Genomic DNA, 456,234 nt, shown 5'->3' on the forward strand with positions numbered 1-456,234 from the left:
TCGATCGCAGCCAAGACTAGCCGCTGGCCGCGATCGACCGATCAGGCCCCAGCGCGTCGTGGTGCGGACGCCCCAGCGCGTCGCGGTGATCGACGCCCTAGCGTGTCGCGGTGATGGACTTCGGCCCACGACCGACGGCCACCACGCCGGACTGCACGATCTCGCGAATGCCATACGGTTCGAGCATCCGCAGCAGTGCGTCGAGTTTGGACCGGGTTCCGGTCGCCTCGACGGTGAGCGCGTCGGGGGACACGTCGATGACCTTGGCGCGGAACAGCGTCACGGCCTCGATCACCTGGGTCCGCACACTGGCGTCGGCACGCACCTTCACCAGGATCAGTTCGCGGGCCACCGAGGCGTCGGCGTCCTGCTCCACGATCTTGATGACGTTCACCAGCTTGTTGAGCTGTTTGGTGACCTGCTCGAGCGGCAGGTCGTCGACGGTCACGACAATCGTCATGCGGGAGATCTCGGGGAGTTCGGTCCCGCCGACCGCCAGTGACTCGATATTGAACCCGCGTCGCGAGAACAGGCTCGCGACCCTCGCCAGCACGCCCGGCTTGTCCTCGACGAGAACGCTCAGGGTGTGGGTCGTACTCATTCGCTCACCTGGTTCTTCTCTTGCGCGGCCTGCCCCTGGGCCAGGGCCTCGTGGATGACCGCGGGCTCGGCGGCCTGCTCGTCCTCGTCGAAGAGCGGACGGATGCCACGCGCGGCCATGATCTCGTCGTTGCCGGTGCCCGCGGCGACCATCGGCCACACCTGGGCGTCCTTGCCGACGATGAAATCGATCACCACCGGGCGGTCGTTGATGGACTGCGCCTCGCGGATCGCGGCCTCCACGTCCTCTTCCTTCTCCACCCGGATGCCGACGCAGCCGAGCGCTTCGGCGAGTTTCACGAAATCGGGGATGCGCAGGGTGTGCGTTCCGAGATCGGTGTTGGAGTAACGCTCCTGATAGAACAGGGTCTGCCACTGCCGGACCATGCCCAGGTTGCCGTTGTTGATCAGCGCGACCTTGATCGGCACGCCCTCCACGGCGCAGGTGGCCAACTCCTGGTTGGTCATCTGGAAGCAGCCGTCACCGTCGACCGCCCACACTTCTTTGTCCGGCGCGCCCATCTTGGCGCCCATGGCGGCCGGGACGGCGTAGCCCATGGTGCCGAGACCACCGGAATTGAGCCAGGTGCGCGGCTTCTCGTACTTGATGAACTGCGCGGCCCACATCTGGTGCTGGCCGACGCCCGCGCAGTAGATGGCGTCGGGTCCGGCGAGCCTGCCCAGCGCGTCGATGACGTACTCCGGTGACAGCGAACCGTCGCTCGGGGTGCTCCAGCCCAGCGGGTAGCTCTTGCGGACGCCGTCCAGGTACGTCCACCAGGCGGCCAGATCCAGCTTCGGCGGACCGGCGGGATCGGATTTGAGCGTTTCGATCAATTCGGCGATCACCTCGCGGCAGTCACCGACGATCGGCACGTCGGCGTGCCGGTTCTTGCCGATCTCGGCGGGGTCGATATCGGCGTGGATGACCTTGGCGCCCGGCGCGAAGGAGTCGAGCTGACCGGTGACGCGATCGTCGAAACGCGCGCCGAGGGTGATCAGCAGATCCGACTTCTGCAACGCGGCGACCGCGCCGACGGTGCCGTGCATACCCGGCATGCCCATGTTCAGGTCGTGGCTGTCCGGGAACGCGCCGCGGGCCATCAGCGTGGTGACCACCGGGATTCCGGTCAGTTCGGCCAGTTCGAGCAGCTGGGGCGAGGCGTCGGCCTTGATGACGCCGCCGCCGACGTAGAGCACCGGCTGCTTGGCCTCGAGGATCATCCTCGCGGCCTCGCGCACCTGCTTGCCGTGCGGTTTGGTGACCGGACGGTAGCCGGGCAGCCTCATCTCCGGCGGCCAGCTGAAGGTGGTCTGGGCCTGCAACACATCCTTGGGAATGTCGACGAGCACCGCGCCGGGGCGGCCGGTCGACGACAGGTAGAACGCCTCCGCCATGATGCGCGGGATGTCGATGCCCTCGGTGATGAGGAAGTTGTGCTTGGTCACCGGCATGGTGATGCCGGAGATATCGGCTTCCTGGAACGCGTCGGTGCCGATCAGGCTGCGCCCGACCTGGCCGGTGATGGCCACGATCGGGACCGAGTCCATCTGGGCGTCCGCGATCGGGGTCACCAGGTTGGTCGCGCCGGGGCCGGAAGTGGCCATACACACACCGACCTTGCCGGTGGCCTGGGCGTAACCGGTGGCCGCGTGGCCCGCGCCCTGCTCGTGGCGCACCAGCACGTGGCGCACCTTGGTCGAGTCGAAGAGCGGGTCGTACACCGGAAGGATCGCGCCGCCGGGTATGCCGAATACGGTGTCGACGCCGAGCTCCTCGAGCGCACGGACGACGGACTGCGCGCCGGTGACCCGCTCGGGCGGGACCTGGCGGCGGTTCGCCGCGGTGGTGGCCGCTGCCGCGGCTTGCTGACTCGAGGGCGCAGGCCTGCGGGCCGATGGCCCGGGCCGTGCGGTTGGTGCACTCACCGTCTTCGTTCCTAACTGTTCTCGTACTCGACCCCGGACAAATGCTGATCAATTCGACATGACCGACAAACACGGTCGGACTTTCGCCCGAACACAAAAAAGCCCCCGTCAGCACAGGGCTGAACGAGGGTGGCGCGTCGTAACGCGAGCTGACGTATTCGACTCAGGCAGTCAGGCTCAACGCTGGACGCGCCGGCCGAGTACGAGCAACTGGTTTCGATTCACGCGCACGACGTTAAGCGGGCGTGAACCGATGAGTCAAACAGATGACCCAGTGCGTCCCATTATGTGGGACAGTGCGGTTGCTTGTGTCCGTTCACCAGGATGCGAGGATGGTGGTGTGTCATCACCGCATCAGTCCGTGCCACCTTCTGAATCGTCCCACACCGTGCCCGAGGGATCGGATACGGGTAGTTCGACCGAGCACGACCGACCCGCACCCGCCGCGAAGGTCATCAGGACCCCGCGCCTGGCGTTTCTCGGCGTGGTCGTGCTGCTGCTCGGCACTTTCTTCTTCTTCGTCGGCGCGCCCGCCTTCCTCTGGTGGCTGATGTTGCTGCCGGTAGCCGTGGGTGTCTGGGTGCTGCGCACACAGACCACCGTGTCGGAGTCCGGGCTCGATCCGCGCACCGTGTTCGGGTCGCGGCATCTGGACTGGGCACAGGTCGAAGGGCTGCGGATTCCCAAGCGCGGCTTCGTCCGGGCGCGCCTGACCGACGGTTCGGAGGTGACGTTGCCCGCGGTGAGCTACGACCGACTCCGGGACCTGATCGTCGCCTCCGACGGACGGATTCCCGACCTGTTCACCGCGGCGGAGGAAGCCGAGGAACGGGCCTGGGCCGAGCGCGCGGCCGCCGAGAAAGCGGAGGAGGAAGCCGCCGGGAAAGCGGCTCGGGAGACCGAGTCCGAGGCGCCCGAAAAAGTCGCGGACGAGCGAGACTGACGGCGACACGCACGCTTTCGTGTGACGGATGACACGAGTGGCGAGAGCCACATCCTCGCCGCGATAGACTGGTGACGCTGCGCACATCGGCGCGCATTCCGGTGACACACTCCGAATCGCGCGCCGCCGAGACGGTTTCGGGACCGACACCTCCCCGATGACACCGCCCGCGCCGACGACAACCCTCGCGGCGACACCGAAAGCCCGACGACAGCACGGTAGGCCGGGCATACCGAACGGCGGTGACCACCGCGAAACCACTCCCACGCGACACTCGTGACCGCCCGTCTCCCCCGGCTCCCGCCGACGGTGAGCGGGCCCGCCGGGAGTACCGTGGGGTGGCCGGCGAGCCGGCGCCGCGCTGTCGCACATCAGCCCCCCGCGACCCATCGAGGACCTTCCATGCCACCGCTTCGTTCACGCACAACCACCATCGGCCGCAACGCCGCCGGAGCCCGCGCCCTGTGGCGGGCCACCGGTATGACCGACTCCGATTTCGGTAAGCCGATCGTCGCCATCGCGAACTCCTACACCCAGTTCGTCCCCGGCCACGTGCACCTGAAGGATGTCGGTGAGATCGTCGCCGCCGCGGTGCGTGCCGCCGGCGGCGTTCCGCGCGAATTCCACACCATCGCGGTCGACGACGGCATCGCCATGGGTCACGGCGGCATGCTGTACTCGCTGCCCTCACGCGAGATCATCGCCGACTCGGTCGAATACATGGCCAACGCCCATACCGCCGACGCGCTGGTGTGCATCTCCAACTGCGACAAGATCACCCCCGGCATGCTCAACGCCGCGATGCGGCTCAACATCCCGGCCGTGTTCGTCTCCGGCGGTCCGATGGAAGCCGGTAAGGCGGTCGTCGTCGGCGGTGTCGCGCAGGCGCCGACCGACCTCATCACCGCGATCTCGGCCAGCGCCAATCCGGACGTCTCCGAGGACGGGCTGTCCGAGGTCGAGCGCAGCGCGTGCCCGACCTGTGGTTCCTGCTCGGGCATGTTCACCGCCAACTCCATGAACTGCCTCACCGAGGCGCTCGGACTCGCGTTGCCCGGCAACGGTTCCACGCTGGCCACCCACGCCGCGCGCCGCGCGCTGTTCGAGCGGGCGGGCACGGTCGTCGTCGATATCGCCACCCGCTGGTACCGCGACGACGACGCGTCGGTGCTGCCGCGCAATGTCGCCAACGCCAAGGCCTTCCGCAACGCGATGGCGCTGGACGTGGCGATGGGCGGATCGACCAACACTGTGCTGCACACCCTGGCCGCCGCTCAGGAGGGCGAGGTCGACTTCGATCTCGAGACCATCGACGAGATCAGCCGTCGCGTGCCGTGCCTGTCCAAGGTGTCGCCGAATTCGGACTACCACATGGAGGACGTGCACCGCGCCGGTGGCATCCCCGCGATCCTGGGCGAACTGCGCCGGGCCGGGCTGCTGGAGACCGACGTGAGCACGGTGCACACACCGAGCTTCGACGAATGGCTCGATACCTGGGATATCCGCTCCGGCAAGGCCTCCGAGGAAGCGATCGAACTGTTCCACGCCGCACCGGGCGGGGTGCGGACCGTGGAACCGTTCTCGACCGAGAACCGCTGGTCCTCACTGGACACCGACGCCGCGGGCGGCTGCATCCGCGACAAGGAGCACGCCTACACCGTGGAGGGCGGCCTGGTCGTGTTGCGCGGCAACATCGCTCCCGACGGCGCGATCCTCAAGACCGCGGGCATCGACGAGGATCTGTTCTCCTTCCAGGGCCCGGCCGTGGTGGTCGAGTCGCAGGAGGAGGCGGTCTCGGCGATCCTGGGCAAGAAGATCAAGCCGGGCGATGTGATCGTCGTGCGCTACGAGGGCCCTTCCGGCGGTCCCGGTATGCAGGAGATGTTGCACCCCACCGCGTTCCTGAAGGGCGCGGGTCTCGGCAAGGTGTGCGCGCTGATCACCGACGGACGTTTCTCCGGCGGCACCTCCGGGTTGTCGATCGGGCACATCTCGCCGGAGGCGGCGAGCGGCGGTGTGATCGGTCTGGTCAACAGCGGCGATCAGATCCGCATCGATGTCGCCAGCCGCACCCTCGAGGTGCTCGTGGACGACGCCGTACTGGCCGAGCGTCGCGCGAAAATGGAAGCGTCCGAACGGCCCTGGCAGCCGTTGGACCGCGAGCGCACCGTGACCACGGCGCTACGCGCCTACGCCGCGCTCGCCACCTCGGCGGACAAGGGCGCGGTGCGGCGCGTTCCGTAAAGCCCGCGATACCCGAAAACGACGGCGCCCCTCGATCCTTCGCGGATTCGAGGGGCGCCGCTGTCCGCGCGGACTCTTCCGAGGTCACCGGCGATCCGGAGTTGTTCCCGCGCGATGTCGGCCTGTGGAACCAGTGGGCCCGAATCATCCCGAGGACCGGCCGCCGCGGCCCACGATCAGTCGAAGGGGCCGATACCCGTGAACGGGTTGCCGCCGTGCAGGTACCAGTAGGTGCCGACAGCGGCGACCACCGCGAGGACGAGGACCACGAACGACCCGTACCGGGGGCGGATGGCCCAGCCGCGGTTGCGATCCAGCGACCAGCGTCCCGGCCCGGTCAGGAGGATGACCACGGCGGTGCCCGCGAGCACGCTCTCCAGTTCGACCCCGGACGGCACGCTGCCGCGGTACTGGAAGCCGGGGATCATGCCCTGTTTCCACGCCCACGCGTCGAGGATCACCGCGAGCACCGCGCCCGCGGCGAGCGGTGTCACCAGACCGAGGACCAGCAGTGCGCCACCACCGAGTTCGCCGACCGTCACCAGGACCGCGCACAGCGTCGCGTGATCCCAGCCGCCGGCGGCCATCATGTCGCGGGTGCCGTCGAGGCCGGGACCGTTGAACCAGCCCGTGAGCTTCTGGAGGCCGTGATAGATGAAGGTGCCACCGACCACGAGACGCAGGACGCACAGTCCGAAATCGAGCGTGCCACGGCGATTGTCGACCGGTCGACGGCGCAACGACCGACTCGGCTCGCCCGGGGTGTTCGCGGCCGGGGGGATACTCGCGTACGAATAGGCGGCCGTCGCGCCCGCCGAGCCCGCACCGGCACCGGCCGCCGTCGCGCCCGCGGTGGTCGGCGGCGCCGCCGTCGCCCCGGTGCCGGAGGTGTCGGTGGGTTGCGACACCGTCGTGTCGGTGGGTCGCGACAGCGTCGGCACGTCCGGCCCCGGATCGAGACCGAGTTCGTCGTCGGTGCGCGCCACGCTGTCCGCGGTGACCGTGGTGCTCGGCGCGGGTTCCTTGGTCATCCCGACCCTGGGCAACTGCCCGGTCGGGGAATCGTAGGGGCTGCCGACACCCTTCCCCGTGGACACCGCTTTCTGCGCACCGGCCTGCGGCTCGGTCTGCTCGAATGTGTCCTTCGGCTTATCGGCCACGGCCGTGCCTTTCTGTCGCTCGGTTCCACCGGGCCGGATGGGCGTCAATGGTTCGCTCGCTCCGCTCACAGGAGTCGATGGTTCGCTCGCTCCGCTCACTCACGGGGCATACCCTATGCCGCGCGGTGCGGTCCGACCGCCCGAACGCGACGGCGTGTCAACCACCCCGCGACACCGCGGGACCCACGACACCCACCCGGGAGGGGCGCGCCCGGCACTATTTCCGTAACGTCTGAGCTATGAGTGTGGTTGTCGTGGGTCGCGTCGCGATGTGTCTGGCGCTCGGTGCCGTCCTGGTGGCCGGATGCGCCCGGTTCGACGATTCGGCGTCGAGCCCGTTCACCCCGGAACCGACGTTCAATCCGGCCGATCCGAAACCCCCGTCGAACACACCGCCGTCGACGACACGGCCGAGCGGCCCGTGCATCGATCCCGACCCCGCCGTCGTCGCCACCTGCCTCGACACCACCGGCGGCATCATCGGGATCAGTGAGGGCGCGCTGGTGGCCGAACGCCGCACCGGGCGCATCCTCAAGGTGGTCGACCCGGATACGCCGCCGGTCGAGGTCGCCAAGGTCGATGTCGACGGCTCGACCGACGGCGGGCTCAGCGATATCGCGCTCTCGCCCACCTATCGCGAAGACGGACTGATGTACGCCTACATCACCACCGGCAGCGACAACCGGGTGGTCCGCATCGGCGAGGGCGGCTCGCAGAAGGACATCCTGACCGGAATTCCCAAGGGGCAGACCGGTAATCACGGCGCGCTGGAGTGGGCGACGCCGGATCAGCTGCTCGTCCTGACCGGTGACGCGGGCAATCCGGGGCTGGCGTCGACCCCCTCTTCGCTGGCGGGCAAGGTGCTGCGCGTCGACTCGCCCGCACCCGGCGCGTCGTCCTCGATCGTGCTGTCGGGTATCGGCGTCGCCGGTGACCTGTGCCGCGACGGCAAGGACAGCGTCTGGATCACCGACCGCACGCCCGGAGAGGACCGGCTGCAACGCCTCGGCCCGGACGGCCAGGTCACCGTCGGGTGGACCTGGCCGGACCGACCGGGCGTCGCGGGCTGCGCGGCGGCGGTCGACGGCGTCGCCGTCGCGATGACCTCGGCGAAGGCGCTCGCGCTCGCCACGGTCGACGAGAACACCCACGCGATCACCACCGCGCCGAGCCTGCTGTCCCAGGACAAATACGGTCAGCTCGGCGGCGCGACCATCGGACCCGACGGCAGTTTCTGGGTCGGCACCGTGAACAAGACCGATGGACAGCCCGGTCCCAACGACGACCGCGTCGTGCGCATACCGCTGCCGCAGTCCGGCGGAGGCGGTGGACCCGACTAGGTACCCGGCCACGAAGAAAGGCGCTCGCACCACGTGAGCGCCTTTCTTCGTGCGCGGGCCGTACGGCGAGGACCGAACTCGGTCCTCCGGGAAACGCCGCCCCTCACTCGCAGGCGGCGATGACCAGTTCGCGGACGCGGGCCGCGTCGGCCTGACCGCGCGTCGCCTTCATGACGTCGCCGACGATCTTGCCCGCGGCGGCGACCTTGCCGGAGCGGATCTTGTCGGCGATATCCGGGTTGGCGGCCAGTGCCTTCTCGACCTCGGCGCGCAGCGCGCTGTCGTCACTGACCATGCCGAGGCCCTTGGCCTCCACGATCTTCGCCGGATCGCCCTCGCCCGCCAGCACGAAATCGACGACCTGCTTGGCGACCTTGTTGTTCACCGTCTTGGCCTCGACCAGCCCGATGACCTCGGCCACCTGCGCGGGCGTGATCGGCAGATCCTCCAGCGCGACCTCGCGCTCCTTGGCCTTCTCGGTGAGGTAGGCGACCCACCAGGAACGCGCCTCGTTGGCGGGCGCACCCGCGTCGACGGTGGCGATGATCAGATCGAGCGCGCCCGCGTTCACCAGGTCGCGCATGACCTCGTCGGACAGATCCCAATCGGACTGGATGCGGGCGCGCCGCAGCCACGGGTACTCCGGAATGGTCGCGCGTAATTCCTCGACCCGATCCGCCGCGGGCGCAACGGGTTCCAGATCCGGCTCGGGGAAGTAGCGGTAGTCCTCGGCGGTCTCCTTGATGCGACCGGGTGAGGTCGTGCCGTCGGACTCGTGGAAGTGGCGGGTCTCCTGCACGATGGTGCCGCCGCCCGCGAGCACCGCGCCCTGGCGGCGCATCTCGAAACGCACCGCGACCTCGACGCTCTTGAGCGAGTTCACGTTCTTGGTCTCGGTCCGGGTGCCGAATTCCTTCGCGCCCACCGGCATCAGCGAGACGTTGGCGTCGCAGCGCAGCGAACCCTGCTCCATCTTCACGTCGGAGACGTCGAGCGATTTCAGTACCTCGCGCAGGGCGGTCACGTAGGCGCGGGCCACCTCGGGCGCGCGCTCACCCGCCCCGGTGATCGGCTTGGTGACGATCTCGATCAGCGGCACACCCGCGCGGTTGTAGTCGAGCAGGGAGTGGCTCGCGCCGTGGATACGACCGGTCGCGCCGCCGACGTGCAGCGATTTACCGGTGTCCTCTTCCATGTGGGCGCGCTCGATGTCGACGCGGAAGATGCTGCCGTCGTCGAGCACCACGTCCAGGTAGCCGTTGGTCGCGATCGGCTCGTCGTACTGGCTGATCTGGTAGTTCTTCGGCTGATCCGGGTAGAAGTAGTTCTTGCGGGCGAAACGGCCCCACGGGGTGATCGAGCAGTTCAGCGCGAGACCGATCCGGATCGCCGATTCCACGGCTTTCTCGTTCACCACCGGCAGCGAACCGGGCAGACCGAGGCAGACCGGGCACACCTGGGTATTCGGCTCGGCGCCGAATTCGGTCGGGCAACCGCAGAACATCTTCGTCGCGGTGGACAGTTCGACGTGGACTTCCATGCCGAGCACCGGCTCGTACCGGGAGATGACCTCGGCGTAATCCATCAACTCGGCGGTAAGTGCGCTCATAACCGACAGTCTATGTAAGCCCCGCCATCGCACCGCGCCGACCTCCGGCCGTCGGCGCGCGGCACTACTTCGGCGGGAAACGCTGGGTCAGCCAGCCGGTGATGTAGGTGAGCACTTCCGGGGAGACGGTGGTTTCGATGGTGCCGTAGTCGCCGGGAGCGCCGGTCGCACTGGGCTGCATCAGATGATTGAGGCCGGGGAAGGTGTGGACGGTCGCTGCCGGGTCACCGGCGAGCAGGTCGCGCATGGGCTGCTCGTTCTGCGCGGGGATCACCTGGAGATCCGTGCCGCCGAAGAACGCCAGGACCGGGATGCGCAGCGCGGAGAGCGCGGGGGCCGGATCGTATTGGATGAGCGCGGCGAAATACGGGGTGACCTGTGCGCCGACCTGGTCGTCGGGGAGGCGCTTGTCCTGCGGCAACGCGTCGTTGGACCGCTTCAGGAATGCCTTGGCGCCTTCGAGGTCGCCTGCCTTCAACAAGGCGGCCAACTCGGCGCTCTCGCTCACCTGTTTGTCGACATCGGCTGCGGGAGCGCCGTTGGCCGCCATGATGACCCGGGTCTGTTCGACCAGCACCTGATCGCCCGGCACCGAGGGGCCCGCCATCAGAATCGCGAAGGCCACGCCGCTGTCGGGTCGCGTGGCGACCAGGGGTGCGAGATAGCCGCCCTCGCTGTGGCCGAACAAACCGACGCGCGCCGGATCGATATCCTTTCGGCCGCGTAGGAAGTCGACCCCGGCCGCCGCGTCGCCGGACAGGTCGGTGTAATTCGCGTCCTCGAGTTTCCCTCCGGTGCCGCCGATGCCCCTGTCGTCGGTGCGCAGCACCGCGTAGCCCGCGCGGGTCATGGCGTCGGCGATCAGCAGGAAGGGTTTGTGGCCCAGCATCTCCTCGTCACGATTGTGCGCACCGCTCCCGGTGATCATCACGACCGCGGGAAACGGCCCGCTGCCGCGCGGGGTGGTGAGTGTGCCCGCGATGGTGATATCGCCGTTGCGGTAGGTGACGTCCTCGGATTCGTACGGGAACGGCGGTTTCGGCTCCTGCGGTCGCGCCACACCCGCGACCTTCCCCCGTTCCAGCGTCAGCGGCAGACTCTGGCCGCTCTGCGTGAAATCGCCGGTGATGCGGTCGGATTCGTAACGTCCGCGGAAGACCGGATCACCGGGAATGTCCGGGATCGCGAATTCCACACCGCCACGGTCGGATCGCACGTCCTTCAGTGCCACGGCGCGCAGGCCCTGCGAGGGGATATCGATGGTCGCGGCGCCGTCGCCGGTGAAACTCACCCCGATCTCGATCGGCTGTCCCGGCACCTGGATCGCGCCGTGCCAGTCGCCGGTCGTCGGCTCGGGCGGGTTGGAATCCGACGAGCACGCCGCCACCACCACGGCGGCGACGATGGTCAGTGTCAACGCGATCAGTCGCCGGGTACGCATACCAGCCACGGTACCTACGCCGGGCGGAGGAACAGGCGGATCCACGCGTCGACCAACCAGTCGCGGAAGCGCTCGACGGTCCAATCGCGTTCGCCGACGAGCAGCACCCAGTACTCGGTGGCGTTCATGCTCCAGATGACGTCGGCCACCTCGTCATCGGACAGGTCCTCGCGCAATTGCCCGGTGCCGCGCAGGTCGGCCGCGAACTCACGCATGTTGGCGGCACGCCGCTCACCGATCTCGGACCAGATCCGGGCGCACGACGAATCCGTGCTCGCGGCCTCGCGCAGGGCGAGGAAGATCGGCGCGAGCCGTTGCTGGATGGCGACCAGCGCGTCGACGTAGATCGCGATCTTGTCCTCGGCGCCGGCCGCCTCGCGGATCGCGCGGACATACTCGCGTTCCCGAGCCGGAACGGCCTGATCCGTGCCGGAGAGGGCGGTTTCGACGAGTTCTCGGAGCAGGATCGGTTTACGACCGATGGACGCGTACACCGTGTCGACGGAAACACCCGCGTCCGCGGCGATCTCGGCCACCGTCGTCGCGGCGTATCCACGGACCACGAACAGATGTCGTGCGGCGCCGAGGATCGCGTGACGTCGCTCGGCCGCCTGTGCCGCGCGTAGCGGTGCGTTGTATCGCCGCTTGCCTGCCTTGACGTTGTCGTTCATCGACGCCTATTCTACCGATATTCGTCCGATACTGATTCGGATGAATTCAGAAGGGATTCCGGCCATGGTGTACGCCTACATTCAAGATGTCCCGATCGGCGAGGAGCTCTACACGCGGATCATCGAAGAGCTCGGTCCTGAGCCACTGGCCGGTTCGCTGTTGCACCTGTGCGTGCGCCGCGACGTCGGCGGGCTGCGCTACATCGATGTGTGGGAGTCCGAGGCACACTGCGCCCGCGCGTTCCAGGAACGGATCCACCCGGCCGTCGACGCCGCCTTCGCCGGAGCACGGCCGGGCGAACCGACGGTCGAGCATCTGGATGTCGTGCACGCGACAGGCTCGCTCCTCACCGCGCAGAGCACATGAGCAGCGCCGCCGCCGCATGGCGATATGCGCTCGCGTGCGCGGCCATCGGCGTGACGGCTTCGTGCGCGAACGCATCGGAGGCCTCCGATGCGGCGAGCACATCACAGGTGTCCGGCTCGACGGACCGCCCCAGCTCCGAGGTGTGCGGCGACATCGACCGAATCGAGAAGGCCGTCTCGGAATTCGGCGTCGCCGATATCTCGATCATCGGCCAATGCACGACCGTCGCCATCGGGACCACACTGGCCGACGACGCGTCCGGCGCCGAGACAGCGCGCCGAATCTGCACCGCGGCAGCGACCGTCGCCTATGTCGGTGACATCACCGGTATCTCCGTCGCGGCGGCCGACGGGTCGGAGCTCGCGGTCGGCATCGACGGAGCGCCCTGTATCGGCGACTGAGCCGCTACAGGCCGCGCGCGTAGCGGATCGAGGCGGCGATCTCGTTCATATCCATATCCAGGCTCGGATCCGCGCGCATCGCTTCCTCGAATTCCCCCATCGCGTCGTCGACGGTCGATCGACGCGCCATCGCGATCAGCTGCCCGCGCACGTACTCGCCGACCGGCATGCCGGTGGCGGACGCGCGGCGCGCGAACCGGTCCAGCACATCGAACGGCATGTCGTAGGAGTGGATCACGGCGACGGCGTCGGTATCGATGACCGGACCGGGCAGGCAGCCCTGCTGTTCGACGAAATCGACGACCGCGTCATCGGGCACCCGCGTGCGCGCGCGAGAGATCAGTTCCCGCCGAACGTATTCGGCGGGGCCGAGTCCCGCGCCCCGCGCGCGACGGCGCAGCACGTCGGCCGTCGCGGTGGGCAGGTCGTCGAAATCGATGAGTGCCATGGGGACGAGCGTAAACCCGGCCGGATCCCCCGACCAGAGCGGTCCGCGTGTCAGCCGAAGAAAGCTTCCGCTTCGGCGTAGCGGCTCTCGGGAACGCGTTTGAGCTGCTTGGTCGCCTCCGAGAGCGGGACCAGCTCGATGCTGGTGCCGCGCAACGCGACCATCTGACCGAACCTGTTCGCGTGCACGGCCTCCGCGGCGTGCAGGCCGAACCGGGTGGCGAGGACCCGGTCGTAGGGTGTCGGGCTGCCGCCGCGCTGCACGTGGCCGAGCACGGTGGTGCGCACTTCCTTGCCGATGCGGCGTTCGATCTCCGACCCCAATTGCTGGGCGACGCCGGTGAATCGCTCGTGGCCGAATTCGTCGATACCGCCCTCGCGCAACGCGAAATCGGATTCCGGCGCGGGATGGGAACCTTCGGCGACCACGCAGATGAAATGTTTGTCGCCGCGCTGGAAGCGGCGTTTGATCAGGGTGCAGACCTCGTCCACGTCGAAGGGCACCTCGGGCACCAGCGTGAGGTGCGCGCCCGCGGCCATACCGGCGTTGATGGCGATCCAGCCCGCGTGCCGTCCCATCACTTCGACCAGCATGACGCGCTGATGGGATTCCGCGGTGGTGTGCAGGCGGTCGATCGCCTCGCTGGCGATGCTCAACGCGGTGTCGTGTCCGAAAGTGACGTCGGTGCAGTCGATGTCGTTATCGATGGTCTTGGGCACGCCGACCACCGGCACGCCCTCGTCGGACAGCCAGCTGGCCGCGGTGAGCGTGCCCTCGCCGCCGATCGGGATGAGTGCGTCGATGCCGTTGTCGTCGAGTGTCTGCTTGATGCGGGGCAGGCCCTCGCGCAGCACGTCGGGATTGGTGCGCGCGGTGCCGAGTATGGTCCCGCCCTTGGTGAGCAACCGGTCGGTGCGGTCGTCGTTGAGGATCTGGATCTTGCGATCCTCCAATAGGCCGCGCCAACCGTCCTCGAAGCCGACTATCGCGTCTCCGTATCGCCCGTTCGCGGTACGAACGACGGCGCGGATGACCGCGTTCAGTCCTGGACAGTCTCCGCCTCCGGTCAAGACTCCGATGCGCATGGCGGATATCTTGCCCCGCCCCGCGTATCCGGGGGCCTGCGGCCCCGTGAACCTTGGGTAACCAGCTGCACTCACCGTGGATCTCCGGATTCGTTCGGTAGAAATGTCGACAGGTTCTGGTCGTGCGCTCCTTCCAGTCTCGATGTCCCGGCGCGTTTCGCAAACCGGACAGACCGGGTCGGCGGAATTCGGCGTGGACGAATGCGGGAACCCGCGGTGGTCGTCCGGTCGACATTTTCTCGTTCCGCGCGCGAATCCGCCGCCGTCGCGTCGGCGGCGACCGCGCTTCCATGGGGCGCGCGCGGGCCGGGCAGTATCATCGTATACGGCCGTCGCGGTAGTTACCGCCGGGTGATCGAACAGCATAGTCGCACGTCAGCGCGTTATCGGAGCTCGATCGGCCGCGATGTCGCGCCGGAACGCACGGCGGTCCGTACGGCGTTCCGTGCTGAACCACCGGGGGCGAATCGCGCCGGGCCGGGCGAGGCGCCCTCTTCGAGAATTCGATCAGGAGGTATCGCGATGAAGGCCCTTCAGTATCGAGAAATCGGCGCGCCGCCGGAATTGGTCACCGTGCCCGATCCGGAGCCGGGACCGGGACAGGTGCTGCTGAAAGTTTCGGCGGCGGGCGTCTGCCACTCCGATATCGCCGTCATGTCCTGGCCGGAAAGCGAATTTCCGTACCGGCTGCCCCTCACATTGGGCCACGAGGGCGCGGGCACGATCGTCGCGCTCGGCGACGGCGTCACCGGCGTCGCGATCGGCGATTCCGTCGCCGTCTACGGCCCGTGGGGCTGCGGACGGTGCGCGCCGTGCGCGGCGGGCAAGGAGAACTACTGCGTGCGCGCGACCGAACTGGGCATCTTCCCGCCCGGACTCGGCGCGTCGGGCGCCATCGCCGAATACCTGATCGTGGACGACTCCCGCCACCTCGAGCCGCTCGACGGACTCGACCCGGTGCGTGCCGTACCGCTCACCGACGCCGGGCTCACGCCCTACCACGCCATCAAGCGCTCGCTGCCGAAACTCGGGCCGGGCTCGACGGCCGTCGTCATCGGGGCGGGCGGGCTCGGGCATGTCGCGATCCAGCTGTTGCGCGCGGTGAGTCCGGCGCGCGTCGTCGCGATGGATATCAGCGACGACAAACTCCAGCTGGCGCGCGCAGTGGGCGCGCACGAGACGGTGACCTCCGACGCGAAGGCCGCCGACCGGGTGCGCGAACTGACCGGCGGACGCGGGGCGACGGCCGTCTTCGATTTCGTCGGGGCCGAACCGACCGTCGCCACGGCGGGCGCCTGCGTCGCCATGGAAGGCGATGTGACGATCGTCGGCATCGGGGGCGGCACGCTGCCCGTCGGCTTCGGCGTCATGCCCTTCGAGGTCACCGTGACGGCGCCGTACTGGGGCAGTCGCGGCGAATTGCGAGAGGTACTCGACCTCGCGCGGGCGGGGGCGGTCGATGTCCACGTCGAGACATTCGGGATGGACGAGGCTCCGCTCGCGTACGAGCGACTGCACGCCGGGAAGATCGACGGTCGCGCGGTGATCCTGCCCAACGGGTGATCGCCACGGGGCGCGCGATGGCCCCGCGGCGGAGTCAGTAGAGGTAGACGATCGCGTTGTCGCCGCCCGTACAGGTCACGAAGTCGATACCCGCGGTGCAGTCCATCGTGTACTCGCGCTGGCTGACCGGGCTCGTGGCCGTCACGCTGCGTTCGTCGCCCGCTTCGGCGTCACCCGCCGCCCACCCGTACGCCTCGCGCACCGCTTCCGCGAACGGGCAGCTGGTCACCCGGCTACCCGTCGCCGAGGCCGAGTAGCGACCGACCTTCGGCTTGGACTGCGCGCAGGCCTGCGCGTCCTCCGGCAGTCGGACCGTACTCGTCGACAGATCCCGCGCCGGTGCGTCGCCGTCGCCGCCACGCGCGTGCCAGCCGATCACGCCCGCGACGGCGGCGGCGATCGCGAGCACCGCGGCGAACAGCAACAGCAGCCGAGGGGTGCGGCTGCGCGCGGGTGGTGCGGGCTGGGCCGACCGCGTGAGGTTGGCGTCGCCGACCCGGCCGAAATGCGTTGTCGGCGGGGCCGATTGCGCGGAAGGCTGCTGCGGGCGCCCGGCCGCTATCGGGCCGGAGTTCCGTGTCTGCGCGGATCGGACGGGCGGGCGAGGTGGACCGACCGCGCCGGGCCGGGATTCGCGACCGGGGACGGACGAGGCCGATCGCCCGGGAAGCCGGTTCGCCGTCGCGCTCAGATCGACGGTCGACGGGTCGCCGCCGGGCGCCTGCGGTCCCGTCGGGCCCCTGCTACCCGGTGGGCGGTTCCGCGCCAGCGCGGTGAAGTCGACGGTAGCCGCCGCGTGCGGCCCGCCTCCCTGCCCGGTGTTCGGCGTCTGCGCCCCCTCTCTCGGACCCGTTCCGGGTGAGCGCTTCTCCGACGCGACGTTCGGGGCCTGCGCTCCCTCCCGTGAACCGGCACCGGGAGAACGAGTCTCCGAGACCCTCGGGGTTCTGACGGTCGCCGCGGCCGGAGCGGCGGTGGTCGATTTCGCGGTCACCGCGTCGAGATCGACCGTCGGCGCGGACGTACCCCCGCCCTCGCCTTCGCCCGCCGCGATCGGTTCGCCCGCGTTCGGCGCGCCGGACCCCGCGGCCGCTCCCTCCCGGGACGCCGGTCCTCGCGCACCCGGATCGCCGCCACCGCTCCGTTCACGCGTCTGCCGCGCGCCGGGGCGACCCGGCGGGATCGACGGGTTCGGCCCGGACGGGGGCCGAGCGTCGCGGATCCGCCGGGTGGTCACGTCGGAGGCGCGGGGATCGCCGTGTCCGCCGCCGGGTTCCACGGCGGGGAAGACGACCGTGGTCGGGGCGGGCAGGCCCGGTTCGCGGCGCAGGCGCTGCGACTCCGGTCCGGGTGCGGTCAGCGCGGCGCGCGCCGCCGAGGCCAGCGCGCTCGCGCTGGGATAGCGGTCGGCGGGATCCTTGGCCATACCGCGGACGACGACCTCGTCCAGGACCGGGGGCAGGCCCGACTGTTTGGCGCTCGGGCGCGGCGGCGGCGCGGTCAGGTGCGAGCGGATCAGGACGTTCATGCCCTCGGCCGGGAACGGCTGTGTACCGGTGAGGCATTCGTAGAGCACGCAGGCCAGCGAATAGACGTCGGCGGCGCCGGAGACCGGGGCGGTGTCGAACCGTTCCGGCGCGATGTAGTTGTAGGAGCCGACGGCGGTGCCGGTGTCGGTGACACTCGGGTCGCCCGCCGATCGTGCGATGCCGAAATCGGCGAGGTAGGCGAAATCCGACGGCGTCACCAGGATGTTCGCGGGCTTGACGTCGCGATGCACCAATCCCTCGGTGTGCGCGGCGTCGAGCGCGGCGGCGATCTGCTCGATGATCCCGACCGTGCGGACCGGGCTCAGCGGACCTTTCTCCTCCAGTACCGACCGCAGGTCGCTGCCGCGAACCAGCCGCATATCGATATAGAGGACGCCGTCGATCTCACCCCAGTCGTGGATCGGGATGACGTGCGGTTCGGCCAGCCTGGCCGCCGCCTTCGACTCGCGGCGGAACCGTTGCTGGAACACCGGATCTCTCGCCAGTTCGGTCGGGAGCAGTTTCACCGCGACGACCCGGCCCTTCACGGTGTCGTAGGCCTCGTAGACCTCTCCCATTCCGCCTCGGCCGAGCAGTGAGCGAAACTCGTACGGACCGAATCGGGAACCGATCCGCGAATCCGCGTCATCCACCCCGTTACCTCCACCTCGCGGGCGCGGCCGTCCGGAGCGCACGCACGCGTCCACGACCTCACCTACATTGTTCGCTCCCCTGGCGTTTCACGTTTCTCAAGACGAGCATTTGCCCGAGGCCAGTTCACCGAGGTGCTCGGAGATCAGCGCCGCCATCTTGTCCATCGCCGCCATACCGTCGGAGAACGTACCGGAATCCGGTTGGGCCGCAAGCGCGACGGCGATCTGTCCGCGCGCCGTGGAGATCAGACCGAACTGGCGGACGAGATATTTGCCCGACGTGTCCGGACCCCAGCCGCCCTTGAATTCGGCGCCGTTGAACGCGCCGAGACCCCAGCGATGACTCGGGACGATCTGTTCCATGAGTTTGACCACGGTGGAGACCCGGTTCAGGCAGGGCAGTCGCGAAGCGAACCGGACCTGGTCGTTCAGCGTCCATTCCGCCTGTCCGAACGACGAGTAGTCGGTGCGGGTACGGGTGGCCGGGATGACGGTCTTGGCGTCGCCGCCTTCGCGCAGCACCGCCTCGACCGCGGAGGCCGCCTCCTGGCCGGAGCCGAGGGCCGCCCACAGCACATCGGCCGCGGCGTTGTCGGATTCGGTGATCGCGGCGGTCGCGGCGAATCCGCCGTTCGCGGAACTGTCACGGATCGCGGCGATCGTCAACGGCACCTTCATCGTCGACCACGCCGGACCGGTCGTCCAGTCTCCGAACGTGACGACGTCGTCGCCGCCGACCGCGACCACGGCCATGCCGTAGTGCCCCTTCATCGAAGCCTGGAACTGCTGGAAACCCGCCGCGAGGGTGCCCGGCAGGGTCATCTCGATCTTCGGTTCGGAAACCGCCGCGGCCTGGGTGATCGTCGAGGACTCGATCTCCTCGACACTTCCGTTCTGGGCCGCGCACGAGGTGGTGAGCATCAACGCGAGCGCGCAGGCACCGAGGGCTTTTCGAATACGACTATCGGACATAACTTGACGCATTACTTTCGAGAGCTCCCCACGATACCTGCGTACGTACGGTAACGGGTAACCGTACTCGGGCCGCCGACGGCGCGCGTACCACGCGCCCGCCCGACACCCGACGTCCATCTGTGAGCGGGTACCGCCCGGGGCGTCCCGTCTCGCCCACGCTCCTGGGAGCCCCGCTTCGACACGCACCGAGCCTAACCCGCATTCCGGCGTGTCGGGGTGGGCATTCCGTTCGGAAATATCTCCGCCCCGACACCCGCGGCCCGGACACCGGACCGCGCGACGCGCTCAGTAGATGTAGACCACCGCGTTCTCGCCACCCGTGCAGGTGACGAGCTGTCCCGACGCGACGCAGTTCATCGTGTAACTGCGCCCGGTCACCGGGCTCACCGCGACGATCGATCGGGGCGCGCGCGAGGACGTGGCCGCGGCGGATTCGGCGTAGGCCTGCCGAACCGCCTCGGCGAACGGGCAACTCGTCACCTCGCTGCCCGTCGCCGTCTGGGCGAAGGAGCCGGGAACCGCTCGACCCGTCGAACAGGATTTCGCGCCCGCGGGCAGGGCGGTCGACGTGGCGGCGGCCGAGGTGGTCGACGACGCGCTCGGCGCCGCGGCCGCACCGGGGGTGGTGCCGCGGGAGACGGCCGAGGTGGTGATCGACCCCGCCTGGTCGACGATGTCCGCGCTCTTGTCCTTCGACGCGAACATCGTCCAGCCGATGACACCGCCGACGGCCAGCACCACGATGACGACTCCCGCGACCAGCATGGGCAGCACGATCGAACGTCGCCGCTCGGGCTCGTGGTCACCGTTCCCGTAGTAGTCGTCGTATTCGCCGGGCGCGCCGTAGCCGTCGTTGCCGTGGGCATATCCCTGTGCCGCGCCGCCCTGTGCGCCGTAGGCGGATTCGTCCTGACCGGCGTAGCCGTACGCCGCCTGCGGATCGGCCACGTCCCGCGCGTAGAAGCCGCCGGTTCCGTGCGGGTACCCGGGTGAGTCGGGCTGGTAGTCCGAATACGCCTGCGCCGCCGGGTAGGCGTCGGGTTCGGGATACCGGGGATCGTTCGGCGCCTGCTGCCGCGCGCCGTCGTAGTGCTGGGTGGCGGCGACGTGCGGATCGGGATCGTATGCCGCGCCGTACGCCTCGGCCGGGTCGGCGAAGGCATCGTGCGCGGCCGACTGCGCGTAGGCCTGCGGCGCGTCGATTCCGTATTGCCTGGTCTCCTCGGCGGCCTGCGAGAGCACGCCCGGATCGCGGAACTGCTGCGTCGGCGGCGAGTACGGGTCTTCGCCGAAACCGTCGTAGTGCTGGGTCTCCGGTGCGAAAGACCCCTGCCGTGCGGCACTCTCGCCGTACGGCGGGGCACCATGACGGTACTGCTCCGGGTTCCCGCCGTCGTAGCGCCGGGTCTCGGCGGCGAAGCCGCCCGACGACGGAGCCTGATCGCCGTAGGACCGCGCGTCCGAGCCGTATGCCTGGGCCGCGCCGTCGTAACGCTGGGTCTCGGGCGCGGCGAACGAACCGGAACCCGGCGCGGAATCGCCATACGACCGAACCTCGGGACCGTACCCGTCGGATCCCGCGCCGTCGTAACGCTGAGTTTCGGGAGCCGCGAACGAATTCGAACCGGGCGCGGGAACGTCGGGATCGTAGGCGTCGGGAACCGCCCCGTCGTAACGGCGCGTCTCGGGAGCCGCGAACGATCCCGAACTCGGTGCGGATTCGCCGAATGCCGGAGCGGCGGGACCGTACGCGTCGGGAACCGCGCGGTCGTAGCGCTGCGTCTCGGGAGCCGCGAACGAACCCGAAGCCGGCGCGGAACCCCCGTACGCCCGAGTCGCGGGACTGTATTCCTCGGCAGATCCGGGCCCGGCGGGGAACGCTCCGGAAGCGGGGGCGTACGCAGCCGGGGTGGGCACGGCACGCTCGTACTGTTCGGTGGGCGGCGCGAAACCGTCGTCCGGGCTCGGGAATTCCGGCAGACGCTGCTGCGGCATCGCGACGGCGGGTTCGGAGACCGACGGCACCGGCCCGTATCGCTGGGTCTGCGGCGCCGGGTACTGCGCGGGCTCGGGGGTGTACCCCTGCTGACCCTGCTCGTACAGATGCGCGTCCGGGAACGGACGGATCGGCACCGGGGGTTCGTTGGCCTGTGCGGCGACCGGCGGTGCCGTGTTCTTCGGTTGACGCGACGGCAGCGGTTCGAATTGGAGTTCGGTGGGCACCGCGGTCGCGGCGGTCGGGATGATCGAGAATTCGCCGGTGGGCTCCGGCGGCACCAGCGAACTCAGCGGGGCGGGTTCGGACTGCTGCCCGAAACGGGCCGGGTCGGGGGTGCGGACCACGAAGGTCGGCGCGACCGGAATGGGTCCCGTCAGCGCCGCGCGCGCGGCCTGCGCCAGCGCGACCGCCGTCGGATACCGCTCGCCCGGATCCTTGGCCATACCGCGCGCGATCACCGCGTCCAGCGCGGGTGGCAGTCCGGCGCGCACGGTGCTCGGACGCGGCGGCGGTTCGGTCATATGCGCCCTGATCAGCACATTCATACTCGCCGACGCGAACGGGGATGCCCCGGTGAGGCATTCGTGCAGCACGCAGGTGAGCGAATAGATATCGGCGCTGCCGCTCACGTTGCCGACGTCGAAACGTTCCGGCGCCATGTAGATGTAGGAGCCGACGGCCATGCCGACCTGGGTGACCGAGCTGTCGCCCTCGCTGTGCGCGAGGCCGAAATCGGCGAGATAGGCGAAATCCGATTCGCCGACGAGGATATTGGCGGGTTTGACATCGCGGTGCACGAGCCCGGCGGCATGCGCGGCGTCCAGCGCCGACGCGATCTGATCGATGATGCCGAGTGCGCGTTCGGGACTCATCGGGCCCTGGCCGCGCAGGATTTCGCGCAGGTCGACGCCGGAGACCAGTCGCATATCGATGAACAGGACTCCGTCGATCACGCCCCAGTCGTGGATCGGGATGATGTGCGGTTCGTCCAGCCGTGCCGCCGCCTGTGATTCACGGCGGAAACGCACCTGATAGACGGGGTCCTTGGCGTATTCTTCGGGCAGTAGTTTGACCGCTACCACTCGATCCTTCACGGTGTCGTAGGCCTCGTAGACCTCGCCCATTCCGCCTCGGCCGAGCAGCGAGCGCAACTCGTACGGCCCGAACCTGCTGCCGTCCCTCCACCCAGGTCCGTCCACCCCGTGAAACCTCCGCTTCCCGGGCGACGCCGGGTACCCGGTCGTCCTGCCCGTCAAAGACTGGATTCTCCTGGTGCGACCACCCCGTGGTCAAACGCAAAGACGATCGCCGCGGCCCTGTCCCGCAGGTCGAGTTTGCCGAATATGTGTCCTACGTGGCTTTTCACGGTGACTTCGGAGATGCCGAGACCTTTGGCGATCTCCGAATTGCTGCGCCCGCGCCCGATCAGTTCGAGCACTTCGTATTCGCGGGCGGTCAGTTCACCGAGCCGGTCGCCGTCGCGCGCGGAGACCGGGCGCACCGTCCGATAGGCCGAGAGCACTCGCCCGGTGACCGACGGGTCGAGCCAGGCGCCGCCCGCCGCGACCGTGCGGACCGCGCGGATCAGATCCTCGGCGGGTGAATCCTTGAGGATGAATCCGGCGGCGCCCGCGCGCAGCGCACCCGAGAGCAACTGGTCGTCGTCGAAGGTGGTGAGCACGAGTACCGGCGGCGCGTCCTGACCGGTGCGCAGCGTCCTGGTGGCGTCGATGCCGCCGACCCGCTTCATCCGCAGATCCATCAGCACCACGTCGGGGCGCGCGCTCGCTACCGCGCCTGGTACCTGATCGCCGTCACTGCATTCGGTGACCAGGAATCCGTCTCTGCGGCGCAGGATGCGGCGCAGACCACCGCGAACCAATTCCTGATCGTCGACGACGAGCACGGCGACGGTGTCCACACCGTTGGTCGAGGACACAGTCGTCACTTGTTCGCCCTCTCCAGGATCACAGTCATCTGTTCTCCTCCGTCATGGTCCCCGATCACATGTTCTCCCCCGGCGCGGCCACGGCCGCGTTGTTCGTCGTATCCCGATCCGACAGCGGGCACGAGAGCCAGCCACGCGACGCGGTGAGCGGGAATTCGGCGCGCACCGACCAGCCGCCGCCCTCCGGTCCCGCGACGATCCGCCCGCCGAGCAGTTCCGCGCGCTGACGCATACCGGACAAACCCATCCCGCCGCCGGCGTCGCGCGGTGCACCGGACGGCACGGAATTGTCGACGACGAGTCGCACCGAGGTGGAATCCACCGTCAGCCGGACTCGTGCGCTGCCGCCGGGCGCGTGTTTCACCACGTTGGCCAGCGATTCCTGTCCGATGCGATAGAGCGCGAGGCCGACGGCGGCGGAAACCGCTTCGAGGTCGCCTTCCTCGGTCCTGCGCACATCGAGCCCGGCGCGCACGAAATCACCGACGAGATCCTCGATATCGCCTATGCCCGGTTCGGGCGCCGATCGGGACGGGCCCGCGTCGAGCAGCCCGATGGTGCGGCGGATATCGGCCATCGCCTGCCTGCCGAGACGTTCGGCGTCGATCAGCGCATCGACGGCGTCGTCGACATCGCGGTCGGTCTGCAACGCGTGCCTGGCCGCGGTCAGATGCAGCAGGGTGATGCTCAGCGAATGCGCGATCACGTCGTGCACCTCGCGCGCGATCCGCCTGCGTTCCTCGCCCGCCGCCTGCGCCGCGCGGATCGCCTGCCCCTCACGCTCCTGGTACAGGAATTTGCGCTGGTACTGCAACATCACGCCGACCAGCCAGCCCAGCGCGATGCCGACGGTGTACATGGGCAGGCCGTGCAATCGCTCGCCGTCGACACTCCACAGCAGATCCCCCGCCGCGTCGAAGGCGGCCAGTTCCAGCGCCCCGACGACGGCGAACAGGGCGCTCCACCGTTTGGGTGCGATCGCCGCGACCTCACCGACCACGACGACGAGGACGAAGGGCGCGAAATCGACCGACACCGGCTGCGCCAGGAATACCGCGGTCGAGCCGAGCCCGGTCACGGCGAGCATGACCGGGGTCGGGGCGATGCCGAAGAAGCAGAACAGCGGCACCGTGGCGAACGCGAGCATCATCGCGACCAGTGGCAATACCGTGGGGAAATACTCGTGGCGCTGGATCGTCGCCGCCACGCCGACCACGGCGAGCGCGGCGTCGGCGCTGATCATCAGCGACGGCGGGTAGTCGAACGGCAGTTGTTCCAGATTGGCGCGCAGGGTCGCGACCGGATTACGCGAGAAGGCCACGAATCGGTCGCGCACACTCCCACGCTGCCCGGCGGGTACCGCCGCACGGGCGCCCGCGGTGGCGGGAATGGCGTGGGTCACATCCATACGCCCAGGTTAGTCGTAGCGTCCGGGCGCACGCATCGTCCCGCGAGTGGGCCCCGCCTCCTACCCGGGTAGGAGGCGGATTCGGGTCCCTGGCACGACGACCCGGCCCCGGTCCGGCCGTAGCGTTGAGACATCCCCACCAGGCCCCGAGAAACGACCGGGGCACCGCGGACGTCACACGGAAGGTCCGACGCCATGTCCTGGGAAGATCACCACCGCCGTTCCGACATCGTGCACACCGTCCTCGAGCGCGCCACGCTCGACCCGCACGACCCCGACCTGTTCTCCGGCATCCCGGATCTGGATCGCCTGTTCGGCGGACCCAGCGGTTTGCTGCTCACCCTGCGGCACCGCTGGAACAATCACCTGGCGGCGAAACTGGATCAGGCGCTCGCGCAGGGACAGTCAGATGCCGAGGCCTATCTCGAACTCCGCGGTGAACAACCGGCACTGCACGCGCTGCTCGACGCCCAGTATGGTCACCGCGACTCGACCGCCGCGGCGATGGCCCGCTGACCAACGAAAGAGAAACGGGGGACCGACGATGCCGGAACCGGCCATGCTGGAACTGTCCGATATCACCAAGCGTTACCGGGTCGGCGGGCAGACGGTCGTCGCGCTCGACGGAATCGGCCTACGGATCGAATCCGGTGAATTCACCTCGATCATCGGACCTTCGGGTTCCGGGAAGAGCACGCTGCTGCACCTGCTCGGCGCGCTCGACAGTCCGGACGCGGGGTCGATCCGCTTCCGGGGCGAGGAGATCGGCGCGCTCGATGAGGAGCGCCAGTCCGAATTCCGCAGGCATCGCGTCGGTTTCGTCTTCCAGTTCTTCAATCTGCTGCCGACGCTGTCGGCCTGGGAGAACGTCGCGGTGCCGAAACTGCTGGACGGCACCGGATTACGCAAGGCCAAACCGCGCGCACTGGAACTGCTGGACCGGGTCGGGCTCGGCGACCGGGCCGAACACCGACCGGCCGAACTGTCCGGCGGACAGATGCAGCGGGTCGCGGTGGCGCGCGCGCTGATCATGGATCCGCCGCTGATCCTCGCCGACGAACCCACCGGCAACCTCGACTCCACCACCGGCGCTTCGATTCTCCGACTGCTCGGCGAGATCGCCGCCAACGGCAATTCGGTGGTCATGGTGACCCACGACATGGGCGCGGTGGAGTACTGCGATCGCGTGATCACCCTGCGCGACGGCAAGATCGGGTCCAACGACAAGGTCGACCGGACAGCCGGATCGGGTGCCGACGCGGTGCGCGCATGATCGGGGCCGCATGGGACCGACTGCGGCTGTTCAATATTCGTGAACTGTTCGCGCACCGCGGACGTTCGGCCATGTCGCTGGCCGTCATGGGTATCTCGGCCGCGCTGCTCGTCGCGGTGCTCAGCATCTCCGGTTCGGTCACCGGATCGGTGGACCGGCTCACCAAGGCGCTGGGCGGTAAGGCCGAACTGGAGATCACCGGCATCACCGACGCGGGTTTCGACCAGTCGCTACTGCCTGCCGTCGCGGCCACCCCCGGCGTCGACAAGGCGGTGCCCATGTTGCGCGCGCAACTCGGCAGCGGCGCCGACCGGGCGCTGCTGATCGGCGCGGACGCGAATATGGGCGCGCTCGGCACCGAACTCGCCGGTCCGATGTCCGCGCAGATCGGCAAGTTGTTCGCGGTGCCGAACGGGGTGCTGGTGGGCGCGGCGATGGGAAGGGCCGAAGGCGAGAGTTTCCCGCTCGGTTCCGGAACCGTCACGGCGGCGGGCGTTCTCGACGAGGACACCTCGGCCGAACTCAACGGCGGTCATATCGTCGCCGCCCCGCTCGGGCTGGCGCAGAAGCTCACCGACCGGGTCGGCCGCCTCGATTCGGTACAGATCGTCGCCGTCGACGGCACCGATATCGGTGCGCTGCGCGCCCGACTGACCGAGGTGGTCGGTGGCCGCGCGGTGGTGGCGGATCCGAGTCTGCGCACCGTCCAAGCGGGCGGCGCGATCCAGATCGTGCGGTATTCGACGCTGATGTCGTCGGCCGCGGCGTTGATCGTCTCGGCGTTCCTGATCTACAACGCCATGAGTATGGCGATCGCCCAGCGCAGACCGATGCTGTCGCTGCTGCGCGCCATCGGAGGTAAACGCGCGCCGATGGTGCGCGATCTGCTCGTCGAGGCGGCGCTGCTCGGGCTCCTCGGCGGTGCGATCGGCGCGCTGATCGGCGTTTTCATGGGCCGAGTCGCGATCGGACGACTGCCCGCCGCCATCATGCAATCGGTCGAGGCGCGCACCGAGTACCTGGTGCCCGGCTACGCGATTCCGGTCGCGGTGGCCGCCTGCGTGGTAGCAAGTGTGTCCGCCGCCGGCATCGCCGCCAGGCAGGTCTACAAGGTCGAGCCGATCGAGGCGCTGGTGCCGGTCGGTGTCGGCACTTCCGACGTGACGCGGCCGGTGCTTCGTCGGATCGCGATCGTCGTCGGCATCGCGGCGACCGTCGCGGCTGTCGCCATCGCCGAAACCGATCTGGGCCGGGTGTCGCTGGCCTCGATCTCCCTGTCGTTCAGCGCGGCGGTGGTGCTCTGCTTCGCGGCCACCGGGCCGATCGTGCGGGCCGCCGCCGCCATATCCCGCCTGTTCGGCGCACCGGGCGCGCTCGGCGCGACCACCTTGGAGCGGGCCCCGCGGCGCGTGTGGGCGACGGCCATGACCGTCATGATCGGGGTCGCCGCCACCGTCGCCATGGGCGGGGCGTCACGCAATATGGTCGATTCGGCCACCGTCACGTTCGAGGAACTGGCGAAAACCGATATCTTCGTCAGTCCGAGTGCCATGGAACAGTTCCCGACCGGGCCTCTGCTGCCGACCGGGCTCGATGCGAAGATCGCGGCGCTGCCCGGGATCGCCGAGGTGAGTCCGGCGCAGATGGCCTTCGCCACCCTGGGCAGCGGACGGGTCATGTTGCAGGGCCTGCCCGCCGAAAGCGGTGATATCCGGGTCGCCGCGGTCGACCGTTCGCTACTTCCGCGCATGGCGGCGGGCGAGGGGGTGGTCGTGTCGCGGGATGTGGCGCGGTCGCTGGATCTGGAACCGGGGTCGGCGGTGACGCTGCCGACGCCGACCGGAGCGCACACCGTCGAAGTGCTCCAGGTGATTCCGTACTTCAGCGCGGTCGCGGGTGTGGTCATCATGGATCTGGACCAGCTGCGGCAGTGGTACCAGCGGCCCGGGGAGACGATCCTGTCCATCGACCTCGAACCGGGGGCGGATCCCGACGCCGTGATCGCCGATATCCGGTCGATCGCCCCGCCGCAGATGCACGTCGACACCGGTCGGGACGCCGTCACCGCCATCTCCTCCAGCGTGCGCCAGGGCTCGGCGATGAGCACGGCCATCCTGTGGATCGTGGTGCTCGTCGCGACCGTCGCCCTGCTGAACACGCTCATGCTCTCGGTGCTGGAGCGCCGCCGCGAACTGGGGGTGCTGCGCGCCATGGGCACCGGGCGTAAATTCCTGCTGCGGTCGGTGCTGGCGGAGGCCGCCGGTATCGGAATCGTCGGCGCGGCACTGGGTCTGGCCGTCGGGGCGGCGGTTCAATACCTGGCGACCGTCGCGATCGGGCACGCCATGACCATCGATATCGTCTACGCCCCTGGACCGCTGATCCTGATCTACGGGCTGGCTGCGCTCGGCCTCGCCCTGCTCGGATCCATCCCGCCCGCGTTGCGCGCCGCCCGCATGCCGATCGTGGAGGCGTTGGCGGCGGACTGAACGGCGTTCGCCTCCGCACATCCACCAGCACTCGGTGCGTCGCACCGGACGTGGTGGCCGCCGAGGCGGAGGTGAGTACGTGGCGGCGTGAGGAAGAAGGGGGCCGCCGTTCGCTGTGGGCCGCTCCGCGGAATACACCGGCGATCTGCTGGACATCGCTGCGTTCACAAAGGGGCGGCGGACCACCATTCGGCGATATCCACGTCGGCGGAGGGTTGCAGGGATTGCGGACTCTTCGAGGTGCCCCTGTGGCTGATGTAGAGCAGGTACTCGGCGCGGGCCGGATCGTCCTCGAAGCTGATCACCATCTTCGCGGTGTAGAAGTACGGCTGCAACGGGCCGGGTGGGTCGGACACGATCCACCCGTGACGGGTGTGGCGCGAGCCGTTCTTCAGACCGGGGGTTTCGGTGTGCGACGGCAGGGCCGCGACCGTCGCGCGCGCCGCCGCCGGGGACCGATAGCCGAGAATCGTGTAGCTCATATAGCTCTGGTCGTCGATCACGCGGTCGCACTGCCACGCGATGGTCCACGAACTCGACCGCATCGGCTCGTCTCTCGGCACGAACCCGTCGTCGGGCTCGTAGGCCGTGCATTCGGCGTCCTGGTACCCCTCCCCCGCATCGACGCCACCCGGGGGCAGCAGCCGGGGGAATGCCCGCGTACTTGCCGTCAGCGGATCCGCCGCCCCCGAAGGCGTCACCGCACGCGGACCCGATGTCGCGGGCGACGCCGCGGTATCGGACGACTCCTCACCACCCATCACCACCGCGATCAACGCCACCGCCGCGATCACGACAGCCACGACGGCCACCGCGAGCACCCCGATCAGCGCACCCGTCACCCGCGATCTCCCCTGAACCCCACCATCGTGCGCGGGCGGATACCCGACGGGCGGGCCCCCCTGATATCCCGGCCCGCGCGCACCACCCCGCGTCCCCGCGAACACCCCGCCCGCCCTGAACCTCGAACCCCCCTGTCCCCCTCTGGGATCCGAGCCGGGGCCGGTCGATTCGGGATTCGACGGACCGACACCGGGCCCCGTCGATTCCGGGTTCGGGGAACCACCAGGAGCCGCCGCCCAGGAACGCGGCGAACCCACGCCGCGACCCGTCGATTCGGGATTCGACGGCCCCACACCGGGACCCGACACCTCCGGATCCGAAGAACCACCGAAGGGAGCAACCGCCCCGGAAACCGAGGGACTCGCGCCCGAACCGGTCGACTCGGGTTTCGATGGAGCGGCAGCGGAACTCGTCTGCTCGGGGTTCGAACGACCGGCATCGGAGCCGGGACCATCCTCGACGCCCGGATGCCCCGCCCGCGTGCCCCGATTCGATTCTCCGGCCGACGCCGCACCATCCTCGGCGAGATCGACATCGGTTCGATCGGGTTCGGGAGACCGGGCATCATCGACTCGCCGCGTCGACCGATCATCGCCGGAGCCGGTCTCTCCGGATTCGAGCGCGGAAGACGGTGCATCGACAGACTCTCCCGACACCGGATCGAGTGCCCCACCCGAATTGCCTGGTCCCGGAACCCCCACGGGCTGTCCCGATATCGGATCCGAAGGGCCACCGGGACGGGCAGAACCTGCCGCCCTCACGGGGGGTCCGGCTCCTGGATCCAGTGGTTCACCGGGATGGCCGGGATCCCCGGCCCGCACCGGATGTCCTGACGGATCCACAGATCCACCCGGATAGCCGGACCCCGGAACCCCCACGGGCTGTCCCGATGCCGGATCGACGGACCCACCCGAATGGCCCGAACCCGGCACACCGGCGGGTTGCCCCTGCGGCGCGGCGGGTGCCGGATTATTTTGTGCGACAGGGTAATCGGGTGCCACGTTCTGCGGCGGGACCGGATACGCCGAGGCGGGGACTTGCGGTGGCGCCTGATATGGGGGAGCCGGATTCTGCGGGGCCACGGGTTGCGGCGCCACGGGCGGCGACGCGGGATGCGGAGCACCCGCGTACGGCCCCCCGGGCTGCGAGGAAACCGGGTACCCAGGGCCAACAGCTGGCGGAAACTGTTGCGCGGGTGCGGGATACGCACCGGGATGCGATGGCGGCACCACCGGATTCCCGCGCACGACAGCGCCGGGTGGCGGGGTCGGCAGCCGGGGCCCGGACGTGGTGGTGAGGGCGTGTTTGGCGGCGGCGGCGAATTCGGCGCAGGTGTTGTACCGATATTCGGGGCGCTTGGCCATGCCCGCGGCGAGGACCGCGTCCAGTGCGGGGTTCAGGCCGCGGCGGCGCACGGCCAGTGGGGGGAGGGCGAGTTGGAGGTGTCCGTGGATGATGTCGGCGGGGTTGTCGGCGTCGAAGGGGCCGACGCCGGCGAGCAGCCAGTACAGCGCGCAGGCCAGCGCGTACTGGTCGGTGCGCGGGTCGAGGTGGCCACCGGTCATCTGTTCGGGCGAGGCGTAGGCGAGCGTGGCGGTGAACATGCCGGTCTGGGTGAGGTGGGTCGAATCCTCACGCAGCCGGGCGATACCGAAATCGGTCAGGAAGACCCGTTCCCCCTGTCCCGCGCTGGAGCGGGCCAGCATGATGTTGGCCGGTTTCACGTCGCGGTGCAGCACCCCCATGCCGTGCGCGTAGTCCAGCGCGTCGGCGACGCCCTCGATGATCTGCACGGCGCGTTCCGGCGGCAGGGTCATCGGATTCACCGTCGCCGCGTCGACGCCGTCGATGTACTGCATGGCGATCCACAGTTGACCGTTCTCCGAACCACGGTCGTACACGGTGACGATGCTGGGATGCTCCAGTTGCGCCGCCAGGTCGGCTTCGCGTTCGAACCTGGCGCGCACCTCGTTATCGGTGTAGAGGTTCGGATTCAGCAGTTTCAGCGCGGTCTGGCGGGAGAACCGCGGATGGCGTGCCAGGTACACCGATCCCATGCCGCCCTGCCCGAGCAGTCGCTCGACGGTGTATCCGGCGAACACTTCACCGCTGTCGATCAACGCCGCCCCCTTCCGTGAACCAGCACAGAGAAGCGTAGCGAGTGCGCGACCGCTCTTCGCCGCGTACGAGATCCGGAGCCGAGCCCACCTTCCGAGCCTACCCGTCGGCCGCGTGGCCTCGGGATTTCGAAATCTTCGCGATTATCGGGAAAACTAGGAGAGGGACGTCGTCGACGCGTTCGCGATTCGCGATTCGCACGAGGATGTTCCCGCCGTCCGGCATTCTTGCGGGTCGGCGAGATGAGGAGTGTTTCACCGCCGATGGCTCCGCGATGCGCTGGTGGTGGGGAGGACGCGGTGGTGAAGACGGCTCGAAACTTTCATGTCCCTCGATCGGTACTGCGCGGTACCGCTGTATTGGTGATGCTCACGCTGGCGTCCTGCGCGCTGTTCCCACAGCACAACGACGCCTCCGGCGCACCGGCGGTGACCCTGAGTTCCGGTGGGACATGGCGTTCGGGTTGGTCGGTCGCCAGGCCGGGATCGCTCGCCGCCGATTTCACCCAGTTGCAGCCGATGCTGGCCGGGCAGGTCGGCGTGGCGATCATGCCGGTCGGCGGTGGCCGGATGACGGTCTTCGGCGACTGGACGACCGGAATCGCCTGGTCGACGATCAAGGTCCCGCTCGCCATCGCCGCGTTACGCCACGATCCCGAGGGCGCGCGCGGCGACGCGGAGGCGGCGATCACCTATTCCGACAACGGCGCGGCCGAGGCGCTGTGGCAGTCACTCGGCGACGGCTTGGAAGCGGCGCAGGCGGTGCAGGACGTGCTCGACGAAGCGGGCGATCGCACCACCGGACTGGCCGGTCCGCGCACCACCCTGGACTACACCTCGTTCGGTTCGACCGAATGGACGCTGACCGAGCAGGCGCGTTTCGCCTCCAAACTGCCGTGCCTGTCGCAGACCGGCGAGGTGACCAGACTGATGGGCGAGATCACACCCGAACAGGGCTGGGGGCTCGGCACCATCGACGGCGCCGAATTCAAGGGCGGCTGGGGTCCCGACGACGAGACCGGGGTGTACACCGTCCGCCAGTTCGGCCTGATTCCCACTCCTTCCGGGCAGGTCGCCGTCGCCGTCGCCGCGCAGGCCGAATCGGGCACCTACGACGACGCCACCCAACTGCTGGACCGGCTGGCCCATCTGCTCGACCGGCATCGCGAGGAATTGCGCGGCGGCGACTGTTCGCGCTGAGCGCCGATCAGCCGGGGGTCACCAGCCCCGATTCATAGGCCAACACGACGGCCTGGGCTCGGTCGCGCAGACCGAGTTTCGAGAAGACCTTGGACACATGGGTTTTCACGGTCTGTTCGGCGACGAAGAGACTTTCCGCGATCTCGATGTTGGACATGCCACGCGCGATCAGTTCCAGTACTTCGCGTTCGCGCGGGGTCAGCGAGGCGAGCGCGGGCGTCGGTTTGGCCCGGGTCGCGGTGCGGCGACGGGTGACGTCGGCGATCAGCCTGCGGGTGACGGTCGGCGCGAGCAGCGCCTGCCCGTCGGCGACGACCCGGACCGCGCGCACCAATTCCTCGGCGGGCGCGTCCTTCAGCAGGAATCCGCTGGCGCCGATGCTCAGCGCCTCGTACACGTAGTCGTCGATGTCGAAAGTCGTGAGCATGAGGACGCGCACCGGCGGATCGAAGCCGGCGGCCAGGATGGCTCGGGCGGCGTCGAGGCCGTTCATCTCCGGCATCCTGACATCCATCAGCACCACGTCGGGGCGTAGCCGCTTGGCCTCGGCCACCGCGATCTTCCCGTCCGCCGCGTCGCCCACCACGCTGATATCCGATTGGGCGGCGAGCAGGGCGCCGAATCCCTGGCGCACCATCGCCTGGTCGTCGGCGATCAAAACCGTAATAGCCACGCGCCCAGCGTAAGGCCCGCTGTACGACACCGCGTTCCGCCGTCGCCGTGACCGTCCCCGACCTCCTAGGCGGACCGGACGGCGGGCATTTCGTCCGCGGCGCGCACCGGGCCGAGGGTGCCGGGACCGAGCGGCAGCCGGGCCTCGACCACGAAACCGCCGTCCGTGTTCGGGCCCGCGATCACCTCGCCGCCGACGGCGAGGGCGCGGGCCCGCATGCCCGCGATCCCGTGACCTCCGTTGCCGACCGGACGCGCCGAGTCGGTGCCCGCGGCATTGGTGACCCGCAACGTCAGGTCGAGATCGCGGACGATCAGCACCCGGACCGGCGCGCCGAGCGCGTGGCGCGAGGCGTTCGACAGCGATTCCTGCACGATCCGATACAGCGCGAGACCGGTCGTCTCGCCGATCGTCTCCAGGTCGCCGTTCACGGTCCACTCGATCGAGACGCCCGCGCGCCGCGCGCCCTCGAACAGGCCGACCACATCGGCGGCCTTGGGCTGCGGCGCGGTTTCCGGCAGCTGACCATCGCTGCGCAGCACGCCGAGCATGCCCCTGATCTCGTTCAACGCCTCGCGGGCCGTCGCGCCGATGGAGTCGAATTCCGCGCGCGCGGCCGGGGTGACGCCTTCGACACGGTAGGGCGCCGTCTGCGCTTGCACCACGACCAGCGACATGTGGTGGGCGATCACATCGTGCAGGTCACGGGCGATCCGGGCCTTCTCCTCCAGAATCGCGCGACGGGCGCGTTCGAGTTCGGTCTCCTCCTCCTGGCGCAGCAACTGCACGCGAGAGGAGACCAGCCAGCGGACCAGCAGCGCGAACAGCACCACCGCCGACAGGGCGATCGGCCAACCCCACGCCGCGCTCACCCCCTCGCCGGAGGTGGTGGTCGCGAACAGCAGCGAGGTGGCGAACCAGGCGATCGCGACGATCTGCATGGACGCGCGCAGACCCACCGCGAACAGCAACGCGATCAGCGACAGGATCTGCACCACCTGGAACGGCAGGTCGCTGCCTGGCTGATGCGGTATCGCCAACGCGATCACCAGCGCGGATCCGGCCGAGATGGCCCAGCCCAGTGCCGGGTTGACCCGCACGAGCAGGATCGGGAACACCGCCAACGCGGCGATGAACGGCTGCACCGCCACCGGAACCACGTGGGTGACGTGCAGTGTCGGCCACGCGACCGAATACAGCACGAGTGCCGTGACCACGGTGCACACATCGATCCACATCCGTGCGCTCATCACCCTGAACCAGGCACGGCTTCGCTGTTCCATGACTACGACAGTAGAAACCCGGCCCGATCGCGCGCCTCATACCCGTGGGTGAATTCACTCCCCGTACCCCGGGGTGAGACGACAGGGCCGCTCCCCCGGTGGCGGGCGCGACGAACCGGACCGCGGCGGGACGCCCGCGGGTGCGCGCGATTCCTAGCGTCGACGACCATGAGCACCTCGAGCACCGCACGACGGGTGAACCCCGGATCCGACCGGGTCCACACCCGCGCTGCCGCCACCCCCAGCGCCGTCGTGCGGCGCTGCGCGGCGGTGACGGCCGTCGCGCTGACGGCGATCACCGCGACGGTCACCCTGGCCCCGGTGACCGGAGCCGTCACCGTCGACCGGCCGCCCGCCGTCGAGAACACCTCGGCCACACGGGCCGTGGCCGCGATCACCGGCTCCGGAACCGGCGCGTTCGCCCTGCCCGACGATTTCACCTCGGTATTCGGGTACCGGCCGAGCACGATCGACGGTCTGTTGGTGAATCCCGGCGGCGACTGCTCCTCACCGGTCCCGCTGCCCGCCGAATTCGATATCGCCTGCAAGGCGCACGATCTCGGCTACGACCTGCTGCGCTACGCGGACCTGCGCGGCGAACCGCTCGGCCCGTGGGCTCGCCAGGCGATCGACGCCACGCTCGACCTGCGGATGCGGCAGGCGTGCGCCGACCGCACCGGCACGGTCGGACGGGCGCGGTGCCGCACCATGGCCGATATCGCCGACGTCGCGGTGGACCTGAACTCACGCCGTCAGCACTACGGCGCACCGGTGGTCGAATCGCTGTTCGCGGGTTCGGGGGTGAGCGGGTGGCTGGTCGGGATCGTCGGGCTGGGAGTCACGGGTACGGCGGTTCTGCTGCGGTTCCTGCTCGACGCGATGCGTCACCGGATCGCCACCGGCGCGCCGACGCGGTTCGGTGCGGTGGGAGCGTCGGCATGAATCGAGCGACGAAATCCGCTGCCGACGAGGGGATCGCACGCCGGTCGGATCGAGCGGGAGCACCCGCTACCGTTTCGACGTCGAACGGTGGCTCCCGCGTCGACGCGCACCGCGCGCACGCCGACGTGCGGCACAGGCGGTCGCGGGCGCGGATCGGACGCGGCGGTCGGCTCCCGCGACCACGAGTCGGCACCACGCTCGCGGCCGGTGCGGGCGTACTCGCGTCGCTGTCCCCCGGGCTGCTCCCCCGCACGTCCGGCGCGCAGGCGATTCTCACCGGACTACTCGTCGCCATGGCGCTCGGCGTGACGGGAGTCGTCCGCTTCGTGTTGCGCCGCAAGGGTTTCGACACCGATGTCCAGTTCGCCGCCTACCGGGGACCGCTGCTCGTGCTCACCGTCGTGCTGATCGTCGCCGCGGTCGCACAGGCGGGCCACTGGCAGAACGGTCTGCGGGCCGCGATGGGTACCCCGCCCATCGGCCCCGGGTACTGGGTGCGCTGCGGCGTGGGCGCCGCGCTGATCGCCGGGCTCGGCCTCGGACTCGCACGAAGTGTCGGTCGAGTACTGCGTCGACTCGGTGCGGCGCGCGGCGTCGCGGTCACGGTCGCGGCGGCGGTCCTCGGCGGTGCGATCGTCGCGCCGACGGTGGCCGAATGGCGCTACGGCGTCTACGCGGCGGCCAATGCCACGGTCGATCCCACGGTGACGCCGCCGGTGGCGTCCGGCAGATCGGGCACCGCCGCGTCCGCCGTGAGTTGGACCTCGCTGGGCAGCCAGGGGCGCAGATTCGTCGCGGACGGACCCGACGGACCGATCCGCGTCTACGTGGGACTCGAGTCGGCGCCGGATCTCGACGCCAGGGTGGCGCTCGCGCTCGCGGAACTGGAACGATCCGGCGGTTTCCGCCGCGGCAATATCGTGGTCACCGTCCCCACGGGCTCGGGATGGATCGACGCCGACGCGGCAGCCGGATTCACCGAACGTTTCGGTGACGACGTCGCACTGGTCGGCTTGCAGTACTCGTTCGCGCCGAGCTGGGCGACGTTCGTCTTCGGCCGAGAGGAGGCCATCGCCTCGGCCCGCGCGCTGTTCACCGCGATCGAGCGGCGTCTCGCGGGCAGCGCCCGCCCGCCGCGACTGTTCGTCTACGGGCAGAGTCTCGGGGCGCTGGGCGGCAGTGCGCTGTTCACCGACGACGCCGATCAGGACCGTCGGACCTGCGCCGCGTTGTGGGCCGGTCCGCCCGCGGGCGATGTGCACCACGGCCGGGCGACGATCCTGGCCAACAGTTCGGACCCGGTGGTGCACTGGTCGCCCTCGCTGCTCTGGCGCGCCCCCGACCTCGACGACGTCCGGGTCGACGCACCGATTCCGGCCTGGCTGCCGGTGCTGAGTTTCGTCCAGACCACCGCCGACCTGCTGTCGGCTCTCGACGCGCCCACCGGCCACGGCCACCGCTACGGCACCGACCAGGGCACGAGTATGGGCGACTGCTGAGGAGCGACTGCTGAGGAGCAACAACTGTGGAGATATAACTGCTATCGAACCTTGCCCCCGAGTAGAACTTGTTCTAATTTTCTCCCATGGGCTTTGTCATCGACGCCGCGGTCTACATCGACGCTCCCGCCGACCTGGTGTGGCAGGTGATCACCGATCTCCCGCGCTACGGCGAGTGGAATCCGTTCGTGAAACGGTGCGAGAGCACTCTCGAACCGGGAGCGCCGATCGATATGCTCGTCACCGTCATCGGCTCGTCGCCGCGTAAGCAGCGCGAATGGATCCGCACCAATATCCCCGGTCGCGAACTGAGCTACTCGATGAAACCGGTACCGCCGGGCGCCCTGCGCAGCCTGCGCTCGCACACCGTCACCCCGGCCGGAGAGCACCGCACCCGCTACGAATCGCATTTCGAACTCGACGGCTGGCTGCATCCCGTCGTCGCCGCGGTCCTCGGCCGGAATCTGCGCAACGGTTTCGAGGGGATGACGGCCGGGATCCAACTCAGGGCCGAATCCCTGCGCACCGGCTGAGACCCCCACGGAGCCGACCCATCGGACCCGGTGCCGTTTGACACCGACCCGACCGGGCACACGCACGAATGTGGGAGCGACGCATTCGAGGAAAACGACCCTGCCCGCCGTCTTCGCGTTCGCCGTCGCGGCAGCGGCACTCGGCGCAGGCCCGGCGGCGGCGCGGGACGAACCCCCGGCCGTCGGCGGCGGCTCCGGCATAGTCATCGACCAGCGGGCCACCTGCACGCTGACGACCGTGGGCTACGACGCCGCGGGCCGGTTGGTCGGGCTGACCGCCGGGCATTGCGGTGAACCGGGGGCCTCGGTGTCGGCGGAGGCGGCTCCGGATCAGGGCGTGGTCGGCAGATTCGTCCGGACGAATCACGAATTGGACTATGCCGTCATCGCGTTCGATCCGGATCGGATCAGTCCGGTGAACCGGGTCGGCACGCTGTCCATCGCCGATATCGGCGCACCGGCGCAATTCCCGAACGTGGTGTGCAAAAAAGGCAGGACCACCGGCAGCACCTGCGGGGTCACCTGGGGTGATCTCGCCGGACCGGAGAGCAGGACCTGGACTCAGCTCTGCGTCCTCGAAGGGGATTCGGGTGCGCCGATCGTCGTCGGCCGCACCCTCGTCGGAATGGTCAACGCCTATTACGGCGTGGGCTGTTTCGGGCCGGAAATGGGCACCGACATTCATGCCGTCGTCGCCGATCTGAATGCCGGATCCGAGGTCGGAGCCGGATTTCGACCGATCTGACCGCAGGTCGGCGACCGGTGCGAAAGGGACGTGGAGCACACGATTCGATGACATGTGACGGGGTAATCAACCGACAAGATATCGACCGATTCTTCCAGAGGTTCCAGGCCGGGCAGTCGCCCGATATTCGGGGCCGTCGGGTAATAGGTGGTGAAGTACACATGCAATCGGCTTCGGAAACTCTGTCCGACACGACCACCGTCCGAATCCAGGTACCGGCACGGCGTGAACAACTCGCTTTGATGCGGGCGCTCGCGGACGCGGTGACCGTCGACGCCGAATTCCGCCCCGAGGACATCGCCGATATCCGGCTCGTCCTCAACGAGGTGGCGACGGCACTCGTCGTCGACGCGGTGCCCGGATCGATGATCGACTGCCGCTTCACCTACGACAAGAACCGCATGTCGGTCGAGGTCGACTCCGCGGCCTGGGCGAACAGCGGAGTGACACAGCGCGATTTCGCGTGGCGCATCGTCCGCACACTCACCCATGACGCCACCGCCAGCCAGGAGCCGTTCGACATCACCGTCTCCGGATATCCGACCCACGTGGAATTCGATTGGCGGCGAGGCGCACCGACGACGAACGAGAGCAACGACAGTGGTGATCAGGACTGAGGCCGAGCGCGGGTTCGCGCACCGTCGCGGCGGTGCGACGCCCACATCGGCGAGATGGGAGGATACGGTGACAGAGGCAACACTGGCACGATACCCACGTAACGGACACCCCATGACCGTCACCGAAACCGACGCGACCCGCGAATTCTCGCACCCGGCTCTGTTCTACGACGGCGACGACGAATACCTGGCGGTCCTGGTTCCCTTCATTCGCGAAGGCCTCGCCCTCGGTGAGCCGGTCGCCGTCGCGGTACCCGACGCCAACCTCCGGCTGTTGCGCGCGGCGCTGGGAGATTCGGCGGCAGAGGTGACGTGGATCGATATGGAACAGGCGGGTCGCAACCCCGGCCGGATCATCGCCACGGTGCTGCGTGTGTTCGCCGACGAACACCCCGACACACACGTCCGCATCATCGGCGAGCCCATCTGGGCGGGACGGACCGAACTCGAGTATCCCGCCTGCGCCCAGCACGAGGCCCTGATCAATCCCGCGTTCGCCGGACGTGACGTGACGATCGTCTGTCCCTACGATCTCGCCGCGCTCGGCGCCGAGGTCATCGCCGACGCCCATGCCACCCACCCCACGCTGTGGCAGGGCGATCGCCGCACCGCGAGCCCGGATTACGACCCGGACACCGTGATCGAGCGCCACAACCGGCCGATCCCGACACCCGAGGGCGCGGCGGAACTCACCGTCGCGGAATTCTCCGATATGGGCACCGCGCGCCGGTGGGCCGCCGAACACGGCAAACGCCTCGGATTCGACGACGCGCGACTGGGCGATCTGGAATTGATCGTCACCGAGTTGGCCACCAACAGCCTGTGCCACGGTAAAGGGCCGTCGACGGTCCGGCTCTGGACCGACGGCGACCACCTCGTCTGTGAAGTGCACGACTTCGGACGTTTCGACGACGCGCTCGCCGGGCGCAGACCCCCGCGCGCCGGGGTGATCGGCGGCCGGGGTCTGCTGCTCGTGCACCGGCTCTGCGAGCTGGTGCGCACCCACGCGGCCCCGGACGGCACCACCCAGTACGCGATGATGGCGCTCACCCCGGCCCAGCGGTCAGTCGCGCATCGCCTGCTCGCGCAGTGAACTCAGGGTCTTGGTGAGAATCCGCGAGACCTGCATCTGCGAACAACCCAGTCGCTCGGCGATCTCGATCTGCGTCAGCGAATCGAAGAAGCGCCAGACCAGCACCTGCCGCTGCCGTTCGGGAAGCGCTGCGATGAGCGGGCGGACGGCCAGATAGTCTTCGACCGAATCGTAGTTCGTGTCGTCGGCCCCCAGCGTGTCGAGCACCGAGGCGGGGGTGTTGTCGGAATCGCCGCCCTCGGGGGTGGGGTCGATCGGTGTGCTCTGGTAGGCGTTCCTGGCGATCAGCGCCTGGGTGACCTCGGTCAGCTCCGCGCCGATCTCCTCGGCGATCTCCCGCGCCCGTGGCATCCGACCCAGTTCGTGGGTCAGTTTCTCGGTCGCCGGTCCGATGGTCTGCTGGATCTCCTTGAGTCTGCGCGGTACCCGCACGGCCCAGGTGTGATCGCGGAAATGCCGCCTGACCTCGCCCATGATGGTCGGCACGGCGAAGGAGAGGAACGAGGCACCGTAGGAAGGATCGAATCGGTCGACCGCCTGGACCATACCGACGCGGGCGATCTGCAAGAGGTCGTCGTAATTCTCGCCGCGGCCGGAGAACCGGCGGGCGATATTGGCCGCCAGCGGAAGACAGCGCTCGATGATGTCCTGACGCGACGCGGCACGGGCCGGATCGTCGGGATCGAACTCCGCGAGCCGGGCGAACATCGGTTCCAGGTTGTCGTAACTCTCGGTACCCGAATGACTCCGACGCTGCTCCGGTCTCGAACGCGGTTCGGCGCTATCGGCCATCGGTGCCGCCGCGCGCCCACTCGAAATCCACGGTCACGGGGTAGCCGCTGCGGGCCGCGTCGAACTCGGTCTGCGTCGCGTTCACCGAACGGGTCAGCGTGCGCACGATATGCCAGCCGAAACTGTCCTGACTGGGCGGAGTCTGCGATGCCGAGACCGAATGCACCCGTACCCGCATGGCCGCGGCGTCGTGGTAGGTGAACCGACAGTCGATGGTCGAATCGGGTACCGCGTCGAGAATGAGTCCGGTGGCGATCTCGTCCAGCGCCAACCGGATGTCGGTGACCTCGTCCACGGCGAAATCCGCCATGAAGGCCACGGTTTCGACGAGTGCCCGCAGCATGGCCAGTTGTTCGAGCTGCGCGGGCACTCGGACCTCGATCGTGGTCGAGCTGTCCGTGGTCCACTCTGCCATTGCTACCGCCTCATCGAGATGTAGAGCCTCCGGGGCGGCCAGAATAACTCTGTCTCGCCGGGGAACAGAACCAGGGGCATACGGTGGCCCGGAGTCGGGTAAGTTGACCACGAAGGCTCATCCTCTGCGCCGCATTCGGATTCGGCAGAGGTTCGATCGGCAGCGGAGGTAGTGCAGTGAACGCGACCGTGGGCGCACCGGACGTGCGCATTGGTTCCGGCACGCGCGACGCGCGGGTGACGGCCCGATGAGCGCCGAGGGTAAACACCTGCTCCTGGAGGTGGAACGCACCTCCGTCGGCTCGACGGCGGTGCTCACGGTGAGCGGTGAAGTCGACGTGGCCTCCGCGCCGCAGTTGCAGTCGGCCATCGACGAAGCGCTGCGCGAGCAGCCTCCGGTGCTGGTCGTCGACCTGTCCGGGGTCGGATTCTTCGGATCCGCCGGACTGAGCGTGCTGCTGGTCGCCACCGAGGCCGCGCCCTCGGGCGGGCTCAGGGTGGTGGCATCGGATCAGGTGCGCAGGCCGATCGAAGTGACCGGTCTGGACAAACTGCTCGCCGTCTTCGACACCCTGGATCGCGCCGTCGAGGCGAACTGAGCGCGGCTCCGGCCGCCGCGCGCCGATCACTTTCGCTGCGGCAGCCGGACCACTTGGACGAAGAAGTCATCGATCTGCTTGATGGCCGCGATGAACTGATCCAGATCGACCGGTTTGGTCACGTAGGCGTTGGCGTGCAGTTTGTAGCTGCGCAGGATGTCCTCCTCGGCCGAGGACGTCGTCAGCACCACGACCGGGATATGCGCGAGATCCGGGTCTGATTTGACCTTCTCCAGTACCTGCCTGCCATCGTATTTCGGCAGGTTGAGATCGAGCAGGATCAGATCGGGACGCGGCGCTTCCGCGTGCGGGCCCTGGCGGTAGAGGAATTCGAGCGCCTCCTCGCCGTCGTGCGCGACATGCAGGGTGTTGCCGATCCGGTTGTCCTCGAACGCCTCCCTCGTCATCAATTCGTCGCCCGGATCGTCTTCGACGAGCAGGATGTCGATGGGTCTGGCTTCGATGGTCACGTAGTGAACTCCTTCTCGGGTGACGGTGTCGGCTCGGCGAGGGTGAAAACGAATCGGGTGCCGCCGGAATAGTCGGTGTCGAGCCTGATACGTCCGCCGTGATACTCGACGATCTTCTTGCTCAGTGCCAATCCGATTCCCGTCCCACTGTATTCGTCGCGACTGTGCAGGCGCTGAAAGATGACGAACACCTTGTCGGCGAACTCCGGTGAGATACCTATCCCGTTGTCGGCCACCGTGAACTGACGCACACCGTCGGGGTCGGTCTCGTGCTCGATACGTACGACCGGCGCGCGGTCGGGACTGCGGAATTTGATCGCGTTGCCGACCAGGTTCTGCCAGAGCATGACCAGCAGCGTCGGATCGCCGGTGATCTCGGGCAGGGTCTCGGGCCGGACGATGGTGGCCTCGGTGTCCTCGATCGCCGCGGCGAGATTGTCGACGGCCTTGCCGAGCGCGTGGTCGAGCGCGACGGGTTCGGTGCGGTCGTTGATCCGGCCGACGCGGGAGAACGTGAGCAGGTCGTTGATCAGCACCTGCATCCGTTTGGCGCCGTCGACCGCGTAGTCGATGTACTGTCTGGCCCGGTCGTCGAGTTGATCGCCGTAGCGTTTCTCCAGCAACTGGCAGAACGAGGCCACCTTGCGCAGCGGCTCCTGGAGGTCGTGGGAGGCCACGTACGCGAACTGTTCGAGTTCGGCGTTGGACCGGCGCAGTTCGACCGTCTGCGAGTCCAGATCGGCCGCCTGCCGCTCCAACTGCGCCTCTTGGACCCGCGACGAGGCCAGTTCCGCGACGATCCGACGACGCATACTCTCGACCGCCTCGGCGACCGTCGCGAGATCCGACGGCCCGCGCGCGGTGATGCGGTGGTCGAAATCACCACCGGCGACAAGCAGCGAGGCCTTCTCCAGTTCGGAGAGGGGCCGGGCCACCAATCGTCGGATCAGCACGGTCAGCACGACGCTGGTCAGCAGGAAGGCCACGATCATGCCGGTGAGCACGACGTCGCGGACCGCGCGCGCGTGCCGGAGTTCGTCGCGATCACGGTCCGCGACGGCGGCCAGGCCCTCGTTCTGCGCGGTGAACCGCAGCCGTAGTTCGTCGAACAAGGTCTTACCGCGCGCCACGACCGCCGTCTGGACCGTCGGGCGCGAGCCGGACGGTGTGACACCGGCGGCGAGCGGTTCGGCATAGGTGTCGCGCCACAGTGCGGCGGCGCTTTCCACCGCGTCGAGATCGGCGAGCAGCGCGGGACGGCCCGCCAGCAGTTCGCGCAGACGCGCCGTCGACCGCGCCTGCTGCGCTCGGCCTTCCAGATACGGCGTGAAGAACTGGGGGTCGGCGGTGATGGCGTAACCGCGAATTCCGGTTTCCTGGTTGACCAGGGCCGTCTGGAGACGGTAGGCCTCGGTCGCGGCGGGCTGGACGTAGTCGAGCAGGCGGTCGGCGACCCGATTGGTCTGCGCGATGAGCGCGGCGCCCGCGACGGTGGACACGAGTACCAGCAGTGCCATCAGTCCGAGAACCAGCTGGAACCAGGTCTGTACCGTCAGCCTGCCCGCGAGCCCGCGTCTCGGCGAACTCGCGATCATCGACCGCCGCTCCCGGTTCCCTGCTCGGCACTCCACCGTAGGTACAGAACGGCCACGTCGTCGGCGAGTCCACCGTGTCCGGCGGCGAGCGCTTCGGCCTGTTCGATCAGCGCGTCGACGAAATCCTCCGGCGCCGGGCCGCTCAGGCCGCGCGCCAGGTTCAGCAGTCCCTCCTCGCCGAGACGTGCGGAACCGGGGCCGATATGCCCTTCGAACAGACCGTCGGTGAACAGCATCAGCCCGGCCTCGACCGGAACCAGCAATTCCTGTTCCGGCCAGTTCGCCTGTCCGGGAAGGAATCCGAGTGCGGGCCCGCCCGGCACCTCGATCATGTCGACCTCGGCGCCCCGGCACAGGAACATGCCGTGATGGCCCGCGCGCAACACCCGCGCGGTGCGCGCGCCCGGATCGAGTACGAGTGTCGTCACGGTGGCGAAGGTGCGCCGCCCGGTGCGTTCGGCGAGCAGCACCTCTTCGAGCAGACCCAGCTGCCTCGGACCGGTGATCCCGCTCAGAACCAGTGTGCGCCATGCCAATCGGAGCGCGACACCGATCGCCGCCTCGTCGGGTCCGTGCCCGGCGATATCGCCGATCAACGCGTGCACGGTGCCGTCGGCGAGCTGGACCACGTCGTAGAAATCACCGCCGAGCAGGGCCTTGACCCGGCCCGGGCGGTAGCGGGCCACCACGTCGATCACCCGCTCACCGCGTAACAGCGGTTTCGGGAGCAGCCCGCGCTCGAGTCGCGCGTTCTCCTCGGCCCGCAGCTGACTCAGGCGCAGTGCGGCGGCGGCGAGTTCGGTCTGCTTACGCTGGATCGCGTAACGGATTGCGCGTCCGAACAATTCGGGTTCGACCCTGCCCTTGACCAGATAGTCCTGCGCACCGGCGGCGACGGCGGCCAGACCGGTCTGCTCCTGATCCAGACCGGTCAGCACGACCACGGGAACCTGGTCGGTGTAGTCGTGGATGCTCGCGAGCGCGTCGAGACCGTGGGCGTCGGGCAGGTTCAGATCGAGCAGGACGCAGTCGGGCAGGCCTTCGGCGAGCCGTTCGCCGGCTTGGGCGATCGAATTCGCCCACACCAGCCGGACCCCGGGAGCGCCGTCGGCGATCAGTTCCTCGACCAGGAGCGCGTCGGCGGCGTCGTCCTCGACCAGGAGCACCAGCGGCTCGGGCTTGTGCCACACTCCGGCACCGATGGGGTCCAGTGTGGTCTCCGATCCGGAGAGGTCGACCGTGACACGGCCCATTCCCTCTTTACGCCCGGAAAGCATCGCACGATCTCCTTCTCGTCCAGCGATGGATACTCACCGTCGTGGCACGCGGCAGAGCTCGCGATGCCGTATGGCCGCCGTCAGCGGGCGGACTCGGGCACCAGGGCAACCCTAGACGACGGCCGACGGGAGGTGTTCGTTCACGCACGCAGACGTGGCTCGGTAGCGGTCTGGGAGCGGAACAGATCCGAGGTCCTGCTGACCTCGTAGCCGAGGTGGCGTTCGGCCTCCTCGATTCCGCCCTGCAGGTCACCGACCGCGTTCATCTTCGATAGGTCCAGCCCGATGGTCACCAGGGTGAGCGCGATCTCCGAGGACAGCCCCGTGATGATCACACTCGCGCCCATCAGACCGGAGGCCTCGACCGTCTGCACGAGATGGTTGGCGACGGTGGAATCGATCGTCGGCACGCCGGTGATGTCGATCACCACCACCTTGGCGCGGTTGGCGCGGATCGCGCCGAGCAGCTGTTCGGTCAACTGGCGGGCGCGCTGGCCGTCGAGCACGCCGATGATCGGCAGGATCAGCAACTGCTCGCGCACCTGGAGCACCGGGGTGGACAGTTCCCGGATGGCTTCCTGCTGCTGGCGGATGATGCGTTCGCGTTCTTCGACGAAACTCACGCCGACGGTGTTGGCGATCCGGTTGGCGGCGGGCTCGTAGGCGTCGAGCACGTTGTTGAGCAGTTCGAAATCGGACTGGTACTTCTCGAACAGCGAGCGGGCGAGCACATCGCGGAGCAGCAGGACGATGCCGACGACCTCGTCGGTCTCCACGCCGCGCGGAACGATGCGCTCGGACAGGTCGCGCGCGTAGTCACGGAGGGCCTCCACGCTGCCGGTCTCCAGGACCGCGACGTAGTTGTCGTAGACCGAGGTGGCCTCGGAGAACATCTCCTCCGGCGACATGGCCGTCAGCAATTCGGCCTCGGTGATTCGACGCGCCCACTCCTCGCGCAACACCGTACGGTTCTGTCGCAGGTGTTCCACCAGCTCGGACAACAAGCCCGCGCCGGCCACCTCCGAAACCGTCTCCATGGTTCCGCCTACCAACACCTGGATTACCCGGCCTTTCCGGATCAGCGATACCCCTCGGAGCGCAGCTCCCATGAAGGGCTGACGTAGCGTAGCCGTCGCCACGAGCGCGTGCACGACGAACCCCGTGTGTTTCGAACTCGCGTTCGTACGCGGACCGATGAGCAGCCATTTCCACGTTCGGGGCATACTCGATTGGTGACCGATATGACGGAATCCGCCGAAGGCATCACCGAGGACGTCGACCGCGTGCTCGGGGGCGGCCTGCGGCTGACCGCGGGCCGGTTCGGATTCCGCTTCGCCGACCAGCGGTGGGACTGGTCCCACGAAGTGGCCGCCATGCACGGCTACGCCCTCGACGAGGCCTTGCCGACGACCGAGCTGCTGCTCTCGCACAAACATCCCGAGGACCGCGATCTGGTGGCCGCGGTGATCGCCGACGCGGTCGCGAAGGGGCAGGCGTTCTGTAGCCGCCATCGCATCGTCGATACCGCGGGCACGGCGCACGAGGTGATCGTGCTCGCCGATCAATTGGTGGAGGACGGCACGGTGGTCGGGACCGCCGGGTACTACATCGACCTCACCGACACCCGCGACGAGGAACAGCGGCGGGCCGTCGAGCAGCCGGACGCCGGGCCGCCGGAAGCCCGCGCGGCCATCGAGCAGGCCAAAGGCATCCTGCGCTACGTCTACCGGATCACCGACGACCAGGCATTCGACGTTCTGCGCTGGCGTTCCCAGGAGACCAACACCAAACTCCGCGACCTGGCCTCCCAATTGCTGATCGACCTGGACACGTTGCCGGGTCCGGCCGCGCACGTCCAGACCCGATTCGATCACGTGCTGCTCACGGTGCACGAAAGAATCGGCGCGAGAGGGGAATAGAAGTTCGGTCCCCTCCGCGCCGCGACCGGAGCGAAGGGGACCGCGCTCGGTCAGACGATGGGTCCGCGCGCCGCTTCGTAGGCGGCGCCGACCCGGTAGAGGCGATCGTCGGCCAGTGCGGGCGCCATGATCTGGAATCCCACCGGCATGCCGTCGTCGGCACTGAGTCCCGAAGGCACCGACATGGCGGGATGACCGGCCAGGTTGGTGGGCAGGGTGCACAGGTCCGAGAGGTACATGGCCAGCGGATCGTCGACCTTCTCGCCCAGTTTCCACGGGGTGAACGGACTCGTCGGCGAGACGAGCACGTCGACCTGTTCGTAGGCCCTGTCGAAATCGCGGGTGATCAGCGTGCGCACCTTGAGCGCCTGGCCGTAGTACTCGTCGTAGTAGCCCGCCGACAGCGCGTAGGTGCCGATCATGATGCGGCGCTTGACTTCCGGGCCGAATCCGGCGGCGCGGGTGGCCGCCATGACCTGTTCGGCGCTGTGCTTGCCGTCGTCGTCGACGCGCAGGCCGTAGCGCATGGCGTCGAAACGCGCCAGGTTCGACGACACCTCGCTCGGCATGACCAGGTAGTACGCCGAGAGGGCGTATTCGAAATTCGGGCAGGAGACCTCGATGACCTCCGCGCCCAGTTCCTTCAGCACCGCGACCGCCGCGTCGAAGGAGCCGATCACACCCGATTGGTAACTGTCGGAATGCAATTCCTTGACGACGCCGACCTTCACACCGCGCAGGTCACCGGCCGCGCCCGCGCGCGCGGCGGCGACCACCGGCGGCACCGGCACATCGCGGGAGGTGGAATCGCGCGGGTCGTACCCCGCGATCACCTCGTGCAGCAGCGCGGTGTCGAGCACGGTGCGTCCGCAGGGGCCGCCCTGGTCCAGCGAGGACGCGCAGGCCACCAGGCCGTAGCGCGAGACCGTGCCGTAGGTCGGTTTGGTGCCCACCGTCGCGGTCACCGCGGCGGGTTGACGGATGGAACCGCCGGTGTCGGTGCCGATGGCCAGCGGCGCCTGGTTCGACGCCAGGGCGGCCGCCGAACCGCCGCCGGAACCGCCGGGGATGCGCGTGGTGTCCCACGGATTCTTGGTCGGGCCGTAGGCCGAGTTCTCGGTGGAGGAGCCCATGGCGAACTCGTCCATATTGGTCTTGCCGAGAATCGGGATGCCCGCGGCGCGCAGCCGGGTGGTCAGGGTCGCGTCGTAGGGCGAGACCCAGCCCTCCAGAATCTTGGAGGCGCAGGTGGTCGGCGCGTCGGTGGTGGTGAAAACGTCCTTGAGCGCCAACGGAACTCCGGCCAGCGGCGAGGCCGGGGCCTTGCCATCGGCCAGCGCGGCGTCGACTTCGGCCGCCGCGGTGAGCGCCTGCTCGCCCGAGACGTGCAGGAAGGCGTGGATGGCGCCGTCGGCCTCGGCGATGCGGTCCAGATACGCCTGGGTGACCTCGACCGAGGTGATCTCGCGCGCGTGGATCCGCGCGGCGAGTTCGGCCGCCGTCGAGGTGATCACGCCGCTGCCGCCCGGTGCCGCGCTCATTCGCCCTCCGCTCATTCGCCCTCTCCCAAGATCTGCGGAACCATGAACCGCTGCTCCTCCTGCGCCGGAGCGCCCGAGAGCGCCTGTTCCGGGGTCAGGCAGGGAACCACCTCGTCGCGGCGGGTGATGTTGGTGGCCGGATTCGGCGAGGAAGTGGGCGGGACATCCGCGGCGGCGACCTCGGAGATGGTCCGCACGTGACTCAGAATCGAATCCAGCTGACCGGCGAACTGATCCAGTTCGGTATCGGACAGCGCGAGCCGGGACAGCCGGGCGAGGTGTGCGACCTCGTCGCGGGAGATGGCGGGCACCGCGGGACCCCTTTCGGCATCGTCGAGCATGGAGAATCGGCCTGGAGAATTCGGCCATCGAACAGCCTAGCGGGCGCTGCGCGACCCCCTGCGTTCGCGCCTGCCGTGCGGCGACACACCCTTTCAACTAGAGTGACACGCCGACGACCCACGATTTTTCTGCGTGGCGTACCTCACTGGCCGTACTTCGGGTCGATAACCGAAGCCCGGGGGTGTAAAGATTGCCAGACCGGGTATCCAGCGACCACGCTCGGCCGGCAAGAGGAAAGGAACGCGCGTGTCATATCTGCTCCGCGTGCAACTTCCGGATCGCCCGGGAAGCCTCGGCGCACTCGCACTCGCACTCGGTTCCGTCGGCGCGGATATCCTCTCGCTGGACGTCGTCGAGCGCGGTGCGGGTTTCGCCGTCGACGATCTCGTCGTCGAGGTGCCACCCAACGCCCTCCCGGACACCCTGATCACCGCCGCCGAATCCATCGGCGACGTCCACGTGGATTCCATCCGCCCGTATTCCGGTGTGCTCGACACCCATCGTGAACTCGAATTGATCGACCAGGTCGCCAGCGCCCGCGACGATCGGATGCAGGTACTGGTCGACGGCGTTCCCCGGGTGCTCCGGGTCGGCTGGAGCACGATCATCGATATGGGCCCACAGGGCGCGTACCGCGTGGTCGGTAGTCAGAGCGCGCCGGAGACCCAGGCGGGTTCGGCGCCGTGGATGCCACTGGACAAGCCCACGGTGCTCGATCCCGAATCCGAATGGGTTCCGCAGATCTGGCGCGATATGGACACCAAACTCGCCGCGGCGCCGCTCGGCAACACCGGGAAGGTGCTGATGCTCGGCAGGCCCGGCGGACCGGATTTCCGACCCTCGGAGGTCGCGCGGCTCGGCTATCTCGCCGGAATAGTGGCCACGGTACTGGGCTGAGCGCCTCGAACCCCCTTACGCGGCAGGTAGTTCCAGCCGCAGCACGGTGAGGTCCTCGCCGGTGTCGGTCGTCCAGTCCCGCTCGGGAACGGGGACGAAACCGTAGCGGTCGTAGATGCGCCTGGCTTCGGCCATGGCGGGCATCGTGGTGAGGACGACCGCGTGGAAGCCCTCGGCCGCCGCCGTCTCGATCACGGTGCGTACCAACGCGGTTCCCGCCCCGAGCCCGCGCGCCGCCTTCGAGACGGCGAGCATGCGGAACTCGAGTTCACCCGCACGCGCGATCTCCGCGTAGTCGGTGCCGGGACGAGCCACCGTCAGCGATCCGACGATGCGCCCCGCGTGCACCGCGACGAGGATCTGCGCCGCCGCGCCCCGATGGCGGGCATCGGCCAGTTGCGCCGCGTACGGGGTGTCCGCGCGGACATAACCCTCGCCCACGTAGACCTCGACCGTCAGCTCTCCGACCGCGTCGTATTCGGCGACGCTCGCCGTCCGGACAGCGACGTCGGCGTCGTTCTCACCCATATCCGCATCCTGCCACCACGCGCCGAACCGAGCCCTACCCGCATCCCGCGCGGATCCCGGACCCGCGAGGACAGCCGGGGTGGCGCGCCCTACCGCGCGATCTGCCAGCGGTCCGGCTTGCCCGCCGGGTAGACCACCGGAATCTCCTCGCCGATATGGGGCCAGCTGTTCACGTCCCAGACGAACCGCCCGTAGACGACCCGGTCCGGCACCGACGGACCGGCGAGATTGCCGGTGATCGTCACGAACTGCTCGCCCTCGGCGTCCGGGCGCGGACTCACCCCGGTGACGTGCAGCGACCCACGCTCCGGCGTCGCCGGGTACTTCGGCTCACCCCTGCCGCGCCGATACAGCACGATGATCGCCACCAGCAGCGTGGCCATGATCACCAACATCGCGATCTCCACCATGCCGACCACTCTATGGGGCGGGCGCGCCCCCGCTACCGCGCGACGAGTTCGCTGACGCCCCGCTCGGTGCGCCGCACCTGCCAGACAGCGCTGCGGGTGCGCTGCGATCGACCGTTACCGCGATCGATCAGCGCGCGATCGTCGGTGGTGAAAATCAATTGGGCGCCGGAGGAATTGGTTTCCGGACTCTGGAACAGCCGGATCAGGCGGTCGGTCTGCTCGGCGGGCAGGCGCGCGCCGATATCGTCCACGGCGAGGACGAGACCTTCGTCGAGCGCGTCCAACATCGGCGGCAGCAGCCGCAGCAGCGAGACGGTGGCGGCGGATTCGTCGGTGATCTCGAAAGGCGCGTCGACGCCCGCGTGCACCAGGTGCAGGCCGACACCTCGCCGCGCCACCATGCGCGCGTAGAGGGCCTCGCGGGCGGCACGCAGATTGCCGAGTTCGCGTTGGAGCATGACCGCCGTGACACCGTTGGTCTGCAACAGCGCGTCGGCGTGACCGGGCGAGCTCGCGCACAGTTCGACCTGTTTGGCGGTCTCCGCGATATCGCCGTCCAATTCGCGCAGGTAATCGGCGTAGAGCGGGTCGTTGTCGGCGATCAGCACGTCGCTGATACCGAGTCCGGCGGCGTGCAGCAGCGGCAACAGCCGTGCGGCGTTCTCCGGTGCGCGCGACAGGTGTGAGCCGAGCCGATGGGCCACCTCGGCGGTATCGCGCGCGCCGTGCTCGACCTGGAGCACCGCGGCGAACCACCGGTAGGCGGGTACCAGCGCCTCGGCGTACATCTGCCCGGCCAGACTCAGCAGCAGCGCGTTCGGGCGCACCAGCGGGACCAGCGCGGCGATACCGTAGCGCGCGGCCTCGAACATGGGCCCGATCTTGATCTGCTCACCCGCGCGCTCGAACACGATCCGTTTACGCGAACGCGGTTGGGTGTGCAGCCATTCCGCGATCACCCCGGCGTTGTCCAACTGGAAGCCGTAGGTGTACGGCACGCCCTCGGCCACGAATCCGGCGACGAATTCCGTCGGCCGGTCCGGGAATCCGAGGTGCGGCGCGCGCACCGGTCCGGCGTAGGGATCCCATCCGGTCACCGAATGCAGTACCGCGTCACGCATCTGGGCGAGCGCGTCGATCACACTCGTCTTCCCCGCGGCGGCCCCGCCGTGGATCGCGGTCACCGGCACCGCGACGGGTCCGCTCCCCCGGTACAACCGCAGTTCCTGCCGTTGCGCCAGCGATCGGTGGTTGGTCACCTGAAAACTCCGCAGCATGACGCCATACTTCCGGTCGGGTGATCCGGTTCCGACATCACCCCGGTCACCCGGGAGCGTCGTCGTCTCGTGACTCCGACGTCGGACCTCGATCGCGCCGCTCGGCGCGACTCTCCGAGCACGGCGTCCGGTCCGCGGGCGCGGCGCGCACACGCACGGACAAGTGCCGGTGGGAGCGCTAGCATGCAGGACGCGGCGTATGCGCCGCGTGATCTGACGGTTCGAGCGGATGAGGGTTAGCGATGGAAATTTCGGTTCGTCGTCTGGTGGTCCGAGGCTCCATCGCGACCGCGCTGGGTATCGGGTCGATGGTCGTACTCGGCCCGAACGCCGTCGCCGACGCCCCGTGCCCCGACGGCACCGTGCGCGTCTTCCTCAGCAACTCCACCAACACCTGCCAGGGCGCGGGCGCCGCGACCTACTCCGCGCCGTGGGCCACCAAGATCTGCACGACCAGCGGCACCGTCGCGGTCATCGACACGACGGGTAAGCGCCGCGTCAACCGCCAGCACATCGAACTGGATCCGGGCGGCCACTGCGCCCGCCTCGAACTCGACGGTCAGCAGAGCGCGACGGTCGTCGTCGGCCCGGCCTGATTCGGACCGCGCTCGGCGACCGAAGTCCGGGTCGATCTCGACCCGGTCGATGGACGCGGCCCGGGAAGTTGCCGCGGGCGGGCGAGTACTCAGTGCCCGCAGGGTGCCGCTGAACCGTGTGCGACGACATGGCCGCGCCCGATCAGACCGGGCGCATCAGCAGTGCGCTGTCGCCGAACTCGTGCCACAGGTAGCCATTTTCCAGGGCGGCCGCGTAGGACTCACCGACGATCTCCGGACCGGCGACAGCGACCAGGAGATCCAGGTGCGACGCGCCGGGGGCGTGCCAGCCGGTGATGAGGCCGTCGACCACGCGGGCCGGGCGGTCGGCGCCGAGCACCAGATCGGTCCAGCCGGACCGGGCGTGCGTGGATCCCTGCCGGTCGGTCGCCGATTCGAGAGCCCGGGTGACGGTGGTGCCGACCGCGATCACGCGACCACCCGCCGCCTTCGTCGCGTCGACCTGGCGTGCGGTGGCGGCCGGGACGACGAATCGTTCCGGGCTCGGCGGCTCGCCGGTCTCCGGGGAGGAGACACCCGTGTGCAGCGTCACCGGCGCGACCGCGATTCCCGAGGTGAGCAGATCGAGCACCAATCGGTCGGTGAACGGCCTTGCGGCACTCGGCATTTCCGCACTGCCGGGCAGGCGTCCGAAAACCGTCGTGTAATAGTCGGCCGACCAGCGTTGCGGCACATACGCGTAGGTGATCGGGCGGCCGTGCGACGCCATCGAGACCCGCGGGTCGTCGGCGGTGCGTGCCACCCACAGCCTGCGCGCGGGCGGCAGCCACGGCCGCACCAGGACGACAGGTGATCCGTCGGCCAGCAGTAGTTCGGTCCCGGCGTCGAGACCGTCGTCGGGAAAGGGGGTGCGTTCGGCGGAACGGATTTCGACGACCCACCCGCCGTCGTCGAGCCAGGTCGAGAAATGCACCGTCACCGGCTGCTCACCGAGCCTGGCGTCGACCGCCGCCGTCATGACGGCGGAGTTGTTGACCACCAAGAGATCACCCGCGCGCAGGTGCCCGGGCAATTCCCGGAACCGGGCGTGCACGATGTCGTCCTGTGCCACCAGCAGGCGCACCTCGTCGCGCGCCAGACCGCGCGCTTCGGGCGGCGCGGTCGCGTGACGTTGCGGCGGCAGCGGGAAGGACCGGTCGAGGACCGAAATCCCGGTGCTCATCGCACCGCGTCCAGGTCGGCGAAATCGCCCGCGGCGTAGCGAGCGTTCGGTGGACGCCGCGCGATGAGGCGCAGCAGTGCGGGGACGACCGTCTCGGGTTCGGGGCGATCGGAGATGTCCTCGCCGGGGAACGCGGCCTGGTGCATGGCGGTGCGCATATCGCCGGGATCGAAGGCGTAGACCGCGATCTCCGGATGTTCGGCGCCGAGCACGGCGGTGAGTTGATCGAGCGCGGCCTTCGACGACCCGTATCCGCCCCACGTCGGATACGGTTCGCGTCCCGCGTCCGAGCTGATGTTCACCACCACCCCGGCATCGCCCAACAACGGCAGAGCGAATTGCAGAACCGCCAGCGGGGCAACGATATTGGTGCGGTAGAGCCGTTCCAGCTCGTCGAGCGGAAAGTCCAACAGCGGGGGCAGCGGGCTGGGGCCGAGACTGCTCGCGTTGTTGACGAGCAGATCCAGCGGCCCGGCCGCGCGTACCGTCGCGGCGAGGTCGGCGCGGTGCCGCGGATCGGTGATGTCGCCGGGTACGGCCAGGAACGCCGGGCCCAGTTCCCTGCGCGCCGATTCCAGCCGGTCGGCGTGGCGCGCGGTGCCGATCACCCGTCCGCCGCGCGCGACCAGCGCGCGAGCCAGGGCGAGACCGAATCCGGCGGAAGCACCGGTGATCAACGCGGTGTGTTCGTACGTCATTGCGATCTCCTGAGGGTCGCCAGAGGTGCGGCCGACACCCTCGTCGATCGGACCGAGCGGCGGGTGCGACCACCTACCACTCCGATCGTGTTACCTGAAGTGAGGTTCAGGTCAAGCGACGTTCGCCACCGGCGATATTCGCGACCGTGAATTCACGGCGCGACCTCGCCGTTCCCAGCGGGATTCACGGTGTCGCCGGGCTTCCGGATCGTCGGGCAGTGGCTCCCGTTGTCATCGGGAACCGGCACACCGAGACCCGGTCCGCGTCGGATATCCGGGCGACGCCCCCTCGGCCTACTCCTCGGGTGACTCGGGCAGCACCGCGGCCGGCCCGGCTTCGAGGAGCAGCCGGAACCCGTCCTCGTCGAGAATCGGGACGCCGAGCTCTTCCGCTTTGACCGCTTTGGTGCCGGGCGACTCACCGATCACGACGAACGCGGTCTTCTTCGACACCGAGCCGGAGGCCTTTCCGCCGCGGACCAGGATCGCCTCCTTGGCCCCGTCGCGGGTGAAACCCGTCAGCGAACCGGTGACCACGATCGACAAACCTTCGAGGTTGCGTTCGATCGATTCGTCGCGCTCGTCGCGCATCCGCACCCCGGCGGCACGCCATTTGTCCACGATGGCGCGGTGCCAGTCCACGGTGAACCATTCCGCCGCGGCGGCGGCGATGGTCGGGCCGACACCGTCCGCGCCGCCCAACTCCTCGGCGGTGGCCGACCGGATCCGATCCATACTGCCGAATTCCGCGGCGAGCGCGCGGGCGGCGGTCGGGCCGACGTGGCGGATGGACAACGCGACGAGCACCCGCCACAGCGGACGTTCCTTCACGGTGTGCAGATTGTCCAGCAGGCGTTTGCCGTTCGCCGACAGCGTGCCGTCCTTGTTGGAATACAGCGAGGTGGTGAGCAACCGCGCCTCGTCGAGATCGAACAGATCGCCCTCGTCGGTGATCGCGCCCGATTCGAGCAGATCTTCGGCGCCCTCGTATCCGAGCGCCTCGATATCGAACGCGCCCCGCCCCGCCATGTGATAGACGCGTTCGCGCAATTGCGCCCGGCAGAACCGCTGATTGGGGCAGCGGATATCGGCGTCGCCCTCCTTCTCCGGGGCGAGTTCGGTACCGCAGACCGGGCAGCGCGTCGGCATCACGAACTCGTATTCGTCGCCGGTGCGCGCGTCCACCACCGGGCCGAGCACTTCGGGTATGACGTCACCCGCCTTGCGAATGGTGACGGTGTCGCCGATCAGCACGCCTTTGCGCTTGACCTCCGAGGCGTTGTGCAGGGTCGCCATCGAAACCGTCGACCCCGCGATCGATACCGGCTCCATCACCGCGAACGGGGTGACACGGCCGGTGCGGCCCACGTTCACCTCGATATTCAGCAGTGTGGTCGTCGCCTCTTCCGGCGGGTACTTGTAGGCGATGGCCCAGCGCGGCGCGCGGGAGGTCGAGCCGAGGCGGCGCTGCAACGAGATCTCGTCGATCTTGATGACCTGGCCGTCGATCTCGTGCTCGATGTCGTGGCGGTGTTCACCCCAGTAGGCCACCCGCTCGATCACCGCGTCGATCCCCCGCACCCGGCGGGTGTGCTCGGACACGGGAAGGCCCCACGCGGCCAGCGCCCGGTATGCGTCGTGCTGTGAGGTGGGCGCGTACCCCTCGATCCGGCCGAAACCGTGACAGATCATCCGCAGATGACGTCGCGCGGTGATCGCCGGATCCTTCTGCCGCAGCGATCCGGCGGCGGTATTGCGCGGATTCGCGTACGGCGGTTTACCTTCCGCGACGATCTGCGCGTTGAGCGTCTCGAAATCCTCGAGCCGGAAGTAGACCTCGCCGCGCACCTCGAGCAGGGTGGGCACCGGGAATTCGTCGGTCGGCGTCAGCTCGCCGGGGATGTCGTCGATGGTGCGCGCGTTCAGGGTGACGTCCTCGCCGGTGCGTCCGTCGCCTCGGGTCGCGCCGCGCACCAGTCTGCCGTTCTCGTAGACCAGGTTCAGCGCGACACCGTCGATCTTCACCTCGCACAGATAGTGCGGATGCGATCCGGTCTCGGCCTCCACCCGGCTCGCCCAGGTGCGTAGCTCGTCGACGTCGAACACATTGTCCAGCGACAGCATGCGCTCGAGGTGATCGACCGCGGTGAAATCGGTCGCGAATCCGCCGCCGACCAATTGCGTCGGCGAATCCGGGGTGAGCAGATCCGGGTGGCGCTCCTCCAGGTCCTGGAGCTGCCGCAGCAACCCGTCGAACTCCCCGTCGGTGATGATCGGCGAGTCACGCACGTAGTAGCGGAACTGATGTTCACGCACCTCGTCCGCGAGTTCCTGCCACCGCACCCGCTGCTCTGCCGTCGCCGGAACCGCCGCGTTCTCGCTGTCACTCACACCGTGGATTCTATCGGAGCCCACCGACACATCCGTGGACATACTCGCACGTCACCGCCGTATTCCCGCCCGGTCGACACCCGCGTGGCAGCGTCGGTCCGCCCGGAATCAGGCGTCGAAATCCAGCGATTCGGGTTCTTCGGCGAAGGCACGCGCCACCTCCGCCGCCAAGCCGATCGCGGTGCGCGCCCACGGCAGCGGCGCCGCGCCAAGGCCGCACGCGGGACTCACGATGACCGAGTTCGCGAGTGCCGAACGGTGGAAACCGAGACGGTCGATCAGCCGCACCCCCGGTTCGGCGATCTCGCGCCAGGTGACCGGGGCAGGCGGCGCGGTGGTCGGGACCAGACCGAGGGCGACGAACTTCCCCGCGTCGACGATCTCGCCGATCGCGTCGAGATTCTTCGTCCCGATGGTCGCGAGGTCGAAACCGACGGCGGCGGCCGCGCTTCGGCGCAGGAAATCCAGCGGCGGCGGTTCGGCGCAACTGTGCACCAGCACGGGCGCGGATTGGGCGGTGATGACCGCGTCGAGAACGGCGAGCGCTTCGGGATCGGGCAGCGCGCGCACCGTGTCCAGAACGCTCACCCCGCGCAGCGAACCGTTCAACACGTCATCGATCGACGGTTCGTCCAGCTGCACGACCACCTCGGCGCCCAGCCGTTTGCGGATTTCGGCCACGTGCCGGTCGAGACCTTCGGCCAGCGACTCCGAGACATCACGGACCGCGCCGCGATCGGTCAGAATCCGGTGCCCACCCGGCAGTTCCACCTGCGCCGCGAGCGTCAGCGGCCCGCAGACCTGCACCTTCACGACCCGCCCCGTACCGGTGGAACCGGAAACCTCCCAGGCTTCCTCCAGTGCGTCCAGATCGGCGCGCAGCAGATCCCGTGCCCGGCGTGACAGCGACCCCGGACGCGGCGAGAGCCGATAACCCCTGGTGGTGGTGTCGAAGCGCAGGTCGATCAGCAGCGCGGACATGCGCCCGACCATGTCGGCTCCTGGCCCGCGCGCGGGAAGTTCGACCAGATGGGTCAGATCGGGGAGTTCACCGAGGATCGTGGTCGCGGCCTCGCGCGGATCGACACCGGGCCACGAACCGATGCCCGTCGCCGTGCCGCCGCGCAGCAACGCCGTCGATTCGGCTGCCGCGTCGCCGGTCCGGATTTCGCTCACCACGTGATTCCCCTGTCGGTTCGTCGCCGATACCCGGCCGGGCGACCATATCCGGTCCGCCCCGCCGTGATCGCCCCGCCCGGGTCGTTCCCACGAAGGCGACGTGGCCGACCGAGTCGGCGGGACCGCCGCCCGGCACCGCGAGCCCCCTTCGTCACCGGGGCAGCGTGGACGCTATTCCCCCACACCCGCGCCGGCATCGGCACCGACCGCGGTGTCGGCGCCCGCGGTATCGCTGATGGTTCCACTGCCGATGACCTCGTCGCCCGCCTCGTCGGGCCGGTACAGCACCACGGCCTGACCGCGCGCGACACCGGTCAGCGGCTCGCTCAAGCGCACGACGAGTCCGTCACCGACGGCTTCGGCCACGGCGGGCGCGATACCGCCGTGCGCGCGCACCTGGGCGACGCATTCGATCGGGCCGCTCGGGGCGACACCGCTGGTCCAGATCGCCCGCTGCGCGCTGACGGTCCACACGTGCAGATCCTCCGCCGAACCGACCCGCACCGTGCCCGATTCCGGGTCGATCGCGGTCACGTAGCGCGGCTTGCCGTCGGCGGCGGGACCCGGCAGACCGAGCCCTTTGCGCTGGCCGACGGTGAACCCGTGCACACCCTCGTGCTCGCCGAGCACCCGGCCGTCGGCGTCGACGACCGCGCCCGGCCTGATGCCGATCTTCGCGCCGAGGAACGCGCGCGTGTCACCGGAGGGGATGAAGCAGATGTCGTGACTGTCGGGCTTGTTCGCCACCGCGAGCCCGCGTTCGGCGGCCTCCGCGCGGATCTGCGGCTTCGGGGTGTCGCCGACCGGGAACATCGCGCGCGAGAGTTGCCCGGCGTTCAGCACCGCCAGCACGTAGGACTGGTCCTTGTCGGCGTCGACGGCGCGGCGCAGCACACCGTCCTCGAGCCTGGCGTAGTGCCCGGTCACGACCGCGTCGAAGCCGAGCGCGACGGCCCGATCCGACAGCGCGGAGAATTTGATCTTCTCGTTGCACCGCAGGCAGGGGTTGGGCGTCTCACCGGCGGCGTAGGAGGCGACGAAATCATCGATCACGTCCTCCTTGAACCGGTCGGCGAAATCCCAGACGTAGAAGGGGATCCCGAGGACGTCGGCGGCGCGCCTGGCGTCGCCCGCGTCCTCCTTGGAGCAGCAGCCGCGCGAACCGGTGCGCAACGTGCCGGGAGCGGCCGACAGCGCGAGATGGACGCCGACCACGTCATGTCCGGCATCGACGGCGCGCGCCGCCGCCACGGCGGAATCCACACCACCGCTCATCGCCGCGAGTACTCGCATCACACACCACCTTTCGCTCCGGCAAGGCCCGCGGCCCTGGCCCGCTCCACCACGTTCGGGAGGACAGTCAGCAGGGCATCGACGTCGGCGCGAGTCGACGTGTGCCCGAGAGAGAAGCGCAGCGAACCCCGCGCCTGCCACGGCTCGACACCCATGGCGATGAGGACATGACTCGGCGAGGCCACCCCCGCGTTGCAGGCCGAGCCGGTCGAACATTCGATACCGGCCGCGTCGAGCAACATCAGCAGCGAATCGCCCTCGCAACCGGCGAAGGTGAAATGCGCGTTGCCCGGCAGCCGTCGCGCACCGACGGGTCCGTTGAGTTTCGCGTCGGGAATCGCCTCGATCACGCGCGCGATCAATTCGTCCCGCAGCGCACTCGATTCGCCACCGGATACCGGCAAGTCGACAACGGTCTGGTGCAGCGCGGCCGCGAGTCCGACCGCGCCCGCCGTATCGGAGGTACCCGAGCGCAGATCGCGCTCGTGCCCGCCACCGTGCAGCAGCGGCACACACGGCACCTGCCTGCCCAGCAACAGGACCCCGACCCCGTGCGGACCACCGAGTTTGTGCGCCGCGAAACTGGCCGCCGACAACCCGCTCGCGCCGAAATCGATCGGCAGCTGAGCCGCCGCCTGGATGGCGTCGCTGTGCATCGGCACATCGAATTCCCGTGCGACCGCGGCCAACTCGGCGATCGGCTGGATGGTGCCGACCTCGTTGTTGGCCCACATGACGCTGACCAGCGCCACCTCGTCGGGATGGTCGGCCAGCACCGCCCGCAGGGTCCGCGGCGACACCGTGCCGTCGGCGTCCACCGGCAGCCAGCTCACCTGCGCGCCCTCGTGCTTCTCCAGCCACTCGACCGCGTCGATCACCGCGTGGTGTTCCACCGAACTCGCGACGATCCGCACCCGGCGCGGATCGGCGTCGCGCCGCGCCCAGAAAATGCCCTTGATCGCCAGATTGTCGCTCTCGGTCCCGCCGGAGGTGAAAATGACCTCCGAGGGCCGCGCGCCCAGATCCGCCGCGATGGACTCACGCGCCTCTTCCAACGACCGCCGCGCCGCCCGCCCCGACCCGTGCAGCGACGACGCGTTACCCGGCCTGGCGAAGACAGCCGTCATCGCCTCGACGGCGGCAGGCAACATCGGTGTGGTGGCCGCGTGATCGAGGTAGACCGTCTTGGGCGCACCACTGGTGACCTGACCCGAAAAAGCCGACTTCATGACCAATAAAGTCTAGCCGCCGCCCGCCGCCGAATATTCCCGCCCGTCGCGCCCGCCCTGACGTGCGGATTCCTTCCACATGGCGGTGGTGGGCATCACTCACCCGTTGGTGATCACATCGCTGTGATCAGCGATGCGAACGCGTCGGATCCGCGGGGCCTGCGCCGGGCCGCCGGAGACGCCGACCCGGACTCCCGATCAAGGGCGTTCGCTGCTCACCCGAACCGGCGACACCGTCCGGTCGGCAACGGGCGTCGGATCCGTCGGCATCAGTTCCCGATCCTGAACGGTCCGGGGTGCTCGGGGTCGCGCCGACACCACGGGTGCATGCCGGAGGCACGGCATGCGGCCACACCGCACTCGGCGGAGACCCACCAGCGAGCCGCGTCACCAACCTCTCAGGTCAGTACAGCTAGGGCGTGGAATGATCCGCGTAACAGGTGATGTCGGTATCCGGCATGGTTCCCACGCTGAAGTGTGTATTGATCGCGTCACTCACGCAGCTGCTCAGTTCGGGCCGGAATGTCATGTGGATGCGGACATCCTGCAACGTCACCATCCGCGACCCGGTCATGTCCTGGTGCAATCGGACGCCGTGGGCGTAGGGGGTTCGGGGATCTCCGGTCGCCTGCACGATGAGCGCGGGCACCGCGTTCCGGACGACGGTCGGCGGCTCGACCGGACGAAGCCAGAAGGCGCACGGCTGGATGTTGTTCGCCAGTGCGCCGAACACCGGCTGCGTGACGCGGGTCTCTTCGATATTGCGCCAGTACCAGGTCGGATCGATCGGCACCCCGGCATCCCCGCAGGCTATTTCCGCGAGCACCGAATTCTCCTCGTCGCGCAGTGCCGCCACGATGGCACCGAGACGCGGTGTTCGCGATGTGGTGGGCGGACCGCCCGCGGCATCGGCGATCTCCCGCACGGTGGCGGCGAGCGCTTCGTCGAGCCGGAAGTTCATCAGCAGACTGTGCAGGATGTACGGAAGCCAGTGATCGTCGATGGCGAATCCGTCGATGACGATCGGTTGACGCGCGGCGAGACGAACGAGGTCCTCGATATTCGTCCGCACCTGCTGCGGCGTCGCACCGAGCCGGTACTCGTCATCCCGGCCGGAAACCCAGCCTGCCCAGTCGTCCAGCGCGATCTCGTCCGCCGGACCCCAGTCCTGGACCAAACCCTCCCAGTACCGGTCCGGGTCGATCGCGCTGTCGAGCACGACGCGGTCGGTCCGCTCGGGGAACATCTGCGTGAACACGGCACCGAGATAGGTGCCGTAGGACACACCGTAGAAGTTGACCTTCTCCTCGCCCAGGGCGGCTCGCACGATATCCATGTCACGCGCGGTGTTGCGAGTGGTGAACTGCCTCAGCCTGTTCGGATCGTGGATCAGGCAGCTCGCGGCCATTCCCGCGGACTGCACCGTGTCGTGCGCGAAACCCAGCGGATCCAGTCCCGCCGACCGGATCATCTCCCCTACCGGCCACCCGCACCGCGGACTCCGACCGGATTCGCCGACCCCGCGCGGATCCATGCCGATCAGGTCGTAACTCGCCAGGACCTGCGGCGAGAGCACATCACCGAGCAGGTCCAGACTGTCCAGCCCCACCGAACCGGGTCCGCCGGGATTGGACAGCAGAATTCCCCGCCGCTGCGCCGGATCTCCGGCCCGCACCCGCGAAATCGCCACGGTCATCGTGCGATCGGCGGGATTGCCGTAGTCGAGCGGCACCAGGACGTCCGCGCATTCGCCCCCGGCCTTGTCGACATTCTCGACGCCGCAGGGCTTCCACTCGAGCCGCTGGTGATAGAACCGATCCAAACCGACCGGGTGCGAGTCGTCCACCGGGTCCGCCCTGCCGTACGACGGCACAGCCATCAACAGGGACACCGCCACGACGGACATCGAACGCCAGAACAGGTTCACCGACAACGGACTTCGCCTCTCGACATGAGGAATCGCGCAGGTTGGTGCGTCGTAGACCGTAGCCGATGCGGGGGTTCTGTCGCGGTAACCCACACCGACGGCCCCGCATCGTGGGATGCGGGGCCGTCGGTGGGAACGGGCTACGTCGCGTCGTCGCCGGGAGCGAGTTGAGCCGACTACTTCCTCTGTTCGAATCGGCTGTCGACGAAATCGGCGAAGCTGATCTTGCCCGGGATCGCACCCGCCTTGGTGAACGCGTCGGCGATCTGCTGTTCGGAGGCGATCACGGTGTCGTCGAGGGCGATCGGCACCTTGATCGAGCGGGTCCAGGTGATGCGGGAGGCGTCGACCGGGATCGAGGTGAGTTCCGCGTACTTGGTCGACCACAGGTCGAGGTTGTCCGAGGACCACTTGGTGGCCGCGGCGTAGCGGGTGAAGAAATCGCTGATGGCGGCCGACTTTCCGGCGTCGCCGACGGCCTTGTTCGACGCGACCCAGAAGTTGTAGCCGTTGGCGGCCTGGTCGGCGGTGGCGATGGTCCTGGCGCCGACCTCGTTCTCCGCGATCGCGGTGTAGGGATCCCACACCGCCCAGGCCGCGACATCACCCCGGGTCAGGGCTGCGTAGCCGTCGGCGGGGGCGAGATAGACCGGTTCGACGTCGCTCAGACCGAGCCCGGCCTTCTGCAATTGCAGCAGCAGGTTCGCGTTGGCCGAACTTCCCTTGGTGACCGCGACCTTCTTGCCTTTCAGATCCGCGACCGCGCGGGCGGGGGAATCCTTACCGACCAGAATCGCGTCGCCCTTGCCGGTGGCCGCGAGCGCCCCGACGATCTTGATATCGGCGTTCGCCGCCGCGCCGAAGATCACCGGCGTGTTGCCGACCTGCGCCAGATCGATGCCGCCCGCGCCCGCCGCCTCGACCAACGGCGGACCGGCGGTGAAGGTGGAGAATTCGATCTTGTACGGCAGATTCTCCAGCTGACCCGATGCCCGCAGCAGCACCTCGATCGAAATCGCCTTCTGATCACCGACTTTCAGCGTGACCGTGCTGAGGTCCACCGGGCCGTCGGCGGCGGGCTCGGTGTCGCCGCCGCACGCCGCGGTGGCGAACACGGCCACGGCGAGCGCTGCGGCGCCTGCGAGTCGGGATATCGAGAGACGTTTCACGAGAACTGCTTTCCTGCGTTGTGGGACATGAAGAAGCCGAGCACCTCGGTATCGGGCACAGCGGTATCGGGCACGGTGAAGTCGGGGACGGTGAACTCAGGCACGGACGCCGAGCAGCGCGAGCAGGCGGGTGATGTATCCGGCCCCCTCGGGGGCCGAATGCGACCGCGGGCGCGGCAGGTCGATCGCGACCTCGTCGGCGATCCGGCCGTCGTCGAGAACGAGCACCCGATCGGCGAGGGTGACCGCCTCGGTCACGTCGTGGGTCACCAACAGCACACCGAATCCGTGCTCGGCGTGCAGGCCGAGCAGTAGTTCGTGCATCGACAGGCGGGTGAGCGCGTCGAGCGCGCCGAAGGGTTCGTCGAGCAGCAGGAGCCGAGGGTTGGCGACCAGGGCTCTGGCGAGAGCCACCCGCTGCGCCTCGCCGCCGGACAGGGTCAGCGGCCAGGCGTCGGCTCGCTCGCGCAGGCCGACCTGTTCGAGCACCGTTCTGGCGAATTCCTGGTCCCTGCGCCGATTGCGCGGGCGCGGACGTCCGAGGGCCACGTTGCGCACCACCGGCAACCACGGGATCAGCCGGGCCTCCTGGAAGGCGAAGGTGGGCTGGGCGTCGACGGTGACCGAGCCGCGATCGGCGGTCTCCAGTCCACCGATGACGCGCAACAGCGTCGACTTGCCGGAACCGCTGCGCCCGACCAGCGCGACGATCTCGCCCGCCGCTATATCGAGGTCGATGCCGTCGAGGACGACGTTGGGCCCGAAGCTCTTGCCCAGTCCGGTGATTCGGGCCGCCTGGGCGGCGGCCGCGACCGGCTCGGCGGCGACCTTCTCGGTGATCGTCATCGACTGTTCCTTCGATCGGCGGAGGTGCGCCAGCGCAGGGCGCGGACTTCGAGGGCGCGCACGATCGCGTCGGTGGCCAGACCGAGCAGGCTGTAGATCAGCAGACCGAAGATGACGATGTCGGTCCGCAGGAATTCGCGGGCGTTGTTGACCACGAATCCGAGACCGGCGCTGGCGTTGATCTGTTCGGCGACGACCAGCGACAACCAGGCGATGCCGAGGCTCTGGCGCACGCCGACGAGGATCTGGGGCAGCGCGCCGGGCACGATGAGCAGCCCGAGTCGCTCGATCAGGGTCAGTTGCAGAGTGCGGCCCAGTTCCAGCAGTTTGGGGTCGAGCTGGCGAATTCCGGAGTAGGTGTTCAGGTAGAGCGGGAAGAACACACCGAGCGCGATCAGATAGATCTTGGGTTCCTCGCCGATACCGAACCAGATGATGAACAGCGGGATCAGGCCGAACAGCGGGATGGTGCGGATCATCTGCAACGGCGGGTCGAGCGTGTACTCACCGACCTTGCCGAGCGCGGCGACGGTGGCGAGTACCAGTGCCAGCCCCGCGCCGAGCAGGAAGCCCAACAGCGCCCGTTGGCCCGAGACGAGCAGCGCGTCACCGAGTTGGCCGGAACGGTAGATCTCCAGTCCGGCATCGAGCACCACCGACGGCGCGGGAAGTTTCTTGCGCGAGACCCATCCGTTGCTGCTGACGATCTGCCAGAGCACCAGCAGGGCGATCGGGGCGAGAGCGCGCAGCAACCCCGGGCGACGATACAGCGGGGTTCGCCGCTCGTTGGTTGCCGTGTCCCTCACTTCGAGCATCCGTGCAGGATGCAGAAATTCCGGTCAGCGCACCAGGTTTGCACTCAGCGTGAATCGATATCGACGCCGGTAACAGTGATGTGCCGCCGCGCCGAGGCATCCCTGCCGCGGCCGCGGAACAGCGCCGCCGCTCGACGTCGCACGCCCGCGCGCGGACGAATCCCGGCGGCCGTGTTCCTCGACTCGGCGGCGTCGGTGATCGGCGCCGGGTCCTGCACGCGGGTCGTCGTGGCCTCGATCCATTCCGTGCCCGCGACACCGTGGCGCGATCGTTCGTCGCCGCGCACCGCGATCTCACACCGTCGCGCGAGATCGCGGCGGTCCAGGCCGGGATGTTCCAGCGGTTCGAGCACGATCTCGGCGACCATGCCGCGTGAGCGCAGCACCCGGGCGGCCGAGCCGACGAAGGTGTCCTCGCCGACGAACGCGGGCACCGCGCATTGCGCGCCGTGGGTGTCGAGGTAGCGCAACCGGACCGGCTGGACGTAGGTGCCGGTGTCCACGGCGGACTGGAACAGGGCGGGGCGCATACCGCCGTAGGCGCGGCCGCACCAGGTCGTGCCCTCCGGGAAGACCGCCATCCGATCCCCCGCCGCGAGCCGAGCCGACAGCGCGGCCACCACATCGGGCAGTGTCCGTAGTCGTTCACGCTCGATCGGGACGACCCGCATCAGTTTCGCCAGGTTCCCGAGCAGCGGCCACTCGACCATATCGGCGCGCGCCACGAATCCCAGCGGCTGCACCGCGGCCAACGCGACCACGTCGGTCCAGCCGATATGACCGGTGACCACGAGAACTCCGGTGGCGGGCGGGGCGTAACCGGTTCTGGCAGGGCGGATCTCGACACCGCGATCATCACGCCGCAGCGCGGTGCCGATCCGGGCGACCAGGTCGGTGCGCACGGATTCCTCGGTAACGCTGCGCGCGGCGACACGATTGTCGACGACCCGCAACCGCATTCCGAGGCAGCCGAGCAGGGCGTGGGCGTAGCGCCGTTGCAACTGCTCGCGCCTGCGCTGCGGCGTCGCGATATTCAGCAGCGGGAAGCTGACCAACAGCCCCGCCACTCCGAGCAGCCGGGCGGCGACCCGCGCGCCGCCGACCGTGTCGATCGACTCGAGGCAGCCCGGTCCGCAGGGGCTGGACGGCATCCACGAATGCGTGACTGTCGCGAGGGGGGCGTCCGAAACCATCGTGCTCACCGTCCACCGTCGAAGGTCGCCGCCGCGTCCTGTAATCGGTTCAGGTAGCGGGTGTTGATGGTGCTGAGTCCGAGCAGCGCGACGAAATCGGCGACCGCGAAGTCGGGGTCGTGGGCCGGTTCGCCGCAGATCTCCGCGCCCAGGCGCAGGTACCCGCGCATCAGCGGCGGCAGTTTCGGGCGCGACGGCGGGGTGAGCTCGTCGAGTGCGCGGCCGTCGACGACGACCGGGTTGTACGGGCGCACACGACGTTCCGGATCGGAGCCGTGCCGGGCCAGCAGCATGTCCCGCACGCCGCGCACGTTCACTCCCGGCTCGTCGGCCTCGGTGTCGCTCATCGGCACCGAGACGCAACCCATCACCCATTCGTAGCCGGTGAGCTGGATGTAGTGCAGGATGCCCGCCCACATCAGGGTCAGCACCGAACCGTTGCGGTGATCGGGCACCACGCACGCGCGGCCCATCTCGACGATCCGCCGCCCGGCCGGATCCAACCGGCTCAGATCGAATTCGGTGGCGGTGTAATAGCCGCCCGCGGCGGCGACCCGGTCCGGCGGCAGCATCCGGTAGCAGCCGACGAACTCGTCGGTGGCATCGTCACGAACCAGCAGGTGGTCGCAGTGTTCGTCGAATCTGTCGGCGTCCAGACCGGTTCCGTGGTCGGGGATGTGGAAGCCGGGCTCGTTGGCGAAGACGCCGTAGCGCAGGCGCTGCGCGGCCTCACGATGTGCGGCGTCGGACGAGACGACCAGCGAATACCGAGACCGTTCCACCCCCGAGTCCGTCTGCCGACTCGGGGCTGTCAACACGGACGAAATAGTCATATCCGTGATGAAGCCAGTCCGAGACAGCGATGGAGCGACCTCGAAGTGTCGCCGCGATGCAGGTTCGGTTAACGAGACGATCGTCACACCCGGCGTTCACCGAATCGTCGGTCCGCGTTAGCGACAGCCCCGCGGTCACGCGACCGCGCTGCCCCGATCGCCGAAGCAGCGCGATATCCGAACCGTCACTCAGGCCGCCATTCGCTGCGGCGGCGACACCTCGCCGACCGGCTCGCGCTCCACTTCCGCGAAACCGGGCCTGCCGCTGCCGATGAACGCCACCAGCCACGAGGCCACCGCCGCGAAGCGGTTGCGGAACCCGACCAGATAGAACAGGTGCACGGCGAGCCAGACGAACCAGGCGGTCACGCCGCGGAAGGTGATCCGGTCGTTGAGTTTGGTCACCGCGCTGAACCGGCTGATCACCGCCATGCTGCCCTTGTCCCAGTAGAGGAACGGGGTGCCGGGGCGCTTCTTGCGACGGACGATGTCGGCGGCGTGCCTGCCCTCCTGCATCGCCACCGGCGACTGGCCGGGGTAGCCGTTGAGCGAGGTCATATCGCCGATGGCGTAGATATCGGCGTATCCGCCGACGGTCAGGTCCGGGTTGATCAGCAGCCTTCCGGCCCGGTCGGTCTCGCATCCGGTGGCCTCGGCCAGGATTTCGGCGAAGCCGCCCGCCTTCACACCGGCCGACCAGACCACGGTCTCGGCCGCGATCCGGCGCTCGACGCCCGACTTGTCCTTGACCGTCACCTTGCCCGGTTCGATATCGGTGACGAAGGTGTCGACGAGTACCTCGACGCCGCCCTTCTCCAGCGACCTCTTCGCGTATTCCGACAGTCCACCGCCGAACGGCGGAAGCACCTCGGCCGCGCCTTCGACCAGGCTGACCGAAACCTCCTGGTGGAAGTACCGTTTCGACAGTTCCTTCAACTGGCCCGCGACCTCGACACCGGTGGCGCCCGCGCCGACCACGACGAAGCTGAGCAGCCTGTTCCTGCTCTCCTCGTCGGCGACCGCGGCCTCGGCGAAGACACGCTGGATCTGCGCGCGCAGGATCCTCGCGTCATCGATGGTCTTGAGCGCGAAAGTCTTCTCCGCGAAATCGTCGCGGCCGAAATACGATTGCGACGCGCCGGTGGCCGCGATCAGCGCGCCGTAGCCGATCTCGGTGCGCTCCCCCTCGTGTTCGTAGGTCAGCACCGTGGCGTCGGGATCGATGGCGACCACCTTGCCGAGCCGTACATCGGCCTCGGGGTGACGCCGCAGGATCGACCTGATCGGGGGCGCGATCTCCTCCGATGCCAGCACACCTGTCGCGACCTGGTAGAGCAACGGCTGGAAAAGGTGTTCCGGCGTGCTCGAGATCAGCACATACTTGATTCCCGACTTCGCCAGTTGCTTGGCCGCGGCCAACCCTCCGAACCCCGATCCGACGACGACCACATCTGCGTGTTCCATGACAGCCTCCTTCTCTCATTACCAACCGTTATTCGGAACGCAGATATTTCAGGTGTTCAGGCGCATAATGGAGATGACTCTTATCTGGATCATTCATGAATGAGGAGTTGTCGTGGAGCTTCGCCAGCTGGCATACTTCATCGCGGTCTGCGAGGAACTGAGCTTCAGCAAGGCCGCCACCCGCTGCTTCATCTCGCAGTCGGCGATCAGTCACCAGATCGCCCGACTCGAGCGCGACCTGGGCGTGCCGCTGTTCGAGCGCTCTACCAGGGCCGTCGTCCCCACCGACGCGACCATGCGGCTACTACCCTTGGCTAAACAGATGCTGAGCCTGGAATCCGCGATCCGCGCCACAGTTCGCACCACCGGGCATCGAATCCGCCTGGCCGCCAACATGTCCTTCGCGACCCGATCGCTCTCGGCCATCGCCGCGGCCCGCGCCGCCCACCCCGACGCGGAAATCGAATTCGTCATCAAGCCGTTCCGCCAACGCATCACGGCGGTCGCCGACGGCGACTGCGATCTGGCACTGATCCGCGGCAGCGTCGAACAGCCCGGACTCACGGTGGAGAAACTCTGGGTCGAGGACCTGGTGATCGCGACCACACGCGGCCATCCACTCGCCACCCGCGAGAGCGTCACCCTCGCCGAACTGAGCCCCTACCCCTTATTACTGCCCCCCGAACAGGAACAGGTATTGCTGCACACCGTCATCCGGACTGCCTTCGCCGACCTGCCCACCGGCCCGACCTTCGGTCCACCCATCCCGCCCGACCACACCGCGACGATGGAACTCATCAACCGCCCCGACTCCTGGACCCTCCTCTACGCCGACAGCCCGACCGAAGGCCTCGTCGTCCTCCCCCTCGCCGAACACCGCCTGCGCATCCCGGTCTCCGCCATCGTCCGCACCGACGCCCGCCCCTCCCCCATCCTCACCACCCTGCTCGACAACCTCCACCGCAGCCGCTGACCGAAATCGGCCCCACGCTCTCGCGCGGGGCCGACGGTCGACCAGGGAGCATTCATTCTCGGTCCGTGTCGGTCTCCCGATCGATGAAGCTCGGGTCGACAGCGATGGCGCCGGTCAACCACCACGCGCCGCGTTCGAAGATCAGATCACCGGAGACGACGATCGGCTGCCGGCTCCGGTGCGCGCGGATGGCCCATTCGTATTCCTGCCCTGCCAGTGGCACATGCACTTTTCGTGGGCGTCCATCGACATGAGTCGACAACACGATGCTCGTGGTTTCCGAATCCCCGTCCCCGAGGTCGTCACGGTTGAGAGTGCGTACCGTTCCCAGCAGCGCCTGATGCGCGGAAGGCTCCTCGCGGCGCACCAGCCTTTCGCGCACGCGCGGTAGGCCCGCCATCGCATTGCGGTCTACGACTATTCGCGAGATGCCCACCTCGGGTGGGGGCGCGGACGCCGCCCAGTCGAAAGACAGATCCAGCGTGCGCAATGCTTGCGGCTGGGTCAGATCCTGCAACGACTCCACCAGAGCCGCGCTGAGCCCTAGCTGCCCGGCATGATCGAGCGCGGCCTCGTCCCAGGTCAGCGCCAGTTGCCGAGTCGACCGCAACCCGGTGGCAAGTGTGGTCATCACTCGGCGCGGGAACGGTGTGGCGACGTTCGCTTCGTTTTCGAGCGGAGGGTCTCCGAGCCGTGTGACCACGGTGAACACGAAACTTCCGCGTTGGGTGTGTCCGAGTCGGATGTCCTCTTCGAGGAAGTTCGTCACGATCGCCGACCTGCGACCGCGATGCGAGTGCGTCGGGTCATCGGCTGTCGTGGCGGCGGCCCTCATCATCGTGAACAACGCTTGCAGCGTCTTCTCCGCTTGGCGGAAGGGGATCGTCGCATCGACCATTTCCTGGTCGAGACGAACGAAGAGCAGATCCGCCCGTGCGGCGGCGATTCGTTCGGCCAACACGGCCGGATCCCAATTGTAGATCGTGGCGAGCGCTTGGAGCGTCTCACCGAAACGTCGCGGGAAATCCACGAAGTCTGTTGCCAACGGCAACATGATCCGGCCTCGAACGCCGCCGTCTCCGGGAAGTTTCCAGATTTCCTTGACGTCCCGATCTCGAGTTTCCAACTCCCATTCGTGGGTCGCCAGGTACTGCGAGACCGCGGGCGGCGACAGCGTGGAAGCGATCTCACGGAGCGTGTCGAGCGGTGTGCCGTTCACCATTGCTCTCCTTCGCCGATCGTCCGCATAATGGCCTGTAGCCCCTCTACGTCGAACAGATTCCTTCTCGGTAGATGGACCGTCTTGCTGGCCTTATCATCATCTATCCCACCGAGATTTGCGGCGTACTCCCAGTACATCCGACTCGCGCTGGTCAATCCCGCCTCCGACAGATCGAGCAGTTCGTCGGCGTTCTCGGGGATCAACAGCACAGCCAGCAGTGCCGGTATGAATCGCTTCGGATTCACCAGCTTGATGAAGCGCTCGCGCTCGAGAGACCACGTCAGATGTTCTGCGCCGAGGCGCCGATGCTGTGTCGTGCACTTCAGTCCGCCGCTGCCACGAGGCGAATGAATGCGAGACTGAACTGTTCCTGTCTCGCGCTGATCGGTAACGCGTCTTCTGGAATCCGTACTTCCGCCGGCTCTTGCCTGCGACTCCCCACGTCGACCTCGGTCACATATCCCCCTGCTCGAGTCCCCGGCACAAGCGCTCGGCAACTCTAGACCAATATGGTTGGCTGTGAGGCCTTTTCGTTCCCGAATCAGTGGCGAAACGCCGAACGGCCCCGGACTGGTGTCCGGGGCCGTTCGACGAATCGGTGGAGCGAGGGCTCAGCCCTTGTGCGCCTTGACCGCTTCGGTCAGCTGCGGGGCGACGTTGAACAGGTCGCCGACGATGCCGTAGTCCGCGATCTCGAAGATCGGGGCCTCTTCGTCCTTGTTGACCGCGACGATGGTCTTCGAGGTCTGCATGCCCGCGCGGTGCTGGATGGCGCCGGAGATGCCGAGGGCGACGTACAGCTGCGGGGAGACCGTCTTACCGGTCTGACCCACCTGGAACTGGCCCGGGTAGTAGCCCGAGTCGACCGCGGCGCGGGACGCGCCGACAGCGGCACCCAGCGAATCGGCCAGCGCTTCGACGACCGAGAACTTGTCGGCGGAACCGACACCGCGGCCACCGGAGACGACGATGCCCGCCTCGGTGAGTTCGGGGCGATCGCCACCGGTGACGGTCTCGCGCGAGGTCACCTTGACGACGCCGTCTTCCTGCGCCGGAACCTCGACGGTGACCTTCTCGCCCGCGCCCGCCTGCGCCGAGGCCTCGACCGCGCCGGGACGCACCGAGATGACCGGCACGTCGCCGGTGGCCTTGGCCTCGACGGTGAAGGCGCCACCGAAGATGGAATGCACGGCGGTGCCGTCGGCCTTGACGTCGATGACGTCGACCAGCAGGCCGGAGCCGATGCGGGCGGCGAGGCGGCCCGACACCTCCTTGCCCTCGGCGGTGGCGGCGACGATCACGGCGGCGGGCGAGATCGACTCGACCAGACCGGCCAGCACGTCGACCTTCGGGGTCACCAGGTAGTTCTCGACATCGTCGGATTCGGCGATGTAGATCTTCTCCGCACCGGCGGCGGCCAGCGCGTCGGCCAGCTTCTCGCCGGTGCCCGCGGCACCGAGTACCACGGCGGCGGGCTCACCGAGGGCGCGGCCCGCGGTGAGGAGTTCGGTGCTGACCTTCTTGATCGCACCGTCGGCGTGCTCGACGAGCACAAGTACTTCTGCCATTGTGTTCTCTCCTAAGCAGTCTCAGTCCCGGAGAGCGCGACGTTCACGTGACGACTCGTCCGGGTGCGGTTGTCCCGCAACGACGTGGCGACGATCAGATGATCTTCTGGCCGACGAGGTACTGGGCGATCTTGGTGCCGCCGTCGCCTTCGTCCGCGATCTTCTCGCCCGCGGTGCGCGGCGGCTTCGGGGTCGAGGCGGTGACGGTGGTGCCCGCGTTGGCGACACCGACGGTCGACGGATCGACGCCCAGGTCGGCCAGCGTCAGGGTCTGCACTTCCTTCTTCTTCGCGGCCATGATGCCCTTGAAGGAGGGGAAGCGCGGCTCGTTGATCTTCTCGGTGACCGAGACGATCGCGGGAAGGCTGGCCTCGAGCTTGAAGACGCCTTCGTCGGTCTCGCGCTCACCGGTGATCTTCTCGCCGTCGACGACGAGTTTGCGCAGGTGCGTCAGCTGCGGCAGGCCGAGGTACTCGGCGATGATCGCCGGAACCGCGCCCGCGCGACCGTCGGTGGCCTCGTTACCGGCGATGACCAGTTCGACACCCTCGACCTGGCCGAGAGCGGAGGCGAGCACCCACGCGGTCTGCACGGCGTCGGAGCCGTGGATCGCGGGGTCGTTGATGTGGATGGCCTTGTCGGCGCCCATGGACAGCGCCTTGCGGATGGCCTCGGTGGCGCGGTCCGGACCGGCGGCCAGCACGGTGACCTCGCCGCCCTGGGCCTCCTTGATCAGCAGCGCCTCTTCGACGGCGCGTTCGTTGATCTCGTCGAGGACGGCGTCGGCGGCCTCGCGATCGAGGGTGTAGTCACCATCGGTCAGCTTGCGCTCGGACCAGGTGTCAGGAACCTGCTTGATGAGTACGACGATGTTCGGCATCGGTCTTCGTCGACCTCCTGTTCTGGGGGCGTGTATCCGGCGGTCGCACGAGGTTGGCCGTACGTCCGTGTGAGTAGCTCGGGCGTGACACTACCCTACGTTAAGTTACCCGTGGGTAACTTACGGGCGCAGCCCCCACAACAGCGGTCCGGGCTATATCGTGCGCGGGCCCTACCAGTAACGTCGGACCGATGAGCGAGGCTGTGATCCCTGCCGCACCGATCGACCCGACGGTCATGACTACCCCCGGAACGGTCGCCGACACCGACCACCGAGACGGCGAAACGCTTCCGCTGACCGGCGAGCGCACCGTCCCCGGCATCGCCGAAGAGAACTACTGGTTCCGCAGGCACGAGGTCGCCTATGCCCGGCTGCTCGATCGTTGCGCGGGAAAGACCGTGCTGGAGGCCGGCTCCGGCGAGGGCTACGGCGCCGACATGATCGCGGGCGTCGCGTCGAAGGTGACCGGACTCGACTACGACGCGGGCGCGGTCGCCCATGTGCGCGAACGCTATCCGCGCGTGGAGATGATCCAGGGCAATCTCGCCGATCTCCCCCTCGACGACGATTCGGTCGATGTCGTGGTGAATTTCCAAGTGATCGAACACCTGTGGGATCAGGGACAGTTCCTGCGGGAATGCCTGCGGGTGCTGCGCCCCGGCGGCGAACTGCTCATCAGCACGCCGAACAGGATCACCTTCTCCCCGGGTCGCGACACCCCGCTCAACCCGTTCCACACCCGCGAACTCGACGCGGCCGAACTCGCGGAACTGCTGGTGGAGGCCGGATTCGAGGTATCGCGAATGATCGGTGTGCACCACGGTCCGAACCTGCGCGCGCTCGACGCCAAACACGGCGGATCCTTCATCGACGCCCAGATCGAGCGCGCACTGGCCGGACAGCCGTGGCCCGCCGATCTCACCGCCGACGTCGCCGCGGTCACCATCGATGATTTCGCCCTGCTCGCCGAGGATATCGACGCGAGCCTGGACCTGGTCGCCATCGCGGTGAAGCCTTGAGCGAGGTACCGGGCCAGTTCACCCTCGTCCTGCACTCCCACCTCCCGTGGCTGGCCCATCACGGCCGCTGGCCGGTGGGCGAGGAATGGCTCTACCAGTCGTGGGCCGCGTCCTATCTGCCCCTCGTCGACGTACTGAGAACCCTCGCGGCAGAAGGACGTTCACACCTGCTGACGTTGGGGATCACGCCGGTTCTCGCGGCGCAGCTCGATGATCCGCACTGCCTCGCCGGCATGCACCACTGGCTGGGCAATTGGCAGTTGCGCGCCGACGAGGCGGCGCTGGCGGGCAATGTCGCGCTCGGACGTCACGAACACCGTTTGGCGGCAAAGGCTCTCGCGGATTTCGAGACCAACTGGCGTCACGGCGCCGCGCCGGTGTGGCGACAGCTGATCGACGCGGAGACCATCGAACTGCTCGGCGGCCCGCTGGCGCATCCGTTCCAGCCGCTGCTCGACCCACGACTTCGGGCATTCCAGCTGGCAGAGGGCCTGGCTGACGCGCATCAGCGCTGGGGTCACACGCCGCGCGGCATCTGGGCTCCCGAATGCGGTTACACCCCGGGCATGGAGGTCGGTTACGCCGACGCCGGTGTGACACATTTCATGGTCGACGGCCCCGCGCTGCGCGGCGACAGCTCACTCGGCCGCCCGGTGCGCGAGTCCGACGTGATCGCGTTCGGACGCGATCTGCACGTGAGTTACCGGGTCTGGTCACCCAAATCGGGCTATCCGGGACAGTCCGCCTACCGTGATTTTCATCACTACGATCACGCCACCGGACTCAAACCGTCGCGGGTCACCGGCAAGTCGGTCGAGGGTCCGGACAAGGCGCCCTACGATCCCGAACTCGCCGCGGCCGCCGTCGGGCGCGACGTCGACGATTTCGTGCGGACCGTGGTGGAGCGACTGCGCTCGGAATCCGCGCGCATCGGCCGTCCCGCGCTGGTCGTGGCCGCATTCGACACCGAACTCTTCGGTCACTGGTGGCACGAGGGGCCACAATGGCTGGCCCAGGTGCTGCGCGCGCTGCCGGAGGCGGGCGTCACCGTCGGCACCCTGGCCGACGCGCGCGATCGCGGCTTCGTCGGTGCTCCGGTGCCGCTGGCGGACTCCTCGTGGGGTTCGGGCAAGGACTGGCGCGTCTGGGCCGGGGATCAGGTCCGTGACCTGGTCGAACTCAACGACGAGATCGTCAGGCTGACCCTGGACACGGTCGACAAGATGCGCGAATCGCACGGCGACGCTCCGTCGCTGCGCGACCCGGTCGCCGACCAATTGCTGCGCGAGGCCGTGCTGACCGTCTCCAGCGACTGGGCCTTCATGGTCAGCAAGGACTCCGCCGCCGGATACGCCAGGGAACGCGCGCACCAGCACGCGCACGCGGTGCGGGAGATCGCCGCGGCCGTCGGCGCGGGCCAGGTCGCCAAAGCGGGGCAGTTGGCGGCAGGATGGGGGGCGGCAGACGGACTCTTCCCCGCACTGGACGCGCGACGACTGGGGGTTGGGCACCGGGCCACCGCGCCGGAGCAGGCTACCGCTGTCGGTTCGGACGACAGCACCGCCGAGTCGGGCGCCGCCGCGCCGGTCTCGGATGCGGAACGAGCATCCGCCTCAGTACCGGTTGGAGAAAAGCGCATATGAAGATTCTGATGGTGTCGTGGGAGTACCCGCCGGTCGTCGTCGGTGGGCTCGGCAGGCATGTGCACCACCTCGCCACCGAACTGGCCGTCGCGGGCCACGAGGTGGTCGTGCTGGCGCGACGCCCATCGGGAACCGATTCCTCGACCCATCCCACCCACTCCTTCATCGCCGAGGGGGTGCTCGTGGTCGCCGTCGCCGAGGATCCGCCGTGTTTCGATTTCGGCGAGGACATGCTGGCCTGGACACTGGCCATGGGCCACGCCATGGTGCGCGCCGGTATCGCGCTGGGTAAACCGGGTATCGGCGACGGATGGATCCCGGATGTGGTGCACGCGCACGACTGGCTCGTCGCCCATCCCTCCATCGCGCTGGCCGAATACTACGACGTGCCACTGGTTTCCACGATCCACGCCACCGAGGCCGGACGGCACAGTGGCTGGGTCGCGGGCCGGGTCAACAAACAGGTCCATTCGGTCGAATGGTGGCTCGCCAACGAATCCGACGCGCTCATCACCTGTTCGACGTCAATGCGCAACGAGGTGGAACGCCTCTACGGTCCCGAGCGCATCCCGATGACGGTGATCCGCAACGGAATCGACGTGGGCGCGTGGACATTCCGGCCGCGCGCGCCGCGATCGGGTCCGCCGCGACTGCTCTACGTCGGACGGCTGGAATACGAGAAGGGTGTCCAGGACGCGATCGCCGCGCTGCCCCGCATCCGCCGCGCCCACCCCGGAACGACACTGACCATCGCGGGTATCGGCACCCAGTTCGAATGGCTGCGCGAACGCGCCAGGGTGCATCGCGTCGCCCGCGCGGTCACCTTCGCCGGACAGCTCGACCACGAGGGACTGCTCGGCTGGCTGCACGGCGCGGACGCGATCCTGCTGCCGAGCCGGTACGAACCCTTCGGCATCGTCGCGCTCGAAGCCGCCGCGGCCGGCACCCCGCTGATCACCTCCACCGCGGGCGGCCTCGGCGAGGCGGTCATCGACGGGGTGACCGGCGCTTCCTTCGAACCCGCCGATGTGGACGGCCTCGTCGAGGCGGTACGTGCCACCCTCGACGACCCCGCCGCCACCCAGGACCGTGCCTACGCGGCGCGGGAGCGACTCACCGCCGACTTCGCCTGGGATGTGGTCGCCACCGAGACCGCGCTGGTCTACTCGTCGGCCAAACGCCGGGTGCGCAATCCCCTCGGACGCCCGAGAATCGTGGAACGCCCACTGCCGGAACGCGATCCGAACCAGCCGAGCTGACCATTCGTGCCCGCTACTTCTCGGGCACGAAGGTGAAAACCTCACCGAGGCGGGTGGCGAGGACGACCTCACCGTCCGCCGAGATCGACGTCCCCGTCGTCGTGCCCTCGGCCTCGGGCAGCACATCGGAGTCGATCGTGTCGCCGGACTGCGTGTCGAAGGTGATCAGATTCAGGCCGGCGCCGATCGCCGCGACGGTGTAACCGGTATCGCCCGCGGTCTGGACCGGGGTTCCACGCAGCGCGAGATCCTTACGCTCCCAAGCGATCTCGGACGCATCACCCTTGTCGCGCAGCGCGAGGAGATAGCCGTCGTCACCGGCGGGAATCACCAGGCCGTCCGAGGAGACCGAGATCCCGCCGCGCGGAGCGAACCCGAGCGAACGCACCCACCTGGTGCGACCGTCGGCGGCGTCCACCGCGATCAGCCGACCCGAATTGTCGCCGACATAGATGGTGGCGCCATCCGGCGAAACCGCCGGACTCGTCCCGCTTCCGCCGGACAACACATTCGCCCGCCACTCCTGGACCACCTTGCCGTCGCGGTAGCGCAGCGCCACCAACGCGGCCACGGGTTCACCAGGCTGCCACAGCGTCAGGAAGAAACGGCCGGAATCGGCGTCGACAGCGGAGATATTCGCCACCGAACACTGCGGTCCACCGGTCGGACAGTCATCGAGGCCCTGGCCGGAGACCGGACGGGCCAGATCCGGATGCGCGAGGAAATCCGGCTCGCCCAGCAGCTGCACGGTCGTCACCTCACGATGACCGGTCTGCCTGCTCAACACATCGACCTGACCGGACTGCGTCACCGTCAGCAGATTCCCGTCACCGGTGAACTGCACCGAAACCGGGACCCCGGCAACGGGAGTGCGCCAGCGCGGCTGCCCGAGATTGTTGAACGAATTCACCCCGCCGTCGTCGCCGACATAGACATTGCTGACCCCGTCGACCACCGAAGGCGAGAACACCGCGCTCGGACCCAACTGACTACAGAAACGTTTACGCCCCGTCGGCATCTGGAACGACAACATCGCGCAACCGTTGGCGGTGCGGGTGGTGAGGAACAACTGCCCCTCCGAGCCGATCGTCACGGGACGCGCGATCGGACCACCCGACGGACGCGACCAGCTCAGCGCCATCCTCTTGGCGCCCGTCACCGAGGTGGCGCCACCGTTACGGCCGTCGTGATACGCGGCGGGCCAGCCGAGACCCGCGCCGACGGTGATGTCATCGACATCGGTGCCGCAGCCGGTGACCACGAGCGCGCCGAGAGCGGATAGGACGAACGCGCGCACGGTGAGACGCGGCTTACCGGATCCAGCCCGCACGCTGCCGATTCGCACCTGCTGTTCTCCCCTCGGGTCGTTGGCCTCGACAGTGTATTCGGCGGCCCGGGGGCCGCGGGTTCGCGGCCCTTGTTGTCTCGCGTCCGAGCGGTCGAGACTCGCGACTGCGTCGCATTGTCTCGACCGCTCGGACGCGAGACGGCCGCGAACGGGCGCTCGTCGGGCTCGCGCCGACGGGGTGGGGTGGCGGGGGGGATGTCGCTTATGGGGGGTACGGGTGGAAGGGGCTTCTGGGGGGGCCGAGGGTGCCGAACATTTGTTCAGCATGCCCGCGACCTCGCACGGCGTGGGGCGAAAGTACTCTGTGAAGCCACAGACACACCCGGACGCCTGCCGGGGAGGATACGACGGGAGACGGATCGTGACGAGCATGTGGGGCGCGCCGTTGCGCTCGCGGTGGCGGGGGTCGCGTCGCCGGGATCCGCAGCAGGCGCGATTTCTGACGGCGGCATCGCTGCGGTGGGTGCTCGCGAATCGCGCCTACACGCCGTGGTATCTGGTCCGCTATTACCGGCTGTTCAAGTTCAAGGCGGCCAATCCGCATATCGTGCTGCGCGGGATGGTGTTCCTCGGTAAGAACGTCGAGGTCCACGCGACGCCGGAACTGAGCCGGCTGGAGATCGGGCGGTGGGTCCACATCGGGGACGGCAATGCCATCCGCTGTCACGAGGGGTCGCTGCGCATCGGCGACAAGGTGGTCTTCGGCAAGGACAACGTGGTCAACACCTACCTCGATATCGAGATCGGGGAATCGACCCTGGTCGCCGACTGGTGCTACATCTGCGATTTCGACCATCGGATGGACGATATCGGCACCCCCATCAAGGACCAGGGCATCGTGAAGGGGCCGGTGCGTATCGGACCCGACACCTGGATCGCCGCCAAGGTGACCGTGCTGCGCGATACCCGAGTCGGGCGCGGGTGCGTGCTCGGCGCGCACGCGGTGGTCAAGGGCGAGATCCCCGACTTCGGCATCGCGGTGGGCGCACCGGCCAAGGTGGTCAAGAACCGCAAGGCCGCCTGGGAGGCCGGGGCCGATGAACGCGCGAAATACGTTGCCGCGCTGGAGGATATCGAGCGCAAGAAGAACGGCGTCGCCCAGCAGGCCTGAGCGGCGCGCGCGGGGCTGACACGGCCGTGGCCGATCACGCCGGATTGTCGGCGGCATCGGCTACGGTCGGCGATATGAACAGGTACGCGGCCCTGCTGCGCGGGATCATGCCGAGTAACCCGAACATGCGCAACGACAAACTACGCGGGGTGTTCGAAGGGCTCGGATTCGACAAGGTGGCGACACTGCTGTCCAGCGGCAATGTGGTCTTCCACTGCGAGGAGACCGACGAGCCCGCCCTGGAGGACCGCATCCAGGAGGCGCTGAATCGGGAACTCGGCATCCCCGGCGGCACCATCGTGCGCAACTACGAGGATCTGCGCGAACTGGTCGACCGCGATCCATTCACGGGGCTGAAGCACGAACGCGGGTCGTACCTCACGGTGACGTTCTTCAAGGCTCAGCGTCCCGAGGTCACACCGCCCGCCTCGGTCGACGAACTCACCCGCGTCATCGGCTACGACGAATCCGCCCGCGCCTTCCTGACCGTGATCGACAACAGCACCCCCAAGACCACCGATTTCATGGCGTGGCTCGACCGGACCTACGGCAAGGACATCACCACCCGCACATTTCTCACCGTGCAGAAGATCGTCAAGAAGCTCGACGCCTGATCGCGCGCCCGCGACCCCACGGCCGACGCCGACAGACCGGCCGCCACCGGGTACACCAGATGTCGCGGATCAGTGCCCGTCGCGGTGGGCGGTGCACAGGAAGACACTGGCGGCGCGCCCTATTCGCGTGATCACCAAGGTATACGGCTGGGCCCCACGGAGTTTGAGACGCTGACGCAGCGCGTCCGGATCGACGTCCACGCCGCGCACCAGGATCTCCAGCGCGCCGCAGTCGCGCCGCACGAGTTCCTTGCGCAAGGTCTTCTCGCGCAACTCCATACGATCGATGACGCGGAAGCCGCGCATACCAGCCGGGACGCTGTCGCCGGTGAGATAGGCAATACGCGGATCCAATTGCCACAGACCGTATCTCGCGGCATAGTGGCGAACCAGTCCGGCACGGACGACGGCCCCGTCCGGGTCGATGATCCACTCCCCCGGTGGCCGCTCCGGGATCTCGTCGGCGTCGGCGTCGGTCAGCTCGAATACCGCGCCCGAGGAGGACAGCACGCTCGCGCGCCGGGTGACGCCGATGTCGGTCAGTCCGGGTGACCACAGGCAGGCCTCGCGCACGGCGCCGTCGAGGGAGACGACCTCGATCTCCCCCGCCCAGTCCAGACGGTCGAAATCCAATCCCGGCGCGCATTTCACCGCCAGATCGCGGCCCGCGTAGGCGGACAGCAGATCGGGCAGCGGCGGTTGCAGGGCGGCGGGATCGTTGGTGCGCCTGCCCTCGGTCCTGCGGGCGGGGTCGGCGACGACGACGGTGCCGACGGTGACCGGGCGCAGCGCGTCGGCCCGCAGGAGAAGGACCGCGCGACCGGCCGTGGTCGGCGTCGCGGAAAGATTGTTGGCGGCCATCGCCAAGCGGACGTCGTCCAGATCGCTCCCGATGACGCTCGGGCAGGTGCGGGCGAGTTCGACGAGTTCGGCTCCGATGGAGCAGGTGACATCGTGGACCGCGCGACCGGCCAGGCGGCGCGCGCGCTGCCTGGCCACGAGGGTCGGGGTCGCCTGCTGCATCGCGTCGTCGGTGAACAGCCACTGCCGGGCGTCGAGCAGTTTGCGGGCGGCCCGGCGACGCAGCCGCACGGTGTCGACGAGGGCGGCGGCGGACGCGTCGTATCGGCGACGCACCTGTTCGAGATCGCGAAGGTGCGTCGCCGGCGTCAGCTCCAGCCCGTCCACCTCGGCGAGCGCGGCGCGACCCGCCGCGCCGCCGAGGAAGTCGACGTCCTCCCGGCTGAAGCCGTAGCCCACTACTTGCCCGAAGCGCCCGGCTTCACGCCGGTGATCATGGCGTTGTAGAACAGCTGCCTCGGCACCACCCGCCTCATGATCTTCTCGTCCAGCCAGCTCAGACCCAACCACGCGCGGTACATCGCCAGTCGGTAGCCCATGCTGAGCTTCTCGGCGGGCACCGCGGCCTCGAAGGTGCGCACCGGCCAGCCCCACAGCGCGGCGGCGAATTCCTCGGTGGTGGCCTTGACCTCGATCGCACCGGCCGAACGCGCCATCGTCTCGAGGTGACTCGGATCGAAGGTGTGCAGGTCGACGACGGCTTCCAGCGCCGCGGCGCGCGAGGACTCGTCGAGTTCCTCCTGCGGCCGACGCCATCCGGCGAGCGCGGGCAGTTTGGTGACGGTCGTGGTGATCTTCCAGGTGATGCGGCCGAGCCAGCGGGCGTAGAAATTGCCGACGGTCGTCGGCTCGCCCGCGAAGACGAACCGCCCGCCCGGCTTGAGCACGCGCAGGCATTCCTTCATCGCCAGCTCCACATCGGGGATGTGGTGCAGCACGGCGTGGCCGACGACCAGGTCGAAGGTGTCGTCGTCGTACGGGATGGTCTCGGCGTCGGCCACCCGGCCGTCGACATCGAGACCGAGATGTTCGGCGTTGCGCAGCGCCACCTTGACCATGCCCGGCGACAGATCGGTGACCGACCCGGACTTGGAGATGCCGCCCTGCATCAGGTTCAGCAGGAAGAAGCCGGTGCCACATCCGAGTTCGAGAGCCCGCTCGTACGGCAGCGGAGCGGGGCCGACAGCGGCGTCGAAACGTCCGCGCGCGTAGGCGATACAACGCTCGTCATAGGAGATGGACCATTTGTCGTCATAGGTCTCCGCCTCCCAATCGTGGTAGAGAACCTGAGCGAGTTTCGTATCCTTGCGCGCTGCTTCGACCTCGGCCTCGGTGGCGTGCGGGTTCGGCGCGGGGTCGTCGGGGTGGACCGTCATGGATGCGTAGCCTATCCTCTCTGATGCCTTCGTGGTTCAGCGGACCGGTCGGCGGACGGGCATCGGAGCAGACCCGTCCGGCGGTACCGAACATGGTCCCGTTCGTTCACTCCTCAGCACTGGTCCGGATCGACGCAACCCTGCGGTTACGCGCCGTACGCAGGGGTTCCCGCACGGTGCCGAGCCGAATCCGAGCCGAATGCCCAGGTGAAACGCGTTTCAGTTACTCGTCGGTACTGTCGTGCCGAGTACTCCGCCGTACGCGCTCGACCGAGAGTACAGAGCGCGCGACGTGCTGTCACGGTGCTCAGCATCGGCGCCACCCGACCGCGTACGGTCAGCGGCCGACGAAGGACGCGGACCCCGGACCGTCGGCGAGATACGACTCGGTGCCGATGCGACGGTCCTCGGTGCCGAACAGATCCGCCCATTCCGTACGCGCCCGATCCAGACCGTGCGGACCCGCTTCGAACACCGCCTTCGCGGCGGCCAGCGCACGGGCCGGACCGCCGACGAAACGGCGTGCCCAGCGCAGCGCGGCGGCGTAGACGTCATCGGGCGGGACGACCTCGTCGACGAGTCCGAGCGCCGCGGCCTCCTCGTGTTCGACGAACCTGCCCGTGTACACGAGATCCTTGGCCGCGCCCGGGCCGACGAGCAGTGCCAGCCTGCGAATGCCCGCGAGCGGGATGAGACCGGAATTGATCTGCGGGAAACCGAGTTTGACGTTGTCGCCGATGATTCGACGATCCGCGCCGAGAGCCAGCTCCAGACCGCCGCCGAGCGCGTAACCGCTGATCGCGGCGACGGTGGGCTGCGGAATCCGGCCGAGACATCCGAGGGCGTCCTGCACATCGGCGGCCATCGCCTCGGCCTGGCCCTGGCTCATCGCCGCGAGTTCGGCGAGATCGTCACCGGCGGAGAAGACCCGTTCGTCGCCGTAGACGACGACGGCGGCGATCGCGCTGTCCGCCGCCACGGCCGCGGCGGCCGCGGCGACCTCGCGCACCACCTGCACGGTGAACAGGTTCATCGGCGGGCGGGCGATCCTGAGCACCGCCACGCCGCGCTCGGCATCGCCCTCGAGCAGATCCAGGGTCACGAATTCGGCCATGGCAGCACGCTACCGCCCGCCTACGCGCAACCCGTCATCCCGGACGCCACTCGGGTGGCCGTCACGAGGGACGCGAGGAGCCCCGCAACCGGGTGCGGTCGGGCAGATCGGCCAGATAGCGGTGGTTGTCGGGGAAATCGAGGGCGTCCAGACCGTCGATCTGGGTGAACACGGGCATGATCGGCGTGATCACCGGATCCGCGGCGAAGATCTCGGCGGTCGAGGCGAAACGGGTCAACAGGTCCAATTGCGTCCAGGTCGGCGGCAGCAGCACGTCCGCGCCCGCACGCCACCGATCCAACGCGGCGGCGGGAGTGTGCCAACGCACTTCGTCTGCCTCGGAGGTCGCACCGTCGGCGCGCTGCCCACTCGGCAGGACCGCGACGAAGAAGTAGGTGTCGTAGCGACGCGGCTCGATGATCGGGGTGACCCAGTTCGCCCACGGCCTGAGCAGATCCGCGCGCAGGACGAGATCCTCCTCGGCGAGGAAGGTCGCCAGCGACAATTCGCGGCGTTCCAGTTTGCCCCTGGCCTCCCGGTACCGCGCGCTGTCGGAGACGACGGTGTCGGCGGTCGGACCGGCGAGCAGCACCCCGCATTCCTCGAATGTCTCGCGCACGGCCGCGCAGACCAGCGCCTTCGCGCGGGATTCGGAGATCGCGAACTTCTCGGCCCACCACGCGGGTGCCGGACCGGCCCACGCGATCTCCGCGGTGCCGTCCGACGGGTCGACGCCGCCGCCGGGGAAAACCGTCATCCCCGCGGCGAATTCCATCGCCACGGCCCGGCGTTGCAGGAATATCTCGGGGCCCGCGTCGCCGTCACGCACCACCATCACCGTCGAGGCGTCCTTGAGCGGCGGGACCTGAGAGTCATCCTGCGTATCTGTCTCACTCACTCCAGCACCATAACGCCCGTCGACGCGTCGGGATCGGCTGCCGGGACCGAACGGCCCGCGCCGGGTGTGGTAGTCGTCGAAGCGCGAACCGTCGACGGGCGAACTCCGGGCAATCTAAGGCGATTTGATTGCCCGGCTCCCGTCATCGCGAGCGGTGTTTGCCCGCCCGGCGACTCCTGCGGGCGAAGTACCGTCCGTCGACCCGGTCGAGGGTGATCGACTGACGGAAGGCGTCGCTGAGGTTCTCGGAGGTCAGAACATCGGTCAGCAAACCCTGGGAGACGACCTCGCCCTCGTTGAGCAGCAGGCCGTGGGTGAAACCCGGCGGGATCTCCTCGACGTGATGGGTGACGAGCACCATGGCGGGGGCGTCGGCATCGGCGGCGAGATCGCCGAGCCGCTCCACCAATTCCTCACGGCCACCGAGATCCAGGCCAGCGGCGGGTTCGTCGAGCAGAAGCAGTTCCGGGTCGGTCATGAGGGCACGCGCGATCAGCACCCGTTTGCGCTCGCCTTCCGACAGCGTGCCGTAGGTGCGATCGGAAAGATGTTCGGCGCCGAGGCTTTCCAGCATGTCGATGGCGCGGTCGGTGTCGACGTCGTCGTAGCGCTCACGCCAGCGGCCGAGCACCGCGTATCCCGCCGACACCACGAGATCTCTGACTTTCTCGTCGCGCGGCACGCGGCTCGCCACCGCGGCGGAGGACAGTCCGATACGCGGGCGCAATTCGCCGACATCGGTTTTGCCGAGCACTTCGCCGAGCAGATGCGCTGTTCCCGAGGTCGGGTGCACCTCGGCGGCCGCCATGCGGAGCAGGGAGGTCTTACCCGCGCCGTTGGGTCCTAGGACGACCCAGCGTTCGTCGAGCTCGACCTGCCAGGTGACCGGACCGACGAGGGTGTGACCCGAACGTCGGATTGTCACTTCGGAGAAGTCAATGAGCAGATCGGGATCCGGTTGTGGCACGCGCTCCATCTTGGCTCACATGGGCCGTGGATGCCCGCCCGACCCACGCCGGACGTTCGGATCGTGGCATTCGCGCACGGGATCGGCGGCGGCGAGGCCCTTCGGCCGGGCGAGCGATCCGCTCGCGACCGACCGGAGGGCCACCGTGGGACCGGAACATCCTGGCGACGAGTAGCGCCAGTGGAAACGAGAGCACCAACCAAGCAACGAGAACGAGCATCAGAGTGGACATACGTCGACCTCCTCCGGAGCGGTCTCCATGGACGGGTACCCGAATTCCCCGGGACCGAACCCGGAGTCCGGGATCACGGACTGATCGCCTAGCACGCGCCTTTCGTTAATCGGGTGACGTCACCGTCACCAGGTCTCGGCAGGCAGCGTAATCACCGTCAGCGAACCCGGAGCGATTTCGGTGAAACCCGCGTCGCGCACCGCCACCGCCGACCCCTCCGACACCCGTTGCCCCAGCGACCGCCAATGGACCGGATCGGCCTCGCGCACCGAACAACGGTAGCCGCTGGAGGCCCAGCGCCAGGCGAGTTCGGGTGAAAGTGCGCCCGCCAGCAACATACTGGCATGGCCGACCTGGGCGGCGGCCTTGCCCACCGTCATCCCCAACTTCGAATTGATCCACAGCACCGGAAGATCCGGGTCCGGCGCTCCCGGTTCGTCGTGGTCCATATCGGTGCCGCCGATCTGCAACCGCCGGATCCGCGGGTCGACGGCGCTGACCGCACCGGGGACCAGGGCCCGCGCAGCGACGCCGTCGACCTCGACGGTGACACCGTCCACCCCGTCGGCCGCCGCCCACTGCGCGCCCCGGGCACGCCTGGCCACCTTGCGGATGCGCGAGTTCTTCCAGGCCAGATATCGGTCCTCCCACGGCCCTCCCGGGCCGACCCGCTCGTCCAGGCACAGCGCGACCACCGACGAGGCGGCGGCGGCCAGCAGCGCACTGCGCGGGGGCGGGTCGGCCTTGGGCAGATGCAGCACCATCTGCATGGCCTGCACCTGATCCGGGTCGTCGGGATCACCCGCACCCCCGTACCCCCGCGCCAATTCCGCGTGCCGCACGCGGAACGCCTCGAATCCGGCCGAAGGATCGTAGGGATCGCATTCCGTTCCGAAGGGTGCGTCGTATTCGGTCACCGATATCGTGCCGCCCCGGGTCCCGGTAGCGCTGTCCGGATCACTCATTCACTCCACCTTGCGTCGACGTGAACTTCCGCGCGGGCTCCACACCGTGGTCCCACGGCCGCGCGTACTCCAACACAAGCGGGCGATCCCCCGCCGCATTCCCGGCGATGGGCCGATTCGACGTCGAACTGCCCCGACTCGATCCGCCTCGCCGTCTCGACATCCGGCGGGCGGCGGCAGCGCGACAACACGAGGATTCCCGCAACCCACCCTCCGCATCACCGAATGGCCGACCACCCGAGCCTACCGATTCGGGTCTGGAAAAAATCATGAACCGAAACGGCTCGCGCCGTGGGGATTTCGAGCAAGGCCGGACGGCTGCTCGCGTTCAGCCGACGATCGGCACCCGGCGCACCCCGCCGTCCCTGGCATCCGCCGCTTCGACCTCGTCGCGGGTCACACCCAGGATGAACAGCACCGCGTCCAGGTAGGGGTGCGACAGCGCCGCGTCGGCCACTTCGCGCAGCGCGGGTTTGGCGTTGAACGCGACGCCGAGACCGGCCGCGTTGAGCATGTCGATATCGTTCGCACCGTCACCGACCGCGACGGTCTGTTCCATCGGGACACCGGCCTCGGCCGCGAACGCGCGCAGGGCCGTCGCCTTGAAGGCCCGGTCGACGATCTCGCCGACGACCCGGCCCGTCAGCTTGCCGTCGACGATCTCCAGGGTGTTCGCCTTCACGAAATCCAGTTCCAGCTCGTGCGCGAGCGGTTCGATCACCTGGCGGAAGCCGCCGGACACCACACCGCACCGGAAACCGATACGCCGCAGGGTGCGGATGGTCGTGCGGGCGCCCGGCGTGAGCTCGATGCGGTCGGCCACCTCTTCGATGACCGATTCGTCCAGGCCCGCCAGGGTGGCCACCCGCTGACGCAGCGATTCGGCGAAATCCATCTCGCCGCGCATCGCCGCTTCGGTGACCTCCCTGACCTGTTCCTCGACGCCCGCGTGCGCGGCGAGCATCTCGATGACCTCGCCCTGGATGAGGGTCGAGTCGACGTCGAAAACGATCAGCCGCTTGCTCCGGCGCGCCAGCCCGGCCCGTTCCACCGCGACGTCGATCTGCTCGGTCACCGCGACCTCGGCCAGCGCCGTGCGCAGCCGCGAATCCGTGTCGGCGCCGGTGTCGGTCGCGGTGACCATCAGTTCCATACCGGTCACCGGATAGTCGGCGATACCGCGAATGGTGTCGATATTCGCGCCGAGTACCGCGAGTTGTCGCGACACGGCGCTGAAGGCGTGCGCGGTGACCGGGCTGCCGAGGACGACCACCGCGTGTGTCGACATGGGCTGTCTGCCGATACGCGCGTCCACGTCGACGTCGACGTGCATGCCGACGGTGCTCATCGCTTCCTCGACCTGGTCCTGCAACGATTCGGGATCGCCGGGGCAGGTGACGAGAACGCCGAGGGTCAGATGTCCGCGGATGACGACTTGTTCCACGTCCAACAGGCTGACGTGATGTTTCGACATCGCCGTGAGCAGTACCGACGTCACGCCGGGTCGGTCCGGTCCGGTCACGGTGACGAGAACGATGGTGTCAGCCAAGTCGATGTGCTCCAAGTCCTGTACGCCCTCTCCCTGTGCCGCGTCACCGTTGTCGCTACCATTCGGGGCTTCTACCTCACCAAACGAGTGTGCACCCGCTGGATGACCAGCGGGTGCACACTCGTCGTACGAATCCTAGTGCGCGGCACGACCGCGTGGGTCCGTGACCCCGAGCCGCGACCGGATGAGCCCGGGCCCTACTTGGTGGCTACCGCGCCCTCGTGGACGTCGGTCGCGTGTTTGCCCGAACCCCAACCGACGTGGGCCTCGGCCCGCATGCGATCGACCATGTGCGGGTAGTGCAGTTCGAACGCGGGACGCTCGGACCGGATGCGCGGCAGCTCGTAGAAGTTGTGCCGCGGCGGCGGGCAGGTGGTCGCCCATTCCAGCGAGTTGCCGTAACCCCACGGATCGTCCACCGTGACGACCTCGCCGTAACGGAAGCTCTTGAAGACGTTCCAGACGAACGGGAGCATCGAGCCGCCGAGGATGAACGCGCCGATGGTGGAGATGGTGTTCAGCGTGGTGAAACCGTCCGAGGGCAGGTAGTCGGCGTAGCGGCGCGGCATACCCTCCGCGCCCAGCCAGTGCTGCACCAGGAAGGTGGTGTGGAAGCCGATGAAGGTCGTCCAGAAGTGCCACTTCGCCAAGCGCTCGTCCATCATGCGGCCGGTCATCTTCGGAAACCAGAAGTAGATACCCGCGAAGGTGGCGAACACGATGGTGCCGAAGAGCACGTAGTGGAAGTGCGCGACGACGAAGTACGAGTCGGTGACGTGGAAGTCCAGCGGCGGCGAGGCCAGGATGACACCCGACAGACCACCGAAGAGGAAGGTCACCAGGAAGCCGAGCGACCACAGCATCGGCGATTCGAACGTCAACTGACCGCGCCACATGGTGCCGATCCAGTTGAAGAACTTCACGCCGGTGGGCACCGCGATCAGGAAGGTCATGAACGAGAAGTACGGGAGCAGCACCGCGCCGGTCGCGTACATGTGGTGCGCCCACACCGCGATCGACAGCGCGGCGATACCGAGCGTGGCGTAGACCAGCGTGGTGTAACCGAAGATCGGCTTACGCGAGAAGACCGGGAAGATCTCCGAGACGATGCCGAAGAACGGCAGCGCGATGATGTACACCTCGGGATGGCCGAAGAACCAGAACAGGTGCTGGTACAGCAGAATGCCGCCGGTGGCCGGGTCGTAGATGTGCCCGCCGAGGTGACGGTCGTAGGCGAGGCCGAACAGCGCGGCGGTGAGCAGCGGGAATGCGAGCAGCACGAGCACGCTGGTGACGGCGATGTTCCAGGTGAAGATCGGCATGCGGAACATGGTCATGCCGGGAGCGCGCAGGCAGACCACGGTGGTGAGCATGTTGACGCCGCCGAGGATGGTGCCGAGACCGGAGACCGCCAAGCCGAGGATCCACAGGTCGGTGCCGACACCGGGCGAGTGCAGGATGTCGGTCAGCGGCACGTACGCCGTCCAGCCGAAGTCCGCCGCGCCGCCGGGGGTGATGAAACCCGCGGTCGCCATGCTCGCGCCGAACAGGTACAGCCAGTAGCTGAAGGCGTTCAGTCGCGGGAAGGCGACGTCGGGCGCGCCGATCTGCAGCGGTAGCACGATATTGGCGAAACCGAAGACGATCGCGGTCGCGTAGAACAGCAGCATGATCGTGCCGTGCATGGTGAACAGCTGGTTGAACTGCTCGGTCGAGAGGAACTGCAGGCCCGGGCGCGCCAACTCGGCACGCATGAGCAGCGCCATCAGACCACCGATGAGGAAGAAGCTCGTCGCGGTCACCAGGTACATGACGCCGAGGACCTTCGGGTCGGTCGTCGTGACCATCTTGTACAGGAAAGAACCCTTCGGCCCGGTCCGAGCCGGATACGGTCGAGTCGCTTCCAACTGAGGGACTGGTCTGGGCTCTACCGCAGTCACTGATCCTCCTGAAGATGCCTGTAGGTCGCTTTGCAGGCTCCGCTGCTTGGATCCATTCCGTGACCGGAACAGACGACAGTTCGCTTGCGCTCATGTGATCGTAAACCGTGCAGCCCCGTCGGTCCGCGCGGGTCCTACTCTCTGTCGTATTTCGTGAGAAGCAACGAAAGTACCTGCCGCCACGGAACCCGACCTGGCGTGCACCGATGAGTTCCGCCCCTCGATGACGTCTCCACCCCTACCAGTGTTCGACAACCTGCAAGGAGAGACCGACCATGACGCACCCCAAAGCAGGCGACCCGGTCTGGGTCGACATCTACACCGCCGATCCCGACCGCAGCATCGCCTTCTACGGCGAACTCTTCGGCTGGACCGCCGAACGTGGCGGACCGGAATTCGGCGGCTACATCACCTTCCGCAAGAACGGCAAGGCCGTCGCGGGCGGCATGGGCAAGATGCCCGACAGCCCGCAGGGCCCGGATCAGTGGACGGTCTATCTGGCCTCGCCCGACGCGCGCGCCACCGCGGACAAGGCCGCCGCGCACGGCGGCACGATCGTCGTCCCGCCGATGGAAGTGGGCGATCTCGGGGTGATGGCGGTGCTCGGCGATCCTGGTGAGGCGGGTGTCGGCATCTGGCAGGCGGGCACCTTCCCCGGGATCGAGACCGCCGCCATCGTCAACGACGGGAAATGGCGCGATCACGACGGCGCGCCGTCCTGGTTCGAACTGCATTCGCGCCGCTACGAGACCGCGCTCGATTTCTATCGCGATGTCTTCGGCTGGGACGACACCCTCGCCATGCCCGAACAGCCCGGATTCCGCTACACCACCATCCATTCGACGAGCCCGATGCTCGGCGGTGTCATGGACGCGTCGGTCCTGCCCGAAGACGCCCCCACGGGCTGGACCGTGTACTTCGGCGCCGACGATGTCGACAAGGCCGTGGCGAAAGTGGTCGAACTCGGCGGCACGATTCTCGCCCCGGCCGAGGACACACCGTACGGCCGCATGGCCTCGGTCGCCGATGCCACCGGAGCGCGTTTCCACCTGGGCGGCGACGTGGTGTGATCGGCTCGTCGGTACCGGCTCCCGGAACGCCTCGCACGCCGGGAGCCGGGCCCCGGTGCCCGCCCCGCCGACTCGGAGCGGCGCGATCGGGCAATGTACCCTCGCTCGCATGCCGGTGAGCGCACTCGTAACCATCCGAAATCGCACAACCGCCACCCGATACGGCGCGGCCGCCGTGGCAGCGGCCTGTGCCGCGCTATCGCTCGCAGGCTGTGCCGGGCAGACCGACGACCCGAGTTCGATCATCCGCACCACGACCAATATCGCGGGCGCGGGCGTGGTCGGACTCGACCGCGACACCTCCAAGGCCTGCCCGCTGCCGAGTGCGCCCGATCAGGCGGGCGGCACCGTCTCGGTGACCCATGCCTCCGGTGTCACCGAGGTACCCGCCGATCCGCAGCGCATCGTCGTACTGAGTACCTCGGCGCTGGACGCCGCGTGCGCGCTCGGCCTGTGGGAACGCGTCGTCGGCGCGGCGACCCTGGACGGACCGCGCCCCCAGCCCGCTTATCTCGGGTACGGCGTCACCGAGATTCCCGGGGTCGGCGCGACCGGACAGCCCGACCTCGCGAAGATCGCCGAACTGAAGCCCGATCTCATTCTCGGCGAAACCCCTTCCCCGACTGCGGGTTTCGATGGGTTGCAGCGTATCGCTCCCACCGTTCTCGTCGGCGATTCCACCAGCTGGCAGGCCGAGTTCACCGCGCTGGCCGCGGGCATGAACCGGCGCGGCGCCGCAGGCCGGGCCCTGGAGGACTACCGCATCGAAGCGCGCGAAATCGGTAATTCCATCGCCGCCAACCAGAGTCAGGCCTCGGTGCTGCGTTTCACCCCCGGCACCGTTCGGATCCAGGGCAACGACAGTTTCGCCGGACAGGTTCTCGCAGACGCCGGTGTGCAGCGGCCCACCGCGCAACGCGGCGCCTCCGCCGACATCACCTCCGACGAATTCGCGACCGGGGCCGAAGGCGACATCATCTACGTCGACTTCGCGGGCGAGGACGGACGCGAGTACGGCGCGAAGGTCCTGCGCACCGACGAGTGGAAGGATCTCGGCGCCGCCACCGACCACCGCGTCTTCGCCGTCGAGGATTCGGTGTGGAACGGCGACGGGCTCACCGCCGCGCGCGCCCTGCTGTTCGATCTGCGGGGCACGCTCAACGGCTACGTCACCGACTGAGACGTCACCCGACCGAACCCGAGGCTCAGTCGATCAGGCTGGCCTCGGGTTCGGCCTTCGCCTCCGCGCGCGGGCGTGACAGCGCGCTCGGCCACCAGATCCGGTCGCCGATATCCAGCGTCAGCGCGGTGACCAGGATCGACCGCACGATGATGGTGTCGAGCAGGACGCCGAGGGCGATGAGAATGCCCATCTGGGCGAAACTCACCACGGACAGCGTCGCGAACACCGCGAAGGTGCCCGCGAGCACGAGTCCGGCCGAGGTGATCACACCTCCGGTCGCCGCGAGTCCGATCAACGCGCCCGCCTTGGTGCGGTGTTTGGCCGCCTCCTCGTGCACCCGCGACATCAGGAAGATGTTGTAGTCGATGCCGAGTGCCACCAGGAAGACGAAGGCCAGCAGCGGGAGCCCCGGATCGGTGCCCTCGAATCCGAGCAGGTCGAAGATCCAGCGGCTCAATCCGAGCGCGGCGAAATAGGACAGCACCACCGTGCCCGTCAGCAGGACCGGGGCCAGTACCGAACGCAGCAACAGCATCAGGATCACCATGACGATGGCGAGCACCAGCGGCACGATGACCTTGTTGTCGTGCGACACCGCGCGTTTGATGTCGAGCATCACCGCCGTCTGCCCGCCGACCTTGGCATCGGGGTCGGCCACGTGCACGGCGGCGCGCACCCGATCGACGGTGGCGTCGGCGGCCGGGCTGTCCGGCGGATCCGCCATCGTGCCCTCGACGTAGACCAGTCCGTCCTTGACCACCGGTTGGGCGGTGGCGGTGATGCCCTCGGTCGACCGCAGCGCCGAGATGACGGCGTCGGCGCGCGCGGCCTGACCGATGACGATGACGGGGTTACCCGTGCCCGCGTCGAAATGTCGTTCCAGGACTTCGGTTCCGTCGACCGCCTCGGAACTCCCGACGAAGGCGTCCTTGTTCGCGATGCCGTTGGACTCCAGGCCGATGGTTCCCAGCGCCAGCGCGCCGAGCGCGAGCGCGGTGCCGATCCACACGGTGCGCGGCCTGCGGTTGACGGCGAATCCGACCCTGGCCCAGATTCCGGATTCGGTGTGATTGACGCTGCCGAAACTGGGGTGGCGCGGCCAGAAGATCCACCGGCCGACGATGACGAGCAGCGCGGGCAGCAGCGTGAGCATGGCCAGCAACGCGACGGCGACGCCGATCGCGCAGACCGGGCCGATGCCCTTGGTCGAGTTCAATTCCGCCACCAGCAGCGCCAGCATGCCGATGATGACGGTGACACCGCTGGCGAGCACGGCAGGTCCGGCCCGATGCAGCGCGACGGCCATGGCTTCGTGTCTGTCCTCGTGACGACACAATTCCTCGCGATATCGAGCCACGAGCAGCAGCGCGTAGTCGGTGCCCGCGCCGAAGACGAGAACGGCCAGGATCGCCTGGCTCTGCGCGTTCATCGTGAGACCGACTTCGGTAGCCCCGAAGACGGCGCCCTGGGCGATGATCAGCGCGAAACCCGCGGCCAGCAGCGGCAGGACCCACAGCATGGGGCCGTAGGTGAGCAGCAGGATCACGATGACCACGGCCGCGGCCGCGTACAGCAGCAGACCGTCGATCTGCGCGAAGGCCTCACCGAATTCGGCGCCGAATCCCGCCGGACCGGTGGCGTGCAGGGAGAGCCCGTCGGGCCGTTCACCCGCCGCGTCCTTGATCTCCTCGACGACGACAGCCAGCCGACTCCAGCCCTCGGCGCCCATCTCGATCGGGACGAGGACTTCCACCGCCTGACCGTCATCGGACTGGATCGGACCGAAGATCTTGTCCGCGACCACGTGCTCGACCTGGGCGGCCCGGCGCGCGTCGGCGGCGATCGCCGTCCGGTCGGCTTCGGTGATGCCGCCGGTGCGCTCGTAGACCAGTACCAGCGGGATCTGCTCGCTGTTGCCGAACGATTCCGCCAGTCGATACGCCTGGGTCGATTCGGCGCTGTCGGGCAGCCAGTTCACGCTGTCGTTCTGCTGCGCGTCGGTGAGTTTGCCCGCCAGCGGGAACAGGGCGAACAACGCGATGATCCACACGCCGAGCACGACCCATTTGCTCCGGCGCCCGCTCGGAATCCGTGCGAGTGTGCCGAGCAGGTCGTTCATATCCGGATCGGTTGGTGCGGACATCGCCGGGCCCCCTCGTGCAGCAGCAGTACGGCCGTATCGTACGTACGCATCCCGACAATACGTTTGTGTGATCTTCATTGCCGGACAGGGTTCGCCGGTCGTCTCCGCTCGGCGGGCGGAGGTGCGCAGAATCGCCGCGCGCCACGGGTCCGGGCGGCGGCTGACCACTCGTTATCGGCCGCGCTACCCGGGTCCTTATCGGTCCGAATTCCGCTATCGGACACTTCGTTCGGATTCGACGGACGCGCGTCGCGCATGTATAGATGCCTATACATGCCCGGGAGGATTTCCGACGCCCCGGCAAACAGACACCGTAGCCGTGACCACTTTTCACGGTGGTGCAGCAAGTTCTCAGCGATCGATTCGGCCGTCAGGGCATACCCCCGCGTGCGCCGACGCGGACGTGCCGCACAATGAGGTGCCGCAGGCGATGTCGCCCGACGTTCCTCCTCTCCGACGCACTCCACCAGGACACAAGGTGTTGTGCTGCATGGACATGTCACCCACTAGGAGTAGTGTTCGGAGCGACGAATCCGTGACGGTAGCGTGCTCAGCGGAAAGGTGTGGAGGCAGGATGAAACTGATCGATCGGGTGTCGGCCATCAACTGGAATCGGGTGCCCGACGAGAAGGATGCCGAAGTCTGGGACCGGTTGACCGGCAACTTCTGGCTGCCGGAGAAGGTTCCGGTGTCCAACGACATCCCCTCGTGGAACACCCTCACCGCCGACGAGAAGCAGCTGACGATGCGGGTGTTCACCGGCCTCACGCTGCTCGACACCATCCAGGGCACCGTGGGCGCGGTCAGCCTGATTCCCGACGCGTTGACCCCGCACGAGGAGGCGGTGCTCACCAATATCGCGTTCATGGAATCCGTGCACGCCAAGAGCTACAGCTCCATCTTCTCGACGCTGTGCTCGACGCGCGAGATCGATGACGCGTTCCGGTGGTCGGAGGAGAACCGGAATCTGCAGCGCAAGGCCGAGATCGTGCTGCACTACTACAACGGCGACGACCCGCTCAAACGCAAGGTCGCCTCCACGCTGCTCGAGAGTTTCCTGTTCTACTCCGGCTTCTACCTGCCGATGCACTGGTCCTCGCGCGCCAAGCTCACCAATACCGCCGACGTGATCCGCCTGATCATCCGCGACGAGGCCGTGCACGGCTACTACATCGGCTACAAGTACCAGAAGGGCTTGGAGCTGGTCTCCGAGGCCGAACGCGAATCGCTCAAGGACTACACCTTCGAGCTGCTGTTCGAGCTCTACGACAACGAGGTCGAGTACACCCAGGATCTCTACGACGAAGTCGGCCTCACCGAGGACGTCAAGAAATTCCTGCGCTACAACGCCAACAAGGCGCTGATGAATCTCGGCTACGAGGGACTGTTCCCCAAGGACGAGACGGACGTGAATCCGGCCATCCTCTCGGCCCTGTCCCCCAACGCCGACGAGAACCACGACTTCTTCTCCGGGTCGGGCTCCAGCTACGTCATCGGTAAAGCCGTCAACACCGAAGACGAGGACTGGGAGTTCTGAGTCCGTCTCCGCACACGAAGGCCCCGCTCCCGGCGGGGCCTTCGTCGTACGTCTACGCGCCCGAACAACTTTGGAGAATGACCAAGATCTGAGCCATACCGATTTTCAGGTCCGCGACGTCCGACTTCAACGTGCCTACGTCGGACTTCAGCGTGCCCACGTCGGATTGCAACATGCCCAGGTGGCGTTCCATCGCATCTTGGCGCACCGTAAGAGCACCGATGTCGACGCCGATCGACACGAGGCGCGAGGCGATCGTGCGACCATCCAGATCGCCGATACTCCTCCGGATATCTTCGAGTTGCTCCTGTACTCGCGTCACTGTCACGGTGTCGCGGCTGATCTGGTGATCCCGCCACAGCTCCAGCGCACGCACACGTTGTTCCAGAGACTTCACGCCACTCATCAGGTCGAGCCCTCCCCTCGTGGAAACAACTTCGAAAGCGCGTTCGACCATAGCCGCAGACTCTTACCGGCGCCAGGTTTTCAGAGAAAACCAGTAGTGAATTTCACCTCGGCGACGGGCGCTCGCCTGCTCCCGGGGTGCCACCGGGCATCCCCTCGGGGCGTGGTCCGCCCGCGCCGGGCGGACGTCCGGAACCGGCATCGGAGGGCGTGTTCTGCGATTTCGCCGCGACGCCCACGGTGAGCGAAACGGTGAGGCCGGTCGCCGGAGTTCCGGAGATCTTCGCCAGTTCCGCGTCCCAGCCGTCGCCGAAGACGTTGTCGGAGGCGAGTGTGACGCCCGACATATTCCGGGTGCTGGCGGAGTAGCCGGGATCGTAGGCGTAGACGGATTCGCAGACATCCTGCGGCAGGGCGATCTGGGAAGTCAGCCGGGCATTCGCACCGGCCACCGCGGATTCGAGGCTGTCGTAGACCTCGAAGTGGATGTGGGGCCAGCGGCCGTCGTAGCAGGCGGGGAAGATCGAGGTGAAGGTGACCGAGCCCGACGCGTCGGCCACCTGGACGCCACGCAGATAGTTCTGGTCGGTGACACCCTCGCTGTAGAGCGAGTACTCGCCCGCCCTGTCGCAGTGCCAGAGGTAGACGGCCATGCCCTCGCCCGCCGCGGCGCCGCGAGTCAGATCCTGCAATGTCAGTCGGATCTCGGTCGGAACTCCCTGCGCGACTCCGGAATACGACCCGAAACTGGTTCTGATATCCGAACGCGCCACACCGGATTCGATGAGGACGTTCGGCCCGTTCGAGCCGTCGCCCGGATAGGGTCCCGCGGTCTCCTGCGGAGTCGCCGCCACCGCGGCGGACGTCCCCGATGACGCGCTCGTCGACGTCGCTGTCGAACCCGCCGTGTCGGAGGAGGAACAACCCGCCGCCACCGTCGCCGCACCCGCCGCACCGAGGAAGTACAGGGCGCGCCTGCGGGACACCATCACCTTCAGATCGTGGGCCAGCCCCAGATCGTGCTCGTGCGCTCCCTCATCCCTGCCCCTGCGGCGTGCTGCGCCCATGTCCTGCCCTCTCCACTCGTCGTCTCGGTGCGACCGACGCTATGCGCCATCACTCGGCGCACCCTGGGACGTAGCCGCGAGTTCGCTGTGAACAGAGAGGACCGACCCATCCCCGCGGGCCGGGCGCGGACGGCCGATTCAGATGCCGAGGACGATTTTGGCGGTGGTGAAGTAGATGATCAGGCCGGTGGCGTCCACGAGCGTGGTCACCATCGGGGCGGAGACCACGGCGGGATCGATACGGAACTTCTTCGCCAGCAACGGCATCGTGCCGCCGATCGTGGCCGCCCAGCCGCAGATCAAGATCAGGGTGATGCCGACGACGATGGCGATCTTGGTCCCGACGAAGATCGCGCCGATCACCACGCCCGCGCCGGCGAGCATCGCGCCGAGTACCAGGCCGACGCGACATTCCCGCCAGATCACCTTGAACAGATCCGAGCCGCGCACCTCGCCGACCGCGACCGCGCGCACACACGACGTCGCGGCCTGCGCGCCCGCGTTGCCCCCGGCTCCGATGAGCAGCGGGATGAAAAGCGCCAGGTGAGCGGCCTGTTCCAGGGTGCCCTGGAAGAAATCGGTGACGCTCACCGTCAGCGTCGCCGCGAGCAGCAACAGCAGCAGCCACAGCGCCCGGTAGCGGGCGAGCTGGAACACACCGGCGGCCATGTAGTGCCCGGCCCACGGCGCGGACCCGGCCTGCTTGGCCACGTCTTCGCTGTCGGCGGCCTCGATGACCTCGACCGCGTCGTCGAAGGTGAGCAGCCCGACCAGGCGGTCCTCGCTGTCGACGACCGGCAGGTTGAGATCGTTGGTTTCGCGCATCAGTCGCGCGGCGCGTTCGGCCGAATCGGTCGCCCGCACGAAGGCGGGTTCGGTCACCACGAGTTCGGACACCATGGTGTCGGGTTCGCTCAGCACCAGTTCGCGCAGTTCCACGATCCCGATGAGCCTGCGGCCCGCGTCCACGACCGGGAGCGTGTAGACGGTCTCGGCGTTGGTGCCCTTGGCGCGAACGGTGCGCAGGGCGTCGGCGACGGTCAGATCACGCGGCAGCGCAACGACTTCCGGCGTCATGAACAGTCCGACGGACCCCTCCGGGTAACCGAGCAGCGCGGCCGTCATGCGACGCTCGCGCGGACTCAGACCTGCCAGCACCTTCTTGGCGACCTTCGCGGGCGCCTCGTGCAGCATCCGCGCGCGATCGTCGGGGGCCATGCCCTCGACCAGTTCGCGAAAACTCTGATCGCGCAGGCCCTGGAGGATCTGCTGCTGGTCGACCGGTTCGAGTTCCTCGAAGACGGCGAGGGCGAGATCCTTGCCGAGCAGGCGGAAGGCGACGCCCGCCTGTACGGCGTCCATGCGGGCCAACTGGTCCGCGATGACGTGCGGCGGATGGTTGCCGAGCCAGTCGAGCGCGGCGTCGACACGGTGACTTTCGACGATGTCGTTGAGAGATTCGGACAGCGTCGGGCGTACTTCGATGAGATCGGTCTGCGACATGGGTGGTCCTCAGCACAGCGACGAGTGACGGGTGAATCGATGACACGAAGTCACACCGCGAGGCGACCGCTCACGACCGGATCACAGCGAAGGCTGTTCGAGAAAAGCTCGGTCAGTACGAAAGAGCGGCGCCGCGCGGCTTTCGACTCGGAGGTTCGCTGCGCATGGCAACCCCACCTCCTCCATATCGCTGCGGGGAGATCACCACCGCAGACTCCGAATGCGCCGCCGAGAAAGGCCGGGCACAAAGCTTCCTCGCAAAGGATACATGCGTCAGGCCCCCGATCCACCCACTCGAACGCGTTCACCGCCCCGCCCGCCCGATATTCACCGCCGCGACGTCGTCCGTGCACCGGCGCGCCCGCGCGAATTCGCGTAACCCGACCGCTCAGGCGGCGAAGCTCGCCTCGACGGCGTTTTCGACATCCGACCAGGTCACGGTGTGGCTGACCCAGTCCGGCGCCAGTTCGGTCTGCACACCGAACAGGTACAGGTTCGGCACCAGACCGCGCAACGCGACGTGCACATCGATCCGGTCGTCGATCATGTGTGTGATCGACAACTCGGCGCAATGCCGCGCCTTCTCCGCGCGTGCGCGACAGAAACGGACGTTGTCGCGCGACAGCCCGGTCCGTTCGTAGAACTCGTGATGGTCGAGCCACTGCCGCGTCCGATCCTGCACGCGCGGACCACATTTGGAGATGATCCAGGTGCGCCCGCCGAATCGTCGGACGAGCCGGGGCAGCACCTCGAACGCGCCGGGACTGGGCGGGGTTCGCATGGCCTCCTCGAATCCCCCGGACAGGAATACCGTGTCCGCCACGCCCGGGGCCAGTGCGGCCCCTTGGATGACGCGGCCGAAATCGACGCCGAGTCTCGGTTGTTCTCTCGTGTTCGGTTGTTCTTTCGTATTCATAGCCCTCTCAGCGTGACCGGTCGCCCGCGCGGTCGCTACCGCTTTTCCACGCGGACACCCGGATTAGACGCATCCAGCGTCGAACGGTTGTCCGCGCGCCGACGACGCGGAACAGTTCTCGCCGAGTCCGGAGCAGCCCGGACCGGGATACGAGGACGACGTCATGGCCGACACCGACAAGCCGCGTTCGGGATCTCAGGCCGTCGAGCGGGCCATCCACCTGCTCAATTGCTTCGAGGGCGACGATCCCGAACTCTCCATCAGCCAGTTGGCGCATCTGGCCGGAGTTCCGGTCAGCACCGCGCACCGCCTGGCCCAGGCGCTGGTGCGGGGACGGTTGCTGGAACAGGATCCGCTGACCGACCGCTACCGGGTCGGCCACGGCCTGGCCACCCTGGCCCGGCCCGCCCTGACCCGGCTCGGCATCGATTCCGCGGCGCCGCACATGTACGCGCTCGCTGCCGGGATCAAGATCACCGCCAGTCTCAGCGTCGCCGATTCCAGCGACGCCGTCACCGTCTTCCAGGCCAGACCGCCGGTACTGTTCTGCCGCCATCAGCTGCCGCGCCTGCGTCAGCCGTTGCGTTCCAGCGCCACCGGACGGGCCCTGCTCGCCTACTCGCAGGCGGACTGCGGTCTGCGCACCGACCTGGATCCGGTGCGGCGCAAAGGTTTCGCACTCGAGGAGTTCGAAACCGACGAATTCGAGGACGCCGATCCGATCCGCTCGATCGCCGTCCCCGTCTTCAGCCCGGACCGACAGGTCTGGGGCGCGCTGAGTGTGCAAGCACGGGCGGTGCGCCTCAACGACGCCCTGATCCGCGAGATCCTGCCCGCGATGCAGCAGATCGCCGTCCGCATCGGAACGGTCGTCCAGAATTCCACCCACCCGCAGTAAGCGGTCCACACGGGATCGGTCACAACCACTTCATCATCGAATTCGGCACCCGACCGACGGCTCGAGGATCTCCCGCCCCTTCGCCATCAACGAATCCGTTGCGCCGGTATAGCGCGATAGCGTGTTCGTTGTCGGGCGAGACCGTCAGCCGCAGGACCCTCGCATGCCCCCGGACCGCCCACTGTTCGACTGCCTGAACCAGGCGATCGCCGACACCCTGCCCGCGCGCTGTCGGTGTGATCCACAACGTTCCCAGCTCGACGACGCCGTCCGCCGCGCCGGGGAAGCCACTCACCATTCCGATCGGCCGCCCGTTCGACTCGGCGAGCAGATTGCACGACCCCGGAATACTCAAGCGAGTACGCCAGCGCTGCTCGTGGTCACCGTCACCTTGCCAATCCTCGAGCCGCGACGCGAAGGCATACGGGGCATCCGAGAGGGCTTCGAGCCGTAGTTCTCGCCAAGCCCGCCAATCGTCCGAACTGGCTGGACGCGTATCGATCATGACGCGAGAGTGCCTATCGCAATGTCGGACTGCAAATGCCGTCGGCTGCGACAGCGCTCAGCCGTGTTGAACGACGAGACACCATGACAGCTCGGAACGCTGGACGGCTCGAAGGCGGTCCACGGGGTGAATCCCGCTGATTACAACCCTTCTGCCCGGCCATCCGCCCCTGTTAGCTGGGCACATGTCGCGGACAGACGATGACCAGGTAGGGGTAATTGAAATCACCCCGATTTTCACAATGTGGAATGCCTGTTGTCTCGCCGCCACCGCGACCCACACCATGGGACGACGCCTGTCACCCATCCAGCTCATGAAGGTTTCGACGTGTTGATACGCACCGCGCTGATCCGCCGCCGCGCGATCGACCTGATGCGCGTTCCGCACGGGATCTGTCGCCGCTGAGGCGGTAGCGCGCCCGGGCGAACCGCGCGGGCGCACCGCTTCCGAATTCTGAACACACAGTCCCACCGGGAATATCCCATTTCTCGGCGTCGCCGCCGCATGCCCTTTTCGGGTGGCACGGCTCGCCTTCTCGAAGGAATACCTATGGCCTCCACCGCATCACCGCGGCGCGTCTACCGAGTTTTCGCCGCCGCACTCACCGTTCTGGCGAGCGCATCCGTACTCAGCGCGTGCGGCTCCTCCGAAACCACCACGACCGCCGACGGCAAGACGGTCCTGCGCTACCAGGGACAGACCGGCCAGGTCACTCCGTTCGAATTGGCCGATGATCTCGGCTACTTCAGCAAGATCTCGCTGAAGTGGGAAGGCGACACCACCAGCGGACCGGCCAATATCCAGGCGGCCGCGACGAATCAGGTCGAATTCGGCAGCGCTTTCAACGGGGCGGTGGTGAAACTGATCTCGGGCGGCGCGAAGGTCACCTCGGTGCTGAGTTCCTACGGTGCCGACGAGAAGTCCTTCAGCGGCTATTACGTGCAGGAGAATTCCCCGATCACCTCGGCCCGCGATCTGATCGGGAAGAAGGTCGCGGTCAACACCCTGGGCGCGCACCACGAATTCATCACCAGGGAGTGGCTGCATCAGCAGGGGCTGTCGGAGGCCGAGATCAAGCAGGTGCAACTGCTGGTCGTGCCGCCCGCGAACACCGAGGACGCGTTGCGCAAGGGCCAGGTCGAGGTCGGCACCCTCGGCAGTGTCTTCCGTGAGACCGCCCTGGAACGCGGCGGCATCCGCCCGCTCTACACCGACAAAGCGATCTTCGGCGAATTCGACTACGGCACTTATGTTTTCCGCGATGACTTCATCGCCAAGAACAGCGACGCGGTACAGGATTTCGTCCAGGGCACCGCTCGGGCGACCCGCTGGTTGCAGGTCACTCCGCGTGACGAGGTCGTCGCGCGGTTCAAGACGATCATCGAGAAGCGCGGACGCAACGAGAACACCGAACTACTGAAGTACTGGCGCAGTTCCGGCCTTCCCGTGCCCGGCGCGGTGATCGCGGAGAAGGAACTCCAGATCTGGATCGACTGGTTGGTGCGCAACGGCGAGCTCAAAGAGGGCCAGCTGAAGGTGACCGATCTGTTCACCAACAAGTTCAACCCGTACGCCAACGGGACGTATCAGCCCACCAGCGGGCCGACCGGGGAAGCGATTGCCAAATGAGCACCACGACAGCAAAACTCGCACTCAACGGAGTAGGCAAACAATTCTCGATTCGCGGTTCCGACGAGAAGTTCACCGCGTTGGACGACATCACGCTGGAACTGCGCGAGGGTGAGTTCCTGGTGCTGGTCGGGCCGAGTGGCTCCGGTAAGTCGACCCTGCTGGATCTGCTCGGCGGGCTGAGCAAGCCGTCGTCGGGGCAGATCCTGCTCGACGGCGCGCCGATCACCGGTCCCGGACTCGACCGCGGCATCGTCTTCCAGCAGTACGCGCTGCTGCCCTGGCGCACCGCGCGCACGAATATCGAATTCGGGCTGGAGGCGAAGGGCTTGCGGCGCAAGGCGCGTCGTGAACTCGCGAACGAGTATCTCGAGTTGGTCGGTCTCACCGGATTCGGTGACCGGTACCCGCACGAACTGTCCGGCGGTATGAAGCAGCGCGTCGCCATCGCCCGCAGCCTGGCCTTCGATCCCGAGGTGCTGCTGATGGACGAGCCGTTCGCCGCGCTGGACGCGCAGACCCGAGAGTCGTTGCAGGACGAGCTGTTACGCATCTGGCGCGCCACCGGAAAGACCATTCTGTTCATCACCCACGGCATCGACGAGGCCGTGTACCTCGGTCAGCGAGTCGCGGTACTGACCTCGCGGCCCGGGCGGGTCAAGGCCGTGATCGATGTCGATATCGAGCGCGACACCGGCGAAGACATCCGTTCCACCGAGGCGTTCCGTTCCTACCGGCACGAGATCTGGTCGCTGTTGCAGAGCGAAGTGCAGCGCGCGCAGGGCCAGGAACGCGAATCGCTCACCGAAAGCACCGCAGCCGAATCCCGTACCGAAAGGCCGATCCATGTCTAGCGCAGTGGAACTCCTCGCGAAGCCGGTCCGCGCGATCGCACCGGTCACGCCTCGACCGGTGGCCGAGACCGTCGAACGCGGACCGTCGGTGGCGCGGCGGATCGGCGCGCTGATCGCCAGGACGGCGTGGCGGATCGCCAAACCGCTGGTCGCGATCGGGGCCTTCCTGCTGCTGTGGCAGTTCGCGCCCCAGGTCGGCTTGGTCGACCAGGTCTTCCTGCCTCCGTTCACCACGGTCGCGCAGGCCTTCATCGACCTGGTGCAGAGCGGTGAGATGTGGACCCATGTCTCGGCCAGCCTCAATCGTTCGCTGAGCGGTTTCGCCCTCGCGCTGGTGATCGCCGTTCCGCTCGGTATCGCCATCGCCTGGTACAAGCCGGTCGCGGACCTGCTCAACCCGATTCTCGAACTGTTCCGCAATACCGCCGCGCTCGCGCTGCTTCCGGTCTTCGTCCTGATCCTCGGCATCGGCGAGACCTCCAAGGTCGCGCTCGTGGTCTACGCGAGTGTGTTCCCGATCCTGCTCAACACCATCACCGGTGTGCGCACGGTGGACCCGCTGCTGATCAAATCGGCCGTATCACTGGGGCTGACGCCGATCCGGCTGTTCCAGAAGGTGATCCTGCCCGCCGCGATCCCTTCCATCTTCACCGGTCTGCGGATGGCCGCGGCGAGTTCCATCCTGGTGCTGCTGGCCGCCGAGATGGTCGGCGCCCGTGCCGGTCTCGGCTACCTGATCACTGCGGCGCAGCAGAATTTCCAGATCCCGAACATGTACGCGGGCATTCTCGCGATCTCGCTGCTCGGTCTGTCGTTCAATGGTCTGCTGGTCACTCTCGAACGCCGGTTCTCGCGCTGGCGTGTCGAATCCAACCACTGACAATCCGTTCCACCCGGTTAGGAAACAGATCCACCCATGTCCCCGAAGCAATTCCACATCAACGCCTTCCTCATGGGAGTCGGGCATCACGAGGCCGCGTGGCGTCATCCTCGGACCGAGGAGCAGCGCGTACTCGATGTCGCTCATTTCCAGGAACTCGGGCGGATCGCCGAACGCGGCAAACTCGATTCGGTGTTCTTCGCCGACGGACTCGCGGTGGGGCCGCGTATCGAACGCAACACCCTCGCCGTATTCGAGCCGGTGACCCTGCTGGCCGCTATCGCCTCGGTCACCTCGAAGGTGGGGCTCATCGCGACCGCGTCGACCACCTACAACGAGCCGTTCAACCTCGCCCGCAAATTCGCCTCGCTCGATCACATCAGTCACGGGCGGGCCGGGTGGAACATCGTCACCTCCGCCGGTGAGGACGAGGCGCTGAACTTCGGCTACGACGAGATTCCCGAGCACGCGCGGCGCTACGAGCGGGCCCAGGAATTCGTCGATGTCGCCGTTCGACTCTGGGACAGCTGGGAATCGTCGGCGATCGTGCTCGACCCGAGGGAAGGCGTTTTCGCCGATCCGTCGAAGGTGCACACCATCGACTACGACGGTCCGCGCTTCCGGGTGCGCGGACCGTTGAATTCCCCGCGCAGCCCGCAGGGCCGTCCGCTGCTGGTCCAGGCGGGGTCCTCGGAGAGCGGTAAGGATTTCGCGGCGCGGTACGCCGAGGCGGTGTTCACCGCGCAGCGCACCCTCGCCGAGGGGCAGGCCTTCTACCGCGACCTGAAGTCGCGGCTGGCCAAATACGGGCGTTCGGCCGACGACCTGAAAGTGCTGCCGGGTCTCGTGCCCTATATCGCCGATACCGAGGAGGAGGCGAAGGCGCTGGAACAGGAATTCACCGATCTGATCTCCCCCGACTACGCGCTCGGTCAGCTCTCACGACTGGTCGGCGTCGACCTCACCCAGCACGCCCTGGACGCACCGCTGCCGCCGCTGCCGGAGGTCACCGATTTCGAAGGCAACAAGAGCCGGTTCAGCCTGGTCAAGGAATTGGCCGAGAACGAGAACCTCACGGTGCGTCAACTCATCGGCAAACTCGGCGGTGGACGCGGGCACCGGTCCTTCGCGGGCACTCCCACCCAGATCGCCGACGAATTGCAGAGCTGGTTCGAGAACGGCGCGGCGGACGGATTCAACATCATGCCGCCGTATCTGCCGGGTGGACTGGAGGATTTCGTCGACAAGGTCGTCCCGATCCTGCAGGAGCGCGGACTGTTCCGGACCGACTACGAATCCGACACGCTGCGTGGGCATTACGGGCTCGACGCGGTGGAAAGCCAGTTCGCCGACGTTCGCACCGAAGCGAGCGCATGACCTCGTGTTCGGAGTCCGCACCGCTCACGCCGATGGATTCATTGCGCCCGTTGGTGTTCACGGTCTACGTGCCCACACTGGCGCGGGGTATCGGAATGGGCGCCGCCGCGCCGGTGATGACACTCACCGCGCTCGATCTCGGTGCGTCGGTGGCGGTCGCGGGCTTATCGGTGGCCCTTGTCGGCCTCGGCCAGGTACTCGGCGATATTCCGGCCGGGCAATTGGTGGCGCGGGTCGGCGAACGAGCCTCGACCATCGGTGGCACGACGGTCGGTTTGATCGGAGTGCTGCTGTGTCTACTCGCGCCGAATGTGTTGGTGCTGTGCGCGGCACTGCTGATCGTCGGGCTGTCCAATGCGGTGTGGGGGCTGGCGCAGATGACGTATATGGCCGAGGCCATCGTCTTCGAGCGGCGGGCCCGAGCGATGTCACTGTTCGGCGGGGCGATGCGACTCGGGTTCTTCGTCGGCCCCTTCCTGGGCGCGCTGGCGATTCTCGGGATGGGCACCAGGGGCGGTTTCGCGGTGCAGTTCGTCGCCTTCCTGCTCGCAGGCTGGATGATGGCGCGCACACCGTTGCCGGGCGTCGGTGGACCGACACCGGTAGCGGCGGCGCCGCTGTCGCTGATCGGCGTCGGGCGGTTGCATCACCGGGTGCTTCTCACCCTCGGCGCGGGATCGCTGCTGATGGGCGCGGCGCGGGCCTCACGCGAAGTGATCCTGCCGCTGTGGGCCAACCACATCGGCATCGGCGCGGCCACCGCCAGTCTGCTCTTCGGGATAGGGGCGGCACTGGAACTGGTTTTCGCCTATCCGGCCGGACATCTGATGGATCGGTTCGGGCGCGGTCCCGTCGCGGTGCCGTCACTGGCCATCCTGGCGGTCGCGTATCTGACGGTGCCGCTGACCTATTCGACGATCACACTCGGCGCGGTGGCGATCGCGATGGGAATCGGCAACGGCATCGGCAACGGGGTGATCATGGTGCTCGGCGCGGATGTGGCCCCGGCCGCGATCCGCTCGGAATTCCTGGCGGCGTGGCGTCTCACCCACGACGGCGGCGCGTTCGGCGGACCACTGCTGATCGGCACGCTCGCGACCGCCGCGCCACTGGCGGTGGCGGCCTTGACCATCGGCGGGGTCGCGGCACTCGGCGCGACGGTGATGGCGCGCTATATCCCGGTGTATGTCCCCTGGCCACCCGCCGGGCAACGATCGGAACCCTCCAACCAAAGGTGACACCATGACCGAAATCGATGTTCTCGTCCTCGGCGGCGGCCCGGCGGGCACCTGGGCCGCGTTGAAGGCGGCCGCGACCGGGGCCTCGGTCACACTGGCGGACAAGGGATTCTGCGGTAGCAGCGGCGCGACGGCCGCGGCGGGCACCGGCATCTGGTACGTGCGGCCCGAAGCCGAACTGCGCGAGAAGGCGATGGCGAGCCGCGAAGCGCTCGGCGGCTACCTCGCCGATCGGGAGTGGATGACGCGGGTTCTGGACGAAACCTTCGACCGCGTCAACGAACTCGCCGAGGCCGGTCGCTACCCGTTCCCGGTGAGCCCGGACGGCACCTCGCTGCGCACCGGCGTACAGGGACCGGAATACATGAAACGCCAACGGCTTCGGGTGCAGCGCGCGGGCGTGACGATTCTCGATCACAGTCCGGCGTTGGAACTGCTCAGGACCGCCGACGGCGCGGTCGCGGGCGCGCGCCTGCACCGGTTCGCGGACGGAACGCGGGTCGATATCGCCGCCCGCGCGGTGGTACTCGCCACCGGCGGCTGCGCGTTCCTGTCGAAAACGCTCGGCTGCAACGTCAATACCGGCGACGGCGCGTTGATGGCGGTGGAGGCGGGCGCCGAACTGTCCGGCATGGAATTCTCCAACGCCTACGCCATCGCCCCGGAGTTCACCTCGGTCACCAAGACCGCGTACTACGGGTTCGCCACCTTCTACCTCGGCAACGGCGAGGTCTTGCGGGGCGCGTCGAGCAAGGGCGGACGTTCCGTCATCGCGCGGACCCTGCTGTCCGAGCCGGTGTTCTGCACGCTCGATCAGGCCGACGAGGCCCAGCGTCGGGCCATGCGCGTGGGTCAGCCCAATTTCTTCCTCACCTTCGACCGGCTCGGCATCGACCCGTTCACCGACCGTTTCCCGATCACCCTGCTGCTGGAGGGCACGGTGCGCGGCACCGGCGGGGTGCGGGTGGCGGGGGCGGACTGCTCGACCGGCGTACCCGGCCTCTACGTCGCCGGTGATGTCGCCACCCGCGAACTGATCTGCGGCGGGTTCACCGGCGGCGGCAGCCACAATGCCGCGTGGGCCATGTCCTCGGGCAGCTGGGCCGGTGCGGGCGCGGCGCGATACGCACTGCGCCAAGGCAATTCGGCCGGTGACCGCAAGCGCTACGGCGCCGGTGAGATCGGTCTGCGACCCACCGGACGGATCGACGCGGGGCTCTCCCACGGTGAGATCGTGGCCGCGGTGCAACGCGAGGTGCTGCCCTACGAGAAGAACTACCTACGCCACGGCGACCGCCTGCGTCCCGCGCTGGCCGCACTGGACGACGTGTGGTTCGCCGCACGCGAGGGACTCGCTCACGCGGGCGCCGATCCGTCGAAGGTCCGCTCGGCCGCCGCGATGACGGCGCACGCCCGGTGGATGTACACCGCCGCGCTGGCCAGGACCGAATCGCGTGGAATGGCGCGACGCGAGGAATTCCCCGATCAGGATCCCGCGCAGCACCACCGGCTGCTGACCGGCGGACTCGACGAGATCTGGACCGCGCCGGAACCGGTATTCCTCGCGGGCACGGAGTTGGTGTCGGCATGATCGAAGTCGTCTCGGCCGAACGCTGCATCGAATGCGACAAATGCATCGAGGTCTGCCCCACCCACGTCTTCGATCGCGGCGCGGACGGCATCCCGGTGCTCACCAGGCAATCCGATTGCCAGACCTGCTTCATGTGCGAGGCGTACTGCCCGGTCGACGCCCTGTTCGTCGCGCCACGCACCGAACCGCTGCCCGCGGACGACCCGCAACTCGACGAGGCCTACCTGATCGAGCGCGAACTGCTCGGCAGTTACCGCAGGAAACTCGGTTGGGGCGGCGGACAACTCGGCGCGCGCGTCGCCATCGGCCCCGAACTGCCATGATCCCGCTGACCAAACGGCGCGAGGTCGACTTCATGCGCGTGTACCGCAGTGCCTGTTGCCCCGCGATCGGCCCCGAGACCAGCCCGCCCGACTCTTCCGAATGAGTTTGCCATGACCGCTGTACACGAGAACCCGACCATCCTCGCCACCGAAGCCGCCGAGACCGTGCGCGTCGAACCGGTCGCCGGTCATATCGGCGCCGACATCTCCGGCGTCGATCTGCGCGAGACGCTGACCGACGCGCAGGTCGAGGCCATCACCTCCGCGCTGCACACCTACAAGGTGCTGTTCTTCCGCGACCAGCACATCGGCCACGCCGAGCAGATCGCCTTCTCCCGGCGTTTCGGCGCGGTCACGCCGTCGCATCCCTACGACACCGACGCGCCGACCGAGTTCCCGGAGATCCTCGCCGTCGACAGCCGCCTGTACGAGAAGCGGTTCGGGGTGCGCAAGGTCAGCTACACCAACCACTGGCACACCGATGTCTCGCCGCTGATCAACCCGCCCGCCGCATCGATCCTGCGGGCCGAGATCGCCCCCGTGCGCGGAGGTGACACCCGGTGGACCAACCTGGCCGCCGCCTACGAGAACCTGCCGGAATCGCTGCGCGGTTTCCTCGACGGATTGCGGGCCGAACATCGATTCGGTGGCCGCAAACCCGCCTGGAGCGACGACAGCGACTACGCCAAGAAGGTCGCCACCGCCCCGTTGGTCACCGAACATCCGGTGGTCCGTGTGCATCCGGTGACCGGCGAACGCGCGCTGTTCGTGAATCCGGGTTTCACCACCCATATCGTCGGGCTCAGCCCCAGCCAGAGCGACGCGCTGCTGGCGCTGCTGTTCGACGAGATATCGAACCCGGCGTACACGGTGAGTTTCCGCTGGCGGGCGGGCAGCATCGCGTTCTGGGACAACCGGGCTACCGCGCACCTGGCGCCGAGCGATGTCGATCACCTCGACGTCACCCGCGTGCTGTACCGCACCACCCTCGAGGGTGATATCCCGGTCGGCGTCGACGGGCGGCCGTCGACCTCCATCTCCGGGAAACAGTTCACCGGCGCCTAGACCGGACAGATGGGTCCGGTCGAGCGTCGTTCGGCCGGACCCGTCCGCGCGGGTCGCCTAGGCTCGGGGTTGCGCGCAGGCAGCGCCGAACCCTTGACCCGCGTTCGACCACCCGCGACAGTGTTCGGCGGCCCACGCCGTCACCGCGGCGCGTCATCGCGCGGGGTCACCGCGACGAGGTTCGAGCAACGACAGAGGAGATTTCAGTGCGTTTCGGTATCTTCATCCCACAGGGTTGGCGACTCGACCTGGTCGGAATCGATCCCGCGTCACAGTGGACCGTCATGCGCGACCTCGCCCAGCGCGCCGACGCGAGCGACATCTGGGAATCGCTGTGGGTCTACGACCACTTCCACACCGTGCCCGTGCCGACCGAGGAAGCCACCCACGAGGCGTGGACGCTGATGTCGGCGTTCGCCGCGACCACCTCGCGGATCCGGCTCGGCCAGATGTGTACGGCGATGAGTTATCGCAATCCCGCCTACCTCGCGAAGGTCGCCGCCACCGTCGACCTGATCTCCGGCGGCCGCGTCGAAATGGGTATCGGCGGCGGCTGGTACGAACACGAATGGCGTGCCTACGGTTACGGATTCCCGTCCGCGGGCGATCGACTGCGCCGCCTCGACGAGGGCGTGCAGATCTTCCAGCAGGCCTGGACCAAGGGCGAGGCGACCCTGGACGGCAAGCACTACCAGGTCGACGGTGCCATCGTCCGCCCGCTTCCGTTGCAGGAAGGCGGAATTCCGCTCTGGATCGCCGGTGGCGGCGAGAAGGTGACCCTGAAGATCGCGGCCAAATACGCGCAGTACACCAACTTCAGCGGCATCCCCGAGGAATTCACGCACAAATCCGAACTGCTGCGCGCGCACTGCGCCGACGTCGGCACCGATTTCGACGCGATCGTGCGTTCGTCCAATTTCAACGCCGCCATCGGCGCGACCGAGGCCGAGGTCGAGGAGCGGTTGCGCACGCTACAGGATCGGCTCGCACCGTTCGTCGGGGCCGAAGCCGCGGCGGCGCAGATCGACAATGTGTACCGCACCAGCGCGGCGGTCGGCACGCCCGAGCAGGTGATCGAGAAGCTCACCGCCGTCAAGGCACTCGGACTCGAGTACGCGATCCTGAACTTCCCGGAGACGGCCTACGACACCTCGGGTGTGGAGTTGTTCGAACGCGAGGTCGCGCCGGCGTTGGCGTGATCGTCACGGAGTATCGAGGCGGGGCGGTTCGCGGTGGTGCTGTCCGCGAACCGCCCCGACGACTACCGCCAAGCGGGCGTCTTGCGCCATCGATCCACCGACTCGTCGGTGATCCGTTCGTGGGAACGCACCATCATCCGTTCCAGCACCGCCATGCGCTGCCGCTGCACCAGCACCTGTCGCAGCGCCGCGTGAACCGTGTCCTCCGGCGTGGTGGTGCCCAGCAGCGCGCCGACCACCGCCAGCACCGCGTCGTCCACATCGATCGTCACCTCGGACATACCCGCACCTCCCGCTCACCCGCCCCCACCGAATCGTAGGACGACAACGGGTTTCGCAGTACCCCCGACCCGCGTCGTCGCGCGAGCGGGTTCGGTTCGTTGCCGGGTCTTGCCCGCGGCGCGACGAATTCGTGGCGTGGTCAGTGTTCGCGCTCGTCGTATTCCGCACGGCGCGCCGCGATATCGGGATCGTGCTCGATCGCCCAATCCGCCGGCGCCGCCGCGTGCGGGATCAATGTGACGCCTCTGATCGCGCAGACGTCGGACATGATCACCTCGCTGACGGCCGGGCACACGGATGTAACTTTTGTAAGCCCTCCGATGCTGGTCGACAATGACGCTGTTGACAAGTGGTAGTCGAGAGGAGTGCGCGGACATGACCGTGGCCTATTGGATCGTCGCCGGTTTGCTGGCGCTGTTCTACCTGTACTCCGGCGGCATCAAGGTGGTGCAGTCGGCGGATCGGCTGCGGCCGATGATGGGCTGGATCGACGCGGTGCCGCTCGCCTTCGTGCGCGTCATCGGCGTGTTGGAGGTTCTCGGCGCGCTGGGACTGATCCTGCCGCCGCTGACGGGAATCGCACCGGTGCTCGCCCTGGTCGCGGCGATCGGGCTCGTGCTGGTCCAGATCGGCGGGATCGCGGTGCACCTGAGCCGAGGCGAGGTGAAGGTGATCGGGTTGAATATCGCCCTGCTCGTCCTCGCCTGCGTGGCCGCCTGGCTCGCGACCACGTGGCTGTGAACCCACCGCGGATCTATCCGCGCGAGGTGAGACGCCGGACCAGCGCCGGAATTCTCGACGCCGACATCAGCGCCCGGAATTGCCAGCTGTCATCACGGGGCAGAACGCCGCCGCGCTGGGTCGCGTCGAGGAAGTCGTAGAGGGTTTCGCCTTCTTCCATGAGGCCGTTGTCGTCGAAGTGATAGCGGTCGACCGCGGTGCACTGGATGAACCGCCCGCTGCCGTGAATGGCGGGGGCGGTGTCGTCGTACGGGTACAGGCGGAGCGGACCGTCCCAGTGGCCGCTGCCGACATAGCGAATCACGATGCGCACCCGGCCTTCCGGCGTGATATCCAGATAGACCTGTCCCGGCAGCGGGTCGTAACGCCAATCGGGAATCGCCTCGAAGAAGGCGAAGTTGTACCGCACGAATTCATCGATGCCGACGATGGTGCGCCCGAAAGTCGTGACATCGGTGTAGCGCACATCCCTGGCATAGAGTTCGTCGTTCACACTCATATCCCTGACCAGGAAACTCCACCAATACTTCTTGGCCCAGTCCATGACCCAGCTCAGATCGACCCCGAGCTTCTCGTAGAACGCGAGTTTCGCGCCGAACTGGACGAACCATTCCTCGGTATTCGCCTGGAGTTCCGGCTCGGTGATCACCCGTATCGGCACGGCCCGATTGGACTGTAGGAAATCCGGAGCGGGGCGCGACAATCGCGGACGCCGCAATGCCTGCTGGAACTGTTCCTCATCGAACACGGCGCATCCTCCTGATCGTCTTCAGGTCCGGATACGCGGTCGCCCTCCAGAACCGAGACAACTGGAATCAAATGATTCATGTCGAATCAGGTGATGTCAATCGTCCGGCGAACCCGAGCCCGCGCTATCGCTGCGAGAATGCCGACAACATCGAATCGCCGCATCGTTCTGACACCGCCGAATACGCGACGAAGGTGACGCCTGTCGAGACGTCGCCGCGAAGACGAATGCGCGGCACCGCCTTTGGGCGACACCGCGCATTCGACGACTCACAGCATGCAGCTGACGCAGCCCTCTACTTCGGTTCCTTCCAGGGCCATCTGGCGCAGGCGGATGTAGTAGAGGGTTTTGATGCCCTTGCGCCAGGCGTAGATCTGGGCCTTGTTCAGGTCACGGGTGGAGGCGGTGTCCTTGAAGAAGAGGGTCAGCGACAGGCCCTGGTCCACGTGTTGGGTGGCGGCGGCGTAGGTGTCGATGATCTTCTCGTAGCCGATTTCGTAGGCGTCGTCGTAGTACTCGAGGTTGTCGTTGTCGAGGTAGGGGGCCGGGTAGTAGACGCGGCCGATCTTGCCTTCCTTGCGGATCTCGATTTTCGACGCCACCGGGTGGATCGAGCTGGTGGAGTGGTTGATGTAGGAGATGGAGCCGGTCGGCGGGACCGCCTGCAGGTTCTGGTTGTAGATGCCGTGTTCCATGACCGAGGCTTTCAGCTCGCGCCAATCGTCCTGGGTCGGGATGCGCACGCCCGCGTCGGCGAAGAGCCGGGCGACGCGTTCGGTCGCGGGCGCCCACACCTGATCGGTGTACTTGTCGAAGTATTCGCCGGTGGCGTACTTCGATTCCGGGAAACCGCCGAAGTAGCTGCCGCGCTCGATCGCGATCCGATTCGAGGCCCGAATCGCGTGGTAGACAACGGTGTAGAAGTAGATGTTGGTGAAGTCGATACCTTCTTCGGACCCGTAGTACACCCGTTCACGGGCCAGGTATCCGTGCAGGTTCATCTGGCCGAGGCCGATCGCGTGCGACTGATTGTTGCCCTGTTCGATCGAGGGCACCGAGTAGATGTGGGTCTGATCCGACACGGCGGTCAGCGCGCGGATCGACACCTCGATGGTCTGCGCGAAATCGGGCGAATCCATCGTCTTGGCGATGTTCAGCGAACCCAGGTTGCAGGAGATGTCCTTGCCGACCTTGGAATAGGACAGGTCGTCGTTGAACTCCGACGGCGTGGAGACCTGGAGGATCTCCGAGCACAGGTTCGAGTGGGTGATCTTGCCCGCGATCGGGTTGGCCCGGTTCACCGTGTCCTCGAACATGATGTACGGGTAACCCGACTCGAACTGCAACTCGGCGATGGTCTGGAAGAATTCGCGCGCCTTGATCTTCGACTTGCGGATCCGCTTGTCGTCGACCATCTCGTAGTACTTCTCGGTGACGTCGATATCGGCGAACGGCTTGCCGTAGATGCGTTCCACATCGTAGGGCGAGAAGAGGTACATGTCCTCGTTCTTGCGCGCCAGTTCGAAGGTGATGTCGGGGATGACGACGCCGAGCGAGAGCGTCTTGATGCGGATCTTCTCGTCCGCGTTCTCGCGCTTGGTGTCGAGGAACCGGTAGATATCGGGGTGGTGGGCGTGCAGGTACACCGCGCCCGCGCCCTGACGCGCACCGAGCTGGTTGGCGTAGGAGAAGGAGTCCTCGAGCAGTTTCATGATCGGGATGACACCCGAGCTCTGGTTCTCGATCTTCTTGATCGGCGCGCCGTGCTCGCGAATATTGCTGAGCAGCAACGCGACTCCGCCACCGCGCTTGGACAGCTGCAACGCGGAGTTGATGGAGCGCCCGATGGACTCCATATTGTCCTCGATGCGGAGCAGGAAGCAGCTCACCGGCTCGCCGCGCTGCTTCTTGCCCGAGTTGAGGAAGGTCGGGGTCGCGGGCTGGAAACGGCCGTCGATGATCTCTTCGACCAGCTTGCTCGCGAGCACCTCGTCACCGGCGGCCAGCGTCAGCGCGACCATCACGACGCGGTCCTCGAATCGCTCGAGGTAGCGCTTGCCGTCGAAGGTCTTGAGCGTGTACGAGGTGTAGTACTTGAACGCGCCGAGGAAGGTCGGGAACCGGAACTTCTTCGCGTAGGCCTGCTTGAACAGCTTCTTGATGAACGGGCGGCCGTACTGCTCGAGAACCTCTGCCTCGTAGTAGTTCTCGTCGACCAGGTAGTCCAGTTTCTCCTCCAGATTGTGGAAGAAGACGGTGTTCTGGTTGACGTGCTGAAGGAAGTACTGGTGCGCGGCCTCCCGATCCTTGTCGAACTGGATCTCGCCGTTCGGGCCGTACAGGTTCAGCATCGCGTTGAGGGCGTGGTAGTCGAGTACCTCGCTGGCCTCCGCGTTGCGGACCGGAGCCTGCTCTAGACGAGCTGCTTTACCGGTCGGTGCGGTGGTTGCTGTTGCCAAAACAATCCCAATCCCTCTCGGACGCGTTCCACGTCCTCAGCGGTTCCCATGAGTTCGAAGCGATACAGGTACGGCACCCCGCATTTGCGCGAGATCACCTCTCCCGCATAACAGAAGGTATCGCCGAAGTTCGTGTTGCCCGCCGCGACGACCCCGCGCAGCAGGGCGCGATTGTGCGGATCGTTGAGGAACTTGGCGACCTGCCGCGGGACGAAATCCTTGTCGGATCGGTCACCCCCCAGCACGTGCCGACCGCCCCCGTAGGTGGGAACGATCAGCACGTACGGTTCGTCGACGCGCAGCGAATCGGCGGTGTGCAGTGGTATTCGAGTCGCCGGGATTCCCAGCTTCTCGACGAAGCGGTGCGTGTTCTCCGATGCGCTGGAGAAGTACACCAGCGCGGGGGGAGCGGAGCCTGCGGAGCGACCCGAATACTCCGAAGCGGAGCCTGCGGAGCGACCCGAATACTCCGGAGTGGAAACTTCGGTCATGCCGACTACCTCCCCTCCCCTGTCGGAACGAACGGGACGGGTCAGGCCGCCACGGTCGCGAGAGATTTGATGCGGTCGGGCCGGAACCCGGACCAGTGGTCCTCACCGGCGACGACGACCGGCGCCTGCAGGTACCCCAGTGCCATGACGTAGTCACGGGCCTCGTCGTTCACGGAGATGTCGACGACTTCGTATTCCACCCCGACCTTGTCGAGCGCCTTGTAGGTGGCATTGCACTGGACGCAAGCGGGCTTGGTATACACGGTGACGGTCATATATCCCTCTCTCCTATGCCTAGTCCACAGCCGGTGATCCGTATGCCGATCGATGGAGCGACCGATGAACGGCCGCTGGCGATGCATGCTCCGATGTACGCTGCGCAAACTCCTGGATCCGACTCGGAATCCCCTTCGACCCCTGCTCAGGCCCTTCGGGCCGAGATGGTTCACGCGGTGGATTCCTGCCGTCTTCCAGTGAGCAAGACACTACACCTAGTGGCCGACAGATTCATACAACACGACATGTTGCGAGTCGCACGGATGTAATTCCCACGCGGTAAGTCCCAGGACAGTCGATTCACCACCCGACACGAGGGTGGCATACATCACAATTTCATACCGGAGCTTATTCTCAGCAAACACACCTGGCACCCGTGTCACACCGGCCACGACCGTATCGCCCGCCCCTGCCGCAGCACCCGGGAACACCGGGCACACGAGATCGCCTCCGTCCCGGATCGGACACGGAGGCGATGGTCGCAAACGCGGGTCGAGCCCCGCTAACCGGGGCGGCCGACGGCGAGCAGTCGCAGCCAGGCGCGCGAATACGCGGGTTCCAGCGTGGCGGAATCGAGCGGACGCGGCGGATCCGCCGCCGGGCAGCCCGCTCGGACGGGGGCGCGGTGGAACACCTCCCGCAGACCGGCGGTCAGGTCGAGTGTTTCGGCGAGGGCGGTGACGAGCGCGCGGTCGTGTCGGGCCAGCGCTTCGACCACCTCATCTGTTGTCTGCTCGGTCATCTCGATCCCTCTCGTCGCCGGCCATGATCGCCAGTGCGCGGCGTGCCTTCTTCAGGCTGCCACGCACCGCTTCGGGGCTGATCTTCAGCTCCTCCGCGATCTCTTTGGGGGTGAATCCGAACATGATCCACGCCATGATCTGGCGTTGCCGCCCCGGCAGCCGCGCCAGTACGCGCTGCGCGGTGTCGTTGCCGAGGAACTCCACCTCCGGCGGGGTCAGAGCGGAGCGCTGCTCGACGAGGAGTTCGCGCGGATGTTCGTACCGCGACGTCCTCGCCCGCAGGAATTTGCGGTGCGCGACATGGAAGCACCACGCGGACGGGGAGGTGATCCTCGGCCAGGAGCGATAGGCCTCGATCATGGTCTCCTGCGCGATATCGGCCGCGTCGGCGGGCTGTGCGCCGTGGCGGATCACGAAGGCCACCAGCCGCGGCATGAAATCCCGATAGAAGGCGGCGAACTCCTCGCGGTCGACGCCCGCGCGGTGCGCCGCCGCGCGCACCCTGGCCCGCTCGGCGGCGTCCTCGGCGAGCACGAGTTGCTCGACCAGTCGCGGCGAGACGTCGGCCAGCCGGTCGAGCATGCGCCGCGCCAGCGCGAGTGCCGCCTGTTCGCCCGTGCAGCCGAGCCGTTCGGCGTGTTCGGTGACTATCCGGAAGATCTCCACGTCGTCGACCAGTTCCGGATCGCTGAGCAATTCGTCGATGGTCATGCCGAGCATCGCGTCGCGTCGGCTCAGCTCGACCTCCGGCAGCCAGCTCAGCCGCCACCCCCCACCGACCGACCACGCCGACTCCGGCGTGCGGTCGCTGGTCATCGACCGGTCAGTGACGTAGATCGTCATCACGGGCCCCCGTTCGAGCCTGCCTGCGCGCGGCTGTCCCACCAGCATGGGCGCGATATCCCGGATCGGCGAACTCTTCGGAGGGAGGCACGCACTGCCACGTCGGCACCAGCCCCCGATCCCGGCGCAGCGTACTGCGCAACTGCATACCCGCGATCCCGGCCTGCACCACCTGTATGGCGAGACCCGCGATCACCACGACCGCACCGACCACGTCCCCGTTCATCGAGTTGCCTTTCCAGACGTACCGCTTTGCCCATGTAGTGGCGTGCGGCGGCCCGAACGTGAACTCGTGCGAGGACGAAGGCGATACCGAAATGATCACGGGCGAACCGAGACCGTCCGCCACACGGACGAGACCGCCTCCGGCCCGGAGATCGGGACGGAGGCGGTCCGAGGAAACGGCGTTCGGCCGAGGCGTCGTCGGTGGGTCAGGCGGAGACCAGGGTGCCGCGCGCGGCCTCGACCAGCGCGGCGACCGCGCCCGCGAGTTCGGTCAGCGCCTGCGCGTCCTCACGCGGGTGCGCGTCGGCGAAACGCTCGCCGAAACCGGCGAAGTGCAGGTGCGCTTCCTCGACGACCCGTCCACCGGCGATGCCGACCGATTTGACGGTGTCGCCGTGCGCCCACTTGGCGGCGTTCGGGCTGATCGAACCGCTCAGCACGGCGACCGGGCGATCCTTGAGCGCGCCCGCGCCGTACGGGCGGGAGGCCCAGTCGATGGCGTTCTTGAGTACCGCGGAGGTGGTCCCGTTGTATTCGGGGGTCAACAGCAGCAGGCCGTCGGCGGCGGCGACAGCGTCGCGCAGCGCCTGGGCGGCGGCGGGCACCGAACCGGGGACGTCGATGTCCTCGTTGTAGAACGGGATATCCCCGAGCCCTTCGTAGATGGTGACCTCGACACCCTCCGGCGCGGTCTGGACGGCGGCCTCGGCGAGTTTGCGGTTGATCGACGCGGCGCGAAGGCTGCCGACAAGTGCGAGAATGCGGGGCTGGCTCATGACGACTCCTGGTCTACTGAATGCGGTGTCCGAACTTTCACTCTCACTAACCGGACTATGGTCCGATTCCATTCCCCAGAAAGCCCGACAGGCCCGTGACCTACAGCACACCCCTGCCCGACGAGGCCGAGCCCGGTGAACCCACACCGGCGCCCCGTCTGCTCGGCATCGGCGCTCCATTACTCGGCGCGCCGGAGCCCACTGAACGCGCCGACGCGGCGCGCAACCGGCGATTGCTGCTGGACACGGCCCAACAGCTGGTGCGCGAGCACGGCGTCGACGCGCTGACGATGGACGAACTCGCCAAACGCGCCGGCGTCGGCAAGGGCACGGTCTTTCGCCGCTTCGGCAGCCGATCGGGTCTGATGCGCGCCCTGCTCGACCATTCCGAACGCAAGTACCAGGACGCGTTCATGTTCGGACCGCCGCCGCTGGGGCCCGGCGCGCCACCGGTGCGGCGTCTGGTCGCGTTCGGCCGGGCGCGACTGCTCGATATCGAGGTCGAGGGCGAACTGCACCGCGCGGCCGAGATCAGCGAGGCGGGCGAACGCTACACGGGCGGCCCCTACAACCTGCTGAAGACCCACGTGTCGATATTGCTGCGCGAGGCGGGCGCGGCCGGGGAGATCCCGCTGCTGGCCGATACCGTGCTCGCGGTGCTGGACGCCCCGCTCGTGATGTACCAGATGCGGGTCCTCGGGTACGACCGCGTACAGATCGGCGACAACTGGGAAGCCTTCATAGAGCGGATCGTCGGGCCGCGTCCGCCAGTAGAGTGAGCTGCCATGGGCAGTGTGCGTGAACAGATAATCTCCGAGTTGGGCGTCCAGCCGACTATCGAGCCGAAGGTCGAAGTCCGACGTCGCGTCGATTTCCTCGCGGAGTTTCTGCGCAGCACGCCGGCTCGGGGTTTCGCGCTCGGCATCAGCGGCGGTCAGGACAGCGCGCTCACCGGGCGGCTGTGCCAGCTGGCAGTCGAGCAGTTGCGCGCGGACGGCATGGCCGACGCCACCTTCGTCGCGGTCCGGCTGCCCTACGGCGTCCAGTCCGACGAGGTCGACGCCAGGATCGCCATGCGGTTCATCCAGCCCGACCGCTCGGTGGTCGTCAATATCCGGCCGGGCGCCAACGCCGTCGCGGGCGAGGTGGCCTCGGCCCTGTCGGTGGACAAACTCCGGGATTTCGTGCGCGGCAACGTGAAGGCCCGCGAACGCATGGTCGTCCAGTACGCCATCGCGGGCCAGGAGAATCTGCTCGTCGTCGGCACCGATCACGCGGCCGAGGCGGTCACCGGCTTCTTCACCAAATACGGTGACGGCGGCGTCGACCTCACACCGCTCACCGGGCTCACCAAACGCCAAGGCGCGGCGCTGCTCCAGGAACTCGGGGCGCCGAGCAGTATCTGGTCGAAGGTTCCCACCGCCGATCTGGAGGACGACCGACCCGCGCTGCCGGACGAGGAAGCCCTCGGCCTGCGCTACAGCGAGATCGACGACTACCTCGAAGGTAAGGACGTCACCGCCGAGGTCGCCGAGAAGCTGGAGACCATCTACCGCAATACCAGGCACAAGCGCACCGTTCCGGTGACCCCGCTCGACACCTGGTGGCGCTGACCGCTATTCAGCTCGAGGCCCGGCGATGAGGTCCGCTCGGTCGACCTCCACTCGATCGATACCCTCGACTCGGTCGACGCCCTCCGTTCGGTCGACAGCCTCCGCTCACCCGCTGATCTCCGCGATCCGCCGGGTGAGGAATCGGCGGACCTGGTCGTTGGCGGCCAGATCCACCGCCTGTCGGTAGTACTCGACGGCCTCGGCCTCGCGGCCCGCGCGCGACAACATATCCGCGCGGGTGGCCGCGACCAGGTGGGTACCGGCCAGGCGCGGGTGATCGGCGACGGCGTCCAGCGCGGTCAAACCCGCCGGGAAGCCGTCGCGGAAGCCGACCGCGACGGCCCGGTTCACCTCGGCGACCGGCGAGCGGGTGTATCGGAGTAGTTCGTCGTACCCGCCGACCACGGCGCGCCAATCGGTCCGATCCCAGGTCGTGGCGACGGCGTGCGCGCCGGCGATCCGCGCCTGCGCCAGGTACGGTCCGCTGCCGCCGGTTTCGGCGGCCGAGATCAGGCAGCGCAGGCCCGCGTCGATCTCGGCGCGGTTCCACCGGCTCCGGTCCTGGTCCTCCAAGGCCACCAGTTCGCCGTCGGCGGAACGGCGTGCGGCGCGACGACTGTCGTTGAGCAGCATGAGCGCGAGCAGCGCGCGGACCTCGGGCTCCCCCGGCAACAGGGCGCACAGCAGCTTGCCGAGCCGAACGGCCTCGTCGCACAGTTCGTCCCGGATCGCCGAAAGTCCGGCGGTCGCGAAGTAGCCCTCGCTGAAAACCAGGTAGACGCAGGCCAATACGGCCGGGGTACGTTCGGGCAGCAGATGCGCGGCCGGCACCCGCAGCGGGATGCCGGCGGCGCGGATCTTCGCCTTGGCGCGGGTGAGTCGTTGCGCGACAGTGTGTTCGGGTTGCAGGAAGGCCCGCGCGATCTCGGCGGTCCGCAACCCGCACACCAGCCGCAGCGTCAGCGCCACCCGGGATTCGGCGGACAGAGCGGGGTGACAGCAGGTGAAGATCATCCGCAGCTGGTCGTCGACGACCGGCGACATCTCGATCTCCTCCGATTCGACGGCGAGCGCGCCGATCCGGCTGCCGTCGAGCCGGAAGGCATGGTGTTCCTTGGTGGTTCGGGCGGACTCGCGCCGGAGCCCGTCCAGCGCGCGGTGGCGTGCCGCGGTGGTGATCCAGGCTCCGGGATTCGCGGGCATCCCGGCGGTGGGCCAGGTGCGCAGCGCGTCGGCGAAAGCCTCCTGCACCGCGTCCTCTGCGGTCGCGATATCGCCGACCATACGGGCGACCGTGGCCAGCGCCCGGCCGAATTCGGCACGGTAGACACCGTCGATCGATTCGGCCGGGCCCGGCACCGTCAGCCCGCGAGGTCGACGATGCGGCGCACTTCGGTGTGACCGCGCTCGGCCAGCGGGATCGCGGCCGCGATCTCGGACGCCGCGGCCCGGTCCGGTGCCGCGAACAGGTAGATCCCGTCGACCACGTCGCTGAATTCGGGGCTCGGTCCGTCGCTGATGCGCAGTTCCCCGTCGCGCACCCGCACCGTGGTCGCCGTCGACGGCGGTGTCAGGGCGCCGCCGCCGCGGATCGCCGCGGCGAATTTCTCCCCGAAACGCTGGTGCTCGGTCATCGCCGTCTCCCATTCCGGGGTCTCCGGCACGACGACCGTGTCCGGCGCCGACCACAGCAGCGCCAGCCACCAGTCCGGTCCCGGCGTCTCGTGCGGGGAGTACATGATCATCGGCCGCAATTCCACGGTGCCGTCCTCGGCCGCCGGAATCCGGCGGGCACATTCGATGGCCTCGTCCAGGTCGGCGCAGTCCAGGACGTAGAAACCGCCGATCACCTCCGCCTGCTCGGGGTAGGGACCGTCGGTGACCAGCGCCGCGCCCGCACCGGGCCGCACCGTCACCGCCGTCGCCGACGGATAGAGGGCGGCGCCGCCCGCGATCGCGGCTCCCGCCCGTTCCTCGAAGGCGCCGTAGCGCGCCACCATCGCCTCGAATTCCGGTGTACCCGGCTGGGCGTCGGGTCCGTCCTCACGTCCGGTCAATGTCGCCAGGTAGTGCATGTCGCCGTCCTTCCCAGTGCCGAGGGGATCCGGTACCCCTCTCTACCAGGACGACGAACGCCGGATCGGGATCTCTACATCGATCGGCGAATATTTTTCGGCCGGGCCGGACGCGCGGGTCAGCCGCCCGCGAACGGGGGCAGCACATCGACGCGGCGGGTGAGCGCGGCCGACGGATCGCGGGTGAGTTCGTCACCGATCAGGTACGCGCAGACCCCGAGCATGGTGTCGAGTCCGGGACCGTAGGTGGCGGCGAGGGTCAGGCGCAGATCGGCGATGGTGGCGTCGGCGGGCAACTCCAGCACCTCGCTGTCCTTGCCGACGGCATCGGCGATCGCGGCGAAATAGCGGACCTCAACCACCGATGGCTCCCATCGTGCGTTCCGGCGGAACGAAATTCTCGGCGTCGATACCGTGACCCGCCCATTTGTTCCACATCGCACCGCGCCAGATGGCGGCGATATCGTCGTCGTCGGCCCCACCGCGCAGGGCCTGGCGCAGGTCGAACTCCTGATCGCTGAACAGGCACGAGCGCAGCATGCCGTCGGCGGTGAGCCGGGTCCGATCGCAGGTGTCACAGAATTTGCGGGTGACGGTGGCGATGATGCCGACGGTCGCGGGACCGCCGTCGACGTGCCATTTCTCCGCGGGCGCGGACGGATCGCCGCGCCCCGCCTCGGTGAGCGTGAATCGAGCGCCGAGTACGTCGAGCAGTTCGGCGGCGGTCACCATCTCCGCGCGCGCCCACTCGTGATCGGCGTCGAGTGGCATCTCCTCGATGAAGCGAAGTTCACAGCCCTCGTCCAGACACCAGCGCAGTAGATCCGGCGCGCCGGACAGGGTGTCACGCATCAGCACGGCGTTCACCTTCACCGGCGCCAGACCCGCGTCGCGGGCCGCCCTGATACCGGCGAAAACCGAATCGAGACGGTCACGCCTGGTCAGCCGGGCGAATCCGAGCCGATCGACGGTATCGAGCGAGACATTGACCCGGCCGAGTCCGGCCGCCGCGAGACCGCGCGCGCGGTGCCGGAGACCGACGCCGTTGGTCGTCATCGCCAGCGGTGTCTCCGGCACCCGCTCGTGACAGCCTTCGATGATCTTCTCCAGATCACGGCGCAGCAGCGGCTCGCCGCCGGTGAACCGGACCTCGCGCACGCCGAGTTCGGTCACGGCGAGCGCGACCAGCCGGACGATTTCGTCGACGGTCAGCAGTTCGTCCACCGGGATCGGCGGCAGCCCCTCTTCGGGCATGCAGTAGGTGCAGCGCAGTGAACACTTCTCGGTGATCGAGACGCGGAGATCTCGCGCGACCCGCCCGAATCGGTCTACCAGGTACGGCGTTTCCGGTCGTCCGTCGAGCGAGGGGCGGCCGGACCGAACCGCGGGAATGCCCATCTCGACCAACGTCACACTCCCATTATGACCACGCCGACCCCGGAGGACCGTGGGGAGGCGAAACATCACGGGGTCGCCACGACCTCACGAACGGGCATGTCACGCGGTGAGTCGCGATCAGGCGACGACCTCGCGGCCCGACCGGGGGCGAACGATAGGCTGATTCGCATGAGCTCTCGGCCCGTCCGCATCCCGGCCAGGTCCGTCGACGAGTACCGCGACACCATCGAACGGTTGCTGCGCCCGTTGGCGGCGCGCGCGATCGAATCCGTTCCGGTGCCGCAGGCTCTCGGCAGGCAATTGTCCGAGGATGTGCGCTCGCCGGTCGAGTTGCCGGTCTTCCGCAATTCAGCCATGGACGGGTACGCGGTCCGCGCCGACTCGATCGCGGTGACGCCGGTGACGCTGCCGATGGCCGGTGTGGTGGCCGCGGGCGACGCGGGCCGGGATCCACTGCCGCCCGGCGCGGCCGTCAAGGTGATGACCGGCGCGCCGATCCCGCCGGGCGCCGACTGTGTGGTTCCGGTGGAGGACACGCGGTCCGAAGGCGCGGAGGTCGTCATCGACCGCGGCCGGTCGGCGGGCGAGTTCATCCGCGAACCGGGCACCGATGTGCGGGTGGGCGATCTGCTCGTCCCCGCCGCGACGGCGTTGACCCCGCGACATATCGCCGCGCTTGCCGCGGTCGGACTCGCCGAGGTGCCGGCATTCGCTCCGCTGCGCGCCGCGGTGATCACGACCGGCGACGAACTCGTCCCCGCCGGACAACCGTTGCGTCCCGGCCAGATCTACAACTCCAACGGCATCGCGCTCGCCGCCGCGTTGCGCGCCAACGGCGTCACCGTCGTCTCGGTCGAGCACAGTACCGACGATCCCGACGTCTTCCGCCGATTGATCACCGCGGCAACGGGTTCGGCCGATCTGGTGTTCACCTCGGGCGGGGTGTCCAAGGGTGATTTCGAGGTGGTCAAGGATGTGCTGGCACCGATGGGCGGCGAATTCGGCTCGGTCGCGGTGCAGCCGGGCGGGCCGCAGGGCCTGACGGTCGTCGACGGCGTTCCTGTACTGAGTTTCCCCGGAAATCCGGTGAGCACCATGGTCTCGTTCGAGGTTTTCGCGCGACCGATATTGCGCCTGCTGGCCGGTCTGGAGCCGGTCCGCACGCGCGAATTGCCGTTGACCGAGCCGGTGCGCTCGCCCCAGGGACGTCGCCAGTTCCTGCGCGGGCGCGTCACCGACGCCGGGGTGGAGTCGGTGTCGGGTCAGGGTTCGCATCTGGTGGCGGCGATGGCGTGGGCCGATGTCCTCATCGATATCGCGGCCGAGACCACCGAACTCCCCGCGGGCGCCACCGTCCGCGTGCTCTCGCTGTGACCTCGTCCCCGAGAGGTGTACGCGGGCGTCTCGCGTCGCGACCCGCGATTGTGCCAGGGTGGGTTGTATGAGTGAGTTGTCGCATGTCGACCGCGAGGGCAGGGCCCGCATGGTGGATGTCAGCGCGAAATCCGACAGCACCAGGGTCGCCGTCGCGGCGGGTGAACTGCGGACCACCGCCGAGGTGATCGCGCTGGTGCGCGCCGACGACATGCCGAAAGCGGATGTGCTCTCGACCGCGCGTATCGCCGGTATCTCCGGCGCGAAGAAGACCTCCGAACTCATCCCGCTGTGCCATCAGCTCGCCCTGTCGTCGGTGACGGTGGAATTCGGATTCACCGAAACCTCCATCACCATCGAGGCGAGCGCGAAGACCAAGGGGCCGACCGGTGTGGAGATGGAAGCGCTCACCGCGGTCGCCGTCGCCGGACTCACGCTGCACGACATGGTGAAGGCCGTCGATCCGGCCGCCACCATCGACGGTGTCCGGCTGCTCACCAAAGACGGTGGTAAGCACGGACATTGGGAGCGGCCCGAGGCCGAGGACGGCCCGGTGGCACCCGCACCCGCGCACGTCCACCCGGCGGATCCGGACGCGGAGATCAGGACCGCCGCCGTCGTGGTCGCCTCGACCGGTGTCGCGGCGGGCACCCGCGCCGATACCACCGGTCCCGTGCTCGTCGAATGGCTTGCCGGACTGGGCTATTCGGTGCGCGGCCCGCTCGTCTACGCCGACGCCGACATCACCGTCGGATTGGCCGACGCCCTGCACCTGACCCCGTCGCTGGTCGTCACCACCGGCGGCACCGGAGCGTCGCCCACCGACGCGACCCCCGAGGCGACACTGTCGGTCATCGACCGGGAACTGCCCGGCGTCGCCGAGGCGATCCGGCAGCGCGGCACCGCGAAATTCCCGCTCGCGGCGCTGAGCCGCGGGGTGGCCGGACTGGCGGGATCGTCGGTCGTGGTCAATCTGCCGGGATCCCCCGGCGGGGTCAAGGACGGTATGGCCGTACTCGAACCCCTTCTCGATCACCTGCTAGCGCAAGTAGCCGGAGGCGGCAGTCATGACAACCCGTGAAGACGCACTCGTCCGCGTCGCCCGCATCAGCGACGAGGATCTCGATCCCGCCGAAGTGGAAGCCGCGGTCAGCGGGCCCGAACACGGCGCGGTCGTCGTCTTCACCGGAAAGGTCCGCGATCACGACGAGGGTCAGGCGGTGTCCGCGCTCGAGTATTCGTCCCATCCCGAAGCGGCCCGCTTCCTGCGCGCATGTTGCGCCGAACTGGCCGCTTCCTCCGGGCTACCGGTCGCGGCGGTCCATCGCGTCGGTCCGCTGACGATCGGGGATCTCGCCATCGTGGTCGCCGTCGCGGCCCCGCACCGTGCCGAGGCGTTCCGGACCTGCGCGGAACTGGTCGATCGCATCAAACACGACGTACCGATCTGGAAGCGCCAGTTGTTCGCCGACGGTCTGTCCGAATGGGTCAATGCCTGTGGTCATTAACCATTCCGTGACACGAATCCGGTGACGAATCAATAGCGCCACGATAGCGTCGGCCCCGAAGCGTGTTCGTCCGATCGTGCGGCAGGAGGGCGTGTGGGTACCGATCAAGTATTGCTGCATCGTTTCGTCATCTCCCAGCTCAGCGCGGCCGGGCTCGACCGGGACAAACTCATCCGGGAATCCGGCTTGCCGGAGTGGACGATGGCGGGCGACGACGTCCACCTGCCGTCGCAGACCTTCTCCCGGCTGTGGGAATTGGGCGAGCACGGGCTGAGCAATCCGAATGTCGCGCTCGAGGTCGCGCGGCGTTACGAACTACCCGCGCTCGGCCTCTACGACTACCTGTTCTCCACCGCCCCCACGCTGGGGGCCGGGCTGGCGACCTGTGGGCCCTACGTCTGCTCGGTGACGACCAATCACCGGTTCGACCTCGTCGCGGACAACGAACACGAGACCAGCCTCTATCTCGAGATGATCGAGGGCGAGGGTCGCGCCCGTGACCTCACCCAACTCTGGGGCCTGACCGCGGTGCTGAGCCGGGCACGCCGCATCCTCGCGGGTCCGCTCGTGCCGGTGCGGGTGTCCCTGCGCCAGCGCGCACCTTCGGACACCCGCACCTTCGTCGACGTGTTCGGCACGAACGCGATCGAGTTCGAGGCGGCGGTCGACGCGATGACCTTCCGCACCTCCGATATGGATCGCCCCCTCATCACCAGCGATCCGACTCTCGCCGCCATTCTGCGCCCGCTCGCCGACGCCCTGCCCCCGCCCCCGCCGCTGGCCTCCGCCTGGCCGCACCGTGTCTCCGACGCGCTGGCCGACGCCCTCGCCGAAGGCGACGCCTCGCTCGAACGGGTGGCGCGCAGGCTGGCGACCAGTCCGAGAACGCTGCAACGGCGGCTGATGGAGGCGGGCACCACCTGGCGCAAGGAACTGGATCGGGCCCGCGACGCCATCCTGCGCCAGGCCGGCGCGAGCGGTCCGCTCAGTCGTGCCAGGCAGGCGCAGTTGGTCGGCTATTCCGACGCCGCGTCGATGCGGCGGGCGGCACGCCGTTGGACCGCCGCCGACACCGGGAATCGCACCGGTCGTTTCGACTGAGCGACTCGCCGCCACCCCTACACCCGCAGGAAGGTGGCCGCTATCCGCCAGAAGGTCGATGTCTCGATCGAGCCGAAATCCCAGCTGTCCGCGATATCGCGGGTGGCGGCCACGATCGCAGGCACATCGAAGTCCTCGCGCGTGGCGGTTCCCTTGGCCTCCAGCGCGGCGATCACGTACGCCGTGGCGCTTTCGCAGGTCTCGGTCACGGAACTCTCCAATCGGTCGCGGAACTGAACGGCGATCACGGTTCTACGGGCATCGACCCCGCTCGACGGCAGTCCGGGCGCTCCGGGTGCTGGGTGCCGGGACGACGGCGTGGCGGGCCTCGCTCCAGTCTCGTAGCCGACACGCCCCGCGAAAAGCACGAAACGCGCCAGTTTCGCCCGGAACGCGCCAATCCTCGGCATCAGTGCGGCGTGTAGCGCCAGACCCCGAGCATGGCCTGCGAATCCAGCGGATCGTCGCCGTCGTGCACGGTGTCGCGAAGCCGCTTCGACACCGTCTCCGAATCGAGTCCGGTGCCGATCAGAACCATCGCGCTGGCGCGTGACTCACCGCGGCCCCAACCGCGCGGCTCGAAGACGAGATGACGTCCGACCATGTGGAACACGAACTTTCGCCGTTCCTCGGCGACCCCGAACGCGGCGACCCCCTTCGCGCGGAACAGTCCGGCCGGCGGATCCTCCAGGAACGCGACCAGCCTGCGCGGATCCAATTCCCTGTCGCTGTCGAACGACACGCTCGTGTACTCGTCGTGCATGTGACGATGGCCGTCATCGGCGTGGTGGTCGGCGTGGTGATCGTCGGCGAGCAGCGCGTCGAAACTCAACTGCTCGGCGGCCGAGGACTTCTCGCGCAGCGGTTCGTCGAAGAGCAGACCGGGATCGATACGGCCGAAGGTGGTGGCGTACACCGGAACCGGGCCCGCGATGCCCGCGATCTCGGCACGCAGCCGCTCGAGGTCGTCCTCGGGAACCCTGTCGGCTTTGTTGACCACGACCAGGTCGGCGAGTTTCAGGTGCGTCGCCAGTTCCGGATGACGTTCGCGGCTCGCCGGGAACTGCTCGGCGTCGACCACCTCCACCAGACCGCCGTACCGGATGCGCGGATTGTCGCTGCCGATCACCATTCTGATGAGATTGCGCGGTTCGGCCAGTCCGCTCGCTTCGACGACGATGACGTCGATGTCGGATTTCGGATGCGCCAACCGGGTGAACAATTCGTCGAGTTCGCTGACGTCGACCGCGCAGCAGACACACCCGTTGCTCAACGACACCGTCGCGTCCACCTGTCCGGCGACCAGCATGGCGTCGATGTTCACCGCACCGAAATCGTTGACGACGGCGCCGATCCTGGTGCCGCGATTGTCGCGCAGCAGGTGGTTGAGCAGGGTCGTCTTCCCCGATCCGAGAAAACCGGCCACGATCAGGACAGGTATCCGCTCAGCCACCCGGACCACCCTAGTCGGTGCGGCCGGGGTGATTTCCGCGCGGCGATCGGCGGCCGAGGCACCGCGCGCCCTGTCCGGATACGACGCGGAGCCGGACCTCGTGACGAGGTCCGACTCCGTGATCTTCGGGTCTCCGCCGCGTGCGGTCACGTCGGAGACGAGCGTTTCGTCCTCGACTAGTCGGTGGGACCGAACAGGGTGGCGGCGAGCGTGTACGCCAGGTTGATCAGTTCGCCGCTGATCGCGGATTCGTCCATGCCGAGTGCCTTCGCCAGCGGCTGGAGCAACTTCGTGATGGTGCCGATGATGTCGTCACTGCCCGGTGTCGCGCCGGTGCCGGGGGTCGCACCGGTCCCCGGCGTGGTGCCGGTACCGGGCGTGGACTGCGCGCCGGGAACGGTGGTACCGGGCGCCGTCTTGTACTGCGGAGCCGCCGCTCCCGGCGCGACCTGCCCGGGTACGGGGTTCGCCGGAGCGGTAGCCGGGCGATCGCCCGCAGAACCGCTGGCTCCCGGCGCGGCGGCCGGGGTGGCAGACAGCAGGTAGCTGACGACACCGGTGGTGATCGCGAGGGCGTGGCGCAATTGCCCGTCCGGGGATTCCAGGGCCGCCGCGTCCTCGGCGTTCGCGCCGTTGCCCATCTCGAGGAAGACATTGGGCACCGTGGTCAGCGCGGGCCCCGCGATATCGGCCCTGGTCTGCAAGCCTTCACGCACCCCGGCGTAATCGGCGGGCTGGAAACCGGCCTGGACGTAGGCGTCGCGCACCGCCTTGGACGCCGCGAGTCCCTGCGTGGATTGCACCTGGTCGGCCTTGGCATTAGGAATCGGCAGCTGCGGGACGATCAGGTGGAACCCCTTGGACTGCGCGGGGGCGCTGTCGGCGTGGATGCTGACGGCGACCGCGGCGCCGGATTCGTTCGCCGCACGGGCCCGGTCGTCGACGCAACCGCCCCAGCCCGCGTCGTCCTGGCGGCTCAGCACCACGCGCGCGCCGATGCTCTCCAGCGAGGTCTTCACCAGCTGGGCGACATTCCAGTTGATGGTGTGCTCGGGTATTCCGTTGAGCGAGGTCATGCCGGTGGTCTGGCAATCCTTGGTGCCACCGCGACCGTTGTCGACCTGTCGCGCCAGGTTCTCGTTGTGATCCGAGCCCGCGTGGCCCGGATCGAGGAATATCGTCCGGCCCACGAGCACGGTCGCGGCGTCCGGGGAGACCGGAGCGGCGGCGGCGGTCGGAACCATCCCGGAGACGGTCACCACTACCGCGGCCGTCACGGCGGTGCAGATACCGGTCTTGATGATGCTTGGCTTCATGTGCGGTCTCGGTGCCCCGGAACGGAGCACCCCTCCCTTCCCACTAGTAACACCAAACCCAGTAATTCACTCTTGCAACGTCTTCATCTCCAAGCAAGGACTGTTACGGAAACGTAACGTACCGCGATTATGCCTGTTCAGGGGGCACCCGACGGGTCGAATCGCCGAGGGGTCACCGGATCGGCGCCGATTTCCTCGGCGCGCTCACGATCGGGGATCAAGCCCCGAGCGGCAGTCTGCGCAGGGACCGCAGGGCGTAGTGCACCCGGGTCTTCACCGTGCCGACCGGCACGCCGAAATCGTCGGCGACCTCCTGATAGGCGCGGTCACGCAGAATCACCTCGACCACGGCCTCGCGCTGGGCGGCGGGCAGCCGCGCGAGCAGATCGGCGACCAGCAACCCGTCGGTGACGTTGTCGGTGAAATCCGGACTGGCGTAGCACCCGTCGCCGGTATCGCCGAGTTCGTCCCATCGGACGTCGCCGGGCCGGATCGCGCGCGAACGCGCGAGGTCGATCATGACGTTGCGCTGGATGGCCAGCAGCCAGGTCCGGACCGACCCCTTGTCCGGGTCGAAGCGCGCGCACGAGCGCCAGGCCCGCAGCAGCGTCTCCTGCAACACCTGTTCGGCCTGCCCGGTATCGCCGCCCAGTCCGCGCATCGCGCGCCAGTGCAGTAGCGCGCGGTCGGCGGCCAGAACCGCGGCGATCCCCGCATCCGTACACAATCCAGCGCAGCGGATGCCACACATCCGCCGCGGTCCCGCGGCGACCGACCGAATTCCACTCACACCATCGATATCGCGGGCAGGCCTGGGAATGACAACCGCGCCGCGACCGAATCTTTCGAAGATCCGATGCCCATCACCTCAGCGTATGTGAGGCAAATCCCGCTATCGACTACGAGCGGATAACCATCTCCGACGGATTCGGCACGCCGCTATCGTCTGCCGCATGACGAGAAGCAGGATTCTGATCACCGGGGCGAGCGCAGGCCTCGGCGCGGGCATGGCACGGGATTTCGCGCGCAAGGGCCGCGATCTGGCACTGTGCGCGCGACGGCTCGACGCCCTGGAGAGTCTGCGCGCCGAACTCAGCGCGGCGCATCCGGGAATCACGGTCGCGGTGCGAGCGCTCGACGTCGACGATCACGCGGCAGTCCCCCGGGTCTTCGGCGAATTACGCGACGATCTGGGCGGCCTCGACCGGGTGATCGTCAACGCGGGCCTCGGCAAGGGCGCGCGGATCGGCACCGGACGCGCCGACGCCAATATCGCCACCGCGACCACCAACTTCGTCAGCGCACTCGCCCAGATAGAGGCCGCGATGGCGATCTTCCGCGCCCAGAAGTCCGGTCACCTCGTTCTCGTCTCCTCGATGAGCGCGGTGCGCGGACTTCCCGGTACCAAGGCCGCGTATTCGGCGAGCAAGGCGGGACTGGCCGCGCTGGGCGAGGCACTGACGGTCGAACTGGCCCCGACCCCCATCGCGGTCACCACTCTGCTCCCCGGTTTCATCGCGACCGATATGGCCGCCAAGGCCGGTGACGCGAAGATGGTCGCGCCACTGGACAAAGGCGTGGCCGCGATGGTTCGCGCGATCGAGAAGGAACAGATCCGCGCCTGCGTGCCCGGATGGCCGTGGCGCTTCATCGACAAGGCCCTGCCGTTGCTCCCGCGCGCGGTCGTCGCGAAGTTCGGTTGAGCGAAACCGGAACACAGACACCTCTCGGCAACCTCGGATCACATTTCCATCTCCGATGTTGTGCGTTACGCCACATCTGACGTCGCTGAAAGTTTGCCATATGTCCGAATTAACAATTTCCTAACGCAGTTCACTCCGAATTGACGCTTCACTTGCGGGTTTCGTTACCTCCCCGTAATCAGCGAAGACAAACCTACTGGAAGGTTTGCTTCTGCGAGCCGCGCCGGCTCGAGCCCCGAGGGGCCGAAGGTGCTCCTGCTGAGGAAAGTGTTCCAAATTCATGAAGCTCAAGAAGTTCGCTGCGACATCTGCCCTGGTTATCGCCGCTGTTGGCGTCACAAGCGCGACCGCCTACGCCGCTCCGGCTCCGGCACCCGCGCCCGGTTCGACGATCCAGACCGATGTGCTTCCCGGAATCCACTACACCGCGAATATCGTGGACAACTCCGTCGTACTGAAGACCGACGCCGGATCGCTGACGACCCAGGGCTCGCAGTTCCAGGTGCTCGACGGCCAGGGCAACCTGGTTGCCGGAATGCCGCTGACCTATCTCAAAGACGGCATGGAATGGCCGATCGCCGCCCAGGTCGACGGAAATACCGCGACTTTCACACCGAGCACCGACGTGGCTGACGCCCGTCCGGCGACCATGCTGCAGCCGGTCGCCGCCCAGGACATCGGCGGCGCCGACTTCAACACCTCGTTGAGCGTCGCCGCCACCCAGTTCGGACTCGCGACCGGTATCGGCACCCTCGTCGGCTCCCTGGTCGGCGGCGTTCTCGGCTGTGTCGCGGGCGCGGTCATCGGCGCTCCGCTGGTCGTTCCCACCTTCTTCGCCGGTCCGCTCGGCCTCTGTGTCGCCGGTGCGGGCGTCGGCATCGCGCTCGGCGCGGCAGCGGGCATGATCGTGCTCGGCGTCCCCGTCGGTATCGCCAGCGCCATCCAGTTCTACAACGCGGTCTACGGGGCCTGATCCCACCACGCGTCACCGATCGCCCGGCCGCCACCTCGACGTGGCGCGCCGGGCTTCCGTGTTTCACCGGTCGCGCGCTACTTGGACAACGTGAACTGCATGACGTCCAGGTGCCCGCTGCGGAAATGCGCCGCGCAGCCGGTGAGGTATTTCAGATAGCGGGCGTACACCTGTTCGGACGTGAGGCGCACCGCCTCGTCACGGTGGGCGACCAGGGCGCGCGCCCAGTGATCGAGGGTGCGGGCGTAGTGCGCTTGCAGCGGCTGAATCCGCTCCGTACCGAACCCGGCCATGCCCGCCGATCTGGTCACCACCGCGGGCTGGGGCAACTGCCCGCCGGGGAAGATCTCCCGCTTGATGAAGATGTGGAACAGCGCCGTCTCGCGGGTCACCGGAATATTCATCCGGCGCAGGTCGTTGAGAGTGTGACCGACTATGGTGTGCAGCAGCATCCGCCCGTCCGCGGGCAGGATTCGATAGCAGCGCTGGAAGAAGTCCGGGTACCGTTCGCGCCGGAAATGCTCGAACGCGCCGATACTGACGATCCGATCGACGGATTCGCCGAATTCCTCCCAGCCCTGTAGCCGCACCCGCACGTCGGACAGGCCGCGCCGTTCGATCTCCGACGCCACATGATCGTGTTGGTTGCGGCTGAGCGTCAGGCCGACGACCCGCACGCCGTACTTCTCGGCCGCACGGAACATCGTTGCGCCCCAACCGCATCCGATGTCGAGCAGGAGCATGCCGGGTTCGAGTCCGAGTTTGCCGAGCGCGAGGTCGATCTTGGCGGTCTGGGCCTGTTCCAGCGTCATCGCGTCGTCTTCGAAGTAGGCGCAGCTGTAGGTCATCGACGGGTCGAGGAATATTCGATAGAACTCGTCGGACAGGTCGTAGTGCGCTTGGACATCCTCGTAGAACGGCTTCAACGCTCCCATGGCGTACCTCCCTCGTTGTGGACGACTACGGGGAATACGTCGGGACCGCCGTCGAGGTTCACCATTGCGCAGGAAGCGCGGTACCGGGTACTGTCGCGATGGACATCTCCTTGTGGATGTAGACAAATGTCCCGGCCGATTCATCCGGCCGCATCTCCCGCAGGCGAGTTCGAACTTCTTCCCCGTACGGCTGTATGCCGTCACGACGGGACCACTGCGGCACCGCTGAACAGCCACTCGCGGCTCCCCCTCTTCGTTTCCGGCTCGTCCGAACCTTCGACGATCTTCCGGATCACCCACTCTCACCCGAGGAAAAACCATGAAAGACAACACTTCTCCCAAGAACACACCCGAAAACGCAAGTTCCACAGACTATTCCGTCAGCGGTGTCCTCGATATCGTCGGCAACAACGCCTCACTACGGGTAGAGGGCTATCTGCCCGACCCGCGCGACGTCCATGTCGCACCCCGGCTGATTCACGACAACGGTTTGCGGCGAGGCGATTTCGTCACCGGCACCGCACGCGCGGCGTCGAGGAACGACCGGCACGACGCGCTCACCCGGGTCGAGACCGTCAATGGCCTCGACCCGGCCCGGGCGAAACTCCGGCCGAACTTCGCCGACCTCACGCCGATCTACCCGAATCAACGCCTGCGGCTGGAAACCGAGCAGCACGAGATGACCACGAGGGTCGCCGACCTGGTCATGCCGATCGGCAAGGGCCAGCGGGCCCTGATCGTCGCACCGCCGAAAGCGGGGAAAACCTCTGTCCTCCAGGCGATCGCGCACGGTATCGCCAAGAACAACCCCGAATGCGAACTCATGCTGGTCCTGGTCGGCGAACGTCCGGAAGAGGTCACCGATCTGGCCAGGTCGGTGCCCGCCGATATCGCCGCGGCCACCTTCGACCATTCGCCGAAAGAACATGTCGCACTGGCCGAACTGGCGATCGAGCGGGCCAAACGTCTGGTCGAGATGGGCCGCGACGTGGTGGTCCTCCTCGATTCGCTGACCCGACTTGCCCGCGCCTACAACCTCGCCGCGCCCGCGTCGGGGCGGATCCTCTCCGGCGGCGTCGACGCGGCGGCCCTCGCCCCGCCCAAGCGCTTCCTGGGCGCGGCTCGAAATATCGAGCACGGCGGCTCGCTCACCATCATCGCCAGCACCCTGGTCGAAACCGGTTCGCAGGCCGACACGGTGATCTTCGAGGAATACAAGAGCACCGGCAACGCCGAACTCAAACTGGACCGCGCCGCCGCGAGCAAGCGCGTCTTCCCCGCGGTCGATATCGCCCAGTCCAGCACCCGCAAGGACGAATTACTGCTGGCTCCGGCGGAATTGGCCGCGACCCACGCGCTGCGCCGCACCCTCGCCGCCGTCGACGGCGGCCAATCCCTCGAACTACTTCTCGAGGGACTGCGCCGCACCCAGACCAACGCCGAATTCCTCACTCAACTCTCCACCCCGGGGCGATGACGGCTTTAAGGGCTCTTTAAGCCGCTGTCAAGGCACCCCAGGCATATTTATTTCAGCCCCGGTGGGGGCCTGCTCCAGGAGGGGGGAGCAGGGCCCGCCGGGGCCCTTTCGTCGGTTCGACACGGCTATCCGAATATCACCAGGGCCGTCGCGCCGAGGAAGACGAGTTGGACCAGACCGCGTAGCGGCAGGGGCATGGTCTTTACGCCGACCTCGGCGCGAGCGGCGTACACGTTCGCCGGGAACATCGCGATCAACAGCAGGCCCAGCCCGGCCGCGGCGAGTGCCGAGGTGGGCGGGATCAGCAGGCCGAGCGCGCCCACCAACTCGAGAACTCCGGTGACGGTGACCAGGGTGGCCGGATTCGGCAGTCGGGGCGGCACCATCGCGATGAGGGCGTCGCGGCGCGGCTGTTGGAAGTGGGCGATGCCGGTGAGCAGGAACATCGCGGCCAATCCGAGCGCGGCGGCGCGAGCCCAGGAATCGAGCGGACCGATATCGCCGAGCCCTCCGATCAGGCGCACGAGCGCGGTGACGACGACGAGTACGAGCAGGGGTGCCATCGGGGGCCTCCGGGGATCTCACGGCCAATCTTGACAGTGGCAAGATTAACCACGCCGAGGGAAACTTGTCAATGACAAGATTGGGCGGCACCATGGGGGCATGACGAAGAGCGGCTACCACCACGGCGATCTGCGCGCGACCATCCTGGCCGCGGCCGCCGAACAGATCGCCACCGACGGCGTCGACGCGGTGTCGCTGCGCGGACTGGCCCGCAGGGCGGGCGTCTCGCACGCGGCGCCCGCCCACCATTTCGGCGACCGCGCGGGACTGCTCACCGCGCTCGCGATCGAGGGTTTCGACCTGCTCGCCGCCGAACTGGCGGGGGCCGGATCGGATTTCCGCGAGGTCGCGGTGGCCTATATCCGCTTCGCGCTGCGGCACCGGGGCCATTTCGACGTGATGTACCGCGGCGATCTGCTGCGCACCGACGATCCGGAACTCGCGCGGGCCCGCACCGACTCCGGGGTGGCCTTGCGCGCCGGAGTCGCCGAACTCCCCACACGCCGTTCACCCGAACGTGACCGGGCCACCCAACTCGCGGCCTGGTCGCTCGTGCACGGCTTCGCCACGCTGTGGCGCGAAGGGGCCTTGGCGAATTCGGCGCTGACGACCTCCGATGATCCGGAGACGCTGGCCAGGGCTATGATCGATACCGTTCAGTTCGACTGAACCGCAATTGTTCCCGGCCTCGATTTCCGGGAACACTGGGCCGTGCCCATTGCCTCGGTGATAGGCAGGGACCAGTGAAAGGGGCACCATGGAAGTCCACGCCTATCCCACCGAGTCGACCGTCCCGGTGGATCCGGCCGAAGCGCGACGCATCGCCGATCTGTACCTGCGCGACCCGGACGACGCCGCCGACGATATCGGTTCGGTGGTGACGGAATTCGACGCCGGGTTCACCGTGGTCGCCGTTCGCGGAACCGCGGAAGCGGGCAGACTACCCGCGCCCGCGATCGGCGGATCGGTCTGCGTCATTGACAAATCGATCGGCGCGATCTCCTTCTGGCCGACCTATCCGACCGCGCTGATCGCCGAACAGTACGCCGCGATGCGCGACACCGGACGCCTGGTGGTCGAGGACAGTTGGCCCGACCCCGAGGATTTCGACCTCGTCACCTCCGCCACCGGCGAGGATGTCGACGACGCTGTCCTGACCATCGACTACGAGTCGAGCTGACCGGCGACCCGCGCCCGATCCGCCTCGGTCACAGGAAGTTGCACCACGAGCAGCAGATCCGGATTCTCCACCAGCCGTAGCTGATACAGCGCCAACTCGATCGGACCGGCCTCGGGATGTTCGATGACGATGGTGGCCGGACGGAAGTCGCGCACCGGATACTCCGACCACCAGGTGCGGAATTCGGTGCTCGCCCCGGACACTCCGGCCACGATCGCGGCCAGGCGCGCGTCGTCGGGGCGACGCCCGACCACCGCGCGGAACTGACTCAGCACCGCACGCGCGGCCCGCTCCCACTCGCGCATGGCCGCGCGATTGCGCTCGTCGGTGAACATCCACCACAGCAGATTGCGGCGATCGGGCGCGAGTTCGGCGGGGTCGGTGCGGATCCGGCGGAACGCCTCGTTCCAGACCACGAAATCGAAGCACGAGTCGTGCACGACCACCAGGCTCGGCGACATCGAGTCCACCAATCGTTGCATCCGTGAAATCGCTTCTTTCACATCATGTTCCACCCTCGGAGCGGACAGACCCGCCAGAGTGCGCAGGTGCCGGTGCTCGACCGCATCGAGCCGTAGCGCCCGGGCCAGCGCGTCCACCACCTGCGAACTGGCCACGATCTTGCGACCCTGTTCGAGCCACGTGTACCAGGTATGACTGACCCCGGCGATCTCGGCGACCTCCTCCCTGCGCAATCCGGGGGTGCGACGCCTGCCCGGTTCCAGATCCGGCGGCAGACCGACATCGGCCGGTCCGAGCTTGGCGCGGTGCGCACGCAGGAAGGCGGCGAGTTCGGCCCGCTGGTTGTCACTCATCGAGTTCCCTTTATGGGTAGCAGTATTGGTGCCAGGACCACCGCGACGCTCGTCCCTAACGTCATATCCCACGGGTGATCGACACCGAATCGCCCACCACCCGGGAGCATGACATGACGAACGACAACGGACCGATTCTGGTCATCGGCGCGACCGGTCAGCAAGGCCGCGCCACCACATACCGACTGCTCGAGAGCGGCAGGCGGGTCAAAGCCTTCGTTCGCGATCCGCAGGCGCCGGCGGCCCTCGCGCTGCGGGACGCGGGGGCGGACCTGGTCGTCGGCGACCTCGACGACAGCGCGTCGGTGCGGGCGGCGATGGACGGCTCGTACGGCGTGTTCCTGATGCTGACCATGATGACCGGCCCGCACATCACCGCCGAGGGCATCGCGAACGAGGAGCGCCGGGGTAGGGCGGTCGCCGATATCGCGGCCGAATCCGACGTCGAACACCTGGTGTACAGCTCGCTGCGCGGCGCGGGCGAGAACTCCGGCGTCGAGTACTACGCCGCGAAGGAGAATATCGAGGCGCATATCGAGAAGCTCGGCCTGCCCGCGACGATTCTGCGGCCGGTCTTCTTCATGGACAATTTCGGCGCCTACAACCGGCCGGTGGTGGACGGCAACAGCGAGCTGATCGTGAATCTCGCTGTTCGAGAGGATATTCCGATGTCACTGATCTCGGTGCACGATATCGGCGCTTTCGCCGCCATCGCGTTCGAGCGACCGGAAGACTATCGCGGCCGGATCGTGCCACTGGCGGGCGACAGGCTGACCCCGCCCCAGATCGCCGAAACCTTCGGGCGAGCAGCCGATCTGCCCGCCCGCAGTCTTCGGATTCCGGTGGAGCAGGTCGCGGCCTTCGACGCGCAGGTCGGAAAGATGTTCGCCTACTTCAACGAGCGTCCCGACGAGGCGATCGACACGGCCGCGCTGCGCGCACACCACCCCGGCCTGATGGATCTGGCGACGTGGCTGCGGGCCACCGACTGGAAGCCGTGACCACCCGGTCGAGTCGACGACGGCCGGGCGGGCCGAGCACGGCTCGCCCGGTCGCCGGAGCTCATTCGACGGGCAGGTGGCGGATGGATTCGCCGCCCTTGGCCTGGTGCAGCCGTCCGAAACGGCTGTCGAGCAGTTTGGCCATATTGTCGGCGGCGCCGGTATAGGCGGCCTCGACCGTGTCAGCGCGATTGGTCACCGCGACCGGCTGCTGGCCGGTGGGGCGCGCTTCGAGCACGCACTGTTTGTCCTCCGGGCCGCCCTTGTCGCCGTTCTGGTCGCTCAGGTGGGCTTCGATCCGGGTCAGATGTGGTTCGAATCGCTCGAGTATCGAGGAGATCCTTTCCTCTGCCTGCCGAATCAGGTCTTCCCCGCCGTGAATATTGCTGTCGGTGTTGATCTGAATCTGCACGCGCATCTCCATTTCGTTCGGTGTTTCACTCGCGAAGGCAACGCCGCCTCCGCGAGAGTGGTTACCCGTCCGCGATCCCGACACTACCCGCCGGGATCGACTCAGGTCGCGGCCTGCACGGCCAACTCCGACGTCGGGTTCTCGGCGTCGGGTACCTCGGTACCGCGCAGGGATGTGCCCGCGGTCTCGCGCAGGAAGTTCCAGGCGACCAGGCCGATCAGGGAGGCGCCGACCATGTAGAGCGCGGGGAACAGCGCCCAGTCTGTCGCCTCGATGACGGCTTCGTTCACCAGCGGCGCGGTACCGCCGAAGATCGCGGTCGACACGTTGTACGCCAGCGCGAACCCGGCGTAGCGCACGTGGGTCGGGAAGATCGCGGGGAAGGTCGAACTGATGGTGGACAACTGCGGGACGTAGAGCAGGCCGAGCACGATGAACCCGGCGATCGCCCACCCGGTTCCCTGTCCCATCAGCCAGTACATCGGCACCGCGAGCACGGCCAGACCGATCAGGGAGACCAACCACATCGGACGCCTGCCGACCCGATCGGACAGACCGCCGAAGAAGGGCAGCACCAGCATCATCACCACCTGCCCGGTGAGCATCATCGCGGTGGTGGCGGACTCCCCCATCCCGATGGTCTTCTCCAGGTAGGTGGGCTGGTAGGTGAGCAGGGTGTAGTTGACCACGTTCAGCGCGACGACCAGCCCGGCCAGCGTCAGGGTCTCCCTGCGGTAGGTGGTCAGCACCTCGCGCAGACCACCGGGCGGCTTCGGCCGCTCGGCTACCTCCTCGAAGACCGGGGACTCGTCCAGGCGTGCACGCAGGTACCAGCCGATCAGGCCCAGCGGAACCGCGAGCAGGAACGGGATACGCCAACCCCAGTCGTGCATCGCGTCCGAGCCGAGCGCGAGCTGGCAGACCAGTACCACCGCCGAACCGCCGACGAATCCGCCCAGGGTCCCGAATTCGAGGAAACTCCCGAGGAAGCCGCGTTTGCGGTCGGTACTGCATTCGGCCAGATAGGTTGCCGCGCCGCCGTATTCGCCGCCCGTGGAGAAGCCCTGCACCACTCGGAGCAGGATCAGCAGGATCGGAGCGGCCACACCGATGGTCGCGTGGGTCGGGATCAGGCCGATCGCGCCGGTCGCGGCGGCCATGAGCAGGATCGTGGTGGCCAGCACCACTTTTCGGCCGACTCGATCACCGAGCGGGCCCCAGACCGCACCGCCGAGCGGACGCAGCACGAACGACACCGCGAAACCGAGCATGGTGCCGAGGGTGCCGAGGTCGCCGGGGAAGAAGGCGTCGGTGAGGTAGGTCGCGGTAGCCGCGTAGACGCCGTAGTCGAACCATTCCGTGGCATTGCCCATGGCCGACGCGGCGACAGAGCGGCGCAGCTGTCTCGGCTGCTTCTCGAGCTCCGTGGAGTTGTCGGGCATCGCGCGTCTCCTCTTCCGGCCCGTCCCCGCAGACCTCGATCGGTACGTCCGGTTTCCGGGAAATTTCCCCGGAAACCGGCACGACAAGGACCGATACCCGTGTTCGCCGCGCAGCAAACAACGGCGGCGTTCCGCGCGGTTTCGCACACCTCGGGCTACCTGCGCCGATATCGGCAATTGTGATCCGAGTCACATATCGCCGCGAAGGCCGCCTACAGCGGTGTGACGTAGGCCCCCGAGATACCCCCGTCGACCAGGAACTGGGAGGCGGTGATGAACGAGGAATCATCGCTCGCCAGGAAGGCCACGGCGGCCGCGATCTCCTCCGGTTCGGCGAAACGGCCGGTGGGGATGTGGACCAGGCGGCGGGCCGCGCGCTCGGGATCCTTCGCGAACAATTCCCGCAACAGCGGTGTGTTCACCGGCCCCGGGCACAGCGCGTTGACCCTGATTCCCTGACGGGCGAATTGGACGCCGAGTTCGCGGCTCATCGCGAGCACGCCGCCCTTGGACGCGGTGTAGGAGATCTGCGATGTCGCCGCGCCCATCACCGCAACGAACGAGGCGGTGTTGATGATCGATCCGCGACCGCGTTCGAGCATGTGCTCGATCGCGTATTTGCTGCACAGGTACACCGAGGTCAGATTGACCTGCTGCACCCGCTGCCACGCCTCCAGCCCGGTGGTGAGGATCGAATCGTCCTCGGGCGGTGAGATTCCCGCGTTGTTGAAGGCGATGTCGAGACCGCCGTAGGTATCGACGGCGGTGCGGAACATGGCGCGCACCTGTTCCTCGTCGGTGACGTCGACCCGGACGAAGGTGCCCTCCACCGCCGCCGCGGCGGCCGCGCCGGACTCGGCGTCGATATCGGCGACAACGACCCTTGCGCCCTCGGCCGCGAACCTGCGCACCGTGGCGAGCCCGATCCCGCTACCGCCCCCGGTGACGACGGCGACTCGATCCTGTAAGCGCTGCAACACATCTCCTTCTCGACGGGTCGATACCGCTAGGTCGCGATGAAGACATTCTTGGTCTCGGTGAACGACAGTGCCGCGTCGGGACCGAGTTCACGGCCCAGACCGGACTGCTTGTATCCGCCGAACGGCGTCCAGTACCGCACCGAGGAATGCGAGTTCACCGACAGATTCCCGGCCTCCACACCCCGCGCGACCCGCAGCGCCCGCCCGACGTCGCCGGTCCAGATGGACCCGGACAGACCGTATTCGGTGTCGTTGGCGATCCGCAGCGCGTCGGCCTCGTCCTCGAACGGCAGTACCGCGACCACCGGCCCGAAGACCTCCTCGGTCAGGATCCGATCGTCGGGGCCGTCGGGCAGCACCACCGTCGGCGGATACCAGAATCCGGGGCCGTCACGGTGGGTCCCGGTGTAGGCGATCTTCGTCGACGGCGAGACGAATCCGGCCACCCGCTCCCGGTGCGCCGCCGAGATCAACGGGCCCATCTCGGTCGCCTCCTCGCTCGGGTCACCGACCCGCACCCCGGCGACGGCCGGTTCCATCAGTTCGAGAAAACGATCGAAAACGCCGCGCTGCACGAGAATCCGGGACCGGGCGCAACAGTCCTGGCCCGCGTTGTCGAAGACGCCGTACGGCGCGGTCGCCGCCGCCTTCTCCAGATCCGCGTCGGCGAAGACGATATTGGCGCTCTTGCCGCCGAGTTCGAGCGTCACCCGCTTCACCCGGTCGGCGCATCCGGCCATGATCTGTTTGCCGACGTCGGTGGACCCGGTGAAGACGACCTTGCGCACGGCCGGATGGGTGACGAAACGCTGCCCGACCACGGTGCCCTTACCCGGCAACACCTGGAAAACGCCTTCGGGCAACCCGGCCCGCAACGCGAGTTCACCGAGCCGGATCGCCGTCAGCGGGGTCAATTCGGCGGGTTTGAGCACGACGGTATTGCCCGCGGCCAGCGCGGGACCGAATCCCCACGCCGCGATCGGCATCGGGAAGTTCCACGGCACGATCACCCCGACCACGCCGAGGGGTTCGTGGAAGGTGATGTTCACCCCGTCCGCGACCGGAATCTGTTGGCCGAGCAGTCGTTCCGGGATCCCGGCCGCGTAGTGCAGCACATCGCGCACATTGCCTGCCTCCCAGCGCGCGTTGCCGATGGTGTGACCGGCGTTGGCCACCTCGAGCCGGGCCAGATGTTCCAGATCGTCGTCCACGGCGTCGGCGAAGCGGCGCAGCAGCCGCGCGCGATCACCGGGTGCGACGGCGCGCCACGCCGGGGCGGCCGCGGCGGCCCGCTCGATGGCGGCGTCGGTGGCCGCCTCGTCGGCGAGTTCGATCGTGGCGACCACTTCCTCGGTCGCCGGGTTGATCACCTGTGCGGTCCTCACGCCGCGCGCTCCTCTCGCCGGGCCGCCGCCGTCACCACGGCCCGCATCAGGCGGTCGTCGGCCGAATCGGCCTCGGGATGCCACTGCACGCCGATCAGGAACGGCCCGCTCGTCGTCTCCACCGCCTCGATGGTGCCGTCCGCCGCGTGCGCGGTGGCCGTCAGCCCGGGCGCGAGCCGGTCGATGGCCTGGTGGTGGTGACAGTGCGCTGTCACCTTCGCCCCGGCCACCGCCGCGACCCGGCTGCCCGCGACGGTCGTCACCGCGACCGGGGTGAACGAGCCGGGACCACCGGAGTGTCCCTCGTGGCCGACCACGTCGGGCAGATGACCGACCAGCGTTCCGCCGAGGGCCACATTGACCAGCTGCAATCCTCGGCATACCGCGAGGACCGGCAGCCGCGCCGCGCGGGCCAGCCGGAACAGCTCGAATTCGGACTCGTCACGATCCGCCCTGGTGTAACCGTGGGGTACGGCGGGCCCGCCGTACCGGGCGGGATCGATATCCGCGCCGCCGGTCAGCACCAGGCCGTCGAGCCGCGCGACGAGTTCCGGGCGCGCGACGCCGGTCGGCGGCAGCAGCACCGGAATCCCACCGGCTCGGGCCACCATGTCGACATAGCTGTGGTGCAGGATCGCGCAGCGGGTGTCCCACGCGCCGAAAACGGCACGCTCGGCGTAGGTGGGCAGGCCGATGACCGGACGGGGACCGTCAGAGTCGTTCGAAACCACGGATTCGCTCCCAATCGGTGACCGCGGCGTCGAAGGCGTCGAGCTCGACCTGCGCCGCGTTGCGGTAGTGCTCCACCACATCATCACCGAAGGCCGCCCGCGCGACCGGGGACTCCCCGAACAGTCGGGCGGCCTCGCGCAGCGTCCCCGGCACCCGGGGCCGATCCGACCGGTAGGCGTTGCCGCGGAACTCCGGCTCCAGCGGTAGCGCGTGGTCGATGCCGTGCAGTCCGGCCGCGATCGTCGCCGCCACCGCGAGGTAGGGGTTCACGTCACCGCCGGGGACACGGTTCTCCATCCGCAGCGACTCACCGCCGCCGACGACACGCAGCGCGCACGTCCGATTGTCCACACCCCAGGTCAGGGCGGTCGGGGCGAAACTTCCCGGCGCGAAACGTTTGTAGGAGTTGATATTCGGGGCGAGCAGATAGGTCAGCTCACGCATGCAGTCGAGCTGGCCCGCCACGAAATGCCGCATCAGGGCCGAAGTGCCCGCCGGTCCGTCGCCCGCGAAGACCGGCGCGCCGTCCTCGGCGCGCAGGCTGATGTGGATATGGCACGAATTACCTTCGCGCTCATCATATTTCGCCATGAAGGTAAGACTTCGACCGGCCTGAGCGGCGATCTCCTTGGCACCGGTCTTGTAGATGCTGTGGTTGTCGCAGGTCACCAGTGCCTCGTCGTAGCGGAAGGCGATCTCGTGCTGGCCGGGGTTGCACTCTCCCTTGGCCGACTCGACGAACATACCCGCGCCCGACATGTCGTTGCGGATACGGCGCAGCAGCGGTTCGACGCGGGCGGTGCCGAGCACCGAGTAGTCGACGTTGTACTGGTTGGCGGCGGTCAGGCCCCGGTATCCGCCCGCCCAGGCCGATTCGTAGGTGTCGTCGAACACCAGGAACTCCAGTTCGGTGCCGACGTAGGCGCGCAGGCCGCGCTCGGCGAGCCGATCCAGTTGCGCCCGCAGGATCTGGCGCGGCGAGACCCGTACCGGTTCGCCTTCCGGACGCACCCGCTCGACGTCGCACAGCACGAGAGCGGTGCCCGGCTGCCACGGCACCAGCCGCAGCGTCGCCGGATCGGGTCGCAGCACGAAATCGCCGTAGCCGGTATCCCAGGAGGAGTCACGGAAGCCGTCGACGGTGTTCATCTCGACGTCGACCGCGAGCAGATAGTCACAGGCCTCGGTGGCATGGTCGACCACCTCGTCCAGGAAATACCGGGCCGAACAGCGTTTTCCCTGCAATCTGCCCTGCATATCGGTCATCACGACCAGAACGGTGTCGAGTTCGCCGGACTCGACTCGTTCCCGCAATTGCACAGGCCCCAGCATCCCCGATCGCATCCCAGCCCCTCTCGGCGTCACGACCGTGCCAACGCTAGAGGAGTGACCGGGCGGTACGGGCCGAGACACGGAAACCCGTCGCGACGACCACCGGCCGCCGCGGACCTACCGGGGCGACGCGGTCAGATCACATGCCACGCCTGGAGCAGGTAGGTGACGTTCCCGGCGATGGATGTCACCACATTCGCCAGATTCAGGGCGGCCGAGCCGAGATCGATGATCGAGTTCACCGGAGTCCTCCGTAGGTGGGATGTGTCTGTGGGATGTCGGTCCGTAAGGTCCCGAGCTGGCGACGGCCGAGGTCACGGGCCGAGCCACGGGCGAGGTCACGGGCCGGGCGACCGCCGATCCGGCCGCTCGGGAGGGCCGGGCTCGGGTGATACCCGGGGGTGCTCACAGGAGCGCGTACCGACTTGTGATATCGCGTCGTCGCGGGATCTTCGATATATGCACCACGACGCACGATTATTGATTCAATAGTCGAACTATCAATGTGGTGCGTATTACGGAGAAATAGCTCGACGCCCACCGAATATTCACGGTGGGCGTCGAGAATGCTATGACTACGTCAGTAGCGGGGTGCGGATCAGAGGTAGGCGCCACACACCGGCCACGCGCCCGGTCCCTGACCGGCGAGGACGTTCTCCGCGACGCGGATCTGCTCTTCGCGGCTGGCGTTCTCGGGCGAGCCGGAGCCACCGTAGGCGGCCCAGGTGCTCGGGGTGAACTGCAGACCGCCGCCGAAACCGTTGCCGGTGTTGGTGTTCCAGTTACCGCTGCTCTCGCACTGCGCGACAGCGTCCCAGTTGTGGCCGCTGTCGGCCGAAGCGGTGGCCGTGGAGAGGCCAAGCGGGATGGCAACGAGGGCGCCCACGATCGAGGCGAATCCGAGGACACGGGTGCTGATCTTGTTATGCGACATTCGAAGTTTCCTGCCTGCGCCCGTCCGACCCGGCGCTACTTCAGCCGGGACCCTGCCCCCAGGAAAATGTCGGGGATTCTCGAACCGTGGGACAGGATTACGGTGTTCGGCGATTCGAGTTACTAGCCCATCTCGGTGATCCGGGCTCGATTACGACAGTAGCCAAGAGTTCGCGATAGATCACGTGCCGATAACGCTGCCCCGTTTTTGACCGCATGGTCAGATTTCCGGCATCGACCCAGTTCGAGACCGGAAAGTCATAAATGACATACCTGTCGTTATACCGCCGTTATGTGGCGGGGATCACTCCGAAATAGTGACCCCGGTCGCGTACACACCCCCGAAACCCGCGCCGAAACGACGCCTCTTGCGCGCCGAGCCGTCCCCTGGTGCCATTGCGCAGACCCGCCACGCACCCCCGGAGGCACCCGTGTTGTCGCTACAAGAGATCTCCGACCGCCTGGAGATCCAGGACCTGCTCGTTCGCTATGCCCACGCCGTCGACACCGAACAGTGGGATCTGCTCGACGAGGTGTTCACCCCCGACGCCCACGTCGACTATTCGGCCATGGGCGGATCGGCGGGCGACCTCACCGAGACCAAGAAGTTCCTGGCGCAGGTCATGCCCAATTTCCCCGCCTTCCAGCACCTGGTCGCGAACTCGTCGGTCACCGTCGACGGCGACACCGCCACCGCGCGCACCATCTGTCACAACCCGATGCTGGTCCCCGGCCAGGACGGCGCGAAGACCCTGATGCTGTGCGGCCTGTGGTACCTGGACACCCTGGTCAGAGTGGACGGCGCCTGGCGGATCGCACAGCGCGTGGAGGAGAAGAGCTACATGTTCCTCGTCGAGGGCACCTCTGCCTGAACAAACCGCCCGAGGCGGCGCGATCACCCGCGCCTGCGCAGGGTGATCGGCACACCGTCCTTGGGGAAGGGCAGCGCGCTCATCTGCCACGGCATCTCGTAGTCCTCGGGGAAGTCCCACTCGTAGTCGCACACCATGGTGTGCAGCATGACCTTGACCTCGTGCATGGCGAAGTACATGCCGATGCATTTGTGCACACCCGCGCCGAAGGGCATCCAGGCGTAGCGGTGGGCCTTGTCCTCGCGGCGTTCCGGGCCGAAGCGGTCCGGGTCGAATTTCCACGGATCGGTCCAGTACTCGGGCAGGAAATGGTTGGCGATCGCGCCGAGCACCACATTCGAGCCCGCCGGGACGAAGTGTCCGTCGATCTCGGTGTCCTTCACGGCCTTGCGCATGATGAAGGGCACCGGCGCGATGATGCGCATGGATTCCTTGATGACCAGGTCGAGCGAGGTGAGGGAGTTCATGGCGTCGACGTCGAGCGGGCCGTCGCCGAGCGCGAGAGATTCCGCGCGCACGCGGCGCTGCCACTCCGGATGCTTGCCGAGGAAGTACGCCGCGACGGTCGTGGTGATGGTCGCGGTGTCGTGCGCGGCCAACAGCAGGAAGATCATGTGGTCGATGACCTTGCGGTCGCTGAAGCGCTCGCCGTCCTCTGTCTCTATATGACACAGCGCCGTGAAGAAATCCGACCCGGTGCCGGTCCGCTTGGCGGGCACCATCTCGGCGAAGTACCTTTCCAGCTCCCTGCGCCCGCGCAGCCCGGAACGCCAGCGACCGCCGGGTACCGGAAATCGGACGGGTGACTCACAGGCGAGCAGCATCGCCTCGAAGGCGGAGGCGAGGCGGTCGGCTTCCGGTCCGAGTCGCACCCCCATGAAGACATCGGCCGCGATATTCATCGACAGCTTCTTCACCGACGGGTACAGCTTCATCGGCGTCCCGACCTGCCACTGCCCGACGCGTTCACCGACCAGTTCGGAAACCTTGGTGAAGTAGGCGCGCAGCCGGTCGGGCATGAACGCCTGCTGCATGATGCGCCGATCGAGGCGGTGCTCCTCGAAATCGAGCAGCAGCAGACCGCCGTGGAAGAACGGGTCGATCAGGTCCTTCTGCCCGGTGACGAAGGCCCGGTCGCGATTGCTCAGCACCGAGTCGATCGCCTCGCCACCGGCGGCGAGCACCATGTTCCGGCCGAATCCTCTCGACCACACCAGTTTTCCGAAGCGCTCGACCATGGCGAGGGTGTAGGCGGACCCGTAGTGCAGCGATTGCAGCGAATCGCCGAGCCACGGTAGCCCGGCATGGCCCGGGATCGGCCGTAGACCACTGCCGGCCGGGGGTTCGGCGAGGATGCCGCGCCGTTCCGGTATCCGGCGGATCGCCCGGTCCAACAGTCCGTTCGGCATTTCGACGAACAGTCCGTTCTCCGGGACGCGGCTCTTGCGGGATCGGAGTGCCACCATGGCAGTCCTCCTCTATCGGTCGATCGCCACGCTCCCCGTCGAGTGCGGCGACATACTACGAAGGTCTAGCGCGCGGGGCCGCCGATCATCGTCGCGCCCCCGCCCGGTCCGCGCCGCTCGGATGGCCGAGCAGCAGGGGGTTGAGGTGGCGGCGCGCGAAGGCGCGGGCGTCGGCCGGGTCATCGATGGCGATCCCGCGCGAGGGCGTGAGCAGGAACGACAGCATGATGCGCACCGCGAGTTCGGCGACGACCCGCAGTTCCTCGCCCGACCGATCCTCCAGCGCGTCGCGCGCGAGCTGAACGGCCAGGAACGCGGCCCCGGTCTCGACCAGAGCGCCGCCGTCGACGGTGAGGTAGGGCAGCAGCGAATCAGGTTCGATTTCCAGCAGCCGGTTCAGCAGCACATTCGCGCGCAGGAAGGCCACCGAGAAGACGAACCCCTCGGTCAGTTTGTCCTCGGTCGAGGAGAAACCCGCCATCTCGGCCTCGAGCGCCTTGAGGAACCTGCCCATCTCGCGCAGGATGACGGCCTCGACGATGTCGTCCTTACCCGGGAAATGCCGGTAGAGCGTGACCCGCGCCAACCGTGCGCGCCGGGTGATGTCCTCGACCGTGGTGCGTTTGATGCCGACGGTCTCGAATTGCGTGAGCGCGGCGTCGAGGATGCGCTCGGCGGTGCCGGCCGGTGCGTCCGCGCCCGCCGATATGACCGCCCTCGCGAGGATTCCGCGCCGCATTTCGCCTCCAACACCCACTGACCACACACCCGTCGATCTACCAGGGGAATGAGACAAACATACTCTGTCTGTAACTTCATTCTCAAGGGTTTGCGCGACTTTTCTGTGACCCGGCCCACATCAATTTACATTGTGCACAATCTAATTGCTGGCTACCGTATGCGCTGTAACCGAAATCCGCAGACCCGAGGAGTCCGACATGAATGTTCTGTACACCGCGGAAGCCCTGGCGACCGGCGACGGACGCAACGGACACGCCCGCACCAGCGACGGCAAGGTCGACGTGAACCTGGCCATGCCGAAGGAACTCGGTGGTAGCGGTGAAGGCACCAATCCCGAGCAGCTGTTCGCGGCGGGCTACGCGGCCTGCTTCCATTCGGCACTGCGACTCGTCGCCAAATCCGCGAACGCCGATATCGCCGACTCCGCCGTCGGCGCGAAGGTCGGGCTCGGCGCGAACGACCAGGGCGGATTCGCGCTCACCGTCACCCTCGAGGTGTCGCTGCCGCACCTGTCGCGCGAGGAGGCACAGGCCCTCGCGGACAAGGCCCACGAGGTATGCCCCTACTCCAACGCGACGCGCGGCAATATCGACGTCACCGTCACCGTCACCGTCGCGGAGGACTGACCGCGCAGGACCGACCGCGCAAGCCGGCATCATCGCGGCCCGTCGTGCTTCGACGGGCCGCCGGATGTGCCGGCGGCGGTCACACGATGCGCCGTGATCGCACGGGTAGGCGCGGACCCGGACCGCTCAGCTCGGAGCCGGGTAGTCCGCGCGCAACAGCGGCCGACCGGACCGCGCGAACTCCAGTGCCGTGGCCGCGTCCACCCAGTTCTCGTCGTCGTAGAGGGATGCGTCCAGGGCGGCGGGAACCTCCGTCCGAGTGAGCGTGACCGTAGGCCACCCCCAGCCGGAGAAATCGAAGTCGGAATCCGAGGACGGGGCCTCGTACGGCGCGACCGGCCCCTCGGACCTGCGGGACAGGATATGACCCGCGGAAGTGACATTGAGGTCACCCTCGTCGTAGATCACCAGGGGGCAACGGGTTCGGCCCGCGATCGACAGTGTCCCGTCGGTGGTGGTGAATCTGACCAGCCGGGCGATATCGGCGCCGCCGAACACGAACAGCATGGTGGCGTTCACGTCGATGATCTGGGCGGTGAGGGTGCCGGTGACCAGTAGACCGAGGCATTCCAGCGTGCCCTCGTCCAGATCGAGCAGGCCGTCGACCGTCAGATCGCCGTCCACGACGAACATGACGAGTTCCCCCAGCTGTTCGTACTCCCCGACGCCGACGGCCGTCCGCAGATCACCGCCGGTCCAATCACGGTCGATACGCAGATCGCCCGAATGGACATAGGCCGCGTCGAAACCGGCGTCGAATTCCTCGAAGCGCGTCAGGCCGAGCGCTTCGTCGGCTTCGGAGAATGACATCTTCACCCACATGGGGAAGGATCATCGCGCATCGCGCCCGACAGCGCGCACCCGGACGGGAAGCTCAGTGCTGTTGTTCCACGGTCGATTTGAGGTTGTCGAGGGTTCGGCGGATGTTCTTGCGCTGGAAGTCGGCGAACGTGTGCCCTCGGGTGACCACTTTGTCGAAGACGTCGGCGACCGCATCCGGCCAGGAGCGACGATCATCGGTCCAGGTCTCGGTCACCCGGGTGCCGTCGGGGGTGGTCTCGAAGCGGTATTCCCAGCTGGCGATGGGCGCTTTCAGCACGGGCTTCCTGCGGCCGATCGCGTGGACACGGAAGGCGAAGCGCGCGCCCGGCTCGGCGGCGGTCACCGTGCAGCGGGTCGTCCATCGAATCGCGCCGCGTTTGTTGCGGCCGTCGAAGGTCATGCCGACATAGGCGGTGTCCGCGGGGGCGTGGACGGTCGCACCCAGGTTCTCGGGACTCCAGCCACCCATGAGGGTGGGATCGCTGATCTTGTCGTAGAGCGCCGAGGCATCGGCCGCGACGACGATGCTGTCCGAGACGGAGAGAGTACGGGCCACGCGCATATCCGATCTTCGAGCGAACACGATCTCGGACATTGTACGAATCCGTGGTGACCGAGCCGCGAGCCACCGACAGCGGTGCGGGTGACCGCACCGGCGCGCCCATTCGGCAAACAGCTGGCAACAGCCGATCATGGGTCCGGAGGGAAAGGAGTTCGGTGGTGGAGGTCATCGAGTCTTTACGCGGGCAGGTCGATCCGATCACCCATATCCACTCGCTTGTCGGGAAGCGGTATCGGATCGAGGACCGCTATCGGGTCGGGCGGGAGAAGATCAGGGAATTCGCGCGGGCGGTCCAGGACTTCCACCCGGCGCACTGGGACGAGGACACCGCCGCGACCTACGGCTATCGCGCCCTGCCCGCGTCGGCGACGTTCACCTGTCTGCTCATGGGCGCGGTGCAGAGGGCCATGAGCGAGGTGCTCGTCGGCATCGATATGACCAGCACCGTGCAGACCGACCAGGTCTTCCGGTTCCACGGGCCGGTGCTCGCCGGTGACGAGATCACCAGCAATGTGTCGTTGCATTCGTTCCGCCAGGCATTCGGCGGCGACATGATCGTCATCGAGAACGCGATCACCAGCCAACGCGAGGAATTGGTGATCACCGCCCACACCTCGGTGATCGCGCGGTCGGAGGCCACCGACGACGCGGAGCGCATCGCCGCCGGTCTGCTCGCCGTGGCTCGCCAGGATCTGACCCGCCCGCCCCGGCTCCTGCCCTGGCCGACCCCGCTGCGCGAGGCGTCGACGGCCGCGCCCGGACCGCACGGACGCGCCTTCGACACGGTGTCCGTGGGCGAGGAGCTGTCTCCGGACACGGTGCGACTATCCCTCGGCGACCTGGTCAACTACGCCGGTGTGTCCGGCGATCCGAATCCGATCCATTTCCATTCCGGCGCGGCCGAACTCGTCGGTCTCGACCGCGGCGTGGTCGCGCACGGCATGTTGACGATGGGGCTCGGCGCGGGGTTCGTCACGAAATGGGTCGATGATCCCGGCACGTTGCGCCGGTACTCCGTGCGTATGACGAGCCCGGTCTACGTGGGCGACGACGGCCGCAGCGATATCGAATTCCGGGGCAGGGTCAAATCCGTCGACCCCGAGACCCGCACGGCGACCATCGCTCTCACCGCCACGCACGACGGGAAGAAGATCTTCGGTCGCGCCACGGCGGAGGTCGGACTGCGCTGAGTATCACCGCACGGTGACGACCCGGTTGTGCCATCCGGTCGAACCGTCGGGGAACGGACGCGCGCGTGCGTCGGTCTGCACCGCACCGGCACGGTCGACGGCTCGCACCCGCAGCGTGTGGGTGCCGGGAGCGGCATCCCAGCACCAGGACCACTGCCGCCACGTGTCGACCGAGTATTCTGTGCCGAGTTCGGCCTGTTGCCAAGGGTTCTCGTCGATCTGTACCTCGACCCGGTCGATGCCGAGTCGCTGCGCCCAAGCGACGCCCGCGACGACCACCCGGCCGGCGGGCACCGTCGCGAAGGCCGCGGGCACGTCGATGCGGGACGCGGTCTTGATCGGTGCCAGCGCGGCCCACCCCCGGTCGGTCCAGTACGCACCGGCCCGATCGAAACGGGTGAGTTCCAGGTCGACGACCCATTTCGTGGCCGAGACGTAGCCGTAGAGACCCGGCACGACCAGCCTGGCCGGGTATCCGTGTTCGATCGGCAGCGGACTGCCGTTCATCCCCACGGCCAGTAGCGCGTCGCGTCCGTCGGTCACCGCGGAAACCGGTGTGCCCGCGGTGAATCCGTCGACGCTGCGGGACAGCAGCAGATCCGCGCCGGGACGGACACCCGCCTCGGCCAATAGATCGGCCAGCGGATACCCCGTCCAGATCGCGGTGCCCGCGAGATCACCGCCGACCTCGTTGGACACGCAGGTCAGCGTGATCATCCGCGCCACAGCCGTTCTCGCGCGCAGATCGTCGAAGTCCAGATCGAGTTCACGGTCGACCATGCCGTGGATCCGCAGCCGCCAGTCCGTGCTGCGCAAGGTCGGCACCCGCAGCGCGGTATCGACCCGGTAGAAGCGATCGTTGGGGGTGACGAATTCGGTGAGCCCGCGAACCGGCAGCTCGGACGCGGCGGCGACCGGCGCGGTCCGTGGCAGCGGGAATCGCGCCCGATCGGCGACGACATCGCGCAGTCGTCCGCCTATCCACTGGCCCGCGGCGGCCGTGCCGAGCGCGAACGCGCCGACACCGGCCGTGAGTGCGAGGAAACCACGCCGTGTCGGTCCGGAACCCGCCTGACCGGTCCCCGGGGCTGCACGACGGTGTGCCCCCGCACGCTCGGGCGGAGTGGATCGCACCACGCTCCGCGAAGGCGCCCGCCGTCGGAGCAGTCGCAGTGCCGCGACACCGGCGACGGCCCCGAGCGCGGTGGGTGCGGCGAACCAGAGGGTGGCGGTGGGGCGTTGGAGCGCGGCCACGACCACCAGCGCCGCGAAGACGACGAGCAGCGTGCTACCGAGGGGTCTACGTCGTTCGAGGATTCCGATCAGGGCCGCGCCGACCAGCATCACACCGGACATCGACAGGAAGAGGACGAGTTTGTCGTTACTGCCGAATCGGCGGATCGCCGAATCCTTCAACGTGTGCGGCGTGTGGTCGACCACCCAGCCGCCGAGCGCGAAGAAGGGGGCCGCCTCGGGGTCGATGACAGCCGCGATCGCCTGGCCCACGCCGAGTACGGTTGCGGCGGCGAGGATTCCGGCCACGACGGCGGCCGAGATCGACGGTGCGGATTCGGCGGGACGTTTCATCACAACTCGTTTCGTTCTTCGGATATCGGCGCACGACGGCTACATCGAGGGGCGGCCGCGACGGCAGAACCGGGCGGTCGTCGTGTCGCGGCCGGTTCGTACGGCACGACCAGCGCGTGGCCCTCGACCGGTGCCGACTTCGCCACCGGGTCCGCCGACCCGACCGCCTCGTCCGCGAGGCCACGGGCCGAAGCACCGCACGGACCGGCTCGGTCTGGACGACCCGCATGTACAGCGCCGGATCGGTACCGCACAGCCACGTCGTCAGGACCGAGCGGTCCGTGCGGTGCCGATCGGGATCAGGCGAGGGGGACGGCGGCGATCGGTTGGCTCGTGGGCTGTGGGGATCCGCCCGCGGGTTCGATCGTGAGGGCGAGGGTGTCCACGCTGTCGTAGCGCGTGACCACCGACGGGCCCCGATCCGGCACGTTCTCGACCACGCCCGCCGAGCGTGCCGTGCCGTCCCGCACGAGCCAGAGCTGATAGGCCCGGCCCGATTCGGGTTGCGCGACACCGTCGAACGACACGCTGGCGGCGGAGAGTCCGGCCGAGGTGTGCACGGTCAGCGAGCCGCCGGTCGCGACGGGCACCGTGCGGGTCAGCACATCCGGTTGTTCCAGGACCACCTGGGCGCTGAGCCCGGTCTCGGGTTCGGAGGACCGGTCTGCGACCACGGCGATACTCGCTCCGATCGCGACGATCACGGCCGCCGCGGCGGCCGCGATCCAGCGCTTGCGACCGAACCCCGATCGCCGTTGCGCCTGCGGCGGGACGGCGAGTTTGTCGTCCAGTGCGCGCAGCAGCGAATCCTCCAGCGCGGCGGGAGGTTCCAGTGCGTCGACCACCGTCATGGCGGCCAATGTCTCGCGTAGTTCGCGGACCGTGGTGGTGAATTGCCGTGCCGTGTCCTCATCCGTCTCGAGCAGACGCTTCTCGACCCGGCGGCGCTCCAGTTCGGCCATGGCGTCCAGGGCATAGGGATAGGCGAGTTCGGCGAGATCGCTGTCGTCGTCGCTCACGGGTTCACCTGCCCCGACAGGCAGTTCGCCAGGCGTTTGAGCCCGTCCCGGATCCGGCTCTTGACCGTCGGTAGCGGCACCGAGAGATGTTCGGCCACTTCGGGATAGGTGCGGCCGCTGTAGTAGGCGAGTGCTACCGACTCACGTTGCACGTCGGTGAGCACCTCCAGACAATCGAGCACCGACTGGGTGTCGAGCCGTTGATCGACGGCCTCGGCCACCACATCGTGATCGCGGCCGAGATGCCGGTGGCCGTAGGCGATATCGCGGGTCGCCGCGGACTCTTCCCTGCGAACCCGGTCGACCGCGCGCCGATGCGTCAACGTCATCAGCCACCCCATCGGACTCGACAGTCGCGGGTCGTAGCGTTCGGCCAGTGTCCACGCTTGGAGGTAGACCTCCTGCGTGATCTCCTCGGAGGCGGCGTGACTGCGCAGGATCCGCACCGAGAGTCCGAACACCCGATGACTGGTCGCCCGGTAGAACTCGGTGAAGGCATCGCGGTCGCCCTTCGCGACCGCGGCGAGCAGTTCGACGAGCCGCCGCGTGTGCTCCGGTCCGTCGCCAGGGGGGCGGACCGGACAGGACTCCCCCTCCGCCCCGTCCCGCGACAGTCGCACCGCGGCGTTGTCCGAGTCACGGGTCATGCGCACGCCCTCCCCCGGCCACGGGGTTCGTCGGGCACGAGGTGGATCGGCAACGGCAACACGTCGAACTCGACTCCTGACGAGGGAAGGGGTCTCGAGCATTGGATCAGTTGTGCGTCACGCGGCGGGCGGCACGAGCACGGTATCGATCAGATACACCGTGGCGTTCGCTGTCTTCACTCCACCACAGATCACCGAGGCATTGGCGACTTTGATGTCATCTCCCGAACGTGTCACCACGACATCGGCGCCTTCGACGGTCTTGTGGGTACCCGCGATCTTGTCGGGCGCGATCTGCCCCGGCACCACGTGGTAGGTGAGAATCTTGGTCAGCGTGGCCGAATCCGTCTTCAGCGTCTCGACGGTGGCCGGATCGACCTTCGCGAAGGCCGCGTCGGTCGGCGCGAAGACGGTGAACTGCCCGCCGTTGAGCGTGTCGACCAGGTTGACCTGCGGATTGAGCTGACCCGACACCGCCGCGGTGAGCGTGGTCAGCAGCGGATTGTTCGACGCCGCGACCGCGACGGGATCCTGGGCCATCCCGTTCACCGAGCCCGGGCCGGAGGGCACCTGCTCGGCGTAGGCGGCGCAGCCCGGGCCGACCAGGTTCGCCGCGGCGCCGCTCGCGGGCGCCATCGTGGTCGAGGCCGCCGAACTGCTCGAGCTCGCACTCGAATCGGACGAGCTGTCGTCCGAGCAGGCGGACGCGCCGAGCGCCGCCGTCACCATCATCGCCACGAGGACCGAACGCATCACTGTCATCGTCATCTACCGCTTCCGTCGAGGCGGCTGTCACCGCCGTGCTGTGTGGACAGAAGGAGTTCGCGTGGCTGTTGCCACCGGATGGGCGCGGATACCGAAGGATGTCGGCATGTGATGGAACTACTCAGGCGACCCGGCAGTCCTTGTCGCCGCCGAGCGCCTGCTCCCGCAGTTTCCTCAGCGTCCGGGTGAGGATGCGCGAGACCTGCATCTGCGACACGCCGAGGCGGTCGGCGATCTCGGCCTGGGTCTTGTTCTCGAAGAACCTCATCACCAGGATCCGCCGTTCCCGCTCGGGCAGCGCGGCGAGCAGCGGACGCACCGCGAGAGCGTCCTCCAGCAAGCGGTAGGAGGGTTCCTCCACTCCGAGCGTGTCGGCGATCGACGGACGTGACTGCTCCTCCGACGGACCGGCCACGGCGTCGAGCGAATTGGTCTGGTAGGCATTGGCGGCCATGATCGCCTGGGTCACCTCGACGATGTCGAGGTCGAGTTCGGCCGCGATCTCACGCGCGGTCGGCATCCGGCCGAGTCGTTGCGACAGCGACTCGATGGCGGGGCGGACGAGCGCCTGCACCTCCTTGGCGCGGCGCGGCACCCGCAGCGCCCAGGTGCCGTCGCGGAAATGCCTGCGGACCGAACCCATGACGGTCGGCACCGCGAAGGACAGGAAGGTCGCGCCGCGCGAGACGTCGAATCGGTCGACGGCCTGGACGAGGCCGAGTCGGGCGACCTGGAGCAGATCGTCGAACTCCTCGCCGCGCCCGGAGAACTTGCGGGCGATGTGCTCGGCGAGCGGTAGACAGCGCTCCACGATCTGTGTGCGCAGGGCCGAGCGGTGCGGGTCGTCGGCGTCGAGCGAGGCCAACTTCTCGAACCAGGGCTCGATATCGTCGTAGCTGTCACGCCCCGCCGCGCGGGACGATCCTTCGGCAGAATTCGACGTCCTACTCATCCGACATCCTCGTTCTCTCTCCAACTCGGCGACGCCCGGATACCCCGGCGGACGCGATCGACACCTCCCGATGCGAAAAATCTCGAAATCCTTCCGACCAGGTGTTTCGCTGGAAAATTGCCCCGTTGCCGATGCCGCGCACCCACCGTGATCCGAATGCACCGGATCTGTCACGCCCGCGCGGAAACGCTCCGCGCGCCGCTGCGCGCGGTGTGGAATGCAGGGATGAGCAGAGCGGCGATCACCTTCGGGGCCTGTGTTTTCGCGGCGATGTCGGTGGTGGCGGCACCGACGGCGCAGGCCGCGCCGACCTGCCAGGGCGCGGGACAGCCGACCCTGCCCGCCGCCTCGGTTCCCGGCGCGCTCGAGGGACTCACGGTCGACGAGCGCGGCCGCGCCTTCACCACCGACGTCCTGACCGGACGGGTGTTCCGGATCGACGCGCCCGGCGCACCCGCCGTACCCATCGGCACCGTCGGCAACGGCGGTGCGGGCGCACTGGCGTGGACGCCGGACGGCGGACTGCTCGTCGGCTACGGCGCCGACGCGCGTGTGCTGGTCGGCGACTCACTGCGTCACGCGGGGATCGTCCGGATGGATACCGACACCGGGGCGACGACGCCCGTGGCCTCCGGACTCGGCGCCGCGAACGGCATGGCGGTGGGCGCGGACGGAATCATCTACGCCACCAACGATTTCGGCAGCTCCATCGGTCGGGTGTATCCGAACGGTGTGGTGCAACCGGATTGGGCCCGGTTCCCCAGCGCCAACGGCGCGGTACTCGGCGACGGCGACCGCTTCCTCTATGTGGGGCGTACCTTCGTCGATCCCGGCGTCAGCCGTATTCCGGTGGACAACCCGGGCGCGCCGCAGTCCCTGCTCGATCTCGGCGGCGGCGACGCGCTCAGCGCGCCGGACGGGCTGACCCTGGATTCGGCCGATCGCCCGGTGGTTCCGTTCAACAGCACCGGGCAGGTCATCCGGATCGACGCGCCGCAGCGCTACTGCGTACTCGGCAGCGGCAATCCGTTCACCAGCGTCGTCACCTACGGGCGCGGTGACAGCGGTTTCTCGGCGGGCAGGTTGTTCGGGGCCACTTTCACCGGATCGATCTACGAGATCCCCGGCGGATTCGATCCGCGGGCGACGACCGCGACCCCCTGATTCCGGGGAGCCGCGGTCGACGTCTCACGACGGCGCCGCGATCCTGGTGATCGCCATACCGTTCGGCCCCGCCGCGACGGTGACGAACTGCCGATAGGTCCGGGCGACGGCGGCGGGGCGCAATTCGGTGATGACGACGTCGTAACGACCGTCGGCCAACGGTGTGATCAGCACGCAGTGCTGGGTTCCCGGCGGAATGGAGGCGATGCCCGCGCCGATGACCTCCGCCGTCGGCACCGCGGCGTCCTCGGTCGTCAGGGCGCGGGCCGCGGCGCCGGACCGGCTGACGTAGTACGCGTGCTGGAAAGCGAGGATGGTCTCGGGACCGTTGGCGAGCGAACCGACGCCATTTCCACGTACCAACTGTTCGGTCCGGGTCGGCTCGCACCCCGGCCCGCCGCCGAGGACCGGATCGGCGGCCGTCGCCGCCTGACGCGGAGTGGTCACCGTGCTGGAGTAGACCATCACCACCGCCACCGCCGAGAGCGACGCGCCCAGCGCCACCGACCCCACCAGCCACGATCGACCGCGACGGCGGCGCGGCGGCGGGCGGCGGACCTGTGCTCGGGAGGGCGCGAGCGTGCGCGGCGGCGGCAACGGCCGTGGGCGCGGTAGCTCGCCCGAATCCGGAATCATTCCCGGCCACAGCGGAACCGCGGCGGACCGCGCCCGGCCGGTGGCGGTCCGGGAACCGCCACCACGCGTGGGATCGGATGTGTTCGACGACCTCATGACTCCGCCGCACCCCCCTTTACCGGCGCCTTCACGGCGACCTCGGGTTACCGTCTCAATGCTGTTGAGCTCTAACAACATTGCATACCTCATCGGATTATGGCTGGCGAATGGCCGACGGGCCACCGCGCGGGCCCGAAAAACCGAACTGTCCGCGCGTCGCGTCGCGTGGCGGAGTCCGACGGCCGCGCGGTCGCGCGAATCACGCGGGATCTCGCGGACGCGGGGAACTGCCGTCGCGCGAAGTCATCTCGTCGCGGCGGACGCGGAGACGGCGCGCTCGTCCGGTCGCGGATCCGCGACCGGCCCGGAGATCGGGTCGTCGAAGACCATCACCTGTCCGCCGTCGACGTAGCGGGGCCAGCCCGGGTCGCCGGTGGTGGCGAACGCGATCCACGCCGCGTGGATCTCATCGGCGAGACGCTGGGGCGGATTCGGACCGGTCAGCCGGGGCCCGGCCGCGAGCGTATCGAAGACGAAAGGGACCTCCAGGGCGTGGATCGCGCCGAGTTCGGCTCGTCGCCAGGCGAATTCGTACAGGTAGGCCGGTGTGCCCGTCGTCGCCTGGGCCAGCACGATCTCCCTGGTCGGGCCACGGAACACCGCGTCGGTGACGATCGCGGCCAACAGATCGCCGCCGGTAGCGTCGGGTCGGTTCGCCGCGTAGGTTCCGATCACCGAGGCATCGATGCCGAATCGCGCGAGGGCGAACGGTAGTGAGTCCATGGTGATCGCGGCGGCCAGACCGGTCGGCACGGTGAACAGCCGGAATTCCTCGGCCGTGCACCCGGCGAGCAGCGTGACACCGCGCGCGGAACCGGCGGCGATGGCGACGGCGGGCTCCTCGGTGAGCAGTTCGCCGTCCAGTGTCGGGAAGAAGCTCATGATGCCCGAGCCGCGCGCGAGCACCGAAGCCCCCCAGCGCGCCGGATCGGGAACGCGACCGATCTCGGCGGCGATCGCCTCCTGCGCGGCCAGCAATGCCGAGGGTTCCACCGCCGCAAAGGCTTCCGCCGTCGCGGGCAGTCCCAGCTTGTCCGCCAGGGCTCTGCCGAGCAGTCGCGCGTCCTCGAGGGTGGCCACCACCCCGCCGTTCCCGCTCTGCATGATCGCCCGCGCGAAAAGTCCACGGGCAGCGGGGGAAGCGAGCAGCGACGCGACACTCATACCGCCCGCCGATTCGCCGAAGACCGTGACATTGTCCGGATCTCCCCCGAAAGCCCGGATGTTCTCCCGCACCCAGGCCAGGGCCGCCACCTGGTCCCACAGACCCCGATTCGGCGGCGCACCGTCGAGCACCGCGAACCCCGAAGCGCCGAGCCGGTAGTTCAGCGCGACCAGCACCACGCCGTCCCTGGCGAACGCCGCACCGTCGTATACGGGGACGGCATTGGATCCGTGGACGAACGCGCCACCGTGAATCCACACCATGACCGGCAGACCCGCGCCGCCCGGATCCGGAGTCCACACGTTCACGTTCAGATATTCCGCGCCGGGCACGGTGTAGGTGCCGAGGATCGCCTCGATCGCGGGCGGGTAGGGCGCCTGCACACATGTCGCTCCGAGTGCGCCGGCGTCGCGCGTGCCGTCCCACGGTTCGACGGGTTCGGGTCGCCTGAAACGCTTTTCGCCCACCGCGGCGGCCGCGTAGGGCACCCCGAGGAACGCGCTGATCCCGTCGACCTCCCTACCCCGAACCCTGCCCCCTGTCACCGTGACGATCGGTTCCACATTCCACTCCTGTTCCGCCGGTCGCTTCCCAGCGTCCACAGCTTCACCGGTTCGCGCGGCGAAATCGGCGGATCGCGACGATTCTCAGTCGGAACGTCGGGCTCGCGCGCGGCGCTTGCCCTCGTGCATGGCCTGGACCCGGGCGACCGGGATGGTGTGGCCTTCGGCGATCAGATCGGCGGGCAGCATCTGCGGCGCGGGCATCTCCTCGGCCCACGGATCGCGGTCACCGAGCTGTCCCGGCACGCCGCGCAGGGTGAAATCGGCCGGGGTCACGCTCTCGAGTTCGGCCCACGGCACCGGGAAGGAGACCGTCGCGTCCGGGCGGATCCGCGGACTGTACGCGGCGACCACGGTCGCGCCGCCTGCCCTGGTCGAATCGAGGAACACCTTGCCGCCGCGGTCTTCTCGGATGAACGCGGTGGTCGCCAGTTCCGGGTCGAGACGTTCGGCGCGGGCCGCGATCGCCCGGGTGGCGGCGCCGGCGTCCTCGATCGGGAGCCCCGCCGCCACCGGGACGAAGATGTGCACCCCTTTGGCCCCACTGGTTTTCACCGCACCGGCCAGTCCGTCGTCGGCCAGTGCCTGCCGGATCAACCCCGCGGCCAGTACCGCCTGCCGGAACGGGGCGTCCTCGGGCGGGTCGATATCGAGGACCAGGTGGGTCGGGCCCGCGGTGTGATCGGCGAGCAGGAGCGTGGTGTGGTACTCGACCGCCCGTTGGTTGCCGAACCACAGCAGTGTCCGCGTGTCGTCGCACAGCGCGTAGGACACCTCGCGTCGGGAACTGTCCGCCCAGATCGTCACCCGCCGCACCCAATCCGGGGTGTACTTGGGCAGGTTCTTCTGGACGAACGGTTCCTGGCCCGGCCGGATCCGCAGCACCGACAGCGGCCGGTCCCGCAGATTCCGCACCATGCGCTCACCGAGGAAGTCGAGATAGTCGACCAGATCCCGTTTGGTGGCCTGCGCGCCGTCGAACAGCGGCTGGTCCAGGTTGCTCAGTTCGACACCGGCGCGAACCTCGGCGTTACCCATGGACCCACCCTGCCCGGACCGAACGGGTGGGGTCAACCACCCGCGGATCGGCTAGTGGATTCCCGGCGTCTCCGGGTCGGTGCCGACACAGCCGAGGATGAAGCATCCGGGCGGCCAGTCGGCGATCGGCGGACCGAGCGGTTTGCCCAGACAGGTCACCGGGCCGCATCCCGGATAGGCGGAGGGACCGATGCCGAAGGCCGCGAGGGTGGCCGTCGGATTCGAGATCGACGGATCCATGACGCTGATGTCCTCACGCGGAACATACGGGCCGGGGTCGGCCAGGCGCGGCTCGAGGAAGGCCGCCGCCGTGGTGCGCAGGACGTCGTGCGGGAAGCTGACGGACCCGCCGGGCACGGTGACGCCCGTCCAGCTGATCACCAGGCCGAGACTCGGCACGATGAAGACGTCCTGGCGCAGCATGCCCGACATCTGCACCGCGTCGGCGGGCAGGCCGGGGAACAGCGGTTCACAGCCGGGTCCGTTGACCACGAAGAGGAATCCGTAGCACGGATTGGGCAGCGTCGGCGTCGTGGCCTGGGTGAGGTATTCGGCCGAGATGATCTGCCGATCGCCCCACGCGCCCTTGCCGAGCACCAGCAGTCCGAGTTTGACGAAATCGTCGGGTGGCAGGAGCAGGTGGGCGTAGCCGTAGGTGTTGCCGCTGCGGTCCCTTCCCCAGTGATAGTCGGCCTGCTCGATCCCCAGGGGCGAGAACAGGTTCCGCTGCGCGAAGGCCTGGAAATCCTCGCCGACCGCCTGCTGGACCACGTAGGCGAGCAGGTCGACGGCACGCTGGCTGTACTGCCAGACGGTGCCCTGCGGATGTTCGATCGGCATGGCCATGGCCTGGGCGACCACATTCGGATCGAGCTGCACCAGTCCGGTGACGCCCTCCGACGCGACCGCCACCTGCATTCCGGACGATTCGGTGAGCAGACTGCGCACCGTGATCTCCCGGTGCGCTCGGTCGCCGAGCCCGGCGGGCAGGTGGTTCCCGATCGGATCGTCGAGACCGAGCCTGCCCTGGTCGACCGCGATGCCGGCGACCATGGCGACCACGCTCTTGGTCACGCTCCACATGTTCCAGGGCTCACCACCGGTTTCGGCGTTGTGCGGTCCCGTCGCGATGAGACAGTTGTTGCGGAATACCTGCACATTCCTGCGCGTCGGATCCGAGGCGAAGGCCACGGCTGCCGTCAGTGCCGCCGAATCGATGCCGACCTCGTCGGGCGAGGCGGTCTCGGGAACCCGGCCCGAGCTGACCTCACAGTGCTTCAATCCGTCGGGGGCCCCCGTGGCGACACCCGCGACCCCGCCCAGTATCAGCAGGGCCGTGAAGAGCGGCACCGCCAGTCTCACCACATGATTCACAACGTCCTCCGCCGGTCGAACTGGTCAACTGCGACATCGAGCTGGAACAATCACCGGTTACGCGTTTCGAACCCCCCACTTACCTGGGCGAAGTTTCGGGGGTCTCCCCCGCTTCGACCGGGAAACGCGCCGCGTACGGGCAGAGTCGACCAATCGGGCCGACCTGCTCCCGCCGGGCATCGTGGACGGTGAGCGAAAGGTACACGATCCCGGAGCGGATCTCCGCATGCCGCATACACCGGTCCGCGACGACGGCGCGTACCGGGGAAATCTGCGGCGATTGCGGCAAAAGACAAGCGGGGGGCCGGTTTATCGCCCGAAGTCGCAATCGGGACGTATCCGGGGGCGTGGGAAGCGCTACGACGTCATCGACCGAATAATGAAACGTCTGTGATTCCACAGTCGTTCGGCCGTAGCGAAAAGAGAACAGATGCCGCCCCGTGTCCGCGCCCGCGAGGTCCGCGAAGCCGGGGAGTGGCGGGCACCCGAGCGACCGCACTGGCATCTACTGGCGATCGCCACGACCGCGCGGGCCCGGGGCAGAGGCCACGGCCGGGCGCTGCTCGATTACGGCATCGCCTGTAGCGATACCTGCCGACTGCCCACCCATGTGGAGACGACCAACCCAGCGAACCTCGGTTTCTACCGGGCCGCGGGCTACGAACTCGTGGCCGAGGTCGAACTGCCGGACACCGTGCCCCGCTCCCACGTGCTGTGCCGCGAAACCACCGCGCGACAACGCTGACGGCCGGATCGCGGCCGCGGACGGGCCCGGAGGAGTCGGGATCTCAGTCCCGATGAGCCATGTCGTACCACTGGTTCGGGATCGACCAATCCCACGCCTTGGCCTCGGCTTCTTCGCGTACCGACTCCTGGTAGCAGTACATCGAGCCGCCGACGCTCGCGCCGTACAGGAGCAGTCCGCGGCGGATGTGGCGCCACAGCGCGTGTACCGAGATGCGACGTTGCATCGGGAACCTCCTCGAACTCAGTGCGGCAACCATACCGGCATCACGCCCGTTTCGGGCGGGAATCGAGAATTCCACGTCGACAACTCGTTTCTTCGGAAAATCAACTGGGCGGACACTTTCAACCGATAAAATCCCACACACGATGCGCAACTAATTGTCCCGCCTTGGATACGCACCCGATCGTCGATTTTCCGAGACGATCCTCTGCACTCGGCGATGTAGTAGACGCATCGCCCTCGCAAAGCGACACAAGGTCAGCGGGAAAAGGGGTTGAAAATGAGCATCAAAAATCTACGTGCACGGGCCGCGAAATTCGTCGCGGTCGCCGGTATCGCGGCGGCCGGATTCACTCTCACCGCGACGGCGCAGGCCGAACCGCTGTGGCCGGGCGGCCCGGACATCCCGGGTGTGCCCGCGATCGTCCCACCGCCCCCACCGGCGCCGGTGTACGCGCCGTGTTCGGCCGACACACGGTTCTGCCTGCGGCTGTCCACCAACGAGGGCTGGCTGATGGAGGACGGGAAGGTGACCTACGGCCCGACCCCGATCTCCCACGGCAGGCCGGGTTTCGAGACACCTCCCGGCAGATTCGACGTGGATTTCAAGAAGGCCGACCACTGGAGCACGATGCACAATGCCCCGATGAAGTGGGCGGTCTTCTTCAACGGTGATATCGCGACCCACATCGGTCCGATCGAAGAACAGTCGCACGGGTGCATCAGAATGACGCCGGAAGGCGCCGAGAGAACCTACAACCACCTGTCCCCCGGCGATATCGTGGAAGTCGTCGAATGACGTCGATCCGGTAACGAAACGGCCGTGGCGTCTTGTGCCACGGCCTTTTCCGTGCGCCTCGATTTCGGTGACGGAGTTTATGAAATATCCCCCATAATTCGACCGAATATATTCCGTCGCGGATTTATCATGGGATTCCAGGATCGGAGCGCGCGCCAGGAGGCCGTCGTGCCACTACCTTTTCGCCGGGCCGGAGTTCGTTCGGTCTTCGGGTGCGCGCTGAGCGGAATCGCCGTGCTGGCCCTGATCACCGCGTGCGATTCCTCCGACGACACGCCGATCGCGCTTCCGCCCCCGGGGCCCGCGCCGAATCCCGCCGTCACCATCACCATCGACGATCTCACCTACAGCGATCTGCCCACGATCACTCCCGGCGCGGTCGTCACCGTGGTCAACCACGACCAGGTCAGGCATAGCGTCACCAGCAGACGCCCCGGACTCTTCGACAAACAGGTCGAAGCCGGACAGACCATCACATTCAAGGCGCCCGTCGAAATCGGCTCGCACCCGTTCTACTGCCGCTACCACGCCTTCATGGAGGGCTGGTTCAGCATCAGACAGCGGCAGTGAACCGCGCGGGCACGGGCCGCGACAAGGAGGTCGAATGCCATGAGCACACCTCGTTCCCGTCGGCGCACCGCCGGACGCGTACTCGCCGCGACCGTCGCGGCGGCCGGGCTGACGATGGCGATACCCGCGCAGGCCGACCCGCTGTGGCCGGGCGGTCCGAACGTCCCGGGTCTACCCGCGCTGATCCCCACCGTCGCGCCGTGCGGCACGAGCGCGCGCGCCTGCCTGCGACTGGCGACCAACGAAGCGTGGCTGATGGAGGAGGGCCGGGTCGTCTACGGACCGAGCCCGATCTCGCACGGAATGCCCGGATACGAGACGCCGCCCGGCGTCTTCCGCGTCGCGTTCAAACGGCTCTACCACTGGAGCACCATGCACCACGCGCCCATGCATTTCGCGGTGTTCTTCAACGGCGATATCGCCACCCATATCGGGCCTGTCGAACACAAGTCACACGGGTGCATACGGATGACGCCCGAAGGCGCCGAAGCGACCTACAACCATTTGTCCCCGGGCGACGTGGTCGAGGTGGTCCCGTGATTCCCGCCGTCCCCGTCTGATCGACCTGTTCCGGACACCTCGGTCCGGTCCTCGGATGTCCCCGGACCGGTGCGCCGCGCGCGCTATCGTGGCGTGGTGGGCGTTTTCGGAGAGATGTTGCCGGGCAAGAAGCTGACCGACGAGAGCAGCCAGTCCGGCGACGGTGAGCTGCACCGGCCCCGTGTCGAACTCGACCTCGACGCCGGGGTGATCCGGGTGTCGGGCACGGCGAACGCCGATCGCGACGACGACGCGACCGACTGATCCCTCGCGCGCCGCGGACACCCCGTCCCGCTCATCCGAGGTCGGCGAGTTTGCGCCGCAGGACCACCCGCTCACGCTCGTTCCCACACAACTCGATCCCGCGCTCGAATTCGAACGCGGCCTCGTCGACGCGGCCGAGCCGGGTGAGCAATTCCCCGCGGACACTGGGCAGCAGATGCGACTGCGACAGCGTCCCGCCCGCGACGAGTTCGTCCACGATCGACAGCGCCGCGCCCGGCCCACGCGCCATCGAGACCGCCACCGCGCGATTCAGATCGACCACCGGTGACGGCGCGAGCCGCCCCAGCGCCTCGTAGAGCAGCACGATCCGCTCCCAGTTCGTGTCGTCGACCGACTCTGCCACCGCGTGACATTCGGCGATCGCGGCTTGCAGACCGTACGCGCCCAATCCCCTGCCGACCTTCTCGGCGCGGACCAGCGCGGCCCTGCCCCTGGCGATGGCGGCCCGATCCCAGCGGCGGCGGTCCTGCTGTTCGAGCAGCACCGGGTCGCCGTCGGGGCCGGTGCGCGCGGGGAAGCGCGCCGCGGTCAGTTCCAGCAGCGCAGACAGCGCCTGCGCCTCGGGTTCGTTCGGCATCAACCGGGCCAGCACGCGGGCGAGGCGCTGCGCCTCGCCCGCCAGGTCGAACCTGATCAGCGCGCGGCCGGAACTGGCCGACGAGCCCTCGGTGAAGATCAGATAGACCACGCTGAGCACCGAACCGAGCCGGGTGGCGCGCTCCTCGGCATCGGGCACTTCGAACGGCACCCGCGCGGCCCCGAGCGTCTTCTTCGCCCTGGTGATCCTGGCCTGCACGGTCGCGGTGGGGACCAGGAACGCCTTGGCGATCTCGTCGCTGGTCAGGCCGCCGACCACGCGCAGGGTGAGCGCCACCCTCGCCTCGCGCGAGAGCACGGGATGGCAGGAGATGAACATCAGGGCGAGGACATCGTCATCGATCTGGTCCGGATCCCACAGCACCTCGTCGCCGGACCGGTCCGGCGGCACGGGGTCGCTGCCCGCGAGGACGCCGCCCTCGCCCAGGTCACGGGCGAGGGCGGCGTACCTGTCGTCGAGCGCGGAACGGCGACGGTAGGCGTCGATCGCCCGGCGACGGCCGACGGTGAGCAGCCAACCCGAGGGATTGCGCGGCGTCCCCTCGCGCGGCCAGGTGACCAGCGCCTCCGCCAGCGCCTCCTGCGCGAGATCCTCGGCCAACGCGAAATCGCCGGTGTAGCGGGCCAGCGCACCGACGATCCGGGCCGATTCGATCCGCCACACGGCGGCGACCGCCTCGCGGCCGGTCGGCTCACCCATCCCCGGCCCTCCGCTCAGAGTTGGCCGGTGGCCTCGCGCCAGGCCCGTTCTTTCTGGATCCAGATGTTGTCCTGCGGAAATTCATCGATCGACGGCACTCGTCGGATCTCGGTCTTGTAGCCGGCACCGGCGCCCGGAATACGCTTGGCCCATTCGACGGCCTCTTCCTTGGATGCCACCTCGAGGATGTAGAACCCGCCGAACAACTCCTTGGCCTCGCCGTACGGGCCGTCGGTCACCACCGGCGTCTCCGAGGAGTAGTCCACGACCACGCCCTCGGCGGCGTCGTCGAGCCCCTCGGCGGCGACCAGCACTCCGGCTCGGATCAGCTCGTCGTTGAACCGGCCCATCGTCTCGAGCATCTCGTTGAAGTCCGTATTCGCCATGCGAGCGTAGCCTTCGTCGGTCGCGCGCATCACCAGCATGAATTTCATCGTTTTCTCCCTGGTTGTCCGGGTCCCTTTCGGACCCTCTCATACCTGGGTCGAACGGGACACGCGCCGGATCGACACTCCTGGCGAAAATTTCTTGTGTTCGCCGTCACCCGGCCGGATCGCCCCACAGGGGGTTAGGTAGTGCTAACTTTGAAAGGTAGATTCTCAATAAGGAGAATGTCATTTCCACAGCATGCGGTCACACAGGTCGCCCCCGCGTGCGCGCCCGACCAAGAGGAGACACCGTGACGAGCGTGCCGAGCAGCCTGGACAGGCAACGCGGACAGATCATCCGCGAACTGGCTTTCGTGACCCGGCGGGTGGGCGACGAACTCCACGGCACCGCGGAGATCACCCCCGAGATGCATGCACCCGGCACCGACGTCCTGCGCACCTCGGTCCTGGCGACCTGGGCCGATACCGTCGCCGGTCTACTGGCCTCGCTGGTGATGGGCCCGCGCGTCCCGGTGACGCTCGAACTCGACGTCAACCTGTATCGCCCCGCCCCCAGCGCGGGCACGGTGCACGCCGTCGGCAAGGTCGTCAAGGTCGGACGCTCGGTTTTCGTCGCCGAATTCGAATTCACCGTCGACGGTGATCCGATCGCCGTCGGGGCCGCGTCCTTCATGGTCGCCCCGAACCCGGACATCCATCTGCCGCCGAAACTGAGCATCGAACTCCCCCCGACGCCGGACCGACTCCCCGTGCCGCTGGCCGAGCGGGCCCGCTGCGAACGCGTCAGCCCGGGAACGGTGCTGCTGCCGCATTCGATCGAGGCGTTGAACGCCTCCGACACGATCAACGGCGGACTCATCGCCCTGGCCGCCGAGGAAGCCGTGCTCTCCCTCGCCCCCGGCGACAGCCTCAGCTTCCTGGGGCTGCGCTATCTGCTCGGCGCCAGGGTCGGCCCGGTCATCGCCTCGGCCCGCCTGCACGAGGGCCTCGGCCGGGTGGAACTGCGCGACACCGGCAACGACAACCGCCTCACCACCCTGGCCACCGCCCGGACCTTCGGCCGCTGAGCCGTCGACGTCGATCACCTCCGCGGTAACCACCTCCGCTTGAAGTGGACCCTGAAGTCCACTTATTGTACGGTGCATAAGCGGACCCGAGGGTCCACTTCCATGTGTCTGCGAAATAGGTGGAGACCGATGAACAAGATCAAGCAGGCGTCGGGCGCCGCGAGCATGCCGGTCCTGGTGCTCGCGACCGCCGCGTTCTCGATCGCTCAGACCGCGGTCGTTCCCGGGATGGGCGCACTGGCCGAATCCCTGAACGCCTCGGTGACCGATGTGTCCTGGGTGATGAGCGGCTATCTGCTCGCGGCCGCGGTGCTGACGCCGGTCCTCGGCCGCCTCGGCGACATATACGGCAAACGCCGCATGCTGGTCATCGTGCTCGTGCTGTTCGCCCTCGGCAGCGTGGCCGCCGCGCTCGCACCCAACATCTGGATCCTGGTCGCCGCGCGAGCACTCCAAGGCGCCGGCGGCGGCATCATCCCGCTGTGCCTCGGACTCATCGGCGACTGGTTCGATCCCGACCGCCGACCGGTCGCCCTCGGCCTGGTCGCGGCCATCGCCGGTATCGGCGCGGGCGCGGGACTGCTGATGGGCGGCCTGCTGCTCGACCACGCCTCCTGGCATTGGATCTTCTGGATCGGGGCCGCGATGGCCCTCATCGCCGCGTTCGGCGCGCTCCGACTGCCCGCCGACACCGGCGGCGCGCCAGCACGACTGGACTTCGTCGGCGTCGGCCTGCTCGCCATCGGCCTCGTCGCCCCCCTGTTCGCACTGACCCGCACCTCGACCTGGGGTTGGGGTGACGAACGCACACTCGGCCTCATCGCCTTCGGACTGATCGTGCTGGCCGTCTTCGTATTCGTCGAGCGCCGCACCACCGATCCACTGGTGGACATGCGCGTCCTGGGCCGCCCCGCCGTCCTCGGCACCAACATCACCACCCTGCTGTTCGGCTTCGGCATGTTCGGCGCGTTCATGCTCATCCCACAACTCGCCCAGACCCCGGAGGCCGTCGGCTACGGCTTCGGCATGAACGCCACCGGCGCGGGCCTGCTCCTGCTGCCCGCCTGCCTGACGATGCTGGTCGCGGGCGGGCTGTCCGGACGTCTGACCACCTTCCTCGGCCCGAAGGTCCCGCTGACCGGTGGCGCGCTGATCGCGGCGGGCGGCCTCGCGGCGCTCGCCGTGGCACACGGCACCCAGACCTCGGTGCTGATCTGGTCGATGGTGGTGCTCGGCGGTATCGGCATGGGTATGGCCGCGGTGCCGAACCTCATCATGGAGGCCGTTCCGCAGGACATGCTCGGCCAGGGCAACGGTGTGAACAATCTGATCCGCTCGGTCGGCTCCTCACTGGGCTCGCAGATCGTCACCACGCTGCTCGCGGCCAGCATGACGGCGGGGCAGCGCGTCCCGACCGACCACGCCTACAGCCAGGCGTTCTGGATCGCGTCCGCGGGCGTCACCGTCGCCGCCGTGGCCGCGGTGCTGATCCCGCGCGCCCGGCGCGCCCCGGTCGCCGCCGACCCCGATGCCCCGTCCATCGACCGGAGTGTCGCGTCCTCGGCGGGCACGACACACTGAGCACATGCCTCCAGCGCACCCGCACGAACAGCAGGACTGGTCCGATCGAAGGGCCGATGCCCGCCGCAACCACGAGCAGGTCACCGCGGCCGCGCTCGCCGTGTTCGCCGAGCGGGGCCTGGAGGCCACGGTGCCCGAAGTCGCCGCCCGGGCCGGGGTCGGCAAGGCCACCGTCTACCGCAGCTACCCCACCAAGACCGATCTGATCGCCGCCGTCGCGAATCACCACCTCACCTGGATGAACGAACGCATCGAGCGGGCCGCCGCCACCGATGACGACGCGTTCACCGCGCTACGCGACCTCCTGCGCGACCTGTCCGACAAACTGGCCGCCGACCGTTCCTTCGCCGAAACGCTGCCCCACACCCAGCGACCGAGCGACCGCGACCAGGCCTCCCACCATTTCGCCAGGATGATCGCGGCCGCGCAGCGACAGGGCGCGCTACGTCCGGACGTCACCGTCCTGGACATCCACGTCCTGGTCGGCGGCTACGCCCGGGTACTGCTCGACCTCGACATCCGCGATCCGGCCCAGTGGCGACGCTATTCCGAACTGGTGCTCGACGCTCTGCGCGCCTGACGCCACTGGCGAATTGCTATAGAATTGCCGGGTATTTCGACGCTCCAGCCTGATCGAAGGCGAATCGCGGCACCTGTCGAAGGGCAGCCGCGCACCACGCGCCCGGCCGCATGTCAGCCCAGCGCGACACTTCGACATCGAGGGCGGCGCACCATGACAGACGTCGACTATTGCGTAGTCGGTGGGGGGTTCGCCGGATTGACGGCGGCCTTGCGGCTCGCGCAGGCGGGCCGATCCGTGACATTGCTCGAAGCCCGCGACCGGGTGGGCGGGCGCACGTTCACCGAAACGCGTCCCGACGGATCCTGGATCGACCGCGGCGGCGCATGGGTCGGGCCGGGACAGGACCGTATCCGGGCCCTGATGAGCGAATTCGGCGTACCGAGCTACAAGCAGTACACCGACGGCGAGGCCATGATGCTGGTCGACGGCAAACAGCACCGCTACCGGGGCACCGTTCCGTGGACGATGAGCACCTGGGCGGCGATGAACCTCGGCGCGGCATTGTTCGAGCTCGGCTACATGTGCAAATCGATTCCGCTCGAGACGCCGTGGACGGCGCACAGTGCCGAGGAATGGGATCGCGTCAGCCTCGCGCAGTGGCTCGACAGCAATATCGCCTCCGCACCCGCGCACGAACTACTCGACACGGCGATCGCGGGCTGCTACACCAGCGCCGCCTCCGAGGTCTCGCTGCTCTTCGTGCTGTATCAGATGGCGTCGGGCGGTGGCCCGAATTTCGTGCTCGGGGTCGAAGGAGGCGCCCAGGACTCCCGGCCCGTCGGCGGCATGGGCGCGATCTCCGGGCCGATGGCCGCCGAACTCGGCGCGTCGATCCGGCTCTCGCAACCCGTACGCCGGATCAGCCAGGACGACGACGGCGTGACGGTGCGCTCCGACGATTCGATCGTCCGCGCCCGACGGGTGATCGTGGCGGTCCCCTTGGCCATCGCGAGCCAGATCCACTACGACCCGATGCTCCCGGCCGACCGGTCCTTCCTACACCAGCGGATGCCGAGCGGCGCGATCATCAAGACCGCCGTGGTCTACGACGAACCGTTCTGGCGCGCCGCCGGGCTGTCGGGACAGTCGGCCGCGCCCGGCGCGCCCGCGACCATCACCATCGACGCCTGCACCGACACCGGGAACCCGGGGATCATGTGCGTCATCACCGAGGGGCCCGTCGCACGTCGACTCGGCCGTCTCGACGCGGACCAGCGCAGAACGGCGATACTCGACGGCCTCGTCGAACGGTTCGGCGAAAAGGCCCGGCTGCCAGTCGATTACGTCGAACAGGATTGGAGTGCCGAACGCTTCTCCGGCGGCGGGATGCTCAGTCACGCACCGACCGGGGTACTCACACAGTTCGGCCACGCGCTGCGTCCCCCGTGCGGGCGTATCCACTGGGCGGGCACCGAGAGTTCCGCCGTGATGTGCGGGTGGGTCGACGGTGCGGTCCGCTCGGGTGAACGCGCGGCGCGGGAGGTCGTGGAATACGAGTCGGTCGGCGCAGGACACCCATACCGGCATTGAGAATGCTTACGTGACAGCACTATTCGGATGCGTGCCAGTCGTAATACGAGGCGACGGCGGGCTGGCCCGTGTAGCCGGGGCCCGCGGTGTCGTCGGCACCGAGGTAGGCGGCGGGAAAGGACAAGGTTCGCGGCCCCCCGGCCGATACGCGATGGCGGCGACGGTCGTAATCCACTCCCGCACGACGGAATTCGGCCATCACCCGACGTGCCGCCGATGATCCGTCGCCGTGCCGGATCGACTGCGGGTCGAAATGCGCGGCGAACGACCCGGTCGGCGTCGTCCACCGCGCCATCGCCGACAGCAGGGCCAGTTTGTCGCCGATGTAGTGCAGCCCGTGCACGCAGGTGACCAGATCCGCGGGCCCGTCGGGTCGCCATTCGGCCACGGAGGCCGCGATCAGCCGCAGACGCGCGGTCCGCGCGGGCGCGTGGAAATGGTCGACGAGATCGATGCCGACCAGGGTGACATCGGCGTCGGGAAATTCTCGCTCGAAGCGGTCCTCGGCCTCGAGCATCGCCCGTCCCGAACCGCAACACAGATCGATCCAGGTGACAGCGGACCCGTCGTTCAGGCGATCGGCGAGATGCGCGTAGGGATCGAACCCGAGGTCGCGCTCGTAGCTGTTGACACCCGACAGTCCGCGGCGGCGGTTCATCGCGTTGTTCGCGACCACCGACGACAGTTCCAGCGTCGCGTCGTCGAGCAGTCGGGGAACAGAATTCGATGGCACCGAACCATTGTCACGGTTGCGCCCCGCTCTGCGAACCGTGTCGATTCCCGAGGTCCGCCACGGTTTCGCCGCCGCGCCCGCGACCGCGGACCGGAGTAGGTGTACGGATAGGATCGGTCACTCGGATGTGGCCCACGATATCGATGTCGACCACCCGGGCGCGAAGGCGAGGACCGATGAGGCGTGTGGGACTGCTGGTGATTCCGGCCGCGATGCTGACGTGTCTGCTGCCGACGGCACCCGCCTCGGCGCACACGACCGGGGGGAGCGCGCTTCCGTCGAACGACGGGCCGCACGCGTGGAAAGCGCACCCTTCCGACGAGCTGGCGTGCTCGATGCCGCTGAACATTCCCCAGGAGCCCGCCTTCAATCACGCGTGCAAACACCACGACGGCTGCTACGAGGGATTCCCTCGCGACGGCGTCCCGACCTACTGGGCGAGCAGGCTCCAGTGCGACGACTGGTTCCGAGCGGATATGACCGAGTCGTGCGTCGAGGCCTACCGGCTGCAACCCCTGTCCCAGTGCATGGCCGAGGTCACCGCGTACTACGCCGCGGTGCGGGTCGGTGGACGCAACGGCTTCCACGGGCCCGACAACAACTGAATTCCCGGCCCGGCCGACGATCTTGCCGCTGACAACCCCCACTGAGTATCATGTGATGCGCATCACATAGCTGATCGAGAGCGCGGTTCCCGACAGCACCGTCAGCGGCGAGCGGCCCGATCCCGCCGATCGACCGAGCTCGGAAGCCGACGGCACGAACAGCGACCGCATTCGGTCCACAACGACGCGGATCAGATCCGAAACGGGGGAAGGCACTCCCAGGAGAAGAATCATGTCTGCTTTGGTACGGAAGAATTTCGACGCACCCGAGGAAACCCGCACGTTCGAAGACGGCAAAGGCAAACTCGACCTCGTCAACCTCGAAGCGGGCGCGGTGGGCCGAGCGGTTTTCGAACCGGGCTGGCGGTGGTCGACGCACGTCAAGCCGATCGCACAGACCGACAGCTGCCAGTCCTCCCATATCGGCTACTGCGTCTCCGGACACATGGTCGTGGTAATGGACGACGGCGAGAAACAGGAATACGGCCCCGGCGATTTCATGATCGCCCCACCCGGCCACGACGCCTGGATCGTCGGCGACGAACCCTGCGTCATGATCGACTGGCAAGGTTTCGCCGACTACGCCAAGCGGTGAGATTCACACCTTCGTCCGAAACCTCCGAGGGGTTCCGTATCGACCCATAAGCCCGTGATCAGTTGTCCGGCAGCTGAATACCCTGCTGCTCGACCCGGGCGGCGACCTCGGCGGGGAAGACGTTGCGCAGCAGGTACAGGTCGTTGCCGAGCTGCCAGCCGGGGGCGAGCGCGATGGCGTATCGCTCGAAGTAGCCGAGCTGTTTGCCCATCAGGATGAGCTGTTCGGGGCCCGCGACTCCGCGCCGCTTACCGAAATCGAGCAGCGCGGAGGTGATCATCTTGAGGTCGAGGCGCGCGAGTTCACCGGACAGGATGGGGCCGAGCACGATGGCCAACTGTCTGCCGATCGCGGAATCGTCGGTGCTCTGCTCGGCGAACAGGTTCAGTTCGCGCAGTGCGGACGCGACGGGGGTGAAGTCGCCGTCGAAGGCACTGGCGTAGAACATCGCGCGCACCATTCCGCGCCACTGCGGGGTCATGGTCCCGACGATGCCGAAGTCGAGCATCGCCAGCCTGCCGTCGTCGAGCAGCCACAGATTTCCCGCGTGCACGTCGCCGTGGAACAGCCCGTGCACGGTGACGCCCTCCAACCAGACCTTCACCAGTCGCCGGATCAGCATCTCCGAATCGGCGTGCGCCGCGCCGACGACGTCGAAGCGATCCAGCGGCACACCGCGCAACCGCTGCATACAGATCGTCTTCGGACCGCAGAATTCCCAATAGACCTCGGGGACGACGACTTCGGTGTTGTCCCCGAACGCGCCGAGATTCTCCCGGATGCGACTCTGGTTCCGCGCTTCGACCAGGAAGTTCAACTCGGTGACCGTCACCTCGTAGAGGTCGCGCACCACGCCGACGGCATTGGCGATCCTGGCGGGTTCGAATCGCTTCTCCAGCAGTCGGGCCAGCACGAGCGCGGAACGCAGGTCGATCATCATCCGGCGAGCGATCCCGGGACGCTGCACCTTGACCACGGCGTCACGGCCGTCGGCGAGGACGCACGCGTGCACCTGCGCGACCGAGGCGGCCGACAGCGGGGTGTCGTCGAATTCGAGGAACACCTCGGTGATCGGGCGACCGAGATCCGCTTCGACGATGCGCCGCGCCCGGCTCGCGGGAAAGGGGCGCACGTCGTCGAGGCAGCGCAGACACGCGTCGGACAGTTCGCGCGGGAACGCCCCGGAGGACGACGCGATCAACTGTCCGAGTTTGACGAACATCGGGCCGAGCCGTTCGAACCCGTCGACGACCCCGTGGGCCAGTACTTCGCGCCGAGTCTGCCGCTCGACGCCGCGACGCAGACCCGATGCGAACCACCCGCACAGCCTGCGCGCGATCATCGCGCCGAGTACGAGACCGATGGTGACGACACGGATCGCCTCGCGGACGCCGAAGGTCTCCAACGGCGGCCGGTCGACCACGAAATCCGCGGCGGGCCGATCATGGTGGACCCGCTGCTCGCCCACGAGCCGGGTGGATTCGGCGTTCATCCCTGCCTCACCGTGACGTCGGCGAAGCGCGCCCGGATGCGGGTGCGCCAGAGTTCGTAGTCGGGCATATCCACCGGTTCCTCCGGTGGCTCGGCGGCGGCGTCGGCCAGCGCGGAGATCTCGGCGACCGTGCCCCCGCAGACGACACGCGCCGCGAGATCGGTGTTGTCCGGCACGTACCCGGCGTAGTCGCGGGCCTTGACCGCCATCACCGCGCCGACGGCGAGGTCGGGCGCGTACGCGCCTGCCGCCTGGATCAGCTTCTCCAGTTCGGCGTGCGACGGACCGCCCAGGTAGGCCGCCGCCGCCCCGACACCGCTCCACACATCGCCGCGCCGGTCGTCTTCGAAGGTGTTGGCGGTCGCGGCGATCGCCTCGAAATCGCCACCGTGATAGAACGACATCGCCCGGCCGACGCCCTGGTCGAAAGCACGGGGAAAGTATTCCGGCGCACCCTCCCACCGTCGACGTGGCGCGCGCCTGCGCTCGATGATCCAGGTCTGCGGATCGAAGAAGGCGCGGTCGAACGCGTACCCGTCGACCGCGAGCCAGCTCAGGTAGCCGACCAGCGGATTGGAGTCGAACCGCGGGAGGAACCGCTGCCAGGTGAATCGGGGCACCCTCGACATGACCAGGCCGAATCCGACGTAGGCCATCAGCGAATGCGGTTCGCCGTGTCCTCGAACGAAATTCTCGGCGTAGCGGGTCCGGCGCGGCGAGAGCAGATCCCGCAACGTCATGGCCGCGATCGCGCCTTCGTAGGCCAGGCTGCGGTAGAACGGGTCGACCCATTCCAGTCTGCGGGCGACCTCGTCCGGGTCGGCGATGTCGGCCCCGTATTCGAAACCTTCCAGCACGGCCCGCGACACACCTTCGTACCGCCTGCTCACCTCGTTCGCCGACACCGGGAAGCCACGGGTCACGAACTTCATGTCGTTCATCTTCGGCGCGGGGACCGAGCGCCGCGCGATGCTGAGTGCGGTGACCATCGAACTACCTCATCGGATCGTGGTGCGGGTCAATGGGATCGGCGACGCAGCGTGACCGCGCCGAGCGCGAGAAGCGTGAAACCGAACGCAAGCACGATGGCGAGATCGCGCCAGAGCAGATTCGTCGGCAGCGGGTAGGTGCCGACCTCACCGAGCGCCTCGGCCGCGTAGCGCAGTGGCACCACATTGCTCGCCGCCTGCAACACCCCGGCCATCTCCTCTCTCGGCCAGATCAGTCCGCACAGCAGCAGCTGCGGAATGATCACCGAGGGCGCGAATTGCAGCGCCTGGAATTCGGTGCGAGCGAACGCGCTGGTGAACAGTCCGGTCGAGGAACCGAGTACCGCCGTCGACACGACGATCAGCAGCACCACCGACATTCGCCCCTGGGTCTGCAATCCGAGCAACCGGTAGGCCACGGTGGCCGCGACGGTGGCCTGAACCATGGCGACCGCGGCGAACGCGATGCCGTAACCGAGCAGCAGGTCCAGCTTGTTCATCGGCATGCTCAGCAATCGCTCCAGCGTGCCGGTGGTTCGTTCGCGCAGCATCGCGACGCTGGTGATCAGGAACATCGACACGAACGGGAAGATCCCGAGCAGCAGCAGGCCGACCTGGTCGAAGATGTCGGGCCGGTCGTCGAAGACGAAACGCAGCAGTGTCAACAACACACTCGGCACCACCAGGATCAGCGCGATGGTGCGTCGATCGTGACGCAACTGATTGAGCACCCGCAACGCCGTCCAACCGGTGAGTCGCAGCGACATGGGTCAGGCCTCCTGTGCCGTGGGGTCCGTCGAGGTCGAGGCCAGCGCGGCGGCGTCGGGGTCCGTCGCGCGCTCGGTGGCGAGCACCAGTTCCAGGAACGCTTCTTCCAGGTTCGTGGTGCTGGTCGCCGCGCGCAGTTCGTCGGGGGTCTGATCGGCGAGCAATCTGCCCTCGCGCATCAGCAGCAGTCGATCGCACCGGTCGGCCTCGTCCATGACGTGGCTCGAGACCAGCAGTGTCGTGCCCGCCGCCGCCAGTGCGCGGAAATGCTCCCACAGATCGCGCCGAAGCACCGGGTCCAATCCGACGGTCGGCTCGTCGAGCACCAGCACCTCGGGCTCGGCGACCAGCGCGCACGCCAGCGACACCCTGGCCTGTTGCCCACCGGAGAGCTGATCAACCAATTGATGTGCGTGGGAGGACAATCCGACATTCGCGATGGTCTCGTCCACGGCCCGGCGCGGCACGCCGTACACGGCGCCGAAATAGCGCACGTTCTGCCTGACGGTGAGATCGCTGTACACCGAGGGCGATTGGGTCACGTAGCCGATCTCGGCGCGCAGCGCGGCGCTCCCGCTCGGCTGACCGAGCACCGTGACGGAACCGGCCTTGATGTGCTGCACACCTACCACGGACCTGATCAGCGTGGTCTTCCCGCAACCGCTCGGCCCGAGCAGCCCGGTCACCGTGCCCGCGGGCACGGTGAACGACAGGCCTTTCAGTACCGGTCTGCGACCGCGGTCGACGACGAGGTCCTCGACCACGACCGCGTCTGCCCTCACTGCTGTCACGATCGGTCAGCCCACCCGGTACATGTTGTACTGCAAACCGAATCCATCGATGAAGCGCCCCTCGCCGAGGAAGGCCGTGTGATTGACCCAGGACAGCGCCGAATCGCCGGTCTCCAATTGCGGGGTCACCCGGAAGTACTGATCGTCGAAATCCGTCCCGGTGCCCTCGGTGAACGCGCGCTGCACCTTGTCGTTCATCTCGATCAGACCGGGGAACGACGCGTAGATGGCGGCGCCGTCGGAAGTCTGGAACTGCACCCGGACGTCCAACCGCACATAGCCGTCGGCGCCGATCAGCGCCCAATCGCCGCCACCGGAGAGCACCTTGCCGGTGATGGCCTCGACGGCGGACACCCCGGGCGCGCCCTCGAGCACGCCGTCGAGGATCTCGACGAACATCCGCACACCGTAGGGGCCGGGCCCGATCATGATGGGCGGCTTGAGATTCGCGGTGACGGTGCCGATGAGAGTCAGGTCCATACTCAATCCTCGTCTCTAGCTGCCCGCCGGAAGGCAAGCGTGACGTTGTGACCACCGAAGGCAATGGAATTCGACAGTGCGACATCCACGCGCCCGGTGCGCGCGACATTGGGTACGTAGTCGAGATCGCAGGCAGGATCCGCCTCAGAATAGTTGATGGTCGGCGGGATCTGGCCCCGATCGATGGCCAACGCGCAGGTGGCCGCCTCCACCACACCGGTGGCACCGAGCATGTGCCCGGTCATCGATTTGGTGGAACTGATCGGCACGTTCGGCGCGTGCGCCCCGAACGCGAGGTGCACCGCCCTGGTCTCGGCGGGATCCGACAGCATCGTGCCGGTGCCGTGCGCGTTGATGTAGTCGACCTCGGTCGGGTCGATCCCGGCCTCGCGCATCGCCTTGTTCATCGCCTTGGCCGCGCACGCGCCGTCCTCGCGCGGCGCCGTCACATGATGGGTGTCGACGACCTGGCCGTAACCGCAGATCTCGGCGTACACGTGCGCCCCGCGGGCACGCGCTGATTCCAGTGGCTCCAGCAGCAGCATCCCCGCGCCCTCACCGAGCACGAAACCGTCGCGGTCCTTGGAGAACGGTCTCGCCGCGCCCTGCGGATCGTCGTTGCGCTTGGACAGCGCACGCATACTGGTGAACCCGGCGAGCACGACCGGATTCAACGCCGCCTCGGCGCCGCCGACCATGCACGCCGAGGCATACCCGTCGCGCACCATCCGATAGCCTTGGCCGATCGCGTCGGCCGAGGACGCGCACGCGCTCAGCGGCGCGTAACTGGGCCCGCCGAACTTGTGCCGGAACGCCACCGCGGACGCCGCGAAATTCGCCATCGCCATCGGAATGAACAGCGGCGAGACATTTCTGCCGGCGAGCCGGTCCTCGATCCCCGTTCTCGCGGTGTCGACACCGCCGAGCCCGCATCCGACGATGGTCGCCACTTCGTCACGGTCGACACCGTCGAGTCCCTGGTCGGCCAACGCCAGATCCGAGGCCGCCACCGCGAGGTGGCCGACCCGGTCGTAACGGCGGACGTCCTTGTACTCGAGCCACTGACCCGGATCGAAATCCGGGACCTCGGCGCCGATCCTGACCCGGTTGAACGACGCGTCGAAGGAAGTGATCGTCCTGGCCCCGCTGACCCCGGAAATCACTTGCTTCCAATAGATGTCGGTGCCGATGCCCAGTGGCGTCACCAGACCGATGCCGGTGATCGCGACGCGGCGGCGCTCGTCGCCGCTCATGACTTCGACTCCGGTTCGGCCAGACCGAAGAAGGTCTCCATCTTCATCGCCACCTGCACGTCCCCCTGGACCTTCAGTTCGCCGCGCATCAACAATTCCATCCCCTTGGCGAGCCCGGTCGCGATTCGAACGAAACCGACGCCGTCGAGGAAGACGCTCAGGTCCGGCGGTTCGGTCTGCTCGGCCGATTCGATCCGGCAGGACTCCGGCCCGAAGACCACGTCCTGCACCACGGGTTCGCCGGGCACCCTGGTCACCCGGTATCGCACGGTCACATCGCGTTCGAAACTGCCGGGCACGTAGTAACTCGGCATCAGCTCGAACGCGTTGAGCAACGCCTGCTCTCCGACATCGGTGCCCAGCGCCCACACGAGATCGGATTCGGGCAGTACTTCGACGACCGAACGCACGCGCGCCCGCTCGCCCGAGAGCAGGTCCTCGATCTGATCCCTGCTCGCCTTTCCGGTTTCGGCCGCGATCGTGATCGCCTCGGTCAGTGCTTCGGTTCTCATACCGACATCTCCGAATCCCTCGAACCTGCTGTCGTACTGTCGATCACGGCCGTGATGAGCTCGTTGTACGGATCGGCGCCCGCCAGTACCGCGGCGATATGTCCGTCCGGCCTGATCAGAACCGCCGCGCGGTCGGTGAGCCCGTAGGTCTCCGACATCCGGCCGGACCTGTCGACGAGCGTCCGCGTCCCGGAACCGGTGGTGGTGTCCGGGGTGACGGGGTGCACGGCCACCGCCGCCACCGGCACGGTGTTCATCAAGTGGACGTAGCCGACCGCGTCGGCCCATTTCTCGGCCGCGACGGGACCGGTGACAAGCGCGAAACCGTGACCGGGCAGATCCAGTGTCGATATCGGCGTGCCGTCCGCCTCACGGAGCCAGAAATGCGGTGCCCGACAACCCGGTTCGGCCAGCGGGTGGTAATCGACGACACTTTCGACCGGTTCGGTCACGCCGTAGCGGAAACCGAGTGATTGGCCGTAGAAGTCGAATTGTGGTCGTTGCTCTTCGATTCCGGCCGCGAGCGCCCTGTCGAAACCGGGGGCGTCCGCGGGGTCCGCCGCGGTGAGCACGTCGGCGAAGGCTTCCGCGAATTCGAACATCGCCAGCGCGTTGTGCTCGCTCTGCTCGCCGTTGAACCGCGCCACCGGCCTGCGTTCGACCTCGTAGCTGTCCAACAGATCCGGTGCGGCCCAGCCCTCCAGCGCGGCGGCCAACTTCCAGGCCAGATTGTGCGCGTCCTGGATGCCGGTGTTCATGCCGAACCCACCGGTGGGCGGGAAGGTGTGTGCGGCGTCGCCGATCACGAAGACCCGACCGCTCGCGTCCCGCCAGCGGTCCACCCCGGTCGAACGCATGGTCCAGGTGCGCGAGGAGATGATCCTGGCGTCGATATCGGCGCCGAGGGCCGCGCGCAGCAGCGAGGGCGCGCTGTCCTCCGAGATTTCCACCGCGCCGTCGAGTGGCACCTCGAGCATCCACTCGTCACCCGCGGGATCGATGGTGATCAGCACACCCCGGACCCGCTGGTTCATGATCCAGGACAACACGCTGCCCATATTGTGGAACTGTGGCCGCAGATCGGCCTCGAAATAGATGTCGAGCAGAACACCCAACGGCGAGTCCTCGACCTTGCCGATACCGACCGCCTTCCGCAGCGCTCCGTGCATACCCTCGGCCAGCACCAGATACTCGGCCTCGCGCCGGTCTTCGCCGCCATCGGATCCGATGTAGGTCACCTCGACCCCGCGCGGACCCGGTGTCGCGTCGGTCACCTGCGCACCCCGCACCAGTTCGACATTCGGAAGGGCGGCGAGTCCCTCGGTCAACACGGCCTGTAGGCGATTCTGCGGGCAGAGCACAGGCAGCGTCGGACTCTGCTCGGCCAGCCGCATGAGTTTGTCGGTGGATTCGACCAGTTCGAGCCGACCGAATTCCGGTTCGGCGACCGAACGCAGAAAGCGCACCCGGGGCGCCTTCTCCAACGTGGTGCTCACCGCGAGCACGTCGTCGAGGACGCCGAGTTCGCGCAGTATCTCGGTGGTCCTGGTGTTCACCAATGTCGCCTGCGGGTGCCGCGGCGGCTCGGTATGCCGTTCGAACAACACCACATCCACGCCCCGACGCCCCAGGCAGTACGCGGCGGCGAGTCCCGCCGGACCGCCGCCGACGATGGCGACCTGCGCCCTGCGGGCGGTCACGACGACGCTCCGACCGACATCGCCGACCGTCCGAGCACCCGGTCGAGCCGAGTTCCCACGACGCGGTCGAAACGCTCGCGGCCCAGCAACCGGGCGAGGGCCAGGGCCGGAAACCCTACCGCGATGGCGACACCGAGGGAACCGACGAATGCCGTGAGTGCCGCGACACGGGCGGCGACACCGTACTCCGACGCTCGCCTGATACCCGCGCCCCAACGACGGAATACGCTGCCCGCCAACAGATCCGCCGCCGCGAGCAGGGGCACCACCGGTGCGGCGTCCGCGTCGCGCAGGACCGTCGCGAGATCGTCGGAGGATTTCGTCGCGGAGATCTCCGCGCCCAGCGCGGCGAGACGGCTCAACTCGTCGGTTCCGACGCCCGCACGACCGAACAACGCACCCTCGCGCCTACCCAGCAACAACCAGCGCAACGTGGTCACCAGTGTGATCGCCTGTGGCCGAGTATCGATGGCCGCGACCGCGCCCACCGTGCGGGCGCCGACCGCGGTGAGGCGGCGGTGGACTTCTCCCGCCGCCGAGTACCACATATTGCGGCACGCGACCACGGTCACGACATCGCGTTCGGCGAAGATCTCGCGATGCCGCGTCAGCAATGTCCGCGCGGGCAACGAGGGAGCCAGATACCAGACCTGGTATGCGAAGAGAACCAATTCCCCCGGTTCCGAACGCAATTGCTCGGCCGGAGTGGACAGCGCCACCGTGCATTCCTCGTCGACACAGGCCGGGAACGCGCCGAAGAACCGGGTCACCGGCCAGGGAAAGGGAAAGGGCGAGGCGGGTTCGACACGAACCCGGCGCACCTGCCAGTTGGCGGCGACGAGCGGAGCGACGAGCGCGTCCACCGATTCGATCAGCTGCCCGGTCTGGCTGTACTCGAAAACCACTGCTGCACGGGTGGATTCAGCGTCGTTGCGGCGGTCGGATCGTCGGCTCGCCTCGGTCTCCGAGGCCCCCGTCACGACTCGACCTTCGCCTGCTGCGCGGTGCCCGCGACGGCCGTCAAATGCATGAAGGAAATAGCGAATCGGCCGGATTCCGGCACCATGCACAACAGGGTGTCGCCCGGCTGCACCAATTTTTCCTGAAGCATTTCATCGAGAATCACATAGATACTCGCGCTGCCGATGTTTCCGACCCGGGTGAGATTACTGAACCATGCCTCCGGTCGGCCCGCGGAAACGCCACGACGTTTGATTTCACCCGTGAGCATGGTTTTCATACGCTCACTGGAGTAATGCGCCGGAAACCACGTCACGGCATCCGGATCGAATTTACCGGCGTCGGCGAGCCGTTCGTATTCATCGATGCCGACCCGCACGAGATGGGGCAGCAGAGACAGTTTCTGGCGCGCCACGAGCGCACCGTCCATCGCGGCCGCCGAAGCGTTCGGATAATCGGCCCATGTCTTCTCGCAACCGTTCTTGTTGCTGCCGAAGTACATACAGGCCTTCTCGGTATTCGCGTACGACGTCAGCGAAATCCAGTCGATTCGAAGACTCACTCGATCGGGAGCCGGCGAATCGGAGACGATCGCCGCGCCCGCGCCGTCGGAGAGCATATATCGCAAAAAGGCGGTCTCCATCGGCAGCGACCCGTCTTCGGTGATCGCTTTCATTTCCTCGTAGCGGGTGTGTTTGAACCCGCGAGAGGCGAGTTCGCTCGCCACCGAGACCGCGGTCTTCTTCTCCCCCACCTTCACCTGTAGGTAGGCGTTCTTCAGGGCCATCATCCCCGAACTACAGATGCCGTGCGCGGTGACGATCTCCAACGGCGGATAGCCGAGTTCGCCGTGCACCATGCTGGCGTGACCGGGGCCCATCAGATCGGGCAGGGTGGTCGCCGCGGCGAGCAGTTCCACGTCGGCGGGCTCGAGACCAGCACGTTCGACCGCGTTGCGCACCGCGGACGCGGCCATCGCCGCGTTCGAGTACACCGTCTGCTGCTTCTTGTCGATGGCGTAGTACCGGGTCTTGATCCCACTGTTCTGGAGAATCTGATCCTTCAGATCGGACGAGGCCCGGCCCGCCTTGCCGATGTACTCCTCGATCTCGTCGTTCGGCACCGGCTCACCGGGTAGAAAACGTCCGGTCGCTGTGATGTATGCGTCCATGGACTCCACACTTTCGTCGGAAGAACTGTTCGATGGACCGTTCCGGGTCACCCAGCGGATTCGGCTATTTTCACGCGAATCAGGTCCATGAGATCCGAAAATGTCTTCACCGAAGCGATACGTTCGTCGTCGAGCGAGATATCGTATTTCGTCTCGATGAGGTCGGCGACGGAAAGAACACCGAGGGAATCCAGACCGAGATCTTCCAACGTCGCATCGGCGGGAACCGAATTCAGATCGACGTTGTAGTGATTCAGCAGGAAGTCGGCGATATCATCGCGAATAGACACATCAACTGACATAGCGGATCCTCTTCGAAATGGCGCATGACGCTCGGGGCACGCGACCAACCATTTGTGAACACAATGCTCGTCCCGCCCAGACGAGTCTGTTGGATTCTCTGTATCGACGACACTGCCGATTCGACTGCACTACACCTGTGCGATACCCAGGTTCCTTGGGCTACTGCGCCCCGTGGCCTCCTGCACCGAGACTAGATCGCGATCAACTCGGTCGTCAATTGTTCGACGCCACAAATCTTCTGACCAGCGGCTGGACGGAGCAGACTGGATGGACGGTTTATTTGCCGATCAGTCGCGGACAAACCACTTCTCCATATTTCGAGCGGTCATCATATTGCCTTTAATACGCAGATTTCCGGTCACCAAGAGTGCCATTCCGCCCATCTGACCTGCGATCATCCGCAGAAACGGGACCATCCCGAGCTCCAGCGTCACCGCGGGATCGAGCCCCGGATTCCCCTGGTGCACAGTGCACCTGGAGTTCGCGACGACGACCGTCCACATATCGGCCGGTTCACCGATACGCCAGCACACCACCGAGTCCACACCCTCGACACGGTCGCCGATCAGCCGTCGCGGCATCTCGTCGAAGACCGCGTGCAGGACGACGCTGCGACTCATCGGGTCCGCCATCGCGCTCGCCAGCGTCTCGTCATCGATACTCCTGACGATCTCGTTGAACTCCGATGATCTGGAAGTTGTTACGCCCGAAGGAATTCGGATGTTCTTGGACATGGTGGACACTCCGGCCTGGACATGGGAGGTGCGGGAACCGCGGAAGAGACGACGTCGCGGTGGGCACAGAATAGGTTCGGCTCCGAACCCGGTCAACGTCCCCGGCGGGCGGCGCCGCGCCGTGTTAGGCTCCGATGCGGCAGCCACTCCGGCCGTCCGCCCCGATCGGATCCAGCCCACTCCCCGATAGACGATCGCTCCACGCTCGAGTCGAGAACTGCACGTGGACAGTCATTTTCGCCATACGGAGGGTCATATGAACCCATCGGATACCGGCGCGCAGCTGCCGGCCGACGAACACGACGCACTCACCACGATCCTGCGGGCGCCACCTCCGCCCGGCATCGCCGCGCTGCCCTCCGAATCGCGCGACGACCTCGCCGCACTGGTCGAGGAAGTGACCCGCAAACGGATCGAGGAACTCACCGTCGCCGCCCTGGGCGCACTGGACAATGTGCCGGTGTTCCTTCGCGGCGCGGTGCGAAAGGCAGTCGGACTGTGAAGGATTCACCCGCCGCGCGCAGCTCGACCCTGGCCGGACTCGCACGCGTGCTCGATGTGCCGGTCGATCGGATCGCCTATCTGGCCGAAGTTCCCGCCGACGATATCGCGGGCTTGCGGCGGCAGATCGGCGATCTGCTCTTCGATTCCACCGCACCGGGTCTCGGCAAGATCGCCGCGGCGACCCGGGTCATCCCGCCCGCCATCGCCGCCAAGGTCATCACCCGTAACAAGAGCGCGTTGATGACCGCGCACATGGCCGCGGTGATGGACACCCCGCGCGCGATCGCCACCGCGAAGCGACTTCCCCCCGACTACCTGGCCGAGGTCGCCACCCACCTGGATCTGTCCCGCTCGTCGGCGTTGATCGGCGGGTTGCCGGACGATCTGGTCGTCACCGTGGCCAGGTCACTCGCCGATCGGCAGGACTGGATCACCTTGAGCGCGATGATCGAGATCGCCACCGACGCCCACCTGGCACGCTGCCTCGATGCCCTCGACGCGGGCGAGATCGTCGCCGCGGCGAGTCTGATCGCCGGATCGGACGCGTCCGCTCGGGTGATCGCGCTGGTGTCGGAGCCACTGGCGAGCCAGCTGCGCGATGTCGTGGACACACCCCCTCCCACCGTCGAGAGTTGACGCGATGCGTTTCCATCTCATCGACCGGATCGAGGCGTGGGAGCCGATGCGCCACATCGCCGCCAGGAAGGCGACCTCGGTCTACGAGGACTACTGGCAGGATTCTCCCGGGGGTCCCGTCGCACCGTTCGGCCTGGTACTCGAAGCCCTGTGCCAGGCGGGAGCGTGGCTGGTCCTGCTCAGCACCGAGCACCGCAAGCGCGCCGCGCTGCTCAATATCGGCGAGGTGACGGTGCTGCGAGACGCCGTGCCCGGCGATGTCCTGCGCATGTCGGCGCAGGTGAGATCGATCGGCACCAGGACAGCCGTCGTCGACGGGCGAGTGGATGTCGACGGAGTGCCGATCCTGACGGCGAACGGCATCATGTGCGGATTGATCGACGCCGACCGGCTCGACGATCCGGCCGATACGGCGCGCATGGCCGGGGTTCTGCTCGGCCGCGGACCGCTCGATTGACGACACTTTCTCCCGAAGGACACGCCATGACCACGTTCCACACCGCCCCGCCGACGGCGGCCACGATGGGTGCGCCCGCCTTCGATCGCGTCGTCGTCGTCGAGCCGGGAGTCCGCGCCGTCGCCCATCTCAACGTCACCGGCACGCTGCCACTGTTCGCCACCCACTTCCCCCGCTACCCGGTTCTGCCGGGGGTTCTGCTGATCGAGAGCGCTCTCGCGCTGGCCCGGCTGGCCGCGGGCGAACCAGGACTGCGATTACGGCACGCGACCCGACTTCGCTTCCGGCGCTTCGTCGTTCCCGGCGACCAAGTAGAGCTGACGGTCACCGCCCTGGCGGACGAGGACGGTCACGCGGCCCTGAATCGATGGCGGTTCGAGGCGCTGGTGGCCGGTGAACCCGCCGCGAGCATCGCGTCGCTCACCGTGGCCTGATCCACCTCGCGGGTCAGGCGACCGAGGGCACCCGCACCTTCTTGTTGAGATTCGACAGGGCGAAATCGATGGACGCCGGCTCCCCCGAGGAACCCGCCACCGTCAACCTGGTGCCGACGGGCAGATGCCGACCGGCGGTGGCGAACCAGATGGCCAATCGCGCGTCGCCCTGAATACTCGGCAGCCAGACCGCGGCGTCGGCGCGCGGCACGTCACCGGTGACGCGGAACGCCTGCACTCCGTCGAACTCCTCCCTGGCCTCGGTCCGCACATTGCTCAGATTCGCCAGCATCGCGGCCAGACCACGGTCCGGATCGAGCAGCGTCGACGGCTTCGGCAGCGCCCCGCCTCCCGAGAGTTGCTGCGCGGGAACGTATTTGCCGTCGGAAGATTTGGAGAACAGCCGCTCGTCCTGCTCGGCGAAATCGAATCGCATCCCGCCGACGTCCACCGTGCCGACCGAGGCGCCCGGTTCCGATCCCTTCCGTGCCCGCACATCCGCGCTCAACGCGCGCGCCGCGAGCCCGGGTATCGCGTCCGAAGTGGTCATCTCCACGTGCGCGCTGCTGACGCTGCCCGCCGCCGCGGTCGCGCCGCGCAACAGGAACTCCGGGTCGGGCAGCCCACCCGAGCCGTCGCCACACGCCGACACCCCGGCGAGTACCGCCACGATCGCAACGATTACCCGGACCGACCGCAAGGACGTCATGCAGCCATGCTATCCCGCCGATCGCCCCGCTCGGCGGATGAACGGACCGCGCCCGCGACAGCTACCTTCCGCGTTTCCCGTGGTGGCACGCATTCACCCAGGTGTGTGGTGTGCCGTCGAGAAGTGCTGCATCACAGAATATTTCGGCAATCTTTCGGTCGGTTCCCATCTGGAGACCTCGGTGGACGCATATGCCACCGGGCACACCCCGGTCGCGGCGGACACCCTCGCACCGGATCATCGAACCGGTCCGCGCCGGATGAACGAGCGAACAACAAGCCGCATCGGTCGCATCACACGCCCGCACGACGCGGGGAAATCAGCGATATATCAACTACCCTGCGAGATCATGTTGCGGATCATCTCGACAGCGAGTTTCACCGCCTCAGCGCTGGTCGTACTGCTTCTGCCGACCGCGCATGCCGATATCGTCAACCTGCCACCACACGAGAAGACCTTCGAGTCGGCGATGGGCAGTTTCACGGTCGGCACCCACGACGAAGCCATCAACCGCATCCCACCATTGAACGGCGTCCCCACCAGCCACGAAGCCCTGGTCTCCACCGTCGCCTACGGTCGGCTCGACGGGCAGGCCGAGGGCGTGCTCAGAACCGGATACTCCGTCGGCTGCGCGGCCAGGGTCGACGCCGTGATCCCCGGCGTCGACCCCACCACGGAATTCGGGCTGGAGGGACCGCAGCAGAACTACGCGACCGAACAGGTCCAGCGGAGTGCGACCGAGCAGGCGCAGTCGAGCACGGTCGAGCAATCGAGCACCGGCGAGTCGGCACAGTCACAGACGGAGGGGACCGTGCGATCGCAGGAGTTCGAATCCGGACAGATACAGGAATACAACGGCGTCATCCCCTCCATCGCGGTCGACCCGGGCCTGTTCCTGGAATTGGAACTCCAACCCGGTGACATCACCAACGTCGATATCGGCACCGGCAAGGCGCTCATCCCCGGCAGAACCGTGCAGATCATCACCCGCGACTTCCACATCAAAGTCGACAACTGCGCGGGCCCGGTCACCATCCGCCAGTACACCTACCTGGAAGCCAGAACGCCCGAAGTCGACGACAGCGGCGCGGTGTTCGGCGAGCCGACGAGGCTGTAGAAGGTCTCCGCCGCGGCTGCCCCGCCGCGTGGCGAGCGATATGCGCGCTGATCTGTCTCCGCGGGTGGATCTGCCGCCGCCGCGGGCTCGCAGGCAATGGCGGGTACCGAACCAGCACGGCAAGCGACCGACCGGATACCTGATTCACTCCAGGTGAGGGTTCATCTTTTTCTGAATACAGATTCTGATGTATCGTCACGTTATGGAGACCGCCCTGCACACCGATGCTCTCGCCCGGTTCGGGCACGCGCTGTCGGACCCGACCCGCACGCGGATCTTGCTGAGCCTGCGCCAGGCGCCGGGGTATCCCTCGGATCTGGCCGATCAGATCGGGGTGTCTCGCCAGATCCTGTCCAACCATCTGACGTGCCTGCGCGGTTGCGGTCTCGTGGTCGCGGTGCCGCAGGGGCGACGCAGTCGCTACGAGCTCGCGGATGCCCGTATCGGCGCCGCCCTCGGGGATCTGCTCGGGCTGGTGCTGGCGGTGGATCCGGCGTGCTGTCCGTCCGCCGATTCCGAGGGCTGCTGCTGATGGCGTCGCTCGGAATGCCTTGGACGCCCCCAGCGGTACCGATCGAGTCGAGTCCGGTACGGAAAGCATTGCTGGCGCGTCGAATTCGTTGGTTCGTAGCCGCGACCATCACCTACAACGTCATCGAGGCGGCCATTGCCCTGGGCGAGGGCGCTCGGGTGTCGTCGACGGCACTGGTCGGGTTCGGGTTGGACTCGGTGATCGAGGTGTCCTCGGCAGCGGCGGTGGCGTGGCAGTTCGCGGGGCGCGATCCGGAGGCACGGGAGAAAGTCGCACTGCGGATCATCGCGTACTCGTTCTTCGCGCTGGCCCTCTACGTCACGGTCGACTCGATTCGCGGTCTGCTCGGCGTCGGCGAGGCCGGGCACTCTCCGATCGGGATCATTCTCGCCGCGGTGAGTCTGGTCGTGATGCCGATGCTGTCGGCCGCGCAGCGTCGTGCCGGGCGTGAACTCGGATCGGCGTCGGCGGTCGCCGATTCCAAGCAAACCCTGCTGTGCACCTACCTGTCGGCGGTACTGCTCGTCGGGTTGCTGCTCAACAGCCTGTTCGGCTGGTCGTGGGCCGACCCGATCGCCGCCCTGGTCATCGCCGCGATCGCGGTCCGAGAAGGTGTCGATGCCTGGCGGGGCGACACCTGCTGCCCCACACCCTCGGCACTACTCGGCGCCGGCCGACGCGAGAACTGCGACTGCTGCGATCACCCCGCCGGAACGGCGCATTGATGCCTCGCCTGCCCGACCCAGCCCGCGCCCACTACCACCTGGAGATGACCGCCGCGAAGTCGGCGGCCGTCGACGCCGAGCGGTGGCCCCCTCTCGAACGCGCGCACATCCTGTCTCAGCCCGACCCGTGGCTGCACACCCGCAACCACATCGCCATGTTCGCCCTCGCCGTGCGCCGACGCGACTGCCGTGAAGCCCTGGGCCAGATCGTGCGGATCATCGTCGCCGCACCGGGATCGGTATCGGGCCGCTACCCCGAGGGCAATACCGGACGCGCCCGCGTCGGCCTCCTCGATCCGATGCCGACCCCACCGGATCTCGCCCCACTGCTGAGGCTGGTCGCTCCGTGAGCCAGCGGATCACGTTTCGATAGATCGGCCGTTCGAGGACGAGGAACCTGTTCGAACGCTTCGCCGGTTGCGACGCAAAGTTCACTCAGGGCGTCGCTGAACTGCATGTTCGCGCATGCCGCTGACCGAGCAGAGGGAATCAGCCAGGTGGCCCGAGCGGACGGGGCAGGTCCCGTCTTCGACCCGCTGGCGGCCACATAACCCCGCTACACAGGCGTGGGAATCTTCGTGGCTGTCGCCGGGATCGACCTCGAGGGTCATGCGTGGTCCTCAGGTTGCGGGGCGGCGTCGATCTCGGCCATGTGCTCCTCCGCCCACTCTCGTAGCGCGGCCAGCGGATTTTCCAGGGAGAGCCCGAGATCGGTAAGGCGATAGTGGACGCGCGGGGGAACGGTGGGTTCGACGCGGCGGGCGACCAACCCGTCGCGGGACAGGCTTCGCAGAGTCACCGACAGCATCTTCTGCGATACGCCGGGCATCCGACGCCGTAGTTCGGCGAAGCGCACCTCGCCGGGCGCGGCCTCGGCCAGCAGTTTCACCACCATGGACACCCATTTGGTGCCTAGTCGATCCAGAAGCCTACGGGTAGGGCAGTCCGGAGCGAACAGATCCCCGCGCTTGCCTGTGCTGGTTCGGGTAGTCACCTGGAGCTCACCACCTGTATCGAAAGTGCCGTCTTGGCAGGTTACCCCGGGTTACCTACGGTTACCTAGTAACCATTAGTAACCGGACTGCGGAGGATCGAATGTCTCACGAACTGCCAGATCTCACAGTGCGGATGGTGGCAACCAACGGGATCGAAGCGAACGTGGCAATCGCCGGCACCGGACCGGCAGTTCTGCTGCTGCACGGCTTTCCGCACACCTGGCAGCTGTGGCGCGAGGTGATGGGCCCACTCGCCCGACGACACCGGGTGATCGTGCCGGACCTGCGCGGCCTCGGCGCCAGCACGCGAGCGCAGGACGGCTACGACGCCGGCACGCTCGCCACCGACGCCGAGGGACTGCTCGACGCCCTGGGTGAAACCAGCTCCTCCGTCGTCGCGATCGATGCCGGCGCTCCCCCGGCGTTCCTACTGGCGATGCGGCGGCCCGAACGAGTCGACCGGCTGGTGCTCATGGAATCGCTGCTGGGCACGCTGCCCGGTACCGAAACCTTTCCGGGGCCGCCCTGGTGGTTCGGTTTTCACGCGGTGCCCGGTCTTGCCGAAAAAGTCCTTGCCGGAAACGAATCCGATTACCTCGACTGGTTTCTGACGAGCGGAACCCAAGGCCGCGGCATCCCCGCACAAACCCGCGATGCCTTCGTCGCCGCCTACACCGGCACCGATTCGCTACGGTGTGCCTTCTCCTACTATCGGGCGATGCCCACCAGCGCCGAGCAGATCCGACGGGCTGTCGACACCGCCCGGCTCACCGTGCCGACGATGGCCATCGGATCCCACCCCGTCGGAACCACACTCGAAAACCAACTCCGTCCGATCGCCGACACCCTGACCGGGCACGTGATCGAGGACTGTGGTCACATCATCCCCCTCGACCGTCCGGCGACGCTGGCACCGCTGCTCATCGACTTTCTCGATTCCTGATGGGCGGGAAACTTGATCTGGCCGTAAGCGAGAGCTGAGAGAGGTCGGACAATCGGGCCATGAGGAGGCAGAGGTTAGCAACCAATGCCCGGTTCGCTCGGCTCTCTCTGTTGGCGCGATCAGGGGAGGCTCTGAACGGGTCATCGGTCGAAACGGTTGAGGTTCACCTGCGAGGCGGCGACGGTGCAGCGCATCCTTCGTCACAGTGCGATCGGCGTCAGGACGGGCATCTACATGGAGGTGATCGAGTCGGTGCAGCGTGGCGCGTTGGATCCGCTGTTCGATTCCGACGATTCCGCGATGTGAATTGTCGTCAACGGTGTCGTCAGTGGCTCTGATCGAGACAGAGAAAGCCAGGTCCACAATGCTTAGACCTGGCTTTTTGTTGGGTGGAGCTAAGGGGACTCGAACCCCTGACCCCCACACTGCCAGTGTGGTGCGCTACCAGCTGCGCCATAGCCCCTGGTTATCGCGCTCGGTTTCCCTCGCGCTTGAAGAAAGTTACACCACTGCCGTGTCGGCTTCCAAATCGCCTGGGCATAGCGGTGGTGGGAGTGGGGCACAGGCGTTACGATCGAACGCATGTTCGAGTCTAATCGGAGCTTTTCCATGGACTTCGGGGCCATGAGCGATGAAGGGTTGATCGATGCCCTTCGGGCCGCGCACGGGGCGGCGGCACGGGCGCAGGCGGCGGAGGTCTTCGCCGTGCGTGAGTTGTATCGGCGGCATCGGGCCGAGAGCGTGGAGCCGGGGCCGGGTGGGGTGCGGGCCGGGGAGTTCGCGGCGAGTGAGGTGGCCGTGGCGGTGCACGCCGACGAGGCGACGGCGGGGGCGCTGATCGATATCGGGCTGGCACTCGAGGAGTCGTTGCCGCGCACGCGGCTGGCCTTCGAGGCGGGGCGGATCGATCTGGCGAAGGTGCGGGTGATCGTGGACAGCACGCGTGGGCTGTCGCGGGAGGTCGCGGGGGTGGTGGAGACGCGGTTGATCGAGGTCGCCGAGCGGACCGAGCCCGCGCGGCTGCGGCAGGCGGCGCGGCGGTGGGCGGCGCGGTTGGATCCCCTTGGGGCGCAACGTCGCCGGGAACGTCGGCAGGATCAGCGTGATGTGCGGATTCGGGCGGTGCAGGACAGCATGGCGGTATTCGACGGACTGCTGCCCGCGCCGGGAGCGCAGACAGTGGCCATGCGGCTGCGGGAGATGAGTTTGCAGGTGTGCGGGCAGGATCCGCGGACCATGCCGCAGCGACGCGCCGACGCGCTGGTGGCATTGGCGGACGGGTCGGGGCGGCTGCGGTGCACGTGCGGGCGGGGGCGGCGTTGTGCGAATTCGGTTGTGCCGCAGCAGACTCCGCGACGGCCGCTCGTCCAGATCGGTATTCCGGCCGAATCACTACTGGGAACGAGTGAGGCTCCGGCGTTCCTCGCGGGGTACGGGCCGATCGACGCGGCGCTGGCGCGAACGGTCGCCGAACACGCGCGGTTCGAAGTGATTTCGGAGCGGGAGGAATCCGAGGACGGGGGCGGGCGGGAGACGTCGGCGCGGTGGGTTCGGGCCGTCGACGGAATATGCCGGTTTCCCGGCTGTGTCGTGCCCGCCGCCGAATCCGAACCGGTCGACGGCCCCGCCGAGGAAGCGGGCCGAGCGGCCGGGGCAGGCTCCTACGTCCTGTGTGCCAGGCACCATCGTCTGAAAGTGTTGGCGGACAAGGGAAAAACGAGGTGGTGCGTCGCGCCGGCCGATCACGATCGTCTGCGGTGGACCGCACCGACCGGCGGCGTGCACATCACCGTGCGCGAGGGCGCGAGGTACCTGTTCCCGCATACCGATATCGACCGTCCGGTCGGCGTTCGAACCGGTGCGGAGCAATCCGAACCGGACTCACGGCCGCTCCCCTCGGACCGTCCGACCGCCGTGGATCTGGTGTTTCCGGTCGCGGGTCATCTGCCGGTCCATCTCCAACTGACCCGGATAGCGCCCGAGGACGAGATACCCGTCACCGAGCGATCCGCCGACGCGTACTGATCGGGCCTAGGGACTCACGGGCCTCGACGTTTCCGGAAGGGCACAAGGCCCGTGATCCCGCACCGGCGACTACCGGACCTGCCGAGTGAGAACGAACGTGCGCGGCGTACCCGGAGGGAACTCGGACGACCCGGCTCAACGGGTCACGTCGACGACCCAGTTCTCGTTGTTCACATCGATCCTGGTAGCGCCGTCGTACACCGACGGGGTCGCGGCCTTCCCGTCGAGCAGCCCGTTGAGCTGGTCGAGGGCGGCTTTGGCATTGGCGGTCGCGGCGTCGACCTTCGCGCCGGAGGCGACGCACTGCACGACGTCCTCGCCCGCACCCGCCTCGCGGGCGAGGTCGGCCAACTGCTGGTTGGTCAGGTCGGACTTGTTCTCCTCGGGCTGATCGGTGACGAACAGCATCTCGTGGAATTTCGCGTAGACGGGGCCGGAACCCGAGTCGGCCACGCATTCGGTCGCGGCCACGGCGCGGGTCGAATAGTTCTTGCTCTTGGAGCGCGAATCGAGGAAGTTCACGAAGCGGTAGCGGACAGCGAGTGCGCCCTCGTCGATTTTCTGGGCGATCTCCTGGCCGTAGACGCTCTCCAGCACGCCGCAGGCCGGGCACAGCGGGTCCTCGTAGATGTCGACGGTGTTCGCCGCGTCGACCCGGCCGAGCTGCACCGAACCGTCCGGCGACAGCACCGAGACGACGGCGGGGTTGCGGACCGTGCCGTATCCGTCGTTGCGGACATCCGCCTCGTCGTTGCTCCAGCGCATCACCAGCAGGACGACCAGTGCGATGACGACGACCGCGACACCACCCAGGGCGTAGGTGGTGGTGTTCGACATCGGCCGCGGCGTGTACTTCGGGGATGGCTCACTCACGCCGACCACTCTGCCCGAAACCTGTGCGCGACACATCGCCGGGAGGTCCCGGCGGTGTGTCAACGGATACGACGGCGACCCGCGTCAGACGGCGCGTAGAACCACCGCGTCCGCGATCCTGCGCAGGGCCGCGCAGACCTCGGGCGGGAACGGCGCGTCGAGCAGTGCGCGTTTCGCCTGTTCCCAGCGCACGGTGATCATGTCCTCCACCTGCGGCAATGCCGTGGCGGTGAGGATATCGCGACAGATCTCGGCCTGGTCTTCGTCCAGTTCGGGATCACCAAGGAGAACACGCAACCGGGAGGCGTCGGCGGGTCGGGCGTTCTCGAGCGCCAGCGCCACCAGGGCGGTGTGTTTACCCTCGCGCAGATCCTCCAGATTGGATTTTCCGCTGCTCGCGGGATCGCCGTAGACGCCGATCTGGTCGTCGCGGAGCTGGAACGCCTCGCCGAGCGGGCGCGCGTACGCGGTCAGTGCGGCGAGGACACGCGGATCGGCGTCGGCCAGCACGGCCCCCAGGTGCAGCGGACGTTCGCAGGTATAGGACACGGTCTTGTAGCGCACGATCTCCATGGCCCGCTCCAGGTCCTCGGTCGGACACGCGGTGGCGAGCAGGTCCAGGTACTGGCCGTACATCACGTCGGCGCGCATCGAATCCAGGACCGCGAGCGCGCCACCGAGCCGGGAGGCGCTCAGCTGTGCGGTGTGCAGCAGTTCGGCGGCCCAGACCATGGTCAGATCGCCGAGCACGATGGCGGCGTTGACGCCGAAACGGTCCGGATCGCGGCGGTCGCGGTGCCGATCGGCCAGGCTGCGGTGCACCGTGGGGTGGTCACGGCGGGTATCGCTGTCGTCGATGATGTCGTCGTGGATCAGCACCGAGGCGTGGAAGAGTTCGAGCGAGGCAGCGGCGCGCACCACCGGCGGCGGAACCTCGGGGCTGCCGCCCGCCGCGAGCCAGCCGAGTACGCACAGCACCGGCCTGATCCGTTTTCCACCCGCGAAGAGGAATCCCTCCAGGGTGTCGACCACCTCCGTCGGAAGGCGCCGCGCCGCACCGCCGCCCGCCTTCTCGCGGACGAACGCCGCGAGTGCCTCGTCGACGCGCGCGCGGATCGCCACCGGATCGGGGATCGCCGAAATCGAGGCCGTGCCGGGAGCCGTCATCGGGGCACCACACTTTCGCTGCGTTCGGACGAGGTGAGGATCCCCTCGATACGGGCGGCGCTGGTCCCGAGTCCCGACGGGCGCAGCAGGGCGAGCAGCAGGGAATCGGAGACCTGGGCGGGACCGATCGCCGGGCGGTAGCGGGCGTCGAGTTCGGCGTCCACGTAGCGTCCGGTCTTCTCGTGCCAGTAGGCGATCCCGGCCATCCAGTCCTTGAGTTCCACGACACGCCGGTCCAGCAGGGCGCGCGCGGCCGCGTCGAGATCGGATTCCGCGTAGAGCAGGGGTAATTCGGTGGTGGCGATGCGATCGAACAGCCTGATCCTCGCGGTCATCAGATCGTTGACCATGCCGAGCGCCTCGTCCCTGCCGCATTCGAAGAAGCTGCGCAGCACCCGGACGCCGTTGTGGAGATCGCCCTCGTATTCGGTCTCCTTCCGATACGAGAACAGATCGTTGAGCAGCGCGGCGTAATCGGTGGCGGTGTTCTCCAGATCGCGCAGTGTCCGCACGCGGTAGACCTCGGGCGGCACCGGGTCGCCGTGCGAGAGCCGCGACATCGTCTTGGTCAGATCCGACCCGAAGGTGCGCCGGCGCATCTCGATGTAGTCGACCGGATCGGGGATGCGGTCGGCCGCGTCGTTGGCGACCTCCCATTCGCAGCCCTCCACCAGACTCATGACCGAGGTGTGCAATTCGAGACGCTGGGTCGCGTTGAGTTCGTTGGTAGTCCGCCGCCAGAGATCGGCGAGGCCGCGTTCCATCGCGTTGACCGGCAGCGGGCAGGCCGAATCGTCCAGCGGCATGAATCGCGGGAATCGCGCGGCCTGTGCCGCCGCGCCTGCCGGATCCCTGCGCCTGCCGAAGACCTGCGGGTAGTAGTCGTCCAGGTAGGTGCCCCACGCCAGCCAGGCGGCCGAGATGTCGAGTTCCTCGGTGGTGGCGTCGGGATCCATCCCCGCCGAGCACAGCGCGAAATCGAACTGGCGCAGATCGTTCGGGGTCCACAGCGCCACACCGCCCAGTTCGGGGACCGGATCGTGGAAGCCGACCCGCCGTCCCCATACCAGCAGGGTCGACCTCGCCGAATCCAGCAGCGGGCTCAACCGCACCTGGTACGGCATGGAGATCTCCGGGATCGGTGTCGGACCCACCGGCTCGACGCGGGCGTGCACCAGGCCGCGCGCGCGTACTCGCTCGGCGCGCGAGGTGCTCGCTCCCGGTAGCCGCGCCGCGGCGAGGCCGAAGCCGGTGGGCACCCCGGTCGGATCGACGGCCGCCGCACCGTCGTTCATGTACCGGCTCGATCGCAGATGCCATTCGTGGCCGCCGGATTGCCAGTCCTGCAAACCCTTCGCGTAGGCGAGGACGGCGAGTTGGTCGGTCAGGCCGACCGCGCGCTGCGCGAACAACGCCGGCAATTCGGTGAGCGCGGTGTGTTCGAACTGTTGCAGCCGTGAGGTCAGCAGGTCGTTGACCAGATCGGCGGCGCGCTGGGTGTCGCAGCCGAAGAAGCGCTCGACCACGAGGACCGCGTTGGCGTTCTCCCCTTCCGAGCGCACCTCGCGCTCGTAGGAGAACAGGTCGTTACGCAGGTGGACGGCGTCGGAGAAGGTGTCGCGCAACACTTCCAGCGGCCGGGTCCGCGCGAGTTCGGCGGGCACCTCGGCGGCCACCGCGTGTTCCACCAGGTTGGCCGACCACGGCGCGCCGCCGACCTTGCGGCGCATCTCGATGTACTCGATCGGGTCGGCTATCCGGCCCTCGGCGATATTGGCCAGCTCCCAGCGCGATTCCTCCAGCAGCGCGGCGGTGGTCTCGGCGAATCTGGCGCGCCAATCCATCGACATCGACGGGACGGTGCGCGCCCACAGATCGGCGAGGCCGCGTTCCACCGGATTGGTCGGCTCGGGCATCGGACCGCCGGACAGCGGCATGAAATCGCGCAGCCGGTCCAGGTATCGCTTGGCGCCCGCGCCGTCCCTGCTGCGTTTGAACAGTTCGAGGAAATGGTCGTCGAAGTAGAAGACCCAGACGTACCAGTCGGTGATCAGCTCGAGTTCGCGGCCGTCGCAGTCGGGATGGGTATAGGCGCAGAGCAATCCGTAGTCGTGCCGTTCCAGATCGGATTCATCCCAGATATGGGTTCCGGCCTGGTCTTCGAACAAGCCCATCGCGGTCGCCCACTGCCCGGTGTGCGCGCGCGCCCGATCCACGTGCGGATTGAGGCGGGCCGGATACGGCATGTAGAACTCGGGAAGGGCGAAGGGCTGCACGACATCTCCTGTCCTCGGCATTCGGCTCACCGGTCCCGGTGCGAGACGAGGTGGGCCAACGCCACCAGGTCCTCGGCGGTCGACGGATCGATCAGGGCGGCGATGGCCGCGTCGACCCGCTGCTGAGCGTCGCGCAGGGCCCGGTGGCGACCGCCCGCCGACTCGACCAGCGCGGCGGCGCGTTCGATATCCATCGAGATGTCCGGGGGTGGACCGTAGTACATGGCAGCCAGTTCGGAGGCCTCGATCGTTCCCGAGCCCAGTGCCGCGACGACCGGAAGCGACATACTGCGCCTGGCCAGGTCGTCGGCCGGTTTGCCGGTGACGGCCGGATCGCCCCAGATCCCCATCAGATCGTCGACGAACTGGAAGGCCATACCGAGCTCGCGGCCGAAGGTGTTCATCCGCGACACCGTCGCGGCGTCGGCGCCCGCGCAGATCGCGCCGAGCGAACACGCGCACCCCATCAGCGAACCGGTCTTCCCCATCGCCATCCGCGCGTATTCGCCCACGTCGGCTAGTCGGGCGGCGCCGAGTCCGCAGTCCTCGTGTTGGCCGCGGCACATCTCGATCACCGTCATCTCCAGTTCGGCGACCGCCGCGGAAGCCGCCACCGCCGGTAGCGCCGCCACCAGCAGTCGCACCGCGAGCGCGTGCATGGCGTCACCGAGCAGGATCGCGTCGGCGATGCCCCAGACCTTCCAGACCGCGGGCCTGCCGCGACGACTCTGATCGCCGTCCATGACGTCGTCGTGCAGCAGCGTGAAATTGTGGACGAGTTCCACGGCAGCCGCGGCGTGCACGGCCGCGGCGGTCGTGCCGCCGCACGCCACGGCGGTCCCCAGGGTCAACGCCGGGCGCAGGGCCTTTCCCGACCGGGCCGACCGCGGCGAGCCGTCCACATCGGACCACCCGAAGTGGTAGCCGCCCATCAGCCGCAACGGATCGGGTAGCCAGGCGATCGCCTCCCGTAGGACGGGTTCGCAGAGATTCCGCGCGTCGGTCAGTATCTCGTCGGCGCGGCGGCCGGGCGCCGGAGTCGTCTCGATCATCGGCCTACACCTTCCTGTCGGGACGCAGCCGAACCCCGGTCCGTCGGCGGGGGAGTTCGATTGCGGGGCAGCCGGGTCCGTCACACCGGGCCGATGATCGGACCGGAGGGGAACGGCTGCCGGATGACGCGGTATCGGAACGCTCGCTCAGGGCGCCGCGCGGAGGTTTCGGACGGCTGCGCGGACGACGGTCGACAACGACTGCCGCGCAGCCGTTTCCGTCTGCACCGGATGGTCGGTGGTGATGCGTGGGGTCATGCGTGGTCCTCACCTCGAGGTTGACACCGCGGCACGGGCGAACGCGGTGGTGCGGATCTCGATGAACGACTACTGCTCGGTACCGCGCGAGTTACGGGCAGTACCGGGGGGATGCTGATCACACAAAACGAATTGACCTAGGGGACAGCAGATTCCGAACGGCACCAATCCTAGGTCGGTTTGCCGCGAGATCGCTACGAAAACAGGAAGATGCCGAACGGTCCGCTACTCGGATGGTAACGAAACGCACACGATCGAGACGCTCACCCGCAACGTCGCGGAACGACGCCACCCGCGTCGACACTCGACGGGTCGCCGGACCCGTTGCCGTGGTTCGCCTTCCGGGGGTCGTGATCCCGGACGTCGTCCTCGCCGAATTCGACCGCCGCGGCCCGGTAGGTCATCGGGACCTCGGCGTCGGACTCGGCGGCGATCGACCGATACGTCGCGGGTACCTCGTCCGCGCTCGCGTCCGCCTCCGGCTCGCGGACGACCTCGAATACCGTCGCGTTCCGTTGCAGCGTCTCCGGCACGAGCAGCCACCACACTCCGGCGACCAGCAACAACGCGCCGGTGACGACGAGCGCGAGACCGTAGGAGGTCTGCTGCGCGAGCGCGCCGATCGCGACCGGACCGACGACGGTGCCCAGATCCGCCGACATCTGGAAGGCCGCGAGGACCGGTCCGCCCCTGGTCTTGGGACCGATGATATCGGCGAGGGCGGCCTGCTGGGTCGGGGTCAGCATCCCCGATCCCACCCCCGCCACCACGGAAGTCCCGAGCAGCCACGCGAGATTCGGCGAGTAACCGAGCCCGGCGGTGCCGACCGCGCAGATCAACGCGCCGGTGACGAGGAAGGGTTTGCGGCCCCAGCGATCCGAGAGTCCGCCCGACCAGAACAGCACCGCCACATTGCCCGCCGCGAACGCCGTCAGCGCGATGCCCGCCATGCCGATCGACTGATCGAGCACCTCGACCACGAGCAGCGGCACCAGCGCCATCCTGACGCCGAACACGGCCGCGCCGTTGGCGAAATTGGACCAGAGCACCGCGCGGTACTGCGGCAGCGCCAGGGCCGCGCGGAAACTCATCAGCTTCATCTCACCGGCCGCCTCCGGCACCGCGAGACTCGAATTCCGCAGACTCAGGTGGACGACAGCGCACGCGATGAGCAGCGCGACCGCGTAGATCACGAAGGGCGCGCGCAGGCCGAGTCCGGCCATCGCGGTGCCGACCAGCGGCCCGCTGATCGAGCCGACGAGGAAACTCGTCGACCACAGCCCCGACACCCGTCCGCGCGCCTCCGGCGGTGAGATACGGATCACCAGGGCCAGCGAGGACACGGTGAACATCGTCGAGCCGATACCGCCGATCGAACGCAGCACCAGCAGTTGCCAATAGCTCTGGGCGAGGGCGCTGGCCCCGGTGGACAGGGCGACGATGAGCAATCCGCCGATATAGACCCGGCGCTCCCCCAGCCGCTGCACCAGCCTGCCGCTCACCGGGGCGAACAGCAGCCGCATCGCCGCGAACGCGCTGACGATCCCCGACGCCGCCGCGACACCGACCCCGAAACTCCTGGCGAACTGCGGCAACACCGGTGCGACGAGACCGAATCCGATCGCGATGACGAACGCGGCGCCGACCAGCACCCAGATCTCGGCGGGCAGCGCGCGTGCGCCGCTCGCCGGGGCCGAGCGTCTACTCACCCGCCAGCGCCCGCCCGACCACTTCCTCCGCGGCCGCCTGCACCTGGAGCAGGTGTTCGGGACCGTGGAACGATTCGGCGTAGATCTTGTACTTGTCCTCGGTGCCGGAGGGACGGGCCGCGAACCAGGCGTTCTCGGTGGTGACCTTCACACCTCCGAGCGGCGCGCCGTTCCCCCTGGCCCTGGTGAGGACCTCGGTGATGGGCTCGCCCGCGATCTCCTTCGACGTGATCATGTCAGGAGTCAACTTCGCGAGCAGCTCTTTCTGTTCCACGGTCGCGGTGGCGTCGATGCGCGCGTAGGCGGGCGCGCCGTAGCGGCGTTCCAGTTCGACGTAGCGGGCCGACGGACTCTGCCCGGTGACGGCGGCGACCTCGGCGGCCAGCAGGGCCAGCAGGATGCCGTCCTTGTCGGTGGTCCACACGGTGCCGTCGTGCCGCAGGAACGAGGCGCCCGCGCTCTCCTCGCCGCCGAAGGCGAGACTGCCGCTGAACAGGCCGGGCACGAAGTACTTGAAGCCGACCGGCACCTCGTGCACGTCACGGCCGAGCACGCTGACCACCCGGTCGATCATCGAGGAGGTGACGACCGTCTTGCCGATCTTGGTCAACGCATCCCAACCCATCCGGTTCGCGACCAGGTACTCGATCGCGACCGCCAGGAAATGGTTCGGATTCATCAATCCGCCGTCGGGGGTGACGATGCCGTGCCGGTCGGCGTCGGCGTCGTTACCGGTGGAGATGTCGTAGTCGTCCTTGATCGCGACCAGCGCGGCCATCGCGTAGCGCGAGGACGGATCCATCCGGATCTTGCCGTCGCTGTCGAGCGTCATGAAACGCCACGTCGGATCGACGAACGGGTTGACCACCTCGAGTTCGAGGTCGTAGCGCTGGCCGATCTCCTCCCAGTAGTCGACGCTGGCGCCGCCCATCGGGTCGGCGCCCAGCCGGATGCCCGCCCCCCGGATCGCGTCCAGGTTCAGCACATTGGGCAGATCGCCGATGTAGTGGTCGAGATAGTCGTAGCGCTCGACGCTGGTCTGCAAGGCGTTGCTCACGGTGGTGCGCTTCACCTCGGACAACCCGTTGCGCAGCAGCTCGTTGGCCCGCGCGGCGATCGCGTCGGTGGCCTTGGCGTCGGCCGGGCCGCCGTGGGGCGGGTTGTATTTGAACCCGCCGTCGCGCGGCGGATTGTGCGACGGGGTGACCACGATGCCGTCGGCCTGATGTTTCGTGCCGTTGCGATTGTGCCGCAGCACAGCGTGACTCAGGGCCGGGGTCGGGGTGTAGCGGCCCCTGGCGTCGATGATGGCGGTGATCTCGTTGGCCGCGAGTACTTCCAGCGCGGTCGTCCACGCCGGTTCGGACAGCGCGTGGGTGTCGCGGGCCAGGTACACCGGGCCGGTGATGTCGCGGCTGGCACGGTATTCGACGATCGCCTGGGTGATGGCGAGTATGTGGGACTCGTTGAAGGCGGTGTCCAGGCTCGATCCGCGATGCCCCGACGTCCCGAAGGACACCAGTTGCGCGGGATCCGAGGGATCCGGGAGACGGCAGTAGTACGCCGTCACCAAATGCGCGATGTCTTCCAGGTCGGTGGGCCGCGCGGGACGCCCGGCTCGATCGTGGGCCATGCTCGGGTCTCCCTTCCGTGTCGGCTGTGCCCGGCTCGTCATCAGAATCATGTCCACAACCACTGGGTCGCGGACACGGCGGCGTACACCGCGGCCAGGCTGGCCGCCACGCTGATCACGACGTTGCCCACCGCCAGGTGGTAGGCACCGCCGGTGACCAACCGGATCGTCTCGTAACCGAATGTGCTGAACGTCGTCAGCGCACCGCAGAAGCCGATTTCGGCGAAGGCGGGTACGAGACCCGCCGCGCCTGCGCCGATGAGAGCGCCGAGCATCGCCGAACCGACAATGTTAACGGTCAATGTCCCCCACGGCATCGGGGATCGCAAACGCGCGGAGACGGCGCGATCGATCAGGTATCGGGCGGGGGCGCCGAGCATTCCGCCGAACACCACCAGAAGCGCGGTCATCGATTCCACCCCCGAGAGCGCCGACGGAGTGCACCGTGTGTGCCCGTGACCCGCATGCCAGACCCCTTCCGTGGGCGTTCACCGTTGTTCACCGCGCCGTCCCCGCCGCGCCGTCCCGAACACCAACCGCGTAGCGCCCATCCCGAGAGCCACCGCGGCGAGCGCCGCTACCACCGTTCCCCCGAGGTAGCCGAGCGCCTCGGCCGTCGCACCCGATTCGAGCAGTCTACGAATCTCGAGGCAGTAGGTCGAAAATGTGGTGAACCCACCGAGGATACCGACGCCGAAGAACGGACGTAGCAGTTTGTTGGCTACCCATACCTCGGTGATCAGAACCATCAGGATTCCCATCGCGAAACATCCGGTGACATTGATGACGAAGGTCGACCACGGCACCTGTCCCGGCCGCACCGGCCAGTGTCGCCCGACGGCGTAGCGCAGCAACGCCCCGAGGCCGCCGCCGAGCGAGATCACCAGCAGGACCGCGGGCTCGACGGCCGCGGTCCGGGACTGCCCGCTCATACGCTGACCTCCTGCCGCCCCGGATATCGCCGTCGCAACTCTATCGGTCCGCCGCCGGGCCAGTCCGCGCCGGGACGCGGCACGAACTATGAGCGGCGATGTTCCCGTTCCGGGGACTCCCGCGCGCACAAGCGAAGTCACAGCACGTTCCACCCGGTCTTCCCCACACCCTCACACACTCAGGTCTGGAGCGATATGGCGGTACGACGATCAGGTTCGACCACGGACCGGGACACGGTGCCACGGCACCGATCCGGGTCACAGCGAATTCGTGGCAGACATCGGGCACGCGGGTCCGTGCTGCGCGGGTGCGCGGTCACCCTCGCGTCGGTGGCCGCGGTGAGTCTCGGATCCACCTCGCCGGTGGCGGCGTCGCCGCTCTACCCGACGCCCGACGCCGACGCCTTCTATTCCGCGCCCGCCGATCTCGCGGGATATCGCCCCGGTGACATCGTGCGCAGCAGGCAGATGCCCGATGCCGCCTATCCCGGCGCCACCGCGTGGCAATTGCTGTTCCGTAGCACCGATTCCGGGGATGCGCCGATCGCCGCTGTCACCACGGTGCTCGTTCCGGCCGGCGGCGGGAACGACAGGCCGCTGCTCTCCTATCAGCCGTTCGTGAACGCGCTCGGCACGCGATGCGCGCCCTCGCACAGTCTGTTCGACGGCAGCATGCGGGAAGCGCCCGCACTGAATCTGCTGCTGGCCAAGGGCTGGGCCCTGGCTGTTCCCGACCATCTCGGTCCGACCAGCGCGTACGGGGCGGCGAAACTCGGCGGGCGGATCACTCTCGACGGGATCCGCGCGGCGAAACGATTCGAGCCCGCGGGCCTCGCGGACAGTCCGGTCGGCATGGCCGGATACTCCGGCGGCGGCATGGCCACCGGATTCGCCGCCGCGCTGGCCCCCGACTACGCGCCGGAACTGCCCATCGTCGGTGTGGCCCAAGGTGGAGTCCCGATGAATATCGGCAAATTGGCCCAGGATGTCGGCAACGAACCGAGCCCCCTGTTCGGTCTCGGCTTCGCCGCCGCGATGGGGTTGGAACGCGAGTATCCCGGTGAGCTGTCGATGGACCGGGTGCTCAATCCGGCCGGTGCCGCGCTACGGAGCGAGATCGCCAACGCCTGCACCGACGAGATCATCCGGGCGGGAGCGGATCGCAGTTTCGGCGACGTCTTCACCGTCGCGATGGACGCCGATCCGATCACCATCCGCGTGTTGCACGAGAACAGCCTCGAGTCCTACGCCGGTGCGCCGTCGGCTCCGGTGTACCAGTGGCACGGCGGGGCCGACCAGGTCGATCCCGCTCTGGTGCGCGAGGTTTCCGCACGGTACTGCGCGGCGGGCACCCCGATGCTGCTCGATGTGATCCCCGGGGCCGATCACGCCTCGGCGATGGCGCAGGGCATTCCGCGGGCCTTCGACTATCTGGCCGATCGGTTCGCCGGCATCCCCGCGCCGACCAACTGCTGAGACGGCGCGGCACGGGGTCCGATCTCCCGGTCCCCCGTGCCGAGAACATCGGTGCCCGCGTCGATTCGACGCGGGCACCGATATCGGGCGATCCGGTATCAGTGGGCCAGTACCGGTTCACCCTCCGCGGGTGCGGGCACCGTGTTCGGGATCAGCACCGCGGCCAGCACCGCGCCGATCGCGAAGATCGCTGTCGCCCACCAGAAGCTGGTGGTGTAGCTCTCGACCTGCGCCTGGGCGACGGCCAGCGCACCGGGCTGCCTGCCCGCCAGGTAGTCGGTGGCGGCCGAGGCGGCGATCGTGCTCAGCAGTGCCGTGCCGATCGATCCGCCGACCTGCTGGCTGGTGTTGATCATCGCCGAGGCCACACCGGCGTCCTCGTGCTCGACACCGGCGGTCGCGCCCTGGAACGCGGTGGCCATCGCGCCACCGAGACCCAGGCCCATCAGAATCAGCGCGGGCAGCACGTGGGTGGCGTAGCCGGTATTGAGCCCGATCTGGGTCAGCCAGCCCATGCCGACCGCGGCGATCACGAATCCGGCGGTCACGATGACCTTGGGACCGACCCGTTGCAGCAGCAGCGGCGGCACCGTGGTCGACGACAGCACGATCGCGGCGACCATCGGCAGGAACGCCAGACCGGTGGTGATCGGCGAGTAGCCCAGGCTCAACTGCATGTAGTAGGTGAGGAACAGGAAGATGGCGAACATTCCGATGCCCATGACGAACACGGTCATGTAGGAGCCGCCGCGGGTGCGGTCGAGCACGATGCGCAGCGGGAGCAGCGGATGCGCGACCCTGGCCTCGATCCACACGAAGACCGCGAGCAATGCCGCGCCGCCGATCAGGAAGAACAGGGTGACCGGATTGGTCCAGCTGGTGGATTCGGCGTGCGAGAAGCCGTACACGATGCCGAACAGTGCGGCTGTCACCGCGACCGTGCCCGGAATATCCAGTTTCGGCCGCTCGGTGGCGACGTGCTTGGCGAGCAGCATGACCGCGCCGACCAGCGCGACGGCGGCGAAGGCCAGGTTGACGAACATCACCCAGCGCCACGAGGCCCACTCGGTGAGCATGCCGCCGAGCAGCAGGCCGAGCGCGCCGCCGGTACCGGCGACCGCGCCGAAGATGCCGAAGGCCTTGGCGCGTTCGGCGGGTTCGGTGAAGGTCACCGTCAGCAGCGAGAGCGCGGCGGGAGCGAGCAGCGCGCCGAAGACGCCCTGGCCGACGCGGGCCGCGACCAGCATCTCGAAACTGGTGGCCGCGCCGCCGACCGCGGAGGCGACCGCGAAGCCGATCAGGCCGATGATGAAGGTGTTGCGTCTGCCGAACAGGTCGCTGAGACGTCCGCCGAGCAGCAGCAGACTGCCGAAGGCGAGCGCGTAGCCGGTGACGACCCACTGCCGGTCGCCGTCGCTGAAGCCGAGATCCATCTGCGCGGCGGGCAGCGCGATATTCACCACGGTCGCGTCGAGCACGACCATCAACTGTGCGACGCCGAGTACGGCGAGCACCCACCAACGCAGGGCGTGTGAGCCCCGCTTTCCGGTATCCGGTGCCGTGTGATCGGTGGGGGCCGTGGCCCCACGGTCGAACGTGGTAGTCATTTGTCCCCTAAGTCGGAATCGCCCAAGCGGAGGAAGTTCCTCCGGTTATCGTCCTACGCTAACAGAAGAACGGAGACATGGCCTCCGCTTAATCCCGCTCGTTGGTAACATGTCGGTGTGAATCCCGCCACGGCCCCAGCCCCGACCAGGCGCCTGCGTGCCGACGCCGCGCGCAATCAGCAACGCATCGTCGCTGCCGCACGCGCACTCTTCGCCGATCACGGACTGGAGATCACCCTCGACGACGTCGCCGAGCGCGCCGGCGTCGGCGTCGGCACGGTCTACCGCCGCTTCTCCAACAAGAAGGAACTGATCGCCGAGGTCTTCGAACAGAACGTCACGGAATTCGCGGTGGCCGCGGAAGCGGCGGCCGCGCATCCGGACCCCTGGCTCGGCCTGGTCCAGTTCTTCGAGTACGCCTGCACCCACCTGGCGACCAATCGCGGCTTCAGCGAGGTCATGCTGGAACTGGAAGAGGATCTCGAACGCTTCACCTCGGTCCGCGACCGCATCAAGCCCACCATCGCGGCCGTCATCGATCGTGCCGCCGAATCGGGCGCGCTCGCGCCGGGCGTCGAACCCTCCGATTTCTTCGCGCTGATCAATATGGTCGACGCCGTCGCTGCCTTCTCCAAGCCGGTGAACCCTTCCACCTGGAAGCGATATATGGCGATCGCCCTCAACGGCGTCCGTTCCGACGCCGTCCCGCGCCAGACCCTCGACGTGCCACCGCTCACCGACGACGAGGTCGAACGGGCGAAAACCTTCGTCTGCACCGGTCGCCGCAAGTAGCCTCCGATTCACCACGGGTAGCGCCGGTCACAGGCGATCACCTACAGTTGGACATATGACCAACTCGTGGGTGAACTGGGCAGGCGATCAACGGTGCGCACCGTCGGTTCTCGCCACGCCGCGCAATGCCGACGAGGTGGCCGAAATCCTGGTCGGGGCGGTCGCCGACGGCAGGAACGTGCGGGTGGCGGGCGCGGGACATTCCTTCACCGACACCGTCCTCACCGACGGCGTGCTGATGAATCTGTCCGCGATGAATCGGATCATCGATATCGACGGCGCGAACGGTCTGGTGCGCGTCGAGGGCGGCATCACCCTGAACGCCGCCAGTGCCGCGCTGCACGCCGCGGGCCTCGCTTTCCCCAATCTCGGCGATATCGACGTGCAGACCATCGCGGGCGCGACCGCCACCGGAACCCACGGCACCGGAGCCGCACTCCAGAACATCTCGGCCGCGATCCATTCCGCGGAGCTGGTGCTGCCCGACGGCAGCCGGGTGGAACTGAACGCCGAATCCGATCCCGACGGTTGGCGCGCGGCCCGCGTCGGCATCGGGGCGCTCGGCGTCGTCACCGCGCTCACCCTGCGGTTGGTGCCGTCGTTCGTGCTGGAGGGAATCGAACGACCGATCCCGGTCGAGGAGATCCTCGACGACCTCGACACCCACGTCGACGGCAACGAGCATTTCGAGTTCTACATGTTCGCGCACAGCCCGCTCGCGATGACCAAACGCAACAACACGGTCGATCTCCCCGAGCAGCCGAGGGCCAGAGCCGTCGACTGGTTCGCCGATATCCTGATGTCCAACTACGCTTTCGACGGACTCTGCCGACTCGGCAAATGGCAGCCGGGCCTGATCCCGCTGATCCATCGCGGCGCCGCCTACGCGGGCAGCTACCGTCGCCAGGTCGATCGTTCCTACCGGGTTTTCGCCTCCCCCAGGCTGATTCGCTTTACCGAGATGGAATACGCCGTCCCGCGCGCGCATTCGGCCGAGGCGATCCGCGAGATCAAGGAACTGGCGAAGCGATTCGACACCGCCATGCCCATCGAGGTGCGCTGGGTCGCGCCCGACGACGCGTTCCTGTCCCCCGCGAGCGGCCGCGACACCTGCTACATCGCGGTGCATCAGTACCGGGGGATGGAGTGGGAGCCGTATTTCCGTGCCTGCGAGGCGGTTTTCGACAAATACGAGGGTCGACCGCACTGGGGTAAGCGTCACTTCCAGGAGGCGCGAACCCTGCGCGAGCGCTACCCGGACTGGGATCGCTTCGCCGCCGTGCGCCGCCGCCTCGACCCGAAGGGCCTGTTCGTCAACCCCTACCTCGACCGCGTCCTCGGACCGATCTGACGGCCCGTCGGGTCACTGTTTCGCCGCGAGCAGTTCCCGGACCAGCCGGGGCACCGCCGTGCCGATCGGTTCGCGCACGACCTCGGTCGCGATCGCGTCGTAGGGTGTCGGCTCGGCGTTGACGATCACCAGATCCGCGCCGGCGTCGACGGCGATCGCGCACATCGAGGCGGCCGGTTCCACCTGGAGCGAGGTGCCGACGGCGAGGAAGATATCGCTGGTCTCCGCCGTCACGGCGGCCTTGGCCATACTGCGCCGGTCCATCTGCTGGCCGAACATGACCACCCCGGCCTTCAGCACTCCACCGCAATCCGGACACGGCGGATCGGCCTCGCCCGCCGCCACCCGCTCCAGGGTCGCGGCCATACTCGTCTCGAAGGCGCATTCGACACAGACGACGTCGAACATATTGCCGTGGATCTCGATGACGTGTTGCGGTGACGAACCCGCGCGCTGGTGCAGCCGGTCGATGTTCTGGGTGATGATCGACACCGGCCGAACGCGCGCCAGTTCGGCCAGCGCGATATGGGCGGTATTGGGCACAGCCTGCCAGGCCGGGTTGTCGCGGCGGGCCAGCCAGGATCGCCTGCGCAGGTCGGGATCGGCCAGATAGTTGTCGTAGGTCGACAACAGTTCGGCGATCGGATCTTTCGTCCACACCCCGCGTGGGCCGCGAAAGTCCGGAATTCCGGAATCGGTGGAGATACCCGCACCGGTCAGGACCCCGACCCGGCCCGGCCGCTCACGCCACTCACTCGTCATATCGAAAGCCTAGGTGGACACCGGATGACCGACCACCGGCGTTCCGGACACCTCGCAGAGACGATGAGACGTTGCTATGCTAAATCTCTCATCGTCGTGCACCTGGTCGATCAAAGGAGATCACAATGACCGCGTCCACCACCCTCGAATCCGCCGACGCGCGTGATCTTCCCCAGCGCCACCCGTTCGCACCGGGCACGCGCATGTGGGACGAGACCGGCCTGGTCACCTTCTCACTCACCGCCGGTTCCGCGTTCCTGCTCCAGACCATGGAACCGACCATCTCGGCGGTGGTCGACAAGCATTCGACCTTCCGCACCGACCCGATGGGCCGCGCCCTGCGCAGCCTCGCCTCGGTGATGATGTGGGTGTACGGCGGCGAGGAGGGGCTGGCCGAGGCCGAACGGCTGCGCGGCATGCACGCCACCCTCAACACCACCACCCCCGACGGCGTCCGGCACACGGCGCTGAGCAGCGGACCGTGGGCCTGGGTGTTGCACACCGGAACCTTCGCCTTCACCGAGAACGCGAAATACTTCGCCCGCCGCCCGCTGACCGACGCGGAGAAGGAGACCTACTACCGCGAAGCGGTGCAGTTGCTCCGCAATTTCTCGGTGCCGCCCAAGGAGATTCCGGAGAACTACGCCGCGTTCGAGAAGTATTTCACCGAGATGGTCGACAACCATCTGGTCGCGACCGGCACCGCCCACGACTATCTACGGGTGATCCGCTCGGTCGCGCCGCCGAAGCAGTTGCCGCGCGCGCTCGCCCCGGTCTGGAAGACCGCTGTCGCGCCGATCGGCAGGATGCAGTACTTCGTCACCGTCGGGACCACCCCGGAATCGGCCCGCCGTAAACTCGGGCTGGAGTGGAGTGCCGCCGACGAACGCACACTGCGCGTCCTCGGTCGCCTGATCGCCTATCTGCTGCCGCTGCTGCCCGAACGCCTGCGCTACTTCCCGATCGCCTACGAGGCACGCAAGCTGGAACGCGACCGCGACCGCCTGCGCCGGATCATCGCGCGACGTCCGCTCTGAGCGCGTCCGCGCCGCACTCCCGTCACCACGTCCGCACGAGCGCGCGGACGTGGTGACGCCGTTCTACGCAAACAGGACACGCGCGAACGCGCCGACGACCGCACCGCGCCTTCTCCGACGGCGCGAGAACCGGGTTCGACCTCCCGAACCGCCCCCACCAGCACGGCAATCCCACGGCAATTTCCGTTCGGTGCCGAGCGGTAACGCCAGGGGTGCCCGAGGTGATCGACACCATGGCCGTATCCCTTACGCTACGACAGCGTTTCGGCCCGAGCAGCCATTCGGACGACGCGTACCGAACGGCTGACCCGGCCTCACGGCACACCCTTGGTTTCGCTCTCCACCGAAAGGCGCTCGATGGCCCACACACCCAGTGTGCTGTTCGTCTGCGTGCACAACGCCGGACGCTCCCAAATGGCCGCCGGATTCCTCGCCGCGCTCGCCGGTGATCGCATCGAGGTTCGTTCCGCGGGCAGCGAGCCCGCCGCCACCGTGAACCCGGTCGCCGTCACGGCCATGGCCGAAGTCGGCATCGACATCGCCGGTGGGACACCGAAATTGCTGACCGACGAGGCCGTCGGCGTCTCCGACGTGGTGATCACCATGGGCTGCGGCGACGCCTGCTCGTATTTCCCCGGCATCAGCTACCGGGATTGGGTGGTGCCCGATCCGTCCGGCGAGGGGATCGAAGTGGTGCGCACCGTCCGCGACCGCATCCGCATCCTGGTGGAGAACCTCATCGCCGAATTGGTTCCCGCGCCCAAACATTGATCCGAGCGCGTCCGATTCGTTCAAGACCGCGGCCCGAACGGCCGCTTACGCTGCCGGTATGACACCACAACTCGACTTCATCGGCATCGTGGTCTCGGATATGGCCGCCTCCCTCGCCTTCTACCGTGGGCTCGGGCTGGAATTCCCGGCGGACGCCGAGAACGCGCCGCACACCGAGGCGACGATCATCGGAGGCCTGCGCCTGGCGCTCGACACCGAGGACACCGTTCGCTCCTTCCACCCGGACTGGCAACGCCCGACGAGCGGCGGCCGTATCGGTCTCGCGTTCCGCTGCGCCGATCCGGCCGAGGTCGACGCCGTCTACGCGGCGATCGTCGACGCCGGATATCACGGCGAACTGAAGCCGTGGGACGCGCTGTGGGGACAGCGTTACGCCACCGTCGCCGACCCGGACGGCAACGGCGTCGACCTCTACGCCCCGCTGGGCTGAGTGTCGCCGGAACGGTCCGCGAGCAACTGCCCCAACGACATTCCCGCCAGCTCCCGCACCTCGCGGGACAGGTGGGCCTGATCGGCGAAACCGGCGTCGGCCGCGGTGTCGGCGGCTGACATCCCGGTCCGCGCCATCGCGACCGCGCGCCGCAACCGCAGGATGCGGGCCAGCGTCTTCGGCCCGTATCCGAAGGCCGCCAGCGAACGGCGGTACAGCAGGCGGGTATTCACCCCGGTCCGCTCGGCGGTCGCCGCCACCGAGATCCCGGAATCCATGGCGGCCACGATCCGCGGCAGCAGCGGATCGGGCGGACCCGCCTCCGCCGCGCGCTCCAGCGCGATCGACTCGAGCGCTCCCGCCCGGTCGGCGGCGTCGTCGACCCGGCCGGTGAGCGCGCGCACCGTGCGCGACGGCCACAGCTCGTCCAGGCCGACCCGGCGGTCGCGCAGTTCGTCGGCGGGCACGCCGAGCAGCGCGGGACCGGAGCCGGGAAAGAACCTGATCCCCGCGTAGGTGGTGCCGATCGGCACGTCGGGGCGGAACGCGGTGGTGTCGGGACCGGCGACGACGAGGACGCCCGCACGCCATATCAGGTCGATACAGCCGTCGGGCAGCACGGGCGCGGCCCGATCGCGCCCGGTCACGGTACGCGTCCACAGCACCGCGCCCGCCAGCCGCGACGGGCGCTCACGGTAGGCGGGGGCTCGGTCCGGGTGACGGGTCGTCCGATCCACCCCACCGAGGCTACGCACCGACACCGACAGATCCCCGACTAATCTGAAGACACCCGCCCTCGGTTCGAGGGCGGGTTCAGACATCGGACGACGCGGTCCGCGGTATCCCCGTGGGCCCGGCCGTCCGGTGACATATCGGAAGGGACCACTGCCGGCATGACCCAGAGCAACACCGGGGACGCACCTCCCCTCGCCGACATCATCAACGGCGCAATGGAATTCACGATTCCCCCGGCCGGGAAGATGGGGGTTCGGGCGATCGAGGCGCGCCGGGGATACGCCTCGGCCAGTGTTCCCATCGAAGGGAACGGCAACCACTTCGGGGTCATCTACGCCGGAGTGCAGTTCACCGTCGCGGAAGTACTCGGCGGGATGATCGCCATCGCGACCTTCGACAATTCGGCGTACTACCCGCTGGTCAAGGGTTTCGAGATCGCGTTCGTCGGCATGGCGAAATCGGACCTGCGCGCCGAGGCCACCCTCGCCGAGGAGGAGATCGCCCGCATCGAGGCCGAGGCGGCCGAGCGCGGGAAATCGGATTTCACCCTGGAGGCCGTGGTCACCGATGCCGACGGCAAGAAGGTGGCGGTGACCAAAGGCCTGTACCAGCTGCGGGCCCACGGCAGATAGCCATCGCGCCGGATCGGCGGCCGGTCGGACGCCGGGCGCCGATCGTGGACCGCGCGTCAGTTCGGATTGGCCCCGCGCGGCGTCACGCGAATGTAGTGCGCCTCGTCGGCCGGGATCCTGTTGCCGGTATCCCGGCATCCGACGGTGACCTCGGTGGCGGGCTGCGAGGAAAAGGTCCAGAGCGTGATCCACTCACCGCCGGCGATTGTTTCGCGTTTCTTGACGTCCGAGGAACGCAGATCTTCGTTGCGTCCGGTGCTGTCGGTTACCGTGCAGCGCAATCCGGATGCGGCGTCTCCCCACTCGGCGGGCGCCTTGATATCCATGATGGCCTCGGCGGGCACGACCACCGGCCGCGCGGCCCCGATCGCGATACGCACCCCGGGGCCCTGCTCCTCGGCGGCCTGTTCCGTCGTGCGCTGCGGCGCACCGGATGTGGAGACAACCGTCGAGGTAGCGGCCGTTGTCGAAGTGTCGTCGCCGGAACATCCGGCCACCGTGGCGGCCAAGGCGACGGGCACCGCCATCCAGATCAGTCTCACAGGTCAACCTCTCTTCGCGCCCCCGCTCGCGCGGCGGGCCGGATCAGCGATCGAACACAGCGAAAAACGTCTCGCGGGAAATCACACTACAGGGCCGGAGAATTCGCAATTTATCGGCAAATGGTCGATGACGTGACAACTTTCGTGAAATCCGACAATTCGAGCGCGCGCCGTCGACGTCACTCCCGAATTGCCGGTCGGCCACCCGCACGACCCGGCGGCTAGGATCGCGCTGGTGATCACGACAGCGTGGTCGTGATCGCCTCGCATTCCGGCAACCATTCGTCTTGGAGAATCCCGATGACGTTATCCGTCGCATTCCACACGCTCGACATCACGACTCTCGACGGCGCAGCGGACGCCTATCTGGCCCAACCCGACGACGGCCGCGCGTATCCGGGCGTGCTCTTTCTCCCCGACGCCTTCGGACTGCGCCCGTGGATCTGGGAGATGGTCGAAACCATTGCCGCGCAAGGCTATGTCGTGCTCGCGCCGAATTTCTTCTACCGCGCGGGCAAGGCACCGGTGCTACCGCTGCCGGACTTCTCCGAGCCCGACGCCCGCGCGAATTTCTTCAGCGCGCTCGCGCCACTACGAGAACAGTTGACGCCGGAACTCGCCCTGCGCGACCTGGGCGCCTATCTCAACCGGCTGGCCGATGACGAACATGTCGTCCCCGGCGGTCTCGGCATCGTCGGGTACTGCATGGGCGGGCGGCTCGCGCTGCGGGCCGCGGGCGAGTACGGCCCGAGGGTCGCGGCGGCGGCGAGTTTTCACGGCGGCGGGCTCGCGGTCGACGACGCACCCGACAGCCCGCACCACGCCGCCGGTCGCATCGAAGCGGAACTGTTCATCGCGCACGCCGACGCGGACCCCTCCATCCCCGCCGAGCAGATCGCGGTACTCGACAAGGCGTTGGACGCGGCCGGGCTGCGCTACACCTCGGTGGTCTACCCCGGTGTCTCCCACGGTTTCACCATGCGCGATGTGCCCGTCTACGACGAGGACTCCTACCAACGGCATCTGAGCGACCTGCTCGATCTGCTGCGTCGGAACCTGCCCGGCGAAGCGGCCTGACCGGATGACGGGAGGCGATCCCGGCACGCCCGATCTCCTCGGCGGCGACGCGGTGCGGCGATACCGAGGACGCCGACCCGAGAACTTGGAGGATCGTGGATCTCACCTCGCACCGCGAACTGACCCTCGACGACATCGAAGCCGCCGCCTCGCGAATCGCCGGCGGCGTGCGCCCGGTGGTGGTCGCACCCGCCGACCTGCCCGGCGCGGGCGAATCGTGGCTCGCCCTGGAATTCATGCAGCACACCGGAACGTTCAAGGCCCGGGGCGCACTCAATTTCCTGCGTGCGTACCGGGATCTGGCGACCTTGCCCGAGGCCGGGGTAACCATCGCCTCCGGCGGCAACGCCGGGCTGGCCTGCGCGTGGGCGGCGCGAGCCCAGGGTGTCACGGCGACGGTCTTCCTGCCCGCTACCGCGCCCGCCGTGAAGGTGGCGCGGTTACGTGATTACGGCGCGCGCGTGCGACTGGTCGGCGACCAGTACGCCGACGCGCTCGCCGCCTGTCACGAATTCGCGGCGCGGAGCGGGGCACTGATGTCGCACGCCTACGACAACCCGCTCATCGCGGCGGGCGCGGGCACCCTCATGACCGAGATCCACCAGCGACTGCCCGATCTCGACACCGTCGTGGTCGCGGTCGGCGGCGGCGGACTCTTCGCGGGCATCGCCACCGCCGCGCATCGGTACGGCGTGCGCACGGTGGCGGTGGAACCGCGGCACTGCCGCGCGCTCGATGCCGCGTTGGCCGCGGGCCATCCGGTCGACGTCCCCGTCGATTCGGTCGCCGCCGACTCCCTCGGCGCGCGCCGGGCCACCGATCTCGCCGTGGCCGCCGCCCTGCGGACCGGCGCGCGTTCGGTCCTGGTCTCCGACGACGAGATCGTCGCCGCCCGCCGGATGCTGTGGGCCGAGCGACGACTCGCCGTCGAACACGGCGCCGCCACCGCGCTCGCGGGGGTGATCGGCGGCGTGTCCGGGCACGGCTACCGCCCGACCACCGGTGAACGGGTCTGCGTCGTGCTGTGCGGCGCCAATACCGACCCGTCGGACCTGGCCGGATGACCCGTGGAAGTCACTACCCGGCAACGGAATCGGTTCGCTACCGGGCAACCGGGTGTTCATCGGCAAGACTGTTGGCATGACGAGGGACGCGGTTACGGTCGCACACCGATTGGTACTGGAGAAGTTCCCGCGGGCACGCGCGGCCTGGCTCGGCGGCAGCGTGGTCACCGGCGGCGTCACCAGCGCCTCGGATCTCGATATCACGGTCCTACTCGAGGGCGAGCCCGCGCCCTACCGCGAATCACTGCATCGCGGCCGCTGGCCGGTGGAGATGTTCGTCCAGACCGAGTCGTCGCTGATGCGGTTCTGCACCGACGAGATCGCGGCCCGCAATCCCACCACGGTCCGCCTGGTCGGACAATCCGAGGTGCTCGTCGACGTCGACGGCAGCGGCCATCGCCTGCGCGCGCTGTTCCTGCGTCTGCTCGACGCCGGACCGGTCCCGCCCACCGGTGACGAAATCCGTTCCGCCCGTTACGGAATCACCGACCTCTTGGACGACCTCATCGCCTCGGACTGCGAGGACGAGCGGCTGATGATCGCCACCGCGCTCGCGACCGGGGCGGGCGAACTGCTGTTGACCGGATACGGACGCTGGATCGGGCGCGGGAAATGGCTGCGCCGCGAAATCCGTTCCCTCGACGAGCGATTCGGCTCGGACTGGGCGGTCCGGCTGCCCGCAGCGGTGCGCGCCGTCGCGGCCGACGATATCGGACCGATGGTGGCGGCCACCGACGAGATCCTGAGTCTGTTCGGCGGCAGACTCTTCGAGGGATACCGCACGCGCCCCGCCGACGCGCACACCGAGCATCAGGGCGCCCAGTAGCTCCGCCGGACGAGCGGCTCGGTCACACGGCGTGAACCGCTCACCAGGTGCGCGATCCGCGCGGCCCCGGCGCTAGCCGACGACGGCGTTCATGATGGTGCCCGCACTGGTCGCGACGACGCCGCCGATCATGGCTCCCGCCACCATCTTCGGTGATTGCAATCCACCACCGGACCATTTCTCCCAGGCGAAGCGACCACCGGCGTAGACGATCGCGAGGATGCCGGAGAGCAGGACGAACCAGGTGAGGTAGCGGACCAGCTGCATGATCTTGTCCGCCAGCGGCGGCGCCTCGGGTGACGGGTTGCCGATCTGCGCAAGTACCGCGCCGTACGTGTCGTGCGCGGTAGCGAGAATGATGCTCACAGTCGTACCCCTCTTCGAATGTCGACGAACGATTCGAGAACGCCCCCAACGAGAGTACTCGTTTCCCCTCGGAAACATTGCGGGGCAGGACATTTCAAGAAAGATGCCGACCGGTCGGATGGACCCTCGACAAATACATACGATCGACCGTATTCTTACCTTATGACAGTCACCAGGGAACATTTCACCGAAGAGACCGATCCGTACTGCCTGCCCGCGCTGGAGGCCGCCGCGCTCCTGTTCGACGCACCCTGGCGACGTTTCGGCGTCATCGGTGACAGCCTGTCCGCGGGCACCGGCGATCCGACCCCGGGCTACGCGTCGATCGGCTGGCCCGACCGGGTCGCGGACGTGCTCCGCCGCGTGCACCCCGACCTGGCATATCTCAATACCGCGGTGAACGGCGCGACCACCGACGAGGCGATCGGGACCCAACTCGATCGCGTGCTCGCCTTCGAGCCGGATCTGCTGCACCTGCCCAGCGGCGCCAACGACATCGTGCGCCGCTCCCCCGACTACGACCGAATCGAGCAGACCCTGCGCGGACTCTACGAACGCGCCGCGTCGACCGGAGCCCGGCTGATCACCTTCACCCTCGGAAAGGCCTACGACATACCGGTTTTCCCGGATTGGCCACAGCGCGTGCGGACCCTCAACGGCATCACACGCGGACTCGCGGCCGAATACCGGGCGGTGCTGGTCGAGATGTGGGACCACCCGATCAACGACCGGGCCGATCTGCTCAGCGCCGACCGCATCCACTTCGCCGCGTCGGGTCAGGCCGCGTTGGCCGCCGAAGTGGTGAAACAGCTGGCCCACCACCTCGAACGCGGGCGTCGCGCATGAGCGCGCCGGCACCGCGGCCACTCACCGACAAACGGCTGCTGCGCGGTGCGCGCACCAGATCGACGGTCCTGCGTCGCGCGGTCGATCTGGCCTCGCTCGACGGACTGGAGGGTTTGAGTTTCGGCCGGATCGCCGCCGACACCGGTCTGAGCAAGGCGGGCGTGCAGACCCTGTTCCGCACCAAGGAAATACTGCAACTGGCGGCCGTCGACCACGCGCGGGATCTGTTCATCGAGGCAGTCGTCGACCCCGCCCGCGCCGAAGCACGCGGTGGCGCGCGATTGCGGGCACTCGTGGAGAACTGGATCGTGTACGCCGAGACCCCGCTTTTCCTCGGCGGCTGCTTCCGAGCGGCGAATATGACCGAATTCGACAGCAAGCCCGGTCCGGTCCGCGACGCGCTGCTCCGCGACCAGCGGGACTGGCGCGCACTGCTCGCGAATCAGTTCCGCCACGCCGCCACCGCGGGCGAGAGTGCCCAGACGGACCCGCAACTGGCCGCGTTCCAACTCGACGCGGTACTGCTCGCAGCGAATACGGCCCTGCGACTCGATGATTCGACGGTGATCAGCAAGGTGCGGCGTGTCCTCGATCAGATGCTGCGCCCACCCGGGTAGCGGCGTCTACCAGAACGAACCGCGGGCGCCGACCGGCTCGGGGGCGAACCGCCACGAGCCGACGGATTCCGGCTCGGGATCTCGCACCCGCTCGAACGCGATCCAGGTCCGGTTGTTCGTCAGCACCAGACCGTCCTCCGACACGGCGAAGGTGGGACCGCGGGTCAGGAATTCGATGAGCCAGAGATCCTGGCCCTCCGATTCCGGCGAGCAGGCCATCAGGGTGGAACAGGGAGCGCGCGCGTCGAGGATGTCGCCGACGAGATCGGCGTCGAACATCGTCGTGTTGCAGCCCGCGTGCGCGGAAAGCCTGCGGGTCTCCGCGACGAACCAGAGCGTGATCCGGGTATTTCGAACGAGTGCGCGGGGCGTGCCGTCGTCGGTCACGGACACCGAGGCGTACCGCTGGCCCCACAGGGTCGGTCGATTCATCGGCGGGAACAGTTCCTCACTGACGGTGGTCGAATGTTCAACCATCTTCGGGCGGTCGATTCGCGACCGAAACCTGCCGGTCCGCTCATCGAACCGATCAGCGCAAATTCTTCTCGATCTCCCGTGCGGCATGCGCGACGAGTCGGGGCAAACCGGGCGGAAAGCGGTTCGCCAGCGACATACAGCCGATGGCGGCCACATCGGTGCCACCGTTCCAGCGAATGGTCGCGGCCACGCAGCAGACGCCGTTCGCGACATCGAAATGGTCGACGGCGACCGACCCGTTGTCCTCGATGGCGGTACGGATCCGCCGCCATTCGGTCCCCGTGTATCCCGGCGGCGGTGGCGCCGGATCCGCCCTGGCCGCCATCAGTACCTGCGCCAACGCGGTGCGGAACGCGAGATCACTGCCGGGGCCCGCGCTCAGGAAGACATCGGCGCCGTTGAATCCGGTGACCATGTGGACCGCGCCCTGATCCAGCACGCAGACCGCGACCATGGATTCGGTCAGCGCGGCGAGCACCCGGCCCGGTCGCTGAGCGGCTCGGCGCAGCATCGGCGCGACCTGCCATTGCCGTCCGAGCGCGGCCAGGCGCGACCCGACGAAATACCGCTGCTCGACCCGCTGGACCGCGCCGAGGCCGACCAACTGCTCGGCGAGCCGGTACGCGGTCGCCTTGGGGATCCCGGTCGAGCGGGAGAGCACCGACAGCCCACATCCGTCCGGACATTCCGAAATGGCCTGTAGTACTTGGAATCCCGCGTCCAACACACCGCGACCCGCACTCGATGACGTGCCGAGCGATTCCCGCGTGGAATCCGTGACCATCGCGTATCCCCCTCTCCGGCAACAACTCGCGGCTCGACGCGGGCTCTCGCCCCGAGCCACGCCGCCGCCGATGCGGGCAGCCTAGCGACTCACCGCGACCGCGCGCACCCGATGGCGGCGAATTCACCGACCGAAGTCAGTTCGGTCCTCGGGTAGTACGGTCCCATCGTCGCGGCCGGATCGTCCTGCGGAGCGTGTTGGATGGCCCCGGCGAAATCCGGGGCGGGCAGCATATTGCGCATCAGCAGCAGCGTCGCGCCGTTGGTGGTCGGCAACCACGCCACACCGCAGTCCGCGGTGGCGTTGGCGGGCCGGTCGGCGGGGTCGGAGACGACCACCGTGAACTCGCCCGCCGCGTCGGTGGTGATCCCGTCGTCGGCGACACACGCCGAGACCCGCGTACTCGACACTTCGTTCGTGCACAACGACCAGTAGCGCAACGGTGCGGACGCCATGACCGGCTGCCCCTGATAGGTCGCCGGTGTTCGCGGCAACTTCGCCCTGATCACCGCGACCTGTCCGGCACGCGGCGCGACACGGGAGGTCAGATAGGTGTTGTCCGGATTGGCGAAGACACCGTTGCCGCTGGTTTTCGACCACACCCGGTAATCCGGGCCGGGCAGCGCTGGAGGCAGGCCGATCCCGCCCGCCAACTGGACCGCCGTCGGGTCGCTCACCTGCGGCGGAGTCGCGCATTCGGGCATCGTGCGTGGACCATCGGCGCCGTTGAGAGTGAACTCGGGCAGACCGGCGCCGCCGAGCGGGTCGAGACCGGCGTCGGGCCGGTACACCCGGTAGAGCACCACGGCCAGACCGGCGTCGGCGTAGAGCGTGTTCGGCGCGGGCCGCTCCGGGCGCGGACCGGGCATGACGCGCACGGTGTAGGACCGCCGCGTGGCCGTGCGGTCCGCGCCGGGCAGGAACGGGTCGACGCTGCCCGGATCCGGTGCGATATTCAGGTCGTTGAGCCCGTCGAGGGTCTGCGAACCGCGGTAGCTGGTGAACGAGATGTAGCGACCGTGCGGAAACGTACCGCGCAGGGTGACGCCCTCGGCGGGCAGGTTCGGCACCGCCGTCATCCAGTAGTTCGCGAAGGTGTCCGGCAACGCGACGTTGAGGGTGTCGGCGCCGATCCGCCTGCTCCACCCGCAGTCGAACACCGGTTCCGCCCGCGCGGGCGCCTCACGTGTCATCGGCACGGCGACCGCGCCGACCAGCGCGGCTACCGCGACCAGGCCCCGCAGCAGATCCTTGATGGCATGCACGCGGCCAAGTATCACCCATTCCGACTCGGCGATCCGGTCGGGGACCGTTCGTCGGTCACGGTCGGCACAGCATGGTCTCCACCAGCGCGTGGGTGCCGATGACGAGCGCGATATTGCCCGCGACATCGGGCAATTCGTTCAGCGCGACGGTGACCGCGCGATCCTCGGCCGCGACGGTGACCGTGCTGAACCCGTGGATGGATCCGGTATGCCCCCAGGCCGTGCGCCCGCACGGGGCGGAGAACCGGAACAGCCCGAGCCCCGAGGCCTCGGAGAAGCCGATCAGTCCGGTCGGCACCGTGCGCTGCATCTCCTCGAGCAACGCGGGCGCGAGCAACTGTCCCGAGAGCAGCGCCAGGTAGAAGCGATTGAGATCGCGGCCGGTCGAGACCATCGCACCGTCGGGCAGGCCCCAGGAGGAATCGATATCGGTGATGTCGAGACGGATGTCGCCGAAGCGGTGGTAGGCGCGCGGATGCGGCCCGTGCAGGACGTCGTCGAACGGGAACACCGGCCAGTAGGTGTCCCTGAGCCCGAGCGGCACCAGGATTCGCCGGGTGACGGCCTCTCCGACGGGCAGACCCGTCACCTGTTCGATGAGTTCACCCGCGAGCAGGTAATTGGTATTGGAATAGCCGAAGGAGGTTCCCGGGACGGATTCCGACGGATTGTCGAGACCGAGCCGGATCAATTCCGCCGGAGTGCGCGGGGTCGTCAGGTCCTCGACCGATTCCTGTTCGAGCAGCGGCAGATAGTTCGGGATTCCGCTGGTGTGCCGCAACAGATCTCGCACCGTGATGTGCGCGCCGTCGCCGCCCGGCCCGTTGACCACTCCGGGCAGATACCACTCCAGCGGCCCGTCGAGTTCCACCTGCCCTTCGGCGACCAGCTGCAACATCACCGTGGCCACGAAGGTCTTGGTAATACTCGCGACGCGTAACGCGGCGTCGTCGGGGAACGGCGCTCCGCTGGTCAGATCCCCCGTCCCGCTGTCGTACTGATCGGCGCCACCGGGTCCCGTGTGGATCAGCTGCGCACCGGGGACACCCGCCGCCGCGACGAGTTCGTCCAGTTCGGCCTGCCACAGCGAGGACTGATCGAGGGGCACGGCAACGGCGTGCGGCGCGGCGGAAGCCGACGAAGCCGCCGCCAGAACCACCATCGCCCGGACTAAGTACTGCCGCATCGGCATCTCCCGGCTGTGAACGCATGAACCCCCACGGGGGATATCGCCGTGGGGGTCGTGAGCGTTTACCGCCGCGCTCCGCGAGTACCTACCCGCGGACGGGACTCGGGCTCTCCGCCGGTGCGGCACTGGGCTCCTCCGGCGGTGCCGTCGCCGCGACGGGTTCGGTCACCGCGACCGGCACGGCCGACGTCCGGCGCGTACCGAGCAGGAACAGCACCACGAGCAGCACGCTCAACCACACGTAGGTGTTACCGATGACATGCTGCCACGGCGTCCACAGCGATTCGCGCTGTTCGCCGTTGGGTAGCCAGTTCTGCGGCCCGTAGACGAAGACCGCCGCCGTGGCCGCCGTGACCAGATACCAGCCCAGCGCCCGGCGCAGCGGCTGCCTGGTGGCGTAACCGAACATGGCGAACAGCGCGGGCGCGATCCAGACCCAGTGATGCGACCACGAGATCGGCGAGACGAGCAGCGTGAACACCGCGTTGATCGCGAGCGCGAGCGCGGGCAGATCGGCGGCGCGGCGCATGGCGGCGACGACGAGGACCAGCAGCGCGGCGCCCAGCACCAGCCACACCACCGTGAACGCGGGTTCGGGGACGCGCAGCCGGGCCAGTACCGCCTGGATGGACTGGTTGGTGTGGAAGGCCGAACCACTCAGCCCGTCGACATTGCCGAGTCCGCCGAACCAGTACTTCACCGACGCGTCGGGCAGCACCGCGAAACTGATCGCGGTCGCCACGGCTCCGGTGATCGCGGCGGTGATCGCGGATTTGTAGTCCTTGCGCACCAGGAAGTAGAGGACGAACGCGGCGGGCGTCAGCTTCACCGCGGCCGCGATCCCGACCAGCATCCCGCGCCGCCACCTGGGCTTCTCGGTGAGACAGTCGGCGGCGACCAGGGCCATCAGCAGCAGATTGACCTGGCCGAAATCCAGCGTGGCCCGGGTCGGTTCGAGCAGCATGGCCAGCGGCGCGGCACAGGCCGTGGCGAACAGCGCGAGCCGCCTGGCCTGGTCCCCCGGCCAGATCCGGCGAGCGACCACGTACAGCGTCGACGCCAGCGCGGCGGTGGAGGTCACGAAGAAGGCGAACGCGGCGGAATCCCAGGGCAGCAGCGCGAAGGGGCCGAGGACCAGCGCCGCGAACGGCGGGTAGATGAAAGGAAGCCCGATCCCGATGGTGGTCTGCGGCAACTGGCCGTACATATCGCCGCCGTCGCGCAGGGTTTCCACCCCGAGGCGGTACACCTGTAGGTCGATGAACCCGCCGGTGATCTCCTTGCACGGCCAGATCGGCATGGTCAGACACAGGTAGGCGAAGATTACGAGTAGCACCGGGAGAAGCCACATCACGCGCCCGAAACGGCGGTTCGATGACTTCGACATGTCGACGGCGGCGGAACTACTCATCCGCGGCGACTATACCGGTGGACCTGTCCGCGATCGACGGGTGTCGACCGCCACGGCCGCCATGCCCGATTGCTCCGTATTCGCCCCGCCGGGCGCGGGCGGTGACGGACGGACCGCCGTGACGTGCGAACCCGTCGCTGACCGGCCCGCGGCGCGGTTCACGACACCTCGGTCCGCGGTGCCGGGTCCCACGAATCCCTCCCGCGACCGGTATCTTTCGTCCGATGTGCGCACCGGGAATCGTTCGATCCGCCCACGACAACGCCACGCGAACCAGTCGCCGCGCGCTGCTCGGCGCCCTCGGTCTGGCCGCGGCGGCCACGGTGTCGGCGCCGCTCGCCCGCGCGGTGCGCCCGAGCCGGGTCGTCGACCTCACCCACACGTTGACGCCGAGGCTTCCGGTCTGGCCGGGTAATCCGGCGCCGACCATGGTTCCCGTCGCCCGGTACGAGGCGGGCGGATTCGCTCAGCACGCGCTCGCGATGTGGGAACACACCGGCACCCACCTGGACGCGCCGGTGCATCGGGTACCGGGCGGGGCCACCACCGATCGCCTCGCGGTGGAGGATCTCGTCGCGCCGCTGGTCGTCATCGATATCAGCGCGCGAGCCGGCGACCCCGACGCGATGGTGACCCGCGCCGATATCGACACCTGGCAGTCCCAGCACGGCGCGATTCCCGATCGCGCCTTCGTCGCCATGTACTCCGGGTGGGAACAGCGCCTCGCCGATCCGGGCGCCTTCGTCAACCTGGACGCGAAAGGCACCCCGCACGCCCCCGCCTTCTCCCCCGAAGCCGCCGAATATCTGGTGACCCGGTGCGGTGTGGTCGGCGTCGGCGTCGACACCCTGAGTCTGGATTCGGCGACCAGCCCCGACTACGGCGCGCACACCGCGATCCTGGGCGCGGGCCGGTACGGCGTCGAGATGCTGGCCGGTCTGGCGACGGTGCCGCCCTCCGGCGCGACCGTCGTCGTCGGCGCTCCCAAACACGAGGGCGGTACCGGCGGACCGTGCCGGGTGCTCGCCCTGGTCTGAGCGAAATCCGCGCCGGGCACGGGAGCGACACGCCCGGAGTCGATACGGCTCGCGCCGCACGGTGAAACTTCATCGAGCCGAAACACGTGAGCTGTGGTGCAGAAACAGGATGTCCCGATGCTTCACGCGAACCCGTTCGACAAGGGGTACGAGTGTGAATTCGGGAGACACCGCGTGGGTGCTCGCCAGTACGGCGTTGGTCATGCTGATGACGCCGGGTCTGGCGTTCTTCTACGGCGGCATGGTCGGCGCCAAGAGCGTGCTGAACATGCTGATGATGAATTTCTGCACCATCGGCGTGGTCAGCACGCTGTGGCTGCTCTACGGCTACAGCGAGGCATTCGGTGACGACGCCTACGGAGGATTGATCGGCGACGTCTCGCACGTCTTCCTCCGCGATACCCAGACGACGCTGTCCGGCCCCGCGGGCCACCAGATCCCGACCATGGCGTTCGTGATGTTCCAGCTCATGTTCGCGGTCATCACCACCGCGCTGATCTGCGGCTCCATCGCCGAACGCGCGAAATTCTGGGCCTGGATACTCTTCGTCGTCGGCTGGTGCACCGTGGTGTATTTCCCGGTGGCGCACTGGGTTTTCAGTTTCAGCGGTTTCACCGAAACCGACGCCGCGGGAATATCGAGCAATATCGGCGGGTGGATCGCCAACGACCTGGGCGCCTTGGATTTCGCAGGCGGTACCGCGGTGCACATCAACGCGGGCGCGGCCGGACTGGCGATCGCCGTGGTGATCGGCAGGCGACGCGGCTGGCCCGAGAGCACACCGCGACCGCACAATGTCCCGTTCACCCTGCTCGGGGCCTCCCTGCTGTGGTTCGGCTGGTACGGCTTCAACGCCGGATCCGCCCTGGGCGCCAACGAACTCGCCGCGCTCGCGTTCACCAACACCACCGTCGCCACCGGCGCGGGGTCGCTCGCGTGGATCGTCGTCGAACAATTGCGTGACGGCAAACCCACGACGCTCGGCGCGGCCTCCGGCGCCATCGCGGGCCTGGTCGCGATCACCCCCGCCTGCGGATACGTCGACTCGCTCGCGGCGCTGGCCATCGGGGTGGCGGCGGGCATCATCTGCGCGCTGGCCGTCGCGCTGAAATTCACGTTCCGATACGACGATTCGCTCGACGTGGTCGGTGTGCACCTGTTCGGCGGCCTGGTCGGCACACTGCTCGTCGGCCTGTTCGCCGACGAGGCGGTCAATCCCGCGGGTAACAACGGACTTCTGCACGGCGGCGGCCTGACCCAGCTGTCGCGCCAGGCCATCGCGGCGGGCGCGGTGCTGGCCTACTCCTTCGTCGGCGCGCTGATCATCGCCTGGATCATCGACAAGATCGTCGGGTTCCGGATCAACGAGCACGAGGAGTTCGAGGGCATCGACGAATCCGAACACGCCGAGACCGCGTACGATTTCGGCTCCGCCGTGAAACCCGTCCCGGTCCGGGCGACGCCGGTGCGGCGGCCCATGGAGCGGGTCGACAGCGAACCGATCCCGAACCAGGATCCTCCGCGGCGGTACGAAGGCGAACCGGCACCGAACCAGTCCCAGGGCTATCCGCGACGGTACGACAGCGAACCGATCCCGAACCAGCCGCCCGCTCCCCCCGGGCGGGCGCCGATGCCCCGCCAGCCCGGTCCTCAGTGGCGGCCACCGGAACAACGCGACGACAGCGCGCCGATTCCCGGTGTTCTGCCCGCGCCGGGGCCGAACACGGTGCGACGGCCTCCCCCTCCGGATCGTGGCTACGAGCCGATCCCGCGCCCGGGACCCTATCGGCCGTCCTAGTCGCGGGTCATCGCAGAGGCATCCGGTATTCGTCGTCACCGCCGCGAGAATCGAGACCGGCCGACCCGACATCCGGGACCGGTGTATCCGTGGTACCCGCGTCCACACCGTCCGCCTCCCCGACGCGACCCGACCGCGTGATCGCGACACCGGCCAGGCACAGGAGTCCGCCGACGACGGCGAGGGGCGCGGGCACCTCGCCGAGCGCGATCCACGCCATCAGGACGACGAGGGCGGGCACCACGTAGGTCGTCACGCCCATATTCCCCGCGGTGGTGCGCGCGAGCGCGTACGCCCACGTGGTGAAGGCCACAGCCGTCGGGAAGACGCCCAGATACACCATGCCGAGCGTCGAGGTCGGCGGCGCCGAGGCGACCTCGTGCACGAGTTGCCCCGCGAACGGCAGGCACGCGACGGTGCCGACGACACAACCACCGGTCGTCACCTGGAGCGCCGAGGCGTGCGCCAGCGCGGGTTTCTGCACGACCACCGAGATCGCCCAGGTGGCCGCCGCGGTCGCGCACAGCGCGACACCGAGTACCGCGCCGCCGCCACCGCCGGAATTGGACAACCCGACGATCACGGCGCCGGTGAACGACACCGTGATCCCGGCCAGCAAGCGCCGGGGAAACCCTTCCCCGAGTACGAGGCCGCCGAGCAACGCGATCAGCACCGGCCCGATATTGACGACCATCGCGGCGGTTCCCGCGTCGACGTGGCGTTCTCCCCAGTTCAGGGCGACCATGTACACCCCGAACCACAGCACACCGGAGATCAGGATGCCCCGCCACGCACCGCGCGCGGGCAGCCCTTCCCCGGTCACGGCCAGGATGATCACCAGCGCGATGGAGGCGGTGGCCAACCTGCCGAGGGCCAGCGCCCCCGGCGAGAAATCCGCGCCCGCCGATCGGATGAACACGAACGCCGAGGCCCACAGCACCACCGTGACACCGGCGGCGGCCAGGGCACCTCGATCGTTCGACCGCGCAGCTCGCACCATTCCCGGCACGCTAGAACACCGCCGAGGGGAAAGCACGCGGATTTCCGACACGGTAGTACGTTCAGGTATCCCGACGCGTTTCGCTGACGGCTGAATACCGCTCGGACGGAATCGGATGTGGTCCAACGCGTTCCGGTGACCGACGGTCGACCCGACCGATAACGCCTGCTCAGCCCGGTCGATATGCTGCGGGATCGCACCCGCCGCAGCCGCGTCGGCCGAGCCGGATTCCGACGACGGGCCGAGATAGGCCCGCGCGAGCACCGGTATCGTCGGTAGCGCCAGCGCGCCGGGTGGAGGGGCCGTGCGCACCCGCGCTCACCGAGGAACCCTCTTGAAGTATGTGCCCCGCCTGATCATGTTCCTGGCGATTCCCGCCCTGCTGTTCGCCCTGCCGTGGTGGACCCTGGTCGCCGCCCCTACCAGCGGTGCGAGCACCCTGTTCTGGCTCGGCACCGCCGCCTTCCTGCTCGGCTACCTGACCCTGCCGCTGGCGATGACGGCCGGGCACGGCGCGCGCCAATCCGATCTCGCGTCGATCGTCGGCGACACCCTGCTCGGCATCATGTGGGTGTTCTTCAGCTGGTCGGTGCTCGGCACCGTCGCCGGGTGGGCACTCGCGCTCGCCGGAGTCGACGACCGGGCCCGGATCGTCGCGACCGGGGTGTTCGCGATCTCGACGGTGCTGGTCGTCTACGGCATCGTCGAAGCCAGGCGGGTGCCTCGGGTCCGCACGGTGCACGTCGACATCCCCGGCCTCGGCCCGAGTCTGGACGGCCTCCGTCTGGTCGTGGTCACCGACACCCACTACGCCGCGCTCGACCGGCTGCGCTGGTCGGAACGGGTCGTCGAACTCGTCAACGCGCAACAGCCGGATATCGCCTGTCACGCGGGCGATCTCGCCGACGGCTCGGTGGCGAAACGCCACTCGCAGGTCGATACGCTCGGCAAGGTCGAGGCGCCGTTCGGCCGTTTCTACATCACCGGCAATCACGAATACTTCGGCGACGGCCCCGGCTGGATCGACCACATGACCTCGATCGGCTGGCAACCGCTGCACAACCAACACGAGATCATCACCCGCGGCGGCGACAGCCTCGTCATCGCGGGTATCGACGACCCGACCGGCAAGGCCATCCCCGGCCACGGCCCCGATCTGGACGCCGCGCTCGCGAACGCGGACCCGTCACTGCCCGTGGTACTCCTCGCCCACCAGCCCAGACAGATCGCCGACACCGTCGCCGCTGGAATCGCGCTCCAGATCTCCGGCCACACCCATGGCGGCCAGATCTGGCCCTTCCACTACCTGGTCCGACTGGAACAGCCGGTGGTCGCCGGCCTGAGCAGGCACTCCGACCGCACCCAGCTCTACACCAGCCGCGGCACAGGATTCTGGGGACCGCAACTGCGCGTCTTCGCGCCCAGCGAGATCACCGTCCTGATCCTGCACCCCGAAACTCCCCGCCCCTGACCGGGCGTCCTAGGGCTGCGGCAGCGACGCCGATTCGGGGAAGACGACCGGCAGCGACGTCAACGCCCGATGGAACGGCCCCGGCCGCCAGCGCAATTCGTCCGGCGACACCGCCAGGCGCATCTCCGGCAGCGCGTCGAGTAATTGGTCGACGGCCTCCTGCGCGATCAGATAGGCGATCGAACTGGCCGGGCAGGCGTGCGGACCCGCGCCCCACGCGAGGTGGGATCGATTGCCCCCGTAGCGATCCGCCGCGATCGCCGGATCGTCGTTGCACGCGGCGATGCTGATCACGACGGGTTGGTGCGCGGGCAACCAGACGTCGTCGATCAGAATCGGCTGACGCGGGTAGCTGAGGCAGAAATTCGCCATCGGCGGATCGTTGAACAACACCTCGTCGATGGCTTCGCGGGTGGACAGGCTGCCGCCGAGCACATTCTCGCCGAACCGCTCGTCGGTCAGGATGAACAGCAGCGCGTTCACGATCAGGTTCTGCTGCGGCTCGATCCCCGCCCCGTACAGGGTGCTGAGCTGGTTGACGATATCCATATCCCCGAGCCCGGCCGGATGCGCGATCATGCGGGAGGTGATATCCGCACCCGGTTCGGCCCGTTTGAGCTGCGCCAATTCCAGCAGTGCCGCGATGAGTTCCTCGTTACCCCGTCCCGCGTCGATGCCCTCGAAAATCGCGGCCATCCCGTTGGCCGCCCTTTCGGCGATGGCGGTCGGCGAGCCGAGCAGGGTGTTCAGCACCGCGAAGGCGAGCGGAAACGCGTACTGGCGCACCAGATCGGCCGAACCTTCGACGCAGAACGAATTGATCAGCGGTACCGCGATTTTCGCGACGATTCCCTGAAGCCCGTACTGGTCGACCATCTCCAGGCCCGCGATATTGATCTGCCGGAATCTGGCATGTTCCTCTCCGGCACTGCGCAGCGCGTTCGGGCGCCATTTCATCATCGGCAGCACCGGGCAATCGGCGGGAACATCCTTCTCCCACGCGCGCGGATCGGCCGGGAAATGGCTCGGATCGTTGAAGATCCGCAGCGCCGTGTAATACCCGACGACCAGCGTCGCCGGAATACCGGGAGACAATTCCACCGGCACCAAAGATCCATAGCGCGTACGCATTTCGAGATAGGCTCGATAGGGGTCGGCCGCGAACTCCGCCGTGTACAACGGCACGCGGGGACCGTCGGTGTCGACGGGCGAGCTCTGGGCCGGGCGGCCGCGCGCGGCGGTCGGAGGCGTTGTCATCCGCGGGAACTCCCAATGATCGAGCGGCAGGCACCGTGAGCGTAAGCAGGAGATCGGCTCCGCGCATCGGAATCGGTTGCGGCGATTCTTCCGGACGGAGGTTATCGCGGGATTACCGATGGCGATGCCGTTCACGAATCGACGGAGGTATCGACCCGACATTTCAGACATTCGACACCGAGCTGTTCCGCGATTTCCTCGACCGGATATCGACCACTCGTATTCGTAATCCGGCCGATGTCGTCATCCGATGACCGCGTGATCCGGCCGAAGGTGACCACCCGGCGGCAACCCCACGAAAACCACGATCCCCACGCCACAAGGGGCGTACATTCGACAATCACTGCTCGGGGCGCCCCCCACCGGAAGGGTTCGCCGTGATGAGCATGCGCAACACCCGTCTCCTACTGTGCGCGACACTCGCGATCGTCCTGACGACGTCGACCCTCGCGTGCGAATCGACCGGCGGGACCACCGCGGGCCGAACCACCACCTCCCCCATATCGCCAGCCTCGGCGCCGGACAGTCCGCAAGCCACGGGCATCACCGATATCGTCCGCGCCGAGATGACCCGACTCGACCTCAGCGCCGCCGTCTACGGCGTATGGCGCGGTGACGAGCAGATCGCCCTCGGCGCACTCGGCGGTTCACCCCTGGGCGTCCCCGCGACCACCGCCATGCAACTGCGAGTGGGTCAGCCAATGGAACCGATGGTGTCGACCGTCCTGTGGCAACTCGACCGAACCGGCGAAGTCCCCCTCGACCGCCCCATCTCCGCCTGGGTCCCCGACTTCCCGCGTGCCGACGAGATCACCCCGCGCATGCTCGCCAACGCCACCTCCGGCATCGCCGACTACGTCACCGACCCCGCCTTCACGGAACGCTTCTACGCCAACCCCATGCACGCCTGGACCGCACCGGAGATCCTCGCACTCGCCGTCGCCCGCCCGCCCCTCTTTCCGCCGGGCACCGACTGGGCCTACGCGCACAGCGACCTCGTCCTCCTCGGCGTCGTCATGGAGAAGGCGACGAATCGCCCTCTCGGCGATCTGATCGACCAACACGTCCTGACCCCGCTGGACATGCACGACAGCACAGTCGCGCTCACCCCCCGGATGGCCGAACCGATCCTGCACGGCTACACCAACGAGCGAAAAGTATTCGAGGACTCCACCTTCTGGAACCCCACCGCCTTCCTGCACAGCGGGAACATGAACTCCACCGTCACCGACATCGCGACATGGGTCCGCGCGCTCGGCACCGGGAAACTCCTCACCGAGGACCGATTCACCGCGATGATGGCGCCGTCCACGGCCGGCCTAGGCCCCATGACCACCGACCGATACTTCGCCTTCGGCGTCGTCCATCTCGACCGCTGGCTCTTCATGAACCCCGCCTTCGGCGGCTACCACGGCGTCGCCCTCTACGACCCCGTCACCGAGACGACCATCGTCGTCTACGCCACCCTCGGCCCCACCTCCGACGCGAACACCGATAACGCGGTGCCGATCGGGGTGAAGATCGGCCAGTTGGTCGTGCCGGACCACCCTCCCCGCGTTCCCTGACACAGACCGCGAGGTCGCGCGTACCGAGTCGGCCACGCTCGGCGGCCGCACCGCGCACTGTTCGACCGACCGCCGGCCCGTCACCCGCTTTCAGCAGCGCGCCAGGCGGAACACCGCCCGTGTGTTACCCCACCGGGTTCCGACCGAATTGCCACAGGAGCGGCGACCGAACTGACACGCCGATCCGCGTCACTCGGAGGCGGCGGTCGCCGATGCCGTCACGGACACCCGTGTCGTTGTCGTCCAAGGAGCGAGGCAGAGCGGCGAGAGCACCCTCGTGCGCCTCGTCGCGAGAGGACGCGAGACCAAGTGGCGCAAAGCCGCTTCCACGGTGGGCCCCGACAACTTCCGCCACCTCCGTCACCTTGCCGAACGACTCGGCGACAAGTTCATTGTCGGCATCGTCCCGCACACCGGAGCGCAAACTCTTCTTTGCGGCCCCAAAATGCCGGCTGTCCCTGTCAGTGCCCGGTGGGAGGTCTCGAACGCGTGAAGGTGTTCGCGGGCAGCGGCTGAAGAGAGTCGAGGATCCCGACGGGCGAAGCAGCGGGTCACCGATGACTTCCATCGGTGCGCGACGTCTATACCAACAGCACGCACTCTGCGAATACGGTCAGGGAGGACCCCATGAGCACCGAAGCACTGCCGCCCGTCGTCGACGCCGATACCTGGCAGCGTGAACTCGACGCGCTGCGCATCAGGGAGAAGGCCGCGACCAGGGAATTCGACGCGATCGCCGCCCAGCGACGTCGCCTGCCGATGGTCGAGATGCCCGATTACACGCTCGAGGGCGAGAAGGGACCGGTCCGGCTGGCGGATCTCTTCGACGGCAGATCGCAACTGATCGTCTACAACCACATGTGGTTCCCCGGCGAAACCTGGCAGTGCGGGGGCTGCACCGGTTTCACCTCGCAATTCACCCGTTTGGAATTCCTCGACAACTACGACGCCCGCTTCGTCATCGTCACCCAGGGCCCGATCGACGAAGCCCTCGCCTACAAACGACGCGTCGGCAACAAAATGGACTGGTACTCCACCGCGAACAGCCCCTTCGGCACCGACGTCGGCGCACCCCCCGGCGAAGGATTCGCGGTCAATGTCTTCCTGCGCGACGGCGACACCGTCTACCGCACCTGGCACACCAACGGCCGTGGCACCGAACAACTCAGCCACTCCTTCGCCCTGATCGACCTCCTGCCCTACGGCAGGCAGGAAGAATGGCAGGACTCCCCCGAGGGCTGGCCCCAATCCCCCACCTACAGCCGATGGAGCGATTCCAAGGACATCGCCGCCGCCTACGGTGACCCGAATATGTGAGTCGACCCGAGAATACGAAGAGCCCGGCCATTCGGCCGGGCTCTTCGTGAGTGGAGCTGCCGGGAATCGAACCCGGGTCCTCCGCCGCGTCTTCAGGGCTTCTCCGTGTGCAGTTCGCTAGGTCTCTGCTCGGATCTCCGGGTCTCGCGAACAAGCTCGGATGACGATCCCAGTCACTGTTTGATGTCCCGTCCGGCCCCGCGACCGAGTCGAACGGTAATTCCCTCTAGCTGATGCCAGTACCCGGACCGAGGGACGAGCCCGGACTGACAGAGACGACCTGCTACTTAGGCAGCGAGGGCGTACTCGCGCTGATTGGAATCGGCGCTTAATTGGTTGCAGCGACGCTTACGGTGGTCTCTTGCCTGCACCGACACGCTTCCCCTGAATCAACGTACGCAGTCGAAACCGTTCAGCCCCGTACGTGCCCGCACCCTGCGGGCTAGTCATGTTAACACCATCGACCGCCCCGCTCATTCCCATTATTCGCGGGTGCGGCCCGGCTCACTCACCGCATGCCTTTGATACGCCGTCCGACCTCGCGTGTGACCTCGCGCTCGGCGGTCCGCCGGGCGAGATCCTGACGCTTGTCGTAGTCCTGCTTACCCTTGGCCAGCGCGAGTTCGACCTTGACCTTGCCGTCGAGGAAGTACATCGATAGCGGCACCAGGGTCTGGTTGCCCTCGCGGGACTTGCCGACCAACCGCTCGATCTCACGCTTGTGCAGCAGGAGTTTGCGGACCCGGCGCGGCGAGTGGTTGGTCCAGGTGCCGTGGCTGAACTCCGGGATGTGCAGCCCACGCAGCCACACCTCGCCGTGGTCCACCGTCGCGAAGGCGTCGACCAGTGACGCCTTGCCCTCGCGCAGGCTCTTCACCTCGGTGCCGACCAGCGCGATCCCGGCCTCGTAGGTATCCAGGATCGTGTAGTTGTGCCGCGCCCGGCGGTTGGTCGCGATGACCTTGCGCCCCGTCTCCTTCATAACGGACAACTATACAGAGCAGTATTTCGTCACTTCCCGGCGATTCCCACCTTCCATGGGCGGCAACGAATCCTGCCGTAATCGCTCACCAATTTGTTCGTGGCGATTCCGATAATCATCGACATTGGACGTCCGATAAATGTCGAGCGCGAAGGATTCGAATAAGGCCGCAATTAATTCATTTGACAAACGAGGCTCATCGAGGCGGCGCACATGGCGGTCGTCCGTGCGGCCACCACGCCGGATCCACGCCCACGAACCGAGGCACCCCACCGACCCACACCGCGACGAGGAGAGCGATCGGTCGTTCTCCCACTCGTCAGCCACCGGAGCGTGGCGTTCGACATCGCGAGCACCGATGTGGCAACGGGAATCAAACGCCCGTTATTCGATCGAGGTCCGGGGAATCCCTGTTCAGGTGAAGGTCTACGCCGATCGGGCCCCCGTCGCTCTCCGTCAATTCGTCACGGATCTGCTCGTGGCGGCGTGGGTGTATGCCTCGGTCCGGGCTGCGCTGTGGGTGCACGATCTGGTGCGCGAACTGGCCGTTCCCGGACAGAAGTTGGAGGACGCCGGGACCGGTCTGGCGGACAACCTCGCGAAGGTGAGCGACAAGGTGGACCGGGTTCCGGTGGTCGGCGACGATCTGACCTCGCCCTTCGAACGCGCCGCGTCGGCCGCGCGGACGATGGCCGACGCGGGCGCCGATCAGCAGGCACTCGTCGATGACCTCGCCCTCGTGCTCGCGATCGGATTCCTGATCGTCCCGATCGCGCTGGTGCTGTTCGTCTGGCTGCCGCGGCGCGTGCGATGGATGCGACGAGCCGGGGCGGCGGCGCGGCTTCGCACCGATTCCGCGGGGCAGGACCTGCTCGCCCTGCGCGCGCTCACGAACCAGCCGCTGCGGAAGTTGAAACGGATCGACTCCGACGATGTGGTCGATGCCTGGCGACGCGGAGACGACGACACCGTCAGACAGCTGGCGGCGCTGGAATTGCGCACTCTCGGTCTGCGCGGGAGTTGACCTCGGGCCGACGCGGCCCGCGGTCCTCCCGGTCGCTCAGGCGACGACCGATCGCTGCGCCACCCCGATGTATTCGCTCAGCGGACGAATGAGCGCGTTGGATTCGCCCTGTTCGATGATGTGGGCGGTCCAGCCGGTGATACGGCTCATCACGAAAATCGGGGTGAAGATATCGATATCGAAGCCGAGCAGGTAGTAGGCGGGGCCGGTGGGGAAGTCCAGATTGGGTTTTATGCCGGTGGCCTCGGTCATGGTGCGTTCGAGGATCTCGTAGATCCGCACCCACTTCCGGCCGTCGGTCACCGCGGCGATGTCGAGCAACGCCTTCTTCATGGTCGGTACCCGGGAGTCGCCGTGCTTGTAGACGCGGTGACCGAAACCCATCACCTTGTCCTTCGCGGCGAGTTTGTCGCGCAGCCACCGCTCGGCCAGGGCGGGGTCGCCGATCTCGAGCATGTCGCGCATGACCGCCTCGTTCGCCCCACCGTGCAGGCGACCTTTCAGCGCGCCGATGGCGGCGGTGACCGCGCTGTAGATATCGGACTGGGTAGAGGTCACCACGCGGGCGGCGAAGGTGGAGGCGTTGAAACTGTGCTCGGCGTAGAGGATCAGCGACACCTCGAACGCCCGCACCAATTCCGGTGCGGGCACCGAACCGAAGCACATATTCAGAAAGTTCTGCGCGTAACCCAGATGCGAATGCGGCGCGATCGGATCCAGGTCGTGACGACGACGATGGTCCGCCGCGACGATCGTCGGCAGGACCGCCAGCATTCGAAGGGCTTTGGCCCGGTTGGCGTTCGGCGAGTTGTCGTCCTCGGCCGGATCCTCGGCGCCGAGGTAGCTGATCGCGGTGCGCACCACATCCATCGGATGACAGTTCTCGGGCATCTTCGCCACCAACGACAGCAGCGACCGGTCCGCCCGGCGCGAGGCCCTCTCCTGCTGTTGGAACCGCTCCAGCTCCGAGTTCGAAGGCAACTCGCCGTGCCAGAGCAGGTAGGCGACCTGTTCGAAACCGCAGTGCGCGGCCAGGTCCTGTACCGCGTAGCCGCGGTAGGTCAGCGAGTTGGTTTCGGGCACCACCTTGGAGATCGCGGTGGTGTCGACGACGACGCCCGCCAGACCTTTGTAGATGGTCGGGATCGCTGTCTCGGCCATCACCGGTCTCCTTCCAGAGTGAAATCGAAGATCTCGGAGTCGAATTCGTCGTAGCCCTCGTACCGGAGCAGTTCGTAGAGCCGGGACCGGTGCTGCATCTTGTCGAGCAGCCCGGATTGTGTTCCCTCGGCGAAGATTTCGCGCAGACCGACCTCGGCGGCGAACATCGCCAGCCGCAATGTGGTGACCGGGTAGATGACCGCGTTGTAGCCGATCCTCTCCAGCGTGAGGGCGGGGATCAGTTCGGATTTGCCGAACTCGGTCATATTGGCCAGCAGCGGAGCGGATATCGCCGCACGGAATTTCTCGAACTCGGCGACCGTGTGCAAGGCTTCGGTGAAGATCAGGTCCGCACCGGCCTCGGCATAGGCTTTCGCCCGTTCGATCGCGGCGTCGATACCCTCGATCCCGGCGGCGTCGGTGCGCGCGCAGATCACGAAATTCGGGTCACGCCGCGCGGTGACGGCCGCGCGCAGGCGGCGCACCATCTCCCCGGTCGGCACCACGGCCTTTCCGTCGAGATGCCCGCAGCGTTTCGGATCGACCTGGTCCTCCAGGTGCAGCCCCGCGATTCCGGCATCCTCGACAATGGTGACGGTGCGGGCCGCGTTCATCGGCTCACCGAATCCGGTGTCGGCATCGATGAGCACCGGGAGATCGGTCACCCGCGCGATCTGCTGCCCGCGCCCCGACACCTCGGTCAAGGTCGTCAGCCCGATATCCGGCAACGCCAGATCCGCCGAGACCACCGCGCCGGAGACGTAGACGCCTTCGAATCCGATCTCCTGGATCAGCTTCGCCACAAGGGGATTGAACGCGCCGGGGAGACGCTGGATCGTGCCCGACGCGAGTCCGGCTCGGAAGGCGATGCGCTTGTCGGCCGCGGAAGTAGCGGCTGCCAGTAGACCTGTCATCAGAAGATTCCCTTCGGGGACCGGGGCGCGCGGGCGAGCACCCGTGGCGAGACGGTGAACGTGAGCTCCGACAGTTCGTTCGCCGACAGCTCACCCGCGCGCTGAACCACTTCCAGGAAACGGTCCTGCTCGCCGGGGTCGATCACCCCCTCGGCGAGGGTGCGGAACTTGGCGATGTACTGCTCACGCGCGAACGGCCGCGCACCGAGTGGATGCGCGTCGGCGACCGCGAGTTCGTCGACGATCACTTCACCGGTCTTCAGGGTGACCTCGGCGCGGGCGCCGAACGCCTTCTCGCCGGGGTCGCTCGAGTGGTAGCGCCGGGTCCATTCCGGATCCTCGGCGGTGGAGATCTTGCGCCACAACTCCACGGTGTCCGGACGCCGCGCGCGTTCGGGGGCGTAGGAACGCTCGTGATGCCAAGTCCCGTCCTGCAACGCGACGGCGAAGATGTACATCACCGAGTGATCGAGAGTCTCGCGCGAGGCGGTCGGATCGAACTTCTGCGGATCACCCGAGCCGGTGCCGATCACCACGTGGGTGTGGTGGCTGGTGTGCAGCACGATCGACGCGATCTGGTCCAGATCGCCGATGCGGTCACGCAGCCTGCGCGCCAGATCGATCGGGGCCTGGCTCTGGTATTCGGCGGAATGTTCCTTGGTGTAGGTGTCCAGGATCGCGCGCTTGGGCTCACCCGGGCCGGGCAGCGGCACCGAGTATTCCCTGTCCGGGCCGCCGAGCAGCCAGGCGATCACCCCGTCCTCGCCCTCCCAGATCGGTGCGGGCGCACCCTCCCCGCGCATCGCGCGATCCACCGCCTCCACCGCCATCTTCCCGGCGAAGGCCGGTGCGTAGGCCTTCCAACTCGAGATCTCGCCCTTGCGGGACTGACGGGTCGCGGTGGTGGTGTGCAGCGCCTGACCGATGGCGTGGTAGATGGTCTCGGTATCGAGCCCGAGCAACGTGCCGATACCGGCGGCGGCCGAGGGGCCGAGGTGGGCGACATGGTCGATCTTGTGCTCGTGCAAGCAGATCGAGCGCACCAGATCGACCTGGATCTCGTACCCGGTGGCCAATCCACGGATCAGATCGCGACCGCAGCGACCGGCGTGCTGGGCGACCGCCAGGATCGAGGGGATGTTGTCACCGGGGTGGGAGTACTCCGCGGCCAGGAACGTGTCGTGGAAGTCGAGTTCACGCACCGCGACACCGTTGGCCCACGCCGCCCACTCGGGCGAGAACCGGCCCGCGACACCGAAAACCGTCGCTCCCGGCTGATACGGATGCGCCAGCGCCTGAGCCCGTGCGTTGGACACCGGACGGCGCGTCGACGACGCCGCCGCCACCGCCGCGTTGTCGATGATCCGGTTCACGATCATCTCCTCGGTCTCCGGAGCCACCGCGACCGGATCCGCGGCGACCTCCGCGACCCGCCACGCGAGGTGTTCTTCACGCGGGAAATGCTCGGCGGAACGGTGCGTGCGGACGAGATGATTCTTCACGGCGAGCGCCTCCAGATATCAATTTCCGGGTTTCCGAATCGCACGTTACACACGCCCCGAACAGGCAAATAGACCTCGCAACTGTCGATTTTTGGGGAGGATCATCTGCGAAGTCGCGTAGGTTGCGAAGATGCTCGGGGCCGCGTTCGGCCGTGCGGGATGACAGCCCGGGAACGATGGGTGGCGTCGGAGGCGGCCCGGCCGAATCCGCCGGATCAGCGCAGGGTCAGATACATCGCGAAGAGAGCCACGAACGCGACGATCAGCAGCAGCGTCGACAGACGCGGCCTGCCGAGCCGTTGCGGACGGGTGCGGCCGAGCCAGACGGACTCGACCGACGGGTCGAAGGCGTGCCTGCCCGGCGGTCCGCCGGGGGTGTCGGCGGGCGGGGGGCCGCCCGATACCCCGGAGTCGTCGGAGGAGTCATCACCGGATCCCATGGATGCACCGTAGCCTCAGTCGGTGTCGTCCCGCCCGGTTTGGCAGCCCGGATTCCGATGCTGTTGCGATTCGGTGATGTAGCCGAACGCGCTGGGAAGGATCATCCGAAACGACGGTGGAAAGCCTCGCTGTGCGCGCCGGACGCGAGATCGACGGTGACGACACGCAATTCGACCGCGCTCGCGCCGACGTCGAGCACCGTGAAACCCAGTTGGTGGTAATTCTCGAACAGCGCCGGGTGTGCGCCGGACGCGGTTCCCGGTTCGTTGCCAACGGTTTTGGCCGCCGCACCGCTGATGATCTGGCGGGTGCCCTTCGATTCCGGTGTCGGTTCGAGCACCTGGAGCGAATGGTCGTGGCCGGACAGGATGAAATGGCATCGGCCGGTGACGTATTCCTCGAAGAACCGTTTCGCGTGGATTCCGTTGAGCGGTTCGAAGGTGAACCCTTCGTAGCGCCCCGCGTCACCGTGCGGGCCGTTGCTCAGATACGGCTGGTGGGTGCAGGCGATCTTCCAGGTGGCGGGCGAATTCGTGATCGCGTCGTCGAGCCATGCGCGCTGGGCGTTCATGTATTCGCCGTCGACGGACCAGTACGGCGAAAACAGCGGCGGCACATAGGCGGCCAGCGGATTGACGTCGAGGACGAAGAATTCGACCACTGGATTCCGTTCCGGCAGCCGCACCGAGTAATAGCGGCTCGGCATCCACCACCTGGCCGAATTCGCGTGGTATTCCACCTCGTGGTTGCCGCGCAGCAGCCAACCGCCGTCGCCGGGCAGCACCGAACTCGTGTCGTGATTGCCGAGCGCCATCGCCCAGGGGAAATCCAGTCCGGCGTTGGGATCTTCGAATTTGCTCGCGAACTGCGGATCGTCCGCACTGTTCGGTCCGGTCTCGTAGATATTGTCGCCGAGACCCAGTGCCAGCGAAAACGGTGCGCGCCGGTGGTATTCGCGTGCCGCGTCGGCGACCGCCCACTGGGTGCGGGTTCCGGTGCCCGCGTCTCCGGTGACGAGGACGCGCACGCTGTCCGTGGTCGGGAAGGGGAATTTCCGCACCCCCTCCGCCACCGGGACGGCCTGTGCGGGCGACAGACCGACGAGCGTGACACCCGCTGCCGCGGCGGCCGCCCCGGCGAGCAGATCCCGCCGACCGATCCCGTGTGCCTCACCCATACCCGTCTCCTCCAGTCGACTCGTCCGAGGGCCGCGCGAACTCACCGGTCCATCGACCGGCACACACCGTATCCGGGATCTGTCGAGTGCGGAACCGGCCGGGCCGTCACGCCTGCGCCAGAATCTCGAGCACGCCCTCGCCGTACTTGGCGAGTTTGTTCTCGCCGACCCCGTTGACGGTGCCGAGTTCGGCGAGGCTGCCCGGTTTGCGGGCGGCGATTTCGCGCAGCGTCGCGTCGTTGAAGACGATGTAGGCGGGCATCGCCTGTTCCTTGGCGGTGGCCGAGCGCCATTCGCGCAACTTCTCGAACAGCGGCACGTCCCCCGGCGCCATGTCGACGACCGTCTTGGCCTGTTTGGCCGCGCGCGCCGATTTGGCCGGGACGCGCTCGGGTTCGCGGCGCAGCCACACCTGACGCCCCTGGAACAGCACTTCGTCGCTGGCCTCGGTCAGGGTGAGCACCCCGTAGTCGCCGTGCACCGCGAGCAGGCCCTGCGCGAGCAACTGCCGCGTCACCCCGCGCCATTCGACGTCGCGCAGATCGGTGCCGACCCCGAACACCTTCAATTCGTGGTGGGCGTGCTGCGACACCTTGGGGTTCGATTTGCCGAGCAGGATGTCGACGATGTGACCCGCGCCGAAACGCTGGCCGCGCTCGCGCTCGAGACGCAGCACGGCGGAGAGCATCTTCTGCGCGGCGACGGTGCCGTCCCACGATTCCGGAGGCGTCAGACAGGTGTCGCAATTACCGCACGACGTGCCGTCCGGCTGGCCGAAATAGGCGAGCAGCTGACCCCGGCGGCAGGACACCGTCTCGCACAACGCGAGCATCGCGTCCAGGTGCAACTGGAGTTGCCTGCGGTGGGCCGCGTCACCTTCGGAACTCTCGATCATCTTCCGCTGCTGCACCACGTCGTTGAGTCCGTAGACCATCCAGGCTGTCGACGGCAGTCCGTCGCGACCGGCGCGACCGGTCTCCTGGTAGTAGCCCTCGACCGATTTGGGCAGGTCAAGGTGGGCGACGAAACGGACGTCGGGTTTGTCGATACCCATGCCGAACGCGATCGTCGCGACCACGACCAGGCCGTCTTCGCGCAGGAAACGCGACTGGTTGGTGGCACGGGTCCTGTTGTCCAGTCCGGCGTGATACGGCACCGCCGTGACGCCGTTCTCGGTGAGGAACGCCGCGGTCTTCTCGACGGAGTTGCGGGACAGGCAGTAGACGATGCCCGCGTCCCCCGCGTGTTCGGCGCGGATGAAATCGAGCAGCTGACGGTCGGCCCGGTTCTTGGGTTCGATGCGGTACTGGATATTGGGCCGGTCGAAACTGGAGACGAAGCGACGCGCGCCGCCGAGATCGAGTCGGTGGATGATCTCGTCGCGGGTCTTCTCCGTCGCGGTGGCGGTGAGCGCGATGCGCGGCACGTCGGGCCAGCGTTCGTGCAGCACCGAAAGCGCCAGGTAGTCGGGGCGGAAATCATGACCCCACTGCGATACGCAGTGCGCCTCGTCGATGGCGAACAGCGAGACCTTGCCGCGTTCGAGCAACCGCACCGTCGCCTCGGAGCGCAGCCGTTCCGGCGCCAGGTACAGCAGGTCCAGCTCGCCCGCCACGAACTGGGCCTCGACCGTCCGGCGCTCGTCCGGAAACTGCGAGGAATTGAGGAAGCCCGCGCGCACGCCGAGCGCGCTGAGCGCGTCGACCTGATCCTGCATGAGCGCGATCAGCGGTGAGATCACCACACCGACACCGGGGCGCACCAGCGAAGGCACCTGGTAGCACAGCGATTTTCCGCCGCCGGTCGGCATCAGGACCAGCGCGTCCCCACCCGCGATCACATGCTCGACGATCTCGCGCTGATCACCGCGGAAATCGTCGTAACCGAACACTCGGCCCAGAACCTCTTGCGCCGCACCGGTTCCGGCGCCGATCGAGGATTCGTCGGTCACCACAGCCGCGGATGTGTCGGGGGGAGTCACCCGGCCCATCCTACGAGCGCCGCCGGGACCACGCGCCGTCAGCGTAGAGATGACCGGGGCGATCCGCCGAGTTCTCCACATGTGCACAACCGGAATTCCGTGAAACAGCGCACACCGGCCGCCGCCCGGCGACCGGTGCTCCGAGACGCTATTCCCGCACGTAGTAGCGCAATGTCGCGTAGGCGGTGATCGCCGCCACCACGATCCCGAGCGGCGCGATGGTCAGCGCGACGGTGGCGATATCGTCGCCGGTGATCCGCGGGAAGACGTTGCTGTCGAACAACGGTCCCAGCGCCCGGTCGATGACCAGCGGTTTGGCGATCAACAGCCCGACGATCGCCAGCACCGATCCGGCCAGCGCCGAGACCACCGCCTCCATCAGGAACGGCAACTGCGTATACCAGCGGGTGGCACCGACCAAACGCATGATGCTCACCTCGGTGCGACGGGTGAAGGCCGCGATCTGCATCATGTTCGCGATCAGCAGCAGCGCCGCCACCGCCATCACCACGGCCAGCCCGAATGCCGCGTTACGCAGGCCGTCGAAGAGTCGCAGCAGCCGGTCGACGAATTCACGATCGTTGGCGACGAGTTTCACGCCCGGACTGTCGTGGAAGGTGTTGTAGATGCGTTCGTACTGGTCGCCATCGGTCATCTTGACCCGCATCGAGGCGGGCAGCCGCGTCTCGGAGAGGTACTGCACCGTCTCGGGCTGATCCTCGAAGAGTTCCTTCACCTCGTCGAGCGCGGCCGCGCGATTGACGAATTGGACGCTGACCACGCCGGGGGCCTTCTTCATATCCGCGAGCAGCGTTCGGCACGGTTCGGCCGCGCAGTCGGGATCGGTCTCGGAGATCACATCGTCGAGGAAGAATCGCACCTCGAGCCTGCTGGTGAAGTACTGCTCGGTCTTGTCGGCCATACGCACCGACAGCAGGCCGCCGCCGAGCATCGCCAGCGATACCGCGGTGGTCAGGATCATCGCGACCGTCATCGTCACATTGCGACGCAGGCCGGTGAGAACCTCGCTGAACAGGAAATTCGCGCGCATTATCGGCCCACCCCGTAGACGCCTCTCGCGTCGTCGCGCACCAGTCGTCCCCGGTCGAGTTCGACCACCCGCCTGCGCATCGCGTCGACGATGTGATTGTCGTGGGTCGCCATGAGCACGGTGGTGCCGATCCGGTTGATCCGTTCGAGCAGCATCATGATGTCGCCGCTGGTATCGGGATCGAGGTTGCCGGTGGGTTCGTCGGCCAGCAGCACCAGCGGCCGGTTGACGAAGGCCCGGGCGATCGCGACACGCTGCTGCTCACCGCCGGAGAGTTCGCTGGGCAACCGGTCGCCCTTACCGCCGAGACCGACCATGTCCAGGACCTCGGGCACGGTGCGGTCGATGAACTGGCGTCGTTTGCCGATCACTTCCAGCGCGAACGCGACATTCTCCTGGACCGTTTTCTGCTGGAGCAGCCGGAAATCCTGGAATACGACGCCCATCCGCTGCCGCAATTTCGGTACCTTGCGCCCGGGTAGCCGGTCGACGCGGAAATCCGCGACCCGTATCTCGCCCGCCGTCGGTGCTTCCTCTTTGAGCAGCAGCCGCATGAAAGTCGACTTACCTGAACCGGACGGTCCGATGATGAAGACGAACTCGCCCTTGCCCACATCGACGGTGACATTGTCCAGCGCGGGTCGCGTCGATGTCTTGTACGACTTGGTGACGTTCCGCATGGTGATCACGGGGAGCCAGTGTAACCAGACCGGCCCCCCGATCCGCGGACTCGATCGGACTACTGTTTGGCGGGCTCGGAAATCGTCGCCGCCGGAGACGTGTTGATCAACACACCCGTGCCGATCGGCGGATGCTGATCGGGTTTGACGAACAGATAGAGAACGAACGTCGCGATCCAGGTTGCCATCAGGACCGCGGTCGACTTGCTCGGTTTCACCGTTTCTCTCAGGATCACTGTCGTTTTAAGTGGACTCACTGATTCCCTCCCGGCGTAGCGCCGCGGCGACTCGCACCCGCAGCTCTCGGCCGACTTCGAATTGCTTACCCGGCAGTGTGCGGGCAACCATTCGGATATTGATCTGATCCATTGCCAGGTCGTCGATACCCATCACGGTGGGTTCGTCCAGTAACAACGGCTTCAGTCTCGGGTCTTCGTACGCCCTTGTACCGACCTCGTGCAGTATCTCGTTCACCCTGGTGATGTCGACGGTCGCGGCCACCGGGACGTCGATCGCGGCACGGGCCCAATCCTTGGACAGGTTGGTCACTTTCACGATCTGCCCGTTCGGCACGATGATCACTTCGCCGTCGGAGTTGCGCAGCGTGGTGATCCGCAACGTGACATCTTCGACCGTACCCTCGGCGATCTCGGCCGAACCGGTCACCGCGATGCGAACCACGTCACCGAATCCGTATTGCCGCTCGGTGATCAGGAAGAATCCGGCGAGGATGTCCTGCACGATGCGCTGCGCGCCGAAACCGAGCGCCGCGCCGAGTACCGCCGCGGGCGCGACGAGTCCGCTGACCTGAAAGCCCAGACGCTGCAACACTTCCATGCCGACCAGCACGTAGACGATGGTCAGCACCACCCAGGTGAGCACCTGGGCCAGCGCGTGCCGATGCTTGGCCGCCTCGGATCGCACGAGCGCGTCGCTGCTGTGGAATCCGGAGTCGATCCTGGTGGTGATCCGGTCCCTGACGAAGGTCGCGAAGCGGCTGAAAAGCACCACACCCAGCATCAGCAGGACGATCTCCAGCCCACTGGATCGCAGCCAGGCCGTGGTGTCCGAAGAGGTTCCGAGCGCGATCACCGGATCGGCTCCGGCAATGTCTCGAGTTCGGCAACACACACGCCAGACAGGCTACAACGACACGGGGCCGAGCACGGCGCGTCACGCCGATACGGCCCCGTCGAGCTGTCGTGGCGAGGCCGAATTGCAGCCCGCCGCAAATTAATTCGCCTGCTCCCGCATTCTCCAGCGAATCCCCGATTCGATGAAACCGTCGATATCGCCGTCCAGCACCGCCGTCGGATTGTTCACCTCGTAGTTGGTGCGCAGATCCTTGACCATCTGGTAGGGGTGCAGCACGTACGAGCGCATCTGGTTACCCCACGACGCGCCCTCGTTGGTCTTGAGCGCGTCCATCTCGGCGCGCTCCTCGAGCCGTTTGCGCTCCAGCAGTTTGGCCTGGAGCACGCGCATGGCCGAGATCTTGTTCTGCAACTGGGACTTCTCGTTCTGGCAGGTCACCACGATGCCGGTGGGGATATGGGTCAGGCGCACCGCCGAGTCGGTGGTGTTGACGCTCTGACCACCGGGCCCGGACGAGCGGTACACGTCCACTCGGATCTCGCCTTCCGGAATCTCGATATGGTCGGTGGTCTCCACCACGGGCAGCACCTCGACCTCGGCGAACGAGGTCTGTCGGCGGCCCTGGTTGTCGAACGGGCTGATCCGCACCAGACGGTGGGTGCCCATCTCGATCGAGAGCGTGCCGTAGGCGTAGGGCGCCTTCACCGCGAAAGTCGCGCTCTTGATGCCCGCCTCTTCCGCGTAGGAGGTGTCGTACACCTCGACGGCGTAGTTGTGCCGGTCCGCCCAGCGGATATACATCCGCATCAGCTTCTCGGCCCAGTCCGCGGCGTCGACGCCACCGGCGCCGGAACGGATGTTGACCAGCGCCTCGCGCTTGTCGTACTCACCCGACAGCAGCGTGCGGACCTCCATGGCCTCCACGTCGCCGTGCAGCGCGACACGTTCGGCATCGGCTTCGGCCAGCGCCGTCGCCATGGCCTCGCCCTCTTCGCCCTCGGCCAATTCGTAGAGCACCGGTAGGTCGTCGAGTCGCTGCCGTAACTCCTCCACCCGGCGCAATTCGTTCTGTGCGTGGGAGAGTTCGCTGGTGACCTGCTGCGCGTGGTCCTGGTCGTTCCACAGGTCCGGATCCGCCGCCTGGTGTTCGAGCTCATCGATGCGGCGGCGTAATTCCTCGATATCGAGGACCGACTCGACCGTCTTCAGGGTCGCGTCGAGTTCGGCGAGGTCGGCGGAAACGTCAGGATGCACGATGTTCAAGCGTAGTCGCCCCGTCTGACCGGCGGCTCTTCAGGCCGGGTGAGTCGGTTTCCACGGTGGGAACGGCCGAACACCGGCCGACTCAGTCGTTGACCGCGCGCAACGCTCCCGGCCTGCGTCCGTCGAGGGTGTCGAGGGCGGTCGCGGTGGCCGCGTCGGCCGGTAGGTACACCAGCAATTGCTGATCGTCGTCGGCCGAGAGATCCAGTGTCTCGAAGGCGAGCCGCAGCGCACCGGCCTCGGGGTGCGCGAGCCGGGTGACGCCGGTCGCGGCGGCCAGGCTCGGAATAGTGTCGACGCGCCCGGTGAATTCGGCGCCCGCCACCACGGTCAGCTCGTCGACCAGCGCCGCGACCGCGGGGTCCGCCCGGAACGGCCCCTGTTTGAGCGCGGCGACCACTTCGTCGGCCATGTGATCCCAGTCCGGAAACACGACGCGGGCGCGGGCGTCGGCGAAGGTGAACACGGCGAGATTCGCCGAATCCGGGTCGTCGAGCAGTCCGGTCGGTTCCATCAGCCGCCGATACCCCTCGGTGTAGGCGAGCACCTCGCCGAGCCGATTGACCACCACGGCGGGCGCAGGCTCGAGCCGGTCGAGTACGGCACGGACGGTGGGCCGTACGGCCCGGTTCGGCGGTGCGCCACCGGTACAGCTGAAACCCGGATCGGCCGCCTTGGTCAAACGGTGCAGGTGGACGCGCTCGCTCGGCGTCAACCGCATGGCATCGGCGAGTGCCGACAGCACCGGCGGCGACGGGCGGCGGTCGCGGCCCTGTTCGAGCCGGATGAGGTATTCGACACTCACTCCGGCGAGAGTGGCGAGTTCGGCGCGGCGCAGACCGGGGGTGCGGCGGCGCGGTCCGGCGGGCAGGCCGACGGCGGCCGGTGTCACCGATTCGCGCCGGGTCCGCAGGAACAGTCCCAGCTCGTTATCGCTCACTCTTCGACGGTAACAAGCATAGGAGCGCCCAGGGTGTCCCCGCCACTACCACCCTCGCGGCGGTCTCCCCGGCTCGCGAAGCCGGTCGCACAGTTGATCTCGACGACCGATCCGGTCGTGAACAGAGCATGAGGAGACAACGGTGACAAACACGCCCTTGAAACTCGCGGTGATCATCGGCAGCGTCCGCGACGGCCGGTTCGGGCCGGTGGTCGCCAGGTGGTTCGTCGACCAGGCCGACCGGCACGGTGGATTCGAGGTGGATCTCATCGATCTCGCCGACGCCGAACTGCCGATCGGACTGCCCGCGGTCTCGCCGATGATCGAACCGAATCCGCCGCGCCCGGAGGGGATGCTCGATCTGACGGCGCGGCTGACGGCGGCCGACGCGTTCGTCATCGTGACGCCCGACTACAACCGCAGCTACCCGGCCGCGCTGAAATCGGCGATCGACTGGCATTTCACCCAGTGGGACGCCAAGGCCATCGGGTTCGTCGGCTACAGCGGGGCCAGCGGCGGCCTGCTCGCCATCGAACATCTGCGCCAGATCTTCAACGAACTCAATGCCCATACCGTGCGCGAATACGTCTCGTTCCCGCGTTACTACCTGCTCTTCGACGCCGAGGGTGAGCTGCGTGAACCCGAGGAGCCCGCCGCGGCGGCCGAGGCGATGCTCGACCGGCTGCACTGGTGGGCCCGTGCCCTGACCGCGGCGCGCTCGGTGCCCGCCTCGGCCTGATCGCGGCTGGTCGCGTGCCGCGCGGTACGGAATCGGTGCCGCCCGATAGGGTTCGGTTCGTGGCTGCTCACTCCTCTGATCTGGAACTCGCCCTGCGATTGGCCGACGAGGCCGATTCGATCACCAAGGCGCGGTTCGGCGCGCTCGATCTGAAAGTGGACGCCAAACCGGATCTCACACCGGTCTCCGACGCGGATCTCGCGGTGGAGAAGTCGCTCCGCGTACTGCTCGGCCACGCCCGCCCCGACGACGCGGTACTCGGCGAGGAATTCGGCGGCGCGGTGGAGTTGCGCGGACGGCAGTGGGTGATCGATCCGATCGACGGCACCAAGAATTTCGTTCGCGGCGTGCCGATCTGGGCGTCGCTGATCGCGTTGCTCGAGGACGGCGTCCCCGTGGTGGGCGTGGTGAGCGCGCCTGCCCTGGGCAGGCGGTGGTGGGCCGCGGCCGGTTCGGGGGCGTGGTCGGTCGTCCATCCCGGTGCGCCGCAGCCGATCTCGGTGTCGGCGGTCTCGGATCTGAGTGCGGCCAGTCTGTCCTTCTCCAGCCTGTCCGGTTGGCGGGAGCGCAGGCTGCGCGAGCGCTTCCTCGATCTCACCGACGACGTGTGGCGCATACGCGGCTACGGCGATTTCTTCAGCTACTGCCTGCTCGCGGAGGGCGCGGTCGATATCGCCACCGAACCGGAGGTGTCGCTGTGGGATCTGGCGGCGCTCGACATCCTGGTCCGCGAGGCGGGCGGTGCGTTCACCGCGCTCAGCGGCGAGCCGGGGCCGCACGGCGGTGACGCGGTCGCCACCAACGGGCTGTTGCAGGAGGAAGTGCTGGCTCGGCTGGGCGCGACGGCCTGAGCGGACGAACTCGCCTGTCGCCGCGCGATTCCCGCGCCCGGCGGCGCGGAATGTCGGTTCAGGCCGGGTCGAGCGACTTCTCGTACAGCATCACCCGATCGGTGCCGTGGAACTGCGGCGGCAACGTCGCCTCCCTGACCTCGGTGAAACCCTGTGCGGTGTAGTACTTCCTGAGCACCTCGTTGTTCGCGGCGGTGTCGAGGCGCTGCCGGACGATACCCTCGGCGAGCGTGCGCTCGGCACAGGATGCCAGGATGCGCCCACCCAGATCCCGGCCCCGATATTCGGGCGCGACCATGAGGCCGTGGATATAGCCCGCCTCGGCATCGTCGTCGCCCCAGAATTCCGGGTCGCGCCAGATCAGGCGGACCGCCGCGATCAGGGTGCCGGATTCACGCCACATGAACCATTCCCCGCGCTCGGTCTCGGCGCGCACCATCGCGGTGGGGTACTCGCCGGGTAGCCACTGGGCGATGCTGTTGTCGACCATCCATTGGGCCAGGCGGTCCCGCAATCGCGCGATGGCCGCCGCGTCGGCGGGGAAGGCGGCGGTCATGGGGGCTGCTTCGAACACGGGATCCGCTATCGGCGCGAGTCGGCCGGGGTCAGGTCGAAGCCCGGTGGGGGACGCAGGCGGCGCAGGGTTCCGTCCATGCTGGTGACGTAGAGCGACCAGGTCTCACCGTCGCGGACGATGCGCACCGACGTCGCGCCGTCGGGCGGGTTGCGGAGAAAGGGGGCGGGTTTGATCAATCCTGTGATGATCGTGCACGCCGCGCCGGTGACGGTGTCCACCTGGTAGACCGCGCCGAGCACGTGGTCGGCGACGAAGAGAGCGCCCGCGCGCGTGGCCTCCATATCGTCGGGCACCGAGAGCAGCCGTGGGATCCCGGTGACCACCGTTGGCTCGTTCGGCGCGTCCAGCGGTATCCGGTAGATGTTCATGGACAGGTTGCCGGTGAAGATCGAGATGCCGTCCGGGGCGAGAGCGAGACCGTTGGTCAACGGCAGCGACGACCAGGTGCGGGTGTATTCGCCGGTCGACGGCCGGTAGCGCGAGATGCCGCTCGGCGGACCGACGACCCCGATATTGCTGAACAGCAGATCCCCATCCGGCAGCAGGAGCAGTCCGTTCGGACCGTTCAGGCCGGTCAGCAGGGTGGTGACGGCGCGAGTGGGGATGTCGTAGCGGGCCAGGGTGCCCGGCAGTTCTCCCGCGCCGTCGCCGGTCAGGAAGTAGACCGAGTCCCCGGTCACGCGCACCCCGGCAGGGTGATCCAATCCGGTCACGACCTTCTCGAAGCGACCGGCGGCGTCCACGTGCGCCAGGTAACCGTCGAGGATTCCGGTGACGTAGAAGCCACCGTGCCCGTCACTGTCCAGATTCTCGAGATTGCCGACACCGTCGAGCACGGTCTCGGCCGTCCACCCCTGCGCGCACGAGGCGAGGATCGGTTCGGCGGATGCGCCCGGTATCGCGGCGAACGTGCCGATCGTCACCGCGCACGTGAGTATCGCGGTGCGAAGACGCCGACTCCCCTGCCCTGTCGTCATGCGGGACAACATAACAGCACCGTCGGGTGATGCGACCTCGATGCGCGACGACGCGAATAACCACGCGTCCGCACCCGCGCACACGATCTCGGCGAAGTGATCGCCGACGACCGCCGCGTCCTCGGACCGGCCGGACTGCCGCCGGGCGACCGGGCCGATGCACAGGTCGAGGACGTTCACATCGATGCGCGGCCACGGATCGAACAGTCCGTCCCGGACCTCTTTCGCGCCACGCGCGCACGTCCTCGACGAGCCGCACCGCTGCCATCCACGCCATCGTTCGACCTGCGCGTACATCCCTCGCACTGCCCCGACGCACCGGTGCTGCCACCGCGAGTTCGATCCGCGCGCGTCCGTCCTCACCCGAGGTGCCGGATACGAGGCCACAGCTCGGACCACGGCACGCGCGGACCGCGGCAGATATTCATCGACACGCCCTGCTCGTCGTTCTCGATGCCGAGACCGTTGTCGATCCGTCCCGCCGATTCGACCTCGGCGCAGTATCGATCGAGTTGTTCGCGGTCGATGCCGATGGTGAGCACCTCGGCCGCCGAATCGTCCGGCGGTCCCCACCACCAGTACGCGTTGTGGCCCGAATGCGGTGTCGGCAGATCGTAGGGTGCGCCGAAACGCTCGATCGCGCCCGCCTCTCCGTAGTTGTCGGTGAGAATCGCGATGTCGGGGCCGAGTCGTGCGCGCACCTCGCCGACGTTCCGGACGAACTCCGGCCAGCCGACAGTCTCGCCCGCGTCGTAGTTGATCGCCAGGACAGGCGAATCCGGTAGCGCCGACACCGGCAGCACGGGCAGGAACAGGATCGCCCCCGCGCAGGCGTTGACCGCGACGACCGAGCCCGCCGCCGCCCATCGAACGCGGTGTCCGCCCAGCCATCGCGCCACCGGGACCGCCGCCGCGGCGAGCAGGATCGGATACATCCCGCCCAGGTAGTACGCCTTTCCGCCCGTGACGAGAAACAGCGCGAACAGGACCGCGTAACTCACCGCGAAGGCCCGGTAGCGGCGATCCCGCCACAACCGCCACCAGCCGAATATCCACAGCGGCGCGAGCAGCGGTCCCATCAGGCCGAATTGCGAGAGGACGAACATGATCGGCGTATCCGAGGTCCCCGAGGAACCGCCCGCGATGGCTCGGCTCAGTTCCCATTGCGGCCAGCCGTTGCGCGCCTGCCACAGCAGGGACGGCAGCCAGATCAGAACCGCGAGGCCGACCGCCGCAGGCAGATATCCGGTGGCGAATATCGTGCGAGGTCCGACCACGAGAACACACGCGACGAGAACGACGACAGGCAAGATCAGCAGCATTTTGTTCTGCATGCCGAGACCCGCCACCGCACCGATCGCGAGCCACCACCGCGAATCGGCGCCGGACAGCGTGACCCGCGGACCGTCGGTGGTCACTTCGTCGTGCGTTTCCGAGGCTCGGCCGTCGGCGAGCGGGTCCCTGTCGGCTGACGCAGCCCTGCCCGCGACGGCGTGATCGGCTGGCGCGCCGCGCAGCAACCGCACCGTGAGCAGGCAGATCACCGACCATGCCGCCAGGTCGAACACCGCGGTGTTCAGCATGTGCCCGGCCCCGAGCGTCAGCGCCGCGCCGGCGACCGTGGCCGCCGCGAGAGCGCGCGCACCGCGTCCGCCCCCGAACGCGCCCGCCATCCATCCGGCGCACAGGACAACCAGCGTCGCCGCCGCCAGCGCCGGCAACCGGAGCAGGACCAGTGAATCCGGGTCGATCGCCGTCATCGCGCGTGCCAGCAGCGGCGTCAGCGGTGGCTGATCGGCGTATCCCCAATCCAGCCGTCGCCCCGCCGCCATGAAGTACAGCTCGTCGCGGTGGTAGCCGTACCGGTTCGCGAACGCCGCGATGACCGCGGCGAAAATCCCCGCCACCCAGTACATTCGGCCACTCTCCCATGCTCGGACACAGTGCCGCCACCGGAAATTTCCCACTAGTTCCGATTTACGCCCGTTCCATTGCCCGCCACCCCGTCATGCGGGAAACTCGCGGAGCGACCGACAATCGGACGGTTGTCCAGCTGTGTACCGGACATCACACCGGCACCCGGACAACAATCCGCACACATCGGCTCGACGCAGTTCTTACTCTGGAGTAAGATAGACTTACTCAGGAGTAAGATTGCTGGGAAAGATTCGCCCCGCCCCACCGGAGAAACAGGTGATGATGAGCACTCGAGACAGCGCGACGAAGCGACGTCCTGATACGTCCGCCGTCGGCCTCAGCCAGCCCAAGCGGGACTGGATGGGCGCCGCGATGCGGGTGATGACCACCCTGACCGGGTCCGAACTCGTCGAGAAGTACAACCTGCGCAAACCGATCGAACGGGCCACCTACGAAGGCACCAAGACCGGGTTCCGCACCCTCGGTGCGGCCACCCGCGCGTTCGGCAAGGTCGCGGGCGGGGGGCGTCCCAAGCGCCTGGCGAACAACGAATCGACGCGCAAAGACCTCTTCGACATCACCCCCTCCGACGAGCAGCAGATGATCGTGGAGACGGTGCGTGAATTCGCCGCCGAGATCCTGCGTCCCGCCGCTTTCGACGCCGACGCCGCGACCGCGGCCCCGCGCGACCTGCTCGAGCGCGCGGCCCAACTCGGCATCACCCTGATCAACGTGCCCGAGGAACTCGAAGGCGCGGCCTCCGAGCGCGGCGCGGTCACCAACTCGATGGTCGCCGAAGCGCTCGCGCACGGCGATATGGGACTGGCCCTGCCGATCCTGGCTCCCAGCGGCGTCACCGTCGCCCTCTCGCAGTGGGGCACCGACGCCCAGCAGCAGACCTACCTGCCCGCCTTCACCGGCGAGAACGTGCCGCAGGCCTCGGTCGTCATCTCCGAGCCGCGCGCCCTGTTCGACCCGTTCGCGCTCCAGACCAAGGCCACCCGCTCCCCCAGCGGCTACCGCCTCAACGGCGTGAAGAGCCTGGTCCCGGCCGCCGCCGACGCCGAGCTGTTCATCATCGCCGCCGAACTCGACGGCCGTCCCGCCCTGTTCATCGTCGAATCGGACGCACCCGGCCTGGTGGTGGAAGCCGACCCGAGCATGGGTCTGCGCGCCGCGGGACTCGGCCGACTGCTGCTCGACAATGTCGCGGTCGGCACCGACGCGATCCTCGGCGACGGCGACGCGGCGACCCGCGCCGAGGAATACGCGGACGCGGTCCGTCTGGCCCGCCTCGGCTGGGCCTCGCTCGCCGCGGGCACCGGCCAGGCCGTGCTCGACTACGTGATTCCGTACGTGAACGAGCGCGAGGCGTTCGGCGAACCCATCTCGAACCGTCAGGCGGTCGCGTTCATGGTCGCCAATATCGCGATCGAACTCGACGGACTGCGGCTGGTCACCCTGCGCGGCGCCTCGCGCGCCGAACAGGGCCTGTCCTTCGCCCGCGAGGCCGCGTTGGCCCGCAAACTCGCCACCGACAAGGGCATGCAGATCGGTCTCGACGGCGTTCAGCTGCTCGGCGGCCACGGCTTCACCAAGGAACACCCGGTCGAGCGCTGGTACCGCGATCTGCGGTCCATCGGCATCGCCGAAGGTGTCGTGCTCGTCTGACCCGGCCCGATCGCGTATTTCAGGAGACCTCACCCATGATCAACCTCGAACTCCCCAAGAAACTGCGGGCCAGCGCCAACCAGGCCCACCAGGTCGCCCAGGAGATCTTCCGCCCGATCTCGCGCAAGTACGACCTCGCCGAGCACGACTACCCCGTCGAACTCGACGCCATGGCCGCCATGGTGGAAGGTCTCGCGGATTCGGGCACCCAGAAGATCGGCGGTGCGGCGGGTGGCCGGTCCGACGACAGCGCCAAGGACCCGCATTCGACCGAACTGCTCGGCAACAGCAACGGCGGCAACATGTCCGCCCTGCTGAACGCGCTGGAAACCTCGTGGGGCGACGTCGGCCTCATGCTGTCGATCCCCTACCAGGGCCTGGGCAACGCGGCCATCGCCGCCGTCGCCACCGACGAGCAGCTGGAACGTTTCGGCAAGGTGTGGGCCGCCATGGCCATCACCGAACCGTCCTTCGGCTCGGACTCTGCCGCCGTCACCACCACCGCCGTGCGCGACGGTGACGAATGGGTCCTCAACGGCGAGAAGATCTTCGTCACCGCCGGTCAGCGCTCCACCCACATCGTGGTGTGGGCGACCGTCGACAAGAGCCTCGGCCGCGCGGCCATCAAATCCTTCGTCGTCCCGCGCGACGCCCCCGGCCTCTCGGTGGCCCGCCTCGAGCACAAACTCGGCATCAAGGCCTCCGACACCGCCGTACTCCTGTTGCAGGACTGCCGTATCCCCGCCGACAACATCCTCGGCAGCCCGGAAGTCAACGTGGAGAAGGGTTTCGCCGGGGTCATGCAGACCTTCGACAACACCCGTCCACTGGTCGCCGCGATGGCCGTCGGCGTCGCCCGCGCCGCCCTCGAAGAGCTGCGGACCATCCTCACAGACGCGGGCGTCGAGATCTCCTACGACATCCCCGCGAACAACCAGCACGCCGCCGCCGCCGAATTCCTGCGCATGGAAGCCGATTACGAAGCGGCGTACCTGCTTTCACTGCGGGCCGCGTGGATGGCCGACAACAAGAAGCCGAACTCCCTCGAAGCCTCCATGTCCAAGGCCAAAGCCGGCCGCACCGGCACCGACGTCACCCTCAAGGCCGTCGAACTCGCCGGAGCCATCGGCTACTCCCAGCGCACGCTGTTGGAGAAGTGGGGTCGCGACTCCAAGATCCTCGACATCTTCGAAGGCACCCAGCAGATCCAGCAGTTGATCGTGGCTCGCCGGATACTCGGGAAGACCAGTGCCGAGCTGAAATAAGCAGTCGGACAACAGAAACCCGGTGCAGGTCGGATCATCGACCGGCACCGGGTTTTTGTTCGTCACCGCCCATTTCACTCGCTCGCTCCGTCTGAGCCACCGCTGGGCCGTCATGAGCGAGCGAGACAACAGTTCTCGTTGCCCTGCATTCGATCTCGCGATATGCCATGATGGCAGGTTCGATCGAGAGCGAATCGGTCGAAGCTTATTTTCTGGGGGACCGAAGTGGAGTGCCACGAAGGCGTGCGTCGACCGACGCGCCGCGGCCGGAGTTCGATCGCACGACCTGGCCCGACAGTGTCGCCCACACGGATACGGGGGAGATATCCATGAACAGAACCATTGAGTCCCAGGGCATTCAGCGCTTGCGGGGGCACGCGCTGACTGCGTCGACCGCGGTGATCATCGCCCTGCTCGGCCCGGTGGCCATTGCCGCCGCCACCCTGACCTTCGGCTCCAGCCAAGACACCTCCGAAGCCGAACTCGGCATGGGTCTGGTCGCGATAGGTTTCCTGCTGACAGTCCTGGTATGGCCTGTTGCCGGAATACTGGTCATCCGATGGCTGGTACGCGCACGCGCGAACGCCGAACTACTGGCCCCGACGGCCACCGCCTGTCGCCGGGGTGGGCGATCGCCGGGTGGCTCGTTCCCCTCGTGAATCTCGTCGTTCCGGCCCTCGTGGTCACCGATATCGTGCGGGCGAGCAACCCTACCGGCCGCAACCTCGGTGTGGTCGGCGTGTGGTGGAGCGCCTGGCTCGCGGCGCCGGTTCTGAACATCGTCGGAATCATCTCGCTGAACCAACTCGGATTCCCCGCCGGAACAAATGTCCTCGCCCAATGCTTGCTGGCCGCGGCGGCGGCGTATATCACCGCGGCACTCTCGTTCCGGTCCCTGGCTCTCACCATCGCCCGCTGGCAAGACGAACGGGTGACATCGTCGGCAGGGTGGGGATAACGAACCGGACCTGCCGATTTCGGAGCACCACACTTCCTGACGCCTGCTGATATTTCCCAGCGCGTCGACGTCGCGCCGGGAAATATCAGAGCCGGGAATTCGCGGTTGACTCATGGCGCCGTGCATCGCGTCCATATCGCCTGCCACGATCGTGTCGGGGCCGAGTGGCACCGCTTGCGTTACCGGTTTCGGCTAGCGGATATCGATGTCGACTTCCGCGCCGGGCGGCAGCGTCGCCACCTGCTGGTGGATCTGGCCGGAGATGTTGAGGCTGACGGCGAAATCGAGGATGCGCAGATTCTCGATGGAGAGTTCGCCGCCGAGGATCGGGGGGTGATTGAAGTCGTAGACGGCGTCTTGGTCGGGGACGAGACCACTTTCGGCGGCGGCGACGGCCAACCCTGCCAGCAGATATTGCTCCATGCCGTCGGGGGTGTCGAGTTCGGCCTCGAGTTCGTCGGGGGTTTCCCACGGGCGGGTGAGTTCACCGTTGAGTGTGTCCAGCCACCACAGCCCGTCTTCGGCTTCGAAGAAGACATCGCCGAAAAGCGATGCGCACAGGGGTGTCTTGTCGTCGAGGCCTATCCATTTCCACGAACGGAGGCCTTCTTCGAACTGCTGCGCCGTGAACGGCTTGACTAGTTGCACACCGCGACCCTACTCACGTTCACCGCCGATTCCGCCCGATACACGCGCGGCGCGTTCGGATTCTCCGAGGTTCACGCCGACTCAATTCTCGGCTGTGCGGGCGGTCGCCGGGTGTACGGAGTCTGTGGCATCGCCAGCCGATTCCGGTGCCGGATGACCATCCCGGAACACCTCGACCGCGGGCAATCGGGTTCAGCAGGTGAAGTATTCGCCCGCGTTCACCTCGCGCGGCACCGATTCCTCCGAGAGACAACCGAAGGGAATCACGCCCGCGTCGCTGACTCGGAAACCGGTTCCGGCGTCGGCGTTCACGCACAGCAGGCCGCTCGAATCCATCCGGCACCGGTTGCCGTGCAGGCTGATCCGGGAGCCGTAGGGCAGTTGGCTGCCGTATCCGCGCAGGAACGGCCCGGGGTCGCCGTGCAATCCGCCCACCGTCAAGGTCTGTCCGGAGAATTCCACCCAGCCGCCGACCCAGTTTCCCTGACGATCCGACGGCTGCGCGGGCGGATTCTTCAGGTCGACCAGGCAGACCAGGCTGTGACGGCCCTCGTGACCGTCGCTCATGCATTTGATCTTGCCGGTCGGGCTGGTGAATGCCCGGTCACCGCTGTCGAGTTCGGTGCTCACACCGTCATCGGTGGTCGCCGTCGCGTATTTCGTGCCGCTGACCTCGGAACCCTCGTTCACCCACGACACCACTTCCTTGATCGGAGCGCCGCTGCCCGGCGCGGCTTTCGCCGCCACCGACGTGGACGGCGCGACGGTCGCCGCGGGCGTCGAGGTAAGTGTCTCGTGCGAGGAATGATCGGTCGACGACGAGCAGGCCGCCGCGAGAAGAACCAGAGCCGCCAAGGCCGCGATACGCATGCGTGCACCCTAGCTTCCCCGGCGCGACGCCACGACAGGTGGCGGCACATCCCGAATCGTTCACGAATAGGCAAGGGAGCGGGCGGAATTGACGACATCGGCGACGGACGCGGGAGGCCGATCCGTGCGACGGGCGTCTGCCGTTGCAGGCGAAGGCGACACTCCCTAGTCTCGGTCGCGTGGATCTGGAAGGACGCGTCGCGGAACTGGAGCGCAGGATCGCGGCGCTCGAAGGCGGGCGCACGACACCCGCGCAGGCCGATACCGCACCCGGGGACGAACTCTGGGCGGTGAACCGGTTGCGCGCCGAGTTCTCCGGTTCCGGCGTGACCAACGGCGGCGTGCTCGTGACCGGCTCGGGACGGTTGCCCGCCGGGGACGAGTACGGGTGGCAGATGGCGTTCACCACCGACGACCTGCTGCTCGACGACGCCGACGGCGCGGCCGAATGCCTTGCCGCACTGAGCAGTCCGGTGCGACTGCGGTTGCTACGAGCGATCCTGGCCGGACGTCGCACCGCCTCCGATCTCGCGGAACTCGACGGCGTCGGCACCTCGGCGCAGATCTACCATCACTTGCGGCAGTTGGCCGCAGTCGGCTGGTTGCAGACGGCGGGCCGTGGCCGATTCGAGGTGCCGAAAGGGCGCGTGGTTCCGCTGATGGTCGCGCTGGCCAGCGCCCGACGCTGAGCACGACTCGACGCACCGGATTTCGATCCGGCGGGGGGCGATGCGGCGCGTTCTTCTCCGACGGTTCCGGGTCGGCGGCAGCCCGACATCACACCGCCGGATCCGTCTCCGACGGAGCACGGACTGCGTGCCGACGGCCGATCGTCGGCCCCCTCCAAGGTCGAAGGCCCGGTCGGACATTCTTGTCGCCGACTGTAATCCTGCTCCGATAACCTCCGGATTCACCTTCCGGACTCACGATTCCGGACAATTCACAACGCTTCGATATCCCATATTGTCGCTTCTACTGTGACCCGAGACACACCTTGCTACCGTGAGCGAACATGCCGTTCGGTCTCGCACGGCAGATGGTTCGGTGAGTTTGCTGTGGAGGTTTCCGCCATGAAGGTTGCGCACGCGGTCGAGGCCGTCAAGGCCATAGGGCTACTTCGCACCCGGGGGGTCACCGACCCTCGTAAACCGCTGGAGACATTGCGCACCATCAAGGAGTCCCAGGTCTTCGGCCCGCAGGCGACCTCGGTCCGGCATTCGGCCAGGGTCACCCCGGACGCTCCCGCTCTCGTCGACGAACGCGGCGAGCTGACCTACCGCCAACTGGACGAACAGTCCACCGCGATCGCCCGCGGGTTGCGCGCGGCGGGCATCACCCAGGGCACCGTCATCGGCGTGCTGTGCCGCGACCATCGCGGCCTGATCCTGACGATGGTCGCCGCGGGAAAGCTCGGCGTGCGGGTCGCCCTGATGAACACCGGCTTCGCCAAACCGCAGTTCGCCGCGGTGTGCGAGCGCGAACATGTCGAGGCGATGCTGCACGACAGCGAATTCCTCGGCCTGCTCGACGCCCTACCGCCGGAGCTACCGCGCTATCTGACCTGGGTGGACGAAGGCACCGAGATCCCGGAGGGCGAGCAGTCCCTCGACGATCTGATCGCGGCCAATTCCACCGAACCGCTGCCCAACCCGTCCAAGCCGGGCGGTTTCATCATCCTGACCAGCGGCACCACCGGTCTGCCCAAGGGCGCGCCCCGCAGCAAGACCTCCCCGCTGGCGACCGCGCAACTGGTCGACCTGCTCCCCTTCCCGAAGGGCGGAACCCAGGTCATCGTGTCGCCGATCTTCCACAGCACCGGGCTGGCGACCTGGCTCGTCGGCGCGACGCTCGGCAACAAGGTGGTGCTGCGCCGCCGCTTCGACGCCGAGGCGACGCTGAAGATGATCGCCGACAACAAGGCCGAGATGCTGGTCGCGGTGCCGACGATGCTGCACCGGATGACCGAACTGCCCGCCGAGGTCCGCGCCGCCTACGACCTGTCTTCGCTGAAATCGATCGTCCTCGCCGGTTCGGCGCTGTCCCCCGAACTCAGCACCAAGGCCGCGGAGGTGTTCGGGCCGGTCGTCTACAACCTGTACGGGTCGACCGAATGCGCGGTCGCCACCGTCGCCTCGCCGCAGGATCTGGCGCTGGCGCCCGGGACGGTCGGGCGCGCGCCCATCACCTGCGAGGTGCGGCTCTACGACGACAACGGCAAGCGCGTCACCGACGTGGGCGTGACGGCGCGGATCTTCATTCGCAGCGGTGCCCCGTTCGAGGGCTACACCGACGGCCGCCACAAGCAGATCATCGACGGCTACATGTCCAGCGGCGATGTCGGCCATTTCGAGGAGCACGGCCTGCTCATGGTCGACGGCCGGGACGACGACATGATCGTCTCCGGCGGCGAGAACGTCTTCCCACAGGAGGTCGAGAACCTGCTGCTGGAACGACCCGATGTCTTCGACGCGGCCGTGGTCGGGGTCGACGACGCCGAATTCGGAAAACGCCTGCGCGCGTTCGTCGTCGCCGAACCGGGACACTCGCCCGACGCCGACGAGATCAAGGCCCACGTCAAGGAGAATCTGGCCCGCTACAAGGTTCCCCGCGAGGTCGTCTTCCTCGATGACCTGCCCCGCAACACGACCGGGAAGTTGCTGCGGCGCGTACTCGTCGAATACGACGTGAAGGCGTAGAAAACAACCCGGTGTCTGAGACGACGACCGCCGGGCTCCAGAGTCGCTTGCTATTGTCGGCATCACACTGGATCCCGAGGTTGCGGTTCACTTCACCCCCAGTCTTTCGTGGGTGGATCGCGGAAGGTTGTTGTCGATGGCGTCTCTTTCCTTCCCTGCCCTAGGTGGCACCGCGCGCAAAGCCGCCGATGCCGCCCTAGGTGTGAATGTCATGGTGAAACGGCGGCTGTTCAATCCGTTGCGCCCCGACCACGCCGCGCGGTCGGCGTTCAACGTGCTGAAATTCGGCCCCTTCGCGGGCGTGGTCATGCACGCCGCGCAGACCAGGCCGCACGCGGCGGCCATCGTGGACGAACGCGGTGAGCTGACGTTCGGCGAACTCAACGAACAGTCCAGCGCACTCGCGCGCGGACTCGAGGCGCGCGGAATCGAGCCCGGCGACGTGATCGCGCTCCTCGCTCGCGATCACCGGGGCATGGTGCTGAGTCTGCTCGCGGCAGGCAAACTCGGGGTGCGCGCGGTACTGATGAACACCGGGTTCGCCAAACCGCAATTCGCCGACGTCGCCACGCGCGAGAAGGTCAAGGCGGTGCTGCACGACAGCGAATTCCTCGACCTGATGAGCGCCATCCCCACCGATATCCCCCGAATTCTCACCTGGGTCGACGAGAAGGACGGCGCGGACCCGGCGATTCCGACCCTGGAATCGGTATCGGAGGGTCACTCGACCTCGCCGCTGCACGCCCCCGAGAAGCCGGGCGGGCTCGTCATTCTGACCAGCGGCACCACCGGTACCCCCAAGGGCGCCCCGCGCGACCGGGTCAGCCCGTTCGCCTCCGCGCAATTCGTCGACCGGGTGCCGCTGCCCAACAACGGGACCATGATCATGGCCGCCCCGATCTTCCACGGCACCGGGCTGTCGCAGTTCACCCTCGGCCTCGCCCTCGGCAATCGCGTGGTCTTCCAGCAGCGCCGCTTCGACCCGGAACTGACGCTGGCGAATATCGAACGGTACAAGGCGGATTCGCTCGTCGTGGTGCCGACGATGCTGCAACGCATTCTCGACCTGGGCCAGGACGTGCTCGCGAAATACGACCCGAGCGGCATCAAGGTGATCTTCGCCGCGGGGTCGGCCATCGCACCCGATGTCGTCACCAGGACCCTGGACTACTTCAACGACAGCCTCTACAACCTCTACGGCTCCACCGAATGCGCGGTCATGACCGTCGCGACACCCGAGGATCTGCGCAAGGCGCCGACCACGGCGGGTAAGGCCCCGGTCGGCATCAGGATCGTGCTGCTGGACGAGAACCGCAAGCGGATCACCGAGCCGAACGTCACCGGCACCATCTTCGTCGACAACGGTTTCGCCTTCACCGGTTACACCGACGGGCGTACCAAGGAAATGGTCGACGGCATGATGTCCAGCGGCGACGTCGGGCATTTCGACGCCGACGGCCTGCTCTACATCGACGGGCGCGACGACGACATGATCGTCTCGGGCGGCGAGAACGTCTTCCCCCTCGAGGTGGAGAACCTGATCGCGGGCCGCGACGATGTCTTCGAGGCCGCGGTCGTCGGCGTCGACGACCGTGAATTCGGCAAACGTCTGCGTGCCTTCGTCGTCCCGGGACCGGAGTCCGCGCGTGATCCGCAGGAGATCAAGGAATACGTCAAGGCGAATCTCGCAAGATACAAGGTGCCGCGCGAGGTGATCTTCCTCGACGAACTGCCGCGCAACGCGACCGGCAAACTGCTGCGCAAACCGCTGATCGAGATGGAGATCGACGGCTGAACCGCCGCACCGCGTTCGACGAATTCGGGCCCGCCCATTCGGGTCGGCCCGATTCGAATACGTCTCGGCCACCGACCAGGACGATCGCCGCGGCGGCCCGCTGAGGCCGGGAGAACACCGCATACGGCTCGGCTATCATCAGCGGGTGAGTATCGAGTTCGTCCGGCCCGCCGCGGGGTTCCGCGGCGCCGTCGCGCTGTTGCGCGGTGGCTCGGCCGGGGCGATCTCGGGAGCCCTCTCCCTGGCCGCGCACGGCTGGGTCTCCGACGGCATGGCGCCGGAGAGCGCCACACTCGTCCTGCTCGTCGCCGCGTCGGCCGTGGTCGGCGCGCTGGTCGCCGGGCTCGCGCCACTGCGCGACACCTCCCACGGACTGGTCGCCGCGTTGATCGGCGGCCAACTGCTCGGCCACCTCACCATGGGGCTCGATTCCGCGCGGACGCATCACGGTGACCTCGCGCCGACACCCCGGATGATCGCCGCGCATATCGTCGCCGCGTTCGTGGCCGCCGCGCTCATTCGTGGCGCGGAGGCCGCGTACCGGATCGGGACCACCGTCCTGGCCCGTGTTCTTCCGATTCGCCATCGCGCACCCGCCATCGCCGAACCCGCGCCGCTGCGCACCGCGCACCGTGACCGGGTCATCCTGCGGATCCTCGCGGCCGCGGCACTGCGCACGCGCGGGCCACCGCTCGCCGTTTCCTTCTGATCTCATCCCCTACCCGGTGCTCGAACCGCACGGTTCGCGCGTCGTCGTGAGCTGCCGCCGCGCTCTGTCGGAGCGCGGGATCCTAGCGCGAGGGCCGCTTTCGTGAACGCGTCGCGTCACGTTCGCCATCCGCGCTCGACAGTCACCCGCGCGCCCGCGTGGTGTCGACACGTCGGCCGACGGCCGTGCCCGGGTTCCGAACCTCAGAATCGAAACGATCGTGAGCACAACAGAATCCATCACCCCCGACGTCGTGGACGCCACGCCGTCACCGCAACCGCCGCCGCGGCGTAGATCCGACAGCGGTCTCCAGGCGCTCGCCATGCGCCTGCACTTCTACGCGGGCGTCTTCGTCGCCCCGTTCATCCTGATCGCGGCCGTCACCGGCGCGCTGTACGCGATCTCACCCACGCTGGAGCAGATCGTCTCCCACGATCTGCTGAAGGTCGAAGCAGGCGACACGCGGCGACCGCTGTCCGAACAGGTCGACGCCGCCGTGGCAACCCGGCCCGAACTGGCCCTGGTCGCCGTCGCACCGGCGCAGGAAGCCGACGACACCACCCGGGTGATCTTCGACGATCCCTCGTTGTCCGACGAGCGGCGCGCGGTCTTCGTCGACCCGTACACCGCGCGGCCGGTCGGTGAATCCGTGATCTACGGCAGCTCCGGCGCCCTGCCGACGCGCACCTGGATCGACCGGTTGCACCGCGACCTGCACCTCGGCGACACCGGTCGTCTCTACAGCGAACTCGCCGCGTCCTGGCTGTGGATCATCGGACTCGCCGGGCTGGTGCTGTGGGTGCGCCGGGTTCGTAGCCGTCGCGCCAGGAATTCCGCGGGCTGGCTGCTCGCGGCCGACCGATCCCGCCCGGGTCGTCTGCGGAACATGAACTGGCACGGCGCCATCGGCATCTGGGTCCTTCCGCTGCTGTTGCTGCTCTCGGTGACGGGGATGACCTGGTCCGCCTACGCGGGCGCGAATATCGCCGACCTGCGCACCCAACTCAGCTGGACCACGCCGTCGGTGAGCACCGCCCTGCCCGGTGCCGAGTCACTGGCGCCCGCGCCCGCCGGTGATCACCACGGCGGTCACACGGCCGAGACCAGGCCCGCCGATCCGACGACGCAGATCGCGTCACTCGATCGCGTCTACGACGCGGCCCGCGAGGCGGGTGTCACCCAGGCGGTGGAGATCACGGTTCCCGCCGACGCCGATCAGGCGTTCCTGGTGAAAGAACGGCGGATGCCCGGCACCTACACCGTGGACGCGGTCGCCGTCGACGGCGCGTCCGGTTCCGTCACCGCGCAACTGGACTACGCCGACTGGCCGCTCATGGCCAAGATGACGAACTGGGGCATCCAGTTCCACATGGGTCTGATGTTCGGTCTGCTCAACCAGTTGCTGCTGCTCGCGGCCATGATCGGACTGATCGTGGTGATCGTGCTCGGCTATCGCATGTGGTGGCAGCGGCGACCGGTCCGCGGAGGCTCGCGATTCGTTCCCGGCCGGGCACCGCGACGCGGCGCGCTCCGCAAGAGCTCCTGGCTGGTGGCGGTGCCGTTGCTGGCCGCCGCGCTGGTGGTCGGATGGTTCGCACCGCTGGTCGGGCTCAGCCTGCTCGCCTTCCTCGTGATCGACGTGGTCGTCGGATTGTTCCGAAAGACGGCCGACGTGGAGGACGCGCCGGTCGCCTGACCCCTTCGGCACCGTGTGGACCGCCGGTCCGAGCCGGGCGAACCCGACCTCGGCACTCGGTGTGCTCGCCTCGGGCGGACTTCGGCAACTCCGAATATTCGGCACGCCGGTCGCTAGCGCGGTCGGGCAACCGGCCGCACCCGGACGACACGCTGGGCAACCCGCACGGCCTGGACGACAGGCGTGGTCGGGCTGGTGAACCCGGCGCCGAGGAACCGATCCGCAAGCCGGTCGGCGACATAGCCGGGAGCCGGCTGAGTCTGGGCGACGGACGTTGTCGGGCATCCGGCCAAACCTGGATGACGGACGGTGTCGGACATCCGGCCAAATCTGGGCGACAGGTACGGCGGGCAACCGACAAACCTGGGCGACCAGCGTCGGGACACCACGCCTGCAAGTCGGTCAGCAATGTGGTCGGGCGATCGACAAAGCCCGAACGATGCGGACATCCGGCGAACCGGGCAACCGGCCTCGTTGAACAAGCCGATAAGCCGATCGGCAACGTGGTCACGCAACCGACAAAGCCTGGGCGGCGCGCATCCGGTGAACCTGGGCGACCGGCCTCGGCGAGCAAGCCGATAGGCCGGTCGGTAACTGGGTCGAGCAACCCGCACAGGCTGGCGACAAGCATTGCCGCAGTTGGCAAGCCCGGGCGACCGGCACCGGCGACCAAGCCGACAAGCCGGTCGGGTAACCGGGTCGAGCAACCCGCACAGCCTGGCGACAAGCATTGCCGCAGTTGGCAAGCCCGGGCGACCGGCACCGGTGACCAAGCCGACAAGCCGGTCTGCAAGCGTCGTCGGGCAACCGACACAGCTTGGGCGACGGGCAGGTTGTCGGCATCCGGATGCGCTGGGGAACCGGCATCGTCCGGCGAGCCGACGGGCCGGAATCAGTGCCGTCGCAGTCGGAGCGTTCGGCCGAACGGCACAGGCCCGGCATCGAGCGTGCCGCTCGGTTCGTGCAACTTCGGCGCGGGTCCGCCTCACGTCGGTTCCGGCTCGACCGCGAGCGCTGCCGACCACGACACCCGGTCGACCGTCCACGACCAGCCCGAGAACCCGCCGATAACGCTGTGCCGCAATGACATGACCAGCGGCACGGCTGTCGCACAGTCGCGCCCGTGATCGGTCGCGCGACTTCCAACAACCTCATCGATTCGAACGGATACCTCCCTCATGAAGATCACCACATTCGCCCTCACCGCCGCGTTCATGACCACGGCCGTTGCCGTCGCGGCGGGCGCGAGTCACGCGGCCGAGCCCGCAGCCGAGACCATCGGGTTCTCCGCGCACGCGACCGACACCCGATCGATCATCTCGATCGACTCCGGATCGCTCGTCGTGGCGGACGGTGCGCTGAAGATCGAATCCGCCGACGGTGTCGTGGTCGCGGGCACGCCGCTGACCCTGCGCATCGAGGATTTCGAATTCCCGATCGCCGCCGAGATCTCCGGCCGGGAGGCGACACTCACCCCGCAACTGTCCATGGACAGGGCCGTGTACAAACCCGTCGCCCTGCCCTACGAGGACAAGGCCCCCTGGAAATCCGAGTACGACCGCGAACAGGCGGCGTGGAGCCGGATGACCAGCACCATCGGCATGGGCGCCACCCTCGGCACCCTCGTCGGAGGCCTCGGCGGCGGCGCGCTGGGCTGCGTCCTCGGCGGCATCGCGGGCGCGACGGTCGCCTCGGCGACCATCGTCGGCCTGTTCGGCCCCTTCATCCCCGCCGCGCTCGTCGGATGTGTCGGCGGCATCGTCGCCGTGGGCGCACTGGGCACCCTGCTCGGCCAGATCCTCGTGACCGCCCCCGTCGCCATCGGCGCGGCCATCCAGTACGCCGTCACCACCAACCAGCCCTTCGTGCCCCCGACCAAGTAGTTCACCCCGCGGTCGGCGGCAGCTCCCTCACTCGGTGAGCGGATCTGTCGCCGACCGGCCTTCGGACCGCCCCTCAGCTGCTAAGAAGCCTTACTGTCCGAGTCACGATCCGCGTCCTCCCGGGGCGGTTTCGCATCCATGACCTTCCGCGCGTATTCGCGGCATACTTCGACCTGCTCGCTGGTCGTATCGATACGGACGGGATGGAGAACATCGTGTGACAGCGCACTCATTGGTCACCCTCCAATACGATCGCGCGGACACGCCACATACTACGCCGCTTGTCACGGACGACGTCGAGGATGAAATAGCTCGTCGCGTCCACCAGCAGTACCTCACGTTCTTCCGGAAACTCCGCCAGATCGCCCAGCATGAATGCGGGTGTTCCCCTCGGCACAATCAGATCGAGAATCAAAGGATCGACATACCGGGTCGAATGCGGCGGAGTCCGCGCGCCACTCGTCGATAGAAAACCGGCCTCCTTGAACCGCAGGTTTGCGAGTGCAAGAGCCGTGTTCTCATCCTCGACCCCATAGACCGCAGCCTCGGTCTCACGGGTGACTCGTATCGTCTGCGTCAATGGATATTTTCGTAGCCCCGACCGTATGTGATCGACTCGTCGTGCGAGTTCAGGCGACAGCGGTACGAGGCCCCGAAGCGCTTGGTTGATCCGCTCGTAGCCGCCGAGAGCGTAGGCTTCGATCGCCTCGCGCTCACATTTGCTCAGACGATCGGCCCCCTGCCATGTAAGAACATGTCCGGCGAGCGGGATCGTATCGAAGCCATTGTCATCCCCCACATTCGAACTATTCGAGGCGGCGCTGTCGGTGGATGAGTGAGATTCCGCTTCGTGCGAGCGACTATTCGGTAGGCGCGTCGCCGTCGACGACGGGTGTGTCGGCGGCGGGCGGCACTACCGGGCGCAGGCGGGCCCAGGCGAGGAACGCGATGCTCACGGCGACCATGCCGATTCCGGCCCAGAGGTTGACGTCGATCCCGCCGGTCTTGGCTTGTTCGGCGGCGGTGTCGTTGACCAGGCCGGTGATGACGAGGACGACGCCGTAGCAGCCGAGCAGGGCGCCGACAATGGTGCGGATGTCGAAAAGCATGGGGCGGCTTCCTTATCCGAAGACGATATTGAGGGCGATGACCATGACCAGGGCGATACCGGCGAGCAGGACCGGACGCTGGTACCAGGGCAGTCCGGCCTGTTCGGGATCGGTGCGCATTTCCTTGGGGGTCTCGGAGTAGACCAGGCCGACGAGTTCGGCGGCGGGTTTGGGCCGGGTCACCTGGGTCACCGCGACACTGACGACGATATCGACCACGAAAGCCGTACCGGCGGCGACGAAACTGGCGCCTTGGCCGGAGAGTTGGAAAACCTCGGTCTCGTGCAGGATGAAAACGAAGATGGCCGAGGCGGTTCCGCAGACCAGACCCAGCCACCCCGCGGTCGGGGTCATCCGCTTCCAGAACATGCCGAGAATGAACGTCGCGAACAGCGGCGCGTTGAAGAAACTGAACAGGGTTTGCAGGTAGTCCATGATGTTGCTGAAATTCCCGGCGATGAACGCGGTGAAAATCGCCGCCACGGTCGCACCGACGGTGGCCAGACGCCCGACCTTCAGGTAGTAGCCGTCACCACGATCCTTGACCGCGTACTGCTGCCACAGGTCATAGCTGAACACGGTGTTGAACGCCGAGATATTGGCCGCCATACCAGCCATGAACGCGGCGAGCAGACCGGCCAGACCGACCCCGAGCAGACCGTTGGGCAACACGTCCTTCATCAGATACAGCAGAGCCTGGTTGTAGGTGGTGTCGCCGGAATAATCCGGATCGGCGGTCACCGCCTGCTTGTACTCGATCATCTCCGGCACCAGGACCGCGCTGATCATGCCCGGGATCACCACGATCAACGGAATGAACATCTTCGGGTACGCGCCGATGATCGGGGTACGCCGGGCCGCGGAGATCGAATGGGTCGCCAACGCGCGCTGGACCTCGACGAAATTGGTGGTCCAGTAGCCGAACGACAGCACGAAGCCGAGACCGAACACGATCCCCAGCACCGACGCGAAGTTGTTGGTGAAACCGCTCAGGGCGTTACCCGGCCAGGACTCCAACTGCTCCGCACCGCCCGGTGACGCGGTCACCCTGTCACGGAAACCGTCCCAGCCGCCGACCTTGTGCAGACCGACCAGGGTGAGCGGCAGCAGCGCGGCGACGATGACGAAGAACTGCAACACCTCGTTGTAGATCGCGGCCGAGAGCCCGCCCAGGGTGATGTAGGACAGCACGATCACCGCGGCCACGATCACCGACACCCACAGCGGCCAGCCCAGCAGCACATTCAGGATCGAGCCGAGCAGATAGAGGTTCACCCCGGCGATCAACACCTGCGCCACCGCGAAACTCAACGCGTTGACCAGATGCGCGCCAGTACCGAAACGCCTGCGCATGAACTCCGGCACACTGCGCACCTTGGAGCCGTAGTAGAACGGCATCATCACCACACCGAGGAACAACATGGCCGGTACGGCGCCGATCCAGAAGTAGTGGAAGGTCGGGAATCCGTATTCGGCGCCGTTGGCCGACATTCCCATGATCTCGACCGCGCCGAGATTGGCCGAGATGAACGCCAAACCCGTCACCCACGCCGGTAGCGAACGCCCCGACAGGAAGAAATCGATACTCGACGACACCCGCTGCCGCGCCATGATCCCGATGCCGATCACGAACACGAAATACAGCGCGACCAGCGCGAAATCGACCGGCTCCGCGTCCAGGCGCAGGGTCGACGCCGCCTCGACGCGCACCTGCGCGAGCGGCAGCGTCGAGGTCAGAACGAGTGAATCGGCAAGCGGCACAGCGTCGTCCCTCCAGGCGGTGAAACCGGGCGTCGAGCGTGGTCGTGCGTGGCGGCGACCAACCATCGCCCACCTCTACTGTGCGTGATTGTGCCCCAACCTCGCGGCACAATCACGCATAAAACCTGGACAGTTGCTCAGTCCGACTCCGGTGCGACGCGCCACGGCGCGGCGAGGACCGCGCGCGTCGGCGCGAATGCCGAGCGTGCGCGCCGATCTCGCGCGGATCGGATGATCCGCCGGGGCGGACTCTCGTGGATCGGCGGCGTCGCGCTGCCGCCGAATCCGCTCGCGGCCACGCGCGCGCCGTGGCGGCGACGGACTCGTACGCCTCGACCGGGCCCCCCGGTGGACTCGCGCGTCGGGCGTCGACGGTGTCCGGTAGGACACCGGGCCACGCGGTCGTCGGGAGTCCGAGGAGAGTATTCGCCGAGGCGCGGGCGTGCACACCGTTCCCGATTCCCCGCCCTGTCGCAACTTTTCAGCAATTCTTTCCGGGTGTCGGCGAGACACGCCGACCGAACTCGGCATACGGGTGCCGGGCGTGCGCGATCGAAGATCCTGACGCACAGTCGAATTTGAGGCAAATACGACCTACAAATCGGGTCGGTGGTTTCGGGAGGGCATTATGATTCACAGCACCCCATACGGCGGCCTACTCGGGCTGCAGTGGATCGATCGACTTCGCCCGCCGCTGGGCCGACCGCGCGTCGCGAGTTCGAGACATGACGCCGGCGCACCATTGACGATCGAGATCGGCGCCGCTACCGGGGTGGGCCCGACCGCCGTTTCGGCTTTCGACGCGGCGCTGCGCGAACTGGGAGTGGGTGATGCCAACTTGATTCGCCTTTCTTCGGTGATCCCGCCGCGCGCCGTTCTGGAGCGCGGCGAACGGGTGCGCAAGCAGATTCCCTGGGGCGATCGGCTCTACTGCGTCTACGCGAAGGGCTGCGCGACCGATCCGGGCGATACCGCCGCGGCGGGCGTCGGCTGGGTCCTGCGCGACGATGATTCCGGCGCAGGACTTTTCGTCGAACACGACGGCGAGGACGCCGAGCACGTCGAACACCTCATCCGATCCAGCCTGACCGATATGACCCGGAATCGTCCCGCGGCGTTCGGCCCCGTGCATTCGATGGTGACCGCGACCGAATGCGAGGGCGACCCGACCTGCGCCCTCGTGCTCGCCGCGTTCCACACCACCCCGTGGGGGCGGTGCCCGTGACCGAGACATCGCGTGCGCGGCCGATATCCGCCGTGAACGGCGAACCCGAGGTCAGTGTGACCGTCGAGACCTCGATCCCCGATGCCGGGATCGAGGTCTTCCATCGACTCTACGAGGAGGCCTTCGGTCCGCTGCGCACGAAGGCGATCGCCCGACAGGTTCTGCACCGTGCGGAATTCCGCGAGGAGATGATCGATCCGCGCGTGTTGAAATACGTCGCGCGGACCCCGGACGGCGAACCGATCGGCGTGACCACGCTGACCAGGCACCTGGAAACGGTGCCGTGGATAAGTCCGCACTACTTCGCCGCGCGATATCCCGAGCACGCGGCCCGCAACGCCATCTACTATGCGGGATTCACCCTTGTTGCCCCAAGTGCGCGACAGGGGGCGGCCTTCCATGCCATGATCAAATCAGTTGTCCAGGTTTTGGTGGCCGAACGCGCTGCGGTCGGTTGGGACATCTGCTCGTACAACAACACTCAGCTCTCGTTCGCCGACAGTATCCGCGCGGTGCTCGATGAGCAGGCGAATGTCGAAGTCGCGGTGGAGGATTCACAGACGTACTACACCGCACAGTTCACCGAGGACGGAGCGACCAAGGGGGGCTGATGGCAGTCAGCGAAGAGCAGTCGACGCGACGGTGGTCCTGCACCGGAAATATCTGGTGCGTACTGCTTCTCACCGGGTGGGCGGTACTGATCTCCCTACCGCTGCTCATCCAGTCCCACTCACTCGCCCTCGGGGTCATGCTCGCGGTGGTCAGCGGCGCGCTGGTCATGATCGGCACCGGACTGCGCAGGCACCGGCCCGCCCAACCGCTGCCCTGGTATCTGCTCTCGGCCTCGGCGGTCTCGTTCGCCACCGGTACCGTGCTCCGCGATTTCACCCCGGCGCACACCTGTCCGTGGGACGACATCTTCACTGTCGCAGGATATTTGGCACTCGGACTGGCCGCGACACTGTGGCTGCGCCCGCGCCGCGTCGGCCGCGACCACGACCTCCTCCTCGATTCCGGGCTCATCGGGCTCGGCGCGCTGCTCGCCTCGTGGACCTTCCTCATCTCCCCGATCCTCCAGACCGGCGCCACCACCCCGAGGACGGTGCTCGCCGCGACCTACCCGGTGCTCGACGCCCTCCTGCTGACCCTGCTCGCGCATTCGGTGGCGACCTCGGCCCGTTCGGAGACCTCGCTGCGGCTGGTGCATCTCGGGCTGATCGCGGTACTGCTCGGCGATCTCGGCTACAGCCTGGAGAGCGCGGGCACCACCGCGATCGAGCACGAACTGCTGCTCACCCCGCTGCTCGTCGCCTACGCGACCGTCGGCATCGCCGCACTGCATCCGACGATGACGGCGCTGGGCACGCCGCGGCGCATCCACCCGCACCGATCCCGCCAGCGCGCGAGTTTCATCGCGGTGGCGCTGATCGTCGCGTCCCTGGTACCGGTAGTCGGATCGAGTCTGGACACCGTCGACCGCGTCGTGGTCTCGTCGCTGTTCGCGCTGTTGCTGATCGGGGTACTCGTGCGCGGCGAACGCGCGATCCAGCGCTCGGCGCGCAGTGAGCGGCGGGCGCAGTACCAGGCAGATCACGACATGCTCACCGGCCTGCTGAACCGCTCGGCGCTGCTGCGCGCGCCCGATCGCGACAGCGACCACTGGTCCGGAAAACCGCTGACGCTGCTCTTCATCGATCTCGACGGCTTCAAGATGGTCAACGACAGCTACGGCCACGCCGTCGGCGACGAACTCATCGCCAACGCCGCCGCCCGCATCCGGCGGATGGTGCGCCGCGACGACGCGGTCGCCCGCTACGGCGGCGACGAATTCGTCGTTCTCGCCCCGCTGGGCAGGCAGGAGGCGGCGACGCTGGCCGAACGACTGCTGAACGCGTTCGTGCGTCCGTTCGAACTGAGCGCGGGCGAAGTGCCCATCACGGCCAGCGTCGGCATCGCCTGCGTCGGTCCGCGCGACTGCGAGGCCAGCATCTACGACCTGATCCGCGACGCCGATTCGGCCATGTACAACGCCAAGGAGTACGCACTCGGCTACGCGTTCCACGACGAGTTGCGCCACGGGCCGCTGACCGGAACCCGTCCGGCGCCGAGCGCGCCCGAATGCCCCGCGTCCCGGCTTGGCCGCCGTCGCGAGACGGCCGTCTGAGCGGGATCGGGCGCGATCACCTCATTCGGGGCCGGGCAGCCCGAGTACCGCGTGCACGAACTCGATGATCCGCGGCGCGTGCGCGGGCAGCGCCGTGGCGCCCTCCTCGACGATCACCCGCCTGGCGCGCTCGACGATCGCGTCGGGAATCCAGGCGATCAACGCCTCCGACCGTTGCGGTAACCCCGGGTTCTCGCGTCCGGCCTGTTCGTAGAACTCGCGATACATCTCCCCCGAGAGATCGACCGCGTAGTCGCGGATGATCACGGCCGCCCGGTCCACGCACAGCGATTCCACGATCATCACCCGCGCGAAACCGGGCTCGGCGGCCACCACCTCGCAGAAGGTGGTGACCATCGTCGCGATTCTCGCCTGCGCGTTCGCCTCGCCGAGAGCCGCCAGCTCATCCACGACCCGACGGGCCAGCATGGCCTGTGCCACCCGCAGCGCTTCGAGGAAACACTGCTGTTTGGTGTCGAAATGCTCGTAGAACGTGCTGCGCGACACCCGCGCCCGGCCGACGATATCGGCCAGCGTCGTCGCCGCGTAACCCTTGTCCTCGACCGAGGCCACGATCGCCTCGAGCAGCCTGCCCCGCGACGAGCCGAGAACGGCATCGCGCGTCAACCTGTGTCTTTCGGCGAAATCGTTCCAGCGCACCAGGACACGTCCCTCGGCGGGCACCGCCGAATCCTCGACCACTACGCAGAGCCTCCCACTATTCGGACAGCTCCTCGAGCAGTTTGCGTGCCTCCTCGAGTTCGGCCTGCAACTGGGCGACCTTGGCCTGCTGCACACCGCGAGCGGCTTCGAGTATGCCCGCGACCACCTCGGCCACCTCGGGATGCAGCACCTTGGCCGCCTGCGCGACGGCCGCGCTGGTGACCGGCAGGCCGCGGATCGTGCGCTTCTTTCCGTTGACGACGTCGACCGCCCATTCGCCGTCGGGGGTGCCCGTGAGCGTCACGGTGACCTCCGGCGCGGTCCGCTTGCGCGCGGCGGGCGCCTTGGCGGGTTTGGGCGCCGCCGTCCCCGCCGTTCCCGCTGGGCCCGCCGGTTTCGCCGCGGCGGCCTTGGCGGCCGAATCGGCGCCGTCGGCCGCGGCGTTCGCGGTGACGACGCTCGGCGGGGTGGACGGTGTCGCAACGCTCGTCACGGTCGACGGCTGGGTCACGGGTGGATCCTTCCTGGTAGTCGTCTTCGGCGCGGCGACGCTCTTCTGAGCGGGGGGCGCCGGGCGCGGCGGCTTGGTCAGTGTCACTTCGGTCGGAGAGAAGGACAGTACATCCTTGGACCCGGTGGGCCGGACCTGCAGGAAATCGCCGTCGGCCGGGTCGCCGAGCGCGACCACCTTCCCGGACCGACCCTCCGCGACGCCGACAGCGGCGGCGGTGAACCACACCATCGGCGGGCGGCCACCCGCGATCTCGGTAGCTATCTGCTCGATCTCTGTGTCCGACAATGGTTTGGGTCTGCTTCTTGGCGACGGCATGGTGCACTCCGAGCGGTCTTCGTGGATGGCTGCGTGCACAGATGATGCCGCACCGCACCGACAGATTCACACCGCGTCACCGAATCGGGCCGCCCTCGCCCGATTCCGAGATTTCAGCGAATAACCAGCAACGCGCGGCCCGCCGTCACCGCGGCGCCCGCAGCGCGGGGTACCAGATCTCGGCGAGAACCTCCGCGGCCCGCTCCGCCGAGACGTCGATGGTGCGCTGCATCGCCCACCGGGTGAAGAAGCGTTCCAACTGGGCGACAAGCAGTTCCACGCGCAGCACCGCCTCGTCGCGCCGATCCTGCGGCCAGCGCGACAGATACGACGGCATGGCGTTGGGGAGCGCGAGTATGCCCTGTCTGGCGACCTCGCGGAACTCCGGCTCCAGCGCGGTGGCCTCGTCCCACGCCGACAGCAGATCCCGATACTGCTCGAACCACTCGATCGCGCGGGCCACCCAGCCGACGAACTCGGCGCGGGAACCGGTGTCGAGCACGCGATCGAGATCCTCGTAGAACCGCACCGCGGTCGGCTCGGTGCCCGCCGCCTCGGCGACCGCGCGCAGCACCTCCGATTTGGAGGCGAAATGCAGGTAGAACGTCGCGCGGCTGCACCCGACGGCGGCGGCGATATCGTCCACCCGCACCGAGGCGTAACCCCGGTCGCCGAACAACCGCCTCGCGCCGTCGACCAGCGCGGCGCGCGTGCGGCGCTTCTGCTCGTCGCGCAGGCTCCGCGCGCCGACGTGCGCCTCCGGCGGCACGCGGGACGACTCGGACGACATGTCGACGGCCACCTCCTCGAAAACCGTTCGCACGCGCGACTTCCCGTGGTCGAAACCACGAGGTCGCCGTGCCGATCCGCACTCGCTGGACATCATGTCATTCACTGGACACCTAGTCCAGCCAGTGTTAATTTGTTGTCCACGTCACAAGGAGACCCGGATCTGCTCGACAGCGTCCGTGCCCCGCACAGACGCCCGAGGAGACCGAACGATGAGAGCACTGCAACTGACCGGGCCGGAAACCCTCGAACTGCGCGAGGTCCCCGTCCCCGAGATCGGGCCGACCGACCTGCTGCTGAAGGTCGCGGCGGCAGGTATCTGCCACTCCGACCTGCATGTGCTGCACATACCGTTCAAGATGCGCGACGATCCGCTCACCCTGGGGCACGAGATCTCCGGCACCATCGAGGCGATGGGATCGGAGGTCGCCGGTCGCGTCACCGGCGAACGCGGCGTCGTCTACCTCTGCTGGTCCTGCGGGGTGTGCCGGGAATGCGTGAGCGGCAACGAGAACGTCTGTCTCGCGGCGGGCCGTACCGCCATGCCGCCCTGTCCCGGCCTCGGTCCCGACGGCGGCATGGCGGAGTACGTGCGCATCCCGGCGAGTTCGTTCGTGCCCATCGGTGACCTCGATTTCCTCGAGGCGGCACCGCTCGCCGACGCCGCGCTGTCGAGCTACCACGCCATCGAGGGCGCCCGGTCGCGGTTGCGACCGGGCTCGACCTCGGTGGTCATCGGGGTCGGCGGACTCGGTCACGTGGCGGTGCAGATCCTCGCCGCCACCACCGCGACGCGGATCATCGCGGTGGATGTCAGCGAGGAGAAGTTGGCGCTCGCCGCGCGCTGCGGCGCGGACACCGGACTGATCGGCGACGCCGACACCGCGCGCGCCATCCTCGACCGCACCGACGGTCGCGGCGCGGACGCCGTCTTCGATTTCGTCGGCATCGACACCACGGCCCGCCTGGCGGTCGAATCGGTGGCTCCCAACGGGGCCTACCGGATGATCGGACTCGGCGGCGGCGCACCGGAGATCACCGCGGCGCCCTCGGGCGGCCCGGGCTGGCCGTGGGGCGCCTCGGTGCGAAAGTCCTACGGCGGCACCAGATCCGATCTGATCAACTCGGTGGAGTTGGCCGCATCGGGTAAATTGCGCGTCGAAGTGGAACGCTTCGATCTCGCCGACGGGCGCGAGGCATTGGATCGCCTCGACCGCGGCCTGATCCAGGGCCGCGCGGTACTGGTGCCCTGAACGACAACCGTTCCATCCCGTCGGATCCGGCACCGAGGACACCACAGATGACGCAATCGGTCGACCCGCGCGCACGCGCCGCGGAAGTGGCGGGGCGGCTGACCGGGCCGGGCGGCCCGTTCGAGATGGTCGTCGAAGACGTGCTCGGCACGCCGATTCAGGTCATCCGCCATCGCGCCCGCGCGCTGAGCGAGATCCTCGCGAACTCGGTCGCGCTCGGCGAATGCGAGTACCTGGTCACCGCGGACCGACGGATCACCTACGCCGAGCACGCCGCGGCGGTCGGCGCGCTGGCGCGCGCGCTGCGGGATCGCCACGGCATCGGCAAGGGCGATCGGGTCGGCATTCTGGCGGCGAACACGCCGGAGTGGGTGATGACGTTCTGGGCGGCGCAATGCCTGGGAGCGATCGCCGTCGGCTACAACGCCTGGTGGGCGCCGAGGGAAATCGCCTTCGGCATCGCACACACCACCCCGTCGGTGCTGATCGCCGACGCCGAGCGGGCGGCGCGACTGGCCGAACTCGACCTCGACGTCCCGGTGCTGACGATGGAATCCGACCTGCCCGCCCTGATCGCGGAATTCGGCGGCGGTGAACTCCCTCGCACACCCGTCGACGAGGACGATCCGGCGATCATCCTCTACACCAGCGGGACCAGCGGCCGGCCGAAGGGCGCCGTGCACTCACAGCGAAACCTGCTGGCCGTCATCGACTATCACCGATTCAACGACGCGCTCGCCGCCTCCTTCCGCGGCGAGGACGACGACGGCGCGCCCAAGGGCAGGCGATTCCTGTTGACCTCCCCGCTGTTCCACATCGCGAGCCTGCACAACCTGGTGATTCCGCGCATGGTCACCGGCGACACCGCGATCATCCACCAGGGTGGTTTCGACGCCGACCGCGTCCTCTCGCTCATCGAGCGCGAGCGCGTCACCAACTGGGGCGCGATGCCGACGATGGCCTCGCGCCTGCTCGCGGCCGACCTGTCGCGCTACGACCTGTCCTGCCTCGCCGCGTTCTCTCTCAATTCCGCGCCGTCCTCCCACGCGCTGCAAGAGCGACTGCGACAGCGCCTTCCGGTCACCCGCACGGTGCTGGCGACCAGCTACGGCATGACCGAATGCGGTACCGCGGCCACTCTGGCCGCACCGGCCGAACTCGCCGCGTTCCCCGACACCGTCGGCAGGCCGGTGATCGGGGTCGCGCTGGAGATCCGCGACGAGGCGGGCGAACCGGTCGGCGACGGGGTGGAAGGCGAGATCTGGGTACGCAGCCCCTACGTCATGCTCGGCTACTGGCAGGACGAGGCCGCCACCGCGGCCGCCATCACCCCGGACCGCTGGCTGCGCACCGGTGACATCGGTGTCATGGAACAGGGCAGATTGCGACTGTCGGGCAGGCGTTCGGATCTCATCCTGCGCGGCGGCGAGAACGTCTACCCCACCGAGGTCGAGCAGTGCCTCGAAGAACATCCCGTCGTCCGCGAATGCGCCGTGGTCGGTATGCCCGACGCCGATCTCGGTCAGCGGGTGGCCGCGCTCGTCGTCGTCGACGACGCGGCGGCGGTCAGCGCCGAGGATCTCACCGAATTCGCCCGCGCGCGGCTGGCGTATTACAAGGTTCCCGTCCGGTGGCGGATCACCACCACCGCGTTGACCCGCAATGCCACCGGCAAGGTGGTGCGCACCGGGGTCGCCGACGCGCTGGCCACCGACGCGCCGACCGGATAGGCCGCCGCGCCGACTGACCGTCATCCGACTCGACCGATACGATTGCCCAGGTCATCGCTTCGGCGGTGCTCAGCTGATCTTGGTGTTTGACCATGAGGTTCCCGGGAATCCGACCCATAACCACCGAGAAAGGGTTGTCACCATGTTGCTGCGCCGGCTTGCCCGACCACTGCTCGCGACCGCGTTCATCGCCGACGGTGTCGATACGCTGATTCATCCACAGCCTCGCGCCAAGGCGGCCGCCGCGCTGGTCCAGCAGGGTGAACGATCCCTGCCGAACAATGTCGCCGCCAAACTGCCCGCCGATCCCGGCACCATCGTCCGGGTCAACGCGATCGCACAGGTCTCGGCCGGAACGCTGCTGGCGCTCGGCCGCGCACCGCGTCTCGCCTCGTTGGTGCTGGCCGCCACCGTCATCCCCGCGACGGTCACCGAACAGGATTTCTGGGCCGAATCGGATCCGGACCGCAAGATCGCCAAGCGCAACGCCTTCCTCAAGGACATCAGCCTGCTCGGCGGCCTGATGATCGCCAGTGCCGACACGGCGGGCAAGCCGTCGCTGGGCTGGCGCGGTCGGCGCGCGGCGCAGGGCGCTGCGGCCGCCGTCTCGGCCGCCCTGCCGATCGGGTCCTCGGATTCCTCGACCGCGTCCGCATTGCGCGGACAGGCCCACGACGCGGCGCTGCGTGCCCGTGAACTGGGCGGGGTAGCCGCGAGCAAGGGCGCCGAACTGGCCGGATCAGCGCAGACGCACGGCGCGGAATTGGTCGATCTGGCCAGGGAAAAGGCGCCCGAGGTGGCGACCAAGGTGCGCAAATCCCGTTTCACCAAGGCCGCCAAGGAGCACGGCGCCGAGATCGCGGAAGTCGCCAGAATTCGAGGCGCGGAACTGGCCGAGGCGGCGCGCGAGCGCGGGTCGGACGCCGCCGAGATCGCTCGTCATCGCGGTGCCGACGTCGCCGAGGTCGCCCGCGAGCGCGGTGCCGAACTGGCGGGTGTGGCTCGTGAACGCGGCGGCGACTTCGCCGAGGTGGCCCGTGAACGTGGCACCGACTTCGCCGAGGTCGCTCGCGGACGTGGCGCCGAACTGGCCGGTGCCGCACGGGTCCGCGCGGCCGAACTGGCCGAGGCCGCGCGCGAACGTGGCGCGGAGCTGGCAGAGGTCGCGCGCGAACGTGGCGCGGAACTCGCGGAGACGGCGCGCGAGCGCGGCACCGACTTCACAGAGACCGCCAAGCATCGCGCGCCGGAGATCGCGGCGACCGCGCGTGAGCGCCGGGCCCTGCTGGCCGAGGCGGCGCGCGAGCGCGGCGAGGCGTGGCGACGCTGATCGTCTCCGCCGCGCGCGGCGAACACTGACGGACCGGGTCGACGGGTATGTGGCGGAAGTGGATTCCGACACATACCGGTCGGCCCGTTCGCTTTCGGACGGACGCGCCCCCGCCGGTTTCCGGACCAGCGGCCTCCCCGCTACCCCTGCGGATTTCCATAGCGGCTCGACACCACAGGACGGCGAATACGGGGTCTTGCGACAATTCGACGCTGTCTTCCGGTACAACAGACACGTAGCGCCGGAGTCCGACCCGTGATCGAATCGCCGCGCGACCCGCTCAGGCGGGCCGTGTGAGATATTCAGCGACATCGCAGCGAAGGAACCTGTGTGCGACGGTGGACCCGCGAAGGTCTGCCTCTTGCCTGTATGTCCAGGGCCCCGAGTTGTCAGATTGTGAGTACCGCAGTGGATCTCGATCTCGTCCGATACCGCGCCACCGACGATGTGCTGGCGTGCCAGATCTCCGGTAAACAGTTGCGCCGATTGGTGCGGACCACCGTCGGGCTGTCGGACGAGTCGATCGAATTGCTCACCCAGCTCAGCGAACGGCTGCGGACGGCCGAGGGCGCACTGCCGGACCCCGCCATGATCTAGTGTGCCGCACGGCCTTTCGTCGTCGGGCGGATGTTCTCGCGGATCGCCGCGATATCCCGGTAGCCGTTGACCGCCATCAGCAGGTCGGCCTCGGCCAGGATCATGCGCAGCAGGTGCACCAGGCCGGGCACGCCGCCGAGTGCCAGCCCGTAGACATAGGGGCGGCCGATGCCGACCATGGTCGCGCCGAGGCCGATGGCCTTGATCACATCCGAACCCGAGCGCACCCCCGAGTCGAACAGCACCGGCACCCGGTCGTCGACCGCGGCGACGATATCCGGCAGCGTCTCCAGGGCGCTGAGTCCGCCGTTGGCCTGGCGTCCGCCGTGATTGGAGCAGTAGATGCCGTCGACGCCGTGGTCGAGCGCGCGGCGCGCGTCCTCCGGATGGGAGATCCCCTTGAGCATGATCGGCAGATCGGTCAGCGAACGAAGCCATTCCAGGTCGTCCCAGGTCAGGGCGTTGCCGAAAGTGCCGATCCAGTGCAGCACGATCATCTTGGGGTCGTCGGTACCCGCCATCCGCTGGAAGACCGGATCGCTGGTGTAGTTCTTCAGCACATGTCCGCGCAGCTGCGGGAAGTTGCCGGTCGACAGGTCGCGCGGACGCCATCCGGGAATCCAGGTGTCGAGCGTGACCGCGATACCCCGATAACCCGCGCGTTCGGCCCGGCTCACCAGACTCGCGGCGAGATCACGATTCTTGGGCGTGTACAGCTGGAAGAAGCCCGGCGTGCTCCCGGCGTGCGGGATGACGTCCTCGAGCGGATCTTCCATCAGCGTGGAGAAGATCGCGGGGACGCCGGTGGCCGCCGAGGCCTGCGCGACCGCGATATCACCGTGTTTGTCGCCGGTGACCACTCCGATGACGCCGACCGGTGCCATGAACACCGGACTCGCGAAGTTCTGACCCCACGCGGTCACCGACAGATCGCGCTCGGTCGCGCCGACGAGCATGCGCGGTATCAGACCCCAGTCCTCGAATGCCTCGGCATTGCGCCGCTGGGTCAGTTCGTCGCCCGCGCCGCCCGCGATATAGGAATGCAGCGAGGTGGGCAGCGCCGCCGCGGCCTTGGCCTCCAGCGTGGCGTAGTCCATCGGGAACTCGGGCAGGTTGCCGCCGAGCGCGGCGAAGTAGATCTCGTTCTGGTAGTCGGCGAACGCCATCGTCCGGCCCTTTCGTCGGCGGCAGGTCACGGGGGCGCCCGGACGCTCCCTCCGGATCCTAGACAGCGCGGCGAGGCGGCGGACCCGGAACCCGATGCCGCTACGCGTCGGTGTCGAGGAACAGGACGATCCGCCGGACAGCGACGTCGCGCCGATCGAAGTCGATGATGGCCACGCCGCGTGCGTCGCCGAGGTCGACCGAGACGGTGACCGCGCGTCCGGCGGCGATCACCTTGTCCCAGCGCATATTTCGCGTGCGGTCGACGAAATCGGCCACCGACACCGAAGTGCCCGGTCGCAGTTCCAGTTCGGCGTGTCCTCCGAGCAGCTCACCCACCCCGGCGACGTCGCCGACAGCGGCGGCGGTGAACAGCGCGTCGACACGTCGCTTACCGGCGCGTCCGACGCTCGACAGCGCCCGCATCATGCCGATGGCGCCGCCGACGCCCTGGTTGCGGACCAACTGCGGCCCCAGTCGCACGGCCGCACCGATACCGCGCGGTCCGGTGCGCAGCAGTTGCCCGATCATCGGGGCCAGTTCCCAGTGCGCCGCCAGCCGTGCGATCTTCCACGCCGCGCCGACCTCGGCCAAGTCGTAGCGCAGGTGCATCGGCACGGTGACCGTCGCCCCGGTGGACATGGTGATGGAGATCGACAGATCGCGCACCACGGTCGGACCGGCGACGAGGTCACGCCGCACGTCGAAGGCGATGGTGTTGGGCCCGATGAAGGTGTCGTAGAAGCGCCCGATCGCGACCTTGCCGACGTGCGGACGGGAGCCGACCGGATCGTTGACCGCGGCGTCCTCGCCGAACAGATCGACCCACGCCGCCTTGTCGTGCGCCGCGACGGCGCGCGGCGACGCGAGTACGGCGGCGAGCAGAGCGTCCGCGGTCGAATCCAGCGGCATGACGGGTTCCTCCATGGTCACGGTCGAACGACGGTACGCCTATGTTAGAACATGTTCTAATTTTGGCGCAGGCCGTCGGCCGCGCACCCGCTCGACAAAGGACCTCGATGGATTGGTACACCGGCGATTCCGCCTATGACACCGTACTCGCTGTCGCCTTCGCGTTCGCCGCGTTCGTGCTGGTAGGAGGCCTGTTCACGCAGAGTCCCTACGGGCGGTTCGCGACGGCGAAACTCGGATTCAACCTCCCGCCGAAACTCGGCTGGTGGCTGATGGAGATCCCGGCGACGGTGGTGTTCGCGGTGTTCTACCTCGGTGGCCCGCAGCGATTCGAGCCCGTTCCACTGGCACTCGCGGCGATCTGGCTGCTGCACTACGGAAACCGCGGCTGGTTCTTCCCGCTGTCGATCCGGCAGGTGCCGGGCAAACGCGGCAGCTTCAATATCTCGGTCCTGGCGATGGGCATGTTCGTGACCGCGATGCACGGCTACCTGAACGGGGCGTTCTTCGGTCACGACTACCGCGATCAGTACGACACCGACTGGTTCACCGATCCGCGCTTCCTTGTCGGCGTGGTGATCTACCTGTGCGGGTTCACCCTGCTCGTTCGCTCGGAGTCCATCGTGCGCAACCTGCGCGACAAGACCGATCCGGGTTCCGCGCGATCGACGGAATACCGGATTCCGTACGGCTTCGGGTTCCGGTACGTCACCAGCCCCGCCTATCTCGGCGAACTGATCGCGTGGGCGGGTTTCGCACTGCTCAGCTGGTCACTGGCCGGAGTGGTGATCTTCCTGATCACCGCGGGCAATCTGGTGCCGCGCGCGTTCGCGACCCACCGGTGGTACCGCGAACGGTTCACCGATTACCCGACCGAGCGAAAAGCCTTGATTCCCTATGTGATCTGAACAAGCGCGGCGGTTCCCGACGGTGCGCCCCACACGGCGCGCGCACCGGACTCGCCCACCCGGAAGACCTGAACGGTGGCCGCGACCCCGGCCACGATCACGAGTACGGCCAGTGCCGCGACGAGGACCCGCGCGAGTGGCTTGCCACGCCGTTCGCGCAGGTGGACGACGAGCAGTGCCACCGTCAGCACCACGAGCGGAACGACGAACCAGGTCATCGTCGAGCCGAGATCGGCGTGGGTCCGCAATGTCTCGGAGGGGCCGAAGTTCCGGGCGAACGTCTCGCCCGCGTCCACGGTGATCGGGGTCAGCACCATCGTGACCGCGGCGAGCACGGTGGTCAGCCAGATCAGCGCCCGCCGCGCCGACGGCCACACGGCGGCGAGCACCGCCAGCGACGCGGTCAGCGGAACGAGTACCACCACGGCGTGGACCAGCAGGACGTGGGCGGGTAGACCGTTGATGGTCTGCACGGGAGCCTCCTCGGCATCGACCGCGTCGGCGGTCCACCGACAGTGTCGTCCCCGATCATATTTTCCGCGCGGCGACCACGCGGCCGAAGTCATCGACCGGCGTGCGAGGGAGGTAGGTGGGTGGGGCACCCTCGCACGCCGGTCGGGCGCAATAAAGATCAGGAATCGCTGTGCGCGACCGCGTATCGCAGTCGCAACTCTCGCTTGAGCACCTTGTGACTCGGACCGAGCGGCAGTTCGTTCAGGAATTCCACCCGGCGCGGGTACTTGTGCTTGGCCAGGTGTTCGCGGCCGTATTCGATGATGCCCGCGGCGGTGTCGGCGTCGGGGAGTGTGGATTCCGTCGGCACGACCACCGCGCAGATCTCCTCGCCGTAGGTCGGGTCGGGAACCCCGATCACCGCCACCTGCGCGATGCCGGGATGACGCAACAGCGCGGCTTCGACCTCGGTCGGATACACGTTGAAACCGCCGCGGATGATCAGATCCTTGGTGCGGTCGACGATCCGGACGAAACCGTCCTCGTCCTTGACGCCGAGATCACCGGTGCGGAACCAACCGTCGACGACGGCTTCCTCGGTCGCCGCCGAATTGCCGATGTACCCGTTGAACACGTTGTGTCCACGAACCACGACCTCGCCCAGTTCCCCGGTCGGCAGCAGCGAGATCGCGCGGCCCAGGTCCGGATCGGCGATCTCCACGTCGACACCCCACACCGGATGGCCGACGGTGCCCGCGCGCGAACCGAAATCGGGTTGGTTGACCGCGGCCGACGGCGAGGTCTCCGACAGGCCGTACCCCTCGAGGATCTGCGCGCCGAAGGTCGCCTCGAAGGCTTCGAGTACCGCGCCGGGCAAGGCCGCGCCACCGGAGACGCACAGGCGCAGGGCGGGTAGCCGCTCGGCCCGCGCCGCGGCCTCGATCAGGCCGATGTACATGGTCGGCACCCCGTGGAAGGTGTCGACATTCTCGGCGACCATCAACCGAATCGCTTCGGCCGCGTCGAATCTGGGCTGCAATACCAGCGCCGCGCCCGCGCGCCAGGTCGAATTCATCGACACCGTCTGGCCGAAGACGTGGAACAGCGGCAACGCGCCGAGGGTCACGTGTTCGGGACGGACGTCGTTCGCGTCGAAGGCGTTGACCGTCGCGTTCATGACCAGATTCAGGTGGCTCAACTCGGCCCCCTTCGGCGTTCCCGTGGTGCCACTGGTGTAGAAGATCACCGCGGGATCCTCCGGCGCCCGCGACACGAACGCCGGAATCGGTTCTCCCGATAGCGAATCCGGCGCGACGCACGGAATTTCGGCGATCGAGGCCGCCGCCTCGCCGACCGGGGCGAACAGCGGGTGGCACACCATCAGGGTGACTCCGCTGTCACGCAGGACGTGCGCGGCCTCGCGCGCGGTCAGCAGCAGGTGCACCGGCACCACCACCGCGCCCGCCGCGAGGATCGCGTAGTAGGCGCGCGGGAATTCGGCCGTGTTGGGGCACATGAGCGCGACCCGATCGCCGGGGCGGATTCCGAGCGCGATCAGCGCCGCGGCCTGACCGCGCGCCTGTTCCCACAGTTCGCCGAAGGTGATCCGGTGCTCGCCCTCGATCAGCGCGATCCGATCCGGCCGACGCTTGGCCTGCTCGGCGAGGACGCTGGCGAGCGACAGTGTCGCATTCATGGGAAGTACTCCTGTTCTATCGATGACCGCGCTGTCACGAGCGACACGTGCCGTCGCCCGGCCGCGATCTCCGGTCGGCTCGATCGGGTCCGCGGACGCGGTGCGCCCGCCGACGGGCTACCGGGTTCGTCGGAGGGGTCCGGCGCACCGGACGCCGCGGGGGTTCGCCACCGCACGCGACGGCGACACGGGGGACGTCATCGACGAGCTGGCCGAATGGTGCCGGTCACCGGATCCGTGACGTCGCGGATCGCGCGAACGACCGGCCGCTTCCCTTCCGGAGCGTGCGATATGCGCCGTCCGCGACTCGCAGCCCATGGGAACCTCCGAAACTAGCAGTGCAAGTTTCGACCAGGCTATGCCTGATACACAGGGCAACGCAAGTATCAAATTTGGCCGGATCGTCCGACCGGACCATCACGCTCCGACACGGCGGTCGGTCACTGCATCCACGGGAGAAATTCTCGGACAGCCCTTGTGCTCGCCGACAATTAATTCCGGGGTCCGGAATTGTTAGATTCGACGGACCGGTTCGACATTTTCCGAATCCGACGACCGGCTTCCCGCGCCCGCCACGGCGTGACGCGCCCGCGGCGCGATTCGAGAGGATGGACGGCAGTGAGCATGCCCGCCGAATCGGCGCCGGTCGCACCGAACGCGAGGCCGGTTGCGGGTTCCGCCGCCGCGCGACTTCCCGAGGACGACGAATTCTACTGTCCACCCGATGATTTCGCACTACTACCGGCCGGAACGATCCTGCGTGCCCGCAGCGTCGAACTCGCGCTGTTCGGCCGGATTCCACAGCGGGTGACGGCATGGCAGTTGCTCTACCGCACCAACGGCATCGACGGAGGCGCGGAGGCGGCGGTGACCACCGTCGCCCTGCCCCTCGACGTCGAGCCGGACGCCGACCGGCGACTCCTCGCGTTCCAATGCGCCATCGACGGTGTGAGCTCGCGCTGTTTCCCCTCCTACGCGCTGCGCAGGGGCGCTCGCGCGCTCGGCGCGATACCGCAGCTGGAACTGCCGGTGATCGCCGAGGCGCTCGCCCGCGGCTGGGCGGTGACCGTGCCCGATCACGGCGGCATGGGCGGCCATTTCGGAGTGGCGCGCGAACCCGGGTATCGTGCGCTCGACGCGATAAGGGCCGCAATGGATTTCGCGCCGCTCGGGCTACACCCTGGGACCTCGGTGGCGCTCTGGGGGTATTCGGGAGGCGGGCTCGCGACGGCGTGGGCGGCCGAGGTCGCCGGCGAGTACGCACCGGAACTCGATATCGTCGGCGCGGTGGCCGGATCGCCGGTCGGCGACCCCGCGGCGGCGTTCATCCGGCTGAACGGATCGCTGATGGCGGGGTTCTCGACGGTCTGCGTCGCGGCGTTGCGGCGGGCCTATCCGGCACTGGACCGGGCGTTGCGCGAATTCGGGACCGCGCAATTCCACACACTGCTCGCCGACGCGGAATCACGCACCACGCTGGCGCTGCTCGCCCGTTTCGCGGGCAAGAACATGGACGACTACAGCACCACCGGATTCACCGACATCCTGGCTCGACCGGCGGTGCGGCGCGTGCTCGACGACATCCGGCCGGGACAGCGCGCGCCCGCGATGCCCCTGCTCGTCATCCAGGGCGTGCACGACGAACTGATCGCCGTCGCCGATATCGACGGGCACGTGCGGCGCTATCGCGAAGCGGGCGCCCACGTGCGCTACCTGCGCGACCGTCTCAGCCTGCACCTGGCGCTGCTCTATCTGGGCGTTCCGGCCACGATGAACTGGGTGGCGGACCGATTCGACGGTCTCGATCTGCCACCCGCCCACACCGAGACGGTCTGGTCGATCGCCTGGACCACGCGCGAAGCCGTCGGCCATCTGCGCTTCGCGGCACTGGTCGCCCGCGTACTGACCGGACGTCCGATCACCGCGCGACGCGGCCGGGCCGGGATCGCGAGAACCCGGTCTCAGCCGAAATGGCAGACGTAGTGCAGGGTTTCGACGACCTCGATATCGAACGAACTGTCGCCGGGCACGCTGAACGACTCGCCGCCGCGGAAGGTGACGGCCTCGGCCGCGCCGGGGAGGGTGACCTTGCATTCACCCTCGATCAATTCCATGATCTCCGGCGCGCCGGTGCTGAAGGTGAGCGCCGAGGGCAGGATGACGCCGACCGACTTGGCCGTGCCGTCGGCCAGCACGATGTTGTGGCTGACGCATTTGCCGTCGAAGTAGACGTTGGCCTTCTTCGTCACGCTGACGTTCTCGAACTGCGACATGATCTCTTTCCCGAGCCGATGTGGAGCCGTCAGCTTACTGGGCTCGCCACCGCCGTCCTCACACCGTGCACAGCGGTGCGATCTGCGACAGACCGCCGGTCGTGGGCGAAGTCAGGTACACGCACCGGCTCTGCCCGACCACGTCGATCGCCGTCCCGATCTGCTGCCACTGCGCGGCGTCGAGCGCGGGCGTGCGCGACAGGACGAATCCGGACACCCTGGTCGGGTCGGTGACCAGCGCCCAGGAGTAGTCCGCGCCGAGGGCGGTGACGATGTAGTTGGTCGGCCCTTCCAGGCTTTCCTGAGTGGGCACGCCGGGGAAACTGACATGCAGTTGGGCGCCGGTCGCCCGGTCGTTCACGGTCGCGGTGCCGGTGATCTCGTTGAGGCCGTTGGACCAGGTGGTGCAGCGGTTGCGGACCGAGACATTGCCCTGTGGGTCGAGGGCGTAGGTGGCGGTGGTGTCGCGCGCGCAGACCAGATTGAAGAACTGCGGCACCGCGGCGAGCTGGTACCAGGTGCCGAGGTATCGGTCGAGTTCGAGCGACGGCACCGGGGCGGGTGCGGCGACCGGTCGCGGCGCGGCGGACGCGATGCCCGCGCTCAGCGGGGCGACGATGAGTGCGGCGGCGAGAACGGCCGCGCAACGGTGGACCATTCGATGGGGAAACACGGGGACTCCTCGGATCGACGACCCTTTCACCTTAACCCAGAACGATGCATAATTGATGCGTCGGCGCGGTTCGTGACCGGCACGGATCACGCAGGAGGTCGAATGCGGTACGACTGGCTCCCCCGCGCGGCCGGCATCGCGACCGCCGCCTACGGCATCGCGGTCGCCGCGCGCCCCGCGATCCTGCTCGGGCCGTGCGGCTGGTCCGGCGAGCCCCCGGCCGTGCGCGCGCTGACCAGGATGGTCGGTGTGCGCGACACCGCCTCCGGACTCGCCATGATCGCGGCGCCCGATGCCCGATCCATGCGCCTCGCCATCGCCGTCAGGGTGTGCTCGGACCTCGGCGACACGGCCGTACTCGGGCTCGCGCTGCGCGGCAGACCACAGCGCGCCAAGGCCGTCGCTGTCACGGCGGGCTGGGGTCTGCTGTGCGCCGCCACCGCGATGGCGACGACGCGAACATCGAGCCCATGAGGCCGCAGCCGGGTTTCGCGCAGCGCCACGGACACCGGGGCGCCGGGCCGTGACGACACGCCGAGACCGGAAGGGGCAGAATGAGGCGATGCCCGCCGGTTCAGCTCCAGTCTCCGACGCGGCCGGATACACGGTGCGCGCGGTCGCCGAGCGTCTCGGCATTCCGACCGCGACGCTGCGAAGCTGGAATCGCCGGTACGACATCGGGCCCCCGCAGGATCGCCCGGGCAAGCACCGCCTGTACTCGGAGCGGGATATCGCACTGCTCGGCCAGATGGTCGCGCTCATCCGCGACGGCGCGACACCCGCGGGCGCGGCCGCCTCGGTACGCGGACCGCTCCCGGTACGCGGCGACCGGATCACCCTGCTCGACGCCGCCTTCGCACTCGACGCCACGGCCGTGTCCGGCCTGCTAGCCGTTCACGTGCGCGACTACGGGGTGATCGCGACCTGGGACGAGCTGTGCCGTCCCGCCTTCGCCGACATCATCACCCGCCAAGACGACGGTGAGGGCTGCATCGACGTCGAGCACCTGCTGTCCTGGTGCATCACCTCGATCATGCACCGCACCAATCCCCCACCGGAGAAGAAGGCCGCGCCGAGTACGGCGGTGTCGGATAGGGCGGTGTCGCATACGGCGGTGTCGGATCCGGCGGTGTCGGATACGGCGGCGGCACCATCGGTCCTGTTGGCCTGCACCAGCGGTGAAACACACGCGCTGCCCCTCGAGGTGCTACGGGCCGCACTCGCCGAACGCGGCGTCGGCGCCAGGATGCTCGGCGCGGATGTGCCGACGACCGCACTGACCGACGCGATCGCCCGGCACGACGATCCGGCGTCGGTGGTGCTGTGGTCGCAACAGGAATCGACGGCGCTGACCTCGGCGGTCCGCGCCTGCGCGAACGCGGGTGCGCGGATATTCGTCGGCGGTCCCGGTTGGGAAGAGGTCATCCTGCCTGAAACGGTGCACCGGGTGCGCAGCCTGACCGACGCCGTGGACCTGCTGGCCTGAACCAGCCTCGTGTCCCGAGCGAAAGAGCAGTCGACACTCTCGCACTCGGCCGCCCGGCGTGCGCATTCCGTCCGGCACACTCGGCCGCCCGGCTTACGCGTCCCGCCAGGCATGCATGGTCCCGTCCGGGGCACTCGGCCGCCCGGCTGACCGCGTCCCATCCGGCGTGCGCGTCCCGAACTCGGCGGCGAGAACGTGCGACGGTCCATCCCGAGCCGTCCACTCCGGTTGCGATCGGATCGCCTCCCCCGAATCCTTTCGTGGACATATCAACCCCGGTCGGAACCCGATTCGACCGATCCGACGCGGCGCGCACGGCGAACCCCTCCCGACACGAGTGGCTCACTCATCTGAAACGATGCATAATTGATGCACAGTGTGTCCGAAGGAGAGTTATGGTCGACCGCACGCAGGACCGCACCGGGCGCGTCGCCGTCATCGGCGGCGGAGTATCCGGACTGACCGCGGCGTTGGCCCTGGCCCATTCGTCGGAGGTCACCCTGTACGAGGCGCAGGCCAGGCTCGGCGGACACGCCGACACCCACCGGATCACCGCGACGACGGGCGCCTCGATCGGCGTCGACACCGGTTTCATCGTCCACAACGACCGCACGTATCCGACGCTGCTGCGCCTGTTCGACGAACTCGGCGTCGCGACACAGGAATCCGATATGAGCATGTCGGTGCGATGCGACGGCTGCGGCCTCGAGTACGCGGGAGCCCGCGGTCTCGCCGGACTGTTCGCCACACCGCGATCGGTGACCCGCGGGCGTTACCTGCGGCTGCTCACCGAAGTACCGCGTTTCCACCGCCTCGCCCGCGCGGAACTCGACAACGCCGGGTCCGAGGGCCGGACGCTGGGCGAATTCGTCCGGGCGACGGCGTTTTCCGACTACTTCGTCACGCATTTCCTGACACCGCTGGTATCGGCGGTGTGGTCGTGTGATCCGACCACCGCGCTGCGCTACCCGGCCAGGTACCTGTTCGCCTTCCTGCACCATCACGGCATGCTGACGGTGTTCGGCTCGCCGACCTGGCGCACCGTAGTCGGCGGGTCGGCGAATTATGTCGCCGCGGTCGCCGAGCGATTGGACGCCGTGCGCGTGGCCACCCCCGTTCGCGCGGTGCACCGGACCGCCGACGGCGTCGCCGTGCGGGACGACGCCGACGCGGTCACGCACTTCGACGCCGTAGTGGTCGCGACCCACCCCGACCAGGCCCTTGCCCTGCTCGCCGAACCCACCGACGCCGAACGCTCGATCCTGTCCGCGATGCCGTATTCGGTGAACCACACCGTCCTGCACACCGACGAATCCGTACTCCCGAAGGCCACGCGGGCCCGCGCCTCGTGGAACTATCGACTGCCCGCGTGCGATACCCGCGCCGACCGGGTGCTCGTCAGTTACGACCTGACCCGATTGCAGCGCCTCGACCGCGCCGACGACCGCCGTTTCCTCGTCACTCTCGGCGACGGCGACCGGGTCGCGGCGGACCGGATTCTGGATCGGATGGTCTACGAGCATCCGATCTACACCCCGGAATCGGTCGCCGCGCAGCGCAGGCTCGGCGAGATCGGTGACGATCGCGTGGCATTCGCGGGCGCGTACCACGGCTGGGGTTTCCACGAGGACGGCGCGGCGTCGGGCCTACGCGCGGCGCGACGGCTGGGCTCTCGATGGGCGGACGAGCCACGGGTCGTGCACGCGTCATGAACGCGCGGATCGTCCGTACCCGTATCCATCACGCGCGCATGGCCCCGCTGCGGCACGAGTTCCGCTATCGCAGCTACAGCTGGCTGGTCGATCTCGACGATATGCCGAGGCTGCCCGGGTTGCTGCGTCCGTTCGCCGATTTCCGCGCCGCCGACCATCTCGGCGATCCCGACCTGTCGCTGCGCCGCAATGTCGACGATTACCTGGCCGAACACGGCATCGGCCTGCGCGGCGGCCGGGTGCTGATGCTCGCCAACGCCCGCGTCCTCGGGCATGTCTTCAACCCGCTCACCCTGTACTGGTGCCGCGACGAGACCGACACTCCGGTCTGCGTGATCGCCGAGGTGCACAACACCTACGGCGGCAGGCACCGCTACCTGCTCCGCCCCGACGAGGACGGCCGGGCTCGCACCGAGAAGCAGTTCTACGTGTCACCGTTCAACGAGGTCAGCGGTGAATACCGGATGCGCGTCCCCGAGCCGGACGACGAGCTGCGGGTATCCATCGTGCTCGAATACGGAGCGCCGATCTTCGCCGCTTCGATGACGGGTCGTTGCCGACCGGCCACCCTCCCGACGATTCTGCGCGCGATCATTGCCGTACCCCTCGCTCCACTCATGGTCTCGGCGCGTATCCGCTGGCAGGGCGCGCGCCTGTGGGCCCGCCGCCTGCCCGTCATCGCCCGAACCCCCGTTTCGCCCCAGGAGCCGCTGCGGTGAGTATCGAATTCCATGCCGAACCAGGCACCCGCCCGACCCCGAGCAGAGCGGTGTGGCCCGACGTCGACACCGTCCCCACCGGCATCCGAACCGCCGTCGCGGCGCCGGTGGCCGAATACCTGTTCCGACGCGCGATCCGCGACCTGCCGATACTGGTCGAACTGCCCGACGGCACGAGGTACGGCAACGGTGATCGCGACGATCCGCGAATGATCCTGCGCCGCCCGCGTGATTTCTTCGCCCGAATCGGGGCGGGCGGGCTGATCGGGTTCGGCGAGTCGTATATGGCCGGTGACTGGTCGGCGCCCGACCTCGCGGCGACCCTCGCGGTCTTCGCCGCCCGCATCGACACGCTGATCCCGGCGTCCCTGCAACGGTTGCGCCGACTGTATGTCGCCGCCCATCCGGCGGACGAACGCAACAGCCCGGACAACACCCGGGACAACATCGCCAGGCACTACGACCTGTCCAACGAGTTCTTCGCGCTCTTCCTCGACGACACGCTCACCTATTCCAGCGCGCTGTTCGAACAGCTCACCCCGCCCCCGCGCTGGGAGGATCTCGCGGCGGCCCAGCACGCCAAGATCGACCGGATGCTGGACGCCGCGCGCGTCGGGCCGGGTACCCGCGTTCTCGAAATCGGCACCGGCTGGGGCGAATTGGCCCTGCGCGCGGCCGCGAGGGGCGCGGTGGTGCGGTCGGTGACGCTGTCCACCGAACAGCGCGCGCTCGCCGTGGAACGGATCGCCGCGGCCGGGCTCGGCGACCGGGTGCGCGTCGATCTGCTCGACTACCGCAAGGTGGACGGCACCTACGACGCGGTGGTGTCGGTCGAGATGATCGAGGCCGTCGGCTACGAATATCTCGGCACGTTCTTCGCGACCATCGACGGCGTGCTGGCGCACGACGGGCGGGTGGTCGTGCAATCCATCACCATGCCGCACGAACGCATGCTCGCCACCCGCGACACCTACACCTGGGTGCACAAATACATCTTTCCCGGGGGCTTCCTGCCGTCGACCCGCTTGATCGAGGAAACCGTGCGCCGCGACAGCTCACTTGTCGTCCGCGACGACTTCTCGATGGGGCCGCACTACGCCCATACCCTGCGGTTGTGGCGGCAGCGCTTCGAGTCGCGGCTGGAGGAAGTGGCCGCGCTCGGGTTCGATCCGGTCTTCATCGAGATGTGGCGGCTGTATCTGGCCTATTCCGAGGCCGGATTCCGATGCGGTTACCTCGATGTGCGTCAGTTCCTGCTCACCAGAGCGGATCAGCCGGTCCGGCCGAGCAGATGACGCAGCGTCGATTCCAGCTCGGGTCGGCGAAACGTGTGCCCGGCGCGTAACAGTCGCGCCGGCGCGACACGCTGGCTCGCAGCGGCCAATTCCTTTGACCCCTGCGCACCGAGCAGCAGGCCGGGGCCGAATTCCGGAACGGGCAGCAACGCGGGTCGATTCAGCACCCCGGCCAATGTCTTGGTGTAATCGGTGTTCCGAACCGGTTGCGGGGCAACGGCGTTCACCGGACCGGCGATATCGCTGTCCCACAGCGCGCGATGGTACACGTCGACGAGATCGTCGATTCCGATCCAGGACAGCCATTGGCTGCCGTCACCGATCCGGCCGCCGAGTCCGGTCGTGAACAGCGGGCGCAACAGTTTCAGCGTGCCACCGCGCGGCGATTGCACGATACCGGTGCGAATCCGGGCCACCCGTACTCCGGCTTCGGCCGCGACGAGTGTGGCCGCCTCCCAGTCGGAGACGAGGTCGGCGAGGAAACCGTCACCGCGCGTCGCGTTCTCGTCCAGCACCTCGTCGCCGCGGTCGTATCCGTAGTAACCGATGGCCGAGGCGCAGACGAACGTGCCGATCCCGGCGGTGGCCGCGCGTTCGGCGAGCCTGCGGGTCGGACCGATCCTGCTCTCGGTCATCGCGCGCTTGTGGCCCGCGGTGAAACGCCCGGCGATCGACGCGCCCGCCAGATGGACGACGGCGTCGACGCCGTCGAGCAGATCCGGCGCGGGATCGTCGGGGTGCCACTGCCTTTCGTCCGCACCGACCGGCTGATGCCTGACCAGGCGCAACACCCGGTGTCCGCCGGTGGTCAGGAACGCGGTCAACGCCGAACCGATCAGGCCCGTACTTCCGGTGACGGCGATCGTCGACGGCGCGTAGCCGTGTGCGGCCGCCCGACCGTGCGCGGCCAGATCGTCGGCCAACTGCCGATAGCGGTAGTCGAACATCGGACGCAACGCGAAGGCGGGAACCGGGGAGTCCACCCGATCCACCACCCGGGTGCCCGCTTCGTCGACGACCTCGAATTCGTGTGTGTGCCGCCAGCGCAACAGCAATCCGGCGGGCATCGAGGCGAGCCCGTCGGCGACCAGATCGTCGACGAACCGGTGCGGCGGGTCGTATTCGGCCGGATCGTGGCGCGCCACCCACCGCAGTCCACCCGGCAGACCGAGGACCGCGCGGCCGTCACGCAACGAATCCGCCTCGGCGACCGGGGTCACCGGCTGCCACGGCGGCGCGAGCCTGGCGAACGCACCGGGGCGGGAATACCACGCGAACACCTCGGATCGGGGTGCGGCGACGACACTCGAACACTCGATGCCCATCCCCCGACTCTAACCACGATTCACTCTCGCGCAACGTTCATGCATCGTTCCATCGCGATTCGCGGGAATCTCTAGAAGAATGGGCCGATGACCGATGCACCCGGTGCCACGCCTCGACTGGACACCCTCCTCGACCGGACCATCGTTCCCGGCTTCACCCGTCTCGGCATCGCGCTACGCCGCGACCACTGGCCCGCCGATCCGGCGCCGCACGCGCTACGCGGCGCGACGGCACTGGTGACGGGGTCCAATTCCGGTATCGGCCTGGCGATCGCGAACGCGCTGGCCGCACTCGACGCGTCGGTGGTGCTGGCGGTACGCAACCGGGAACGCGGCGAAAGGGCACGCGACCGGATACTGGCGGCGCATCCGGGGGCCGACATCCTCGTCACCGAATGCGATATCGCCGATCCGGATTCGGTCACCGCCTGCGCCGACCGACTCGTCGACCAGCTGACCGGGCTGAACGTACTGATCCACAACGCGGGCGTGCTGCCACCGAAACGCACCGAGTCACCAGACGGACACGAGCTGAGTCTGGCCACCCACATCCTCGGGCCGCTGCGTCTGACCGACCGGCTCGCGCCACTGCTCGCCGCCACCGGTGCGGGCCGGGTGATCTTCGTGTCGTCGGGCGGGATGTACACCCAGCCGCTGGCCGTCGACGATCCCGAATACCTGCGCGGCGGCTATCGCGGCGCGACGGCGTACGCGCGGACCAAACGCATGCAGGTGGCCTTCACCCCGATCATCGCCGAACGATACGCGCCGCAGGGGATTTCGGCGCACTCCATGCATCCGGGCTGGGTCGACACCCCCGGCGTCACCGACGCGCTGCCCGGTTTCCACCGTCTCGTCGGGCCGCTCCTGCGGACTCCGGCCGAAGGGGCCGACACCGCCGTCTGGCTGGCCGCGACGCAACCACCGCCGCCGTCCGGACATTTCTGGCACGACCGACGGCAACGTCCCGAACACCGGCTGCGCCGCACCCGCTATTCCTCCGGGGAGGTCTGGCGGCTGTGGCTGGACTGCAACCGTGCGGCCGGGGTGACCCTGTACTGATCGGATCACCCACGGCCGCACAGTGGTTCGTGATTGTCAGCGCACCGGTTGCGGTGTGAGCGCGGCGTCGTCTGATCGCGGCGTCCACGGGTACGCCGACCGGTGCTCGGTCGTCGCGTCCACCGACCGGGGCTCAGTCGCGACGTCCACCGCGCGCGACCCATGCACGGTCATGGCATCCGCCGACCGGTTCGCGATCATGGTGTCCGCCGATCGGTTCGCGATCATGGTGTCCGCCGACCGGTGCGCGGTGACGGCGTCCACCAACCGGCGCGTGGCGACCGCGTCCGCCGACAGTGCGGCCGGGACACCGGGGACGGTCTCGGACGAATCCGGTGTCCGCTCGCTCCATCCGGGCGGACCGAAGACGTACCCGAACCTGCCCCGCCACGAATTCGCATGGCGCACATCGCGGATCATCGCCGCGAGTTCGTGGTAGTTCACCTTCAGCGGATTGTCTGTCTCGATGTTCTTGGTGAGTCCGTAGCGGATCGGCTCGGACTTCTCGGCGAAGCTGCCGAACAGGCGATCCCAGACGATGAAGATGCCGCCGTAGTTCTTGTCGATGTAGGGCTGGTTCGACGCGTGGTGGATCCGGTGGTGGGCGGGGGTGTTGAACAGGAATTCGATCGGGCGCGGCAGGGTGTCGACGCGCTGGGTGTGGATCGGGAACTGGTACAGCAGGCCGATGGCCTGGAGCAGGAAGATCATCCACGGCGGCAGGCCGATCATCGCGGCGGGCACCCACGCGAATCCGCGCATGGTCGAGGCGACCGGATGCACCCACGACAATCTCATCGCGGTGGAGAGGTTGAAGTACTGGCTGGAGTGGTGGACGCTGTGCGCGGTCCACATCAGCCGGATCCGGTGGTCGGCGCGATGGGCCCAGTAGTAGCAGAAGTCGGTGACGACGAATCCGAGCACCCACACCCACCAGTGCTGCGGCGACAGGTGCAGCGGTGTCAGCGCGGCGACGACGATCACCGCCGAGAACGGCACCAGATTCTGCGCCAGCGGCCGCAGCACGCGCCCGATGCCGTAGGTGGCGATATTGGACGCGGTGTCACGCCCGGACAGTCCGTTGGCGGAGCGGTCGGGATCGCGGCGGTAGGCGATCCACTCCACGAGCATGAGCACGGCGAACGCCGGTACGGCGTAGATGAACAGCTGGGAACTATTCACGGTGTCTCCCTCCAATGGGTTCGCGTCTCACCCTATGGCCGCTGACCAGGCAATACATCGCGCCGCCGGGGGATTGCCGATCCCCCGCGCGGGGGATGCGCCGACGCCACCCGGCGGACACAGTGGCATCGGCGGGTCCGCGGTGGCGCGTGCCGCGCTGGGTAGGCTCGGCGGCGGCCCGACGGTGTGAAAGGTGGTGGCGAACTGTTCGACGTGACCAGGTCGCTGGCCAGGCAATCGCTCGTGGTCGCGATCACCGCCGCGGTGGTCGACACCACGATGCTGGCGCTGTGCGGGGTGTTCGCGATCGCTCCGTGGCAGACCATGGCGGTGATGGCGGGCATCGTCGCGGCCGATCTGGCCCTCGCCGCTCCCCCGCGCACCGCCGCGGTCGTCGCCGTCGCGCAGGTCGCGGTCCGACTGGCGGAATCGGTGCTGATGATGCGGCACGGACTCACCGTGCGTTTCGCCGACGTCGGCTATCTGGTCGCCGGGTATCGCGCGGGTGCGTGGCTGACCGGCCTTCGCTCTTTTCTCACCGTCGCGATCCTGTGCGCGGGTTTCGTCACCGGGCATCTGCTGGTCGCGAGCGCCACCGCGGGCGATTGGCGGCTGCTGCTCGCCACTACGGTCAGCGTCGGCGTGGTTCCGTGGCTGGTCGGGCGCTACACGGCCGCCCGTGGCGCCTACATCGCCGATCTGGAACAGCAGGCGCGCCTGCGCGAGCAGGAACAGCGCACCGCGCTGACGCGGGCCGTCGCCGACGAACGCGCCGCCATCGCCCGCGACCTGCACGACGTCATCTCCCATCACGTCAGCGCCATCGGGATCCACGCGGGCGCGGCGCGACTCGCGCTGGCCGACGCGGGCGACACCGCCGCGACCCGCTCGCTGAGCGCGGTCGAATCGAGCAGTCGCGCGGCGATGGTCGATCTGCGCAGGCAGTTGGATATGCTGCACGGCCGCGAGGACGACAGCCAACGTCAGCCGGGCCTGTCCGATATCGACGGGCTGATCGATCATGTCGGGGCGGCGGGGCTGGACGTCGAGGTCGTCGTCGACGGCGCCCCTGTGGCACTGCCCGATTCCCTCGACCTGACCCTGTACCGCATCGTGCAGGAGATCCTCACCAATGCGCTGCGACACGGCGATCCCGGTCGAGCGCGGCTGGTCATCGGCTACCGACCGGACCGGGTGACCCTCGCAGCGTCGAATCCCGTTCCCGCCGTGACCGTCTCGTCGCCGGAGGTGCCGCGAGGTCTCGGCGGGATTCGCCGCCGGGCCGAATTGTTCGGCGGGACGGTGCGATACGGTCTCGATTCCACCGGACGCGAATGGCACGTCGATGTCGAGATACCGATCGGAGAGTCGTGACCACATCCCTGCGCGTCCTGATCGCGGACGACCACAGCATGTTCCGTTCCGGACTCCGGGCCGTGGTCGACAGCCAAGCGGATCTGGAATGCGTGGCCGAGGTCGGCGACGGACGCAGCGCCATCGCCGAAACAGCCCGCCTGCACCCGGATGTCGCGATCCTCGATGTGCGGATGCCGAAACTGGACGGCCTCGCCGCCACCGAGTCGATCGTTGCCGCGGGCGGCACTCGCGTATTGGTTCTCACCACCTACGACAGCGACGCCAACCTCTACCGCGCGCTGCGCGCCGGTGCCAGCGGATTCCTGCTGAAGAGTCTGCCACCGGAAGAACTGGTCGCCGCCATCCGTATCGCCGCCCGCGGCGACGCCCTCATCGACCCGTCGATGACCCGCCGTCTCATCGCGAATTTCGCGGGCACCCTGACACCCACGCGGACCCCGCCCGAAGTCGACCAACTGACCGCCCGCGAACGCCAGGTCCTCTTGCTGCTCGCCGACGCGCGCAGCAACGCCGAAATCGCGGCCGAATTATGCGTCGGTGAGGAAACGGTCAAAACGCACGTCTCCCGTGTGCTGGCGAAACTCGGTGTGCGCGACCGGATTCACGCCGTCGTGTACGCGCATACACACGGACTGGTGACGCCGGGAGGCTGACCGCCGGTCATGCGCCCGGCGATCCGCGCGTGACTCCCCGCGCCGATCCACGAATTGCGCGGCCGTCGATCGGATAAGTTGTATAGACGAAGAAATGGCTCAGGCCCGGGAGATCGTAATCTCTCGGGCCTGAGCCTTTGTAGCGGGGACAGGATTTGAACCTGCGACCTCTGGGTTATGAGCCCAGCGAGCTACCGAGCTGCTCCACCCCGCGTCGGTAAACACAACATTACACATGTCGGCGCACAGAAGGCAAATCACCGCCGCCGCATGTCATCACACCAGGTCAGCACCACCGAAAAGCCGCCGTGGGCGGCAGATCGGACCCGCCATGAGGCGTGTCGCATATCGAGGGCCCGTCATGACGGGGCGCACCCACACCCGACACATCTCGACGAGTCCCGGCGATGCGCACGATTCGACGGAATGATGTTTCAAATTCCCACCCACCGGGATTCCGGCATGCTTACACCGCGAGAGAGATACCGAAACGTGACGCGGAACACTATTTCATGGTAATCTCGGTCACATCACGACGTTATAACTGCTCGACGGAAACCGCTTCGCATGGCGTTTCCCACCTGCATGAATAGACATATACCCGCTATTCGCTTCAGACAATGCGTGAGTTATCAAGATGTGATCTGCCGAGTTTTCTTCGTTACCGTCGAACCAGGCCCGGAGGCAATCCGCGGATGGGCTCCAGCTCGCATCGTTGACCGCCGGAAACCCTGTCCCGTGGTGCGAGAACCCCGACTTCCTGGGGACAGGGACCGGCGAAATCCACGCCGAGTCGGTGCGTACAGGGAGGGAAATCATATGTCTGAGAACCGGAAGTTCAGCGCGCGCGCCCTCGGCTTCGCAGCCGTCACCGGCGCCCTTGTTGCCGTCCCGTTCGCACTCTCCACCGCGACCGCGTCGGCCGCGCCCGCCCATGACTGGGACGGCGTCGCGCAGTGCGAGAGCGGCGGCAACTGGGGGATCAACACCGGAAACGGCTACTACGGCGGCCTGCAGTTCTCGCCGAGCACGTGGTCGGCCAACGGTGGCCAGGGCTCGGCCCACGGCGCCAGCAAGGAAGAGCAGATCCGCGTCGCGGAGAACGTGCTCGCCACGCAGGGCGTCGGCGCCTGGCCGGTGTGCGGCCAGTACCTGCGCACCGCGGAGCCCACCCCGGAACCCGAGCCGGAGATCCTGTCCGAGCTGCCCGCCGAACTCCCGAACAGCGCGGTCTCCGCCGTCGACCAGGCCAAGAGCGCAGGCGCCGACCTGGCGAAGCAGTACGGCCTCGAATCGCAGTACCAGGCCGTCCTCGAGCAGAACAGCGCGCTCATCGACTCGCTGGGCCGCTGACGCCGACCCCGTCAGCGACACAGCGTCTACAGGAACGGCGCCGCTATCACTGGGAGATAGCGGCGCCGTTCTGTGTTCGCCTCCGGATCAGCGACCGGCCTCCTGGTAGGCCTTGACCGCGGCCTCCAGTTCGTCGAGCGCCTTACCGAAGTCCTGGAAGTTACCGGTGCGCATGGCGGTGCGCACCGCCTCCAGTTTCCTGTTCAACTCGGCGGCAGCCGCGTCCTTGGCCGGCGAGGAACCGGTCGGTGGAGTGACGGTGCCGGTCGTGGGCGGGGTACCGCCCGACTGCGGCGGCTGGGTGGGTTCGGTGACCTGTGGCACGGTCCCCGGTTTCGGCCTGGTCGCGGGATCGCCGCCGAACGGGGTCGCCAACGCCCCCGCACCGGGGAGCAACTGGTTCAGCGCCTCGGCGAGTGTCGCGGCATAGCCGACCTTCACACTGCCCGCCTCGTCGCGATAGCTGACGAGCACGCGAAGCAACTGCGGGAAGGTGGACGTGGTCGGGCCGGTATTGCGTTCGTTGTAGAACGGTTCCACGTAGAGGATGCCGCCGTCGGCGATCGGCAGGGTCAGCAGATTGCCGTATTTGATCTTGTTGGAATTGGACAGCAGGGTTTTCTCGCGAGATACCTGATCCGCGGTCGTCATACTGTTCTGCGTCTGCTGTGGACCCTGGGTCTGGGTGTCGGTCGGCAATTGCAGAATCGTGAACTTGCCGTACCCGTCGGGGTCGGACCGCACCGAGATGTACGCGGAGAGGAACTGCCGGTTGTAGCCGACCATCGCACTGGTCAGGTTGAACACCGGTTTGTTCGTCGCGGCGTCGCCGAGCAGCACGTAGTACGGCGGCTGGTTGAACGTGCCGCCGCCCTGGGCCTCGACGGTGGGATCGGCGGGCACCGACCAGAAGGCGTTGTTGGTGAAGAACTCGCGCGGGTTGTCCACGTGGTACTTCGTCAACATCTCGCGCTGGACCTTGAACAGATCCTCTGGATACCGGAAGTGCGCGCGCAACTCGGGCGAGATGTCACTTTCGGGCTTGACGGCTCCGGGGAACACTCCGCGCCACGCCTGCAACACCGGATCGGAGGAATCGGTCTCGTAGAGGGTCACCGTGCCGTCGTAGGCGTCGACGGTGGCCTTGACCGAGTTGCGGATGTAGCTGACCTCCTTGCGAGGCAGCAACCGTCCGGTCTTCTTGTCGATGCTGTCCTCGACCGCGCCGTCGAGCGAGGTGGTCTGCGCGTACGGGTAGTTGTCGAGCGTGGTGTAGGCGTCGACGATCCAGACGATCCGGCCGCCGACGACGGCGGGGTAGGTATTGCCGTCGGTGGTCAGCCACGGCGCCACCTTCTGCACGCGCTCCTTCGGGCTGCGATTGAAGATGATCTTGGAATCGTCGCCGATGGCCGAGGAGAACAGAATGTTGCGCTCGGCGTACTTGGCGGCGAAGGCGAGCCGGTTGAACCAGTTGCCGATCGAAACCCCGCCCGCGCCCTCGTAGGTGTAGGACGCCGTGTCGGAGTCGTACTCGCGCGGGTTCTGGCCGTCGACGGCGCCGACGATCGCGTAGTCGGGATTCGACTGCGAGATCAGCTCGCCGTAGTAGACGCGCGGCTGTTCGACCTTGATTCGCTGCCGGTCCGCCGCGGTCGACAGATCGCTGACCATGAAGATCGGGTAGCCGCTGTCACTGCTGCCGCCGGTCGCGTTCGGATCCTCCGACTGCGGCTTGTTGACGCGGTTGGCGGGCGCGGCGACGAAACCGTTGCCGTGGGTGTAGACGGTGTGCTTGTTGATCCAGTCGGTCTGGTTGCCGCTCAACGCCGCGGGATGCAGTTCGCGCGCCGCGACGATGAAATCCTGCACGTCGCCGTTGAGGGTGTAACGGTCGATGTCGAGCGACTCGGGGAAGCCGTAGAAGTTCTTCAGCTGCTGCAACTGGGTGAACGTCGGCGACAGGATATTCGGGTCGAGCAGCCTGGCGTTGCCGATGGTGGCCGCGTCGACCGGGATCTCCAGCGGGGATTTGCGGCTCTCGCCCCGGTAATCCTTGTATTCGATCTTGTCGTCGGTGATCCCGTACGCCTGCCTGGTAGCGGCGATATTGCGCTCGATGTATTCGCTTTCCTTGTCCGCGGCGTTCGGGCGCACCGAGAACTGTTCGACGATCAGCGGGTACACCGCGCCGACCAGGATCGAGGAGAGCACGAGCAGCGCCGCCGCCATGGCGGGCACCCGCAGATCACGCAGCACGATGCCCGCGAAGAACGCGATGGCGCAGATGACCGCGATGGACAGCAGGATCAGTTTGCCCGGCAGCACCGCGTTGATATCGGTGAACGAACCGCCGGTGAAGGTCGGTTCCTTGCGGCTGCTCATCAGCAGGTCGTAGCGGTCGAACCAGTAGGCGACCGCCTTGAGCAGCACGAAGGTTCCGGCGAGCACCGCGAGCTGGATGCGCGCGGGCCGGGTCAGCGTGCCCTCGCGGCCGCTCAGGCGCAGTCCGCCGAAGATGTAGTGGGTGACCAGATTCGCGAAGAACGCGATGACGATGGAGACGAACAGCCAGTTCAGGACCATGCGGTAGAACGGCAGGTCGAAGGCGTAGAAGCCGACGTCGAGGCCGAACTGCGGATCCTGCTGGCCGAAATCCCCGCCGTTGAGGAACAGTTGCAGCACGACCCAGTTCGACTGCGCGACCAGGCCGGACAGCACGCCGATGACCACCGGGATGCCGATGCCGAACAGGCGCAGCCTGCTCATCACGGTGGTCCGGTAGCGGGCGATCGGATCGTTCGGCCCGGCGACCGGGATGAAGACCGGCCGGGTCCGGTAGGCGAGCAGCAACGCCAGCCACACCACGAGGCCGACGAAGATCGCCACCGCCGCGAACAGGATGACGCGACTGCGCACGACCGTCAGATAGACATTTCGAAAGCCGACCTCGCCGAACCACAACCAATTGGTATAGGCGTCGGTCAGCCGCGGTCCCAGCAGCAGCAATGCCGCGATGACGACGGCTGCCACGAGCAGCACTCGGCTGCGGCGGGACAACGAAGGTAAGCCGGTGGGGGGCCGCATGCCCACGATGCCACTCTCCAAGGTCCGGCGGCGTCCGCTCCGTTGCCGGGCGATGCACCGCAGTCCGATTGATGCGGGTGATCCTGTGCGGACCATCTGGGGCCACTCTACGGAAACGGACATCGAATGGGCTCGGTGACCTTGTTCAGCATCGGAAATACGATTCCGCGGGCGTCATCGGGGCGGCGGGCGACCGAGTCGCCGAGTCCCGCCACGGCCGGTCCCGGGGTGATGCGAGGATGTTTGCGTGACCGCTGACCTGCACGCCGAACTCGTCCTCGCCCGCTCCGTCCGTGAGGTGGCGGAATTCGCCGACGCCGAAGGCTGGGGCAACCCCCCGCAGATGTTCGCGCTGGTACCGACGACCGATCTGGTCGCCGCCGAACCCGGACTGATCGATCAGCTCGATCAGGGAAACGAACTCACCCCGATCGCCCAGGAAGCGTTCCCGGAGGACATCACCGGTGGATCGATGGCGTTGGACGAATTCCTCGCGACCACGACATGGCCGCCCGCGGTCCAGGGGTGTGTGCTGGTCCAGGAGATCGTCGTGCTGCCGCCGGACGCCGAGAGCACCCTCGACGACGCGCTCGCCCCGCTGCTCGCCGATCACGACGCCGCCGACGCCGCGGCCCGCGCGGCGGCCGAATCACATCCCGAACGCAGGGAGGCTCGGCTGCTCGCGGCGGTACTGCGTGATGGCGCGTCGCTGTGCCTGCTGCAACTGCGCCCCGAGGACGACGAGGAATTCGCCGACCTCGATCTGCTCACCTATCCCAACCTCGCGCCCAACCTGGTCGAGGCGCTGCACAACACCTTCGACTGACGGCCCGGTTCCTCAGCCGCAGCTCACGGTCTCGCGGCCCGCGCTGATGTCATCGAGGGATTTCACCGCGCCGCCCAGATTCTCGACCTTGACCAGCCGCAATCCCTCCGGCGTTCGCTGCCTGGCCTCGTTGCAGTTCGCGGCGGGAACAAGGAATGTCTCGGCGCCGACCTCGCGCGCGGCCATCATCTTGTACTGGATGCCGCCGATCGGCCCGACCTTGCCGTCCTGATCGATGGTTCCGGTACCCGCCACGAATTTGCCGCCGTCGAGTTCCCCCGGGCTGAGTTTGTCGATCAGCGCGAGGCTGAACATGAGCCCGGCCGACGGACCGCCGATATCGGCGAGGTTGAAGGTGACCTCCATCGGCGGGCGCGCGCCCTCGCCGGGGGTGACGCCCAGGTAGCCCTTGGCCGGATCGTCCGGGCGCGCGGCGAGCACGATCTTGGCGGTCTGCTCCCCCGCGCCGCGGCGGAACGCCACGGTGAGTTCACTGCCGGGCGGCTGCGACGAGGCCGCCGTCACCACGTCCTTGGGCGCGGCGATCGGCGCGCCGTTGATGCTGATCAGTTCGTCACCCGGTTCGAGCACTCCCGCGGCCGGTCCGTCACCGACCTTGCGGATGAGCACCACCGTCGGCAGATTCAGGAAATGCAGGGCGGCGACCTCGGCGTTGCCCTCGGAATCCTTGAAATCCTGCTGGTTGGACTTGTCGATCTCCTCGCGCGGCACCCCGGGCGGATAGACCTCGGCGCGCGGCACCAGTCCGTGCTGGCCGCTGGCCCAGAACCCGAAGGCCTCGAACAGGTTCAGGCCGTCGCGCACCGAGACCGTCGTCATATTGAGGTGACCCGTCGTCGGATCGACGGCCGCGCCCTGCACATCGACAACCTGTTTGCCGTCGACCTCGCCGAGTGTGTTGAAGGTGGGTCCTGGACCGAGCGCGACATACGGCACGGTGACCACGGTGCCGATCACACCGAGTATCAGCACCGGGACGAGGGCGGCCACCAGGGTCATGATCCGACGATTCACCAGGCCCACCATAGTGATCGGCCGCGCGTACGGGCGGCGCAGGCAGATTTTCCGGCCTCCGCGCGTCCACCCGTTCGCCCCTCGCGAACATCGCGCTCGCACCGGCGCGAGCCACGCCACCATCCCTTGTTCGTGCCTGTCGCCCGCGTAACGTTAGCTGTATGACTGACCTCCCATTCGGATTCTCGAACCGCGATGACGACGACGCGCGCAAGCGTGGCGAGGAGCCGAGCGGTGCCGATCCGAACAACCCGTTCGGGTTCGCGACGGGTGGCGCGGGCGGGTTCGATCCGTCGCAGCTGGGACAGATGCTGACCCAGTTGGGACAGATGCTCAGCGGGATGGGCCAGCCGGGGTCGGCGCAGGCCGGTCCGGTCAATTACGACGTCGCCAAGAGATTGGCCCGCCAGCAGCTCGGTTCGTCGGTGACGCCCGTCTCGGAGAGCACGGCCAAGGCGATCGCGGATGCCGCACACCTGGCCGAACTGTGGCTCGACGGTGCGACCACCCTGCCCGCCGGCGCGGGTCGAACTGTCGCCTGGACGCCCAACGACTGGATCGAGGAGACGCTGCCGACATGGAAACGGCTGTGTGATCCGGTCGCCGAGCAGATCTCGGGTATGTGGACCTCGCAGTTGCCGGAGGAGGCACGTGAATTCGCCGCCCCGATGGTCGGGATGCTGGGCCAGATGGGCGGACTCGCGTTCGGCTCGCAACTCGGCCAGGCTCTCGGCCAACTCGCCAAAGAGGTGTTGACCTCGACCGATATCGGCCTGCCGCTCGGCCCTAGCAGCACCGCCGCGCTGCTGCCCGCCGCGATCTCCGAGTTCAGCGCGGGCCTGGAGCAGCCGGAGAGCGAGATCATGGTGTTCCTGGCCGCGCGCGAGGCCGCCCACCAGCGCTTGTTCCAGCATGTGCCGTGGCTGCGCCAGCAGGTGCTCGGCGCGGTCGAGGACTACGCGCGCGGTATCAAGATGGATTTCTCCGCACTGGAGGAAGCGGCCCAGGGCATCGACCCGATGACGCTCGGCGACCCGTCGAAACTCGAGGAACTGCTGTCCAAGGGCACCTTCGAGCCGCAGACCACACCCGAACAGAAGCAGGCGCTCGAACGTCTGGAGACCCTGCTTGCCTTGATCGAGGGCTGGGTGCAGGTGGTGGTCACCGAGGCCGTCGGCGAACGTCTGCCCGGCGCGGGCGCGCTCGCCGAAACCCTGCGCCGCCGCCGCGCCACCGGCGGCCCCGCCGAACAGACCTTCGCCACCCTCGTCGGTCTGGAACTGCGTCCGCGCAAATTGCGCGAGGCCGCCGCGCTGTGGCGGCGGCTGAGCACCGACGCCGGAATGGAAGCCCGCGACGGTGTGTGGGCGCATCCCGACCTGCTGCCCAACTCCGACGACCTCGATTCGCCCGCGGGTTTCATCGATTCGGTGATCGGCGGTGGCACAACCGCTTTCGACGATCCGATGGCGCAGTTGGCGGCGACCGAGGCGCGCGAGGCCGCCGAGCGGGCGGCGCGCGAGAAGAAGGACGACGACGGCGAGTGATCGCCGCGCCGCGCGAAGCGGCACGTGTGGGACGGCTCGTGTGCGTGGGCCGGAGCACGGCATGTGATGTGGCCGGACGACTGCCGAAGGCGGTCGAGTTCGGCGCGGGCGAACTCGACTCAGGGTGTCCGATCCCCGCGATCGGTGGTGAGTGCGTCACCGAGCACCGAGCACCGAGCACCGCACGGAATCCAGCTAACCGATAGATAACCACGTCACCCGAGGTCCGATCGATCCGCTTCGGGTCGAAGCATTCGTCACAAGTGCTGGTCAATGGTCCATTTCAAGTTGCCGAGCCTAAAGGTACCCATGAGTTGGTAACCGTGTTACCGTGAGTAGCGAACCAGCAAGAGCCAGCCAGCTACCAGACGATGTGGAGGCGTGATGCCAACGAACTTCTCGCTGACACGTTCAGCCACGGCGCTCGGAGACGACCGAGGCCCGACCGGCTCGGCGCGATGGACATATGACGGTCTGAGGTCGAAGTGATGGAACGCCACATAGCTGTCGAGACCGGTATCGAGGGGCTTCCCACGATGCACTATCGGGCCGAGGAATCCGCGGCGGCCGCTTTCGTCGCGGAGATGCGCAGACTGCTGCCCGCCCGCGCGGTGCGCGTCGACAATCGCGTGACCCGGGAAATGCGCCCCCTGCCATGCCAGCGGCTCTACCAGGCGTAGTCGCCGCGGTCGGATCGCCGCGGGATGGATCGCGGACACCGACCTGGACAATCACACGTCCGAGAATTGCCCTGTGAACAACGCGAATTCCTGTGGATAACCCCAGGATTCACCCCCTTCGCGATACCCGGGCACCCGCATACTTCCGGCATGACAACGAATCCTGCGCGGGGACCGATGCTGAATCCACGGGTGACGGTCCTCGTCCGCCCGTCGGGGGTGGTGCAATTGGGCTGGGATCCGGAAAAAGCTCTGCTGATCGACCCGCCCGGTCTCGACACCGCGACGGTGCTCGCCTTCATCCGACTACTGGACGGCTTGCAGACCCGACCGCAGATCATCTGGCAGGCCGGGGAGAACGGCATCGCCGCCGATCGCGCGGTGGCGCTGCTCACCGAAATCGATGAGGCCGGACTGCTCGTGCACCCGAGAACCCGCGAACGGCAGGTCAGATCGGTGCGGCTCCACGGACTCGGTCCACTCTCCGACGCCCTGACCACGGGTCTGCGCCGCCTGGCGATCCGTCCCGCGCGCTCACGCGGGCCGGTGCCGGACGCGGCGAGCGCCGCGTGGCGAGCGGATCTGGTCATCCTCGCCGACGACGTGGTCGCCGATCCCCAGCTGGTGAGCGAGCTGGTGCTGCATCGCATACCGCATCTGCAAGTACGGATTCGCGACGGCAAGGGCATCATCGGCCCGCTCGTACTGCCCGGGGAGACCAGTTGCCTGCGCTGCGCGGATCTGACCCGATCCGACCTCGACGCGGATTGGCCGCATCTGGCTGCCCAACTGCTCGGCCGGGTCGGGCACGCCGCACCCGCCGCGATCGCCGCCACCGCCGCGCTGGCGCTCAACGAGGTCGAGTCGATCGTGGCCTGTTCGCCGCTGCGCACCCCGGCGACCCTGGACACCACACTCGAACTGGATCTGGATTCCCATCTCATCCAGCAGCGCTACTGGGCACCGCACGGGGAATGCGGATGTCGCGCCGTTTCGGCGGGCGTACCGGCGTGAACGGGGTCGCGACCATGGATCGGACAGGGACCGAGATCACATTACGATGGCGATCCCCCCGGCCCTTCCGCCATGATGGGTACGTGTCCGAGATTGTGCGCCGCCGCTCGTCCCGCAATGCCAAGCTGGCCAAGATTCCGCTCGGCATCGCCGGACGCGCGGCAGTCGGCTTCGGCAAGCGGCTGGCGGGGGGCGACAGATCGGAGATCAGCGCGAACCTGAACCAGAAGGCCGCCGAGCAGTTGTTCACCGTGCTCGGCGAGCTCAAGGGCGGGGCGATGAAATTCGGCCAGGCGCTGAGCGTGATGGAGGCCGCGGTCCCGGAGGAATTCGGCGAGCACTACCGCGAGGCACTGACCAAGTTGCAGGCGGCCGCGCCGCCGATGCCCGCCGCGACGGTGCACCGGGTGCTCGACCAGCAGCTCGGCACCCAGTGGCGGCAGCGCTTCCAGACCTTCGACGACACCCCGGCGGCGTCGGCCAGTATCGGCCAGGTGCACAAGGCCGTGTGGTCGGACGGCCGGACCGTCGCGGTGAAGGTGCAGTACCCGGGGGCGGACGAGGCGTTGCGCGCCGATCTCAAGACGTTGTCGAGGATGACCGGCCTCATCTCCTCGGTGATTCCCGGCGCCGACGTGAAACCGATCCTGGCCGAGATCACCGAACGCACCGAGGAAGAACTCGACTACCGCAACGAGGGCGCCAACCAGCGCGCCTTCGCGAAGGCGTTCGACGGTCACCCGGAGATCGTGGTGCCCAAAGTGGTGGCCTCCGCGCCCAAGGTGATCGTCACCGAATGGCTGGACGGAACGGCGGTGTCGAAGATCATCGCCGACGGCGCGCGGGATCCGGAGGGCACCCGCGACCTGCGCAATCGGGTCGCGTTGCTGATGGGCCGGTTCCACTTCTCCTCGCCGGAGACGGTCGGCCTGCTGCATGCCGACCCGCACCCCGGCAATTTCATGATGCTCGCCGACGGCAAACTGGCCGTCATCGATTTCGGCGCCTGCGCACCGCTGCCCGACGGGTTCCCCGCCGTGCTCGGCCGGATGCTGTCGCTGGCCGTCGACGAACGGTTCGACGAGCTGACCGACCTGCTCCACGAGAACGGATGGGTCATTCCGGGCCGGGAGATCACCGACGAGGAGATCGCCGACTACCTGCGTCCGTTCACCGACCCGATCCGGACCGAGTCGTTCCACTTCACCCGCAAGTGGATGCAGCGGGTGGCGGGCAAGGCGTCGGACTTCTCCAGCCCGGAGATGAAAACCGCACGCGCCCTGCAACTTCCCGCCGAACACGTGATGATCTTCCGTGTACTCGGCGGCTCGGTGGGCATCCTGGCCCAGCTCGACGCCGAGATCCCGTTCATGCAATTGGCCAACACCTGGCTGCCCGGTCTCCGCGAGGAGCGCTCGGCCAGCTGACAGCGGCGGCACGGACGATACTTCGCGTCGAGGCGGCGCGCTTCTTCTCGGCACGGTGGATCATGCCGACAAGAAGCGGGCCGCCTCGGTGGCGAAAGACTTTGTCGCACAACGCAAACTAGCCACACACCGGATCTCGCGGTGTGCGGCTGGTCTGCTTTCTCGTTCCTGGGCGCCGTGGGGGTGCGGCAATGACGGGGCCTCAGCGACCGGAGGGAGGAAAGACCTCGGCTCCGGGCCCACGATCCACGCCATGGCGACGCACGGCGTGATCATGGGCCCGGTGAACCGTGTCCGGGTGTGTTCGCGGATCCCGCTCATGCGGAGATCGCGACCTTGCGCGGACGACCGCGCGGACGCTTGCGGGCGATCACGACACCCTGGTCGAAGATCTCACCGCCCCAAACACCCCAGGGCTCAGCACGATCCAGAGCCGCGTTCAGGCAGCCCTTACGGATCGGGCAGGACTCGCACAGTGCCTTGGCCTGCTCCAGTTGAGCGGGGCTCTCGGCGAACCAGAGGTCGGGATCCCCCGCCCGGCAGGGCAGGACTTTGCTGACCTCACGGGTGCGGGTCGACCGTGCCACGGTTCGGCATGTCACGTGAGTAGTGGCTTGTGGCCAGCTCTCGGCGGTGAACACGTCGTTCTCCTTCAGCTTGTTTGCAGCGGTTCGTTACTTTGTCCACGAAACCGGTGGCAAACGGCTGAAGAGCCGCTTAAAACAAATGGCCACGGGTTTCGCTTCGATGCGATCCGTGGCCAGGAGGTGCGGGGAGTCCCCTACCTAGATCGACATCTGTGTCGATTCCTGATCACGGTCGCCGGGTGTGCGGTGCGGAGGCGGGCTGCTTGCGTATCGGCCGCCGGGTTTTCCAGCAGTGCGGATGCCTGCTCGTATCCGGTGTCGAACGCGAAGCCACCGGGGACCTCGACGGCCTCCGGGTGCCAGCTACCGCTGGTCTTGTCCTGCATCGATGCGCAGATCGGCTGATGGGTGCGCGAGACTTTCGCCCCGCCGCCGAGAGCGCCTACGAAGGACAGACCGGTCCCCTGCAAAGCGAGGACCCCCCGGGAGGCTGATATGGGCATGCGCACGCCACCACCGAACATGTCGATAGCGCTGATATTCACGATGCCGTTCATCGGTCTGCCTCCCTCCTGTACTCGAAATCTGTCGGAACTGTGCGCGCCGAGATGACCTCCCGGTGCGTGATTCCCACCATATGCAATGTCGGCGAAACCGACAACATATTTTCTACCTGCGGTTTTGTGATGTGGATCGACGTCGCGACGCGACGATCGCTAGGACATCCGCGCCGTACTGGACGATCTTCTTCGCGCCGATCCCCGGAATCGCCTGGAGCGCGCCGTCATCGGAGGGCAGTTGTTCGGCGATCGCGGTGAGCGTGGTGTCGGTGAAGACGACGAATTCGCGCACCCGCAGCGCTTCGGCCTTCTCGCTGCGCCACTCCTTGAGCGTCTCCAGGAGCACGGCGTCGAGTTCGGCCGGACAGCGACGACAGCGGCCGAGCATGGTGGCGTAGGTACCGATGAGCGGTTTCGCGCAGATGCGGCAGGTCGGCCTGATTCCCTTGGCCTCGACCACCGGCGCGGCGATCCGCGACGCGGGCGATTCGTCGGGGACGACGCCGTTGAGGAACCGGGACCGGCGCCTGGTCCGACGCGCGCCCTCGGTGCGCGCCAATGCCCAGGACAGCCGCAGGTATTCGCGGGCCCGGGTGACGCCGACGTAGAGCAGTCGCCGTTCCTCCTCCAACGCCGCGAAATCGGCGACCGAACCGTCGTCGGCCATGACGTGGTTGATCGGAAGGGTGCCGTCGGCGAGGCCGACCAGGAAGACCGCGTCCCATTCCAGTCCCTTGGCCGCGTGCAGCGAGGCCAGCGTGACGCCCTGCACGGTCGGCGGATGCCTGGCCTCGGCGCGCGCGGCCAGTTCGCGCAGCAACCCGAGGAGATCGAGGCCCTCGTCCTGGCCGAGCAGTTCCTCGGTCAGCCGGACCAGCGCGACCAGCGACTCCCAGCGCTCCCTCGCCTGCGCGCCGGTCGGCTCGGTCGTGGTGAGCCCGACCGGGGCCAGCACCGCTCGGACCAGCGTGACCAGTGATTCACCGCTCGTCGACTGCTCCGGCAGATCCTCGCGCGAGGCGGCTTGGCGCAGCAGCGACACGGCCTGGCGCACCTCGGCGCGCTGGAAGAACCCCTCGCCGCCGCGCACCTGATAGGGAAGTCCCGCTTCGGTCAGCGACTGCTCGTAGGACTCGGATTGGGCGTTGATCCGGTACAGCACCGCGATCTCGGAGGCGGGTGTGCCCCCGTCGACGAGTCTGCGGATCTCGCTCGCGACCGCGGCGGCTTCGGCCGGGACGTCGGGGTGTTCGGCGAAGATCGGTTCCGGGCCGTCGGGCCGCTGGCCGATCAGTTGCAGCCTGGTGCCCGCGATCCGGCCGCGCGCCGCGCCGATGACCCGGTTCGCCAGCGAGACCACCTGCGGGGTCGACCGGTAGTCACGTTCCAGCCGCACCACGGTGGCCTCGGGGAAACGGCGGGAGAAATCGAGCAGGTAGCTCGGCGTGGCGCCGGTGAAGGAGTAGATGGTCTGGTTGGCGTCACCGACGACGGTCAGATCGTCGCGCTCACCGAGCCAGGCGCCGAGTACGCGTTGCTGTAGCGGGGTGACGTCCTGGTATTCGTCGACGACGAAACTGCGGTAACGCCCGCGGAATTCCTCGGCAACCGCCGGATAGTCCTCCAGCGCGGCCGCGGTGTGCAGCAGCAGATCGTCGAAATCGAGCAGTAGCCCGTCCGGTGTGGTCTTGAGCGATTCGTAGGCCGCGTAGACCTCGGCCACCCGCTGCGCGTCGCAGGGCGGTTCACGATGGCGCGCGGCGGCGGCCGCCGGGTAGTCCTCGGGCGCGATGAGCGAGGCCTTGGCCCATTCGATCTCGCTGAGCAGATCGCGCACACTGTCGGTGGCCGAGGAGAGTCCGGCGCGATTGGCCGCCTGCGCGACGATCGGGAATTTGCTGTCGATCAGACGCCACGGCACATCACCGACGACCTGCGGCCAGAAGTATTTCAGCTGACGCAGGGCCGCCGCGTGAAAGGTGCGCGCCTGCACCTGATTCGCCTCGCCACCCAGGCCGAGGCCGCGGAGCCTGCCGCGCAACTCGCCCGCCGCGCGCGCGGTGAAGGTGACGGCGAGCACCTGGTCGGCCTTCACGTGCCCGGCCGAGACGAGATGGGCGATCCGGTGGGTGATCGTCCTGGTCTTACCCGTTCCGGCGCCCGCGAGTACGCAGACCGGCCCGCGCGGCGCCCGGACGGCGGCCGCCTGCTCGGGATCGAGGGCGGCGAGATCGAGTGCGGGCACGGCGTCCATCATGGCAGCCCCCTCCGACAGCTCCGCCGCGAACGCTCGGCCGGGCTCGCCGATCGATAAGCACATCGCCGATTTTCGGCGACCCAGGAACAGGATCGGCACGCGAGGTGTTGAAGGTTGGGTGACTGACGCAACCCCCGCCCTGACCATGTACTCGACCACCTGGTGTGGTTACTGCCGGAGGCTGAAGAAGCAGCTCGAGGAATCGGGCATCAGCTACGTGGAGATCGATATCGAGCAGGATCCGGCCTCGGCCGAATTCGTCGGGAGCGTCAACAACGGCAATCACGTCGTGCCGACGGTGAAATTCGCCGACGGCTCCACCGCGACCAATCCGTCGCTCGCCGCCGTCAAAGAAGTACTCGCCACCCTCGCCTGAGAAACCCTCGCCCGAGAACGGTTCCAGCCCACCCGGCCCCGGCCGTATCCCCGACGGGCATACGGCCGCGGTCACGTTCAGTCCAGCGCGGCCCAGGATTCCACGATGGTCCTCGCGATCGAGATGGAACCGGGCAGCAGCAGTCGCGGACCCTCCCCACGCGCGGACCAGTCCCCGTCTGTCAGCGCCGTTCTGACCTCGTCCCTGGTGAACCACTGCGCCTCGGCGATCTCACCGTCCGAGAAGACCAGCGGCTGTTCGGGATCGGCGACCGCGGCGAAACCGAGCATCAGCGAGCGCGGGAACGGCCACGGCTGGCTGCCCAGGTAGTGGATATCGCGCACGTCGAGACCCACCTCTTCCTTCATCTCGCGTTCCACGCACCGTTCGAGCGATTCGCCCGCCTCCACGAAACCGGCGAGGATCGAATACCGCCGCGGCGGCCAGGCGTGCTGGCGGGCCAGCAGGGCGCGATCGCCGCCGTCGTGGATCAGGCAGATGACCGCCGGGTCCAGACGCGGGAACTCCTCGGCGCCGTTCTCGGTAACGCGGGACCAGCCGCCCTTGATCGGCTCGGTCACCACCCCGTCGGCGGCATGGAATCCGGCACTGTCGTGCCAGTTCAGCAGCGCGAGCGCGGAGGTGAGCACCCCCGCGGTGAAGTCGTCGATCCCGTCGGCGAGCATGCGCAGATCGGACAGTTCACCGGTGAGATCGGTATCGCGCACCGCCCACAGATGTCTTCCTTCGGCGATACCGAGGAAAACCGCGGTGGGGTTCGGTTCGGCCGACCACTCGACGGCGGACTCCAGCACCAGGGCGCCCTCGGCGAAGCGGAACTGGCCCTTGCGGTTCAGCCGGAGCAGCCGTGCTTCGCTCCAGCCTTCCTTGAGAGCCTGGTCATCGGCCCGGAGCGTATCGGCCCGGTCGACGGCGGAACGCGACAGCAGCGGCACGGCATTCAAGTCGAAAGACACGCTTCGACACTAGTCTCATTTGAGCACGCGACGAATATAGAGCAGCTTGTCGCCGCTCTCGATGGCGTCGACCTCGGGTTCGCCCACGCGGATGAGGTCACCGTTGCGCACCACACCGAGCACGATATCGCTGAGATGGCGCGGGGAGCCGCCGATCTCGGACGGCTCCACATCGCGTTCGGCGACCGCGAATCCCTGTTCGGGCGTGAGCAGATCCTCCATGATCTCGACCACGGTGGGGGTGGTGGTGGCGATGCCGAGCAACCGGCCCGCCGTCTCCGAGGAAACCACCACCGAATCGGCGCCGGACTGGCGCAGCAGATGGGTGTTCTCGGCCTCGCGGATGGCGACGACGATCTTGGCCGCCTTGTTGAGTTCCCGCGCGGTCAGCGTGACGAGCACCGCGGTGTCGTCGCGGTTGGTGGCCACGATCACCGACGCCGCGTTCTGCACGCTCGCCAATCGCAGCACGTCGGACTGGGTGGCCGAACCGTGCACGGTCACCAGGCCCGCGTTGCCCGCGGCCTCCAGCGCGACGGTGTCGGTGTCGACGACCACGACATCAGCGGGTTGCACACCGTCGGCGATCATCGCGTGGATCGCGGTCCGTCCTTTCGTTCCGTATCCGACGACCACGGTGTGATTACGCACGCTGCGCCTCCAACGCTGAATCTTGAATGTCTGGCGGGAACGCTCGGTGAGCACACCGATGGTGGTACCGACGAGCACGATGAGGAACAGCAGCCGCAGCGGCGTGATGATGATGATGTTCGCGAGCCTGGCCTCGGGTGACACCGGGGCGATATCGCCGTAACCGGTGGTCGAGAGCGAGACCGTGGAGTAGTAGAACGCGTCGAGGAAGGAGATGTCCTCACCCGCGTTGTCGTGGTAGCCCTCGCGACCGAGGTAGACCACCATCGCCGCGGTGAACAGCAGTCCGATCGCGAACAGGACGCGCCGGACCAGCGAAGCCCACGGGCTGGTCTGGGTCTCGGGAATGCGAAGCAGGCCGACCAGCGCGAAATCCGGACGACTGGTCAATCCGAGTGCGCGCGACCTGTCGCCGAAGTCACCCAACACCGGTGCCACCACCCCTGCCGCTCATCGAACCGGCCAACTCCGGCTTTACCTGTACCTCCGGCACAGCACGGGAGCCTACTCCGTTACGGCGATACCGCCCGGCCTCGACGCGAACACCGATGGATGCCAGGGTGTCCGTATGGCTGAAAACACATCGGACGCGGGGCGGCGTCCCGCTCTCGCGCTGTCGCTGCTCCTGTTCGGCGCCGGGGTCATGCATTTCGTCACCCCGAAATTCTTCGACTCGATCGTGCCCCGATCGCTGCCGGGCAAGGCGCGCGATTACACCTACGCCTCCGGTGTGGCCGAGATCGGCGTCGCGGCGGCGCTCGCCGTGCCGCGCACCCGCGGTGTCGGCGGCCGCCTCGCCGCGCTGCTGTTCATCGCGGTACTCCCGGCGAACGTGCAGTTCACCGTCGACACGGTCAACAACAAGAAGGCGTCGCAGGCGATGAAGATCGGGTCGGTGGCGCGACTGCCGTTGCAGATCCCGCTGATCACCCAGGCGTTGAAGGTCGCCCGATCCTCGCGTCGCTGAGCGCCGGTTCATCACTCGGTCGGCTCGCGCGGTGGCGCCGATGTGCGGATGAGTTCGGCGAGTTCCTCCGGCCCCGGTAGTTCCACCGGGGCGACGGTGCGGCCCGACCGCACGTAATGGAAAGCCGCGCCGATCTTTTCGAGGACATCCGCTTCCGGCAGGCCGGTCCTGGCCGCCATCAGGCGCGCCCAGGCCAGACGATAGATCGCCAATTGCATGGCCACCGCGGGTTCGTCGGCGGGACCGGGTTCGGCGCCGGTCTTCCAGTCGACGACGACCCAGCCGCCGCCCGGTTCGGCGAACACCGCGTCCATCCTGCCCCTGATGACCGTGCCCGCGATCGACGTCTCGAACGGGATCTCCACCTCCAGCGGGCTTCGGTGTGCCCACGGCGACTCGAGGAACGCGTTCTGCATGCGGATCAGCTCGGCATCGACGCCGCCGTCGACGGTTTCCGGCCCGTCCGCGCCAGGCAGCTCGTCCAGGCCGATCAGCCGGGTGCCGCTGAACCAGCGCTGCACCCAGGCGTGGAAGGCCGTGCCGCGTCTGGCCAGTGGATTCGGCGGGAACGGCAGCGGACGCCGCAGCCGCCGCGCCAGTTTCGCCGGATCGGCGCGCATCTCCACCAGCGCGGTCGCCGGAATCTGTCCCGGCAGTTCCACTTCCCGCGTGGCGACGCGCTCGGCTTCGAATTCCGCGAGCAGGGCGTCGACGTCGGCGTTCCAGCCGTCGGGATCGTTCGGGTCGACGGAGAATTCGTCCGGCGGGAGGTAGTCGTCGGGCGGGGGTGCGAAATCGTCGGGGAACGGAGCGTACTCGTCGGTGAGGTAGTCCTCGGGTGGGACGAAATCGACCAGCGGGAAGTCGTGGTGCAGGTAGGGGTCGTCCACCGGCGCGAATTCGTCGGGTGGGTAGTCCTCGACCGGGTAGTCGTCGGGTGGCGGGTATCGGCCCGGCCGACCGACCGGCGGGTTCTCCGCCGACGGGTGATCAGCCGACGGGTAGCCGCCGGGACGGTGTTCATCGAGCGAAACGCGGAAATCCTCGTACGGATGGTCCGCGGGCGTGGAGAATTCCGCACCGAGCGATTCCGCGTCGTCACCGGACCGATGGCCGGCCGACATCGTGCGCGGGTCCGCCGACGGCACGCCACGCCGCGGGAGGGCAACGGCGGAGGCGGTTCCGGCTGTGGGCAGCGGATCGGATGCCGCAGTCCCGACGCGTCCCGCTTTCTTCGCCGGAGCGGGGGGCCGCGTGCGGAGTTCGTCCAGGGCGGCGCGCACCAGGGCGGCGCCGCGTTCGATGGGGAGTCGGCGCGGGCCGAGGGGGTCGCGCGGCCATTCGGCGCTGGCCGGGTTGTCGGTGAAGGGGTTGACGGCCTCGGCGTCGGGGGGGTCGTCCCAGCGGGCGATGTCGAGTGCGCCGTGGACGGGGCCGTCGGGGGTTTCGCCCGCGTTCTTCAGGTCGAGCAGGAAATCGGAGGGCCCCTTGGGGGTCGATCCGGTTTCGGCCCAGTGGTGCGCCGAAACCAGCAGTACGCGTTCGGTTCTGGTGAGCGCGACGTAGAAGAGTCGGCGTTCTTCGTCGATCCGTCGGCGTTCGAGGGCGTCCTTGTGCGCTTTGACGGCGCGTTCGAGATCCGAACGATCGTAGAGATCGGTCAGGTCGAGCACGGGGACGCCCTCGGCGGCGTCGTCCTGGATCCGGTCACCACGCAGGGTGGTCGGCAGTTCGGCGAGCGCGCCCAGCCAGGTACCGGAGGCGGTGCCGGAGGGGAACAGCCCGCGGACGACGTGCGGTACGGCGACGACCTCCCATTCGAGTCCTTTCGCGGCGTGCACCGTGAGCACCTGCACGCGGTCGCGCGCCACCTCGATCTCGCCCGGTTCCAAGCCGTTCTCCACCGATTCGGCGGCGGCGAGGAAGGCCAGCAGACCGCCGAGCGAGGCCCCGGAATCCGCCGCGTACCCGGCGACCACCTCCGCGAACGCGTCGAGATGCTCGCGCCCGGCCCCGGTTCCCGCCATCGCACGGCGCGCCTGGGTTTCCACACCGACCCCGATGGTGCGCTCCACATCCGCGACCAATTCGGCCAGCGGTTGGGCGCTGCGCTCGCGCAACGCCGACAGCTCGCGCCCCAGCGCCTCGATGCGCGCGAATCCGGTCTCCGAATACTGTTCGGGCGGACCGGGATCGGCGATGGCGTCAGCGAGCCCGGCCTGTTCGGCCGGTTCGGGCGCGACCTCGCGCAGGGCCTGCGCGAGGGTGGCGCTGTCGGTGATGTCCGTGGTCTCCCCGCCCGACAGTCTGCTGATCGACAGGTCACGGGCCCGGCGGGCCAGCGCGGCGATATCGGTGACGCCGATACGCCACCGCGCGCCGGTCAGGATACGAACGGCGGCGCTGCCCGCCGAGGGTTCGGCGACCAGTCGCAACGTCGCGACGATATCGGCGACCTCGGGTGTGGCGAGCAATCCGCCGAGTCCGACGATCTCCACCGGTAACCCCCGCTCGCGCAGGGCCTCCGCCAACGGTGACGCGTCGGCGTTGCGGCGCACCAGCACCGCGGAGGTCGGCGGCGGCTCGCCCGCGCCGCGCCGCGCCGACCATTCGGCGGCGATCCGCTCGGCGATCCAGTCACGCTCCTGCGCGACGGTTTCGGTCAGCGCGAGGGCCACGACACCCGGTTCCGCGTTCGGTTTGGCACGTAACGCGTCGACGGTCACCCCGCCCTTGTCCCTGGCGCCGATCCGCAGGGGTTCGGCGACCAGATTCGCCAGCGCCAGCGCCTCGGGGGGATTGCGCCAGCTGGTCAGCAGCGGCAGGGTCGGCGCGGGAACGCCGGGGGCGGTGGGGAAATCGGTCGCGAACCGCGGCAGATTCGCCGCCGAGGCCCCGCGCCACCCGTAGATCGACTGCATCGGATCGCCGACGGCGGTCACCGCCAGCCGTGGCCGCTCACCGCTTTCGGACGTGTCGGGCCGGGTGACGGTCGGCGGCTCCTCGGTGCTGACCGCCGACGGTTCGCTGTTCGCCCCGTGCTTGTCGGGCGTGCGCGCGGAGTGACGGCGGGCGGCGGGAAAGGTCGACGTGCCGCCGAAGAGGGCGGCGAGCAGGATGCGTTGGGCGTGGCCGGTGTCCTGGTATTCGTCGAGCAGCACCAGACGGAAGCGGTCGCGTTCGGCGGCGCCGACCTCGGGGTGGTCGGCGGCCAGGCGGGCGGCCAGCGACATCTGCGCGCCGAAATCGAGGGCGCCGCGACGGCGCAGGGCGGAGGCGAGCTGGTCGACCAGCGGGAGCATGGCGACGCGTTCACGCTGGACCTGCACCAATCCACGCAGGTACTGGCTCGGACCGCCGCGCTGGCGCGGGCCCGCGGGCAGGGTGTGCACCAGTTTCTCCAGTTCGGTGTGCGCCTCGGCCAACTGTTCCGGCTCGACCAGGTGTTCGGCCAGCTGACCCGACAGCGACAGCACCGCCTCGGTCACCGACACCGGGGTCCGCTCGGTGTCGAGGTCACCGTCCCAGGTCCGCACGACCTGGTGCGCGAGCTGCCAGAGCTGGGTCTGGGTGAGCAGGGTCGCCGACGGTTCCACCGGAAGCAGCAGGCCGTGCTGGGTCAGCAGCCGACCCGCGTAGGAGTGGTAGGTGCTGATCTCGGGTTCCGCGCCAGACAATCGCGTGCGCAACTCCCCCGTCGGATCGAGTTCGCGCAGCAGTGGCGCGCCCGCGAGCCGCGCGAGGCGGGTGCGGATACGGGAAGTCAACTGCTGCGCGGCTTTCCGGGTGAAGGTCAACCCCAGTACCTGCTCGGGCAGCACCTGCCGGTTGGCGACCAGCCACACCACCCGCGCGGCCATCGTCTCGGTCTTTCCCGCGCCCGCGCCCGCGACGACCAGGGTCGGACCCGCGGGCGCGGCGATCACCGCCGCCTGTTCGTCGGTCGGCGGCGGCAACCCCAACGCCGCTGCGAGTTGGTGTGGGGTGACCCGGCTCATCGCCTTCCCTCGGCGACCCCGGCACACACCGCGACGCGGCACCCCGTGACTCGGGGTGCCGCCGTGTACGCGTGATGATCGGGTTCGCCGGGGTGGGGCGGGGTCATTCGTCGGTGACCTGCCTGCCCGTGTCCTGGACGGGGCAGCTGCCGGAAACGGCGCAGTGGCGGCAACCGTCGTTGCGCATGGCCAGATAGCTGGGGCCACGGGTCGAGGTCGCGGCGTCGTGGATGGTGCCGCGCCACGAGTCGAGCGCCTCGGCGTCGAGGGGTTCCTGCATGCGCTGGGTCGCGCCCTCCTTGGCGTTGGGTTTGGCGACGTAGACCAGGCGCGCACCACCCGGTTCGCCCGGCTCGACGCCCTCGGGGGCGGGCCGGTCGCCGGACGGATCGGCGCCGTCGGATTCCGCGTCGCCGGAGTCCGTGTGCAGGTCGAGCGCGCCGAAGGCGGCGGCGACCTGGTAGGTGGCGAGTTGGGCGTGGTCGGCGGCGGCCTGTTTGGTGATGGGCGACTTCCCGGTTTTCACGTCGACGATGACGAAGCGGCCGAAGGCGTCGCGTTCGAGCCGGTCGACCCGGCCCTTGATACGGACCGCGGCCTCGTCCTCGGTGCGGCCGGGCAACTCGCAGTCGACACTCACCTCGACACCGGCCTGGGTGAGTTCACCCCTGGTGTTGCGCACCCAGGCCATGAACGTTTCCAGCATCGCCTCGGTGCGGCGCAGTTCCTGCCGCGAATGCCACGCGGTGCCGGGATCGACGGCCTGCCACGCCCGGTCGAGCGCGGCTCGCACTTGGGGCTCGGGGACCCGGCCCGCGAGCGCCTGCACCAGCGTGTGCACCAGATTGCCCTTGACCGCGTGCGGGTTGTCGCCGTCGGTGCCGCCGTGCCGTTCCAGCGCCCAGCGCAGCGGGCAGGTGCGCAGCATCTCCACCGTCGACGGCGACAAGGCGATAGAGGTCTCGTCCTCACCCCACAGCGGACGCGGCGAGCTGAGGTCGCCGGTGCCGTACCACTCCTCGGGGTGGGTGCCGGGCACACCCGCCTGCGCCAGCCGGGCCAGCTGGTGGGCCGCGCGCTGCCTGCGGTCGGGGTCGGCCTCGTCGTCGCAGACCACCCCGCGCAATTCGGCGACGAGCGCGTGCATCACCAGCGCGCGGCCGGGATCGGCGATCGGCACGGCGCCGGGTTCGCTGTCGTCGTCGTGACCGAGCAACTCACCGAGGAAGCGGGACGGCACCAGATCCCGGTCCCCCGTGACCGATTCGACCGCGGTCACCAACAGCGACCGGCGGGCCCGGCTACAGGCGACGAGCAGCAGTCGGCGTTCCTCGGCCAGGATCGGCGCGGCGCGACTCACCCGATCGCCGGACGGATCGATTCCGGCGGTGAGATCCACCAGATCCTCGGTGTGCAACAGGGTGCCGCGCGCACGCGGGTTGGGCCAGATACCTTCCTGCACGGCCGCCACCGCGACGACATCCCATTCCCGGCCCGCCGCGGCGTGCGCGCTCAGCAGCGCGACGGCCTCACCCGGCGCGGTCAGCGGTGCGGTGCCCTGCGGAATCTCCTGCTGGACAAGGTATTCGACGAAACCTTCGATACTCGCGCGCGGCAACCTGTCGACATAGGCCGCCGCGGCGTCGAAGAGTCCGACGGCGGCGTCGAGATCCCGGTCGGCCTGCATCCCCGTCGCACCGCCGCGTTCGGACTGGGTGACCCAGCGCCGTTCCAGCCGCGAGGCGATCCACAGCGCCCACAGCACGTCCTCCAGACCCGCGCCGTCGCTTCTGGCCTTACGGGCTTTGTCCAAGGCGTCGACGACGCGTCTCAGCGGCGCCGCTTCGACATCGGTCAGGCCCGACAGCAGGTCGCGCAGATCCGCTCCGACGAGAAGTTCACGCAGGACTTCCGCGGAGGGGCGATTGATCAGCGAGTTCCGATCGGCACTCTCGTCATCCCGTTCGGACGGGTCGGCCTCGCCCGCGTTCGCGGACGCGGTGACGAGATCGTCTCCGTCCACGACGAACGACGCATCATCCCGTTCGGATTCCGGATCACCCCGTTCGGACAGATGGTCGATCCATTCGGGCCGATCAGGCACGGTACGGGAGCGCCGTTCCCCCGAATCGGAGGGCGCCGCGGCTTCCAGACCCCAGTCGACATCGTCGTCGTACCGATCGAATTCGTCGGCCTGCCATCGCGGCTCGCCGCCTGCCGGTTCCCCGTCGTCCACCTGGACCGCGCCGTCGTATTCGGTCGCGGCGTCCGGTTCGGCGGCGTAATCGGCCTGATCCCAATCGGATTCGCTGATGTAGCGTTCGTCGTCCTCCGGCGGGGGCTCCACCGGGTCGTCGGCCGGAACGTCCACGCCGCGGGCCGCTTTCGCCTCCCGGCGTTCGGCATCGAGCACACTGCGCCGGATACCGCGCCGCAACCGCCGCAGGCTGATCTGGTCGGCGCCGCCGAGCGGGCCTCCGAGGAGTTCCAGCGCGTCCTCGGCGGAGAACAGTTCGGCCGAGGCGCGCGGCCCGCGTTCGGTGGCGAGCACCGCGCGCAATGCGAGCAGCATCCACGCCGCGCCGCGCCGCCGGGCCAACGGCACGTCGAGCGCGGGCTGTTGCACGGGGACACCGGCGGCGAGCAGCGCTCGCCGCAACGGTGCGAGCGAGAGCGGAACGGAACGAACGATCACCGCCATGTCCGACCACGGCACCCCGGCCGTGAGATGCGCCCGCCGCAGGTGGTCGGCGATCAGCGCCGCCTCCTTGGCCGGGGTGGCCAGGACGCGTACCCGCACGGCGGCGCCGCCGTCGAGGGTGCCCGTATCCCCGGCGGGCGGTGAGAACCGCTGCGGACCACTGCCCGGCAATTTCGCCGCGATCCGAGCGACAGCCAGTCGCACGGGCGCGCTCGCCCGATGACTCTCGCGCAGCACGATGCGCTGACCGGAGGGGGTGTCGAGATCGGTGAGGAAAGCCGAATCCGCGCCGCGGAAGGTGAAGATGCCCTGATCCGGATCTCCGGCCACGACCGAGGTGTGGGCGGCGTCGCCGATCACACGCACCAGCAGCGCGGCCTGCGGATCGAGATGCTGCGCGTCGTCGACCAGCAGATATCTGATCCGGGAGCGTTCGGCGGCGAGTAGTTCGCCGTCACCGGCCAGCGCGTCGAGGGCCGCGCCGACCAACTCCGCGGCGTCGAGCGCGGGCGCGGTGGCCTCCGGCGCCTCGACACCTACCGACCAGCGCAGCAGCATGGACTGCTCGTAACGCATGGCGAATCTGCCCGCGGCGACCCATTCCGGCCTGTCGTGCTCGCGGCCGAGGCGGACCACATCCTCGGGCCCCAGTCCGCGTTCGGTGGCCCGCAACATGAGGTCGCGCAACTGTTCGGCGAATCCGGCGAGCCCGAGCGCGGGGCGGAGTCGTTCCGGCCACAGCCCGGTCGCCCCGGCGGCCATATCGGTCAGGTCGCCGCGCAACATCTCCCGCAGGACCGCGTCCTGCTCGGCACCGGTCAGCAAACGCGGCGGCGGATTGCCGTGCGCGAGGGCATGTCTGCGCAGCACCGAGAAGGCATAGGAGTGCAAGGTGCGCACAAGCGGTTCCCTGGTGGCGCCCGGCACGCCGCCCTCGGCGCCGTCCGGACCGGCCAAGCGCCGGGTGACCGCGTCACGCACCACGCTCGCCGCCTGTTTCGAATGGGTCAGGACCAGCACCGATTCCGGATCAGCCCCGGCCGCGATCCGGTCGGCCGCCAGGTCGACAAGCAGCGCGGTCTTCCCGGTGCCCGGACCGCCGAGTACCTGCCACGGCCGCCAGCCGGGCCGGATCGGGCCGACGGCCGCGTTGGCTTCGAACAGCGCGCGCACCTCGGCGCCCCAGAGCCTGGCCCTGGGTGCCGCTGCGTTCCGGCGAACAAGTCGCACCGCGCTATCCGATCGCACCACGCGCGCTATTGCAACAGACGGCTACGACAGACCCGCCGCTCCCCCGCCTCTGTGAGCCGCCTCCGCGAGTTGCCGCCCGGCCCGCACGCGACAGAATGGTCTCGTGTCGATACTTCATGCGCACCGCTTCGGTCCCGCTTCCGGGCCGCTCGTTCTCGCCCTGCACGGGCTGACCGGCCACGGGCAGCGCTGGGCGGCGCTCGCACAGGAGTATCTGCCCGAGATCCGGGTCCTCGCCCCCGACCTGCGCGGTCACGGCCGCTCGACCTCGCTGCCGCCGTGGGATTTCGAACAGATCGTGGCGGATCTGGTCGCGCTGCTCGCGACCGAGACCGACGAGCCGGTCCTGGTCGTCGGGCATTCGTTCGGCGGCGCGACGGCACTGCACCTGGCGCGGCGTCATCCGGACCTGGTCCGTGGGCTGGTGTTGCTCGATCCGGCGATCGCCCTGGACCCGGTCCGGCTGGAGGACATCGCGCGCAGCACGCTGGCACACCCCGACTACGCGAACGTCGAGGACGCCAGGGGCGACAAACTGGCCAGCGCCTGGGCCGACGTCGCGCCGGGCCTGCTCGACGCCGAACTGGACGAACACCTGGTCCCCACCGACGGGGGCCGCGTGGGCTGGCGGATGAGCCTGCCCGCCGTCACCTCCTACTGGGGGCAGCTGGCCCGCGCTCACGTGCTGCCGCCCGCCGACCTGCCGACCGTCCTCGTGCAGGCGATGAAGGTGACACCGCCCTTCGTGACGCCGGAATTCCGCGCCGCGCTCAGCGCGCATCTCGGCGATCGGCTCGTCGTCCGCGAATTCGACTGCGATCACATGGTCGCGCAGTCCCTGCCCGCCGAGACGGCCGCACTCGTGCGCGCGGCCCTCGGCTGAACGATGCCGACCTCCGACGCCGAGATCGAACAGGTACGCGCCCTGGTCGGACGCATCCCGCGTGGTTCGGTGGCCACCTACGGCGATATCGCGGTGGCGGCGGGGCTGTCCACTCCCCGCACCGTCGGCTGGATCATGCGCACCGATTCCGCCGACCTGCCGTGGCACCGGGTGCTCAGCGCGAGCGGCAGGCCCGCCGCCCATCTGGCCCACCGGCAGCTGCGGCTGCTCGCCGAGGAGGGTGTGCCGATCCGGGACGGACGGGTAGATCTGGCGACAGCGCGTTTCAAGTTTCCCGAACTTCGGGATCGGTGGACATGACGCGGGTTACCGTGGAGGAATGTCCACCCGCCTGGCGCGTGTCGTATTCGATGCTGACCGGCCGCGGTCCGTCGCGGGTTTCTGGGCCGAACTACTGGGCTGGGCGGTGCCCCTCGATCGATCCGACGAGGTCGATGTGGCGGCACACGATCCGGACGGCCTGGAGATCGCGCTGACGTTCCTTCCCGCGGCGCACACCAAACAGGGCAAGAACCGTATCCATCTCGATCTGGCGAGCCGCTCACTGGACCACCAGCGGGTCCAGGTGGATCGCGCGCTGTCCCTCGGCGCACGTCATATAGATATCGGACAGGGCGCGGTGCCCTGGGTCGTCCTCGCCGATCCCGAGGGCAACGAATTCTGCGTTCTGGAACCTCGCGAGCAATACGTCGACACCGGAGCGGTCGCGGCCATCGTGGTCGATACCAGGGATCCGGTGCGGCTGGCCGAATTCTGGTCGACCGCCTCGGGCTGGCCGGTGACCTACGGCGGCGCCGAGATCGCCGGGTTGCGCTCGGCGACCGGTCTCGGCTGCTGGCTCGAGTTCGTGCACACCCCCGAACAGAAATACGGTCGCAATCGCCTGCACCTGGACCTCACGTCCTTCCCCGCCGACGACCCGGCCGAGGAAGTGGCCCGGCTCCGCGCGGCGGGCGCGACGCCGCTCGCCGCGGGCAGTCTCGGCGACGCACCCGGACTGCCGCTCGCCGATCCGGAAACCAACGAGTTCTGTCTCCTGCGCCCCGCGCCCGACTACACGGTCGCCTGATCGCGTGAGCACGGTGCGCCCCGCCGTCGACCAGGTCGCGCCGCGTCGTGCGGGAACGCCGACGAATTAGCATGGCGCACATGCGGTACCTATCCTCCGGGCGGCTCCGATGAGAGCCGCCGACGCCATCGTGCTCGCCGGCGGACGCGCCAGCCGCATGGGCGGAATCGACAAACCCGGCCTCGTCATCGGCGGACGCACGCTGCTCGACGCCGCGCTCGCGGCCGTGGCGGGCTGCGGGCGCACGGTGGTCGTCGGTCCGCGTCGACCGGACCTGGCCGCGCGATTCCTCCAGGTGCGCGAAGTGCCGCCGGGGTCGGGCCCGGTCGCGGCGGTGGACGCGGGACTGCGCGCGCTCGACGTCGATCCCGCTCCACTGGTGGTGGTACTCGCCGCCGATATGCCGTTCCTGACCGCCGCCGCGATCGCGACACTGCTCCGACAGGAGGCCGAGACCGGCGCGGACGCGGTCTTCGCCGCCGACGACGACGGCAGGCCGCAGTACCTGATCGGGCTGTGGCGGCGGGCCGCGCTGATCGCCGAACTCGGCAAACTGGATTCGCTGATCAACCAGCCGATGAAGGCCCTCATCCCCACCGAGACGGTCATCGTGCCGGTGCCCGGTGTCGCCGATGTCGACACCGACGACGAGTTGCAGCGCGCGCGTACCGAAGCCGCCGCCGCCACCGCGGCGACGGAAACCTCTGCCGGCGCCGAGGCCCGCGTCTCCGACGTCGTACCGCCCACCCCGTTGACCGTCGACGAGGCCAGGCGGGTCCTACGCACCGATCTGTCCCGGCTCACCGCCTACCGCACCCGGTTGCGCGCGGTCGGCGGGGCGGTGCTGGCCGCGCCGTTGACGGCCGAGGGGCCGCTGCCCCGCTTCGACGTGTCGGCCATGGACGGTTACGCGGTCTGTGGCGACGGGCCGTGGCAGTTGCGCCGTGACATCGGTTTCGCCGGCGGTCAGCGTCCGGTCGGACTCCTTGCGGGCGAAGCGGTGCGCATCGCCACCGGCGCGCACGTGCCGGACGGCACCACCGGCGTGCTGCGCGACGAATTCGCCGAGCTCGGGCCAGGGCACATCCTGCATCGACTACCGGACACCCCGGCGCGCGCGGACATCCGCCGACGTGGCGAGGATCGCGGTCCGGGCGACCTCGTCGCGGTCGCCCGCACCCGCGTCACGCCCGCGCTGATCTCCGCGGCGGCCAGCGTCGAGGTCACCGAGGCGTTCGTGCGCGGACCGGTGCGCGCGCGAATCGTGATGACGGGCGACGAGATTCGCAGCGACGGACCGTTGCGGATCGGACAGACACGCGATTCGATCGGTCCCGTGCTCCCGGATATCCTCGCCCACTACGGTATTCGCACCTCGGATCGGGTGCACCTGCGTGACACCGCTTCCGGCTTCGACGAAGTACTCACTGCCACAGAGGATATCGACCTGCTGGTGATCGTCGGGGCGACCGGGGGCGGCGCGGCCGACCAACTGCGCGGCGCGATCGCCCGCGCGCACGCCCGCGTGCTCGTGCACCGATTGCGGCTGCGTCCCGGCGGCTCCACCCTCGTCGCGGAACTGCGGTCGGGCACGACCGTGCTCGGCCTGCCCGGTAACCCGTTCGCCGCCGTCGCGACCCTGATGACGCTGGCCGCCGCCATCGTCGATGGCCGCACCGACGCCGAGCCGGGCCGCTTGCTCACCGGGCCGCTGCACAACGCCGCGTCCATCACCTCCACCGTCCCCCGCGTCGTCCCGGCACGCTTCGCCGTGTCCGGTGGCTGGCTGGGCGAGCCGCAGACCAGCACCTCGCACCTCGGCGATCTCGTCGACGCCGACGGTCTGGTCCTGGTCCCGGCGGGCGCCGCCGACGGAGTCGTCACCGAATTCCTGCCCCTACCGGCCTGAATACCGGAGCCCGAATAATATTCTCGATTCCTCTTCCGATAGCCATACCCACTCGCTATGGTGATCAGTGTTAGGCGAATAAAACATCACTTCGGACACATCACTTCGGAAAGGACCGAGTGGAGATGGCTGAAAAGTCGAAGAAGACGCCTAAGAAAATGCCCAAGCAGATGCCGAGGCAGCAGCAACAGCAGCGCCAGGAGCAGGGCATGGGCCGAGCGGGATCGCCCGAGGATCCGCAGATGGAGGGCCGTCAGCGGCCTCCGTCGCAGCGTGACGCGGAGCGCCGCCACGGCCAGAACTGATTGACGAACACACTGCGACCGCCGGTACCGGTACCGGCGGTCGCAGTGTGTTTCCGCGACCTTCCGAATAACCCGAAGAATGGATCGACCGAGCGCGCCGAATTGTAATGTTCCATACCGGCGCGCCGTAATTTCGTTGCGCTTCGCAATTCCCCGCCGACCACGGAAGCCGACGCGAACACGAACGCTTCCCGGCGCATACCGCGAGCGCCGTCACCCTATCGGCGACCCCGAATCCGAGCACCCGTTCCACGCATCCTGCGCCGAACCCTGGCGACCAGGCCGCGCGACTCCTTGACTGTCCGGATGGCTGTCCCCTCCCACGCGCGCGGGTACGCGTCGTTCGGCGGTGCCGTCGGACGCACCACCGCGGAATCCACCCCCGAGTGGACCTACCCGCCGACCGCGCCCGCCGACGCGCCGAACATCATCGTGGTCCTGGTCGACGACATGGGATACAGCGATATCGGCCCATTCGGCTCGGAGATCGACACCCCGACCCTGGACCGGCTCGCCGCCGCCGGGGTCCGGCTCACCAACTACCACACCACGCCGCTGTGCTCGCCGTCGCGGGCCGCGCTGCTGACCGGAATCAATTCCCACCGTGCGGGTTTCGGCTTCGTCGCCAACGCCGACCCCGGATATCCTGGACTGCGGCTGGAACTGGCCGACGATGTGCTCACCCTGCCGGAGATCCTGCGCGCGGGCGGCTACGCCACCTACGCCGTCGGCAAATGGCATCTGGTGCGCGATACCACGATGAATCCCGCGGCACACCGTGATTCGTGGCCGACCCAGCGCGGATTCGACCGCTACTACGGTTCGCTGGAGGGACTGAACTCCTTCTACTACCCGAACCAGCTCGTCTCGGATTCCTCGGTGGTCGACATCGAGGAATATCCGCCGGACTACTACCTCACCGACGACCTGACCGACAAGGCCATCGGCTACCTGAAGGATCTGCGCGCCCACGACGCGTCCAAACCCTTCTTCCTGTACTTCGCGCACGTCGCCATGCACGGCCCGTTGCAGGCCAAACCCGAGGATCTGGCGAAGTACCGCGGGCGCTACGCCGAAGGCTGGGACGCGCTGCGGCAGAGCCGTTTCGCCGCCCAGCTCGCGCAGGGACTCTTCCCGGAGGGCACCCGTCAGAAGGCCCGCAATACCGAGCCGGGATACGAAGCGGCCGAATGGGATTCGCTGAGCGAGAAGCAACAGCGACGATTCGCGCGGTACATGGAGGTGTACGCGGGCATGGTCGACAGCGTCGACCAGAGCCTCGGCCGCGTTCTGGACGTGGTCGAACAGTTCGGGGAACTCGACAACACCATCGTGGTGTTCACCTCCGACAACGGCGGCACCGCCGAGGGCGGACCGGAGGGAACCCGCAGCTATTTCGCCGAATTCGCCCATATCGACGATCCCGACTGGATCGGCGATGTCGCGCACGACGAAGAACTCATCGGCACCGCGCGACTGGGCGTGCACTATCCGCGCGGTTGGGGTCAGGCCTCCAATACGCCGTTCCGCTTCTACAAGGGCCAGACCTTCGCGGGCGGAGTGCGGGTTCCGCTGATCGTGTCCTGGCCGAAGGGTCTGCCGCGCGCCGAGGGCGACAACGGCATCCGGCACGAGTACGCCTACGTCACCGATCTCGCGCCCACGCTGCTGGACCTGGTCGGACTCTCGCACCCGGGCGTACGGAACGGCTTACCCGCCAAGACATTCGACGGCACCTCGGCGGCCGGGCTGTTACGCGACCCGCGCGCGAGGACCACGCACACCGAACAATATTCCGAGATGACCGGCCACCGGGGCTTCTACCGCGACGGCTGGAAACTGCTCTCGCTGCACGGCCCCGGCGCCGAACTGGACGCCCCGGCCTGGCAACTGTTCGACGTGCGCGCCGATCCGACCGAACTCCACGATCTGTCGGACCGATTCCCGGACAAGGTCGCCGAACTCGCGGCGGCCTGGGACGAATCGGCGTGGGCCAATACCGTGTTCCCCCTGCTCACCCGGCAGGATCTCGCGCGCCGACGGCCCGAGGAAGCCCGCCTCGGCGCACCGGTGCGCCTGCTCCCCGGCACGCCCACCCTGGAGCGCTACCGCTCCCAGCGCCTGATCGCCTACCACGACTTCACCGTCACCGCCGAACTCGGCGGATATCGCTCCGGAGACGAAGGCGTGCTCGTCGCCCACGGTGATCCGCTCGGCGGATATCTGGTCTACATCGAGGACGGGCGGGTCGTGGTCGGGGTGAACAGTTACGGGATCTACCGGTCGGTGACGACCGAACCGCTGCCCCCCGGCACGAATCGGATCACCGTCGAGGCGGTGATCCGGCCACGGCTGCGTCAGGATTTCCGGATCGTCGTCGACGGCCTCCCCGACGCCGAACTCACCGACCAGGTCCAATTGGTCGGCATGTCGCCGTGGACGGGCATCTCCGTCGGCGTCGACGCCCGCGGCCCGGTGTCATGGGATCTGCGCGCGCGACGCGGACCGTTCCGCTACACCGGTGATCTGCGTGCCGTCAGCTATGTCCCCGGCCCGATCCGCGTCCCGCGCGCGACCATCGACGCGGTGGAGCGCGAAGCGGAATACGCCGCCGAATGAGGACGCGACCGCGTGACCACACCGCCCGATTTTCGGGCGAAGGCGCCTTTCGGATACCGTTCACCAGGCACTATGCAGTTTCTTCTCCGCGGTAAAGGATGCACCTGATGGACGACAGTTCCCTGATCTGGGATGACGGTGCCTTGCTCACCATCGACCAGCGCGGACTGCCCGGTCGGGTGCGGGAACTGCGTCTGAGCACGGTCGAGCAGATCATCGACGCGATCTCGACGCTCGCCATCCGCGGGGCTCCCGCCATCGGTATCGCGGGCGCGTTCGGCGTGGTGATCGCCACCGCGGCCCATACCGTCGACGGGGTGGTCGACCTCGACCGAGTCCGGGCGGAAGCGGACAGGATCGCCCGCGCGCGGCCGACCGCGGTGAATCTGGCCTGGGCGGTACGCCGGGCGACAGCCGCGGTGCCCCGAGGCGCGGACGCCGTGCTCGCCACGGCGCTGGACATGCTGGCCGAGGACGGCAGGGTCAACCGCGCCGCCGCGACCAACACCGCCGATCTGGTGCGGGAACTGCTCGGTGACCGACCGCTGCGGGTGCTGACGCACTGCAATACCGGCCGCCTCGCCACCAGCGCCTTCGGTACCGCGATCGGCGCGATCCGGGTGCTGTTCGAACGCGACGCGATCGAGGAAGTGCTGGTCGACGAGACCAGGCCGCTGTTGCAGGGCGCGCGGCTGACCGCGTGGGAGCTGGCCGAGGCCGGTATCCCGCATCGGCTCACCATCGATTCGGCCGCGGCCTGGGCCATGGCGACCGGGCAGGTCGACTGCGTGCTGGTCGGCGCGGATCGCATCACGGCCAACGGCGACGTCGCCAACAAGATCGGCACCTACATGCTCGCGCTCGCCGCGCGCCACCACGGGATCCCGTTCATCGTGGTCGCGCCCGAATCGACCCGCGATCCGAATATGGCCACCGGCGCCGAGATCGTGGTGGAACAGCGCGCCGCCGCCGAGGTGACCGGTTTCGGTGGCGTCGTGACCGCTCCCGAGGGCACCGAGGTGTTCAACCCGGCCTTCGACGTGACCCCCGCCGCGCTGGTGAGCGCCGTGGTCACCGAAGCGGGCGTGGTCTATCGCGACGGCGTCGCGGACGGGTGCGGCGCGGACGCCACCACCACGGCCACGGCCGTCGCGGATCTGGCGCGCGGACTGTACCTGCGTGGCTGGATGCCCGGTACGGCGGGCAATATCTCGGTGCGGCAAAGGGATTCGGCCGTGGTCACCGGCAGCGGACTGTCCAAGGGCGAGCTCACCGCCGACGATATGGTCACCGTCGGTGTCGCCGATTCGGTTCCCGAACCCGGGCAGCGCCGCAGGCCGTCGGCCGAGACCACCATCCACACCGCGGTCTACCGGAGCACCGACGCCGCGGCCGTCGTGCACATCCACCCGCCGTACGCGACGACACTGTCCACCAGGACCGGGGCGCGCGAGGAGATCACCGTGCTGCGGATCACCGACTACGAACTCATCAAGGGTCTGGGCGGCGCGGAACCCGGCGTGATCGAGATTCCGATCTTCCCGAACTGGCGCGATGTCGCGCGCATCGGCGCCGACGTCGAGCGCTACCTGACCGAATCCCCCGGCGCACCACCGATTTTCGGAATCGCGGGCCACGGCATCACCGCGTGGGGGGACACTCTTGCCCAGGCTCGCGACCGCGCCGAGTGCCTGGAGGCGCTCTGCGAGCTGGTGACCCGTTCCGGACGGCGGCATGCCTTCGCCGCCGACACCGACACCGACCTGATGGAGATCGGACCGAGATGACACTCTTGCAGATCATGGCCGCCGACAATGCCGCCGAGGTCCGGGTGCGGACCACCGACGACGCGGTGATCACCGCCGAATTGGCCCGCCGCGGTATCGCTTTCGACCGCTGGCCGGTCGTGGCCGACGCCGCGTCGGTGGCGTCGGATGAACTACTCGCCCACTACGCCGACGAAGTCGCCGCCCTCAACGCGTCGGGCCGCTACCGTCATATCGATATCGCGCGCATCCACCCGGACGACGCCGATCCGGCCTGGCAGCAGACCGCGGCCGGTGCGCGGGCCAAATTCCTCGACGAGCACCGGCATGCCGAGGACGAGGTACGTTACTTCGCCGCCGGACGTGGCTGCTTCTACCTGCGCCTGGAGGACGAGGTGCTGGCCGTGGTGTGCGAGGGCGGGGATCTGCTGTCGGTGCCGGCGGGCACCCGGCACTGGTTCGATATGGGCACCCGCCCCGATTTCATCGCGATCCGGTTCTTCGAGGAAGCCGACGGCTGGGTCGGAGATTTCACCGGCGATCCCATCGGCGCGGGTTTCCCGACCCTCGACGAGTTGCTGACCGCGCCGTGACCGACGTGATCACCGCCGTCGTCCTCGATATCGAGGGAACGACGAGTCCGACCGATTCGGTGCGGGAGGATCTGTACGGCTACACCCGGGCCAGGCTCGGCGACTGGTTGCGCGAGAACAGGACCGGCGCGGCCGCGCCGGTCCTGGCGGGAACCAGGGATGCGGCGGGTCGCCCCGACGCCGACGTCGACGAAGTGGCCGAGATCCTGCGCGGCTGGCTCGGTTCGGATGTGAAGGCCGAACCGTTGAAGAACGCGCAGGGCCTCATCTGCGCCGAGGGTTTCCGCTCCGGCGCGCTGCACGGCGAATTCTTCGCCGACGCCGTGCCCGCGCTGTCCGCCTGGCACGCGGCCGGACTGCGGCTGTACGTGTACTCGTCGGGTTCGGTGCGCAATCAGCGTGATTGGTTCGCCTTCGCCCGCGGCGGCGACCTGGGTTCGCTGATCGAGGACTATTTCGATCTGACGACGGCCGGTCCGAAACGCGAGTCGGCGTCCTACGAGACGATCGCCGCCGCCATCGACACCCCCGCGTCGGGAATCCTGTTCCTGTCCGATCATCCCGACGAACTCGATGCCGCCGTGGCGGCGGGCTGGTCGGTGGTGGGCGTGCACCGTCCGGGCGAACCCCAGCGTCCGAGGCCGCCGCACCGCTGGGTGGACTCCTTCGAACAGATCCACCCGGTGGCGAGCGAGGGCCTTCGGGCCCCGTAGTTCCGGCCTTCAGGCCCCGTAGACCCGGACCGAGGGGCGGACCGAACCGATGCGCCCGTGCTGGACGGCGGCGAAGATGCGGCGCGCGTGCACCGCGACAGGACTCGTCGACCAGGGCGCGAGCGCCGTGGTGAACATCAGTTCGCACCAGGACAGGGTCGGCACCTCGCCCGCGGCGAGCGTCGCGATCAACGACATCTCGGTATCGTGACCGGTCCACGCCGCCACCAGCCAGGACGCGTCGAGGCGGCCGAGGAATTCCTCGGCGTCTTCGGGCGGGCCGTGGGGTGCGTCGACGGCCAGGTGCACGACGGCGGCGATCGAATGGCGCATTCTGGCGTCGATACCCATCGCGTCGTGCAGCAGTAACGCCTCCAAGGCGGCGCGCAACTCCACACCGGGGTCGACCTGCGGACCGAGCGAACCGGCCGGACCGGTACCAGCGTTGCGCGTCATAGGCATGCTCTCCTTCGGGTCGTCGTACATCACTACGGATCGGAGGTGGCGTCCTTGCCCGCGCTCCGCTGTCCTGGATTCGACCGTCTCGCCGACCAGATCGATCAGCGCTCCGGGATTCCAATCGAGCCTGCCGAAGACCTGGCACCAGTCCATCGCCGGGTTGTCCTCGGACACCTCGACGGCCAGCGCGAGACCGGACATCGACGCGGTGCACGCCAGGGTCACCCGGTCGAGATCGGATTCGGTGACGGTGAGATGCAGTGTCGCCTCCGGATATCCGGAATCCGCCCGCACCCGTCCTGCCAGCCACACCGCCCGTACCGCCGCGGCCATCGCACCGGCGAAACGATCACCGTGCGGATGGTCGTCGTCACTGTCCAGGAAGGGGCCGTACCACAGCGCTCTGCCCTCGTCCCCGCATACCGCGAACGTTCCGTTCCCACAGTCGGCCGCCGCCGCCAACGAGATGTGGGGTACCAATTCGACCTCATCGACCATGCGCAATCGCTCCCGCAATGTTTTCGCAATCCATGGACGTGCTGCTCATCGAATCACGGTTCCGTAAGTAATTGCCCACACCGTGATAAACGGATCAAATACGCTGACGCCATCGTTGTCCATACAATCTCCGACATCTCCCGCACCCTGTGAAGTACCTGCACCAGCCAGGGCACCTACCGCACCGGCGGGCCACGGGACCGGGTTCGGGCATATTCCCAGCAACGCCGCCGCGGCCTGTCGGTCGACCGGTACGGTCACCACATGTCCATCGTCGGATCGCCTTCCACGACAGTTCGTTCTCGTCCGGTCGCCGTCGCGTCGACGACGCGGCCGAACGTCGTGGGATATTCGCCCGCGCCGCATCCCGGCTACCGACAGTGATCCACGCCGGACACCGATGCCGCGCTCCCCGCGGGGTCCAGACACGGGGTACGGATTCCGAGAAAGAATTGGATTCTGCCCGGATGAATCCCGGAATCGACACGGAACATCTGGACGTCGAGGCTGAAGCAATCGCCGGAGTCCGGATCCCGCAGATGCATGTGCGGACTGTCGCGCCCGTATGTGGTCCCCCCGGCCGCCCACATCCGCCGGAATTCCGGATATTCGCCCAGTTCGGCCAGCAATTCCGCGGCCCACTCGGTGTCGCCGGATTGCCCGATGAGCCCGCGCAGCCAGTCCACGGTCATCGCGGCTTCGCGCTCCCACTCCACCATCACCCGGGTAGACAACTCGTTGCCGAAGAACCAGCGCAGCATGTTGCCGTCGTCGACCAGACCGGAGAACGCGCGCGCGTAGGAGTCGTTGCAGGACAGAATGTTCCATCTGGTATCGAGGTAGCATGCCGCGTTCGGCTCGTGCACGGCCAGCCCGTTGCGCATGTCGTCGCTGATCTGCGCGCGCAGTTCCTCGACGCCGGGGAACCGGTCTTCGGCCAGACCCGCGAGGTCGAACAGATGCCTGCGTTCGGCGTCGCCGAGCGGGCTGATCCGGTCCAGATATCGAATCAGCGCGTCGACCACCGCCCTGGTCGGATGATCACGATCGCCGCCCTCCAGATGCGTGATATAGCTGGAGCTGACGCCGGCGGCAAATGCTAGTTTCTCCCGAGATATGCGCCGTTCGTCCCTGAGTCGTCGCAGCAACCCCCCGAAGGTGGGCGGTCGCAATAGATTCCCTACGCCGACATCCGTCGTTTTGCGTGGCACAGCAATCCGCTCCTATGAAACTGTAGACGTATCAACGATTCGAGCACTTCACCATGAATAACAGGACGAGCCCTCCCCGACCTCATCGTTGCGGGAAAGACCGGGCGGCACCTGGCTCCAATCGTCAACTATGCGGGCACCTGCCCATAGCGACTGATATTAAACGATATTATTTCTTTATATTAGTAGGACTCGCGGTATGTTGGCTACATCACAGCAAAGATCTTGTTCGTGAATCGGATGATGCCACAGCGGCATTGGACCCCGGGCAGTTCCGGTCGAGCCCATAGCAACCCCGCGCCGGAATGTCGCGGCGGCGCGCCGCCGACACGCAGACGGATGACACGTCCACGACGGCACGGAAGCCGAGCGGGCGACACCGCCCGCGAGCCGCGCACACCCCCCGGCACACCGGACATCACGTCACGAACAGAAATTCGATCAATTCGATCCGCGGAAAACCAAGACAGTTACTGCTGTACGGAAATATCGTCGAATGAATAAACCGACCGACCAGCTAATCGATGGAAAAACGATTCACCGGGCCGCACGCCGCCCCGCGCGGCGGCCGAGCGACCACCCCGGATCGGGTCCCGAGGGCCTCCGGATGCCCCGCGGTCCGTGTTAACAAATATTAAGCGTCCGAGAAGCCCCGGTTTCCAAAGCATCACCGCCAAGCCCCCGATACAGCCACTCGGGACGGTATTTCTGCCGGTCAGGGCATATCCCCCCTGGTCGCGTCGACATGTGCGCCGAATCGGGCGCCGCGCGCAATGACCATGAGGTTGCGCCGATCTCACAACTCACCGAGGGCCCGAGCGCGCTGTGAGAGATTCGTTTGGCCGCGGGTGCCGACCTCCTTAAAGTCGGTGCAACAGCCCAACTCAACTGCTCGAAGGGGGCGTCGTGGTTAATTCACGCACTCGGAATTCCGGACCCTCCGGTGGGGCGGGTCTGCCTTCCTCGAACGCGGGTGACGCATTGCTCCGCTTGGGAAAGTATTTCCAGATCGGCGAGGTCTCGGCCGATCAGCGCAGCCTGCACAAGGTCGGCGGGCGCGGAGCCGACGAGTTCTACCGCGATCGCTGGGCGCACGACAAGGTGGTGCGCTCCACCCACGGCGTCAACTGCACCGGTTCGTGCTCGTGGAAGATCTACGTCAAGGACGGCGTGATCACCTGGGAGTCGCAGCAGACCGACTATCCCTCCGTCGGTTCGGACAAACCCGAATACGAGCCGCGCGGCTGCCCCCGCGGCGCGTCCTTCTCCTGGTACACCTACTCTCCGGCGCGGGTCCGCTACCCGTATGTGCGCGGTGTGCTGCTCGAGCTGTACCGGGAAGCCAAGGAGAAGGTCAAGGATCCGGTACTGGCCTGGGAGGCCGTCGTCGAGGATCCGGAGAAGGCGGCGCGCTACAAATCCGCGCGCGGCAAGGGCGGATTCGTGCGCGCCGAATGGTGGGAGGCCGCCGAGATCGCCGCGGCCGCGCACGTGCACACCATCAAGCGTTACGGACCCGATCGGGTCGCGGGCTTCTCGCCCATCCCGGCGATGTCGATGGTCAGCCATGCCGTCGGCGCCCGCTTCATCTCACTGCTCGGCGGCTCGATGCTGTCGTTCTACGACTGGTACGCCGACCTGCCCGTCGCCTCGCCCCAGGTGTTCGGCGACCAGACCGACGTGCCCGAATCGGCGGACTGGTTCGACGCGGGTTACCTGATCATGTGGGGTTCCAACGTCCCGGTGACCCGAACCCCGGACGCGCACTACATGACCGAGGCGCGGTACCGGGGGCAGAAGGTCGTCGTGGTCTCCCCCGACTACGCCGACAACACCAAGTTCGCCGACGAATGGGTGGCGGCGCGGCCGGGAACCGATGCGGCACTCGCCATGTCGATGGGCCACGTCATCCTCAAGGAATTCTTCGTCGACCGCCCGACCCCGCGCTTCCTCGACTACATCAAGCGCTACACCGACCTGCCGTATCTGGTCTGCCTCGATGATCCGCAGGGCTGGGACGCCGACGGCAACTATCACCACGACGGCGCGCTGGCCGGTAAATTCCTGACCGCCGCCGATCTGGGACACACCGACGAGGGCGCGGCGCACAAGCCGGTGCTGCTCGACCAGGCGGCGAACCCGGTGGTGCCCAACGGTTCCCTCGGCCACCGGTTCAACGAGGCGGACGCGGGCAAGTGGAATCTCGACCTCGAAGGCGTCGACCCGCTGCTGAGTCTCTACGACGCGCCCGAGCGCGGCTCGATGGCCGTGCGCCTGCCGCGTTTCGACACCGATACCGCAGGCGTGCTGGTGCGCGGTGTGCCGACCACGACGGTCGCCGGCAGGCGGGTCACCACGGTCTTCGATCTGCTGCTCGCGCAGTACGGCGTCGGGCGCGACGGACTGCCCGGCACCTGGCCGACCGGCTACGACGACGCCTCCGAGCCGTACACCCCGGCCTGGCAGGAGACCATCACCGGCGTTCCCGCCGTGCAGGCCGCGCGGGTCGCCCGTGAATTCGCCGACAACGCCGAACGTTCCGGCGGCCGCTCGATGATCCTGATGGGCGCGGGCACCAACCACTGGTTCCATTCCGACCAGATCTACCGCGCCTTCTTCACCCTGACGCTGCTCACCGGCTGCCAGGGCGTGAACGGCGGCGGCTGGGCGCACTACGTCGGACAGGAGAAATGCCGTCCGGTCACCGGGTGGTCCACCCTGGCCTTCGGTCTGGACTGGCAGCGTCCGCCCCGGCAGATGCAGGGCACCGTGTTCTGGTACCTGACCAACGATCAGTGGCGCTACGACCCGTTCACCTCGCAGTCGTTCGCCTCCCCGCTGGGCAAGGGCTCCTTCCGCGGCCGCACCGCCGCGGACAATATCGCGCTGGCGAGCAGGCTCGGCTGGATGCCGACCTACCCGACCTTCAACCGCAATCCGCTCGATCTCGCCGACGAGGCCGAGGCGGCGGGCAAATCGGCGGCCGACTACGTGGTCGACGGACTCAAATCCGAAGACCTGCGCTTCGCCTGCGAGGATCCCGACGCACCGGAGAACTTCCCACGCTGCCTCACCGTCTGGCGGGCGAACCTGCTCGGCTCGTCCGGCAAGGGCAACGAGTACTTCCACAAACACCTGCTCGGCGCGGATTCCAATGTGCAGACCACCGACGCCACCGGTGTGCGCCCGCAGGAACTGGTGTGGCGGGACAAGGCGGCCACCGGAAAGCTGGATCTGCTGCTGTCACTGGACTTCCGGATGACGAGCACGACGCTGTTCTCCGATATCGTGCTGCCCGCGGCCACCTGGTACGAGAAGCACGACCTGTCCTCCACCGATATGCACCCGTTCGTGCACGCGTTCTCCGCGGCGATCTCGCCGCCGTGGGAGGCGAAAACGGATTTCGACGCCTTCCATCGCATCGCCCGCGGCGTCGCGTGGATGTCGGAGAAACATCTCGGCAAGCGCAAGGACATCGTCGCGGTGCCGTTGCAGCACGATTCGCCCGACGCCCTGGCCCAGGCGGGCGGCAAGGTGCTGGACTGGAAAGCGGGCGAGTGCGAGCCGATTCCGGGCAAGACCATGCCGAAGATCGTGGTGGTCGAGCGTGACTACCCGAATATCGCGGAGAAGATGGCGGCTCTCGGGCCGCTCGTCGAGACACTCGGCCTGACCACCAAGGGTGTGACCACCTACCCCGAGGCCGAGGTCACCTACCTGGCCGGGATGAACGGCACCGTGGTGTCGGGGATCGCGCAGGGACGGCCGTCGCTGGCCAAGGACACCCACGCGGCCGAGGCCATCCTCGCGCTGTCGGGCACCACCAACGGCAGACTGGCGGTGGAGGGTTTCGAGGCGCTGGAACGGCGCACCGGCACCAAACTGGCCGATCTGGCGGCCGAACACGAGGGTAAGCGGATCACCTTCGCCGACACCCAGGCCAGGCCGGTTCCGGTGATCACCTCGCCGGAGTGGTCGGGCAGCGAGACCGGCGGACGGCGCTACTCACCGTTCACCATCAACACCGAACGGCTCAAGCCGTGGCATACGCTCACCGGCCGTCAGCATTTCTACCTCGACCACGACTGGATGGTCGAGCTCGGCGAACAGATGCCGATCTTCCGGCCACCGCTGGATATGACAGCCCTGTTCAGCGAACCCGGTGTCGGCGACGTCGGAGCCAACGGCGTCACGGTGCGGTACCTCACGCCGCATTCCAAGTGGTCCATCCATTCGGCCTACCAGGACAACCTGCACATGCTGACGCTCTCGCGCGGCGGTCAGTCGATCTGGATGTCGGATAAGGACGCGGCGAAAATCGGTGTGGCCGACAATGATTGGATCGAGGCGATCAACCGCAACGGTATCGTCGTCGCCCGCGCCATCGTGTCGCACCGGATGCCGGAGGGCACCGTCTTCATGTACCACGCCCAGGACCGCGCCGTCGACGTGCCGCGTATCGAGGGCACACCGGAGGTGGGCGCGGCGCGCGGCAAACGCGGCGGCATCCACAACGCGCTCACCAGGATCATGATCAAACCCTCACACCTCATCGGTGGGTACGCCCAGCAGTCGTTCGCGCTGAACTACCACGGGCCCACCGGAAATCAGCGCGACGAGGTCACCACGATTCGTCGCCGCAGCCAGGACGTGGAGTACTGATATGCGTGTTATGGCACAGCTGGCCATGGTGATGAACCTGGACAAATGCATCGGCTGCCACACCTGCAGCGTCACCTGCAAGCAGGCGTGGACCAACCGCGGCGGCACCGAGTACGTCTGGTTCAACAATGTGGAAACCCGTCCCGGACAGGGTTATCCCCGCCAGTACCAGGACCAGGAGAAATGGAAGGGCGGCTGGACGCTCACCAAGCGCGGAAAGCTGACCCTCAAGTCGGGCTCCCGGTTCAAGCGCATGCTGAACATCTTCGCCAATCCCGATATGCCGACGGTGTCGGACTACTACGAGCCGTGGAGTTACGACTACGACAATCTGCTGTCGTCGCCGCCGATGGACACGGTGCCGGTGGCACGGCCCAAATCGCTGATCACCGGCGAGGACACGCAGGTCACCTGGGGCGCGAACTGGGACGACGACCTGGGTTCGGGTCCGGAGCAGGTCGGCAAGGACCCGCTGCTGTCGCGGTTGTCGGACCAGGTGAAACTGGAGTTCGAACAGACCTTCATGTTCTACCTGCCGCGCATCTGCGAGCACTGCCTCAATCCGTCGTGCGCGGCCTCGTGCCCGTCCGGCGCGATCTACAAGCGGGCCGAAGACGGCATCGTGCTGGTCGATCAGGACAAGTGCCGTGGTTGGCGGCAATGCGTCACGGCGTGCCCCTACAAGAAGATCTACTTCAACCACAAGACGGGCAAAGCGGAGAAGTGCACCTTCTGCTACCCGCGCGTGGAAGTGGGAATTCCGACCGTCTGCTCGGAGACCTGCGTCGGACGGCTGCGCTACATCGGCGTGATGCTCTACGACGCCGACAAGGTGCAGGAAGCGGCCTCGGTCACCGAGGACGCGGACCTCTACCCGTCGCAGCTCGGCGTTTTCCTCAACCCGCACGACCCGCGTGTCGTCACCGAGGCCGAACGGGCCGGGATCTCCCCGGAATGGATTCAGGCCGCCCAGGATTCGCCGGTCTACAAGCTGATCGTCGACTACCAGATCGCGCTGCCGCTGCATCCGGAATACCGCACCATGCCGATGGTCTGGTACGTGCCGCCGCTCTCACCGGTGGTCGACGTGCTGTCCGAGACCGGACACGACGGCGAGAACGCGTCGAATCTGTTCGGCGCCATCGACGCACTGCGTATTCCGGTGGAATACCTCGCCGAATTGTTCACCGCCGGTGACGTCGGACCGGTCCGCGCGGCGCTGCAACGACTCGCCGGTATGCGGGCGTTCATGCGATCGGTGAACCTCGGCGAGGAACCCGATCCGAACATCGCGCCCTCGGTGCGGCTGGAACCGGAGGAGATCGAGGCGCTGTACCGGCTGCTGGCGATCGCCAAATACGAACACCGGTACGTGATCCCCAACGGCGCGGGTTCGCAGGCGCATCAGCTCGACGCCCTGGCCACCGGATGCAGCCTCGACACCGACGGCGGACCGGGAATGACCGCCTTCGATCAGATGGTGGAGAAATTCCAGCTCACCGATAACAACGGCGCCGCGCCGGAGGAGAAGTCGAACCGGATCAATCTGCTGAACTGGGACGGCAAATCCACCTCGGGCCTGCTGCCCACCGCCGAGTCGACAAACGGCAACGGCGCCAACGGCAACGGCAGCAACGGCGCTGCCGGGAACGGCTCGACGGACCATGCCGGCAACGGCGCCGCGCATGGTCCGTCGGCTGAAACCGTCGTCCCCGCCGCCGACGTGGTGCCACGATGACCCGCCGCGTCGGCGGCCTCCGGGCCCTCCGCCCCGTCGACGGCGACGGAGTGTCGCGATGAGCCTGCTGAAGATCCGCCGCCGTCCCGAACCGACGATTCCGATGTCGGACCGCGACCGTCGCCTGGTGTGGAGACTGGCCGCGCTGCTGCTGGACTACCCGTCCGCCGACCTGCTCGCCATGCTCGACGAATTGAGCGGCGTGACAGCGCAATTGCCCGAACACGTGCGCACACAGATCGACCGCCTGCTGACGCATCTGCGCGTGACGCCGCCGATCGAACTCGCGGCGAGCTATGTCGAGACCTTCGACATGCGCAGACGCGCGAGCATGCACCTGACGTTCTACGCCTTCGGCGACACCCGCAAACGCGGGATGGCGCTGCTGCGTTTCAAGCACGCCTACAAACACGCGGGCGTGGAACTGGGCGACGAGGAATTGCCCGACCACCTGCCGGTGCTGCTCGAATTCTCCGCGACCGTCGACCCGATCGGCGGGGAACGCCTGCTCGGCGAGCACCTGCCGGTGATCGAACTGCTCCGACTGTCGTTGGCGGACAGCGGTTCTCCCTACGCCGGCGTGCTCGGCGCGGTCACCGCGACGATGCCGCCGCTCACCACGGCCGACCGGCGGCGTATCGCCGAACTCGCGGCCGAGGGCCCGCCGGAGGAAGAGGTCGGACTCGATCCCTTCGCGATGGATCCCACGATGTTCGCCCAGTCGGAAGGCCGACGATGAATTACACCCCGCACCTACCGACCGAACTGTGGCTGATCCTGCCGTACGTGGCCTTCACCTCGTTCGTACTCGGTCACATCTGGCGCTATCGCAACGATCAATTCGGCTGGACCACACGGTCTTCGCAGATCTACGAGAGCAGGCTGCTGCGCCTGGGCAGTCCGCTGTTCCACTTCGGCATGCTCGGCGTCTTCGGCGGACATGTGCTCGGCGTGCTGATCCCGGAATCGTGGACCGCCGCCGTCGGCATCTCCGAACACGCCTATCACGTGATCGCCGTCGGCGCGGGGTCGATCGCCGGCCTGTCGGTGCTGGCGGGCGTCGGGATCCTGCTGTACCGCCGCCTGACCGTCACCGCGGTACGCAAGGCGACCACGACCAACGACAAATTCATGTACGTGCTGCTCACCGCCGCACTCGTCTCCGGCCTGCTCAATACCTGGGGCAGCAACCTGCTGTGGGGCACCTACAACTACCGCGAATCCGTATCCCCCTGGTTCCGTAGCCTTTTCAGCCTCAACCCGAGCCCGGAACTGATGGTCGACACCCCGTGGACCTTCCAGCTGCACGGACTGGTCGTGCTCACGCTGGTGGCGATGTGGCCCTACACCCGGCTGGTGCACATGTTCAGCGCGCCGATCGGCTATTTCACCAGGCCCTACATCGTGTACCGGCACAAGCAGTCCGACGCGCCCGACACCCGCCGCTACGCGCGGGCCTGGGATTCCCCGGTCACGCCCGAACGCTGGCGCTGACGAACCTACGACATGCCCGCCCACCACCTACGGTGAGCGGGCATTCGTCGTTCAGGCGTTGTCGTAGGCGTCGCGCAACACCTTGATATCCAGTTTCGACATCGTCCGCAGCGCGGCCCCCGCCGCGGCGCTCTTGACCGGATCGTCGCCCATCATCAGTTCCGGCAGTCCGGCCGGGACAACCTGCCAGGACAGTCCGAATCGGTCGGTGAGCCAGCCGCAATTGCCGGGCTCGCCGCCTTCGGTGAGCGCGTCCCACAGCCGGTCGACCTCCTCCTGGGTGTCCACGACCAGCTGGATCGAGACCGCGTCGGTCAGCGAATGACCGGGGCCGCCGTTCATCAGGGTGATCGCCTGACCGTCCAGATCGATGGTCACGATGAAGGCCGAACCGTCGGGGTGGCGCGCGATATCGACGATGCGGGAATTGGGCACCAGTTCCACGTAGCGGCGGGCGGCCTGCTCGGCTTCGGACTCGAACCAGAGGAAGGTGTTGACGGACATGATGTGCTCCTTCTGAGGTGGTGATGACCTGCTGTCACCCTTCGGTCGGAACCACCGCGCCCCGCTCGACATATCTCGGCAGAAATTTCCGAAGTTTTTTCTCGATACCGAAATTCCCTGGTCGGACCGGGTCCGGAACCATCGACTACCTCTTGGCGGGCAGCGATCTGGCATAGGCTACGCCGCGTTCGACCCATTCGCGCAGCGCCGCGTCCGCCTCGACCGCCTCGGCGCTCACGCGCAGCCAGCCGTCGATCTCACGTCCGCCCATGACCATCGACCGCACCCCTTCGCCGTCGAGCAGATCACCGGTCCGGCCGGGATCGACGCGCACCATCAAACCGCCCTCGCCACTGGCCGCGACCGCCATATTGCCGCCTACCAGGAATGCCAGGCCGCCGAACATCTTCTTCTCGGTGAACTCCGAAGCCGGACCGACGAGCTCCCGGACGCGCTCGGCGCGTTCTTCGTCATATGCCATGGTCACCAGTGTGGACCCGGGCACCGACACGTACTAGACGCCGAGCGCGGAGGCGAACATCGGCCAGGAACGGTGGACGTCGTCCTGCCAGTACGGCCAGGCGTGGGTGCCCGCGGCGCGCATGTCGACGGTGGCCGGTATGCCCAGTGCGGCGAGCCGGTCGGCGAGCGGTCGGGTGCACCTGCCGACCACCGTCTCCATGACCCCGCCGACCAGGACCCGATCCAGCAGCGCGCCGGGATTGCCGCCGATGCCGGGCGCGCCGAAGGTGTCATGCGGACCGGGCAGTCCGTTGCCCGCCGAGATGTAGAGCGCTTTGCCGCGCAGCCGGTCGGCGTGCAGCACGGGATCGTTCTCCGCCCAGGCCGGATTGTTCAGCGCACCCCACATATTCGCGGCATTGCCGCCGAACAGGGCGAGCTCGGATTGGATGAGCAGTTGCCCGGCCACGTCGCTGGTGCGCGCGCAACCGCTGTAGGCGCCGACGGCCTGATACAGCTCGGGCGCGGCGATGGCCAGGTTCAGCGCGGAGGTCGCCGACATCGACAGCCCCGCCACGGCGTTGCGCCCGGTCATCCCGAAACGCTCGTCGAGCAGCGGGGGCAGCTCCCTGGTCAGGAAGGTGGTCCACTTGTTGCGGCCGAGCACCGGATCGTCGGCGATCCAATCGGTGTAATAGCTCGCGCGCCCGCCCATCGGCACGATGACGTTCACCGGTTTGTCGGCGAAGAAATCCTCCACATCGGTCCGGCGCGGCCACGGCCCGCCGTTCTCGCCGCCGTCGACCGCGTTGAGCAGGTACAGCGCGGGCGCGCCCGCGCCGGGATGCGACATCCACAGGGTGATGGGCCGGTTCATGGCGGCCGAATACACCACCACCTCGAGTTGACGCCCGCCCAGCGGACGGACCTCGACGATGCCGGATCCCGGGTCGGCCGCCGCGACCGGCGGCCACACGAGCGCGGCGAAGGCGGCGATGACGGCGATCGAACAGCTCACGAGCCGATGCATGATTCGAGTGTCCCGCAATACCCGCCCGGCCGGTGTGTTCGTCGTGTTTCGCGTACTCACCGGGCGTGTTCGGCCGGAAGCGCACGTTTCGCCGTGAATTCCCCGCAACGGTGCATTCGACTCAAGGGGCCGGCACGACCGTCTTCAACACGTCGTCGAGGTCGGTCGCGCCGACGCCGAAGGTGTCGCGTAGCGCCGAATCGTCGACGAGGAATGTCCGGTGCGACATGTGATAGGTCTCGAACACCTCGATCCAGAACGGATCACCGAGTCCGAGCAGGGTCAGTTCGCGGTCGGTCATGACCTCGAGTGTCGGCGGCTCGACGCCCGCGAGAGCGGCCAGCCTGGTCGCCAGCTCGCGGACGGTCGAGGTGATGATCGGGGCGTGCCACGCGCGACCCCAGGCCCGGTCGTCACCGGCGACGGCGACGAGCGCGGCCGCCGCGTCGGTGATCGCGGTGTAGGAATGCGGAAGGTCCACCGCCTGCGGGACGAGCGCGAGCCGCCCGGACAATACATTGGACTGCACCATGAGCGAGAACACCGAAACCGCTCCCGCACCGAGGAATTGGCCTGCCCGCACCTCCGTCACCCGGACCCGGCCCGCGCGATGGGCGGCTTCGGCCTCGTGCCACATTCGTGCGCGAACGGCGCCCTTCGGCCCCTTCGCCGCGAGCGGCGCGTCCTCGGTCAGCGGTCCGTCGACCGGACCGTAGCCGTACAGGTTGCCCAGCATCACCAGATCCGCTCCCGCCCGCTCGGCTGCCGACAGGATCGCGCCGAACAGCGGCGGAACAGCCTCCGGCCAGGTGTGATAGGCGGGCATCGCGGTATTGAAAACGGTCGCGGCGCCCCGTGTCACCGCGGCGAGCGCGGTGGCGTCGGCGGCGTCCAGAGCCACTCGCTCGATATTCGGGTGGTCGGGTCCGGTGCCGCTGCGACTCACCACGCGCACCCGCTCTCCCCTGTCCGCGAGCAGTAGCGCGGTGGCCGACGCGGTGCCGCCACGACCGACGATGACATGCTCAGTCATGTTGATTCCCTTCTGGGACAATATGTTTCGTACATCGGCGCGGTCCGCCGATCCCGTGTCATCCACCCTGCCGCGTCGCCGACGGGTAGGCTAGTGGCCGCCTTGCCACCTATCCCAAGGATCCGGCCATGAAATCCGTCGCCGTCGTCGCCGTCCCGCCCGTGAAGACCTTCGACCTGTCCATGCCGCACACCCTGCTCGGCTCGGTGACCGTCGACGGCGAACCCGGCTATTCGGTGACGGTCTGCACCGCCGAACCGGGGGTGGTCAGCGCAGGCATCGGCGGCTTCGACGTGGTGGTGCCGCACGGCCTGGAGGCGCTTGACGCGGCCGACACCGTCATCGTGCCGAGCACCGGAGCGCGCGGCACCGCCGATCCCGCCACCGTCGCCGCGTTGCGCCGCGCCCTCGATCGCGGGGCACGCGTCACCTCGATCTGTAGCGGCGCTTTCGTTCTCGCCCAGGCCGGACTACTCGACGGACGCGCCGCGACCACGCACTGGGGTCTGGCCGACGAACTGAGCGCGCTGTATCCGGAACTGACCGTCCGCACCGACGCGCTGTTCATCGAGGACGGGCCCGTCACCACCGCCGCGGGAGCAGCGGCCGGAATCGACCTGTGCCTGCATCTGATTCGCACCGATTACGGATCGAGTATCGCCAATGCCGCCGCCCGCCTCGCCGTCGTGACACCGGTGCGCCCCGGCGGCCAGGCCCAATTCGTCGACACCGCGCTGCCACCGGAGAACGGACTGTCACTGGCGTCCACCAGGGAATGGGCCATGGGCAGGCTCGACACTCCCCTGTCGCTGGACGAACTCGCGCATCACGCGCGCACCAGCGTGCGCACCCTGACCCGCCGATTCCACGAGGAGACCGGGATGAGCCCGCAGAAATGGCTCACCCACCAGCGCGTCCACCGCGCCCGCGAACTCCTGGAATCCACCACCCTGCCCATGGACCAGGTGGCGCGATACTGCGGACTCGGCTCGGCGGAATCACTGCGCCAGCACATGATTCGCCACGTCGGACTGTCACCGAGCGCCTACCGGACCTCGTTCACCCGGTCGCCGCGCCACGCGGTGTAGCGCGTGGCGACCGGTACGTCAGAGAACCCGGATCCGCGTCAATTCAGCCGCGGCGGTGCGGTATCGGTCGGCGATCAGCCGGACGACGGCCGGGTGCACGCCGATGGGTTCGGCGACGCCGTCCGCGCCCGACTCGTGCAGACGCTGCTGGAACAGGCCGTGCGCCAACAGGTACGAGGCGATGAACACGCGGCGCGCGCCCGACGCCCTGAGATCGGCGACCACCTCGGGAACGCGAGGGGTTCCGGTCGCGACGTAGGCGATCCGCACCGGTGCGCCGAGGTGTTCGGCGAGCAGGGCCGCCGAGCGCCGGACATCCTTGCGCGCCCTGGCATCCGACGATCCGGCGGCGGCCAGGACGACCGCGTCACCGCGCTGCCACCCCGCGGCACGAAGCCGCATGGTCATGACGCGCGCCAACGCCGGGTCGGGGCCCATCGCCCTGGTGACCGCGACGGCGGGGTGTCCGCTCTCCGCGACTTCGCGCGGCACGTCCTGGTAGACGTGGTAGCCGGAGGCGAGGAACGCCGGAACCACCACGGCGGGAACCGATCCCGCCGTCGCTTCCAGATCGCGCAGCACTTCCGAAGGCGAGGGACCGAGCACGTCGACGAACGCCGTGCGGACCACGAGCGCCCGGGTCGTCGCCCACTCGCCGGCGGGCTCCGCTCGCGCGGTCAGTTCCCGTGACACCGCTTCGGCCAGCGCGGCGATCATCTCGACGCCCCTGGTGCTCCTGGTGCCGTGTGCCACCAGAACCAGGGCGGGCGCGGTCACGACTCCGGCCCGTCGACGCAATTCCGTCCCGCTCGTCGCGCCGTCATGCCGACCAGCTCCCCATCGACTGGACGTAGCGCGATGCCCGGGCGGGCGTGTTCATACCGGGCAGCGGGGGGCGCGCCCCGTCCAGCTGACGCGGGAAGTTGTCCGGGCATTCGACGGCGTCCAGCGCGAGCCGATAGCCGCGTTTGACCACGGTCTGGATGGCCTTGGGGGTGCCAAGGCCCGCACGCAACCGCGCGATGGCCGTCTCGACCGCGTGGGTGTCGTCGCCGCCACCGGGCAGCGCCGCGAGCAGATCCTCGCGGGACACGACCCGGCCGGGCTGGCGGGCGAGTGAACGCATCAGGGCCATCGGCGCGGGCGCGAGCTGGCGCACCACACCGTCGACGACGACGCAGCCGCCGCGCACGCTGATCTGATGACCGGCGGCCTGGATCCGGTTGGCGCGCCGCGGCAATTCCTCCGCGACGTGGCGGGCGAGCGCGCCGAGCCTGGCCCTGGCGGGCATCGACGTCGGCACGCCGAGTTCTTCGAGCGGAGCCGCGGTGATCGGTCCGACGCAGGCGGGCAGCACCCGGCCGCGCAGGGCGTGCAACACACCCTCCAGCAGTCCGGTCTCCTTGGCGCGCATCAGCATCGACGCCACGGCGGGCGCGCTGGTGAAGGTCACGCAATCCAGATTCGCGGTGACGATCGCCTCGATCATCTGGTCCATCGGACCTTGATCCACCGGCGGGATCCAGCGGTAGACCGGCACCGGCACCACATCGGCGCCCGCGCAGCGCAGCACCTCGCAGAAATCCGGAATCGGTTCCCATTCGGTGGTGGCGCCGTGCAGCTGGACCGCGATGCGCACCCCTTCCACGCCTTCGGCGAGCAGGTGGTCGAGCACCTCGGCGGAGGACTCCGAGGCGGGCGACCACTCCTCGCGCAGTTCGGCCGCGCGGATGGCGCCCTTGGCCTTGGGGCCGCGGGCGAGCATCCGGTTACCGGCGAGGGTGGTGCGCAGCTCTTCTGCCAGCCCCCAGCCCTCGGCGGCCTCCATCCACCCGCGGAACCCGATGCCGGTGGTCGCGACGGTGATCTTGGGCGGATCGGACACGAGCTGGCGGGTGACCCGCTCGAGCTCGGTGTCGTCGGCCAACGGAATGATGCGGATCGCGGGGGCCGAGACGACCGTCGCGCCCCGTCTGGTCAGCAGCGTGGCGAACTCATCGGCACGTCGCGCTGCCGTGATGCCGACCGTGAACCCGGCGAGACACGCGCCCGCGTCGATTGTCGTCATGGGTGTTCATCCGTCCGAGGATTCGAGCCCGGACGCCACCGGCTCATTGGATACCGAAACGATGCCGTCGTCCACACGCACCGCGTACACCGGCAGCGTTGCCGACTCGTCGTCGAGGCACCGGCCGTCGAGCAAGGAGAACGCCTGCTTCAGCAGTGGCGATGCGACGACGGGAATCCCGCCGCGATCACCGACGATCCCACGCGACATCACCGCGGCCCGGCCGATCGGATCGATATTACCAACGGCGCACACGGTACCGTCGGTCAGTAGGAACAGGGCGGCCTGCCGGCCACCTTTCAGCAACACCGCGACGCCGCGGCCGGGAATCAAGTAGTCGAGTCGGCACGCCTGTGTCCAACCCGTGGCCGTGGCCTGCGAAATGCTGGGTGTATCGATAACGGTCATCGGGTTCCTCCTCCGAACGCCTGGTTCATTGGTACCGGCGTCCTGTTTCCACGCGGTTAAGCGCTCATTTCCCGTGCGTGGCTGTGGTGGATCCCACACCCGCCGCGACCGGGATCTCCGGCAGGCCGAGCAGCACCGGCACCTTGCGTTCGCCGCTGTCGTCGAACGAGATGGTCGGGTCGCTCTCCTCGGGAGCGTTGACGAAGGACACGAAGCGCGACAGCTTCTCCTCGTCGTCGAGAACGGCGGCCCATTCGTCGCGGTAGCCGTGGACGTGGGCGGCCATCGCGGCCTCCAGATCGTCGGCGATTCCCAGACTGTCCTCGCACACGACCTGCTTGAGGTAGTCCATGCCGCCCTCGAGCGCCTCCTGCCACGGCGCTGTGCGCTGCAGGCGGTCGGCGGTGCGGATGTAGAACATCAGGTAGCGGTCGATGTACTTGATCAGGGTCTCGTCGTCCAGATCGCCCGCGAGCAGTACCGCGTGCTTGGGGGTGAGGCCGCCGTTGCCGCCGACATAGAGGTTCCAGCCGTGCTCGGTCGCGATGACGCCGACATCCTTGCCCCTGGCCTCGGCGCATTCGCGCGCGCAACCCGAAACGGCGAGCTTGAGCTTGTGCGGGGACCGCAGTCCACGGTAGCGCTTCTCCAGCAGGACGGCCATGCCGACCGAATCCTGCTGGCCGTAGCGGCACCAGGTGGAGCCGACGCAGCTCTTGACGGTGCGCAGCGATTTGCCGTACGCGTGGCCCGATTCCATGCCCGCGTCGACCAGGCGCTTCCAGATCAGCGGCAACTGTTCGACGCGCGCGCCGAACAGGTCGATGCGCTGGCCGCCGGTGACCTTGACGTAGAGGCCGAATTCCTTGGCGACCTCGCCGATGGTGATGAGCTGTTCGGCGGTGACCTCGCCGCCCGGCATCCGAGGCACCACCGAATAGGTGCCGTTCTTCTGCAGGTTGGCCAGGAAGTGGTCGTTGGTGTCCTGGAGCGCGGCCTGCTCGCCGTCGAGGATGTGATCGCTCGAGGTGGAGGCCAGGATGGAGGCGACGGTCGGCTTGCAGATATCGCAGCCGGATCCCTTGCCGTGCTTGGCGATCAGGCCGGAGAAGGTGCGGATTCCGGTGACCTGGACGATCTGGAACAGCTCGGCGCGCGACTGCGAGAAGTGCTCGCACAGCGCCTTGGACATCTCGACGCCGGACTGTTCGAGCAGCTTCTTGAGCATGGGAACGCAACCGCCGCAGGAGGTTCCGGCGGAGGTGCAGCTCTTGACGGCGGGCACGTCGCAGGCGCCTTCGGCGATCGCGCCGCAGATCGCGCCCTTGCTGACGTTGTTGCAGGAGCAGATCTGCGCGTCGTCGGGCAGCGAGTCCGCGCCCAGTTCCGCACCGGCCGGCGAGATCAGCGCGGCGGGTTCGGCGGGCAGCGGACGGCCGACCAGCGGACGCAGCGCCGAGTAGGCGGTGGCGTCGCCGACCAGGATGCCGCCGAGCAGGATCTTCGCGTCGTCGGAGACGACCAGCTTGGCGTAGGTGCCCTTGGCCGCGTCGTGCAGCACGACCGACAGCGCGCCCTCGGTGACGCCGTGCGCGTCGCCGAAACTCGCCACGTCGACACCGAGCAGCTTCAGCTTGGTGGACATGTCCGCGCCGGGGAATTCGCCCGCGCCGCCGAGCAGCCGGTCCGCGACGATTTCCGCCGTGGTGTAGCCGGGGGCGACCAGGCCGTAGCAGACGCCCTCGACCGCGGCGCATTCGCCGATCGCCCAGATGTGGGGATCGGAGGTCTGCAAACCGAGATCGGTGATGATGCCGCCGCGCGGGCCGACCTCGATACCGGATTCCCTGGCGATCTCGTCACGCGGACGGATGCCCGCCGAGAACACCACCAGCGAGGCGACGATCTGCGAGTCGTCGGACAGCGTCAGCTCGAGTTTGCCGTCGTCCAGTTTCTCGATCGAGGAGGTGCCGACACCGGTGTGGACCTCGAGTCCCAGATCGGTGACCAGCTTCTCCAGGATCGCGCCGCCGCCCGCGTCGATCTGGGCGGGCATCAGCCGCTCGTTGTATTCGACGACATGCGGGATCATCCCGAGCAGGCGCAGCGCGTTGGCCGCTTCCAGCCCGAGCAGACCGCCGCCGATGACGACGCCGTGCGCGCCCGGCCCGGCGGCCTCGGCGGCCGCCCTGATGCCGTCGAGATCGTCGAGGGTGCGGTAGACGAAACATTCCGGCAGGTCGTGCCCCGGCACCGGCGGCACGAAGGCGTAGGAGCCGGTCGCCAGGACCAGCGCGTCGTAGGCGATGGTGTCGCCCTCGGAGGTGGTGACCTTGCGAGCGTCGCGGTCGATGGAGATACCGCGCTGGCCGAGGCGCAGCTCGACCAGGTCGTCGCCGGCGTACTCATTGCCGGGCAGGGCCAGCGCGGCAGCGTCCCAGGTGCCGACGTAGGCCGAGAGGCCGACGCGGTCGTAGGCGGGAAGCTGCTCCTCGCTCAGGACGACCACCTGCCACTGGCCTGCGTCGTCGCGGGACCGGAGCGCTTCGACGAAGCGGTGACCGACCATGCCGTGGCCCACGACCACCGCGGTTTTGCGTTGCGTCGGATCGACGGTGGGGTTCATGAGTGTCTCCGTACTGGTGCGAATGTCAGGCGCGAGCCGACGAATTGGTGGACGGTGCGCTGTCGGCGTGTTCGGCCTGTAGGACCAGCGACTCGGCCTCGACCACGACATCGGAGTCGGTGGACCGGCTGCTCGATGTCGGCCTGCGCAGGAAGACCGCATAGGTCACCACGGCGCAGGCGACGTAGAAGGCCATGAAGACCCAGAACGCGGTGGTGGCGGAAGCGGTCGACGAGTAGGACGAGCGCAGCACCAGGTTGATGCCGACACCGCCGAGTGCGCCGATCGCTCCGACGAAGCCGATGAGCGCGCCGGAAGTGTTCTGCGACCAGGCCGCCTGTGCCGCCGCGGTGGCGTCCAGGCTCTTGCTCTTGGCGTCGAAGACCGACGGGATGATCTTGGTGACCGAGCCGTTGCCGATACCGGAGAGCACGAACAGCGCGATGAATCCGACGACCAGCATGGTCATCACACCGCCGGTCGGCACACCCTTGTTGCTGTCGCCCATGGTGCTCGCGACACCGACGACCACCGCGGCGGCCATCATCGCGCCGAAGACGTAGAAGGTGACGCGGCTGCCACCGATGCGGTCGGCGAGCTTGCCGCCGTAGGGCCTTGCGAGCGAACCGAGCAGCGGGCCGATGAAGGCGATCTGCGCGGCGTGCAACGCGGCCTGCGCGGCGGTGTCGCCACCGGCCTTGAAGCTGATCTGGAGCACCTGGCCGAAAGCGAAGCTGTAGCCGATGAACGAGCCGAAGGTGCCGATGTAGAGGAACGCGATCGCCCACGACTGCGGCACCTTGAGCGCCGTGATCATGTAGGACAGGTCGGCCTTCTGGTTCTTCAGGTTGTCCATGTAGAGCGCGGCGCCGACACCGGCCAGCGCGACCAGCACCAGGTAGATGGCGCAGATCAGCGAGGCGTACTGGTTGCCCAGGGTCGCGATGACCAGCAGACCGATCAACTGGATCACCGGAACGCCGATATTGCCGCCGCCCGCGTTCAGGCCGAGCGCCCAGCCCTTGAGCCGTTGCGGGTAGAAGGCGTTGATATTGGTCATCGACGAGGCGAAGTTGCCGCCGCCGAGGCCGGCGAACGCCGCCACGATCAGGAACGTCGTGTACGAGGTGCCGGGCTGGTTGATGAAGTACAGCGTCAGCAGCGTCGGGATCAGCAGCAGCGCGGCACTGAAGATCGTCCAGTTGCGTCCGCCGAAGCGCGCGGTGGCGACGGTGTACGGAATGCGCAGGATCGCGCCGACCAGCGTCGGCACCGCGACGAGGAAGAACTTGCCCGCCGGATCGATGCCGAATTTGTCGGTCGGCATGAACAGCACCATCACCGACCAGATCGACCAGACCGAGAACCCGACGTGCTCGGCGAAGACCGACCAGATCAGATTGCGCTTGGCGACATCTTTACCGCCCGCCTCCCAGGCGTCGACATCCTCGGCATCCCAGTGCTCGATGTTGCGGTTACGCGTCAGCGTGCTCAACAGGGCCTCCCAAAATCGGTTAGCCCAACGGTAGGAAACAGGTATTGCCGAAATGCTGCGCGAAATGACCGCTGAATCAACGGTTGCTCACGTTTACCCGAAACCCGAAGTGAGTTCCGGGTCTATGTTTCAACGATGTGACACAACGGTTTCCGTCGGTGACAAAGAGCCGATCTCGCAATAAAGCGACGGTGAGGTGTGACGCGCACGACCCTTTCGGAAAAGAATGGCCGCTTCCGCACGACCTCGCAACTCGAGTTGTGAGGTTCTTTTCTCGGTCAGGCCCAGCCGTCCTCGAGAACGCGCGGCCTGCACGCCTGCCACGCGCCGACGAGCAGCACCAGCACCGCGACGCTCAGCATCGCGAACGGCGCGAGCCAGCCGCCCGTCGCGGTGTGCAGAGCGCCGAACAGCAGCGGCCCCGCGCACGCCACGGCGTATCCGATGCCCTGGGTGAAGCCCGACAGGGCGGCCGAACCGCGCGCGGTGCGGGTGCGCACGTTGATCAGCGTCAGCGCCATCGGGAAGGTACTCGGACCGAGTCCGAGGATCACCACCCACAGCACCGTCGCGCTCATCGGGGCGATGAGCAGTCCGGCGAAGGCGATGAAGAAGAAGGCGGCGAAGAGCACGACGAACGGGAAAGGATTGCGGAACCGGGCGACGATGGTCGGCGCGGTGAACGCCGAGACCAGCCCGACCAGGGCGAACAGCCCGACCATGGTGCCGCCGAAACCGTCGCTCGCCCCCGCCTCGGCCAAGATCCGAGGCAGCCAGGCGAACATCGCGTAGGTGGTCAGCGAGGTCATGCCGAACATGGCGGCCATCCCCCAGGCCAGCGGCGAACGCCAGACCCGGCCTCGCACCTCGGGCTCGGCGCCCGGCAGTGCCGTCTCGTCCACCACGTCGCGCCCGCGCCGCACCCGCAGCACACCGATCCACGGGAGCGCGGCGGCGAAACCGAGCACGGCCCACAATCCCAGCGAGATCCGCCAGCCGTGCGCCTGCGCGACCGGCACCGCGATCAGCGCGGGCACGACGGTGCCCAGTTGCACCATGGTGATGTACAGCGAGCTGATCACCGCGAGACGGTCGGGGAAATAGCGTTTCACCAGCGGCGGGATCACCACGTTGCCGATACCCATCCCCGCGAGGGCGAGCCCGGAGAACAGCAGCAGTTCGCCGGTGCCGCCGACGAGGGCGCGGATCAGCATGCCGAGTCCGGCCAGCACCATGGCGGTCAGCGCGGTGCGCTCGAGGCCGATCCGGCCGACCAGGAACGGGGCGATCAGGCCGGAGAGCGCGAACATCGCGGTCGGCACCATGCCGAAGACGCCGATGATCGCGGTGGAATATCCGATGTCGTCGCCGATGCGCTCGGCAAGGGGACTGAACGCCGTGACGGCGACCCGGAGGGTGAGCGCCGACATCACGATCGCGGTGAGTACAAGGAGCCGACCCTCCGCGAGCGCGCGCCTGCGCGGCTCGACGGAGGTCTGATCCGGGCGCGCCGTGGTGTCGGTAAGGGTAGCTGTCACCGACAAATCATAGGATGACCCGATGATAGGAGGCAACGTATTTGTGATGGGCGGTACTCTGATGCGGTGCAACCAGTCCGGCGCACCAGCCTCATCGCCCAGGTAACCGAGCAACTGCGTGCCGAAATACGTTCGGGCCGTTGGTCTATCGGCTCCCGCATCCCCACCGAACCGGAGCTCACCGAGCTCACGGGCACGGGGCGGAACACCGTGCGCGAAGCCGTCCAGGCCCTCGTCCACGCGGGCATGCTGGAACGCCGTCAGGGTTCGGGCACCTATGTGATCGCGATATCCGAAGTCGGCGGCACCCTCGCCAAGTACTTCGCCGACGCGGAGGAACGCGACGTCCTCGAACTACGCGAGGCGCTCGACACCACCGCGGCGGCCCTGGCCGCCCGACGCCGCGACGACAACGACATCGCCACCCTCGAGCGCCTGCTCGAGGAACGCGGCCGTCACACCTGGGGCGAGGGCAACCCCGCCGCGATCGCCGCGGACGTCGCACTGCACCGGGCGATCGTGGTCGCCAGCCACAACGCGGTGTACCTCGAGTTCTACGACTCGCTGCTGCCGACCATCGAGCAGGTGATCCGCTCGCGCACCGCCAAATCCGACGACTCCTACAACGCGGAGCATCAGGAACTGGTGCAAGCTGTCATAGACGGCGACGCCGAGAAGGCCGCGCAGGCGACACGGTGCTTCCTCGGATCACTCATCGCCGAGTACCCCGAGCCGCGCTAGGACCGACCGGTCGCGCATCAAAAATCGACGTAACCAACAGGTCACCGAACGCAATTCGACCGTGTGAGTCGAATTTGCCGGGAACGCAACGGAAGGCCATCGGCGCGCAACAACCAACTTCTACGTTTGTCTCGACCGTAGCGAGGCAATCGAGAGGGAGCCGATGACTGCCACAGTAGCTACCACCGGACAACAGTCGGAAACGCAGGCGTTCGAGCATCAGACTCGCGGACGCTGGCTCGATAAATGGGAACCGGACAACACCGAATTCTGGGAATCGGGCGGTAAGAAGACCGCGCGAAAGAATTTGATCTTCTCGGTTTTCGCCGAGAACCTCGGATTCAGCATCTGGGTCATCTGGGGCACCGTCGTCACCAGCATGGGCCTGGCCGGATTCGACTTCCTGGCCGGTCTCGGCAAGGGCAACCCGACCGCGGTGAGCAACGCGCTGCTGCTGACCTCGACCCCGACCCTGGTCGGCGCCGCGCTGCGAATCCCGTACACCTTCGCCATCCCGAAATTCGGCGGACGAGCGTTCACCGCGTTCAGCGCGGCGATGCTGCTGATTCCGACAATCGGCTTGGCCTATTTCGTCAACCAGCCCGAAACCCCGATGTGGGTATTCATGGTGCTGGCGGCGCTGGCCGGTGTCGGCGGCGGCAACTTCTCGTCGTCGATGGCCAATATCTCCTTCTTCTTCCCCGAAGGTAAAAAGGGCGCGGCCCTCGGCATCAACGCCGCGGGCGGAAATCTCGGCGTCGCGCAGACCCAGCTGGTGCTGCCGCTGCTGATCACCCTCGGCACCCACATCATGGCCAAGGACGCCGCGGGCTACCGCTTCGGCATCACCCTGTCGGTCCTGGTCTGGATCCCGTTCATCCTCGTCGCCACCTTCGGCGCCCTGCGCTACATGGACAGCATCGGCACCGCCAAATCCGACGGCAAGTCCTACAAACTGGCGCTGACCAACCGCCACACCTGGATCATGTCGTTCCTCTACATCGGCACCTTCGGATCCTTCATCGGCTTCTCCTTCGCCTTCCCCACCCTGATCAAGGCCAACTTCCCCGACCTGGCCAAGATCGGCTGGATCACCACCCTGGGCAACCTGGCCTTCCTCGGCGCCCTCGTCGGCTCCTTCAGCCGTCCCTTCGGCGGCTGGGTCTCCGACAAGGTCGGTGGCGCCAAGATGACCGTCTTCGTCTTCGGCGGCATGTCGGTGGCGGTCGCGCTCATCATGGCGGCGCTGGAGATGAAGAGTTTCCCGCTCTACCTGGCCGCGTTCCTGGTGCTGTTCATCCTCACCGGCATCGGCAACGGCTCCACCTACCGCATGATCCCGTCCATCTTCAGCGCGGAAGCCAAGAAATACGCCTCCGAACACGGCATGGACATCTCCGAAGCCACCGCCTCGGCCCGCAGGCAGGCAGGCGCCGCCATCGGCGTCATCGGAGCGATCGGCGCCTCCGGCGGCTACGTCCTCCAGCAGGCACTTCGCCTGTCCAACATCAACTTCGGCAGCATGACCCCCGCCTTCTGGGCCTACGCCGGAGCCTTCCTGGTAATGGCCGGAGTCACCTGGTTCTTCTACCTCCGCTCCAGCTTCGCCACCGGCCGCATCTCTTCCCTGGCCTACGCGAACGTGTAATCCCCACCACCCCCCATCGCCGAACGCCGCCCGGAGATTCTCCGGGCGGCGTTCGGCGTCCACGGCAACCGATGCCCAACACGCGGATCCCACAACTCGCCGCTGTATCCCGGACTCGTGGCACGACGCCCCGGAAACCACCGGCGCCGAACCGGCGCGACAAGGGACCGCTCCCACAGCGAACCCCACGCACACCAGGTCGACGACGACCGACCTCACCCGAGTATTTGCCGCCCCTAGCCTGGATTACGACCATCCGGCAACCCATGGGCATCCGAAATACATTGCGACACAGGCAAGTAAACAGCTATCACGATCTTGCACGAATTCTGGACGGACCTTCTCCGCCAAGGCACACTTTGAGGGACACCAAGTTTCGGCGGGGACGGCCGAACCGGGGGCGAGGGGCAGACACACCATGAGAATTCGGCCGCGACGTCAGCTTCTCGACCTGTGGCGAGCCGTACTCGCCCACTCCTACCGAGACGGAGAATGGGTCTGGGGCGGACGCGATGGCAGTAACTCGATCAGCGACGCCGAACAGCTTCTGTGTCTGCTGTATCCCGCGACCGAGATCGAAGCCTTCAATCTCGATCAACCCGACAACATCGCCTCCGACACCCAGAAGTCCCTCGGATTGTTCGGCGAGGAGACCAGGATCGGCCGCAGACTCGTCGAACTCGTCGATGAATATCTCGACCGCTACACCGACCCCGACGGTCGACCCGTCTTCGCCGCGGACACCTACATGCATTCCGACATCGACGATGATCCACCGACGGACGCCCAGCGCGGTCTCGAGGTCGTCGACTCCTTTTCGATGTCGTTGAGTCTCTGCCTCGCATCCCTGCGCTTTCTGCGTGGCTTCCAGAGATTCGTCGACGGTGAGGTGCGTTTGGAGGCCAAACACCTCAGCGAGAAGATCCCCGTTGTCGCGGGAAAGGTCTCCACCCGGCTCACCGCGGCCATGGTCGGCTTGTTGCGCAGTTTCGTGATCCACACGCCGGCCGTGAAATCACCCGACGGTCGCGAGATCCTGCGAACGATCAACCAGAACAGGGACCGCGAAGCGATCGTGCTGGAGCAGTTGGCGGCAGTGCTGGATTCGCTGCGTGTGCGCACCGCGAGCGAGGTGCGCCTCGCCCAAGCCGCTCCCGAGGTCACCGGTACCGACATCTTCGATGACAAACTACTGTTCGAATGCGGATGGGCGTGGGGCATCGCCGACACCGCCGCGGCGATCGAGGTCGCCTCACCCTTCGTAGGCACCGCTCCCGGTTATGCCACGACGCGCCCCTATCTGTATTTCACCGCGGTCGCACTCGACGGCATCATCGACCTGTCCTCGCAGCGCATCCGCGAGTCGGATCTACTCACAGGGGAACAACGCAGGCTCGCCGACGCCTTGCAATTGCGCTCCGAACTGGCGCGCAGCTACTGGTCCACCGTCGCGCGTTTCGGCAGCGGCCGATGGCCCCTGGAAGACATCCCGTGGCGCACCTCCGACGGCGAGGAATCCGACTATTTCAGCCTGGTGGTCACCGCCATCGTGATCCAGGATCTGGTCTACCGCGACAGCACCGACGATCTCCCCCGCACCATCGCGGTGGCCGATCAACTCGCCAGGCGCGCCCGAATCACCAGCAGGGTGACCTCGTCCGACCCCGCCGCGTCACTGCACTATCCAGGCGTCCGACTACGCTTGGAAGGCAGCCAGGCCGTCGGCGGACCGCTGATGTATTGGCACGTACCGGATTTCGTCACCATGATGCTCAAACGGTGTCTGCAGGCCGCTCGCCTGCGCACCAGTGTCGAATTGCGCGACCAACTGATGATCTTGGCCGAAGCCGCCATGGACCACCTGGAACGGTGCCAGATCAAACAGGGCCAAGGCGTCGGATTGTGGGACGCCCCCGCGTGGATGTTCGGTGAAGAGGCCGGGGTATCGGTGCCACCCGGCCCGTCGTGGTTCGTGACCGAAAGAGTGATGGAATGCCTCGTGGTCGCGCACGGCACCTTCCGAAAGTCCTCGCTGGCACCGGATTCCATGATCACGCGTGCGGTCGACCTGTTGAGCGAGGCAGATCATCTGCTGAATCAGGAGGAACTCGAAGTCGAGGGCGGTGATCTCTCACCCCGCCAGGCCACCATCAATCGGATCCGCCATTCGCTCGATAGAGCCCGCACCATTCTGCGCGAACGGCCCGGCACCGCGTACAGTCTCGCGACCGTCGCGTTGACCCAACTCGACGAACTGGCCTACGCGCGTCATGACGCGGCCAGGTAGGCGGCTGCCGTGCTCGTATTCTCCACCTCCGACAAGGGCGGCACCGGGCGGTCGGTGACCAGTTCCAACATTGCCTACCGGCTCTGCGTGGACGGCCACGACGTCGCCTACGTCGATTTCGATTTCGGTTCTCCGACCTCCGGTTCGCTGTTCGAGATCACTTCCGTACAACGCGGTCTTCCGGTCAGCGACGAAGACAGCGAGGTCGGTGTACATCGATATCTGCTGGGCAGCAGCGCGCGGTGCGCCCGTTTCGATGTGGGAGCCACCACCGACAGGTCCGGGCTGAGGAATACCGGTTCGAGTACCGGTCGGCTGGTACTGCTGCCTGGTGACGAAGGCGGCGCGGAATTCCTGACCTGCAACAACACGACGGTGACCCGGTGCGCGCAGTTGCTGACCGAATTGGACCAAGAATTCTCCATCGTGGTGGTGGATTTGAGCGCCGGTCGTTCCGTGGCTCTCGAAATCGCCTTGAAAACAACGGCTCTGGAGCAGTTGCGCGACCACTCGACGCGTTGGCTCATCTTTCACCGATGGACTCGCCAACATATCCTCGCCGCGGCCGGCCTGGTCTACGGGCCGAACGGCCTGCTGAACACCGGCGTGAACTACGGTCACAAGAGGGAAGAATTGCTGGGGTCCGTGCGCTACGTACGCACGGCGGTTCCGGGATCCGGCGTCGGCTCGGGCGGCGAAGGAGCCCAGTCGACGTGGTTGCAGGAGCAGAACGCGGCGCTCAAAAGACTGGCGACCACCAGCAAATTGGGTATGACGGCGCTGCTTGGAGCCACCCCGATCGAACCCGTGCTGCAATGGCGGGAGCAGATCATCCTCGACAGCGACGTGGATGCGAACATCGCGGCCCCGGAGACCGTCGCCGCGTATCAGTTGCTCGCCCGTCGCCTGATGGACAACGCCGCCTGGGAGAGACTGTAGATGTCCGAACTACAGCGGTATACCGAAGAGCACGACGTGCGACGTGACGACCGACTGGAACTGTCGCATCTTTCCGTCGAGGTAGGACATTTCTACCTCAACGACATCTCCGGTGACACCGAACGCGTGAAGGCGGAATTTCGTCGGATCGTCCCGTTGGTCGAAGCGTTCAAAGTCGCGGCCCGAATTCAATTCGGGCCCGATGCAAGAATAAGCACCTGCTATCTGATCGACGACTACTTCCAGCCGGACACGGACCCGGCCCCCATTCTAGAGAAGTTGCTGTCCGCCGCCACCGAAAGCGGACTGGAAATCGACTACCTGGCCAGAGAATCCGGGTGCGCGACCATGCCGAAATTCGTCAACGGCGTTGTCACCGAGGACTTCTTCCCGGTGGCCGAAATGGTGGCCGCCAGAATCGTCGCCGCACCGGAACATCCCGCCACCGGCAGGCGGCCGCCCACGGTGGAATCCGGATGGCTCTGCAACGGCACACGATCGTCGGATTTCGTACCGGATCAAGCCATGCGTGAACGGCCGTACCAGCCTCCCGAAGAGTTCGGACGCCGCGAGCATTCCATTTTCCTCGATGTCGAGTTGTGGAGCAGGACTGCCGACGGCAACCGGAGATGGTCGTGTCCGTTCCTGGCGACGGTGTGGCAGCTCCTACGCCTGGGAATGCTGCGCTACGGCGGCGAACCCGTGGTGCAACCGTTGGACTGGGACGGTGAACCGTGGCCGGATCGCTGGAAGGACGTGGCACCGATCATCCGACTCAACCCGTCCGCGCATCCATTCCAGGCTTACCGCACCCTGTCCATGTTGCCCAAGCGCTACATCAGTATCGAACACGCGGTGCGGCTCGTCCTCGATCATCTCGATCAGGACGAGGACGTCACCGCCGACATCATCGAGCGCGCCGGACGGGACGACCCGCCGGTCGAGGTATCGGAGAGAATCAGCGATCGACTATCGCACCTGTTACTGGACGGCCCCTGAATGGCCGCGCCGCTGGTGGTACTCGGCGAGGTGCACACCGGCCTGCTGCCTTCGTCGACCCCGCTCGGCCGCGTTCAGACGTTCGACGTATTGGCCCTGATGCCCGGCCATTCCGTCACCTGGCGTGAACGACCGATCCGGCTGGCGACGTCGCCGGCCGTCGGCGTCGGCGTCGATTGCGAGGTGCGCATCGGCGCGGGCACCACCCATATCGTCGGCACCGTGGCCACCAGAGCCACACTGATGGGCGGTTGGACGTTGCAATCCTCGGCGTGCACCCGCCTACTTCGCCCCAACGATCGACGCAGGCAGACGTGGTCGCATTACATCAGTCGCAAAGGGACAACCGAGGTGATAGGCCCGCTCCCCGAAAGAAGTACCGCGGGAGCCGTTCTCGCCGATGGATACCTCACCGGACCGCCCGGCAAGGAGATTCTGGACATGGCCGCCATCAGCGACCACCTCCTGAATCGGATCCGCTTCGCTGTAGAACTCGACCGACGGCCACCGCTGCGAACACGCACGACGCGGCTGCGCTGGACGGCGGGTCTCGGGGGCAATTCGGGAACATCGGTCGCATTCCATCTCGGCGCAGGTGTCGACAGAACGCTGCGGATCACCGTCCGCACCGAGCAGGAACTTCTTGCGGTACAACAGTTCTGCGAGGACGTCGCCGCTCACGACTGGTTGATCACGGTCGTGACCGATGTCCTCGACGCTGTCGACCGGTATCCGACGCAGATCGATTCGCGACTGGACGAATTGACGACCGTACTCGATCATTTGACCGGCCTGTGGCTACCGGGATCATCACATCTCCCGCTAGAGGTGCGCGGACTGTGGAAAGGGCTACAGAACGATCCCGGATTCTCGCGCCAGTGGGCCCTGTTGACCGGTCGGGTCCGTGACAAGGTCATCGCGCACCGGAAGTGAACCGCACAGAACAGACTTCACAGTCGGAACCACTTACGCACCAGCAGCGCGAAGAAGACCGACATCGAGACTGCGCCCATCCACGATTCCAACGCGAACAACGGGTGCGCGCTACTACCCACCGCACGGGCGTCATCGGGACCGATCGGATCCAGAAACGCGGTGACCGTCAAATACACGGTTGTCGTCCACGCGATATCCCCCGCGAGTAGCAAGCCGACAGCAGTGAAAACCAAGACCTGACCAACCACCCAGCCGAGCAGATACGAGGGCCGATATCCGTAACCGCACAGAAGGAATGCGGCGTGCCCAGCCCACCTGCGCACCCGTGATTTCGTCGCGGCTGTATTGGCGCGCGCGAAGCGGATCCCACATCGCTCCTCGCCCCGGCGGTCTTCGCTCAACGCGTACAACCTCGTGGCGCGCCGGAACGCCAGGACGGACAGATCGGTCAGCCCGTGTGTCGACAGCGCATCACCCAGCGCCTCGAATATCTCGGCCAGCGCGAGGTTCTGACGCGCGTGCAAGGGGCTGCAGAAGTCCAACTCGGCCGCGATGAGCAGAGCGACCTCTCGTGCTCGTGGATCGTCGTAGTCGAACTGGCCGTGTAGCAATTCAGCTGATCGATGCCCGACGACACGGTTCCCCGCCAGCGCGATTTCGGCGCCGTACCTCTCGAGCATCTTCGTCATACACTCGTCGAACGATCTGGGATACGAGTCGTCGTCGGCGTTCTCGGGGTCGAGTCCGTCGACATAGGCGATAGCCAACCTTCTGGTCCGGTCCGAGACGGATTCATCGAGATCCTTCGAATCGGCCACACACACCAGTATATGGAGTTGGCTCTTCGCGCGATCGAACATCCGGTCCGAACCTCGTCGAGGGGTCGGACCGGAGAAGTCTCAGCTATACCGTGACTGAACCCTGGTGCGTGGATAGCGCCGAAGTGGCGGAAAGGAAATCGGAGTACCGGCGCTCGAGAGTACGTGGGGACACCTCTCGCGCTGCGAGCTCGCACTCCATCACGAGCCGCGCTTGGTCCGGCCCGAAGTAGTGGTCGTCCTTGTCGACGATGGTGAATCCCGCCTGATCGAACACCCGCCTTGCCCGCACGTTGTCCGGACGTACGGTCAGTTCGATTACGGAGACGTCGGCGTCGACACAGGCCTCCAACGCCTTCCCGAGGAGACGTCTGCCGATCCCCTTGTTCTGATAGTCCTCCGCAACCGCCAATGATGCCAACAGCGTCTTGTCGGCTCCGATCAGCACCAGCGCGTGACCGATCATCTTTCCGTTCAATTCGGCAACCAGCCAATGCTTTCCACTGACGGCGTACAGTTGCCTCAAGATCGTATATTGATATGTCGTGTCATCGAATAGACTCTGCTCCAACCACTCGATACCCCTGAGATCCTCGAGCTGAGCAGGCCGATATCCCTCGGGCCCATCCTCGGCGATATTCATGTTCTCCCTTCTACCGTCAGGACGTTTATCGTCAGGGCATGGGCCGCCATAACAAGTTGGATCGACTACCATATGACGTCCATATTCGCCGACCGCGCCAGTCTAGAGCTGCCGACGCTGGCGGGTGCGACTACTGACGGGACGCGCCGAAGCAACGCCGAGCACAGCCACGTCGACGGCCCGGAACCGGTTCAGAGTATCCGCTCCACCGTTCCAGTTCCATTCCTCGCCTGTTAATCTCGGCTTACGGTAAGCCGGATAGACATCCGGCATCCATCCCTCGCCGATCCTCACCGTGTCATACACCCTTTCATCGAACGACGCCGTGCCGCACCGACAGCTGCCGACTCGCCACAGAATCGGAATCCGTTCGAAATCCGACACGCGTTGTCGGCCGCATATCGCCCTCGGTACATGTGGATCGAGTACCCCCAGCGAAGTCGATGACGCACGTCCGCCGGATTGTCATCGACACCTCGGTGACAGACCGGATCGCCGCATCCCCGAAGCCGACGGCGAATTCCCACCTACCCGGTACCAGCCGCAGCTGCGGATCCCCCGGCCGGTCAGCGATAACCGCAATGGATATTCCAGTGTGGTCGCGTCAGATACGTGCGCTCGGGGACAGTTCGTTTCGCCCGCGGGGCCGTAACGCTCGTGTCATCTGCGCTTCCGGCGTGCCCCGGGTCAGGACTGCGGCTGTCCTCCATCCCGGCAAGTCGACTACGTGTTGTGACTCCTCTTACGACGGTTCACATCCACCACCGGTACGCACGAGAAGTCCAGCAAGGCAACGCCTGTCGATGTCCCTCGGAGTGCTTCGAAGAATCGCGGCCCTGCGCGATCAGCGCACCAGATATCGACTCCGGCGCGGCTGTACGCGTCCCAGCCACCGTCACAGCATCAAGCGGACCATATCCGCCGCCCGCGCCAGACCCGGAAAAGCGTCCGGCGTCGAACGCGGATGCAAAGCGTGCACCGCGAGCCGAAACATGACCGCGCGCAACAACATCTGCGGCCATTCCGGCAGGTCTGCCCAGCGGTCGAGCAACCCGTCGTCGGCGCCGCCCCACGCCAGCGCGTCGATGACGATGACGCCCGCGGCCCATTGGGGTGGACGCCAGTACGGTGTCAGGTCCGAGAGACCGGGGGTTCCCGGTCCGGAGAACAGGACGGTGCCGAAGAGGTCGCCGTGCACCAGTTGTGGGGGTGTTCTGACGGATTTGCGCAGTGTCGCCAACTGACCGATCAGCTCCATGCTGCGGATGCCGTCCGGGGTGGCGGGTGGGGGCATGCCGCCCGCGCGCAGGGTGCGCAGCGGGACGGCTTCCCACGCGGCGCGGTCGGCGGCGACGAAGACGTCGACGTCCATCCACGGCGCGACGGGCGGCTGTACGAGAAAGCGAGGACGTTCCAGTTCCGCGGTGGCCTGATGCAGGCGCAGCGATACCGAGACGACCTCGTCGTGGCGGGGTTCGGGGAAACCTTCCAGGTGGGTGTCGGCGCGCCAACCGGAGACGACGTAGCGGCCGTCGGTGGCGCGCACGGGGCGGGCCAGGCGCACCCCGTCGACCTCGAGGGTCTCGCGGATCTTCGCCGACCACGCGGCGCGTGCGTGGTCGGCCACGGGGCTGAGCACCACGTCACCGCAGCGCCAGCCACCGTCCCAGTCTCCCAGGGACACCGGGGTCACTTCGCGCAGACCGAACGTCGCGCGCACGTGCTCGGGGGGTTCCACAGAAGTCACGGCCGTACCGTACCGCCGGTCTCGGCGGCCCGGAACACTGCCACACCGCCGATCGGGGTCGCGGTCCGGTGTCGAATTCGTATACCGCGCACCGGGCATGGAACCCGATGCGCGGTGCGATCAGTAGACGGGAAGCGAGGTGTCGATCTGTTTCGCCCACGCGACGATGCCGCCCTGGACGTGGGTGGCGTCGGAGAAACCGGCCTTCTTCAAGGCGGCCAGGACCTCGGCCGAGCGGATACCGGTCTTGCAGTGCAGCACGATGGGGCGGTTCTGCGGCAACTCGGCCAGGACCTCGCCGGAGAGGATGCGGTCCTTGGGGATCAGTTTCGCGCCCTCGATGTGCACGATGTCCCATTCGACCGGCTCACGGACGTCGATGAGCTCGATATCCTTGCCCGCGTCGAGCAGTTCCTTGAGTTCGCGCGCGGTGATGGTCGACCCGGCCGCGGCGGCGACGCCCTCGTCGGAGACCACGCCGCAGAACGCCTCGTAGTCGATCAATTCGGTGATCGGTACACGTTCGGGATCGCGGCGCAGTTTGATGGTGCGGTAGCTCATGTCGAGTGCGTCGTAGACCATCAGTCGACCGAGCAGCGGGTCGCCGATTCCGGTGAGGAGTTTGATCGCCTCGGTGACCATGACCGAACCGATGGACGCGCACAGCACGCCGAGCACGCCGCCTTCGGCGCAGGACGGGACCATCCCCGGCGGCGGGGCCTCGGGGTAGAGGTCGCGGTAGTTGATGCCGCGATCGTCGGGGGCGTCTTCCCAGAAGACCGAGACCTGGCCCTCGAAGCGGTAGATGGAACCCCACACGTACGGCTTACCGGCCAGCACCGCCGCGTCGTTGACGAGATAGCGGGTGGCGAAGTTGTCGGTGCCGTCGACGATCAGGTCGTAGTCGCGGAACAACTCGATCGCGTTCTCGGGCTCGAGCCGGATCTTGTGCAGGTTGACGGTGATACCGGAGTTGATCTCGTGGATCGAGTCGCGGGCGCTGTCGGCCTTGGGGCGGCCGATGTCGGACTCGCCGTGGATGATCTGACGTTGCAGGTTGGAGGCATCGACCTCGTCGAATTCGACGATGCCGAGCGTGCCGACACCCGCCGCGGCGAGATACAGCAGGGCGGGCGAGCCGAGACCGCCTGCGCCGATCACCAGCACCTTGGCGTTCTTCAGGCGCTTCTGCCCGTCGACACCCAGGTCGGGGATGATCAGGTGGCGACTGTAGCGCGCGATCTCGTCGGTAGTCAGCTCCGCGGCCGGCTCGACGAGCGGCGGCAGGGACTTCGATGATGACACGTCCGGGACTCCTCGAATCGAATTGGCCGATCACGGCTTTTGACATCACGGCATTGACCACCCGTGCAACACCGGCGAGCGGGCCGTTCTTCCCGTTCCATGGTCGCGTACCCGCGCGCGGCGTGCCTACTCACCCCACGGCACGGCTAACCGCGGGGGTAGGGCCAGGGGTTGAAGCGGCACCGCTTGCCGTCCATGGGGACGACGCCGTCGGGGTCGAGGGCGGCGATGTCGTTGTTCTTGGTTCCGAAGGTCTGCTGCATCATCACCGGCGCGAGTCCGCCGTCGGTCTCACAGGGCTGATGCTGGTGGTAGCCGATGGCGTGGCCGACCTCGTGGTTGATCTGATACTGCCGGTAGGAGCCGATATCGCCCTCGAAGGCGAGCGCGCCGCGGACCCAGCGAACTTCCGAGAGCACCACGCGCCGCAGGTCGGCGTTGTAGCAGGAGGAGTCGATCGGGATATCGAATCCGCAGGCCTTGCGGGTGGACTCACGCGAGGTCAGGGAGATGCGAAAATCGGGTTCGCCCTGGTCGATCCGGCGGAAGGCGAATTTGCGATCGTGCGACCAACTCTTCGGGTTGGACAGGGTGCTGTCCACCATCCTCGCCACGGCGATATCACCGCCCAGCCCGGAGGTGTCGATACCGTCCTCGATCTCGACGGTGTAGCTGAGATGCAGTTCCGCGCCCGCCCCGAATTCGGCGGCCGCGCCTGGCACCACATGCCAGGTGCCCGCGCCGATCTCGGTGAACGGGCCGCCCTCGGGGAGCGCGCCGGTGGGTAGATCTCCGGGGAACTGGCCGTCACCCGGCGGTGCGCCGATGATGCCCGCCGAGGCGGCGCGCGGGCTGAGCCTGCCGAATCCGGGATTCCCGCCCGCGCCGATGGCCTCGGGACCGCCGTTCATCGCGTCGACGACGACCAGCACGGTGACGACGAAGAGTACGGGTAGGGCGTACGCGCGCCAGCCGTAGGTGGAGATGAAGCGCCCGAGCGCGCTCTGTTTCTTGACGCCGCGTTCCGGGCGCGGTGACCGGGCTCGCGCCTCGTCGGGCGCGGTCGGATCCCAGCGGGCCCGGAGCGGTTGGTGCGAGCGATCGGACGAGGCATGGAGTCCGAACGGGTCGCTGACCTCGACAGCGGTGCCGACGTCGCCGTCCTCCGCGTGGGTACGCTCCGGGGTCGGCCCGTCACCGTCGGCCGACGGATCCGAACGCGCCCGCCCCCTTGTCGAACCGGACTGCGGGTCGGACCTGGCCATGGATTCCGACATCACGGTTCCGTCGGCCCGACGGCCCACCGCGGCCGTCCGGCCGAAGCAGCGCCGGGTATCGCACCTGTCGCGGGGCGTGGATAGGGTATGGAAGACGAGTGCCCGGGGCGGTCGACACGATGGGTCACGCACACCAGACTCTCACAGTCGGCGGTAGCGCAACGCCACGAGTGCCGCGGAGCCGGAACGGCGAACATGACACACCACAGGGGTTCGCTGCGATATATCTCACCGTGGGGACTACATGCGTATCCCCGAACCGCATGTATGCCACAACCGGGTATCGTTCATGGGATACCCGGTGCACAATCCCTATTTGCCGGGGAATCGACTGGGAGAGCCGAAATGACTGACCTCGTGGACCGGCCGACGTCGCGTAAAACGTCGTCCGAGGCCATGGCGCCGACCAAGCGCGGCACTCGTCTGCCGCGTGACGAACGACGCCAACAGCTTCTCCATGCGGCCAGTGAGGTGTTCGTCCTACGCGGTTATCACGCCGCGGGTATGGACGAGATCTCCCAGTGCGCCGGTGTGAGCAAGCCCGTGCTGTATCAGCACTTCACCAGCAAACTCGAACTGTACCTGGCTGTCCTCCAGAACTACGTCGACATGCTGGTGTCGAGCGTACGCCAGGCATTGCGTTCGACCACCGATAACCGGCAGCGTGTCCGCGCGGCCGTCGCGGCCTATTTCGACTTCGTCGACAACGAGATGCAGGGCTTTCGCCTGGTCTTCGAGTCGGACCTGACCAGCGAGCCGCAGGTGCAGCGTCGGGTCGAGCAGGCGACCGAAGCCTGTGTCGACGCGGTATTCGATGTCGTCGCCCACGACTCCGGCCTGGATCCCTACCGCGCGCGTATCCTCGCCGTCGGCCTGGTCGGCGCGAGTCAGTTCACCGCCCGCTACTGGCTGGAGGCCGACCGGCCGATCCCCAAGGACGACGCGGTCGACACCACCGTCGCGCTCGCGTGGGGCGGTCTGTCGCATGTGCCGCTGCACCCGCTCGACGGCGGCGCGCCGCGCACCCTCGGCTCCTAGGAACAGACGAACAGAGCCCCTGTGCTCGACCGGTCGGTCGAGCACAGGGGCTCTGTTCGTTGCCGCACTCGGCGGCGGAGGCTAGACGGCGGCGAAGCCGACGCGGCCCGCGGCGGGCGTGCCGATCTCCACGTAGGCGACCTTGGAAGCCTGGATCAGGAACTTGCGACCCTTCTCGTCGATCAGCGACACCACGCCGCTGTCGCCGGTCAGCGCACCGGAGATCAGCGCTTCGACCTCGTCCGGGGTCTGCGAGCTGTTGATCACGAGCTCCCGCGGGCTATCCGATATACCGATCTTGACCTCCACGGCCAACCTCCGAACCTAGAGTCCTGTGCTGTCGAATCCAAGGCTAGTGCAGGGCGTGGACGCCGTGTCGGACGGCTGCCTGCGCTGTCAGCGAACAGCGCGGACGACATTACTTCGGCTCGACCAACTGGATCTCGAGTTCGACCTTCACGGCGTCGCTGAGCAGACCCGGCAGCGCGCCACCGACCCCGAAATCGGTGCGCTTGATGGTGCCGGTCGCCGAGAATCCGGCATGGCGGTCCCCGCTCGGGCCGAAGTCCTGGACACCGCCCCACTCGACGTCGAGGGTGAGCGGCCGGGTGATGTCGCCGAGCGTCGCCTCACCCTCCACGACGAAGGACTCCGCGACGCGCACCGGTCCGAGGGCGCGGAAGGTCAGGGTAGGACGATTGGCGACATCGAGGAAATCCGCGGTCCGGATGTGGTTGTCGCGGTCGGGATTGCCGGTGTCGAAGGAATCGAGGTGGATCGTCGCGCCGAGGGTGGCCGCGCCGGACTCATCGACCACGAATTCGGTTTCGAACCGGGTGAACCCGCCGCGGACCTTGGAGATGCCGAGATGACGGATGGTGAAGGCGACCGAGGAGTGGGCGGTGTCGAGGGCCCATGCACCGACGGCGAGGGACTGGGTGGCGGTGGTGGATTCCGAGGTACTGGTCATGCCATCGACGATCACTCGCCGATCATCGGATAACCAGACCGCCGTTATCCTGGCCCTCGCAGGGCGCGGCTCCGGATCCCAGGACAGGGCAGGATGGAGATATGGCCCGAAACGGATTCGCGGAATTCCTGGTCGCCCGGCGCGCCGAATTGCGACCCGCCGATATCGGTATGCCCGCGGGCGGGCGACGCAGGACACCGGGATTGCGCCGCGAGGAAGTGGCCGTGCGGGCGGGCGTCAGCGCCGACTATCTGGCCCGGCTCGAGCAGGGCCGCGATACCAATCCGTCGATGTCGGTGGTCGACGCCCTGGCCGACGCCCTGCTGCTCGCCGGTGCGCAGCGCGACCACTTCACCATGCTCGCACTCACCTCCGGCAACGAATACCGTTGTCCCGGTTCGGAATCGCCCGACGAACAGCTCGCCGACTCGATGCGGACGATTCTGCGGGCCCTGCAACCGACGCCCGCCCTCGTGGTCGGGCGACGTTTCGATGTGCTCGGCTGGAATCCGGCCTGGGCCGATTTCGCCGCACCGCTGGGCCTGTTCGACGAAGCCGACCGGCCGAATCTGGCCTGGTACATCTTCATGCATCCGGCGGCGCAGCGCGTGCTGCGCGACTGGGCGGGGGCCGCGGATCATTTCGTCGCCGCCCTGAATCGGGCCAAGGTCCGCTGGCCCGCCGACGACACCCTGCGCGAGATGATCACGGCGCTACAGCGCAGTCCGGAATTCGCGGAGCGTTGGAAGCCGCATCGACTCGGCGACGATCGTTCCGGAGTGCTCGCCTTCGATCATCCCGTCCACGGTCAGATCGACGTGCCCTTCGAGACGCTCGACTCCGACCGGGACCAGAGTGTGATGATCTGGCTGACGGACAAGACCGCGGCGCAGGCGCCTGGCCTGCGCCTGGTCGAACCGCGCGCCGTCAACGAATAGCGCGGGGGCACAGCGCCTTCCGCTGCCAGCGGAGACGCGAGTCAGAGGCCGAGTACCGCCATGCGCTGGGCGTGACTGGTCTGCATGCGCTCGAACAGTTCGGCGATGCCGTTGAGATCGCCCGTGGCGGTGAGGACCAGGTCGGTGAGTTCGTCGCGCTGGGCCATCACGTATTGCGCCTGGGTGATCGCCTCACCGAGTAGGCGGCGGCCCCACAGCGTGAGGCGGTCACGCTCGGAGCGACTGGTCTCCACCGCCCGGCGCACCTCCTCCACCACGAATTCGGAGTGGCTGGTCTCGGCCAGTACGTCACGGACGACGGCGGCCACCTCGGGGCTGAGCGCACCGGCGATCTCGGTGTAGAAATCGGCGGCGATACCGTCACCGACGTAGAACTTCACCATCGATTCCAGCCACGTCGACGGGTCGGTGGACGCGTGATAGGCGTCGAGCGCGTGCACGAACGGCGCCATCGCGTCGAAGATATCGGCGCCGACGGCGGCCAGCGCGGCTTCCAGCGAGGCGAAATGCTCCATTTCGGCGGCGGCCATCTTGGCGACCGCGACCTTGCCGCGCAGCGTCGGGGACAGTTTCGCTTCCTCCGCCAACCGATAGAAGGCGGAGATCTCGCCGTAGGCCAGTACCGCGAACAAATCGGTCACGCCGGGATGGTCCGCCGCGAGAATTTCGGAATCGATCGGCGAAACTCCCAGTCCGGCGGATATCTGTTGTCCCATGTATCCGAAGGGTAGTCCTGGATTCCGAACCCGGCCTTGCCAACCCGAACTTTGTCGTTTCGCGTCGCCGGACTACCGCAGTTCGGCGAGGAATTTGTCGATGGCGGCCCATGTCGTGTCGCGCGCCGTGTCGCCGGTGAGGATGCCGAGATGGCCGCCGGGTGCGGTCTCGTAGCGCACCGAGGCCGCGCCGGTCAGATTCGCCGCGCCCGCCTCGACGGCGGCGGCCGGGGTGATGACGTCGTCGGGTCCGCCGACCAACAGGACGTGGGCCGTCACCTCGGCGAGCGCGATCCGCCGCTCCCCCAGTCGCACGACACCGCGGCCGATGTCGTTGTTCAGGAACATCCGGCCCCACAACTGCCCGTAGAAGCGGCCGGGATAGCCGGGCATCGCGGCCATGAATCGGTCCACCGATTCCATTCTGGCCAGGGTTTCGGTTCTAGCGATATTGCGCGCGACGAACAACGGTCGGCGCAGTTCGCGATCCCAGGCGGTGGCCCGGTAGGCGATGCGGGTGAGCGGAGCGGGCACGCCGCCCGCGAGCCGGACCGCGGTCGACGCGACGAGGTCGCCCCGGGTGAGTTCGGCCACCGCGCGCAGCTGGGGCACCCCCGGCATCCTGTCGTAGTCCAGCGGCGAGCCGATGGCGGTGATCGAGCGGACGGGCAGGTGCGGGTGCGCGGCGGCGGTGAGCAGCGACAGCGTGCCGCCGAGGGACCAGCCGATCAGGTCGACGGGCGCTCCGCCGCGATCGGCCGATGTGCGCAGGATCGCCTCGGGCAGGATGTCGTCGATCCAGTGCTCGAAGCCCATCCGCCGGTCGGCGAAGGTGATCTCGCCGTAGTCGACGAGATACGGCGATCGACCGGTCTCCAGCAGGAACCGCGCGACGCTCTGGTCGGCGCGCAGGTCGAAGCAGAGCGCGGGCGCGGCTAGCGGCGGAACCAACAGCACGGCGGATGTCGCTGTGGCGGAATCGGATTCGGCGCCGTCGAAGCGACTCAGGCGCCGGTGCGGTTCATCCCACAGCACCGTCGACGGGGCGGGATCGTGGTCCCGCACGCCGGTGCCGAAGGTGAGCGCCCAGGCATTGCGGGCGGCGAGGGTGACGGTGTCTGCGAGACTCACACCAAGAATCTCTCACATCGCGGTACCGACGGTTACAGGCAAGTCCCGTCCCGGCGCGATTCTCGGGTTGTCCGGATTCGTCACCGGGACATGAATTGCCATGTCTCGCACCGGACATCGCGGACCCGATGCGGAGCAGGCGCCGATTTGTCCGAAAAATACCGCGGCGGCAATTCGAGCGGTGCACAATATCACGCTACAATCACTACGGACAACGAGAAAATTCGCTCGACCGGAGCTGCCGGATCAGTACCTTTACCGCGTCCAGCGGAAGGGTCGTGAAGGCCTTGGACCAGGTTCGGAGCCGGAATTTCTCGGTGTCAGGAAAATGTGCGCGCACCAGATCCGCATCACCGTTGCGCCGCGCCGATGTCCCGGGTCGCTGCCGTATCCACGGCACCCTGGTGACGTCCGGCAGTGGCCCGGGTGAGTATCACAGGCGGATACGTGGTTGTCGTGGACCGACCGGTCCGCCCCACGCCTCGTGCGCGCGTGACGCGATTACGAGGAAGGCACGAACCTGAGCAAGATCACTGTCGAACAGGAACCCGGTCTCACCGACACCCTGTTGACCGCCGAACTGGATGACACACACACTGCACCGAAATTCGCGGAATTGGGAGTTCGCGACGAAATCGTTCGCGCACTCGGCGAGATCGGTATCGAACGCACTTTCGCGATTCAAGAACTGACCCTGCCGCTGGCGTTGGCCGGCGAAGATCTCATCGGTCAGGCCCGCACCGGAATGGGTAAGACTTTCGGATTCGGCGTGCCGCTTTTGCACCGCATCGCGACCGCCGATACCGGAACCACTCCGCTGGACGGCACACCGCGCGCGCTCGTCATCGTCCCCACTCGCGAACTGTGCATTCAGGTCACCTCCGACCTGGAGAACGCGAGCAAATACCTCACCAATCACCAGGGGCCGCTGAAGGTGGCCTCGATCTACGGCGGACGTCCCTACGAGTCCCAGATCGCCGCGCTGCGCGCGGGCGTCGACGTCGTAGTCGGAACGCCGGGACGACTACTGGACCTCGCCAACCAGAATCACCTGATCCTGGGCAAGGTCGGCGTGCTCGTCCTCGACGAAGCCGACGAGATGCTGGATCTGGGCTTCCTGCCGGATATCGAGCGCATTCTCAGCATGGTCCCCGACAAGCGTCAGACCATGCTGTTCTCGGCCACGATGCCGGGCCCGATCATCACCCTGGCCCGCACGTTCCTGACCCGGCCGACGCATATCAGGGCCGAGGAACCGCACGACTCCGCCATTCACGACCGCACCACCCAGTTCGTCTACCGGGCGCACGCGCTCGACAAGCACGAATTGATCGCCAAGGTGCTCCAGGCCGAGGGCCGTGGCGCGACCATGATCTTCACCAGGACCAAGCGCACCGCGCAGAAGGTCGCCGACGAACTGGCCGACCGCGGGTTCGCGGTGGGCGCCGTACACGGCGACCTCGGTCAGATCGCCCGCGAGAAGGCGCTGAACAAATTCCGCAAGGGTGTGATCGACGTACTCGTCGCCACCGACGTGGCGGCGCGCGGCATCGATATCGACGATGTCACCCACGTCGTCAACTACCAGTGCCCCGAGGACGAGAAGACCTACGTCCACCGGATCGGGCGGACCGGCCGCGCCGGACGCACCGGTGTCGCGATCACCCTGATCGACTGGGACGAGCTGAACCGCTGGGCGGGCATCGACAAGGCGCTCGGCCTCGGCATCCCTGACCCGGTCGAAACGTATTCGCGTTCCCCCCACCTGCTCAGCGATCTCGGCATCCCCGAGGGCACGACCGGCCACGTCCGCAAGGCGAAGCCGGTGGTCCGCGAGGAGGAGGCCGAAGTCGTCGAGCGGCCCGCGCGCGCGCCGCGTAAACGCAATCGCAGGCGTACCCGCGCCGGTGAGCCGATCGACGGTGTGGAGAACAGCGGCACCACCGGTGGCGAGAACGGGGTCCCCGAGAACGGTGGAGCCGAAACCCGTGCCGACGCGAGTGTCGAAGGCACGGCCGAAGAAGGCGGGCAACCGCGTCGCAGGCGGCGTCGGCGTCGCTCGGGTGGGGACCAGGACGCCGCGGCGAACAATGCCACGGCCGAGGTGACCCCGACCGAGAGCGCCGAGGACAGCACCGGCGACGACACCACCGAGCAGCCCGCGCGACGGCGGCGGCGACGTCGCAGGCCTTCCGGTGACGATTCGAGGACCGTCGACGGCGGTACGTCGGGTCGCGGCGAGTCCGCTGCCGGTTCGTCGAGTTCGGTCCCGAACACCGACACCGATCCTTCGGTCACTTCCACGAACAACGGTGGTCCCACCGCGTCGGCTCCGACGGTGAGCGACTCGGTCGGCGATATCTCCACCGGTTCCGGAACGGTGACCGGCGCTCTCGACGCAGGCTCGGATGTCCCCGCGTCGGTGAACGGTAGTGCGTCCACCAACGGCGCGATCGTCGCCGACGTCACGGCGGCGTCCGTCGACGCCACGGCGTCCACCGACCGCACGGGCCTCGCGACGGCCGTCATCGACAGGCCGGAGACGGTCGTCGACGTCACCGCGGCGAGCACCGCGGTCGAGGCGACCACGGTAGTGGTGGCCGATGACTCGGTCGCCGAGAAGCCGGTCCGCAGGCGGACCAGGAAGGTCACGGCGGACGTCGCCGGAGCCGACCCCACCGCCGAACCGGTTCGTAGCCGCAGCCGCAAGGCCGCGACCACCACCGACAAGGCCGTGACCGCCGCCGCCGACAGCGCGGCGGAGACGGTCGTAGCGCCTACCCGCAGTCGCAGGAAGGCGACCGCACCCGCGGGCGAGGCCTCGGCCTCGAGCGCAGCGGCGGAGTCGACCACGGCAGCGGCCACGACGACAGGCGAGGCGGCTGCGGCAGCCGCCACGACGACGGGCGATGCGATCGGAGTCTCGACCGCGAAGACGGCCGAGGCAGCCGAGGCAAAGGCGGCCGAACCGGCGACGTCCGCGGTCGCGACAGCCGAGGCGGCACCCGCACGGACTCGCACTCGTAGGAAGACAGCGGTCACCGAAGCCGCGACCCCGGTCGCGGACGACGCCGCCGAACCCGTGGCGGCGAAGACCACGCGCAGCCGCAAGAAGGCGACCGTGGCGGAAGCGGAGGCGACCGAGGTCACTCCGACCGCAGAACCCGCGGCGAAACCGGTGCGGAGTCGCAAGAAGGCGGTCGAATCGGCCGAGGTCACGGTGGCGGGCGACGAATCTGTCGCTCCCGCGAAAACGGTGCGCAGCCGCAAGAAGGCAGTGGCGGCAGAGGTCGCCGAGGTTGCCGAAACCGGCGACGTCGCCGAACCTGCCGAGAAGACGGTGCGCCGTCGGACCCGCAAGGTAGCCGAAGCCGCCGACTCGACCGTCGCCGAATCGGTGACGACCGAGATCGAGGCGCCGGTGAAACGGCGTCGCACCCGGACGACGGCGGCGAGCCTCGACGCGGCGGCCAACGGTGCGACCACCACGGCTTCGACGGCGGGCGAGACACCGCGCAGGCGCAGCCGTAAAACCGACGGGCAGGATGTGGTCACGGCCTCGGCGGCGACCACTTCGGCTTAGTTCGGCGGATCCGCTACTCTCGCAATCGTGCTCGCACCCGAGCGGCGAACGCGCGCCGACATCATCTCCGCGGTCGCGATCGCCGTACTCGTACTGCTCGCGGCCGTGGCGGTGTGGGCGCGCGGCGACGCGACCGGCACCGACTCGGTGACGGCGTCGACCCCCGTGTCGGCGCCGCCCGCCGCGGACCGGTTGCCCACCACGCTGCGAGAGCTGTGGCACGCCTCCGACAGCGCGGATTCGAGAGCGCTGACCTCGGCGGGAGTGGCCGTCACCGGCGACGACGGCACCGTCACCGGGCGTGATCCGCTGACCGGCGCGCAGGTGTGGCGGTACCGGCGGGATATGCCGCTGTGCGGGGTCGAGTCGCAGTTCGCGATGGTGCTCGCGGTGTATCGCGATCAACGTGGATGCAGTCAGGCGACGCTGCTCGCCGGGGATACCGGCGAGCGGCGCACCTCGCGCAGCAGCTACATGGACGAGACGGTGCGGCTGTCGGTCGACGGCACCTACGCGCTCGCGCAGGGGCCGCGACGCCTGGAACTGTGGCGCTCGGATCTGGTGCGGACCATCGAATACGGCTACGTCGACGCGCCGGTGAACGTGAAGACCCAACCGCGTTCGGGCTGCGATCTGCTCTCGTCGGGTTCGAGTCCGTCCCGGCTGGCCGTGATCGAGCGTTGCCCGCAGGATCCCGCCCGGCGGCTGACGGTGCTCAATCCGGCGCCGAAGGACAATACGGTTCCCGAGGAGTACGGCTCACACGTCCTGTCCGGTGTCGGCGCCGACGCCCCGGAGACGCGGGTGCTGGCGGTATCGGACAGCCGTGTCCTGCTGTACATGCCGGGCGGATCGCCCACGGACGCGACCGAAGTCGCGCCGCCACGCCTGGCCGTCTACGACGGCAACGGCAATCCCCTCGTGGTGCAACAACTGTCGGCGCCACTGAGCGACAAGGCCACCGCCGTCAAACTCGGGTCGACCTTCTTCGTGTTCACCGGCAACAGCCTGATCGCGTTGAACGGCAGCACCTTCGATCCGCTGTGGGCCGCGCCCGACGTGGTCGGCACCCCGGCGATGATGACGGGCAAACTGCTGGTGCCGGTGACCGACGGTATCGCCGTGCTCGAACCGTTGTCCGGCGCGGAGATCTCCCGTATCCCGGTGCCGCGTCCGGGCGCGGACACTTCCCCGCTGTCCCTCGCGGTGCTCGGCACCACGGTCCTGGAGAAGCGCGGGACCGTTCTCTACGCCCTCGGTTGAGCACACGGCCCTGGTCACCACCGCCGACGAGGAGGCGGCCAGAATGGATGACATGTCCGCACGCTCCACACTCGACGCCGCCCGGGTGGTGTTGCTCCGACACGGGGAGACCTCCTGGTCGAAGCAGCGTCGCCACACCGGACGTTCCGACCTGCCGCTCACGCCCGACGGCGAGGCGCAGGCCGAGGCGGCGCGACCAATGATCGCCGACCTCGCGCTGCGGGATCCTCTGGTGCTGACCAGTCCGCGTCTGCGTGCGGTGCACACCGCGCAACTCGTCGGCCTGACCGACACGGTCGTCGACGACGATCTGGTCGAATGGGACTACGGCGAGTACGAGGGCCTGACCACCCCGCAGATCCGGGAGTCAGCGCCCGGCTGGACCATCTTCACCGGCGACGTTCCCGGTGGCGAGACGGCGGCACAGGTGGGCGCGCGGGCCGATCGCGTACTCGCCTCGGTCGACGCGGTGCTGCCCGAACGGGACGTGATCCTGGTCGGGCACGGCCATTTCTCGCGGGTGCTGATCGCCCGCTGGGCCGAGTTCGAGGTGCGCGAAGGCCGCCGCTTTCCCATGTCGACCGCGGCCGTCAGCATCCTGGGCTACCAGCATGATGTGCGAAGCATCCTGGCGCACAATCTGATTCCCGCAACGAACGGAGACGTGTCGTGACCCTGCCCGAAACCGCCGAGATCCGTCGGGCCACCGAGGCCGACATTCCGGCCCTCGTCGGTCTCGTCCACGATCTGGCCGAATACGAGAAGGCCGGCGACCAGTGCGCGCTCACCGTGGAACAGCTGCGCACGGCGCTGTTCGGCCCGACGCCCGCACTTTTCGCGCATGTCGTGGAGGACGAGTCGGAGATCGTCGGGTGCGCCATCTGGTTCCTGAACTTCTCCACCTGGAACGGTGTGCACGGCATCTTCCTCGAGGATCTGTACGTCTCGCCGTGGGCGCGGGGCAAGGGGTACGGCAGGGGGCTGCTGGCCGCACTCGCACAGGAGGCGGTGGACAAGGGGTACAGCCGCGTAGACTGGTCGGTACTCACCTGGAACACCCCGTCGATCACGTTCTATCGATCCATCGGCGCGCAGAGCCAGGACGCGTGGGTCGGCTACCGGCTCTCGGGGGAAGCGCTGGCCGCACTGGCCGCGCAGGCACGCTGAGGGATCGCGGGATCGCGGGATCGCGCGAGTTGTACGGTGGGACAGGAATATCGCGCCGCCGAGTGAGTCGAGGACACCGATGAAGGTCACCGTGCCCGACGGCTGGCCCGACGACGCGGACGCGGCGACAGCGGTGCAGGATCGGTTGCGGCCGTCGGTCGTCGCGACCGATCCGCGACCGCCGGATTTCCGCGTCGTCGCCGGAATCGACTCGGCCTACGACGATTCCGGCCTGGTCGCCGCCGCCGCGGTGGCGTTGGACGCCCGCACGTTGCAGACCGTCACCTCGGCCGTGGTACTCGGTACGGCGACTTTCCCGTACGTGCCGGGCCTGCTGGCCTTCCGCGAGGTGCCGACCGCGCTCGCCGCCCTCGAAAGGCTGGACGCGGCACCGGATCTGCTGATCTGCGACGGTCAGGGTCTCGCCCATCCCCGCCGCTTCGGACTCGCGTGCCACCTGGGGATCCTGGCGGGTGTTCCGACCATCGGCGTCGCCAAGAACGCCTGGGGTGACTGTCGCGATCCCGGGCCCGAACGCGGTGACGGCGCCGATATCCGGCTCGACGGCGAGGTGGTCGGCCGGGTGCTGCGGACCAGGACCGGGGTGAAACCGCTGTACGTCTCGGTGGGCCATCTCATCGATCTCGACACCGCGTGCGAGCAGGTGTTGTCGCTCACGCCGCACTATCGCCAGCCCGAGACCACCCGGCAGGCCGACCAACTGTGCCGCCGGGCGCTGCGCGAGGCGGTACTGCGCCGCGGCGAGATCGCGGGCTGACCGGCCTATTCGGGATCCGCGCCGTACTCCTGGGCCATCCACAGGTTGGACTTGGGCGCGAACAACAGCACGAGCGCGCAGATCGCGGCGACGCCGAGCAACGCCCCGAGGACCGGCTGATGGGAGTCGGTGAGCAGCGACCAGGCCACCGGGAGCAGCAGGAGCTGGGCGATGGTCGCGATGGCACGCCCCCATCGGTGACCGAGCAGCAGACCGACGCCCGCGGCCAGTACCGCACCGCCGAGGATGCCGAACCAGGCCGCCGTGCCGTATCCGCTCGTCTGCGTCTGATCGTGTCCGAGAAGCCCGCGCACCACGAGTACCACGGCGACGATCACCGCGACCGCGCCTTCGACGGCGACCAGCCCGCCCGCGCCTCGCACCGTCGTCGGCACCCGCGCCGAATCCGTATCTTCACCACTGTCGACCACGGGCCCAGCCTACGAGGAGGCCACCGCGGCGAGCAGCGAGACCACCGCGGCGATCCGGTGGGCGCCGCGCGGGCGAGGTGGACCGCGGCTTTTCGGACCCGCCGCGCGCGCCCATTAGGCTGCCAGCGTGCGGACGCTGCTGATCGTGAATCCGAATGCCACCTCGACGACGCCGGCGACCAGGGATCTGCTGGCGCACGCGTTGGAGAGCCGGACACAGCTCACGGTTGCGCACACCCAGCATCGCGGACACGCCGCGGAATTGGCCCAGTGGGCATCGACCAACGAAATGGATCTGATCGTCGTGCACGGGGGCGACGGGACGGTCAACGAGACGATCAACGGATTTCTGCCCCTGCCGGAATTGAACGACGGTCAGGCCTGGCTGCCGCGCCTGGGCGTGATTCCCGGCGGTTCGGCGAATGTCTTCGCGCGCGCACTCGGAATTTCGCCCGATCCGGTGACGGCCACCAATCAATTGATCGATCTGCTGACCCTCGAGCGCGACCGCAAGATCGGACTCGGTCTGGCCGACGATCGGTGGTTCACTTTCAGCGCGGGCGTCGGACTCGACGCGGATGTGTGTGAGGCGATCGACAACAGTCGCGCGAGCGGTCACGCCGCAACCCCGGCCCGATATATTCGAACAACTGTGCGACAATTCTTCCGGGCCCGACGCAAGGACCCGACCGTACGCATCGAAATCCCCGGATTCGAGCCGGTCGGCGAGGTCCATTACGCCTTCATAACGAACGCGAGCCCGTGGACGTACCTGAACTCGACGCCGGTGCACACCAACCCGGGCACGACATTCGAGACGGGGCTCGGCGTGTTCGCCGTGCGGTCCATGTCGGTCGCGCCAACTCTGTTGCTGGCCCGCCAACTCCTGGCGGCGAATGGAAATCCCAAGTCGCACAATTTATTTCGTGAAGACGATGTGCCGTCGGTGCGGGTCGAGACGGGCGAACCGATCGGCCTGCAAATCGATGGCGATTTCATCGGGAAACGGAACGTGGTGGATTTCACCTCGGTGCCCGATGTGCTGGATGTGATCGCGCCGCGGCCGAACAGGGCACGAATCACCCCCTGAAACATCGTGGTTGTGCTGCGAAAACCCGGTGGAGCGAGTACAAAGGACCGGGCAGGGCCCCTATGCGGGGACTTCGTGAGCGTGAGCTTCCCCACGGTGCGCCGTAGACCTATTGACATCTACGGTGTTCGTGAAAGCATTCACAAGCAACCGTGCGGAAACATTCGAGTCGCACAAGTGAACGAACCAGAAACCGTAGGCGCCAATTGTGGCGCCCAGCAAAGGAGCAGAGGAATGGACTGGCGCCACAAGGCCATCTGTCGCGATGAGGACCCCGAGCTGTTCTTCCCGGTGGGTAACAGTGGTCCTGCGCTCGCGCAGATTGCCGATGCCAAGCTGGTCTGCGCTCGCTGCCCCGTTACCGCCGACTGCCTTTCCTGGGCCCTGAAGTCCGGGCAGGATGCCGGCGTGTGGGGTGGTATGAGCGAGGACGAGCGCCGTGCGCTGAAGCGTCGCAATGCGCGCACTCGCACCCGTACTGTCGTCTGATTCGACGATAAGCGCAGGCGGACCATTCAGCCCGGTCCGCCAACGCATTTCGGCCCGGCACCCTTCGTAGGTGCCGGGCTTTCTTATACCGTGACGAGGTGATGATTCCGGAAAGGATTCTCGGGAACTCGACGGAGATCAGCGACCGGAACGACGTCCGAGCGGAACGCGCAGCACCGCATCGGTGCCGACGTCCGCGCCGGGGTGCAGACCGATGGAACCACCCAGTTCGGCGGTGACCAGCGTCCGCACGATCTGCAAGCCGAGCCGGTCGGAGGCCTCCAGGCTGAAACCGGGGGGCAGGCCGCGACCGTCGTCGCTGATGATGACATCGAGCCAGCGGGCCGACCGTTCCGAACGGATTGTCACCGTGCCGTTTTCACCCGAATCGAAGGCGTGCTCGATCGCGTTCTGCACCAGTTCCGTGAGAACCATCACCAAGGGGGTGGCCCGTTCGGCGGAGAAAACCCCGAGCGATCCCGCGCGGCGTACCTTGATGCGGGTGGTGTGCACGGTGGCGACATCGGCCATGATCGGCAGCAGCCGGTCGACGACTTCGTCGAGGTCGACTTCCTCGTCCACCGACATCGACAACATCTCGTGCACTGAGGCGATCGAGGTGACGCGGCGCACCGATTCGGTCAGCGCCACCTGCGCTTCCTCGTTCTCGGTGCGACGGGCCTGTAGACGCAGCAGTGCGGCCACGGTCTGGAGATTGTTCTTCACCCGGTGATGGATCTCACGGATGGTCGCGTCCTTGCTCAGCAGCGCGCGATCGCGGCGTTTGACCTCGGTGACATCGCGGACCAGTACGGCGGCGCCCGCCAGTTCGCCGTGTGGGCGCAGTACCAGGGTGCGCAACAGCACCGTCGCTCCGCGCGCCTCGACCTCCATCCGCCTGCCCGTCCGCCCGGCGAGCGCGGCCTGGATATCGCCGACCACTTCCTGGGCGTCGAACGGATCGGTGATCAGCGAACGCGTGGTGACGGCGAGATCCTGACCGGCGAGATCGGCCTGCAAACCCATCCGGTGATAGGCCGACAGCGCGTTCGGGCTCGCGTAGACCACGATGCCGTCGGTGTCGAGCCGGATGAAACCGTCACCGGCGCGCGGACTGGAATGGGTGGCCGCGCGATCCTCGGTGGTGGGGAAACTGCCATCGGCGATCATCTGGCACAGGTCGTCGGCGCAGGCCAGGTAGGCGATCTCCAGGGTGCTGCGCACCCGGGACCGCTGCATATCGGTGTCGCGGCTGAGCACCGCGATGACATCGTCGCCGCAGCGCACCGGAATGGCCTCGCGCACGGCGTGCACCGGATGCGGGTGGTAGACGCCCTCGGCCTCCACATCGCTGTCCGAGCGCACCACCGTGCCGGTCCGCAGCGCGTCGAAGACCTGGAAATGGTCGCCGTTCATCGCGGTGCTGCCGACCATGTCCTCGAGATGGACGGTGGCCGCCGTCGTCGGGCGGCACTGGGCGACACACACGATATCGGCGCCGTCGGTGATGGGTCCGGCGCCGACCCACAGCAGCAGATCGGCGAAGGAGAGGTCGGCGAGCAACTGCCAGTCGCCCACCACCCGTTGCAGGTGATCCACGGCGACGCCGGGCAGATCGGTATGTTCGGCGAGCAGTTCACTCAGGGTCGACACGTCGGGTCTACCGCGTCACTCAGGAGATCACGGCGATGAGGTCGCCCTGCTGGAGTACCTGGCCGGGCTCCACGGCGATCGAGGTGATCTCGCCCTCGGTCTCGGTGAGCACCGGGATCTCCATCTTCATCGATTCGAGCAGCACCAGGGTCTGGTCGATCGCGACCTTCTCGCCCACCGCGACTTCGACCGTCAGGACCGTCGACACCATCTCCGCGCGTACTTCCTCAGCCATGACACACCTCATTCGTTCGGTCGGGTCCGTATCCGCTGCAGCTACAGCCAACCACACGTGAAAGAATGGCCTTCAATCAGAAGGAGGTCTACTTATGGGTAAGCGCGGACGTAAGAAGCGCAGCCGCAAGGGAAACGCGGCCAACCACGGCAAGCGGCCCAACGCCTGAGCCGCGGCTGCGGCCGAGCGCGACCGAGCGGCCCGCTCCTCCTCACGGAAGAGCGGGCCGCTCAATTGTTTTCGAATATTTTACCGGGCTCAGGCCTCGGTGGTCTCGATCCGCGTCACGGTGACCGATTTGCGAATCTCGAGCGTCAACCGGTCCCGCAGCGAATCCGGCGCGCGGTCACCACCGCATTTGCGGCTGAGCAGACCCTTGATCTTCTCCTCGATGCCGTATGCCTCGATACAGGGCGAGCAGGTGTCCATGTGGTGCTGGAGCCGAGCTCTCGTCGACTCGTCGCATTCACCGTCGAGCATCAGCCAGACATCGGCGATCACCGCCGTGCAGTCGAGCTCCATATCGGGGTCCCGCTGATCGCTCACTGCTTGACCTCCTGGCGCTCGCCCCGATTGAATCCACGCTCGCGCGCCACGTCGGCGAGCAAACCCTTCAGCTGCTTGCGTCCGCGGTGCAGCCGGGACATCACCGTACCTATGGGAGTGCCCATGATGTCGGCGATTTCCTTGTACGGGAAGCCTTCGACGTCGGCGTAGTACACCGCCATCCGGAATTCCTCCGGCAATTCCTGTAGCGCCGCCTTGATCGCGTCGTCGGGTAGGGCGTCGAGCGCCTCGACCTCGGCCGAACGCAGACCGGTCGAGGTGTGCTCCGCGGTCGCGGCGAGCTGCCAGTCGGTGATCTCGTCGGTCGGATACTGCGCGGGCTGACGCTGCTTCTTGCGATAGGAGTTGATGTAGGTATTGGTCAGGATCCGGTAGAGCCAGGCACGCAGGTTGGTGCCTTCCTTGAACGATTTGAATCCCTGGAACGCTTTGACGTAGGTCTCCTGCACCAGATCCTCGGCGTCGGCCGGGTTCCTCGTCATCCGCAGGGCCGCGCCGTAGAGCTGATCGAGCAGCGGGAGCGCGTCGCGCTCGAACCGCTGCGCCAGCGCGGCCTCGTCGACCGGTGCGGTGGTTGCCGCATCGTCGCCGCGCGCGGCGCCGACCGTGCTCTCGGTCACCCCGTCGTCGTCGCTCGTCACACCTGTCCCTTCGATCGGCGTACCTGCCAAATCTACCGGCAAGTTCGGATCGAAGGACAATCGCGGGTCCGACGGCGGCGCCTCGGTGCGGACCGGACGTTCGTCGAGCAGTACGGGCACCGGCATCTCCCTTCCTGTGATACGGCCTGTTATCCGTAGCGGGCGCGGGCATCCGACCCGCCGCCTCGCCGGGCGCTCCTCCCGCCGTGGCGGATTCGGTGCGCTCTACATGGCTGTGCAACATGTACCGGCCCCGCTGTGTTCCCGGTAGAGCGCCGGTCACGGCGAAAACCGGTACGCACCGCGAGGCCGCCGCCGTTAAGGTGACCCGCATGGCAGGCGCAGCGACCCCCGCGATCCGCACCCTGTCCTCGGCCGGGGTCGAGCACCGGGTCCATGCGTACCGGCACGACCCACGCAGCGATTCCTACGGCACCGAAGCCGTCGACGCGCTCGGCGCGGAACTCGGCGTCGAGGCGGATCAGATCTTCAAGACGCTGGTGATCGAACTGTCCACCGGCACACTCGCGGTGGCCGTCCTCCCGGTGCCGAACACCCTCTCGCTCAAGGCGGCAGCGGCGGCGCTCGGCGCGCCGAAGGCCGTGATGGCGGACAAGACCAAGGCCGAACGCAGTACCGGGTACGTGCTCGGCGGCATCTCACCGCTGGGGCAGCGCAAACCGCTGCCGACCGTGGTCGACGCCTCGGCGCTGACCTGGGATCGCGTGCTGTGCAGCGCGGGCAAGCGCGGCCTGGAGATCGAGCTGGCGCCGACGGACCTGATCCGGATCGCAGGCGCGGTGAGCGCGTCCATCACGGCCTGACCCGACGCGTCGGCCCTCGTCCGGCGCGGTCACGAGCCACGGGGACGCGAATGTGCGTTACTGATCTGCGGTGTTACCGATTCGAAGCGTTACCCGTCTACGCAAGGTCCGATTGGTCCGACCCGAGGATGTGATGCGAAATGTTTCGACACCAACGTCTGCGCACCGTGGTCGTCGCCCTGTTCGGGGCGGCGGTACTCGGCCTCGGTACGCCGGTACTGACCCCGATCGCCGCCGCCGCGCCGCCCACGACACACGGCGATTCCCCCTTCGACGGCCTCGGCGCCGACGACGCACCGGGTAAACCCGGCACGCAGGAACAAGCGATGGCGGAGAAGGCCGAGAAATTCGGCGGCGGACTCGCCTCCGAGATCATCGACCTGATCTCCGGTGTCGCGAAATGCGGCCTGAACATCGCGACCGACGCCGTGGACTGCGGGCTCTGACGCACCGCGACCGACCGCTCACCCCCGCCGAAGGCCGGTCAGAGCAGACGCATCTGCCCGGCCTTCGGCGCGGAGCCGTCGACTTCGGCCAGTAATTCCGGACCGTTGTTCTTCACGCTGTTCACCAGCGGCGAGACCGGTCGAGCGACGATGCCCGCCACGGATTCGGGTTCGGGCGTCCGCAACAGTTCGTCGGGCGCGGGGTGGTCCGGGTCCAGCCAGGCGTCCCAGTGTTCGCGCGGCATCGCCAGCGGCATGCGGTCGTGGATCGCGGTCAGCTCGCCGACCGCGTCGGTGGTGAGGATCGTGCACGACAGCAGCGGCGAACTCTCCGGCAGTGAGCGATCACGCCAGACCGACCACAGTCCGGCCATGTAGAGGCGGGAGCCGTCGGCGTTCGCCATGAAGTACGGCTGTTTGGCGGCCTTGCCCTTGGCCCCATCGAGCGCGTCGGGTTCGACCAGCCATTCGTACCAGCCGTCCATCGGCACCAGGCAGCGCCGGTATTTCACGGCGTCGCGGAACGACGCGGTGGTCGCGGCCTTGTCCGCGCGGGCGTTGAACAGCGGTTTGCCCTTCACCGGGACACCGGGTTCGGCGACCTTGGTCCAGACCGGGACCAGGCCCCAGCGCATGCGCCGGATCCGCAGCGCCGGATCGTCGTCGGGATGTTCACGATCGTGACGTTCGACCACGGTGAGCACCTGGGTGGTCGGGGCGACGTTGTAGTTGGCGTATCCGCTGGTGCCGGCCCGGCCGTCACCGTCGGTCTCATCGATGGCGTCCAGCTCGACCGCCAGCCGGCCCGGGTCCGTGGTGGTGGCATATCGTCCGCACATATTTCGATCCTGCCATCCCGCCCCGACAAAGGTCGGAGCCGAAACGGGAGACAAAGCGGCATTGTGGTGACCTGGTGAGAGTTTTCGCTTAGCATTCTCTCAACGGAGGGGTCGGATCAGACCCTCCGCTCCGGCACGCGCACCGACCGGCCGCCCACAGGTAAGAGGAGAGTCCCACCGTGACAACCACCGAGACCACACCCACCGCCCCCGATACGGCGCTGCAGTCGGTCGACCCGGCCACGGGCGAGGTCATCGCGACCTACACGATCGCCGACGAGAACGCGGTGCGCGCGGCCGTCGACAAGGCCCGTACCGCCGCGTCCACCTGGGGTTCGCTCAGCTTCGACGACCGCAGGAAACATCTACTGCGCTGGTCGAGCCGTCTCGTCGCCGAGTCCGACGAGTTCTGCGCGCTCATCCACCGGGAGAACGGCAAGCCGCTCGACGACGCGTACCTCGAGTTGATGCTCGCCCTCGAACACATCGCCTGGGCCGCCAAGAACGCCAAGAAATACCTCGCGCCCAAGAAGATCGCCCCCGGCGCGCTGATGTCGAACTTCTCCGCGCGCCTGGAACAGCGCCCGCTCGGCGTGGTCGGCGTGATCGGGCCGTGGAACTACCCCGTCTACACCCCCAACGGCTCCATCGCCTACGCGCTCGCGGGCGGCAACACCGTCGTCTTCAAGCCGAGTGAGTACTCGACCGGTATCGGCAACTTCCTGTCGGAGGCCTTCAAGAAGGCCAATCCCGAACTGCCGGAAGGCATTTTCGAAACCATCAACGGCCTCGGCGCCACCGGCGCCGCGCTCGTCGCCTCCGGTGTCGACAAGATCGCCTTCACCGGTTCCACCGCGACGGGTAAGCGGATCATGGCCGCCGCCGCGCAGACGCTGACGCCGGTGCTGCTCGAATGCGGCGGCAAGGACGCGGTGATCGTCGCCGGTGACGCCGACGTCAAGGCCGCCGCCGACGCGGTCGCCTGGGGCGCCACCGCCAACAGCGGCCAGACCTGCGCCGGTGTCGAGCGGGTGTACGTGGATCGTTCGGTACGCGACGAATTCGTCGCCGAGGTCAAGCGGATCCTCCAGGATGTCAAGCCGGGTTCCGACAGCAAGGCCTCCTACGGCCCGATGACCATGCCGAGCCAGATCGATATCGTCCGCCGCCACATCGACGACGCGCTCAAGAACGGCGGCACCGCCGTGCTCGGCGGCCCGGAATCGATCAAGGGCCCGTTCATCGAACCCGTCGTACTGGTCGACGTCGACGAGGATTCCGAGGCCGTGGCCGAGGAGACCTTCGGACCCACCCTCACCATCCGCACCGTCGACGGCGTCGACGAGGCGGTACGGCTGGCCAACAACTCCAAATACGGCCTGTCCTCGGCGGTCTACTCCAAGAACAACGGGCTGGAGATCGCGCGCCGACTGCGCGTCGGCGCCACCTCGGTGAACTCGGTGCTCGCCTTCGCCGCCATCGCGGGACTGCCCTTCGGCGGTGTCGGCGATTCGGGTATCGGCCGGATCCACGGTGAGCCGGGCCTGCGCGAATTCTCGCGTCCGCATTCGATCGCGGTGCAGCGGTTCACTGTTCCCGGCATGGCTCTGCTGAGCTACTCGCGCACCGAATCCACCATGAAACTGCTGCGCAAGCTGGTGCCGTTCCTGCACGGACGTCACAAGTAGACCGTCGGAGCCGACAATGCCGAGCGGGGCGCGGGATCTCGATCCCGCGCCCCGCTCGTCTGCCCGCACCGCGCCCACGGTCGTCGCGAACGACGCGACGACCGAAATTACCGGCCAGTTCACGACCGCCCGCGTGTCCGGTCGGCGGATGGGCCAAGATGGTGATGTGACCTATTGGCCAGCGCCCCATGTCGATGTCCCAGTCCACGCGAACGTCACCCTGCCCGGATCGAAATCCATCACCAACCGCGCGCTGATCCTGGCCGCGCTGGCGGACGGGCCCTCGACCATCACCGGTGCGCTGCGCAGCAGGGACACCGACCTGATGATCGGCGCGCTGCGCGCGCTCGGCGCCGATATCACCGGCGAGGCCGAGACGCTCACCGTCGTCCCCTCGGCATTGGGCGCGGGTTCGGTCGACTGCGGTCTCGCTGGCACGGTGATGCGCTTCCTGCCGCCGGTCGCGGCGTTGGCGAACGGCGATGTCGCCTTCGACGGCGACGCGCAGGCGCGAGTGCGTCCGCTGCGGACCATCCTGGACGCGCTGCGCGGGCTCGGCGCGGATATCGACGGCGACGCGCTGCCCTTCGTCGTCCGTGGCAAGGGCGGGCTGCGCGGCGGCTCGGTCACCATCGACGCGTCGGGTTCGTCGCAGTTCATCTCGGGTCTGCTGCTCTCGGCCGCCCGCTTCGACGAGGGGCTGATCGTGCATCACGACGGCAAGGCACTGCCGTCGATGCCGCATATCGAGATGACGGTGGAGATGCTGCGCCGCGCCGACGTGGAGGTACAGACCCCCGCCGACAGCCGCGACGCGCAGACCTGGACGGTGCGCCCCGGCCCGATCAGGGCCGTGGACTGGGATATCGAACCGGATCTGTCCAACGCGACGCCGTTCCTGGCCGCCGCGGCCGTCACCGGCGGCGAGGTCAGCATTCCGCACTGGCCGCGGCTCACCACCCAGCCCGGTGACGTGATCCGGGAGATCCTGGTGCGGATGGGCGCGGAGGCGCGCATCTTCGACGGCGTGCTCACCGTGCGCGGGCCGGAGCGCCTCGCGGGCATCGATATCGACCTGCACGACGTCGGCGAGCTGACCCCGACCGTGGCCGCGCTCGCCGCCCTCGCCGATTCGCCGTCGTGGTTGCGCGGTATCTCGCATCTGCGCGGACACGAGACCGATCGGCTCGCGGCGCTGTCCACCGAGATCAACCGGCTCGGCGGCAAGGTGACCGAAACCGACGACGGGCTCGAGATCGAGCCCGCCGAATTGCACGGCGGCCGTTGGCATTCCTACGCCGACCACCGGATGGCGACCGCGGGCGCGATTCTCGGGCTCCGGGTGCCCGGTATCGAGATCGAGGACATCGGCACGACCGCGAAGACCCTGCCGAATTTCGTCTCGCTGTGGGAGCGGATGCTCGACACCGCGTTATCCGGGCCGGGAGTGGCGCGCTGAACGTCAGCGGGGCTCGGCCGTGAGCCGCAAAGTAGGCAGCTACGACGAAACCGATGTGCGGGTTCGTGCGGGTAAGAGTTCACGGCCGAGGACCAAGACCAGGCCGAGGCACAACGACGCCGAGGCCGCGATGGTCGTCGCGGTGGATCGCGGCCGGTGGGGATGTGTTCTCGACGGCGATCCGGACCGGCGCATCGTGGCGATGCGCGCCCGCGAACTCGGGCGGACCCCGATCGTGGTCGGTGATCAGGTCGACGTGGTCGGTGATCTGTCCGGAGCCACGGACACGCTGGCGCGCATCGTCCGGGTCTCCGATCGCACGACGGTATTGCGCCGCACCGCCGACGACACCGATCCGTTCGAACGCGTCGTCGTCGGCAACGCCGAACAATTGTTCATCGTGGTGGCCCTGGCCGATCCGCCGCCGCGCACCGGATTCGTCGAACGCGCCATGGTCGCGGCGTTCGCCGGTGGCCTGCGGCCGATCCTGTGCCTGACCAAACACGATCTGGACGCCGAATCCGAATTCGCCGCCGCCTTCGACGATCTCGACTTCACCATCATCTACGGCGGCGTCGACGACCCCATCGAGCCGGTTCTCGACTTGCTCGACGGAAAACTCACCGCCTTCATCGGGCATTCCGGCGTCGGCAAGTCGACGCTGGTGAATCGCCTTGTGCCGGAAGCCGAACGGGCGGTCGGCGAGGTGTCCGGTGTCGGCAAGGGTAAACACACGTCGACCCAATCCGTGGCACTGCCGCTGCCGAACGGCGGCTGGGTCATCGATACGCCCGGTATCCGCTCGTTCGGGCTCGCCCACATCACCCCCGACGACGTCATCGCCGCATTCGACGATCTGGCCGCCGCCATCGAGGACTGCCCGCGTGGTTGCACCCATCTCGGCCCGCCGACCGATCCCGAATGCGCGCTCGACCAGCTTCCGGGCAAGGAACGACGCGTCGCCGCGATCCGCCTGCTGCTCGAGGCTCTCAATACCAACGAGGCGTGGTAACCGGGTCGTCGCTCAGCCGGTGTGTTTGCGCACCGTCTCCTCCCAGATCGCCTGGGGCGCGGGGAATTGCCGTGACAGCACCCGGTGTTCGAGGTTGTGCGCGGCTCTGGTCGCGGCCAATGTGCTGACGTATCGGTAGAGCGCCAGCGCCGCGAGCAGCCCGCACAGCACCGTGGCCCATACCCGATCACGCCAGTACACCCCGGCGACGACCGCCGCGGCCAGTACGCCGAGCGCGACGACGGTGATCCCGATTCCGTGCAGGACGGACCGGCGGATCAGCAGTCGCCGCCGGTTCCGCAGGAAGGCCTCGTACCACCCGTTCGCCTCGTGTATCAGCGAACGGGCGGCCTCGGGGGCGTCTACCGACAGTCCGGACTCCAGTTCGTCGCGCCACTGCCAATACCCCTGTTCGGTGAATCGGGGAAAGTCGCGCGGAGATTCGTTGTCGCCCATACCGTGGACGGTACGGCCATGGCCTGCGCGCCGCCCGTCGCACCGTCCCGGCCACGGAAGGCCACTACAGGACCGCCCGGTATTTCGGGAACAGTGCGAACGCTTCCCCCTCGAATTCGGTAATTACAGACCGGAAACCACTCGGTTCCCCAATGTTTGCCGAAGAATCGCGAAACCCTCAGTCCGCTCGAGCTTTCCGATATGTTGTGCCCCGAACAGGGGGTTTCTTTTCGATACCGTCTGCCCGTCGCTCGGGACCGCGTCGGCCGGAGATAGCTCTGCTCACGAGAATTCGAGAGGACGAGGATGACCGCACCGCTCGACACGCGATACCTATCGAGAACAGTGCGCACGATTCTGGGCAGTACCCTCGCGTGCGCCGCGCTGTTCGCGGGCGGCGCGCAGGGCGCCCACGCGGCGCCCGCCGTGGATTCCACCAGCAGCGATGCCGATTCGGCGGCCAACGGCAATCCCGGTCCCGCGCGCAACGCCGCCGACCTGCTGTTCCTCAGGCGGACCGACTACGACGACGCCGACTATCCGACGCAGGACGCCGCGATCGAACTGGCCCAGGCCGAATGCAAATACCTCGACACCCACGGCAACACGGCACGCAATCGCATGCGCCTCGCCGAGCAGACCAGACCCGCCGTGAAATACCCGTATCTGTTCCTGGAAGCCGCCGTCGACGCGGTCTGTCCATGGAACCGGCTCTGACCCGGTGAAAGGAAAGCGCCCACGGATCGAGATCCGTGGGCGCTTTCGATATTCCCGACTCAGTGCTTGCGACGTGACTTGGGCGAACGGCCCGACTTGGCCTGCGCCCGAGCGGCCTCGCGACGCTCACGGCGGGTGGTGCCCGCACCATCGTCGTCGCCGTACTCCTGGACGTCGTCGTGGACCGCGGCGTGACCACCGTCGTCCGGGCCCGCCGGACCGGAGTAGCTGTAGCCGCGCGGGCTGGGATCGCCGATTCCCTTGGCGCGCAACGCCGCCGGTGCGCCGTTGGCGGCCGGAGCCTTCTCGGTCGACACCGGGGGACGCGGCGCGGTGGCACCGACCGGCGAACGCAGACCCGGATCGATGGCGACACCTTCGGGCTGCGGCTGCTGCACCTCGACCTGGAGGTTGAACAGGAAGCCGACCGACTCCTCCTTCAGTCCCTCCAACATCGCGGCGAACATGTCGAAACCTTCGCGCTGGTACTCGACGAGCGGATCGCGCTGCGCCATGGCGCGCAGGCCGATGCCCTCCTTGAGGTAGTCCATCTCGTAGAGGTGTTCGCGCCATTTCCGGTCGAGTACCGACAGCAGCACCTGACGTTCGAGGTTGCGCATGGAACCCTCGCCCGCGAGACCGTCGATCTCCTGCTCACGCTTGGCGTACGCCTCGTGGGCGTCATCGAGCAGCGCCTCGGCCAGTTCGTCCTTGGACAGGTCGCCCGCCTCGCCGACCTCGGTCTCGCCGGTCAACTCCTTGGCGTCGACGCTCACCGGGTACAGCGTCTTCAACGCCGTCCACAGTTTGTCCAGATCCCAGTCCTCGACGTAACCCTCGGCGGTCGCGCCGTCCACGTAGGCGGTGACCACATCGGTGATCATCTCTTGGACCTGGCCTTCCATATCCTCGCCGCGCAGGATCCGGTTGCGCTCGCCGTAGATGATGGTGCGCTGCTGGTTCATGACCTCGTCGTACTTGAGGACGTTCTTGCGGATCTCGAAGTTCTGCTGCTCGACCTGGGTCTGCGCGCTCTTGATGGCCTTGGACACCATCTTGGCCTCGATCGGCACATCGTCGGGCAGATTCAGGCGGGTCATGATCGATTCGAGCGCCGCGCCGTTGAAGCGCCGCATCAACTCGTCGCCCAGCGACAGGTAGAAGCGGGATTCACCCGGATCGCCCTGACGGCCGGAGCGTCCGCGCAGCTGGTTGTCGATACGCCGCGACTCGTGCCGTTCGGTGCCGAGCACGTAGAGCCCGCCCGCCTCGCGCACCGCGTCGGCGTCCTCCTCGGTCTGCGCCTTGACCTGCTCCAGCGCCGAATGCCACGCCGCCTCGTACTGTTCGGCGGTCTCGACCGGGTCCAGGCCCTGCTTGCGCAGCAGGATGTCGGCGATGATGTCCGGGTTGCCGCCGAGCACGATATCGGTACCACGACCGGCCATATTGGTCGCGACGGTCACCGCGCCGGGCCGACCGGCCTCGGCGATGATCTCGGCTTCCTTCTCGTGGAATTTCGCGTTGAGCACGTTGTGCGGGATACCGCGCTTGGTGAACTGCTTGGACAGGTACTCCGAGCGCTCGACGCTCGTGGTACCGATCAGCACCGGCTGACCCTTCTCGTGCCGCTCGGTGACATCGTCGACCACGGCCGCGAATTTGGCCTCTTCGGTCTTGTAGATCAGATCCGACTGATCGGCGCGCACCATCGCCCGGTTGGTCGGGATCGGGACGACGCCGAGGTTGTAGATCGAGTGCAGCTCGGCGGCCTCGGTCTCGGCGGTACCGGTCATACCCGAGAGCTTGTCGTAGAGGCGGAAGTAGTTCTGCAACGTGATCGTGGCCAGTGTCTGGTTCTCCGGCTGGATCTCGACGCCTTCCTTGGCCTCGATCGCCTGGTGCATACCCTCGTTGTAGCGACGTCCGACCAGGATGCGGCCGGTGAACTCGTCGACGATGATGACCTCGCCGTCGCGGACGATGTAATCCTTGTCGCGGTTGTACAGTTCCTTGGCCTTGATGGCGTTGTTCAGGTAGCTGACCAGCGGGGAGTTCGCCGCTTCGTAGAGATTGTCGATGCCGAGCTGATCCTCGACGTATTCCACGCCCGCCTCGTGCACGCCGATGGTGCGCTTCTTGATGTCGACCTCGTAGTGCAGGTCCTTCTTGAGCAGCGGGGCGATACGCGCGAATTCGGCGTACCACTTGGAGGAGGCGTCGGCCGGACCCGAGATGATCAGCGGGGTACGGGCCTCGTCGATGAGGATGGAGTCGACCTCGTCGACCACGGCGAAGTTGTGCCCGCGCTGCACCAGATCGTCCAGCGAGTGGGTCATGTTGTCGCGCAGGTAGTCGAAGCCGAACTCGTTGTTCGTGCCGTAGGTAATGTCGGCGGCGTAGGCCTGACGGCGCTGGGCCGGATTCATCCCGCCCAGGATCACGCCGACCTCGAGGCCGAGGAAGCGGTGCACGCGGCCCATCCACTCCGCGTCGCGCTTGGCCAGGTAGTCGTTGACCGTGACGACGTGCACACCCTCGCCGGACAGCGCGTTCAGGTAGGCCGGGAGCACACAGGTCAGGGTTTTGCCCTCACCGGTCTTCATCTCGGCGATATTGCCGAGATGAAGGGCGGCGCCACCCATGAGCTGGACCTTGTAGTGCTTCTGGTTCAGCACCCGCCACGACGCCTCACGGGCCACCGCGAAAGCCTCGAGGAGCAGGTCGTCGAGGGTCTCGCCCTCGGCGTAGCGCTCCTTGAACTCGTCGGTCTTGGCCTGGAGTTCGGCATCGGTGAGCAACTCGATCTCCGACCCGAGTTCGAGGACCTCGTCCGCGACGTGGGCCAGCCGCTTGACCGTGCGGCCCTCACCAATCCGTAGCAACCTCGTCAGTGTCAGCGCAGGCACGGGTCTCGTCAGTCCTCTGGTCGGTGTGTCATGTGTACGGCCCCCACCCGGGTCGGGCGGTGTGCGCGGCCGGTGCGCACGCACTCCGCCGGGAACGACGGAATCCGCAGCACGCTCCATGCTAATGCCGCACCCATGGTAGGCGCCGGTGACCTGCGTCGTGGCTGCTCGCCCGACTCCGTCACCGGGCCGTGGGACGTTCGTCTTCACCGTACTCGTCACGGGTGCGCGGGGCGGCGGGTGCGCCGTACGATGTAAGACGTCCGCAGCCGCTCGCCGCGCGTTCCCCCTCCCCCTGTGATCGAATCGGGAGGCCCGGAGACGTTCGGAGAGCGTCGGCCACGACGAGGGCACGGGTAAAGGAATGCGTCCATTTCGCTTGATATGCCACAAGAACGCCTACGGTTCGTTGTAGCGCACCACAATGAGGCGTTGTACCGGGGCACACCGCGCGGCGGAGTCGCGAAGACGCGATGGGCGAGCAAGCGGAACGCGGGCGCCGGGGTGCAGGGCAGCGGAAGGGAGTACCGGGCAGCGTGATCACGAGACTGACGCCGCAGGACGCGTCGTTCTATCGGCTCGAGTCGAGCAGCAATCCGATCCATATCGGCTCCCTCGCGATCGTCCGGAACACCGACGACGAATCATCGCTGGACTACGACAGCCTGGTGGATCTGGTCGAGAGCAGGCTCTCGCTGGTCCCCCGCTACCGGCGCAAGGTGCGCGAGATCCCGCTGGCCCTCGGCAGGCCGGTGTGGGTGGAGGACAGCCGTTTCGACATCACCTACCACGTGCGCCGCTCGGCGCTGCCGAGTCCCGGCACCGACGAGCAACTGCACGACCTGGTCGCCCGGCTGGCATCGCGACCGCTCGACCAGGGCCGACCGCTGTGGGAGATGAATCTGATCGAGGGGCTGTCCGACGGCCGCAGCGCGATCTTCACCAAAACCCATTCGGCGCTGGTCGACGGCGAGAGCGCGCTCGAGATCGGGCACGTGATCCTCGATACCAGCCCGTCGCCGCGCGGTCTCGCCGACGACGCCTGGGTCGCCCCGCGCGAGCCCAACGAGGTGGAACTGCTGGTCGGCGCGCTCGGCCATCTGGCGGCGCAGCCGCGCGAGGCGCTGGAGGTCGTCCGTGGAGCGAGCGCGGACGCCTTCGCCATGGTCGCCGCGGCGGGCCGCGCGGTGGATTCGGTCGTCACCGCGGTCAAGGCCGCGACGGCGGGCGCACCCGACAGTCCCCTGAACGCCAAGACCTCGCGCAGTCGCCGTTTCGATGTGGCCCGTACCGACCTCGAGGACTACCGCAAGATCCGCAAGCGCTTCGACTGCTCGATCAACGACGTGATCCTCGCCGTCGTGACCGGCGCGCTGCGGAACTGGCTGCTCTCACGCGACGAGGCGCTCACCGAACAGGCCACCCTGCGCGCGGTGGTGCCGATGTCGGTGTACCTGGAGGATCCGAACAGCGATCAGCTCAACCCCGCGGGTGAGGTCTCCTCGTTCCTCATCGATCTTCCGGTGGGCGAACCCAATCCGGTGATGCGCCTGTCGCACATCTCGCACGCGACCGACGCCAACAACCGGCATCGCCGCGGTGTGCGCGCCCGCACGCTGGTGCATCTGGCCGGGTTCGCTCCGGCGAGCCTGCACGCGGTCAGTGTCAGGGCGGCGAGTACGTTCGCAGAGCACACGTTCAACTTGGTGATCACCAACGCGCCGGGTCCGCAGACGCCGATGTATATCGGCGGCGCGCGGATGCTGGAGATGTATCCGGTGTCGCCGCTGCTGCGCAGGCAGGCTTCGAGTATCGGGATCACGTCCTACGACGGGCACGTCTTCTACGGACTCAACGCCGACCGCGACGCGATGGCCGATATCGGAGTGCTCGCCGCGGCGGTGCACGAGTCCATGGAGGAGATGCTCGGTGCCTGCGTCTGACAAATCCGATCGCCCCGCGATTCGGGTCTACATCCCGGCGACGGTGCCGATGCTGCGCGGGTTGGTCGCGGATCGGGAGATGTTCCCGATCGGCGGCACGGCGTTCGCGGTCACCCCCGCTCTCCGCGAGGCGTACGCCTCCGGCGACGACGACGAACTGGCCGAGGTCGCCATGGTCGAGGCGGCGCGCGCGTCGCTGCGACTGCTCGCGGCCGAACGCGACGATTTCGTCGGCGGCGGGGATTCCGGCGGCGATGCCGAGAGCGGCGATATCGATGACGCCGCGGGCGCCGCGTCGGCCGGCAGCCCGGTCTACCGGCGCGCGGTGATCGCCGCGGACGTGACGGGCACGAAACTGCGGCCCGACCTCGATGACGCCGTGGTCAAGCTCGCGGGGCCGATCACCTACAACCAGATCGCCTCGGTGCACGTCGATCTGGCCGAGGCCGAGCCCCAGGTGGCCAAGGCCGTCGACGTGGTCGACGCAGCGGACCTGGGCGATACCGACGCCGAATTCGTGCTCGGCGACGCCGAGGACCATCAGCTGGCCTGGTACGCCGCCCAGGAACTGCCGTTCCTGCTCGAATTGCTGTAAGCGGAACGGACCCGCGCGGACCGATCCGCCGTCGCCCGACCCCCACAACCTACGATGCCGTAACCTTGCTGACAGACGGCACCGAGGGTGGCCGCACGACAAGAGAGACGAACGGCACCGAATGGTCTTCAAGAATGTCCGCGAGTGGCTGGAGGCTCCGGCCGCGAGTGTCGCCGAGCGCGGTGGCAGGCTGAATGTGCTGCGCGGCGCGGTCGCGCGGGTCACCACACCGCTGCTGCCCGACGACTACCTGCACCTGGCCAATCCGCTGTGGTCGGCCCGGGAACTACGCGGCCGCATCGTGGAGGTGCGCAAGGAGACCGCCGATTCCGCGACGCTGGTCATCAAGCCGGGGTGGGGTTTCGACTTCAAATACCAGCCGGGTCAGTACGTCGGCATCGGCATCCTGGTCGAGGGCCGCTGGCACTGGCGCTCGTATTCGCTGACCTGTCCGCCGAACTGGACCGAGCCGGGCCGCGGCGGCGGCCGTCTGATCTCCATCGCCGTGAAGGCCATGCCGGAGGGTTTTCTCTCCAGCCATCTCGTCGGCGGCGTGTCCGAGGGCACCATCGTCCGATTGCAGGCGCCGCAGGGCGGATTCGTGCTGCCCGATCCGCCGCCGGAGAAGGTGCTGTTCCTCACCGCGGGCAGCGGCATCACTCCCGTCATGGCGATGCTGCGGGCCATGGACCGCAGGGACCGGGTCACCGATGTGGCCCACCTGCATTCGGCGCGCACCGCCGAGGATGTGATGTTCGGCGCGGAACTGCGCGACATGCACGACCGTCACCCGACTTTCACCTCACACCTGCATCTGACCGGCGAGAACGGCAAATTCGCACTCGCCGATCTGGACGAACGCTTCCCCGACTGGCGTGAGCGCGACACCTGGGCCTGCGGCCCGGCGGGCATGCTCGACGAGATCGAATCCCATTGGCGCGCAGCGGGTCTGTCCGACCAGCTGCACGTCGAGCGGTTCGAGATCGCGCGGTCGGCGGTGGGCGAGGGCGGCACGGTGACCTTCGGCAGGGCCGACCGCTCGGTCGAGGTCGACGGCGCGACCAGCCTGCTGGAGGCGGGCGAGTCGGTGGGCGTGCAGATGCCGTTCGGCTGTCGTATGGGCATCTGCCAAACCTGTGTCGTCACACTGAGTTCCGGTCACGCGCGGGATCTGCGCAACGGTGAGGAACGCCGCGAGGGCGACAAGGTTCAGACCTGCATCTCCGCCGCGGCCGGAAACTGCACACTCGACATCTGACATCGGCGCGACCGCGCAGCGCGCGGTCGCGTGCCGAGTAGCCGGACGCTACTCGGCACGGCGGGTACCCTCGGGGTACACGAGCCAGAGAAGGGACACCGGTGGCAATCACCGATATCAAGGCGTTCGCCCACCTCACGGCCTCCGACATCGAGACCCTCGGCGATGAGCTCGATACCATTCGGCGGTCGGTCGAGCTGTCACGCGGAGAGCGTGACGCGAGGTATATCCGCCGAACCATCGCAGCCCAGCGCGGGCTGGAAGTGGCGGCGCGCGCCGTTCTCTTCGGCAGCCGCAACCGCTGGGCCTGGCTCGCGGGCACCGCGATGCTCTCGGTGGCCAAGATCATCGAGAACATGGAACTCGGGCACAACATCAGCCACGGCCAGTGGGACTGGATGAACGACCCCGAGATCCATTCGGGCACCTGGGAATGGGATCAGACCGGCCCGTCCTCGCAGTGGCGGCGAGCGCACAACTACTCCCACCACACCTATACCAATGTGCTGGGCAAGGACGAGGATCTCGGCTTCGGCATCCTGCGGATGACCCGCGACGAGCAGTGGCGCCCGATCCACCTGGTGCAGCCCGCGGCGAATCTGGTGCTCGCGGCGAGTTTCGAATGGGGCATCGCCCTGCACGACTGGAGTATCGACAAAGAGCTGTCGGGCACACCGCCCAAACAGCTCATGTCGCAGCCGAACCGCGAGTTCGGACGCAAGATCGCCCGCCAGGTCAGCAAGGATTTCCTGCTGTACCCGCTGCTCACCGGTCCGGCGTGGAAGTCGACGCTCAAGGCGAACGCCACCGCGAACCTGGTCAGGAACCTGTGGGCCTACGCGGTCATCTTCTGCGGCCACTTCCCCGACGGCGCCGAGAAATTCACCGTCGAACAGCTGGAGGGTGAGACCAGCGGCGAGTGGTACCTGCGCCAGATGCTCGGCAGTGCCAATTTCAAGGCCGGGCCCGCGATGGCGTTCATGAGCGGCAACCTCTGCTACCAGATCGAGCACCACCTGTTCCCCGACCTGCCGAGCAACCGATACGCCGAAGTGGCGGTGCGGGTGCGCGAGTTGTGCGACAAGTACGACCTGCCCTACACCACCGGATCGCTCGGCAAGCAGTACCTGCTGGCGTTCCGGACCATCCACAAGCTCGCGCTGCCGGACCGCTTCCTCAAGCGCACCGCCGACGATGCCCCGGAAACCTCGTCCGAACGCAAATTCGCCGGCATCACCCTGCCGTCGCTGCCGACCGAACGCTGGACCGAGAGCCATTGGCTGCCGGAGAACCACCGCCTGATGATCGACCCGGAGACCGGGCGGCGACGCGGGCTGCGTTCGGCGCTGGCCGAGGCGAAGATCGTGCTGCGGGAGACGGCCGAGCACGAGAAGCAAGTGCTGCGCGAAGCCAAGCGGTCGCTGAAGGAGAAGGCGGAGCAGGAGAAGGAACTGCTGCGCGAGGCACGGGCGACATTGCAGGAGAAGGCGCGCAACGAGCAGGCGACCCTGCGTCGGAAGGCCGTGCGTAAGCGGATGTCACTGCGGCTGCGCCGCAACCGCTGACGCTCCGATTGGACCGATCGCCGGACGGCGTCTAGCATTCTCCCAGCGACTCCGCAATGCGGGATTTACCACAATCCCGCATTCGCCCCTCACAACCTACGGTCTCGTAACTTACGGTAGTGTAACCACCATGGCGATTTCGGATGTCAAGGAGTACGCGCACCTCACCGAAGCCGATGTGGAGGCACTCGGCGCGGAGTTCGACGCTATCCGCAGGGAGATCGAATCCTCCCGCGGCGTGAAGGACGCTCGCTACATCCGCAATGTCATCCGGCTTCAGCGCGCGCTCGAGATCAGCGGCCGCACCGTACTTTTCGCCAGTTTCCTGCCGCCCGCGTGGCTGGCGGGCGTGGCGTTGCTCGGGACGGCCAAGATCATCGAGAACATGGAGATCGGGCACAATGTCATGCACGGCCAGTGGGACTGGATGAACGATCCCGAGGTCCATTCCAGCTCGTGGGAGTGGGACAACACCGGGCCGTCCAAGCACTGGAAGCAGACCCACAACTACCTGCACCACAAGTACACCAACGTGCTCGGCATGGACGACGACATCGGCTACGGTCTGCTGCGCGTGACGCGCGACCAGCGCTGGAAGCCGTTCAATCTGGGCAACCCGGCCTACAACCTGCTGCTGCAACTGTTCTTCGAATACGGCGTCGCGATCCAGCACCTGGAATTGGGCAAACTCGCCGCGGGCCGCTACCCCGAGGGCTCCCCCGAGCGCGCCGAATTCGAACGCAAACGCGGTGAGGTGCTGGCCAAGATCGGCAAGCAGGTCGGCAAGGACTACCTGCTGTTCCCGCTGCTGACCGGTCCCGCGTTCCTCACCACCCTGACCGCGAATATCGCCGCCAATATGGTGCGCAACGTCTGGACCAATGCCGTGATCTTCTGCGGCCACTTCCCCGACGGCGCCGAGAAGTTCACCAAGGCCGATATCGAGGGCGAGACCAAGGGCGAGTGGTACCTGCGCCAGATGCTGGGCAGCGCCAACATCTCCGGCGGCCCGATCATCCATTTCATGAGCGGGAACCTGAGCCACCAGATCGAACACCATCTCTTCCCCGACCTGCCGAGCAATCGCTACGCCGATATCGCGGTGCGGGTGCGGGCGCTCGCCGAGAAATACGATCTGCCCTACACCACCGGATCGCTGCCGGTGCAGTACTTCAAGGCGTGGCGCACCATCGCCAAACTCGCGCTGCCCAACAAGTACCTGCGCCACACGGCGGACGACGCTCCCGAGACGGCGTCGGAACGTAAATTCGGCGGCGACACCACCCCGACATTCGATCCCGTCACGGGTAAGCGTCGCGGGCTGCGCACCGCGCTCGCCCAGGGGCGTCGCCGGATCGCCCGCGCCGTACCGATCGGCTGACCAACGGCGGGTCGGCTCACCGGCGCGGGACACCCGCCTGGTTGACTTGCCCCGTGTGTGCCGACCATATGAATATCTACGAGGCCATCCGGCTGCGCCGGGATGTGCGCGCCGAATTCACCGGTGAACTCGTCGACGACGAGACGCTGTGGCGAATCCTCGACGCCGCGCACCGGGCCCCGAGCGTCGGCAACTCGCAGCCGTGGGATTTCGTGGTGGTGCGCGACCGGTCGACGCTGCGGCGATTCGCCGATCACGTGGCCGATAAACGCGTCGAGTTCCGCGACGCGCTACCGCCGGAGCGGGCCGAGACCTTCGATCCGATCAAGATCGAGGGCATCACCGAGAGCGGCACCGGCATCGTCGTCACCCATGACGACGCACGCGGTGGCCCGGTGGTTCTCGGCCGCGCGACGGTTCCGGAGACCGGGGTCTACTCGACCGTGCTCGCCATCCAGAACCTGTGGCTTGCGGCCACCGCCGAAAGTGTCGGGGTCGGCTGGGTCTCGTTCTACGACGAGCCGTTCCTGTCCGATCTGATCGACCTGCCCGACCACATCCGACCTGTCGCCTGGCTCTGCGTCGGGCCCGTCGAGGAATTCCAGGCCGTCCCGGACCTGGAACGTTTCGGCTGGCGCTCCGGCAGACCGCTCGCTGACGCCGTACATAGGGAGACCTTCCGCGCGGGTTCGTGAACGCCCCGCCGCTACACGCTTTCGAGCACCGCCGACGCCCCGATACCGCCGGCCGCGCAGATTCCGAGCAGTGCGGTGGATTTGCCGGTGCGAGCCAATTCGTTGGCCATGGTGGTGACCATGCGGGCTCCGGTCGCGCCGAACGGGTGGCCGAGGGATACCGAACCCCCGTGCACATTGAGCGTCTCGATACCGATCTCGCCCACCGCGGTGTCACGACCGAGGCGCGTCTTGGCCCATTCGTCGCTGGCGAGAGCGCTCAGCACGGACAGCGTCTGGGCGGCGAACGCCTCGTGGATGTCGACGAGGTCGATATCGGCCAGTGCCATACCGGCCTTGTCGAGCGCTCTCGGCATGGAGATCGCGGGCCCGATCAGCACCTGATCGGCCGGATCGACGCTGACGTAACTCCACGAGCGGAAGGCCGCGAGCGGACGGTAGCCCATGGCCTTCGCCGCGTCCTCGCTCATCAACAGCACCGCCGACGCGCCGTCGGTCAACGGGCTGGCGTTACCGGCGGTGACGGTGCCGTCGGTCGCGAAGACCGGGGCGAGTTTCGCCAGCCGTTCGACGCTGGTGTCGGCCCGAACGAGTCCGTCACGGTCGATATCGACGCCGTCGGGAGTGCGCACCCGCAACACCTCGTCGTCGAAACGCCCGGACTCGATGGCGGCGGCGGCGCGACGGTGCGACCGCACGGCGAATTCGTCCTGTTCGTCGCGTCCGATGCCGTGGATGCGCGCCATCTTCTCGGCCGATTCACCCATCACCTCGCCGGTGGTGCGTTCGGCGATCTTCGGCCGGGCGGGCAGCAGATCGGTGAACGGGGCCAGTTGACGCAGGGCGGACAGGTAATCCATCGGCTTCGGCTTGCCCAGTGCCAGTGGCGCGCCCGCGTGCACGAGTTTCTGGGGCAGTTTCACCTCGGCGTTGCTGGTGGAATCACTGCCGCCGGCGATCATGATGTCGTATTCGCCGCGCTCGATCGCGGCCGCGGCCGCGGTCACCGCCTGCAATCCGGAGGCACAGGCCCTGGTGACCGTGTATCCCTCGCAGCCGGGATCGAGTTTCAGATCGAGTGCGATCTCGCGTGCGATATTGGGCGCGGCGCTGGGCAGGATCACCCCGCCCCACACGATCGCCTGCACCTGTGCACCGGGAAGCCCGGTGCGCTCCAGCAGTCCGCGCACGGCGGCGTCGGCCAGCGCGATCGAATCCATCCGCGTGTAATCGGTGAACGCGCGCACGAACGGTGTGCGCGCACCCGAGACGATCACGGCACGGCGAGCACCCTTGGCAGCCATGCGAGTTCCTTTCGACAGACCTGTTGCACCAAACTTACTTCAAAGTAAGTTTCAGGTCTACGGCGCGACCGGCCGAACGTCCGGCGCGACGCCGACGACGGACCCGGCGGCACCCCACGTGATGATCGCCGCCGGGTCGCCATGGGCCCGGCCCGTGCTCAGCGATCCCCTCCGAATCCGCTGAGCCTGCCGCGCGCCGTTGCACGGCAGGCCGGGAGCTCGGCCCCGGTGAACGCCCCTGCTCGTCCCCGGAACCCGCACGACCGGCGTCGGGACGCTCGGCGCGAAAACACAGTAACAATGTTTCGATAGATTTCTCAAACACTTTCTATCGGCTTGCTATCGAACCCAAAAACGGCCTACGCTGAAACCCACTATGCAAAGCACTTCGGAGCTGTCGCGACAGAAGCGCTTCGGCCGGATCATCAGGGAGCGCCGGGACGAACTCGGCCTCACCCAGATCCAGATCGGCGATCTCGGCGGCCCGTCCGCCCCGACGATCAGGAAGATCGAGGACGGCGACTCCTCGATCAGCACGCACACCCTCAACAAACTCGACGTGCCGCTACGCTGGCGACCCGGCAGCGCCGCGCGCACCTACGCGGGCGGCACACCGTCCGAAGCGCGGAGCACGGATTCGGCGGGCAACGAATCGATCGTGTCCGGACCGGATTCGATCCGCTTCGAACTCGGTGATCTGACGGCGCTGCTCGCCGCCTCGGGCCGTCTCAACGACGCGATAGAGAGCGGCCGCACCGTCGAGCCGCACGTGGTGGCCGCCGTCGCAGATCTCAACGGCGTCGTCTCCCGGCTGTCCGCGCGCTACGCCACCGTCATGCTCGAACGCAACGGCGGTCCGGGACGCCAGCTGCACCCGCTGGTCGAGATGGCCTTTCGACATCTGCTCGAGGTCCCCGCCGAGGTGAGCGATCCGGCCGAACTGGAAGAGCGCCGCTATCGTCGCTGGCTGGCCAACCGCGTCACCGATATCGACGCCGGTACCGAGGCCGGATTCCGCGATCGGTGGTCGGCCGCCAACGGTGCGGCGGAATTCCGGAACGGCGAGGAATGAATGGTGAAGATGTCCGAGAACACCTCCGCGCATGAGCGATTGACGCTCAGCCGCAAGATCAACCGACTATTCGAGACGATGCATCCGCGCGCGGCGCCGGAGCGCGCGTCGTCCTCGGTGGCCGAACAGGTGAGCACCACCCTGCACCGCACCGTCTCGGCACAGCACATCGACAGCATGCGCGACGGCGTCTTCGACGAGCGCGTCGTCGACGGCGAAGTGCTCGCGGCCATCGCGCACTGCTTCGGCGTCGAACCCGATTACCTGACAACCACAGGCGACACCGCGCGGTCGATCGATCGCGAACTCGAACTGCTCGCGACCATGCGCGATGCCAATGTCGCCAGCATCGCGCTGCGCGGTTCGGATGTCGACCTCGACCGCCTCTCCCGGCTGATCGAGAGCACCGACCGACTCGGACCCGGCACTCGGTAACATCGACACCTACACGGGGCGGGATCGTGAACTGTCGTAGGAGATCGCATCGTATGGCCGGTATGGACACCCGGTTCCGGGAACTCTCCCGGAACGTCGCGATTCCACGTCCGTGGAAACTGGGCTCCTATATCGACGCGGTCGCCGAGTTCCGCGGACGGCCCATCACCCTGCACCCGGTGGATACCGTCGACCTCGCGGGAGCCGGATGCGGCACCGGCAGCGGCCTGTGGATCGCCAAACAGGATTCCGACGTCATCGTCTACGGCGCCGACACCACCGAGTGGCACGCCGAACACATCGTCGCCCACGAACTCGGCCACATGCTGCTCGGCCACGGACCCGATCGCGCCGACGGCGGCGCGACCGGCCACACCCTGGCCGCGGTCACCGAACTGCTGCCTTCGATCAGCCCGGAATCCATCCGGCACGTGCTGGGCAGAACCGATTACGGCAGCAGCCGCGAACGCGACGCGGAGACCTTCGCCGACCTGGTGATGTTGCAGGCGCTGCGGCCGCGCCGCGATTCCCTGTTGCACACCACGTTCTTCCGCGATCGCCGACGGTAGGACAGCACTGCGCCCGGCCGGGCGTGGTGCTCCGGCCGGGCACTTCGACGCGCGCTAGGTGAGCCGGATCAGGCCGTAGTCGAAAGCGTGACGACGGTAGACCACCGAGGGTCGGTCGGTCTCCTTGTCGTGGAAGAGGAAGAAGTCGTGGCCGACGAGTTCCATCTGATAGAGGGCGTCATCGACCGACATCGGAGTCGCGGTGTGCACTTTGGTGCGCACGATATGGCCGGGTCCGGCCTCGTAATCCGTTGACTCCGTAGAAAACTCGGCATCCTCGCCGGGGTGGGCATGGGTGTCCAGATCACCGCTGGCGAGGGCGAACAGTTGATCGTCGACGAGTTCGGCGGTCGCCTCGGCGACGGAGACGGGAGTCTTCTCACCGTAGTGGACGCGCCTGCGGTCCTTGGTGCGGCGCAGGCGGCTCTCGAGTTTGGCCGTCGCTGATTCGAGGGCGGCGTAGAAACTGTCGGCGCACGCTTCGGCCCTGGCGACCGGACCCTTACCCCGCGCGGTGATCTCCACGCGCTGGCAACTCTTGCGCTGACGACGGTTGCGTTCGTGGAACAGCTCGACGTCGAAGATGAAGATCGACGGATCGAAGCGTTCGAGACGAGAGAGCTTCTCCGAGACGTAGATTCGGTAGTGGTCGGGCACCTCGACGTTGCGGCCCTTGACCACGACGTCGGCGCGAGGAGCCGGTGCTCGATCCTCGTCGGGTGACTCTGGTGAATACGCGGCACCGGGGTCCAGTACCGAGGAATTGGAATCTTTCACTGAAGGTCGTGAAGTCGTCACGCGTACCTCCCGGATCTGGCCGCACAGCCCGATATGACGTGCGGCGGGGTTGAGCCGTGCCGAGCAGTATTCGGTATCCGTCGCTTCGCGGAGCCCTTCGCGGTTACACGGTCTCGGGCCGGGGGCCCGGACCTCACGTCGGGGAATAGCACGGCACGTAGTTGTCCGAGGCGCCACCTCCAAACTCCCGGTTCGGGTGTGTGTTGGCGACGGTAGTACGCATAGCGGCGGTCCGCCAGTGTTCACGCAAATTTCCCGGAGTCAAGCAGCACACGTCACCAGCACGCCACGTACCGAATAACCGACACGTCCGAGCGCGCGGACCGATTCACCGGCGGTGGCGCCGGTCGTCAGCACATCATCGACCACGATTACCTCGGCAAATCCGGTGTAGGATGCCCGCGAACCGGGTATGGGTAGGGCGTGGACGCGACCCTCCAGATTGCGCCTGCGCTCGCCCGATGTCAGTCCGACGGAGTCACGCGCTCCCCACCACAGACGTAACGCCGGCACCACCCGGCAATCGTCCAGCGATTCCGCCGCGGCCCTGGCCGTCCGCAGCACCGGATCGCCGCCTCGACGCCGCGCCGCGACACGTCTGCTCGGCGCGGGGACCAGGATCAGTGGCCGCCCCGGAGCCCGCAGGCGGGTCAGCCCGGCGGCCAGCGCGCCGCCGAGGGGTCGCGCGAGATCGCGCCTGCCGTGTTCCTTCATCGCCAGTACCGCCCGACGGGCCGGACCGGCGTAGGGACCGAGCGCCCAGCACGGCACGCCGGGATCGGTCCGTGGACGGACCCGCACCGGCGGTCTCGTCAGCACCGAGGCGCACTCGGCGCACCATGCCGTCCCGGCCGTCCCGCACCCGCCGCACCGTGCGGGCAACATCAGATCGAGCAGCGTTCGCATCGGGCGAGTGTGCACCCGCCCACCGACAGAGCGCGGCTATCCGGGCAATACGGGAACGGCGTTGGCGCCCAGCCCGGGCACCTCGCGCCAATAGGGTTCGCCGCCGTCGGGATTGCTGGTCAATTCGAGGACAGCGCGCGAATCGGCGACGTACTGGTGTTCGGGTGAGACACTGACCGACCGCACCGGCGAGGTCAGATTGCGCCCGGTCAGCGGTAACAAGCCGGAGCCGTCGATCTGGACGGTGCGCACCGGGTCGACATTGCCCTGGAACGCGATGAAGATCGTGTCGCCGCCCAGCCAGTTCACCGACACCGCGGGCGTACTCACGTCGACAGCGACCGGCATCGGCGAGGTCACCGCGTACTTGCCGTCGGGCCTGCGGACCACGACCGCCACGTACACCTTGCCGTCCGCGATCAGCACCGCGCGGACCCCGCTGCGCGAGATCCTGATCTCGGTGATCGGGAATCGCAGCGCGGTCGAACCCGTTGTCAGGCCGGAGATGTCGACATCCTCGACCGATACGGTTCCGGTCGCCCGGTCGTTGACCACGCGGATGACGTGTTCACCGTCGATGACCGCCCACGCGGCGCTGCCGTCGAGGGCCCAGGACGGTCGGCTGATGGTTGTCCCCTCGGCGACCGGGAACTGGGTGCCGCCGTAACTGCCGACCATCAGCGTGCGCGGCGGCTCGGGCGCGGGCCTGCCCGCGTCGGCGACGGCGGCGACGAACTGACCGTCGGGGCTCAGCGCCGCGGACTGGAGATTGCTCACCGCACCGAAATAGCCGGGAGCCGGGTCGATCCCGCCGACCCCGACCTGCACGAGCGACCCCTCGCGCAGTGCGTGCAGCCCGATCCGGTTCTGGGCGTTGACCTCGGGACTGGACTGCTGGACGTCGGCGACCGACCACCCGTTCGCCGCGAACCGCTCGTCCAGGGGTTTACCGTCGGCCAGGAGCATGTACGGCCCGAGGACGTCGGCTCTGGCCAGGGTGAGCACCACCTGCGCCGCGAGCAGTTCGCGATCACGCTGGTTGAACCCGCTGACGCCGGAGAAATCGATGCGCACGCCGCCCAGGCCGACGCCGACCTCGTCGGGATCGCCGTTGGCCTTGGTGATCGGACCGCGTATCGCCACGGGCGGGGCCATCAGGTTGCGCACCACCGGGGCGAGCGCGGGCTCGCTGCCGTCCGCCAGCAACGCGAGCAGCCGCCCGGTCAGTTCGTTCTTCGGCGCCGAGATCCAGCGCAGATCGGGGACGACCGAATTACCCGTCGGCTCCGGGAAGTACAGAACGTATCGCCGGTAGGACTTGGCGAAGGCGGTGGTATCCATCACGACGCCGTCGGGCAGGTCGTCGATGCGCCATTCGCCGTCGACCTTGACCATCTCGATCTTGTATTCGAGCGGCGGGCCCTCGGTGGCCCGGTACGCGCCGTCGGGCGCGATCTCGGCGACCTTCTGGGCGCGGATCCGGTAGGTGGCGGATTCGGCCTCGCGGGATTCGAGCAGGGTGTCTGGTCGGTCGACGATCACCGTGCTCGTGGTGTCGTCCCACTGGGCCGACGCCGACTCGGTCATGTACTGCCGCGCCGCCGCGTGCCCGTTGGCCGGGTCCGCCGTCGCCTGGAGGTAGTCGCGCAGCAGCAGTCCCGGATCGCGACCGACCGTCGGTGGCAGCGGTCCTTCCGACGTCGGCTCCCTGTTGATGGTGCCGAGGGCCTGCGGTGCGGAGGACTCCGGCAGACTCGCGCACCCACCGAGCAGCGCGGTCACCAGCACGAGGGCGCCGAGCGCGGCCCAACGCAGCCGCGGGAACCTGGAATGCACGGTCATGACTGTACGTCTCCCGATTCGCGCGCTACCTCGCCGCTGTCGGCGTCCGAGGACGGCGGCTCCGGTGCGACGCCGTCGCCCTCCCTGTCGGCCGCGGTGGCCGGGGCCCGGTCGGCGCCCGGTTCGGGCTGCGGCAACGGGCTGGACGGCAACTCGACGGTCTCGGATTCGGTGGGGCGCGGCGGTTTGCGCGTGCCCGGTTCCAACGGCAGCGGGCTCACACCGAGTTTCTTGCCGCGAACCAGCGGCAACGTCAGCCGGAAACTCGCGCCGAGGCCGATCTCGCCCCACGCCTCCAGCCTGCCCTCGTGCAGATTCGCGTCCTCGACGCTGATGGACAGACCGAGTCCGGTACCGCCGGAGCGGCGCATCCTTGACGGGTCCGAACGCCAGAAGCGGTTGAACACCAACTTCTCCTCGCCCGGCCGCAGACCGACGCCCTGATCGCGTACCACCACCGCGACCGCGTTGGCGTCGGCATCGCCGCGCATCCGGATCAGCACCGGTTTGCCCTCGCTGTGGTCGATGGCGTTGGCGAGCAGATTACGTAGCACGCGCTCGACGCGACGCGGGTCGACCTCGGCGACCAGCGGTTCCTCGGGCATATCGATGACCACTTCGATGCCCGCGTCCTTGGCAAGATGCCGCACGGTGGAGATCGCGGCCCGCGCGCACATACGCACGTCGAGCGATTCGACCTGCAATTCGGCCACACCCGCGTCGTGCCTGCTGATTTCGAGCAGGTCGTTGAGCAGACCCTCGAAGCGGTCGAGTTCGGTGACGAGCAGTTCGGCGCTGCGGGCGAGAGCCGGGTCCAGATCGTCGCTGCTGCTGTGGATCAGGTCGGCCGCCATGCGGACGGTGGTGAGCGGGGTGCGTAGTTCGTGGCTGACGTCGGAGGTGAATCGGCGTTGTAGATTGCCGAATTCCTCCAGCTGCGTGATCTGGTTCGACAGACTCTCGGCCATCTCGTTGAACGCTTGCGCCAACCGCGCCATATCGTCCTCGCCGCGCACGAGCATGCGTTCCTTGAGTCTGCCGTCGGCGAAGCGGCTGGCGATCCGCGCGGCGGACCGGATCGGCAGCACGACCTGCCTGGTCACCAGCGCGGTGATCGCGGCGAGCAGCACGAGCAGCACCAGACCACCGATCATCATGGTGCCGCGCATGAGCGCCAGGCTGCGTTCCTCGTTGGCCAGCGGGAAGATCAGGTAGATCTCCAGCGTCGGGATCTCGGCGCTCGGACTGCCGATGACCAGCGCGCGGCCGTGATAGCCGTCCGGATCCGCCACCGTGGCGAACTGGTAGCTGACCTGGTTGCGCTGCACGAACCGGCGCAGTTCCTCGGGCACCTCGCTGATCGGGCCGACCGAGATCTGCTGCTGCGGCGTGCCGCCGACCATGCTCAGCGCGGAATCGAAACTGCCTGCCACGCCGCTGGATTGACCTGTGCCACCGCGATTGGACAGCGCGTCGCGCGCGTCACCGAGCCGCTGGGTGCCGATATCGTGCACACCCGCGAGCTGACTCTCCACCGTATTGCGCGCGCGGTCCATCTCCTCGACCGCGGCGTTGATCTTGGCGTCCAGCAGCCGATCGGTGATCTGGCTGGTCAGCACCACGCCGAGGATGGTGATGACGATCAGCGACAGGGTCAGTGTCGAGACGATGACGCGCAGTTGCAGCGACCGTCGCCAGACATGACCCAACGCGGTGCCGACGTCTCTGAACCACGTCGCCACCGGTGTGAGCGCTGTTCGAATACGATGACCCGTCCCGCGTGACGCACCGGCCGGGTCGTCGTGCCCGACCGCGCCCGCGGGACGCTCCTCGCTATCGATCACGGGGGTCCGGCCTTGTACCCGACCCCGCGGACGGTCAGCACGATTTCAGGATTCTCCGGGTCTTTCTCGACCTTCGCGCGTAGGCGCTGCACATGCACGTTGACCAGCCTGGTGTCGGCCGCGTGCCGGTAGCCCCATACCTGTTCGAGCAGCACCTCGCGCGTGAAGACCTGGCGCGGTTTGCGCGCCAGCGCCACCAGCAGATCGAATTCCAGCGGCGTCAGCGAGATCTGCACGCCGGAACGGCTGACCTTGTGCGCGGGCACGTCGATGACGATATCCGCGATGGAGAGCAGTTCGGCGGGCTCGTCCTCGGTGCGACGCAGGCGAGCGCGCACCCGGGCGACGAGTTCCTTGGGTTTGAACGGTTTGACGATGTAGTCGTCGGCACCGGACTCCAGACCGAGCACGACGTCGACCGTGTCGGTCTTGGCCGTGAGCATCACGATCGGCACCCCGGAATCGGCGCGCAGCACCCGGCATACGTCGATGCCGTTCATACCGGGCAGCATCAGGTCCAGCAACACGAGATCGGGGCGGATCTCACGTACCGCGGCCAGGGCCTGCGTGCCGTCGCCGACCACATGCGGGTCGAACCCTTCCCCGCGCAAGACGATCGTGAGCATCTCCGCGAGCGCCATATCGTCGTCGACGACCAGAATCTTCGGCTTCATAATTACTGTGTTGTCATCTCTCGCGCTCGTAGCGGGCCGCCACGCCAACACTGGTCGAATCCCGCCGCACATCCAACCTTATCGGGCAACGATTTCGGCCAATCGGGTGATCAACGTCGAGGCGTCGTCGTCGGTTCGGAACTTCCACCACGGCCCGAACCAATTCAGGTCGGCCAGCTCGCGGTATACCTCGTCGGTGCGCTGTTGCAGACCGCCGTCGCGTTCGTAGGCATCCAGAGCCCGGGACTCGTCGAGTTCGCCACGCCGGTGCGCACGCTCGGCCGCCACCGCCGTCGGCACGTCGAGCAGCACCTGTAGCGCGGGCACCGGAAGCGCGAATCGGCCGAATTCCAAATCGCCCACCCAGCGCACCGTTTCGCCGTCCGCCGATTCCTTCTGGCGGGCAGCGGAATACGCGGCGTTGGAGGCGACGTAGCGATCGAGCACGACAATATCGTTGTCGGCCACCATTTTCGACAGTTCGGGCAGCGCGGCCGCGCGGTCGAGCGCGAACATCAGCGCCATCGCGTACACCGAGTCGGCCAGATCGCCGTGTCCGCCGCGCAGCGCCTCGGCCGCCAGATCCGCGTGCACCGAACGGCCGTAGCGCGGGAAGGCCAGCGTGGCGACGCGCAGACCGCGCGCACGCAGGGCGGCGCCGACGCCGTCGATCAGCGTTCGTTTACCCGCTCCGTCGATCCCTTCGACCGATACCAGCGCACCCATGAGGAGCAGGCTACATGCGGGAGCGTGACGGACCGACGCCACCCGACCAACTCGGCAAATATGAAATATCAACACTTCAGATTGTCGTATATTGGCGGCGGCTCCACCCTCTATCAGGCAGGTCCACCACATGCCGAAATCACGCATTCTGCCCGCGATCGTCGCGGCGATCGCCATCTCCAGCGCCGTCATCTGCGGCAACGCAGCCGCGGATCCACTTCCACCCGCCGATCCCGTCGCGGCCGACACCGGCAGCGCCTCCGGATCGGCCGCCGATATCGCCACCGTCTTCCGACTGCTGTCGATGACGGGTTCGGCCGGGATCAACTGCGCGCTGCGGCTGTACTTCTACGGCGACTGCTACCGGCTTCGGCTGTAGCCCGCACGAGCGAACACGGCGACGCCCGCGCACGCGTGTGCCCCGTCGAGCGAGACTCGACGGGGCACACGTGATTCAGGAAGGATGCCTCGCGGGCGTCAGTACCGGTAGTGCTCCGGCTTGTACGGTCCCTCGACATCGACGTTGATGTACTCGGCCTGATCCTTGGTGAGCTTGGTCAGTTCACCGCCGAGCGCCTCGACGTGGATGCGGGCGACCTTCTCGTCCAGCGCCTTGGGCAGGCGGTAGACCTCGTTGTCGTATTCCTCCGGCTTGGTCCACAGCTCGATCTGAGCGATGACCTGGTTGGAGAAGCTGTTCGACATCACGAACGACGGGTGTCCGGTCGCGTTGCCGAGGTTGAGCAGACGCCCCTCCGACAGCACGATGATGGATTTGCCCGACTCGAAGGTCCACTGGTCGACCTGCGGCTTGATATTGAGCCGGTGCGCACCGGAACGCTCCAGCGCGGCCATGTCGATCTCGTTGTCGAAGTGGCCGATATTGCCGAGGATGGCCTGGTCCTTCATCGCCTTCATGTGATCGAGGGTGATGATGTCCTTGTTGCCGGTGGAGGTGATGACGATATCGGCGTTCGCGATCGCCTTCTCCACGGTGACCACGTCGTAGCCGTCCATCAGCGCCTGCAGCGCGTTGATCGGGTCGATCTCGGTGACCTGGACCCGGGCGCCCTGTCCCGCAAGCGATTCCGCGCAACCCTTGCCGACGTCGCCGTAACCGCAGATCAGGATCTTCTTGCCGCCGATGAGCACATCGGTGCCGCGGTTGATGCCGTCGATCAGCGAGTGGCGGGTGCCGTACTTGTTGTCGAACTTCGACTTGGTGACCGAGTCGTTGACATTGATGGCCGGGAACACCAGCTCACCCGCCGCCGCGAACTGGTACAGCCGCAGCACGCCGGTCGTGGTCTCCTCGGTGACGCCCTTGACCGATTCGGCGATGGCGCCCCACTTGCCGCGATCGGTCTCGAAACGCTCGCGCAGCAGGTTGAGGAACACCTTGTACTCGGCGGAGTGGTCGTCGTCCTCGGGCGGGATCACGCCCGCCTTCTCGAACTGCGCGCCGCGCAGCACGAGCATGGTGGCGTCGCCGCCGTCGTCGAGGATCATGTTGGCGGGTTCGCCCGGCCAGGTGAGCATCTGCTCGGCGGCCCACCAGTACTCCTCGAGGGTTTCACCCTTCCACGCGAAGACCGGCGTGCCCTCGGGCGCGTCGACGGTGCCGTGCGGACCGACCACGACCGCGGCGGCGGCGTGGTCCTGGGTCGAGAAGATGTTGCACGAGGCCCAGCGCACCTGCGCGCCCAGCGCGACGAGGGTCTCGATCAGCACCGCGGTCTGCACGGTCATGTGCAACGAACCGGAGATGCGGGCGCCCTGCAACGGCAGCACGTCCGCGTACTCGCGGCGCAGCGCCATCAGACCGGGCATCTCGTGCTCGGCCAGCCGGATCTCCTTGCGGCCGAATTCGGCCAGCGCGAGGTCCGCCACCTTGTAATCGACGCCGTTGCGGACATCGGCGGTCAGGGACGTGCGTGCGGGAAGTTCTGAGGTTGTCATGCGCCTGGATCAGCCTCTCGGTGAATGTCGGTTCGATCAGCAAGGCTAGTCCGTCGCTCCGCGCCGTGGCACAGCGCGACGGTCTTGCCGTATCGCGGTGGTACTAGCTGTAGGGGACGCCGTTCGGGAAGAGAGTCGACCTCGGGTCGATCGCGCCGTCGGGTTCGTCGACGAATTCACCATCGCACACTCCCGCGAGCGCGCCGCGCACCTGCGGCAGCACCGCGGGAAGCAGCGGTTCGAGCGCGTGGTCGACGCCGCCGTTGCCGAGGGTCGGGAACGGCGTGATCCGGCACTGTCCGCCGTCGAGGCGCCCGTCGGACCATTCCCGCTCGCTGCGGATCGAGTAGTAGGTGGTCGTCGGTCCCGGGGTGTCGTCGCCCGCGTTGAGGTCGGCCATGAAGCGGGTGTCCGGGCAGATCTCGGCGCCCACCGACTGCCCGCACGCGCCGGGCGATCCGTACTGCGGCGCGCCGATCGCGATATAGGTGGCGATCCGGTCCGCGCCGCCGAGATCGCGCAGGTAGTAGCGGCCGCTCAGCGCGCCGATACTGTGCGTGACCAGGGCGACCGGAACGCCGGGATATTCGGTGTGGGCCGCGTCCACCGCGACGGCGACCGAGGCAGCGTCGGCAGCCACGTCGAATCCCTTCAGATCGAGGACGAGGGAGGTGTATCCGTCCGCGCGCAATTCGGCGGCCATCGGCTGGTAGGGCAGCGAGCCCAGAGACTGGCCGGGCACGATGACGACGACACCGCGCGTGGTGGCCGGGGCCGTCGACGCGGCGGGAGCGGCGGCGGCGGGAGCGGCCGCGAGCGGAGTGAAGGCAGCCGAGGCGGCGGTTGCGAGGACGAGCAACCTATCGAACATTAGCTGAGCCTAACCTAATCCGCGCGTGCGCGTGATTCGAGATCAGGCGGCGGCCCGGCGCGAGGCCAGCAGTCTGACCCGTTTACGGGGCAGGACATTGGCCTTGTCGAGGTCGCCGTCGTAGTGGGCGAGCACGCGCTTGTCCATCACCGCTCGCCACAGCGGCGGGAGCGCGGCGAGCACGATCATGCTGGCGTAGCCCGCGGGCAACTGCGGCGCCAGCGCCGAGGTGCGCAACGTCTGGTAGCGGCGGCCGGGGTTGGCGTGATGGTCACTGTGCCGTTGCAGGTGGAACATGAAGATATTGGTGACCAGACGATCGCTGTTCCAGCTGTCGCGGGCCGAGCAACGGCGGTAGAGGCCGTTGGGCCTGCGTTCGCGTAACAGGCCGTAGTGCTCGACGTAGTTCACCGTCTCCAGCAGCGCGGCCCCGATCACGGCCTGGAGGAACAGCCACGGCACCGTCGCGATGCCGAAGACCCCGATCAGCGAGCCGAACAGCACCAGCGACATCGCCCAGGCCTGCAGGATGTGATTGTGCGGGCTCCACCAGCCGCGATCACGCCGGGCCAGTCGCTCGCGCTCCAGGCCGATCGCCGAACGGAATCCGCCGAGGACGCTGCGCGGCAGGAATTCCCACAGCGACTCCCCCAGCCTGGCGCTCGCCGGATCCTCCGGGGTGGCGACGCGGACGTGGTGACCACGGTTGTGCTCGACGAAGAAATGGCCGTAGCCGGACTGCGCCAGCGCGAGTTTCGCCAGCCAGCGCTCGAGGACCTCTACCCGATGACCCAGTTCGTGCGCCGCGTTGATGCCGATGCCGCTGACGAAGCCGAGGGTGGTCGCCAGGCCGAGTTTGTCCAGCAGGCTCAGATCGTCGCCTGCCCACATCGCGCTGGCGATCACCAGACCGATCAGCTGGATCGGTAGGAAGAGGTAGGTGCACCACCGGTAGAACCTGTCGTTGGACAGGCGCTCGTAGTCCTCGTCGCGCGGATTGGATCCGTCCTCGCCGACCACCCAGTCCAGCACCGGGATGACGATCAGGATCAGGACCGGCCCGATCCACCAGAAGACTTCGTAGCCGGTTCGCAGGACCAGTTGCGAAGGGAGCAGCGCGCAGGCGGGCGCGAGCAGACCGAACACCCAGAGATGGCGTTTGGGATCGAGCGACCCCTTCGGTTTGCCAACCGATTGCACGTTTGCCCCGCTTATCCGTACTTCCACTTCGTTGCAGGACAATACATACAGTGTTTCGGACTGTTACACAGCGCCTAGGCAATCAAACGTGGTGGTACTTACAACCCTGCTAGTCGGTTTTTGGTTGAAATCACAAGTGCCTCGACGCTCTATGCACCGACGGCTACCGCTGAGCTTCGGCCCGAACCGCTGCTACCGACGGTCCTTCGCGGACAGTATCGCCTCCACGTAAGGGGCCAGCAACTCACTCAGCTCGGCGGGGGCGTTATGCCCGGGACCGGGCGGGGTCGGGATGTAACTCAGCGCGATCCGCACCAACGCCTGGGCGAGGATCTCCGATTCCGCCCGGGTGGCATCCACCCAGCTGTTCTCGAAGGCTCCGGCGAGGCGATCGGTCGCGTGCGCGAGCAAGGGCCCCGCGTCGAGGGTGATGAGGCGAAGCAGATCCAATTTCGCCTCGCCCGAGAGCAGCGACTGCACGAGCGGATCGGTGGCCGCGTCCAGGAAGAATCCGGCCAGACCCTCCCGGAACGCGGCGCGCGCGTCTCCGACGTTGCCGTCGATCGCGGTATGGACGTGATCGACGAGATCGTCGGCCAGTCGCAGCGCGTACGCCTGCGCCAGGCCCGCGCGTGAACCGAACTCGTTGTAGAGGGTCTGCCTGCTGACACCCGCCCTGGTCGCGACATCGCCGAGGGTGATCTTGGCCCAGTCCCGTTCGACGAGCAGTTCGCGCATACCGTCGAGGACGGATGTGCGCAGCAGCAGCCGCGCCGCTTCCTGATAGGGAACCCTCGGTCCGGTACGCGGCATACCCGCGACACTGTCACGGGCATCTGCCGCAGTCAAAATCTCACGACCGTTCGATCTCGACCATGAAGAAATCGGCCTTGGCCGCGCCGCAATCCGGACAGGTCCAGTCATCGGGAATATCGTCCCACCTGGTACCGGGGGCGATTCCGTCGTCGGGCCAGCCCTGCGCCTCGTCGTATTCGAAACCGCACTGGACGCATTGGAACAGTTTGTAATCCGGCCGGCCCGCCTCCCGGCCGGTCGCCGCTTCGCTGGGTGACGCTGTACTCATCCGCTCACTCCTACCGGTTCGAAATCGATCTTCTCGCGTACGCCGCAATCGGGGCAGCACCAGTCGTCGGGCACCTCGGACCAGGCCGTCCCAGCCGGAAATCCTTCGTGTGGTTCACCTTTCGACTCGTCGTAGACGTAATCACAGACGGGGCAACGGAAAGAGCTCACGACTACACCTCCGTCGTGCTCGCGCCGTACCGGGCGAGGACACGATCCCGTTTACCCGGGTGGATATTGGCCCGGGTGATGTCACCGTCGTAATGGGCCAGCACCCGCTTGTCCATCACCCGACGCCACAGCGGCGGGAAGTAGGCGAGCAGGATCAAGCTGGCGTAGCCGCTGGGCAGATTGGGTGCGCCGTCCCAGCTGCGCAGCGTCTGATAGCGCCGCGTCGGGTAGGCGTGATGGTCACTGTGACGCTGTAGGTGGTACAGGAAGATATTGGTGACCAGGTGATCGCTGTTCCAGCTGTGCACCGGCGCGGGGCGCTCGTAGCGACCCGACGCGGTCCGCTCGCGCACCAGCCCGTAGTGCTCGAGGTAGTTGACCGCCTCGAGCAGGCTGAATCCGACCACCGCCTGCAACACCAGGTACGGAAGCAGTTCGATACCGAAGATCGCGACCAGCGCGGCGTACAGCACCACCGACATGAGCCAGGCGCTGAGCACCTCGTTGTGCAGACTGAACGGCTTCTTGCCGAGACGCTCGAGCCGAGTCGACTCCAGACGCCACGACGAGCTCAGACTCCCCCACACGGTGCGCGGCCAGAAGGCATAGAAGGATTCGCCGATCCGGGAGCTGGCGGGATCCTCCGGCGTCGCCACCCGCACGTGGTGGCCGCGATTGTGCTCGATGTAGAAATGGCCGTAGAAGGGCTGGGCCAGCGCGATCCGCGACAGCCAGCGTTCCAGGCGCACCTTCTTGTGGCCCAGTTCGTGCGCGGTATTGATACCGATGCCGCCGATCATGCCGACGGTGATGGCGAGCCCGATCTTGTCGACCAGGTGCAGCCCGCCGTCGATGCCGAGCCAGCTCACGTCGTCCGCGGTGATCAGGTAGCAGGCCATCACCAGTCCCGCGTACTGGAACGGCAGGTACAGGTAGGTCAGATAGCGGTAGTACCTGTCGTTCTCCAGGTACTCCATCACCTCGTCGGGTGGATTCTCACCGTCCGGGCCGAAGAAGACGTCGGCGATCGGGATCAGCACGTAGATCAGGATCGGACCGAGCCAGAACGGCACCTGCGCCAGCCGGTGCCAGCCGAGCTCGTTGAGCGCCCAGATCAGCGGAAGGCCGATGGTGAACAGCCCCGTCGGCGCGAAAAGCCCCCACAGCCACATGTATCGCTTGCGGTCGCGCCACGCCTGTGTCGGGCGCTCGGCCGCGTCGATATCCGTCGACATCGTTGTCTCCTCTTTCCAGCGGCGCGCCGAAAGTGTGACGCGCAATACATCTGTGTTTTACAATAGCCATCACAGTGTCGGATGTCTATACAAATTAGCCAATTTGTAAAGTTGATCTGTGCGGGAGGAGCCCCGGAAACGGCGAAGGGCCGCACCCCGGAGGATGCGGCCCTTCGATGACGGGTACTAGCGGTCAAGCAGAACATCCGCGTTGTCGGGCAGCGCGCCGACCGGCCACCACCGCAGGTCGGTCGACTCCGCGCTGCGCACCGGAACCGCGCCCGCCGGGGCGACGGCCAGGAACAACAGATCGAGGTGGCGCGTCGGCACACCGAGCGAACAGGTGATCGGGTGCGCCTGCGCCCCGTACAGTTCCGGTTCCAGGTAGATGCCTTCGATACCGGATTCCTCGGTCGCCTCGCGCAGCGCCGCGTCGGCGACCGTCTCGTCACCCTCCTCGCAATGCCCGCCGAGTTGGAGCCAACGCCCGACCCGTGGATGCAGGGTCAGCAGGACCTCGCTCCGGTCGTGCGAGAAGACGATGGTCGAGGCGGTGATGTGCCCCGGCGCGTGCCCGCGCAGGCAGCCACCGGGCGCCGACCCGAGGAAGGCCAGCATCGCCTCCCGTAGCGACTGATCGGGACGTGTTGCCGGGCACCATGATTCGAGTAGTTTGGTGGCCGAGGCGTGCAGCGATTCGGCGCTCATCGCGCGAATCCGCCGACGGCGGAACAGGTGGACGCGATCACGGTTCGGAGGGTCACGGTTCGGAGGGTCACGGTTCGGAGGGTCACGGTTCCCATCATCACAGTTCCACCAGCCCCGAGCCCGGACCGAATACCGCACGCGGCGCGGGCTCCTCGAGCGGATGACCGACGGCGATGGCGCCCAGCGGATTCCAGTCCTCGGCGAGGCCGAGCACCGAACGGGTGACCTCCGGGGCGAAAATCGTCGAGCCGATCCAGCAGCTGCCGATCCCGTCGGTGGCCAGCGCGACCAGCAGACCCTGTACCGCCGCACCGACCGCGACCGTGAACATGGTCCGCTCCGCGGCGCGCCTGCGCTCGTCGGGGTAATCGTGCGCGCCGTCGGGCACACAGAACGGAATGATCACCTCGGGTGCGTCGAAGAGGATGCGCCCGCGCGCGATCCGGCGCTCCACCCGTTCGGGATCGAGTCCGTCGGCGGTGAGGTCGGTGCGCCACTTGTCGGCCATCGCCTCCAGCAACGCCTCGCGTAACCCGCGTTCGCGCAGCCACACGAAACGCACCGGACGGGTGTGGTGTGGCGCGGGCGCCGTCAGCGCCGTCGCGACGGCGCCGCGAATGCGTTCGGGGTCGACGGGGGTGTCGGCGAACTGCCGGACCGAACGGCGCAGCAGCAGCGCCTCCTTGCGTCCGCGTTCGATCGCCTCGGCGGTGCCGAGCCAGAACAGATCCTCGGTGCCGCCGCGCAGCAGGTCGACCGCGCCCGAGCCGTCGTCGGTGATCGGCAGCCCACGCACCACGGCGACGGGTACGCCGCCGAGCTTGCCCTTCACCAGATCCGCGGCGGCGGCCAGTTCGTCCGCGATCGCGACCTGCGTGACGTGCAGTTCGTTACCCTGCCCGTCCACCGCGCCCGCGTAGTCGTGCAGAACCCGAAGACCGGACGCCCCGATGGCGGCATCGGTCTGTCCGTTGCGCCAGGCCCGCCCCATGGTGTCGGTGACGACCACCGCGACGGTGACGCCGAGACGTTCACCGAGCGCGGCGCGCAACGCCTTCGCGCTGCCGTCGGGGTTGTTCGGCAACAACACCAGCTCGCCCTGTTCGACATTGGACCCGTCGACCCCCGAGGCCGCCTGGACGATGCCGAGTTTGTTCTCGGTGATCAGGGTGCGGCCCTTGCGCGCCAGCACCCGCACCGCTTCCTGATCGACGAGTGCGCGGCGCGCGCTGTCGCGTTCCTCCGGATCCAGCGGCGCGGCGACGATCCGGCCTTCGACCTTGGCCACGATCTTGCTGGTGACCACGAGGATGTCACCGTCGGCCAGCCACGGCGCCGCCGCCGCGATGTGCTCGGCCAGATCATCGCCCGGCCGGAATTCCGGCAGGCCGGTGATCGGCAGGATGCGCAGTTCGTTCGCGGCGTGATCGGAATTCACGCCAGGGTTTACTGTCACCATTTCACTCCGGCGAGGTCGAGGGCCTCACGCACCATTTCCGCGGTGGTGGGCGGATCGGTCATCAGCAAGGGCACACTACGCACCTCGACGCCCGGCACCCGCGCCGAGTCGGTGCTGTGGATCAGCCAACCGTCCAGGATGCCGGTCGCCGAGCGGGCGCCGTAATGCCTGCCGATCGCCTCCGCGGTGGTCTCGACCCCGATCACGGACAGGCATTCGTCGGCCATGCCGCGCAGCGGTTTGCCGTCGATGACCCCCGATACCCCGATCACTTTGGCCCGCGTGGTGCGCAGCGCGCCGCGGATTCCCGGCACCGCGAGGATCGCGCCGATGCTGACGACGGGATTGGAGGGGGCCAACATAACAATGTCGGCCTGATCTATGATATCGATCACATTTGGGGCGGGAGTGGCGTCATCCGCCCCGATTGTCGCGAATCCATGGGTCTCGATGTTCGCTCGGTAACGAACCCACCACTCCTGGAAATGGATCGCGCGACGTTCGCCAGGGTTGCCAGGATCACTCACAACGACATGCGTTTCACAGCGATCGTCGGTTGCCGGGATCAGTTTCACGCCCGGTTGCCACCTCTTGCACAGCGCTTCGGTGACCGCGGAAAGCGGGTACCCGGCGCGCAACATTTCGGTTCGAATCAAGTGCGTCGCGATATCCCGATCGCCCAACCCGAACCAGTCCGGCTCGGCATGGTATTCGGCGAGTTCCTCCTTGGCGTGCCAAGTTTCTCCGACCCGCCCCCATCCCCGTTCGGTATCGATTCCGTTACCCAGCGTGTACATGCAGGTATCGAGGTCGGGGCAAATGCGGAGGCCGTGCATCCAGACGTCGTCACCTACATTGACGATCGCGGAAACGTCGGCTTCCGGCAGCAGTTCCCGAACACCCTGCAGGAACCGCGCGCCACCGACTCCACCGACGAGTACGGCGATCTTGGGCCCGTTCGCGGGCACGATGTCCGCTTGTTGTGCAGTCACATCGACACAGCCTATGCGGTACCGGAACCGGCGGTGTTCGTCGCATATTTGCTGGCCATTTGCTAGTGGGTACCACAAGATCAACACAGAAATCGGCGACGGATAGTAACGGAATAGCGTCGGCCGCTTGACCATCAACACATCCGGCGTGTCTAATCACAGACATGTCATTCCGGGCTCGCGCGAGAGTGCATGGCGCGAGCGGTTTTTCGAACAGATGTTCGCACTGGAATGACGAGCACGGGGATGTCCGCGGGACAACGTCGCGGGGTACGGCCGTCGGTGTGCGCGTTGGTCCGACGGAAAGAATCATTCTGCGCTAACACACAGTGAGGAGGCGGAGCGATGGCCGAAGACATGGTCTCGCCAACCGATTCCACAGCAGGCGCAGCACGTGGCGTCTGCACAGACATCGGCCGGATCGAACAGGAGGCGGGTGACGACATATCGACACCCCGGCTCAGCCTGGTCGTGACGGGCTTCGACGAGATGTTCGAATCCATCGAAGAGCAGTGGCAGGAACGTGCCCTATGCGCGCAGACCGATCCGGAGGCGTTCTTCCCCGAGAAGGGCGGCTCGACCCGCGAGGCCAAACGGATCTGCATGGGCTGCGAAGTACGCGACGAGTGCCTGGAATACGCACTCGCACACGATGAGCGTTTCGGGATCTGGGGCGGCCTCTCCGAACGGGAGCGCCGCCGCCTCAAGCGCGGAATCGGCTAGAACCTGATGCCGCACCGACCTCGATGCACGAGGTCGGTGCGTGTTCACCTAGATTTCTCTTATGTCTCGCTCTCGCAATCGACGACCACCCACCGCCCGGTCGGTGATCCGGCGTGGTCGCGGCGTGCGCGGACCCATGCTTCCTCCGACCGTCCCGGCGTGGCGTACGCGCGGCCAGCAATTCGACCGACTGGTGCTCGAGGCGTTCGCGCCACTGGACAGCCGCTGGCACGATCGGCTCACCAAACTCGATATCGCCGTCGACGATGTCCCCAAAATCCGTCCGCTGCACCCCGATTCGGTCACCTGGCCGGACGAGGTGGTGGCGGACGGCCCCGTACCCCTGTCCCGACTGGTGCCCGCGGGCGTCGACCGGCACGGGGCGGCGACCCGTGCGCGGGTCGTGCTGTTCCGCAAACCATTGGAACTGCGAGCGGGCGATCCCGACGACCTCATCGATCTGTTGCGCGAGGTTCTCGTGCAACAGATCGCCACCTACCTCGGAGTCGATCCCGACCTCATCGACCCCGAGGACTAGCGCGGCGACCGTGGCGATCCCGCTGTGAGCCTCACCCCTTTTACCGCGTGTCCGGCCACCTCGGAGGGCCGAGTGGGGTTACTCTCATCCGCGTGATCCCCATGCGTCGTTGTTGCCGACCCGGCTGCAAGAATCCGGCCGTCGCGACGCTCACGTATGTGTACTCGGACTCGACGGCCGTCGTCGGACCACTGGCCACCGTCGCCGAACCGCACTCATGGGATCTGTGCGAAACCCACGCCTCCCGCATCACCGCCCCCAAGGGCTGGGACATGGTCAGGCACGAAGGCGGATTCTCCTCCAGCACACCGGACGACGACGATCTCACCGCGTTGGCGGAGGCCGTGCGCGAGGCCGGGTTGCGTCGCCGTCCCCCCGAACCCGACCAGCGCGGCTACCGCGATTACGCACCGCCGCCGCCCCAGCAGCGCACCACCAGGACCGGGCGACGCGGGCATCTGCGCGTACTGCCCGACCCGCCGAGCTGACCCACCCCCGCGGCACGAGAACGGGACCCCGTCGATCCCGTCCGGCCGAGCCACTAGGGTAGTGGCTATGACAGCCACGCGCTCTGCCGAATTCGTGAACGCGGTGATCAAAGCCTATGACGTTCGCGGAGTGGTCGGTGAACAGCTCGACGCGCAATTCGTCAGCGACGTCGGGGCCTCGTTCGCGCGGTTGATGCGCTCCGAGGGCGCCTCTCGCGTTGTCATCGGACACGACATGCGCGACTCCTCACCGGAACTGGCCGCGGCCTTCGCCGAGGGCGTGACCGGGCAGGGCCTGAACGTGGTGCATATCGGCCTCGCCTCCACCGACCAGCTGTATTTCGCCTCCGGCAGCCTCGACTGCCCGGGTGCGATGTTCACCGCGAGCCACAATCCGGCGCGCTACAACGGCATCAAGTTGTGCAGGGCCAAGGCGCTGCCCGTGGGCCAGGACACCGGCCTCGGCATCATCAAGGACGAAGTCGTCTCGGGCGTGCCCGCTTTCGACGGACCGCGCGGCGCCGAGACCGAGGTCGACGTGCTCGCCGACTACGCGAGTTTCCTGCGCGGGCTGGTCGAACTCGACGACATCCGCCCCCTGGCCATCGCGGTGGACGCGGGCAACGGCATGGGCGGGCACACGGTGCCCGCGGTGCTCGGCACACTGGGCCAGGTGAAGATCGAGCCGCTGTATTTCGAACTGGACGGCTCCTTCCCCAACCACGAGGCCAATCCCCTCGATCCGGCGAATCTGGTGGATCTGCAGAAGCTGGTCCGCAGTACCGGCGCCGATATCGGGCTGGCCTTCGACGGTGACGCGGACCGGTGTTTCGTGGTGGACGAGAAGGGCGATCCGGTGTCGCCGTCGGCCATCACCGCCCTGGTGGCCGAGCGTGAGCTGGCCAAGGAGCCGGGCGCGGTCGTCATCCACAACCTGATCACCTCGCACGCGGTGCCCGAACTGGTGCACGAACTCGGCGGCACCCCGGTGCGCACCCGGGTCGGCCACTCGTTCATCAAGCAGGAGATGGCAACCACCGGCGCGGTTTTCGGCGGTGAGCATTCCGCGCACTACTACTTCCGCGATTTCTGGGGCGCCGATTCCGGCATGCTCGCCGCCCTGCACGTACTCGCCGCGCTCGGCGAGAAGGACCGGCCGGTCTCGGAGCTGATGGCGGCCTACGACAAGTACGCCGCCTCCGGCGAGATCAATTCCACCGTCGCGGACGCGGCCGAGCGGACGCTCGCGGTGCTGGAGGCATTCGGGAACCGCGCGGTCGCCATCGACCGGCTGGACGGTGTGACCGTGCAACTCGCCGACGACGCGTGGTTCAATCTGCGCGCGTCCAATACCGAACCGTTGCTCAGGTTGAACGTCGAAGCCAGGACGTCGGCGGAAGTAGACGCACTCGTGACCGAGATCCTGAGCATCGTCCGCTCCTGACTGGAATAGTGGAATCACAGACAGTGGATTCGTCCGACCTGGGCTCGGTGTGTACGACCCGGGTGCGTTCGGACGAATCGAATACAGCGGATGAGGGGAGGTGGGACGCCCGATGATCGCTGGAACTCCGGTACTCGACCTCGATGACGCCGCATCGCTCGAGGCAGCCGACAGCAGCGGCGCCCTGCGTTCGGCCGCTTCGGGAGGCGCCCAGGTACGCGCGACCGCGGCAGCCGTCGACGAGAACGCGCTCGCGTCGCTCACCGACCTCCGACCTCGCAGCGTCGTCCTGGTGACCGGCGGTGGCCGGGCCGCACGCGCCGGCGCACTGCTCGTCGCGGCGCTCGGCGACCGCGCCGGGCTGCCCATCGTGCCCGCTCCCGCCCTCCCGGCCTGGGTCGGACCACTCGACGTGGTGCTGATCGCGGGCGACGACGCGGGCGATCCACGCCTGATCGATGCCGTCGACCGCGCACAGCGACGCGGTGCCGAGGTCGTGATCGCGGCGCCGATGGAGGGCCCGTTACGCACCGCGGCGGCCCGTCGCAGCGCGCTGCTCGAACCGCGCGTCACCGTCCTCGACCACAATCGGCTGCTGCGCTACCTGGCGGTCGGGATCGCGGTGCTGCGCACCGTCGACCCGTCGCGGTCGGGGGCCGTCGTCCCGGACCTCGCCGCGCTCGCCGACGTACTCGACGCCGAGGCCATGCGCGACGCTCCGCAGAACGAGGTCTTCCACAATCCGGCCAAGACGCTGGCGACACGGATGCAACAGCACGGGATCGTCTTCGCGGGCGACTCCCCCGCCGCCGTGGCACTGGCCGAGCACAGCGCCGAGGTGCTGTTGCAGTCGGCGGGCCGGGTGGCGGCCTCCGCCGACCTGCACGAAGCCGTCGCGGCCAACGCGCGCCTGGCCGACGCCGCGGGCGGGGTGGCACCCGATTTCGATCCGCTGTTCCACGACGAGGAACTCGACGGCCCGGCCCCGGTGGAACGCACCAGGATCTTCGTGCTCAGCACCGACCCCGACCAGTCCTCGGCCCGCCGCAGGCTCGCGGTATTCGGCGGTTCCGGCGTGGTCGACGCCGATCTGCTCAACGCCGACGTCGATCTGTTGCAGAACACGCTCGACGATCCGGCCGGTCCGACGCGGGCCCGGGTCGACGAGGCCGGGGTTCCGCTGCCGGGATCGGCCACACACAGCACCGAACTGGAGCAACTCGCCGTGCTCGCCGTCCGCATCGAAATGGCCGCGGCCTACCTGCGTTTGATCGGTGCGCGCGGCGGTGCCGCGGCCCCGGGTGATCAGTACGACGGGGGACGCTACTAGTGCACGAACTCGTTGGTGCGTTGCGCTCCTACGCTTGGGGTTCGCGCACCGCGCTCGCCGAACTGTGCGGCAGACCCGTTCCCTCCGCCCATCCCGAGGCCGAATTGTGGTTCGGCGCCCATCCCGCCGATCCCGCCCATGTGCGCACGCCGGAGGGCACCGTCTCACTGCTGAAGCTGGTCGAGGCCGATCCCGAGCGCGAACTCGGCGCGGCCGCATCGGAGTTCGGCGGCAAACTGCCGTTCCTGCTGAAGATCCTGGCCGCCGAGGAACCGCTGTCGCTACAGGCGCATCCGAGCGAGGTCCAGGCCCAGACGGGATTCGAACGGGAGAATCGCGCGCGGGTGCCGCTGGATTCACCGATGCGCAACTATCGCGACGAGAACCACAAGCCGGAACTGGTCGTCGCACTGGAGCGGTTCGAGGCGCTCGCGGGATTCCGCGCGCCGGAGCGCACGGTGGCGCTGTTGCGCGCGCTCGGTGTGCCCCAGCTCGAATCGTATGCGGAACTCCTTGCTGCGCAGCCGGATTCGGCCGGACTGCGCACGCTGTTCACGACCTGGATCACCCTGCCGCACAATGTGCTCGCCTCGCTGCTGCCCGCGGTGCTCGACGGCTGCGTGCGCTACCTGTCGGCCAGGGACGACCGGGTCTTCGTCGCCGAGGCCCGCACCACGCTCGAACTCGCCGAGGCCTATCCCGGTGACGCCGGGGTGCTCGCGGCGATGCTGCTCAATCGGGTGACCCTGGAACCCGGACAGGGATTGTTCCTGGACGCGGGCAACCTGCACGCCTACCTGCGCGGACTCGGCGTCGAGATCATGGCCAACTCCGACAACGTGCTGCGCGGCGGTCTCACCCCGAAACACGTCGACGTGCCCGAACTGCTGCGGGTCCTGGATTTCGAACCGATCGACCTGCCCGCCGTGCTGCCCGAACCCGCGGGCGACGGGTCGGTCCGATACCGCACGCCCGCACCGGAATTCGCCCTGCACCGCTTCGACCTCACCGCGGGCACGGGGCAGGTGCCGCTGCACGACGGCCCCGGTATCGTGCTGTGCACGGCGGGCACCCTGCGGCTGCTGCGCGGCGGACAGACCCTGCTGCTCGAGCGCGGCGCGGCCGCCTGGATCTCGGCCGCCGACAGCGATATTCGGGCGCAGGCGGTGGACGGCGCGGCTCAGTTCTTCTGCGCGTGCGTCGGCCACCCGAACTGATCTCATTCGGTGACCGGCTGCGGGGCACGCTAAGTTAGCCGAGATCGGCAAACGAGAGAGGACACCCGACATATGTCTGCTGGTGGTGGCAAGAAGGCGATTATCGCCGCGTTGACGGCGAATGCCGGAATCGCGGTCGCGAAGTTCGTCGGTGCGGCGATCACCGGTTCGGCGTCGATGCTGGCCGAGGCGGTGCACTCGGTGGCCGACACCTCCAATCAGGGCCTGCTGCTGTTCGGGCAGAAGCGTGCCGAAAAGGAAGCCGACCAGCTTCATCCGTTCGGCTACGGCCGCAACCGCTACTTCTACTCGTTCATCGTCGCCCTGGTGCTGTTCACGCTCGGCTCGATCTACGCGCTCTACGAAGGTATCCACAAGGTTCAACACCCCGAGGAACTCAAGTCGCCGATCGTCGCGATCGTGATCCTGCTGATCGCCATCGGACTGGAGACCTACAGTTTCATGACCGCGGTCAAGGAATCGCGGCCGCTGAAGGGCAAGAGCAGCTGGTGGCGGTTCATCAAGACCTCGCGCAGCCCCGAACTGCCGGTGGTGCTGCTCGAGGACACCGGCGCGCTGATCGGTCTGGTCTTCGCCTTCTTCGGTGTCGGACTGACCATGTTGACCGACGATCCGGTGTGGGACGCCATCGGCACCCTGGCGATCGGCGCGCTGCTCGGTGTCATCGCGGTCATCCTCATCATCGAGATGCAGAGCCTGCTGATCGGTGAGGGCGCGACGCCGGAGGAGGACGGCAAGATCCGGTCGAATCTGGTCGACGGTCACCGCATCGAGCGGGTCATCCACCTCAAGACGCAGTACCTCGGTCCCGAGGAGATCCTGGTCGCCGCCAAACTGGCGTTCACGCCCGGACTCGATATCGGCCAGATCGCCAACGCCATCGATGAGGCCGAATCGCGGGTGCGCGCGGCCGTGCCCGCCGCGCGGGTGATCTACCTCGAACCGGATCTGTATCGGGAAGCGAACTAGCCCGATTCCCGGGTGGGTCCGGTCGATCGACAATTCACCCGGGCTCGGCGGTTGGTGTGCCTGCCCCGTCACGACCGGGTCCGCGAGTAGCGTCGCCCGGTATGTCGAGCGGTGGTAGCAAGACGGCGGTGTACGCGGCGTTGGCGGCCGACGCGGGGATCGCCGTGGCGAAATTCGCGGGCGCCGCGATCACCGGATCGTCATCGATGCTGGCCGAGGCGATCCACTCGGTCGCCGACACGGCCAATCAGGGACTGCTGCTGATCGGCCAGAAACGCGCCGAGCAGCGTCCGGATCGGTTGCACCCCTTCGGCTACGGCCGCAATCGGTACTTCTACGCGTTCGCGGTCGCGCTGGTGCTGTTCTCGCTCGGCTCGCTCGCCGCGATCGACGAGGGGATCCACAAGATCCGCGAACCCGAACATCTCAGCGACCCGTTCGTCGCCATCGTGATCCTGCTGGTCGCGATGGTCCTGGAAGGGTTCAGCCTGGCCACGGCCACCCGCGAATCCCGCCCGTTCAAACAGCAGGCGAGCTGGTGGGCCTTCATCCGCAATTCCCGCAACCCCGAACTGCCGGTGGTACTGCTCGAGGACAGCGGTGCGCTGATCGGTCTGCTGCTCGCCTTCGCGGGCGTCGGGCTGACGATGGTCACCGGCAACCCGATCTGGGACGGGATCGGCACGCTCGGCATCGGCATCCTGCTCGGCGTCATCGCGACCGTCCTGATCGTGGAGATGAAGAGTCTGCTCATCGGTGAGGGTGCTACCCCGCGCCAGGACGCGGCCATCCGCGCGAATCTGGTGGACGGCGCGAGGATCGAACGCGTCATCCACCTGGAGACCCAATACCTCGGTCCGGAGGAATTACTGGTGGCCGCGAAGATCGCCGTCGCCCCGGGACTGGATATCGCCGACATCGCCGCGGCGATCGATGACGCCGAGGCCAGGGTCCGCGCGGCGGTGCCGATCGCGGAGCGGATCTACCTCGAACCGGACCTGTATCGCGAGCGGCTCGGCTGACCGTCGAAGGCGTGATCGACCACGGTCGGGCCAGTGGCGATCACGTCCGATCACAGCGCGAGAAGCGGGAACCGCTCCACGACCGCGAGACCGAATCGGTGATGGCCCGGCCGCTCATCCTCGGAGCAGGTCGAGCGGATCGGTGTGGATGCCGAAGCGGGAACGCAGAACGTGCCGGGCCGCGTGCAGGCCGTTCATACCGTGCACCCCGGGGCCGGGCGGGGTCGCCGACGAGCACAGGTAGACGCCGGGAACGGGAGTCGCGTAAGGATTCCAGCGCGGGACGGGACGGAAGAGGAACTGGCGCAACGACATCGCACCGGCGGATATGTCGCCGCCGATGTAATTGGCGTTGTGCTCGGGCATTTCGGCCGCGGTGATGACGTGTTTCGCCAGAATCAGATCGGTGAAGCCGGGGGCGAAACGTTCGACCTGGGCCACCACGGCGGCGCTCACGTCGCGCGGTGATCCGTTGGGGACGTGGGCGTAGGTGTAGAAGGTGTGGTTGCCCGCCGGGGCTCGGGTCGAATCGACGACGCCCGGTTGGATGGCGAGCACGTAGGGCTGGTCGGCGTGGCGGCCCGCTGCGACGGCGCGTTCGGCGGCCACGGCCTCGCTCCTGGTGCCGACCAGGTGCAGGGTGCCCGCGCGGGCGCAGTCCTCGGCCGTCCACGGCACCGGCCCGGACAGCGCGAAATCGACCTTGCAGGCCGCGCCTCCGTAGCGGAAATCTCGCAGCCGGTCGGCGTAGCGGTCCGGAAGGCGGTGACCGCCGATGCGGAGCAGTTCGGCGGGACTCAGATCGAGCAGTACCGGTTCGTCCGGGAATTCGTCGAGCGAGTCGATCCGGTGATCGGTGTGCACGCGGCCACCGAGACGTTCGAGTTCGGCGATCAGCGCGTCCGGAATCGCCTGGCTGCCGCCGCGCGGCAGCCCCCAACCGCCCGCGTGGGCCAGGGTGCCGAGCAGCATGCCCGCGCCCGCCGCGGGAATGGCGCGCGGCGGGGTGATCGCGTGCGTCGCGATGCCGGTCAGCATCGACGCCGCGGGCTCGTCGTCGAACCGCAGATTCCACAACGGCGTGCCCTGTTCGACGACGCGGAGTCCGAAGCGCGCGGCCGTCACCGGATCACGCGGCAACCTGCGTAGATCCGACATCGCGAGCTCGACGACGGCCTCCCAGTGCCGGACCATCGGCGCGAAGAGTCCGCGCCATGCCGCGCCGTCGCGTCCGAGGCCCTCGACCGTGCGGTCGAGATCGCGCCAGGCCACCCCCGCCCGGCCACCGTCGAGCGGATGGGCGTAGGAGACCTCCGGTGTCAGCAGCTCCACGCCGTGCGCGGGGAGATCGAACGCGCGGAAGAACGGCGAGGCCGAGGCCATGGGATGCGCGCCCGCGCACAGATCGTGACGGAATCCGGGCAGCGTCAACTCCACCGTGCGCGATCCGCCGCCCGCGCTCGGCTCGGCCTCGTAGACCTCCACCGCGAGCCCGGCCCGCGCCAGGATCACCGCGGCCGCGAGACCGTTCGGTCCCGATCCGACCACCACCGCATCCGCCATGACCACACGCTACCGCCGGATCCGATCGCGGCACCGGCCGTGGATCAGACGCGAACGGCGGCAAGCCATTCGGCGACGAGCATGGCCAGACGTTGCTCACGCAACTCCGGACGCAACCGGCCCGCGCGTTCGAGGGTGGCCAGGCCGTGCAGGGAACTCCACGCGACTTCCGCGCGCGCGCCGAGGTCGGCGTCGTCGACGAAGGGCCGGAACAGTCCCTCGAAAACGGCGAAGGCGTCGCGCAACGGCTGCGGTGCGTCCAGTCCGAAGACGAGATCGGTCGACAGCACGAACATCGCGTCGTAGAGGGCCGGATTCGCGGCGGCGAAATCGAGGTACGCGCGGGTCACGCGCTCCAGCGCCTCGGCGGGGGTCGTCGCGGTGGCCTCGGCGGCGCGCAACGCGGCGGTGAGATCGATGATGCCCTCGACGGCCACCGCCGTGACGATCGCGGCCTTACCCGTGAAATGGCTGTACAACACGGGTTGGCTGTATTCGATGCGCTCGGCCAGCTTGCGCACCGTCACCGCCTCCCAGCCCTGACTTTCCGCGAGTTCGCGAGCGACATCGATGATCCGCTGATGCCGATCGGCCCGTTCGCGCTCTTTTCGGGTGGTCATGCCGAAATTCTAGCATCGCTAGACATTCTAACGAGGCTCGGCCAGGACGAGGTGCGCGCGTCTCGCGTCCTCGCGTTCAGACGTCGGTGGAGAAGCGGATACCGCCGTCCGGGATTTCCACGCCGGGCCAGACGCGGGCGCCGCGCAGGAGTTCACAGCGGGCGCCGACCTGCGCGCCGTCACCGATGACGCCGTCGCGCACCAGCGCCCGTGGGCCGATGCGGGCGCCGAAACCGATGATGGAGCGTTCCACCGTGGCGCCCGCCTCGATGATCGCGCCGTCGAAGATGACAGCGCCGTCCAGTCGCGCGCCCGCGCCGATCTCCGCGCCGCGCCCGACCACGGTGCCGCCGATGAGCAGCGCGCCCGGAGCGACACCGGCACCGGGATGGACCAGGGATTCCCCGCGCTGCCCCGGCAGGGCGGGCGAGGGCGCGATACCGCGGACGAGGTCGGCCGAACCCCGGACGAAATCCTCCGGGGTGCCCATATCGCGCCAGTACGAGGTGTCCACGTGGCCCTGGACGCGGGCGCCCTCGGCGAGCAGCGCCGGGAACACCTCGCGTTCCACCGAGACCGGGCGACCGGCCGGGATCTTCTCGATGTACTCGCGGCGGAACACGTAGCAGCCCGCGTTGATCTGGTCGGTCGGCGGATCCTGGGTCTTCTCCAGGAACGCGGTGACCCGGCCGTCGGCGTCGGTCGGCACACAGCCGAAGGCCCTCGGATCGCTGACCCGGACCAGGTGCAGGGTGACGTCGGCGTTGGTCGACTCGTGGGTGTCGAGGATCGCGCCGAGTTCGGTGCCGCCGAGCACATCGCCGTTGAAGACCATCACGGTGTCACCGCGCAACTTGGGCAGCACGTTGCGGATGCCGCCACCGGTGCCCAGCGGCTCGCTCTCGGTGACGTACTCCAGGTCGAGTCCCAGGTCGGCGCCGTCGCCGAAATGCTCCTCGAAGACTTCCGCCTTGAACGAGGTGCCGAGGACGACGTGGGTGATCCCGGCTTCGGCGATCCGCGCGAGCAGGTGGGTCAGGAACGGCAGTCCCGCGGTCGGCAGCATCGGCTTGGGTGCCGACAGGGTCAGCGGACGCAGCCGCGTTCCCTGGCCGCCGACCAGAATCACGGCCTCGGTGCCTGCATGTCCTGACATCAACTTCCCCTGTTCACAGTGGATTGTTCCGCGCGGCGGCCCCGTCTCGGGTCAGCCTCGTGCCTGCTGTCGCAGCGCAGATCGAACCGCAATCCGGGAGCGAATGGCAAGTCCGGCCCGCAACGCCAGCCTCAGCGGCGCCTGCCACCAGTGCGGATGCCGGTCGGCCTGGAAGCGGTAGGCGCTCGCGTGGTGCGCGGGCAGCATCAGTTCCGGATGCCGGCTCGCCGCGTGTCCCTGGGCGTGGGTGACCTCGGCGGTCGGGACGAAGACATTGTGCCAGCCCGCCTTGCCGAGGCGGTCGCCGAAGTCGACGTCCTCCATGTACATGAAGTAGCGCGAGTCGAAGCCGTCGATCGAATCGAAGGCGCTGCGCCGGACCAGCAGGCAGGAGCCCGAAAGCCACCCGACGGTGCGTTCGGAGATCTGCTCGTTGTCCTGGCGATAGCGCCGCGTCCACGGGTTCGCGGGCCAGACGGTGCCGAGGATCGCGTGACCGGCGCCGTCGAGCAGACCGGGCACCGAGCGGGCGGACGGGTAGACGGTGCCGTCCGGATCGAGCACCATCGGTCCGAGCGCGCCCGCGCGCGGCCAGCGATCGGCGGCGGCCAGCAGTTCGTCGATGGAATCGGTGCCCCAGCGGATGTCGGGGTTGGAGATGACGATGAATTCGATATCGGGGTCGATCTCGGCGACGGCCCGATTGATCGCGCCGCCGTAGCCGAGATTTCCGCCGGTCCGCAGCAGTCGCACGTGCGAATTCGCCTCGGCGGCCAGTTCCGGGACACCGTCGACCGAGCCGTTGTCGGCCAGGATCACCTGCGTTTTCTCACCGGTGGCGTGCGCTAGCGTGGTGATGAAATGGTCCAGGTGCTCGCCCGGTGAATAGGTCACGGTCACGACCGCGATGCGGCCCGGGGACACGGATTCCGAGGACGGGTTGTCGGTTCGCTCGCTGCGCTCACTCACGACCGCCCAGCCTAGTCGGAACCGTTCCGGCGCGCGGCCCGCGGTGCGAATCCGGGCGGCATCGCCCGTGACGCCGCCCGCGGTCGAGCAGCCCAGCCCGGCGATGATCGAAATCGATACGGGCGGAGCGGGTCTCGTCGACGAATCGTCCGGCGCTCAGCGATCGGCCAGCGCGGCGCGCAGCGCGTCCCGCCACGGACGCAGCGGCGTGAGGCCGGCGTCCACCCACGACCGGTCCGACAGCACCGAATAGGCCGGGCGGCGCGCGGGTCTCGGGAACGCGGTGGAATCGCACGGACGCACCCGCTCCGGATCGGCGCCGATCTCCTCGAAGACGGCGCGCGCCAGCTCGAACCAGGTGGCGCGGCCCGTGTTGGTGGCGTGCAGCACGCGGGGCGGGGCGGGGGCGGAGGCGAGTTCGAGCAGGGCCGCGGCGAGGTCGACGGCGTAGGTGGGTGAGCCGAGTTGGTCGTCGACCACGTCGACGGTGTCGCGCTCGCGTTCCAGGCGGAGCATGGTAGCGACGAAATCGCCGTGACGTCCCCGGTACACCCAGGCCGTGCGCACCACCACCGCGTCGGGGGCGATATCGAGGACGGCGCGCTCCCCCGCCAGTTTCGACCGCCCGTACACCGTCGTCGGTCCGGTCGGGTCGGCGGTGTCGTAGGGCCGATCGTGGGTACCCGGGAACACGTAATCGGTGGACAGGTGGATCAATCGGGCTCCGGCCCGCGCGCATTCGGTCGCGAGCACGGCGGGCCCGGTCTCGTTGGCGGCGAAGGCGGCGGCCCGCTCGGATTCGGCGCGATCGACCGCGGTGAAGGCGGCGCAGTTGAGCACGACGTCATCGGGCCCGAGGACCGCGCGGACCGCGGCGGGATCGGTGATGTCCAGGTCGGTTCGGCCGTATCCGCGGGCGTCGGGCGCCAGCCGCAGCAGCTCCCGGCCCACCTGTCCACCGGCTCCGGTCACGACGAGACGGGCGGTCAACGGTGGGTTCGACACAGTCACGGGCGCAAGTCTGGCACGCCGTGACATCGCCGGTTGACCCGTACCGAGGTAGCCGTTGGTTAGCCTGGGGGCGTATGTTCCGGTGGACAGTTGCCACCGGAGCGGGCAGGGGGCAGCCGGAGGCGGGGCCGGTCGGGTGGATGACGCCGTCGGCGTTCCGACGGTACGTGCCGCGCCCGGATTCCATCGAGTTCGTCGAGAGGATGCGGGAGTTGAGTCGATGAGCGGGTCGGTTCCGTCACGATCGTCCGGAGCCGGCGGCCCGGGAACCGTCGGGCCCGTACAGGTCATCGTCGCGCTGCTCGCCGCGCTCGTCGTGGTGGTCACCGGCTTCGCCTGGCACAGCGTCGACGCGCTGATCTCCAATATCGAACGCATCGGCGACCTGGGACTGGGCGGAAGTCGTGACGGCGCGGTCGACATCCTGCTGGTCGGGGTGGACAGTCGCACCGACGCGCACGGCAACCCGCTGACGCAGGCGGAACGGGCCATGCTGCACGCGGGTGACGAGGTCGGCACCAATACCGACACCATCGTCCTGGTGCGCGTCCCCAACGACGGACGTTCCGCGACCGCCATCTCACTGCCCCGCGACTCCTACGTCGACATACCGGGATTCGGCAAGGGCAAGATCAACTCGGCCTACGGCGCGACCAAGGAGGCCGAGCGCGCCAAACTCATCGGCACGGGTCTGTCGGACTCCGAAGTCGACAAGCGGGCCACCCAGGCCGGTCGCAAGGCGCTGATCACCACCGTCGCGAATCTGACCGGTATCGGCGTCGACCACTACGCCGAGGTGAGCCTGCTCGGATTCGTGCTGCTGACCGAAGCCGTCGGTGGTGTCGACGTCTGCCTGAACCATGCGGTCGACGAATGGATGTCGGGTGCGGACTTCCCCGCCGGACAGCAGAAACTCGACGGTCCGCAGGCATTGAGTTTCGTGCGTCAGCGCCACGACCTCGAACGTGGCGATCTCGACCGCATCGTGCGCCAGCAGGTGTTCATGGCCCAGCTCGTCGGACAGGTGCTCAGCGCGAAGACCCTCGCGAATCCCTCGCGGCTGGGCCAGCTCAGCGAGGCGGTCGGGCGCACCGTCGTGCTGGACGAGGACTGGGACGTGCTGACCTTCCTCCAGCAGCTCAAGGATCTGTCCGGCGGGCAGGTGAAATTCGAGACCATTCCGGTGACCGATCTCAACGGCATGACCGGCGACGGCGAATCCGTGGTGCGGGTCGACCCGAAAGCCGTGAAATCCTATGTGGCATCGCTCGTCGGCGAGTCGAGTGGCGAAACCCCACAGCCACTGGTGAATCCGGACAGCGTGACGGTCGACGTCTACAACGCGGGCGGGGTCGCGGGGTTGGCGGGTAAGGTCTCGCAGGCGTTGAGCGCCAAGGGTTTCCGCGAAGGCACCGTCACGAACTATTCCGGACGCAGCGCGAGCAGCAGCCGGGTGCTCACCGCCGACACCTCCGATTCGCGAGCCAAGGCCGTCGCGCAGGCGCTCGGCGGGCTGACCGTGGTCGCCGACGAGTCGATGTCCCCGGGTTCGGTCGGGGTCGTGCTGGCGAGCGACTATTCTGGTCCGGGCTCGGCGGCGAGCTCCATGTTCGATCTCTCCGGAACCTCGACCTCCGCGACGCCGGTTCCCCCCGCCCCACCGATCGACGCAGGCCAGAACGGACCGAAATGCGTGAACTGACCCCCCTCCCCGCCGACGATCGTGACGTCGAGCATGCGTGACCTCGACCAGGCGCTCACCCTCACCGAGGCCGTCCTCGACCCGATCCTGGCCCGCGAACCGGCAGGTCCGCGCGTCACCTACTACGACGACGCGAACGGCGCGCGGATCGAACTGTCCGGGCTGACGCTGGCGAACTGGGCCGCCAAGACCGGCAACCTGATCCGCGACGAATTCGGGCTGAGCCCCGGCGCACGGGTCGCGGTCCTGCTGCCCGCGCACTGGCAGACCGCCGCGGTGCTGCTCGGCTGCTGGTGGGCCGGGACCGAGGTCGTGCTGCGCCCCGATCCCGACGCCGACCTGGCTCTGGTCACACCCGATCGCATCGATGACGCCGACGGTGTCGCCGAAGTGGCCGCGCTCTCGCTCGATCCCATGGGTATGCCGGTACGCGATCTGCCCATCGGGATCACCGACTTCGCCACCGCCGTCCGGGTGCACGGCGACCAGTTCCATCCGCGCGGCGCCGGTGTCGCGCTCGACGGCATGCCCGTGTCGGAAGTTCTCGCCGAAGCCAGGAAGTCGGCCCTGCGGCAGGGTTTCGCCGAGGGTGACCGGGTGCTGTCGAGCACGCCGTGGGAGACCCCGGCCGAACTGATCGACGGATTGATCTCGGTGCTCGCGGTCGGCGCGTCGCTGGTACAGGTCGTCAATCCGGACCCGGCCGCCAAGGAACGCAGGATCGCCTCGGAACGGGTCACCGCGCAGCGCGGGTAGCGGAAGTCCTACCCCGGTATAGGTCCGGCGTCCGACCAGAGGCCGTTTCACCGCGGTGGCCGAACCCGTAACGTGGGAGACATCACACAACGACGAGGTCGGTGGTACATGAAGCCGCAATATTGGTTCCGTTGGCTGTCTCAACAGGGCGCGCCGCGCTTCGTACTGCGCACGCAGGCGCGTCGCGGCGACCCGTTCGCCGTCCTCATGGGCGGACCCGGCGGCATCGATGATCCGTATCCGCTGATCGAAGAACTCCGCGGGCGGGACCGGCTGCTTCGCACCAGCTTGTCCTGGGCGGTGTTCGACCACGAACTGAGCCGAGCGATCCTGCGCGACAGCCGGTTCGGGGTGCGCACACCGGAGAGTTTCGACGTGCCGAAGCCGTTGCGGATGCTCGCGCAACGGTCGCCGCTGCCGCCCAATCCGGTCGAACCGCCGTCGATGCTCGTCATCGATCCACCCCAGCACACGGCCATGCGTAAGCCGGTCGCGTCCGCGTTCACCCCCAGGGCCGTCGCCAAACTCCGCGAACGGGTCGAGACGGTGACCGAGGAATTACTCGACGCGCTGCCGTCGGACGGTTCGGCCGACCTCGTCTCCGCCTTCGCCGCCCAGGTGCCGATCGCGATCATCTCCGAAATGCTCGGTTTCCCCGACGAGGATCGCGATCTCTTCCTCGGCTGGGGTGATCGGATGACGCCGCTGCTCGATGTCGGCATCTCCTGGCGCACACATCGCCGCGCCCTGGAATCCATGGAGGTGATGAACGAATACCTCGACGCCCATATCGCCCGGCTGCGCCGTAACCCCGGCGACGACATCATGAGCGCGCTGGTCAGCGCGGGCGAACTCGACGACTACGCGCTCAAGGCCACCGCGAGCCTGCTGATGGGCGCGGGTTTCGAGACCACCGTCAATCTCATCGGCAACGGCGTCGTCCAACTGCTCGCCAACCCCGACCAACTCGACCGATTGCGCGCCGAACCCGAACTGTGGCCCAACGCCGTGGAAGAGGTGCTCCGCATCGATTCACCGGTCCAGACCACCGCGCGGACCGCGCTCGAAGACCTCGAACTCGACGGCGAACGACTCCGGCGGGGTCACACCGTCGTGCTCTCGCTCGCCGGGGCCAATCGCGACCCGAAGGTGTTCGCCGATCCGGACCGTTTCGACGTCACGCGCGCGAACGCCAAGGAGCACCTGTCCTTCAGCAACGGCATCCACGTCTGCCTCGGCGCCAGTCTCGCCAGGATGGAAGGCGCGTACGCACTGCGCGCGCTGTTCGAGCGGTTCCCCGATCTGGCGCTGGAGGGCACACCGCGACGTCGTCGGCTGTTCACCCTGCACGGCTACGAGCACATGCCGGTCCGGCTGGGTCGCGCGGCGCACGCGAAACAGCCGTCCTCGGTCTGATCAGCTGAAACCGACGGCCTGCTCACCCCAGGCCATGTGCAGGTCGGCGTCCGGATTGCCGACGACGCGGTCCACCGCGTCGATCAACAGGGTGGCCCGGTCGGCCCGGCGATACGGCGGCCAGTGCTTGGAACCGTCGAGCGCGGCGGGCACACCGTGCGTCGCGAAGGCCAGCCAGCGCCGCATCATCCGGCCGGAGACCTCGGTGGCCGCCCTGCGTCCGCCGAGCCAGAACGTCGGATCGTGGTTGAGTGTGCCGAAATTGCCGAACACATAGGGCAATTCGGTCGCGTGGCCCGCACCGACACGGGCCGCGCGCAGCATCGGCGTCGCATGGTCGAAGCGGTAGGCCCAGGTCGGTGAATGCGCGGCGTGGCCGTCGGCCACCCAGTGCGCGGGCATGCGGAAAGCCGCGTCCGTCGACATGGCCAGCGCCCCTCTGGTCTTCGCCAGATCCGGGTAGGCGGAGGTGATCTCGGCGATCCGCTCGGCCGACCACTCGGGATGGCCCGCGGCCACATCCTCCAGCATCAGGTTCACCGCTTCCGGCGTCACCGGCATGATCGGCGAACGGAACACCCGGAACAGCGACGACTCGTCCTTGTTCGTGCCGATGATGAGCGGTACCCGGTGCGAACGCCCCGCCTGGAACCGGTCGATGGGATAGGTCGGCAGCAGATCACCGTCGACGACGGGCGCCGCCGCCAGCCTGCCCGGCTCCCGCAGCGGCACCTCGTCGAGCAGTACACCCGCCGCCCGCACGATTCGCTCGATCGGCATATCGCTCAGTTCGAGCGCGCGCGAGGAGGGCAGTTCCAGTATCTCCATGAACCGCCGTGCCACGCCCGCGGCCCGCTCCTGACCGAAAACCGTGGTGGCGGGCGGACTCTGGGCGATCGCCCGATGGAATAGCCCGGCCGCGCGCGGGGAGGTCAACAGCGCGGTCACGCAGCCGCCGCCGGAGGATTCGCCGAACAACGTCACATTGCCGGGATCACCGCCGAAGGCGGCGATATTGTCGCGTACCCACTCCAGCGCCGCGATCTGATCGTGCAGCCCGAGGTTGGGCACGAAACCGTGGAACAGCGAGGACAGATCGAGGAATCCGAGCGCGCCGATCCGATAGTTGACCCCGACCACCACGACGTCACCGATCTCGGCGAGTCTGCGCCCGTCGTAGACGGCCTGCGCGGCGGTACCGAGGCAGTAGGCGCCGCCGTGCAGCCAGACCATGACCGGTCGCGGTTCACCGTCCTCGGTCAGCAGACCGCGCGGGGCCCACACGTTCAGCCACAGGCAGTCCTCGCCCATCCGCAGATCCGAGTCGACCGGCACCATGGTGCCCATGGTTTGCGGGGCGATATCGCCGAAGGTCGAACATTCGCGGACGCCGTCCCAGCTCTGCGGCGGCGAGGGCGGACGAAACCGTCCGGTTCCGGTGACGGGCGCGCCGTAGGGGATGCTGCGCCAGACGGCGACCGGTCCGTCGAGAAAACCTCGAACGGCGCCGTGCTCGGTGCGCGCGACCAGCGCGTCGTTGTCGTCGTGCGTCACCGTCGGCGTTGCGGCTCGGCCAGGGCTCCGCTCACTGTGCTCGCTCATCTTCTCGCACCTCCTGCCCCAGCCCGCCGGTGCGCTGGACGATTGCTACCAGCGGGTCGGTACTACCTGATCTTTCAATCGAGAGTACGTCCCTGTTCGTGGATCGGCAGGAGGACGCGGTTTTCGACTCCGACGCGATACGCTGGCCGAATGCCGAGCTATGCCTTTCGGTGCCGTGGTTGCGGTGACACCTTCGAGGTGAACCGCCCCATGGCGCAATCGTCCGATCCCGCCGTCTGCCCGAACGGACACGACGACACCGTGAAACTGCTGACCACATTCGCCACGGTCAGCCGGGGTGGCGGCGGTATGCCCGCGGCCGCTCCCGCGCCGAGCCCGTCGGGTGGCGGATGCTGCGGCGGCGGTTGCTGCGCCTGAATCACGCGCGGAATCGAGCGCGTCCGCTTCTGTGACCCGGATCACTATTCGTGGGTCGCGGTGATCTCACCACATCGCCGTCGACGGTCGCCGTGCGGGTCGCGCCCATCGGTCGGCGCGGCCGGTCGCGCGGTCACGTCCCGGGCCGGACTCAGCCGGTGTGCTCGCTGTCGCGTCGATCGACGTGCCCCAGATCGCGATCGGGCGCGACACGGTCGCGTACGCGCTGCTTGAGCACCGAGATATCCGGGAATCCGCCGTCGGCTTTGCGCTCCCACACCTGTTCGTCGTCGACCGTGATCCGGAAGACCCCGCCGGTGCCGGGTATCAGCGCGACCTCGCCCAGATCGGTGCCGAAGGTGCTCAGCAGTTCCTGAGCCATCCAACTCGCCCGCAACAACCAGCGGCACTGGGTGCAGTACTCGATCGCGATACGCGCCATGCGACGACGGTACCGTTCACGGCTCGATCACGCCGTCGACGTACACCCACGCCCCGTCCTCCCGGGCGAACCTGCTGACCTCGTGCAACGACCCGCGCACCCCGTCCGCGCGATAGTGCGCCACGAATTCCACCACCCCGGTGTCGTCGAAGGGCCCACCGCGCTCGACCCGCACGATCTCCAGGAACATCCACCGCTGATCGTCATCGATCTCGACGACCGGGGGACGCCGCGAGGAATGCCACGACCGACGCAGATACTCCCCGTCCCCGACCGCGAACGCGGTATACCGCGACCGCATCAGCGCCTCCGCCGTCGGCGCACCCCGCTCCCCCGCGAGCACCGGCCCGCAGCATCGCTCGAAAGGCTCACCCCGGCGGCACGGACATGGCTGCGACTGCGTCATCCATCGATTCTCGTCCACTCCCCCAATCCGGTAGCGCATACGGGTCGGCGGGCATGGATCGGCCGAACCGAACCATTCATCCGATCACGTCCGACACCGCGACAGACACGATCGGCCCCACACGTACAACTTCCCGTACGAGGTAGTTGTACGATATAGCGTACAACTTGCGTAGGAGGTACAGGAGATGCCCGCTCTCCCGATTTCGAAAGTTCGCCAGAATCTCTTCGGTTTGGTGCAGCAGGTCAACGACGATCACGATCCTCTGACGGTTGTGACAAAAACCGGTGAGAACGCCGTACTGGTGGCGGAATCGGACTGGAACTCGCTCATGGAGACGCTGTATGTGCTCCAGACCCACGGCGGGGTGCAGCTGCTGAAATCCGCACAGGACGCGCGGGACGGTCGAACACAGGCGCACGCCCTCATAGATCCCGACGCGGACACGTCAGGAGACACGGTCCATCGCGGGAGCGAGACGACCGGCGGCGACCTATCCGTTTCGCCCGCGGAGGCTCCGCCACCCCGGAGGTCGAAGCACGGTGACTGACCGGAAGTTGACGTTCACCGCCACGGGATGGCGCAGTTACTCCGAATGGTTGGCCAAGGATCGCGCGGTGCTGAAGGCAGCGAACAAAGTGATCAACGCGACGCTCGTCGATCCGTTCGACGGAAGAGGCAAGCCGGAGGCGCTGCGACACCAGCTCACCGGCCACTGGTCGCGGCGGATCACCCAGGAACACCGGCTGATCTACTACATCACGGACACGGAGATAACTGTCGTCCAAGTGGGCAGCCACTACGGCAGTTGACGGCCCCGGGGCGGCGAATCGGCGGCGTCGGGGTCTCGACCATCGGCTTCGGCGGCGGAGAGGGCGGGTTCGAGGGGGGCGAGGGTGGTGCGGAGCAGGGCCGGAAGGGAGCCGGAGACCACGACGAAACCCGCGGTGGCGAGGGGGGACGGCGCGGGCTGGAGCCACAGCTCGATGGCTACGCGGATCGCGGCGGCCACGCTTGCCGCGAGAACCCTTGCCGTCGGTTCGGGGGCGGTGACACGGGTGGCGATCACGGCGGTCAGTGGAGGTTCGATCGCGGCGGTGGTGGAGAGGAACGCGGCGCGCAGGGCAGGACTCTTGGTGATCAGAAGCAGTGCGTCGCGGCTGTGTTCGGCCGTGTACTGCTCGATAATCGCTTCGGTGAGAGCCTCGGCCAGGGGTGTGGTCGAGGGTTGCGCGGCGAGGGCCGCCGCGATGCGGGTTTCGCGTTCGGCGGTGACGGCGGCGACGATCGCCTGCTCGCGGCTGGAGAAGTAGTTGTTGTAGGTCCTCGGCGATACCCCGGCCGCCTCGGCTATGTCCTCGACGCGCACGTTGTCCGGCCCGTTTTCCAGCGCGAGTCGAAGCGCCGCGTCACGTAAGGCCTCGCGGGTGGCCTGTTTCTTGCGGTCACGCAACCCTGTTCGTCTCGCCGTCACGGATCTCATCGTGCCACGAGAGTTGCGTGCAAGAAATATTGCGTGCACGCACTATTTGGCTCTAGGGTGACGACAGAGCCGGATCGAGAGCGAGGAGCGTGCCGATGCGCGGCAAGGGAATGACGTACGACACCGGTTTCGTGCGATCGGGCAGGGTGTCGCGAGTGGACTTCGCCCCGGATGTCGTCCGCCGGGAACTGACCATCATTCGAGATGACCTGCACTGCAACGCCGTTCACATCGTCGGCGGTGATCCCGACCGGCTGGAGCTGGCCGCCCGCTGCGCCGCCGAACTCGGGCTGGAGATCTGGTTCTCGCCGTACCCGCTGGAACTGACCGTCGATCAGATCATGCCGCTGTTCGCCGATTGCGCGCGGCGAGCCGAACGGCTGCGGAAGGCCGGCGCCGAGGTCGTCTTCGTCGCCGGTGTCGAACTGAGCATCATGAACAGGGGATTCCTGCCCGGCGACAGCGTGGAGGAACGACTCGACGCGCTGTTGCACGATCCCGACGGCCCGATGCGACGACTCGCCGAGGTGAGTGCGCGCCTCGATGAGTTCTTCGACGACGCCGTTTCCGTTATCCGCGAACTCTTCGGAGGCAGAATCACCTACGCCTGCGTACCGCTCGAGCGGATCGACTGGACACCCTTCGACATCGTCTCGATCGAACTCATCCGCTCCGCGGAGGTGGCCGATCAGTTCCGGGAGGGCGTGCGCGCCCTCGTCGCGCGGGAAAAGCCGGTCGCCGTCACCGGTTTCGGCACGGCCACCTGGCACGGCGCGGGTGATGTCGCACCGCGCAGTATGGAGATCGTCGAGAACGACGAGAACGGTGATCCGATTCGGCTGAACGGCGACTACATCCGTGACGAGGCAGGCCAGGCCGCCTATCTACGCGAACTTTTGGAGATCTTCGATTCCGAAGGCGTCGACAGCACTTTCGTATTCCTCTTCGCGCTGTACAGCCACCCGCATCGCCCCGACGGCGACCCGCGCGAGGATCTCGACATGGCCGGGCTCGGCATCGTCAAAGTCCTGGAAGGTCGAACCGGGCAGACCTACCCCGATATGAATTGGGAGCCGAAGGCGGCATTCGGCGCTGTCGCCGAGCACTACCGCGGCGACGGTGTCAGTGGCTTTCGACCTTCGACAGGACGAGCGCTATCGCCGCCGTCTGGTCGCGCCAGCGGCGTAGCTCCGTGACCCCGGGTGCGAGTTCGTAGTCGTGGTGGTGGGCGGCGCGGGAGAGCGCGGCCCAGACCGTCGCGACCTGGGCGGCGGTGTCGGGGCCCGCGTAGCTGCGCAGGGCGAGCAGTTGGGCGCGCATGGGGCAGCGCAGCAGGTCGGGGGCGAGTCGCGCCCACAGTTCGTCCACCGACTGTTCCAGAGCCAGGCGCAGGATCCAGGCGGTGGCGCGCGACCAGACGCCGCCCGCGTCGGTGACCTCGCCGTCGAGCAGCCGGTCGACGACCTCGAAACGCTCGACCACCGTCGGCCGGGGCGCGCGGGGCCGCTCGGTGCGATGCGGTGGTCGACGGCCGCGGCCCCGGGAGCGGCGCGGGGCGGTCACCGGATCGTCCGGCCGGATAGGACATCCGGGGCACCGCAGTCCGGCGAGCGCGCCACGCTCACCGCACCAGCCAGGCGAGGAAACGTTCGGTGTCGCTGATCAATTCGCGCATGCTGCGCCCGATCGGGACATGCGCGCCCGCCGTCACATCACGGAGGACGCTCACCAGCCATTTTTCGTCGCGGGCCAGGAATTTGTTGAGGTTGTCCACGTTGTAGCCGACACCCATGACGGCCAGCGCCACCATCGCGCGGGTGGTGAACGCCTCTTCGAGATGGCGTTCCACCTCGCGGTGGTGCATTCCGGTGGCGAGCAGGTCGCGGCGCGCGCGGGACTGACTGGCCGCCTCCACGGCAGACCGGCAGCAGGTGGCGACCAGTTCGTCGGCGATGGCGCGCGGCAATTGCGGGGTGCGCACGAGCGAGCGGGCGTCGGCGAGGTAGCGGCGGACCGGATCACTCGAGGTCCGCACCTCCACGACCGACCGTTCGCGGCGCTGCACTTCGAGAACGCAGGCGTCGAGTTGCATGCGCCGCACCGCCTCGGCCAGCCGCTCGTCGTGGGTGAACACGACGACCTGGCGGTGCCGGGCGACCGTCGCCAGCACCATGGCCAGACCGTCGACCTTGGCGGGGTCCATGGCCTGCACCGGGTCGTCGATCATCACGAAGCGGAACGGGCTGTCCTCGACCGTCGCGCGCGGCAGGAACAGCGACAGACCGAGCGCGTGCAACTCGCCCTGGCTCATCACGCCGAGGGCCGCGCCGTCCACCTCGTCCACGGTGACGTCGAGCAGTACCCGGCGCGCGGTTCCGGCATTGCCCTGGAGGCGGATCGCGCCGAGTTCGACATTGCTCTGCTGGCGCAGGGTCCGCCAGATCCAGCGCGCGGTCGTCTCCAGTGGAGCCATGCGCTCACCGCGCAGACCCGCGGTCGCGGATTTGAGCCAGTCCTCGGCGCGTTTGACCGTGCGCAGTTCGTTCGCGCGCAACGCGACCTCACGGGCGTTGTCGAGCCAGGTCGCCAGGCGCGGCACCAGTGGCGCCCAGACCTCGTCGAGACGATCGAGTTCCTTGCGGGTGCCCTGCTGGAGCAATTCGAGTTCGTCGACCAGGCGGGTGTGCGCGCCGCGCAACCGATCAGCCAGATCGGGGGTGTATTCCGCGCCGGTCAGCGCCGCCCAGTCCGCCCAGGCCCGCCGCACCGCGCCGGTGTCGACGGTCGGCGGATTGCTCGGGTCGAAATCCAGTTCCTGCGGGACGTGATCGGGAAGCCCACGGGCGGCGCGCACGGCGCGGTTCAACTGGTCACGAGCCCTGGTCAGCGCGTCCACGCGGGCGGTGAGCTGGGCGATCGAGGCATCGGCCGCCTCGGCCCATTCGCTGTCGAGCGTGCCGCGACCGCAGACCGGGCAGGCGCAATCGCCGACCACGCCCGCGTGTTCGCGGGCCCGGCGCAGCAGGTCGAGCACCCGCAGATCGGCCTCGGCGTCGGTGGTCGACCCGAGCGCGACCTCGGCGCCGCATTCCTCGATGCGGGCGGCCACCGCGTCGACCTGGGCGCTGGTCGGCAGGGTGAGCCGGACGATGGCGCGCAATCCGTCCGGGCCGATGGTGTCGTCGACCGTGCCGAAGATATGGCGGCTCACCGCGTTCAGATCGGGTTGCAGCGGACGCAGCAGTCGTGCCATCCGCACCGCGCGGTCGTCGGCGACCTGTTCCAAGGCGCCGAGCAGATCCAGCCGTTCCTGACGCGAATCACGGGCGGCGCGTTCCAATTCCAGGCGGCGGGTGCGAATCCGCTCCTGGGCCCTGGTCAATTCGTCCAGGCCGAGCAGTTGGTGCAGCGCGTCGAACAGGTCGCTGGGTTTGCCGTCGACCAGCGCGCCGAGTTCGCTGTAGGAGAGGAACGGGCGGTACAGGTCGAGCACGCTCGACCAGCGGGTGACATCGAATGGAGCCGAATCGTTCTCGGTGACGCCGGTACCGCGCTCGGTCCACACCGCCTGGGTCAGGTCCGCGTCCGGCGCCCACTCCTTGACGACGGTGAGTTCGGGGTCGTCGCCCTCGGTGAGCAGGTCGAGTTCGATGCGCGCCGACTCACCTTCGTGCAGGTTGCGCCATCCCTCGCGCCATGCCGCCGAGCGGCCGTCCCAGCGGCGGTTACCGCCGGTCAGCGCCAATTCGGCGGCTTCGGCGAAACTGGATTTGCCGCTGCCGTTGCGTCCGACGACCAGGGTGAGGCCGGGACCGGGCGGCACGTGCAAGGTGGTCTCGGGGCCGATCCCGCGGAATCCGCGAACCCGGATGGCGCGCAGGAAGACTCCCGCGGCGTCGAATTCCCCGGCAGGCCCGTGCGCGTCACGATGGCCGAGGGAACCGAGCGACCACAGCACCGTCTCCGCGACGTCCGAGGTGACGGTGGGATCTTCGGACAAGCGCCGGGCCACCACTTCGGGCAGGCGCGGCGATACCTCCGTGGCCGGATCGGCCGCGGGATTCACGCGCATACGTCAAACCCCTTCACCACCGAACCGCGGCCTGCCCACCCGCCTCGCACCCGGTGTCCTCTGTCGAAAGCTCAGCGAAACGCTACCCGATGCGCCAGGATTCGCCCACCGGGCGGTGCCGAATACAGTCCTGTCCCGGAATGGGCGATCCGAAGGATGGTCCGAATCTGCCCGCGGGGATGGATATGGCCATCGAAAGCGCACGGCCGCCCTCGATGTCCACCCCTCGCCAACCCCGACGGGCAGCTCGATGTGTGTCACCCGATCGGGTGGCTCGGACGGAGCCGAACAGAACAGAATGACAGTATCGAGACCGTAACGCAACCGCAGGAACGATTCGAGAAGGTGAGCGAATCCGATGCCGACACAGTGGGTTCCGCGCGGACGCGCGGGGGCGACGGCCGGTCTGTCGGTGGCCTGCGGTACAAATCCGGTCGACGCAACCTTGGGGGGAACACCGTGAACCGCCGCCGATCGAGAGCCGCCCGATGACAGCACCGTGGACCGAAGCGCAGGTCGGCGCACTGGCGCCGGACGCGAACGCGCTGTCGGCCGCGCGTGCGCTCGGCGCGCGCTGGCACGAGACGGGGCACCGCGACACGGCGCTGTGGGGTATGTGGCACGGCAGCGGGGCGCCGCCGTACCGGACCGTCGTCGATCTGAGCGGACCCGCGTATCGGTGCTCCTGCCCGAGCCGGAAATTTCCGTGCAAACACGCGCTGTCTCTGATGTTGCGCTGGTCCGCCGGTGCGGTGCCCGACGCGGACACCGTCGCCGATTTCGCGGCCGAGTGGATCGCGTCGAGAGCGAAACGAGCGCGAGAACCCGCCCGCGACACCGCGCTCCGCGTGCCGAATCCCGCCACCGCGAGGCAGCGGCGCGCGCGGGTCACCGCCGGACTGGACGACCTCGACATCTGGCTCGGCGACCAGGTCCGTACCGGCCTGGCCCAGACCGATCGCTCCTACCGCGCGTTCGAGGCCATCGCGGCCCGCATGGTCGACGCCCAGGCGCCCGCGGTGGCGGCCGTGCTGCGTCAACTCCCGACCACCGTCGCCACCCGCGCGGACTGGCCGCGGATCGTGCTGCGCGAATACGCGCGCCTGCACCTGCTGATCGCCGCGCACCGACGTCTCGACGAACTGCCCGACGCACTGGGCGCGAGTATCCGCACCCACATCGGCTATCCGACGTCCGCCGAATCGGTGCGCGCCGAACCGCCGTCGCGCGACCGGTGGATGGTGCTCGGCAGTCGGATCACCGAGGAGGAGCGGCTCTACACCCGCAGGACCTGGCTCTACGGCAGGAACACCCACCGCTGGGCGCTCCTGGTCGATCACTGCTTCGGATCGCCCGGTTTCCCGAACGACGTTCCCGCGCTCGGCGCCATGGCCGACGCGCACCTGCACTACTACCCCGCCGCCGCGCCGTTGCGCGCGCTCTGGGGCGAACGTCACGGCACCGACGAACCTTTCACCACCGTGCCCGGGACGAACGGCACGATCGCCGCCGCGCTGGAAGCGCACGCGCGGGCACTGGGCGCCGACCCCTGGGCGCGGTCGTGGCCGGTCCTGTTGCCCGAGGTGACGCCGATCGTGGACGACAGCGGTTGGCGGGTGGTCGATTCCGACGGCGCGGCCCTCGCGTTGGCGCCCTCGGAACAGCCCTGGCGGTTGCTCGGGATATCGGGAGGTCATCCCGTGACGCTGACCGCCGATTGGACGCAGGAAGGGCTCGTTCCGGTGTCGGCGCTGGTCGCGGGTGAGGTACTCGACGTCACGGGGGAACGCGCGGCGCCGCGCGGAACGAATTCCGGCGCGGCGGTGGCCGGGAGCGGGGCCGATCTGACCTCCGTCGCGCTGCTGGGCACCGCACGTCGCAGTCCCGACCCGGCCCGGCTCGCACCGCCGGTGGCCGCGGCGGCCGTGCGGCTGCGGACGGATCCGGCACTGCTGCTGCTGGAATCGGCGGCGCTGCGCGATGCCTACGAACGGGGTGGGGTGCCCGCCGAATCCGGCGATATCCCCGCACCCGCGCTCGACGATCCGAGGCGGCGACTGCCGCGGGCGGCGGCGTCGCGCGTGGCGGAGATGCTGCGCGGCAAATCGAATTTCCTGCCGGAATGGTTCGACGCCGCCGAACCGCACGACTACCGCGCACCGGACGCGCTGTGCGCGCTGCTGCTCGAACACGCCTGCGACAGTTCGCCGTGGCGGACCGCGCTGCTGCGGTTGGCGGGCCGTCGCGGACAGTGGCTCGCCGCGCGACATCCGCAGTGGCGCAAACTGTCGTGGCCCGATATCGATACCGAACTCGATGAGGACACCTGGCATTTCGGCGGTCCGCAGGCCCGCAGGAATTGGCTGGCGCGGTTGCGGGTCGAGGATCCGGCGGCGGCGCGCGACGCGCTGATCGAGGTGTGGCCGAAGGAATCGGGACCGCTGCGCGCCGAACTCCTCGCCACACTGGAACCGGGGATCTCCCCGGCCGACGAGGATCTGCTGGAATCGGCATTGGACGACCGCCGCGCCGATGTGCGCCGCACGGCCGCGGGCCTGCTGACCCTGCTTCCGGATTCCGCGTTCGCGCGGCGGATGACCGCGCGCGCGGCCGCGTGGTTGCGCCCGACGACATCCGAGACGCCCCGCCTGGTCGTCGACCTGCCCGAGGCCATCGACGCGGCCTCCCAGCGCGACGGCATCGTCGACCGCGGCGTCGAATTCACCTACCGCTGGAACGGCAGGCCCGACGTGATGGCGGGACGGTTGCGCCAGCTGGTCGCCGCCACACCGCTGCGATTCTGGCAGCGTGGAAACGTCGACGGGTGGCCCGACACCGCCGAACTCGGCCCCGAGCGATGGGCGGGGATCGGCGTGGACGACCGATTCCGGCAACCACTGTTCGACGGCTGGGTGGACGCGGCACTGGCGCAAGGCGACTCACGCTGGGCCAGGGCACTGTTCGAGGCGGGAGTGCCCTCCGACGCCGCGCTGCTGCGGCGGCGCGAGTTGTTCGCCCTGCTGCCGATCGAGGACAGGACCCGTCATCTGCTGCGGCTCGACGGTTCGTGGTTGTCCGAGATCGAGGCGCTGCTGCCCGCCATGGGGCACCCGTGGCCCGATGCCGTCGCCAACCACCTGATGCTGTTACTCGCCGATCGTGCCAGGATCGCGGCGCAGCACTCCGGCACGCACGGCGCGAGCCCGAGTGCGCACCGCTCGCTGCTCACCACGGCCTCGATCCATTTCCCGGTCACGGCCGCGCCCGCGGTCGGCGCCCTCGCGCGGCGCTGCGACGATCCCACCTGGGTGCGGGCCTTCGATCTACTCGCCGACGATCTCACCCACCGCTCGAAGATGCTCGAGGAGTTGCAGTGACGACCATCGACCCCGCCCCCGGCCTGCTGCGCCCGCACGCCGAACAGGCCTACGCCGAGGAACTACGCGCCCTCGCCGTCGGCGACGACCGGCCGCGTCCACCCTCGTGGCGACTCTCTCCGTGGGCGGTCGTCACCTATCTGCTCGGCGGCACCTCCGCCGACGGCACGGTGATCACGCCCAAATACGTCGGGCCGCGCCGATTGATCGAAGTGGCCGTCGCGACACTGGCGACCGACCGCGCGCTGCTGCTGCTCGGCGTACCCGGCACCGCCAAAACCTGGGTTTCCGAACATCTCTCGGCCGCGATCAGCGGCTCGTCGACGCTGCTCGTGCAGGGCACGTCGGGGACCGCCGAGGAGGCGATCCGCTACGGCTGGAACTACGCGAGACTGCTGGCGGAGGGGCCGAGCGACGCGGCGCTGGTCCCGTCACCGGTGATGACCGCCATGCGCACCGGCGCGATCGCCCGCATCGAGGAACTCACCCGGATTCCCTCGGATGTGCAGGACGCGTTGATCACCATCCTGTCCGAGAAGACCTTGCCGGTACCGGAACTCGGCACGCAGGTGCAGGCCGCGAAGGGTTTCAACGTCATCGCCACGGCCAACGACCGCGATCGTGGCGTCAACGAACTGTCCTCGGCGCTGCGCCGCCGGTTCAACACGGTGGTATTACCGCTGCCTGATGACGAGGACGACGAGGTCGCCATCGTGGTGCGCCGGGTCGAACAACTGGGCGTGGCACTGGAATTGCCGCGAATTCCCGCCGCGGCCGAGGAAGTGCGACGGGTGGTTCGGGTGTTCCGAGAACTGCGCTCGGGCATCACCGCCGACGGCCGCACCAAACTCAAATCCCCCTCGGGGACGCTGTCGACGGCCGAGGCCATCTCGGTGATCACCAACGGCATCGCGCTGTCGGCTCATTTCGGCGACGGCACCCTGCGGGCCGACGATATCGCCGGTGCCGTACTCGGTTCCGTCATCAAGGATCCGGTCGCCGACCGGGTGGTGTGGACCGAATATCTCGAGGCGGTGGTCCGCGAACGACCCGAGTGGTCCGATTTCTACCGGGCCTGCCGGGAGATCACCGGGTGAACGGGTCTCGCACGCACCAACTCCCGACGCGTTCGCACACCGGCCCCCGGTGAGTCTCGTGACCACCTCGGCCGACGCGGCGCAGGAGGCCGTCACCAGGGTTTTCGGCATCCGGCATCACGGCCCCGGTTCGGCGCGCTCGTTACGTCTGGCCCTGGAGGAGTTCGCCCCCGACACGATTCTGATCGAGGGGCCGGCCGACGCGGATCCGCTGGTCGGTTTCGTCGCGGCGGACGGGATGCGACCGCCGGTCGCCCTGCTCGCCTACGT

Annotated in this window: 432 protein-coding genes, 2 tRNA genes, 1 other RNA gene and 2 pseudogenes (1 of these 437 running past the window's edge); 197 read left to right on the top strand and 240 right to left on the bottom strand. The window is 67.8% G+C overall.

Annotation, left to right across the window (positions count from 1 at the left end):
* Positions 1 to 97: 97 nt before the first annotated feature.
* Positions 98 to 601 (bottom strand): acetolactate synthase small subunit, encoded by a 504-nt coding sequence (gene ilvN, locus DAT37_RS29085; RefSeq protein ID WP_040708923.1) that lies wholly within the window; start codon positions 599 to 601, stop codon positions 98 to 100.
* On the bottom strand, positions 598 to 2,529 hold the full coding sequence (locus DAT37_RS29090; protein ID WP_109528078.1) for an acetolactate synthase large subunit: 1,932 nt from the start codon (positions 2,527 to 2,529) through the stop codon (positions 598 to 600). Before DAT37_RS29090 ends, ilvN begins: the two co-directional genes overlap by 4 nt.
* A 388-nt stretch (positions 2,530 to 2,917) precedes the next feature.
* Between DAT37_RS29090 and DAT37_RS29095 the strand changes: the two genes are divergently transcribed.
* Both DAT37_RS29095 and ilvD read left to right on the top strand, forming a co-directional pair.
* A complete protein-coding gene (locus DAT37_RS29095; protein WP_232840062.1) occupies positions 2,918 to 3,472 on the top strand; it encodes a PH domain-containing protein in 555 nt (184 codons plus the stop codon).
* Positions 3,473 to 3,874: 402 nt separating this feature from the next.
* On the top strand, positions 3,875 to 5,716 hold the full coding sequence (gene ilvD / locus DAT37_RS29100; RefSeq protein ID WP_109528080.1) for a dihydroxy-acid dehydratase: 1,842 nt from the start codon (positions 3,875 to 3,877) through the stop codon (positions 5,714 to 5,716).
* A gap of 176 nt (positions 5,717 to 5,892) precedes the next feature.
* Here ilvD and DAT37_RS29105 read toward each other — a convergent pair whose 3' ends face one another.
* The gene (locus tag DAT37_RS29105) at positions 5,893 to 6,876 is read right to left on the bottom strand and encodes a DoxX family protein (protein ID WP_109528542.1); all 984 of its coding nucleotides are present in this window, start codon (positions 6,874 to 6,876) and stop codon (positions 5,893 to 5,895) included.
* 239 nt (positions 6,877 to 7,115) lie between these two features.
* On the opposite strand from DAT37_RS29105, the gene DAT37_RS29110 reads away from it, so the two are divergent.
* Positions 7,116 to 8,216 carry a PQQ-dependent sugar dehydrogenase gene (locus DAT37_RS29110; protein WP_109528081.1) on the top strand — a complete coding sequence of 367 codons (1,101 nt, stop codon included), beginning with the start codon at positions 7,116 to 7,118 and terminating at the stop codon, positions 8,214 to 8,216.
* Positions 8,217 to 8,319: 103 nt separating this feature from the next.
* Here the strand turns inward: DAT37_RS29110 and gatB are convergent, their stop codons facing one another.
* The 3 genes from gatB to DAT37_RS29125 all read right to left on the bottom strand — a co-directional run bounded on the left by gatB (position 8,320) and on the right by DAT37_RS29125 (position 11,937).
* Entirely contained in the window at positions 8,320 to 9,825 is a 1,506-nt protein-coding gene (gene gatB / locus DAT37_RS29115) for an Asp-tRNA(Asn)/Glu-tRNA(Gln) amidotransferase subunit GatB (RefSeq protein WP_109528082.1), read from the bottom strand.
* A 64-nt stretch (positions 9,826 to 9,889) separates the two neighbouring features.
* Positions 9,890 to 11,266, bottom strand: coding sequence for an alpha/beta hydrolase family protein (locus DAT37_RS29120; protein WP_109528083.1), 1,377 nt, complete (start codon positions 11,264 to 11,266; stop codon positions 9,890 to 9,892).
* A 14-nt stretch (positions 11,267 to 11,280) separates the two neighbouring features.
* A complete protein-coding gene (locus tag DAT37_RS29125) occupies positions 11,281 to 11,937 on the bottom strand; it encodes a TetR/AcrR family transcriptional regulator (protein ID WP_109528084.1) in 657 nt (218 codons plus the stop codon).
* 40 nt (positions 11,938 to 11,977) lie between these two features.
* On the opposite strand from DAT37_RS29125, the gene DAT37_RS29130 reads away from it, so the two are divergent.
* Both DAT37_RS29130 and DAT37_RS29135 read left to right on the top strand, forming a co-directional pair.
* A complete protein-coding gene (locus DAT37_RS29130; protein WP_198654492.1) occupies positions 11,978 to 12,304 on the top strand; it encodes a hypothetical protein in 327 nt (108 codons plus the stop codon).
* Positions 12,305 to 12,411: 107 nt separating this feature from the next.
* Positions 12,412 to 12,705 carry a hypothetical protein gene (locus tag DAT37_RS29135; RefSeq protein ID WP_157978768.1) on the top strand — a complete coding sequence of 98 codons (294 nt, stop codon included), beginning with the start codon at positions 12,412 to 12,414 and terminating at the stop codon, positions 12,703 to 12,705.
* Positions 12,706 to 12,709: 4 nt separating this feature from the next.
* Here the strand turns inward: DAT37_RS29135 and DAT37_RS29140 are convergent, their stop codons facing one another.
* Together DAT37_RS29140 and DAT37_RS29145 are read right to left on the bottom strand one after the other, a co-directional pair.
* Positions 12,710 to 13,153, bottom strand: a complete 444-nt coding sequence (locus tag DAT37_RS29140) for a hypothetical protein (protein WP_109528088.1) — start codon at positions 13,151 to 13,153, stop codon at positions 12,710 to 12,712.
* Between the two features lie 50 nt (positions 13,154 to 13,203).
* Positions 13,204 to 14,238 (bottom strand): ATP-dependent 6-phosphofructokinase, encoded by a 1,035-nt coding sequence (locus tag DAT37_RS29145; RefSeq protein ID WP_109528089.1) that lies wholly within the window; start codon positions 14,236 to 14,238, stop codon positions 13,204 to 13,206.
* A 522-nt stretch (positions 14,239 to 14,760) separates the two neighbouring features.
* On the opposite strand from DAT37_RS29145, the gene DAT37_RS29150 reads away from it, so the two are divergent.
* Positions 14,761 to 15,801 (top strand): NAD(P)-dependent alcohol dehydrogenase, encoded by a 1,041-nt coding sequence (locus DAT37_RS29150; RefSeq protein ID WP_109528091.1) that lies wholly within the window; start codon positions 14,761 to 14,763, stop codon positions 15,799 to 15,801.
* Between the two features lie 34 nt (positions 15,802 to 15,835).
* Here DAT37_RS29150 and DAT37_RS46510 read toward each other — a convergent pair whose 3' ends face one another.
* The 5 genes from DAT37_RS46510 to DAT37_RS29175 form a co-directional block, all read right to left on the bottom strand.
* Positions 15,836 to 17,983, bottom strand: a complete 2,148-nt coding sequence (locus DAT37_RS46510; RefSeq protein ID WP_408637451.1) for a serine/threonine-protein kinase — start codon at positions 17,981 to 17,983, stop codon at positions 15,836 to 15,838.
* 96 nt (positions 17,984 to 18,079) lie between these two features.
* A complete protein-coding gene (locus DAT37_RS29160) occupies positions 18,080 to 18,955 on the bottom strand; it encodes a class A beta-lactamase-related serine hydrolase (RefSeq protein ID WP_232840063.1) in 876 nt (291 codons plus the stop codon).
* Between the two features lie 288 nt (positions 18,956 to 19,243).
* Complete coding sequence (locus DAT37_RS46515; RefSeq protein ID WP_408637452.1) at positions 19,244 to 22,156, bottom strand: serine/threonine protein kinase; 2,913 nt, start codon at positions 22,154 to 22,156, stop codon at positions 19,244 to 19,246.
* Positions 22,157 to 22,209: 53 nt separating this feature from the next.
* Complete coding sequence (locus tag DAT37_RS29170; RefSeq protein ID WP_109528543.1) at positions 22,210 to 22,863, bottom strand: response regulator; 654 nt, start codon at positions 22,861 to 22,863, stop codon at positions 22,210 to 22,212.
* 97 nt (positions 22,864 to 22,960) lie between these two features.
* The gene (locus DAT37_RS29175) at positions 22,961 to 24,313 is read right to left on the bottom strand and encodes a sensor histidine kinase (protein ID WP_109528095.1); all 1,353 of its coding nucleotides are present in this window, start codon (positions 24,311 to 24,313) and stop codon (positions 22,961 to 22,963) included.
* Positions 24,314 to 24,508: 195 nt separating this feature from the next.
* Between DAT37_RS29175 and DAT37_RS29180 the strand changes: the two genes are divergently transcribed.
* The 3 genes from DAT37_RS29180 to DAT37_RS29190 are packed head-to-tail and all read left to right on the top strand — an operon-like array spanning position 24,509 to position 28,075.
* Positions 24,509 to 24,829 carry a hypothetical protein gene (locus DAT37_RS29180; protein WP_109528096.1) on the top strand — a complete coding sequence of 107 codons (321 nt, stop codon included), beginning with the start codon at positions 24,509 to 24,511 and terminating at the stop codon, positions 24,827 to 24,829.
* Positions 24,830 to 24,857: 28 nt separating this feature from the next.
* Complete coding sequence (locus DAT37_RS29185) at positions 24,858 to 25,586, top strand: ABC transporter ATP-binding protein (RefSeq protein WP_109528097.1); 729 nt, start codon at positions 24,858 to 24,860, stop codon at positions 25,584 to 25,586.
* Positions 25,583 to 28,075 (top strand): ABC transporter permease, encoded by a 2,493-nt coding sequence (locus DAT37_RS29190; RefSeq protein ID WP_109528098.1) that lies wholly within the window; start codon positions 25,583 to 25,585, stop codon positions 28,073 to 28,075. Before DAT37_RS29185 ends, DAT37_RS29190 begins: the two co-directional genes overlap by 4 nt.
* Before the next feature lie 164 nt (positions 28,076 to 28,239).
* Here DAT37_RS29190 and DAT37_RS46275 read toward each other — a convergent pair whose 3' ends face one another.
* A complete protein-coding gene (locus DAT37_RS46275) occupies positions 28,240 to 31,038 on the bottom strand; it encodes a serine/threonine protein kinase (protein WP_109528099.1) in 2,799 nt (932 codons plus the stop codon).
* A 300-nt stretch (positions 31,039 to 31,338) separates the two neighbouring features.
* Between DAT37_RS46275 and DAT37_RS29200 the strand changes: the two genes are divergently transcribed.
* Positions 31,339 to 32,235 carry a serine hydrolase gene (locus DAT37_RS29200; protein ID WP_232840065.1) on the top strand — a complete coding sequence of 299 codons (897 nt, stop codon included), beginning with the start codon at positions 31,339 to 31,341 and terminating at the stop codon, positions 32,233 to 32,235.
* 7 nt (positions 32,236 to 32,242) lie between these two features.
* Here DAT37_RS29200 and DAT37_RS29205 read toward each other — a convergent pair whose 3' ends face one another.
* The gene (locus DAT37_RS29205) at positions 32,243 to 32,908 is read right to left on the bottom strand and encodes a response regulator (protein WP_109528101.1); all 666 of its coding nucleotides are present in this window, start codon (positions 32,906 to 32,908) and stop codon (positions 32,243 to 32,245) included.
* Between the two features lie 65 nt (positions 32,909 to 32,973).
* Complete coding sequence (locus tag DAT37_RS29210; RefSeq protein ID WP_232840066.1) at positions 32,974 to 34,191, bottom strand: sensor histidine kinase; 1,218 nt, start codon at positions 34,189 to 34,191, stop codon at positions 32,974 to 32,976.
* Positions 34,192 to 34,359: 168 nt separating this feature from the next.
* Between DAT37_RS29210 and DAT37_RS29215 the strand changes: the two genes are divergently transcribed.
* From DAT37_RS29215 to DAT37_RS29240, 6 genes are all read left to right on the top strand, one after another.
* The gene (locus tag DAT37_RS29215; protein WP_109528102.1) at positions 34,360 to 35,133 is read left to right on the top strand and encodes a hypothetical protein; all 774 of its coding nucleotides are present in this window, start codon (positions 34,360 to 34,362) and stop codon (positions 35,131 to 35,133) included.
* Positions 35,130 to 36,632 (top strand): alpha/beta-hydrolase family protein, encoded by a 1,503-nt coding sequence (locus tag DAT37_RS29220; RefSeq protein WP_109528103.1) that lies wholly within the window; start codon positions 35,130 to 35,132, stop codon positions 36,630 to 36,632. Before DAT37_RS29215 ends, DAT37_RS29220 begins: the two co-directional genes overlap by 4 nt.
* An 86-nt stretch (positions 36,633 to 36,718) precedes the next feature.
* A complete protein-coding gene (locus tag DAT37_RS29225) occupies positions 36,719 to 37,165 on the top strand; it encodes an SRPBCC domain-containing protein (protein WP_109528104.1) in 447 nt (148 codons plus the stop codon).
* Between the two features lie 70 nt (positions 37,166 to 37,235).
* Positions 37,236 to 37,910, top strand: a complete 675-nt coding sequence (locus DAT37_RS29230) for a chymotrypsin family serine protease (protein ID WP_109528105.1) — start codon at positions 37,236 to 37,238, stop codon at positions 37,908 to 37,910.
* A gap of 161 nt (positions 37,911 to 38,071) precedes the next feature.
* Positions 38,072 to 38,527: an ATP-binding protein gene (locus DAT37_RS29235; RefSeq protein WP_232840067.1), complete on the top strand. Its 456-nt coding sequence runs from the start codon at positions 38,072 to 38,074 to the stop codon at positions 38,525 to 38,527.
* A 112-nt stretch (positions 38,528 to 38,639) separates the two neighbouring features.
* Positions 38,640 to 39,620, top strand: a complete 981-nt coding sequence (locus DAT37_RS29240; protein WP_109528106.1) for a sensor histidine kinase — start codon at positions 38,640 to 38,642, stop codon at positions 39,618 to 39,620.
* On the opposite strand, the gene DAT37_RS29245 is transcribed toward DAT37_RS29240, so the two are convergent.
* Both DAT37_RS29245 and DAT37_RS29250 read right to left on the bottom strand, forming a co-directional pair.
* Positions 39,591 to 40,412 (bottom strand): RNA polymerase sigma factor SigF, encoded by an 822-nt coding sequence (locus tag DAT37_RS29245; protein ID WP_109528107.1) that lies wholly within the window; start codon positions 40,410 to 40,412, stop codon positions 39,591 to 39,593. The two genes, DAT37_RS29240 and DAT37_RS29245, sit on opposite strands and share 30 nt — an antisense overlap.
* Positions 40,402 to 40,827 (bottom strand): ATP-binding protein, encoded by a 426-nt coding sequence (locus DAT37_RS29250; RefSeq protein WP_109528108.1) that lies wholly within the window; start codon positions 40,825 to 40,827, stop codon positions 40,402 to 40,404. The genes DAT37_RS29245 and DAT37_RS29250 overlap by 11 nt, the downstream gene beginning before the upstream one ends.
* 247 nt (positions 40,828 to 41,074) lie before the next feature.
* On the opposite strand from DAT37_RS29250, the gene DAT37_RS29255 reads away from it, so the two are divergent.
* The gene (locus DAT37_RS29255; protein ID WP_109528109.1) at positions 41,075 to 41,425 is read left to right on the top strand and encodes an STAS domain-containing protein; all 351 of its coding nucleotides are present in this window, start codon (positions 41,075 to 41,077) and stop codon (positions 41,423 to 41,425) included.
* A 26-nt stretch (positions 41,426 to 41,451) separates the two neighbouring features.
* Here DAT37_RS29255 and DAT37_RS29260 read toward each other — a convergent pair whose 3' ends face one another.
* From DAT37_RS29260 to DAT37_RS29275, 4 genes are all read right to left on the bottom strand, one after another.
* Positions 41,452 to 41,895 (bottom strand): response regulator, encoded by a 444-nt coding sequence (locus DAT37_RS29260; protein ID WP_109528110.1) that lies wholly within the window; start codon positions 41,893 to 41,895, stop codon positions 41,452 to 41,454.
* The gene (locus DAT37_RS29265; protein WP_109528111.1) at positions 41,892 to 43,490 is read right to left on the bottom strand and encodes a sensor histidine kinase; all 1,599 of its coding nucleotides are present in this window, start codon (positions 43,488 to 43,490) and stop codon (positions 41,892 to 41,894) included. Before DAT37_RS29265 ends, DAT37_RS29260 begins: the two co-directional genes overlap by 4 nt.
* Positions 43,487 to 44,767 carry a PP2C family protein-serine/threonine phosphatase gene (locus DAT37_RS29270; RefSeq protein WP_232840068.1) on the bottom strand — a complete coding sequence of 427 codons (1,281 nt, stop codon included), beginning with the start codon at positions 44,765 to 44,767 and terminating at the stop codon, positions 43,487 to 43,489. The genes DAT37_RS29265 and DAT37_RS29270 overlap by 4 nt, the downstream gene beginning before the upstream one ends.
* A gap of 140 nt (positions 44,768 to 44,907) precedes the next feature.
* Complete coding sequence (locus DAT37_RS29275) at positions 44,908 to 45,804, bottom strand: STAS domain-containing protein (RefSeq protein WP_109528113.1); 897 nt, start codon at positions 45,802 to 45,804, stop codon at positions 44,908 to 44,910.
* 204 nt (positions 45,805 to 46,008) lie between these two features.
* Here DAT37_RS29275 and DAT37_RS29280 point away from each other — a divergent pair, with 204 nt between their 5' ends.
* Complete coding sequence (locus tag DAT37_RS29280; protein ID WP_109528546.1) at positions 46,009 to 46,686, top strand: ANTAR domain-containing protein; 678 nt, start codon at positions 46,009 to 46,011, stop codon at positions 46,684 to 46,686.
* A gap of 50 nt (positions 46,687 to 46,736) precedes the next feature.
* On the opposite strand, the gene gatA is transcribed toward DAT37_RS29280, so the two are convergent.
* On the bottom strand, positions 46,737 to 48,227 hold the full coding sequence (gatA, locus tag DAT37_RS29285) for an Asp-tRNA(Asn)/Glu-tRNA(Gln) amidotransferase subunit GatA (RefSeq protein WP_109528114.1): 1,491 nt from the start codon (positions 48,225 to 48,227) through the stop codon (positions 46,737 to 46,739).
* Positions 48,228 to 48,238: 11 nt separating this feature from the next.
* Entirely contained in the window at positions 48,239 to 48,538 is a 300-nt protein-coding gene (gene gatC, locus DAT37_RS29290) for an Asp-tRNA(Asn)/Glu-tRNA(Gln) amidotransferase subunit GatC (protein ID WP_109528547.1), read from the bottom strand.
* Between the two features lie 277 nt (positions 48,539 to 48,815).
* Here gatC and DAT37_RS29295 point away from each other — a divergent pair, with 277 nt between their 5' ends.
* Positions 48,816 to 49,466: an ACT domain-containing protein gene (locus DAT37_RS29295; protein WP_109528115.1), complete on the top strand. Its 651-nt coding sequence runs from the start codon at positions 48,816 to 48,818 to the stop codon at positions 49,464 to 49,466.
* A gap of 15 nt (positions 49,467 to 49,481) precedes the next feature.
* Here DAT37_RS29295 and DAT37_RS29300 read toward each other — a convergent pair whose 3' ends face one another.
* The 3 genes from DAT37_RS29300 to DAT37_RS29310 all read right to left on the bottom strand — a co-directional run bounded on the left by DAT37_RS29300 (position 49,482) and on the right by DAT37_RS29310 (position 51,663).
* On the bottom strand, positions 49,482 to 49,994 hold the full coding sequence (locus DAT37_RS29300) for a GNAT family N-acetyltransferase (RefSeq protein ID WP_109528116.1): 513 nt from the start codon (positions 49,992 to 49,994) through the stop codon (positions 49,482 to 49,484).
* 89 nt (positions 49,995 to 50,083) lie between these two features.
* Positions 50,084 to 50,404 carry a hypothetical protein gene (locus DAT37_RS29305; RefSeq protein ID WP_109528548.1) on the bottom strand — a complete coding sequence of 107 codons (321 nt, stop codon included), beginning with the start codon at positions 50,402 to 50,404 and terminating at the stop codon, positions 50,084 to 50,086.
* Positions 50,405 to 50,436: 32 nt separating this feature from the next.
* Positions 50,437 to 51,663, bottom strand: a complete 1,227-nt coding sequence (locus tag DAT37_RS29310; RefSeq protein WP_232840069.1) for an AAA family ATPase — start codon at positions 51,661 to 51,663, stop codon at positions 50,437 to 50,439.
* Between the two features lie 260 nt (positions 51,664 to 51,923).
* Between DAT37_RS29310 and DAT37_RS29315 the strand changes: the two genes are divergently transcribed.
* Entirely contained in the window at positions 51,924 to 52,277 is a 354-nt protein-coding gene (locus tag DAT37_RS29315) for a hypothetical protein (RefSeq protein WP_109528118.1), read from the top strand.
* Between the two features lie 142 nt (positions 52,278 to 52,419).
* On the opposite strand, the gene DAT37_RS29320 is transcribed toward DAT37_RS29315, so the two are convergent.
* The 13 genes from DAT37_RS29320 to DAT37_RS29380 all read right to left on the bottom strand — a co-directional run bounded on the left by DAT37_RS29320 (position 52,420) and on the right by DAT37_RS29380 (position 68,497).
* Complete coding sequence (locus tag DAT37_RS29320; RefSeq protein WP_109528119.1) at positions 52,420 to 53,460, bottom strand: S-adenosylmethionine:tRNA ribosyltransferase-isomerase; 1,041 nt, start codon at positions 53,458 to 53,460, stop codon at positions 52,420 to 52,422.
* Positions 53,457 to 54,158 carry an SDR family NAD(P)-dependent oxidoreductase gene (locus tag DAT37_RS29325; RefSeq protein WP_109528120.1) on the bottom strand — a complete coding sequence of 234 codons (702 nt, stop codon included), beginning with the start codon at positions 54,156 to 54,158 and terminating at the stop codon, positions 53,457 to 53,459. The genes DAT37_RS29320 and DAT37_RS29325 overlap by 4 nt, the downstream gene beginning before the upstream one ends.
* A 294-nt stretch (positions 54,159 to 54,452) precedes the next feature.
* The gene (gene ligA / locus DAT37_RS29330) at positions 54,453 to 56,591 is read right to left on the bottom strand and encodes an NAD-dependent DNA ligase LigA (RefSeq protein WP_109528121.1); all 2,139 of its coding nucleotides are present in this window, start codon (positions 56,589 to 56,591) and stop codon (positions 54,453 to 54,455) included.
* Positions 56,592 to 56,657: 66 nt separating this feature from the next.
* A complete protein-coding gene (locus tag DAT37_RS29335) occupies positions 56,658 to 57,725 on the bottom strand; it encodes a methionine synthase (protein WP_408637453.1) in 1,068 nt (355 codons plus the stop codon).
* 174 nt (positions 57,726 to 57,899) lie between these two features.
* Positions 57,900 to 59,021, bottom strand: a complete 1,122-nt coding sequence (gene mnmA / locus DAT37_RS29340; protein ID WP_109528122.1) for a tRNA 2-thiouridine(34) synthase MnmA — start codon at positions 59,019 to 59,021, stop codon at positions 57,900 to 57,902.
* Positions 59,021 to 60,250, bottom strand: a complete 1,230-nt coding sequence (locus DAT37_RS29345; protein WP_109528123.1) for a cysteine desulfurase family protein — start codon at positions 60,248 to 60,250, stop codon at positions 59,021 to 59,023. The genes mnmA and DAT37_RS29345 overlap by 1 nt, the downstream gene beginning before the upstream one ends.
* A 412-nt stretch (positions 60,251 to 60,662) precedes the next feature.
* Entirely contained in the window at positions 60,663 to 62,129 is a 1,467-nt protein-coding gene (locus tag DAT37_RS29350) for an alpha/beta fold hydrolase (protein ID WP_198654493.1), read from the bottom strand.
* A 224-nt stretch (positions 62,130 to 62,353) separates the two neighbouring features.
* Positions 62,354 to 63,346: an ABC transporter substrate-binding protein gene (locus DAT37_RS29355; RefSeq protein ID WP_109528124.1), complete on the bottom strand. Its 993-nt coding sequence runs from the start codon at positions 63,344 to 63,346 to the stop codon at positions 62,354 to 62,356.
* A 96-nt stretch (positions 63,347 to 63,442) separates the two neighbouring features.
* A complete protein-coding gene (locus DAT37_RS29360) occupies positions 63,443 to 64,192 on the bottom strand; it encodes an ABC transporter ATP-binding protein (RefSeq protein ID WP_109528125.1) in 750 nt (249 codons plus the stop codon).
* On the bottom strand, positions 64,189 to 65,007 hold the full coding sequence (locus DAT37_RS29365; RefSeq protein ID WP_109528126.1) for an ABC transporter permease: 819 nt from the start codon (positions 65,005 to 65,007) through the stop codon (positions 64,189 to 64,191). The genes DAT37_RS29360 and DAT37_RS29365 overlap by 4 nt, the downstream gene beginning before the upstream one ends.
* A gap of 44 nt (positions 65,008 to 65,051) precedes the next feature.
* Entirely contained in the window at positions 65,052 to 66,200 is a 1,149-nt protein-coding gene (locus DAT37_RS29370) for a lysophospholipid acyltransferase family protein (protein WP_109528551.1), read from the bottom strand.
* A gap of 5 nt (positions 66,201 to 66,205) precedes the next feature.
* The gene (locus DAT37_RS29375; protein WP_109528127.1) at positions 66,206 to 67,033 is read right to left on the bottom strand and encodes a GNAT family N-acetyltransferase; all 828 of its coding nucleotides are present in this window, start codon (positions 67,031 to 67,033) and stop codon (positions 66,206 to 66,208) included.
* Positions 67,034 to 67,222: 189 nt separating this feature from the next.
* Positions 67,223 to 68,497, bottom strand: coding sequence for an NAD(P)/FAD-dependent oxidoreductase (locus DAT37_RS29380; RefSeq protein WP_109528128.1), 1,275 nt, complete (start codon positions 68,495 to 68,497; stop codon positions 67,223 to 67,225).
* Positions 68,498 to 68,609: 112 nt separating this feature from the next.
* Here DAT37_RS29380 and DAT37_RS29385 point away from each other — a divergent pair, with 112 nt between their 5' ends.
* Positions 68,610 to 69,470, top strand: coding sequence for a LysR family transcriptional regulator (locus tag DAT37_RS29385; RefSeq protein ID WP_109528129.1), 861 nt, complete (start codon positions 68,610 to 68,612; stop codon positions 69,468 to 69,470).
* 52 nt (positions 69,471 to 69,522) lie between these two features.
* Here the strand turns inward: DAT37_RS29385 and DAT37_RS29390 are convergent, their stop codons facing one another.
* The 4 genes from DAT37_RS29390 to DAT37_RS29405 all read right to left on the bottom strand — a co-directional run bounded on the left by DAT37_RS29390 (position 69,523) and on the right by DAT37_RS29405 (position 73,140).
* Entirely contained in the window at positions 69,523 to 70,689 is a 1,167-nt protein-coding gene (locus DAT37_RS29390; RefSeq protein WP_109528552.1) for a hypothetical protein, read from the bottom strand.
* Positions 70,686 to 70,937 (bottom strand): hypothetical protein, encoded by a 252-nt coding sequence (locus tag DAT37_RS46520; RefSeq protein ID WP_408637454.1) that lies wholly within the window; start codon positions 70,935 to 70,937, stop codon positions 70,686 to 70,688. Before DAT37_RS46520 ends, DAT37_RS29390 begins: the two co-directional genes overlap by 4 nt.
* A gap of 366 nt (positions 70,938 to 71,303) precedes the next feature.
* A complete protein-coding gene (locus tag DAT37_RS29400) occupies positions 71,304 to 72,260 on the bottom strand; it encodes an electron transfer flavoprotein subunit alpha/FixB family protein (protein ID WP_109528131.1) in 957 nt (318 codons plus the stop codon).
* Positions 72,261 to 72,354: 94 nt separating this feature from the next.
* Positions 72,355 to 73,140: an electron transfer flavoprotein subunit beta/FixA family protein gene (locus tag DAT37_RS29405; RefSeq protein WP_109528132.1), complete on the bottom strand. Its 786-nt coding sequence runs from the start codon at positions 73,138 to 73,140 to the stop codon at positions 72,355 to 72,357.
* A gap of 191 nt (positions 73,141 to 73,331) precedes the next feature.
* Between DAT37_RS29405 and DAT37_RS29410 the strand changes: the two genes are divergently transcribed.
* From DAT37_RS29410 to DAT37_RS29420, 3 genes are read left to right on the top strand one after another with little or no spacing between them, the layout of a single operon-like run.
* Positions 73,332 to 74,159: a class I SAM-dependent methyltransferase gene (locus DAT37_RS29410; RefSeq protein WP_408637455.1), complete on the top strand. Its 828-nt coding sequence runs from the start codon at positions 73,332 to 73,334 to the stop codon at positions 74,157 to 74,159.
* Positions 74,156 to 75,802 (top strand): 1,4-alpha-glucan branching protein domain-containing protein, encoded by a 1,647-nt coding sequence (locus DAT37_RS29415; protein WP_232840071.1) that lies wholly within the window; start codon positions 74,156 to 74,158, stop codon positions 75,800 to 75,802. The genes DAT37_RS29410 and DAT37_RS29415 overlap by 4 nt, the downstream gene beginning before the upstream one ends.
* A complete protein-coding gene (locus DAT37_RS29420; protein ID WP_109528133.1) occupies positions 75,799 to 77,061 on the top strand; it encodes a glycosyltransferase family 4 protein in 1,263 nt (420 codons plus the stop codon). Before DAT37_RS29415 ends, DAT37_RS29420 begins: the two co-directional genes overlap by 4 nt.
* A 13-nt stretch (positions 77,062 to 77,074) precedes the next feature.
* Here the strand turns inward: DAT37_RS29420 and DAT37_RS29425 are convergent, their stop codons facing one another.
* Positions 77,075 to 78,406, bottom strand: a complete 1,332-nt coding sequence (locus DAT37_RS29425) for an outer membrane protein assembly factor BamB family protein (RefSeq protein WP_232840072.1) — start codon at positions 78,404 to 78,406, stop codon at positions 77,075 to 77,077.
* A 364-nt stretch (positions 78,407 to 78,770) separates the two neighbouring features.
* On the opposite strand from DAT37_RS29425, the gene DAT37_RS29430 reads away from it, so the two are divergent.
* Positions 78,771 to 79,520 (top strand): acyltransferase, encoded by a 750-nt coding sequence (locus DAT37_RS29430; protein WP_109528135.1) that lies wholly within the window; start codon positions 78,771 to 78,773, stop codon positions 79,518 to 79,520.
* Between the two features lie 74 nt (positions 79,521 to 79,594).
* Positions 79,595 to 80,134 carry a DUF1697 domain-containing protein gene (locus DAT37_RS29435; protein WP_109528136.1) on the top strand — a complete coding sequence of 180 codons (540 nt, stop codon included), beginning with the start codon at positions 79,595 to 79,597 and terminating at the stop codon, positions 80,132 to 80,134.
* Positions 80,135 to 80,203: 69 nt separating this feature from the next.
* Here the strand turns inward: DAT37_RS29435 and DAT37_RS29440 are convergent, their stop codons facing one another.
* The 8 genes from DAT37_RS29440 to ctaD all read right to left on the bottom strand — a co-directional run bounded on the left by DAT37_RS29440 (position 80,204) and on the right by ctaD (position 90,036).
* On the bottom strand, positions 80,204 to 81,394 hold the full coding sequence (locus DAT37_RS29440; RefSeq protein ID WP_109528137.1) for a class I SAM-dependent methyltransferase: 1,191 nt from the start codon (positions 81,392 to 81,394) through the stop codon (positions 80,204 to 80,206).
* On the bottom strand, positions 81,394 to 82,371 hold the full coding sequence (locus tag DAT37_RS29445) for a class I SAM-dependent methyltransferase (protein WP_109528138.1): 978 nt from the start codon (positions 82,369 to 82,371) through the stop codon (positions 81,394 to 81,396). Before DAT37_RS29445 ends, DAT37_RS29440 begins: the two co-directional genes overlap by 1 nt.
* Before the next feature lie 337 nt (positions 82,372 to 82,708).
* Positions 82,709 to 83,485, bottom strand: a complete 777-nt coding sequence (locus DAT37_RS29450; protein WP_109528139.1) for an enoyl-CoA hydratase-related protein — start codon at positions 83,483 to 83,485, stop codon at positions 82,709 to 82,711.
* A 61-nt stretch (positions 83,486 to 83,546) separates the two neighbouring features.
* A complete protein-coding gene (locus DAT37_RS29455; protein WP_232840120.1) occupies positions 83,547 to 84,320 on the bottom strand; it encodes an NUDIX hydrolase in 774 nt (257 codons plus the stop codon).
* A gap of 205 nt (positions 84,321 to 84,525) precedes the next feature.
* Complete coding sequence (locus DAT37_RS29460) at positions 84,526 to 85,359, bottom strand: ABC transporter ATP-binding protein (protein ID WP_109528140.1); 834 nt, start codon at positions 85,357 to 85,359, stop codon at positions 84,526 to 84,528.
* A 348-nt stretch (positions 85,360 to 85,707) separates the two neighbouring features.
* On the bottom strand, positions 85,708 to 86,547 hold the full coding sequence (locus tag DAT37_RS29465) for a peptidyl-tRNA hydrolase (RefSeq protein WP_109528141.1): 840 nt from the start codon (positions 86,545 to 86,547) through the stop codon (positions 85,708 to 85,710).
* 328 nt (positions 86,548 to 86,875) lie between these two features.
* Entirely contained in the window at positions 86,876 to 88,102 is a 1,227-nt protein-coding gene (gene serB / locus DAT37_RS29470) for a phosphoserine phosphatase SerB (protein ID WP_109528555.1), read from the bottom strand.
* 191 nt (positions 88,103 to 88,293) lie between these two features.
* Positions 88,294 to 90,036: an aa3-type cytochrome oxidase subunit I gene (gene ctaD / locus DAT37_RS29475; protein ID WP_109528142.1), complete on the bottom strand. Its 1,743-nt coding sequence runs from the start codon at positions 90,034 to 90,036 to the stop codon at positions 88,294 to 88,296.
* A gap of 275 nt (positions 90,037 to 90,311) precedes the next feature.
* Here ctaD and DAT37_RS29480 point away from each other — a divergent pair, with 275 nt between their 5' ends.
* Positions 90,312 to 91,106 (top strand): VOC family protein, encoded by a 795-nt coding sequence (locus DAT37_RS29480; RefSeq protein ID WP_109528143.1) that lies wholly within the window; start codon positions 90,312 to 90,314, stop codon positions 91,104 to 91,106.
* A 109-nt stretch (positions 91,107 to 91,215) separates the two neighbouring features.
* Entirely contained in the window at positions 91,216 to 92,286 is a 1,071-nt protein-coding gene (locus DAT37_RS29485; RefSeq protein ID WP_109528144.1) for an ABC transporter substrate-binding protein, read from the top strand.
* Positions 92,287 to 92,311: 25 nt separating this feature from the next.
* Here the strand turns inward: DAT37_RS29485 and DAT37_RS29490 are convergent, their stop codons facing one another.
* Positions 92,312 to 94,432, bottom strand: a complete 2,121-nt coding sequence (locus tag DAT37_RS29490) for an MMPL family transporter (protein WP_109528145.1) — start codon at positions 94,430 to 94,432, stop codon at positions 92,312 to 92,314.
* Positions 94,433 to 95,006: 574 nt separating this feature from the next.
* Here DAT37_RS29490 and nrdF point away from each other — a divergent pair.
* Positions 95,007 to 95,969, top strand: coding sequence for a class 1b ribonucleoside-diphosphate reductase subunit beta (gene nrdF, locus DAT37_RS29495; protein WP_109528146.1), 963 nt, complete (start codon positions 95,007 to 95,009; stop codon positions 95,967 to 95,969).
* Between the two features lie 52 nt (positions 95,970 to 96,021).
* On the opposite strand, the gene DAT37_RS29500 is transcribed toward nrdF, so the two are convergent.
* The 4 genes from DAT37_RS29500 to DAT37_RS29515 all read right to left on the bottom strand — a co-directional run bounded on the left by DAT37_RS29500 (position 96,022) and on the right by DAT37_RS29515 (position 99,860).
* On the bottom strand, positions 96,022 to 96,426 hold the full coding sequence (locus DAT37_RS29500; RefSeq protein ID WP_157978770.1) for a hypothetical protein: 405 nt from the start codon (positions 96,424 to 96,426) through the stop codon (positions 96,022 to 96,024).
* 52 nt (positions 96,427 to 96,478) lie between these two features.
* Positions 96,479 to 97,441 carry a peptidase associated/transthyretin-like domain-containing protein gene (locus DAT37_RS29505; RefSeq protein WP_109528148.1) on the bottom strand — a complete coding sequence of 321 codons (963 nt, stop codon included), beginning with the start codon at positions 97,439 to 97,441 and terminating at the stop codon, positions 96,479 to 96,481.
* A 138-nt stretch (positions 97,442 to 97,579) separates the two neighbouring features.
* Positions 97,580 to 98,944, bottom strand: coding sequence for a magnesium transporter (gene mgtE, locus DAT37_RS29510; protein ID WP_109528149.1), 1,365 nt, complete (start codon positions 98,942 to 98,944; stop codon positions 97,580 to 97,582).
* Positions 98,945 to 99,332: 388 nt separating this feature from the next.
* On the bottom strand, positions 99,333 to 99,860 hold the full coding sequence (locus DAT37_RS29515) for a hypothetical protein (RefSeq protein WP_109528150.1): 528 nt from the start codon (positions 99,858 to 99,860) through the stop codon (positions 99,333 to 99,335).
* A 163-nt stretch (positions 99,861 to 100,023) separates the two neighbouring features.
* Between DAT37_RS29515 and DAT37_RS29520 the strand changes: the two genes are divergently transcribed.
* On the top strand, positions 100,024 to 100,758 hold the full coding sequence (locus DAT37_RS29520) for an IclR family transcriptional regulator (RefSeq protein ID WP_109528151.1): 735 nt from the start codon (positions 100,024 to 100,026) through the stop codon (positions 100,756 to 100,758).
* A 19-nt stretch (positions 100,759 to 100,777) separates the two neighbouring features.
* Here the strand turns inward: DAT37_RS29520 and DAT37_RS29525 are convergent, their stop codons facing one another.
* On the bottom strand, positions 100,778 to 101,263 hold the full coding sequence (locus DAT37_RS29525) for a GNAT family N-acetyltransferase (protein ID WP_109528152.1): 486 nt from the start codon (positions 101,261 to 101,263) through the stop codon (positions 100,778 to 100,780).
* A gap of 549 nt (positions 101,264 to 101,812) precedes the next feature.
* Between DAT37_RS29525 and DAT37_RS29530 the strand changes: the two genes are divergently transcribed.
* The 9 genes from DAT37_RS29530 to DAT37_RS29570 all read left to right on the top strand — a co-directional run bounded on the left by DAT37_RS29530 (position 101,813) and on the right by DAT37_RS29570 (position 111,419).
* Positions 101,813 to 102,892 carry an ABC transporter substrate-binding protein gene (locus DAT37_RS29530; RefSeq protein WP_109528153.1) on the top strand — a complete coding sequence of 360 codons (1,080 nt, stop codon included), beginning with the start codon at positions 101,813 to 101,815 and terminating at the stop codon, positions 102,890 to 102,892.
* The gene (locus DAT37_RS29535; protein WP_109528154.1) at positions 102,889 to 103,746 is read left to right on the top strand and encodes an ABC transporter ATP-binding protein; all 858 of its coding nucleotides are present in this window, start codon (positions 102,889 to 102,891) and stop codon (positions 103,744 to 103,746) included. The genes DAT37_RS29530 and DAT37_RS29535 overlap by 4 nt, the downstream gene beginning before the upstream one ends.
* A complete protein-coding gene (locus tag DAT37_RS29540) occupies positions 103,739 to 104,626 on the top strand; it encodes an ABC transporter permease (protein ID WP_109528155.1) in 888 nt (295 codons plus the stop codon). The genes DAT37_RS29535 and DAT37_RS29540 overlap by 8 nt, the downstream gene beginning before the upstream one ends.
* Before the next feature lie 36 nt (positions 104,627 to 104,662).
* Positions 104,663 to 106,003 (top strand): LLM class flavin-dependent oxidoreductase, encoded by a 1,341-nt coding sequence (locus DAT37_RS29545; protein WP_109528156.1) that lies wholly within the window; start codon positions 104,663 to 104,665, stop codon positions 106,001 to 106,003.
* Between the two features lie 32 nt (positions 106,004 to 106,035).
* A complete protein-coding gene (locus tag DAT37_RS29550) occupies positions 106,036 to 107,241 on the top strand; it encodes an MFS transporter (protein ID WP_109528556.1) in 1,206 nt (401 codons plus the stop codon).
* 4 nt (positions 107,242 to 107,245) lie between these two features.
* Positions 107,246 to 108,832, top strand: a complete 1,587-nt coding sequence (locus DAT37_RS29555) for an FAD-dependent oxidoreductase (protein ID WP_109528157.1) — start codon at positions 107,246 to 107,248, stop codon at positions 108,830 to 108,832.
* Positions 108,829 to 109,155 (top strand): 4Fe-4S dicluster domain-containing protein, encoded by a 327-nt coding sequence (locus tag DAT37_RS29560; protein WP_109528158.1) that lies wholly within the window; start codon positions 108,829 to 108,831, stop codon positions 109,153 to 109,155. Before DAT37_RS29555 ends, DAT37_RS29560 begins: the two co-directional genes overlap by 4 nt.
* A 111-nt stretch (positions 109,156 to 109,266) precedes the next feature.
* The gene (locus DAT37_RS29565; protein WP_109528159.1) at positions 109,267 to 110,220 is read left to right on the top strand and encodes a TauD/TfdA dioxygenase family protein; all 954 of its coding nucleotides are present in this window, start codon (positions 109,267 to 109,269) and stop codon (positions 110,218 to 110,220) included.
* A 206-nt stretch (positions 110,221 to 110,426) separates the two neighbouring features.
* Positions 110,427 to 111,419 carry an LLM class F420-dependent oxidoreductase gene (locus DAT37_RS29570; protein WP_109528160.1) on the top strand — a complete coding sequence of 331 codons (993 nt, stop codon included), beginning with the start codon at positions 110,427 to 110,429 and terminating at the stop codon, positions 111,417 to 111,419.
* 62 nt (positions 111,420 to 111,481) lie between these two features.
* Here DAT37_RS29570 and DAT37_RS29575 read toward each other — a convergent pair whose 3' ends face one another.
* A complete protein-coding gene (locus DAT37_RS29575; protein ID WP_109528161.1) occupies positions 111,482 to 111,700 on the bottom strand; it encodes a type II toxin-antitoxin system VapB family antitoxin in 219 nt (72 codons plus the stop codon).
* 140 nt (positions 111,701 to 111,840) lie between these two features.
* Entirely contained in the window at positions 111,841 to 111,969 is a 129-nt protein-coding gene (locus DAT37_RS46140; protein ID WP_269814814.1) for a hypothetical protein, read from the bottom strand.
* Positions 111,970 to 112,076: 107 nt separating this feature from the next.
* Here DAT37_RS46140 and DAT37_RS29580 point away from each other — a divergent pair, with 107 nt between their 5' ends.
* The gene (locus DAT37_RS29580) at positions 112,077 to 112,442 is read left to right on the top strand and encodes a DoxX family protein (protein WP_109528162.1); all 366 of its coding nucleotides are present in this window, start codon (positions 112,077 to 112,079) and stop codon (positions 112,440 to 112,442) included.
* 13 nt (positions 112,443 to 112,455) lie between these two features.
* Here DAT37_RS29580 and DAT37_RS29585 read toward each other — a convergent pair whose 3' ends face one another.
* The 8 genes from DAT37_RS29585 to DAT37_RS29615 form a co-directional block, all read right to left on the bottom strand.
* The gene (locus tag DAT37_RS29585; protein WP_109528163.1) at positions 112,456 to 113,190 is read right to left on the bottom strand and encodes a nuclear transport factor 2 family protein; all 735 of its coding nucleotides are present in this window, start codon (positions 113,188 to 113,190) and stop codon (positions 112,456 to 112,458) included.
* A gap of 269 nt (positions 113,191 to 113,459) precedes the next feature.
* Positions 113,460 to 115,541 carry a class 1b ribonucleoside-diphosphate reductase subunit alpha gene (nrdE, locus tag DAT37_RS29590; RefSeq protein ID WP_232840121.1) on the bottom strand — a complete coding sequence of 694 codons (2,082 nt, stop codon included), beginning with the start codon at positions 115,539 to 115,541 and terminating at the stop codon, positions 113,460 to 113,462.
* A gap of 62 nt (positions 115,542 to 115,603) precedes the next feature.
* On the bottom strand, positions 115,604 to 116,140 hold the full coding sequence (gene nrdI, locus DAT37_RS29595; RefSeq protein ID WP_232840073.1) for a class Ib ribonucleoside-diphosphate reductase assembly flavoprotein NrdI: 537 nt from the start codon (positions 116,138 to 116,140) through the stop codon (positions 115,604 to 115,606).
* A gap of 41 nt (positions 116,141 to 116,181) precedes the next feature.
* Complete coding sequence (nrdH, locus tag DAT37_RS29600; RefSeq protein ID WP_109528165.1) at positions 116,182 to 116,415, bottom strand: glutaredoxin-like protein NrdH; 234 nt, start codon at positions 116,413 to 116,415, stop codon at positions 116,182 to 116,184.
* Positions 116,416 to 116,918: 503 nt separating this feature from the next.
* The gene (locus tag DAT37_RS29605; protein WP_157978771.1) at positions 116,919 to 117,158 is read right to left on the bottom strand and encodes a hypothetical protein; all 240 of its coding nucleotides are present in this window, start codon (positions 117,156 to 117,158) and stop codon (positions 116,919 to 116,921) included.
* Positions 117,136 to 118,002: an RNA polymerase sigma factor gene (locus tag DAT37_RS29610; RefSeq protein WP_198654496.1), complete on the bottom strand. Its 867-nt coding sequence runs from the start codon at positions 118,000 to 118,002 to the stop codon at positions 117,136 to 117,138. Before DAT37_RS29610 ends, DAT37_RS29605 begins: the two co-directional genes overlap by 23 nt.
* Positions 117,983 to 118,228: a hypothetical protein gene (locus DAT37_RS44385; protein WP_157978773.1), complete on the bottom strand. Its 246-nt coding sequence runs from the start codon at positions 118,226 to 118,228 to the stop codon at positions 117,983 to 117,985. Before DAT37_RS44385 ends, DAT37_RS29610 begins: the two co-directional genes overlap by 20 nt.
* 205 nt (positions 118,229 to 118,433) lie before the next feature.
* Positions 118,434 to 119,003, bottom strand: a complete 570-nt coding sequence (locus DAT37_RS29615; protein ID WP_109528168.1) for an NAD(P)H-dependent oxidoreductase — start codon at positions 119,001 to 119,003, stop codon at positions 118,434 to 118,436.
* A gap of 158 nt (positions 119,004 to 119,161) precedes the next feature.
* Here DAT37_RS29615 and DAT37_RS29620 point away from each other — a divergent pair, with 158 nt between their 5' ends.
* Together DAT37_RS29620 and nadE are read left to right on the top strand one after the other, a co-directional pair.
* Complete coding sequence (locus DAT37_RS29620) at positions 119,162 to 119,782, top strand: TetR/AcrR family transcriptional regulator (protein WP_232840122.1); 621 nt, start codon at positions 119,162 to 119,164, stop codon at positions 119,780 to 119,782.
* A gap of 6 nt (positions 119,783 to 119,788) precedes the next feature.
* Positions 119,789 to 120,616: an ammonia-dependent NAD(+) synthetase gene (nadE, locus tag DAT37_RS29625; protein ID WP_109528170.1), complete on the top strand. Its 828-nt coding sequence runs from the start codon at positions 119,789 to 119,791 to the stop codon at positions 120,614 to 120,616.
* Positions 120,617 to 120,721: 105 nt separating this feature from the next.
* Here nadE and DAT37_RS29630 read toward each other — a convergent pair whose 3' ends face one another.
* The 4 genes from DAT37_RS29630 to moaA form a co-directional block, all read right to left on the bottom strand.
* Complete coding sequence (locus tag DAT37_RS29630) at positions 120,722 to 121,900, bottom strand: RNA polymerase sigma factor (RefSeq protein ID WP_408637461.1); 1,179 nt, start codon at positions 121,898 to 121,900, stop codon at positions 120,722 to 120,724.
* Between the two features lie 77 nt (positions 121,901 to 121,977).
* A complete protein-coding gene (locus DAT37_RS29635) occupies positions 121,978 to 122,691 on the bottom strand; it encodes a YciI family protein (RefSeq protein ID WP_109528172.1) in 714 nt (237 codons plus the stop codon).
* Positions 122,692 to 122,810: 119 nt separating this feature from the next.
* Positions 122,811 to 123,053: a MoaD/ThiS family protein gene (locus DAT37_RS29640; RefSeq protein WP_109528173.1), complete on the bottom strand. Its 243-nt coding sequence runs from the start codon at positions 123,051 to 123,053 to the stop codon at positions 122,811 to 122,813.
* Positions 123,046 to 124,104, bottom strand: a complete 1,059-nt coding sequence (moaA, locus tag DAT37_RS29645) for a GTP 3',8-cyclase MoaA (protein ID WP_109528174.1) — start codon at positions 124,102 to 124,104, stop codon at positions 123,046 to 123,048. The genes DAT37_RS29640 and moaA overlap by 8 nt, the downstream gene beginning before the upstream one ends.
* A gap of 153 nt (positions 124,105 to 124,257) precedes the next feature.
* Between moaA and DAT37_RS29650 the strand changes: the two genes are divergently transcribed.
* The 4 genes from DAT37_RS29650 to DAT37_RS29665 all read left to right on the top strand — a co-directional run bounded on the left by DAT37_RS29650 (position 124,258) and on the right by DAT37_RS29665 (position 128,072).
* Positions 124,258 to 125,463: a molybdopterin molybdotransferase MoeA gene (locus DAT37_RS29650; protein ID WP_109528175.1), complete on the top strand. Its 1,206-nt coding sequence runs from the start codon at positions 124,258 to 124,260 to the stop codon at positions 125,461 to 125,463.
* Positions 125,464 to 125,530: 67 nt separating this feature from the next.
* Complete coding sequence (gene moaCB, locus DAT37_RS29655) at positions 125,531 to 126,544, top strand: bifunctional molybdenum cofactor biosynthesis protein MoaC/MoaB (RefSeq protein WP_109528176.1); 1,014 nt, start codon at positions 125,531 to 125,533, stop codon at positions 126,542 to 126,544.
* Positions 126,531 to 126,971, top strand: coding sequence for a molybdenum cofactor biosynthesis protein MoaE (locus tag DAT37_RS29660; protein ID WP_109528177.1), 441 nt, complete (start codon positions 126,531 to 126,533; stop codon positions 126,969 to 126,971). Before moaCB ends, DAT37_RS29660 begins: the two co-directional genes overlap by 14 nt.
* Before the next feature lie 93 nt (positions 126,972 to 127,064).
* A complete protein-coding gene (locus DAT37_RS29665; RefSeq protein WP_109528178.1) occupies positions 127,065 to 128,072 on the top strand; it encodes an AraC family transcriptional regulator ligand-binding domain-containing protein in 1,008 nt (335 codons plus the stop codon).
* A gap of 17 nt (positions 128,073 to 128,089) precedes the next feature.
* Here the strand turns inward: DAT37_RS29665 and DAT37_RS29670 are convergent, their stop codons facing one another.
* The 4 genes from DAT37_RS29670 to DAT37_RS29685 all read right to left on the bottom strand — a co-directional run bounded on the left by DAT37_RS29670 (position 128,090) and on the right by DAT37_RS29685 (position 131,568).
* The gene (locus tag DAT37_RS29670; RefSeq protein WP_109528558.1) at positions 128,090 to 128,281 is read right to left on the bottom strand and encodes a hypothetical protein; all 192 of its coding nucleotides are present in this window, start codon (positions 128,279 to 128,281) and stop codon (positions 128,090 to 128,092) included.
* 200 nt (positions 128,282 to 128,481) lie between these two features.
* Complete coding sequence (locus DAT37_RS29675; RefSeq protein ID WP_109528559.1) at positions 128,482 to 129,525, bottom strand: CobW family GTP-binding protein; 1,044 nt, start codon at positions 129,523 to 129,525, stop codon at positions 128,482 to 128,484.
* 176 nt (positions 129,526 to 129,701) lie between these two features.
* Positions 129,702 to 130,841 (bottom strand): N-acetylmuramoyl-L-alanine amidase, encoded by a 1,140-nt coding sequence (locus tag DAT37_RS29680; RefSeq protein WP_109528179.1) that lies wholly within the window; start codon positions 130,839 to 130,841, stop codon positions 129,702 to 129,704.
* Positions 130,842 to 131,058: 217 nt separating this feature from the next.
* Positions 131,059 to 131,568 (bottom strand): sigma-70 family RNA polymerase sigma factor, encoded by a 510-nt coding sequence (locus DAT37_RS29685; protein WP_109528560.1) that lies wholly within the window; start codon positions 131,566 to 131,568, stop codon positions 131,059 to 131,061.
* Positions 131,569 to 131,794: 226 nt separating this feature from the next.
* Here DAT37_RS29685 and DAT37_RS29690 point away from each other — a divergent pair, with 226 nt between their 5' ends.
* A complete protein-coding gene (locus DAT37_RS29690) occupies positions 131,795 to 132,544 on the top strand; it encodes an SDR family oxidoreductase (RefSeq protein WP_109528180.1) in 750 nt (249 codons plus the stop codon).
* A gap of 280 nt (positions 132,545 to 132,824) precedes the next feature.
* Positions 132,825 to 133,517, top strand: coding sequence for a hypothetical protein (locus DAT37_RS29695; protein ID WP_109528181.1), 693 nt, complete (start codon positions 132,825 to 132,827; stop codon positions 133,515 to 133,517).
* A gap of 77 nt (positions 133,518 to 133,594) precedes the next feature.
* Here the strand turns inward: DAT37_RS29695 and DAT37_RS29700 are convergent, their stop codons facing one another.
* Positions 133,595 to 134,452 carry a cyclopropane mycolic acid synthase family methyltransferase gene (locus tag DAT37_RS29700; protein ID WP_109528182.1) on the bottom strand — a complete coding sequence of 286 codons (858 nt, stop codon included), beginning with the start codon at positions 134,450 to 134,452 and terminating at the stop codon, positions 133,595 to 133,597.
* Between the two features lie 307 nt (positions 134,453 to 134,759).
* On the opposite strand from DAT37_RS29700, the pseudogene DAT37_RS29705 reads away from it, so the two are divergent.
* Positions 134,760 to 135,929 (top strand): annotated as a pseudogene (locus DAT37_RS29705) (transcription termination factor Rho, short form); the annotation flags it as partial.
* A gap of 125 nt (positions 135,930 to 136,054) precedes the next feature.
* Here DAT37_RS29705 and DAT37_RS29710 read toward each other — a convergent pair.
* Positions 136,055 to 136,492, bottom strand: a complete 438-nt coding sequence (locus DAT37_RS29710; RefSeq protein ID WP_109528184.1) for a DoxX family protein — start codon at positions 136,490 to 136,492, stop codon at positions 136,055 to 136,057.
* A gap of 100 nt (positions 136,493 to 136,592) precedes the next feature.
* Here DAT37_RS29710 and DAT37_RS29715 point away from each other — a divergent pair, with 100 nt between their 5' ends.
* Together DAT37_RS29715 and DAT37_RS29720 are read left to right on the top strand one after the other, a co-directional pair.
* Positions 136,593 to 137,162, top strand: a complete 570-nt coding sequence (locus tag DAT37_RS29715; protein ID WP_109528185.1) for a TetR/AcrR family transcriptional regulator — start codon at positions 136,593 to 136,595, stop codon at positions 137,160 to 137,162.
* Positions 137,163 to 137,250: 88 nt separating this feature from the next.
* Positions 137,251 to 137,673 carry a hypothetical protein gene (locus DAT37_RS29720; RefSeq protein WP_109528186.1) on the top strand — a complete coding sequence of 141 codons (423 nt, stop codon included), beginning with the start codon at positions 137,251 to 137,253 and terminating at the stop codon, positions 137,671 to 137,673.
* On the opposite strand, the gene DAT37_RS29725 is transcribed toward DAT37_RS29720, so the two are convergent.
* Entirely contained in the window at positions 137,658 to 138,488 is an 831-nt protein-coding gene (locus DAT37_RS29725; RefSeq protein WP_109528187.1) for a helix-turn-helix transcriptional regulator, read from the bottom strand. The two genes, DAT37_RS29720 and DAT37_RS29725, sit on opposite strands and share 16 nt — an antisense overlap.
* Before the next feature lie 113 nt (positions 138,489 to 138,601).
* On the opposite strand from DAT37_RS29725, the gene DAT37_RS29730 reads away from it, so the two are divergent.
* Positions 138,602 to 139,489 (top strand): NmrA/HSCARG family protein, encoded by an 888-nt coding sequence (locus tag DAT37_RS29730; protein ID WP_109528561.1) that lies wholly within the window; start codon positions 138,602 to 138,604, stop codon positions 139,487 to 139,489.
* Positions 139,490 to 139,550: 61 nt separating this feature from the next.
* Here DAT37_RS29730 and DAT37_RS29735 read toward each other — a convergent pair whose 3' ends face one another.
* From DAT37_RS29735 to DAT37_RS29765, 7 genes are all read right to left on the bottom strand, one after another.
* Entirely contained in the window at positions 139,551 to 139,907 is a 357-nt protein-coding gene (locus DAT37_RS29735) for an HPF/RaiA family ribosome-associated protein (RefSeq protein WP_232840074.1), read from the bottom strand.
* Positions 139,908 to 140,002: 95 nt separating this feature from the next.
* The gene (locus DAT37_RS29740; RefSeq protein ID WP_109528188.1) at positions 140,003 to 141,343 is read right to left on the bottom strand and encodes an MFS transporter; all 1,341 of its coding nucleotides are present in this window, start codon (positions 141,341 to 141,343) and stop codon (positions 140,003 to 140,005) included.
* Positions 141,344 to 141,555: 212 nt separating this feature from the next.
* Positions 141,556 to 142,323 (bottom strand): 3-oxoacyl-ACP reductase, encoded by a 768-nt coding sequence (locus DAT37_RS29745; protein ID WP_109528189.1) that lies wholly within the window; start codon positions 142,321 to 142,323, stop codon positions 141,556 to 141,558.
* Positions 142,324 to 142,349: 26 nt separating this feature from the next.
* On the bottom strand, positions 142,350 to 143,708 hold the full coding sequence (locus tag DAT37_RS29750; protein WP_109528190.1) for an aldehyde dehydrogenase family protein: 1,359 nt from the start codon (positions 143,706 to 143,708) through the stop codon (positions 142,350 to 142,352).
* The gene (locus tag DAT37_RS29755) at positions 143,705 to 144,439 is read right to left on the bottom strand and encodes a gamma-glutamyl-gamma-aminobutyrate hydrolase family protein (protein ID WP_109528191.1); all 735 of its coding nucleotides are present in this window, start codon (positions 144,437 to 144,439) and stop codon (positions 143,705 to 143,707) included. The genes DAT37_RS29750 and DAT37_RS29755 overlap by 4 nt, the downstream gene beginning before the upstream one ends.
* Positions 144,420 to 145,784, bottom strand: coding sequence for a glutamine synthetase family protein (locus tag DAT37_RS29760; protein WP_232840075.1), 1,365 nt, complete (start codon positions 145,782 to 145,784; stop codon positions 144,420 to 144,422). The genes DAT37_RS29755 and DAT37_RS29760 overlap by 20 nt, the downstream gene beginning before the upstream one ends.
* A gap of 586 nt (positions 145,785 to 146,370) precedes the next feature.
* Complete coding sequence (locus DAT37_RS29765; RefSeq protein ID WP_109528193.1) at positions 146,371 to 146,706, bottom strand: transglycosylase family protein; 336 nt, start codon at positions 146,704 to 146,706, stop codon at positions 146,371 to 146,373.
* A gap of 430 nt (positions 146,707 to 147,136) precedes the next feature.
* Here DAT37_RS29765 and DAT37_RS29770 point away from each other — a divergent pair, with 430 nt between their 5' ends.
* Positions 147,137 to 147,577: a nuclear transport factor 2 family protein gene (locus DAT37_RS29770; protein ID WP_109528194.1), complete on the top strand. Its 441-nt coding sequence runs from the start codon at positions 147,137 to 147,139 to the stop codon at positions 147,575 to 147,577.
* Positions 147,578 to 147,600: 23 nt separating this feature from the next.
* Here DAT37_RS29770 and DAT37_RS29775 read toward each other — a convergent pair whose 3' ends face one another.
* Both DAT37_RS29775 and DAT37_RS29780 read right to left on the bottom strand, forming a co-directional pair.
* Positions 147,601 to 149,043, bottom strand: a complete 1,443-nt coding sequence (locus tag DAT37_RS29775) for a cytochrome P450 (RefSeq protein ID WP_109528195.1) — start codon at positions 149,041 to 149,043, stop codon at positions 147,601 to 147,603.
* Between the two features lie 85 nt (positions 149,044 to 149,128).
* Complete coding sequence (locus tag DAT37_RS29780; RefSeq protein ID WP_109528196.1) at positions 149,129 to 149,782, bottom strand: TetR/AcrR family transcriptional regulator; 654 nt, start codon at positions 149,780 to 149,782, stop codon at positions 149,129 to 149,131.
* Positions 149,783 to 149,981: 199 nt separating this feature from the next.
* Here DAT37_RS29780 and DAT37_RS29785 point away from each other — a divergent pair, with 199 nt between their 5' ends.
* The gene (locus tag DAT37_RS29785; protein ID WP_109528197.1) at positions 149,982 to 150,410 is read left to right on the top strand and encodes an organic hydroperoxide resistance protein; all 429 of its coding nucleotides are present in this window, start codon (positions 149,982 to 149,984) and stop codon (positions 150,408 to 150,410) included.
* A 126-nt stretch (positions 150,411 to 150,536) separates the two neighbouring features.
* Here the strand turns inward: DAT37_RS29785 and DAT37_RS29790 are convergent, their stop codons facing one another.
* Both DAT37_RS29790 and DAT37_RS29795 read right to left on the bottom strand, forming a co-directional pair.
* The gene (locus tag DAT37_RS29790; protein ID WP_157978774.1) at positions 150,537 to 151,220 is read right to left on the bottom strand and encodes a hypothetical protein; all 684 of its coding nucleotides are present in this window, start codon (positions 151,218 to 151,220) and stop codon (positions 150,537 to 150,539) included.
* 64 nt (positions 151,221 to 151,284) lie between these two features.
* The gene (locus DAT37_RS29795) at positions 151,285 to 151,827 is read right to left on the bottom strand and encodes an SRPBCC family protein (RefSeq protein ID WP_332873368.1); all 543 of its coding nucleotides are present in this window, start codon (positions 151,825 to 151,827) and stop codon (positions 151,285 to 151,287) included.
* A gap of 125 nt (positions 151,828 to 151,952) precedes the next feature.
* On the opposite strand from DAT37_RS29795, the gene DAT37_RS29800 reads away from it, so the two are divergent.
* Positions 151,953 to 152,984: a fused (3R)-hydroxyacyl-ACP dehydratase subunits HadA/HadB gene (locus DAT37_RS29800; protein WP_109528199.1), complete on the top strand. Its 1,032-nt coding sequence runs from the start codon at positions 151,953 to 151,955 to the stop codon at positions 152,982 to 152,984.
* A 3-nt stretch (positions 152,985 to 152,987) separates the two neighbouring features.
* Here DAT37_RS29800 and DAT37_RS29805 read toward each other — a convergent pair whose 3' ends face one another.
* The 5 genes from DAT37_RS29805 to DAT37_RS29825 all read right to left on the bottom strand — a co-directional run bounded on the left by DAT37_RS29805 (position 152,988) and on the right by DAT37_RS29825 (position 157,954).
* Positions 152,988 to 154,571, bottom strand: coding sequence for a molybdopterin-dependent oxidoreductase (locus DAT37_RS29805; protein WP_198654498.1), 1,584 nt, complete (start codon positions 154,569 to 154,571; stop codon positions 152,988 to 152,990).
* Positions 154,572 to 154,870: 299 nt separating this feature from the next.
* Positions 154,871 to 155,590: an anti-sigma factor gene (locus tag DAT37_RS29810; RefSeq protein WP_109528200.1), complete on the bottom strand. Its 720-nt coding sequence runs from the start codon at positions 155,588 to 155,590 to the stop codon at positions 154,871 to 154,873.
* Complete coding sequence (gene sigK / locus DAT37_RS29815) at positions 155,587 to 156,237, bottom strand: ECF RNA polymerase sigma factor SigK (protein ID WP_109528201.1); 651 nt, start codon at positions 156,235 to 156,237, stop codon at positions 155,587 to 155,589. Before sigK ends, DAT37_RS29810 begins: the two co-directional genes overlap by 4 nt.
* A gap of 117 nt (positions 156,238 to 156,354) precedes the next feature.
* Positions 156,355 to 156,999 carry a fasciclin domain-containing protein gene (locus DAT37_RS29820; protein ID WP_109528565.1) on the bottom strand — a complete coding sequence of 215 codons (645 nt, stop codon included), beginning with the start codon at positions 156,997 to 156,999 and terminating at the stop codon, positions 156,355 to 156,357.
* A 124-nt stretch (positions 157,000 to 157,123) separates the two neighbouring features.
* Positions 157,124 to 157,954: an RNA polymerase sigma factor SigF gene (locus DAT37_RS29825; RefSeq protein ID WP_109528202.1), complete on the bottom strand. Its 831-nt coding sequence runs from the start codon at positions 157,952 to 157,954 to the stop codon at positions 157,124 to 157,126.
* 225 nt (positions 157,955 to 158,179) lie between these two features.
* Here DAT37_RS29825 and DAT37_RS29830 point away from each other — a divergent pair, with 225 nt between their 5' ends.
* A complete protein-coding gene (locus DAT37_RS29830) occupies positions 158,180 to 159,118 on the top strand; it encodes an SMP-30/gluconolactonase/LRE family protein (protein ID WP_109528566.1) in 939 nt (312 codons plus the stop codon).
* Positions 159,119 to 159,142: 24 nt separating this feature from the next.
* Here DAT37_RS29830 and DAT37_RS29835 read toward each other — a convergent pair whose 3' ends face one another.
* The 4 genes from DAT37_RS29835 to DAT37_RS29850 form a co-directional block, all read right to left on the bottom strand.
* Positions 159,143 to 159,850, bottom strand: a complete 708-nt coding sequence (locus DAT37_RS29835) for a hypothetical protein (protein WP_109528203.1) — start codon at positions 159,848 to 159,850, stop codon at positions 159,143 to 159,145.
* A 246-nt stretch (positions 159,851 to 160,096) separates the two neighbouring features.
* On the bottom strand, positions 160,097 to 161,581 hold the full coding sequence (locus tag DAT37_RS29840; protein WP_109528567.1) for a carboxylesterase/lipase family protein: 1,485 nt from the start codon (positions 161,579 to 161,581) through the stop codon (positions 160,097 to 160,099).
* Between the two features lie 84 nt (positions 161,582 to 161,665).
* Positions 161,666 to 162,619, bottom strand: coding sequence for a DNA polymerase domain-containing protein (locus tag DAT37_RS29845; protein WP_109528204.1), 954 nt, complete (start codon positions 162,617 to 162,619; stop codon positions 161,666 to 161,668).
* Between the two features lie 51 nt (positions 162,620 to 162,670).
* Positions 162,671 to 163,993, bottom strand: coding sequence for a serine hydrolase domain-containing protein (locus DAT37_RS29850; RefSeq protein WP_232840076.1), 1,323 nt, complete (start codon positions 163,991 to 163,993; stop codon positions 162,671 to 162,673).
* Positions 163,994 to 164,423: 430 nt separating this feature from the next.
* Here DAT37_RS29850 and DAT37_RS29855 point away from each other — a divergent pair, with 430 nt between their 5' ends.
* On the top strand, positions 164,424 to 164,738 hold the full coding sequence (locus DAT37_RS29855; RefSeq protein WP_109528205.1) for a GNAT family N-acetyltransferase: 315 nt from the start codon (positions 164,424 to 164,426) through the stop codon (positions 164,736 to 164,738).
* 43 nt (positions 164,739 to 164,781) lie between these two features.
* On the opposite strand, the gene DAT37_RS29860 is transcribed toward DAT37_RS29855, so the two are convergent.
* Positions 164,782 to 164,964 (bottom strand): hypothetical protein, encoded by a 183-nt coding sequence (locus tag DAT37_RS29860; protein ID WP_109528206.1) that lies wholly within the window; start codon positions 164,962 to 164,964, stop codon positions 164,782 to 164,784.
* Positions 164,965 to 165,240: 276 nt separating this feature from the next.
* Between DAT37_RS29860 and DAT37_RS29865 the strand changes: the two genes are divergently transcribed.
* From DAT37_RS29865 to DAT37_RS45050, 4 genes are all read left to right on the top strand, one after another.
* Positions 165,241 to 165,759, top strand: coding sequence for a L,D-transpeptidase (locus DAT37_RS29865; protein WP_109528207.1), 519 nt, complete (start codon positions 165,241 to 165,243; stop codon positions 165,757 to 165,759).
* 129 nt (positions 165,760 to 165,888) lie between these two features.
* A complete protein-coding gene (locus tag DAT37_RS29870) occupies positions 165,889 to 166,329 on the top strand; it encodes a cupredoxin domain-containing protein (protein WP_109528208.1) in 441 nt (146 codons plus the stop codon).
* Between the two features lie 39 nt (positions 166,330 to 166,368).
* Positions 166,369 to 166,869, top strand: coding sequence for a L,D-transpeptidase (locus DAT37_RS29875; protein ID WP_109528209.1), 501 nt, complete (start codon positions 166,369 to 166,371; stop codon positions 166,867 to 166,869).
* Between the two features lie 96 nt (positions 166,870 to 166,965).
* Positions 166,966 to 167,133, top strand: coding sequence for a hypothetical protein (locus tag DAT37_RS45050; protein ID WP_198654499.1), 168 nt, complete (start codon positions 166,966 to 166,968; stop codon positions 167,131 to 167,133).
* A gap of 31 nt (positions 167,134 to 167,164) precedes the next feature.
* Here DAT37_RS45050 and DAT37_RS29885 read toward each other — a convergent pair whose 3' ends face one another.
* Together DAT37_RS29885 and DAT37_RS29890 are read right to left on the bottom strand one after the other, a co-directional pair.
* A complete protein-coding gene (locus DAT37_RS29885; RefSeq protein ID WP_109528211.1) occupies positions 167,165 to 168,451 on the bottom strand; it encodes an RNA polymerase sigma factor in 1,287 nt (428 codons plus the stop codon).
* Positions 168,452 to 168,465: 14 nt separating this feature from the next.
* Positions 168,466 to 168,885, bottom strand: coding sequence for a YciI family protein (locus DAT37_RS29890; protein WP_109528212.1), 420 nt, complete (start codon positions 168,883 to 168,885; stop codon positions 168,466 to 168,468).
* A 245-nt stretch (positions 168,886 to 169,130) separates the two neighbouring features.
* Here DAT37_RS29890 and DAT37_RS29895 point away from each other — a divergent pair, with 245 nt between their 5' ends.
* The 4 genes from DAT37_RS29895 (at position 169,131) to DAT37_RS29910 (ending at position 173,601) form a co-directional block, all read left to right on the top strand.
* Positions 169,131 to 169,907 carry a PaaI family thioesterase gene (locus tag DAT37_RS29895; protein WP_109528213.1) on the top strand — a complete coding sequence of 259 codons (777 nt, stop codon included), beginning with the start codon at positions 169,131 to 169,133 and terminating at the stop codon, positions 169,905 to 169,907.
* Between the two features lie 129 nt (positions 169,908 to 170,036).
* Positions 170,037 to 171,488, top strand: a complete 1,452-nt coding sequence (locus DAT37_RS29900) for an MFS transporter (protein ID WP_109528214.1) — start codon at positions 170,037 to 170,039, stop codon at positions 171,486 to 171,488.
* Between the two features lie 4 nt (positions 171,489 to 171,492).
* On the top strand, positions 171,493 to 172,068 hold the full coding sequence (locus tag DAT37_RS29905) for a TetR/AcrR family transcriptional regulator (RefSeq protein WP_109528215.1): 576 nt from the start codon (positions 171,493 to 171,495) through the stop codon (positions 172,066 to 172,068).
* A gap of 153 nt (positions 172,069 to 172,221) precedes the next feature.
* A complete protein-coding gene (locus DAT37_RS29910; protein WP_109528216.1) occupies positions 172,222 to 173,601 on the top strand; it encodes a flavin monoamine oxidase family protein in 1,380 nt (459 codons plus the stop codon).
* A 19-nt stretch (positions 173,602 to 173,620) separates the two neighbouring features.
* Here DAT37_RS29910 and DAT37_RS29915 read toward each other — a convergent pair whose 3' ends face one another.
* A complete protein-coding gene (locus DAT37_RS29915; RefSeq protein ID WP_232840077.1) occupies positions 173,621 to 174,334 on the bottom strand; it encodes a class I SAM-dependent methyltransferase in 714 nt (237 codons plus the stop codon).
* Positions 174,335 to 174,510: 176 nt separating this feature from the next.
* Between DAT37_RS29915 and DAT37_RS29920 the strand changes: the two genes are divergently transcribed.
* Positions 174,511 to 174,939, top strand: coding sequence for a phospholipase A2 (locus tag DAT37_RS29920; protein WP_157978775.1), 429 nt, complete (start codon positions 174,511 to 174,513; stop codon positions 174,937 to 174,939).
* Between the two features lie 48 nt (positions 174,940 to 174,987).
* On the opposite strand, the gene DAT37_RS29925 is transcribed toward DAT37_RS29920, so the two are convergent.
* The gene (locus tag DAT37_RS29925; protein WP_109528218.1) at positions 174,988 to 175,173 is read right to left on the bottom strand and encodes a hypothetical protein; all 186 of its coding nucleotides are present in this window, start codon (positions 175,171 to 175,173) and stop codon (positions 174,988 to 174,990) included.
* Between DAT37_RS29925 and DAT37_RS29930 the strand changes: the two genes are divergently transcribed.
* Positions 175,172 to 175,534 carry a cupin domain-containing protein gene (locus DAT37_RS29930; protein ID WP_109528219.1) on the top strand — a complete coding sequence of 121 codons (363 nt, stop codon included), beginning with the start codon at positions 175,172 to 175,174 and terminating at the stop codon, positions 175,532 to 175,534. The two genes, DAT37_RS29925 and DAT37_RS29930, sit on opposite strands and share 2 nt — an antisense overlap.
* A 58-nt stretch (positions 175,535 to 175,592) precedes the next feature.
* Here DAT37_RS29930 and DAT37_RS29935 read toward each other — a convergent pair whose 3' ends face one another.
* From DAT37_RS29935 to DAT37_RS29985, 12 genes are all read right to left on the bottom strand, one after another.
* Positions 175,593 to 177,026, bottom strand: a complete 1,434-nt coding sequence (locus tag DAT37_RS29935; RefSeq protein WP_109528220.1) for an ABC1 kinase family protein — start codon at positions 177,024 to 177,026, stop codon at positions 175,593 to 175,595.
* On the bottom strand, positions 177,023 to 178,015 hold the full coding sequence (locus DAT37_RS29940) for a DUF1702 family protein (RefSeq protein ID WP_109528221.1): 993 nt from the start codon (positions 178,013 to 178,015) through the stop codon (positions 177,023 to 177,025). The genes DAT37_RS29935 and DAT37_RS29940 overlap by 4 nt, the downstream gene beginning before the upstream one ends.
* 29 nt (positions 178,016 to 178,044) lie before the next feature.
* On the bottom strand, positions 178,045 to 178,782 hold the full coding sequence (locus tag DAT37_RS29945; protein WP_109528222.1) for an ABC transporter permease: 738 nt from the start codon (positions 178,780 to 178,782) through the stop codon (positions 178,045 to 178,047).
* Positions 178,783 to 178,785: 3 nt separating this feature from the next.
* Positions 178,786 to 179,574 (bottom strand): ABC transporter ATP-binding protein, encoded by a 789-nt coding sequence (locus DAT37_RS29950; protein WP_232840078.1) that lies wholly within the window; start codon positions 179,572 to 179,574, stop codon positions 178,786 to 178,788.
* 6 nt (positions 179,575 to 179,580) lie between these two features.
* Positions 179,581 to 180,054 (bottom strand): DUF3237 domain-containing protein, encoded by a 474-nt coding sequence (locus tag DAT37_RS29955; RefSeq protein WP_109528224.1) that lies wholly within the window; start codon positions 180,052 to 180,054, stop codon positions 179,581 to 179,583.
* A gap of 2 nt (positions 180,055 to 180,056) precedes the next feature.
* Positions 180,057 to 181,307, bottom strand: coding sequence for a beta-ketoacyl-ACP synthase II (fabF, locus tag DAT37_RS29960; RefSeq protein ID WP_109528225.1), 1,251 nt, complete (start codon positions 181,305 to 181,307; stop codon positions 180,057 to 180,059).
* Complete coding sequence (locus DAT37_RS44390; protein WP_157978776.1) at positions 181,304 to 181,819, bottom strand: SCP2 sterol-binding domain-containing protein; 516 nt, start codon at positions 181,817 to 181,819, stop codon at positions 181,304 to 181,306. The genes fabF and DAT37_RS44390 overlap by 4 nt, the downstream gene beginning before the upstream one ends.
* Positions 181,816 to 183,519 (bottom strand): FAD-dependent oxidoreductase, encoded by a 1,704-nt coding sequence (locus tag DAT37_RS29970; RefSeq protein WP_157978777.1) that lies wholly within the window; start codon positions 183,517 to 183,519, stop codon positions 181,816 to 181,818. The genes DAT37_RS44390 and DAT37_RS29970 overlap by 4 nt, the downstream gene beginning before the upstream one ends.
* Positions 183,516 to 184,499 (bottom strand): hypothetical protein, encoded by a 984-nt coding sequence (locus tag DAT37_RS44395; protein ID WP_157978778.1) that lies wholly within the window; start codon positions 184,497 to 184,499, stop codon positions 183,516 to 183,518. Before DAT37_RS44395 ends, DAT37_RS29970 begins: the two co-directional genes overlap by 4 nt.
* On the bottom strand, positions 184,496 to 185,650 hold the full coding sequence (locus DAT37_RS29975; RefSeq protein ID WP_109528228.1) for a StlD/DarB family beta-ketosynthase: 1,155 nt from the start codon (positions 185,648 to 185,650) through the stop codon (positions 184,496 to 184,498). Before DAT37_RS29975 ends, DAT37_RS44395 begins: the two co-directional genes overlap by 4 nt.
* A gap of 47 nt (positions 185,651 to 185,697) precedes the next feature.
* Positions 185,698 to 185,952 carry an acyl carrier protein gene (locus DAT37_RS29980; protein WP_109528229.1) on the bottom strand — a complete coding sequence of 85 codons (255 nt, stop codon included), beginning with the start codon at positions 185,950 to 185,952 and terminating at the stop codon, positions 185,698 to 185,700.
* Between the two features lie 288 nt (positions 185,953 to 186,240).
* Positions 186,241 to 186,687: an SCP2 sterol-binding domain-containing protein gene (locus DAT37_RS29985; RefSeq protein ID WP_109528230.1), complete on the bottom strand. Its 447-nt coding sequence runs from the start codon at positions 186,685 to 186,687 to the stop codon at positions 186,241 to 186,243.
* A 256-nt stretch (positions 186,688 to 186,943) separates the two neighbouring features.
* Between DAT37_RS29985 and DAT37_RS29990 the strand changes: the two genes are divergently transcribed.
* Genes DAT37_RS29990 through DAT37_RS30005 form a run of 4 tightly spaced genes read left to right on the top strand, consistent with a single transcriptional unit; the run spans position 186,944 to position 188,718 of the window.
* Positions 186,944 to 187,189: a hypothetical protein gene (locus DAT37_RS29990; RefSeq protein WP_109528231.1), complete on the top strand. Its 246-nt coding sequence runs from the start codon at positions 186,944 to 186,946 to the stop codon at positions 187,187 to 187,189.
* Positions 187,186 to 187,827, top strand: coding sequence for a hypothetical protein (locus DAT37_RS29995; RefSeq protein WP_109528232.1), 642 nt, complete (start codon positions 187,186 to 187,188; stop codon positions 187,825 to 187,827). Before DAT37_RS29990 ends, DAT37_RS29995 begins: the two co-directional genes overlap by 4 nt.
* Positions 187,828 to 187,831: 4 nt before the next feature.
* The gene (locus DAT37_RS30000) at positions 187,832 to 188,284 is read left to right on the top strand and encodes a hotdog family protein (RefSeq protein ID WP_109528233.1); all 453 of its coding nucleotides are present in this window, start codon (positions 187,832 to 187,834) and stop codon (positions 188,282 to 188,284) included.
* A 26-nt stretch (positions 188,285 to 188,310) separates the two neighbouring features.
* Entirely contained in the window at positions 188,311 to 188,718 is a 408-nt protein-coding gene (locus DAT37_RS30005) for a 3-hydroxyacyl-ACP dehydratase FabZ family protein (RefSeq protein ID WP_198654500.1), read from the top strand.
* 13 nt (positions 188,719 to 188,731) lie between these two features.
* Here DAT37_RS30005 and DAT37_RS30010 read toward each other — a convergent pair whose 3' ends face one another.
* Entirely contained in the window at positions 188,732 to 189,427 is a 696-nt protein-coding gene (locus DAT37_RS30010) for an LppX_LprAFG lipoprotein (RefSeq protein ID WP_109528234.1), read from the bottom strand.
* A 349-nt stretch (positions 189,428 to 189,776) separates the two neighbouring features.
* Between DAT37_RS30010 and DAT37_RS30015 the strand changes: the two genes are divergently transcribed.
* The 4 genes from DAT37_RS30015 (at position 189,777) to DAT37_RS30030 (ending at position 192,151) form a co-directional block, all read left to right on the top strand.
* The gene (locus tag DAT37_RS30015) at positions 189,777 to 190,544 is read left to right on the top strand and encodes an MspA family porin (RefSeq protein WP_109528571.1); all 768 of its coding nucleotides are present in this window, start codon (positions 189,777 to 189,779) and stop codon (positions 190,542 to 190,544) included.
* Positions 190,545 to 190,746: 202 nt separating this feature from the next.
* On the top strand, positions 190,747 to 191,076 hold the full coding sequence (locus tag DAT37_RS30020) for an ArsR/SmtB family transcription factor (protein WP_109528235.1): 330 nt from the start codon (positions 190,747 to 190,749) through the stop codon (positions 191,074 to 191,076).
* A gap of 14 nt (positions 191,077 to 191,090) precedes the next feature.
* On the top strand, positions 191,091 to 191,801 hold the full coding sequence (locus tag DAT37_RS30025) for a cation transporter (protein WP_232840079.1): 711 nt from the start codon (positions 191,091 to 191,093) through the stop codon (positions 191,799 to 191,801).
* Positions 191,801 to 192,151, top strand: a complete 351-nt coding sequence (locus DAT37_RS30030) for a DUF3703 domain-containing protein (protein WP_109528237.1) — start codon at positions 191,801 to 191,803, stop codon at positions 192,149 to 192,151. Before DAT37_RS30025 ends, DAT37_RS30030 begins: the two co-directional genes overlap by 1 nt.
* Before the next feature lie 257 nt (positions 192,152 to 192,408).
* Here DAT37_RS30030 and DAT37_RS30035 read toward each other — a convergent pair whose 3' ends face one another.
* Positions 192,409 to 192,795, bottom strand: a complete 387-nt coding sequence (locus DAT37_RS30035) for a winged helix-turn-helix transcriptional regulator (protein WP_109528238.1) — start codon at positions 192,793 to 192,795, stop codon at positions 192,409 to 192,411.
* Positions 192,796 to 192,929: 134 nt separating this feature from the next.
* On the opposite strand from DAT37_RS30035, the gene DAT37_RS30040 reads away from it, so the two are divergent.
* Both DAT37_RS30040 and DAT37_RS46145 read left to right on the top strand, forming a co-directional pair.
* Positions 192,930 to 193,739 carry an alpha/beta fold hydrolase gene (locus tag DAT37_RS30040; RefSeq protein ID WP_232840123.1) on the top strand — a complete coding sequence of 270 codons (810 nt, stop codon included), beginning with the start codon at positions 192,930 to 192,932 and terminating at the stop codon, positions 193,737 to 193,739.
* Between the two features lie 183 nt (positions 193,740 to 193,922).
* On the top strand, positions 193,923 to 194,045 hold the full coding sequence (locus DAT37_RS46145; protein WP_269814815.1) for a hypothetical protein: 123 nt from the start codon (positions 193,923 to 193,925) through the stop codon (positions 194,043 to 194,045).
* 84 nt (positions 194,046 to 194,129) lie between these two features.
* Here DAT37_RS46145 and DAT37_RS30045 read toward each other — a convergent pair.
* Positions 194,130 to 194,202: transfer RNA gene (locus DAT37_RS30045), tRNA-Ala, on the bottom strand.
* Between the two features lie 161 nt (positions 194,203 to 194,363).
* Here DAT37_RS30045 and DAT37_RS30050 point away from each other — a divergent pair.
* Positions 194,364 to 195,764, top strand: coding sequence for a DUF222 domain-containing protein (locus DAT37_RS30050; RefSeq protein ID WP_157978780.1), 1,401 nt, complete (start codon positions 194,364 to 194,366; stop codon positions 195,762 to 195,764).
* 135 nt (positions 195,765 to 195,899) lie between these two features.
* Here DAT37_RS30050 and DAT37_RS30055 read toward each other — a convergent pair whose 3' ends face one another.
* The 8 genes from DAT37_RS30055 to crcB all read right to left on the bottom strand — a co-directional run bounded on the left by DAT37_RS30055 (position 195,900) and on the right by crcB (position 205,664).
* Entirely contained in the window at positions 195,900 to 196,601 is a 702-nt protein-coding gene (locus DAT37_RS30055) for a DsbA family protein (protein WP_109528241.1), read from the bottom strand.
* Between the two features lie 120 nt (positions 196,602 to 196,721).
* Positions 196,722 to 197,804, bottom strand: coding sequence for a polyprenyl synthetase family protein (locus tag DAT37_RS30060; protein ID WP_109528242.1), 1,083 nt, complete (start codon positions 197,802 to 197,804; stop codon positions 196,722 to 196,724).
* Positions 197,801 to 200,101, bottom strand: coding sequence for a terpene synthase family protein (locus DAT37_RS30065; protein ID WP_109528243.1), 2,301 nt, complete (start codon positions 200,099 to 200,101; stop codon positions 197,801 to 197,803). The genes DAT37_RS30060 and DAT37_RS30065 overlap by 4 nt, the downstream gene beginning before the upstream one ends.
* Before the next feature lie 5 nt (positions 200,102 to 200,106).
* The gene (locus tag DAT37_RS30070) at positions 200,107 to 201,132 is read right to left on the bottom strand and encodes a polyprenyl synthetase family protein (protein ID WP_109528244.1); all 1,026 of its coding nucleotides are present in this window, start codon (positions 201,130 to 201,132) and stop codon (positions 200,107 to 200,109) included.
* A 521-nt stretch (positions 201,133 to 201,653) separates the two neighbouring features.
* The gene (locus DAT37_RS30075) at positions 201,654 to 203,099 is read right to left on the bottom strand and encodes an MFS transporter (protein WP_109528245.1); all 1,446 of its coding nucleotides are present in this window, start codon (positions 203,097 to 203,099) and stop codon (positions 201,654 to 201,656) included.
* Entirely contained in the window at positions 203,092 to 204,732 is a 1,641-nt protein-coding gene (gene pgm / locus DAT37_RS30080; RefSeq protein ID WP_109528246.1) for a phosphoglucomutase (alpha-D-glucose-1,6-bisphosphate-dependent), read from the bottom strand. The genes DAT37_RS30075 and pgm overlap by 8 nt, the downstream gene beginning before the upstream one ends.
* 47 nt (positions 204,733 to 204,779) lie before the next feature.
* A complete protein-coding gene (locus tag DAT37_RS30085) occupies positions 204,780 to 205,142 on the bottom strand; it encodes a fluoride efflux transporter FluC (RefSeq protein ID WP_109528572.1) in 363 nt (120 codons plus the stop codon).
* Between the two features lie 78 nt (positions 205,143 to 205,220).
* Complete coding sequence (crcB, locus tag DAT37_RS30090; protein WP_109528247.1) at positions 205,221 to 205,664, bottom strand: fluoride efflux transporter CrcB; 444 nt, start codon at positions 205,662 to 205,664, stop codon at positions 205,221 to 205,223.
* A 297-nt stretch (positions 205,665 to 205,961) separates the two neighbouring features.
* Here crcB and DAT37_RS30095 point away from each other — a divergent pair, with 297 nt between their 5' ends.
* Positions 205,962 to 207,140 (top strand): lipase family protein, encoded by a 1,179-nt coding sequence (locus DAT37_RS30095; RefSeq protein WP_456320127.1) that lies wholly within the window; start codon positions 205,962 to 205,964, stop codon positions 207,138 to 207,140.
* A gap of 98 nt (positions 207,141 to 207,238) precedes the next feature.
* On the opposite strand, the gene DAT37_RS30100 is transcribed toward DAT37_RS30095, so the two are convergent.
* On the bottom strand, positions 207,239 to 208,747 hold the full coding sequence (locus DAT37_RS30100) for an MFS transporter (RefSeq protein WP_109528249.1): 1,509 nt from the start codon (positions 208,745 to 208,747) through the stop codon (positions 207,239 to 207,241).
* A gap of 117 nt (positions 208,748 to 208,864) precedes the next feature.
* On the opposite strand from DAT37_RS30100, the gene DAT37_RS30105 reads away from it, so the two are divergent.
* Together DAT37_RS30105 and DAT37_RS30110 are read left to right on the top strand one after the other, a co-directional pair.
* Positions 208,865 to 209,539: a TetR/AcrR family transcriptional regulator gene (locus DAT37_RS30105; protein WP_109528250.1), complete on the top strand. Its 675-nt coding sequence runs from the start codon at positions 208,865 to 208,867 to the stop codon at positions 209,537 to 209,539.
* 55 nt (positions 209,540 to 209,594) lie between these two features.
* Positions 209,595 to 210,890, top strand: a complete 1,296-nt coding sequence (locus tag DAT37_RS30110) for a D-arabinono-1,4-lactone oxidase (RefSeq protein WP_109528251.1) — start codon at positions 209,595 to 209,597, stop codon at positions 210,888 to 210,890.
* Positions 210,891 to 210,902: 12 nt separating this feature from the next.
* Here DAT37_RS30110 and DAT37_RS30115 read toward each other — a convergent pair whose 3' ends face one another.
* Complete coding sequence (locus DAT37_RS30115; protein ID WP_109528252.1) at positions 210,903 to 211,652, bottom strand: SIR2 family NAD-dependent protein deacylase; 750 nt, start codon at positions 211,650 to 211,652, stop codon at positions 210,903 to 210,905.
* 125 nt (positions 211,653 to 211,777) lie between these two features.
* Here DAT37_RS30115 and DAT37_RS30120 point away from each other — a divergent pair, with 125 nt between their 5' ends.
* The 3 genes from DAT37_RS30120 to DAT37_RS30130 all read left to right on the top strand — a co-directional run bounded on the left by DAT37_RS30120 (position 211,778) and on the right by DAT37_RS30130 (position 213,911).
* Positions 211,778 to 212,689, top strand: a complete 912-nt coding sequence (locus DAT37_RS30120; protein WP_109528253.1) for an oxygenase MpaB family protein — start codon at positions 211,778 to 211,780, stop codon at positions 212,687 to 212,689.
* Between the two features lie 357 nt (positions 212,690 to 213,046).
* Positions 213,047 to 213,460 carry an arsenate reductase ArsC gene (locus DAT37_RS30125; RefSeq protein WP_109528254.1) on the top strand — a complete coding sequence of 138 codons (414 nt, stop codon included), beginning with the start codon at positions 213,047 to 213,049 and terminating at the stop codon, positions 213,458 to 213,460.
* A 58-nt stretch (positions 213,461 to 213,518) separates the two neighbouring features.
* Positions 213,519 to 213,911: a VOC family protein gene (locus DAT37_RS30130; protein WP_109528255.1), complete on the top strand. Its 393-nt coding sequence runs from the start codon at positions 213,519 to 213,521 to the stop codon at positions 213,909 to 213,911.
* On the opposite strand, the gene DAT37_RS30135 is transcribed toward DAT37_RS30130, so the two are convergent.
* Entirely contained in the window at positions 213,893 to 214,648 is a 756-nt protein-coding gene (locus DAT37_RS30135) for a helix-turn-helix domain-containing protein (protein WP_232840081.1), read from the bottom strand. The two genes, DAT37_RS30130 and DAT37_RS30135, sit on opposite strands and share 19 nt — an antisense overlap.
* A gap of 156 nt (positions 214,649 to 214,804) precedes the next feature.
* On the opposite strand from DAT37_RS30135, the gene DAT37_RS30140 reads away from it, so the two are divergent.
* Entirely contained in the window at positions 214,805 to 215,278 is a 474-nt protein-coding gene (locus tag DAT37_RS30140; protein ID WP_109528257.1) for a DUF4442 domain-containing protein, read from the top strand.
* 56 nt (positions 215,279 to 215,334) lie between these two features.
* Here the strand turns inward: DAT37_RS30140 and DAT37_RS30145 are convergent, their stop codons facing one another.
* Positions 215,335 to 215,820, bottom strand: coding sequence for a hypothetical protein (locus DAT37_RS30145; protein ID WP_109528258.1), 486 nt, complete (start codon positions 215,818 to 215,820; stop codon positions 215,335 to 215,337).
* Between the two features lie 300 nt (positions 215,821 to 216,120).
* Here DAT37_RS30145 and DAT37_RS30150 point away from each other — a divergent pair, with 300 nt between their 5' ends.
* The 3 genes from DAT37_RS30150 to DAT37_RS30160 all read left to right on the top strand — a co-directional run bounded on the left by DAT37_RS30150 (position 216,121) and on the right by DAT37_RS30160 (position 218,787).
* Complete coding sequence (locus tag DAT37_RS30150; protein ID WP_109528259.1) at positions 216,121 to 216,897, top strand: dienelactone hydrolase family protein; 777 nt, start codon at positions 216,121 to 216,123, stop codon at positions 216,895 to 216,897.
* A gap of 95 nt (positions 216,898 to 216,992) precedes the next feature.
* The gene (locus tag DAT37_RS30155) at positions 216,993 to 217,961 is read left to right on the top strand and encodes a threonine/serine dehydratase (protein ID WP_198654501.1); all 969 of its coding nucleotides are present in this window, start codon (positions 216,993 to 216,995) and stop codon (positions 217,959 to 217,961) included.
* A gap of 76 nt (positions 217,962 to 218,037) precedes the next feature.
* A complete protein-coding gene (locus DAT37_RS30160) occupies positions 218,038 to 218,787 on the top strand; it encodes a nucleotidyltransferase domain-containing protein (RefSeq protein WP_157978781.1) in 750 nt (249 codons plus the stop codon).
* 72 nt (positions 218,788 to 218,859) lie between these two features.
* Here the strand turns inward: DAT37_RS30160 and DAT37_RS30165 are convergent, their stop codons facing one another.
* The gene (locus DAT37_RS30165; RefSeq protein ID WP_109528261.1) at positions 218,860 to 219,153 is read right to left on the bottom strand and encodes a hypothetical protein; all 294 of its coding nucleotides are present in this window, start codon (positions 219,151 to 219,153) and stop codon (positions 218,860 to 218,862) included.
* Positions 219,154 to 219,315: 162 nt separating this feature from the next.
* Here DAT37_RS30165 and DAT37_RS30170 point away from each other — a divergent pair, with 162 nt between their 5' ends.
* Together DAT37_RS30170 and DAT37_RS30175 are read left to right on the top strand one after the other, a co-directional pair.
* The gene (locus DAT37_RS30170) at positions 219,316 to 219,999 is read left to right on the top strand and encodes an SGNH/GDSL hydrolase family protein (RefSeq protein ID WP_109528262.1); all 684 of its coding nucleotides are present in this window, start codon (positions 219,316 to 219,318) and stop codon (positions 219,997 to 219,999) included.
* Complete coding sequence (locus DAT37_RS30175; protein ID WP_109528263.1) at positions 219,996 to 220,616, top strand: TetR/AcrR family transcriptional regulator; 621 nt, start codon at positions 219,996 to 219,998, stop codon at positions 220,614 to 220,616. The genes DAT37_RS30170 and DAT37_RS30175 overlap by 4 nt, the downstream gene beginning before the upstream one ends.
* Positions 220,617 to 220,622: 6 nt before the next feature.
* On the opposite strand, the gene DAT37_RS30180 is transcribed toward DAT37_RS30175, so the two are convergent.
* From DAT37_RS30180 to DAT37_RS30200, 5 genes are all read right to left on the bottom strand, one after another.
* Positions 220,623 to 221,093 (bottom strand): META domain-containing protein, encoded by a 471-nt coding sequence (locus DAT37_RS30180; protein WP_157978782.1) that lies wholly within the window; start codon positions 221,091 to 221,093, stop codon positions 220,623 to 220,625.
* Between the two features lie 52 nt (positions 221,094 to 221,145).
* On the bottom strand, positions 221,146 to 221,877 hold the full coding sequence (locus DAT37_RS30185; RefSeq protein WP_109528265.1) for an IclR family transcriptional regulator: 732 nt from the start codon (positions 221,875 to 221,877) through the stop codon (positions 221,146 to 221,148).
* 89 nt (positions 221,878 to 221,966) lie between these two features.
* The gene (locus DAT37_RS30190) at positions 221,967 to 223,142 is read right to left on the bottom strand and encodes a hypothetical protein (RefSeq protein ID WP_109528266.1); all 1,176 of its coding nucleotides are present in this window, start codon (positions 223,140 to 223,142) and stop codon (positions 221,967 to 221,969) included.
* Positions 223,143 to 223,197: 55 nt separating this feature from the next.
* On the bottom strand, positions 223,198 to 224,328 hold the full coding sequence (locus DAT37_RS30195; RefSeq protein ID WP_157978783.1) for a serine hydrolase domain-containing protein: 1,131 nt from the start codon (positions 224,326 to 224,328) through the stop codon (positions 223,198 to 223,200).
* A gap of 88 nt (positions 224,329 to 224,416) precedes the next feature.
* Positions 224,417 to 225,742: a glycosyltransferase 87 family protein gene (locus DAT37_RS30200; RefSeq protein WP_232840082.1), complete on the bottom strand. Its 1,326-nt coding sequence runs from the start codon at positions 225,740 to 225,742 to the stop codon at positions 224,417 to 224,419.
* Positions 225,743 to 225,966: 224 nt separating this feature from the next.
* Between DAT37_RS30200 and DAT37_RS30205 the strand changes: the two genes are divergently transcribed.
* Entirely contained in the window at positions 225,967 to 226,779 is an 813-nt protein-coding gene (locus tag DAT37_RS30205; RefSeq protein WP_109528268.1) for a cyclase family protein, read from the top strand.
* A 109-nt stretch (positions 226,780 to 226,888) separates the two neighbouring features.
* A pseudogene (locus DAT37_RS30210) lies at positions 226,889 to 228,211 on the top strand (ammonium transporter); the annotation flags it as partial.
* Positions 228,212 to 228,584: 373 nt separating this feature from the next.
* On the opposite strand, the gene DAT37_RS30215 reads toward DAT37_RS30210, so the two are convergent.
* The gene (locus DAT37_RS30215) at positions 228,585 to 229,577 is read right to left on the bottom strand and encodes a DMT family transporter (RefSeq protein WP_109528270.1); all 993 of its coding nucleotides are present in this window, start codon (positions 229,575 to 229,577) and stop codon (positions 228,585 to 228,587) included.
* A gap of 343 nt (positions 229,578 to 229,920) precedes the next feature.
* Between DAT37_RS30215 and DAT37_RS30220 the strand changes: the two genes are divergently transcribed.
* On the top strand, positions 229,921 to 231,048 hold the full coding sequence (locus DAT37_RS30220) for a metallophosphoesterase (protein WP_332873373.1): 1,128 nt from the start codon (positions 229,921 to 229,923) through the stop codon (positions 231,046 to 231,048).
* A 9-nt stretch (positions 231,049 to 231,057) separates the two neighbouring features.
* On the opposite strand, the gene DAT37_RS30225 is transcribed toward DAT37_RS30220, so the two are convergent.
* Complete coding sequence (locus DAT37_RS30225) at positions 231,058 to 232,305, bottom strand: cytochrome P450 family protein (protein ID WP_109528576.1); 1,248 nt, start codon at positions 232,303 to 232,305, stop codon at positions 231,058 to 231,060.
* A gap of 386 nt (positions 232,306 to 232,691) precedes the next feature.
* Between DAT37_RS30225 and DAT37_RS30230 the strand changes: the two genes are divergently transcribed.
* Together DAT37_RS30230 and DAT37_RS30240 are read left to right on the top strand one after the other, a co-directional pair.
* Positions 232,692 to 233,870: a serine hydrolase domain-containing protein gene (locus tag DAT37_RS30230; RefSeq protein WP_408637462.1), complete on the top strand. Its 1,179-nt coding sequence runs from the start codon at positions 232,692 to 232,694 to the stop codon at positions 233,868 to 233,870.
* A 627-nt stretch (positions 233,871 to 234,497) separates the two neighbouring features.
* Complete coding sequence (locus DAT37_RS30240) at positions 234,498 to 235,187, top strand: DUF899 domain-containing protein (RefSeq protein ID WP_109528273.1); 690 nt, start codon at positions 234,498 to 234,500, stop codon at positions 235,185 to 235,187.
* A gap of 48 nt (positions 235,188 to 235,235) precedes the next feature.
* Here DAT37_RS30240 and ssrA read toward each other — a convergent pair.
* Positions 235,236 to 235,607: a transfer-messenger RNA gene (gene ssrA / locus DAT37_RS30245) on the bottom strand.
* 88 nt (positions 235,608 to 235,695) lie between these two features.
* Positions 235,696 to 236,169, bottom strand: a complete 474-nt coding sequence (gene smpB / locus DAT37_RS30250; RefSeq protein WP_109528274.1) for an SsrA-binding protein SmpB — start codon at positions 236,167 to 236,169, stop codon at positions 235,696 to 235,698.
* 418 nt (positions 236,170 to 236,587) lie between these two features.
* Between smpB and DAT37_RS30255 the strand changes: the two genes are divergently transcribed.
* Entirely contained in the window at positions 236,588 to 237,193 is a 606-nt protein-coding gene (locus DAT37_RS30255; RefSeq protein ID WP_109528275.1) for a hypothetical protein, read from the top strand.
* Between the two features lie 36 nt (positions 237,194 to 237,229).
* Here the strand turns inward: DAT37_RS30255 and DAT37_RS30260 are convergent, their stop codons facing one another.
* The 12 genes from DAT37_RS30260 to DAT37_RS30310 form a co-directional block, all read right to left on the bottom strand.
* Positions 237,230 to 238,354 (bottom strand): bifunctional 2-methylcitrate synthase/citrate synthase, encoded by a 1,125-nt coding sequence (locus tag DAT37_RS30260; protein ID WP_109528276.1) that lies wholly within the window; start codon positions 238,352 to 238,354, stop codon positions 237,230 to 237,232.
* Positions 238,354 to 239,268 (bottom strand): methylisocitrate lyase, encoded by a 915-nt coding sequence (gene prpB / locus DAT37_RS30265; RefSeq protein ID WP_109528277.1) that lies wholly within the window; start codon positions 239,266 to 239,268, stop codon positions 238,354 to 238,356. The genes DAT37_RS30260 and prpB overlap by 1 nt, the downstream gene beginning before the upstream one ends.
* On the bottom strand, positions 239,268 to 240,770 hold the full coding sequence (gene prpD, locus DAT37_RS30270) for a 2-methylcitrate dehydratase PrpD (RefSeq protein ID WP_109528278.1): 1,503 nt from the start codon (positions 240,768 to 240,770) through the stop codon (positions 239,268 to 239,270). The genes prpB and prpD overlap by 1 nt, the downstream gene beginning before the upstream one ends.
* A 215-nt stretch (positions 240,771 to 240,985) precedes the next feature.
* Positions 240,986 to 241,210, bottom strand: a complete 225-nt coding sequence (locus tag DAT37_RS30275) for a hypothetical protein (protein ID WP_109528279.1) — start codon at positions 241,208 to 241,210, stop codon at positions 240,986 to 240,988.
* Between the two features lie 101 nt (positions 241,211 to 241,311).
* The gene (locus DAT37_RS30280) at positions 241,312 to 242,388 is read right to left on the bottom strand and encodes a metallophosphoesterase (RefSeq protein ID WP_109528280.1); all 1,077 of its coding nucleotides are present in this window, start codon (positions 242,386 to 242,388) and stop codon (positions 241,312 to 241,314) included.
* A gap of 106 nt (positions 242,389 to 242,494) precedes the next feature.
* On the bottom strand, positions 242,495 to 244,378 hold the full coding sequence (recQ, locus tag DAT37_RS30285) for a DNA helicase RecQ (RefSeq protein ID WP_109528281.1): 1,884 nt from the start codon (positions 244,376 to 244,378) through the stop codon (positions 242,495 to 242,497).
* 139 nt (positions 244,379 to 244,517) lie between these two features.
* A complete protein-coding gene (gene ftsX, locus DAT37_RS30290; RefSeq protein ID WP_109528282.1) occupies positions 244,518 to 245,420 on the bottom strand; it encodes a permease-like cell division protein FtsX in 903 nt (300 codons plus the stop codon).
* Positions 245,420 to 246,109 (bottom strand): cell division ATP-binding protein FtsE, encoded by a 690-nt coding sequence (ftsE, locus tag DAT37_RS30295; protein WP_109528283.1) that lies wholly within the window; start codon positions 246,107 to 246,109, stop codon positions 245,420 to 245,422. The genes ftsX and ftsE overlap by 1 nt, the downstream gene beginning before the upstream one ends.
* 50 nt (positions 246,110 to 246,159) lie before the next feature.
* Complete coding sequence (locus tag DAT37_RS46150) at positions 246,160 to 246,288, bottom strand: hypothetical protein (RefSeq protein WP_256461405.1); 129 nt, start codon at positions 246,286 to 246,288, stop codon at positions 246,160 to 246,162.
* A gap of 55 nt (positions 246,289 to 246,343) precedes the next feature.
* Positions 246,344 to 247,120 carry a mechanosensitive ion channel family protein gene (locus DAT37_RS30300; protein ID WP_109528577.1) on the bottom strand — a complete coding sequence of 259 codons (777 nt, stop codon included), beginning with the start codon at positions 247,118 to 247,120 and terminating at the stop codon, positions 246,344 to 246,346.
* A gap of 213 nt (positions 247,121 to 247,333) precedes the next feature.
* The gene (prfB, locus tag DAT37_RS30305; RefSeq protein WP_109528578.1) at positions 247,334 to 248,449 is read right to left on the bottom strand and encodes a peptide chain release factor 2; all 1,116 of its coding nucleotides are present in this window, start codon (positions 248,447 to 248,449) and stop codon (positions 247,334 to 247,336) included.
* Positions 248,450 to 248,540: 91 nt separating this feature from the next.
* On the bottom strand, positions 248,541 to 249,398 hold the full coding sequence (locus DAT37_RS30310; protein ID WP_109528284.1) for a helix-turn-helix domain-containing protein: 858 nt from the start codon (positions 249,396 to 249,398) through the stop codon (positions 248,541 to 248,543).
* Positions 249,399 to 249,540: 142 nt separating this feature from the next.
* Here DAT37_RS30310 and DAT37_RS30315 point away from each other — a divergent pair, with 142 nt between their 5' ends.
* Both DAT37_RS30315 and hisN read left to right on the top strand, forming a co-directional pair.
* A complete protein-coding gene (locus DAT37_RS30315; protein WP_109528285.1) occupies positions 249,541 to 250,137 on the top strand; it encodes an NADPH-dependent FMN reductase in 597 nt (198 codons plus the stop codon).
* A gap of 59 nt (positions 250,138 to 250,196) precedes the next feature.
* A complete protein-coding gene (gene hisN / locus DAT37_RS30320) occupies positions 250,197 to 250,988 on the top strand; it encodes a histidinol-phosphatase (protein WP_109528579.1) in 792 nt (263 codons plus the stop codon).
* 58 nt (positions 250,989 to 251,046) lie between these two features.
* Here the strand turns inward: hisN and DAT37_RS30325 are convergent, their stop codons facing one another.
* The 3 genes from DAT37_RS30325 to DAT37_RS30335 form a co-directional block, all read right to left on the bottom strand.
* A complete protein-coding gene (locus DAT37_RS30325) occupies positions 251,047 to 251,544 on the bottom strand; it encodes a GNAT family N-acetyltransferase (protein WP_109528286.1) in 498 nt (165 codons plus the stop codon).
* 26 nt (positions 251,545 to 251,570) lie between these two features.
* The gene (locus DAT37_RS30330) at positions 251,571 to 252,839 is read right to left on the bottom strand and encodes an NHL repeat-containing protein (RefSeq protein WP_232840084.1); all 1,269 of its coding nucleotides are present in this window, start codon (positions 252,837 to 252,839) and stop codon (positions 251,571 to 251,573) included.
* 62 nt (positions 252,840 to 252,901) lie between these two features.
* Positions 252,902 to 254,458, bottom strand: coding sequence for a hypothetical protein (locus DAT37_RS30335; RefSeq protein WP_109528287.1), 1,557 nt, complete (start codon positions 254,456 to 254,458; stop codon positions 252,902 to 252,904).
* 277 nt (positions 254,459 to 254,735) lie between these two features.
* Here DAT37_RS30335 and DAT37_RS30340 point away from each other — a divergent pair, with 277 nt between their 5' ends.
* The 4 genes from DAT37_RS30340 (at position 254,736) to DAT37_RS30355 (ending at position 258,353) form a co-directional block, all read left to right on the top strand.
* Positions 254,736 to 256,130, top strand: coding sequence for an acyl-CoA dehydrogenase family protein (locus DAT37_RS30340; RefSeq protein WP_408637463.1), 1,395 nt, complete (start codon positions 254,736 to 254,738; stop codon positions 256,128 to 256,130).
* A 35-nt stretch (positions 256,131 to 256,165) separates the two neighbouring features.
* Positions 256,166 to 257,395, top strand: a complete 1,230-nt coding sequence (locus DAT37_RS30345) for an acyl-CoA dehydrogenase family protein (protein WP_109528289.1) — start codon at positions 256,166 to 256,168, stop codon at positions 257,393 to 257,395.
* Positions 257,396 to 257,724: 329 nt separating this feature from the next.
* A complete protein-coding gene (locus tag DAT37_RS46280) occupies positions 257,725 to 258,054 on the top strand; it encodes a DUF4328 domain-containing protein (protein ID WP_157978784.1) in 330 nt (109 codons plus the stop codon).
* Positions 257,955 to 258,353, top strand: a complete 399-nt coding sequence (locus DAT37_RS30355; RefSeq protein WP_109528291.1) for a DUF4328 domain-containing protein — start codon at positions 257,955 to 257,957, stop codon at positions 258,351 to 258,353. Before DAT37_RS46280 ends, DAT37_RS30355 begins: the two co-directional genes overlap by 100 nt.
* A gap of 192 nt (positions 258,354 to 258,545) precedes the next feature.
* On the opposite strand, the gene DAT37_RS30360 is transcribed toward DAT37_RS30355, so the two are convergent.
* Both DAT37_RS30360 and DAT37_RS30365 read right to left on the bottom strand, forming a co-directional pair.
* Complete coding sequence (locus tag DAT37_RS30360) at positions 258,546 to 259,001, bottom strand: T6SS immunity protein Tdi1 domain-containing protein (protein ID WP_109528292.1); 456 nt, start codon at positions 258,999 to 259,001, stop codon at positions 258,546 to 258,548.
* A gap of 192 nt (positions 259,002 to 259,193) precedes the next feature.
* Positions 259,194 to 259,871 carry a hypothetical protein gene (locus tag DAT37_RS30365; RefSeq protein WP_109528293.1) on the bottom strand — a complete coding sequence of 226 codons (678 nt, stop codon included), beginning with the start codon at positions 259,869 to 259,871 and terminating at the stop codon, positions 259,194 to 259,196.
* Between the two features lie 179 nt (positions 259,872 to 260,050).
* Between DAT37_RS30365 and DAT37_RS30370 the strand changes: the two genes are divergently transcribed.
* The 6 genes from DAT37_RS30370 to DAT37_RS30400 all read left to right on the top strand — a co-directional run bounded on the left by DAT37_RS30370 (position 260,051) and on the right by DAT37_RS30400 (position 268,650).
* Positions 260,051 to 260,560, top strand: a complete 510-nt coding sequence (locus DAT37_RS30370) for an ArsR/SmtB family transcription factor (protein WP_109528294.1) — start codon at positions 260,051 to 260,053, stop codon at positions 260,558 to 260,560.
* A 381-nt stretch (positions 260,561 to 260,941) separates the two neighbouring features.
* A complete protein-coding gene (locus tag DAT37_RS30375; protein WP_109528295.1) occupies positions 260,942 to 262,567 on the top strand; it encodes an acyl-CoA synthetase in 1,626 nt (541 codons plus the stop codon).
* 136 nt (positions 262,568 to 262,703) lie between these two features.
* A complete protein-coding gene (locus DAT37_RS30380) occupies positions 262,704 to 264,362 on the top strand; it encodes an acyl-CoA synthetase (RefSeq protein WP_109528296.1) in 1,659 nt (552 codons plus the stop codon).
* A gap of 145 nt (positions 264,363 to 264,507) precedes the next feature.
* Positions 264,508 to 265,071 carry a hypothetical protein gene (locus DAT37_RS30385; protein ID WP_109528297.1) on the top strand — a complete coding sequence of 188 codons (564 nt, stop codon included), beginning with the start codon at positions 264,508 to 264,510 and terminating at the stop codon, positions 265,069 to 265,071.
* 220 nt (positions 265,072 to 265,291) lie between these two features.
* Positions 265,292 to 266,767, top strand: a complete 1,476-nt coding sequence (locus DAT37_RS30390) for a PepSY-associated TM helix domain-containing protein (protein ID WP_109528298.1) — start codon at positions 265,292 to 265,294, stop codon at positions 266,765 to 266,767.
* Between the two features lie 1,178 nt (positions 266,768 to 267,945).
* Positions 267,946 to 268,650: a hypothetical protein gene (locus tag DAT37_RS30400; protein WP_109528300.1), complete on the top strand. Its 705-nt coding sequence runs from the start codon at positions 267,946 to 267,948 to the stop codon at positions 268,648 to 268,650.
* 229 nt (positions 268,651 to 268,879) lie between these two features.
* Here DAT37_RS30400 and DAT37_RS30405 read toward each other — a convergent pair whose 3' ends face one another.
* From DAT37_RS30405 to DAT37_RS30415, 3 genes are all read right to left on the bottom strand, one after another.
* Positions 268,880 to 269,449: an ADP-ribosyltransferase gene (locus DAT37_RS30405; RefSeq protein ID WP_109528301.1), complete on the bottom strand. Its 570-nt coding sequence runs from the start codon at positions 269,447 to 269,449 to the stop codon at positions 268,880 to 268,882.
* A gap of 61 nt (positions 269,450 to 269,510) precedes the next feature.
* Positions 269,511 to 269,759 carry a hypothetical protein gene (locus DAT37_RS30410; RefSeq protein WP_109528302.1) on the bottom strand — a complete coding sequence of 83 codons (249 nt, stop codon included), beginning with the start codon at positions 269,757 to 269,759 and terminating at the stop codon, positions 269,511 to 269,513.
* A 12-nt stretch (positions 269,760 to 269,771) separates the two neighbouring features.
* Complete coding sequence (locus DAT37_RS30415; RefSeq protein ID WP_109528581.1) at positions 269,772 to 271,469, bottom strand: sodium:solute symporter family protein; 1,698 nt, start codon at positions 271,467 to 271,469, stop codon at positions 269,772 to 269,774.
* Positions 271,470 to 272,262: 793 nt separating this feature from the next.
* On the opposite strand from DAT37_RS30415, the gene DAT37_RS30420 reads away from it, so the two are divergent.
* From DAT37_RS30420 to DAT37_RS30430, 3 genes are read left to right on the top strand one after another with little or no spacing between them, the layout of a single operon-like run.
* On the top strand, positions 272,263 to 272,745 hold the full coding sequence (locus tag DAT37_RS30420; RefSeq protein ID WP_109528582.1) for a pyruvoyl-dependent arginine decarboxylase: 483 nt from the start codon (positions 272,263 to 272,265) through the stop codon (positions 272,743 to 272,745).
* The gene (locus DAT37_RS30425; protein WP_232840085.1) at positions 272,742 to 273,356 is read left to right on the top strand and encodes a hypothetical protein; all 615 of its coding nucleotides are present in this window, start codon (positions 272,742 to 272,744) and stop codon (positions 273,354 to 273,356) included. The genes DAT37_RS30420 and DAT37_RS30425 overlap by 4 nt, the downstream gene beginning before the upstream one ends.
* Positions 273,356 to 274,909: a GGDEF domain-containing protein gene (locus tag DAT37_RS30430; protein ID WP_109528303.1), complete on the top strand. Its 1,554-nt coding sequence runs from the start codon at positions 273,356 to 273,358 to the stop codon at positions 274,907 to 274,909. Before DAT37_RS30425 ends, DAT37_RS30430 begins: the two co-directional genes overlap by 1 nt.
* Positions 274,910 to 274,930: 21 nt before the next feature.
* On the opposite strand, the gene DAT37_RS30435 is transcribed toward DAT37_RS30430, so the two are convergent.
* The 3 genes from DAT37_RS30435 to DAT37_RS30445 all read right to left on the bottom strand — a co-directional run bounded on the left by DAT37_RS30435 (position 274,931) and on the right by DAT37_RS30445 (position 277,191).
* The gene (locus tag DAT37_RS30435) at positions 274,931 to 275,611 is read right to left on the bottom strand and encodes a TetR/AcrR family transcriptional regulator (protein WP_232840086.1); all 681 of its coding nucleotides are present in this window, start codon (positions 275,609 to 275,611) and stop codon (positions 274,931 to 274,933) included.
* 16 nt (positions 275,612 to 275,627) lie between these two features.
* Positions 275,628 to 276,371: a DUF6319 family protein gene (locus DAT37_RS30440; RefSeq protein ID WP_232840087.1), complete on the bottom strand. Its 744-nt coding sequence runs from the start codon at positions 276,369 to 276,371 to the stop codon at positions 275,628 to 275,630.
* 175 nt (positions 276,372 to 276,546) lie between these two features.
* Positions 276,547 to 277,191 (bottom strand): TetR/AcrR family transcriptional regulator, encoded by a 645-nt coding sequence (locus tag DAT37_RS30445; protein ID WP_109528586.1) that lies wholly within the window; start codon positions 277,189 to 277,191, stop codon positions 276,547 to 276,549.
* A gap of 211 nt (positions 277,192 to 277,402) precedes the next feature.
* Here DAT37_RS30445 and DAT37_RS30450 point away from each other — a divergent pair, with 211 nt between their 5' ends.
* From DAT37_RS30450 to DAT37_RS30465, 4 genes are all read left to right on the top strand, one after another.
* On the top strand, positions 277,403 to 278,443 hold the full coding sequence (locus tag DAT37_RS30450; protein WP_109528304.1) for an NAD(P)-dependent alcohol dehydrogenase: 1,041 nt from the start codon (positions 277,403 to 277,405) through the stop codon (positions 278,441 to 278,443).
* Positions 278,444 to 278,490: 47 nt separating this feature from the next.
* Positions 278,491 to 280,173 (top strand): class I adenylate-forming enzyme family protein, encoded by a 1,683-nt coding sequence (locus DAT37_RS30455; protein WP_109528305.1) that lies wholly within the window; start codon positions 278,491 to 278,493, stop codon positions 280,171 to 280,173.
* Positions 280,174 to 280,315: 142 nt separating this feature from the next.
* Positions 280,316 to 281,503, top strand: coding sequence for a DoxX family membrane protein (locus DAT37_RS30460; RefSeq protein ID WP_109528306.1), 1,188 nt, complete (start codon positions 280,316 to 280,318; stop codon positions 281,501 to 281,503).
* Positions 281,504 to 281,899: 396 nt separating this feature from the next.
* On the top strand, positions 281,900 to 282,100 hold the full coding sequence (locus tag DAT37_RS30465; RefSeq protein WP_157978785.1) for a hypothetical protein: 201 nt from the start codon (positions 281,900 to 281,902) through the stop codon (positions 282,098 to 282,100).
* Here DAT37_RS30465 and DAT37_RS30470 read toward each other — a convergent pair.
* Both DAT37_RS30470 and DAT37_RS30475 read right to left on the bottom strand, forming a co-directional pair.
* Positions 282,097 to 283,266, bottom strand: coding sequence for an alpha-hydroxy-acid oxidizing protein (locus DAT37_RS30470; protein WP_109528308.1), 1,170 nt, complete (start codon positions 283,264 to 283,266; stop codon positions 282,097 to 282,099). The two genes, DAT37_RS30465 and DAT37_RS30470, sit on opposite strands and share 4 nt — an antisense overlap.
* A gap of 100 nt (positions 283,267 to 283,366) precedes the next feature.
* A complete protein-coding gene (locus DAT37_RS30475; protein WP_109528587.1) occupies positions 283,367 to 284,176 on the bottom strand; it encodes a nuclear transport factor 2 family protein in 810 nt (269 codons plus the stop codon).
* A 107-nt stretch (positions 284,177 to 284,283) separates the two neighbouring features.
* Between DAT37_RS30475 and DAT37_RS30480 the strand changes: the two genes are divergently transcribed.
* On the top strand, positions 284,284 to 285,084 hold the full coding sequence (locus DAT37_RS30480; RefSeq protein ID WP_109528309.1) for a phosphatidylethanolamine N-methyltransferase family domain-containing protein: 801 nt from the start codon (positions 284,284 to 284,286) through the stop codon (positions 285,082 to 285,084).
* Here DAT37_RS30480 and DAT37_RS30485 read toward each other — a convergent pair.
* Both DAT37_RS30485 and DAT37_RS30490 read right to left on the bottom strand, forming a co-directional pair.
* Positions 285,072 to 285,557 carry a DUF2231 domain-containing protein gene (locus DAT37_RS30485; protein ID WP_109528588.1) on the bottom strand — a complete coding sequence of 162 codons (486 nt, stop codon included), beginning with the start codon at positions 285,555 to 285,557 and terminating at the stop codon, positions 285,072 to 285,074. The two genes, DAT37_RS30480 and DAT37_RS30485, sit on opposite strands and share 13 nt — an antisense overlap.
* A 158-nt stretch (positions 285,558 to 285,715) precedes the next feature.
* A complete protein-coding gene (locus DAT37_RS30490) occupies positions 285,716 to 287,233 on the bottom strand; it encodes a long-chain-fatty-acid--CoA ligase (RefSeq protein ID WP_109528310.1) in 1,518 nt (505 codons plus the stop codon).
* A 624-nt stretch (positions 287,234 to 287,857) separates the two neighbouring features.
* Here DAT37_RS30490 and DAT37_RS30500 point away from each other — a divergent pair.
* Positions 287,858 to 289,216, top strand: a complete 1,359-nt coding sequence (locus DAT37_RS30500) for a lipase family protein (protein WP_109528312.1) — start codon at positions 287,858 to 287,860, stop codon at positions 289,214 to 289,216.
* On the opposite strand, the gene ppnP is transcribed toward DAT37_RS30500, so the two are convergent.
* Both ppnP and DAT37_RS30510 read right to left on the bottom strand, forming a co-directional pair.
* Positions 289,195 to 289,506 carry a pyrimidine/purine nucleoside phosphorylase gene (gene ppnP / locus DAT37_RS30505; protein ID WP_109528313.1) on the bottom strand — a complete coding sequence of 104 codons (312 nt, stop codon included), beginning with the start codon at positions 289,504 to 289,506 and terminating at the stop codon, positions 289,195 to 289,197. The genes DAT37_RS30500 and ppnP overlap by 22 nt on opposite strands.
* Positions 289,507 to 289,564: 58 nt before the next feature.
* On the bottom strand, positions 289,565 to 290,164 hold the full coding sequence (locus tag DAT37_RS30510; RefSeq protein WP_109528314.1) for a lipocalin family protein: 600 nt from the start codon (positions 290,162 to 290,164) through the stop codon (positions 289,565 to 289,567).
* 117 nt (positions 290,165 to 290,281) lie between these two features.
* Here DAT37_RS30510 and DAT37_RS30515 point away from each other — a divergent pair, with 117 nt between their 5' ends.
* From DAT37_RS30515 to DAT37_RS30535, 5 genes are all read left to right on the top strand, one after another.
* The gene (locus DAT37_RS30515; protein ID WP_109528315.1) at positions 290,282 to 290,653 is read left to right on the top strand and encodes a hypothetical protein; all 372 of its coding nucleotides are present in this window, start codon (positions 290,282 to 290,284) and stop codon (positions 290,651 to 290,653) included.
* Positions 290,654 to 290,741: 88 nt separating this feature from the next.
* Positions 290,742 to 291,665 (top strand): MerR family transcriptional regulator, encoded by a 924-nt coding sequence (locus DAT37_RS30520; protein ID WP_109528316.1) that lies wholly within the window; start codon positions 290,742 to 290,744, stop codon positions 291,663 to 291,665.
* Positions 291,666 to 292,060: 395 nt separating this feature from the next.
* Complete coding sequence (locus DAT37_RS30525; RefSeq protein ID WP_109528317.1) at positions 292,061 to 293,377, top strand: NAD(P)/FAD-dependent oxidoreductase; 1,317 nt, start codon at positions 292,061 to 292,063, stop codon at positions 293,375 to 293,377.
* Positions 293,374 to 294,096 carry a DUF1365 domain-containing protein gene (locus DAT37_RS30530; RefSeq protein ID WP_109528318.1) on the top strand — a complete coding sequence of 241 codons (723 nt, stop codon included), beginning with the start codon at positions 293,374 to 293,376 and terminating at the stop codon, positions 294,094 to 294,096. Before DAT37_RS30525 ends, DAT37_RS30530 begins: the two co-directional genes overlap by 4 nt.
* Positions 294,093 to 295,391 (top strand): class I SAM-dependent methyltransferase, encoded by a 1,299-nt coding sequence (locus DAT37_RS30535; protein WP_232840089.1) that lies wholly within the window; start codon positions 294,093 to 294,095, stop codon positions 295,389 to 295,391. Before DAT37_RS30530 ends, DAT37_RS30535 begins: the two co-directional genes overlap by 4 nt.
* Here the strand turns inward: DAT37_RS30535 and DAT37_RS30540 are convergent.
* The gene (locus DAT37_RS30540) at positions 295,367 to 296,716 is read right to left on the bottom strand and encodes a TIGR01777 family oxidoreductase (protein WP_109528319.1); all 1,350 of its coding nucleotides are present in this window, start codon (positions 296,714 to 296,716) and stop codon (positions 295,367 to 295,369) included. The two genes, DAT37_RS30535 and DAT37_RS30540, sit on opposite strands and share 25 nt — an antisense overlap.
* 87 nt (positions 296,717 to 296,803) lie before the next feature.
* Here DAT37_RS30540 and DAT37_RS30545 point away from each other — a divergent pair, with 87 nt between their 5' ends.
* Complete coding sequence (locus tag DAT37_RS30545) at positions 296,804 to 297,778, top strand: SDR family NAD(P)-dependent oxidoreductase (RefSeq protein WP_109528320.1); 975 nt, start codon at positions 296,804 to 296,806, stop codon at positions 297,776 to 297,778.
* A 36-nt stretch (positions 297,779 to 297,814) separates the two neighbouring features.
* On the opposite strand, the gene DAT37_RS30550 is transcribed toward DAT37_RS30545, so the two are convergent.
* The gene (locus DAT37_RS30550; protein ID WP_232840090.1) at positions 297,815 to 298,960 is read right to left on the bottom strand and encodes a sterol desaturase family protein; all 1,146 of its coding nucleotides are present in this window, start codon (positions 298,958 to 298,960) and stop codon (positions 297,815 to 297,817) included.
* 186 nt (positions 298,961 to 299,146) lie between these two features.
* On the opposite strand from DAT37_RS30550, the gene DAT37_RS30555 reads away from it, so the two are divergent.
* Both DAT37_RS30555 and DAT37_RS30560 read left to right on the top strand, forming a co-directional pair.
* On the top strand, positions 299,147 to 300,334 hold the full coding sequence (locus DAT37_RS30555; RefSeq protein WP_232840091.1) for a sensor histidine kinase: 1,188 nt from the start codon (positions 299,147 to 299,149) through the stop codon (positions 300,332 to 300,334).
* The gene (locus tag DAT37_RS30560) at positions 300,331 to 300,990 is read left to right on the top strand and encodes a response regulator (RefSeq protein ID WP_198654506.1); all 660 of its coding nucleotides are present in this window, start codon (positions 300,331 to 300,333) and stop codon (positions 300,988 to 300,990) included. The genes DAT37_RS30555 and DAT37_RS30560 overlap by 4 nt, the downstream gene beginning before the upstream one ends.
* Positions 300,991 to 301,130: 140 nt before the next feature.
* Here DAT37_RS30560 and DAT37_RS30565 read toward each other — a convergent pair.
* Positions 301,131 to 301,204: transfer RNA gene (locus DAT37_RS30565), tRNA-Met, on the bottom strand.
* Positions 301,205 to 301,809: 605 nt separating this feature from the next.
* Between DAT37_RS30565 and DAT37_RS30570 the strand changes: the two genes are divergently transcribed.
* Positions 301,810 to 302,343, top strand: a complete 534-nt coding sequence (locus DAT37_RS30570; RefSeq protein WP_109528322.1) for a transglycosylase family protein — start codon at positions 301,810 to 301,812, stop codon at positions 302,341 to 302,343.
* An 87-nt stretch (positions 302,344 to 302,430) separates the two neighbouring features.
* On the opposite strand, the gene DAT37_RS30575 is transcribed toward DAT37_RS30570, so the two are convergent.
* Complete coding sequence (locus DAT37_RS30575) at positions 302,431 to 305,436, bottom strand: UPF0182 family protein (RefSeq protein WP_109528592.1); 3,006 nt, start codon at positions 305,434 to 305,436, stop codon at positions 302,431 to 302,433.
* A 241-nt stretch (positions 305,437 to 305,677) separates the two neighbouring features.
* Between DAT37_RS30575 and DAT37_RS30580 the strand changes: the two genes are divergently transcribed.
* Positions 305,678 to 306,256, top strand: a complete 579-nt coding sequence (locus DAT37_RS30580) for a PPA1309 family protein (protein WP_109528323.1) — start codon at positions 305,678 to 305,680, stop codon at positions 306,254 to 306,256.
* Between the two features lie 12 nt (positions 306,257 to 306,268).
* Here DAT37_RS30580 and DAT37_RS30585 read toward each other — a convergent pair whose 3' ends face one another.
* Positions 306,269 to 307,291 (bottom strand): YlbL family protein, encoded by a 1,023-nt coding sequence (locus DAT37_RS30585; RefSeq protein ID WP_198654507.1) that lies wholly within the window; start codon positions 307,289 to 307,291, stop codon positions 306,269 to 306,271.
* Between the two features lie 161 nt (positions 307,292 to 307,452).
* On the opposite strand from DAT37_RS30585, the gene DAT37_RS30590 reads away from it, so the two are divergent.
* The 4 genes from DAT37_RS30590 (at position 307,453) to DAT37_RS30605 (ending at position 311,959) form a co-directional block, all read left to right on the top strand.
* On the top strand, positions 307,453 to 308,838 hold the full coding sequence (locus DAT37_RS30590; RefSeq protein ID WP_109528325.1) for a zinc-dependent metalloprotease: 1,386 nt from the start codon (positions 307,453 to 307,455) through the stop codon (positions 308,836 to 308,838).
* Positions 308,839 to 309,326: 488 nt separating this feature from the next.
* A complete protein-coding gene (locus DAT37_RS30595) occupies positions 309,327 to 309,518 on the top strand; it encodes a hypothetical protein (protein ID WP_109528326.1) in 192 nt (63 codons plus the stop codon).
* 150 nt (positions 309,519 to 309,668) lie between these two features.
* A complete protein-coding gene (locus DAT37_RS30600; protein WP_109528327.1) occupies positions 309,669 to 310,532 on the top strand; it encodes a hypothetical protein in 864 nt (287 codons plus the stop codon).
* Positions 310,533 to 310,615: 83 nt separating this feature from the next.
* Positions 310,616 to 311,959 (top strand): ABC1 kinase family protein, encoded by a 1,344-nt coding sequence (locus DAT37_RS30605; protein WP_109528593.1) that lies wholly within the window; start codon positions 310,616 to 310,618, stop codon positions 311,957 to 311,959.
* 317 nt (positions 311,960 to 312,276) lie between these two features.
* Here DAT37_RS30605 and DAT37_RS30610 read toward each other — a convergent pair whose 3' ends face one another.
* The 3 genes from DAT37_RS30610 to DAT37_RS30620 form a co-directional block, all read right to left on the bottom strand.
* The gene (locus DAT37_RS30610; RefSeq protein ID WP_269814817.1) at positions 312,277 to 312,546 is read right to left on the bottom strand and encodes a WhiB family transcriptional regulator; all 270 of its coding nucleotides are present in this window, start codon (positions 312,544 to 312,546) and stop codon (positions 312,277 to 312,279) included.
* Positions 312,547 to 312,740: 194 nt separating this feature from the next.
* Complete coding sequence (locus tag DAT37_RS30615) at positions 312,741 to 313,103, bottom strand: hypothetical protein (protein ID WP_109528329.1); 363 nt, start codon at positions 313,101 to 313,103, stop codon at positions 312,741 to 312,743.
* Positions 313,104 to 313,215: 112 nt separating this feature from the next.
* On the bottom strand, positions 313,216 to 315,363 hold the full coding sequence (locus DAT37_RS30620; RefSeq protein ID WP_109528330.1) for an ATP-dependent DNA helicase UvrD2: 2,148 nt from the start codon (positions 315,361 to 315,363) through the stop codon (positions 313,216 to 313,218).
* A 145-nt stretch (positions 315,364 to 315,508) separates the two neighbouring features.
* Here DAT37_RS30620 and DAT37_RS30625 point away from each other — a divergent pair, with 145 nt between their 5' ends.
* The gene (locus tag DAT37_RS30625; protein WP_109528594.1) at positions 315,509 to 315,739 is read left to right on the top strand and encodes a mycoredoxin; all 231 of its coding nucleotides are present in this window, start codon (positions 315,509 to 315,511) and stop codon (positions 315,737 to 315,739) included.
* Between the two features lie 77 nt (positions 315,740 to 315,816).
* Here DAT37_RS30625 and nudC read toward each other — a convergent pair whose 3' ends face one another.
* Together nudC and DAT37_RS30635 are read right to left on the bottom strand one after the other, a co-directional pair.
* Entirely contained in the window at positions 315,817 to 316,716 is a 900-nt protein-coding gene (nudC, locus tag DAT37_RS30630) for an NAD(+) diphosphatase (RefSeq protein WP_109528331.1), read from the bottom strand.
* Positions 316,717 to 316,731: 15 nt separating this feature from the next.
* On the bottom strand, positions 316,732 to 317,796 hold the full coding sequence (locus DAT37_RS30635; RefSeq protein WP_109528595.1) for a potassium channel family protein: 1,065 nt from the start codon (positions 317,794 to 317,796) through the stop codon (positions 316,732 to 316,734).
* 139 nt (positions 317,797 to 317,935) lie between these two features.
* Here DAT37_RS30635 and DAT37_RS30640 point away from each other — a divergent pair, with 139 nt between their 5' ends.
* Positions 317,936 to 318,334, top strand: coding sequence for a DoxX family protein (locus DAT37_RS30640; RefSeq protein WP_109528332.1), 399 nt, complete (start codon positions 317,936 to 317,938; stop codon positions 318,332 to 318,334).
* A gap of 11 nt (positions 318,335 to 318,345) precedes the next feature.
* Here the strand turns inward: DAT37_RS30640 and DAT37_RS30650 are convergent, their stop codons facing one another.
* Both DAT37_RS30650 and DAT37_RS30655 read right to left on the bottom strand, forming a co-directional pair.
* Positions 318,346 to 322,332, bottom strand: a complete 3,987-nt coding sequence (locus tag DAT37_RS30650; protein WP_232840092.1) for an ATP-dependent helicase — start codon at positions 322,330 to 322,332, stop codon at positions 318,346 to 318,348.
* Positions 322,333 to 322,435: 103 nt separating this feature from the next.
* A complete protein-coding gene (locus tag DAT37_RS30655; RefSeq protein WP_109528596.1) occupies positions 322,436 to 326,281 on the bottom strand; it encodes an ATP-dependent helicase in 3,846 nt (1,281 codons plus the stop codon).
* Positions 326,282 to 326,387: 106 nt separating this feature from the next.
* Between DAT37_RS30655 and DAT37_RS30660 the strand changes: the two genes are divergently transcribed.
* From DAT37_RS30660 to mtnC, 9 genes are all read left to right on the top strand, one after another.
* Complete coding sequence (locus DAT37_RS30660) at positions 326,388 to 327,167, top strand: alpha/beta fold hydrolase (RefSeq protein WP_109528333.1); 780 nt, start codon at positions 326,388 to 326,390, stop codon at positions 327,165 to 327,167.
* Positions 327,168 to 327,170: 3 nt separating this feature from the next.
* A complete protein-coding gene (locus DAT37_RS30665; RefSeq protein WP_109528334.1) occupies positions 327,171 to 327,488 on the top strand; it encodes an MGMT family protein in 318 nt (105 codons plus the stop codon).
* Positions 327,489 to 327,507: 19 nt separating this feature from the next.
* Positions 327,508 to 328,257 (top strand): VOC family protein, encoded by a 750-nt coding sequence (locus DAT37_RS30675; RefSeq protein ID WP_157978786.1) that lies wholly within the window; start codon positions 327,508 to 327,510, stop codon positions 328,255 to 328,257.
* Positions 328,258 to 328,366: 109 nt separating this feature from the next.
* On the top strand, positions 328,367 to 330,166 hold the full coding sequence (locus tag DAT37_RS30680) for an NTP transferase domain-containing protein (protein ID WP_109528337.1): 1,800 nt from the start codon (positions 328,367 to 328,369) through the stop codon (positions 330,164 to 330,166).
* A gap of 125 nt (positions 330,167 to 330,291) precedes the next feature.
* Entirely contained in the window at positions 330,292 to 330,471 is a 180-nt protein-coding gene (locus DAT37_RS30685; RefSeq protein WP_157978787.1) for a hypothetical protein, read from the top strand.
* Between the two features lie 306 nt (positions 330,472 to 330,777).
* Positions 330,778 to 333,090 carry an arylsulfatase gene (locus DAT37_RS30690; protein ID WP_109528339.1) on the top strand — a complete coding sequence of 771 codons (2,313 nt, stop codon included), beginning with the start codon at positions 330,778 to 330,780 and terminating at the stop codon, positions 333,088 to 333,090.
* 107 nt (positions 333,091 to 333,197) lie between these two features.
* The gene (mtnA, locus tag DAT37_RS30695) at positions 333,198 to 334,877 is read left to right on the top strand and encodes an S-methyl-5-thioribose-1-phosphate isomerase (protein ID WP_109528340.1); all 1,680 of its coding nucleotides are present in this window, start codon (positions 333,198 to 333,200) and stop codon (positions 334,875 to 334,877) included.
* Entirely contained in the window at positions 334,874 to 335,449 is a 576-nt protein-coding gene (locus tag DAT37_RS30700) for a 1,2-dihydroxy-3-keto-5-methylthiopentene dioxygenase (protein ID WP_109528341.1), read from the top strand. The genes mtnA and DAT37_RS30700 overlap by 4 nt, the downstream gene beginning before the upstream one ends.
* Before the next feature lie 5 nt (positions 335,450 to 335,454).
* Positions 335,455 to 336,162 (top strand): acireductone synthase, encoded by a 708-nt coding sequence (gene mtnC, locus DAT37_RS30705; protein ID WP_109528597.1) that lies wholly within the window; start codon positions 335,455 to 335,457, stop codon positions 336,160 to 336,162.
* Between the two features lie 9 nt (positions 336,163 to 336,171).
* Here mtnC and DAT37_RS30710 read toward each other — a convergent pair whose 3' ends face one another.
* Entirely contained in the window at positions 336,172 to 337,119 is a 948-nt protein-coding gene (locus DAT37_RS30710) for a hypothetical protein (protein WP_109528598.1), read from the bottom strand.
* A gap of 371 nt (positions 337,120 to 337,490) precedes the next feature.
* The gene (locus DAT37_RS30715) at positions 337,491 to 338,267 is read right to left on the bottom strand and encodes a helix-turn-helix transcriptional regulator (protein ID WP_232840093.1); all 777 of its coding nucleotides are present in this window, start codon (positions 338,265 to 338,267) and stop codon (positions 337,491 to 337,493) included.
* Positions 338,268 to 339,311: 1,044 nt separating this feature from the next.
* Here DAT37_RS30715 and DAT37_RS30720 point away from each other — a divergent pair.
* The 4 genes from DAT37_RS30720 to narI are packed head-to-tail and all read left to right on the top strand — an operon-like array spanning position 339,312 to position 346,224.
* Positions 339,312 to 342,992: a nitrate reductase subunit alpha gene (locus tag DAT37_RS30720; protein WP_232840094.1), complete on the top strand. Its 3,681-nt coding sequence runs from the start codon at positions 339,312 to 339,314 to the stop codon at positions 342,990 to 342,992.
* Between the two features lies 1 nt (position 342,993).
* Positions 342,994 to 344,730: a nitrate reductase subunit beta gene (narH, locus tag DAT37_RS30725; RefSeq protein WP_109528343.1), complete on the top strand. Its 1,737-nt coding sequence runs from the start codon at positions 342,994 to 342,996 to the stop codon at positions 344,728 to 344,730.
* 58 nt (positions 344,731 to 344,788) lie between these two features.
* A complete protein-coding gene (gene narJ / locus DAT37_RS30730; RefSeq protein WP_109528344.1) occupies positions 344,789 to 345,469 on the top strand; it encodes a nitrate reductase molybdenum cofactor assembly chaperone in 681 nt (226 codons plus the stop codon).
* Positions 345,466 to 346,224, top strand: a complete 759-nt coding sequence (gene narI, locus DAT37_RS30735; RefSeq protein WP_109528345.1) for a respiratory nitrate reductase subunit gamma — start codon at positions 345,466 to 345,468, stop codon at positions 346,222 to 346,224. The genes narJ and narI overlap by 4 nt, the downstream gene beginning before the upstream one ends.
* A gap of 51 nt (positions 346,225 to 346,275) precedes the next feature.
* Here narI and DAT37_RS30740 read toward each other — a convergent pair whose 3' ends face one another.
* The 4 genes from DAT37_RS30740 to DAT37_RS30755 all read right to left on the bottom strand — a co-directional run bounded on the left by DAT37_RS30740 (position 346,276) and on the right by DAT37_RS30755 (position 349,253).
* The gene (locus DAT37_RS30740; RefSeq protein WP_109528600.1) at positions 346,276 to 346,728 is read right to left on the bottom strand and encodes a VOC family protein; all 453 of its coding nucleotides are present in this window, start codon (positions 346,726 to 346,728) and stop codon (positions 346,276 to 346,278) included.
* A gap of 145 nt (positions 346,729 to 346,873) precedes the next feature.
* The gene (locus DAT37_RS30745; RefSeq protein ID WP_109528601.1) at positions 346,874 to 347,209 is read right to left on the bottom strand and encodes a TfoX/Sxy family protein; all 336 of its coding nucleotides are present in this window, start codon (positions 347,207 to 347,209) and stop codon (positions 346,874 to 346,876) included.
* 33 nt (positions 347,210 to 347,242) lie between these two features.
* Positions 347,243 to 348,220: an alpha/beta hydrolase gene (locus tag DAT37_RS30750; protein ID WP_109528346.1), complete on the bottom strand. Its 978-nt coding sequence runs from the start codon at positions 348,218 to 348,220 to the stop codon at positions 347,243 to 347,245.
* A 121-nt stretch (positions 348,221 to 348,341) separates the two neighbouring features.
* Positions 348,342 to 349,253: an NAD-dependent epimerase/dehydratase family protein gene (locus DAT37_RS30755; protein ID WP_109528602.1), complete on the bottom strand. Its 912-nt coding sequence runs from the start codon at positions 349,251 to 349,253 to the stop codon at positions 348,342 to 348,344.
* Positions 349,254 to 349,381: 128 nt separating this feature from the next.
* Here DAT37_RS30755 and DAT37_RS30760 point away from each other — a divergent pair, with 128 nt between their 5' ends.
* The gene (locus DAT37_RS30760) at positions 349,382 to 350,341 is read left to right on the top strand and encodes a GlxA family transcriptional regulator (RefSeq protein WP_109528347.1); all 960 of its coding nucleotides are present in this window, start codon (positions 349,382 to 349,384) and stop codon (positions 350,339 to 350,341) included.
* A gap of 18 nt (positions 350,342 to 350,359) precedes the next feature.
* Here the strand turns inward: DAT37_RS30760 and DAT37_RS30765 are convergent, their stop codons facing one another.
* The 6 genes from DAT37_RS30765 to DAT37_RS30790 all read right to left on the bottom strand — a co-directional run bounded on the left by DAT37_RS30765 (position 350,360) and on the right by DAT37_RS30790 (position 358,476).
* The gene (locus tag DAT37_RS30765) at positions 350,360 to 351,118 is read right to left on the bottom strand and encodes a sirohydrochlorin chelatase (protein ID WP_109528348.1); all 759 of its coding nucleotides are present in this window, start codon (positions 351,116 to 351,118) and stop codon (positions 350,360 to 350,362) included.
* Positions 351,119 to 351,161: 43 nt separating this feature from the next.
* Positions 351,162 to 352,409, bottom strand: coding sequence for a uroporphyrinogen-III synthase (locus DAT37_RS30770; protein ID WP_109528349.1), 1,248 nt, complete (start codon positions 352,407 to 352,409; stop codon positions 351,162 to 351,164).
* Positions 352,410 to 352,415: 6 nt separating this feature from the next.
* A complete protein-coding gene (gene nirD, locus DAT37_RS30775; protein ID WP_109528350.1) occupies positions 352,416 to 352,817 on the bottom strand; it encodes a nitrite reductase small subunit NirD in 402 nt (133 codons plus the stop codon).
* A 64-nt stretch (positions 352,818 to 352,881) separates the two neighbouring features.
* Positions 352,882 to 355,443 carry a nitrite reductase large subunit NirB gene (gene nirB, locus DAT37_RS30780; protein WP_109528351.1) on the bottom strand — a complete coding sequence of 854 codons (2,562 nt, stop codon included), beginning with the start codon at positions 355,441 to 355,443 and terminating at the stop codon, positions 352,882 to 352,884.
* A gap of 25 nt (positions 355,444 to 355,468) precedes the next feature.
* Positions 355,469 to 356,941, bottom strand: a complete 1,473-nt coding sequence (locus DAT37_RS30785; RefSeq protein WP_109528352.1) for a nitrate/nitrite transporter — start codon at positions 356,939 to 356,941, stop codon at positions 355,469 to 355,471.
* Between the two features lie 275 nt (positions 356,942 to 357,216).
* Complete coding sequence (locus DAT37_RS30790; RefSeq protein WP_109528353.1) at positions 357,217 to 358,476, bottom strand: MFS transporter; 1,260 nt, start codon at positions 358,474 to 358,476, stop codon at positions 357,217 to 357,219.
* A 66-nt stretch (positions 358,477 to 358,542) separates the two neighbouring features.
* On the opposite strand from DAT37_RS30790, the gene DAT37_RS30795 reads away from it, so the two are divergent.
* From DAT37_RS30795 to DAT37_RS30820, 6 genes are all read left to right on the top strand, one after another.
* Positions 358,543 to 359,217, top strand: a complete 675-nt coding sequence (locus DAT37_RS30795) for a FadR/GntR family transcriptional regulator (protein ID WP_109528354.1) — start codon at positions 358,543 to 358,545, stop codon at positions 359,215 to 359,217.
* A 163-nt stretch (positions 359,218 to 359,380) separates the two neighbouring features.
* Positions 359,381 to 360,865, top strand: coding sequence for an MFS transporter (locus DAT37_RS30800; RefSeq protein ID WP_109528355.1), 1,485 nt, complete (start codon positions 359,381 to 359,383; stop codon positions 360,863 to 360,865).
* A 418-nt stretch (positions 360,866 to 361,283) separates the two neighbouring features.
* Positions 361,284 to 363,152 (top strand): SCO2524 family protein, encoded by a 1,869-nt coding sequence (locus tag DAT37_RS30805; RefSeq protein WP_109528356.1) that lies wholly within the window; start codon positions 361,284 to 361,286, stop codon positions 363,150 to 363,152.
* A gap of 9 nt (positions 363,153 to 363,161) precedes the next feature.
* Complete coding sequence (locus DAT37_RS30810) at positions 363,162 to 364,091, top strand: SCO2523 family variant P-loop protein (protein WP_109528357.1); 930 nt, start codon at positions 363,162 to 363,164, stop codon at positions 364,089 to 364,091.
* Positions 364,092 to 365,090, top strand: a complete 999-nt coding sequence (locus DAT37_RS30815) for an SCO2522 family protein (RefSeq protein ID WP_109528358.1) — start codon at positions 364,092 to 364,094, stop codon at positions 365,088 to 365,090.
* Positions 365,091 to 366,023, top strand: a complete 933-nt coding sequence (locus tag DAT37_RS30820) for an SCO2521 family protein (protein ID WP_109528359.1) — start codon at positions 365,091 to 365,093, stop codon at positions 366,021 to 366,023. It abuts the gene before it with no gap.
* Positions 366,024 to 366,040: 17 nt separating this feature from the next.
* On the opposite strand, the gene DAT37_RS30825 is transcribed toward DAT37_RS30820, so the two are convergent.
* From DAT37_RS30825 to DAT37_RS30845, 5 genes are all read right to left on the bottom strand, one after another.
* Positions 366,041 to 366,844, bottom strand: coding sequence for a hypothetical protein (locus DAT37_RS30825; protein ID WP_157978788.1), 804 nt, complete (start codon positions 366,842 to 366,844; stop codon positions 366,041 to 366,043).
* An 85-nt stretch (positions 366,845 to 366,929) separates the two neighbouring features.
* Positions 366,930 to 367,487, bottom strand: coding sequence for a GNAT family N-acetyltransferase (locus DAT37_RS30830; protein ID WP_157978789.1), 558 nt, complete (start codon positions 367,485 to 367,487; stop codon positions 366,930 to 366,932).
* An 895-nt stretch (positions 367,488 to 368,382) separates the two neighbouring features.
* Positions 368,383 to 369,234, bottom strand: coding sequence for a TIGR02569 family protein (locus DAT37_RS30835; RefSeq protein WP_109528362.1), 852 nt, complete (start codon positions 369,232 to 369,234; stop codon positions 368,383 to 368,385).
* A gap of 120 nt (positions 369,235 to 369,354) precedes the next feature.
* Positions 369,355 to 370,539 carry an adenylyltransferase/sulfurtransferase MoeZ gene (gene moeZ, locus DAT37_RS30840; protein ID WP_109528363.1) on the bottom strand — a complete coding sequence of 395 codons (1,185 nt, stop codon included), beginning with the start codon at positions 370,537 to 370,539 and terminating at the stop codon, positions 369,355 to 369,357.
* Between the two features lie 146 nt (positions 370,540 to 370,685).
* Complete coding sequence (locus tag DAT37_RS30845) at positions 370,686 to 371,816, bottom strand: DUF3152 domain-containing protein (protein WP_232840095.1); 1,131 nt, start codon at positions 371,814 to 371,816, stop codon at positions 370,686 to 370,688.
* A 345-nt stretch (positions 371,817 to 372,161) separates the two neighbouring features.
* Between DAT37_RS30845 and DAT37_RS30850 the strand changes: the two genes are divergently transcribed.
* Positions 372,162 to 372,854 carry a TetR/AcrR family transcriptional regulator gene (locus tag DAT37_RS30850; RefSeq protein ID WP_109528364.1) on the top strand — a complete coding sequence of 231 codons (693 nt, stop codon included), beginning with the start codon at positions 372,162 to 372,164 and terminating at the stop codon, positions 372,852 to 372,854.
* Between the two features lie 81 nt (positions 372,855 to 372,935).
* On the opposite strand, the gene DAT37_RS30855 is transcribed toward DAT37_RS30850, so the two are convergent.
* On the bottom strand, positions 372,936 to 373,163 hold the full coding sequence (locus DAT37_RS30855; protein ID WP_109528365.1) for a DUF3107 domain-containing protein: 228 nt from the start codon (positions 373,161 to 373,163) through the stop codon (positions 372,936 to 372,938).
* A gap of 109 nt (positions 373,164 to 373,272) precedes the next feature.
* Entirely contained in the window at positions 373,273 to 373,824 is a 552-nt protein-coding gene (locus DAT37_RS30860; protein WP_109528604.1) for a YceI family protein, read from the bottom strand.
* Positions 373,825 to 373,925: 101 nt separating this feature from the next.
* On the opposite strand from DAT37_RS30860, the gene DAT37_RS30865 reads away from it, so the two are divergent.
* Positions 373,926 to 374,762, top strand: a complete 837-nt coding sequence (locus DAT37_RS30865) for a helix-turn-helix transcriptional regulator (protein ID WP_109528366.1) — start codon at positions 373,926 to 373,928, stop codon at positions 374,760 to 374,762.
* Between the two features lie 41 nt (positions 374,763 to 374,803).
* Here DAT37_RS30865 and DAT37_RS30870 read toward each other — a convergent pair whose 3' ends face one another.
* Positions 374,804 to 375,499, bottom strand: coding sequence for a ferritin-like fold-containing protein (locus DAT37_RS30870; RefSeq protein ID WP_109528367.1), 696 nt, complete (start codon positions 375,497 to 375,499; stop codon positions 374,804 to 374,806).
* Positions 375,500 to 375,571: 72 nt separating this feature from the next.
* Positions 375,572 to 376,630 carry an alpha/beta hydrolase gene (locus DAT37_RS30875; protein WP_109528368.1) on the bottom strand — a complete coding sequence of 353 codons (1,059 nt, stop codon included), beginning with the start codon at positions 376,628 to 376,630 and terminating at the stop codon, positions 375,572 to 375,574.
* Positions 376,631 to 377,150: 520 nt separating this feature from the next.
* Between DAT37_RS30875 and DAT37_RS46525 the strand changes: the two genes are divergently transcribed.
* The 5 genes from DAT37_RS46525 to DAT37_RS30900 all read left to right on the top strand — a co-directional run bounded on the left by DAT37_RS46525 (position 377,151) and on the right by DAT37_RS30900 (position 383,421).
* Positions 377,151 to 380,213 carry a DEAD/DEAH box helicase gene (locus tag DAT37_RS46525; protein ID WP_408637464.1) on the top strand — a complete coding sequence of 1,021 codons (3,063 nt, stop codon included), beginning with the start codon at positions 377,151 to 377,153 and terminating at the stop codon, positions 380,211 to 380,213.
* Between the two features lie 27 nt (positions 380,214 to 380,240).
* Positions 380,241 to 381,476, top strand: a complete 1,236-nt coding sequence (locus DAT37_RS30885) for an Rv3212 family protein (RefSeq protein ID WP_109528369.1) — start codon at positions 380,241 to 380,243, stop codon at positions 381,474 to 381,476.
* 52 nt (positions 381,477 to 381,528) lie between these two features.
* Positions 381,529 to 382,149, top strand: coding sequence for an acid phosphatase (locus DAT37_RS30890; RefSeq protein ID WP_232840096.1), 621 nt, complete (start codon positions 381,529 to 381,531; stop codon positions 382,147 to 382,149).
* A gap of 2 nt (positions 382,150 to 382,151) precedes the next feature.
* The gene (locus tag DAT37_RS30895; RefSeq protein ID WP_109528605.1) at positions 382,152 to 382,643 is read left to right on the top strand and encodes a GNAT family N-acetyltransferase; all 492 of its coding nucleotides are present in this window, start codon (positions 382,152 to 382,154) and stop codon (positions 382,641 to 382,643) included.
* Between the two features lie 79 nt (positions 382,644 to 382,722).
* On the top strand, positions 382,723 to 383,421 hold the full coding sequence (locus DAT37_RS30900; protein WP_109528371.1) for an endonuclease V: 699 nt from the start codon (positions 382,723 to 382,725) through the stop codon (positions 383,419 to 383,421).
* A gap of 5 nt (positions 383,422 to 383,426) precedes the next feature.
* On the opposite strand, the gene DAT37_RS30905 is transcribed toward DAT37_RS30900, so the two are convergent.
* Positions 383,427 to 383,852 carry a hypothetical protein gene (locus DAT37_RS30905; protein WP_232840097.1) on the bottom strand — a complete coding sequence of 142 codons (426 nt, stop codon included), beginning with the start codon at positions 383,850 to 383,852 and terminating at the stop codon, positions 383,427 to 383,429.
* Between the two features lie 127 nt (positions 383,853 to 383,979).
* Here DAT37_RS30905 and DAT37_RS30910 point away from each other — a divergent pair, with 127 nt between their 5' ends.
* Both DAT37_RS30910 and DAT37_RS30915 read left to right on the top strand, forming a co-directional pair.
* Positions 383,980 to 384,942 carry a diacylglycerol/lipid kinase family protein gene (locus tag DAT37_RS30910; RefSeq protein WP_109528372.1) on the top strand — a complete coding sequence of 321 codons (963 nt, stop codon included), beginning with the start codon at positions 383,980 to 383,982 and terminating at the stop codon, positions 384,940 to 384,942.
* A 234-nt stretch (positions 384,943 to 385,176) separates the two neighbouring features.
* Positions 385,177 to 385,431 carry a WhiB family transcriptional regulator gene (locus DAT37_RS30915; RefSeq protein WP_011211115.1) on the top strand — a complete coding sequence of 85 codons (255 nt, stop codon included), beginning with the start codon at positions 385,177 to 385,179 and terminating at the stop codon, positions 385,429 to 385,431.
* A 138-nt stretch (positions 385,432 to 385,569) separates the two neighbouring features.
* Here the strand turns inward: DAT37_RS30915 and DAT37_RS30920 are convergent, their stop codons facing one another.
* Positions 385,570 to 387,084, bottom strand: a complete 1,515-nt coding sequence (locus DAT37_RS30920) for a sensor histidine kinase (protein WP_109528373.1) — start codon at positions 387,082 to 387,084, stop codon at positions 385,570 to 385,572.
* Positions 387,085 to 387,103: 19 nt separating this feature from the next.
* Positions 387,104 to 387,319, bottom strand: a complete 216-nt coding sequence (locus DAT37_RS30925) for a biotin/lipoyl-binding carrier protein (RefSeq protein WP_109528374.1) — start codon at positions 387,317 to 387,319, stop codon at positions 387,104 to 387,106.
* Between the two features lie 94 nt (positions 387,320 to 387,413).
* On the opposite strand from DAT37_RS30925, the gene DAT37_RS46530 reads away from it, so the two are divergent.
* Positions 387,414 to 387,488, top strand: a complete 75-nt coding sequence (locus DAT37_RS46530; RefSeq protein ID WP_022597109.1) for a 50S ribosomal protein bL37 — start codon at positions 387,414 to 387,416, stop codon at positions 387,486 to 387,488.
* Positions 387,489 to 387,577: 89 nt separating this feature from the next.
* Here the strand turns inward: DAT37_RS46530 and rsrA are convergent, their stop codons facing one another.
* Together rsrA and DAT37_RS30940 are read right to left on the bottom strand one after the other, a co-directional pair.
* Complete coding sequence (gene rsrA / locus DAT37_RS30935) at positions 387,578 to 387,841, bottom strand: mycothiol system anti-sigma-R factor (RefSeq protein WP_109528607.1); 264 nt, start codon at positions 387,839 to 387,841, stop codon at positions 387,578 to 387,580.
* A 20-nt stretch (positions 387,842 to 387,861) separates the two neighbouring features.
* On the bottom strand, positions 387,862 to 388,653 hold the full coding sequence (locus DAT37_RS30940) for a sigma-70 family RNA polymerase sigma factor (RefSeq protein ID WP_232840098.1): 792 nt from the start codon (positions 388,651 to 388,653) through the stop codon (positions 387,862 to 387,864).
* A 206-nt stretch (positions 388,654 to 388,859) separates the two neighbouring features.
* Between DAT37_RS30940 and ybaK the strand changes: the two genes are divergently transcribed.
* Together ybaK and DAT37_RS30950 are read left to right on the top strand one after the other, a co-directional pair.
* Complete coding sequence (gene ybaK / locus DAT37_RS30945) at positions 388,860 to 389,351, top strand: Cys-tRNA(Pro) deacylase (protein ID WP_109528609.1); 492 nt, start codon at positions 388,860 to 388,862, stop codon at positions 389,349 to 389,351.
* A 140-nt stretch (positions 389,352 to 389,491) separates the two neighbouring features.
* Positions 389,492 to 389,797, top strand: a complete 306-nt coding sequence (locus tag DAT37_RS30950) for a hypothetical protein (protein ID WP_109528375.1) — start codon at positions 389,492 to 389,494, stop codon at positions 389,795 to 389,797.
* A gap of 38 nt (positions 389,798 to 389,835) precedes the next feature.
* Here the strand turns inward: DAT37_RS30950 and DAT37_RS30955 are convergent, their stop codons facing one another.
* Entirely contained in the window at positions 389,836 to 390,636 is an 801-nt protein-coding gene (locus DAT37_RS30955) for an SOS response-associated peptidase (RefSeq protein WP_109528376.1), read from the bottom strand.
* A 179-nt stretch (positions 390,637 to 390,815) separates the two neighbouring features.
* On the opposite strand from DAT37_RS30955, the gene DAT37_RS30960 reads away from it, so the two are divergent.
* The 3 genes from DAT37_RS30960 to rsgA all read left to right on the top strand — a co-directional run bounded on the left by DAT37_RS30960 (position 390,816) and on the right by rsgA (position 394,795).
* A complete protein-coding gene (locus DAT37_RS30960) occupies positions 390,816 to 392,324 on the top strand; it encodes an aldehyde dehydrogenase family protein (protein WP_109528377.1) in 1,509 nt (502 codons plus the stop codon).
* A 148-nt stretch (positions 392,325 to 392,472) separates the two neighbouring features.
* Entirely contained in the window at positions 392,473 to 393,783 is a 1,311-nt protein-coding gene (gene aroA / locus DAT37_RS30965) for a 3-phosphoshikimate 1-carboxyvinyltransferase (protein WP_109528610.1), read from the top strand.
* Positions 393,784 to 393,802: 19 nt separating this feature from the next.
* Positions 393,803 to 394,795: a ribosome small subunit-dependent GTPase A gene (gene rsgA, locus DAT37_RS30970; RefSeq protein WP_198654508.1), complete on the top strand. Its 993-nt coding sequence runs from the start codon at positions 393,803 to 393,805 to the stop codon at positions 394,793 to 394,795.
* Positions 394,796 to 394,807: 12 nt separating this feature from the next.
* Here rsgA and DAT37_RS30975 read toward each other — a convergent pair whose 3' ends face one another.
* Entirely contained in the window at positions 394,808 to 395,251 is a 444-nt protein-coding gene (locus DAT37_RS30975; protein ID WP_109528378.1) for a hypothetical protein, read from the bottom strand.
* Between the two features lie 306 nt (positions 395,252 to 395,557).
* Here DAT37_RS30975 and DAT37_RS30980 point away from each other — a divergent pair, with 306 nt between their 5' ends.
* A complete protein-coding gene (locus DAT37_RS30980; protein WP_109528379.1) occupies positions 395,558 to 395,968 on the top strand; it encodes a DUF732 domain-containing protein in 411 nt (136 codons plus the stop codon).
* A 59-nt stretch (positions 395,969 to 396,027) separates the two neighbouring features.
* On the opposite strand, the gene secA is transcribed toward DAT37_RS30980, so the two are convergent.
* Positions 396,028 to 398,877 carry a preprotein translocase subunit SecA gene (secA, locus tag DAT37_RS30985; protein ID WP_109528380.1) on the bottom strand — a complete coding sequence of 950 codons (2,850 nt, stop codon included), beginning with the start codon at positions 398,875 to 398,877 and terminating at the stop codon, positions 396,028 to 396,030.
* A 536-nt stretch (positions 398,878 to 399,413) separates the two neighbouring features.
* Here secA and DAT37_RS30990 point away from each other — a divergent pair.
* The 6 genes from DAT37_RS30990 to bluB all read left to right on the top strand — a co-directional run bounded on the left by DAT37_RS30990 (position 399,414) and on the right by bluB (position 406,314).
* Positions 399,414 to 400,820, top strand: a complete 1,407-nt coding sequence (locus DAT37_RS30990) for a WS/DGAT/MGAT family O-acyltransferase (RefSeq protein ID WP_109528381.1) — start codon at positions 399,414 to 399,416, stop codon at positions 400,818 to 400,820.
* Positions 400,821 to 400,839: 19 nt separating this feature from the next.
* Positions 400,840 to 401,415 (top strand): DUF6912 family protein, encoded by a 576-nt coding sequence (locus tag DAT37_RS30995; RefSeq protein ID WP_109528612.1) that lies wholly within the window; start codon positions 400,840 to 400,842, stop codon positions 401,413 to 401,415.
* Positions 401,416 to 401,536: 121 nt separating this feature from the next.
* Positions 401,537 to 402,673 (top strand): ferredoxin reductase, encoded by a 1,137-nt coding sequence (locus tag DAT37_RS31000; RefSeq protein WP_109528382.1) that lies wholly within the window; start codon positions 401,537 to 401,539, stop codon positions 402,671 to 402,673.
* A gap of 101 nt (positions 402,674 to 402,774) precedes the next feature.
* Positions 402,775 to 404,238, top strand: a complete 1,464-nt coding sequence (locus DAT37_RS31005; RefSeq protein WP_109528383.1) for a fatty acid desaturase — start codon at positions 402,775 to 402,777, stop codon at positions 404,236 to 404,238.
* A 130-nt stretch (positions 404,239 to 404,368) separates the two neighbouring features.
* Positions 404,369 to 405,619, top strand: a complete 1,251-nt coding sequence (locus DAT37_RS31010; RefSeq protein WP_109528384.1) for a fatty acid desaturase family protein — start codon at positions 404,369 to 404,371, stop codon at positions 405,617 to 405,619.
* A 68-nt stretch (positions 405,620 to 405,687) separates the two neighbouring features.
* Positions 405,688 to 406,314: a 5,6-dimethylbenzimidazole synthase gene (bluB, locus tag DAT37_RS31015; protein WP_109528385.1), complete on the top strand. Its 627-nt coding sequence runs from the start codon at positions 405,688 to 405,690 to the stop codon at positions 406,312 to 406,314.
* A gap of 11 nt (positions 406,315 to 406,325) precedes the next feature.
* Here bluB and DAT37_RS31020 read toward each other — a convergent pair whose 3' ends face one another.
* The gene (locus DAT37_RS31020) at positions 406,326 to 407,618 is read right to left on the bottom strand and encodes an acetyl-CoA C-acyltransferase (RefSeq protein ID WP_109528386.1); all 1,293 of its coding nucleotides are present in this window, start codon (positions 407,616 to 407,618) and stop codon (positions 406,326 to 406,328) included.
* Positions 407,619 to 407,994: 376 nt separating this feature from the next.
* Between DAT37_RS31020 and DAT37_RS31025 the strand changes: the two genes are divergently transcribed.
* The 3 genes from DAT37_RS31025 to DAT37_RS31035 are packed head-to-tail and all read left to right on the top strand — an operon-like array spanning position 407,995 to position 409,694.
* The gene (locus tag DAT37_RS31025) at positions 407,995 to 408,690 is read left to right on the top strand and encodes a helix-turn-helix domain-containing protein (protein ID WP_109528387.1); all 696 of its coding nucleotides are present in this window, start codon (positions 407,995 to 407,997) and stop codon (positions 408,688 to 408,690) included.
* Between the two features lie 3 nt (positions 408,691 to 408,693).
* Positions 408,694 to 409,125 carry a hypothetical protein gene (locus DAT37_RS31030; protein WP_157978790.1) on the top strand — a complete coding sequence of 144 codons (432 nt, stop codon included), beginning with the start codon at positions 408,694 to 408,696 and terminating at the stop codon, positions 409,123 to 409,125.
* 53 nt (positions 409,126 to 409,178) lie between these two features.
* Positions 409,179 to 409,694 (top strand): hypothetical protein, encoded by a 516-nt coding sequence (locus tag DAT37_RS31035; RefSeq protein ID WP_232840099.1) that lies wholly within the window; start codon positions 409,179 to 409,181, stop codon positions 409,692 to 409,694.
* Positions 409,695 to 409,748: 54 nt separating this feature from the next.
* On the opposite strand, the gene hpf is transcribed toward DAT37_RS31035, so the two are convergent.
* From hpf to DAT37_RS31065, 6 genes are all read right to left on the bottom strand, one after another.
* Positions 409,749 to 410,447 carry a ribosome hibernation-promoting factor, HPF/YfiA family gene (hpf, locus tag DAT37_RS31040; protein WP_109528614.1) on the bottom strand — a complete coding sequence of 233 codons (699 nt, stop codon included), beginning with the start codon at positions 410,445 to 410,447 and terminating at the stop codon, positions 409,749 to 409,751.
* A 306-nt stretch (positions 410,448 to 410,753) separates the two neighbouring features.
* Positions 410,754 to 411,398: a ComF family protein gene (locus tag DAT37_RS31045; protein ID WP_109528389.1), complete on the bottom strand. Its 645-nt coding sequence runs from the start codon at positions 411,396 to 411,398 to the stop codon at positions 410,754 to 410,756.
* A 36-nt stretch (positions 411,399 to 411,434) separates the two neighbouring features.
* Positions 411,435 to 413,240: an MtrAB system accessory lipoprotein LpqB gene (gene lpqB, locus DAT37_RS31050; RefSeq protein ID WP_109528390.1), complete on the bottom strand. Its 1,806-nt coding sequence runs from the start codon at positions 413,238 to 413,240 to the stop codon at positions 411,435 to 411,437.
* On the bottom strand, positions 413,237 to 415,003 hold the full coding sequence (gene mtrB, locus DAT37_RS31055; protein ID WP_408637466.1) for an MtrAB system histidine kinase MtrB: 1,767 nt from the start codon (positions 415,001 to 415,003) through the stop codon (positions 413,237 to 413,239). Before mtrB ends, lpqB begins: the two co-directional genes overlap by 4 nt.
* 77 nt (positions 415,004 to 415,080) lie before the next feature.
* Positions 415,081 to 415,758, bottom strand: coding sequence for an MtrAB system response regulator MtrA (mtrA, locus tag DAT37_RS31060; protein WP_109528392.1), 678 nt, complete (start codon positions 415,756 to 415,758; stop codon positions 415,081 to 415,083).
* 78 nt (positions 415,759 to 415,836) lie between these two features.
* Entirely contained in the window at positions 415,837 to 416,484 is a 648-nt protein-coding gene (locus DAT37_RS31065) for a dTMP kinase (protein WP_109528393.1), read from the bottom strand.
* A 130-nt stretch (positions 416,485 to 416,614) separates the two neighbouring features.
* Here DAT37_RS31065 and DAT37_RS31070 point away from each other — a divergent pair, with 130 nt between their 5' ends.
* A complete protein-coding gene (locus tag DAT37_RS31070) occupies positions 416,615 to 416,863 on the top strand; it encodes a hypothetical protein (RefSeq protein WP_109528394.1) in 249 nt (82 codons plus the stop codon).
* A 98-nt stretch (positions 416,864 to 416,961) separates the two neighbouring features.
* Here DAT37_RS31070 and ahcY read toward each other — a convergent pair whose 3' ends face one another.
* From ahcY to cofD, 10 genes are all read right to left on the bottom strand, one after another.
* Entirely contained in the window at positions 416,962 to 418,443 is a 1,482-nt protein-coding gene (ahcY, locus tag DAT37_RS31075; RefSeq protein WP_109528395.1) for an adenosylhomocysteinase, read from the bottom strand.
* A gap of 103 nt (positions 418,444 to 418,546) precedes the next feature.
* Complete coding sequence (locus DAT37_RS31080) at positions 418,547 to 419,314, bottom strand: esterase/lipase family protein (RefSeq protein WP_198654509.1); 768 nt, start codon at positions 419,312 to 419,314, stop codon at positions 418,547 to 418,549.
* A 42-nt stretch (positions 419,315 to 419,356) separates the two neighbouring features.
* Positions 419,357 to 420,514, bottom strand: coding sequence for an alkane 1-monooxygenase (locus DAT37_RS31085; RefSeq protein ID WP_232840101.1), 1,158 nt, complete (start codon positions 420,512 to 420,514; stop codon positions 419,357 to 419,359).
* 192 nt (positions 420,515 to 420,706) lie between these two features.
* Positions 420,707 to 421,327, bottom strand: a complete 621-nt coding sequence (locus DAT37_RS31090) for a TetR family transcriptional regulator (protein ID WP_109528615.1) — start codon at positions 421,325 to 421,327, stop codon at positions 420,707 to 420,709.
* A 40-nt stretch (positions 421,328 to 421,367) separates the two neighbouring features.
* Positions 421,368 to 421,535, bottom strand: coding sequence for a rubredoxin (locus tag DAT37_RS31095; protein WP_232840125.1), 168 nt, complete (start codon positions 421,533 to 421,535; stop codon positions 421,368 to 421,370).
* Positions 421,536 to 421,594: 59 nt separating this feature from the next.
* Positions 421,595 to 421,768, bottom strand: a complete 174-nt coding sequence (locus DAT37_RS31100) for a rubredoxin (RefSeq protein ID WP_109528399.1) — start codon at positions 421,766 to 421,768, stop codon at positions 421,595 to 421,597.
* Between the two features lie 2 nt (positions 421,769 to 421,770).
* The gene (locus DAT37_RS31105) at positions 421,771 to 423,003 is read right to left on the bottom strand and encodes an alkane 1-monooxygenase (RefSeq protein WP_109528400.1); all 1,233 of its coding nucleotides are present in this window, start codon (positions 423,001 to 423,003) and stop codon (positions 421,771 to 421,773) included.
* A 186-nt stretch (positions 423,004 to 423,189) separates the two neighbouring features.
* The gene (locus DAT37_RS31110) at positions 423,190 to 423,711 is read right to left on the bottom strand and encodes an NUDIX hydrolase (RefSeq protein ID WP_109528401.1); all 522 of its coding nucleotides are present in this window, start codon (positions 423,709 to 423,711) and stop codon (positions 423,190 to 423,192) included.
* 97 nt (positions 423,712 to 423,808) lie between these two features.
* Entirely contained in the window at positions 423,809 to 425,167 is a 1,359-nt protein-coding gene (locus DAT37_RS31115) for a coenzyme F420-0:L-glutamate ligase (protein ID WP_232840102.1), read from the bottom strand.
* Entirely contained in the window at positions 425,164 to 426,303 is a 1,140-nt protein-coding gene (gene cofD / locus DAT37_RS31120; protein ID WP_232840103.1) for a 2-phospho-L-lactate transferase, read from the bottom strand. The genes DAT37_RS31115 and cofD overlap by 4 nt, the downstream gene beginning before the upstream one ends.
* A gap of 348 nt (positions 426,304 to 426,651) precedes the next feature.
* Here cofD and DAT37_RS31125 point away from each other — a divergent pair, with 348 nt between their 5' ends.
* The 8 genes from DAT37_RS31125 to DAT37_RS31160 all read left to right on the top strand — a co-directional run bounded on the left by DAT37_RS31125 (position 426,652) and on the right by DAT37_RS31160 (position 433,914).
* Positions 426,652 to 426,885, top strand: coding sequence for a WhiB family transcriptional regulator (locus tag DAT37_RS31125; RefSeq protein WP_029901515.1), 234 nt, complete (start codon positions 426,652 to 426,654; stop codon positions 426,883 to 426,885).
* A 61-nt stretch (positions 426,886 to 426,946) separates the two neighbouring features.
* Positions 426,947 to 427,423, top strand: a complete 477-nt coding sequence (locus tag DAT37_RS31130) for a metallopeptidase family protein (protein ID WP_198654510.1) — start codon at positions 426,947 to 426,949, stop codon at positions 427,421 to 427,423.
* Positions 427,424 to 427,524: 101 nt separating this feature from the next.
* Positions 427,525 to 427,911: a DUF3499 domain-containing protein gene (locus DAT37_RS31135; protein ID WP_109528404.1), complete on the top strand. Its 387-nt coding sequence runs from the start codon at positions 427,525 to 427,527 to the stop codon at positions 427,909 to 427,911.
* A 67-nt stretch (positions 427,912 to 427,978) separates the two neighbouring features.
* Complete coding sequence (locus DAT37_RS31140) at positions 427,979 to 429,355, top strand: phosphomannomutase/phosphoglucomutase (protein ID WP_109528405.1); 1,377 nt, start codon at positions 427,979 to 427,981, stop codon at positions 429,353 to 429,355.
* A 112-nt stretch (positions 429,356 to 429,467) separates the two neighbouring features.
* Complete coding sequence (locus tag DAT37_RS31145) at positions 429,468 to 430,685, top strand: tobH protein (protein ID WP_109528406.1); 1,218 nt, start codon at positions 429,468 to 429,470, stop codon at positions 430,683 to 430,685.
* Positions 430,685 to 431,902 carry a mannose-6-phosphate isomerase, class I gene (gene manA / locus DAT37_RS31150; protein ID WP_109528407.1) on the top strand — a complete coding sequence of 406 codons (1,218 nt, stop codon included), beginning with the start codon at positions 430,685 to 430,687 and terminating at the stop codon, positions 431,900 to 431,902. Before DAT37_RS31145 ends, manA begins: the two co-directional genes overlap by 1 nt.
* 72 nt (positions 431,903 to 431,974) lie before the next feature.
* On the top strand, positions 431,975 to 432,892 hold the full coding sequence (locus DAT37_RS31155) for a cation diffusion facilitator family transporter (protein WP_109528408.1): 918 nt from the start codon (positions 431,975 to 431,977) through the stop codon (positions 432,890 to 432,892).
* Positions 432,893 to 432,993: 101 nt separating this feature from the next.
* Positions 432,994 to 433,914 carry a cation diffusion facilitator family transporter gene (locus tag DAT37_RS31160; protein ID WP_109528409.1) on the top strand — a complete coding sequence of 307 codons (921 nt, stop codon included), beginning with the start codon at positions 432,994 to 432,996 and terminating at the stop codon, positions 433,912 to 433,914.
* A gap of 114 nt (positions 433,915 to 434,028) precedes the next feature.
* Here the strand turns inward: DAT37_RS31160 and DAT37_RS31165 are convergent, their stop codons facing one another.
* The 5 genes from DAT37_RS31165 to rfbD form a co-directional block, all read right to left on the bottom strand.
* Complete coding sequence (locus DAT37_RS31165; RefSeq protein WP_109528410.1) at positions 434,029 to 435,477, bottom strand: phytoene desaturase family protein; 1,449 nt, start codon at positions 435,475 to 435,477, stop codon at positions 434,029 to 434,031.
* A 44-nt stretch (positions 435,478 to 435,521) separates the two neighbouring features.
* On the bottom strand, positions 435,522 to 436,097 hold the full coding sequence (locus DAT37_RS31170; RefSeq protein ID WP_109528411.1) for a TetR/AcrR family transcriptional regulator: 576 nt from the start codon (positions 436,095 to 436,097) through the stop codon (positions 435,522 to 435,524).
* 76 nt (positions 436,098 to 436,173) lie between these two features.
* Complete coding sequence (gene manB / locus DAT37_RS31175; RefSeq protein ID WP_109528412.1) at positions 436,174 to 437,253, bottom strand: mannose-1-phosphate guanylyltransferase; 1,080 nt, start codon at positions 437,251 to 437,253, stop codon at positions 436,174 to 436,176.
* A gap of 51 nt (positions 437,254 to 437,304) precedes the next feature.
* Positions 437,305 to 438,177 (bottom strand): glycosyltransferase family 2 protein, encoded by an 873-nt coding sequence (locus DAT37_RS31180; protein ID WP_109528617.1) that lies wholly within the window; start codon positions 438,175 to 438,177, stop codon positions 437,305 to 437,307.
* Positions 438,178 to 438,378: 201 nt separating this feature from the next.
* Positions 438,379 to 439,260, bottom strand: coding sequence for a dTDP-4-dehydrorhamnose reductase (gene rfbD, locus DAT37_RS31185; protein ID WP_109528413.1), 882 nt, complete (start codon positions 439,258 to 439,260; stop codon positions 438,379 to 438,381).
* 193 nt (positions 439,261 to 439,453) lie between these two features.
* On the opposite strand from rfbD, the gene DAT37_RS31190 reads away from it, so the two are divergent.
* The 3 genes from DAT37_RS31190 to DAT37_RS31200 all read left to right on the top strand — a co-directional run bounded on the left by DAT37_RS31190 (position 439,454) and on the right by DAT37_RS31200 (position 443,107).
* Entirely contained in the window at positions 439,454 to 440,935 is a 1,482-nt protein-coding gene (locus DAT37_RS31190) for an LCP family protein (protein WP_109528414.1), read from the top strand.
* A 33-nt stretch (positions 440,936 to 440,968) separates the two neighbouring features.
* A complete protein-coding gene (locus DAT37_RS31195; protein ID WP_109528415.1) occupies positions 440,969 to 441,691 on the top strand; it encodes a TIGR03089 family protein in 723 nt (240 codons plus the stop codon).
* A gap of 108 nt (positions 441,692 to 441,799) precedes the next feature.
* Complete coding sequence (locus DAT37_RS31200) at positions 441,800 to 443,107, top strand: cytochrome P450 (RefSeq protein ID WP_109528416.1); 1,308 nt, start codon at positions 441,800 to 441,802, stop codon at positions 443,105 to 443,107.
* Here DAT37_RS31200 and DAT37_RS31205 read toward each other — a convergent pair whose 3' ends face one another.
* Positions 443,108 to 444,709 carry a carboxylesterase/lipase family protein gene (locus DAT37_RS31205; RefSeq protein WP_109528417.1) on the bottom strand — a complete coding sequence of 534 codons (1,602 nt, stop codon included), beginning with the start codon at positions 444,707 to 444,709 and terminating at the stop codon, positions 443,108 to 443,110.
* A 150-nt stretch (positions 444,710 to 444,859) separates the two neighbouring features.
* On the opposite strand from DAT37_RS31205, the gene DAT37_RS31210 reads away from it, so the two are divergent.
* Positions 444,860 to 445,087: an FmdB family zinc ribbon protein gene (locus DAT37_RS31210; RefSeq protein ID WP_109528418.1), complete on the top strand. Its 228-nt coding sequence runs from the start codon at positions 444,860 to 444,862 to the stop codon at positions 445,085 to 445,087.
* A 151-nt stretch (positions 445,088 to 445,238) separates the two neighbouring features.
* Here DAT37_RS31210 and DAT37_RS31215 read toward each other — a convergent pair whose 3' ends face one another.
* The gene (locus DAT37_RS31215; protein ID WP_109528419.1) at positions 445,239 to 445,529 is read right to left on the bottom strand and encodes a SelT/SelW/SelH family protein; all 291 of its coding nucleotides are present in this window, start codon (positions 445,527 to 445,529) and stop codon (positions 445,239 to 445,241) included.
* 16 nt (positions 445,530 to 445,545) lie between these two features.
* Positions 445,546 to 445,974, bottom strand: a complete 429-nt coding sequence (locus tag DAT37_RS31220) for a YchJ family protein (protein ID WP_332873370.1) — start codon at positions 445,972 to 445,974, stop codon at positions 445,546 to 445,548.
* Between the two features lie 148 nt (positions 445,975 to 446,122).
* On the opposite strand from DAT37_RS31220, the gene DAT37_RS31225 reads away from it, so the two are divergent.
* Positions 446,123 to 446,485, top strand: a complete 363-nt coding sequence (locus tag DAT37_RS31225) for a type II toxin-antitoxin system Phd/YefM family antitoxin (protein ID WP_109528421.1) — start codon at positions 446,123 to 446,125, stop codon at positions 446,483 to 446,485.
* Positions 446,478 to 446,747 (top strand): Txe/YoeB family addiction module toxin, encoded by a 270-nt coding sequence (locus tag DAT37_RS31230; RefSeq protein WP_109528422.1) that lies wholly within the window; start codon positions 446,478 to 446,480, stop codon positions 446,745 to 446,747. Before DAT37_RS31225 ends, DAT37_RS31230 begins: the two co-directional genes overlap by 8 nt.
* Here the strand turns inward: DAT37_RS31230 and DAT37_RS31235 are convergent.
* On the bottom strand, positions 446,735 to 447,409 hold the full coding sequence (locus DAT37_RS31235; RefSeq protein WP_109528423.1) for a TetR/AcrR family transcriptional regulator: 675 nt from the start codon (positions 447,407 to 447,409) through the stop codon (positions 446,735 to 446,737). The genes DAT37_RS31230 and DAT37_RS31235 overlap by 13 nt on opposite strands.
* Before the next feature lie 104 nt (positions 447,410 to 447,513).
* Between DAT37_RS31235 and DAT37_RS31240 the strand changes: the two genes are divergently transcribed.
* Positions 447,514 to 448,614, top strand: coding sequence for a hypothetical protein (locus DAT37_RS31240; protein WP_232840104.1), 1,101 nt, complete (start codon positions 447,514 to 447,516; stop codon positions 448,612 to 448,614).
* Here DAT37_RS31240 and DAT37_RS31245 read toward each other — a convergent pair.
* Together DAT37_RS31245 and DAT37_RS31250 are read right to left on the bottom strand one after the other, a co-directional pair.
* The gene (locus DAT37_RS31245) at positions 448,541 to 448,981 is read right to left on the bottom strand and encodes a hypothetical protein (RefSeq protein WP_232840105.1); all 441 of its coding nucleotides are present in this window, start codon (positions 448,979 to 448,981) and stop codon (positions 448,541 to 448,543) included. The two genes, DAT37_RS31240 and DAT37_RS31245, sit on opposite strands and share 74 nt — an antisense overlap.
* 58 nt (positions 448,982 to 449,039) lie before the next feature.
* On the bottom strand, positions 449,040 to 451,490 hold the full coding sequence (locus DAT37_RS31250) for an AAA family ATPase (protein ID WP_109528425.1): 2,451 nt from the start codon (positions 451,488 to 451,490) through the stop codon (positions 449,040 to 449,042).
* A gap of 488 nt (positions 451,491 to 451,978) precedes the next feature.
* Between DAT37_RS31250 and DAT37_RS31255 the strand changes: the two genes are divergently transcribed.
* The 3 genes in view from DAT37_RS31255 to DAT37_RS31265 are tightly spaced (at most 49 nt apart) and all read left to right on the top strand, a layout consistent with a single transcriptional unit that may run on beyond the window.
* Positions 451,979 to 454,867 (top strand): SWIM zinc finger family protein, encoded by a 2,889-nt coding sequence (locus tag DAT37_RS31255; protein ID WP_109528426.1) that lies wholly within the window; start codon positions 451,979 to 451,981, stop codon positions 454,865 to 454,867.
* Positions 454,864 to 455,964, top strand: coding sequence for an ATP-binding protein (locus DAT37_RS31260; RefSeq protein WP_109528427.1), 1,101 nt, complete (start codon positions 454,864 to 454,866; stop codon positions 455,962 to 455,964). The genes DAT37_RS31255 and DAT37_RS31260 overlap by 4 nt, the downstream gene beginning before the upstream one ends.
* Before the next feature lie 49 nt (positions 455,965 to 456,013).
* A protein-coding gene (locus tag DAT37_RS31265) for a DUF5682 family protein (protein WP_232840106.1) crosses the window boundary here: on the top strand, positions 456,014 to 456,234 show its start. The gene runs 1,996 nt beyond the window's last position; only the first 221 of its 2,217 coding nucleotides appear in the window; the start codon lies at positions 456,014 to 456,016; the stop codon falls past the right edge of the window.

The sequence above is a fragment of the Nocardia aurea genome (assembly GCF_003123685.1).
GTDB lineage: Bacteria > Actinomycetota > Actinomycetes > Mycobacteriales > Mycobacteriaceae > Nocardia > Nocardia aurea.

What these genes read in the sequence shown, in the direction of transcription:
- ilvN (WP_040708923.1), bottom strand. Translation starts at nt 601, where the DNA reads ATGAGTACGACCCACACCCTGAGCGTTCTCGTCGAGGACAAGCCGGGC.
- ilvD (WP_109528080.1), top strand. Translation starts at nt 3,875, where the DNA reads ATGCCACCGCTTCGTTCACGCACAACCACCATCGGCCGCAACGCCGCC.
- DAT37_RS29110 (WP_109528081.1), top strand. Translation starts at nt 7,116, where the DNA reads ATGAGTGTGGTTGTCGTGGGTCGCGTCGCGATGTGTCTGGCGCTCGGT.
- gatB (WP_109528082.1), bottom strand. Translation starts at nt 9,825, where the DNA reads ATGAGCGCACTTACCGCCGAGTTGATGGATTACGCCGAGGTCATCTCC.
- DAT37_RS29120 (WP_109528083.1), bottom strand. Translation starts at nt 11,266, where the DNA reads ATGCGTACCCGGCGACTGATCGCGTTGACACTGACCATCGTCGCCGCC.
- DAT37_RS29125 (WP_109528084.1), bottom strand. Translation starts at nt 11,937, where the DNA reads ATGAACGACAACGTCAAGGCAGGCAAGCGGCGATACAACGCACCGCTA.
- DAT37_RS29130 (WP_198654492.1), top strand. Translation starts at nt 11,978, where the DNA reads ATGAATTCAGAAGGGATTCCGGCCATGGTGTACGCCTACATTCAAGAT.
- DAT37_RS29140 (WP_109528088.1), bottom strand. Translation starts at nt 13,153, where the DNA reads ATGGCACTCATCGATTTCGACGACCTGCCCACCGCGACGGCCGACGTG.
- DAT37_RS29145 (WP_109528089.1), bottom strand. Translation starts at nt 14,238, where the DNA reads ATGCGCATCGGAGTCTTGACCGGAGGCGGAGACTGTCCAGGACTGAAC.
- DAT37_RS29150 (WP_109528091.1), top strand. Translation starts at nt 14,761, where the DNA reads ATGAAGGCCCTTCAGTATCGAGAAATCGGCGCGCCGCCGGAATTGGTC.
- DAT37_RS29160 (WP_232840063.1), bottom strand. Translation starts at nt 18,955, where the DNA reads ATGTCCGATAGTCGTATTCGAAAAGCCCTCGGTGCCTGCGCGCTCGCG.
- DAT37_RS29175 (WP_109528095.1), bottom strand. Translation starts at nt 24,313, where the DNA reads ATGGATGTGACCCACGCCATTCCCGCCACCGCGGGCGCCCGTGCGGCG.
- DAT37_RS29180 (WP_109528096.1), top strand. Translation starts at nt 24,509, where the DNA reads ATGTCCTGGGAAGATCACCACCGCCGTTCCGACATCGTGCACACCGTC.
- DAT37_RS29185 (WP_109528097.1), top strand. Translation starts at nt 24,858, where the DNA reads ATGCCGGAACCGGCCATGCTGGAACTGTCCGATATCACCAAGCGTTAC.
- DAT37_RS29190 (WP_109528098.1), top strand. Translation starts at nt 25,583, where the DNA reads ATGATCGGGGCCGCATGGGACCGACTGCGGCTGTTCAATATTCGTGAA.
- DAT37_RS29210 (WP_232840066.1), bottom strand. Translation starts at nt 34,191, where the DNA reads ATGGAACAGCGAAGCCGTGCCTGGTTCAGGGTGATGAGCGCACGGATG.
- DAT37_RS29215 (WP_109528102.1), top strand. Translation starts at nt 34,360, where the DNA reads ATGAGCACCTCGAGCACCGCACGACGGGTGAACCCCGGATCCGACCGG.
- DAT37_RS29220 (WP_109528103.1), top strand. Translation starts at nt 35,130, where the DNA reads ATGAATCGAGCGACGAAATCCGCTGCCGACGAGGGGATCGCACGCCGG.
- DAT37_RS29225 (WP_109528104.1), top strand. Translation starts at nt 36,719, where the DNA reads ATGGGCTTTGTCATCGACGCCGCGGTCTACATCGACGCTCCCGCCGAC.
- DAT37_RS29235 (WP_232840067.1), top strand. Translation starts at nt 38,072, where the DNA reads ATGCAATCGGCTTCGGAAACTCTGTCCGACACGACCACCGTCCGAATC.
- DAT37_RS29240 (WP_109528106.1), top strand. Translation starts at nt 38,640, where the DNA reads ATGACCGTCACCGAAACCGACGCGACCCGCGAATTCTCGCACCCGGCT.
- DAT37_RS29245 (WP_109528107.1), bottom strand. Translation starts at nt 40,412, where the DNA reads ATGGCCGATAGCGCCGAACCGCGTTCGAGACCGGAGCAGCGTCGGAGT.
- DAT37_RS29250 (WP_109528108.1), bottom strand. Translation starts at nt 40,827, where the DNA reads ATGGCAGAGTGGACCACGGACAGCTCGACCACGATCGAGGTCCGAGTG.
- DAT37_RS29255 (WP_109528109.1), top strand. Translation starts at nt 41,075, where the DNA reads ATGAGCGCCGAGGGTAAACACCTGCTCCTGGAGGTGGAACGCACCTCC.
- DAT37_RS29265 (WP_109528111.1), bottom strand. Translation starts at nt 43,490, where the DNA reads ATGATCGCGAGTTCGCCGAGACGCGGGCTCGCGGGCAGGCTGACGGTA.
- DAT37_RS29270 (WP_232840068.1), bottom strand. Translation starts at nt 44,767, where the DNA reads ATGCTTTCCGGGCGTAAAGAGGGAATGGGCCGTGTCACGGTCGACCTC.
- DAT37_RS29275 (WP_109528113.1), bottom strand. Translation starts at nt 45,804, where the DNA reads ATGGAGACGGTTTCGGAGGTGGCCGGCGCGGGCTTGTTGTCCGAGCTG.
- DAT37_RS29280 (WP_109528546.1), top strand. Translation starts at nt 46,009, where the DNA reads ATGACGGAATCCGCCGAAGGCATCACCGAGGACGTCGACCGCGTGCTC.
- gatA (WP_109528114.1), bottom strand. Translation starts at nt 48,227, where the DNA reads ATGAGCGCGGCACCGGGCGGCAGCGGCGTGATCACCTCGACGGCGGCC.
- DAT37_RS29300 (WP_109528116.1), bottom strand. Translation starts at nt 49,994, where the DNA reads ATGGGTGAGAACGACGCCGACGTCGCTGTCCGGACGGCGAGCGTCGCC.
- DAT37_RS29305 (WP_109528548.1), bottom strand. Translation starts at nt 50,404, where the DNA reads ATGGTGGAGATCGCGATGTTGGTGATCATGGCCACGCTGCTGGTGGCG.
- DAT37_RS29315 (WP_109528118.1), top strand. Translation starts at nt 51,924, where the DNA reads ATGGAAATTTCGGTTCGTCGTCTGGTGGTCCGAGGCTCCATCGCGACC.
- DAT37_RS29320 (WP_109528119.1), bottom strand. Translation starts at nt 53,460, where the DNA reads ATGAGCACCGGGATTTCGGTCCTCGACCGGTCCTTCCCGCTGCCGCCG.
- DAT37_RS29325 (WP_109528120.1), bottom strand. Translation starts at nt 54,158, where the DNA reads ATGACGTACGAACACACCGCGTTGATCACCGGTGCTTCCGCCGGATTC.
- ligA (WP_109528121.1), bottom strand. Translation starts at nt 56,591, where the DNA reads ATGTCCACGGATGTGTCGGTGGGCTCCGATAGAATCCACGGTGTGAGT.
- mnmA (WP_109528122.1), bottom strand. Translation starts at nt 59,021, where the DNA reads ATGCGAGTACTCGCGGCGATGAGCGGTGGTGTGGATTCCGCCGTGGCG.
- DAT37_RS29345 (WP_109528123.1), bottom strand. Translation starts at nt 60,250, where the DNA reads ATGAAGTCGGCTTTTTCGGGTCAGGTCACCAGTGGTGCGCCCAAGACG.
- DAT37_RS29350 (WP_198654493.1), bottom strand. Translation starts at nt 62,129, where the DNA reads ATGGCTGTGCCGTCGTACGGCAGGGCGGACCCGGTGGACGACTCGCAC.
- DAT37_RS29360 (WP_109528125.1), bottom strand. Translation starts at nt 64,192, where the DNA reads ATGACGATCACCGAGAAGGTCGCCGCCGAGCCGGTCGCGGCCGCCGCC.
- DAT37_RS29365 (WP_109528126.1), bottom strand. Translation starts at nt 65,007, where the DNA reads ATGCTCGAAGTGAGGGACACGGCAACCAACGAGCGGCGAACCCCGCTG.
- DAT37_RS29370 (WP_109528551.1), bottom strand. Translation starts at nt 66,200, where the DNA reads ATGGTTTCGGACGCCCCCCTCGCGACAGTCACGCATTCGTGGATGCCG.
- DAT37_RS29375 (WP_109528127.1), bottom strand. Translation starts at nt 67,033, where the DNA reads ATGACTATTTCGTCCGTGTTGACAGCCCCGAGTCGGCAGACGGACTCG.
- DAT37_RS29380 (WP_109528128.1), bottom strand. Translation starts at nt 68,497, where the DNA reads ATGGAACACGCAGATGTGGTCGTCGTCGGATCGGGGTTCGGAGGGTTG.
- DAT37_RS29400 (WP_109528131.1), bottom strand. Translation starts at nt 72,260, where the DNA reads ATGGCAGAAGTACTTGTGCTCGTCGAGCACGCCGACGGTGCGATCAAG.
- DAT37_RS29405 (WP_109528132.1), bottom strand. Translation starts at nt 73,140, where the DNA reads ATGCCGAACATCGTCGTACTCATCAAGCAGGTTCCTGACACCTGGTCC.
- DAT37_RS29410 (WP_408637455.1), top strand. Translation starts at nt 73,332, where the DNA reads ATGAGCGAGGCTGTGATCCCTGCCGCACCGATCGACCCGACGGTCATG.
- DAT37_RS29420 (WP_109528133.1), top strand. Translation starts at nt 75,799, where the DNA reads ATGAAGATTCTGATGGTGTCGTGGGAGTACCCGCCGGTCGTCGTCGGT.
- DAT37_RS29435 (WP_109528136.1), top strand. Translation starts at nt 79,595, where the DNA reads ATGAACAGGTACGCGGCCCTGCTGCGCGGGATCATGCCGAGTAACCCG.
- DAT37_RS29445 (WP_109528138.1), bottom strand. Translation starts at nt 82,371, where the DNA reads ATGACGGTCCACCCCGACGACCCCGCGCCGAACCCGCACGCCACCGAG.
- DAT37_RS29450 (WP_109528139.1), bottom strand. Translation starts at nt 83,485, where the DNA reads ATGGCCGAATTCGTGACCCTGGATCTGCTCGAGGGCGATGCCGAGCGC.
- DAT37_RS29455 (WP_232840120.1), bottom strand. Translation starts at nt 84,320, where the DNA reads ATGGTGGTGCGTGACGGCGACGCGGGCCCCGAGATATTCCTGCAACGC.
- DAT37_RS29460 (WP_109528140.1), bottom strand. Translation starts at nt 85,359, where the DNA reads ATGGAGCGCGTGCCACAACCGGATCCCGATCTGCTCATTGACTTCTCC.
- DAT37_RS29465 (WP_109528141.1), bottom strand. Translation starts at nt 86,547, where the DNA reads ATGAGTGATCCGGACAGCGCTACCGGGACCCGGGGCGGCACGATATCG.
- DAT37_RS29480 (WP_109528143.1), top strand. Translation starts at nt 90,312, where the DNA reads ATGACGCACCCCAAAGCAGGCGACCCGGTCTGGGTCGACATCTACACC.
- DAT37_RS29485 (WP_109528144.1), top strand. Translation starts at nt 91,216, where the DNA reads ATGCCGGTGAGCGCACTCGTAACCATCCGAAATCGCACAACCGCCACC.
- DAT37_RS29490 (WP_109528145.1), bottom strand. Translation starts at nt 94,432, where the DNA reads ATGTCCGCACCAACCGATCCGGATATGAACGACCTGCTCGGCACACTC.
- nrdF (WP_109528146.1), top strand. Translation starts at nt 95,007, where the DNA reads ATGAAACTGATCGATCGGGTGTCGGCCATCAACTGGAATCGGGTGCCC.
- DAT37_RS29500 (WP_157978770.1), bottom strand. Translation starts at nt 96,426, where the DNA reads ATGGTCGAACGCGCTTTCGAAGTTGTTTCCACGAGGGGAGGGCTCGAC.
- DAT37_RS29505 (WP_109528148.1), bottom strand. Translation starts at nt 97,441, where the DNA reads ATGGGCGCAGCACGCCGCAGGGGCAGGGATGAGGGAGCGCACGAGCAC.
- mgtE (WP_109528149.1), bottom strand. Translation starts at nt 98,944, where the DNA reads ATGTCGCAGACCGATCTCATCGAAGTACGCCCGACGCTGTCCGAATCT.
- DAT37_RS29515 (WP_109528150.1), bottom strand. Translation starts at nt 99,860, where the DNA reads ATGAATACGAAAGAACAACCGAACACGAGAGAACAACCGAGACTCGGC.
- DAT37_RS29520 (WP_109528151.1), top strand. Translation starts at nt 100,024, where the DNA reads ATGGCCGACACCGACAAGCCGCGTTCGGGATCTCAGGCCGTCGAGCGG.
- DAT37_RS29525 (WP_109528152.1), bottom strand. Translation starts at nt 101,263, where the DNA reads ATGATCGATACGCGTCCAGCCAGTTCGGACGATTGGCGGGCTTGGCGA.
- DAT37_RS29530 (WP_109528153.1), top strand. Translation starts at nt 101,813, where the DNA reads ATGGCCTCCACCGCATCACCGCGGCGCGTCTACCGAGTTTTCGCCGCC.
- DAT37_RS29535 (WP_109528154.1), top strand. Translation starts at nt 102,889, where the DNA reads ATGAGCACCACGACAGCAAAACTCGCACTCAACGGAGTAGGCAAACAA.
- DAT37_RS29540 (WP_109528155.1), top strand. Translation starts at nt 103,739, where the DNA reads ATGTCTAGCGCAGTGGAACTCCTCGCGAAGCCGGTCCGCGCGATCGCA.
- DAT37_RS29545 (WP_109528156.1), top strand. Translation starts at nt 104,663, where the DNA reads ATGTCCCCGAAGCAATTCCACATCAACGCCTTCCTCATGGGAGTCGGG.
- DAT37_RS29550 (WP_109528556.1), top strand. Translation starts at nt 106,036, where the DNA reads ATGGATTCATTGCGCCCGTTGGTGTTCACGGTCTACGTGCCCACACTG.
- DAT37_RS29555 (WP_109528157.1), top strand. Translation starts at nt 107,246, where the DNA reads ATGACCGAAATCGATGTTCTCGTCCTCGGCGGCGGCCCGGCGGGCACC.
- DAT37_RS29560 (WP_109528158.1), top strand. Translation starts at nt 108,829, where the DNA reads ATGATCGAAGTCGTCTCGGCCGAACGCTGCATCGAATGCGACAAATGC.
- DAT37_RS29565 (WP_109528159.1), top strand. Translation starts at nt 109,267, where the DNA reads ATGACCGCTGTACACGAGAACCCGACCATCCTCGCCACCGAAGCCGCC.
- DAT37_RS29575 (WP_109528161.1), bottom strand. Translation starts at nt 111,700, where the DNA reads ATGTCCGAGGTGACGATCGATGTGGACGACGCGGTGCTGGCGGTGGTC.
- DAT37_RS46140 (WP_269814814.1), bottom strand. Translation starts at nt 111,969, where the DNA reads ATGTCCGACGTCTGCGCGATCAGAGGCGTCACATTGATCCCGCACGCG.
- DAT37_RS29580 (WP_109528162.1), top strand. Translation starts at nt 112,077, where the DNA reads ATGACCGTGGCCTATTGGATCGTCGCCGGTTTGCTGGCGCTGTTCTAC.
- nrdE (WP_232840121.1), bottom strand. Translation starts at nt 115,541, where the DNA reads ATGCTGAACCTGTACGGCCCGAACGGCGAGATCCAGTTCGACAAGGAT.
- nrdI (WP_232840073.1), bottom strand. Translation starts at nt 116,140, where the DNA reads ATGACCGAAGTTTCCACTCCGGAGTATTCGGGTCGCTCCGCAGGCTCC.
- nrdH (WP_109528165.1), bottom strand. Translation starts at nt 116,415, where the DNA reads ATGACCGTCACCGTGTATACCAAGCCCGCTTGCGTCCAGTGCAATGCC.
- DAT37_RS29605 (WP_157978771.1), bottom strand. Translation starts at nt 117,158, where the DNA reads ATGACCGAGCAGACAACAGATGAGGTGGTCGAAGCGCTGGCCCGACAC.
- DAT37_RS29610 (WP_198654496.1), bottom strand. Translation starts at nt 118,002, where the DNA reads ATGACGATCTACGTCACTGACCGGTCGATGACCAGCGACCGCACGCCG.
- DAT37_RS44385 (WP_157978773.1), bottom strand. Translation starts at nt 118,228, where the DNA reads ATGAACGGGGACGTGGTCGGTGCGGTCGTGGTGATCGCGGGTCTCGCC.
- DAT37_RS29615 (WP_109528168.1), bottom strand. Translation starts at nt 119,003, where the DNA reads ATGAGCCAGCCCCGCATTCTCGCACTTGTCGGCAGCCTTCGCGCCGCG.
- nadE (WP_109528170.1), top strand. Translation starts at nt 119,789, where the DNA reads ATGGGCAGTGTGCGTGAACAGATAATCTCCGAGTTGGGCGTCCAGCCG.
- DAT37_RS29630 (WP_408637461.1), bottom strand. Translation starts at nt 121,900, where the DNA reads ATGGTCGGCGATATCGCGACCGCAGAGGACGCGGTGCAGGAGGCTTTC.
- DAT37_RS29635 (WP_109528172.1), bottom strand. Translation starts at nt 122,691, where the DNA reads ATGCACTACCTGGCGACATTGACCGGACGTGAGGACGGACCCGACGCC.
- DAT37_RS29650 (WP_109528175.1), top strand. Translation starts at nt 124,258, where the DNA reads ATGAGCTCTCGGCCCGTCCGCATCCCGGCCAGGTCCGTCGACGAGTAC.
- moaCB (WP_109528176.1), top strand. Translation starts at nt 125,531, where the DNA reads ATGAGTGAGTTGTCGCATGTCGACCGCGAGGGCAGGGCCCGCATGGTG.
- DAT37_RS29660 (WP_109528177.1), top strand. Translation starts at nt 126,531, where the DNA reads ATGACAACCCGTGAAGACGCACTCGTCCGCGTCGCCCGCATCAGCGAC.
- DAT37_RS29680 (WP_109528179.1), bottom strand. Translation starts at nt 130,841, where the DNA reads ATGAAGCCAAGCATCATCAAGACCGGTATCTGCACCGCCGTGACGGCC.
- DAT37_RS29690 (WP_109528180.1), top strand. Translation starts at nt 131,795, where the DNA reads ATGACGAGAAGCAGGATTCTGATCACCGGGGCGAGCGCAGGCCTCGGC.
- DAT37_RS29695 (WP_109528181.1), top strand. Translation starts at nt 132,825, where the DNA reads ATGAAGCTCAAGAAGTTCGCTGCGACATCTGCCCTGGTTATCGCCGCT.
- DAT37_RS29700 (WP_109528182.1), bottom strand. Translation starts at nt 134,452, where the DNA reads ATGGGAGCGTTGAAGCCGTTCTACGAGGATGTCCAAGCGCACTACGAC.
- DAT37_RS29710 (WP_109528184.1), bottom strand. Translation starts at nt 136,492, where the DNA reads ATGGCACCCCTGCTCGTACTCGTCGTCGTCACCGCGCTCGTGCGCCTG.
- DAT37_RS29715 (WP_109528185.1), top strand. Translation starts at nt 136,593, where the DNA reads ATGACGAAGAGCGGCTACCACCACGGCGATCTGCGCGCGACCATCCTG.
- DAT37_RS29720 (WP_109528186.1), top strand. Translation starts at nt 137,251, where the DNA reads ATGGAAGTCCACGCCTATCCCACCGAGTCGACCGTCCCGGTGGATCCG.
- DAT37_RS29725 (WP_109528187.1), bottom strand. Translation starts at nt 138,488, where the DNA reads ATGAGTGACAACCAGCGGGCCGAACTCGCCGCCTTCCTGCGTGCGCAC.
- DAT37_RS29730 (WP_109528561.1), top strand. Translation starts at nt 138,602, where the DNA reads ATGACGAACGACAACGGACCGATTCTGGTCATCGGCGCGACCGGTCAG.
- DAT37_RS29735 (WP_232840074.1), bottom strand. Translation starts at nt 139,907, where the DNA reads ATGCGCGTGCAGATTCAGATCAACACCGACAGCAATATTCACGGCGGG.
- DAT37_RS29740 (WP_109528188.1), bottom strand. Translation starts at nt 141,343, where the DNA reads ATGCCCGACAACTCCACGGAGCTCGAGAAGCAGCCGAGACAGCTGCGC.
- DAT37_RS29760 (WP_232840075.1), bottom strand. Translation starts at nt 145,784, where the DNA reads ATGCGATCGGGGATGCTGGGGCCTGTGCAATTGCGGGAACGAGTCGAG.
- DAT37_RS29765 (WP_109528193.1), bottom strand. Translation starts at nt 146,706, where the DNA reads ATGTCGCATAACAAGATCAGCACCCGTGTCCTCGGATTCGCCTCGATC.
- DAT37_RS29775 (WP_109528195.1), bottom strand. Translation starts at nt 149,043, where the DNA reads ATGGTGGCACTCCGATCCCGCAAGAGCCGCGTCCCGGAGAACGGACTG.
- DAT37_RS29780 (WP_109528196.1), bottom strand. Translation starts at nt 149,782, where the DNA reads ATGCGGCGCGGAATCCTCGCGAGGGCGGTCATATCGGCGGGCGCGGAC.
- DAT37_RS29785 (WP_109528197.1), top strand. Translation starts at nt 149,982, where the DNA reads ATGAATGTTCTGTACACCGCGGAAGCCCTGGCGACCGGCGACGGACGC.
- DAT37_RS29790 (WP_157978774.1), bottom strand. Translation starts at nt 151,220, where the DNA reads ATGTCATTCTCCGAAGCCGACGAAGCGCTCGGCCTGACGCGCTTCGAG.
- DAT37_RS29795 (WP_332873368.1), bottom strand. Translation starts at nt 151,827, where the DNA reads ATGTCCGAGATCGTGTTCGCTCGAAGATCGGATATGCGCGTGGCCCGT.
- DAT37_RS29805 (WP_198654498.1), bottom strand. Translation starts at nt 154,571, where the DNA reads ATGAAACGTCCCGCCGAATCCGCACCGTCGATCTCGGCCGCCGTCGTG.
- sigK (WP_109528201.1), bottom strand. Translation starts at nt 156,237, where the DNA reads ATGACCCGTGACTCGGACAACGCCGCGGTGCGACTGTCGCGGGACGGG.
- DAT37_RS29820 (WP_109528565.1), bottom strand. Translation starts at nt 156,999, where the DNA reads ATGACAGTGATGCGTTCGGTCCTCGTGGCGATGATGGTGACGGCGGCG.
- DAT37_RS29825 (WP_109528202.1), bottom strand. Translation starts at nt 157,954, where the DNA reads ATGAGTAGGACGTCGAATTCTGCCGAAGGATCGTCCCGCGCGGCGGGG.
- DAT37_RS29830 (WP_109528566.1), top strand. Translation starts at nt 158,180, where the DNA reads ATGAGCAGAGCGGCGATCACCTTCGGGGCCTGTGTTTTCGCGGCGATG.
- DAT37_RS29835 (WP_109528203.1), bottom strand. Translation starts at nt 159,850, where the DNA reads ATGAGGTCGTCGAACACATCCGATCCCACGCGTGGTGGCGGTTCCCGG.
- DAT37_RS29845 (WP_109528204.1), bottom strand. Translation starts at nt 162,619, where the DNA reads ATGGGTAACGCCGAGGTTCGCGCCGGTGTCGAACTGAGCAACCTGGAC.
- DAT37_RS29855 (WP_109528205.1), top strand. Translation starts at nt 164,424, where the DNA reads ATGCCGCCCCGTGTCCGCGCCCGCGAGGTCCGCGAAGCCGGGGAGTGG.
- DAT37_RS29860 (WP_109528206.1), bottom strand. Translation starts at nt 164,964, where the DNA reads ATGCAACGTCGCATCTCGGTACACGCGCTGTGGCGCCACATCCGCCGC.
- DAT37_RS29865 (WP_109528207.1), top strand. Translation starts at nt 165,241, where the DNA reads ATGAGCATCAAAAATCTACGTGCACGGGCCGCGAAATTCGTCGCGGTC.
- DAT37_RS29870 (WP_109528208.1), top strand. Translation starts at nt 165,889, where the DNA reads ATGGGATTCCAGGATCGGAGCGCGCGCCAGGAGGCCGTCGTGCCACTA.
- DAT37_RS29875 (WP_109528209.1), top strand. Translation starts at nt 166,369, where the DNA reads ATGAGCACACCTCGTTCCCGTCGGCGCACCGCCGGACGCGTACTCGCC.
- DAT37_RS29885 (WP_109528211.1), bottom strand. Translation starts at nt 168,451, where the DNA reads ATGGGTGAGCCGACCGGCCGCGAGGCGGTCGCCGCCGTGTGGCGGATC.
- DAT37_RS29890 (WP_109528212.1), bottom strand. Translation starts at nt 168,885, where the DNA reads ATGAAATTCATGCTGGTGATGCGCGCGACCGACGAAGGCTACGCTCGC.
- DAT37_RS29900 (WP_109528214.1), top strand. Translation starts at nt 170,037, where the DNA reads ATGAACAAGATCAAGCAGGCGTCGGGCGCCGCGAGCATGCCGGTCCTG.
- DAT37_RS29905 (WP_109528215.1), top strand. Translation starts at nt 171,493, where the DNA reads ATGCCTCCAGCGCACCCGCACGAACAGCAGGACTGGTCCGATCGAAGG.
- DAT37_RS29910 (WP_109528216.1), top strand. Translation starts at nt 172,222, where the DNA reads ATGACAGACGTCGACTATTGCGTAGTCGGTGGGGGGTTCGCCGGATTG.
- DAT37_RS29920 (WP_157978775.1), top strand. Translation starts at nt 174,511, where the DNA reads ATGAGGCGTGTGGGACTGCTGGTGATTCCGGCCGCGATGCTGACGTGT.
- DAT37_RS29930 (WP_109528219.1), top strand. Translation starts at nt 175,172, where the DNA reads ATGTCTGCTTTGGTACGGAAGAATTTCGACGCACCCGAGGAAACCCGC.
- DAT37_RS29925 (WP_109528218.1), bottom strand. Translation starts at nt 175,173, where the DNA reads ATGATTCTTCTCCTGGGAGTGCCTTCCCCCGTTTCGGATCTGATCCGC.
- DAT37_RS29935 (WP_109528220.1), bottom strand. Translation starts at nt 177,026, where the DNA reads ATGAACGCCGAATCCACCCGGCTCGTGGGCGAGCAGCGGGTCCACCAT.
- DAT37_RS29940 (WP_109528221.1), bottom strand. Translation starts at nt 178,015, where the DNA reads ATGGTCACCGCACTCAGCATCGCGCGGCGCTCGGTCCCCGCGCCGAAG.
- DAT37_RS29945 (WP_109528222.1), bottom strand. Translation starts at nt 178,782, where the DNA reads ATGTCGCTGCGACTCACCGGTTGGACGGCGTTGCGGGTGCTCAATCAG.
- DAT37_RS29955 (WP_109528224.1), bottom strand. Translation starts at nt 180,054, where the DNA reads ATGGACCTGACTCTCATCGGCACCGTCACCGCGAATCTCAAGCCGCCC.
- fabF (WP_109528225.1), bottom strand. Translation starts at nt 181,307, where the DNA reads ATGAGCGGCGACGAGCGCCGCCGCGTCGCGATCACCGGCATCGGTCTG.
- DAT37_RS44390 (WP_157978776.1), bottom strand. Translation starts at nt 181,819, where the DNA reads ATGAGAACCGAAGCACTGACCGAGGCGATCACGATCGCGGCCGAAACC.
- DAT37_RS29975 (WP_109528228.1), bottom strand. Translation starts at nt 185,650, where the DNA reads ATGGACGCATACATCACAGCGACCGGACGTTTTCTACCCGGTGAGCCG.
- DAT37_RS29980 (WP_109528229.1), bottom strand. Translation starts at nt 185,952, where the DNA reads ATGTCAGTTGATGTGTCTATTCGCGATGATATCGCCGACTTCCTGCTG.
- DAT37_RS29985 (WP_109528230.1), bottom strand. Translation starts at nt 186,687, where the DNA reads ATGTCCAAGAACATCCGAATTCCTTCGGGCGTAACAACTTCCAGATCA.
- DAT37_RS29990 (WP_109528231.1), top strand. Translation starts at nt 186,944, where the DNA reads ATGAACCCATCGGATACCGGCGCGCAGCTGCCGGCCGACGAACACGAC.
- DAT37_RS30000 (WP_109528233.1), top strand. Translation starts at nt 187,832, where the DNA reads ATGCGTTTCCATCTCATCGACCGGATCGAGGCGTGGGAGCCGATGCGC.
- DAT37_RS30005 (WP_198654500.1), top strand. Translation starts at nt 188,311, where the DNA reads ATGACCACGTTCCACACCGCCCCGCCGACGGCGGCCACGATGGGTGCG.
- DAT37_RS30010 (WP_109528234.1), bottom strand. Translation starts at nt 189,427, where the DNA reads ATGACGTCCTTGCGGTCGGTCCGGGTAATCGTTGCGATCGTGGCGGTA.
- DAT37_RS30015 (WP_109528571.1), top strand. Translation starts at nt 189,777, where the DNA reads ATGTTGCGGATCATCTCGACAGCGAGTTTCACCGCCTCAGCGCTGGTC.
- DAT37_RS30020 (WP_109528235.1), top strand. Translation starts at nt 190,747, where the DNA reads ATGGAGACCGCCCTGCACACCGATGCTCTCGCCCGGTTCGGGCACGCG.
- DAT37_RS30025 (WP_232840079.1), top strand. Translation starts at nt 191,091, where the DNA reads ATGCCTTGGACGCCCCCAGCGGTACCGATCGAGTCGAGTCCGGTACGG.
- DAT37_RS30030 (WP_109528237.1), top strand. Translation starts at nt 191,801, where the DNA reads ATGCCTCGCCTGCCCGACCCAGCCCGCGCCCACTACCACCTGGAGATG.
- DAT37_RS30040 (WP_232840123.1), top strand. Translation starts at nt 192,930, where the DNA reads ATGGTGGCAACCAACGGGATCGAAGCGAACGTGGCAATCGCCGGCACC.
- DAT37_RS30050 (WP_157978780.1), top strand. Translation starts at nt 194,364, where the DNA reads ATGAGCGATGAAGGGTTGATCGATGCCCTTCGGGCCGCGCACGGGGCG.
- DAT37_RS30055 (WP_109528241.1), bottom strand. Translation starts at nt 196,601, where the DNA reads ATGTCGAACACCACCACCTACGCCCTGGGTGGTGTCGCGGTCGTCGTC.
- DAT37_RS30060 (WP_109528242.1), bottom strand. Translation starts at nt 197,804, where the DNA reads ATGACGGCTCCCGGCACGGCCTCGATTTCGGCGATCCCCGATCCGGTG.
- DAT37_RS30065 (WP_109528243.1), bottom strand. Translation starts at nt 200,101, where the DNA reads ATGCCGAGGACAGGAGATGTCGTGCAGCCCTTCGCCCTTCCCGAGTTC.
- DAT37_RS30070 (WP_109528244.1), bottom strand. Translation starts at nt 201,132, where the DNA reads ATGATCGAGACGACTCCGGCGCCCGGCCGCCGCGCCGACGAGATACTG.
- pgm (WP_109528246.1), bottom strand. Translation starts at nt 204,732, where the DNA reads ATGGCCCACGATCGAGCCGGGCGTCCCGCGCGGCCCACCGACCTGGAA.
- DAT37_RS30085 (WP_109528572.1), bottom strand. Translation starts at nt 205,142, where the DNA reads ATGACCGCGCTTCTGGTGGTGTTCGGCGGAATGCTCGGCGCCCCCGCC.
- crcB (WP_109528247.1), bottom strand. Translation starts at nt 205,664, where the DNA reads ATGAGCGGGCAGTCCCGGACCGCGGCCGTCGAGCCCGCGGTCCTGCTG.
- DAT37_RS30100 (WP_109528249.1), bottom strand. Translation starts at nt 208,747, where the DNA reads ATGACTACCACGTTCGACCGTGGGGCCACGGCCCCCACCGATCACACG.
- DAT37_RS30110 (WP_109528251.1), top strand. Translation starts at nt 209,595, where the DNA reads ATGACCAACTCGTGGGTGAACTGGGCAGGCGATCAACGGTGCGCACCG.
- DAT37_RS30115 (WP_109528252.1), bottom strand. Translation starts at nt 211,652, where the DNA reads ATGACGAGTGAGTGGCGTGAGCGGCCGGGCCGGGTCGGGGTCCTGACC.
- DAT37_RS30120 (WP_109528253.1), top strand. Translation starts at nt 211,778, where the DNA reads ATGACCGCGTCCACCACCCTCGAATCCGCCGACGCGCGTGATCTTCCC.
- DAT37_RS30125 (WP_109528254.1), top strand. Translation starts at nt 213,047, where the DNA reads ATGGCCCACACACCCAGTGTGCTGTTCGTCTGCGTGCACAACGCCGGA.
- DAT37_RS30130 (WP_109528255.1), top strand. Translation starts at nt 213,519, where the DNA reads ATGACACCACAACTCGACTTCATCGGCATCGTGGTCTCGGATATGGCC.
- DAT37_RS30140 (WP_109528257.1), top strand. Translation starts at nt 214,805, where the DNA reads ATGACCCAGAGCAACACCGGGGACGCACCTCCCCTCGCCGACATCATC.
- DAT37_RS30150 (WP_109528259.1), top strand. Translation starts at nt 216,121, where the DNA reads ATGACGTTATCCGTCGCATTCCACACGCTCGACATCACGACTCTCGAC.
- DAT37_RS30160 (WP_157978781.1), top strand. Translation starts at nt 218,038, where the DNA reads ATGACGAGGGACGCGGTTACGGTCGCACACCGATTGGTACTGGAGAAG.
- DAT37_RS30170 (WP_109528262.1), top strand. Translation starts at nt 219,316, where the DNA reads ATGACAGTCACCAGGGAACATTTCACCGAAGAGACCGATCCGTACTGC.
- DAT37_RS30175 (WP_109528263.1), top strand. Translation starts at nt 219,996, where the DNA reads ATGAGCGCGCCGGCACCGCGGCCACTCACCGACAAACGGCTGCTGCGC.
- DAT37_RS30180 (WP_157978782.1), bottom strand. Translation starts at nt 221,093, where the DNA reads ATGGTTGAACATTCGACCACCGTCAGTGAGGAACTGTTCCCGCCGATG.
- DAT37_RS30185 (WP_109528265.1), bottom strand. Translation starts at nt 221,877, where the DNA reads ATGGTCACGGATTCCACGCGGGAATCGCTCGGCACGTCATCGAGTGCG.
- DAT37_RS30195 (WP_157978783.1), bottom strand. Translation starts at nt 224,328, where the DNA reads ATGCGGCAGTACTTAGTCCGGGCGATGGTGGTTCTGGCGGCGGCTTCG.
- DAT37_RS30200 (WP_232840082.1), bottom strand. Translation starts at nt 225,742, where the DNA reads ATGAGTAGTTCCGCCGCCGTCGACATGTCGAAGTCATCGAACCGCCGT.
- DAT37_RS30205 (WP_109528268.1), top strand. Translation starts at nt 225,967, where the DNA reads ATGTGCGCACCGGGAATCGTTCGATCCGCCCACGACAACGCCACGCGA.
- DAT37_RS30215 (WP_109528270.1), bottom strand. Translation starts at nt 229,577, where the DNA reads ATGGTGCGAGCTGCGCGGTCGAACGATCGAGGTGCCCTGGCCGCCGCC.
- DAT37_RS30225 (WP_109528576.1), bottom strand. Translation starts at nt 232,305, where the DNA reads ATGACAACGCCTCCGACCGCCGCGCGCGGCCGCCCGGCCCAGAGCTCG.
- DAT37_RS30230 (WP_408637462.1), top strand. Translation starts at nt 232,692, where the DNA reads ATGCGCAACACCCGTCTCCTACTGTGCGCGACACTCGCGATCGTCCTG.
- DAT37_RS30240 (WP_109528273.1), top strand. Translation starts at nt 234,498, where the DNA reads ATGAGCACCGAAGCACTGCCGCCCGTCGTCGACGCCGATACCTGGCAG.
- smpB (WP_109528274.1), bottom strand. Translation starts at nt 236,169, where the DNA reads ATGAAGGAGACGGGGCGCAAGGTCATCGCGACCAACCGCCGGGCGCGG.
- DAT37_RS30260 (WP_109528276.1), bottom strand. Translation starts at nt 238,354, where the DNA reads ATGGCCGAGACAGCGATCCCGACCATCTACAAAGGTCTGGCGGGCGTC.
- prpB (WP_109528277.1), bottom strand. Translation starts at nt 239,268, where the DNA reads ATGACAGGTCTACTGGCAGCCGCTACTTCCGCGGCCGACAAGCGCATC.
- DAT37_RS30275 (WP_109528279.1), bottom strand. Translation starts at nt 241,210, where the DNA reads ATGGGATCCGGTGATGACTCCTCCGACGACTCCGGGGTATCGGGCGGC.
- DAT37_RS30280 (WP_109528280.1), bottom strand. Translation starts at nt 242,388, where the DNA reads ATGGGTGAGGCACACGGGATCGGTCGGCGGGATCTGCTCGCCGGGGCG.
- recQ (WP_109528281.1), bottom strand. Translation starts at nt 244,378, where the DNA reads ATGGGCCGGGTGACTCCCCCCGACACATCCGCGGCTGTGGTGACCGAC.
- ftsX (WP_109528282.1), bottom strand. Translation starts at nt 245,420, where the DNA reads ATGCGCGCGAATTTCCTGTTCAGCGAGGTTCTCACCGGCCTGCGTCGC.
- DAT37_RS46150 (WP_256461405.1), bottom strand. Translation starts at nt 246,288, where the DNA reads ATGGCAACCTGGATCGCGACGTTCGTTCTCTATCTGTTCGTCAAACCC.
- DAT37_RS30300 (WP_109528577.1), bottom strand. Translation starts at nt 247,120, where the DNA reads ATGCTGGGTGTGGTGCTTTTCAGCCGCTTCGCGACCTTCGTCAGGGAC.
- DAT37_RS30325 (WP_109528286.1), bottom strand. Translation starts at nt 251,544, where the DNA reads ATGACCGCCGCCTTCCCCGCCGACGCGGCGGCCATCGCGCGATTGCGG.
- DAT37_RS30330 (WP_232840084.1), bottom strand. Translation starts at nt 252,839, where the DNA reads ATGTACGCGCAGGTCGAACGATGGCGTGGATGGCAGCGGTGCGGCTCG.
- DAT37_RS30335 (WP_109528287.1), bottom strand. Translation starts at nt 254,458, where the DNA reads ATGTACTGGGTGGCGGGGATTTTCGCCGCGGTCATCGCGGCGTTCGCG.
- DAT37_RS30345 (WP_109528289.1), top strand. Translation starts at nt 256,166, where the DNA reads ATGATCAACCTCGAACTCCCCAAGAAACTGCGGGCCAGCGCCAACCAG.
- DAT37_RS46280 (WP_157978784.1), top strand. Translation starts at nt 257,725, where the DNA reads ATGAACAGAACCATTGAGTCCCAGGGCATTCAGCGCTTGCGGGGGCAC.
- DAT37_RS30355 (WP_109528291.1), top strand. Translation starts at nt 257,955, where the DNA reads ATGGCTGGTACGCGCACGCGCGAACGCCGAACTACTGGCCCCGACGGC.
- DAT37_RS30365 (WP_109528293.1), bottom strand. Translation starts at nt 259,871, where the DNA reads ATGCGTATCGCGGCCTTGGCGGCTCTGGTTCTTCTCGCGGCGGCCTGC.
- DAT37_RS30375 (WP_109528295.1), top strand. Translation starts at nt 260,942, where the DNA reads ATGAAGGTTGCGCACGCGGTCGAGGCCGTCAAGGCCATAGGGCTACTT.
- DAT37_RS30380 (WP_109528296.1), top strand. Translation starts at nt 262,704, where the DNA reads ATGGCGTCTCTTTCCTTCCCTGCCCTAGGTGGCACCGCGCGCAAAGCC.
- DAT37_RS30400 (WP_109528300.1), top strand. Translation starts at nt 267,946, where the DNA reads ATGAAGATCACCACATTCGCCCTCACCGCCGCGTTCATGACCACGGCC.
- DAT37_RS30410 (WP_109528302.1), bottom strand. Translation starts at nt 269,759, where the DNA reads ATGCTTTTCGACATCCGCACCATTGTCGGCGCCCTGCTCGGCTGCTAC.
- DAT37_RS30430 (WP_109528303.1), top strand. Translation starts at nt 273,356, where the DNA reads ATGGCAGTCAGCGAAGAGCAGTCGACGCGACGGTGGTCCTGCACCGGA.
- DAT37_RS30445 (WP_109528586.1), bottom strand. Translation starts at nt 277,191, where the DNA reads ATGTCGTCCGAGTCGTCCCGCGTGCCGCCGGAGGCGCACGTCGGCGCG.
- DAT37_RS30450 (WP_109528304.1), top strand. Translation starts at nt 277,403, where the DNA reads ATGAGAGCACTGCAACTGACCGGGCCGGAAACCCTCGAACTGCGCGAG.
- DAT37_RS30455 (WP_109528305.1), top strand. Translation starts at nt 278,491, where the DNA reads ATGACGCAATCGGTCGACCCGCGCGCACGCGCCGCGGAAGTGGCGGGG.
- DAT37_RS30460 (WP_109528306.1), top strand. Translation starts at nt 280,316, where the DNA reads ATGTTGCTGCGCCGGCTTGCCCGACCACTGCTCGCGACCGCGTTCATC.
- DAT37_RS30470 (WP_109528308.1), bottom strand. Translation starts at nt 283,266, where the DNA reads ATGGCGTTCGCCGACTACCAGAACGAGATCTACTTCGCCGCGCTCGGC.
- DAT37_RS30475 (WP_109528587.1), bottom strand. Translation starts at nt 284,176, where the DNA reads ATGCCGCTGGATTCGACCGCGGACGCTCTGCTCGCCGCCGTACTCGCG.
- DAT37_RS30480 (WP_109528309.1), top strand. Translation starts at nt 284,284, where the DNA reads ATGGATTGGTACACCGGCGATTCCGCCTATGACACCGTACTCGCTGTC.
- DAT37_RS30490 (WP_109528310.1), bottom strand. Translation starts at nt 287,233, where the DNA reads ATGAATGCGACACTGTCGCTCGCCAGCGTCCTCGCCGAGCAGGCCAAG.
- DAT37_RS30500 (WP_109528312.1), top strand. Translation starts at nt 287,858, where the DNA reads ATGCCCGCCGAATCGGCGCCGGTCGCACCGAACGCGAGGCCGGTTGCG.
- ppnP (WP_109528313.1), bottom strand. Translation starts at nt 289,506, where the DNA reads ATGTCGCAGTTCGAGAACGTCAGCGTGACGAAGAAGGCCAACGTCTAC.
- DAT37_RS30510 (WP_109528314.1), bottom strand. Translation starts at nt 290,164, where the DNA reads ATGGTCCACCGTTGCGCGGCCGTTCTCGCCGCCGCACTCATCGTCGCC.
- DAT37_RS30515 (WP_109528315.1), top strand. Translation starts at nt 290,282, where the DNA reads ATGCGGTACGACTGGCTCCCCCGCGCGGCCGGCATCGCGACCGCCGCC.
- DAT37_RS30520 (WP_109528316.1), top strand. Translation starts at nt 290,742, where the DNA reads ATGCCCGCCGGTTCAGCTCCAGTCTCCGACGCGGCCGGATACACGGTG.
- DAT37_RS30525 (WP_109528317.1), top strand. Translation starts at nt 292,061, where the DNA reads ATGGTCGACCGCACGCAGGACCGCACCGGGCGCGTCGCCGTCATCGGC.
- DAT37_RS30530 (WP_109528318.1), top strand. Translation starts at nt 293,374, where the DNA reads ATGAACGCGCGGATCGTCCGTACCCGTATCCATCACGCGCGCATGGCC.
- DAT37_RS30540 (WP_109528319.1), bottom strand. Translation starts at nt 296,716, where the DNA reads ATGGGCATCGAGTGTTCGAGTGTCGTCGCCGCACCCCGATCCGAGGTG.
- DAT37_RS30545 (WP_109528320.1), top strand. Translation starts at nt 296,804, where the DNA reads ATGACCGATGCACCCGGTGCCACGCCTCGACTGGACACCCTCCTCGAC.
- DAT37_RS30570 (WP_109528322.1), top strand. Translation starts at nt 301,810, where the DNA reads ATGTCTGAGAACCGGAAGTTCAGCGCGCGCGCCCTCGGCTTCGCAGCC.
- DAT37_RS30590 (WP_109528325.1), top strand. Translation starts at nt 307,453, where the DNA reads ATGACTGACCTCCCATTCGGATTCTCGAACCGCGATGACGACGACGCG.
- DAT37_RS30595 (WP_109528326.1), top strand. Translation starts at nt 309,327, where the DNA reads ATGGAACGCCACATAGCTGTCGAGACCGGTATCGAGGGGCTTCCCACG.
- DAT37_RS30600 (WP_109528327.1), top strand. Translation starts at nt 309,669, where the DNA reads ATGACAACGAATCCTGCGCGGGGACCGATGCTGAATCCACGGGTGACG.
- DAT37_RS30615 (WP_109528329.1), bottom strand. Translation starts at nt 313,103, where the DNA reads ATGAACGGCATCGTGAATATCAGCGCTATCGACATGTTCGGTGGTGGC.
- DAT37_RS30620 (WP_109528330.1), bottom strand. Translation starts at nt 315,363, where the DNA reads ATGATGGACGCCGTGCCCGCACTCGATCTCGCCGCCCTCGATCCCGAG.
- DAT37_RS30625 (WP_109528594.1), top strand. Translation starts at nt 315,509, where the DNA reads ATGTACTCGACCACCTGGTGTGGTTACTGCCGGAGGCTGAAGAAGCAG.
- DAT37_RS30640 (WP_109528332.1), top strand. Translation starts at nt 317,936, where the DNA reads ATGGCTGAAAACACATCGGACGCGGGGCGGCGTCCCGCTCTCGCGCTG.
- DAT37_RS30650 (WP_232840092.1), bottom strand. Translation starts at nt 322,332, where the DNA reads ATGAGCCGGGTCACCCCACACCAACTCGCAGCGGCGTTGGGGTTGCCG.
- DAT37_RS30665 (WP_109528334.1), top strand. Translation starts at nt 327,171, where the DNA reads ATGCCGACCTCCGACGCCGAGATCGAACAGGTACGCGCCCTGGTCGGA.
- DAT37_RS30675 (WP_157978786.1), top strand. Translation starts at nt 327,508, where the DNA reads ATGTCCACCCGCCTGGCGCGTGTCGTATTCGATGCTGACCGGCCGCGG.
- DAT37_RS30680 (WP_109528337.1), top strand. Translation starts at nt 328,367, where the DNA reads ATGAGAGCCGCCGACGCCATCGTGCTCGCCGGCGGACGCGCCAGCCGC.
- DAT37_RS30685 (WP_157978787.1), top strand. Translation starts at nt 330,292, where the DNA reads ATGGCTGAAAAGTCGAAGAAGACGCCTAAGAAAATGCCCAAGCAGATG.
- DAT37_RS30690 (WP_109528339.1), top strand. Translation starts at nt 330,778, where the DNA reads ATGGCTGTCCCCTCCCACGCGCGCGGGTACGCGTCGTTCGGCGGTGCC.
- mtnA (WP_109528340.1), top strand. Translation starts at nt 333,198, where the DNA reads ATGGACGACAGTTCCCTGATCTGGGATGACGGTGCCTTGCTCACCATC.
- DAT37_RS30700 (WP_109528341.1), top strand. Translation starts at nt 334,874, where the DNA reads ATGACACTCTTGCAGATCATGGCCGCCGACAATGCCGCCGAGGTCCGG.
- DAT37_RS30710 (WP_109528598.1), bottom strand. Translation starts at nt 337,119, where the DNA reads ATGGTCGATGAGGTCGAATTGGTACCCCACATCTCGTTGGCGGCGGCG.
- narH (WP_109528343.1), top strand. Translation starts at nt 342,994, where the DNA reads ATGCGTGTTATGGCACAGCTGGCCATGGTGATGAACCTGGACAAATGC.
- narJ (WP_109528344.1), top strand. Translation starts at nt 344,789, where the DNA reads ATGAGCCTGCTGAAGATCCGCCGCCGTCCCGAACCGACGATTCCGATG.
- narI (WP_109528345.1), top strand. Translation starts at nt 345,466, where the DNA reads ATGAATTACACCCCGCACCTACCGACCGAACTGTGGCTGATCCTGCCG.
- DAT37_RS30740 (WP_109528600.1), bottom strand. Translation starts at nt 346,728, where the DNA reads ATGTCCGTCAACACCTTCCTCTGGTTCGAGTCCGAAGCCGAGCAGGCC.
- DAT37_RS30745 (WP_109528601.1), bottom strand. Translation starts at nt 347,209, where the DNA reads ATGGCATATGACGAAGAACGCGCCGAGCGCGTCCGGGAGCTCGTCGGT.
- DAT37_RS30750 (WP_109528346.1), bottom strand. Translation starts at nt 348,220, where the DNA reads ATGCATCGGCTCGTGAGCTGTTCGATCGCCGTCATCGCCGCCTTCGCC.
- DAT37_RS30755 (WP_109528602.1), bottom strand. Translation starts at nt 349,253, where the DNA reads ATGACTGAGCATGTCATCGTCGGTCGTGGCGGCACCGCGTCGGCCACC.
- DAT37_RS30760 (WP_109528347.1), top strand. Translation starts at nt 349,382, where the DNA reads ATGAAATCCGTCGCCGTCGTCGCCGTCCCGCCCGTGAAGACCTTCGAC.
- DAT37_RS30770 (WP_109528349.1), bottom strand. Translation starts at nt 352,409, where the DNA reads ATGACGACAATCGACGCGGGCGCGTGTCTCGCCGGGTTCACGGTCGGC.
- nirD (WP_109528350.1), bottom strand. Translation starts at nt 352,817, where the DNA reads ATGACCGTTATCGATACACCCAGCATTTCGCAGGCCACGGCCACGGGT.
- nirB (WP_109528351.1), bottom strand. Translation starts at nt 355,443, where the DNA reads ATGAACCCCACCGTCGATCCGACGCAACGCAAAACCGCGGTGGTCGTG.
- DAT37_RS30800 (WP_109528355.1), top strand. Translation starts at nt 359,381, where the DNA reads ATGACTGCCACAGTAGCTACCACCGGACAACAGTCGGAAACGCAGGCG.
- DAT37_RS30805 (WP_109528356.1), top strand. Translation starts at nt 361,284, where the DNA reads ATGAGAATTCGGCCGCGACGTCAGCTTCTCGACCTGTGGCGAGCCGTA.
- DAT37_RS30815 (WP_109528358.1), top strand. Translation starts at nt 364,092, where the DNA reads ATGTCCGAACTACAGCGGTATACCGAAGAGCACGACGTGCGACGTGAC.
- DAT37_RS30820 (WP_109528359.1), top strand. Translation starts at nt 365,091, where the DNA reads ATGGCCGCGCCGCTGGTGGTACTCGGCGAGGTGCACACCGGCCTGCTG.
- DAT37_RS30830 (WP_157978789.1), bottom strand. Translation starts at nt 367,487, where the DNA reads ATGAATATCGCCGAGGATGGGCCCGAGGGATATCGGCCTGCTCAGCTC.
- DAT37_RS30845 (WP_232840095.1), bottom strand. Translation starts at nt 371,816, where the DNA reads ATGTCGGAATCCATGGCCAGGTCCGACCCGCAGTCCGGTTCGACAAGG.
- DAT37_RS30850 (WP_109528364.1), top strand. Translation starts at nt 372,162, where the DNA reads ATGACTGACCTCGTGGACCGGCCGACGTCGCGTAAAACGTCGTCCGAG.
- DAT37_RS30860 (WP_109528604.1), bottom strand. Translation starts at nt 373,824, where the DNA reads ATGACCAGTACCTCGGAATCCACCACCGCCACCCAGTCCCTCGCCGTC.
- DAT37_RS30865 (WP_109528366.1), top strand. Translation starts at nt 373,926, where the DNA reads ATGGCCCGAAACGGATTCGCGGAATTCCTGGTCGCCCGGCGCGCCGAA.
- DAT37_RS30870 (WP_109528367.1), bottom strand. Translation starts at nt 375,499, where the DNA reads ATGGGACAACAGATATCCGCCGGACTGGGAGTTTCGCCGATCGATTCC.
- DAT37_RS30890 (WP_232840096.1), top strand. Translation starts at nt 381,529, where the DNA reads ATGTCCGCACGCTCCACACTCGACGCCGCCCGGGTGGTGTTGCTCCGA.
- DAT37_RS30900 (WP_109528371.1), top strand. Translation starts at nt 382,723, where the DNA reads ATGAAGGTCACCGTGCCCGACGGCTGGCCCGACGACGCGGACGCGGCG.
- DAT37_RS30915 (WP_011211115.1), top strand. Translation starts at nt 385,177, where the DNA reads ATGGACTGGCGCCACAAGGCCATCTGTCGCGATGAGGACCCCGAGCTG.
- DAT37_RS30925 (WP_109528374.1), bottom strand. Translation starts at nt 387,319, where the DNA reads ATGGCTGAGGAAGTACGCGCGGAGATGGTGTCGACGGTCCTGACGGTC.
- rsrA (WP_109528607.1), bottom strand. Translation starts at nt 387,841, where the DNA reads ATGGAGCTCGACTGCACGGCGGTGATCGCCGATGTCTGGCTGATGCTC.
- DAT37_RS30940 (WP_232840098.1), bottom strand. Translation starts at nt 388,653, where the DNA reads ATGCCGGTGCCCGTACTGCTCGACGAACGTCCGGTCCGCACCGAGGCG.
- ybaK (WP_109528609.1), top strand. Translation starts at nt 388,860, where the DNA reads ATGGCAGGCGCAGCGACCCCCGCGATCCGCACCCTGTCCTCGGCCGGG.
- DAT37_RS30950 (WP_109528375.1), top strand. Translation starts at nt 389,492, where the DNA reads ATGTTTCGACACCAACGTCTGCGCACCGTGGTCGTCGCCCTGTTCGGG.
- DAT37_RS30955 (WP_109528376.1), bottom strand. Translation starts at nt 390,636, where the DNA reads ATGTGCGGACGATATGCCACCACCACGGACCCGGGCCGGCTGGCGGTC.
- aroA (WP_109528610.1), top strand. Translation starts at nt 392,473, where the DNA reads ATGGGCCAAGATGGTGATGTGACCTATTGGCCAGCGCCCCATGTCGAT.
- DAT37_RS30975 (WP_109528378.1), bottom strand. Translation starts at nt 395,251, where the DNA reads ATGGGCGACAACGAATCTCCGCGCGACTTTCCCCGATTCACCGAACAG.
- DAT37_RS30980 (WP_109528379.1), top strand. Translation starts at nt 395,558, where the DNA reads ATGACCGCACCGCTCGACACGCGATACCTATCGAGAACAGTGCGCACG.
- DAT37_RS31000 (WP_109528382.1), top strand. Translation starts at nt 401,537, where the DNA reads ATGGTCTTCAAGAATGTCCGCGAGTGGCTGGAGGCTCCGGCCGCGAGT.
- DAT37_RS31010 (WP_109528384.1), top strand. Translation starts at nt 404,369, where the DNA reads ATGGCGATTTCGGATGTCAAGGAGTACGCGCACCTCACCGAAGCCGAT.
- bluB (WP_109528385.1), top strand. Translation starts at nt 405,688, where the DNA reads ATGAATATCTACGAGGCCATCCGGCTGCGCCGGGATGTGCGCGCCGAA.
- DAT37_RS31020 (WP_109528386.1), bottom strand. Translation starts at nt 407,618, where the DNA reads ATGGCTGCCAAGGGTGCTCGCCGTGCCGTGATCGTCTCGGGTGCGCGC.
- DAT37_RS31025 (WP_109528387.1), top strand. Translation starts at nt 407,995, where the DNA reads ATGCAAAGCACTTCGGAGCTGTCGCGACAGAAGCGCTTCGGCCGGATC.
- DAT37_RS31035 (WP_232840099.1), top strand. Translation starts at nt 409,179, where the DNA reads ATGGCCGGTATGGACACCCGGTTCCGGGAACTCTCCCGGAACGTCGCG.
- DAT37_RS31045 (WP_109528389.1), bottom strand. Translation starts at nt 411,398, where the DNA reads ATGCGAACGCTGCTCGATCTGATGTTGCCCGCACGGTGCGGCGGGTGC.
- lpqB (WP_109528390.1), bottom strand. Translation starts at nt 413,240, where the DNA reads ATGACCGTGCATTCCAGGTTCCCGCGGCTGCGTTGGGCCGCGCTCGGC.
- mtrA (WP_109528392.1), bottom strand. Translation starts at nt 415,758, where the DNA reads ATGAAGCCGAAGATTCTGGTCGTCGACGACGATATGGCGCTCGCGGAG.
- DAT37_RS31065 (WP_109528393.1), bottom strand. Translation starts at nt 416,484, where the DNA reads ATGGGTGCGCTGGTATCGGTCGAAGGGATCGACGGAGCGGGTAAACGA.
- DAT37_RS31070 (WP_109528394.1), top strand. Translation starts at nt 416,615, where the DNA reads ATGCCGAAATCACGCATTCTGCCCGCGATCGTCGCGGCGATCGCCATC.
- ahcY (WP_109528395.1), bottom strand. Translation starts at nt 418,443, where the DNA reads ATGACAACCTCAGAACTTCCCGCACGCACGTCCCTGACCGCCGATGTC.
- DAT37_RS31080 (WP_198654509.1), bottom strand. Translation starts at nt 419,314, where the DNA reads ATGTTCGATAGGTTGCTCGTCCTCGCAACCGCCGCCTCGGCTGCCTTC.
- DAT37_RS31090 (WP_109528615.1), bottom strand. Translation starts at nt 421,327, where the DNA reads ATGCCGCGTACCGGACCGAGGGTTCCCTATCAGGAAGCGGCGCGGCTG.
- DAT37_RS31105 (WP_109528400.1), bottom strand. Translation starts at nt 423,003, where the DNA reads ATGTCGACGGATATCGACGCGGCCGAGCGCCCGACACAGGCGTGGCGC.
- DAT37_RS31110 (WP_109528401.1), bottom strand. Translation starts at nt 423,711, where the DNA reads ATGAGCGCCGAATCGCTGCACGCCTCGGCCACCAAACTACTCGAATCA.
- DAT37_RS31125 (WP_029901515.1), top strand. Translation starts at nt 426,652, where the DNA reads ATGTTCGAATCCATCGAAGAGCAGTGGCAGGAACGTGCCCTATGCGCG.
- DAT37_RS31130 (WP_198654510.1), top strand. Translation starts at nt 426,947, where the DNA reads ATGTCTCGCTCTCGCAATCGACGACCACCCACCGCCCGGTCGGTGATC.
- DAT37_RS31135 (WP_109528404.1), top strand. Translation starts at nt 427,525, where the DNA reads ATGCGTCGTTGTTGCCGACCCGGCTGCAAGAATCCGGCCGTCGCGACG.
- DAT37_RS31140 (WP_109528405.1), top strand. Translation starts at nt 427,979, where the DNA reads ATGACAGCCACGCGCTCTGCCGAATTCGTGAACGCGGTGATCAAAGCC.
- DAT37_RS31145 (WP_109528406.1), top strand. Translation starts at nt 429,468, where the DNA reads ATGATCGCTGGAACTCCGGTACTCGACCTCGATGACGCCGCATCGCTC.
- DAT37_RS31155 (WP_109528408.1), top strand. Translation starts at nt 431,975, where the DNA reads ATGTCTGCTGGTGGTGGCAAGAAGGCGATTATCGCCGCGTTGACGGCG.
- DAT37_RS31160 (WP_109528409.1), top strand. Translation starts at nt 432,994, where the DNA reads ATGTCGAGCGGTGGTAGCAAGACGGCGGTGTACGCGGCGTTGGCGGCC.
- DAT37_RS31165 (WP_109528410.1), bottom strand. Translation starts at nt 435,477, where the DNA reads ATGGCGGATGCGGTGGTGGTCGGATCGGGACCGAACGGTCTCGCGGCC.
- DAT37_RS31170 (WP_109528411.1), bottom strand. Translation starts at nt 436,097, where the DNA reads ATGACCACCCGAAAAGAGCGCGAACGGGCCGATCGGCATCAGCGGATC.
- manB (WP_109528412.1), bottom strand. Translation starts at nt 437,253, where the DNA reads ATGTCAGGACATGCAGGCACCGAGGCCGTGATTCTGGTCGGCGGCCAG.
- rfbD (WP_109528413.1), bottom strand. Translation starts at nt 439,260, where the DNA reads ATGTCACGGCGTGCCAGACTTGCGCCCGTGACTGTGTCGAACCCACCG.
- DAT37_RS31190 (WP_109528414.1), top strand. Translation starts at nt 439,454, where the DNA reads ATGAGCGGGTCGGTTCCGTCACGATCGTCCGGAGCCGGCGGCCCGGGA.
- DAT37_RS31195 (WP_109528415.1), top strand. Translation starts at nt 440,969, where the DNA reads ATGCGTGACCTCGACCAGGCGCTCACCCTCACCGAGGCCGTCCTCGAC.
- DAT37_RS31200 (WP_109528416.1), top strand. Translation starts at nt 441,800, where the DNA reads ATGAAGCCGCAATATTGGTTCCGTTGGCTGTCTCAACAGGGCGCGCCG.
- DAT37_RS31205 (WP_109528417.1), bottom strand. Translation starts at nt 444,709, where the DNA reads ATGAGCGAGCACAGTGAGCGGAGCCCTGGCCGAGCCGCAACGCCGACG.
- DAT37_RS31210 (WP_109528418.1), top strand. Translation starts at nt 444,860, where the DNA reads ATGCCGAGCTATGCCTTTCGGTGCCGTGGTTGCGGTGACACCTTCGAG.
- DAT37_RS31215 (WP_109528419.1), bottom strand. Translation starts at nt 445,529, where the DNA reads ATGGCGCGTATCGCGATCGAGTACTGCACCCAGTGCCGCTGGTTGTTG.
- DAT37_RS31220 (WP_332873370.1), bottom strand. Translation starts at nt 445,974, where the DNA reads ATGCGCTACCGGATTGGGGGAGTGGACGAGAATCGATGGATGACGCAG.
- DAT37_RS31225 (WP_109528421.1), top strand. Translation starts at nt 446,123, where the DNA reads ATGCCCGCTCTCCCGATTTCGAAAGTTCGCCAGAATCTCTTCGGTTTG.
- DAT37_RS31240 (WP_232840104.1), top strand. Translation starts at nt 447,514, where the DNA reads ATGCGCGGCAAGGGAATGACGTACGACACCGGTTTCGTGCGATCGGGC.
- DAT37_RS31250 (WP_109528425.1), bottom strand. Translation starts at nt 451,490, where the DNA reads ATGCGCGTGAATCCCGCGGCCGATCCGGCCACGGAGGTATCGCCGCGC.
- DAT37_RS31255 (WP_109528426.1), top strand. Translation starts at nt 451,979, where the DNA reads ATGACAGCACCGTGGACCGAAGCGCAGGTCGGCGCACTGGCGCCGGAC.